This is a genomic window from Streptomyces sp. JLSY215 (assembly GCF_059682825.1).
In genome coordinates this window covers 6,875,562-7,336,934 of record NZ_CM185022.1, presented here as the reverse complement: position 1 = coordinate 7,336,934, position 461,373 = coordinate 6,875,562, and the positions used below count along the sequence as shown (strand labels likewise).

General features: G+C 71.1%; 378 protein-coding genes, 1 tRNA gene and 13 pseudogenes (2 of these 392 running past the window's edge). 168 read left to right on the top strand and 224 right to left on the bottom strand.

What is annotated here, in order from left to right; translation table 11 throughout:
- Window positions 1-996: the 3' portion of an APC family permease gene (locus AC5677_RS32510; RefSeq protein WP_497191450.1), read on the top strand. 591 nt of this gene lie to the left of the window's left edge; the window shows 996 of its 1,587 coding nt (coding positions 592-1,587); its start codon lies off the left edge, out of view; it ends in the stop codon at window positions 994-996.
- 30 nt (window positions 997-1,026) lie between these two features.
- Window positions 1,027-2,589 carry a GMC family oxidoreductase gene (locus tag AC5677_RS32505; RefSeq protein ID WP_497191449.1) on the top strand — a complete coding sequence of 521 codons (1,563 nt, stop codon included), beginning with the start codon at window positions 1,027-1,029 and terminating at the stop codon, window positions 2,587-2,589.
- 65 nt (window positions 2,590-2,654) lie between these two features.
- On the opposite strand, the gene AC5677_RS32500 is transcribed toward AC5677_RS32505, so the two are convergent.
- Together AC5677_RS32500 and AC5677_RS32495 are read right to left on the bottom strand one after the other, a co-directional pair.
- The gene (locus AC5677_RS32500; RefSeq protein WP_497191448.1) at window positions 2,655-3,272 is read right to left on the bottom strand and encodes a hypothetical protein; all 618 of its coding nucleotides are present in this window, start codon (window positions 3,270-3,272) and stop codon (window positions 2,655-2,657) included.
- A gap of 83 nt (window positions 3,273-3,355) precedes the next feature.
- The gene (locus AC5677_RS32495) at window positions 3,356-4,006 is read right to left on the bottom strand and encodes a CatB-related O-acetyltransferase (RefSeq protein WP_497191447.1); all 651 of its coding nucleotides are present in this window, start codon (window positions 4,004-4,006) and stop codon (window positions 3,356-3,358) included.
- Between the two features lie 277 nt (window positions 4,007-4,283).
- On the opposite strand from AC5677_RS32495, the gene AC5677_RS32490 reads away from it, so the two are divergent.
- From AC5677_RS32490 to AC5677_RS32475, 4 genes are read left to right on the top strand one after another with little or no spacing between them, the layout of a single operon-like run.
- Window positions 4,284-5,255 (top strand): alpha/beta hydrolase, encoded by a 972-nt coding sequence (locus tag AC5677_RS32490; RefSeq protein WP_497191446.1) that lies wholly within the window; start codon window positions 4,284-4,286, stop codon window positions 5,253-5,255.
- Window positions 5,248-6,411 carry an acyltransferase family protein gene (locus AC5677_RS32485; protein WP_497191445.1) on the top strand — a complete coding sequence of 388 codons (1,164 nt, stop codon included), beginning with the start codon at window positions 5,248-5,250 and terminating at the stop codon, window positions 6,409-6,411. Before AC5677_RS32490 ends, AC5677_RS32485 begins: the two co-directional genes overlap by 8 nt.
- 10 nt (window positions 6,412-6,421) lie before the next feature.
- Entirely contained in the window at window positions 6,422-7,756 is a 1,335-nt protein-coding gene (locus AC5677_RS32480) for a sensor histidine kinase (protein WP_497191444.1), read from the top strand.
- Window positions 7,753-8,439 (top strand): response regulator, encoded by a 687-nt coding sequence (locus tag AC5677_RS32475; RefSeq protein ID WP_497191443.1) that lies wholly within the window; start codon window positions 7,753-7,755, stop codon window positions 8,437-8,439. The genes AC5677_RS32480 and AC5677_RS32475 overlap by 4 nt, the downstream gene beginning before the upstream one ends.
- Here the strand turns inward: AC5677_RS32475 and AC5677_RS32470 are convergent.
- Window positions 8,403-8,660 carry a hypothetical protein gene (locus tag AC5677_RS32470; protein ID WP_497196838.1) on the bottom strand — a complete coding sequence of 86 codons (258 nt, stop codon included), beginning with the start codon at window positions 8,658-8,660 and terminating at the stop codon, window positions 8,403-8,405. The two genes, AC5677_RS32475 and AC5677_RS32470, sit on opposite strands and share 37 nt — an antisense overlap.
- 447 nt (window positions 8,661-9,107) lie before the next feature.
- On the opposite strand from AC5677_RS32470, the gene AC5677_RS32465 reads away from it, so the two are divergent.
- From AC5677_RS32465 to AC5677_RS32455, 3 genes are all read left to right on the top strand, one after another.
- The gene (locus tag AC5677_RS32465) at window positions 9,108-9,371 is read left to right on the top strand and encodes a hypothetical protein (protein ID WP_497191442.1); all 264 of its coding nucleotides are present in this window, start codon (window positions 9,108-9,110) and stop codon (window positions 9,369-9,371) included.
- A 344-nt stretch (window positions 9,372-9,715) separates the two neighbouring features.
- On the top strand, window positions 9,716-10,132 hold the full coding sequence (locus AC5677_RS32460; protein WP_497196837.1) for a hypothetical protein: 417 nt from the start codon (window positions 9,716-9,718) through the stop codon (window positions 10,130-10,132).
- A 225-nt stretch (window positions 10,133-10,357) separates the two neighbouring features.
- Entirely contained in the window at window positions 10,358-11,146 is a 789-nt protein-coding gene (locus tag AC5677_RS32455; RefSeq protein ID WP_497196836.1) for an SAM-dependent methyltransferase, read from the top strand.
- On the opposite strand, the gene AC5677_RS32450 is transcribed toward AC5677_RS32455, so the two are convergent.
- The gene (locus AC5677_RS32450; protein WP_497191441.1) at window positions 11,143-12,066 is read right to left on the bottom strand and encodes a helix-turn-helix domain-containing protein; all 924 of its coding nucleotides are present in this window, start codon (window positions 12,064-12,066) and stop codon (window positions 11,143-11,145) included. The two genes, AC5677_RS32455 and AC5677_RS32450, sit on opposite strands and share 4 nt — an antisense overlap.
- Window positions 12,067-12,174: 108 nt before the next feature.
- Entirely contained in the window at window positions 12,175-12,411 is a 237-nt protein-coding gene (locus AC5677_RS32445; RefSeq protein WP_497191440.1) for a DUF397 domain-containing protein, read from the bottom strand.
- 351 nt (window positions 12,412-12,762) lie between these two features.
- Here AC5677_RS32445 and AC5677_RS32440 point away from each other — a divergent pair, with 351 nt between their 5' ends.
- A complete protein-coding gene (locus AC5677_RS32440; RefSeq protein ID WP_497191439.1) occupies window positions 12,763-13,227 on the top strand; it encodes a bacteriocin immunity protein in 465 nt (154 codons plus the stop codon).
- Window positions 13,228-13,270: 43 nt separating this feature from the next.
- On the opposite strand, the gene AC5677_RS32435 is transcribed toward AC5677_RS32440, so the two are convergent.
- The gene (locus AC5677_RS32435) at window positions 13,271-13,741 is read right to left on the bottom strand and encodes a winged helix DNA-binding protein (RefSeq protein WP_497191438.1); all 471 of its coding nucleotides are present in this window, start codon (window positions 13,739-13,741) and stop codon (window positions 13,271-13,273) included.
- A gap of 568 nt (window positions 13,742-14,309) precedes the next feature.
- On the opposite strand from AC5677_RS32435, the gene AC5677_RS32430 reads away from it, so the two are divergent.
- Window positions 14,310-15,755 (top strand): glyceraldehyde-3-phosphate dehydrogenase, encoded by a 1,446-nt coding sequence (locus AC5677_RS32430; RefSeq protein WP_497191437.1) that lies wholly within the window; start codon window positions 14,310-14,312, stop codon window positions 15,753-15,755.
- A gap of 174 nt (window positions 15,756-15,929) precedes the next feature.
- On the opposite strand, the gene AC5677_RS32425 is transcribed toward AC5677_RS32430, so the two are convergent.
- The 3 genes from AC5677_RS32425 to AC5677_RS32415 all read right to left on the bottom strand — a co-directional run bounded on the left by AC5677_RS32425 (window position 15,930) and on the right by AC5677_RS32415 (window position 19,696).
- Window positions 15,930-16,880, bottom strand: a complete 951-nt coding sequence (locus AC5677_RS32425) for a serine/threonine-protein kinase (RefSeq protein ID WP_497191436.1) — start codon at window positions 16,878-16,880, stop codon at window positions 15,930-15,932.
- Complete coding sequence (locus AC5677_RS32420) at window positions 16,877-18,811, bottom strand: ABC transporter ATP-binding protein (protein WP_497191435.1); 1,935 nt, start codon at window positions 18,809-18,811, stop codon at window positions 16,877-16,879. The genes AC5677_RS32425 and AC5677_RS32420 overlap by 4 nt, the downstream gene beginning before the upstream one ends.
- A gap of 438 nt (window positions 18,812-19,249) precedes the next feature.
- The gene (locus tag AC5677_RS32415) at window positions 19,250-19,696 is read right to left on the bottom strand and encodes a YybH family protein (RefSeq protein ID WP_497191434.1); all 447 of its coding nucleotides are present in this window, start codon (window positions 19,694-19,696) and stop codon (window positions 19,250-19,252) included.
- A 24-nt stretch (window positions 19,697-19,720) separates the two neighbouring features.
- Between AC5677_RS32415 and AC5677_RS32410 the strand changes: the two genes are divergently transcribed.
- A complete protein-coding gene (locus tag AC5677_RS32410) occupies window positions 19,721-20,119 on the top strand; it encodes a winged helix-turn-helix transcriptional regulator (RefSeq protein WP_497191433.1) in 399 nt (132 codons plus the stop codon).
- A 256-nt stretch (window positions 20,120-20,375) separates the two neighbouring features.
- Window positions 20,376-21,773, top strand: a complete 1,398-nt coding sequence (locus tag AC5677_RS32405; protein WP_497191432.1) for a condensation domain-containing protein — start codon at window positions 20,376-20,378, stop codon at window positions 21,771-21,773.
- A gap of 68 nt (window positions 21,774-21,841) precedes the next feature.
- Here AC5677_RS32405 and AC5677_RS32400 read toward each other — a convergent pair whose 3' ends face one another.
- The 4 genes from AC5677_RS32400 to AC5677_RS32385 all read right to left on the bottom strand — a co-directional run bounded on the left by AC5677_RS32400 (window position 21,842) and on the right by AC5677_RS32385 (window position 25,084).
- Entirely contained in the window at window positions 21,842-22,663 is an 822-nt protein-coding gene (locus tag AC5677_RS32400) for an APH(3'') family aminoglycoside O-phosphotransferase (protein ID WP_497191431.1), read from the bottom strand.
- A gap of 127 nt (window positions 22,664-22,790) precedes the next feature.
- A complete protein-coding gene (locus tag AC5677_RS32395) occupies window positions 22,791-23,561 on the bottom strand; it encodes a GNAT family N-acetyltransferase (protein WP_497191430.1) in 771 nt (256 codons plus the stop codon).
- Between the two features lie 4 nt (window positions 23,562-23,565).
- A complete protein-coding gene (locus tag AC5677_RS32390) occupies window positions 23,566-24,465 on the bottom strand; it encodes an aminoglycoside phosphotransferase family protein (protein WP_497191429.1) in 900 nt (299 codons plus the stop codon).
- 166 nt (window positions 24,466-24,631) lie between these two features.
- The gene (locus AC5677_RS32385) at window positions 24,632-25,084 is read right to left on the bottom strand and encodes a YbhB/YbcL family Raf kinase inhibitor-like protein (RefSeq protein WP_497191428.1); all 453 of its coding nucleotides are present in this window, start codon (window positions 25,082-25,084) and stop codon (window positions 24,632-24,634) included.
- A 122-nt stretch (window positions 25,085-25,206) separates the two neighbouring features.
- Here AC5677_RS32385 and AC5677_RS32380 point away from each other — a divergent pair, with 122 nt between their 5' ends.
- The gene (locus AC5677_RS32380) at window positions 25,207-25,740 is read left to right on the top strand and encodes an NTPase (protein WP_497191427.1); all 534 of its coding nucleotides are present in this window, start codon (window positions 25,207-25,209) and stop codon (window positions 25,738-25,740) included.
- A 100-nt stretch (window positions 25,741-25,840) separates the two neighbouring features.
- Here the strand turns inward: AC5677_RS32380 and AC5677_RS32375 are convergent, their stop codons facing one another.
- The 5 genes from AC5677_RS32375 to AC5677_RS32355 form a co-directional block, all read right to left on the bottom strand.
- A complete protein-coding gene (locus AC5677_RS32375; protein WP_497191426.1) occupies window positions 25,841-27,103 on the bottom strand; it encodes a DUF418 domain-containing protein in 1,263 nt (420 codons plus the stop codon).
- A 137-nt stretch (window positions 27,104-27,240) separates the two neighbouring features.
- Window positions 27,241-27,534, bottom strand: coding sequence for a hypothetical protein (locus AC5677_RS32370; RefSeq protein WP_497191425.1), 294 nt, complete (start codon window positions 27,532-27,534; stop codon window positions 27,241-27,243).
- A 212-nt stretch (window positions 27,535-27,746) separates the two neighbouring features.
- The gene (locus AC5677_RS32365) at window positions 27,747-28,526 is read right to left on the bottom strand and encodes an SDR family NAD(P)-dependent oxidoreductase (RefSeq protein WP_497191424.1); all 780 of its coding nucleotides are present in this window, start codon (window positions 28,524-28,526) and stop codon (window positions 27,747-27,749) included.
- Between the two features lie 79 nt (window positions 28,527-28,605).
- Window positions 28,606-31,611 carry an ATP-binding protein gene (locus AC5677_RS32360; protein ID WP_497191423.1) on the bottom strand — a complete coding sequence of 1,002 codons (3,006 nt, stop codon included), beginning with the start codon at window positions 31,609-31,611 and terminating at the stop codon, window positions 28,606-28,608.
- Window positions 31,612-31,636: 25 nt separating this feature from the next.
- Window positions 31,637-32,407, bottom strand: coding sequence for an SDR family oxidoreductase (locus AC5677_RS32355; protein ID WP_497191422.1), 771 nt, complete (start codon window positions 32,405-32,407; stop codon window positions 31,637-31,639).
- Between the two features lie 222 nt (window positions 32,408-32,629).
- On the opposite strand from AC5677_RS32355, the gene AC5677_RS32350 reads away from it, so the two are divergent.
- Window positions 32,630-33,358, top strand: coding sequence for an SDR family oxidoreductase (locus tag AC5677_RS32350; RefSeq protein ID WP_497191421.1), 729 nt, complete (start codon window positions 32,630-32,632; stop codon window positions 33,356-33,358).
- A gap of 62 nt (window positions 33,359-33,420) precedes the next feature.
- Here the strand turns inward: AC5677_RS32350 and AC5677_RS32345 are convergent, their stop codons facing one another.
- On the bottom strand, window positions 33,421-36,144 hold the full coding sequence (locus tag AC5677_RS32345) for a hypothetical protein (RefSeq protein WP_497191420.1): 2,724 nt from the start codon (window positions 36,142-36,144) through the stop codon (window positions 33,421-33,423).
- Window positions 36,145-36,236: 92 nt separating this feature from the next.
- Between AC5677_RS32345 and AC5677_RS32340 the strand changes: the two genes are divergently transcribed.
- Window positions 36,237-39,824 carry a CHAT domain-containing protein gene (locus AC5677_RS32340; protein ID WP_497191419.1) on the top strand — a complete coding sequence of 1,196 codons (3,588 nt, stop codon included), beginning with the start codon at window positions 36,237-36,239 and terminating at the stop codon, window positions 39,822-39,824.
- Between the two features lies 1 nt (window position 39,825).
- Here the strand turns inward: AC5677_RS32340 and AC5677_RS32335 are convergent, their stop codons facing one another.
- The 5 genes from AC5677_RS32335 to AC5677_RS32315 form a co-directional block, all read right to left on the bottom strand.
- Window positions 39,826-40,749 carry a hypothetical protein gene (locus tag AC5677_RS32335; RefSeq protein ID WP_497191418.1) on the bottom strand — a complete coding sequence of 308 codons (924 nt, stop codon included), beginning with the start codon at window positions 40,747-40,749 and terminating at the stop codon, window positions 39,826-39,828.
- A complete protein-coding gene (locus tag AC5677_RS32330) occupies window positions 40,746-41,147 on the bottom strand; it encodes a hypothetical protein (protein WP_497191417.1) in 402 nt (133 codons plus the stop codon). Before AC5677_RS32330 ends, AC5677_RS32335 begins: the two co-directional genes overlap by 4 nt.
- Window positions 41,148-41,335: 188 nt before the next feature.
- Window positions 41,336-42,739 (bottom strand): SMI1/KNR4 family protein, encoded by a 1,404-nt coding sequence (locus AC5677_RS32325; protein ID WP_497191416.1) that lies wholly within the window; start codon window positions 42,737-42,739, stop codon window positions 41,336-41,338.
- A 136-nt stretch (window positions 42,740-42,875) separates the two neighbouring features.
- Window positions 42,876-43,547: a hypothetical protein gene (locus tag AC5677_RS32320; RefSeq protein ID WP_497191415.1), complete on the bottom strand. Its 672-nt coding sequence runs from the start codon at window positions 43,545-43,547 to the stop codon at window positions 42,876-42,878.
- 75 nt (window positions 43,548-43,622) lie between these two features.
- Window positions 43,623-43,994, bottom strand: a complete 372-nt coding sequence (locus AC5677_RS32315) for a hypothetical protein (protein ID WP_497191414.1) — start codon at window positions 43,992-43,994, stop codon at window positions 43,623-43,625.
- Window positions 43,995-44,297: 303 nt separating this feature from the next.
- On the opposite strand from AC5677_RS32315, the gene AC5677_RS32310 reads away from it, so the two are divergent.
- On the top strand, window positions 44,298-44,933 hold the full coding sequence (locus tag AC5677_RS32310; protein ID WP_497191413.1) for a GNAT family N-acetyltransferase: 636 nt from the start codon (window positions 44,298-44,300) through the stop codon (window positions 44,931-44,933).
- 73 nt (window positions 44,934-45,006) lie between these two features.
- On the opposite strand, the gene AC5677_RS32305 is transcribed toward AC5677_RS32310, so the two are convergent.
- The gene (locus tag AC5677_RS32305; protein WP_497191412.1) at window positions 45,007-45,783 is read right to left on the bottom strand and encodes an ABC transporter permease; all 777 of its coding nucleotides are present in this window, start codon (window positions 45,781-45,783) and stop codon (window positions 45,007-45,009) included.
- Entirely contained in the window at window positions 45,780-46,700 is a 921-nt protein-coding gene (locus AC5677_RS32300) for an ABC transporter ATP-binding protein (protein WP_497191411.1), read from the bottom strand. Before AC5677_RS32300 ends, AC5677_RS32305 begins: the two co-directional genes overlap by 4 nt.
- A 180-nt stretch (window positions 46,701-46,880) precedes the next feature.
- Between AC5677_RS32300 and AC5677_RS32295 the strand changes: the two genes are divergently transcribed.
- Window positions 46,881-48,155, top strand: a complete 1,275-nt coding sequence (locus AC5677_RS32295; RefSeq protein ID WP_497191410.1) for a sensor histidine kinase — start codon at window positions 46,881-46,883, stop codon at window positions 48,153-48,155.
- Entirely contained in the window at window positions 48,152-48,892 is a 741-nt protein-coding gene (locus AC5677_RS32290) for a response regulator (RefSeq protein WP_497191409.1), read from the top strand. Before AC5677_RS32295 ends, AC5677_RS32290 begins: the two co-directional genes overlap by 4 nt.
- 157 nt (window positions 48,893-49,049) lie before the next feature.
- On the opposite strand, the gene AC5677_RS32285 is transcribed toward AC5677_RS32290, so the two are convergent.
- Both AC5677_RS32285 and AC5677_RS32280 read right to left on the bottom strand, forming a co-directional pair.
- Window positions 49,050-50,441 (bottom strand): competence protein CoiA family protein, encoded by a 1,392-nt coding sequence (locus tag AC5677_RS32285; protein ID WP_497191408.1) that lies wholly within the window; start codon window positions 50,439-50,441, stop codon window positions 49,050-49,052.
- Between the two features lie 351 nt (window positions 50,442-50,792).
- Window positions 50,793-51,962, bottom strand: coding sequence for an acyltransferase family protein (locus AC5677_RS32280; protein WP_497191407.1), 1,170 nt, complete (start codon window positions 51,960-51,962; stop codon window positions 50,793-50,795).
- Window positions 51,963-52,628: 666 nt separating this feature from the next.
- On the opposite strand from AC5677_RS32280, the gene AC5677_RS32275 reads away from it, so the two are divergent.
- On the top strand, window positions 52,629-53,771 hold the full coding sequence (locus AC5677_RS32275; protein ID WP_497191406.1) for a DUF4185 domain-containing protein: 1,143 nt from the start codon (window positions 52,629-52,631) through the stop codon (window positions 53,769-53,771).
- Between the two features lie 347 nt (window positions 53,772-54,118).
- Window positions 54,119-54,895 (top strand): hypothetical protein, encoded by a 777-nt coding sequence (locus tag AC5677_RS32270; RefSeq protein ID WP_497191405.1) that lies wholly within the window; start codon window positions 54,119-54,121, stop codon window positions 54,893-54,895.
- A 166-nt stretch (window positions 54,896-55,061) separates the two neighbouring features.
- On the opposite strand, the gene AC5677_RS32265 is transcribed toward AC5677_RS32270, so the two are convergent.
- From AC5677_RS32265 to AC5677_RS32245, 5 genes are read right to left on the bottom strand one after another with little or no spacing between them, the layout of a single operon-like run.
- On the bottom strand, window positions 55,062-56,993 hold the full coding sequence (locus AC5677_RS32265; RefSeq protein ID WP_497191404.1) for an ArnT family glycosyltransferase: 1,932 nt from the start codon (window positions 56,991-56,993) through the stop codon (window positions 55,062-55,064).
- Window positions 56,994-57,028: 35 nt separating this feature from the next.
- Window positions 57,029-58,117 carry an NlpC/P60 family protein gene (locus AC5677_RS32260; protein ID WP_497191403.1) on the bottom strand — a complete coding sequence of 363 codons (1,089 nt, stop codon included), beginning with the start codon at window positions 58,115-58,117 and terminating at the stop codon, window positions 57,029-57,031.
- A gap of 17 nt (window positions 58,118-58,134) precedes the next feature.
- A complete protein-coding gene (locus tag AC5677_RS32255; RefSeq protein ID WP_497191402.1) occupies window positions 58,135-58,617 on the bottom strand; it encodes a poly-gamma-glutamate biosynthesis protein PgsC/CapC in 483 nt (160 codons plus the stop codon).
- Window positions 58,614-59,951: a poly-gamma-glutamate synthase PgsB gene (gene pgsB, locus AC5677_RS32250; RefSeq protein WP_497191401.1), complete on the bottom strand. Its 1,338-nt coding sequence runs from the start codon at window positions 59,949-59,951 to the stop codon at window positions 58,614-58,616. The genes AC5677_RS32255 and pgsB overlap by 4 nt, the downstream gene beginning before the upstream one ends.
- Window position 59,952: 1 nt before the next feature.
- Complete coding sequence (locus AC5677_RS32245; protein WP_497191400.1) at window positions 59,953-62,295, bottom strand: HAMP domain-containing protein; 2,343 nt, start codon at window positions 62,293-62,295, stop codon at window positions 59,953-59,955.
- 421 nt (window positions 62,296-62,716) lie between these two features.
- Between AC5677_RS32245 and AC5677_RS32240 the strand changes: the two genes are divergently transcribed.
- Together AC5677_RS32240 and AC5677_RS32235 are read left to right on the top strand one after the other, a co-directional pair.
- On the top strand, window positions 62,717-63,973 hold the full coding sequence (locus AC5677_RS32240; RefSeq protein WP_497191399.1) for an alpha/beta hydrolase family protein: 1,257 nt from the start codon (window positions 62,717-62,719) through the stop codon (window positions 63,971-63,973).
- Window positions 63,974-64,182: 209 nt separating this feature from the next.
- Window positions 64,183-64,443, top strand: a complete 261-nt coding sequence (locus AC5677_RS32235) for a hypothetical protein (protein WP_497191398.1) — start codon at window positions 64,183-64,185, stop codon at window positions 64,441-64,443.
- A 30-nt stretch (window positions 64,444-64,473) separates the two neighbouring features.
- On the opposite strand, the gene AC5677_RS32230 is transcribed toward AC5677_RS32235, so the two are convergent.
- Window positions 64,474-65,181 carry an NAD(P)-dependent oxidoreductase gene (locus tag AC5677_RS32230; protein ID WP_497191397.1) on the bottom strand — a complete coding sequence of 236 codons (708 nt, stop codon included), beginning with the start codon at window positions 65,179-65,181 and terminating at the stop codon, window positions 64,474-64,476.
- A gap of 123 nt (window positions 65,182-65,304) precedes the next feature.
- On the opposite strand from AC5677_RS32230, the gene AC5677_RS32225 reads away from it, so the two are divergent.
- Both AC5677_RS32225 and AC5677_RS32220 read left to right on the top strand, forming a co-directional pair.
- Complete coding sequence (locus AC5677_RS32225) at window positions 65,305-66,033, top strand: TetR/AcrR family transcriptional regulator (RefSeq protein ID WP_497191396.1); 729 nt, start codon at window positions 65,305-65,307, stop codon at window positions 66,031-66,033.
- A 135-nt stretch (window positions 66,034-66,168) separates the two neighbouring features.
- On the top strand, window positions 66,169-66,594 hold the full coding sequence (locus AC5677_RS32220; RefSeq protein ID WP_497191395.1) for a hypothetical protein: 426 nt from the start codon (window positions 66,169-66,171) through the stop codon (window positions 66,592-66,594).
- A gap of 569 nt (window positions 66,595-67,163) precedes the next feature.
- Here the strand turns inward: AC5677_RS32220 and AC5677_RS32215 are convergent.
- The 5 genes from AC5677_RS32215 to AC5677_RS32195 form a co-directional block, all read right to left on the bottom strand.
- The gene (locus AC5677_RS32215; protein WP_497191394.1) at window positions 67,164-67,793 is read right to left on the bottom strand and encodes an SMI1/KNR4 family protein; all 630 of its coding nucleotides are present in this window, start codon (window positions 67,791-67,793) and stop codon (window positions 67,164-67,166) included.
- Between the two features lie 6 nt (window positions 67,794-67,799).
- Entirely contained in the window at window positions 67,800-68,612 is an 813-nt protein-coding gene (locus AC5677_RS32210) for a hypothetical protein (protein WP_497191393.1), read from the bottom strand.
- A gap of 20 nt (window positions 68,613-68,632) precedes the next feature.
- Window positions 68,633-69,289, bottom strand: coding sequence for a NucA/NucB deoxyribonuclease domain-containing protein (locus tag AC5677_RS32205; RefSeq protein WP_497191392.1), 657 nt, complete (start codon window positions 69,287-69,289; stop codon window positions 68,633-68,635).
- The gene (locus AC5677_RS32200) at window positions 69,286-70,020 is read right to left on the bottom strand and encodes a WXG100-like domain-containing protein (protein WP_497191391.1); all 735 of its coding nucleotides are present in this window, start codon (window positions 70,018-70,020) and stop codon (window positions 69,286-69,288) included. The genes AC5677_RS32205 and AC5677_RS32200 overlap by 4 nt, the downstream gene beginning before the upstream one ends.
- Before the next feature lie 204 nt (window positions 70,021-70,224).
- Window positions 70,225-71,208, bottom strand: a complete 984-nt coding sequence (locus tag AC5677_RS32195; RefSeq protein WP_497191390.1) for an IS481 family transposase — start codon at window positions 71,206-71,208, stop codon at window positions 70,225-70,227.
- 199 nt (window positions 71,209-71,407) lie between these two features.
- On the opposite strand from AC5677_RS32195, the gene AC5677_RS32190 reads away from it, so the two are divergent.
- Window positions 71,408-71,773, top strand: a complete 366-nt coding sequence (locus tag AC5677_RS32190) for a hypothetical protein (RefSeq protein ID WP_497191389.1) — start codon at window positions 71,408-71,410, stop codon at window positions 71,771-71,773.
- Between the two features lie 580 nt (window positions 71,774-72,353).
- Entirely contained in the window at window positions 72,354-72,500 is a 147-nt protein-coding gene (locus AC5677_RS32185) for a hypothetical protein (RefSeq protein WP_497191388.1), read from the top strand.
- A 7-nt stretch (window positions 72,501-72,507) separates the two neighbouring features.
- On the opposite strand, the pseudogene AC5677_RS32180 reads toward AC5677_RS32185, so the two are convergent.
- A pseudogene (locus tag AC5677_RS32180) lies at window positions 72,508-72,927 on the bottom strand (alpha/beta hydrolase fold domain-containing protein); the annotation flags it as partial.
- A gap of 295 nt (window positions 72,928-73,222) precedes the next feature.
- Window positions 73,223-73,732 (bottom strand): hypothetical protein, encoded by a 510-nt coding sequence (locus AC5677_RS32175; RefSeq protein WP_046925110.1) that lies wholly within the window; start codon window positions 73,730-73,732, stop codon window positions 73,223-73,225.
- 354 nt (window positions 73,733-74,086) lie between these two features.
- Between AC5677_RS32175 and AC5677_RS32170 the strand changes: the two genes are divergently transcribed.
- Both AC5677_RS32170 and AC5677_RS32165 read left to right on the top strand, forming a co-directional pair.
- A complete protein-coding gene (locus AC5677_RS32170; RefSeq protein ID WP_497191387.1) occupies window positions 74,087-76,045 on the top strand; it encodes an AfsR/SARP family transcriptional regulator in 1,959 nt (652 codons plus the stop codon).
- Window positions 76,046-76,433: 388 nt separating this feature from the next.
- On the top strand, window positions 76,434-80,255 hold the full coding sequence (locus AC5677_RS32165) for a hypothetical protein (protein WP_497191386.1): 3,822 nt from the start codon (window positions 76,434-76,436) through the stop codon (window positions 80,253-80,255).
- A 494-nt stretch (window positions 80,256-80,749) separates the two neighbouring features.
- Here the strand turns inward: AC5677_RS32165 and AC5677_RS32160 are convergent, their stop codons facing one another.
- Window positions 80,750-82,390 (bottom strand): APC family permease, encoded by a 1,641-nt coding sequence (locus AC5677_RS32160; RefSeq protein WP_497191385.1) that lies wholly within the window; start codon window positions 82,388-82,390, stop codon window positions 80,750-80,752.
- A 310-nt stretch (window positions 82,391-82,700) separates the two neighbouring features.
- On the opposite strand from AC5677_RS32160, the pseudogene AC5677_RS32155 reads away from it, so the two are divergent.
- Together AC5677_RS32155 and AC5677_RS32150 are read left to right on the top strand one after the other, a co-directional pair.
- Window positions 82,701-83,440, top strand: a pseudogene (locus tag AC5677_RS32155) (winged helix-turn-helix domain-containing protein); the annotation flags it as partial.
- A 383-nt stretch (window positions 83,441-83,823) separates the two neighbouring features.
- Window positions 83,824-85,083, top strand: coding sequence for a Rossmann-fold NAD(P)-binding domain-containing protein (locus tag AC5677_RS32150; protein ID WP_497191384.1), 1,260 nt, complete (start codon window positions 83,824-83,826; stop codon window positions 85,081-85,083).
- Window positions 85,084-85,165: 82 nt separating this feature from the next.
- Here AC5677_RS32150 and AC5677_RS32145 read toward each other — a convergent pair whose 3' ends face one another.
- The 7 genes from AC5677_RS32145 to AC5677_RS32115 all read right to left on the bottom strand — a co-directional run bounded on the left by AC5677_RS32145 (window position 85,166) and on the right by AC5677_RS32115 (window position 93,539).
- Window positions 85,166-85,888, bottom strand: a complete 723-nt coding sequence (locus AC5677_RS32145; RefSeq protein WP_497191383.1) for an ABC transporter ATP-binding protein — start codon at window positions 85,886-85,888, stop codon at window positions 85,166-85,168.
- On the bottom strand, window positions 85,867-86,664 hold the full coding sequence (locus AC5677_RS32140) for an ABC transporter ATP-binding protein (RefSeq protein ID WP_497191382.1): 798 nt from the start codon (window positions 86,662-86,664) through the stop codon (window positions 85,867-85,869). The genes AC5677_RS32145 and AC5677_RS32140 overlap by 22 nt, the downstream gene beginning before the upstream one ends.
- Window positions 86,661-88,607, bottom strand: a complete 1,947-nt coding sequence (locus AC5677_RS32135) for an ABC transporter permease subunit (RefSeq protein ID WP_497191381.1) — start codon at window positions 88,605-88,607, stop codon at window positions 86,661-86,663. Before AC5677_RS32135 ends, AC5677_RS32140 begins: the two co-directional genes overlap by 4 nt.
- Window positions 88,607-89,827: an ABC transporter substrate-binding protein gene (locus AC5677_RS32130; protein WP_497191380.1), complete on the bottom strand. Its 1,221-nt coding sequence runs from the start codon at window positions 89,825-89,827 to the stop codon at window positions 88,607-88,609. Before AC5677_RS32130 ends, AC5677_RS32135 begins: the two co-directional genes overlap by 1 nt.
- An 84-nt stretch (window positions 89,828-89,911) precedes the next feature.
- The gene (locus AC5677_RS32125) at window positions 89,912-90,328 is read right to left on the bottom strand and encodes a roadblock/LC7 domain-containing protein (protein ID WP_497191379.1); all 417 of its coding nucleotides are present in this window, start codon (window positions 90,326-90,328) and stop codon (window positions 89,912-89,914) included.
- A complete protein-coding gene (locus AC5677_RS32120; RefSeq protein WP_497191378.1) occupies window positions 90,325-92,961 on the bottom strand; it encodes a sensor histidine kinase in 2,637 nt (878 codons plus the stop codon). The genes AC5677_RS32125 and AC5677_RS32120 overlap by 4 nt, the downstream gene beginning before the upstream one ends.
- 455 nt (window positions 92,962-93,416) lie before the next feature.
- Window positions 93,417-93,539, bottom strand: coding sequence for a hypothetical protein (locus AC5677_RS32115; RefSeq protein ID WP_497191377.1), 123 nt, complete (start codon window positions 93,537-93,539; stop codon window positions 93,417-93,419).
- Between the two features lie 237 nt (window positions 93,540-93,776).
- On the opposite strand from AC5677_RS32115, the gene AC5677_RS32110 reads away from it, so the two are divergent.
- Window positions 93,777-94,448, top strand: a complete 672-nt coding sequence (locus AC5677_RS32110; protein ID WP_497191376.1) for a hypothetical protein — start codon at window positions 93,777-93,779, stop codon at window positions 94,446-94,448.
- A gap of 504 nt (window positions 94,449-94,952) precedes the next feature.
- Here the strand turns inward: AC5677_RS32110 and AC5677_RS32105 are convergent.
- The gene (locus tag AC5677_RS32105; protein ID WP_497191375.1) at window positions 94,953-95,561 is read right to left on the bottom strand and encodes a hypothetical protein; all 609 of its coding nucleotides are present in this window, start codon (window positions 95,559-95,561) and stop codon (window positions 94,953-94,955) included.
- A gap of 710 nt (window positions 95,562-96,271) precedes the next feature.
- On the opposite strand from AC5677_RS32105, the gene AC5677_RS32100 reads away from it, so the two are divergent.
- The 3 genes and pseudogenes from AC5677_RS32100 to AC5677_RS32090 form a co-directional block, all read left to right on the top strand.
- Entirely contained in the window at window positions 96,272-96,604 is a 333-nt protein-coding gene (locus AC5677_RS32100; protein WP_497191374.1) for a transposase family protein, read from the top strand.
- Window positions 96,605-96,606: 2 nt separating this feature from the next.
- Complete coding sequence (locus tag AC5677_RS32095; protein ID WP_497191373.1) at window positions 96,607-96,993, top strand: hypothetical protein; 387 nt, start codon at window positions 96,607-96,609, stop codon at window positions 96,991-96,993.
- 6 nt (window positions 96,994-96,999) lie between these two features.
- Window positions 97,000-97,582: pseudogene (locus tag AC5677_RS32090) on the top strand (tyrosine-type recombinase/integrase); the annotation flags it as partial.
- A gap of 166 nt (window positions 97,583-97,748) precedes the next feature.
- Here AC5677_RS32090 and AC5677_RS32085 read toward each other — a convergent pair.
- Together AC5677_RS32085 and AC5677_RS32080 are read right to left on the bottom strand one after the other, a co-directional pair.
- On the bottom strand, window positions 97,749-98,135 hold the full coding sequence (locus AC5677_RS32085; protein ID WP_497191372.1) for an Imm50 family immunity protein: 387 nt from the start codon (window positions 98,133-98,135) through the stop codon (window positions 97,749-97,751).
- Window positions 98,136-98,140: 5 nt separating this feature from the next.
- Window positions 98,141-98,746 (bottom strand): annotated as a pseudogene (locus tag AC5677_RS32080) (HNH/endonuclease VII fold putative polymorphic toxin); the annotation flags it as partial.
- Between AC5677_RS32080 and AC5677_RS32075 the strand changes: the two are divergent.
- Window positions 98,736-98,969 (top strand): hypothetical protein, encoded by a 234-nt coding sequence (locus tag AC5677_RS32075; protein WP_497196955.1) that lies wholly within the window; start codon window positions 98,736-98,738, stop codon window positions 98,967-98,969. The pseudogene AC5677_RS32080 and the gene AC5677_RS32075 overlap by 11 nt on opposite strands.
- On the opposite strand, the gene AC5677_RS32070 is transcribed toward AC5677_RS32075, so the two are convergent.
- From AC5677_RS32070 to AC5677_RS32060, 3 genes are read right to left on the bottom strand one after another with little or no spacing between them, the layout of a single operon-like run.
- On the bottom strand, window positions 98,940-99,398 hold the full coding sequence (locus AC5677_RS32070; RefSeq protein WP_497191371.1) for a hypothetical protein: 459 nt from the start codon (window positions 99,396-99,398) through the stop codon (window positions 98,940-98,942). The two genes, AC5677_RS32075 and AC5677_RS32070, sit on opposite strands and share 30 nt — an antisense overlap.
- Complete coding sequence (locus AC5677_RS32065; protein WP_497191370.1) at window positions 99,379-100,731, bottom strand: hypothetical protein; 1,353 nt, start codon at window positions 100,729-100,731, stop codon at window positions 99,379-99,381. Before AC5677_RS32065 ends, AC5677_RS32070 begins: the two co-directional genes overlap by 20 nt.
- The gene (locus AC5677_RS32060) at window positions 100,694-101,164 is read right to left on the bottom strand and encodes a WXG100-like domain-containing protein (RefSeq protein WP_497191369.1); all 471 of its coding nucleotides are present in this window, start codon (window positions 101,162-101,164) and stop codon (window positions 100,694-100,696) included. Before AC5677_RS32060 ends, AC5677_RS32065 begins: the two co-directional genes overlap by 38 nt.
- Window positions 101,165-101,703: 539 nt before the next feature.
- Here AC5677_RS32060 and AC5677_RS32055 point away from each other — a divergent pair.
- Genes AC5677_RS32055 through AC5677_RS32045 form a run of 3 tightly spaced genes read left to right on the top strand, consistent with a single transcriptional unit; the run spans window position 101,704 to window position 102,379 of the window.
- Window positions 101,704-101,904 (top strand): hypothetical protein, encoded by a 201-nt coding sequence (locus AC5677_RS32055; RefSeq protein ID WP_497191368.1) that lies wholly within the window; start codon window positions 101,704-101,706, stop codon window positions 101,902-101,904.
- Entirely contained in the window at window positions 101,904-102,128 is a 225-nt protein-coding gene (locus tag AC5677_RS32050) for a helix-turn-helix domain-containing protein (RefSeq protein ID WP_497191367.1), read from the top strand. The genes AC5677_RS32055 and AC5677_RS32050 overlap by 1 nt, the downstream gene beginning before the upstream one ends.
- Complete coding sequence (locus AC5677_RS32045) at window positions 102,128-102,379, top strand: hypothetical protein (protein WP_497191366.1); 252 nt, start codon at window positions 102,128-102,130, stop codon at window positions 102,377-102,379. Before AC5677_RS32050 ends, AC5677_RS32045 begins: the two co-directional genes overlap by 1 nt.
- Before the next feature lie 834 nt (window positions 102,380-103,213).
- Here the strand turns inward: AC5677_RS32045 and AC5677_RS32040 are convergent.
- The 4 genes from AC5677_RS32040 to AC5677_RS32025 all read right to left on the bottom strand — a co-directional run bounded on the left by AC5677_RS32040 (window position 103,214) and on the right by AC5677_RS32025 (window position 115,962).
- Complete coding sequence (locus AC5677_RS32040) at window positions 103,214-103,669, bottom strand: DUF4240 domain-containing protein (protein ID WP_497191365.1); 456 nt, start codon at window positions 103,667-103,669, stop codon at window positions 103,214-103,216.
- Window positions 103,670-103,681: 12 nt separating this feature from the next.
- Entirely contained in the window at window positions 103,682-110,587 is a 6,906-nt protein-coding gene (locus tag AC5677_RS32035) for a polymorphic toxin-type HINT domain-containing protein (RefSeq protein ID WP_497191364.1), read from the bottom strand.
- Between the two features lie 96 nt (window positions 110,588-110,683).
- On the bottom strand, window positions 110,684-114,391 hold the full coding sequence (locus tag AC5677_RS32030; RefSeq protein ID WP_497191363.1) for a LamG-like jellyroll fold domain-containing protein: 3,708 nt from the start codon (window positions 114,389-114,391) through the stop codon (window positions 110,684-110,686).
- A 32-nt stretch (window positions 114,392-114,423) separates the two neighbouring features.
- Complete coding sequence (locus tag AC5677_RS32025) at window positions 114,424-115,962, bottom strand: integrin alpha (RefSeq protein ID WP_497191362.1); 1,539 nt, start codon at window positions 115,960-115,962, stop codon at window positions 114,424-114,426.
- Between the two features lie 417 nt (window positions 115,963-116,379).
- On the opposite strand from AC5677_RS32025, the gene AC5677_RS32020 reads away from it, so the two are divergent.
- On the top strand, window positions 116,380-117,225 hold the full coding sequence (locus tag AC5677_RS32020) for an alpha/beta fold hydrolase (protein WP_497191361.1): 846 nt from the start codon (window positions 116,380-116,382) through the stop codon (window positions 117,223-117,225).
- 25 nt (window positions 117,226-117,250) lie between these two features.
- Window positions 117,251-119,362, top strand: a complete 2,112-nt coding sequence (locus AC5677_RS32015; RefSeq protein ID WP_497191360.1) for a glycosyltransferase family 4 protein — start codon at window positions 117,251-117,253, stop codon at window positions 119,360-119,362.
- A 1,214-nt stretch (window positions 119,363-120,576) separates the two neighbouring features.
- Here the strand turns inward: AC5677_RS32015 and AC5677_RS32010 are convergent.
- Window positions 120,577-120,661, bottom strand: a tRNA-Leu gene (locus AC5677_RS32010).
- Between the two features lie 234 nt (window positions 120,662-120,895).
- Here AC5677_RS32010 and AC5677_RS32005 point away from each other — a divergent pair.
- Window positions 120,896-121,120, top strand: a complete 225-nt coding sequence (locus AC5677_RS32005; protein ID WP_497191359.1) for a hypothetical protein — start codon at window positions 120,896-120,898, stop codon at window positions 121,118-121,120.
- Between the two features lie 41 nt (window positions 121,121-121,161).
- Here the strand turns inward: AC5677_RS32005 and AC5677_RS32000 are convergent, their stop codons facing one another.
- Complete coding sequence (locus tag AC5677_RS32000; RefSeq protein WP_497191358.1) at window positions 121,162-122,733, bottom strand: aldehyde dehydrogenase family protein; 1,572 nt, start codon at window positions 122,731-122,733, stop codon at window positions 121,162-121,164.
- A gap of 564 nt (window positions 122,734-123,297) precedes the next feature.
- Between AC5677_RS32000 and AC5677_RS31995 the strand changes: the two genes are divergently transcribed.
- From AC5677_RS31995 to AC5677_RS31980, 4 genes are all read left to right on the top strand, one after another.
- The gene (locus AC5677_RS31995; RefSeq protein WP_497191357.1) at window positions 123,298-124,980 is read left to right on the top strand and encodes a thiamine pyrophosphate-binding protein; all 1,683 of its coding nucleotides are present in this window, start codon (window positions 123,298-123,300) and stop codon (window positions 124,978-124,980) included.
- 12 nt (window positions 124,981-124,992) lie between these two features.
- Window positions 124,993-126,243, top strand: a complete 1,251-nt coding sequence (gene frc / locus AC5677_RS31990) for a formyl-CoA transferase (protein ID WP_497191356.1) — start codon at window positions 124,993-124,995, stop codon at window positions 126,241-126,243.
- 83 nt (window positions 126,244-126,326) lie between these two features.
- Window positions 126,327-128,468: an acetate--CoA ligase family protein gene (locus AC5677_RS31985; RefSeq protein ID WP_497191355.1), complete on the top strand. Its 2,142-nt coding sequence runs from the start codon at window positions 126,327-126,329 to the stop codon at window positions 128,466-128,468.
- A 98-nt stretch (window positions 128,469-128,566) separates the two neighbouring features.
- Window positions 128,567-130,000 carry an OFA family MFS transporter gene (locus AC5677_RS31980; protein WP_497191354.1) on the top strand — a complete coding sequence of 478 codons (1,434 nt, stop codon included), beginning with the start codon at window positions 128,567-128,569 and terminating at the stop codon, window positions 129,998-130,000.
- 49 nt (window positions 130,001-130,049) lie between these two features.
- Here AC5677_RS31980 and AC5677_RS31975 read toward each other — a convergent pair whose 3' ends face one another.
- On the bottom strand, window positions 130,050-130,418 hold the full coding sequence (locus AC5677_RS31975; protein WP_497191353.1) for a chorismate mutase: 369 nt from the start codon (window positions 130,416-130,418) through the stop codon (window positions 130,050-130,052).
- Between the two features lie 189 nt (window positions 130,419-130,607).
- Window positions 130,608-131,285, bottom strand: a complete 678-nt coding sequence (locus AC5677_RS31970; protein WP_497191352.1) for a GntR family transcriptional regulator — start codon at window positions 131,283-131,285, stop codon at window positions 130,608-130,610.
- A 353-nt stretch (window positions 131,286-131,638) separates the two neighbouring features.
- Here AC5677_RS31970 and fdhD point away from each other — a divergent pair, with 353 nt between their 5' ends.
- Window positions 131,639-132,493, top strand: a complete 855-nt coding sequence (fdhD, locus tag AC5677_RS31965; protein ID WP_497191351.1) for a formate dehydrogenase accessory sulfurtransferase FdhD — start codon at window positions 131,639-131,641, stop codon at window positions 132,491-132,493.
- 42 nt (window positions 132,494-132,535) lie between these two features.
- Here the strand turns inward: fdhD and AC5677_RS31960 are convergent, their stop codons facing one another.
- Entirely contained in the window at window positions 132,536-132,979 is a 444-nt protein-coding gene (locus tag AC5677_RS31960) for a MarR family winged helix-turn-helix transcriptional regulator (protein ID WP_497191350.1), read from the bottom strand.
- Between the two features lie 160 nt (window positions 132,980-133,139).
- On the opposite strand from AC5677_RS31960, the gene AC5677_RS31955 reads away from it, so the two are divergent.
- The 3 genes from AC5677_RS31955 to AC5677_RS31945 all read left to right on the top strand — a co-directional run bounded on the left by AC5677_RS31955 (window position 133,140) and on the right by AC5677_RS31945 (window position 137,081).
- The gene (locus tag AC5677_RS31955; protein ID WP_497191349.1) at window positions 133,140-134,081 is read left to right on the top strand and encodes a quinone oxidoreductase family protein; all 942 of its coding nucleotides are present in this window, start codon (window positions 133,140-133,142) and stop codon (window positions 134,079-134,081) included.
- 328 nt (window positions 134,082-134,409) lie between these two features.
- Complete coding sequence (locus tag AC5677_RS31950; RefSeq protein ID WP_497191348.1) at window positions 134,410-136,383, top strand: exo-alpha-sialidase; 1,974 nt, start codon at window positions 134,410-134,412, stop codon at window positions 136,381-136,383.
- Window positions 136,384-136,451: 68 nt separating this feature from the next.
- Window positions 136,452-137,081, top strand: coding sequence for an SMI1/KNR4 family protein (locus AC5677_RS31945; RefSeq protein ID WP_497191347.1), 630 nt, complete (start codon window positions 136,452-136,454; stop codon window positions 137,079-137,081).
- On the opposite strand, the gene AC5677_RS31940 is transcribed toward AC5677_RS31945, so the two are convergent.
- Window positions 137,078-138,181 carry a bile acid:sodium symporter family protein gene (locus AC5677_RS31940; RefSeq protein ID WP_497191346.1) on the bottom strand — a complete coding sequence of 368 codons (1,104 nt, stop codon included), beginning with the start codon at window positions 138,179-138,181 and terminating at the stop codon, window positions 137,078-137,080. The two genes, AC5677_RS31945 and AC5677_RS31940, sit on opposite strands and share 4 nt — an antisense overlap.
- A 222-nt stretch (window positions 138,182-138,403) precedes the next feature.
- Between AC5677_RS31940 and AC5677_RS31935 the strand changes: the two genes are divergently transcribed.
- From AC5677_RS31935 to AC5677_RS31910, 6 genes are all read left to right on the top strand, one after another.
- On the top strand, window positions 138,404-139,267 hold the full coding sequence (locus AC5677_RS31935; RefSeq protein WP_497191345.1) for a LysR family transcriptional regulator: 864 nt from the start codon (window positions 138,404-138,406) through the stop codon (window positions 139,265-139,267).
- Between the two features lie 234 nt (window positions 139,268-139,501).
- A complete protein-coding gene (locus AC5677_RS31930; RefSeq protein ID WP_497191344.1) occupies window positions 139,502-141,328 on the top strand; it encodes an AMP-dependent synthetase/ligase in 1,827 nt (608 codons plus the stop codon).
- 95 nt (window positions 141,329-141,423) lie between these two features.
- The gene (locus AC5677_RS31925) at window positions 141,424-142,482 is read left to right on the top strand and encodes a hypothetical protein (RefSeq protein ID WP_497191343.1); all 1,059 of its coding nucleotides are present in this window, start codon (window positions 141,424-141,426) and stop codon (window positions 142,480-142,482) included.
- Between the two features lie 92 nt (window positions 142,483-142,574).
- Window positions 142,575-143,408, top strand: coding sequence for an aldo/keto reductase (locus AC5677_RS31920; RefSeq protein ID WP_497191342.1), 834 nt, complete (start codon window positions 142,575-142,577; stop codon window positions 143,406-143,408).
- A 197-nt stretch (window positions 143,409-143,605) separates the two neighbouring features.
- Window positions 143,606-144,397 carry a VOC family protein gene (locus tag AC5677_RS31915; RefSeq protein ID WP_497191341.1) on the top strand — a complete coding sequence of 264 codons (792 nt, stop codon included), beginning with the start codon at window positions 143,606-143,608 and terminating at the stop codon, window positions 144,395-144,397.
- 150 nt (window positions 144,398-144,547) lie between these two features.
- Complete coding sequence (locus AC5677_RS31910) at window positions 144,548-144,772, top strand: hypothetical protein (RefSeq protein ID WP_497191340.1); 225 nt, start codon at window positions 144,548-144,550, stop codon at window positions 144,770-144,772.
- 6 nt (window positions 144,773-144,778) lie between these two features.
- Here AC5677_RS31910 and AC5677_RS31905 read toward each other — a convergent pair whose 3' ends face one another.
- Window positions 144,779-145,390 carry a TetR/AcrR family transcriptional regulator gene (locus AC5677_RS31905; protein ID WP_497191339.1) on the bottom strand — a complete coding sequence of 204 codons (612 nt, stop codon included), beginning with the start codon at window positions 145,388-145,390 and terminating at the stop codon, window positions 144,779-144,781.
- A gap of 236 nt (window positions 145,391-145,626) precedes the next feature.
- Between AC5677_RS31905 and AC5677_RS31900 the strand changes: the two genes are divergently transcribed.
- Entirely contained in the window at window positions 145,627-146,478 is an 852-nt protein-coding gene (locus tag AC5677_RS31900) for a class I SAM-dependent methyltransferase (protein ID WP_497191338.1), read from the top strand.
- Window positions 146,479-146,526: 48 nt separating this feature from the next.
- Here AC5677_RS31900 and AC5677_RS31895 read toward each other — a convergent pair whose 3' ends face one another.
- On the bottom strand, window positions 146,527-147,495 hold the full coding sequence (locus AC5677_RS31895) for a class I SAM-dependent methyltransferase (RefSeq protein WP_497191337.1): 969 nt from the start codon (window positions 147,493-147,495) through the stop codon (window positions 146,527-146,529).
- Window positions 147,496-147,615: 120 nt separating this feature from the next.
- Between AC5677_RS31895 and AC5677_RS31890 the strand changes: the two genes are divergently transcribed.
- From AC5677_RS31890 to AC5677_RS31880, 3 genes are all read left to right on the top strand, one after another.
- Complete coding sequence (locus AC5677_RS31890) at window positions 147,616-148,731, top strand: DUF1266 domain-containing protein (protein ID WP_497196835.1); 1,116 nt, start codon at window positions 147,616-147,618, stop codon at window positions 148,729-148,731.
- Window positions 148,732-148,750: 19 nt separating this feature from the next.
- Window positions 148,751-150,136: a cryptochrome/photolyase family protein gene (locus AC5677_RS31885; protein WP_497191336.1), complete on the top strand. Its 1,386-nt coding sequence runs from the start codon at window positions 148,751-148,753 to the stop codon at window positions 150,134-150,136.
- 184 nt (window positions 150,137-150,320) lie between these two features.
- Complete coding sequence (locus tag AC5677_RS31880) at window positions 150,321-151,244, top strand: YihY/virulence factor BrkB family protein (RefSeq protein ID WP_497191335.1); 924 nt, start codon at window positions 150,321-150,323, stop codon at window positions 151,242-151,244.
- A 14-nt stretch (window positions 151,245-151,258) separates the two neighbouring features.
- On the opposite strand, the gene AC5677_RS31875 is transcribed toward AC5677_RS31880, so the two are convergent.
- Window positions 151,259-151,570, bottom strand: coding sequence for a 4a-hydroxytetrahydrobiopterin dehydratase (locus AC5677_RS31875; RefSeq protein ID WP_497196834.1), 312 nt, complete (start codon window positions 151,568-151,570; stop codon window positions 151,259-151,261).
- A 153-nt stretch (window positions 151,571-151,723) separates the two neighbouring features.
- On the opposite strand from AC5677_RS31875, the gene AC5677_RS31870 reads away from it, so the two are divergent.
- On the top strand, window positions 151,724-152,536 hold the full coding sequence (locus tag AC5677_RS31870) for a helix-turn-helix domain-containing protein (protein WP_497191334.1): 813 nt from the start codon (window positions 151,724-151,726) through the stop codon (window positions 152,534-152,536).
- A 15-nt stretch (window positions 152,537-152,551) separates the two neighbouring features.
- Here the strand turns inward: AC5677_RS31870 and AC5677_RS31865 are convergent, their stop codons facing one another.
- From AC5677_RS31865 to AC5677_RS31810, 12 genes and pseudogenes are all read right to left on the bottom strand, one after another.
- Window positions 152,552-152,989 carry a nuclear transport factor 2 family protein gene (locus AC5677_RS31865; protein WP_497191333.1) on the bottom strand — a complete coding sequence of 146 codons (438 nt, stop codon included), beginning with the start codon at window positions 152,987-152,989 and terminating at the stop codon, window positions 152,552-152,554.
- Between the two features lie 218 nt (window positions 152,990-153,207).
- The gene (locus tag AC5677_RS31860; protein WP_497191332.1) at window positions 153,208-154,398 is read right to left on the bottom strand and encodes a site-specific integrase; all 1,191 of its coding nucleotides are present in this window, start codon (window positions 154,396-154,398) and stop codon (window positions 153,208-153,210) included.
- Between the two features lie 71 nt (window positions 154,399-154,469).
- Window positions 154,470-154,826, bottom strand: a complete 357-nt coding sequence (locus AC5677_RS31855) for a helix-turn-helix domain-containing protein (RefSeq protein WP_497191331.1) — start codon at window positions 154,824-154,826, stop codon at window positions 154,470-154,472.
- Window positions 154,827-154,857: 31 nt separating this feature from the next.
- Window positions 154,858-156,105, bottom strand: coding sequence for a DUF3631 domain-containing protein (locus AC5677_RS31850; protein WP_497191330.1), 1,248 nt, complete (start codon window positions 156,103-156,105; stop codon window positions 154,858-154,860).
- Window positions 156,102-156,464: a hypothetical protein gene (locus AC5677_RS31845; protein ID WP_497191329.1), complete on the bottom strand. Its 363-nt coding sequence runs from the start codon at window positions 156,462-156,464 to the stop codon at window positions 156,102-156,104. Before AC5677_RS31845 ends, AC5677_RS31850 begins: the two co-directional genes overlap by 4 nt.
- Window positions 156,461-156,706 (bottom strand): hypothetical protein, encoded by a 246-nt coding sequence (locus AC5677_RS31840; protein WP_497196954.1) that lies wholly within the window; start codon window positions 156,704-156,706, stop codon window positions 156,461-156,463. Before AC5677_RS31840 ends, AC5677_RS31845 begins: the two co-directional genes overlap by 4 nt.
- Before the next feature lie 45 nt (window positions 156,707-156,751).
- Window positions 156,752-157,254: pseudogene (locus AC5677_RS31835) on the bottom strand (bifunctional DNA primase/polymerase); the annotation flags it as partial.
- Between the two features lie 86 nt (window positions 157,255-157,340).
- Entirely contained in the window at window positions 157,341-158,240 is a 900-nt protein-coding gene (ssb, locus tag AC5677_RS31830) for a single-stranded DNA-binding protein (protein ID WP_497191328.1), read from the bottom strand.
- 25 nt (window positions 158,241-158,265) lie between these two features.
- Window positions 158,266-158,580 (bottom strand): hypothetical protein, encoded by a 315-nt coding sequence (locus AC5677_RS31825; protein ID WP_497191327.1) that lies wholly within the window; start codon window positions 158,578-158,580, stop codon window positions 158,266-158,268.
- A 229-nt stretch (window positions 158,581-158,809) separates the two neighbouring features.
- Window positions 158,810-160,492: a hypothetical protein gene (locus tag AC5677_RS31820; protein ID WP_497191326.1), complete on the bottom strand. Its 1,683-nt coding sequence runs from the start codon at window positions 160,490-160,492 to the stop codon at window positions 158,810-158,812.
- Window positions 160,493-160,561: 69 nt separating this feature from the next.
- Window positions 160,562-161,083 carry a hypothetical protein gene (locus AC5677_RS31815; RefSeq protein ID WP_497191325.1) on the bottom strand — a complete coding sequence of 174 codons (522 nt, stop codon included), beginning with the start codon at window positions 161,081-161,083 and terminating at the stop codon, window positions 160,562-160,564.
- A 223-nt stretch (window positions 161,084-161,306) separates the two neighbouring features.
- Complete coding sequence (locus AC5677_RS31810) at window positions 161,307-163,040, bottom strand: hypothetical protein (protein ID WP_497191324.1); 1,734 nt, start codon at window positions 163,038-163,040, stop codon at window positions 161,307-161,309.
- 596 nt (window positions 163,041-163,636) lie between these two features.
- Between AC5677_RS31810 and AC5677_RS31805 the strand changes: the two genes are divergently transcribed.
- Window positions 163,637-163,921 carry a hypothetical protein gene (locus AC5677_RS31805; RefSeq protein ID WP_497191323.1) on the top strand — a complete coding sequence of 95 codons (285 nt, stop codon included), beginning with the start codon at window positions 163,637-163,639 and terminating at the stop codon, window positions 163,919-163,921.
- A gap of 448 nt (window positions 163,922-164,369) precedes the next feature.
- Here the strand turns inward: AC5677_RS31805 and AC5677_RS31800 are convergent, their stop codons facing one another.
- Together AC5677_RS31800 and AC5677_RS31795 are read right to left on the bottom strand one after the other, a co-directional pair.
- Entirely contained in the window at window positions 164,370-165,875 is a 1,506-nt protein-coding gene (locus AC5677_RS31800; RefSeq protein ID WP_497191322.1) for a DNA sulfur modification protein DndB, read from the bottom strand.
- Entirely contained in the window at window positions 165,872-166,378 is a 507-nt protein-coding gene (locus tag AC5677_RS31795) for a hypothetical protein (protein WP_497191321.1), read from the bottom strand. The genes AC5677_RS31800 and AC5677_RS31795 overlap by 4 nt, the downstream gene beginning before the upstream one ends.
- Before the next feature lie 860 nt (window positions 166,379-167,238).
- Between AC5677_RS31795 and AC5677_RS31790 the strand changes: the two genes are divergently transcribed.
- Entirely contained in the window at window positions 167,239-167,586 is a 348-nt protein-coding gene (locus tag AC5677_RS31790; protein ID WP_497191320.1) for a hypothetical protein, read from the top strand.
- Window positions 167,587-168,179: 593 nt separating this feature from the next.
- On the opposite strand, the gene AC5677_RS31785 is transcribed toward AC5677_RS31790, so the two are convergent.
- The gene (locus tag AC5677_RS31785) at window positions 168,180-168,857 is read right to left on the bottom strand and encodes a GAP family protein (protein ID WP_497191319.1); all 678 of its coding nucleotides are present in this window, start codon (window positions 168,855-168,857) and stop codon (window positions 168,180-168,182) included.
- Between the two features lie 308 nt (window positions 168,858-169,165).
- Here AC5677_RS31785 and AC5677_RS31780 point away from each other — a divergent pair, with 308 nt between their 5' ends.
- Genes AC5677_RS31780 through AC5677_RS31770 form a run of 3 tightly spaced genes read left to right on the top strand, consistent with a single transcriptional unit; the run spans window position 169,166 to window position 172,296 of the window.
- Window positions 169,166-169,702 (top strand): hypothetical protein, encoded by a 537-nt coding sequence (locus AC5677_RS31780; RefSeq protein ID WP_497191318.1) that lies wholly within the window; start codon window positions 169,166-169,168, stop codon window positions 169,700-169,702.
- A 55-nt stretch (window positions 169,703-169,757) separates the two neighbouring features.
- On the top strand, window positions 169,758-171,110 hold the full coding sequence (locus tag AC5677_RS31775) for a Dyp-type peroxidase (protein WP_497191317.1): 1,353 nt from the start codon (window positions 169,758-169,760) through the stop codon (window positions 171,108-171,110).
- 55 nt (window positions 171,111-171,165) lie between these two features.
- The gene (locus AC5677_RS31770) at window positions 171,166-172,296 is read left to right on the top strand and encodes a catalase family protein (RefSeq protein ID WP_497191316.1); all 1,131 of its coding nucleotides are present in this window, start codon (window positions 171,166-171,168) and stop codon (window positions 172,294-172,296) included.
- 81 nt (window positions 172,297-172,377) lie between these two features.
- Here the strand turns inward: AC5677_RS31770 and AC5677_RS31765 are convergent, their stop codons facing one another.
- On the bottom strand, window positions 172,378-172,977 hold the full coding sequence (locus AC5677_RS31765) for a helix-turn-helix domain-containing protein (protein WP_497191315.1): 600 nt from the start codon (window positions 172,975-172,977) through the stop codon (window positions 172,378-172,380).
- Window positions 172,978-173,191: 214 nt separating this feature from the next.
- Between AC5677_RS31765 and AC5677_RS31760 the strand changes: the two genes are divergently transcribed.
- Window positions 173,192-174,259 (top strand): fatty acid desaturase family protein, encoded by a 1,068-nt coding sequence (locus tag AC5677_RS31760; protein ID WP_497191314.1) that lies wholly within the window; start codon window positions 173,192-173,194, stop codon window positions 174,257-174,259.
- Between the two features lie 81 nt (window positions 174,260-174,340).
- Here the strand turns inward: AC5677_RS31760 and AC5677_RS31755 are convergent, their stop codons facing one another.
- The 7 genes from AC5677_RS31755 to AC5677_RS31725 form a co-directional block, all read right to left on the bottom strand.
- Window positions 174,341-175,729, bottom strand: a complete 1,389-nt coding sequence (locus tag AC5677_RS31755; protein WP_497191313.1) for an amino acid permease — start codon at window positions 175,727-175,729, stop codon at window positions 174,341-174,343.
- 448 nt (window positions 175,730-176,177) lie between these two features.
- Window positions 176,178-178,640: a hypothetical protein gene (locus tag AC5677_RS31750; protein WP_497191312.1), complete on the bottom strand. Its 2,463-nt coding sequence runs from the start codon at window positions 178,638-178,640 to the stop codon at window positions 176,178-176,180.
- Between the two features lie 193 nt (window positions 178,641-178,833).
- Window positions 178,834-181,983, bottom strand: a complete 3,150-nt coding sequence (locus AC5677_RS31745; protein WP_497191311.1) for an AfsR/SARP family transcriptional regulator — start codon at window positions 181,981-181,983, stop codon at window positions 178,834-178,836.
- Window positions 181,984-182,142: 159 nt separating this feature from the next.
- A complete protein-coding gene (locus tag AC5677_RS31740) occupies window positions 182,143-183,276 on the bottom strand; it encodes an MBL fold metallo-hydrolase (protein WP_497191310.1) in 1,134 nt (377 codons plus the stop codon).
- Window positions 183,277-183,357: 81 nt separating this feature from the next.
- Complete coding sequence (locus AC5677_RS31735; RefSeq protein WP_497191309.1) at window positions 183,358-184,560, bottom strand: aminotransferase class I/II-fold pyridoxal phosphate-dependent enzyme; 1,203 nt, start codon at window positions 184,558-184,560, stop codon at window positions 183,358-183,360.
- 227 nt (window positions 184,561-184,787) lie between these two features.
- Window positions 184,788-185,852, bottom strand: coding sequence for a type III polyketide synthase (locus AC5677_RS31730; RefSeq protein WP_497191308.1), 1,065 nt, complete (start codon window positions 185,850-185,852; stop codon window positions 184,788-184,790).
- Between the two features lie 274 nt (window positions 185,853-186,126).
- Window positions 186,127-187,332 (bottom strand): cytochrome P450, encoded by a 1,206-nt coding sequence (locus AC5677_RS31725; protein WP_497191307.1) that lies wholly within the window; start codon window positions 187,330-187,332, stop codon window positions 186,127-186,129.
- Window positions 187,333-187,848: 516 nt separating this feature from the next.
- Between AC5677_RS31725 and AC5677_RS31720 the strand changes: the two genes are divergently transcribed.
- From AC5677_RS31720 to AC5677_RS31710, 3 genes are all read left to right on the top strand, one after another.
- Window positions 187,849-189,330 (top strand): bifunctional phosphatase PAP2/diacylglycerol kinase family protein, encoded by a 1,482-nt coding sequence (locus tag AC5677_RS31720; RefSeq protein ID WP_497191306.1) that lies wholly within the window; start codon window positions 187,849-187,851, stop codon window positions 189,328-189,330.
- A gap of 154 nt (window positions 189,331-189,484) precedes the next feature.
- Window positions 189,485-190,300 carry a class I SAM-dependent methyltransferase gene (locus AC5677_RS31715; RefSeq protein ID WP_497191305.1) on the top strand — a complete coding sequence of 272 codons (816 nt, stop codon included), beginning with the start codon at window positions 189,485-189,487 and terminating at the stop codon, window positions 190,298-190,300.
- Window positions 190,301-190,342: 42 nt separating this feature from the next.
- Window positions 190,343-190,708 carry a VOC family protein gene (locus AC5677_RS31710; protein WP_497191304.1) on the top strand — a complete coding sequence of 122 codons (366 nt, stop codon included), beginning with the start codon at window positions 190,343-190,345 and terminating at the stop codon, window positions 190,706-190,708.
- A 156-nt stretch (window positions 190,709-190,864) separates the two neighbouring features.
- Here AC5677_RS31710 and AC5677_RS31705 read toward each other — a convergent pair whose 3' ends face one another.
- Both AC5677_RS31705 and AC5677_RS31700 read right to left on the bottom strand, forming a co-directional pair.
- Window positions 190,865-191,791, bottom strand: a complete 927-nt coding sequence (locus tag AC5677_RS31705) for an NADP-dependent oxidoreductase (protein WP_497191303.1) — start codon at window positions 191,789-191,791, stop codon at window positions 190,865-190,867.
- A 203-nt stretch (window positions 191,792-191,994) separates the two neighbouring features.
- Window positions 191,995-194,046: a DUF5107 domain-containing protein gene (locus AC5677_RS31700; RefSeq protein WP_497191302.1), complete on the bottom strand. Its 2,052-nt coding sequence runs from the start codon at window positions 194,044-194,046 to the stop codon at window positions 191,995-191,997.
- Window positions 194,047-194,361: 315 nt separating this feature from the next.
- Here AC5677_RS31700 and AC5677_RS31695 point away from each other — a divergent pair, with 315 nt between their 5' ends.
- Window positions 194,362-194,700: a DUF6204 family protein gene (locus tag AC5677_RS31695; RefSeq protein ID WP_497191301.1), complete on the top strand. Its 339-nt coding sequence runs from the start codon at window positions 194,362-194,364 to the stop codon at window positions 194,698-194,700.
- Here the strand turns inward: AC5677_RS31695 and AC5677_RS31690 are convergent.
- From AC5677_RS31690 to AC5677_RS31680, 3 genes and pseudogenes are all read right to left on the bottom strand, one after another.
- A pseudogene (locus AC5677_RS31690) lies at window positions 194,681-195,085 on the bottom strand (glyoxalase superfamily protein); the annotation flags it as partial. The gene AC5677_RS31695 and the pseudogene AC5677_RS31690 sit on opposite strands and share 20 nt — an antisense overlap.
- 30 nt (window positions 195,086-195,115) lie before the next feature.
- Window positions 195,116-195,640 (bottom strand): annotated as a pseudogene (locus tag AC5677_RS31685) (GNAT family N-acetyltransferase); the annotation flags it as partial.
- A gap of 75 nt (window positions 195,641-195,715) precedes the next feature.
- Window positions 195,716-197,149 carry a CoA transferase gene (locus AC5677_RS31680; RefSeq protein ID WP_497191300.1) on the bottom strand — a complete coding sequence of 478 codons (1,434 nt, stop codon included), beginning with the start codon at window positions 197,147-197,149 and terminating at the stop codon, window positions 195,716-195,718.
- A 429-nt stretch (window positions 197,150-197,578) separates the two neighbouring features.
- Between AC5677_RS31680 and AC5677_RS31675 the strand changes: the two genes are divergently transcribed.
- Window positions 197,579-197,773 (top strand): ferredoxin, encoded by a 195-nt coding sequence (locus AC5677_RS31675; protein ID WP_497191299.1) that lies wholly within the window; start codon window positions 197,579-197,581, stop codon window positions 197,771-197,773.
- 97 nt (window positions 197,774-197,870) lie between these two features.
- Here the strand turns inward: AC5677_RS31675 and AC5677_RS31670 are convergent, their stop codons facing one another.
- The 8 genes from AC5677_RS31670 to AC5677_RS31635 all read right to left on the bottom strand — a co-directional run bounded on the left by AC5677_RS31670 (window position 197,871) and on the right by AC5677_RS31635 (window position 208,990).
- Window positions 197,871-199,697 (bottom strand): CocE/NonD family hydrolase, encoded by a 1,827-nt coding sequence (locus AC5677_RS31670; protein WP_497191298.1) that lies wholly within the window; start codon window positions 199,695-199,697, stop codon window positions 197,871-197,873.
- A gap of 271 nt (window positions 199,698-199,968) precedes the next feature.
- Complete coding sequence (locus AC5677_RS31665; protein WP_497191297.1) at window positions 199,969-200,901, bottom strand: S66 peptidase family protein; 933 nt, start codon at window positions 200,899-200,901, stop codon at window positions 199,969-199,971.
- A complete protein-coding gene (locus AC5677_RS31660; protein ID WP_497191296.1) occupies window positions 200,898-202,931 on the bottom strand; it encodes a prolyl oligopeptidase family serine peptidase in 2,034 nt (677 codons plus the stop codon). The genes AC5677_RS31665 and AC5677_RS31660 overlap by 4 nt, the downstream gene beginning before the upstream one ends.
- A 74-nt stretch (window positions 202,932-203,005) precedes the next feature.
- Window positions 203,006-204,424: a M20/M25/M40 family metallo-hydrolase gene (locus AC5677_RS31655; RefSeq protein ID WP_497191295.1), complete on the bottom strand. Its 1,419-nt coding sequence runs from the start codon at window positions 204,422-204,424 to the stop codon at window positions 203,006-203,008.
- Entirely contained in the window at window positions 204,417-205,250 is an 834-nt protein-coding gene (locus AC5677_RS31650; protein WP_497191294.1) for a M55 family metallopeptidase, read from the bottom strand. Before AC5677_RS31650 ends, AC5677_RS31655 begins: the two co-directional genes overlap by 8 nt.
- A gap of 141 nt (window positions 205,251-205,391) precedes the next feature.
- A complete protein-coding gene (locus AC5677_RS31645) occupies window positions 205,392-207,716 on the bottom strand; it encodes an ABC transporter permease (protein WP_497191293.1) in 2,325 nt (774 codons plus the stop codon).
- 3 nt (window positions 207,717-207,719) lie between these two features.
- A complete protein-coding gene (locus tag AC5677_RS31640) occupies window positions 207,720-208,487 on the bottom strand; it encodes an ABC transporter ATP-binding protein (protein WP_497191292.1) in 768 nt (255 codons plus the stop codon).
- On the bottom strand, window positions 208,484-208,990 hold the full coding sequence (locus AC5677_RS31635) for a PadR family transcriptional regulator (protein WP_497191291.1): 507 nt from the start codon (window positions 208,988-208,990) through the stop codon (window positions 208,484-208,486). The genes AC5677_RS31640 and AC5677_RS31635 overlap by 4 nt, the downstream gene beginning before the upstream one ends.
- Window positions 208,991-209,260: 270 nt before the next feature.
- On the opposite strand from AC5677_RS31635, the gene AC5677_RS31630 reads away from it, so the two are divergent.
- The 6 genes from AC5677_RS31630 to AC5677_RS31605 all read left to right on the top strand — a co-directional run bounded on the left by AC5677_RS31630 (window position 209,261) and on the right by AC5677_RS31605 (window position 216,897).
- Window positions 209,261-210,532 carry an ABC transporter substrate-binding protein gene (locus AC5677_RS31630; RefSeq protein WP_497191290.1) on the top strand — a complete coding sequence of 424 codons (1,272 nt, stop codon included), beginning with the start codon at window positions 209,261-209,263 and terminating at the stop codon, window positions 210,530-210,532.
- A 228-nt stretch (window positions 210,533-210,760) separates the two neighbouring features.
- Window positions 210,761-212,512 carry a glycoside hydrolase family 13 protein gene (locus AC5677_RS31625; protein WP_497191289.1) on the top strand — a complete coding sequence of 584 codons (1,752 nt, stop codon included), beginning with the start codon at window positions 210,761-210,763 and terminating at the stop codon, window positions 212,510-212,512.
- Window positions 212,513-212,613: 101 nt separating this feature from the next.
- A complete protein-coding gene (locus tag AC5677_RS31620) occupies window positions 212,614-213,960 on the top strand; it encodes an ABC transporter substrate-binding protein (RefSeq protein ID WP_497191288.1) in 1,347 nt (448 codons plus the stop codon).
- An 11-nt stretch (window positions 213,961-213,971) separates the two neighbouring features.
- Window positions 213,972-215,375 carry an ABC transporter permease gene (locus tag AC5677_RS31615; protein WP_497191287.1) on the top strand — a complete coding sequence of 468 codons (1,404 nt, stop codon included), beginning with the start codon at window positions 213,972-213,974 and terminating at the stop codon, window positions 215,373-215,375.
- Window positions 215,372-216,253 carry a carbohydrate ABC transporter permease gene (locus AC5677_RS31610; RefSeq protein ID WP_497191286.1) on the top strand — a complete coding sequence of 294 codons (882 nt, stop codon included), beginning with the start codon at window positions 215,372-215,374 and terminating at the stop codon, window positions 216,251-216,253. The genes AC5677_RS31615 and AC5677_RS31610 overlap by 4 nt, the downstream gene beginning before the upstream one ends.
- Window positions 216,254-216,402: 149 nt before the next feature.
- Window positions 216,403-216,897 (top strand): cupin domain-containing protein, encoded by a 495-nt coding sequence (locus tag AC5677_RS31605; RefSeq protein ID WP_497191285.1) that lies wholly within the window; start codon window positions 216,403-216,405, stop codon window positions 216,895-216,897.
- Window positions 216,898-216,970: 73 nt separating this feature from the next.
- Here the strand turns inward: AC5677_RS31605 and AC5677_RS31600 are convergent, their stop codons facing one another.
- Window positions 216,971-218,299, bottom strand: a complete 1,329-nt coding sequence (locus AC5677_RS31600; RefSeq protein WP_497191284.1) for an aminotransferase-like domain-containing protein — start codon at window positions 218,297-218,299, stop codon at window positions 216,971-216,973.
- 243 nt (window positions 218,300-218,542) lie between these two features.
- Between AC5677_RS31600 and AC5677_RS31595 the strand changes: the two genes are divergently transcribed.
- Both AC5677_RS31595 and AC5677_RS31590 read left to right on the top strand, forming a co-directional pair.
- Window positions 218,543-219,397, top strand: coding sequence for an alpha/beta fold hydrolase (locus AC5677_RS31595; RefSeq protein ID WP_497196833.1), 855 nt, complete (start codon window positions 218,543-218,545; stop codon window positions 219,395-219,397).
- A gap of 802 nt (window positions 219,398-220,199) precedes the next feature.
- The gene (locus AC5677_RS31590) at window positions 220,200-221,570 is read left to right on the top strand and encodes an 8-oxoguanine deaminase (protein ID WP_497191283.1); all 1,371 of its coding nucleotides are present in this window, start codon (window positions 220,200-220,202) and stop codon (window positions 221,568-221,570) included.
- A gap of 213 nt (window positions 221,571-221,783) precedes the next feature.
- On the opposite strand, the pseudogene AC5677_RS31585 reads toward AC5677_RS31590, so the two are convergent.
- Window positions 221,784-221,981: pseudogene (locus tag AC5677_RS31585) on the bottom strand (aldo/keto reductase); the annotation flags it as partial.
- A 401-nt stretch (window positions 221,982-222,382) separates the two neighbouring features.
- Here AC5677_RS31585 and AC5677_RS31580 point away from each other — a divergent pair.
- From AC5677_RS31580 to AC5677_RS31565, 4 genes are all read left to right on the top strand, one after another.
- The gene (locus AC5677_RS31580; protein WP_497191282.1) at window positions 222,383-222,712 is read left to right on the top strand and encodes a hypothetical protein; all 330 of its coding nucleotides are present in this window, start codon (window positions 222,383-222,385) and stop codon (window positions 222,710-222,712) included.
- Window positions 222,713-222,793: 81 nt separating this feature from the next.
- Window positions 222,794-223,132, top strand: a complete 339-nt coding sequence (locus tag AC5677_RS31575; RefSeq protein WP_497191281.1) for a DUF4288 domain-containing protein — start codon at window positions 222,794-222,796, stop codon at window positions 223,130-223,132.
- A 188-nt stretch (window positions 223,133-223,320) separates the two neighbouring features.
- Window positions 223,321-224,124 (top strand): lantibiotic immunity ABC transporter MutE/EpiE family permease subunit, encoded by an 804-nt coding sequence (locus AC5677_RS31570; protein WP_497191280.1) that lies wholly within the window; start codon window positions 223,321-223,323, stop codon window positions 224,122-224,124.
- 2 nt (window positions 224,125-224,126) lie between these two features.
- Complete coding sequence (locus AC5677_RS31565) at window positions 224,127-224,885, top strand: ABC transporter ATP-binding protein (RefSeq protein ID WP_497191279.1); 759 nt, start codon at window positions 224,127-224,129, stop codon at window positions 224,883-224,885.
- 100 nt (window positions 224,886-224,985) lie between these two features.
- Here the strand turns inward: AC5677_RS31565 and AC5677_RS31560 are convergent, their stop codons facing one another.
- The 7 genes from AC5677_RS31560 to AC5677_RS31530 form a co-directional block, all read right to left on the bottom strand.
- A complete protein-coding gene (locus AC5677_RS31560) occupies window positions 224,986-225,894 on the bottom strand; it encodes a helix-turn-helix transcriptional regulator (RefSeq protein WP_497191278.1) in 909 nt (302 codons plus the stop codon).
- 68 nt (window positions 225,895-225,962) lie between these two features.
- The gene (locus AC5677_RS31555; protein ID WP_497191277.1) at window positions 225,963-226,409 is read right to left on the bottom strand and encodes a DUF2511 domain-containing protein; all 447 of its coding nucleotides are present in this window, start codon (window positions 226,407-226,409) and stop codon (window positions 225,963-225,965) included.
- A 42-nt stretch (window positions 226,410-226,451) separates the two neighbouring features.
- Window positions 226,452-227,411: an ABC transporter ATP-binding protein gene (locus AC5677_RS31550; protein ID WP_497191276.1), complete on the bottom strand. Its 960-nt coding sequence runs from the start codon at window positions 227,409-227,411 to the stop codon at window positions 226,452-226,454.
- Window positions 227,408-228,202 (bottom strand): hypothetical protein, encoded by a 795-nt coding sequence (locus tag AC5677_RS31545; RefSeq protein ID WP_497191275.1) that lies wholly within the window; start codon window positions 228,200-228,202, stop codon window positions 227,408-227,410. Before AC5677_RS31545 ends, AC5677_RS31550 begins: the two co-directional genes overlap by 4 nt.
- Entirely contained in the window at window positions 228,202-228,843 is a 642-nt protein-coding gene (locus tag AC5677_RS31540) for a hypothetical protein (protein ID WP_497191274.1), read from the bottom strand. The genes AC5677_RS31545 and AC5677_RS31540 overlap by 1 nt, the downstream gene beginning before the upstream one ends.
- Before the next feature lie 476 nt (window positions 228,844-229,319).
- Complete coding sequence (locus AC5677_RS31535; RefSeq protein WP_497191273.1) at window positions 229,320-230,237, bottom strand: hypothetical protein; 918 nt, start codon at window positions 230,235-230,237, stop codon at window positions 229,320-229,322.
- Complete coding sequence (locus AC5677_RS31530; protein WP_497191272.1) at window positions 230,234-230,791, bottom strand: RNA polymerase sigma factor; 558 nt, start codon at window positions 230,789-230,791, stop codon at window positions 230,234-230,236. Before AC5677_RS31530 ends, AC5677_RS31535 begins: the two co-directional genes overlap by 4 nt.
- A gap of 335 nt (window positions 230,792-231,126) precedes the next feature.
- Here AC5677_RS31530 and AC5677_RS31525 point away from each other — a divergent pair, with 335 nt between their 5' ends.
- From AC5677_RS31525 to AC5677_RS31495, 7 genes and pseudogenes are all read left to right on the top strand, one after another.
- On the top strand, window positions 231,127-231,294 hold the full coding sequence (locus AC5677_RS31525; RefSeq protein WP_497191271.1) for a gallidermin family lantibiotic: 168 nt from the start codon (window positions 231,127-231,129) through the stop codon (window positions 231,292-231,294).
- 158 nt (window positions 231,295-231,452) lie between these two features.
- Window positions 231,453-234,662, top strand: coding sequence for a lantibiotic dehydratase (locus AC5677_RS31520; protein ID WP_497191270.1), 3,210 nt, complete (start codon window positions 231,453-231,455; stop codon window positions 234,660-234,662).
- Window positions 234,659-236,014 (top strand): lanthionine synthetase C family protein, encoded by a 1,356-nt coding sequence (locus AC5677_RS31515; protein ID WP_497191269.1) that lies wholly within the window; start codon window positions 234,659-234,661, stop codon window positions 236,012-236,014. The genes AC5677_RS31520 and AC5677_RS31515 overlap by 4 nt, the downstream gene beginning before the upstream one ends.
- Before the next feature lie 137 nt (window positions 236,015-236,151).
- Window positions 236,152-237,141, top strand: a pseudogene (locus tag AC5677_RS31510) (ABC transporter ATP-binding protein); the annotation flags it as partial.
- Window positions 237,138-237,950 (top strand): ABC transporter permease, encoded by an 813-nt coding sequence (locus AC5677_RS31505; RefSeq protein WP_497191268.1) that lies wholly within the window; start codon window positions 237,138-237,140, stop codon window positions 237,948-237,950. The pseudogene AC5677_RS31510 and the gene AC5677_RS31505, both read left to right, overlap by 4 nt.
- A complete protein-coding gene (locus tag AC5677_RS31500; RefSeq protein WP_497191267.1) occupies window positions 237,947-239,212 on the top strand; it encodes a DUF6895 family protein in 1,266 nt (421 codons plus the stop codon). Before AC5677_RS31505 ends, AC5677_RS31500 begins: the two co-directional genes overlap by 4 nt.
- An 84-nt stretch (window positions 239,213-239,296) precedes the next feature.
- Window positions 239,297-240,163, top strand: coding sequence for a class I SAM-dependent methyltransferase (locus tag AC5677_RS31495; protein ID WP_497191266.1), 867 nt, complete (start codon window positions 239,297-239,299; stop codon window positions 240,161-240,163).
- Here AC5677_RS31495 and AC5677_RS31490 read toward each other — a convergent pair.
- From AC5677_RS31490 to AC5677_RS31480, 3 genes are all read right to left on the bottom strand, one after another.
- Window positions 240,157-240,744: a hypothetical protein gene (locus AC5677_RS31490; protein WP_497191265.1), complete on the bottom strand. Its 588-nt coding sequence runs from the start codon at window positions 240,742-240,744 to the stop codon at window positions 240,157-240,159. The two genes, AC5677_RS31495 and AC5677_RS31490, sit on opposite strands and share 7 nt — an antisense overlap.
- 157 nt (window positions 240,745-240,901) lie before the next feature.
- Window positions 240,902-243,358: an MFS transporter gene (locus AC5677_RS31485; protein WP_497191264.1), complete on the bottom strand. Its 2,457-nt coding sequence runs from the start codon at window positions 243,356-243,358 to the stop codon at window positions 240,902-240,904.
- A 216-nt stretch (window positions 243,359-243,574) separates the two neighbouring features.
- Entirely contained in the window at window positions 243,575-244,018 is a 444-nt protein-coding gene (locus AC5677_RS31480) for an SRPBCC family protein (RefSeq protein WP_497191263.1), read from the bottom strand.
- 157 nt (window positions 244,019-244,175) lie between these two features.
- Between AC5677_RS31480 and AC5677_RS31475 the strand changes: the two genes are divergently transcribed.
- On the top strand, window positions 244,176-245,201 hold the full coding sequence (locus AC5677_RS31475) for an Rv2578c family radical SAM protein (protein WP_497191262.1): 1,026 nt from the start codon (window positions 244,176-244,178) through the stop codon (window positions 245,199-245,201).
- On the opposite strand, the gene AC5677_RS31470 is transcribed toward AC5677_RS31475, so the two are convergent.
- From AC5677_RS31470 to AC5677_RS31460, 3 genes are read right to left on the bottom strand one after another with little or no spacing between them, the layout of a single operon-like run.
- Window positions 245,165-245,551 (bottom strand): MerR family transcriptional regulator, encoded by a 387-nt coding sequence (locus AC5677_RS31470; protein WP_497191261.1) that lies wholly within the window; start codon window positions 245,549-245,551, stop codon window positions 245,165-245,167. The genes AC5677_RS31475 and AC5677_RS31470 overlap by 37 nt on opposite strands.
- A 55-nt stretch (window positions 245,552-245,606) precedes the next feature.
- Window positions 245,607-246,392, bottom strand: a complete 786-nt coding sequence (locus AC5677_RS31465; RefSeq protein WP_497191260.1) for an SDR family NAD(P)-dependent oxidoreductase — start codon at window positions 246,390-246,392, stop codon at window positions 245,607-245,609.
- Window positions 246,393-246,427: 35 nt separating this feature from the next.
- On the bottom strand, window positions 246,428-247,087 hold the full coding sequence (locus AC5677_RS31460) for a HEAT repeat domain-containing protein (protein ID WP_497191259.1): 660 nt from the start codon (window positions 247,085-247,087) through the stop codon (window positions 246,428-246,430).
- Between the two features lie 396 nt (window positions 247,088-247,483).
- Between AC5677_RS31460 and AC5677_RS31455 the strand changes: the two genes are divergently transcribed.
- The 9 genes from AC5677_RS31455 (at window position 247,484) to AC5677_RS31415 (ending at window position 258,502) form a co-directional block, all read left to right on the top strand.
- Entirely contained in the window at window positions 247,484-249,304 is a 1,821-nt protein-coding gene (locus AC5677_RS31455) for a 3-hydroxyacyl-CoA dehydrogenase family protein (protein ID WP_497191258.1), read from the top strand.
- Between the two features lie 142 nt (window positions 249,305-249,446).
- The gene (locus AC5677_RS31450; RefSeq protein WP_497191257.1) at window positions 249,447-250,250 is read left to right on the top strand and encodes a TetR family transcriptional regulator; all 804 of its coding nucleotides are present in this window, start codon (window positions 249,447-249,449) and stop codon (window positions 250,248-250,250) included.
- Between the two features lie 488 nt (window positions 250,251-250,738).
- Entirely contained in the window at window positions 250,739-252,076 is a 1,338-nt protein-coding gene (ccrA, locus tag AC5677_RS31445; RefSeq protein ID WP_497191256.1) for a crotonyl-CoA carboxylase/reductase, read from the top strand.
- Window positions 252,077-252,127: 51 nt separating this feature from the next.
- Window positions 252,128-254,140 carry a protein meaA gene (locus tag AC5677_RS31440; RefSeq protein WP_497191255.1) on the top strand — a complete coding sequence of 671 codons (2,013 nt, stop codon included), beginning with the start codon at window positions 252,128-252,130 and terminating at the stop codon, window positions 254,138-254,140.
- Window positions 254,137-255,099 (top strand): HpcH/HpaI aldolase/citrate lyase family protein, encoded by a 963-nt coding sequence (locus AC5677_RS31435; RefSeq protein ID WP_497191254.1) that lies wholly within the window; start codon window positions 254,137-254,139, stop codon window positions 255,097-255,099. The genes AC5677_RS31440 and AC5677_RS31435 overlap by 4 nt, the downstream gene beginning before the upstream one ends.
- Window positions 255,100-255,104: 5 nt before the next feature.
- Window positions 255,105-255,629 carry a MaoC family dehydratase gene (locus AC5677_RS31430; RefSeq protein ID WP_497191253.1) on the top strand — a complete coding sequence of 175 codons (525 nt, stop codon included), beginning with the start codon at window positions 255,105-255,107 and terminating at the stop codon, window positions 255,627-255,629.
- A 5-nt stretch (window positions 255,630-255,634) separates the two neighbouring features.
- On the top strand, window positions 255,635-256,840 hold the full coding sequence (locus AC5677_RS31425; protein ID WP_497191252.1) for an acyl-CoA dehydrogenase family protein: 1,206 nt from the start codon (window positions 255,635-255,637) through the stop codon (window positions 256,838-256,840).
- A gap of 170 nt (window positions 256,841-257,010) precedes the next feature.
- Entirely contained in the window at window positions 257,011-257,658 is a 648-nt protein-coding gene (locus tag AC5677_RS31420) for a phosphatidylserine decarboxylase (protein ID WP_497191251.1), read from the top strand.
- Window positions 257,645-258,502 carry a CDP-alcohol phosphatidyltransferase family protein gene (locus AC5677_RS31415; RefSeq protein ID WP_497191250.1) on the top strand — a complete coding sequence of 286 codons (858 nt, stop codon included), beginning with the start codon at window positions 257,645-257,647 and terminating at the stop codon, window positions 258,500-258,502. Before AC5677_RS31420 ends, AC5677_RS31415 begins: the two co-directional genes overlap by 14 nt.
- A gap of 80 nt (window positions 258,503-258,582) precedes the next feature.
- Here the strand turns inward: AC5677_RS31415 and AC5677_RS31410 are convergent, their stop codons facing one another.
- Window positions 258,583-259,707, bottom strand: coding sequence for a glycerate kinase (locus AC5677_RS31410; protein WP_497196832.1), 1,125 nt, complete (start codon window positions 259,705-259,707; stop codon window positions 258,583-258,585).
- Between the two features lie 186 nt (window positions 259,708-259,893).
- Between AC5677_RS31410 and AC5677_RS31405 the strand changes: the two genes are divergently transcribed.
- From AC5677_RS31405 to AC5677_RS31390, 4 genes are all read left to right on the top strand, one after another.
- Window positions 259,894-260,400 carry an NUDIX domain-containing protein gene (locus tag AC5677_RS31405; RefSeq protein ID WP_497196831.1) on the top strand — a complete coding sequence of 169 codons (507 nt, stop codon included), beginning with the start codon at window positions 259,894-259,896 and terminating at the stop codon, window positions 260,398-260,400.
- Window positions 260,401-260,446: 46 nt separating this feature from the next.
- Entirely contained in the window at window positions 260,447-261,274 is an 828-nt protein-coding gene (locus tag AC5677_RS31400) for a nucleotidyltransferase domain-containing protein (RefSeq protein ID WP_497191249.1), read from the top strand.
- Window positions 261,275-261,427: 153 nt separating this feature from the next.
- Window positions 261,428-261,865, top strand: a complete 438-nt coding sequence (locus tag AC5677_RS31395) for a hypothetical protein (protein WP_497191248.1) — start codon at window positions 261,428-261,430, stop codon at window positions 261,863-261,865.
- A gap of 103 nt (window positions 261,866-261,968) precedes the next feature.
- Entirely contained in the window at window positions 261,969-262,277 is a 309-nt protein-coding gene (locus AC5677_RS31390; RefSeq protein WP_497191247.1) for a hypothetical protein, read from the top strand.
- Between the two features lie 68 nt (window positions 262,278-262,345).
- On the opposite strand, the gene AC5677_RS31385 is transcribed toward AC5677_RS31390, so the two are convergent.
- The 4 genes from AC5677_RS31385 to AC5677_RS31370 form a co-directional block, all read right to left on the bottom strand.
- Entirely contained in the window at window positions 262,346-262,894 is a 549-nt protein-coding gene (locus tag AC5677_RS31385) for a methylated-DNA--[protein]-cysteine S-methyltransferase (protein ID WP_497191246.1), read from the bottom strand.
- 10 nt (window positions 262,895-262,904) lie between these two features.
- Window positions 262,905-264,380 (bottom strand): AlkA N-terminal domain-containing protein, encoded by a 1,476-nt coding sequence (locus AC5677_RS31380; protein WP_497191245.1) that lies wholly within the window; start codon window positions 264,378-264,380, stop codon window positions 262,905-262,907.
- An 88-nt stretch (window positions 264,381-264,468) separates the two neighbouring features.
- Window positions 264,469-265,428, bottom strand: coding sequence for a prolyl aminopeptidase (gene pip / locus AC5677_RS31375; protein ID WP_497191244.1), 960 nt, complete (start codon window positions 265,426-265,428; stop codon window positions 264,469-264,471).
- 40 nt (window positions 265,429-265,468) lie between these two features.
- Complete coding sequence (locus AC5677_RS31370) at window positions 265,469-266,308, bottom strand: DUF1963 domain-containing protein (RefSeq protein ID WP_497191243.1); 840 nt, start codon at window positions 266,306-266,308, stop codon at window positions 265,469-265,471.
- A 139-nt stretch (window positions 266,309-266,447) separates the two neighbouring features.
- Here AC5677_RS31370 and AC5677_RS31365 point away from each other — a divergent pair, with 139 nt between their 5' ends.
- On the top strand, window positions 266,448-266,936 hold the full coding sequence (locus AC5677_RS31365; RefSeq protein ID WP_497191242.1) for a peptidylprolyl isomerase: 489 nt from the start codon (window positions 266,448-266,450) through the stop codon (window positions 266,934-266,936).
- Between the two features lie 177 nt (window positions 266,937-267,113).
- Here AC5677_RS31365 and AC5677_RS31360 read toward each other — a convergent pair whose 3' ends face one another.
- The 3 genes from AC5677_RS31360 to leuC all read right to left on the bottom strand — a co-directional run bounded on the left by AC5677_RS31360 (window position 267,114) and on the right by leuC (window position 270,460).
- On the bottom strand, window positions 267,114-267,974 hold the full coding sequence (locus tag AC5677_RS31360) for an ArsR/SmtB family transcription factor (RefSeq protein ID WP_497191241.1): 861 nt from the start codon (window positions 267,972-267,974) through the stop codon (window positions 267,114-267,116).
- A gap of 311 nt (window positions 267,975-268,285) precedes the next feature.
- A complete protein-coding gene (gene leuD / locus AC5677_RS31355; protein ID WP_497191240.1) occupies window positions 268,286-268,891 on the bottom strand; it encodes a 3-isopropylmalate dehydratase small subunit in 606 nt (201 codons plus the stop codon).
- A 111-nt stretch (window positions 268,892-269,002) separates the two neighbouring features.
- The gene (leuC, locus tag AC5677_RS31350; RefSeq protein ID WP_497191239.1) at window positions 269,003-270,460 is read right to left on the bottom strand and encodes a 3-isopropylmalate dehydratase large subunit; all 1,458 of its coding nucleotides are present in this window, start codon (window positions 270,458-270,460) and stop codon (window positions 269,003-269,005) included.
- Between the two features lie 309 nt (window positions 270,461-270,769).
- On the opposite strand from leuC, the gene AC5677_RS31345 reads away from it, so the two are divergent.
- Window positions 270,770-271,933, top strand: a complete 1,164-nt coding sequence (locus tag AC5677_RS31345; RefSeq protein WP_497196830.1) for an alpha/beta hydrolase — start codon at window positions 270,770-270,772, stop codon at window positions 271,931-271,933.
- The gene (locus AC5677_RS31340) at window positions 271,920-273,149 is read left to right on the top strand and encodes an acyltransferase family protein (protein WP_497191238.1); all 1,230 of its coding nucleotides are present in this window, start codon (window positions 271,920-271,922) and stop codon (window positions 273,147-273,149) included. Before AC5677_RS31345 ends, AC5677_RS31340 begins: the two co-directional genes overlap by 14 nt.
- A gap of 18 nt (window positions 273,150-273,167) precedes the next feature.
- On the opposite strand, the gene AC5677_RS31335 is transcribed toward AC5677_RS31340, so the two are convergent.
- Entirely contained in the window at window positions 273,168-274,517 is a 1,350-nt protein-coding gene (locus tag AC5677_RS31335) for a class II 3-deoxy-7-phosphoheptulonate synthase (RefSeq protein WP_497191237.1), read from the bottom strand.
- Window positions 274,518-274,714: 197 nt separating this feature from the next.
- Here AC5677_RS31335 and AC5677_RS31330 point away from each other — a divergent pair, with 197 nt between their 5' ends.
- Both AC5677_RS31330 and AC5677_RS31325 read left to right on the top strand, forming a co-directional pair.
- Window positions 274,715-276,262, top strand: coding sequence for an anthranilate synthase component I family protein (locus AC5677_RS31330; protein WP_497191236.1), 1,548 nt, complete (start codon window positions 274,715-274,717; stop codon window positions 276,260-276,262).
- Window positions 276,262-276,912: an anthranilate synthase component II gene (locus AC5677_RS31325; protein WP_497196829.1), complete on the top strand. Its 651-nt coding sequence runs from the start codon at window positions 276,262-276,264 to the stop codon at window positions 276,910-276,912. Before AC5677_RS31330 ends, AC5677_RS31325 begins: the two co-directional genes overlap by 1 nt.
- Window positions 276,913-276,923: 11 nt before the next feature.
- On the opposite strand, the pseudogene pdxR reads toward AC5677_RS31325, so the two are convergent.
- A pseudogene (pdxR, locus tag AC5677_RS31320) lies at window positions 276,924-278,240 on the bottom strand (MocR-like pyridoxine biosynthesis transcription factor PdxR); the annotation flags it as partial.
- A 98-nt stretch (window positions 278,241-278,338) separates the two neighbouring features.
- Here pdxR and trpD point away from each other — a divergent pair.
- Complete coding sequence (gene trpD / locus AC5677_RS31315) at window positions 278,339-279,439, top strand: anthranilate phosphoribosyltransferase (RefSeq protein WP_497191235.1); 1,101 nt, start codon at window positions 278,339-278,341, stop codon at window positions 279,437-279,439.
- Window positions 279,440-279,530: 91 nt separating this feature from the next.
- Here the strand turns inward: trpD and trpC are convergent, their stop codons facing one another.
- The 17 genes from trpC to AC5677_RS31230 form a co-directional block, all read right to left on the bottom strand.
- Window positions 279,531-280,331, bottom strand: a complete 801-nt coding sequence (gene trpC, locus AC5677_RS31310) for an indole-3-glycerol phosphate synthase TrpC (protein ID WP_497191234.1) — start codon at window positions 280,329-280,331, stop codon at window positions 279,531-279,533.
- On the bottom strand, window positions 280,328-282,028 hold the full coding sequence (locus AC5677_RS31305; protein ID WP_497191233.1) for a 2-isopropylmalate synthase: 1,701 nt from the start codon (window positions 282,026-282,028) through the stop codon (window positions 280,328-280,330). Before AC5677_RS31305 ends, trpC begins: the two co-directional genes overlap by 4 nt.
- Before the next feature lie 90 nt (window positions 282,029-282,118).
- Window positions 282,119-282,997 carry a dimethylargininase gene (gene ddaH, locus AC5677_RS31300; protein WP_497191232.1) on the bottom strand — a complete coding sequence of 293 codons (879 nt, stop codon included), beginning with the start codon at window positions 282,995-282,997 and terminating at the stop codon, window positions 282,119-282,121.
- A gap of 85 nt (window positions 282,998-283,082) precedes the next feature.
- Window positions 283,083-283,655: a flavin reductase family protein gene (locus tag AC5677_RS31295; protein WP_497191231.1), complete on the bottom strand. Its 573-nt coding sequence runs from the start codon at window positions 283,653-283,655 to the stop codon at window positions 283,083-283,085.
- Between the two features lie 5 nt (window positions 283,656-283,660).
- The gene (locus AC5677_RS31290; RefSeq protein WP_497191230.1) at window positions 283,661-284,917 is read right to left on the bottom strand and encodes a cation:proton antiporter; all 1,257 of its coding nucleotides are present in this window, start codon (window positions 284,915-284,917) and stop codon (window positions 283,661-283,663) included.
- 52 nt (window positions 284,918-284,969) lie between these two features.
- Window positions 284,970-286,475, bottom strand: a complete 1,506-nt coding sequence (locus AC5677_RS31285; RefSeq protein WP_497196828.1) for a tryptophan halogenase family protein — start codon at window positions 286,473-286,475, stop codon at window positions 284,970-284,972.
- A gap of 195 nt (window positions 286,476-286,670) precedes the next feature.
- On the bottom strand, window positions 286,671-287,192 hold the full coding sequence (locus AC5677_RS31280) for a YbaK/EbsC family protein (RefSeq protein WP_497191229.1): 522 nt from the start codon (window positions 287,190-287,192) through the stop codon (window positions 286,671-286,673).
- Window positions 287,189-288,301 carry a branched-chain amino acid aminotransferase gene (locus tag AC5677_RS31275; RefSeq protein WP_497191228.1) on the bottom strand — a complete coding sequence of 371 codons (1,113 nt, stop codon included), beginning with the start codon at window positions 288,299-288,301 and terminating at the stop codon, window positions 287,189-287,191. Before AC5677_RS31275 ends, AC5677_RS31280 begins: the two co-directional genes overlap by 4 nt.
- Window positions 288,302-288,393: 92 nt before the next feature.
- The gene (locus tag AC5677_RS31270) at window positions 288,394-288,780 is read right to left on the bottom strand and encodes a nuclear transport factor 2 family protein (protein ID WP_497191227.1); all 387 of its coding nucleotides are present in this window, start codon (window positions 288,778-288,780) and stop codon (window positions 288,394-288,396) included.
- Window positions 288,770-289,780 carry a TauD/TfdA family dioxygenase gene (locus tag AC5677_RS31265; RefSeq protein WP_497191226.1) on the bottom strand — a complete coding sequence of 337 codons (1,011 nt, stop codon included), beginning with the start codon at window positions 289,778-289,780 and terminating at the stop codon, window positions 288,770-288,772. Before AC5677_RS31265 ends, AC5677_RS31270 begins: the two co-directional genes overlap by 11 nt.
- Window positions 289,781-289,823: 43 nt before the next feature.
- The gene (locus tag AC5677_RS31260; protein WP_497191225.1) at window positions 289,824-290,033 is read right to left on the bottom strand and encodes an MbtH family protein; all 210 of its coding nucleotides are present in this window, start codon (window positions 290,031-290,033) and stop codon (window positions 289,824-289,826) included.
- 78 nt (window positions 290,034-290,111) lie between these two features.
- Window positions 290,112-298,133, bottom strand: a complete 8,022-nt coding sequence (locus AC5677_RS31255) for an amino acid adenylation domain-containing protein (protein ID WP_497191224.1) — start codon at window positions 298,131-298,133, stop codon at window positions 290,112-290,114.
- A gap of 55 nt (window positions 298,134-298,188) precedes the next feature.
- Window positions 298,189-312,333 (bottom strand): amino acid adenylation domain-containing protein, encoded by a 14,145-nt coding sequence (locus AC5677_RS31250; protein WP_497191223.1) that lies wholly within the window; start codon window positions 312,331-312,333, stop codon window positions 298,189-298,191.
- Window positions 312,334-312,391: 58 nt separating this feature from the next.
- Window positions 312,392-313,717 (bottom strand): serine hydrolase domain-containing protein, encoded by a 1,326-nt coding sequence (locus tag AC5677_RS31245; RefSeq protein ID WP_497191222.1) that lies wholly within the window; start codon window positions 313,715-313,717, stop codon window positions 312,392-312,394.
- Window positions 313,718-313,920: 203 nt separating this feature from the next.
- The gene (locus tag AC5677_RS31240; protein WP_497191221.1) at window positions 313,921-314,334 is read right to left on the bottom strand and encodes a hypothetical protein; all 414 of its coding nucleotides are present in this window, start codon (window positions 314,332-314,334) and stop codon (window positions 313,921-313,923) included.
- 41 nt (window positions 314,335-314,375) lie between these two features.
- A complete protein-coding gene (locus tag AC5677_RS31235; protein ID WP_497196827.1) occupies window positions 314,376-317,117 on the bottom strand; it encodes an FtsX-like permease family protein in 2,742 nt (913 codons plus the stop codon).
- A gap of 5 nt (window positions 317,118-317,122) precedes the next feature.
- Window positions 317,123-317,932 (bottom strand): ABC transporter ATP-binding protein, encoded by an 810-nt coding sequence (locus AC5677_RS31230; RefSeq protein ID WP_497191220.1) that lies wholly within the window; start codon window positions 317,930-317,932, stop codon window positions 317,123-317,125.
- Between the two features lie 282 nt (window positions 317,933-318,214).
- Here AC5677_RS31230 and AC5677_RS31225 point away from each other — a divergent pair, with 282 nt between their 5' ends.
- Window positions 318,215-319,426 carry a sensor histidine kinase gene (locus tag AC5677_RS31225; protein WP_497191219.1) on the top strand — a complete coding sequence of 404 codons (1,212 nt, stop codon included), beginning with the start codon at window positions 318,215-318,217 and terminating at the stop codon, window positions 319,424-319,426.
- Complete coding sequence (locus tag AC5677_RS31220; protein WP_497191218.1) at window positions 319,414-320,085, top strand: response regulator transcription factor; 672 nt, start codon at window positions 319,414-319,416, stop codon at window positions 320,083-320,085. Before AC5677_RS31225 ends, AC5677_RS31220 begins: the two co-directional genes overlap by 13 nt.
- A gap of 209 nt (window positions 320,086-320,294) precedes the next feature.
- Here the strand turns inward: AC5677_RS31220 and AC5677_RS31215 are convergent, their stop codons facing one another.
- Both AC5677_RS31215 and AC5677_RS31210 read right to left on the bottom strand, forming a co-directional pair.
- On the bottom strand, window positions 320,295-320,726 hold the full coding sequence (locus tag AC5677_RS31215) for a DUF8711 family protein (RefSeq protein ID WP_497191217.1): 432 nt from the start codon (window positions 320,724-320,726) through the stop codon (window positions 320,295-320,297).
- Window positions 320,727-320,810: 84 nt separating this feature from the next.
- The gene (locus AC5677_RS31210) at window positions 320,811-321,014 is read right to left on the bottom strand and encodes a hypothetical protein (protein ID WP_403497334.1); all 204 of its coding nucleotides are present in this window, start codon (window positions 321,012-321,014) and stop codon (window positions 320,811-320,813) included.
- A gap of 237 nt (window positions 321,015-321,251) precedes the next feature.
- Here AC5677_RS31210 and AC5677_RS31205 point away from each other — a divergent pair, with 237 nt between their 5' ends.
- Both AC5677_RS31205 and AC5677_RS31200 read left to right on the top strand, forming a co-directional pair.
- Entirely contained in the window at window positions 321,252-322,544 is a 1,293-nt protein-coding gene (locus AC5677_RS31205; RefSeq protein ID WP_497191216.1) for an MFS transporter, read from the top strand.
- A gap of 3 nt (window positions 322,545-322,547) precedes the next feature.
- Window positions 322,548-323,309, top strand: coding sequence for a thioesterase II family protein (locus AC5677_RS31200; RefSeq protein ID WP_497191215.1), 762 nt, complete (start codon window positions 322,548-322,550; stop codon window positions 323,307-323,309).
- 61 nt (window positions 323,310-323,370) lie between these two features.
- Here the strand turns inward: AC5677_RS31200 and AC5677_RS31195 are convergent, their stop codons facing one another.
- On the bottom strand, window positions 323,371-323,931 hold the full coding sequence (locus AC5677_RS31195) for an ATP-binding cassette domain-containing protein (RefSeq protein WP_497191214.1): 561 nt from the start codon (window positions 323,929-323,931) through the stop codon (window positions 323,371-323,373).
- An 868-nt stretch (window positions 323,932-324,799) separates the two neighbouring features.
- On the opposite strand from AC5677_RS31195, the gene AC5677_RS31190 reads away from it, so the two are divergent.
- The gene (locus AC5677_RS31190) at window positions 324,800-325,420 is read left to right on the top strand and encodes an L-threonylcarbamoyladenylate synthase (RefSeq protein WP_497191213.1); all 621 of its coding nucleotides are present in this window, start codon (window positions 324,800-324,802) and stop codon (window positions 325,418-325,420) included.
- 88 nt (window positions 325,421-325,508) lie between these two features.
- Here the strand turns inward: AC5677_RS31190 and AC5677_RS31185 are convergent, their stop codons facing one another.
- The gene (locus tag AC5677_RS31185) at window positions 325,509-325,925 is read right to left on the bottom strand and encodes a DUF5997 family protein (RefSeq protein ID WP_497191212.1); all 417 of its coding nucleotides are present in this window, start codon (window positions 325,923-325,925) and stop codon (window positions 325,509-325,511) included.
- Window positions 325,926-325,983: 58 nt separating this feature from the next.
- On the opposite strand from AC5677_RS31185, the gene AC5677_RS31180 reads away from it, so the two are divergent.
- Complete coding sequence (locus AC5677_RS31180) at window positions 325,984-326,751, top strand: LysR family transcriptional regulator substrate-binding protein (protein WP_497191211.1); 768 nt, start codon at window positions 325,984-325,986, stop codon at window positions 326,749-326,751.
- A 43-nt stretch (window positions 326,752-326,794) separates the two neighbouring features.
- Here AC5677_RS31180 and AC5677_RS31175 read toward each other — a convergent pair whose 3' ends face one another.
- Window positions 326,795-327,769 carry a DMT family transporter gene (locus AC5677_RS31175; protein ID WP_497196826.1) on the bottom strand — a complete coding sequence of 325 codons (975 nt, stop codon included), beginning with the start codon at window positions 327,767-327,769 and terminating at the stop codon, window positions 326,795-326,797.
- A gap of 460 nt (window positions 327,770-328,229) precedes the next feature.
- On the opposite strand from AC5677_RS31175, the gene AC5677_RS31170 reads away from it, so the two are divergent.
- The 3 genes from AC5677_RS31170 (at window position 328,230) to AC5677_RS31160 (ending at window position 331,679) form a co-directional block, all read left to right on the top strand.
- Complete coding sequence (locus AC5677_RS31170) at window positions 328,230-328,823, top strand: S1 RNA-binding domain-containing protein (RefSeq protein ID WP_497191210.1); 594 nt, start codon at window positions 328,230-328,232, stop codon at window positions 328,821-328,823.
- A 309-nt stretch (window positions 328,824-329,132) separates the two neighbouring features.
- Window positions 329,133-330,731 carry an MDR family MFS transporter gene (locus AC5677_RS31165; RefSeq protein WP_497191209.1) on the top strand — a complete coding sequence of 533 codons (1,599 nt, stop codon included), beginning with the start codon at window positions 329,133-329,135 and terminating at the stop codon, window positions 330,729-330,731.
- 99 nt (window positions 330,732-330,830) lie between these two features.
- Entirely contained in the window at window positions 330,831-331,679 is an 849-nt protein-coding gene (locus AC5677_RS31160; RefSeq protein ID WP_497191208.1) for an SDR family oxidoreductase, read from the top strand.
- Between the two features lie 195 nt (window positions 331,680-331,874).
- Here the strand turns inward: AC5677_RS31160 and AC5677_RS31155 are convergent, their stop codons facing one another.
- The 5 genes from AC5677_RS31155 to AC5677_RS31135 form a co-directional block, all read right to left on the bottom strand.
- Window positions 331,875-332,048, bottom strand: coding sequence for a hypothetical protein (locus AC5677_RS31155; protein WP_497191207.1), 174 nt, complete (start codon window positions 332,046-332,048; stop codon window positions 331,875-331,877).
- A gap of 153 nt (window positions 332,049-332,201) precedes the next feature.
- Window positions 332,202-332,720 (bottom strand): O-acetyl-ADP-ribose deacetylase, encoded by a 519-nt coding sequence (locus AC5677_RS31150; protein ID WP_497191206.1) that lies wholly within the window; start codon window positions 332,718-332,720, stop codon window positions 332,202-332,204.
- A 47-nt stretch (window positions 332,721-332,767) separates the two neighbouring features.
- Complete coding sequence (locus AC5677_RS31145) at window positions 332,768-334,189, bottom strand: phytoene desaturase family protein (RefSeq protein ID WP_497191205.1); 1,422 nt, start codon at window positions 334,187-334,189, stop codon at window positions 332,768-332,770.
- Between the two features lie 40 nt (window positions 334,190-334,229).
- On the bottom strand, window positions 334,230-335,135 hold the full coding sequence (locus AC5677_RS31140; RefSeq protein WP_497191204.1) for an inositol monophosphatase family protein: 906 nt from the start codon (window positions 335,133-335,135) through the stop codon (window positions 334,230-334,232).
- Between the two features lie 80 nt (window positions 335,136-335,215).
- Window positions 335,216-337,081: a gamma-glutamyltransferase family protein gene (locus tag AC5677_RS31135; protein WP_497191203.1), complete on the bottom strand. Its 1,866-nt coding sequence runs from the start codon at window positions 337,079-337,081 to the stop codon at window positions 335,216-335,218.
- Window positions 337,082-337,137: 56 nt separating this feature from the next.
- Here AC5677_RS31135 and AC5677_RS31130 point away from each other — a divergent pair, with 56 nt between their 5' ends.
- From AC5677_RS31130 to lplAB, 3 genes are all read left to right on the top strand, one after another.
- A complete protein-coding gene (locus AC5677_RS31130; RefSeq protein WP_497191202.1) occupies window positions 337,138-338,103 on the top strand; it encodes a hypothetical protein in 966 nt (321 codons plus the stop codon).
- Between the two features lie 37 nt (window positions 338,104-338,140).
- Window positions 338,141-338,902: an SIR2 family NAD-dependent protein deacylase gene (locus AC5677_RS31125; RefSeq protein WP_497191201.1), complete on the top strand. Its 762-nt coding sequence runs from the start codon at window positions 338,141-338,143 to the stop codon at window positions 338,900-338,902.
- A 187-nt stretch (window positions 338,903-339,089) separates the two neighbouring features.
- A complete protein-coding gene (lplAB, locus tag AC5677_RS31120) occupies window positions 339,090-340,154 on the top strand; it encodes a lipoate-protein ligase LplAB (protein ID WP_497191200.1) in 1,065 nt (354 codons plus the stop codon).
- A gap of 178 nt (window positions 340,155-340,332) precedes the next feature.
- Here lplAB and AC5677_RS31115 read toward each other — a convergent pair whose 3' ends face one another.
- Both AC5677_RS31115 and AC5677_RS31110 read right to left on the bottom strand, forming a co-directional pair.
- Window positions 340,333-341,334, bottom strand: a complete 1,002-nt coding sequence (locus tag AC5677_RS31115; protein WP_497191199.1) for a TIGR03842 family LLM class F420-dependent oxidoreductase — start codon at window positions 341,332-341,334, stop codon at window positions 340,333-340,335.
- Between the two features lie 96 nt (window positions 341,335-341,430).
- A complete protein-coding gene (locus AC5677_RS31110) occupies window positions 341,431-341,952 on the bottom strand; it encodes a hypothetical protein (protein ID WP_497196953.1) in 522 nt (173 codons plus the stop codon).
- Between the two features lie 337 nt (window positions 341,953-342,289).
- Here AC5677_RS31110 and AC5677_RS31105 point away from each other — a divergent pair, with 337 nt between their 5' ends.
- Window positions 342,290-342,487 carry an ATP-binding cassette domain-containing protein gene (locus AC5677_RS31105; protein ID WP_497191198.1) on the top strand — a complete coding sequence of 66 codons (198 nt, stop codon included), beginning with the start codon at window positions 342,290-342,292 and terminating at the stop codon, window positions 342,485-342,487.
- Window positions 342,488-342,549: 62 nt separating this feature from the next.
- Here the strand turns inward: AC5677_RS31105 and AC5677_RS31100 are convergent, their stop codons facing one another.
- The 3 genes from AC5677_RS31100 to AC5677_RS31090 all read right to left on the bottom strand — a co-directional run bounded on the left by AC5677_RS31100 (window position 342,550) and on the right by AC5677_RS31090 (window position 345,653).
- Window positions 342,550-343,428, bottom strand: a complete 879-nt coding sequence (locus tag AC5677_RS31100) for a COG4705 family protein (protein ID WP_497191197.1) — start codon at window positions 343,426-343,428, stop codon at window positions 342,550-342,552.
- 277 nt (window positions 343,429-343,705) lie between these two features.
- A complete protein-coding gene (locus AC5677_RS31095) occupies window positions 343,706-344,548 on the bottom strand; it encodes a COG4705 family protein (RefSeq protein WP_497191196.1) in 843 nt (280 codons plus the stop codon).
- Window positions 344,549-344,987: 439 nt separating this feature from the next.
- The gene (locus AC5677_RS31090; RefSeq protein WP_497191195.1) at window positions 344,988-345,653 is read right to left on the bottom strand and encodes a TetR/AcrR family transcriptional regulator; all 666 of its coding nucleotides are present in this window, start codon (window positions 345,651-345,653) and stop codon (window positions 344,988-344,990) included.
- A 58-nt stretch (window positions 345,654-345,711) separates the two neighbouring features.
- On the opposite strand from AC5677_RS31090, the pseudogene AC5677_RS31085 reads away from it, so the two are divergent.
- Window positions 345,712-346,095 (top strand): annotated as a pseudogene (locus tag AC5677_RS31085) (MFS transporter); the annotation flags it as partial.
- Between the two features lie 84 nt (window positions 346,096-346,179).
- Complete coding sequence (locus AC5677_RS31080; protein WP_497191194.1) at window positions 346,180-346,575, top strand: cupin; 396 nt, start codon at window positions 346,180-346,182, stop codon at window positions 346,573-346,575.
- A 281-nt stretch (window positions 346,576-346,856) separates the two neighbouring features.
- Here the strand turns inward: AC5677_RS31080 and AC5677_RS31075 are convergent, their stop codons facing one another.
- Together AC5677_RS31075 and AC5677_RS31070 are read right to left on the bottom strand one after the other, a co-directional pair.
- On the bottom strand, window positions 346,857-348,155 hold the full coding sequence (locus AC5677_RS31075; RefSeq protein WP_497191193.1) for a PP2C family protein-serine/threonine phosphatase: 1,299 nt from the start codon (window positions 348,153-348,155) through the stop codon (window positions 346,857-346,859).
- Window positions 348,156-348,621: 466 nt separating this feature from the next.
- Entirely contained in the window at window positions 348,622-349,233 is a 612-nt protein-coding gene (locus AC5677_RS31070; RefSeq protein ID WP_497191192.1) for a hypothetical protein, read from the bottom strand.
- Between the two features lie 220 nt (window positions 349,234-349,453).
- Between AC5677_RS31070 and AC5677_RS31065 the strand changes: the two genes are divergently transcribed.
- Window positions 349,454-349,807 (top strand): VOC family protein, encoded by a 354-nt coding sequence (locus AC5677_RS31065; RefSeq protein ID WP_497191191.1) that lies wholly within the window; start codon window positions 349,454-349,456, stop codon window positions 349,805-349,807.
- 134 nt (window positions 349,808-349,941) lie between these two features.
- Here AC5677_RS31065 and AC5677_RS31060 read toward each other — a convergent pair whose 3' ends face one another.
- The 3 genes from AC5677_RS31060 to hydA all read right to left on the bottom strand — a co-directional run bounded on the left by AC5677_RS31060 (window position 349,942) and on the right by hydA (window position 354,231).
- Window positions 349,942-351,492: an NCS1 family nucleobase:cation symporter-1 gene (locus AC5677_RS31060; RefSeq protein ID WP_497191190.1), complete on the bottom strand. Its 1,551-nt coding sequence runs from the start codon at window positions 351,490-351,492 to the stop codon at window positions 349,942-349,944.
- A gap of 153 nt (window positions 351,493-351,645) precedes the next feature.
- Window positions 351,646-352,665, bottom strand: a complete 1,020-nt coding sequence (locus tag AC5677_RS31055) for a TIGR03842 family LLM class F420-dependent oxidoreductase (RefSeq protein ID WP_497191189.1) — start codon at window positions 352,663-352,665, stop codon at window positions 351,646-351,648.
- A gap of 156 nt (window positions 352,666-352,821) precedes the next feature.
- Window positions 352,822-354,231, bottom strand: a complete 1,410-nt coding sequence (gene hydA / locus AC5677_RS31050; protein ID WP_497196825.1) for a dihydropyrimidinase — start codon at window positions 354,229-354,231, stop codon at window positions 352,822-352,824.
- Window positions 354,232-354,739: 508 nt separating this feature from the next.
- On the opposite strand from hydA, the gene AC5677_RS31045 reads away from it, so the two are divergent.
- Window positions 354,740-355,624, top strand: coding sequence for a substrate-binding domain-containing protein (locus AC5677_RS31045; protein ID WP_497191188.1), 885 nt, complete (start codon window positions 354,740-354,742; stop codon window positions 355,622-355,624).
- Window positions 355,625-355,701: 77 nt separating this feature from the next.
- Here AC5677_RS31045 and AC5677_RS31040 read toward each other — a convergent pair whose 3' ends face one another.
- Window positions 355,702-356,262 carry a TetR/AcrR family transcriptional regulator gene (locus tag AC5677_RS31040; protein WP_497191187.1) on the bottom strand — a complete coding sequence of 187 codons (561 nt, stop codon included), beginning with the start codon at window positions 356,260-356,262 and terminating at the stop codon, window positions 355,702-355,704.
- Between the two features lie 95 nt (window positions 356,263-356,357).
- Between AC5677_RS31040 and AC5677_RS31035 the strand changes: the two genes are divergently transcribed.
- Window positions 356,358-356,960: a DUF2867 domain-containing protein gene (locus AC5677_RS31035; protein ID WP_497191186.1), complete on the top strand. Its 603-nt coding sequence runs from the start codon at window positions 356,358-356,360 to the stop codon at window positions 356,958-356,960.
- Window positions 356,961-357,125: 165 nt separating this feature from the next.
- Here the strand turns inward: AC5677_RS31035 and AC5677_RS31030 are convergent, their stop codons facing one another.
- The 3 genes from AC5677_RS31030 to AC5677_RS31020 form a co-directional block, all read right to left on the bottom strand.
- Window positions 357,126-358,439 (bottom strand): aspartate aminotransferase family protein, encoded by a 1,314-nt coding sequence (locus AC5677_RS31030; RefSeq protein ID WP_497191185.1) that lies wholly within the window; start codon window positions 358,437-358,439, stop codon window positions 357,126-357,128.
- Entirely contained in the window at window positions 358,436-359,278 is an 843-nt protein-coding gene (locus AC5677_RS31025) for a nitrilase-related carbon-nitrogen hydrolase (protein WP_497191184.1), read from the bottom strand. Before AC5677_RS31025 ends, AC5677_RS31030 begins: the two co-directional genes overlap by 4 nt.
- A gap of 188 nt (window positions 359,279-359,466) precedes the next feature.
- Window positions 359,467-360,810, bottom strand: coding sequence for a hypothetical protein (locus tag AC5677_RS31020; RefSeq protein ID WP_497191183.1), 1,344 nt, complete (start codon window positions 360,808-360,810; stop codon window positions 359,467-359,469).
- A gap of 205 nt (window positions 360,811-361,015) precedes the next feature.
- Here AC5677_RS31020 and AC5677_RS31015 point away from each other — a divergent pair, with 205 nt between their 5' ends.
- Both AC5677_RS31015 and AC5677_RS31010 read left to right on the top strand, forming a co-directional pair.
- Window positions 361,016-361,447 carry a MarR family winged helix-turn-helix transcriptional regulator gene (locus tag AC5677_RS31015; RefSeq protein WP_497191182.1) on the top strand — a complete coding sequence of 144 codons (432 nt, stop codon included), beginning with the start codon at window positions 361,016-361,018 and terminating at the stop codon, window positions 361,445-361,447.
- Window positions 361,448-361,839: 392 nt separating this feature from the next.
- A complete protein-coding gene (locus AC5677_RS31010) occupies window positions 361,840-362,394 on the top strand; it encodes an isochorismatase family protein (protein WP_497191181.1) in 555 nt (184 codons plus the stop codon).
- Between the two features lie 72 nt (window positions 362,395-362,466).
- Here the strand turns inward: AC5677_RS31010 and AC5677_RS31005 are convergent, their stop codons facing one another.
- Together AC5677_RS31005 and ggt are read right to left on the bottom strand one after the other, a co-directional pair.
- The gene (locus AC5677_RS31005) at window positions 362,467-363,948 is read right to left on the bottom strand and encodes an amidase (RefSeq protein ID WP_497191180.1); all 1,482 of its coding nucleotides are present in this window, start codon (window positions 363,946-363,948) and stop codon (window positions 362,467-362,469) included.
- 207 nt (window positions 363,949-364,155) lie between these two features.
- Window positions 364,156-365,973 (bottom strand): gamma-glutamyltransferase, encoded by a 1,818-nt coding sequence (gene ggt, locus AC5677_RS31000; protein WP_497191179.1) that lies wholly within the window; start codon window positions 365,971-365,973, stop codon window positions 364,156-364,158.
- 267 nt (window positions 365,974-366,240) lie between these two features.
- Here ggt and AC5677_RS30995 point away from each other — a divergent pair, with 267 nt between their 5' ends.
- Both AC5677_RS30995 and AC5677_RS30990 read left to right on the top strand, forming a co-directional pair.
- Window positions 366,241-366,984, top strand: coding sequence for a hypothetical protein (locus tag AC5677_RS30995; RefSeq protein ID WP_497191178.1), 744 nt, complete (start codon window positions 366,241-366,243; stop codon window positions 366,982-366,984).
- Between the two features lie 44 nt (window positions 366,985-367,028).
- Window positions 367,029-368,129: a calcium:cation antiporter gene (locus AC5677_RS30990; RefSeq protein WP_497191177.1), complete on the top strand. Its 1,101-nt coding sequence runs from the start codon at window positions 367,029-367,031 to the stop codon at window positions 368,127-368,129.
- A 333-nt stretch (window positions 368,130-368,462) separates the two neighbouring features.
- Here the strand turns inward: AC5677_RS30990 and AC5677_RS30985 are convergent, their stop codons facing one another.
- Complete coding sequence (locus AC5677_RS30985; RefSeq protein ID WP_497191176.1) at window positions 368,463-369,200, bottom strand: SDR family NAD(P)-dependent oxidoreductase; 738 nt, start codon at window positions 369,198-369,200, stop codon at window positions 368,463-368,465.
- Window positions 369,201-369,345: 145 nt separating this feature from the next.
- Between AC5677_RS30985 and AC5677_RS30980 the strand changes: the two genes are divergently transcribed.
- Both AC5677_RS30980 and ligD read left to right on the top strand, forming a co-directional pair.
- Window positions 369,346-369,978, top strand: a complete 633-nt coding sequence (locus AC5677_RS30980) for an alpha-ketoglutarate-dependent dioxygenase AlkB (protein WP_497191175.1) — start codon at window positions 369,346-369,348, stop codon at window positions 369,976-369,978.
- Window positions 369,979-370,633: 655 nt separating this feature from the next.
- Window positions 370,634-371,605, top strand: coding sequence for a non-homologous end-joining DNA ligase (gene ligD, locus AC5677_RS30975; protein ID WP_497191174.1), 972 nt, complete (start codon window positions 370,634-370,636; stop codon window positions 371,603-371,605).
- 184 nt (window positions 371,606-371,789) lie between these two features.
- Here ligD and AC5677_RS30970 read toward each other — a convergent pair whose 3' ends face one another.
- The gene (locus AC5677_RS30970; protein WP_497191173.1) at window positions 371,790-372,692 is read right to left on the bottom strand and encodes a hypothetical protein; all 903 of its coding nucleotides are present in this window, start codon (window positions 372,690-372,692) and stop codon (window positions 371,790-371,792) included.
- Between the two features lie 240 nt (window positions 372,693-372,932).
- On the opposite strand from AC5677_RS30970, the gene AC5677_RS30965 reads away from it, so the two are divergent.
- Window positions 372,933-374,018, top strand: a complete 1,086-nt coding sequence (locus AC5677_RS30965) for a glutathione S-transferase family protein (RefSeq protein WP_497191172.1) — start codon at window positions 372,933-372,935, stop codon at window positions 374,016-374,018.
- Between the two features lie 33 nt (window positions 374,019-374,051).
- Here AC5677_RS30965 and AC5677_RS30960 read toward each other — a convergent pair whose 3' ends face one another.
- Window positions 374,052-374,390, bottom strand: a complete 339-nt coding sequence (locus AC5677_RS30960) for a hypothetical protein (protein WP_497191171.1) — start codon at window positions 374,388-374,390, stop codon at window positions 374,052-374,054.
- Window positions 374,391-374,702: 312 nt separating this feature from the next.
- Here AC5677_RS30960 and AC5677_RS30955 point away from each other — a divergent pair, with 312 nt between their 5' ends.
- Window positions 374,703-376,307 (top strand): CocE/NonD family hydrolase, encoded by a 1,605-nt coding sequence (locus tag AC5677_RS30955; RefSeq protein ID WP_497191170.1) that lies wholly within the window; start codon window positions 374,703-374,705, stop codon window positions 376,305-376,307.
- A gap of 63 nt (window positions 376,308-376,370) precedes the next feature.
- On the opposite strand, the gene AC5677_RS30950 is transcribed toward AC5677_RS30955, so the two are convergent.
- The 5 genes from AC5677_RS30950 to AC5677_RS30930 form a co-directional block, all read right to left on the bottom strand.
- A complete protein-coding gene (locus tag AC5677_RS30950) occupies window positions 376,371-377,252 on the bottom strand; it encodes an amino acid ABC transporter permease (protein ID WP_497191169.1) in 882 nt (293 codons plus the stop codon).
- A complete protein-coding gene (locus AC5677_RS30945) occupies window positions 377,249-377,893 on the bottom strand; it encodes an amino acid ABC transporter permease (protein ID WP_497191168.1) in 645 nt (214 codons plus the stop codon). Before AC5677_RS30945 ends, AC5677_RS30950 begins: the two co-directional genes overlap by 4 nt.
- 18 nt (window positions 377,894-377,911) lie before the next feature.
- A complete protein-coding gene (locus AC5677_RS30940; protein ID WP_497191167.1) occupies window positions 377,912-378,841 on the bottom strand; it encodes a glutamate ABC transporter substrate-binding protein in 930 nt (309 codons plus the stop codon).
- 14 nt (window positions 378,842-378,855) lie between these two features.
- Window positions 378,856-379,599, bottom strand: a complete 744-nt coding sequence (locus AC5677_RS30935; RefSeq protein ID WP_497191166.1) for an amino acid ABC transporter ATP-binding protein — start codon at window positions 379,597-379,599, stop codon at window positions 378,856-378,858.
- A gap of 163 nt (window positions 379,600-379,762) precedes the next feature.
- Window positions 379,763-380,203: a DUF6278 family protein gene (locus AC5677_RS30930; protein WP_497191165.1), complete on the bottom strand. Its 441-nt coding sequence runs from the start codon at window positions 380,201-380,203 to the stop codon at window positions 379,763-379,765.
- A 276-nt stretch (window positions 380,204-380,479) separates the two neighbouring features.
- Here AC5677_RS30930 and AC5677_RS30925 point away from each other — a divergent pair, with 276 nt between their 5' ends.
- Window positions 380,480-382,300 carry an SGNH/GDSL hydrolase family protein gene (locus AC5677_RS30925; protein WP_497191164.1) on the top strand — a complete coding sequence of 607 codons (1,821 nt, stop codon included), beginning with the start codon at window positions 380,480-380,482 and terminating at the stop codon, window positions 382,298-382,300.
- A gap of 34 nt (window positions 382,301-382,334) precedes the next feature.
- Here AC5677_RS30925 and AC5677_RS30920 read toward each other — a convergent pair whose 3' ends face one another.
- The 3 genes from AC5677_RS30920 to pcaDC are packed head-to-tail and all read right to left on the bottom strand — an operon-like array spanning window position 382,335 to window position 385,143.
- Window positions 382,335-383,114 carry an exodeoxyribonuclease III gene (locus tag AC5677_RS30920; RefSeq protein WP_497191163.1) on the bottom strand — a complete coding sequence of 260 codons (780 nt, stop codon included), beginning with the start codon at window positions 383,112-383,114 and terminating at the stop codon, window positions 382,335-382,337.
- A 43-nt stretch (window positions 383,115-383,157) separates the two neighbouring features.
- Entirely contained in the window at window positions 383,158-383,799 is a 642-nt protein-coding gene (locus AC5677_RS30915; protein WP_497191162.1) for an MBL fold metallo-hydrolase, read from the bottom strand.
- Between the two features lie 60 nt (window positions 383,800-383,859).
- Window positions 383,860-385,143: a bifunctional 3-oxoadipate enol-lactonase/4-carboxymuconolactone decarboxylase PcaDC gene (pcaDC, locus tag AC5677_RS30910; protein WP_497191161.1), complete on the bottom strand. Its 1,284-nt coding sequence runs from the start codon at window positions 385,141-385,143 to the stop codon at window positions 383,860-383,862.
- A 432-nt stretch (window positions 385,144-385,575) separates the two neighbouring features.
- Between pcaDC and AC5677_RS30905 the strand changes: the two are divergent.
- From AC5677_RS30905 to AC5677_RS30895, 3 genes and pseudogenes are all read left to right on the top strand, one after another.
- Window positions 385,576-386,120, top strand: a pseudogene (locus AC5677_RS30905) (hypothetical protein); the annotation flags it as partial.
- Window positions 386,117-386,462: pseudogene (locus AC5677_RS30900) on the top strand (DNA cytosine methyltransferase); the annotation flags it as partial. The pseudogenes AC5677_RS30905 and AC5677_RS30900, both read left to right, overlap by 4 nt.
- A gap of 208 nt (window positions 386,463-386,670) precedes the next feature.
- Window positions 386,671-387,366 carry a DUF4232 domain-containing protein gene (locus tag AC5677_RS30895; protein WP_497191160.1) on the top strand — a complete coding sequence of 232 codons (696 nt, stop codon included), beginning with the start codon at window positions 386,671-386,673 and terminating at the stop codon, window positions 387,364-387,366.
- 302 nt (window positions 387,367-387,668) lie between these two features.
- Here AC5677_RS30895 and AC5677_RS30890 read toward each other — a convergent pair whose 3' ends face one another.
- Window positions 387,669-388,205 (bottom strand): hypothetical protein, encoded by a 537-nt coding sequence (locus AC5677_RS30890; RefSeq protein WP_497191159.1) that lies wholly within the window; start codon window positions 388,203-388,205, stop codon window positions 387,669-387,671.
- 327 nt (window positions 388,206-388,532) lie between these two features.
- The gene (locus AC5677_RS30885; RefSeq protein WP_497191158.1) at window positions 388,533-389,519 is read right to left on the bottom strand and encodes an SDR family NAD(P)-dependent oxidoreductase; all 987 of its coding nucleotides are present in this window, start codon (window positions 389,517-389,519) and stop codon (window positions 388,533-388,535) included.
- A gap of 132 nt (window positions 389,520-389,651) precedes the next feature.
- On the opposite strand from AC5677_RS30885, the gene AC5677_RS30880 reads away from it, so the two are divergent.
- From AC5677_RS30880 to AC5677_RS30870, 3 genes are all read left to right on the top strand, one after another.
- Window positions 389,652-390,845: a sensor histidine kinase gene (locus AC5677_RS30880; protein WP_497191157.1), complete on the top strand. Its 1,194-nt coding sequence runs from the start codon at window positions 389,652-389,654 to the stop codon at window positions 390,843-390,845.
- Window positions 390,842-391,495: a response regulator transcription factor gene (locus tag AC5677_RS30875; protein ID WP_497191156.1), complete on the top strand. Its 654-nt coding sequence runs from the start codon at window positions 390,842-390,844 to the stop codon at window positions 391,493-391,495. The genes AC5677_RS30880 and AC5677_RS30875 overlap by 4 nt, the downstream gene beginning before the upstream one ends.
- Window positions 391,496-391,730: 235 nt before the next feature.
- On the top strand, window positions 391,731-392,459 hold the full coding sequence (locus tag AC5677_RS30870) for a GGDEF domain-containing protein (protein ID WP_497191155.1): 729 nt from the start codon (window positions 391,731-391,733) through the stop codon (window positions 392,457-392,459).
- A gap of 255 nt (window positions 392,460-392,714) precedes the next feature.
- Here the strand turns inward: AC5677_RS30870 and AC5677_RS30865 are convergent, their stop codons facing one another.
- Window positions 392,715-393,488: an SDR family NAD(P)-dependent oxidoreductase gene (locus AC5677_RS30865; RefSeq protein ID WP_497191154.1), complete on the bottom strand. Its 774-nt coding sequence runs from the start codon at window positions 393,486-393,488 to the stop codon at window positions 392,715-392,717.
- Between the two features lie 470 nt (window positions 393,489-393,958).
- On the opposite strand from AC5677_RS30865, the gene AC5677_RS30860 reads away from it, so the two are divergent.
- The 5 genes from AC5677_RS30860 (at window position 393,959) to AC5677_RS30840 (ending at window position 398,826) form a co-directional block, all read left to right on the top strand.
- Entirely contained in the window at window positions 393,959-394,513 is a 555-nt protein-coding gene (locus tag AC5677_RS30860; RefSeq protein ID WP_497191153.1) for a hypothetical protein, read from the top strand.
- 56 nt (window positions 394,514-394,569) lie between these two features.
- A complete protein-coding gene (gene bufB / locus AC5677_RS30855; RefSeq protein ID WP_497191152.1) occupies window positions 394,570-395,415 on the top strand; it encodes an MNIO family bufferin maturase in 846 nt (281 codons plus the stop codon).
- Entirely contained in the window at window positions 395,408-396,070 is a 663-nt protein-coding gene (locus AC5677_RS30850; RefSeq protein ID WP_497191151.1) for an HvfC/BufC family peptide modification chaperone, read from the top strand. The genes bufB and AC5677_RS30850 overlap by 8 nt, the downstream gene beginning before the upstream one ends.
- Window positions 396,071-396,106: 36 nt before the next feature.
- Entirely contained in the window at window positions 396,107-397,351 is a 1,245-nt protein-coding gene (locus tag AC5677_RS30845; RefSeq protein WP_497191150.1) for a ferritin-like domain-containing protein, read from the top strand.
- 371 nt (window positions 397,352-397,722) lie between these two features.
- A complete protein-coding gene (locus tag AC5677_RS30840) occupies window positions 397,723-398,826 on the top strand; it encodes a PP2C family protein-serine/threonine phosphatase (protein ID WP_497196824.1) in 1,104 nt (367 codons plus the stop codon).
- Between the two features lie 123 nt (window positions 398,827-398,949).
- On the opposite strand, the gene AC5677_RS30835 is transcribed toward AC5677_RS30840, so the two are convergent.
- The 7 genes from AC5677_RS30835 to AC5677_RS30805 form a co-directional block, all read right to left on the bottom strand.
- The gene (locus tag AC5677_RS30835; RefSeq protein WP_497191149.1) at window positions 398,950-399,522 is read right to left on the bottom strand and encodes a hypothetical protein; all 573 of its coding nucleotides are present in this window, start codon (window positions 399,520-399,522) and stop codon (window positions 398,950-398,952) included.
- Window positions 399,519-400,640: an ROK family glucokinase gene (locus AC5677_RS30830; protein ID WP_497191148.1), complete on the bottom strand. Its 1,122-nt coding sequence runs from the start codon at window positions 400,638-400,640 to the stop codon at window positions 399,519-399,521. Before AC5677_RS30830 ends, AC5677_RS30835 begins: the two co-directional genes overlap by 4 nt.
- Window positions 400,641-400,970: 330 nt before the next feature.
- On the bottom strand, window positions 400,971-401,780 hold the full coding sequence (locus AC5677_RS30825; RefSeq protein WP_497191147.1) for an ATP-binding cassette domain-containing protein: 810 nt from the start codon (window positions 401,778-401,780) through the stop codon (window positions 400,971-400,973).
- Window positions 401,777-402,820 (bottom strand): ABC transporter permease, encoded by a 1,044-nt coding sequence (locus tag AC5677_RS30820; protein WP_497191146.1) that lies wholly within the window; start codon window positions 402,818-402,820, stop codon window positions 401,777-401,779. The genes AC5677_RS30825 and AC5677_RS30820 overlap by 4 nt, the downstream gene beginning before the upstream one ends.
- Window positions 402,817-403,830, bottom strand: a complete 1,014-nt coding sequence (locus tag AC5677_RS30815) for a sugar ABC transporter substrate-binding protein (protein WP_497191145.1) — start codon at window positions 403,828-403,830, stop codon at window positions 402,817-402,819. Before AC5677_RS30815 ends, AC5677_RS30820 begins: the two co-directional genes overlap by 4 nt.
- A 152-nt stretch (window positions 403,831-403,982) precedes the next feature.
- On the bottom strand, window positions 403,983-404,987 hold the full coding sequence (locus AC5677_RS30810) for a sugar ABC transporter substrate-binding protein (protein ID WP_497191144.1): 1,005 nt from the start codon (window positions 404,985-404,987) through the stop codon (window positions 403,983-403,985).
- A gap of 142 nt (window positions 404,988-405,129) precedes the next feature.
- A complete protein-coding gene (locus tag AC5677_RS30805; protein WP_497196823.1) occupies window positions 405,130-405,849 on the bottom strand; it encodes a GntR family transcriptional regulator in 720 nt (239 codons plus the stop codon).
- A 279-nt stretch (window positions 405,850-406,128) separates the two neighbouring features.
- Here AC5677_RS30805 and AC5677_RS30800 point away from each other — a divergent pair, with 279 nt between their 5' ends.
- On the top strand, window positions 406,129-406,500 hold the full coding sequence (locus AC5677_RS30800; RefSeq protein WP_497191143.1) for a VOC family protein: 372 nt from the start codon (window positions 406,129-406,131) through the stop codon (window positions 406,498-406,500).
- 37 nt (window positions 406,501-406,537) lie between these two features.
- Here AC5677_RS30800 and AC5677_RS30795 read toward each other — a convergent pair whose 3' ends face one another.
- The 3 genes from AC5677_RS30795 to AC5677_RS30785 all read right to left on the bottom strand — a co-directional run bounded on the left by AC5677_RS30795 (window position 406,538) and on the right by AC5677_RS30785 (window position 408,991).
- The gene (locus AC5677_RS30795; RefSeq protein ID WP_497191142.1) at window positions 406,538-407,383 is read right to left on the bottom strand and encodes a transporter substrate-binding domain-containing protein; all 846 of its coding nucleotides are present in this window, start codon (window positions 407,381-407,383) and stop codon (window positions 406,538-406,540) included.
- A 124-nt stretch (window positions 407,384-407,507) separates the two neighbouring features.
- Window positions 407,508-408,173 carry a bifunctional 4-hydroxy-2-oxoglutarate aldolase/2-dehydro-3-deoxy-phosphogluconate aldolase gene (locus AC5677_RS30790; RefSeq protein ID WP_497191141.1) on the bottom strand — a complete coding sequence of 222 codons (666 nt, stop codon included), beginning with the start codon at window positions 408,171-408,173 and terminating at the stop codon, window positions 407,508-407,510.
- Between the two features lie 368 nt (window positions 408,174-408,541).
- The gene (locus AC5677_RS30785) at window positions 408,542-408,991 is read right to left on the bottom strand and encodes a ribonuclease domain-containing protein (RefSeq protein WP_497191140.1); all 450 of its coding nucleotides are present in this window, start codon (window positions 408,989-408,991) and stop codon (window positions 408,542-408,544) included.
- Between the two features lie 248 nt (window positions 408,992-409,239).
- Between AC5677_RS30785 and AC5677_RS30780 the strand changes: the two genes are divergently transcribed.
- From AC5677_RS30780 to AC5677_RS30770, 3 genes are all read left to right on the top strand, one after another.
- Entirely contained in the window at window positions 409,240-409,923 is a 684-nt protein-coding gene (locus tag AC5677_RS30780; protein WP_497191139.1) for a helix-turn-helix domain-containing protein, read from the top strand.
- A gap of 44 nt (window positions 409,924-409,967) precedes the next feature.
- A complete protein-coding gene (locus AC5677_RS30775; RefSeq protein ID WP_497191138.1) occupies window positions 409,968-410,123 on the top strand; it encodes a DUF6126 family protein in 156 nt (51 codons plus the stop codon).
- A 145-nt stretch (window positions 410,124-410,268) separates the two neighbouring features.
- A complete protein-coding gene (locus tag AC5677_RS30770; protein ID WP_497191137.1) occupies window positions 410,269-412,257 on the top strand; it encodes a glycoside hydrolase family 84 protein in 1,989 nt (662 codons plus the stop codon).
- A 67-nt stretch (window positions 412,258-412,324) separates the two neighbouring features.
- Here the strand turns inward: AC5677_RS30770 and alc are convergent, their stop codons facing one another.
- From alc to AC5677_RS30750, 4 genes are all read right to left on the bottom strand, one after another.
- A complete protein-coding gene (gene alc / locus AC5677_RS30765) occupies window positions 412,325-413,455 on the bottom strand; it encodes an allantoicase (RefSeq protein ID WP_497191136.1) in 1,131 nt (376 codons plus the stop codon).
- Window positions 413,452-414,795, bottom strand: a complete 1,344-nt coding sequence (gene allB / locus AC5677_RS30760) for an allantoinase AllB (RefSeq protein WP_497191135.1) — start codon at window positions 414,793-414,795, stop codon at window positions 413,452-413,454. The genes alc and allB overlap by 4 nt, the downstream gene beginning before the upstream one ends.
- A gap of 157 nt (window positions 414,796-414,952) precedes the next feature.
- On the bottom strand, window positions 414,953-416,512 hold the full coding sequence (locus tag AC5677_RS30755; RefSeq protein WP_497191134.1) for an NCS1 family nucleobase:cation symporter-1: 1,560 nt from the start codon (window positions 416,510-416,512) through the stop codon (window positions 414,953-414,955).
- Between the two features lie 193 nt (window positions 416,513-416,705).
- Window positions 416,706-417,500: an aspartate/glutamate racemase family protein gene (locus AC5677_RS30750; RefSeq protein ID WP_497191133.1), complete on the bottom strand. Its 795-nt coding sequence runs from the start codon at window positions 417,498-417,500 to the stop codon at window positions 416,706-416,708.
- Between the two features lie 279 nt (window positions 417,501-417,779).
- Here AC5677_RS30750 and AC5677_RS30745 point away from each other — a divergent pair, with 279 nt between their 5' ends.
- Complete coding sequence (locus AC5677_RS30745; protein WP_497191132.1) at window positions 417,780-418,583, top strand: IclR family transcriptional regulator; 804 nt, start codon at window positions 417,780-417,782, stop codon at window positions 418,581-418,583.
- A gap of 134 nt (window positions 418,584-418,717) precedes the next feature.
- On the opposite strand, the gene AC5677_RS30740 is transcribed toward AC5677_RS30745, so the two are convergent.
- Both AC5677_RS30740 and AC5677_RS30735 read right to left on the bottom strand, forming a co-directional pair.
- The gene (locus tag AC5677_RS30740) at window positions 418,718-419,008 is read right to left on the bottom strand and encodes a DUF5955 family protein (RefSeq protein ID WP_497196822.1); all 291 of its coding nucleotides are present in this window, start codon (window positions 419,006-419,008) and stop codon (window positions 418,718-418,720) included.
- Between the two features lie 793 nt (window positions 419,009-419,801).
- Entirely contained in the window at window positions 419,802-421,658 is a 1,857-nt protein-coding gene (locus tag AC5677_RS30735) for a serine/threonine protein kinase (protein ID WP_497196821.1), read from the bottom strand.
- Window positions 421,659-421,949: 291 nt separating this feature from the next.
- Here AC5677_RS30735 and AC5677_RS30730 point away from each other — a divergent pair, with 291 nt between their 5' ends.
- The 3 genes from AC5677_RS30730 (at window position 421,950) to aceB (ending at window position 424,907) form a co-directional block, all read left to right on the top strand.
- Complete coding sequence (locus tag AC5677_RS30730) at window positions 421,950-422,174, top strand: hypothetical protein (RefSeq protein ID WP_403497133.1); 225 nt, start codon at window positions 421,950-421,952, stop codon at window positions 422,172-422,174.
- Window positions 422,175-422,395: 221 nt separating this feature from the next.
- A complete protein-coding gene (locus AC5677_RS30725; protein ID WP_497191131.1) occupies window positions 422,396-422,974 on the top strand; it encodes a nucleotidyltransferase family protein in 579 nt (192 codons plus the stop codon).
- A gap of 304 nt (window positions 422,975-423,278) precedes the next feature.
- Window positions 423,279-424,907 (top strand): malate synthase A, encoded by a 1,629-nt coding sequence (gene aceB / locus AC5677_RS30720; protein WP_497191130.1) that lies wholly within the window; start codon window positions 423,279-423,281, stop codon window positions 424,905-424,907.
- An 88-nt stretch (window positions 424,908-424,995) separates the two neighbouring features.
- Here the strand turns inward: aceB and AC5677_RS30715 are convergent, their stop codons facing one another.
- The 3 genes from AC5677_RS30715 to AC5677_RS30705 form a co-directional block, all read right to left on the bottom strand.
- A complete protein-coding gene (locus AC5677_RS30715) occupies window positions 424,996-425,595 on the bottom strand; it encodes a hypothetical protein (RefSeq protein WP_497191129.1) in 600 nt (199 codons plus the stop codon).
- A 99-nt stretch (window positions 425,596-425,694) separates the two neighbouring features.
- Window positions 425,695-427,119 (bottom strand): M20/M25/M40 family metallo-hydrolase, encoded by a 1,425-nt coding sequence (locus AC5677_RS30710; RefSeq protein WP_497191128.1) that lies wholly within the window; start codon window positions 427,117-427,119, stop codon window positions 425,695-425,697.
- A gap of 270 nt (window positions 427,120-427,389) precedes the next feature.
- On the bottom strand, window positions 427,390-427,872 hold the full coding sequence (locus AC5677_RS30705; RefSeq protein ID WP_497191127.1) for a carboxymuconolactone decarboxylase family protein: 483 nt from the start codon (window positions 427,870-427,872) through the stop codon (window positions 427,390-427,392).
- 173 nt (window positions 427,873-428,045) lie between these two features.
- On the opposite strand from AC5677_RS30705, the gene AC5677_RS30700 reads away from it, so the two are divergent.
- The 3 genes from AC5677_RS30700 to AC5677_RS30690 all read left to right on the top strand — a co-directional run bounded on the left by AC5677_RS30700 (window position 428,046) and on the right by AC5677_RS30690 (window position 430,925).
- Window positions 428,046-428,987, top strand: a complete 942-nt coding sequence (locus AC5677_RS30700) for an RNA polymerase sigma-70 factor (RefSeq protein WP_497191126.1) — start codon at window positions 428,046-428,048, stop codon at window positions 428,985-428,987.
- 175 nt (window positions 428,988-429,162) lie between these two features.
- Window positions 429,163-429,753, top strand: a complete 591-nt coding sequence (locus tag AC5677_RS30695) for a TetR/AcrR family transcriptional regulator (protein ID WP_497191125.1) — start codon at window positions 429,163-429,165, stop codon at window positions 429,751-429,753.
- Window positions 429,754-429,989: 236 nt separating this feature from the next.
- Window positions 429,990-430,925 carry a chitosanase gene (locus tag AC5677_RS30690; RefSeq protein WP_497191124.1) on the top strand — a complete coding sequence of 312 codons (936 nt, stop codon included), beginning with the start codon at window positions 429,990-429,992 and terminating at the stop codon, window positions 430,923-430,925.
- A 189-nt stretch (window positions 430,926-431,114) separates the two neighbouring features.
- Here the strand turns inward: AC5677_RS30690 and AC5677_RS30685 are convergent, their stop codons facing one another.
- From AC5677_RS30685 to AC5677_RS30650, 8 genes are all read right to left on the bottom strand, one after another.
- Entirely contained in the window at window positions 431,115-432,617 is a 1,503-nt protein-coding gene (locus AC5677_RS30685; protein ID WP_497191123.1) for a nucleobase:cation symporter-2 family protein, read from the bottom strand.
- A 312-nt stretch (window positions 432,618-432,929) separates the two neighbouring features.
- Window positions 432,930-434,333: an 8-oxoguanine deaminase gene (locus tag AC5677_RS30680; protein ID WP_497191122.1), complete on the bottom strand. Its 1,404-nt coding sequence runs from the start codon at window positions 434,331-434,333 to the stop codon at window positions 432,930-432,932.
- 46 nt (window positions 434,334-434,379) lie between these two features.
- Entirely contained in the window at window positions 434,380-435,783 is a 1,404-nt protein-coding gene (locus AC5677_RS30675) for a nucleobase:cation symporter-2 family protein (RefSeq protein WP_497191121.1), read from the bottom strand.
- Between the two features lie 82 nt (window positions 435,784-435,865).
- The gene (gene pucL / locus AC5677_RS30670) at window positions 435,866-436,789 is read right to left on the bottom strand and encodes a factor-independent urate hydroxylase (protein ID WP_497191120.1); all 924 of its coding nucleotides are present in this window, start codon (window positions 436,787-436,789) and stop codon (window positions 435,866-435,868) included.
- Window positions 436,790-436,796: 7 nt separating this feature from the next.
- The gene (uraH, locus tag AC5677_RS30665) at window positions 436,797-437,222 is read right to left on the bottom strand and encodes a hydroxyisourate hydrolase (RefSeq protein ID WP_497191119.1); all 426 of its coding nucleotides are present in this window, start codon (window positions 437,220-437,222) and stop codon (window positions 436,797-436,799) included.
- Window positions 437,219-437,740: a 2-oxo-4-hydroxy-4-carboxy-5-ureidoimidazoline decarboxylase gene (gene uraD / locus AC5677_RS30660; RefSeq protein ID WP_497191118.1), complete on the bottom strand. Its 522-nt coding sequence runs from the start codon at window positions 437,738-437,740 to the stop codon at window positions 437,219-437,221. Before uraD ends, uraH begins: the two co-directional genes overlap by 4 nt.
- Window positions 437,741-437,910: 170 nt before the next feature.
- Window positions 437,911-438,291: a helix-turn-helix domain-containing protein gene (locus tag AC5677_RS30655; protein ID WP_497191117.1), complete on the bottom strand. Its 381-nt coding sequence runs from the start codon at window positions 438,289-438,291 to the stop codon at window positions 437,911-437,913.
- Complete coding sequence (locus AC5677_RS30650; protein WP_497191116.1) at window positions 438,288-438,557, bottom strand: hypothetical protein; 270 nt, start codon at window positions 438,555-438,557, stop codon at window positions 438,288-438,290. The genes AC5677_RS30655 and AC5677_RS30650 overlap by 4 nt, the downstream gene beginning before the upstream one ends.
- Before the next feature lie 136 nt (window positions 438,558-438,693).
- On the opposite strand from AC5677_RS30650, the gene AC5677_RS30645 reads away from it, so the two are divergent.
- The 4 genes from AC5677_RS30645 (at window position 438,694) to AC5677_RS30630 (ending at window position 443,382) form a co-directional block, all read left to right on the top strand.
- Complete coding sequence (locus AC5677_RS30645) at window positions 438,694-439,533, top strand: TIM barrel protein (protein WP_497191115.1); 840 nt, start codon at window positions 438,694-438,696, stop codon at window positions 439,531-439,533.
- A 52-nt stretch (window positions 439,534-439,585) separates the two neighbouring features.
- Window positions 439,586-440,482 (top strand): 2-hydroxy-3-oxopropionate reductase, encoded by an 897-nt coding sequence (locus AC5677_RS30640; protein WP_497191114.1) that lies wholly within the window; start codon window positions 439,586-439,588, stop codon window positions 440,480-440,482.
- A 227-nt stretch (window positions 440,483-440,709) separates the two neighbouring features.
- Complete coding sequence (locus AC5677_RS30635; protein WP_497191113.1) at window positions 440,710-442,167, top strand: catalase; 1,458 nt, start codon at window positions 440,710-440,712, stop codon at window positions 442,165-442,167.
- 459 nt (window positions 442,168-442,626) lie between these two features.
- Entirely contained in the window at window positions 442,627-443,382 is a 756-nt protein-coding gene (locus tag AC5677_RS30630; protein WP_497191112.1) for a hypothetical protein, read from the top strand.
- A gap of 120 nt (window positions 443,383-443,502) precedes the next feature.
- Here the strand turns inward: AC5677_RS30630 and AC5677_RS30625 are convergent, their stop codons facing one another.
- Window positions 443,503-444,267: a glucose 1-dehydrogenase gene (locus AC5677_RS30625; RefSeq protein ID WP_497191111.1), complete on the bottom strand. Its 765-nt coding sequence runs from the start codon at window positions 444,265-444,267 to the stop codon at window positions 443,503-443,505.
- A gap of 212 nt (window positions 444,268-444,479) precedes the next feature.
- Between AC5677_RS30625 and AC5677_RS30620 the strand changes: the two genes are divergently transcribed.
- Window positions 444,480-444,860, top strand: coding sequence for an MmcQ/YjbR family DNA-binding protein (locus AC5677_RS30620; protein ID WP_497191110.1), 381 nt, complete (start codon window positions 444,480-444,482; stop codon window positions 444,858-444,860).
- 63 nt (window positions 444,861-444,923) lie between these two features.
- Here the strand turns inward: AC5677_RS30620 and AC5677_RS30615 are convergent, their stop codons facing one another.
- Window positions 444,924-445,556: a hypothetical protein gene (locus tag AC5677_RS30615; RefSeq protein WP_497191109.1), complete on the bottom strand. Its 633-nt coding sequence runs from the start codon at window positions 445,554-445,556 to the stop codon at window positions 444,924-444,926.
- 269 nt (window positions 445,557-445,825) lie between these two features.
- Here AC5677_RS30615 and AC5677_RS30610 point away from each other — a divergent pair, with 269 nt between their 5' ends.
- Window positions 445,826-447,469 (top strand): NUDIX hydrolase, encoded by a 1,644-nt coding sequence (locus AC5677_RS30610; protein ID WP_497191108.1) that lies wholly within the window; start codon window positions 445,826-445,828, stop codon window positions 447,467-447,469.
- Here the strand turns inward: AC5677_RS30610 and AC5677_RS30605 are convergent.
- From AC5677_RS30605 to AC5677_RS30585, 5 genes are all read right to left on the bottom strand, one after another.
- Complete coding sequence (locus AC5677_RS30605; RefSeq protein WP_497191107.1) at window positions 447,466-449,118, bottom strand: AMP-binding protein; 1,653 nt, start codon at window positions 449,116-449,118, stop codon at window positions 447,466-447,468. The two genes, AC5677_RS30610 and AC5677_RS30605, sit on opposite strands and share 4 nt — an antisense overlap.
- Window positions 449,119-449,486: 368 nt before the next feature.
- Window positions 449,487-451,028 carry an AMP-binding protein gene (locus AC5677_RS30600; RefSeq protein WP_497191106.1) on the bottom strand — a complete coding sequence of 514 codons (1,542 nt, stop codon included), beginning with the start codon at window positions 451,026-451,028 and terminating at the stop codon, window positions 449,487-449,489.
- A 233-nt stretch (window positions 451,029-451,261) separates the two neighbouring features.
- Window positions 451,262-451,444 carry a 4-oxalocrotonate tautomerase DmpI gene (gene dmpI / locus AC5677_RS30595; RefSeq protein ID WP_497191105.1) on the bottom strand — a complete coding sequence of 61 codons (183 nt, stop codon included), beginning with the start codon at window positions 451,442-451,444 and terminating at the stop codon, window positions 451,262-451,264.
- A 138-nt stretch (window positions 451,445-451,582) separates the two neighbouring features.
- Window positions 451,583-452,530 (bottom strand): LysR family transcriptional regulator, encoded by a 948-nt coding sequence (locus tag AC5677_RS30590; RefSeq protein WP_497191104.1) that lies wholly within the window; start codon window positions 452,528-452,530, stop codon window positions 451,583-451,585.
- A 224-nt stretch (window positions 452,531-452,754) separates the two neighbouring features.
- Window positions 452,755-454,266 carry an amidase gene (locus AC5677_RS30585; protein ID WP_497191103.1) on the bottom strand — a complete coding sequence of 504 codons (1,512 nt, stop codon included), beginning with the start codon at window positions 454,264-454,266 and terminating at the stop codon, window positions 452,755-452,757.
- Between the two features lie 96 nt (window positions 454,267-454,362).
- On the opposite strand from AC5677_RS30585, the gene AC5677_RS30580 reads away from it, so the two are divergent.
- Window positions 454,363-455,013: a TetR/AcrR family transcriptional regulator gene (locus AC5677_RS30580; RefSeq protein WP_497191102.1), complete on the top strand. Its 651-nt coding sequence runs from the start codon at window positions 454,363-454,365 to the stop codon at window positions 455,011-455,013.
- A gap of 177 nt (window positions 455,014-455,190) precedes the next feature.
- Here the strand turns inward: AC5677_RS30580 and AC5677_RS30575 are convergent, their stop codons facing one another.
- Window positions 455,191-456,963 carry an Ig-like domain-containing protein gene (locus AC5677_RS30575; protein WP_497191101.1) on the bottom strand — a complete coding sequence of 591 codons (1,773 nt, stop codon included), beginning with the start codon at window positions 456,961-456,963 and terminating at the stop codon, window positions 455,191-455,193.
- Between the two features lie 206 nt (window positions 456,964-457,169).
- Entirely contained in the window at window positions 457,170-458,249 is a 1,080-nt protein-coding gene (locus tag AC5677_RS30570) for a hypothetical protein (RefSeq protein WP_497191100.1), read from the bottom strand.
- 620 nt (window positions 458,250-458,869) lie between these two features.
- On the opposite strand from AC5677_RS30570, the gene AC5677_RS30565 reads away from it, so the two are divergent.
- The gene (locus AC5677_RS30565) at window positions 458,870-459,334 is read left to right on the top strand and encodes a nuclear transport factor 2 family protein (protein WP_497191099.1); all 465 of its coding nucleotides are present in this window, start codon (window positions 458,870-458,872) and stop codon (window positions 459,332-459,334) included.
- Window positions 459,335-459,434: 100 nt separating this feature from the next.
- Here the strand turns inward: AC5677_RS30565 and AC5677_RS30560 are convergent, their stop codons facing one another.
- Both AC5677_RS30560 and AC5677_RS30555 read right to left on the bottom strand, forming a co-directional pair.
- Window positions 459,435-460,625, bottom strand: a complete 1,191-nt coding sequence (locus tag AC5677_RS30560) for a winged helix DNA-binding domain-containing protein (protein ID WP_497191098.1) — start codon at window positions 460,623-460,625, stop codon at window positions 459,435-459,437.
- 148 nt (window positions 460,626-460,773) lie between these two features.
- Window positions 460,774-461,373, bottom strand: partial view of an XdhC family protein gene (locus AC5677_RS30555; RefSeq protein ID WP_497191097.1) — the final stretch only. Its footprint extends 690 nt past the window's final position; 600 of the gene's 1,290 nt are visible here — the last part of the coding sequence; its start codon lies beyond the right edge, outside the window; the stop codon is at window positions 460,774-460,776.

The window sequence follows — 461,373 nt, the reverse complement described above, 5'->3', positions numbered from 1 at the left end:
GCCGGTGTGGCGATCGAGCTGATCGCCGCCATCGTGCTGATCGTCCTGCTCGCCGCCCATATCACCCGCGGCCCCGGTGATGCGCTGACCGAGACCTTCGGTCTGGGCGCCGGGCAGCAGTGGGGTTACTTCGGCGCGTTCCTGACCGCCGCGCTGGCCTCGGCGTATGTCATGTACGGCTTCGACACGGCCTCGTCGCTCGGCGAGGAGTCCAAGGACCCCGGACGCAATGCGCCCCGCGCGATTCTGCGCGCCCTGGTGGCGTCGTTCCTCATCGGCGGGCTGATCCTGCTCTTCGCGCTGCTGGCCGTGCCCGATCTGCATTCCAAGGAGCTGGCGGTGGACGGGCTGCAGTACGTGGTGCTGTCCACGCTGGGCTCGACCGTCGGGCTGATCGTGCTGTGGTGTGTGGTCATCGCGATCACGGTCTGCGAGCTGGCGGTGCACACCGCCAGCATCCGGCTGGCGTACGCGATGGCCCGGGACAACAACCTGCCGGCCGCCGCGCGGCTCGCCAAGGTCAGTCCGCGCTTCCAGACGCCGGTGCTGCCGGCCGTCATCATCGGCCTGGTGGCGGTCGGCATCCTCCTGATCAACGTCAACCAGCCGCAGATCTTCTCGGTGATCACCAGCATCGCGATCATCATGATCTACCTGGCGTATCTGCTGGTCACCCTGCCGATGCTGATCCAGCGGCTGCGCGGCGGCTGGCAGCCGGCCGAGGGGCGGTTCTCGCTGGGGAAGTTCGGCCTGCCGGTGAACGTCCTCGCCGTGCTGTGGGGCGCCGGTATGTCCCTCAACCTCGCCTGGCCGCGCGCCACGGTCTACAACGCGACCGGCCCGCAGCACTGGTATCTGCGCTGGGGCGCCTTTTTGTTCATCGGCGTCGTCGCGCTCGGCGGCTTCGCCTACTACTGGTTCGTCCAGCGCAAGCGCACCGGTGTCCTGGCCACCCACGCCGCCGAACCGACCGGTCCCGCCGCCCCCAAGCCCTGATCCTTCGATCCCCGATCTGGAGACGCCGTCATGCCCCAAGAGGCCCAGGTGGACGAATTCGACTACGTCGTGGTCGGCGGTGGCACGGCCGGCGCGGTCGTGGCGGCACGGCTCAGCGAGGACCCGGACGTCCGCGTCTGTGTGCTGGAGGCCGGGCCGTCCGACGTCGACGACCCCAACGTCCTCCGGCTCGACCAGTGGATGGCACTGCTCGAATCGGGCTACGACTGGGACTATCCCGTCGAGCCGCAGGAGAACGGCAACAGCTTCATGCGGCACGCCCGCGCCAAGGTGCTGGGCGGCTGCTCGTCCCACAACTCCTGCATCGCCTTCTGGGCGCCGGCCGAGGATCTCGACGCATGGGCCGCGCTGGGCTGCACGGGCTGGAGCGCGGCCGACTGCTTCCCGCTCTACCAGCGCCTGGAGAGCAATGACGCGCCCGGCGATCACCACGGCCGCAACGGCCCCGTGACGCTGCAGACCATCCCGCCCCGCGACCCGTGCGGCGTCGCCCTCCTGGAGGCCTGCGCGGCGGCCGGCCTCCCCACCACCCCGTTCAACACCGGCGAAACCGTCGTCCGCGGCGCGAACTGGTTCCAGATCAACCGCCGCCCCGACGGCACCCGCGCCTCCGCCTCGGTCTCCTACCTCCACCCGGTCATGGGCCGGCGCCGCAACCTCGATGTGCGCACCGGCATCCAGGCCAAGCGCCTCCTCTTCGACCCCGCCCTGCGCTGCACCGGCGTCGACTACCTCTCCCCCGACCTCGTCCATACCCGTACCGTCGCCGCCCGCCGCGAGGTCATCCTGTCCTGCGGCGCCATCGACAGCCCGAAGCTGCTGATGCTCTCGGGCATCGGGCCCGCCGCCCACCTCCGCGCCACCGGGATCGATCCGCTCGTGGACGCGCCCGGTGTCGGCGCCGGACTCCAGGATCATCCGGAGGGCGTGATCATGTGGGAGGCCAAGCAGCCGATGGTCACCACCTCGACCCAGTGGTGGGAAATCGGCATCTTCACCGCCACCGAACCCGGCCTCGACCGCCCCGACCTGATGTTCCACTACGGTTCCGTGCCCTTCGACATGAACACCTACCGCCGCGGCTACCCCACCTCCGAGAACGCCTTCTGCCTCACCCCGAACGTCACCCAGGCCCGCTCCCGCGGCACCGTACGGCTGCGCACCCGCGACTTCCGCGACAAGCCCAAGGTCGACCCGCGCTATTTCACCGATGAACACGACGTACGCGTCATGACCTACGGCCTGCGCCTCGCCCGCGAGATCATCGCCCAGCCCCCCATGGCGGACTGGGCGGGCACCGAACTCGCCCCCGGCGCCGCGGCCCGCTCCGACGCCGACCTCCTCGACTACATCCGCACCACCCACAACACCGTCTACCACCCCGCCTGTACGGTCCAGATGGGCGCCGCCAACGACCCGGCCGCCCCCCTCGACCCGCAGCTGCGCGTCAAGGGCGTCACCGGACTACGGGTGGCCGACGGCTCGGTGATGCCGCTCCTGACGACCGTGAATCCCTGCATCACGACGATGATGATCGGGGAGAAGTGCGCGGACCTGATCCGCGGAGCCTGAACTCGGCGACCGGCACGCCGCATTGCGCCGCCGCGCGGCCCCGCCCGGCGCCGGGCCCGCCGCCGTCAGCCCTTCATCGTCCGCCCCGCGGCGGCGAATATCGCCTCCAGCGCCGCCTCCCAGGCATACGGAAAGCCCTCCACATACATCTCCTGGGAGAGCCCCGGGCCCACCGTCACGCCCGGCAGGGAGACCGGTATCGCGCGCCCGTCCACGGCGATGACATGCGTCACCCAGGAGTCGCCGCTCGCGTCCGCGTCGGCGTTGACGTCATCGGGCCGGATCGGAAGCCCCCGCTCGATGAGTTCGCCCACCAGCAGATCGCGGTTGGACCAGATGGTCCGCCGGGCCGCATCGAACGAGGCGAGCTCCGCGACGAGGTCGGCCCAGGCGTAGGGCACGTCGTTGTGCAGCAGTGCCCACCGTCCTTCCGCGTCCGCCTCCTTCACCAGCGCGAGGGGGACGCCCGGCATGACGAGATCCCCCTCGTACCCCTGCGGACACTCGAAGGGGAACGAGACGCAGCCAGGCCGTTCGCCCCACGCCTCTCCGTCGTCGAGGTAGGCGAAGGGTTCCTCACATCCGCGCTCCGTGAGCTCGGCCAGCAGGGCCGCCACATTCGCCCGCGCGTGCTCCTCGATCGTGACGTCGTCGGCGAGGATGTCCTCGATGCTGTCGGTCATGCCGCCATTCTCGCGCGGCCCACTGACAACGCCCGAAGACCCGGCGGCGTCCCGCGCACCGCGGGCCGCATCCCGTCCCGGCGTCACCCGTGGCGGGCGTCCGGGGCGGCCGCTTCCAGGTCGTCGATGCTGCCCGACATGATCGTCCGTACGTGATCGGTGAGGTGCTCCGCAGGCCAGTCCCACCAGGCCACGGCCAGCAGCCGGGCGATGTCCGCTGCGCTGTACCGGGTGCGGATGAGGCGGGCGGGGTTGCCGCCGACGATCCCGTAGTCCGGTACGTCCGTGGTGACCACGGCGCCGGAGCCGATGATCGCGCCGTGTCCGATCCGTACGCCGGGCATCACCGTCGCCCGGTAGCCGAACCAGACGTCGTTGCCGACGACGGTGTCGCCTCGGTTCGGCAGGCCGGTGAGCAGGTCGACATGCTCGGACCACGAGCCACCCATCGTGGGAAAGGGGAAGGTCGAGGGGCCGTCCATACGGTGGTTGGCGCCGTTCATGAGGAACCGCACTCCCGTGCCCAGCGCGCAGAACTTGCCGATGACCAGCTTCTCCGGCCCGTAGTGGTAGAGCACATTGCGCGTCTCGAACGCGGTCGCATCGTCCGGGTCGTCGTAGTAGGAGTACTCCCCGACCTCGATCAGCGGGGACGTGACCAGCGGCTTGAGCAGCACCACCCGGGGCTGTCCGGGCATCGGATGGAGCACCGTCGGGTCGGTGGGCACAGGCATTTCCGGCGCATCCTCAGAGGTCGGGGGTCGGTCTCCGGTCCATGATCGCGGAACTGCACCCGCCAGGACACCGCTTTTCGCCGGCAGGCCGGAAAGCGACCGCCACCGCGGCCGGTCCGACGGCGGTCCGACGACGCAGCCCTACCCCCTACCCGTAATACCCCAGAGCTACGCGGCAAGTGCACTCTCCGGTGGGACGCCGACCACGCGAGGCGCTCCATACCTTCCGTACCGCACGAACGAAACACACCCGGTACGGACGGAAGGACCCTCCGCCATGGCGCCCCGCCAGCGCAGCAGCCGCCTGCGTCGCACCCTGCTCGCCGCGCTCGTCACCGCTTCGGTGGCGGTGCCGGTATCGGGCGCGGCCCGCCCCGCGGCCGTCCCTGCGCCCGTCCCGGCCGCCCTCGGCCCGCTGCGGTCCGCGAACCCCGCTGCCCTGGAAGCCCGTTACGCCGCCCAGCGCACCGGCATCCGGGCGGCCGAGCGGATGGCCGCCGGCCACGGCGACCGCAGCCGGTCCGCCGCGCTGCGCACCATGGCGGACCCGGCGCGCCACTTCCTCTCCTTCGACGGCCGCGACGGTGGCCGCACCACCGAGGTCTTCGGCGACCTCGCGCACGCCGAGCGGATCGCCGTACTGGTGCCGGGCTCGGACACCAACCTCGACACCTACGAGCGCTTCCGCGCCGGCGCCGTGGCGCTACGGCACGAGATGGGCGACCGGGCCGCCGTCATCGCCTGGCTCGGCTACAAGACACCCAGCACGGTGAGCCCCGAGGCGCTGACACCGGGCCGGGCCGACGACGCCGCCCCGCAACTCCGCACGTTCGCACGCGAGTTGAACACCGCGCTGCCCACCGCCCGGGTCTCCTTCCTCTGCCACTCCTACGGCTCCGTGGTCTGCGGCCGGGCCGCCGAGGGCCTGCGGGCCGCGAACATCGTCCTGTACGGCAGCCCCGGGACCGGCACCGACAACGTAGCGGCGCTGCACACCCGTGCGGCGGTCTGGGCCGGCCGCGGCAGCCACGACTGGATCGCCCACGTCCCGCACATCAGCCTCCCGCTCCCCTTCGCCACCTTGGGGTTCGGCACCGATCCGACGGCGAAGGAGTTCGGCGCCCGCCGCTTCGACGCGGGCGGCGCCGACCACAGCCACTACCTCGCCCCCGGCTCGACCTCCCTCAAGAACATCGCCCGCATCGCCCGCGGAACGGCCACCCCGGTCGCCGGAGGCCGTCATGCGTGAGCTGATCCGGCGCATCGACGCCACGACCCCGCCCGGCCGCGACCGGGCCGTCGATGCCCTGCGCGCCCTCGCCATCCTCGGCGTGGTGCTCGGCCACTGGCTGGTGACCGCCCTGGTCTCGGACAGCGGCACGGTCCACGGCGCGAGCCCCCTCCAGGACATGCCCCAACTCGCCCCGATGTCCTGGGTGTTCCAGACCCTGGCCGTCTTCTTCCTGGTCGGCGGGCAGGTGGCGGCAAAGAGCTACGCGGCCGCCCGCGCCCGCGGTACGGGTTACCGGCACTGGCTCGTCGCCCGGCTGGCCCGCCTGTTCCGGCCGGTGGCCGCCGTACTGGCGCTGTGGACCGTGGCGGCGGTCGTCATGGTCGCCTCCGGCGTGGGCTTCGCGACCCTCCACACCCTCCTCAAACTGGTCCTGTCCCCCCTCTGGTTCCTCCTGGTCTTCGCCGCGCTGACCGCCGCGCCCCCCCTCGCGGTCCGGCTCCATCCCCTGTGGCCGCTCGCCGTCGTCCTGCACATCGACCTCCTGCGCTTCGGCCTCGGCGCCCCCGCCTGGCTCGGCTGGGTCAACCTGGCCGCGGGCTGGCTCGTCCCGTACACCCTGGGCGCCGCCTGGGCACGGGGTGCGCTGCGCAGCCGTACGACCGGCTGGGTACTGCTTCTGGGGGGCGCCGCGACCACCGCGTTCCTGGTCATGTTCGCCGGCTATCCCGCCTCCATGGTCGGCGTGCCCGGTGCTGCCATCTCCAACCTCAACCCGCCCACCCTGGCCGCCGCCACCTTCGGCCTCGCCCAGTGCGGCGCGGCCCTGCTGCTCCTGGGCCCCCTGCGGCGGATCCTGCAACGCCCCGCCGCCTGGGCCGCGGTGGCCCTGATGAACCTGTCCGCGATGACGGTCTTCCTCTGGCACCAGACCGCCATGATGGCCGTGACGGCGCTGGGACTGCTCGCCGCCGACCCACTGCCCGGTCTGCACACCGTCCCCGACCACCCGGCCTGGATACTCGCCCGGCTGGCCTGGTTGCCCGTGTTCGCCGCCGCGCTGCTGATCTGCTGGGCCGCGTTCCACACCTACGAACAGCGACGGCCCAGGAGCACCGGCCGGGTCGTACGCGAAGGGCGTCCCGCGCGTACGGCCGAGGCGCGGCGTGTCTAGGCTGCCGGTCATGAAACGGGGGGACATGGCGAGGCGCTGTGCGCGGGCGCTGCGTGCGGTGCCGGGCAATCTGCGCGAGGACCTGTGGACGACGGCGGCCGGCGATCCCTTGCCGCGTACGGCCCGGCGGCCGCGCTGGCTGGACTGGCGACCGGCGATCGTGGTGCCGCTGGCGATAGCCGCGGTGCTGCTGCTGGCCATCCATGCGAACGAGTACGCCTTCGGCTACGGGATGAGCGTCTCGCTCGGGATGCTGCTCGCCTCGATCAGTTCGGCGGCGCTCGTGGCCGCGATGTTCCGGCCGGTTCTGGCCTGGTGGGCATCGATGGCGGGCACCGTCGTGGTCACGGGATTCGCGGCGGCGCCCGGCGGCGCCCCCACGATCTTCCCCTGGACCGGCACCGATCTCGCCCTGCAGGCCGGGGTGCTGTTCCTGCTGGCGCTGCGGGTGCGTCCCCGCATCGCGGTCGAAGTGCTGGTGATCACCGTACTGACCGACCTGCTGTGCAGCGCGCTCATCTCCGGCGTCCCGCACGACCCGCGCTTCCCCGTCACCGTCCTCGCGCTCTCCGTCCTCGTCGGGACCCTGCTCCGCGGCCGCCGGGTGGCCCGTACGGAGCTGGTCGCACAGGAGGAACTCACCGCCGAGGAACGGGCCCGGCGCGCCCTCCTGGAGGAGCGCAGCCGGATCGCCCGCGAACTGCACGATGTGGTCGCCCACCACATGTCGGTCATCTCCATCCAGGCGCAGGTCGCCCCCCACCTGGCCGAGAACCCCTCCGACGACCTCAAGGAGAATCTCACCGGCATCCGGCAGAACGCCGTCGCCGCGCTCGCCGAACTCCGCCGCGTCCTTGGAGTCCTCCGCTCCGAGGACGCCCTGCCGGAGAGCGCGCGGCACGCCCCGCAACCCACCCTCGACCAGTTGGAAGAACTGGTCGGCAACGTCCGCGCGGCCGGCCTCACGGTGGCCACCGAGACCACCGGAGACCGGCGCCCCCTCGCCCCCGGGATCGAACTGTCCGCCTTCCGCATCGTCCAGGAGGCCCTCAGCAACGCCATCCGCCACGCACCCGGAGCGCGGGTACGGGTGGCCCTGGACCACGGCGCCACCCACCTCACGGTCCGCATCACCAACACCGCCCCGGAACGCCCCGCCCCGCGCTCCCCGGGCATCGGCCACGGCCTGCTCGGCATGCGCGAACGCACCACCATGCTGGGCGGCGAACTGGCCACCGGCCCCACTCCGGAGGGCGGCTACGAGGTCCGGGCCGTACTCCCCACCAAGCCCCCCGCCGCCCCCGCCCCGCTCCCCGCTGCCGATCCGGTTGAGGACACCCGATGACGACCGCCCCGCCCATCCGCGTACTGATCGCCGACGACCAGATGATGGTCCGTCAGGGCTTCACGGTGCTGCTCAACGCCGAACCCGACATCGAGGTCGTCGGCCAGGCCGTGGACGGGCTGGACGCCGTCGCGAAGGTCGCCGAGCTCGCTCCCGACGTCGTCCTGATGGACATCCGCATGCCCGAACTGGGCGGCATCGAAGCCACCCGCCGCATCACCCGGCCCGCCGACTCCGACGCCGCCGTCAGAGTCCTCATCCTGACCACTTTCGACCTCGACGAGTACGTCTACGAGGCACTCCGCGCCGGCGCCTCCGGGTTTCTCCTCAAGGAGGCCTCGGCCGCCGAACTGGCGCATGCGGTAAGGGTGGTGGCGGCCGGCGAGGCCCTCCTCGCCCCGAACATCACCAAGCGCCTCATCACCGAATTCTCCCGGCTGACCGGCGCCACCCGCGCCCCGTTCAAGGACCGTGTCGGCCACCTGACGGAACGCGAGACCGAGGTGCTGTCCCTGATCGCCCAGGGGCTGTCGAACGCAGAGATCGCCGCGTGCCTGGTGGTGGCCGAGCAGACCGTGAAGACCCATGTGAGCCGCATTCTGGTCAAGCTGGGGCTGCGCGACCGTACCCAGGCGGCGGTCTTCGCCTATGAAACGGGGCTGGTGCGGCCGGTGGGGTACTGAGCCGACGTGGGCGGGCGGCTCATTCCTCCTCGTGGTGGAGGGTGCCTCACGCGCGCCTCGTCGGCACGGTCCGCGGCCTTGAACTGCTCGCGACGGGGAAGCCCGCTCCGAAGTAGGCGAAGCCCCGCAGGTCCGGCATCATCGCACCGGCCATGAGCCCCCTCCCGGGGCGGCTCCACGCCGCTCTCGCCGCAGCGCGCGAACTCGTCCCCGCGCACCATCCGGGAGCGCGCGCCCGGAACCGTCGGCTCGTCGACCGGCTCGCGCCGTCCCCGTCCCCGAAGCCCGTCATTTCCCGCAACGGCCGGTGCACTTGCATACGCGCCGGACATCCGCGGCGTAAAACTAGTCCTTTCAGGTGACGGCAGCGGCAGGCGCCCCCCGGACGGGATGCAACGCCACCGCACTTATCTCACTCCAGAATTTTCACCATTGACCGATCCCGATCGGGACACCACAACAACCGCTCATCAATCGCGCCGAAGCGCGCCTCACCACACCGAATACCGGAACAAGATCATTCCGTTTTCATGGCGCTCGTTCCGCTGGCGGGAAGGAGGGGCCCTGGTTACGTTGCGGGTCAGGACAGCAAGAAGGGCTTCGAGTGGTTGGTCGCCTGACTCGAAGCCCTTTACGCGTCCGCCCAACCAACCTTGAAGGAGACCGAGTTGATCGAACGCGCACACCGGAAGCGGACTCGCCAGCTTCCGGAGTTTTCCGACCCTAGCATTCCGCTTTTTGCCCTGGCGCAAACGGCCGTGATGAGCATTTTTGCCATCACCGTGCGCTGGGTTTCCGTACTGCTCACCGCAATTGCGGCCACCCTCGCATGGCGAGGCCTCGAGCTGCCCGCGGAGCTCTTCCTGGCCGTCCCGCCCATGGCATGGCTGGACCGGTCCGGTATCACGTATCTGCGCATCCGGCGCATGTGAGCCGGTGCCGGCGTCGGCGCACCGAGGTGAGCCGACGCCGGCCCCTTCGCGCGGCCACCGGCCTCCCGCTGCCGGGCGCCGCCAAGCCATCGAAGCCATGGGCAGACGTGTAGTCACGTTTCGGCCATCGTGAAAAGAACTGCGGTGGGCGTTACGGACCGCACACAGAGCCCCTTCCCCGCGGGAGCTCCCGGTGCCGCCCGGGAGATACGAGCACCCCATCGCCCGCGCACCAGGGCCCCCACGGCCGGGCCCCACCCCTGGGGCGCCGCCCGTCAGCGACCCGACAGCGGCGAGCCGCCTTGCCGCGAGCCGGACAACGGAGGCCCACCCCCTTGGCCGACATGCCACTCTCCTACACCGCGTTCTGCACCCTCCGACGGGACATTTACATCCGCTACGCCTCGGCCCGGGTGGGATGCCGCGGAGTCGGCCAGGAGCTGGCCCAAGCCGCCCTGAGAGACCTGGCGATGGTGTGGTTGCAGGCTTTGCAGAGCGCTTCGCCGGCCGCCGTCTCCTGGCGGCTGCTCGCCCGCCGGACCGCCGCCGGGGCACGAGGCCGAGGTGACAGCGGGCCGCATCGGATCCTGCCCGGACAGCAGGCGGACGCCGTGGTCCTGCGGTACCGCCTCGGACTGTCGATGAACCAAGCGGCGGACCTCATGGGGATCAGCGACCGGGAAATGACGGGAGTACTGCGCTCGGCAATGCGGCGCATGGCGCATCCGGCAACCTTTCCCCTGTCATATGCGCGAACATAATCAGGAGCAAATGTCAGGAGCAATACCTGCGTCACCGCGTACATCTACGCGTTTCCCTGGCCCAAAGCAGTCGACTCACCTCGCGGCGGATAACTGTGCGTAGCCGAGGGGCTGGCTCACCCAGGGGCATCAGCCCTAGCATGAGCCACTTACTCCACCAGGGAACCTGCGCCCCTCACAGGGAGCTTCGGCGCGGGAATACGACGCGGGGAGCACCACATTTCCATCGATGTCAGCGAACCCAGCGTAGCCAGAATGTGCGATTATCTGCTCGGTGGGACGGATAATTACGCCGCCGACCGGGAGGCGTGCGCTGAACTTCTCCGGATCGCGCCGAGCGCACGGGAACTGGCCCTCATCAACAGGGCGTTCCTCATCCGCGCGGTGCGCTATCTGGCGGCCGAGTGCGGGATCCGGCAATTCATCGACCTCGGCTCGGGCCTGCCCACTCGCCCCAATGTCCACCAGATTGCGCAGGAGGTCGACAAGGCGGCGCGGGTCGTCTACGTCGACAACGACCCCATCGTGCTCGCCCACGGCCGCATGATGCTCGAGGAAAACCTCACCACAACCTCCGTCATAGGGGCGGACCTGCGGGACACCGCCGCCATCTTCGCGAGCGACGAAGTCAACCGGCTCATCCGGCCGGACCAGCCGGTCGCGGCGCTGCTCGTGTCCGTACTGCACTGCATTCCCGATGGCAGTGACCCCTGGCGGCTCATCCGCGACGTGGCGGGCCGCCTGCCGTCCGGCAGCTATCTGGTCATTTCCCAACTCGCCAGCGACGACGTGAAGTTGCGCGATCGCGTCACCGATTTCATGCTCAAGACGACTGGCGGCGCATGGGGCCGGGTCCGTTCCTTCGCCGAGGTGGACCGCTATTTCGACGGACTGGAGCCGGTGCAGGCCGACGGGCCCGGTGAGGTGTCGCAGTGGTACCCGGACACCGATCTGCATCCGCGGCAGGCCACCGAGGAATGGTTCGAATACGGCGGCGTGGCCCGCATTCCCTAGTCCTTGTCGGCAAGCCGGTCGATGTACTCCTCGAGCATGACCAGGGTCTGCTTCTTGCCGACGGCCAGCGTCCACAGGTCATCGAGGGCCGCCCGGTGCGCCTCCATCTCATCGGTGTCGTTGATGTAGGTGCCGCCCTGGTTCGTGGCCTCCACGTACACCATGTTGCCGCCGTGGGCCGGCGGAAGCTTCAGCAGGGTGATGGAGGACGTGGGTGCGGCGGCGTGTTCGGCGGCGGCGAACGGGAGAATGCGGATATTGATGCGTTCCTTGTTCTCCGCAAGGTTGTACAGGTGGCGGAGTTGTCCGCGCATGACGGCCCTGCCGCCTGTCGGCTTGTTCAGGATGCTCTCGTCCAGCAGCGCGAAATAGTGCGGGGCGTCGGTTTGATCGAGCAGATGCTGACGCCGAAGGCGCACCGTCAGCCTTCGGTCGACCCGCCGTTCGCTGTCCCTGATCGCCCGCTCATTGGCCGGCTTCCGGAAGGGCGCCTTCATCACGGCGCGGGCGTAGTCAGCGGTCTGCAGCAACCCCGGGACGAAGAACCCCTGATAGGTGCGGATTTCCTCGGCCGAGGTCTCCATGCTGAACAGACGGTCCAGGCATCCCGGCACCACATCACGGAATCCGGCCCACCACTGCTTGGCCTGGGACTGCCGTACCAGCTCGCACAGGTCCGCCAACTCAGCGGCATCCGTGTTTCCGTAGAACGTGACGAGCCCGACGACAACCTCTTCCTGGAAGGGCGTCTTCGCGCTCTCGTATCGGCTCAGCGTGGAAACGGACCCGATAACGCCGGCAGCCACCACATCCGCCATGATGTATCCGCGGTCTTCCCGCAGCTGCCGCAGGTGGTTGCCCAGCACCATTCCTGCGGCAGCCGGCGGATGGACCGGCCCTTCGCCGCCGTCCGGCACCACGCCAAGGACCGTGTCACTCACTCTTGCTCCTCTTATGCCAGCACTTCACTGCACAGCATCGCAGCAAGAGGAGTCGGGGTGGCCGCTTCCACCCAGGTATGACGAATTTCAGACAGCCATGCTGTCGAACTCGCCCTTCCGCGCACCATCAAGAAAAGCCGCCACCTCCGAACGCGTGAACACCAGCGCCGGACCGTCCGGGAAGCGGGAGTTACGAACGGCCACCTCACCGTCAGCCAATCGTGCAATTTCCACACAGTCGTGGTACGAGTCGCTCGCTTTGGCCTTCACCCAGGTGACGGCCTCGATCGCGCTCGCCGTCACGCCATTTCCGTACTCCGCCATGCCATCCGCCCTTTCGTTCCTGACCAGCGCCAATGGCCTTGGCGTCGGCCGTCCGTACATGGAGCCCCGATGAACCGGCACGCACTTGCACGCATTCGTGAAATTGCACGGGGTCGTGGGGTGTCGACGATCCTAGCCACGTGATCAGGGCTTTACTGTCCCTCGAAGGAGCGTTCTTGCGGCATGAAAATACGAGCCGCGCCATTCGAAAGAATGTTGCCCGAGGTTCGTGGAACGTGCCGCCCAGAATGGCTGGAGTGACTGCGGTAGCGCGGGGTGGCTCACCACCGGCATGCCACCGTCTCCCGCCCCCCGGGGCACCGGCCCTGCCGTCCCCGGACAATACGGAGCATGGACCTGCGCTCCGAGCTGCTTCCGCCGCCTGTGGAACGACGGCTGCTCATCGACCTCTGCGCGGACATCGAGCGGATCTCCGGCCTGATGGATCGCGGCGGCCCGGCGGACGCCGCCGTGGCCACCGCCGTCGCCGCCTTCAACGAGAAGACCGGCCACACGTACGCGGCCCTCGACTTCGCCGAATACGACGGAGCGCGCAGCCTGACGGACCTCGCACGGGAAGCCGCCCGGCCTGCGCATCCGAAGGTGCCCGGCATCACGCGCGACGAACTCATCGAAATCGTCCGCAGAATCCTGGCCGGCGACGCCGAGACCGACTACTACCTGCGGCTGTTCGACGCCAATGTGCCTCATCCGCGGGCCGTCGACCTCCTCTTCCACCCGCCGGCCGGACTCCGGGACGCTTCCGCCGAGACGATCACCGACGCGGCACTGAGCTACCGCGCGATCGCGTGGTGACGCGACGGCCCGCGACGGAGAACGGCGGGCACAGCACGGAGGCCTAGCCCAGGGTGCCGCCGGTGTTCCGGATCATCTGCCGGAGCACCTTCAGGGTGGTCACGTAGTCGGCGTCGTCGATGCCCTGGTGGATGCGGTCGCGGATGGCCGGGGCGTGCCGCTTGAGACCGGCTCGGGCGTCGTCCCCGGACGCGGTGATCCACAGCCGTCCCTCGCCGTCACGGGTGAGCCAGCCGCGCTCCAGCAGGACCTCCGCCTCGGCCGTCAGGTCGTCCTCGGGCCGGAGGTAGGAGCTCATGACGTGTTGGAGTTCCGGGACGGTCATGCCGTGGCCGTCCGGTGAGATGCCGTTCTTCGAGAGGTTGCGCAGCAGCCAGTACTGCGGCTGGGTGAAGCCGAGTTCGGCCTGCTGGGCGCGGGTGAAGGCGACGAGGGCCTCATAGGCCAGCCCGGTCCAGTACGCGGCTGGCTGTGCGGCGAGTTCCGCCTCCGGCGTCTTCTGATGGTTCGTCATGTGTGCTGTCCCCTACGGACGTTATGGGTGATCGCTGGTATAGGCACCGTAAAACGTCAAGTTTGGTTGAGGTCAAGGCGACGGGCTCCAGCAGGGGCGTTGCCCTGCGTGCGCGCCCGGAGACGCGTCAGGGGCGGGGCGAGACGCCCCCGGGCCGGGCGCGCGGCCGGATCACCAATCGGCACCAGGTGTCGCGGCGGCGGCCGGGAATCGGATCTTCGCGCCCAGGGGACCGAGGCGGCGGGTGAGCGGATGAGCGGGCGGGTGGCGTCCGGCCCGGCAGGTGGCTGCGGCGCGGCGCGGTGGGCGAGGTGTCGTGCTTCACGGTCGCCCCCGCCCGCACGGCGACGCGGATCACATTCGGCGGCGGGCGCGACGAGGATCACCCAGGGGGCATTTCACGCCTAATTTCCGCAGAACCGGACACTTTCATCTCACATGGCGGCTCATTCCCCGCCCCGATCCAGTCGTGGGGCAAGATCACGACCCCGCCCGGACGGCACCGCATGAACGATCAAAATGGTGGCGGGTTAGCATATGAGCACCGCCTAGCTCGAAAGATAAGCCTGTGACTGTCAACGACGACTCGTTCACCAATTGGAAGACCCGCGAGGAGATCGCGGAGTCGATGATCCCGATCATCGGGAAGCTGCACCGGGAGCGGGACGTGACGGTCCTGCTTCACAGCCGCTCCTTGGTGAACAAGTCGGTGGTCAGCATCCTCAAGACCCACCGATTCGCCCGGCAGATCGCCGGCGCGGAACTCTCGGTCACCGAGACGCTGCCGTTCCTGCAGGCTCTCACCACGCTCGACCTCGGCCCGTCGCAGATCGACATCGCCCTGCTCGCCGAGTCGTACCGGACCGACGACCGCGGTCTCTCGGTGGAGGAGTTCACCGCCGAGGCCGTCGCCGGTGCCACGGGCGCCAACAAGATCGAGCGCGGCGACGGCCGCGACGTCGTGCTCTACGGCTTCGGCCGCATCGGCCGCCTCGTCGCCCGCCTGCTCATCGAGAAGGCCGGCTCCGGCAACGGCCTGCGCCTGCGCGCCATCGTCGTCCGCGGCGGCGGCGAGGCGGACCTGGTCAAGCGCGCCTCCCTGCTGCGCCGCGACTCCATCCACGGCCAGTTCCAGGGCACGATCACCGTGGACGAGGCGTCGAGCGCGATCATCGCCAACGGCAACACCATCAAGGTGATCTACGCCAACGACCCGTCCGAGGTCGACTACACGGCGTACGGCATCAAGGACGCCATCCTCATCGACAACACGGGCAAGTGGCGTGACCGCGAGGGTCTCGCCAAGCACCTGCGCCCCGGCATCGACAAGGTCGTCCTGACCGCCCCGGGCAAGGGCGACGTCCCGAACATCGTGCACGGCGTCAACCACGACACGATCAAGCCGGACGAGCAGATCCTGTCCTGCGCCTCCTGCACCACCAACGCGATCGTCCCGCCGCTGAAGGCGATGGACGACGAGTACGGCGTGCTGCGCGGCCACGTGGAGACCGTCCACTCGTTCACCAACGACCAGAACCTGCTGGACAACTACCACAAGGCCGACCGCCGCGGCCGCTCCGCGCCGCTGAACATGGTCATCACCGAGACCGGTGCCGCCTCCGCCGTCGCCAAGGCGCTGCCGGACCTCAAGGCGCCGATCACCGGCAGCTCGATCCGCGTGCCCGTCCCGGACGTGTCGATCGCCATCCTCAGCCTGCGCCTGGGCCGCGAGACCACCCGTGAGGAAGTCCTCGACTACCTGCGCGACGTCTCGCTGCACTCGCCGCTCAAGCGCCAGATCGACTTCACCACCGCCCCCGACGCCGTCTCGATGGACTTCGTCGGCTCGCGCCACTCCTCGATCGTCGACGCCGGCGCCACCAAGGTCGACGGCGACAACGCGATCCTCTACCTCTGGTACGACAACGAGTTCGGCTACTCCTGCCAGGTCATCCGCGTCGTCCAGCACGTCTCCGGCGTGGAGTACCCGACCTACCCTGCCCCGGCGGTCTGATCACGGCGATCTGATCTCGGCGGTCCGACCTCGGCGGACGGACCGGTCCAGGCGGACCGGTCCGATCCGGTGTCCCGGCCGGCGGGTGGCAGTGGGGTGGCAATCGATTCCGTACGTACGGTGTCCGGTTGCCCACCCACCGCCACCCGCCGGCCGTCGACGTTCCTGGAGGTTTCAGCGATCGGCCCGACCGGCCTGCGGGAGCAAGTCGTCCAGCAGCACCGTGAGTTGGGCGAGTGAGGGCCGCGCGCCCGGGTCGGGGGCGAGGCAGCTGTCGATCGCCGTGGCGAGGCTGCGCGGAAGGCGCCGGCGGGTCCCGACGGGCGGGGCCGGTTCGTCGAGCCGGGGAAGCGAGGGGTGCGCGGCGTCCGGGGCCGCCGCGTCTTCGCTCTCGTCGTAGGGCGCGTCACAGCCCTCGTCGTAGCTCGTGTCACGGGCGTCCTCGCCGTCGCTCGTGCCACAGGCCTCCGAGCCGTCGCCGAACGGGACCTCCCCGGTGGCGGCCTCGTACAGCGTGATGCCGATGCCCCAGACATCGGCCGCGGGGGTGAGCATCCCGCCGCGGGCCTGCTCGGGAGCCAGGTAGCCGAAGGTGCCCAGGCCCGGCGGGGCGGGGCCCGGTGGGCGGGCGATGCTCAGATCGAGGACCGTTGCGCGTCGGCAGCCGACGACGATGTTGGACGGCTTCAGGTCCAGGTGCAGCAGGTCCTTGCCGTGCAGGTAGTGCATGGCCGAGCACAGGTGCAGGCCGAGGAGGGCGAGGTCGGTGGCGGCCAGCCGGCGCCTCCGGCGGTCGATGAGGTACGACAGGGTCTCGCCCGTGAGCGTCTCCAGTACGACGAACGGCTCCGGAGATTCGCCCGTTGCGTAGCCGCGCACCAGGTGTGGGTGGGTGAACGTCCGGAGCCAGTGGCCCTCTTGCAGCAGCCGCTCGCGCAGCCGCTGGTCGTCCCGTCGGGCCGGGCGCAGCACCTTCACGACGCATCGGCACTCCCGCTCCCGGCTCCAGGCGTCGTACAGATCCAGCCAGCCGGTGCGGCACAGATGCGCGAGGACCGCGTAGCCCGGGGCCACCGTCCTTCCGGCCGCCAGCGGCGGCGCCTCGGGGGCGTGCGGACGGCTCATGGCACGGCCTCGACCGTGGGCGCCTCGCCCGGCTCGTGAAACCGGCAGAGCCGGGCGTACGGGGCGCTGCGGGTGAGCAGCTGGTGGTGTGTGCCGCGGTCGGTGATCCGGCCGTGGTCGAGCAGCACGATCTGGGTGGCGTCGCGGACGGTGAGCAGGTTGTGGGAGATGAGGATCGTCGTGCGTCCCGTCATCAGCAGGCGCAGGGGCTGCAGGATGTGCCGGCCGGATTCCGCGTCGAGGCCGGTGGTCGGTTCGTCGAGGAGGAGTACGGGCGCATCGCGGATCATGGCGCGGGCGATGGCGAGGCGCTGTCGTTGGCCGCCGGAGAGCAGTCGGCCGCGCTGGCCCACCACGGTCCCGTAGCCTTCGGGGAGCCGGCTGATGAAGGCGTGGGCGTCTGCGGCGTGGGCCGCGGCAACGATCTCCTCGTCGCTCGCGCCGGGGCGGCCGTAGGCGATGTTGTCGCGCACCGTGCCGTGGAGGACCAGGGTCTCCTGGAGCAGCATGGCGACGTGGTCCCGCAGCTCGTCCAGGCGCAGATCGCGCAGGTCGATTCCGTCGAGGCGGATGCTTCCGTGGTCCGGATCGTAGAAGCGCAGCAGCAGCTTGGCGGCGGTCGACTTTCCGGCTCCGCTCGGCCCGACCAGTGCCAGCGTCTCGCCGGGTGCCACGGCGAAGGAGACGCCGGAGAGGGCCGGCCGGGTGGTCCCCGGGTAGCGGAAGGAGACGTCCTCGAACTCGATCCCGCCGCGGGGGTGTCCGAGCTTCCGGGGGGCGGTGGCCTGGACGACCTGCGGCCGCTGGTCGAGCAGCTCGATGATCCGCTCCCCGGCGGCGGACGCCGAGTAGAAGGTGTTGCTGAGGCCGGACAGGCCGCGAATCGGGCTGTAGAGGCGGCTCAGCAGGGTGAGGAAGACCATCAGGCCGCCCAGGGTGAGGCGGCCCTGGACCAGTTCCCAGGTGCCCAGGCCCATCACAAGCAGCGCGCCGGCCAGCTCGATGACGTCGACGACCGTGGCATAGGTGGCACCGATGCGGGCGGCGGCCATCGCGGCCCGGAACCTCCCGAGGTTCTCGCGCTCGAACCGGCCGTGCTCCCAGCGCTGCCGGTTGTACGCCTGGACCAGGGCGATGTTGCCCAGGGCCTCTTCGGTGATCGCGCTGATCGAGCCGCTGCGGCGTCGCCGCTCGCGCGATGCGGCCTTCACCCGCCGGGAGAAGCGCCGCGCGGTGCACCAGAACAGGGGGGCGATGACGAGGGCGAGGACCGTCAGGTCCCACCGCAGGAAGAACAGCACGCCGAGGAAGACCGCCAGCCGTATGACGTGGGCGATCGCGTCGACGATCCCGGAGAGCAGGAAGGTCTCGACCGCGTCGACGTCACCGGTCACCCTGGCGAGCACATCGCCGAGCCGCCGCCGTTCGAAGAAGCCGAGTGACAGATCCTCGACGTGGCGGAACAGATCCGACCGCAGGGCCAGCAGGAACCGTTCGCTGACCCAGGTGGAGGTCACCTCGTCGGCGAAGTCGAGAATGCCCGCCAGGAACGTGAACGCGAGGTAGGCGAGCGCGATCGGCAGGAAGAGCTGCAGGTTGCGCGGGACCAGCATGTCGTCGATGACGATCTTGAAGAGCCAGATCTCGGCCGCGTCGACGACGGGTGCCAGCACGACGAAGGCGAGGATCACCACCAGCCAGCGCCGGCCGCCACGCGTGTAGGGCCAGAAGCGCCGGAAGATGTCCCGCAGGGCCACCGGCGGCGCGGCCTCGACGATGCGGTCCGGGCCATCGGGTCCGTCGGCGACGGACAGCAACCGCCGCACCCACTGCGCAAGGCGGCCGGTCGCGGTACGGCTCGTGCCCTCCTTGCCCACGCCGTCGGCCCGGGTGTCGCCGCGGGAGGGGGCGTTCGGCCGCGCGCTGCTCATATCGCCTCACCGACTGATGCGGCCGGGCAGCAGGCCCGGCCGCTGGCGGACACACCGAGTGCGTCCGTAGGCGTCAGTACCTCCCTCCGTGGTGCCTGTGGTGGTCGTGGTCCCTGTCATGGCGCCGACGCCGGTGGCGGTCGTGGCCGTGTCCGCCCGAGTCCCTGCGCCTGTCCGTCGTCATACGGTCGCGGTGACGGCGCAGCGCGGGAGTCAGGCGATCGAAGACTCCCATGGTCTCCCCTTCCTCATGGACCCCTGGAATCCCTCATCAACCACATATACGAAAGGGAATTGAGAAAGGATTGAGCGAAGATTCACGGGCGGACTTCCGCCGCTGGACGACTACGCTGCGTCAGGACGGCGCCTGAGGGACACCGCTGGGGCCTCCGCTCCGGGAGCTTCTCCCGGTTCACGGGCCCCTGCGCCGTCGCCTTGTCACCCGGCCGCCGCCGTCGTCGCCGTCGCCGTCGCCGTGCCGAACGGGTTGTCGATCACGTACCGCCACAGGCCGTCCGGTCCGCGCCGGGCGACGTCCGTGGCGGTGCCCTCCAGGTGGACGTGCTCGCCGTCCGGCCGGTGGCCGTCGATCACCCAGTCGACGATGAGCAGCGCGATGTCATCGGCGAGGTAGGTGTGCCGGGGGCTGACGCTGATGGGCAGCCCCAGGGACTGGAACGCGGAGTTGGCGGCGGCGAGTTCCGGGCCGGCGACGGATGTGCCGGGCCGGGGAACGAACACCGCTCCTTCGTCGTAGACATCGGTGAGCGCCTGGGGGCTGCCGGAGTTGAACGCGGCGGCGAAGACCATGGGGTGCTGCGCGGCATCTGTGGTCAGGGCGACGGAGGGGGCGTGATCGTGGGCGGAATGCATACGGGGATTCATGGCGGCAGCCAAGCCGGTCGCGAGGTGGCTCACCAAACGGAAACCCACGCCGGGGAAGCCGACCTGGTGCCCTCGCCGGCCGGGCGCAGCGACCGGCCGGTGCCGGACTGTCCGGTCGAGATCGCGCTGGCGGCGATCGGGGGCCGCTGGACCACCTTGGTCCTGCGGGAGCTGATGCAGGGGCCGCACTCCTTCGGCACGCTGCGGGAAAGGCTCCCGACGATCAGTCCCAAGGTGCTGGCCGACCGGCTCCATACGCTCCGCGCACGCGGTCTGGTCGACCAGGAGCGGCTGGCCGGTTTCCCCGCCCGCACCCGCTACACCCTCACCCCGGCCGGGTGGGCGCTGCGTCCGCTGCTCATCGAGCTGTACCGCACGGGCGAACGCCTGGCCACACTCTCCTGCGCGGACGAGTCACCGTGACGTAGCGGCCCGGTGCCCGGCCCAGGCGGCGGCCCGGAGCCCGTGCGGCAGCTGCAGAGTTTCTTCGCGGTCATCGGATCGTTGGTCCGGTCGTGTCAGTGAGCAATACCCCAACCCCATAGGCGCGGATCGACGGCGGCCCCGGCGGGGCGATACCCCACGGCACGGTCGGCGGCCGGTACCCCGCCCCATCCTGTCCGCCCGTCCTCTTCCCCACCTGTGTCCGCGGGACATGCGAATGGAGAGCCTTGTGCGAATGACCGACATCCAGCGTTGCGAGATCCGGCCCGGACGCCTCGTGGAGTGGACGCTGCATCGGACGACCGTCGAGGCCGCGATGAGTTCGCCGGACGATTCCCGACCGCCCGCGTACGTACAGGAGTCCCATGTCCGCACGGCGCGATCGGTACGCCAGGACGGCTTGTTCGTACCGACCTGGCTCGGGACGGCGTTCGACATCCCGGGACAGGTCGATCTCGATGCGCTCCAGGACGCGCTGCGGGCCTGGACGCTTCGGCACGAGACGCTGCGCAGCGGTTTCCGCTGGATCGGCGACGACATGCGGCGCTTCACCCTGGACGCCGATGCCGTCGTGCTGCAGCGGGCGGACATCGGGGACTTTCCCGACGCGGCGACGCTGACCCAGTACCTTCAGGACCGCTTCGACGTCGCGGCGGACGCCCTCAGCTGGCCGAACTTCATCTTCACCGCGGTCGTCAGGGACGGCAGCACGAGCGTCTACATGGCGTTCGACCACAGCAACGTCGACTCGTACTCGATCCAGCGCATCCCCGCCGAGGTCCACGAGCTCTACGCGGCCAGCCGCGAGAGCCGCGCCGTGGACAGGACGCCGGTCGCCAGTTACGTCGACTTCTGCGCAACCGAGCGCACGAACGCCGACCAGATCGACGACACGCATGCGATCGTCGCTCGCTGGCGGGAGTTCATCGCCCAATGCGACGGGAAGCTGCCGAACTTCCCCGTCGACCTCGGTCTCGACCCGGGAGGGAAGGTGCCCACCCAGAAGTTCCTGCACGAGATGCTCGTGGACGACGCGGACGCGGCGGCCTTCGAGGCGTACTGCCGCCCGTACGGCGGGAGCCTCGTCGGCGTCCTCGCGGCCATCGGCCTCATCGTCCGCGATATCGGCGGGCAGCAGGTGTACCGCACCGTCGTGCCGTTCCACACCAGGGCGAAGTCCCAGTGGTCGGACTCGGTGGGCTGGTATGTGGGCGGCGCTCCGATCGAGGTTCCGGTGGCGCAGGCACCGGATTTCGACAGCGCACTGGCCATGGTCCGCGCCGCGCTGCGCAAGAACCGGCCCCTTTCCCGGATGCCCATCGCCCGGGTGCTCCGGCTGCTGGGCTCCGACTTCCGGCCCACGTCTCCGGACCTGTACTCGATCGTCTCGTTCGTCGATGCCCGCGGCATCCCGGGGTCGGAGCGGTGGCAGGACCTCAAGGCGTACGGGCTGATCCGGGTCTCGTACGGCGACCAGGTGTGTGCCTGGGTCACCAGGCTCCACGAGGGCCTGCAGTTCGCCAGCCGCTATCCGGACACCGACGTCGCGTACCGGAACATGCGGCGGTGCGTCGAGCGGCTGCGGGAGCTCATTGTGTCGGTGGCGCGGAAAGACGTGGCCTTGCGCGCCTAGGTGGTTTCGTCCGGATCAGGCGTCCAGGTCAGGCGGTCGTCGGCCCGGTTACGTCGTCGACCGACCGGTCAGCCCCAGGTGAGCGGGTCGAGATGGAGGTAGAAGCGCAGGCGGTCGTGGTCCAGGGCGATGCCGTACCTCTCGGCGAACGCCACGTCCGCGGCCCGTGCCTGCTCCTCGTCCCTCCATGTCTCCCGCGCGTTGGCGAAGAGCAGTGCCAAGTCGGCGTAGCGGTCGGCCAGTCCGAGGCGGCCCAGGTCGATGAAGCCCGACACGTCCAGGGTCTGCGGATCGAGGATGATGTTGGGCAGGCACAGATCCCCGTGGCAGACGACCGTGTCGGCGCCCTCCTGATCCCGTCGCCGAGGGATCTGCGGGGTGAGGCGGGTCAGCAGGTCCGTGGGGGGCGTGTGCTGCTGTTCCGCGGGGAGGAACTCCGGGTTCACGGCGCCACGGGCCACGACGTCGTGTGCCAGGGCGACCATCGCGTCCAGGCCCCGGCGGAACGGGCACTCCGACACGGGCACCTCGTGCAGCCGACGGACCGCGTCCGCGATGCGTTCCCAGGAGGCTCGCAGGTCCTCAGCGGGCATCCGGTCGGCGGGTGTGCCGGAGACGGCGCTGGTCACCAGGCAGGCACCCGCGTCACCGGAGTACCAGTCGAGAACCCGGGGCCCGGGTACGCCCCGACCGCTCAGCCATGCGATCCGGTCCCGCTCGGCCGTCAGGTCGGCTGCCGCCGCCGCGGGTACGCACTTGGCGTACCGGGTGGCGCCCGCATTCCGGAAGACGAGGGCTCCCGACTCACCCGCCGTGACGGGCAGCCAGTCGACGCCGCCCATGCCGAGCAGCGTCGGCGATAAGGCCCGAGGTCCGGAGTGATCGCTCATAACGGCAACTCTAGCCAGCCCGGCATTCCCCGCTCGGGCCGCCGGATCCCCCTCCGCCGCGCCCCGGCGCGATCCGAACGCACCGCCCGGGAGCCGGGACAGGCACAGACCGGCTCAACGGGCCTGGTCAACGGGTGTGGTCAACGGGTGTTCGGCTCGGCGGAATCGCGGCACGGCCGTGGCCGAGCCGGACGCTGAGCTGGGCACCCACTTCCCGGAACCCCAGGGCCAGGGCCACCCGCTGTGATGCGCGGGGCCGCGCTCTCCACTGGGGCAGCAACCCGGCGCCGAGGGCATGGGCCACCGCCGCGGACGCCACGACCCGGGCCAGGCGCCGGCCCCGGTGGCGCGGGGCGACCAGCACACTCAGATGGGCCACCGACCGCGGCCAGGACCGGTACTCGGCCGCGGCCACCACCTCCGCGCCCCGGCGCAGACAGAACGCGGGCGAGTCGATCTCCTCCAGGCCGCTCTCGCCGGCGTCCTCCTCCCCGGCCAGGGCCGGCAACGCGGCCACGCCGGCATCACCGACCGGCAGCCGCTCGACCCCGGCACCTTCGTGCGCAGGACGGAAGCCGCCCCGGTCGAGAGAGAAGAGCGACGCCGGCCCGAGGGCACCGAGTACCGGCAGCACCGCACGCAGACGAGCGGGGTCGACGAGGTCCTCCTGGGACATCCTCCGCGCGGCGTCGTCCATCATCCGGGCAGCCCACGCGCTCGGCGCCGTGACGAGGGACGCGTCTCCGATCCGTACGATCCCGGTCCACGACGGCGGAGCCAACCGCGACCCGGCCGCAACCACCACCGTCGTCCCGCCCGAGGGACAGAACTCGACCGGTACGCCCGCCAGCTCCACCCACAACTCCCGGGCGCGTACGAGCAAGAGATCGTCAGCCATGGTGTCACCCCTCCCCCAGCACCGCCCGGATCACATGCCGGGCGTTGTGTGCCATCGCCTGGTTCGTCCTCCGGTAGTACGGCAGCGCGATCAGCGCCTGGGAGAGGGTCCGGCCCCGGCCGCGGTGCCAGGTCGCGTCGTCCACGTCGAGCGCGTCGCGGAAGACCTGCCGTGCGTCGGCCGGCAGCAGATTCCACGCCGGGAACAGGTCGCAGGCCGGATCGCCCACCCCTGTGCACCCGAAGTCGATCACCGAGGTCAGCCTGCCGCCGGCCACCAGCAGATTGCCCGGCATCAGATCGGCGTGCAGCCACACCGGCGGCCCGTCCCAGGCCGGGGCCCGCAGCGCGTCCTCCCATACGGCGGCCGCGGCATCGCAGTCGACGTCCTCCTGCGGGATCCCGCGCAGTTCCTCGATCGCCGCCCGGGTCGATGCGTCGAGCGAGGCGAGTGGCCCGCCGCGGTGCGCCATCGGCGCCCCCGGCAGGGTGATGTTCCGCATCGCCGCCACGAACCCGGCCAGGTCCTCGGCCAGCGGCACGGGCTCGCGCAGCGCCCCCGCCTCGGCGGTCTCCCCCGGCAGCCACCGGTACACCGACCACGGCCAGGGATACCCCTCGGCGGGGCGACCGGCCCCGAGGACCTCGGGGACGGGCGTGGGCAGCCGGGGTGCGAGGCGGGGCAACCACTTCCGCTCCAGCGACACGTCCTCGGCCCCGCCGTTCACCAGCGGCAGGCGGACGACCATGCCGTCGCCCAGCCGGTACATGGCGTTGACCGTGCCGCCCGACGGAAACCGCGCCAGCGGCAGCCCCGCCCACTGCGGGAACTGCCCGGCGATCAGCCGCCGCACGAGGTCTTCGTCGATGGGGTGTTGGCCGGTATGCATCTGCCCTGTGCTCATGGGGTGCCATCCGACCGCCGGACGCGGACGGGCGTCAAACGCATTTCCCGCCGGTATCCGGGCCCGCGGACACGGGTGCCGGTGACCGCGACGGCGGCCGGTGGCCCTCGCACCGCTCGCCGCCGTGCTCGTCACGGCTGCCCGTCGCGGCCGCCGAGTGCCTGCGTCAGCGTCGGTAGGTGCCCACGAGCGTGCCGCTCGCCAACTCCCGCCCGTGCACGGCACGATGCACCGCGTCGACCGTTGGCCTGCCGTGCAGGGCAAGCGGCTCCGGCACGGCCCACAGGCGGAAGAAGTAGCGGTGCGCCCCGTGGCCCGGCGGAGGCATCGGGCCGCCCCAGCCCACCCGGCCGAATCCGTTGGGCCACTCCTGGCCGCCGGGAGGCGGCTCGCCCTCCGCCGCACCGGAACTCCGCGGGTCGATGCCGGTGACCAGCCAGTGCAGGAACGACCCGCCCGGGGCATCGGGGTCCTCGCAGAGCAGCACCAGCTCCGACGTACCGTCCGGCACCGCGGACCAGGTCAGGGGTGGCGAGGCATCGTCACCCTCGCCGCTGTGGCGTCGAGGGATCTCCGCATGGTCGTCGAACGCCGCGCTGCTGAGCTCAATTCCCGTCATGCGCGCGGCCCTACCCGGTACGGACCGGCCGGCACCGGTCCGGGCGGACGGAGCACCCGACCGGCCGAGTACGTCGGCCGGCCCGCCGGGAACCCGTAGGACGGACGGATACGGAGTACACGATGCCGACGAGAATCCTGCTGGAGGGCCGGCCGGGCGTGGGGAAAACCACCGTCGTCCGCCGATTGGCCGCTCTCCTGCGCACCCGTGAAGCCGTCGGCTTCACGACGGAGGAGATCCGGCACGGCGGCACCCGCACCGGTTTCGCGCTGGAGATCCTGGAGGGCGGCCCCCGGGCCGTGCTCGCCCATGTCGACTTCCCGGGGCCGCCACGGGTGGGCCGGTACGGCGTCGACCTGGGCGTCATGGAGCGGCTCGCGCTGCCGCGGCTCAGGTCGGCAGCGGCGGATCCGGTCCCTGGGGAACTCGTGCTGATCGACGAGCTCGGGCGGATGGAGCTGGCGTGCACCGCCTTCCGGGCCACGGTCCGGGACCTGTTCGCGTCCGATGCCGACATCGTCGCGACGGTCCATGCGAAGAGTGACCCCTTCACCGACAGCCTCAAGCGGCGGGCCGACGTCGAACTCGTCCAGGTGACGCGGGAGAACCGGGACGTCCTCCCCCGGGATCTGGCAGGACGGTTGGAGAGCGGGTGAAGGGCCCGTCGGGATCTCCGGCCGCAGGTCCGCGTTGTCTGCCGTCGCCCCGCCCGCCGGGGGCCGGGCCGAGGACCGAGGCAGGCGGGGGCCGCCGACGTCAGCGCCGTAGCAGTCGCTTCTGCACCGACTCCAGCGGCCCGTGCGCGAACCGCCGCAGCCACAGGCTCGCCCCCGTCACCAGCACCAGACAGATCGCCGCCCACAGGCCCATCACCCACCAGGGGCCCAGGTCCGCCCAACGGGACGCCAGGCCGAGGCCGATGCCGTAACAGGCCAGCATGGCGAGGACGTTCTGCAGTACGTAGCAGGACAGGGCCGTACGGCCGACGGAGGTCAGGGCGGAGATCGTGGCGGAGGCCAGTGGACCGGGGCGGCGCAGCCGGTCCATCGCCGTGCCGATGAGGCCGAGGTAGCCGAGCGCCAGGACCGGTGCGGCCCCGTAGCGGTCGAGGAAGAAGAAGGCCGGGCCGCCCAGTACGGCCAGGGCGGTGAGGGGCAGGCCGATTCCCAGTCCCCAGCCGGCCAGCCGGCGTCGTATGCGGCGCCCGGCCGCGTCGTCCTGGAAGGCCCCGGCACGGAAGAGCCGTACGCCGAGCAGGAACAGGAACACCAACAGGCCGAAGGAGAAGACCGGTTCCATGCGCAGTGCCAGGGCGTGCGACAGCCGGAAGGCGATCTGTTCCGGATAACTCCGCTCGGCGTACAGCGCCACGGCATCGGCGTCGGGGCCGCCCTCCGTCCCGCCGCCCGGGGCGAGCAGCATGGCGGCCGTGATCAGCGTCATCGCCGCCAAGTGGAGTCCGCCCATGGCGATCCAGGTGACGCGCTGGGCCCGCGCGGACCGCGTGAGCAGCCAGGCCACCAGCATCGCGACCACCGCGTACCCCATCAGCACGTCCCAGGCGAAGACGAGGACGAAGTGCACGGTGCCCTCGGCGAAGAGGAACAGCGCCCGCCACTTGTACCGGCCCGGCCACGGCTGCCCGCGCCCGGCCGCCGACCGGAACTGGATGGCCAGCCCGACTCCGAAGAGGATCGTCAGCATCGACAGGAACTTGCCGTTCGCGAGGGACCGGAAGACCGTCTCCGCCACCCCGGCCAGGGACGACGAGTCGGCTCCCGACGCCGTTCCGGCGCTTCCGCCGAGGACGCCCCACTCGGCGCCCGGCCCGGCGAAAATCCAGACGTTGCTCATCAACGTCCCCAGAATCGCCACCCCGCGCAGCACGTCCAGCAACGGAAGGCGCGCCCGTGCCGCGCCTTCCGCGTCTCCGACGGCCCCCTCCGCCGCCACGGCTGTCTGTGTCCCCACTGCCTCGGCCACCCCAACTCCCGCCCACGATGTGCGTCTTGACACCATGGTCGAGGCCTGCCGGGCCCGATTCCTCGTCCGCAACGACGAATGCGTACTACATCCTTGGATGCAGTACGCCCCCGACGAAGGGCAGAACGGAGCCCGGCGCCGGGCCTTCGCCTCGGACGCCGGGCCCCTGTCCGCTACTTGCCGCCGCCACCGACGGCGTTGTTGCAGCCCATGCTGGAGCCGATCCCGCTGGACTGCGCGCCCGGGGCGCCCTCGCCGTTGAGCGCATTGCCCAGCAGGCCGTTGAGGACGCCGACCTCGCCGAGGACGTCGACGTTCAGGTCGTGCGAGCGGCACGAGCTGCCGGACTTGACGTTCCACGTCTCGCCGCCGCCCCACCCGCCGTGGGCGTAGGCGGTGCCGGCGTCGAGGAGGGCGACGCTGCCGAGGGCGGCAACCACAACGGCGGCCTTGTGAAGCTTGCGCATTTCTCTCTCCCGAGCTTGGTTGGATGCGATCTGTGAGCGATCAACTCCCTACAGTTTCCAAACGGTAATACGACATATCTCACAAACCGTCAGTGACACGCCGCATCGCCCGACCGTCTCCGCGACGGTCAGGCCGACGGCGCGAGCGTCGGCCGCCGCCCCCGGGCGCCGCTCGTGGCCCCGCCGGACGCGGCATCCCTGTGGGTCTGGGCTCAGTGCACGGAGAGTCCGCCGTCGACGAAGATCGACTGTCCGGTGACATAGCCGGATCCGCGGCCGGCCAGGAAGACCGCCGCCGCGGCGAAGTCCTCGGCCAGGCCGTTGCGCCCGACCATCGTGCGCGCGGCCAGCTCCGCCACCTTCTCCGGGTCGGACGACAGCCGCTCATTCAGCGGGGTCATGACGAAGCCGGGCACCAGGGTGTTGCAGGTGACGCCGTACGGCGACCACGCCTCGGCCTGAGAGCGGGCCAGCGACTCCAGCGCCCCTTTGGAGACCCCGTAGGCGCCGCTCTGGACGAACGCCCGGTGCGCCTGCTGCGAGGTGATGTGGATGATCCGCCCGAAGCCCCGCTCGGCCATGCCCGGCCCGAACCGCCCGCCCAGCAAGTAGGGCGCCTCCAGGTTCACCGCCATCGTGGCGTCCCACACCTCCTCGCCCAGCTCGCCCATCGGCGGCCGCAGGTTGATCCCGGCGCAGTTGACGAGGATGTCGGGCTCACCGAAGACCGCGGCCGCCCGCTCCGCCGCCGCGCGCACCCCGTCGCGGGTGCCCAGGTCGGCGCTCACCCAGGCCGCCCGGCGACCCTCCGCCGTCAGCTCGTCGACCGTGGCGGCCAGTTCCGCCTCCTTGCGCGCCACGATCACCACGCCCGCCCCCGCCCGCGCGAGAGCTCCGGCGATGGCCCGGCCGATGCCGGAGCTGCCGCCGGTCACCACGGCGACCCGGTCGTCCAGCGAGAACAGTTCGGAGAGGTAGCTGTGTGTGCTCATGCCCGCACCCTAGACGGGCCGTCCGCGGCGAGCGGGGGCGGGCGGAACGCAGGGGCGGGGAGCCAACTCGGGAGCACAGTCAGGTGGGTTCGGGTGGGTTCAGGTGGACTCCGGTGATCGGAGGAGGCTGCTGAGCGGGCGCGGTGTCCCGGCCGGCGCCGGACCGGCTCCCGGTGGTACCGCCGCGCGCCGCCTCCGCCACGCTCTCGACGACGTTCTCGGGCAGGCCCAGCCGGCGCAGCACGTCCAGGATGTCGGCCCCCATGACGGCCACCGACCCGGCGGCCTCCCGGTAGCGCGTCCGTGCCGCGGCGTGCGCGCCGCGCGCCTCGGCGATGCGGCCGAGTCCGGCGAGGGTCCGTACCCGGGTGCCGACGCTCTTGACCCAGTGCGGGTCGACGCGTTCCAGAGCCTCCCCGTACAGCCGCTCCGCCTCGGCCAGGTCTCCGTCGAGCAGGGCCATGTCGCCGAGCCCGCGCAGGGCCGCCGCCAGGACGGTGGAGCTGCCGGCGCGGCGGGCGAGACCGGCTGCCCTGTCGTAGTCGGCGCGGGCCGCCGCCGCCTCCTCCTCGCCGATACGGTGATCGCCCCGGTTGACCAGCAGATCGGCGCTGTCCTCCAGGGCGCCGAGCTGTTCGGTGAGGGCGAGCGCCTCGTCGGTCAGCGCGATGGCCCGCGCGCGGTCGCCGTGTCCGCCCGCCAGGCCGGCGAGCGCGTCCAGGGTCAGGGCGGTGCCCCAGCGGTCGCCGAGCGCGCGGAAGCCCTCGACGGCCGTGACGAAGATCCGCTCCGCCCGCGCGGTGTCCCCCTCGCTGAGCGGGCCGAACCCCGACACGTATTGGGCGGCCGCCCGCGCCCATGGCTCGGAGCAGTCGCGCTGGGACGAGACGAGCGCGAAGGCGCTTTGCGGATCGGCCTCGCCCGCGTTGCGCATCATCCACAGGAACAGCCCGACGGGGTAGCGGCCCGGCCGCCCACCCGCCCATGCGGCGGCCAGCAGCTTCTCCGCGGTCGCGCGGTGGCGCTGCCACACCGGCCGGCCGGCGACGCCGGACGCCGCCAGCAGGACGCACGTCACGTACTCCTCGCCGAGTCCGTCCGGCGGTGCGTCGCCGACCGCTTCGAGGAGCGCGGTGGCCTGCGGCGCGACCGAGGCGGACACGCCCCGGACCCACAGGTAGTGCGAGGCGGCGGCGAGCAGCCGCAGACCGGTCTCCACGTCCCGCGCCTGGACCGCCCAGCGCACGGCCGCCAGGAAGTTGCCGTGTTCGGCCGTCAGGACGGGCAGCCACTCCAGCTGCCCGGCGCGCCGCAGATGGGGGTCGGCGGTCCGCGCCTGCTCCAGGAACCTCTGGGCGTGCGCGCGCTGTACGGGGTCCCGTTCGCCGGCCGCGTCGAGCCGTTCGCCGCCGTAGGCGCCGATCGTCTCCAGCATCCGGTAGCGGCCCGCCGCCACCTCCAGGAGCGACTTGTCGACCAGCGACTCCAGCGTCTCGCCGTCGGTGCCGCACACCCGCAGCGCGGACTCGGCACTCGCGCCGCCGGCGAAGACCGTGAACCGCCGCGCGGCCCGCTGCTCGGGCTCGGAGAGCAGGTCCCAGCTCCACGCGACCACCGAGCGCAGCGTCCGGTGCCGTTCGTCGGCCGTGCGGCTGCCGCGGGCCGCGACCCCGAGCCGGTCGTCCAGCCGTCCCGCGAGATCGTCGACGTCGAGCGTCCGGATACGCGCCGCCGCGAGTTCGATGGCCAGCGGCAGGTTGTCGAGGGCGGCGCAGATCCGGCGTACGACCTGGGGGCCGGCGGCGAAACCGCGCCGTGCGGCGCGGGCCCGGTCGGTGAAGAGCCGTTCGGCCGCGGCGGCGTCGAGCGGCTTCACCTGCCAGAGGTTTTCCCCGGTGATACCGAGCGGCTCGCGGCTCGTCGCGAGGAGCCGCAGCCGTGGGCAGACCGCCAGGAGCCGCGCCGCCAGTGCCGCGGCCTCGTCGACGAGGTGCTCGCAGTTGTCCAGGACCAGCAGCAGCCTGCGGTCCGACAGCGCCGCGATCAGGCGATCGACCGGCGACCGGCGGCCGTCCTCCAGGCCGAGCCCGTTCTCGCGCAGGCCGAGCGCGCGCAGCAGCGCCTGCGGCAGTCCGGCGCCGTCGCGCAGCGCAGCCAGTTCCACGAAGCAGACCTCGTCGGCCTCGGTACCCGCGGCAGCCGCGATCTCGACGGACAGCCGGGTCTTGCCGACACCGCCGGGGCCGGTCAGCGTGACCAGCCGGGCCGCCCGCAGCAGACCAGCGACCTCGGCCACCTCGTCGGCGCGGCCGACGAACGCCGTCAGCTGGGCGGGCGGCGCGGCGGGCGCGGGATCGGGATCGGCCCTCAGCAACTCAGCGTGTATCGCGCTGAGTTCGGCGGAGGGATCGGTGCCCAGTTCATCGGCCAGGCGCCGCCTGGTCTCCTCGAACACCACCAGCGCCGCGGCCCGCCCGCCCTCGGCGAACAGCGCCCGCATCAGCAGGCCCGCGAGTCGTTCCCGGAGGGGATGGCGGCCGACCAGCTCGCGCAACTCGGCCACGACGGCGTGGGGTTCGCCCGTCCGGCACTCCGCCTCGATCCGGTCCTCGAGCGCCCCGAGCCGCCGCTCCTCCAGCCGTACGGCGGCGGGTCGGACCGTTTCGCCCTCGGCGAGCCCGGCCAGCGCCGGCCCCCGCCACAGTTCCAGCGCCGCGCGCAGCAGGGTGAGCGCGCGATCCGCGTCACCGTCGTGCAGTGCGGCCCGCCCTTCCTGGGCCAGCCGCTCGAACCGGCAGGCGTCCACGTCGTCCTCCGGAACCACGATCCGGTAGCCCGCCCCGGCCGCTTCGAGCGCGGCCCCCGAGCCGAGGGCCTTGCGCAGCCTGGAGACCTGGGACTGCAGGGCGTGCGCCGACACCGCCCCGTCGGGGTCGACGGCGTCGGCCAGCCGGTCGGCCGACACCACCTCCCCGGGTCGTATCAGCAGCAGGGCCAGCAGCGCGCGGCGGGCCGGGCCGCCCAGCGGCACCTCGGTCCCGTCGTCGCGCCACGCCCGGGTCTCACCGAGGATTCCGAACAGCATGCCGGTGATTATTCACCGGCATTGATCATGCGTGGGCGATCGGGCCGAGATACGTTCCGCCCGAGACGTCGATGGTCTGGCCCGTCACCCACCGGCCCTGGGGTCCCGCCAGGAAACCGACGACATCGGCGACGTCCTCGGGCTCGCCGATCCGCCCGAGCGCGGTGACCGCTTCCAGGGCGGCGACCACCTCGGGGAGGGAGGTGTAGCCGGCGGTCATATCGGTCCGCACCGCGCCGGGGGCGACCGTGTTCACGGTGATGCCGCGGCCGCCGAGCTCATTGGCCAGCGACGGGGTCATCGACTCCAGCGCCGCCTTGCTGATGGTGTAGCCGATCTGGGTGGAGACGGCGAACCGGCTGGCCGTCGAGCCCATGTTGATGATGCGGCCGCCGTCGTTGAGCAGCGGCAGCGCGCGCTGGACCACGAAGAAGGGCGCGCTGACGTTGATGGCGAACAGCCTGTCGAGCTCCTCCGGGGTCACCTGCGCGATCGGATTGCCCGAGATGATGCCCGCGTTGTTGACCAGGATGTCCAGCCCGCGCCCCGCCGCCCCCGCGGCCAGACCCTCGAACAGCCGGTCCACGGCACCCTCCTCGCCGAACCGGGCCCGCACGGCGAACGCCCGGCCGCCCGCCTCCTCGATCCGCGCCACGGTCTCCTTGGCCGCCCCGTCGTTGCCCCCGTAGTGAACGGCAACGAGCGCCCCCTCGGCCGCGAGCCGCAGCGCAACCGCCCGGCCGATGCCCCGCGATCCACCCGTCACCAGCGCCGTCTTACCGTTCAGCGTGCCCATTGCCTGCTCCTCGTTCCGTGGCCGGCCCTCGGCGGATCCGGCGATGGGGCAACAGTGGCGGCGACCGCTCACCGCACGCTCACCGCGCGCTCACCGGCCGACGGGGGCGGAGTGCGGCGGCTTGAGCAACACGCCGGATGCACACCCCTGACCTACCGTCAAACGCCCACATGGGGATCATGTGCCATATTCCCGACGCATTCTCTCGTCGAAAGGCATGTCATGAAGTTCGCAGTCATGGGCGGCACCGGGCTGATCGGTTCGCAGGTCGTCAAGAATCTGAACGCCGCCGGCCACGAGGCGGTACCGCACTCGCCGTCCACCGGGGTCGACGTCCTCAGCGGCCAGGGGCTGGACGAGGCGGTGGCGGGGGCCGATGTCCTCGTCAACCTGACGAACTCCCCGACGTTCGACGAAGCCTCCCTGGCCTTCTTCCAGACCTCGATGGACAACCTTCTGGCCGCGGGCCGGAAGGGCGGTGTCGGGCACTTCGTCATTCTCTCGATCGTCGGCACGGACCAGGTGCCCGAGCTGGACTACTACCGGGCCAAAGCGCTCCAGGAGAACATCCTCACGGCCGGACCGATCCCGTATTCCATCGTCCGCGCGACGCAGTTCATGGAATTCATCGATGCGGTCATGTCCTGGACCACCGAAGGGGACACCGTCCGGCTGCCCGCCACGCCGATCCAGCCGATCGCGGCCAAGGACGTGGCCGACGCGGTGACGGAAGTCGCCGCGGGCGCCCCGCTGAGGGGCATTCGGAACGTCGGCGGCCCCGAGGTCTTCGCCCTGGACGAGCTGGGCCGGATCACCCTGGCCCACAAGTCCGACGGCCGCACGGTGGAAACCGATCCCACCGCCGGCATGTTCGCCGTCGTCAAGGGTGACGTCCTCACCGACAAGAACGCCCACCTCGCCCCCACCCGCTACGCCGACTGGCTTTCCTGAGCCGCGTGCGCCGTGCCCTGGGCGCTGTAGCCCGGCGAACCGGCCGGCTACGGCGCTCCGCGTCACCTCTGCCCGGAACGCCCCTCGGTGGCGGGCGGTGAACGGTCCGCGCCCGTTTCCCGCCGGTACTCCTCCCAGAGCTTCTCGACGAGCTCGCGGTGCTGCTGTATGCGGGGCAGCTCGGCGAAGCGGTGCAGCCGGATCAGGCACTGCTTGAAGAAATCGATGGAGTCCAGGAGATCCGGGATCACCCAGGGCGCGCCCTCGCGCACGCAGGAGCCGGCCAGCGTGACCGACATTTCCGCCGACCGCGCCGCCTCCTCCCAGGCGCCCGTCTCGCTCTGCAGGGTCGCGTGGTTCAGCAGGGCGATGCTCAGGTGGGGGCCGTGGGCCCGGGGGTCCTTCTGGAACAGCTCGTGGAGACCGGCCAGAGCGTGCCGGTACGCGGTGAGCGCGTTTTCGCGGTCTCCGAGGGCACGCAGCCGGTTGCCGAAGTTCAGCTGGGTCTTCGCGAGGCTGCCGCGGTGGATCCCGGGGAAACGGCGGTCCAGCTCCTGGAGCCGGACGAGCGCCTCCTCGGTGACGGCGAACGCCTCGGCGGCACGCCCCAGCCGGCCGAGCGCGTTGCCGTGCGCATCGAGGAGGGCAAGATACCGCCGCAGATGCAGGGCACCGGACCGGGCGACCATCTCCCGCAGCAGGTCGAGGGCCTGGCCGGAGTACTCCACCGACCGCTCCAGCTCCCCGGCCTCGCACAACACCGCGCCCGCCAGGCCCAGCGCGCTCGCGAGAGCGCTGCGCGCTTCCGGACCGCCCGATGCGGCCCGCCTGCGGACGATCTCCAGGGCCTCCAGGGCGGCGTCGCGGGCCGCTGCGCCGTCGTTCGCGTCGTACCGGGCGGTGGCCAGGCGGTGCAGGGCGTCCTCCAGTTGCCCGGACGCCCGCTCCCGCGCCAGCCCGACCGCTTCCTCCGCCACCCGGCCGGCGTCGTCGGCATGTCCGAGCATGCCGAGCGCCTGGGACAGGGCGACGAGTGCATCGACCAGCTCCGCGGCGAAGTGCGGCTGCTGGGCGCGGAGCTCGTCCACCGCGCGCTGGGCGAAATGAGCGGCCTGATGGAACTGCCCGGACTCGAACAGCCGGCGCGAGGCGTGGCGGTAGAGGAGGGACGGACCGGGTGTCACGGTGGAGGGTGTCACCGCGCCCGGTGCCGCCGCGCCCGGTGTCCCCCGACGCGGCGGCGTCCGCAGCAGGCGCTGCAGCACCTTCGCGGCAAGGCCGGTGAGGCTCACGTGGTTCAGCGGCAGCCGCACATACGCCGCGAGGGCGTACTCGGGGCCGACCCGGTCGAAGGCCTCCTCCATCGCGCCCAGCAGCGGACCGGCGACGTCGACACGGGCGGACACCTCGCAGAAGGCGGCCAGGCAGTGCTCCGGGTGGTCGCGCAGCAGGACGGTCAGGGCGGCCTCGGCGGCGCGGGCCGACCGGTCATCGGTGGCGGTGGCGGTGGCAGCTCCGGCGGCATCCGTCAGGCCGGCGAGGCGGCACAGGACGCCCAGCGAGCCGGGCAGGTCGGCGGGGTCGACCGCCAGCACGGCGCGGGCGAATACGTCACCGCCCCGGTCCGGGTCTCCGTACGCCCGGAGGACCTCGCGCAGGGCGTCGTCCGCGAGGGCCCGCGGCGTCAGCGCGGCCACGTACCACGGCTGACCGCCGTCGGGCGGGCGGGTCTCGCGCAATGCCTCGACGGTGCGCGCGGCGTCGTGGCGTCCCGAGCGGAAGTGGGGCAGCACCGAGAGCACGCGGACCGCCGCGGCCCGGTCCCGTGCGGGTGCCAGGGTGAGGAGGGACAGCGTCTGGGAGAGCAGGAGTTCATCGTCGTGGAATCCGAGTCCGGCCCGCCGCACCCGCGCGGCCCAGCGGGCGCGCTCCGCCGCGTGCAGGACCCGGTACGCGCCGGCCGGCCCGTCCCCGCCGCCCTCCGTCGGCTCGTCACCGGTCCCGTCCCCCAGGGCGGCGGCGAGCGCGACGGCGCATACGTCCCCGATCGACGCGCAGCCGGCGTAGGCGGCCGCGCTCGGCGCCGTTGCGCCGGGGACCGCCGCGCGGCCGAGCGCACGGCGGAAGGCCCCGTACGCCGCCTCGGCGAGCCGCGCCGTGAAGGGCTCGTCGCCCATGGCGGGGAGCGGGAAGGCCGCCTCGGAGTCGAGGAGTTCGGCCGCGAGGCCCGCGATGTCCTCGTTGTCCTCGCTGCCCCCGTTGCCCCCGTTGTCCTCGATGTCCTCGCCGGTGCGGAAGGTCGCGGAGACCGGATGTTCCCCGAGGAGCAGGACGCGCAGACGGTTGGTGTCCTCGCGGCTGACGGCCTTCGCCAGGGCGGCCACTTCGGCGGGCCGGGCCGCCGCGTCGTCGACGCCGACGAAGACCCGCTCGCCGCGCCGCAGGGCGGCCGCGACATCGGCCGGGGAATCGTCGGGGGCCAGAGCGCGCGCGTACCAGCCGTCCGCGGTGAGTTCCGCCACCAGCCGCAGCAGGAGCCGTGACGTGCCGCTCCCCGGGCCTCCGGCCAGCCGGGCGAGCGCCGGTTCGGCGGGGCCGGTGGACCGGCACCACTCCCGCAGGGCCCGGAACTCGGGCCGCTCCTGGAAGGGAACGGTCTCTGCGGCGGCGGACAACAGGCGGCTGGGAGAGGGAAGTTGCTCCTCGGGTAAGGCCACGGCCTCCGCATCGGGGCCGACTTCCGTTCCGGCCTCGGGTCCGTACGGCCGGCCCGCAGTTGCGCTCATCGCCTCATCCAACACCACCCTCGCGGCGCCGGGAAGGGGGTCGCGGACGGCACGCGCTGGTGACCGGTCGGGGAGAGTGCGAAGCTGCCGGCATGGTGGAGAGCTCCCCGCTCGACGGGGCCGTGACAGAGCTGTCTTTCCGGCTGTGGGCACTCGTCGGCAGGGGCAATCCGGACCCCTTGCTCGACGATGCCGCGGCGCACCTTGCACGGCAGATCGTCCGGGAGGGGACGGGGCCGGAAGGCCGGGCGGGGAAGGGCCCGGAGGCCGGGGAGGCCGAAGGAGCCGAGCCATCCGAGGAATCCACGGGAGCCGGCGACGAGCGTCTCGTCAACGCGCTCCGCTGCGCCGCGCTCGTCCACTGGTACCGCTACCTGCTCCTGCCCAGGGGCCGGTGCGAGACGGACCTGATCGCCCTGCGGAGCGCTCTCGACGCCCTGGGCGAGGGCCCCGTCGAGATGTTCCCCGGCTCGCTGAGCCTGAGTTCCCTCGCGCGGTCCGGCGAGCCGCCGCGGACGGTGCCGGTCGACGTCGTCGACGCGGCCGTGCGCTGGGCCGATCAGGCGCGCCGGGCCTTCGAGGCGTCCGGTGACCCGAGAGCCCTGGACGAGGCGGAGCGGCACCTCCGCGTTCAGATCGCGGTGCTGTACGGCGACGAGCGGCTCCCCGCCCTGCAGTCCGCCCTGGCGACGCTGACCGTCACCCGCTTCCTCGCGGACCCCGGCAAACTCTCCTACGCCGATGAGGCCGTCGCCCTCCAGCGCAGGGCCGTCGAGCTGCTGGACCCGGGCGACGCCCGGCGCGCCGAAGCGCTGTCCCGGCTGGGCCGCCTGCTGGGGCACCGCTGCCTGGCCACCGGCAGTACGGCGCAGCTGCCGGAGGCCGTCGAGGTGCTGCGCAGGGCCGCCGAGTCCACCGACAAGGAGCTGCCCGAGCACGCCAAGCGCCTGTTCCACCTGGGGCACCTCCTCTTCCGCCAGGCCGAGGCGGCCGATGACGACGCCGCTCTGGAGGAGGCGGTCACGGCGCTTCGCGCTTCCGTGACCGGCCCGGACACCCCCGAACGGGCCGAGATGCTGCTGACCGCCCTGGGCCGCCGCGCCCAGCGCGACCCCGGCACCGCGGACGAAGCCCTGGAGCTGATCGGCCCGCTGCTGCCCGTCGTCCCGGCGGACCACCCCCACGCGGCCGTTCACTGGGCGAACTTCGGCAATCTCCTCCTCGACCGCTTCCGGACCGGCGGTTCCCCGGAGGATCTCCGGCGCGCCGTCGAGAGCCTGCGCGAAGCCGTCGCGCGCGCCACGCCCGACAGCACGGCCGAGTGCCGGACCTCACTGAGCCGGGCGCTCAAGACCCGCTTCGAGCACGGGGGTGGACCGGCCGACCTCGACGAGGCCGTGGTACTCGCCCGGGAGAGCCTGGCAACGCCCGCCCCCGCCACCACTCTTGGCGACCGCGAGGCCAATCTGGCCACCGCGCTGCTGCTCCGGTACGAGCACTCCGGCGCCCTCTCGGACCTGGCCGAGGGCACCGCCCTCCTCGAAGGGCTGGTGGCGCGGACCGCCCCGGACGACCCGCAGCGCCCCTCCAGGGTCAGCAATCTGGCGACGGCGCGCGCCTGGCGGGCCCGCACCGGCGACCGGACGGCCCTGGAGGACACCATCGCGCTGCACCGCGAGGCCCTCGCGGCGGCGACGCCGCACTCGGACGAACACACCGGATTTCTCTCCAACTTGGGGGTGTTCCTGCTGGAGGAGGGCGGCGTCACCCATCTCGACGAGGGCATCCGGGCGCTCGAAGAGGTCGTGGCCCGTACTCCCCCCGGTCATCCGCAGCGCCCGGTCCGGTGGTCCAACTACGCCGGTGCGCTGCACAAACGGGCCGTCCGGCGCGGGGACACGGCCGATCTGAACAACGCCGTCGCGGCCCACCGGGAAGCGTGCGCCGTCGCCCCGGAGGACCTCCCGGACCGGGCGATGCTGCTGACCAACCTGGCCGAATCGCTGCTGGTGCGCCACCGCCGTACGGGCCACGTCCGCGACCGCGAGGAAGCGGCGGAGTTCCTGGCGCAGGCCGCGGAACTCCGTGCCGCCCCGGTCCGCCTCCGGATCGCCGGCGCCCTGGCCCTGGGCCGCCTGGCGGCGGAGGCGGCGGACGGCGCCACGGCGTTGCGGGGGTTCGGCACCGCCGTCCGGCTCCTGCCGGTACTGGCCTGGCGGGGCCTCGAACGCGGGGACCAGGAACAACTCCTCGGCGGCCACCGTTCGGTCCTCTACGACGCGGCCGCCTGGGCCACCGCCGCCGACGACCCCGAGCAGGCCGTCGAGCTGCTCGAACACGGCCGGTACGTGCTGTGGAACCAGGGCCTGGAGACCCGTGCGGACCTCGCCCGGCTCCGCCTCGCCGACCCGGCCCTGCACGAACGTCTCGTCCGCCTCCAGACCGTGCTGACCGCGCACGACGCCACACCGCGGGCCCCCGGCGTGCGGCGCGGCCCGGACGACGAACGGCGGGTCTCCCTGCTCCGCGAGTGGGACACCTTGGCCGAACGGGCCGGGGAGATCGCGGGCCTCACCCGCTTCGCCGCCGCGCCCGCCTTCGACGACCTACGGGCGGCCTGCGGGGCGATACCCGTGGTCCTGGTGAACATCAGCGGCTACCGGTGCGACGCGCTCGTCGTGTCACGGACGGGCGTGCGCACCGTCCCGCTCCCGGACACCAGCGCTGCGGAGGTCGCCGACCGGGCGTATGCGTTCCTCGGGGCGCTGATGCGGCTGGACCAGCGGCCGCCGCTCGGCGAGAAGACCGAACTCCTCGACCTGGTACGGCGCACCCTGGACTGGCTCTGGTCCACCATCACCCGGCCGGTCCTGGACGCCCTGGGATTCACCGGCCCGCCCGCCGCGGGAGAAGCCCCGCCGCGGCTGCGGTGGAGTCCGACGGGCCTGCTGGCGCTGCTCCCGCTGCACGCCGCCGCCGACTACGACGGCACGCCCGGCGCGAGCGTGTTGGACCGCGTCGTCTCCTCGTACACGGGATCGCTGCGGGCGCTGCTCCGGACGGAACACGGCGCGCGGCCGCCGGCCGCTGCCGGCCCGCTGGTCGTGGCGGTGCCGGTGTCGGGGGACCGTGCGCCGCTGACGCATGTGGAGGCGGAACTGCAGGCGATCGTCCGGCACTCCCCCGTCCCGCCCGAGGTCCTGCGCGGCCCCCGGGCGAGCCGTGACAACGTACGCCGCGCGATGAAGCGCCACAGCGTCGTCCACTTCGCCTGTCACGGATGGCAGGACCCCACCGACCCGTCGACCGGCCATGTGTGCCTGTACGACGGGAACGTTCAGGTGTCCGAGATCGCCGACGGGACCTGGGGAAGCGCCGAGCTGGTCGTCGTCTCGGCCTGCCGGACGGGCACGGGCGGGGTCGACCTGCCGGACGAGGCGCTCCATCTGTCCGCCGGTCTCCAACTGGCGGGCTGCCGGCATGTGATCGGAACCCTCTGGTCGGTCCGGGACGACAGTTCGGCCGAGCTCGCCGAGCTGTTCTACGCGGCGCTGGGCGACGGTGAACGCCTGGACCCGGACCGGTCCGCCCTGGCGCTGCACCGCGCGGTGCGGCAGCTGAGGGACCGGGACCCGTACGACCCGACGCGCTGGGCCTTCCACTTCCACACGGGGCCGTGAATCACCCCTCGGGATGGTCGTACTCCCACTGCGGAGGGCTGCCCTGCCGCCAGAAGCGCGACAGCCGGCGGTTCGCCGCCGCCTCGGCGGCGCTGTCGGCCGGCAGCGGGAGATGCAGCGCCCGCAGGAGTGCGAACCGGTGGAGGTCGAAGGCCGTGGCCACCGCCTCTCCGTAGCCGACGGCGGCGTGCACGGCGGCGTGGTAGGCCGTGACCGCCACCGCGAGCGGAATCAGGGCCAGCAGCAGCCAGCCCCCGGACCGGGCGAGCAACCCGGCCATGACGCACGCCAGCACTCCGCCCGTGGCGGCGAGCCGGACGGACAGGTCCAGGGCGTCGCGCCGGTCGTCGACCAGCGCACGCACCCCGTCGCCGAGGACGGGGTAGAGCCGCGGCCAGACGACCGGCGCGTCCAGGCCGTAGGACTGGCCGACCCGGTCCTCCACGGCGGTCAGGACATTGCCCAGCGCCGTGGGCCGTACGAGGTGGTCGGCCTGCGGGTATCTGCGGCGCAGCAGTGCCCCGGCGGCACCGATGCGCTGCGTCGTGGCGTCGTCCAGCGGGCCGTCCGGGATCCCGGCGCGCGCGGCCAGCTTGCTGCGGCGGCGCAGCTGCCACCGCCGCGCGATCCCGGCCCCTGCCCGGCTCGGCCACCCGCCTTCGAGCAGCCTCACCAGGGGCAATTGCAGGGGCTGGAGGACCAGGGAGAGCAGCGTCGACGCCACTGCCAGGAGGACGAGTTCGCCGACGCCGAGGTCCGCGGCGGTCCGCCATGCCCGGTCGAACCGGATCTGCTCCCCCGGTGCACCCGCCCACACCAGGACCAGGACCGTCAGCACCGCCGCGAACGTCGGCAGATACCCGACCACGACGAACCGGCCCGACAGGGAATCGCTCAACGGCCGGGTGACCGCATCGAGCCTCATGCGCCGGGCTCCATGACCCCGTGGCCCGCCTCGCCGCAGACGGGCAGGTCCCGGGCGTCGTGAAACATCCGGACGGTCTCGTGGCCGCACTGCGCACAGCGGTAGCGCAGCAGCTCGTAATGGGTGGACTCGCCCAGCGGGCTGGCCCGTTCGGCCTCGCCCGCACGGTGGGTGGCGCTGCCGCCGAGCCGTTCGAGCGATCCCCGGGTGCACACGCCGATGACATCCTCACCGGATATGAGGGTCACGGCGTCGAGCGTCCGGCCGGCGGCGAAAAGGTGCTGGAGTGCCTCTGCCACGGCGGAGACCGGGGCGCCGTCGTACAGATCCAGCACGCAGCTGCGGTCGGGCCGCCCCGCGGGATCGAGCAACACGCCGTACAGAGATCGCTTGGCCAAGGCCATGCCGGCTCCCTCCCCCGTTGTCCGACAAGCCGATTCGCCGCCCACGATAGAGGAGCGCGGGTGCGCGCCGCCTCGGACTTCTCCCCTAACGGGGGCCGGGCCGACCGGAGTCGGGGCCTGAGCGGGAGGCGCTCCCCGGTGCGGCCCGGTACTTGCTGCGGCCCGGTACTTGCTGCAGCCCGTCAAGACATGGGGCCGAGGTCGCCTTCGAGGACCGTGCGGATGATCCGGGGCCGGTCCCAGAGGGCCAGGAGTTCGTTGGCGAGGGCCACGACGGCGAGGGCGTCCTGGTCGCCCTGCACCTTGATCGCGGCGGCCGACAGGCTGCGCGGGACGGCTCCCGCGTCGAGGAGGACGCGCCATTCCTCCGGGCCGAGTTCCAGGTACTCCAGCGTCGTGAGCTCGGCGATCTCCAGCGGATCGGCGAGCGTGCCAGGGTAGGCGGCGAGGGTCCGCAGGCGGGGCAGGCCGGTGACCGGGGCGAGGCTGAGTGGCTCGGCGTCCCAGACGCCGATGGAGAGGACCTCCAAGCCGGCGTGCGCGGCGGCCTCGATGCTCGGCAGGCTCCGGATGTTGACGTGGGCCACGACCGGCGGCCGGTCCTCGCCCGAGCCCCCGCGTGCCTCGCTGTACCGCTGCGCCACCAGGTCGGTCAGCGAGTCGGCGACCAGTTCGGCGCCGGTGTTCTCCTCATGGCCGATCATGATGATCTGGCCGGTGTGTCCGCGCGGACCGGGTGTCAGATCGACGGCCAGCTGGTCGCCGCCGCCGTTGTCCCCGAAGGCGATCCAGCCGGGAGAGCCGACCAGGCCCTGCACCGCGGCGTCGGGCGGGGTGACGACCGCGTCCATCGCCCCGAACTCCCAGCGGTGGTGACGGGTCGATGCGTCGGCGATGTACAGGTCGTCCAGGGAGAAGAGCTCGCAGCCGACCGCCGTGCAGTGCCGTATCACTGCCTCGTAGTCGTCGTCGAGGTCCTGCCACCGGCCCCGTGTCACCCGGTACAGCGCCTTCAGCTCCTCGGGCAGGGTGACGCCGAGGCGCGCCTCCGCGGCGGCGATCTCCGCCTCCGTCGCGCCGATGGCGTCGGGCAGCCGCTCCTGGAGCGTCCGCTCCAGCACCGCAGGATCCGCCGAAGGGGCCGGTCCCGCCCCGGGCACCGGATCGGGAAGACGGCGCCAGGGCTGGGGAACGGCGCCTTCGACCAGGATGAGCGCCCCCGGATGCGGGGTGCCGATGCCGGACTCCACGGCGGGGCTGGGACCGAGGAGGCGCAGCGCGGCCTTTCCGTCCGGCGATATCTCCGCGGTGAACGCGAGGTCGTCGACACCGGCGTCCGCGAGCGCCCGACGCACCCGGTCCACCGCCTCGGTCTCGTCCCGCATGTCCTCGGCCTGGGCGGCCCGGCCGGGCGCGGGCGGTCGTCGCCGCAGGGGCAGACTCCAGCCCTGTCGGCCGATGCGCCCCGCCGCGCGGAAGGACGGGCCCGTCTGCTCCTTCTCGCCGCTGTCCCGCAGAAGCCGCAGCACGGGCTCCCAGGTCGCGAAGTCGTGCACCGAGGACGAGGGCGAACTCTGATCAACCATGCGCAGACCTTATGCGGGACCACTGACACCGAAGGCCGACGGGCCTCGCGGGCCCGGCCGGCGGCGGTCCGCACCACACGCCGAGGGGCACAGGGCGCACTCCCCGCCCCCCGGCGGCCGTACTGCCGGACACGCCCTAGGCGGGCGGTCCCACGATCGGCATGAGCTCCCCGGGCAGCTCGATCGTGAGGGTGCCGTCTCCGTTGTCGAAGGTGGTCAGCGCGGTCATGGCGCCGTCACACCACCAGTACAGGTAGGGGGATATGGGGCCGTGCTCGGCATCGTTCTCGTACGATTCGAGACCGAAGGATGCCAGGGCCTTGGCGGCCGTGCCCGCGTGGTGGTCCACGATCGGGTGGAACGCGAAGTGGTGCCGGCCGGGGATGGCGAGCAGTACGCCTGCGGGCGGCGGCGGGTGTCCCCACGTGGCCCGCAGGACTTCCTCGAGCACCAGCACCTGGCTCGCCACGTAATGGGAGTCACCGGCCACGAGGTGGATGACCGTGCCGTCCTCGAGCTCGGCCAGGTCGTAGTCGTACGGATCCTCCAGGAGGTTGGCCCGTCCGGCCGCCCGCAGCGCGTCGAGGCCGTACTCCGCCACGTCGCTGTCCCTGAACATGCTGACGGCGTCCCCCAGATCGAGGGAGAGGGCCTCGGCGAGCCCCTCCGCCACGGGCTGCACGTAGTCGTAGGCGTCGAAGATTTCCGGCGGCAGCATGTCATCGGCTATCAACCGGAGATAGACGCGCTCTAACACGTTGTCAGGATTGCGGTCGGGGTGGCTGCCGGTGTTATGGAAGAAGTTCACAGCAGGAGCGTAGGACGCCCCACTGACAATCCTTCTTGACGACGGCTGACGACCGCTGACGACCGCCGATGACGGTTACGGGTAGCCGCAGATCAGCGTGGGCAAGGTCATGACGATCAGCTGGCAGGCCACCAGCGCGCCACGCAGGGGCGGGTGGACGCCCTTCCTCGCGGGCGGCAGCAGTGCGACGATCCCGAGCGCGGCGGACAGCATCAGGAATCGCACGCCCCACGGATCGAAGCCGATCACCCCGTAGTGGCACTCCGCGCCCATACAGCTGTCACGCGCCATCTGCCGCCCTGCCTGGGTGAGCAGGGCCACGAACCAGGCAACGGGAAGCAGACCCAGGCCGATGAGGGCCGTGATCCGGCCGCGGCGGGCGGACTGCACCACGGAGTCCGGGTCCAGGTCGGCGTCGCTCGGCGGCGGAGCGGGGAGAGCGGTCATACCCCCAGCCAACTCCGCGAGGCCGCATACCGCATCAGCGCGTGTACTCACTTTCCCCCGCACGGTACTCAGTCGCCGCGGCTCAGCTCCGGGACGCGGCGCCGGCCGGCCGGGACCACGGCCTCACCGCTCGATCGCGGCCTCCCCCTGGGACACCGGGTCGCACGGAAAAACAGATGCCGCACACGCCACAAGGAGGTAATGTGCGCTAGCGGCAACTGACCATTACTCACTCTCTGGTCGGTACTCGCTGTCTGGTCATTACTCGGCCGCTGATGCGGTCACTGCTTCGGGAGGGGCTCGATGGTTGCGGACTTGGTCAGGACCTGGGTGGCGGGCTGGGCGGTGTCACGACGCACTCCCCCGCCGGTCGAGAAGCCCTGGGGGTTCTACATCGAGGTGGCCGACAACCCCGCCGAGGTGGGGCGCCATGTCCTGCCGGAGGCCGATGAGTCGTTGGTCCGCAGCGCCGCCGCCTCGGTGACGGTGCCGCGGACCTGGATGAAGATGCCTGGAGAGCCGGAGGAGATCGAGCCCTGGTTGTCGCACGGGTGGGTTGCGGCCCGGGAAGAGACCGGGCATCTGATGGCAGTTGACCTGGTGGCCACGGACCCGGTCGTGCCCGAGGGATACACCATGACCGTGGAGACCATCGGTGCCGTCGTCCACGTCCGGGTTCGGGACGCGACGGGCGGGCAGGCGGCCGCGGGGCAGTTGGCGCTTCTGGGGGACGCCGCGGTGGTGGACCGGGTGGTGACCGCGGAGACCCATCGGCGGCGCGGGTTGGGCCGCTTCGTGATGCGTACGCTCGCCGACCGCGCCACGGCCCAGGGGGCGATGCTGGGCGTTCTCGGCGCGACCGATGCCGGCCGGGCGCTGTACGAGACGCTGGGCTGGAAGAAGCACGCAACGCTGGCGGAGTGCATCTACCGGCCTTGACCTCGACGCGGCCGCGGCCCGCAGCCCGCAGCCCGCAGCCCGCAGCCCGCAGCCCGCAGGATCCTCACCCCCCTCAGGCATCACGACGGCGCAGCGTGAAGTGGCCGCCGACGAGGGCGGCGGCCGTCCATGCCACCAGGATCATCAGCGCGCCCCAGGGGCCGTAGTCGTGGCCGAAGCGCGGGTCGTCCTGCGGGCCGCCGATGCGCATGAGCACCAGACCGGCCTGGTCGGGGAGGTACTGCAGGACGCTCTTGAGCGCCGGGACGTTTCCGAGCCCCTGGGATCCCAGCAGGAGCAGCGGAAGAAGGATGCCCAGCGAGATCGCGGAGCTGCGCAGCATGGTGGCCACTCCCATGGAGAACACGCAGATGAGCGTCAAGTAGACGCAGGCGCCGACGATCGCGGTCGGCACTCCGTCCGCGCCGATCGTGGTGCGGTACGGCCCGAGTGCCGTCTGCGCGACGACGAAGGTGACGATCACCGTGCCCACCGAGACGACGAGGGCCACCAGTGCACCCGACAGCACCTTCCCGGCGAAGAACACACCGCGTCGTGGCACCGCCGCCAGTGAGGTCCGGATCGTTCCCGAGGAGTACTCGGAGCCGACCAGCAGCGTCCCGAACACCACGAGGCCGAGCTGTCCGATCGTCACGCTGTACAGCCCGGCGAAGACCGGGTCGAAGTTCACGGCACGGTCGATGTCGGCGCGGAGGCCCCGTGCGACCAGAGTGCCGAGACCGATGCTGAGGACGAAGGTCAGCGCCAGGGTCCAGGCCGTCGACCGCACGGTTCGGATCTTGATCCATTCGGCCGCCAGGACCGCCGGCGAGAAGGCCGTGTTCGTCATCGCCGCCACCCCGCGCTCCGGTAGGCCACGGAATCGGACTCCCCCGTGAGCCGCATGAATGCGTCCTCCAGAGAGGCCGTCTGCCGTGTCACCTCGTACACCGTCACCCCGTGCGCCGCGATCAGCTCGCCGATCCGCTCCACGCCGGCACCGGTGGCCTCCAGGCTGCCGTCGGCGCCGTCGTCGGTCCGGATCCCGGCGTCGGAGAGCACCGCGCGCAGCCGTACGGGCTCGGGAGTACGGACGCGTACGCAGGGCCGGGTGTGGCGGTCGACGAACTCGGTGATGCCGGAGTCCGCGAGCAGCCGTCCGCGGCCGATGACGATGAGGTGGTCCACGGTCAGCGCCGCCTCGCTCATCAGGTGGCTGGAGAACAGGATCGTCCGGCCCTCGGCCGCCAGGTGCTTCATGAGGCGGCGGATCCAGACGATGCCCTCCGGGTCGAGCCCGTTGACCGGCTCGTCGAGCAGCAGCACCGGCGGGTCGCCCAGCAGAGCGGCGGCGATGCCGAGCCGCTGGCTCATGCCGAGGGAGAACGTCCCCGCCCGTTTGTCGGCCGCGCTCCCCAGGCCGGTCAGGTCGATGACCTCGCGGACCCGGCGCTCCGGGATCCGGTTGCTGCGGGCCAGCCAGCGCAGATGGGCACGGGCCGTCCGATTACCGTGCACGGACCTGGCGTCCAGCAAGGCGCCCACGGTGTTCAGCGGTTCGCGCAGCCGCCGGTAGGGCAGTCCGTGGATGCGGACGTCGCCGCTGGTCGGCCGGTCCAGGTCCAGCATCATGCGCAGCGTGGTGGATTTGCCCGCGCCGTTCGGCCCGAGGAAGCCGGTCACCCGGCCCGGGCGCACCTGGAACGACAGCGTGTCGACGGCGGTTTTCCGCCCGTAGCGTTTGGTCAGTTCGCGGACTTCGATCATGCCGGTGACTGTGCCGCGGGACGGGGGCCGGGCACATCGGGCCCGGGTGGGAGCGGACCGGGTCCCCCCGCAGGTGGAGCGGCCCTGCGGATACGGCCCGCGGATCCACCCGGAGGATGAGGCACGGGGACGGCCCGGGGGCGGAGGTGGCGCAGCGCCCGCTGCGGATACGGTCATGCCGTGGACATACGTCGAACGGCCGCCGAGGAGGCCCAACATCCCTTCCTCTCCCGGAGGTTGAGCCGACGCGCGCTGATCGCGCTGGACTGCGCGGCCGTGCTCGCCTATACGGCCGCGCTGCTGCTGACGGGCTCGGCGGGCTCCGCGGGATCCGCGTCGGCGCCACCACCACCGTCCGACGGACCGTCGCCGTGGGAGCAGTGGCAACTGTGGGAGCAGTGGGAACACCTGGCGCTGATGGCCACCGCCACCCTGCCGGTCGCGGTACGACGGATCTGGCCACTGCCGGTGTTCGGCGTCGTGACGGTCGTGACGGCGGTGGCGGTGGCCCGGGACGCGGTGTGGGACCCGTTGCTCCCGGCGGCCTTCGCGCTCTACCCGGTCGCCCTCACCAGCCCGCTGCGGCGCTGGTGGGAGCGGTGGCTGCCCTACCTCACGCTCGCCCTGCTCTGTGTGGCGGGCGCCTTGGGTGCGGTCCGCGCCGAGCAGCCGTACTGGCGGACGGGCGGTCCGGGCCTGCTCCTGCTCGGCTTCGCGGCGCTGCTGGGGGCATGGGAGCTGGGCGGCGCCGTCCGGCAGCGGCGCGCCTACGCGGCCCGGGTGGCCGAGCACCTTGCGCAACGGGCCGTCGCCGAGGAGCGGCTGCGGATCGCGCGCGAGCTGCATGACGTGGTCACCCACGGCATGGGGCTGATCGCGGTCAAGGCGGGCGTCGCCAACCACGTGGTGCGCACCCGCCCCGAGGAGGCGCACGACGCGCTGCGCATCATCGAGAGCACCAGCCGCGACGCGCTCACCGACATGCGGCGGATGCTCGGTGTGCTGCGCTCCGACACGGACGGCGAACGCCTGCCCCCGCCTGCGCGAGGACCCGTTCCGGGCGCCGGCGACCTGGCCGGACTCGCGGAACGGGCAGGAGCCGAGCTGTCGGTGCGGGGCGCGGAAGGACTGCCGGACGGCGTGGGGCTCACCGTCTACCGGATCGTGCAGGAGGCACTCACCAATGTGATCAGACACGCCCCCGTGGGAACCCCTTGCCGTGTCGTGGTCGAGGCGACGCGGCACGAGGTACGCATCGAAGTGACGGACGACGGAAGCCGCTTGACGGGCGTCGGAAATCATCGCGCGGAGCCCGCGCCGCCCGGACCCGGCGGCCACGGCATCATCGGAATGCGGGAACGCGTCGCGATGTACGGCGGGATCTTCGACGCGGGACCGCGCCCGGAGGGCGGTTTCGCCGTGACCGCCACCGTGCCGTACGGGGAGGCCCGGTGAGCGCCGTGGACACGCCGGAACGCCCGACCACCCGTCCCGTCCGCGTCCTGCTCGCCGATGACCAGGTGCTGCTGCGCGGCAGCCTGCGTGTGCTGATGGACGCCGAACCCGGACTGGTGGTCACCGGTGAGGCGGCGACCGGTGCGGAGGCGGTGCGGCTGGCCCGCCAGGACCCGCCGGACGTGGTTCTGATGGACATCCGGATGCCCGGCATGGACGGCATCGAGGCGACCCGGGAGATCTGCAGCTCGCCCGAGACGGCGGAGGTGCGGGTGCTCGTCCTGACCATGTTCGATCTCGACGACTACGTCTACGCGGCGCTGCGGGCCGGCGCCAGCGGCTTCCTCCTCAAGGACACCCCGCCGGGTGAGCTGCTGACCGGCCTCCGCATCGTCGCCGCGGGCCAGGCACTGCTGGCCCCGGCCGTGACCCGGCGCGTGATCGCGGAGTTCGCCCGCCGCCCCGAACCCTCCCGGCCGCTCGCCGGGACGCTGAACGGGGTGACCGAGCGGGAGCGCGAGGTGCTCCTGCTCATCGCCCGAGGGCTCACCAACACCGAGATCGCCGAGCGGCTCCATCTGGGCGTGGCCACCGTGAAGACGCATGTGAGCCACCTGCTCACCAAGCTCGGCGCCCGCGATCGCGCGCAGTTGGTGATCGTCGCCTACGAAACCGGCCTCGTCGAGGCGGCACGGACGGGGCCCCGGGCTGATGCACCGCCATACCGGCGGCGCTGATCCGGCCCGCGCCGCCGCCACGTCGCACCCGCGCGCGATGCGCCCAACTTCCCTCAACCGGGCGGCATGCCGGCTCCACAACGATGAACGGCCGCTCCCGGGAAACCGCATTCCGCGGCAGGCCCGGCGCACCGCCCGACCGCACCCTCCCCGCGCCTCATCGGTGGTTCCCGGACGGCACCCGGCGCCAAGGCCGTCCGTACGGTCCGCCGCACGTCCGGCACACGACCGTGTAGAGCGCGGCGGCCGGGCCCATCTCCTCGGCAGGCTCGGCCGGGTACTCGGACCGCGAGATCTTCGCCACCAACTGCGGCTGGGGGCAGGTGCATTCCTCCCTCTCACGGGGACGGCGGCCCTTGCCCCCGGACCGGTCCGGGGCGGGGGCCGAGGCAGGAGGGTCATCGATGAAGTCCGTGTGCCATCCGTCCATCGGGACTCTTCTGCGGCGCCGGGTGTTGCGCTCGAACCGTTCCTTGCGGGCCTTGGTCGGGAAGAGCAGGAGCAGTCCGGCCAGCAGCCGGAACGCGTCGGAGCCGAGCTGTCCGGGCTCCGGATCCAGGACGGCGGCGGGGACCCATTCATCGGTCCTGATCAGCGGAACGCCGCCCGCCCAGTGCCCTTCGGACGAGCTCCAGCCCGCGGTCACGGGGATGTTGTACGCGCCGCCCGCCAGGAAGGCCACCGCCTGCTGCACATCCGCCCGCTCCATGAGCTCGCCGTGCAGTTCCGCCGCCGCGCGGCGGGGCCGCTGCCGCACCTTCCCTTCGACGATCGTGGCCTGGGCGATGGCCCGCGCGCGGGACTCGGCGTTGCGGGCGCGGCTCTTGGCGAGCTCCTCCTCCCGTTTCTCCCGGTGGGCGGCGCGCCGCTCGTCCTGGAGGCGCTGCCGTTCCTCCGCTTCGACCAGATAGGTGTCCTCGGCGGTGACGTACTGCGGTGCCGTCCACACCTGCGACAGCTGGCGCAGCGGGTACCGGAGCCTCGTACGCGGGGCGTGCGGGACGGCCCGGCGGGTGAAGACCCAGCGCAAGAAGTCGGTGAGCGTCGCCTCCGGCGGCGTCACCCAGCCGCTGCCGGTGAACTTCACCAGGCCCTCGACGACCGTGACGCCTCCGTCGGCATCCGCGGCCAGCCGTATGGAGGGAACCGTGCCGAGCCAGGGCGGACAGGGCCGGTCGCTGAACCAGCATGAGGTGACGCCGTGCTCGCGCATCCGGTCGGTGCGGGCGGTGATGTCCGCTGCCGTGATCGGGGAGAGCTGGGCCTCCAACGCCATCGTCCACCGGCCGCCCGGATCGGTGGCCAGCACGTCGGCCCGCCAGGAACCGTCCGGCGCCCGCACCTCCAGTTCGGCGTGGGCGCCGGCGTCCCGGGCCGCACTGGCGAGCTCCAGCTTGAGAAGGTGGTGGGCCTCGGACTCGCCCTGCCGGGCGATCTCGCAGTCGGGGGCGTGCGGGGCATGGGCGAAGAACCGCAATCCGCTACGAGAGGTCTTCGCGTACATCGGATGCGAGCACTCGGGGCAGGCGAGCGGCGCGGGGGGCTTCACCTTCCACACCGCTTCCCACGACCGCTCGCATCCGAGATCCGTCAGGTGTGAGAAGACGGTCCCCCACGTCGCGTGCACGGCGCGAAACGCCATCGGCCCCCCTCTGCACGACAGTCAGCCCAAGTGTCCCCCCGACCACTGACAGTCCGCCCCGGCCCGAGCCCCGGGCTCTCCTGTGGTCGCTCACGAGGTACTGACGGAACAGCAAGTACCGGACGGGGCGGACCGCAGGATGATGCCCCCGCAGACCGTGCGGTGTGCTCGCCTGCCGTAGTGGGCGCGCCTGCATCCGCCGCATACCGAAGCCGTAGCAGTGGCCCGGCACGGCACCTCGGCGAACGATGCACCTGGTCAGTGGCCGGGCGAGCCTGCGGACACGGCATCGGCCGTGCCCTCCCGCGCCCGCGCCAACGCGGCCGCGTCCTGCTTGAACGCCCAGGTCATTTTCGGCTCCATCACATACCGGAACACCCGCCGCACCGGCCTCGTGCACAGCAGCGTGATCAGCGTGGCAGCCAGCACCGTCACCACGATCTCGCCGACCGGCGTGCGCACCCACGGGATGTCGTCGTACCAGCCGAACCAGCGCGACATCTTGATCACGAAACCGTGCAGCAGATAGCCGTACAGCGTGCCCGCGCCCAGCTTCGTGAACCATGCCTGCCGCCGTGGCACCAAGGCCAGGAAGCACACGGAGAGCACCATCGAGCAGCCGAACAGGGCGAGTTCCATGACCGGAGAGACCCAGGCCGGCACGCCAAGGTTCTGTACGGCGTCGTTGTGCCGGAACCATGCGGCGTTGATGCGCGGCGCGGCCCAGTACGCGAAGACAACGGCGCCCAGCATGACCGGCGCTGCAGCAACGCGGATCGCGCGCCGCCGCAGCAGGTCGAAGTGGGCCGGCGTCAGATGCAGTCCGAGGACGAAGAACGGCAGGAACTGCAGAACGCGCATCATGGCGAAGTCGTTGCCGACCTGGGGTGAGGTCGCCGCGAGCACGGCGATCACCAGGGCCAGCGGGACGGGCCAACGCACCAGCTTCCAGATCGGGGTGCTCAGCCGCCAGACGAAGAGGGCTGCCAGGAACCAATCCAGGTAGTACGGGTTGGTGAGGCTGATCGGCTCGTTCGGGTCGTCCTGCACCCAGCGCTGGAAGCAGGTGTAGAGGACCTCGAACACCAGGTACGGCACGGCGACACTGGTGATGAGCCGCTTGAGCTTGGCCGGGCTGAGGTCGAACCCGCGGGACAGATAGCCGGAGATGAGGATGAACACCGGCATGTGGAAGGTGTAGACGGTCATGTAGAGCGCCATCGCCGCCCGGCCGCCGTGTGTGAGCGGCTCCCAGGTGTGCCCCATGGCGACGAGGACGACCGCCAGGTACTTCGCATTGTCGAAGAACGGATCTCGCCCACCGGATTTGGGCTCGACGCGTGGGGCGGGGGCGCGTGGGACGGGAGCCTGCTGCCCTTCGGGCGCCGGGTCCACATTACGTACGAAGGGTATGGCCGCGCTGAACATTTGAGGCACCCTAAGCCCCGCGGCGGGAATGGGTAAAACCGTCCTGCGAAGTTCTGAGGAAAGCGGTATCGGCCGGGCTGACGCCGGGTATGCGGCTGCGTTCGGGACGGTGCAGGGGGACGGGCGGCGCCGCCGAATCCCGGGCATGACGGTGGCTGCCTGGACCTGTCGCGGCGGGTGGCTCGTTCATCCATGGAAATGGCGTGAAGTGGACCCTTTCCTGGTGCGACTTGGCCCGTGCGGCCAGGGCGGCGCACCATGCACGTTCTTCCGGCGGACTCCGGCATACCCACCAGCGAGGCCGTCGTCATGTCATCGCCATTTCATCGGCCGTGGTTAGCGTCGATGCCGTCCGATGCAGGCAGACCGCGCAGCGTCGGTCGTCTCCCACCGAAGGGCTCACGCACGGTAGATGCAAGGAAGGCGGCACATACGAAGAATCACGTACTTGCTTGCTGCAGGCGCCGCAGTGCCCGCTCCCACGGCGGCGGGCGGAGTGGCTGCGACTGCGACTGCCGCTGCCGCTGCCGCTGCCGCTGCCGCTGCCGAGAACACTTCCGGCGACGACTCGGGACCACCCGCGACCTGTGCCGGTGCCCACCCTGCTGGCACCAAGGGCATCTCCTGGTACAAGCGATCGACTCCGATCTGAAAGGCATTGACGGAATGACGCGTCCATCGGACGAGAAGGATTCGACGACCGGCGGGTACTCCCGCCGTAGGCTCCTCAAGATCGGCGTCGGCCTCGGCGTCGCCGTGGGGGCCGGGGTCGTCGGTTCGGGTACCGAGGTGGCGATGGCCGGCGGGCCGGACGACCCGACCAGCCCGACGCTCGCGACCAAGGTGAAGAACCTGAGCGGCCCGGTCGAGACCGGCCCGTTCGCCTCGCCGTGGACCGACCTCGGCATCCCCGCGCTGTGCCCGAACGGCACCATGCTCTTCGTCGGCGGCGACACCTTCAACGGCGACCACGTACCGCAGCAGGGCGAGCCCGCCGACGACTGGCGCGCCCCGGTCGGCCTGCGCTCCAGCAGCGCGGACCTGAACAACCTGCGCATCGACGGCAGCGTCGGCGGCGACCACGCCAACAGCCTTGTCGACGAGCCGCACAACCCGGTCGGCGACAAGGCCACGACGGCGATCCCGTCCGACGTGTTCGTCGTCGACGGCGTCATGTACATGCATCTCATGCGCGGCGTCATCTACGACACCCACCACACGGACTTCTGGCGCTCCACCGACAACGGTGAGACCTGGGAGTACCTGTGCCAGTGGCCGGGCGACCTGCACGGCGGCCAGTTCCAGCAGAAGACCTACGCGGTGGCCGAGGGCGACTACTGCTACGTCCTGTCCACGGTCTTCAACCGTGACGTGGAATCGGGGATGTTGCTGCACCGGGTACGGAAGGACAGCCTCGGCAACGCGGACGCCTACGAGCCGTGGGGCTACGCCGACGGCGACTGGCGGTGGGGCGCGCCCCCGACGACCGTCTTCGGCACCCGCAAGTGGGGCGAGATCTGCTTCCGCGCCATGGACGGGAAGTACGTCCTCACGTGGCTGAACATGAACGCGCTGTCGATCCGGGCGATGGTCTTCCCCCTCCCGACCTCGGACCTGACAAAGACGCTGGAGCAGACGATGATCCTGCCGGGCATCCCGGGGCAGGAGGTGGCCAACCTCGTGGCCAGCCCGTACGGCGGGTTCGTCATCCCGGGCTCGACGTTCGGCAACTTCCACATCGTCGTCAGCCAGTGGTACGACCCGAAGAACTACCGGATCATGCAGTACAAGATCAACATGCTGTCCTGAGCAGGCACCTCCCAACGGGCGCCGTCCTCGGGCGGCGCCCGGTCCCCTCACCGACCTTGCCCAGGTCAGGGACCGGCTCCGAGGCTCCGAGCACCCGCAGAGCACTGCAACGCCACGGCACAGCGATGCCGACGGAGTTCAGCACCGCAGAGCTGGACGACCTGCCGGCCAGGCTCGACCGGCACACCGCCGAAGGCCGGGATGAATCCGTCACCCTGCCAGTTGCATGATCAACCGCCTCCGGAGAACGTCCGAACGCGACCCCTCGGTACAGAATCGCCGGGGCGAACTCGCCTGTCGTCGGTGGCCTTCGGGCGCGCTGTCGGTCCCCACGGAAAGATGTGTTCATGGCCAAGCTGATAGTCCTGCTCATCGGCATTTCGGTGATCTTCTCGGTGATCGCCTTCAAGGGCGGAAATCCGCCGGTCGGCGTCCTGTTCGCGGTGACCGCGGCCGCCCCGGTCGTTTACCTCGGATACGCCCTGGGGAGCAGGCGCAGGGCCGGCGGGGTCTCCGTCCAGGACCTGCGGCCGGAACAGCGCAGGCGGCGGACGCTGTCCGTCCGGGTGACCGCGGTGGTCATGGTGGCGGCGGTCGGCTACGGCGCCTACTGGGTGATGTTCGAGCCGAAGGCCAGCGACAAGGCGCTGAGCCGCGTCTCCGACTTCGAGTCCGGCTGCGGCGACGGCATGGCCCGCAAGTACTTCCCGCAGGCGGCCGCCCACACGGGCGCGGACCCGCACCCGATTGCGATGTTCACCATCAGCGAGTCCGGCTCCCCCCGCCTGGCCTTCCCGGCCTCCGGCACGGCGGACCACTGGAGCGCAAACCAGCTTGACCCGCGCCGGGTCCAGCTCATCGCCTGCCTGGACTCCCCCGACGAGGGCGAGTTCCTGACCGACTGCAAGTTCACGACGGACACCATCAAGCTGTACCGCGGCGTGTACGACGTCACCGTGTACGAGGCCAGGACAGGCAAGGAGGTCGGCAGCGAGCGGCTGCGTGGCACCGCGAAGCCCGACTGCCCGGGGTTTGTGTACCTCAAGAAGGACACCGACGTGCTCCATACCGAGCCCGAATTCGCCGACTACCAGGCCGTGTTGCGCAAGTACGTCGGCAACTGACCCGGGTGAGGCCGGGGAGCACATGCCGAGGGACCAGCGGGCTTGCCGAAAGCTCTGCGGTCACTGGGCTGATTCCTCGACAGGACACTCGATGGACGGGAAGGGGATGCCTGGAGTGACCGCCGCGCAGCCGTCCTCGGAACCCGTCCCGTTCAGCAGGTCGGTATCACGGGGCGCAGTCGTAGAGGGTGAAGCTTCCGTCCGAGATGCGGCCGTAGGCGCGCGGCGGGAGGCGGGTGCAGTTCCTCTTCACCCAGATCGTTGCCGGTGTGGACGGGCGGCGTGTGGTCAGTAGGGCGTAGCGGAGTTGGTGGGTGGCGACCAGGGTGGTCATCCGCCGGTCGGTCGGATAGGGGGTCAGACCGGTGAATCCGCCCATGACCAGCACCGGTTGGGAGGTGGCGCGCAGCAGCGGCTCGGCGCCGTAGGCGGCTTGGGTGGCGAGTAGGTACTTCTCCCCGGAACGGTGCGCGGTGAGGTAGTTCAGCAGTGCGGTGTCCCGCACGGACGGGGTGTTCAAGGCGCCGGTCCGGATCTTGGTCCGGTGGTGGCGCATGTCGAGGTAGCCGGCTCCGACCGGTCCGGCCAGCGGCGACATCGGTGAGCCGGCGTACCGCGGATCCAAGCAGGCGGTGGCCCAGACAGCCGGGGCGAGCAGTGTGGACGCCAGGCCTGCCGCCAGGGCGCTGTGCACCGCTCGGCGCGTACTGCGTGGCCCGCAGGACCACAGGCCGACGGTTCCGCACAGGCCGAGCATCAGCACCACCGGCAGCAGCCAGGGCGCGAAGCGGCCGTGCGGAGCGTCGATGACCACGGCCCACAGCGCGGACAGTCCGACCGCGGCGGGCAGCGCCGCCCGACGCGGGCCGCCGGCGCGGTATGCGGCCCGGAAGAGGGCCGCTCCGCCACCGGTCAGCGCGGCCAGGGCCGGGGCGAGTACGGCGGTGTAGTAGCCGTGGTTGCCGTTGGAGGCGCTGAAGACCACGACGTGCACCGCCAGCCAGCCGCCCCAGAGCAGGAACCCCGCACGCGGCCCGTCCGTGCGCGGCTGCCCCGAACGCCACAACAGGCCCAGCGTCAGGGCCATTACGGCGAGCGGCAGAAGCCAGGCGATCTGCGGACCGACGATGTGGTTGACCAGCATGGTCCAACCGGTGTTGCCGGAGGTGCGGCTGGCGGCGGTGCCGGCGACGGCGCCCAGTGCGTGGGGGTCATGGCCGAAGCGGCTCAGCCCGTTGTAGCCGAAGACGAGGGTGAAGGGGTTGTTGTTGGTGGTCCCGTCGGCGTAGGGGCGGTTCGCGGCAGGTGTCGCCCACACCAGAAGCAACCAGGAGCAGGAGACGGTGAGTGCGGTGATGCCGGCGACCAGCAGCCGCCACGCCCGGTGCAGCCGGGAGCCCGGAGCGGCAAGTTGGTACACCGCGGCAAAAACGGGAAGGACCAGCCAGGCCTGCACCATCTTGGCCTGGAAGGCGAGCCCCACCCATATTCCGCAGACGAGCAGCGGCAGCAGCCTTCCGGTGCTGACCGCCTTCTGCAGCGAACCCGCCGCGAGAACCAGCAGCAGGACGAGCAGGGTGTCCGGGATGGTGTGCCGGTTCAGCGCGACGGTGATCGGAGTGAGGGTGAGTGCCAGCGCGGCGAGCAGCCCCGCCAGTGCGCCCGCCCAGGCACGGACGATCCGGTGCAGCGCCCAGACGGCCACTACGCCCTCCAGCGCCTGCGGCAGCGCTGCCGCCCAGTCGTACGGCCCGAAGAGCTTCACGGAAAGGGCCTGCGGCCACAGCGCGCCGGGGATCTTGTCCACGGTGATCGAGCCGCTCGGGTCCAGGCCGCCGAAGACGAAGGTGTGCCAGTTCGCCGCCATCGACCGCACGGCCGCGCTGTAGTAGGGGTGCACCCCGGCACGGTCGATTCCCCAGGCGTAGAGCACCGCGGCCATGGCCAGGATCAGCAGAAGAGTCCACAACTCTCCGCCGCCAGGGAGCTGTTGAAGCACGGCGGCCAGCCTGCCTCCCGCGGAGGGGTGGGAGCCTTCGCGGCGACGGTCGGTGGAGTCCCGGGTGACGGGGGCGGTGGCCATGGCGGGGCCTCTCATGGGGCGTCAGGCTGGGGCTGTCAGGGGGCGGGGGGTCACAGACGGCGGGCCATGCGCAACCCCTGGGCGTAGAAGCCGTCGCCGTCGAGCCTCGCGCGGCCGGCGAGATCGCCCATGGTGGGTCCGTTGGCCTTCGAGCGGCTGGAGTAGAAGCGCGGATGGCCGTTGTCGTCCGGCCCCAGGTAGATGCCGCAGTGGTCGATACCGTGCGGTCGGCCGATGTCGATGGCGAAGAAGACCAGGTCCCCGGGTTGCAGCAGGCCGATGTCCGCGGGCCGTCGGCCGGTGTTCGGGATCAGCAGTACGCCGGGGGCCCGGGTGGCGATGGCGTACGCCCGGCGGGGCAGGCCGATCCCCGGGGTGTTGGTGGCGTGCATGGGGTACCCCATGCGGTACCCCCAGACCAGGCGCATGAAGCCCGAGCAGTCCACGTCGCCGTAGCGCGCGTTCTCCGGTTCCTTGCGGGTGCCGTCCGGGAAGGTCCACGAGACGCCGAGGTAGTCGTAGAAGTCCGACTTCTCGTCGCGGTAGTGGAAGGAATCCGGCGACTGGCCGGGAACGCGCGGTCCGAAGTGGGCCTTGCCCGCATAGCGCAGGCCGGCTGCGGTGCGGCGGTCGGGTGCCCCGTCGCCGTACTGGAAGGCCACGCCGAGGACGTCCGGGCTCCGGTCGGCGAGGGCCTTCGGGAACCACTCGCGGAACCACCCCGTGCGCTCGTGGCCCGGCCGCCATCCGTCGGGCAGCAGCCGTACCCAGGCGTTGCCGCGCACCACGGCGCTGGTGGTGCGCGGCTCGCTCCAGGTACGGGTCGGGCCGGTCAGCAGTGCGGTGCGCGCTCCGTCGGTGAAGGTGGCCAGCACGCGGCCGTCCGCGGCGCGGACCACCGTACGGCCGGGCGTGCGGTGGCGCTCGAAGCGGTAGCCGCCGGTCGGCACCCGGAAGTCGTCGTGCGGGCCGCCAGGGTCGCCGTACTGGAAGCGGTGCCGTGCGTAGGCGCTGACCGCCGCGGCGGTGGCGGCCAGACCGGCGACGCCGCTCAGGACCTGACGGCGACTGGGGCCGCGGCGCGGGGTGGGGGCGGTGCCCATGGTGACCTCCTCGACGTACGGATGGGCGGTGGACAAGGACGGGTCCGGCTCGGTCAGGCGGTGGGCAGTGCCCCCAGCAGGAGTCCGGCGACGAGCACCACGTAGGTGCCGAGGGTCACCGCGGTGGTGGAGATCGCGGTGGCCGCCAACGGTTGGCGGACCAGCTGATAGGCGATCAGACCGGGCACGATGAAGCCCAGGGTCTGCGTGGTGTACAGGAGCGGGAACTCGTGCTGGAGCGCGAGCATCACCGTGGCCTGTAGCACCACCGCACACAGCACCACGGCGGCGAACAGCCGCTTCCCGTAAAGGATCACCTGGCGCTGCAGGACCTTGGTCGCGAAGAAGGTGAGCGCCGTGACGCCGATCATCAGTGCCGCCCTGCCCGCATCGGTGACGAGGGTCAGCGCCAGCCAGCCGGGGGTGATCATGCCGCCGGGAGAGAGGTTCGTGGTCAGATAGCACACCAGCGAGAAGACCAGTCCCAGGGCGATCCCCAGCGCGGCTGTCTCCGGAGTGACGGTGACGGGGATCATGGCTGCTTCCTTGTCGGGTCATGCGGGGTGTGGTGGCCCGCGGAGGCGGGAATCGGGGGATGCGGGCCGGGCTCCGGGCCGTTCAGCGGCGCGATCCAGCTGTACGGCTCCGGCTCGGGCGGGTGCGCGACGGCAAGGGGTTCGCCGGTGCCGTCCGCGTCCAGTTCGCCGAGGTGTTCCAGGAACAGTTCGCCCTGGCCGTGGATGTTGCCGATGGCCACCAGCGAGGAGTCCGGGCCCAGTTCGCCGAGGAGGGCATGCGTCAGCTCGGCCGCGTCCCGCCGGTCGCCGCCCAGGTCGACCACGCGCCCGGACGACCAGCCCGGCGGGATGCCGTCGCGGGCGCTCTTGGTGGGGTGTCCGATCAGGAAGACGGTCTGCGGGTTCAGATCGGGGACGATCGCCCCCATCTGCCCGTTGCGTTCCACCCGGTCCGGGCGGCAGTTGATGACCACGTTGAGCGGGCGGCGGATCGCGCCGAGTTCCTCCAGCTGACGGATGTTCATCAGCGTCGACTCGGGATCGTTGGCGGCGAAGACATTGGCGAAGCGCAGCCGTTTGCCGTCCGGTGTGCGATAGCGCTCGACGGAGAGCACGCCGGGATCCGGCGGCGCGTCCCACATACCGCGCAGCGCGGTGTCCCGGTCCACGCCGAGCAGCTCCGCCACCGCCAGCGCGATGGCGACGTTCTCCTTGAAGGTGAACCAGCTGAACCCACGCAGCTCCTCGTCGGTGACCGACTCGGGATCGACGGCGATCAGCCGGCAACTCCGCCTGTCCGCCTCCTCCTTGAGGATGTGCAGCCGCTCCCGCTCGGCGGTGACGCAGACCCCGCCGACCGGCATCGACCGGCAGAGCGAGCGGGCCACATCGTCCAGCGTGGGCCCCATCTCCTCGAGGTGGTCCTCGCGGACGTTGCACAGCACACCGATGGTGGAGCGGATCAGCTTCTCCTGGTTGACCTCCTGGAGTGCGGGCATCACCGCCATGCACTCGATCACCAGCGCATCCGGCCGGTACGCCGCCGCGCGCCGGACGATGCCGATCTGCTCCACGACATTGGCGATGCCGAACTTGCGGTACACCGGCTCCTCGGTGGCGTCCGGGTGGATGAACCGGGCCGCGGTGCCGGTGGTCTTGGCCACCGTGACCAGGTCACCGCCGCGCAGCGCCCCCGCGCACAGCCGGGTGATGGAGCTCTTGCCGCGAATGCCGTTGACCAGCACACGGGTGGGGATCTGCGCCAGCGCCGCGTAGTGTCGCCGCTGCTCCAGGACGCCGGCGACCAACAGTGCCGCGCAACTCAGCAGCAGCACACCATAGAGGAAAAGCACGTCAGTTGATCCTTTGCGATCCCGGGACACTTCCGTATCGGGACGACTGGGGCGGGACGGAGGCCGGTTCGGCTCCACCGCCACGGCCCCGGTCCGCGAGCGCCTGCCGGAGCAGTTCCAGGCTGCGGGTCACCGAGCCGCACTCGTCGTGGTGGACCGGGTACAGCACCGTGCGACGATCGCCGGCGGCCAGCCGCTCCGCGCATCCGGCAAGGGCACGTAGCGGCCTGACCACCACGATGTGCAGCCAGCCCAGGCAGGCGATGCCCGCGGCCAGGGAGAGCAGCCCGGCCAGCATGGTGCGCGACTGGACCTGATAGGCCGTCAGCTTGAGCGCCGCGGCGGGCTCCGCCGAGACCACCCGCCAGCCGAGTCCGGCGGCGGGCCCCGTCCGCGCCAGCGGCGCGGCGGCCGCGACGGACGGGCCGGCACCCGGCGTGGTTTCCGCACGCAGTACGGCCGACACCGGGCTGCCCACACTCCCAGGCGCCGCCTCGGTCCGGGCCACCAGGCGGGTGAAGCCCTGGCTGGGCAGCGGCTCGAAGGCCTGGAAGCCGACGCTTGCCGCGAGCACCCGGCGGTGTTCGTCGGTGAGCCAGAGCCTGCCGAGCCCGGGCCGGGACAGCGGGCTGTTCAGCGCGTTCACATCGATCTCGGCGAAGATCACGGCCGGGGCTGCGTCCTTGGCACCCTTGGCGTCCTTGGCCGACGGGATCTGGGCATAGGCGGCGATCGCGGGGATCCTGCCCTCCGTATTGACCCGGGTGATTCCGCTGCCGGTCGGCGCATGGACGAGCGTGCGCAGCGGCTCCTGTCCCACCCGCGTCAGGATGGCACCGGTGCGGTCCAGTACGTACAGCGAGCGGTACTTGGGATGGCCGGCGAGCGCACGCCGCAACGCGTCCGTCGTCCGCTCCCGCGACTGCCCGGAGGCGGCCGCCGCCACCTCCCGGAGATCGGTGTAGCTCTGCCCCAGGATCTGCCGCACCCGGTCGGCGGCGGCCTCGGTGCGTGACTGCTGGTCGGCGACGACGGCGGCCGGTACGGCCTTGCCGGCCTGCACACGGTGTATCAGGAACAGCATCGGCACCCCCCAGGTGGCGATCAGCAGCACGCAGACGAGAGCCACGGACCGGACACCGGGGCGTCGGCGCACCGGCGGCGCAGGCTCCGGTCCCGTCTCACCCAGCAGTTGGCGACGTATCGACTCCAGTGCCCGGCCGGCCCTGCCCAGCTCGCCGAAGGCGGCAACCGGCACCGGCCGTGCCAGCTCCTGTCGCGCCTCGGGGGTCTCCGATGCGCCCTTGGCCAATCGCGCGGCCGACAGGTGGAGCCGTAGCAGCGGACGCTGCACGGTGCCCCACAACGCCACGGTGACCAGCACGGCAATCATCAGCAGCGCGCCGGCGGCCACGATCGCGAACCGGGTGTAGTCGGGGCCGCCCTTCGTCGGAGGCACGTCCCTGAACGTGAGGATCGTCAGCCCCAGGCCGGAGGCGACATCCTTCCCGTCTGCCGCAGCGACCGCTGCCCAGCCCGCGACCCGGCGCAACCCGCCGTGGCTGTCACCGAGCAGGCTTCCGGCAGCGTCGGTGGTGCGGGGAACGGCGTTCGCCGCGCGCTCCACCGCGGCAAGCACGGCATGGTCGCCGGCACCGGCCGCCCGGACCGGGCCGCCGGCGGTAGCGGTGGCGAGCACTTTTCCGTTCCGGCCGACCAGTTGACCGGTGCGCCCGTCCCCGTACACCTGGGGCGCGACGAGCTTCTCGGAGACGACCAGCAGGAATGTGCGCTCGTCACTTCCCTGTCCCTCGCCCAGGTCCCGCGCCTGGTCGGCATTCTCGTCCGTGTTGTGCCGTGGAGCCGGCATGGCCACCCGGGCGAAGAACAGCAGCCGGGGACCGGCGTTCCCCGAGGTGACCAGCTGGGGCGCGAGGTCTCCGGTCCGCGCCAGGGCGGTCACGTCCACATCGGTCAGCGGCACCGGCTCGCCGTCGGCCGCGAGCCGCTTGCCGGTGTTCGGTGCGAGCAGCACACCGCCCTGCACGGAACGTCCGGCTGAAGTCCGGTCCGGCATAAGGGACTTCATCACCTGTGCCGGAGTGCTGCCGGCGGGGGGCGTGACCGACGCCGCGGAGTGGCGCAGTGCAGTGGCCCTGGCGTTGACGGAGGTGGCGACCGAGAGGGCGGTATCGGCGGCGATCTGGCGTTCCGCGTCGCTCAACGCCTGGGGTACGTCCCGTTCGTGAACGGTGCCGAGACCGAGCGCGGAGAACGCGGCGACCGCCAGCAGCGTGCAGAGCAGTGCGGCGATCGGTGGGCGGACGCCTCCGAGGAGGGGCATGTCGGCGCGGCGTCGGGTGCGGTGTCGACGGGGCGCGCGGGCAACCGGGTGCAGGGCAGGCGTCCTCTCGGCACAAGGGAATCCATGGAGAAACTCGCAGTACGAGCAAGTCCTCTCACGATAAAAACACAAAATCGTTCGCGTCTCGTTCCCGCATACGAGTGCAGGTGCAACCGCTGCGCCCAACCCACGCCGAGGCGCGGCCGCTTGGACTCCTCCCGCCTCAAACGGAGGCAGGACGCGGGGCCGTAGGACGTGGGGCCGAAGCACCGCTCACATCACCGATTGCTCGCGGGCGACAACTGCCCGTACACACAGCGGGCGTTGTGGCGGCCGCGGCGAAATCCGGTCCCGAACACCGCTACGATGTGCCGCTATTCGCCGGTCATATTTGCGATCGCCATCATGGAGAGGGCTGCCCATGAAACACGCACGGAGAAAGCCCCGCAGCCGGTTCCGCGACCGGGTCGCCGGTACCACGGGAGCACTTGCCGTCGTCCTGGGCGCCGGGATCGGGCAGGCCGCCGCCGCCGGGAAGCCCGCTGCGGCGCCCACCGCCAAGGAGGCGCCCCTGGACACGGCGGACGCCCCGGGTGCGCTGACCCTCCCCGCCCCGACCGGGCGCTATCGGGTCGGCACGGTCAACCTCCACCTGCTCGACACGAAGCGCACGGACCCGTGGACGCCGGACCGCCGGCCACGCGAGCTGATGGTCTCGCTCTGGTACCCGGCCACGCACACCGCCGGCCACACCGCCGCGCCTTACTTGGAGCCCGCCGCCGCCGCGCACTTCCTGGCCGTCCGAGGACTGCCGCCGAACGCAGTCACCCTGCCCACCACCGCCGGCCACACCGGCGCCCAGGTGGACCCCAAGGCCGGCAAATTGCCGGTGGTGCTGTACTCGACCGGGCGGGGCTCGGACCGTGCGACGGGCACCGCGCTCGCCCAGGACCTGGCCAGCCGCGGCTATCTGGTCGTCACCCTCGATGACACCCACGATGACAGCGAAGTGCAGTTCCCCGGCGGCCGGCTGGAGGTGGCCACGATGCCGCCGGGCATCCCTGCGTCGCGCGTGATCGCCGCCCGGGCCGCGGACACCCGCTTCGTCATCGACCAGCTGGCCGCCATCGACCGTGGCCACAACCCGGACGTGGACCACGCGCCGCTCCCCCACGGGCTGTCCCACGCGGTCGACATGGACCGCATAGGAATGTTCGGCGCTTCCCTTGGCGGAGCGGTCGTGCCGGAGGCCATGCATGTGGACCACCGGATCCACGCCGGTGCGAACCTGGACGGCCAGTTCTTCGGCCCGGCGAAGACCCGCGATCTCAACCGGCCCTTCCTGCTGTTCAGCTCCCAGAACCACAACCGCAACAGCGACGGGAGCTGGGCCACCTTCTGGAAACACCTGCACGGCGAGCGCTTCGACCTGAAACTGCGCGGCTCCGAGCACCTCTCCTTCATGGACTACGAGGCTCTCTGGCCCCAGATGGCCGGCCCGCTCGGACTGTCCCCCACCCAGCTCGTCCAGATGTTCGGCACGATCACCCCCGACCGCGCCATCGAGATCCAACGCACCTATCTCGCGGCCTTCTTCGACAAGGAACTGCGCCACCAGCACAGCAGCCTGCTCGACGGTCCGTCCCGCCACTACCCGGAGATCGCCTTCGTACGCTGAACCGACCGATCGACCGATCGACCGACTGGCCGACCGGCCGACCGACTGGCCGACCGTACGGGCGCGCCGCGCGATTACCTGCCGAAAACCCCCAGCCGCGGCGGATCTCACTGCCGACCTCATCAACGGACCGTCGTCGGCAGTTGCCGCGTCGAGCTGATATCACGATGTTGCTGCAACACACTCCGTGGGGCACTCACCAACCGCGGATGAAGGCGGAGCTGTCGGCTGTGGCGAAGGCCGCCGCGGGCCGGGCGGCCGAGCTGCTGGACATCGCCGCCGTACCGCCGGAGGTTCCGGCGTCGCCGGCGACGGAGTGGCGGTGGTGGGCCGCCAAGTACCTCCAGGGCACCATCGCCTCCGAGGACGTCATCGGCGAGGACGGCGAACGCGGCCGGGTGCCGACGAACGGCACTGCCCGGACGAAGGCCCCGGGCCCCCGTCCCCTTCCCCGTACCCGTGACGGGTGACGGGCCGGGGCCTCTGGGCAGCGCGACCCGTCAGTATCCGATCGTGAAGCGCCGCTGCACGAACCGCGGCAGCTCGACCTCGTCGACCAGGGCGACCGCCGCGTCCTCCGCCGAGACGCGGCTGCGTCCCTCCGCGTCGCGGACCGCCTGGTCGCCGCCGATGCGGAAGCGGCCGGTGCGCTCGCCGGGGGCGATCTCCTCGGCGGGGCTGAAGTAGGTCCACAGACGGTTCGAGGTGCGCAGGACGTTCAAGCCGTCGCGGGCGCCGCGCGCCGCCGCCGCGTAGGCGCGGGGCAGCCCCAGCTGGTCGAGGGTCTCGTGCATGCGCTCGTCCGAGTCGGCGAGCACCAGTCCGGGCTCGACCTCCAGGCTGCCCGCGCCGCCGACCACGATCAGCCGGGTCCGCGGGTGGCTCTCCAGCGCCTTCAGCAGGGCCCGCACCACGGTGGAGTGGACGGTTGGGTCGGCGATCGAACGCCGGACGGTGTCCTCGAAGTCCTTGGCGGCATTGCCCGGCTGGTAGGCGCTGATGAGCACGTCGAGGCCGGGCAGCACGGCCATGATGCTCGCCGCGTCCAGGACATCGACGCTCGCCCAGGTGATGTTCTTCCGCTTCTCGTCGGCCTGCGGCCGCGACGCGTCACGGCTGAAGGCCCTGACGTGATGCCCCCGGTCGAGGGCCTCGGTAACGACCCGGCTGCCGATGGTTCCCGTGGCTCCGACGACTCCGATGTGCATGGTTCTCCCCTGTTCATGCGGATATGAGGCCGTAACCAGCAAGATCGGTTACGCCGTGCGGTAACTATACGCCGTGAAGTCTCTATACGACCATCAATGATGGTGACGCTGTAGAGTGCCGGGGTGGCAGGTACAGCGAGCAGGACAGGAAACCAAGGGCGACGCGAGCGGCTGCGGGCCGAGACGACGGCCGAAATCAAGGACGTGGCGCTGAAGTTGATGGCCTCGGGTGGGCCCGACGCCATCACCCTGCGGGCCATCGCCCGCGAGATGGGCATGACGGCCAATGCCATCTACGGCTACTTCGCCACCCGCGACGACCTGGTCACCGCGCTCATCAACGACGTGTACACCCAGCTGGCCGACGCCGTGGACACCGCATGGGAGACCACCTCCGCCGAGGGCCCGGCCACCCGCATCCAGCGCTGGGCCGACGCCTTCCGGAGCTGGGCCCTGGCCAACCCCGAGGGCTTCCGCCTCGTCTACGGAGATCCCGTTCCCGGCTACCACACCCCCCACGGAGGCGCCGCCCCCGAGGCTGCCCACCGGGTCTGCGCAGGGCTGACGGCGCTCGCGGCGGCCGCCTGGCCGCACGCCGAACACCTCCATGAGAGCAGCGCGTTCGAGTGGTCCGACTTCGACGCCGGGCTCGTGGACAAGGTCCGCACGGACTTCCCCGACCTGCCGCCCGCCGCCGTCGCGCTCGCCCTCCGCCTCTGGGGGCGCCTGCACGGCCTGGTGTCACTGGAGGTCTACGGCCACCTGCGCACCCAGACGACCAGCCCGGACAAGCTCTTCCGGGAGGAAGTGACCCAGCTCGTACGCTCGTTGGGCATCCCGCCCCGAAGCTGAAGCCTCGGGGCTGCAGCTCGGCGCATGCAAGATTGCGCAGCCGAAGATCACCATGGAGCGGCGGAGCGGTCCGGGTAGCGGCAGCTTCGGCGTGCGCTGCGCTGCGGCCGGGACGGCCTGCCCGCGGGCGCCGGCGTGGCGGCCACGTTCCCCCTCTTCGTGCACTACGGCGCCGAGCTGTGGGTCCCCGAGGCCGGTGGGCGGATCGACCCCAACAGCGAAGCTCACGACTTGACCATGTCCGCCTTCGGCGGGACGAGCACGGGTGAACGCACCACAGAATCGTCGCCGTCACCGAAGGGCTCACGGCCGACGGGATCCCTTACCCGTCCGCGCATGCCCCACGGCGCAACCCTCCCGATGTATCGCCGAAACCGAAGCCCGTCGCGGCACGCCGCGGCCCGGCCGAGCCCACCCGAGCGCCGCGTCCCCTCCCGCGAGCGGATCAACGAGCCGGTCGACGCGGCCGGAGACAGCCTGGATACGCTGCGTAGCGTCGAGGAAGGGCAGCAGAACCGTCTTCACCGGGCGCTCGGGCTCCGTATCACCTACCGGCCATGACCTATCGGCCCGGACAACGCAAAATGCTGGTCGGGATCGCCCCCAACCAGCATTTCGTGGTCAACATTCTGATTCTGTGTCCGATGGGGACTTGGACCGTACGTACACACCAGTGATGCGTGGGGAGCTGCAGCTCCGCTAGGCACCGGACCACGACTTCTCTCACGCAAGGGCCTTGTCGCACGGACCGGGAATCCCCGGCCGGCTCCCGTGCGAGGGGATCTCGCGCTTTGCTGTGGCATTACGAGGCGTGGCGGCGACGGCCACGATCGTCTCGGGGCCTGCAATCGTCGCCTCGCGAGAAGAGGACGGGGCTCGGAGCGAGATCAGGTCCGGGAGCCCCGGCTTGGCACGCTCTGTCAGGCTCCGGTATCACCGCGCTACCGCCCGCCGTGGTGTCGGCGCGGGATTCGGCCACGGTCCGCTTCAAGGCAGAGGACCGCTCGCGCTGAGCGACGACGCCACGTGATCCCCTGCCTGCAGTTCGCATCGAAACCTGCCGGCTTGTCCGGCTACTACACGGTCCGGGGGCCGGGATCGCCGAAACGGCCCGACCGAACCTCCTACGGTCAGCCGGCGGAGATGCGGATTGTCGCGCCATCGGGAAGATCATGGACCTTCTGAGCGATCGGACCGCGGATTCGCATCGCGGTCACCGCGTCGTGGATCGCGAAGTTGTCGAAGTCGTAGCCACCGCCGGCAATGAAGAACTCGTACGGGACAAGCCGCTCTCCAGGGTCGAGGGCGTCGTTCTCTTGCTGAAATGCATGAGCAAAGCTGGCCGCACCATTCACATCGGGGTCATCCAGCAACCATTGCGCCCACTGCTCGAGGCTGGTGCCCAACGAGGTAATGCGTGCCGTCTCCGGATCGAAGGCGACGACCTCCTCACCGCCGACAATGCCGAACTGGGTCCCGAAAATGTCCTGCCCGAAGCAGAAGACATCATCGGCCAGGCCGTCGTAGGTGTCCTTCCACGTGCTCTCTGAATTCCACGTAAGCATGTCGGGCCCCAGACCCTTCTCACCCACTCGGAAGACCTGGACGCCAGCGTTGAAGAGGAAGAAGCCGTTGATTCTGGAGATGACCCCGCCGAGCTCCGCGAGCGGACCGGCTTCCACCCCGAAGTCCAGATCCACTGAGGGTCCCATGGGGCCGCGGGCGCGGCCCAGCAGTTGCTCCAGTGCGCTCTCGGTCATGCCGTATCACTCCGCTTCCGGGCCGATGGGTCGGGTCAGATAGTGCTCCCGCACCCGGTCAGTGGCAACCAGGCGAAGGGTGGGTTGCAGAACGATCTCGTGCGGCAGCGCATCCCATTTCGCGTACGGCCACCAGCGGCCGTGGGCCGTCAGCAGCATCTCCTCACCACGCTCGATCTCACCCTGGTTCGCATACCATCCTGCCATCCATACGCACAGGGGAAACTGCTCAGGGGTCTCGCCGGTCGCCTCGGCCAGGGCATGTGCGCGAGGAAAGTCATTGGCGGCCGCCAATGCCTGCCAGACGACTCGCTTCTCATGGGAGGCCAGATCCCTGTAATCGCGTTCCAACAGGTGCGCACCGATCACGCCGTCCAGGGACTGCGCTGGGCTACCCCAGGGCTTGAGACGCCCCGGCAGCAGCTCCTCCACCGGGCGTCGCTCAAGCTGGTCGCACAGCCACCGGAGACGCTCTCCGAGCACACGGCCGTCGGGAACGTGTGCCGCCGCTGCGGCCATACGAGGAGCTGCCGCGGCGGCGGCATGCACCTCTGCAGCCAGGAAAGCCGAGTCGAACGGCATGTCCTGATTGCACAACTCCTTGCCAGCCGGCGCATCCAGAGAGATCAGGGACTCGGCCAGGTCAGCCGCCTCGGCGAAACGGTCCAAACAGAACATGATCTGAATCGATGCGGCAGCCGCTTCCCAGACGGGTCCTCGCGCTCCTCCCGGACGCTGCGCAATCTCGAGCAGCCGGGGTAGCGCCTCCACGAAGTTCCCCTGCCGAGCCCACGAGATCAATCGCTCAGCGGAATTCACACGATCGCTCCCCTTCTCAACTAGCGTACGGAGATCTTAACTCTGGTCCCGTCGGGTAGGCCGCTGACGGCATGGCGGCCCATCGCGGACCCGGACCCCTGGTTATCCTTGGGAGAGATGTATTTCACACTCGCTCCCGTGCCGCCCTCCGCGTACATCGCCGGCGGATACTCGTCACGGTCTGATCCACTGCGTGTCGGGATCGCTCGTAGGGAGTCCTCGCGATTGTCGTCTGCGCCAGACCTGTCGATCGTCAGGATGTCAGGGTGAGGCGCACTCGGCTGAGATCGGCCCCCGGTCCAGTGGGTGCCGGACTGGGCTTCCTGGATGTGCTGCGCAGACTCCGGGTATTTCTTCGAGTCGAGCACCACCTCGACGTCGTAATCCGACTGAGCCCCCAGGCGTTGATTGATCCGGCTCCTTGAATCGGCCTGATTCATCAAACGCCGCTTCGACCCCTTGCCGGTCAAGCCGTCGTTCTTTGCGACATTGTTGGCGAGCTCGACCAGTTCCCGAGCCATTCGATCATCGGCATCGTTGATGTTCTTGACAACCTTCTGAGCGCCACGACCTGCCTGACGGTACATATCGCTCACGGCTCTGGCGGCATCCTTACTCAATTGCTTGCCGACCCGTTGCGCCGCGTCTTCCAGCGCCTTCGCTATCGGATTACTCAACTGAACGATACCCCCGCGCTGGCAGTTGTGAACTTCTTCGCGTGGCCGACGACTTCATCTGCATGACCCCGGAGTTCAGCCGCACACTTGAGCAATTCCTCAGGATGCACGGAGAAACCCCGACCCGCATTTGCGCCGGCTGCAGCTGATGCCGACTCAACTGCCTTCTCAATGCCCTTGAAGACCAGTCCGCGCAGCGCTCGTTCGACTACTTCCTCGAGGGGAGTGATGGCCTTCTCTACGAGATGGGCGATTATTTCCTGTTCCAGCCGCTCCAGGATCTCATTGACGATCTTCTTGGAGACCTGAATCAGTGCCGCTTCTGCAGCAGCCGCTGCACCGAGAGTCGCCACCGCTGCTGCAGCAGCGGCCGCCAATTGAGCGGCGACCACACCCAGCTCCACCAGAACGGCCGTCTTGGCCGCCACGATCATGTCGGCCGCGACGTCCAAGGCGATCGCCACCACACCACATGCCCCGACCAGCTCGGTCATGTGTGAGGAGGACATCCGATCCCAGGTCTCGACGAGCTTGTCGTACGAGGGAGCCTGGTAAGCCTGGCCCATACGCCGGATCGTCGCGCTAGCTTGATCATGGGCGGAATCGATGTCACTTGCGAAGGCGCGGACATGTCCTGCGTACTCTCTGACGCTGTCCTCGTTGACTGCGGGCCAGTTCAAACCCAACAGGTCCATGACCCAAATCAGTTCGCCGGGCAGCTCGATCGCCATGCCCACCCCCCAGAAGTCACGTGAGACTGAAGCACCTCACCTGCAAACGACCCGGCAAGATTAGTACAAGCTGTCGATGCGTCAGTTGTTGGGGGAGGTGGGGCAGCTGCTAACTGGACACCCGGACTAGATGAAGCAGAGACAGGCCTGGTGGACCACACATCGAGCTCCCCTCCGCCAAGCGGCGAGCTCGCAGGCCAGCCGCTAGATGTATTGACCCGCAGCGTTGTTCACGCGGCTGATGGGTGGTTTCCCGTCCAGTGCGGTGTGGCATCGGTGGTGGTTGTAGGTGTGGAGGAAGTCTGTCAGGGCTTCGGTGCGTTGGGTGTTGCTGGTGTAGGGCTGTAGGTATGCCCATTCGTCGAGCAGGGTGCGGTTGAAGCGTTCGACCTTGCCGTTGGTCTGTGGGCGGTAGGGGCGGATGCGTTTGTGGGCGATGCCCGCGGCGGTGAGGGTGCGGGTGAAGTGCCTGGACTTGTAGCAGGGGCCGTTGTCGGTCAGGACCCGTTCGACGGTGATGTCGTGGGCGGTGAAGAAGGCATGGGCCCGCTGCCAGAAGCCTGCGGCGGTCTCTTTGCGTTCGTCGGTGAGGACTTCGCTGTAGGCCAGGCGGGAGTGGTCGTCGACGGCGGAGTGGATGTAGCTGTAGCCGATCACCGGTTTACAGCTTCTGCGCTGGTCGGTGGTGGCCTGGCGGTTGCGGTCGCCGGTTTCTCTGCCGACCGTGCGCCATCCGCCTCCGTCGGGGATGTTGCCCAGCTTCTTGATGTCGACGTGGACCAGCTCGCCCGGCCGGGCCCGCTCGTAACGCCTTACCGGCCGGCCGGTGGGCCGGTCCAGCCAGGCCAGGCGGTGCAGTCCGTGGCGCGTGAGGATGCGGTGCACGGTGGAAGCCGGCAGGCCCAGGACCGGTCCGATGCGGGCAGGTCCCAGCTTGCGGCTCTGCCGCAGTTCGCAGACGCGGGCTTCGGTCTCGGACCCTGTGCGGTGCGGGGTGGTGCGAGGTCTGCTGGAGCGGTCGTGCAGGCCCGCCTCGCCTTCGGCTCGCCAGCGTCGGACCCACTTGTGCGCGGTGGGCCGGGATACGCCCATTTCAGCCGCCACATGAGCCACAGGGCGGCCGGAGCGGACACGTTCGACCAGCAGCCGCCTGCCGAAGACGGTCAGCCGGGCGTTACGGTGGGACACGAAGACCTCCGTACGGTGTAGTCCTAGACACCTCCACCACACCGGAGGTCTTCGCCATGATCAAGCTCAGCGACCGTTAACAACGCTCGTGATCAATACAGCTGTGCTAAACGGCAACGTTGTCCTCGACAGCGAAATCAGGCCACATAGCGCTCTACTTCCGCGACCTGAACGGATACCCGACCGGATGAGGAGTCAGGTGCTGCAGCCGCCGCAGACCGAGGCCACGGAGCTGAGCTCCCCCCAGTCCCGGGTGGAGCGCGAGCTGGGACTCGAATATCGGATCCGGGAACTGGTAGACGTTCTGGGGGCCTCGTCGCTGATTCAGCAGTGCGGAGCAGAATGCCTCAGCGACATCTTGCCCTCCCTCTTCATCGACGGTTCCAGAGGAACCATCCAGTGCGCCCTCGACGCCTGGCAGGCACGCAGGAACCGGAGGAGTTGCCTGCCCAAGCCAACCTCTGTGGGCGCCAGAAACACGGTTACCCAGGCTTCATGGCGCAGCGTCCGACCGCAACGTCAGCAGGGCCTCGGCCGGCTGATGCAGGCCTGCTCGGTCGTGTGAATCAGTCCGTCCTGGCTCCGCTCGCACTCGTCGGCCATGCCCGACGTGGCAGGCGGTCCGTTTCGGCGAGCAGTTCGAAGTGGGGTTCCTTGCGCCAGCTGTCCTGGTTCCCGATATCTAGGAGTCGACGTCGGGCGCGTCTCACTGCCACATTCAGCAGATCTGGTGTCCCGACTGCCAGGCACGGGCGTGGGCACCGTGGCGCGGATGCGTCCCCCACACCAGGATGACGACGTCCGACTTCTTGCCCTGCATGGTGTGGACGGTTCCGCGTCATTACCCGCAGGGACGTGGTCCTCCAGGCGCATGTCTAGTACGGCCCGTCCGCATCCGAAGACCACGTCGCGGAAGGGACTGATGATGCGCACCCGGCCCAGGCCGACGCCCCACTCCAGATGCAGCAGGGTGAGCATGCGTGTCAGGGCTCTGCCTTCCTCGGGCACCCACTTGCCGACTGCGTCAGACGGTGCCACGTCCCCCCCAGCAGCTCAGCGGGTATACGCAACGCCAACAGCCTTCCCCGTCGGTTCTTACCTGGCATTCCTCGCGCGGTGAGGCTCCTGGGAAGGGCTTCTCCCCAGTGCCGTACACCATCTGGCTCATCGGCGCCGGACTGCTCGGCCCGGCCGTCCACGCCGACGCACTGCGCTCCCTCAAGGCCCCGGGCACTGCCTACGACGCCCACCTCGGCTGGGCCCCCAGCCGGCTGGGCTGGACGACTATGTGAAGACCAGTACCAGCCACCGGGCTGCCGCTTCGCAGTCGTCGGGCCCGGCGGGGAACGGGTGCTCCGGTGCCAGGCGGTAGTCCACGCTCACGACGGCCAGCCGTGCCTGCGCGGCAAGCTGCCACAGCTTCTCGTCCTGCCCGCCCGCAGAACCGAACGCCCAGCCACCTCCGTGCATGTGCAGGTACACGCCGTCGACGTGGTCTGGCACGAACGCCCGGACTCTCACTCCCCCTGCAACGACGTGGTCTTGGCCGTGCGCCAGTCTCACCGGCGGCGTGTGGCCACCGAGGCGGTTGCGCCGCAGGCGCGCCAGCACGGTGGCGTCCGGTGCCTGCTCGCGGGTTGGACGGCTCGCGGCAGTAGCTTCGAATTGCTCGTTGAATGCCAGGGTCTCGGCGAGGCAGTCCTCATCGATGATCGTCATGCCGTCGACGGTCGCAGCTGTCAGCGACAACACCCTGCCACCGTTTCCTGGTGAGCTGCGTCACTCCGCTTTCGCGCTACCCGTCCTCTCCGCTCTCCGTCCCCGCTTGACCGGCGCGTCGCCCCGGTCGACGCTGGCGCCCTGCTGCGACCGAAAACGCATCACAGAAGGTGGCCGTGGTGGGGCGCCCTCCGGGGGGAGTGATCGAGGGCGCCCCGGACCGGGGACGGTCCGCCAGGGGTATCGCGGGGCCGTCCCCGGCCGTCTGTGGCCGGTCAGTGCGGCCGCTGAGGGGTCAGGGGCGGGAGAACTTCACATAGCCGCCGTTGTTCGGGCGGTCGAACCAGCCGCGGAAGGCCCAGTTGATGTATCCGCCGTCGCCGAGGTTCGTGAACTCGCCGTCCTCGAAGACCCAGATCCCGTAGATGACGCCGTCGTAGGTGGCGGAGCCGTAGGCCTTCACACCGTTGAAGTGGTCCTCGTAACCCTGGCTGAGGTTCATGACCATGACGTTGTACTGACCGCCGGCGGCGTAGAACGCGGACTCCTCCAGGTTCTTGACGAAGCCTTCGCGGTTCTGGGCCGTCTTGATCGACGCCTCTATCTTGTTGGCGATGCCGAGCACGTCGACGTTGAAGTTCAGGTTGGCGTTGGCACCGACGTCGACCGGCGAATCGCCCGCCGCCGCCGTGGCGGCTGCGGGAGCGGCCATCGCGGTTGCCGGGAAGGCGGCACCCGCAACGGTGAGCGCGGCACCCAGAGCCACCGCTACCACGCTCTTCCTCAGGACACCCGAAGTGGACATGCTTCTCCTCGATCAGTGGGGGGCTTCGTCCTCTCCGCAGGAACGGAGAGCAGCCCGGAGCTGCGGAAGAGCCGCAGCTCCGGCACGGACACCAGACTCGGCCGTGCCGCTCATGAATGGCTCACATCGCGCTCATGCGGTCCATTGCCGACCGCTGGGCCGCCATTGCCCCCGTCTGCCCCGTTCCCGCTGCGTGCGAACACACAGGACGTGTCCGCATAGCGAAACGACAGCGGGGGCTGTCACCCTCCGGTCTGGATTTATGGTCTTTATTGGGCAAGGGCGTTCACGGCGCGCCCCGTTCGGCGGTACACACGAGAGGGCACGATGGTTCAGTTGCGGCTCCTAGGGCCGGTGGCGATCGAGACTGACCAGGGCCTGCCACTGGCTCTGGGGGTGGGCCGCATACGTACCGTGGCCGCGGTGTTGATCAGCGAGGTCAACCAGGCCGTCCCGGTGAACCGGCTGATCGACCTGGCGTGGGACGGGGATCCGCCGGCCCGGGCGCGGGGCGTGGTCCACAACCATATGCACCGGCTGCGGCAACTGTTGGCGGGCCAAGCCGAACTGGCCACGCGGGGGCAGGGGTACGTACTGCTCGCCGATCCTGGCTCGGTGGACGTGCACCGCTTCCGGAGCCTGGTCGCAGGAGCCCGGGACGCCGAGCCCTGGGCGGCCGTTGTGATGCTGCGTCAGGCCCTGGGGCTGTGGCGGGGCGAGGCGCTTGCGGATGTGCCCGGTGAGCGAGTGCGCCGGACGTTGGGCTTCGGCCTGTCGCAGGGGCGGCTGGCCGCGCTGCAGGAGCTCGGCAGGCGGCTGATGCTGCTCGGCCGATACGGAGACGTGGTCACGGAGTTGACCGGGTGGATCGTGGAGCATCCGCTGCACGAGGAGCTTGCCGCGCTGCTGATGCGGGCCCTGCAGGCGAGCGGTCGGCAGGCCGAGGCCCTTGACCACTACCACCGGGTCCGCCGCCACCTGAAGGACCAGCTGGGCATCGACCCCGGCCCGGCACTCAGCGAGGCCTACCTGGCGGTCCTCGGAGGCAGCCACAGCCCCGCGCCGACCGCCTCCGGCCGCCCGAAGTCCGCGGCGCGGCGGCCGGCACCGGCCGCACCGGCGTATGCGGGACCGCCGGCCCCGCGGCCCCATGGGGAGCCGGCGTCCCCGGGGCCGGGTGCGGGACCGTACGTCGCTCCGTACGACCCCTCCCAGCGGCCGGGTCGCCCGCCCAGGATCGCCCAACTTCCGCCTGTCGTCGGAGATTTCTGCGGCCGCGACCGGGAACTTACGCTGCTGGACCAGCATCTCGAGCGGGTGCCGCAGCCGGCGTGCGTGGTGCTCGCCGGCGCGGGCGGGACCGGCAAGACCACCCTCGCGGTGCAGTGGGCGCACCGCCGCAAGGCAGAGTTCCCCGACGGACAACTCTTCGCGGACCTACGCGGGTTCGAGCGGCCCCCGATGCGGCCCGGCACCGTACTGACGGCGTTTCTGCGGGCCCTGGACGTCCCGGAAGCGGAGATCCCTGAGTCGGTGACGGAGGCGGCGGCGCTCTACCGTTCCCTGCTCGCCGGCCGCCGGCTGCTCGTTCTGCTGGACAACGCCGGCACCCCCGACCAGGTGCGCCCCCTCCTGCCCGTGACGCCGGGCTGTCTGGCGGTGGTGACCAGCCGACGGCGGCTGAGCGGACTGGTGGTGCGGGACGGCGCCGCACTGGTGAGGGTGGGGCCTCTCACGTCGGAGGAAGCTCTGCAGTTGCTGGGCAATGCACTGGGGTGGCAGCGTGTCGAGACGGACTCAGGGGCAGCCCGGGAGCTCGTCGAGCGGTGCGACCGGCTGCCGCTGGCGCTGCGGATCGCCGCGGCCCGGCTGATGGCGCACCCGGAGTGGTCATTGGAGTGCTGGTCGAAGAAGCTGGCCGATGAGCGCCGCCGGCTGCAGGAGCTGTCCGCGCACGACGCCGATTTGGCCATGGAGACCTGCCTCTATCTCAGCTACCGTGCCCTGTCGAGCGGCGCCGCCCGCCTCTTCCGCTTGCTCGGTCTGCACCCCGGCCCGTGTGTTGAGCTCCAGGAAGCCGGCGTGCTGGCCGGCCAGGACACCGAACGCACTCACCGTCACCTTGCCGAGCTGTGCGACGCCCACCTCCTCGAGGAACATGCCCAAGGGCACTATGTGCGGCCGGAGATGGTGCGCATCTACGCCGTACAGCGAGTCGCGGCGGAGGAGCCGCAGCACGCTCGGGACCAGGCGGCACGGCGTCTGATCGCCCACATCGCCCGGCACCGGGAGCACCGGGTGTCTCCCTGCTGACGCCGCAGCGCCTTGCGGTAACCCCCTCGTTCCCGCCCTGGCTGCCGTCGCCCGCTTCGCCCCTGCTGGGGGTGATCCGCCATTCGCCAACCTTGCATGCCGGGTGGCTTGCACTGCACGGTCGGGTCTACCCATCCGGCAGAGCGCATTGTCAGAGCCCGTGGACAGGGTGACGCTCGTTCGAGAAACGTGTGGTGTGTGGCATGAGGGACGGCCGGGGGCTGCTGTGCGCAGGGATGATGTGGCGAGGGTGCGGCATCAGAGCAGTGCGGGGGACGAGCCGTTCGCCGTGTGCACCGATCATGCGGCGTTCGGTCGCGACGAGCATTGGAGCGAGCGCCTGGCCCACGGACAGCGTTCCGGTGGCTTTCGGGTGCTTGGACGCCATGTGGCGCTGCCGATCGCGGAGGACGGCCGGGAGATCGAGGCGCGTATCTCCTTCATCGTTCCGGGACGCCTGTCCCGGTCCATCTACAAGGAACACGGGCTGGATCTCGGCCCACTGATCTGGGTGGATGCACGGGGCGACCGGCTGCGGGAGAGCGAGGTCAGCCCGTTCGCACGGTCGGAGGGGAAGCGGCTGGCCACACTGCTGATCGCGCACACCTGCCCCGCCGCCGAGCGCCTCGGCAAGCCGGAGCTCTTCGTCTTCCCGGAGATCTGGCGAGAGGGTCATGGTCCGAATGTGCCGGGCGAGGTGCTGGGGGCGGAACGGCTCGGGACACCTGCCGACGCCGAGCACGATCGCGGTCCGAGTGAGGACTTCCTCCGCCGGGTGACCGATGGTGCCGCGACGGTGGCGGACATCCGGTCCACGGCCCGGAGTTTGGCCGCATCAAGCCTCTCCGCCCAGGCGTTCTTCCGGTTCCGCGACGCGCTGGTGCGACGCGTCGACGCCGGGCACCTTCCGTACGCAGGAATGATCCCGGGCATGCGCAAGCTCGCCACGGCGGCCGGCCTGGACCCCGGCGAGGAAACCGCTGAACTCCTGTGCCGGACCCTGCCCTTCGCCGTCTATGCACGCTCGTACGGCCCTTACACCCAGGGAGTCCCCGACGGCTTCTGGAAGGACTGCCTCAAGGGCAAGGCCCTGGAATTGCTGGGGCAGCATGCTCCGGCGGTCGCGCAGGTGCTGGCGTCGCGCACGAGGCTGTACGGCGACCGGGACGTGTGGTGGCAGATCCTGGAGCGGACGGGCACACTGACCGCGCTGGCCGGGACCCAGAACCCGATCCTGCCCGTAGGCATGCCCGCCCGCTGGCTCAGCGCATGTCTCCAGCGCTGGTCGGACGCGCTCCCGCCCGGGTTGCCGGAGCTGATCCACCGGATGGCGCCACGGCTCATCGCCGACGCCGTGCCCGTGGAACCCAGCACCAGCAAGGGGAAGTGGTCCGAGGTGTCGTTGGACGCCATCGACCAGCTGCTCTCCCTCGGCATCCCGGTGGCCGACCCGTCCCCTCGGCTCGATGAGCGCTTCTACAACCGAGTGGTCGTCGGTCGGCGGGACCTCGCCGCGTTCTTCGCCGACCCGCGTTTCCAACGGGAATTCCGAGCGTGGCTTGAGGACAGGCTGTCGACCTCGCACGGCCTGATGGATTCCCGGGAGGGGCGGGGCAGCCTGCCCGATGTGCTGGAGCACCCGCGTGGTCTCGCCGTTCTGGCCGAATGGTTCACGGAGCGGGCCGCTGAGGCGGAGCACGGCACCCTGCAACACCTCAGCGGGCTGCTCGGCCGGCTGCGGCCGGTCCGGGCGGCGGCTGCGAAGCCGCTCTGCTCCGGGGCGGCCCGCCGGATCGCCCTCATCGACACCGCGGGGAAGCTGGCTGACGCGCTGCGTGCCCGGATTGCGGCGGGCGGCGCCACGCTGGAGACGGCTGCCGTCACCGCGCTGCTGGACGGCACCGACCGCGGCCACACGGACGCAGACATCCGACGCCGCATCGCCGAAGCACTGCCCGAAATACCCGCTGCCGCCCTGGACGGCGCGGTCCGCGATGTCCTCCTCGCCGCCGGCTGTCGCCTGGCACAGCGGAAGCTGGCCGAGATCGCAGGTGCGGAGCCGTCCCCGCCGGCCGCACCCCGGCCCGTCGTCGTCGGCCCGTTCACGCGCCTCGCCGCCCAGCTGACCGCCCTGCTCGACCGCAAGCCATGGGGTGGAGACTGGGGCCGGCCCACCGCCACGTTGAACGCCTTCCTCCGCGGCCTGCCCCTGCATGTGCGACACCCCCACCGCGTACCAGGGCTGCTGCTCCACGTGGCCGCCCCGGGCGTCGACTCGCGGCGCCACACGATCCTGGCCGACGCGGTGCACGACTACGTGGCCGGCCCCTACACAGACCCAACCGGTCAGTGGCGGATCGGCTACGCAACCCTCCCCCGGGAGACTCCCGACCCGTGGCTGACCGAAGGGTTCGCCGTCCGTACGGACTCCTCCGTCGCCGTCTATCTCGAAACGCCCTATCGGGGAGCCGGCCGACCGGTTCTGGAGTACGCACCGGATGGCCGGTTCCCGGCTGACGGGCCCATGGCCGCGGGAGGTGCCGAACATCGGGAGGAGCAGTTCCCGCCACCGCTGCGGGACCACGCCTGGCTGGAGCGGTTCGTCGCACTGCTCCGCGAGCGCGGCGCCCCGCCGGCCCGTCCCGAACTCGCGGTCACCTTCGCCGAACACACCGGTCTCACCCGCTGCGAGGCGGCCAAGCTGCTGACCGGCCGTCCGGTGACGGATCTGCACTACGGCTCCGAGGGTGTGTGGCCTCCCTACCGGGCGTCGTTCGACGAGGGAGAACTCACCGCCTGGGGCCTGGGCAAGGGCTCCGCCGTCGGCGACGACCTCCTCGCCGGACTCACCGAAGAGCACCGCACCACCCTGTTCGATCGGCTGCTTCCCGACGACCCCGAGCGGCTGTGGACCCATGGTCCCGAGGTGGAGCGAGGCGCGCTCTGGTGGGAAGGAACCTTCGGCCGGCTGCCGCACGTCCCGGAAGACCTTCTGTATCGCGCCGACGAGGAGTTCATCGCCCCCGACACCACGGTCACCCCCGCCCGGCAGGAGCGCCCGGGTGCCACCAAGCATCCGTATCAGCCGCGCGTCGGTCCGGCTGTGCTCGCTCGTACCGTCGCCCGAGGTGCAGACCTCCTCACCGACGACATTTCCGGGCTGTTCGCTGCGCCGGTGCCGACCGCAGCGGCACGGATGGCCGCCTGGCTTGCCTACCGCACGCCCGCCGGACATCCGCTGCGCCCGGCGATCGGGGCTGCCTGTGCCCGGTTGCATGCGGCGGTGTGCGAGGGCGAGGGCCGCAAGGTACCGGTCGAGGTCTTCGCCGTGCCGCGTACGTACAGCCTCGAGCTGATCAACCTCGAGAGTCTGGAAGGCGTGTCCGTCGAACCCGACCCGCTGGGCTATTCCCTCGAGCGGGTCCATGTACGACCGGGAGCGCTGCTTGCCGCGGACGGCGGGTACGACCCGACAAGTCGCGTTCTCGACGGGCTGGACGACTATCTCAATTTGCCTGAGCGGGCCCGGTGGTATCCCGGCCCGGGCGGGCTGCCGGCGGTTGTGGATCTACGGATGCTGCTGGCAGGGGGCTTCGCCGCGCTGGCCGAGCATCTGACCAACGACGCCGACCGCACAGCCGGCTGGGAACAGGACCCGCGCCGTTCCGTTCCCGATCTGGTCGCGGAAGCGGCCAAGGAACTGCAGCTCTCCGAGGACGCCACCGCGCTCTATCTCATGTTGTCGGTGCTGCCGGATCCCACGGACAAGAACGTGCGGGAGTGGACCGGCTGGAAGTCGACCCAGCTGAAGGCGGTGCAGGATGAACTCGCCGGAGCTGCCGGCTTGGTCGTGCGCGGAAAGCGAGCCCGGGCCGGGCGTTCACTGTTCCTTCCGGGCGACTGGGTCGCGTTGAAGAAACCACGGCTCCCGCTGGAGGCGGTGAAGCTGCCGCTGTTGCCTGCCGCCGCCGAAGGACGTTCGGCGGCCCATGCCGTCGTGGTGCCGCACCTGCCCGTCCCGCAGTTGTTCACCCAAGCGTGGCAGCGATTCCGCCCCGGGGCCCACGCGTCGAGTCCGAGCGCGTCGACGCCGAGAGCTGTTTCGGAGTCGCCTTCACTGCACGGCAAACCGGCCGTCGACGCTGTGCATCGTGCGGTGAGAGGCCAGGAGTTGGCGAACGGCACGCTGGTCGGCACTTATCAACGGTGATAACTGTTGCGGGCGTTGGCCGTCGGAGGGGCGCGCGGCCGGCAACCGGACGTCGATTCGTCGCCGTCGTGGGCCCTGCCGGTGGGCGGCGACCATGATCGACTCCGATCGCCTCCCCGGTCGCCTCGGTGCTACTCGCGGCAGCGCCTCAGCGGATGGGAGCCGATGGATCCGGCCGAGCCGTTGCGACGGCGCACCGGCACCATGCGGCGGCTCAACACCCTCCGCGTTCTGCGTAGGGCAAGCGGTGAGCGCGTCACACACGGGGACACGGCGAGTACGTCAAACGGCCGGTCACCTGGTCAGCGGCCGGCCCACACCGGCCGATTCACAGTGGTCAGCTGATGCAGACGTGGGCGCGGGGCGAGTGACCGCGACGAAAGACCTGAAACGCGCCGTGAGTTGGCACCGGAGACAGCCGGAAGGCCGATGAGTTCGACCGGATGACCGGCCGAGCTCATCGGCCTTCCTGGCCGTCAGCGCATAGTGCGGAGTCAGTGACCGCCCTCGTCCACGACCGCGACCTCCTCGATGTTCTGCTCGATCGCCTCGGCAGGGACGGCGGAGGCGCGGGCCCAGTGGTAGATCCCCACGGCGAACACCGTGACGATCGCCATGTCCCACCACAGCGGGATGTGGCTCTGGCCGCCGAAGCCGCCCTGCCAGGAGATGAGGCCCATGCCGATCAGGTACACCGGAAGCCACCGCGCGGCCTTCCAGTCCAGTCGCGGCGCGTTCGGCAGCTGCTTCTTCGTCGCGTACCAGGCGTAACTGCCGAGCAGCACGTAGCCGATGATGATCGCCCAGCCGAGCCGCTGGAGGGTGTCCCAGCCGGCCCAGTAGATGATCAGGCTCGCGACGACGAAGGCCATGGGCGAGATCACATTGCCACCGGGCAGGCGGTACGGGCGCTGGTGATTCGGCAGACGGTCACGGAACACGCCGAACGCCAGCGGCGCACCGGCGTACATCAGGACGCTCGCCGAGGTGATGAAGGAGACCAGCTCCTGCCAGCTGGGGAAGGGCAGGAAGCAGATCACGCCGGTCACGAACGAGATGATCAGGCCGAACCACGGCACACCGCGGCGGTCCGTCTTCTCGAACGCCCTGGGGGCGTAGCCGTTCTTGCTCAGACCGTAGGAGATACGCGAGGTCGACGTGGTGTAGATCAGGCCGGTGCCACCGGGAGAGATGATGGCGTCCGCGTACAGGACCCAGCCCAGCCAGCCCAGACCCACCACGGTGGCCAGACCGGCCCACGGGCCGCTGATGCCGGCGTAGTCCAGCTTGGCCCAGCCGTGCGCGAAGGAGGCCAGCGGCAGAGCGCCGATGTAGACCACCTGGAGAAGGATGTAGATGACCGCGCCGATCGCGACCGACCCGAGCGTGGCGCGCGGCAGGTCGCGCTTGGGGTTGCGGCTCTCTCCCGCGAGCTGGATGGCCTGCTCGAAGCCGAGCAGCGCGAAGATGATGCCGCTGGTGCTGATGGCGCTGAGGACGCCCTTGGCGCCGAACGGCGCGAAGCCGTGGGAGGTGAAGTTGTGCGGGTGGAAGTTGGTCGCCGCGATGATGAAGATCGCCCCGAGGGGTACGGCGATCTTCCACCAGGTGGCGGCGCTGTTGGTGTGGGCCAGCACCTTTACGCCCAGGAAGTTCACCGCGACGAAGATCGCCATCAGGAAGACCGCGACGATGAGGCCGCTCGTCGTGAGGGTCCCGTTCGCATTCAGGAATCCCTGGGCCCACTTCCAGTGACCGGCGTAGCCGATCATGGCCTCGACCTCGATCGGGGCCACCGTCGCCGCCTGGAGCCAGGAGAACCAGCCGAACGACATACCGGCCAGGCCGCCGAAGGCGTAGTGCGGATAGCGCGCCGTACCGCCGGCCACCGGGAAGAGGCCGCCGAGCTCGGCGTGCACCAGCGCCAGGAGGACGATTGCAATCGCGCCGATGATCCAGGAGATCAACGCGGCCGGACCCGCCACCACTACGGCCTTCTGGGCTCCGTACAGCCAACCGGATCCGATGATGGAGCCGACCGAGGCCCACATCAGGCCGATCAGCCCTACGTCCCGACGAAGGGAGCCGGAGCCCGATTTTGGCTTCGGGGGCGTGATCTGATCAACGCTTGCCATAGGAGGCCTTTCAAGACAGAACTGGCCGAAAAGTTGCCTCAGAGTAGGGAGTTTTCGGAATCCTGCAAAGAGTCGTTGGCTGAATAGTTACATTCCGCGGAAAATTCATAGCCACCTCAGAATTTGGCGGGGTGGACATTTGACGGAATGCATGCATGCGCGAGCCGACGGGATTGGATCAGTAGCAGACGGCGACGAGACGACCACCTATGTGGCCCACCGGCGACACGAATTCAATTTGCAAAACCTTTGACTTTGCACGACGGGGAAATTACCTTTCGGTGTTAAGGAATGTCTCACCTGGTGAGTTTTGCCAGCTTCTTGTAGCAGGTCAGGGCTGCGACGCGAGCAAGTCCGGTTAGCAGCAGCTGATTTGATCGAGGCTGGCGCCAGCGACCATGAGGTGGCCCGGCGTTTCCGGGTGACGCGGATGTCGGCGAACCGCCGGCGCCGGGCCCTGGCTGTGGGCGGGAGGGAAGCTCTGGCTTCGAAGGGGCCCGGTGGTGTCCGCTGCTGTCTCGCCCCCGTCCAGTTACGGGAGCTGGAGGACCTGCTGGACGCCGGCCCGGCCGCGCACGGCTGGGGCGAGGACCAGTGCTGGACCCTGGCCCGGATCGCCGAGGTGATCCGCACACGGTTCGGTGTCAGCTACACCCTGGCCCGGGTCGCCCTGCTGGTGCGCCGGATCGGATGGAGCGTGCAGGTGCCCGTCCGCCGGGCCACCGAACGCAACGAGGCGAAGATCGCCCAGTGGAAGGATGAGCAGTGGCCGGCCGAAAAAGGACTGCGGCGGACCTGGGCGCCTGGTTGTGCTTCGAGCGCGAGGCAGGGCCCGCGTGTCCGTGGCCGCGCTCGTCTGCACGAAGCCTGGACGCCGACCCCGGCTGATCTACCGCACCCTGGTCGACCGAGGCCCGCGCACCGAGGCCCGCGCAAGGGCCGCCGGAAAGGGTGACCGACTACGCCCGGCCCCTGGACGCCGCCCACCAGCAGCTCGGCGGCCCGGCCGTACTCGTCGGGGACGGGCCGCGAACGAAGCCCGTGCGCACGACGGGCAGTGGCTTGCTCTCGCCGACCAAGCGAACCGCAAGGCGCAGGGCCACGCCGTCCTGGGCTCCCTCCGGGGCGGCCGGCGCCTGGACGCCAGCCGCCACACGCTGCCGTCGAGGCACCGGGAAACGGGAAATACCCTCCGCAGGACGCGGTTTGGATGGAATGGGATAGCCATGTATGCCCAACGCTCGTGCAGGCAACACACGCTGACTTTCCGTCACTACTCTCCGCATTCCTGGCGGAACCTCACCTCGATCCCTCGCCTTTTCCCTCTCGGCATTGCCTGATCATGATGGGATGGACGGGCACTCCGGGGCGCCCGTGATCAGCCGGGACCGCTGACAGGAAGTGCCGGAGAGGTACCTGAGGGAGAGCACGGGATGTTTGGTGGCAACATCGCGGTCGTCGGTGGGAGCATTGCGGGCTGCGCGACGGCCCTGGCAGCGTTACGGGGCGGCGCCGAGAAGGTCACCATCCTGGAGCGGGCCGCCGACCGGCTCCAGGAACGAGGGGTGGGTGTGAGCCTGCACCGGGACCGTTACGCCGAGTTGGAAGCCGCCGGGTATGTGGACGCCGACATGCCGTGGAGCCCGATGGACCAGCGCATCTGGACGATGCGGGACAGCGAAGCGGAACTCGGCCGGGCTGTCGGAGTACAGGACGCCCCGTTCCGCGCGTACTCCTGGGGTTCGCTGTGGAGTGAGCTGCGCAGCCGAGTGCCCGCCGAGGTCGAGTACCGCTCCGGCGTGGGCATCGCGGCTGTGGAGGAGGACGCCGAGGGCGTGACGCTCGACTTCACCGCCGGCGGGCGGGAACGCTTCGACGTCGTCATCGGCGCCGACGGTTACCGCTCCGTCGTCAGGGACACCATGTTCCCCGGCCTCCGGCCCACGTACGCGGGATACCTCGGCTGGCGCGGCGCCTCGCAGGGTGCGCCCGAGTGCGGCTCCTCGGACCTCGCCTGGACGGATCTGCGTACGGTGGTCTTCCCCGGCGGTCACTGCGTGATCTACCGAATACCGGACGGCGTGGGCGGCATGCGGGTCAACTGGGTGCTTTACACCACTCCGCCCGAGCACCTGGCGCTCCCACTGAATCTGCAGACCCCCACCTCGCTGCCGCCGGGGAAGCTCAGCACCGAACTCGACGCGTTCGCACGGGATTTGGTGCGCAAGCACTTCCCGCCCTACTGGGCCGAGTGCGTGCTGCGCACCCCGCGCGAGGAGTCCTTCATCCAGCCCATCTACGACCTCGAGGTGCCGCACTACGCCCGCGGCCGACTCGCCCTCGCTGGGGACGCCGCCACCGTCGCCCGGCCGCACACCGGCGGCGGGGCGGTCAAGGCACTGCAGGACGCCCTGATCCTGGAGGAGGCCTGGCGGGCACACGACGACTGGGCGGCGGCCGCCGCGGCGTACGACGCCGGCCGGACAGCGCCTGGCGCCTCGTTGGTCGACCTGGGGCGCAGGTTCGGACAGGCCCAGGTCGTCGGCACTCCGGACTGGGAGACCATGCGCACCTCGGACTTCGAGGCCTGGTGGAAGGGGCAGATCGGCGGCCCGGAGCGCAGCAGCGGCTTCGGCGGCCACGCACTCCAGAAGGACGGCCCTGAGAAGGACAGCCTGAAGAAGGTCAGTTGACCGTGCGCCGCGGCTGAGCGTATGTGAGGACGAGGGCGCGCCACCAGGTGCCGGGCTTGACGCAGCCGGTGGCGCGGCCCGGTCACTCCGTGGGCGCCAGGGCGAGAGTCCGGTGGAGGGCGGCCGGATCGGCGCGGACCTCGTCGCCGTCGAACCGCGCAGCGACCGCACCCGAGGTGAGGACCGTGACCGTGTCCGCGCAGGCGCGGGCGAGTGCCGCGCTCGGCGACATGAGCAGTGAGGCGACTCCCTCGTCGGCGAGCGCACGGATCAACTCCTGGATCTGCTCGACGATCACCGGTGCGAGGCCCTCCGTCGGCTCGTCGAGCAGCAGGACGCGCGGGCTGCCGAGCAGCGCCCTGGCCAGGGCCAGCATCTGCTGCTCGCCGCCGGAGAGTTGCGAGCCCCGGTTGGTCCGGCGCTCGGCGAGGCGGGGCAGCAGACCGAGGACCTGCTCCGGCGTCCAGGCAGCGCCCTGGCGCCCTGCCTTCGCCCGCGGCCGGTGGGCAAGGCGCAGGTGCTCGGCGACGGTCAGCCCGGCGAAGACCCGGCGGCCCTGCGGGACCAACCCGACGCCTGCCCGGGCCACTTGGTGCGCCCGCCGGCCCGTCAGGTCGACGGCGTCCAGGTGGACGGTCCCCGAGGTGGGGCGCAGCAGCCCTGCGACGGTGTGGACGAGCGTGCTCTTGCCCGCACCGTTGTGCCCGACGACGGCGTGCACGGTCCCGGGCGGCACCTCGAGGTCGACGCCGTGCAGCACGGTGCCGCCGTGGTAACCCGCGGTCAGCCCGCTGATGTGGAGCATGGGCCGCTCCCCTTTCCCAGGTGGTCCACTCCCCGTCCCGGGTGGTCGGTTCCCGTTCCCAGGTAGGCCTCGCGCACGTCCGGGTGGTTGAGGGCCACGTCGGTGGGGGCCGTGAGCAGGGCCTTGCCGTCCTTGAGCACGGTGACGGTGTCGGCCAGGTGCGTGACGACCCCGGTGTGGTGTTCGACGAGGAGCATGGCGACATCCCCGGAGAGCTGCCCGAGTACGTCGAGCAGCCGCCCGATGTCACGGTCGGTGAGTCCGGCGGTCGGCTCGTCGAGGAGCAGCAGGCGCGGGCGGCAGACCAGGGCCGCCGCGAGATCGAGCAGTCTGCGCCGGCCGTGCGGCAGCTCGGAGGCCAGGCGGTGCGCCATGCCGCCCAGACCCACGGCCGCGAGTTGCTCGCGCGCGGCCGGGACACGCTCGCGCCGGGGGTGGTGGCTCCAGGCGGCCAGGACGATGTTGTCGAGCACCGTCAACTCTCCGATGACGACCGGCTGTTGGAAACTGCGCGCGATTCCGTACCGCGCCCGGCGCGCAGGCGCGGTACGGGTGAGGTCGCGCCCGCCGAGCACGATCGTGCCGCGGTCGGGTCGTTCCGTGCCCGCGATCAGGTGGAGCAGGGTGGTCTTGCCCGCGCCGTTGGGTCCGATGACGGCGTGCCGGGCCCTGGCGGGCAGCCGCAGGCCGACACCGTCCAGTGCCGTCACGCTGCCGTACCGCCGGGTCAGCCCGTCCAGGACGAGAACCGGGGGCAAGGGGTCGCGGTCGGTCATGAGACGGTGTCCCTGGACGGGGCCGGGGGCGGGACGGTCCGAGCAGTCACACCCGGCATCCGGATGCCGGCAAGGCCGCGCGGCAGCACGTAGACGGACAGGACGAAGAGCACGCCGAGGAACAGCGGACCGTGCCCGGGCCAGGCGCCGGCCAGCCAGTCGCGAGTGCCGACGATCAGCGCGACGCCGAGCAGGGTGCCCGCGACGGAGGTGGTGCCGCCGATCACGGCGGCGAGCATCGCCAGGGCGGCGATCTCGAAGCCGACGTCCGCGGGCGACACGTACTGCTGCGCGACCACGAGCAAGGAACCGCCGATGCCCGCGAGGGCGCCGCCGCCGACGTAGGCGAGCAGCAGATAGCGGGAGACCGGGTGGCCGCTCGCGCGCATCCGCGCCTCGGCGCTGCGGGCGCCGGTGAGCAACTGCCCCGCCCGGCCTCGGAGTACGAGCACAGTGGTGACGAGGACGGCGGCGGCTGCGGTGAGCACGTAGTGGTACGTGCCGACTTCGTCGCTCAGGGCGTCGGCACCCCACAGCGGACGGGTCGCGGGGAAGCCGAAGAAGCCGTCGGTGCCGCCGGTGACGGACGTCATCTGAGCGACGGCGGTGCGCGTCAGCTCGCCGATCGCGAGGGTGATCATCAGGACGGTGACGCCCCTGGCCCGGATCACCGCGGGTCCCGTGATCAGCGCGAACAGGGCCGCGGCGGCGCCGGCCAGGGCGTGTTGTACCGGGCCCACGGTCGCCAAGCCCTCGTCGGCAGCGATCGCGGTGACGTACGCGCCGACTGCGAAGGGCGCCGTCTGGCCGAGCACCGGAAGGCCCGCGTAGCCCGTCAGGACGGTGGAGCTGACGGCGACCAGGCCGAGGGCGAGGGCGTAGCCGGCCAACGAGAGGGTGTAGGCGTCCACTATCCAGGGCGCGGCCGCGAGCAGGGCGAGCAGCAGCGCCAGGGGCGTGAGCCGACGCACGGGTGTGGGCGTGCGGTCCAGGATCCGTGACGGGACGGCCGCGGACCGCGCCTTGGTCGCCGCTGAGAGTGTCCGGCGTACGGGCGTCTGCTCGGGGTGCGGCGGCTCCGGTGCCGCGGCCGCGCGCTGCGGACGCAGGATCAGTGCGCCCGCCATCGCGGCCATGAGGAGGTAGGGCGCCAGGTCGGGGGCGAGCGAGACGCCCAGTGTCTGCACCTCGCCGACCGCGATCGCCGCGAGAAAAGTGCCCCACAGTGAGCGAAGGCCGCCGAGGACGACGACCACCAGAGAGAGCATCAGCACGTTCTCCGCGGTACTGGGGCCCGGGCCGATGATCGGCGCCCCGAGCACGCCGGCCGCACCGGCAAGGGCGCCGGCCGCCATGAGCACACCGGTGTGCACGAGGCGGGGGCTGATGCCGGTCGCCGCGAGCATCTGTGGGTCATCGGCGGCGGCGCGCACCGCCGCGCCCGCGCGGGTGCGGGTGAGCACCCAGGTGCCGAAGGCGGCGAGCAGCACGGCCATCACGATGAACACCAGGCGGTACGCCGGGTACCTGTGTCCGAGCAGGGACACCGAGCGGTCGAGGGCCCCTGGGACCCGTACCGGCAGTTCGTCGGAGCCGAATACCTCGGTGAGCAGGCTGCCGCCGATCAGGGCGAGCCCGAAGGTCAGCAGCGCCTGGGCGAGATGGCCGCGCCGGGCGAGGGGTTCGGCGGCGACGGCGAGGAGCGCCCCCGCTCCGCCCGCCGCCGCCGTTCCCGCGAGCAGGCCGAGCAGCAGCCCGCCCCAGGTGCCGTCGCTCAGTTCTGCGCCCGTGGCGGCGCCGATCGCGTACAGCGTGCCGTGCGCGAGGTTCAGCACACCCGCGGTGCCGAACGCCAGGCTCAGTCCGGCGGACACCACGAACAGCAGCAGACCGTAGGCGACGCCGTCGACCGCGGGGACCAACTGAGTGTCGAGGACCTCCATCAGCTGCCGAGCGTCGCCAGGTCCTGGACGACGACGTTCGCCAACTGTCCGCCGTCGCGCTTCACTTGGCGCAGGTACCACTTCTGCACGGGCGAGTGGGTGGTCTTGCTGAACTCCCAGGAGCCGCGCGGGCTGTCGATCCGCCCGAGATCGCCGATGGCCTCGTTGATGCTCTCGGACGTGATCTCCTTGCCGTCCTTGGCAAGGTCCGCGACGGCCTTGTCGAGCACCGCGGCGGCGTCGTACGCGGACATCGCGTAGGTGGTGGGCGGCAGGTCGTGCTTGGCGGTCCAGTCGGCGGCGAACGAGCGGTTGGCCTCGTTGTCGAGGTCGGCCGCGTAGTTGAGCACGGAGTAGATGTCCTTGGCCGCCGCGCCCTGGGCGGGCAGGGTGCCGCCCTCGGTGAGGAAGCCGGGCGAGTACAGCGGGAGGTCGGCCACGTCGGACTGCTTGTACTGCTTCACGAAGTCGATCGCGGCCTTGCCTGCGTAGAAGCAGTAGACCGCCTTGGCGTCGGTCTTGGCGATGTCGTTGAAGTACGGGGTGAAGTTGGTGGTCTTGGGGAACGGCGTCCACTTGGTCTTGCCGTCCGGGTTGGCGAGCTTGCCGTCAGCCTTGGCGAAGGCCTCGGTGAAGCCGCGCATTTCGTCGTAACCGCCCTGGTAGTCGGGGCCTATCGCGTAGACGGGGCCGTCCACCTCGTCCTTGATGTGCTGGGCGATGGCCTCGCCCGGCTCCTCGGAGAGGAAGCTCGTGGTCCAGATCCACTTCACGTCGGTCTTGGTGGGACGGCCGCCGGTGGCGAGCAGGGGCACCTTGTTCTTGGTGACAAGGGGCTGGACGGCGGCGAAGGAGCCACCGCCGGCGACGCCGGCTATCACGTCGACCTTGTCCTTCGTGATGAGCTTGGTGGCGGCGGGCACCGCGGTCGGCGCCCCGTCGCCCTCGTCGGCCTGAGTCAGTTCCACCTTGCGCCCGCCGAGCTTGTTGCCGTGCGTGTCCAGGTAGAGCTGGAAGCCGTCGCGCATGTCCTTGCCGATCGCCTCGTACGTGCCCGACAACGGCACCAGCACGCCGACCTTGAGGGTCTCGTCGTCACCGCCGGAGGCCGCGCTGCCGCTGCAGCCCGCGACCGTGGTCATCGCGAGGGCCAGCAGTGCGGCACCGCCCGCGCGCTTTCTGGGCCGTCCGGAGCGACGGGCTGTGGGGACGTTGTTCATGACCGGGACTCCAAGGGGTGGTACGAGCGGTATGGAGGGCGTCGTGGACAGGGTCGTGGACGGGCGGGCTCGGCTTTCGGCGGATCAGTGGGCGTGCTCCGGACTGCCTGCGCCGCGGATCTGCGGGGACAGGGCGTCACCGACCTGGTCGATCAACTCCGCCATGAAATAGCTGACTTCGCCGATGTCGGCCTCGCGGGTGGTGACGACGACGAGGGAGGCGCCGCTCGAGACCGCCATCGCGAAGAGGTAGCCGCCGTCCATCGCGATGAGGCTGTGCTCCACCGGGTCGGTCCGCAGCAACTGCGCCGCGCCGGACATCAGGTTGACCAGTCCCGCGGAGATGGCGGCGAGACGGTCGGCGTCGTCCTGGTCGAGGCCTGTGAACGCCAGGGCGAGTCCGTCGACGGAGACCGCGAGAGCGTGCGTGACTTCGGGGACTCTGCGGGCGAAGTCGGTGAGCAGCCAGTCAAGGGAACCGGCTGGTTCGGGTTGGGTCATCGCGTGCTCCCTTGTGTGTTGTCGTCGGGCGAGCCGGTGGTTTGCGTGCCTGTGGTCTGCGTGCCGGTGGTACCGCCGGCGTCGGTTTCGCGGGCGGGGGAACTGCGCCGTGTGCTGCGGCTGATGCCTTGGGCGTAGGCCGAGAAGACGTCGGAGACCTGACGGGAGTCCCGGCGGCGCGGCACCTTGCGGGCACGTGTCGCCGCGTCGTGCTCTCCCGCTGCCGGGCGCACGGGTGTGGGCGGCGTCGGACCGCCGGGTGCGGCCCGCTTGCGGATCGGCAGACCGGAGGCGCTCACGCCGGCGATCCTGCTCTCCACGGGGACGGCACTGCCCGGTGCACGCCCGGTCGTATGGACACCGGGTCGAGACGGCGCCGTTGCGCCCTGTTCCGCGGGCTCCGCGCGATCCGCAGGTTCCGAGTGCTCCGAGTGCTCCGCAGGGCGGGGGCGGAGGGCCGTGGTCAGGTGTCCACCGCTGCCCTGCGGCCGCACCGGGATCGCGGGCCGCGGCCTTCCGGCGGGTTCCGGGGCACCGCTCTCCTCGTCGTGCGAGCGGGCAGTCTCGGATTCCTGGCCCGCTTCGCCCTCGTTCGGCCCGGTGTGGTTCTCCTTCGGCCCGGTGTGGTCCCGCGCGACTGCCGGGCCCACGGCGCCGTGCGGCGGCGGCACGGGCGCCAGGGGCTCCGTGTCGGGTTCGGTGAGCAGTTCCTTCGGGAGCGCCACCTCGACGATGGTTCCGGGCCCGGAGGACTCGCGCAGTTCGACCACGATGCCGTGCCGGGCCGCGAGACGTCCCACGACCTGCAGGCCCATGGTGTGTACGGCGCCGATGTCGGCCTGCGGGGAGGCGAGCTCGCCGTTGAGTGCCGTACGGCGCGCGTCCGGCATGCCGATGCCCTCGTCGACTATCTGGAGCACGGCCCGGTCGCGCAGGCTCCAGGCGGCCACGCCGACTTGGGTGTCGGGCGGCGAGAACCGTGCGGCGTTGTCGAGGAGTTCGGCGAGCATATGCGCGATGTCGTCGACGACACGTGCGGCAATGGTGATCGACGGATCGACGTGACCGAGGCTCACCCTGCCGTAATGCTCGATCTGCTGGGCCGCAGCGTAGATCACGGAGGTGCAGGGCGCATCGGCGGTGCGGACTCTGCCGCCCCCGACACCGCCGAGCACGAGAAGGTTGTTGGCGTTGTGCTCCATACGGATGGCCAGGTGGTCGAGCGCGAACAGGGTCTCCATCCGCTTGGGGTCCAACTCGTCGCGCTGCACCGTGTTCAGCTGCGCGGTCAGAGCCGAGTTGAGGCGTGCGCCGCGGCGGGCCACGGTCACCAGGGTCTCCGCGAACCGGTCGCGGGACCGGGCTTGCTCGCCCGCGAGCCGGACTGCCGCGTAGTGCACGGAGTTGAACGCCTGTCCCACCTCGCCCATCTCATCGTCGGCGAGGTTCACCAAGGGTGTGCCCGCACGCCGGGCGATCTCATCGGGCATCGCCCGGCCCGCGGAGCCGAGCTGGGCGAGCTTGCGCACCTCCTCGGGCAGGCGCTTGTGCGCCACTTCGTGCGCGGCGTCACGCAGGTCCCGAAGCCTGCGGATCAGGTCGCGGCCGAGTCGTACGGCGATGAGCAGGACGGCCACCAGCATAAGGACGGCCAAGGCCAGTTCGGACACCGCCCACCAGATGAGGCGGGTGCGCTCCTCGGTGACGGTGTCGAGCAGGTCGGCATCCGCCCGAAGCACCACCGACTGCAACAGCTCCTGCCGGTCGGCCATGGCGTCGGTCCAGGCAGTGCGGCTGATGGCCAGCCGCTCCCCCGCGGCGCTGCGAGCCGCTTCGGCGGCGAGTTTCTCGGCCGCCGTCGCTCTCGGCCCGGACAGCGTGCGTTCCATCCAGGTACGCCACTGTCCGGGCCCGACTGCGGTGACGGTCTCGTATGCATCCGTGTAACCAAGCCGGGTCGCCTCGAACGTCTGGAGCGAGGCGGGCGTGAAACCGCCGTCGGAGAGGGCCCGTACGACGGCAACCTCCTGCTGGGCGGCGTGCTCGGCCGCCTCCGACAGCGCGGCGGCGGCTCGGATATGGTCGGCCACCTCCGCGTTCACCCCGTCGGCCTGCGCGATGCTGTCGCGGAAGGAAACGAGGTCGGCGATGGCGATGCGGTAACCGAACGCCACGGAGGACAAGGAGCCGGCACCGGAGCGCACCTGAGCGCGCAGGGACGCGATCCTGTCCAGAGACTTGTCGATCCTTTGCAGCGTCGCGTTCGTGGCGGACGGCATGGAAGAGAGCCCCGCGCGCTTCTCCCGGTAGCGCGCGACGCTCTCGTCGGTGGCCCGGGCGAGCCTCCCGAACCGCTCTCCGGACCTCTGCGCAGAGGTGAGCTGCACCGAACCTTCCGCGCGTTCGCGCTGTAATCGGTACGTCAGATCACTGGCCGCTTGCGCTACTTCGATCGCCGCCTCGAGTCGGACGGCCTGGACGGCCTGTCCGGTCGACGGCGCCAGGGCCCGTCCGGCGAAGGCGACAGCTACGGCGAGCGGCACCGCCACCAGCAGGATCAGGCGATGCGAGATCCTGGCGGTGCGCGCGCCTCCGCCGAGCCCCTTCCTTGCTCGGAGCAGGGGTAATGACATCAAAGCGACACCTGAACTGCAGTTGGAAGTCCTAAGGGTGCGGCAGCGCAGAGAGCCAACACTCCTCTTTTGTAGGTGAGTTGGCCGTATCCCCCGTGCAGCGCGTGTCGATGGTAGGTCGCCCACGAGAGGGGAGGACCGCCCCCTGCGAGAAAAGGCCTGATCAACGGCATGATCTGCGTCACATTGCGACCGTAATTGATCAATACTTTCCTGGACAATGATCACTAAACGCCTCCGCGCGGGGCCCTCGTTTCGAGCACGCGGGGTACGGAGCGGCCACCCGCAGGACGACGATCCTGGTCATCCCAGGAAACTCAACCGCAGCTGCCGCTCGGCGTTGCAGTCTGACCTTGGCTTCGCCAGGTTGCCATCGCCGTAAATGAAGTCGCATGAACACAGACTTGGGCGCCTCGCGACCTGCTCCTCGGTCGCAGCGGAGGTACGGCCCAAAGTCATCCGGCGGCGAGCCGGGCGGCGAGCGCTTCCAGGACGCCAATCGCGGTGCGCAGACGCGCCTCGACGCTCCCTGCGGAGTCACTCGGCGTCCGGCCTGCTGCGATGAGCGCGTTCGTCACGGTCTCCGCCGCGTCGCAACGGGCATCGCTCGGCAGGCCCGAACGCGCCACGTGGCGCAGGAGCCGCGAGCCCCGACCAGTGGATCTGATCCGCCGGCCCGGTGCACGAGCCACTGATCAGTATGGGAACCTTCACCTGGGCCCAGGCGAAGTCGCACACACGCCGCTCCGCCGCCGGTGAGCGCAGCCCGCGCACCACCAACCGCTGCTACCCGCTGCGGCATCTGCCGCCGCAAGGTGCAGGGCAACTACAACAACAGGCATCCCCACTACCGCTGCCGCTACCGCTACCGCTACCGCTACCCGGCCGGATACACCAAGAGCGAAGCACCAGACCATCCCCTGACCGTCTACATGCGCCAGGACGCGATCCTGCCCGCCCTCGACGCCTGGATCGCCCGGGTCTTTGCCCCCGGACATCTCGGCCGAACTCTCCGGGCTATGTGCGACAGCCAGGAGCGGCATTCACTTCAGGCGCCCGTCCTGGAAGCCGCACGGCGAACCATCGCCGAATCGAACCAGCGCATCACCCGGTACCGAGCCGCCCTCGACGCGGGAGCCGACCCCGCCCTCGTCGCCGGATGGATCACCGAAGCCCAGACCGAGCAGACAGCCGCACGGCAACAGCTCTGCGCAGCGGCCGGCGCACAACGCGAAATCCTCACCGAGGACCAGATCCATCACATGATCAGAACTCTCGGCGAAATGTCCGACCGAATCCAGGCAGCGCCCCCGGAGCTGAAAGCGCCCCTCTACGCCGACTTCGGCCTCGAGCTGGAGTATCACGCAAAGCAGCGGATCGCGACCGTAAAGTCACGACCCGCCGACATATGCGTAACTGCGTGTCCGAGGGGGGACTTGGACCATGCGCGCATGCCGGTGATACGCGGGGAGCTGCGGCTGTCGTAGCCGCAGGACCTGCGGTCCGGCCCAGGCAGCCCCCAACAACGACGCGGCTTCCGGACGCGATTGAGCATTACCTGCTCGTGTCGGCCGGGAAGGCGCAGACCATGTGTCGCGCACAACGCGCGGAAAGCAGTCCTCGGTCGAACGGATACCGACCCAGTCTTCGGCCCGGCCGGACATCGCGGGCAGCGCGACACACGTTGGAAGAGGCTGGGGTCGGGACGGTCCCCAAGTCCCAGCAGGCCAAGTACCCGTCCGGGAGCCAGCGCATCGATCATCTGCCGAGTTGCGCTCCGGACGAAGCACGGGAGCGACTGCCCTGCGGTGACGGGGGCAAAGGTCCGCGCGTCTGCGACAGGGCTGCCGCCCAGTTTGTCCTCGGTCGAGAATCCCGTCAGCCCAGCCCCCACCGCTGGGTGCTCGCCCGTCGCAGCCTGAGCCGACCCGGGGAGGCAGCGCATGCGTTCTCGGCGTTCTCTCAGGCCGAGAACGAGAGGTAACGCCGCCTCAGATGGTCGGGGTGTCGTCAACAACCGGCTTGTGAATCTCAACGACCGGCTTCCACCCCGCGGAGAACTCGATGAAGTCCGCACGGGTGGGGTAGGTGTCGACCGCGCGACGGTCACGCTTGGGGCTGTCGCTCCCCTTGCGCCCCCGGGGAATCTGCTCCTCGAAGATGTCGACCTTCACGTCGGGAACCTCCTTGAGGCCCTGGCGCCAGATCTGCACGACGTCGGCGCCGAAGGCCTGCCGGGCCGCAGCGTAAAGGGCCGTGAGGGACCCCTTGTCCCCACCAGGGACGAAAAGTGCCAGGTTCAGCACGACACCGGCGGACTGGAGGACCTCGATGGTCACCGAGCCGTCCTCGTCGGCCAAGTAGATTCCGGCTTCATTCTCGTCGTCGGGAAGGCAGGAGACCTCTTCCTGGAATACGGTTCTCGCCGTGATCGAGCCGCCCTCGAAATCCTCACCGGACTTGGTCAGAAAAGCAGGGACATAGCAGTCGGGAAGCTTGAGTTCTGCCGTGTCGGCGGAAATGAAGAGCCTGTCTTTCACGCCGAGCTTCGTCACCTCTTCCAGCGAGAGGCGGCGAGCGGCGATCTTCTCCGTGTTCACGATTTCCCTTTCAGGTTGCATTGTCCCTCCGAACGAGGACGCTACCACGAAACCCTGAGGTCAACTGCCCAGTAATCTCTGGGTAGATGGCCTCCGATGACCTGCACGGGAGGATACCGAAGCGAGTGCCACTCGGCCGGGAACACGCATCCGCCAGGTAGTGTCCCTCGTCATGCCGTTGAAGATCAACTGGCGGTTGCATTCCGGCGCGTTGGGTAGCGCGGAGGAACTAAAAGAGAGTTTACGGCAGGTATCACCCATACCGCCTTCGGGGACGTGGCGGCTCGGTATGGCGATCCATTCGTCGTGCATCTCGAAGGGCGCAGCGGAAACCAACCGGATGGTCCGGCAACGCAACAACGAAGACTCCCACTGGCAACATCTGGAGGAAGCGCGAACCGGAAGTCGCGCACTACCGCGCCGTCTTCGGTCAGGACTTCGGCGTAGTCGGCTGACGCCCGGTTGCTGACGTCTCGTCACGTTGAGCGGGATTCGGTACACAGCAGGCACGGACGTCCGCGATCATGGAGTTCTCTACGCTCTGCGAGCTTAAACTGCCCATGCCTGCCGACGCATCATCTCTGGTCTCCCCTGCCTTTGAACAGCTCAGACCGCATCCGGAAGTGTCCAGGAGCGATCTTCCGACTCCGCTGGAACGCCTCACGCAGGTCCCGGACCCGCGGGATCCGCGGGGAGTACGGCACCCTCTCGTGACGCTCCTGGCACTGACGGCCTGCGCGGCCCTCGCCGGAGCGCGATCCCTGCTCGCGGTGAGTGAATGGGTGGCCGACGCACCGCCGGCCCTGCTCGAACGGCTCGGCACGGCCGTCGACCCGCTGGTCCCGAAACGGTCCTGGCCCGCAGAATCCACGATCCGGCAACTGCTCGCCAGGACCGACGCGGATGCCCTGGACCGGGCGGTCGGAGCCTGGCTCGCGGACCGGCAGACCAGGGGACATCAAGTCCCTTCCCTGGACGCAGATCCCACTGCAGGACAGGACCCCGTGCGACCGGTCACGGCCGCCAGGAGATTCGCCGACTGAAGGTGTGCACGGTCAACAACCTGCTCTTCCCCGGCACCCGCCAGGCTGTCCAGATCGTCCGCCGCCGCATCCACCGCAAGACCGGGAAGATCAGCCTCAAGACTGTCTACGCGGTCACCAGCCTCACCGCCGAGCAGGCCGGCCCGGCTCAGCTCGCCCGACTGATCCGAGGGCACTGGACCGTCGAAGCCCTGCACCACGTCAGACACATCACCTGCGCCGAGGACGCCTCCCAGCTGCGGACCGGAAACACCCCCAGATCGATGGCCACCTGCAGAAACCTCACGATCGGAGCTGTCCGCCTGACCGGCGCCGGCAACATCGCCTCCGGCCTCCGACGGGCAGCCCGAGACCAAACCCGGCCCCTTGCCCTTCTCGGCCTCACGTGATCAAAACGGACGACAGCAAACTACGCCGAAGCCCTGCCCCAGGGCCTGGACACCGAACGGAAACAGTGCTGCGCCATCGGCGAATGCTGCCGGAAGCGGCTGTCGCCCCTGACCACGACCTACGTGCACTCGGTGCTCAAGTCCGCCCTCGAACACGCCGTCCGCGAAGACGAGCTGCCGCGCAACGTCGCCCGGCACGTCAAGACCACTACGCACCGGCCGAGGCGCTTCCGGCCCCTCACAACGACAGAGGCCCGCCAGTTCCTCGACACGGCCCACGCCGACCGGACGGCCTATCGACCCGGCCAACCACACCCGCCGCTTCCGCAGCTTCCTCGACCGGGCCGGGCTCCGCCGCATTCGCTTCCACGACCTCCGCCACTCGACCGCCACCCTGCTCCTGGAACAGGGCGTCGCCCTCGTCGTGATCAAGGAGTTGTTGGTTCATGCCCACATCGGCGTCACCGCCGGCGTCTACGCCCACGTCCGACTCCGCCTCCAACGCCAGGCCATCAACACCCTCGGCAACGCATTCAGCCCCACAGGCAACGGCCCCGACGCCCCACCCGCCACAGCCGTCGTCCGCTGACGTTGCCGTCAAACGCCACGAGGCCCCCTCCGCAACTGAAATGCGGAGGGGGCTTCAGGCCCCAGAGCTCATTCCCTTTCGGAGGGCAGCCTTCGCGTAAGACCAGTGGTCGATGGGTACGGATCGACGCCCCTCGTCATCTCCCTCGCATCACACAGGAGGGTCTTCAGACATTGACGTAGGCGGAAATATTCCCGATGAGTGCAGCCTCAGCACGTACGCGCAAGTTGAGGTCCTCGGACACGGCCTCTAGAGCCACTTCCTCCTCTCGACTCAAGTCGATATTAACGACCGGAGTCGTAGTGAAGCCGTTCAGGCTGACAGATTGAACACCTGTGAGCAGCAGTTCAACCTGAACCGTGTCAAAACCCTGATACACCCATTTGCGTGGTGGATGCTCCGGGTATTCGGGGAGGTCGAATCGCAGTTTCAGTGTTGGACCTTCGCGATTCAAACTGATCTCGTGCAAATGGACCGATTCTAGGCGAGGAAGTCTATTTTCATAGATCCTCTGAATTCCGGTTGGATTTTGCAGGATCGACGTCCAGGACATAATCCTCACCACTCGTAATGCTGTGCAGTTCCGGGGACTTTTCCGGTCCGGGTGTTCTCGATTGGCCTCACGTTGATGTGGCGACCCTGGTCTCCTACGCCTCCTTCGCCGTAGTAGTGACCGTATGAGTGGTCTTGGATTACCACTCGGCTCCCGTCCCCTCTTGTGTAGTGGTACTCGCGCGTCATTACGGGTCGCCCATTGCCATCCATTACCTGGCGACCTGTGCGGTCTGTCATAGGCACCATCCGCAGCTCATCCGGTTGCTGGGAAAGCGGGATTCCAAGATGACTCTTGGCTTTGCGAAATGACTCCCTCCGGCTAGTGGAAGTCTCGTGTGTCTGGTCATCCTCGCATTTCGGAGCGAGGCCGAGGGGGTCGATCCAGATGTGGGGGTTATGGACGTAGGTGGCGGGGTTCGGAGCTGGAGCGAGTCCCAACGGGTCGGAGCTTGCGTATCGGGCGGTTTCAGGGTCGTAGTAGCGATGAAAGTTGTAGTGGAGAGTGGTCTCCGGGTCGAAGTATTGGCCGGGGAAGCGGAGTGGGGTGTACGCGGTGCTGCTGGCGGCCCACGTTGTCGTGCCCCAGAGAGTCGTGCGGGTGCGCCAAGCGCGGCTGCTCGACCAGGCACTCGGCGAGTTCACCAGGGCCGGTTCGGTCCACTGGCAGGCCCGGGTATGGGAATTCCTCGGGCAGGCTGCCGAGGAAGATGGAAACGCGCTGCGGGCCAGGGACTGCTACGAGCGGTCCCTGGCCCTGTACGCGCCCGTCAGCGAGAGCGACGCCCGCCGCCTGCGCACACGATTACCCGCTGCGGGCACCGAATCCAGTTGACGAGGTCGTGAATCGATACGTCCTTCCGACGCACACGAACACCGCGGACGCCAGCCAGTCCAGTGGCAGCAACGCCGCCACCCAGGCGTGGAGCAGCGCGGCGAGCAGCGCCTGGTCCCCTCCGCCGGGCACCCAGTCACAGCTAATCGTCGTCATGACGTGGACCCCGGTGCGCATGACGGCAACGCACCGCGAGCCGCCGGTGCGGAAGAGCACGAACAGACAGCCCGGATAGCGGCCCAGCAGCCGCTTCGCCTGCCGAAGGCCGCCGGCGCCATACAGCACGTCGGCACACTGCCGCGTCGTCTCGTCGGCACAGATGTCGAGATCGACACCGAAGTAGTCGTCGTTCGGGACGATCACGGTGGCGCGGTTGCCCACGATCAACACACCGGTTGCCGGGCAGTGCTCAGTTGACGTCGCGCGCATGCTCGCACCCCCCACAGCCCTTGCCGTGTCGCCCGTTGCCCCTCCGGCGCAGTGGGTGCCCACCGCGCGCTCCGACGAGGGGTTCTGGCGGCGGCAACACATCCGTCGCCGGGCTGTACGCGGGGTGGCCAATGCCGAGGAGCCGGTAGATGAGCCGTCGCATGTTCCGGTTGAAACGGCCCGGTTGCGAAGAAATGCGTTTGGCGATGCGTGCATAGTCCTGCGCGGGATATTCGGCAGCGGCGTAGGCGAGTTGCTCCGTGAGGGGATGCGCCGGTGACAGTGCGGGGGCTGCCAGCGCCAGCGCGGCCCCGGGGGAATTCGGGTTGACGTCGCGCTCGGGGAACCTGGCGAGCAGGATCGCCGCCTTGGTCATCGTGGCGTAGAGCGTGACCGACCCGTGGTCGCCGATCACCCAGTCCGCGGCGATCAGCGGCGAACGCCAGTCCACCTCCTGGGGAAGCACCGTGATGCCGAAGCGCCGGCAGGTCGCGAGCCATGCCTCCACCTGCCAGCTGCCGTGCCCCGCCCAGACGTTCGGGTGCACCAGGATCGCCGTTCGGAAGACCAGCCGCGGGAGCTCGGCCACCAGCCGGGGAAGCAGCGCATCGAGCCGGTTGAACGAAGAACCCGGACCCCAGGTCGAGGTGACGAGCACCAGCTTCTCACCGGCCCGGAGCCCCAGGGCGTTCCGGTATCGCTCCCGAAGTGACAGGCTCGCCGCGATCCGGTCGTAGCACGCGTCGCCCACCACCTCCGCGATCGGCAGGGCTTCAGGACACGAACGCTCCAGTTGCGCCAGCTCGTCACGGTGCGCCAGCCCGAGTGCCTTGGGCACGACCTTGCCGTCCCACATCAGATACTTGCGCCCCAGGCCACCTACGCTCCGCGGAGTTCCCGGCGGGTCGTCCGCCGTGCGGGACAGCTTCCCGTGTCCAGCGCCGTGCGGGAGGCGGATCAGCGGCGCGCGCACTTGTTCGGTCCCCTGGGAGCCGGCTGCCAGAGCGAGGTCGAATTCGGTGCGTACGGCGTGCTCCCAAGGCAGCACGGTGGCCCCCAGGGACCTCAGCAGCCGATCCGCTCCGCTGTTGAACGCATGCGGGGCGAGGGTGAACGCCACCTGGACCCGCAGATCAGATTCCAGCAGCGGCAGCAGATCGCACAACCGCTTCCCGTATACCTCGGTGTGAACGATGAACAGGATCTTCTTGCACCCGGGCAGCGTCAGCCACTGGCCGGGGTCCCTCCGTACGGCCCCCGTGGGCCCGATGACGTTAGACATGTTCCCCCAGTCGTCACGTTCGGGTCGGTCTGCCAGGGATATGCCCGCCACGCGGGACGGAAGGCTTGCCGAGGGCTGGACGAATCCTTGCAGTGCAGGTCGGACCCCATGCCGAAGTGGGTAGCAGCTCGCACGCCGTGGCCGCGCCGCACGGCAGCGCGCCGATCTTGGCGCCCTCAATGAGGACCGCGACACCGTCCATCGCGGTGCCTGCCATACGGACACAATCAGCAAGATCCTTCAGATGCTTGCCGTTGATCTTGCCCCAGTGGGCGTTCAGCGCCTCCACGGCCAGTGAGCCACCCGCCGAACTCACCAGATCCCCAATGACCGTGTGCGCCTCGCTCGCACCCTCGTCCATGTCGTTGGCGAACTCCCGCATGGCATTCGCCATCTCGCAGTAGTCGCCCTCATCCACATTCGGCCACGAGACGCCAATCAGGTCCAGCAGCTCATCCGCCCACCCAGGCAGCACAACACCCATGCGAAACACACCACCGTAAAACACAGATGATCAGATACTTACAGCTGGCCTTTGCTCCTCAAGTTCGCTCTGAGACGCATGGGTGCCGCACCCAGCCAGGCCGCCGCGTCTCTGCCAGCGCCACGCGGATGGTGGCTTGCTGGTGGCACCAATGTCCGGTTGGGGCGTAGGCCGGGTGCCTTCCGGTTCCTGCGGGCGGCACGCCGGCGGGTTAGGGGCCGGTGATGGTGACAGGACCGTTCCCGGCGTCGGGCCCTCGTGGCGCGGCACCAAGGTGGGGTCGGCGATCGCGGAAACAGGGCGCGGATGATGGGGTGTGTGCGGGGGGACTTGGACCATACGCACATGCCGGTGATGCGCGGAGAGTTGCAACTGCCGTAGTCGCTGGTTCCTGCCCTGACCAGGAAACTTGCGCAAGGTCTCGTCGAGTCGAGCCGCTGTGACGTGCAGAGTGAGCGCGCGCATCTTGATTCCGTTCTTTCCCCACCCACGGGGCTCAGACCTGGGAGTTCGTCCCTCTCGGCTCAGAGCGTTCGCGAGTGGGACTGACCTGCTGCGGAGCTTCCCAGCGGGGATCGTTCCACGCCGGCCTGCCCGAGCGCGACCCGGAAACCACCCTTGTCATCGGCCACTGGGCCTACCTCGGCACCGGTTACAGTCCCGGCGGCGCACTCCTCGCCGCCGCCGTCTGGCACCACAGAGAACTCGTACGACAGTTCGTCACGGAAGGGGGCTGCTGATGACCGTGCATGCACCCGCCGCGCCCCACCAGGGGCCGAGCACACCGGAGGAACTGCTGGCAGTTGACCAGGTCATGGCCCGCCTCCAGCTCGGCCGTTCCGCCGCCTACGACCTGCTCCGCAACCGCCAGCTCGCATCGATCACCCTCGGCCGGGCCCGCCGCATCCCCGCCCACGCGCTCGCCGACTTCATCCGCACCCGCCTCGACCAGGAAGCCACGTAATGACCACGCCCCGCGACAACACCCACACCCGCTACACCACCTGCGTCCACCGCTATCTCATCCCTGGCCTCGGCAAGTCCGACTTCGCCTTCAGCGCGACGCCATCGACCTGCTCGGCCACTCGCTCGACCGCCCCTGACAGCAAGACGGCAGCGGACACCACTATGTCCGCCGCCGTTGCCGTCAGCTACTGCTGTCAACCCGACCAGCAGCCCCGTCAGACGATGCTCGACGCGATCGAGATTCGTTAACGGGAATCAGGGCTCGGCCAAGGATCGAGTCCCGGATCGGAGTGCAGGCAGACCAGGGGGCGATTCGCACAGACTGCCAACTCCAGGGAGCCTTCAAAGGTAGAACCGATCTCCCAAATCCAGCCCATACCCGCAGCAACCACCCTCCCCCAGCCTCGACGAATACGCTTGAATAACTGAGCCATTCACCGATTGGGAAATAGTCCCTACCGAGAACACTCCCTACCTCTTCCGCTAGATCACGCTGCCCTGACCCAGCGGCGAAAGGATCGAAATTGTAAGGCTCGTCATTACTGAAGTTCGGGCCGACGCGATTGACCGGCTCGATCGAGAGCCCTCCCACCGCAGCGAGGATCTGCCCTTCGTCTCCCCAGTCCACCTGGGCCTGCGCTCCAGGAACAACCTCGAACCTGCGGTGAAGGTCAGCCAGCTCGCCCGGGCTGATGCCCAGTTCCTCCGCGATCCGTGGCCGGGCCTCCTGCATGTAGAGCTTGACCCGCTGGTAGGTGCTGGTGAAGCCGTACTCGGCCACCAGCCTCTCGTGAACCACGGCACCTTTGATCAGAGTCTCGGACCGCAGCATCGCGTCGATCAGGGGCGCGACCTCATCCACCATCCGCCGACGGCCATGTCCCGGCGCAGCCCGACGAGGCGGGACAACCGGGCCTCAGAGGACAAGTACGTGCGGACGGTGCGGCGGTTGAGCCCGGCCTCCCTCGCGATCCCCGACAGGCTCATGACGTTGCCGTTGCCGTCACAAGACCCTAAAGGCCCGCCGGAACCATTCCGGCGGACCTTCAGTACGTCCTCAGGTAACCCGAATCCTGACAGAGATCAGGCAGTCCATCCTTGAATGTTCGACCCCGATTCGATCGAGAAATAGTTCTCGACGTTCATCTTGGATGCGGTTTTCCTTTCGTATTGCTCCGACGCGAGGTAGAGCAGCGCCTCAGCCTCCTGAGCAAACGGCGCAACGAAGCGATCGAAACCGACACCAGAACTCAGGACATCGCCGTACGCCTTTTCGCCCGCCAAGATGCACGCGCATCGCGCATAGAGGAAGTGGTCGCTTGTCTGCGGGAGCTTCAAACCATTGGCAAGCGCTACTGGCACCTCCGCCAGATCCCTCCTGTCGATCTGATAGAGAGACTCCCGGAGTCGCTCAACAAATCGATTCAAGGCACCGGGCTTCATCACACTGAGCTGCCCAGAGATCCGCTCCAGGGCGGAGTCGATCTCGCTCTCATCCTGCACGGAGCTTGATCCGATGACCTTCCAGAAATCAGTCACTTCGAGCCGTCCCTACCAGAGTCCGAGTTGTTCGAATTTTTCGGAATCTTGCCTTTGCTTCAGGATTCTCTTGCCCGGCGACGCAATGTCATTCGACAAATCGACTCCCTGACCGCGCAGTTCTTCCATCCGAAGATGTTCGGCAACGAACAGGTCATCATTCGTTCCGCAAACATGCGCGCAGGTCGCGTCTTCACGACTCTTCAGGCGCCCGCTGTCGATGTGATCCTGCAGGCGGTTGTTGAAGTTCTTCGTCTTACCGACATACGTCTTTCCAGGGTTCAGCTGATCCTCGAACTCATAGATCCCTTGATTCTTGTTGCAGTTATGCACAAGAACCGGCGTGGCCCCCGCCAGCACATAGTACGTGTGCAGATCAGCAACAGTCAGGTTCCGGACCACCGCCTGCTGCGTCCAGCGCTTGACCGAGATGATCTGGACGTGCGTGCCGGCGCTGGTACGCAGCCACTGGCCGGGGTGGAGGTTTGTGGCGTCGACCCAGGCGTGGAGTTTTGGTGACCAGAAGGGGTGGCCGTCCGTCGCGGTGACCGACGCCGTTTTGTCGCCGTGCTTGCCGTCGGTGTCGACGGTGAGCTTGACGAGGTGTTTGGCCCCCTTGCCCTTGATCTCGGCCGTGACCGTTTCGGTCTCGGTCTTGCGCGTGTCGGGGTCCGTGGCGACGACCTTGTCGCCGGTCTTGACGTCCTTGATGTCCTTTCTGGAGCCGTCGGCCATCAAGACCTTGGTTTTCGGTGTGAAGCTGTTGGCGGCACAGGCTTTGTCGGCGGCTTCAGCGGATTTTTCCGCCGCCGCCTCCAGCTTGTCGGCCCGCTTGCTGGTCTGCAGCCACGAGGTGAAGCCGTTCTTGATCTTTTTCAGCAGGCCCCAGACCCGTTTGCCCAGAGCAATGGCCTTGGCCCACTTCCAGGGCAGCGCGTACTTCGTCGCGAACTTGCCGACCAGGCCGCCGACGAAGCTCGTGGCGATGTTGAGGGCCGTCGAGCCGCAGGCGCCGAGGCTTCCGGTGGTGAAGCAGTCCAGGGCGTCCGTGATGCCGAGTTCGTCCGCGGCGAGCTTGGCGAGTTCCTTCGCCGCCCCGATCGCACGGCGTTTGGCCGCGTTGGCCTTGCCGCGTTCCCGTTCCGCGCGGCGCTGCGACGCTGCGGCAGTGGACTGCTCCGGGGTGTATTTCTTGCCCCCGTAATACATGGACTGGACCGCGAACGCGAGCCCGAGGCCGACGACCGGCATGAGGCCGACCAGGAACAGGTCGATCGAGAACTTCCCGCTCGGATCGCTGAAGGACACCGGGCTGTTGCCGGCGTAGGCGTAGCCGTTGATCTGCTGGGGGTCGGTGAAGTCGATGACCGGGTCCGCCGAGACGAAGCGGCCGTTCTCCGGCTCGTATTCGCGGGCGCCGACATGGGTGAGGCCCGTGGACTTGTCGACCGGCTTGCCGAGGAAGCCCTTGTCGTCGACCCATGGCTTGGGCTCGTCACCGCGCTCCGCGCCGAAGGGATCCATCCGGCGGCGGGTCGTCTCGCCCGTCGCGGCGTTGACGGAGATCTCGGCGGTGCCGTGGTGGTCGGCCGAGAGGAACTCGACGCCGTTCTTCGTGCGCAGCGCGACTGTCTTGTCGCCGAAGAGGTAGTACCGAGCGCCGGTGACCGCCTTGCCGGCGTCGGCTCGCAGCTCCATGCCGGGCAGATAGAAGGTGGTTGCGTCCGGCTCCTTGCGAAGGACCCGTTCACCGCTTGCGTCGTATCCGAAGGTGGATTCCTTTGTTCCCTCGGTGGACTTGGTCAGGTTTCCTTCGGCGTTCCAGTCCAGGTTCTGGGTGTCGCCGTTGAGGATGCGCTTGTCGGTGTTGCCGGCGGCGTCGTAGGTGAAGGTGTCCTGGGAGTGGACCGCCGGATCGGAACCACTGGCCGCGACGTCCTGGACGACCTTGGTGAGCTGGTGCGGGCCGCCGTCGCCGGCCTCGCCCGGGGTGCCGTCCTGGTCCTGGTCGCCGTAGGAGTATGTCCGGGTGGTGTCGCCCGCGCCGCCGACGCCGTGGATCACCTGCTTCTTGCGGTTGCCCGCCGCGTCGTAGGCGAACTCGTGCCAGTACGGGGCCGGGCCGCCGATGGTGCTCGGCGACGGCGCGTTCGCGCACGCCGCGTTCCCCTTGCCCGAACCGACCGCACCGTCGGACGCGTTCGTCGTGGACCACGCGTTCGTCAGCCGTCGCTGCCAGTCGTAGGTGAAGCACTGGACGTCGGCCTGGCCCCCGGTCGGGGCGTCCGCGATGGCCGTGACGTTACCCGAGCTGTCGTAGGCGTAGCGGGCGTCGTGGGTGACGGCCGAGGCGCCCTCCCGGTCGACGCGCGAGCGGGTGAGCAGGTCGGTGCCGCGCTCGTACTCGTAGGTCAACCAGGTCTTCTTGTCGGCCGCACCGCCCGTGGTCAGTTCCAGCTGCTGGAGCTGGCTGATCGGCGAGTAGCGGGCCGCGTTGACGTAGGTGCTGCCGAGCGAGGTGTTCAGCTGGGTCGTTCGCTGGAGCTCGTCGTAGCCGTAGGAGATCGTTTCGGCCGGCAGTCCGCCCGCGGCCGGCATGCCGATCGACTGCACCGTGCCGTCGCGGTTGTACTGCGTCGTGTACTCGTACGTTCCGTTGAGTTCCGGCGCGGCCGTGCCCGCGAGGGTGTAGCGGGTCTTGGTCGGCTGGTACATCTCGTCCAGCTCGGCGACGATCGTGCTGGACTGCACGGCGCCTGCGGCGTAGCGGTAGGTGCCGTACAGCTCTCCCTTGGCGAGCTTGTCGTACGTGGTGACCGTGAGCTTGGTGCCGGTGTCCGGCTCACCTTCCCAGGTGGACAGGGTGCGGCCGACGGCGTCGTACTTCGTCGAGACCTTCTTGCCGCGCGCGTCCGTGGTGGAGGTCAGCCGGTCCAGGTCGTCGTAGGTGTATGTCGTCTTGCCGGTGTCCGGGTCGTTGGCCTCCTTCTTCCGGCCGAGTTGGTCGTAGGTGTAGGACCAGGTGTTGTCCGCCTGGTCCTTGACCGACTTCAGCCGGCCGGCCGGGTCGTAGGTGTACTGAATGGCTTCGTAGTCGGCCGATGTGCCGCCGGGCAGCGGCTTGTCGCCTTTGTAGCGGCGGATGTCTGTGGTGCGACCCCGTGCGTCGGTGATGGTGGTCGTCGGGGCCTGGCCCGCCGGCGGGTCGACGTGCACCCGGTCGCCGCCGTACGTGTACGTGGTGCGCGACTTCTCCTCGCCCGCCACGCGGAAGATGTCGGCGGTCTTACGGCCCGCTCCGTCGTACTCGGTGAGGTTCTGGGCGTCGACGTCACCGTTGACGGCGTTGAACAGCTGATCGCTGGGCGCGCCGCTGGTGTAGTAGTCGGTGTAGCTCCTGGCGATGCTGCCGGTGCCGTTGTAGAAGGTGTCGGCGACCATGCGGCCGCCGCCCGGGCCCTGCGTCTGTTCCTGGCGCGGTCTCAGGAAGCCGTCGTACAGCGCGTACTCGATGCCGTAGCCGCCGTTGTTCTGGACCTTCTCCGTCTTCACGGCCACCGGGGCGGTCTTGCGGACCAGGTAGCTGTACTTGATCGATGGGGTGAACGACGTCTTCGGGCGGTCGGGCATCCACACCGAGGTGAGGCGGCCGAGCGCGTCGTACCCGAGGTCGGTGCGCTTGCCGTTCATATCGATCTGCGCGGACGGCACACCCCAGGCCGGGTTGTACTCGGTGGTGGTGACCCAGCCCAGTGCGTTGGTCTCGGACTTCTTTGTCGTCAGGCCGTCGGTCTCGGTGTAGGCGGTGCTGGTGACGTTGCCGGCTGCGTCGGTGACCTTGGTGAAGCGGCCGTAGGCGTCGAAGTCCGTCGGCAGGCTCTCGGTGACGGTCCGGTACGTGGCTGTGGTGCCGTCGTGGGAGGCCAGCTTCTGGACCTTGGTGGTGTCGCCCTTGGTCGGCGCCTCGCCCAGGCCCTTGCCGTCGTAGAAGGTGCGGTCGTCGGAGATGACCTGGGTCTTGCGGTCGACGGGGTCGCCGCAGGAGGCGGCGACCTTCTCCACCCGGGATACCACTTCGAGCATGTGCTGCGCCGTGTTGTCGGCGTAGCTGGTGCGGGTGCACTGGTTGTCGGCGACGTCGTCGGGCGAGCCGTAGTCGTCGACCTCGGTCACCCGGCCGTTGTCCGGGTCGTAGCGTGTGGTGCTTTTGAGCGTCTGCCAGCCGCCGCCGGCCAGGGCGGTGTAGGTGGTGGTGGTATCGGGGCGGACGTACCACGCCTTGGTGGTGCCCCAGGTCTTGGTCCGGGTTGCCGTCGTGCGTGTCCACGGGGTGTTGATGCTCTTGGTGACCACCTTGTCGGCGGTGTAGCCGCCGTTGTACGTGGTGGTATCCAGTTCGAAGCCGGACAGCTCGTCGGAGTCGATGTGCGCGACTCCCTCGGAGTCGGTGACGGTGCCGCCCATACCGCGCAGGAAGACGTGTTCGCTACGAGTGTTGGAGGCGTTGGTCGTGCCGTCGGAGTTGGTGACCCGGACCTTCTCGTAGCCGCGCCAGTCACTGCGTGTGCGGTACTTGTCGTCCGTGATGCCGTCGGCCTTCGGGGTCTTCCAGCCCGCGCCGCCGAGGTAGTCGTACGTGTTGACCATGTCCGGTGCGCCGCCGGTGAGGTCGGTTTGGACGACGCGGTCGACGACGTATTTGTGGAACCAGTCGGTGATCGGCTCGGTGGCGCCCGGCGGGTTCCATTTGACCGGGTAGCAGCGTTTGGTGGAGGAGTCGGCGGACGGGAGGCTGTCCGCCGAGCAGTCGGCCGGGGCGTAGACGATGTCCAGCTGGCCGCCGGTGTCGTTGTCGACGGCGGAGAGCCGGAAGCGGTTCATCGCCTGGATGTTGTCGCCGGCCTTGTCGATGCGGTTGGGCAGCTGCTGGCCGAGGAGTTCGACGGATGGCATCGAGGCCGCGGAGGAGCCGACGTGCCCGGTGTGGTCGATGTTGTTCAGCCACAGCGACTTGGAACCGTCGCCGTTGTCGGTGTAGAGGTGGGTGAACTTCCAGGAATCGACATCGCTGTAGCCGGTGCCGGAGCGGATCTGCGTGGTGACCTTGCTCAGCTTCTTGCGGGTCCAGAACGTCGGGGAGTTCTGCCCCTCACACTTGGTGTCGGCCTTGCAGTTGCGGTCCCACGGCACGTCCGGCCAGCGTGTGGCGGTGGCGTCAGTGAGGTCGCCGGGCTCGCAGTCGGCGGCCGCCCCGATGCAGCGTTCGTCGGTGGTGAAGACGACGCGGCCGGCGGCCGGGTCGGTGTAGACCTTGCCGTCGCGCTGGCCGTAGTCGATGCGCTGGAGGTAGCCGCCGCGGGTGTACGCCTTGCCGTTCTCAGTGGTCTTCAGGCCCTGGGTGTAGTAGTTGGTCTCCCGGCCGTAGAAGAACGACATCACGTTGCCGTGGGTGTCCTTGACGTGGTCGAGGTTCCAGCGCCAGGCCTGGTTGCAGTGGGCGTCTGCGAAGGTCGCCTTGTAGCAGGGTTCGCCTTCGTCGTCGCCGTAGACGGGGACCGTCCAGGTGGAGTCGGTTTCCTCCTTGCCCGCGGACCAGCCGGGCAGGCGGTCGAGGCCGAAGGAGTACTCGGTCCCGTCGGTGGTGGTGATCCGCCAGTGCTCTCCGTTGTCGTCCTCGTTGGCACCTCCCGTGAGGTGCTCGACCTTGGAGTTGTCATCGGACTCGACCCGCCATTCGCCGGTCTTGTCGTCCTTGATCAGCTGGCCCGAGGGGCCGCCGGCGATCTGGATCGTGGCGTTGTCGTACGCCCAGCACTGGTCACCGTTGGTGTCGGCGTGACCGTCGTCGGCGCAGCTCTTGTAGCGGCGCTCGATGAAGCCGGGCTCATAGCCGAAGCCCTGGCCGATCCAGGAGCCCTGGTTGTTGGTGGCTGCGGTCTCGCCGTCGACGGACTGGGAGTTGTAGCCGAAGGAGACGGAGGGGGCGAGGCCGCCGGGGACCGGCGGGGTGCGCAGCGGGTAGCTCCAGTTGAAGGCACCGGAGGAGTTGGAGACGCTCCACTCGGCGGAGGGGGAGAGCGGAGTCGCCCCGTACGAACCCTGGTCGGAGCCCGATCCCGCGGTGGCCGCGAGCAGCGTGGTGGTTCCGGCGGCCGCCGCCTTCAGCTGGGTGCGGGGCCCCTGGGGCGCGGACGGCACGGGCACGTCCGCGGCCAGGGTGCGCGCGGCCGCGTTGTTGCTGCTCGGCAGCGCGCGCGGAGTGCGGCATGCCGCTTTTTTCGGCGTGGTGAGCAGGCACTCCGGGTACTGCACGAAGCGGAGCCGGGAGCCGTAGTTGCCTCCGTAGGCGTTGGCGAAGCCGGAGTAGTCCAGCTGCAGCCGGGCCGAGCCGCGCTGCGTGTCGTGGTCCGTACGGGCCACTTTGAGGAGCACACCGTCGATGCCCGCGGCCGTGGCCTTTTTACGGCTGACGACCTCGAGTTTGACGGAGTCGGGGGCGGGCTTGGCCTTGGTGGTAGGGGTTGACTTGATGGCCTTGCCGGCCTTGTCGACCTTGCCTGCGTTGGCGGTCTTCTTGGGCGGGCCGACCCGGAGGGGCAGCCCCGTGGCCTTGGCGGGCGTGGTGCCGATGTGGATCTCGTCGGTGCCGGGCCTCGGCCATGTGACCTTGGGTGGGAGTTTGACCTGGGCCTTTTCGGCCGGGTTGGCCTGGTGCGGTTTGGACTTGGCGTTCTTGCCGCGTACCGGGTCTCCGGTGTCCTGCAGTCTGGGCCGGCTGAGGCCGTCCGCTTCGGCCGTCGGCGCGTACTGCGGCAGCAGACTGATTGTCAGCGCGACGCCGACCGCAATGGCGGAGCAGCGTTGAGTGGAGCGGCGCCGGAACGGTCTTCGGCCCTTCCACCAAAATGGCATGGACATGACTCTCCGTTGTTATGGATGGAGCGCGGAGCAAGGCGTGGGGGGAGAGAAAGGCGGGGGTGGGCGGCCAGTGGCGCCCACCCCCGCGCAGGACGACTAGGCTTCGCTCAGGCTCGAACCGGAGGCGAGTCCGGCCACCGTCGCGACGGTGCTCGCGTCGAGAGCACCCTGGTAGGCACGTACTTCGTCCAGCGCACCGGAGAAATACTCACCGCCGGTGGTGCCGGTGACGTTCCGTCCGGCCTGCACGCCCGCCTTGGAGAAGTCCCAGGTATTGCGCCAGGCCGTCTGCGCCCCGGCCAGCTGGCCGTTGACGTAGAGCCGGGCCTCGCCGAACAGCGCGTCGTAGACCAGGGCGAGGTGATCACCGTCGCCGTCGACGCTTGGCAACGCAGCCGTGTCGACCGCCGTGGTGGCGACCGCACCGGCGGCGTCCTTCTCGGTCACCGCAAGCTGCCAGCGGTTCGCGGCCTTCGAGTAACGGACCACGACGGCGGTGGCATTCGCACCTGGCAACGAGAGCACGGTCTGGTCACGTGTCGCGGTGGGCGAGGACAGCCGGGCCCGTGCGGTCAGGGTGAAGCTGCCCTCGGCGGGGAACAGTCCGCTGCCGCGCGACGCGTAGTCCGTGGTGCCGTTCAGCGCCAGGTGGCCGTCGCCCCATAGCGGCTCCGCGACCGGCGGGCACTCCGGCTCGGCAGCCGGGTCGCAGGAGTCGTCCGGCTGGTAGATGGAGCTGCTGCCGGACAGGGTGAGCCCCGTGCCGCCGGAGATCTCCGGGGAGCTGCCGGCGGCTGCGTCGTCCAGCGGCCAGTAGGCGAGCTGGTGCGGCGGAATGCCACCGACGAAGCGGCCTTCGGCTTCCGTGATGACCCGGTCGTAGACCTCGACGTCCGCGATGTTGCCCTTGAAGTGGTAGCGGTAGTCGTCGAGGGAGAGCGCGCGGCCGATCTGGAGGCCGCCTCGGGCGTTCCAGCTCGTCCGGCGCGGCTGGATGTCGTCCTTGATCAGGTAGCCGTTGACGTACATCCTCAGCTCGCCCCGCTCGGCGTCATAGACGCCGATCAGATGCGTGGGCACGTTCTTCTGTGCCTTGACGCCCAGCACCTTCCATGAGCCCAGGGATTCGATCTCGCTGACGGGCGCGCGGAACGACCACATCTTCGACTCGCCGTCGTAGCCGAGGGTGAAGCCGGACTCGGCGACGCCGTCCTGGCTGACCACGGCCATCGAGTGGTCCGGCAGCTCCGGCAGCGTCACCCAGGCCGAGACCGAGAAGGTCTTGCCGGTGTCGACGGCGGGCTGACCGGCGTCGAGGTACGCGTTCTCGGTGCCGTCCAGCGCGACGGACTTCTCATTGGGCCGTCCCGGGACGGGCTCTCCGAACTTCACGCCGGATCCGGCCTTGGCCGCCGGCGTGCCCGGCGACCCGGCGGCCTCGGTGGAGTCGGCCGTGTCACCCAGCGACCAGGCGGCCTTGGGCGCGCGTCCGTCGTTCACCAGGAAGGTGTGTGCCACGGCGGTTTCCTGGGTGTGGCCCGCGCCGTCGACGGCTTTGGCCTCCAGGTTGAACGGTCCCTCGCGGTCCGGCATGAAGCGGATCGTCGCTGCCGCGCCCGAGGAAGGGGCGTCGACGGTGCTCCAGCCCGGTTGTCCGGTGAAGCGGTACTTGTACTTGGTCACATCGGTCGAAGGAGAGTCCATGGTGAAGCTGCCGTAGTCGCCGATGCCGTCGTGCCAGACGTCGTCGTCCGGGTAGGCGGTCGAGGTGACCACGGGCGGCTTGGGCCGGGTGGCGTCGTAGATGAACTCGCAGCGGGTGGCGGCATCACCGGCGCTGCTCCACGGACCGGACGAGGCATCGTCCAGGCCCTGCACTTCCCAGCCGATGACCGCATTCTCCGGAATGGTGAACGCGGCCACGCCGTCGCCGGGAATGTCGCTGCCCACCTTGTACGAGAAGCTCGCGTATCCGACATCGGGGTTGTTCTTGACGCTGTGGGTCTGCTTCGCCTCGGTGACCGGGGAGTACGTCTTGGTGACCCCGCCGGAGGTCCAGTAGATCTTGAATTTGGCGCGCAGCTTCTCCGTGTTGCCGCCGACGTCGTTGTGATCCGGGTCCCGGATGACGGCCTTCAGCGTCGGGACCTCGTCCGCGTAGTGCTCGTCCGCCGCGCCGTATTCGCATGTGCCGCCGTGATTCATCGACAGCTCGGACATCTTCGGCTGGTACGGCGGGCGGTTGTACTTCACTTCGAGGTGCGCGTTGCCGCAGAAGCGCTTCCAGTACGCGTAGTCGTCCTCGGAGCCCGCCTTGAGCCGGAACGTGGTGGTGTCCCAACCGCTGTCCGCGGCCTTCTGCACCGTGCTCTTGACGTTGAACCGCACGTTCTGGTTCGTCGAAGTGCAGGCACCGGCGGGGTTCGTCGGCGACTGCGAGGCGATGGTCTGCTTGAGCGACGGCTGGTTGCTCCAGTTGGTGGCGGAGCTGATCGCACTGCCACCGGTGCTGTTGACCCGGCCCAGCTCGACCGACTTCCCCGTGGAGTCGTAGGTGTGCACCATCGTGACGGCGAACTCGGCCTCGAGGATGTTCTTGCCCTCGTAGCCGGCGGTCGGAATGGCGAAGAACTGCCGCTTCCGGTCGTCAGGGCTCGCGCAGCGGTACGACACGTCCGCCGGGCAGCGGCCCACACCCTCGTGGTCGGAGAACTTCCAGAACTCCGCGGAGGGGTAGAAGGAGGAGACCATGGTCCAGCCGGAGCGGGTGGATGTCTTGGTCACCGGGTCGATGTAGACCGGGTAGACCGTGTCATCGCCCTTGAGCAGTTCGGTGTCCGGGGTCAGCACCATGGCCTCGGACTGCATCGTCAGACCGACGTCGGCGACCTTCGCACCGTCCTGCGGACCGGCCTCGGGCTCGCCACTCTGGTCCGGCGCGTCGGATGCGGGCAGCCCGGTGGTGCGCACGGCCGTCTTCGGCACCGTGGACGACGTTTGCTTTGCCGCGTTCTTGGGCGTCGCGGGCGAGGGCGACGGAGCGGGTGCCTCGTGCCCTGAGTCCCACATCATCGGGCGCGGCGCCTCGAACACCTCACCGCCCGAGCCCTCGTCCTGGGCGACCAGACCGCCGTTCTCCTGCGTCTTGAGTTCCACGCCGTGTGTCTCGACGGGGAGTTCGATGGTTGCCAGCTCCGGGTTGGCCGCGCCCTTGGCCGACTTCACGACGAGCAGATGGGAGAAGCCTTCCGCAGACGCGCGCACCACGAGGTCCACGTCCGGCAGGACATTCGCGTACGTGGCGGTGCTGCCGTCGACCGTTGGCGCGGGCAGCTTCGTCGGCCACGACAAGGACATCGTCCTGCCCGACCGTTCGATGGTGGCGAAGGGCCCCCTTCCTCCGCCCGAGAACGCCATGGCGGCGGTCGCGGCCTTGGGCGCGTAGCGGCCGTCCGGCTCCTTGACCAGCGTGGGGTCGAGGTCGACCCATGTGCCGTCCTTGCGGGTACGAAGGGGCTGGACGTACTCCTTGCTGGTGAAGGTGCCGTCCGGGTTGGCGAACGTCTCGGAGCGCTCGTCGCGGAGGGACAGCACCTCCACGCGGTCACCGGACTTGGCGGCCGCGAGTTGGGCGGCCCACTCGCCGACGGCTGTTTTGCCTGTGCTGGCGTCGGCCGCGGCCGCCTCAGGAGCGATGTCCGGCGCGCCGGCCGGAAGCCCCGTGACTCCGGCGGCCAGCACGGCCATCAGCACGCCGGTCACGGCTGCGGCCCGGCGTCTTCTTCGCCGCCCTCTGCTCCTCATTCCCCCACCTTCGAAATGCGCATCGGTCCTGGTCACCGGATCACCGCGCCGAATGACCGGCCGGCGTCCGGGATGCCGTCGGCGCCTGGCTTCAGCGTCTTCACCGCTCCCGTGCCACCGCCGACGACCGTCCACGGCACCACGTACACGGCGCCCTTCGACTCACCGGCGGCTTTGCCGTACGGAACGCCGACGTACAGGTCGGTGGCGGAGGTCGCCAGGCCCATCCCTGCGAAGTCGCGCTGCCCGGGGGTTCCGGGGAGGATGCCGCCTCCGCGCGCGAGGATCTTGTCGCCGGTTCCGGCGTCGCCGAGTGCCGGGAGCACCTGCACCGATCCGGCGTCGGACGCGCCGGTGACGTCGTGGCCCGGGACGGCGACTGCGAGCTTCATGGTCGCGGCGGTGCCGACGGCCCCGGGGCTGGTGTTCGCGAGCGCGACGCGCTGACCGAGGAAGTCCCCGGCCGCCGGATCGCCCTCGACCTCCGCCGTGCCCCGGTCCGCCGCGTTGACCTCCTTGTACGTGCCCGAGGAGGGGATGTGCACCACCTGGACGAGACCCGCGTCGGCAGCCGTGCCGACGTCCTCGTTGGGAATGCCGATCGCCAGCAGTGCGTCGGTTTCCGATGCGGCGCCCGACGGCCGATAAGGAGCCAGGGAGATTGAGGTGCCGAATCCGTCACCGGTCTCGGCCGAGCCGCTGATGCCCGGCTGCTCCTGGTCGAGGCCGGCGAGCGCGGTGGGCACGCCGTTGGCCAGCGTGTGGTTGAAGACGGCCACTCCGCCGGCGAACCTCTTGTCGCCGATCGACTCACCCGGGGCGGCAACGGCCAGATACCGTGAGGTCGCCGCGAGCGCGTATCCGAACCGGTCGTGCGCCTCGACGTCACCGGGGACAGCGGGATCATCCTCGGTGACGGTGGTCTTCGTGGCGCCCTGCGCGTAGTGGATGACGCCGGCATCGGCGACGTCGCCGACGTTCTCGCCGGGCGCTCCGACGGCCAAATAGGGTTGGCCGGAAGGCGTCTTGCCAGCAGCCAGCGCGAAGCCGAACCAGTCGTTCGCCTCGGTAGCCGTGCTCGGGTCGTAGCCCTGCTGGGCGTAGTCGTCGATGGACGATCCGGCGCCGATTCCGCTCACCGAGCCATGGATGACGTAGATCGCCCCCGCGTCGATGAGGTCGCTCCCGCTGACGGGCACGTCCTCGTACGGCGCCCCCACGACCAGATCGGTGCAGCCGTCGGCATCGGCGTCGTAGGTGGCCATGGCGAGCCCGAAGTGATCACCTGCCTCCGGTGTGGCGTTCATACCCGTCGTGGCCTGCGAGATTTCGCTGACGCCCTTGCCCCCGCCGAGCACCACGCGGACCAGTCCGGCCCGCTCGGCGCCGTTGACGGTGGCGAGCGGGTCGGCGATCGCCGTGTCCCGGATGCCATCTCCGTTGAAGTCTGAGTCCGTCCCCGCCGTACAGCCGACGGCCGTTGCAACCTGCGTTCCGTACGGCGAAGCGACTGCGGACAGTGTTGCCGCAGTCAAAAGCACCAGTCCGGTTAAGCCTGTGCGAATGCGCACTCCCCACCCCCATATGCCGCTTTCATCCCGACGGGGCGATTAAACGGCGATTAAAGAGCTGCTAAACAGCGGCTAAGTAAGGGGGAAGGGTGAGCTCCGTGTCAACCCCCCTTTACCCAAAGGGGGGTTGACACGACGCGATAGCACAGCAAGAGCGTCAATTCATGATCACAGGCATAAATGCAGACACATCGCCAAAGTCAACCTACAGACGTTGACAGTCTGTTGAAGAACATGGCTATAGTGCGTTCCCTCGAACCTGCAGGCGTTCGAGATCCCCCCACTTGCACCCCTTCATGCCGCCCGAACCAGGGCTGCGCGGTGCATCAACACAGGCCTGTCAACAGGGGAAGGCAGACACTGGTGGGGCGGGCTCTCACGTTTTTCGCATTATGCGCTGCGCTGGTCGCGACGCTGTTGACCGTCGATACACCCATCAGCGAGGCAGCGGCTGGGCGCAGCGAGGGCACCTACTCCTACGGATCGCACACCCGGCAGAAGCTCGACGCCTACTGGGAAGCGGCGTCAGCGCCCCGGCCCGGAATCGTCGCCCTGCACGGGGGCTACTGGTACGAGGACTCCGGCTGGGCCACCTGGTCGCGGAGCACCGCCGCCAAGGGCTATGCCGTCTTCTCCGTCGACTACCGGCTCAACTTCGACGCCCCATGGCCGGCCCAGCGGAACGACGCGCTCGCCGCGCTCGGCTGGATCAAGGCCAACGCGGCGAAGTTCAACCTGGACCCGAAGCGCATCGTGCTGCTCGGCTCCTCGGCAGGCGGACAGATTGCCACGTCGGTGGCCACTTACGGATCGGGCGGCAGCCGCATAAAAGGCGTCGTCGGCCTCTCCCCCGTCGCCTCCCCCTACCGCGCCTGGAGCGACGGCAACACCAGCACCGATCCGAAACAGCGCAAGGTCCGCGACAACGCCGCCGTCCTCGCCCGCTGTTACCCCGACTCCGGTGACACCGGCTCCACGATGCACCCCAGTTGCTGGGACACCTGGAAAGACATGGTCGCCAAGAACCGCGCCTCCGGCGCCAACGACGCCCCCATGTACCTCATCCACTCCCAGGACGACTTCATTCCGGTCGCGCACTCCACCGACCTGGAAAAGGCCGAGGAAGTCGACCACGACATGCCCGCCGGCGGCATCACCGTCGAGACCGTCCCCGGCGCCGCACACGGCGGCGCCCTGCTCGACACCCCAGGGACGAACGAAAAGGTCCTGGCCTGGATCGCGTCCCGCGCCGGCACCTCCTGAGCACGATCCACGGAGCACCCACACCATGAAGATCGCCTTATTACTGCACAACGCCTACGGCATCGGCGGCACGATCCGCTCCACCATGAACCTGGCGAGCGCGCTGGTCGCCCGGCACGACGTCGAGATCGTCTCGGTGTTCCGTACCGAAGACCGGCCAAAGCTCACGGTCAGCGGCAAGGTGCGGATCACCCCGTTGATCGACAAACGCGACGTCGCGACAACATACGACGGCGAACATGAGCTGATGAGCCTGCCCTCCCTGGTCTTTCCGCCCACCGAGGTACTCGCCGACAGCTACACCCGGCTCGCGGACGAACGGGTGAAGGACTTCCTGCGGAACACGGACGCCGATGTCGTGATCGCGACGCGTCCGGGCCTCGTGCTCTACCTGGCCGAGTTCGGCAAGCAGCGCTACCTGCGCATAGGGCAGGAGCACCTGACATACGACGCACACGACGCCGAACTGCGCGCGACGCAGAATGCGGCGATCGCCGAGCTGGACGCCTTCGTCGCGGTCTCCGAGGCGGACGCCGCCATCCACCGCGAGCGGCTGCCCGGCATCTCGACACGGCTGACCGGCATACCCAACGCCGTACCCGCGCCGAAGACCGAGCCTTCCGACGGCACCGCCAAACTCGTCGTCGCCGCGGGCCGCCTGGTCGAGGTCAAGCGCTACGACCTGCTGATCCAGGCCTTCGCCAAAGTCGCGGCCGAACGGCAGGACTGGCAGCTGCGGCTGTACGGCCGCGGACCCGAGCGCGCGAGCCTGCGTGCGCTCATCGACGAACTGGAACTGAACGACCACGTCTTCCTGATGGGCGCCCACTCTCCTCTGGAGACCGAGTGGGCCAAGGGATCGATCGCGGCCGTCTCCTCCGACCAGGAGTCGTTCGGCATGACGATCGTCGAAGCCATGCACGCAGGCCTCGCTGTCGTCGCCACCGACTGCCCCCACGGCCCTGGCGAGATCATCTCCCACGGAACCGACGGCCTGCTCGTCCCCGTCGGCGATCCGGACCCCCTCGCCGACGCACTGCTCCAGCTGATCAACGATGACGAGCAGCGCCGCGCCATGGCGGCCCTCGCCCGCGAATCCGCCCGCCGCTACCAGCCCCAGCACGTCGCCGCCCAGTATGAGCAGCTGATCAGCGAGTTGCTGGTCGCCCGCAGGACGCCCCTGACCGCGTTCCGGGCCCGACTGCGCCGGGCAGCCGGAACCGCCCTGGGACCGCTGCGCCCCCGCCGCTCCCCGCCGAAGCCCCAACCCACCTCCGCTCACGAGCCGACGACGCCCACCGCCCTCAAAGCACTACGCGCCAAAGCCGGTTGCACCGTCAATACCGACGGCGACATCGTCATACGTGTGCACAGAGCCGGCCTCACCGGCGCCGACCTGTCCCTGGTCCTCAAGCAACGCGGCAGCGACGCCGAGCCGATACGACTGCCGCTGCCCTCACTCGACGGCACCACCGGTCGCCTCCGGACGACGATCCGACGGGCCGAGCACCGTCTGTCCGAGGGCCGCTGGGATCTGTACGTGGAGCGCGCCGACGACGGAAAGCGCCGCAGAATGACCGCCGGCCTCGTCGAACAGCGAGGTCTCCTCACCCTGCCCCGCCCCGGCTGCGGACCGGTCACCTCCTGGATCCCGTACACGACACAGGACGGCTATCTGGCCATCCGGACATGGCGGCGACCCACCCACGCCGAGGTCGAGACGGTGCGCGCCGCACCGGAGGCCATCACCGTCCACGCCACCCTCCTCGGCGACGACTTCGGCGACGCACCGCCGATTGTCGACGCCGTCTCACGCAATGACCCTCGGCACACCATGGAGATCGTGGCGGAACGTCAGGGAGAGCACGGCGTGATATTCACGCTCCCCCACACCTGCGTCATCGGGGCCCGCGCCAGCGACCACGATGTATGGGACCTCCGACTGCGCCACCGCACCGACGTCGAACCCGCATCGATCGGCCGCATCCTCGGCGACCTCGTCGAGCGAAGGGCAACCGACGTCTACCCCGCACAGCAACTCACCTGCCCGGGGCGCGCCCCGGCCAAGATCCGCCCCTTCTTCACCGTCACCAACGACTTGGCCGTCAGCGTGAAAGACGTCGCGAAGGACACATGATCGGCCGGCTGCGCCCGCGCCGGGCACTTGTCTCGCTCGCTGCCCAGTGCGTCAAAGGAGCCAGGTGCGCCGCATGCTGCGCAGGTAGGCGTTGCGTCGGCGGGCGATCAGCGCGCGAGGTCGGCGGTCGGCCCGAGCACGTGGTTCCACGCAGATACCCAGGGCCGCGTCCTTCCCGTACGGATGCCGGCGGCGATGCGGCATACGGACAAGAAGCCGACGCCGAAGCCGATCACGTCCGGCTTGTGGACATGCGGCTGCCACAGAACGTACGGGCCGACCGCTCGGGTCGGTTCCGGGCCGGGGAGAGGCCGGGAGACCGGCCGGCCGGTGCACCCGCGTGCCGGCCCGGGATCGGCCCATTGGGCGTTGCGCCCAGGATGATTTCTGAACACTGCGGCAGCGCACCACCGGGCTGAGGCGTGCGCTCCCCCAGGCTTTCGGGGGTCCGGGCCCGACCTTCTTTGCCACACAACCTGCTTCGGGCTTCGCGACAGGACTGGAGCTCCCTATCGGGACACTGAGCCGTTTCATCCCGGTTTCCACCTGGGGCACCACCACACCGGAGGCCTTCACCATGATCAAAACCCGGGCCTGTCAACAGCGCTCGTGACCAACGCACCTAGATCTCCCATGCGGCGGTCTGCACCGTGCCGCCCATGTCGCCGTGCCGCATCGTGGCTTGGAACTCACGGCTTCCAGAAGGGTGGACAGGCACGGTGACTTCAGCGGCAGTTACAGGGCAGCGGCGTTCAGAGGTCACTGTCGCGGTGCCAGAGGAACCGCCCGAGCTGACGCCCGCAGCCACAAGAGCACTCTTGGAGTTCCTGCTCGATGCCCACAATCAGCTCCAAACACAGCAACCCACCACTGCTCGCCCTGCAGACGCCTCCGCGACGGAAGCCGTGTACCACACCGACTACGCCCGATAGTGACGGTAGATCTCGCCCCGCGTCCCGTGAGGCACCGATATGAACCCCCACATCGCGCGCCGACAACAGTGCAGGTCAAAACCCTGGCATCGCAGTGAGGCGCGCCCCCAACGCACACGATCTCCACATGAGCCCGACGCGAACCCCCACGGCCCCACTTGGAAGAAAGTCCAGGTCAGCGCACTGTCCTGCCAAGAGTTCACAGACCCACACTTCGACCACCCGATCGAATTCTTATGCAAAATGCCTGGTCAGCATGCTGACCAGGCATTTTGGGGTGAGTGTCCGAGGGGGGACTTGAACCCCCACGCCCGATAAAGGGCACTAGCACCTCAAGCTAGCGCGTCTGCCATTCCGCCACCCGGACTAGGTGTGATCTTCGCGGGGTGTTCCCCGCGGCGACATGGACAACAATACCAAGGTTTCGGAGTGCCTTTCACCTGCGTATCCGTGCGAGACATAACCGCACCTTATGGGTATTGAGGGACAACTCTCTCGGTTCTGGAGGGTGCGTAGGCCGCGGGTGCGGTCGTCGTTGCGGGAGCATCTGCGGGACGCGTTCCGGTTCGCGCCGACGGCGGGGCGGGGGTGTGGTTGCGCCGTGGGTGGGGCGCCGGCGGCCGATGCGGGGATTGTGGCGGCGCTGCCGGAGGCGCAGGCGTATGACGAGGTCAGGGCGCTGGCCGCGATCGCCGAGGATGGCCGGGGGCGGCGGGAGCCGATGGTGCGGCACCGTACGCTCCCGCTCCGGGCGGTGGAGCGTACGGTGCCGGCGGTGGCCGAGCGGCGGTTCGCTTCCTGCCCCGGCCGTCAGGGAATGGGGTGAGCGGGTCAGGGGCAGCGGCGGGGCGGGGCGGCCAGGGCTTGCTACGGCATCAGGTGGTAGTCGGGGAAGTTGCCGGGCAGGCGCTCGGAGGCGGGGCCCTCGGTCACCGCTCGTACGAGGAGTTCGCCGCCCACGAAGGCGCCGCTCCAGGAGTTGCCGAAGCCGCCGAAGAGTTCCTCGCGGTCGCCGCGGGAGCGGGGTTTGCCGTGGCCGACCTTGAAGGCGCGGATCTGGGGGGCCAGGCGCGCGTAGGTGGCGGGGTCGTCGGTGGAGAGGGTGGCGACCAGGGCGCCGTTGCTGGCGTTCATGGCGGCGAGGAGTTCGGCTTCGGTGTCGACGAGGACGATGGTGTCGACGGGCCCGAAGGGTTCGGCGTGGTGGAGGGGGGAGGACGGCGGCGGGGACAGCAGGGTGGTGGGCGGCAGATAGGCGGAGGTGTCCTGGGAGGGGAGGAACCACCCCGTTGCCAGGTCGCCGCGGTGGAGCGGGATCGCGCCGCGGGAAATGGCCTCCGTCGTCAGGTCGGCGAGTTCCTTGGCCTTGGCGGCGTTGATGAGGGGGCCGAAGTCGAGGGTGGGGAGGGGGTCGTCGGGGGCGGCGACGGCCAGGGGGTGGCCGAAGCGGACGCTGCGTACGGCCGGGAGGTAGGCGGCGAGGAAGTCGGCGAACGCCTCGCGCTGGACGACGAAGCGCGGGTAGGCGGTGCACCGCTGTTTGGCGTAGTCGAAGGTCTTGTGGAGCAGCGGGGTGAGGGCGTCCCAGTCGGTGTGGTTCCAGATGGCCCAGGTGTTGAGGCCTTCTTGTTCGAGGATATGGCGTTTGCCGAGGTCGGCGACGGCGGTGGCGACCCGGGCACCGGTGTCGCGGCCGCCGACGAAGGAGACACAGCCGATCTCCGGTGAGCCGACGAGGGCCGGGGACAGTTCCCCGCCGCTGCCGCTGACGAGGGTGGCCGGGACGCCCTCGCGCGCGGCGAGGGCGCAGGCGAGGGTGAGGCAGGCCAGGCCGCCGTCGGTCGGGGTCTTGGCGATCACGGCGTTGCCGGCCAGGGCCTGGACGAGCATCGCGTGGATCAGGACCGACATCGGATAGTTCCAGCTGGCGATGTTGCTGACCGGGCCGGGCAGGGGCGAGCGGCCGGCGAGCATGCGGTCGATCTCCGCGAGGTACCAGCGGACGCCGTCGATGGCACGGTCGACGTCGGCCTGGGCGAGCTTCCAGGGCTTGCCGATCTCCCAGACGAGGAGGAGGGCGAGCAGCTCACGGTGTTCGGTGAGGGCGTCGAGGGTGGCGGAGATCCGCGCCTTGCGTTCGGGGAGCGGCACGTCGCGCCAGGCACGGTGCTGGTCGAGGGAGGCGCGTACGGCATGGCGCGCGGCGGCCGCGTCGAGGCGGGGCGGGCCGGCGATGGGGGTGCCGTCCACGGGGCTGCCGGCGGGCAGTGGGGCGCCGTCCGGGTGCCATGCGGCGGCCCAGAGGTTGAGGACACGGTCGTCGCGGAACGCCTCGGGGGCGGCGGCGAGGCTGCGCTGCCAGGCGTCCTGCCAGGACGTACCGGGTTTGAGGGTGAGGGTGGGGGTGGGTGTGGCGTGGGATTCGGGGGTGGGTGCCATCGGTGTCTCCGCTCTCGGTGCACGGCCGGAGGGGCAGGGTGGTGGCGCTCGCGCGGCTCCCGGGGGGAACCGCGTTACTGGACGGTAGTGGCGCGGGCGGTGCGGTGGGACGGTCCGGCGTCAGGTATGGCGAGTGTCACTCGGAGCGGGCGGCGGGACCACCGGGAGTGAGCCGCCAATGCCCGAGGACACGGTCACACGGTCGTGGATGCGGTGGCTCGGCGGATCGGTGGCTCGGTGGCTCGGTGGATGCGGCGGTCCGGCGGTCCGGCGGTCCGGCGGCCGGGAACAACGCGCCGCGTTCCCCGGCGAGTTCCCTTGCTCGGCGTCACGGAGAGGCCCACGCCCGCTCCTCTGCGCGAGGGCCGTGCGCCCTCTGGACATCGACGTCCCGATGAGGGATAACAGTTTCATACAGTATTCGTCGACTGTGGACTGTATACAGTCCACCGTTCGCCGGTCACTCGCACTCATGCCCGTCGATCTACCGGGGTCCGGTCCGTCCGCGCGTACGTGCCTGCGTGCGCGCCCCTCCCGAACCCCCACGAAGGGAAGCGATGCCCCATGCCCGACGACGCCCAAGACCTCATCTCCGGTGGGCACTTGGTCGCCAAGGCGCTCAAGGCGGAGGGGGTCGACGTCATCTACACCCTCTGCGGCGGCCACATCATCGACATCTACGACGGCTGCGTCGACGAGGGCATCGACGTGGTGGACGTACGCCATGAACAGGTCGCCGCGCACGCCGCCGACGGCTATGCCCGGATCACCGGCAGGCCGGGCTGTGCGGTGGTCACCGCGGGGCCCGGGACCACGGACGCGGTCACCGGCGTCGCCAACGCCCTCCGTGCCGAGTCCCCGATGCTGCTGATCGGGGGGCAGGGCGCGCGCAGCCAGCACAAGATGGGGTCGCTGCAGGACCTCCCGCACGTCGACATGATGACGCCGATCACCAAGTTCGCCGCCACCGTGCCGGACACCGCGCGGGCCGCCGACATGGTCTCCATGGCGTTCCGCGAGTGCTACCACGGCGCGCCGGGCCCCTCGTTCCTGGAGATCCCCCGGGATGTGCTGGACGCGCGGGTGCCGCGGGAGCAGGCCCGGGTGCCGCGGGCCGGGCACTACCGCGCCTCGACCCGGTCGGCCGGCGACCCCGACGACGTGCAGAGGCTCGCCGATCTCCTCGTACGGGCCGAGAAACCGGCGATTCTGCTGGGCAGTCAGGTGTGGACGACCCGGGCCGCGGGCGCGGCGACCGAACTCGTACGGTCCCTCGACGTCCCCGCGTACATGAACGGCGCGGGCCGTGGCACGCTGCCGCCCGGCGATCCGCACCACTTCCAGCTGTCCCGCCGCCACGCCTTCACGCACGCCGACCTGATCGTGATCGTCGGCACCCCCTTCGACTTCCGGATGGGCTACGGCAGGCGCCTCTCCCCCGCCGCGACCGTCGTGCAGATCGACCTGGACTACCGGACGGTGGGCAGGAACCGGGACGTCGACCTCGGGATCGTCGGCGATGCGGGGCTGGTGCTGGCGTCCGTGACCGAGGCCGCGTCCGGGCAGCTCAACGGCGGCGGCGCCCGGCGCAAGGAGTGGCTGGAGGAGCTGCGGGCCGTGGAGCGGACCGCCCTGGAGAAGCGGCTGCCGCAGCTGCGCTCGGACGCCGACCCGATCCACCCGTACCGCCTGGTCGGCGAGATCAACGACTTCCTGACCGAGGACTCGGTCTTCATCGGGGACGGCGGGGACATCGTCACCTTCTCCGGCCAGGTCGTGCAGCCCAGGTCACCGGGCCACTGGATGGACCCGGGGCCGCTGGGGACGCTGGGGGTGGGGATTCCCTTCGTGATGGCCGCCAAGCAGGCCCGGCCGGAGAAGGAGGTCGTGGCGCTCTTCGGCGACGGGGCGTTCTCGCTGACCGGGTGGGACTTCGAGACGCTGGTCCGCTTCGGCCTCCCCTTCGTCGGGATCGTCGGCAACAACTCCTCGATGAATCAGATCCGTTACGGCCAGAAGGCCAAGTACGGCGAGGGGCGGGAGCGGGTCGGCAACACCCTCGGGGATGTGCCGTACGACCAGTTCGCGCGGATGCTCGGCGGGTACGGCGAGGAGGTCCGCGACCCCGCGGGGATCCGGCCGGCCCTGGAGCGCGCCCGCGCGTCCGGCAAGCCGTCGTTGATCAACGTCTGGGTGGACCCGGACGCCTACGCCCCCGGAACGATGAACCAGACCATGTACAAGTGAGGTGACCTGGCCGTGGAGAACGCACCCAGCGCCGCGGGAAAAGCACTCAGCGGTGTCCGTGTCCTCGACATGACCCACGTACAGTCCGGTCCGTCCGCCACCCAGCTGCTCGCCTGGCTCGGCGCGGACGTCATCAAGCTGGAGGCGACCACCGGTGACATCACGCGCAGGCAGCTGCGCGACATCCCGGACGTCGACTCCCTCTACTTCACGATGCTCAACTGCAACAAGCGCAGCATCACCCTCAACACCAAGACCGACCGCGGCAAGGAGCTGCTGACCGAGCTGATCCGGCGCAGCGACGTCCTGGTGGAGAACTTCGGGCCCGGCGCGGTGGACCGGATGGGCTTCACCTGGGACCGCATCCAGGAGATCAACCCACGGATCGTCTACGCCTCGATCAAGGGCTTCGGCGACGGCCCGTACACCGATTTCAAGGCGTACGAGGTGGTGGCGCAGGCGATGGGCGGGGCGATGGCGACGACCGGCTTCGAGGACGGGCCGCCGCTGGCGACCGGGGCGCAGATCGGCGATTCGGGGACCGGTGTGCACTGCGTCGCCGGGATTCTGGCCGCCCTCTTCCAGCGCGAGCGCACCGGCCGCGGGCAGCGGGTCAAGGTGGCGATGCAGCATGCGGTGCTGAACCTGTGCCGGGTCAAGCTGCGCGACCAACAGCGCCTGAAGCACGGCCCGTTGGCGGAGTATCCGAACGAGAGCTTCGGCGACGAGGTGCCGCGCAGCGGTAATGCGAGCGGTGGCGGGCAGCCGGGGTGGGCGGTGCGGTGTGCGCCCGGCGGCCCCAACGACTACGTCTATGTCATCGTGCAACCGGCCGGCTGGCGGCCGCTGACCGAGCTGATCGGACGGCCGGAGCTGGCCGAGGACCCGGACTGGGCGACGCCCGGGGCCCGGCTGCCCAAGCTCGCGAAGATGTTCCAGCTGATCGAGGAGTGGAGCCGGGCGCTGCCCAAGTGGGAGGTGCTGGAGCGGCTGAATGCCCACAACATCCCCTGCGGGCCGATCCTTTCGACGAAGGAGATCGTCGAGGACGCCTCGCTGGCCGCCAACGAGATGGTCGTGACGGTCGAGCATCCCGAGCGCGGGCCCTTCACCACCGTCGGATCGCCGCTGAAGCTGTCCGACTCCCCCGTCGAGGTCGATCGTTCGCCGCTGCTGGGCGAGCACAACGAAGAGGTGTACGTGGGCGAGCTGGGGCTGGACGACGAGGAACTGCGGCTGCTCAAGGCGAACGGAGTCGTCTGATGGGGAACGGGGCGGGGAACGGGACGGGGAAGGGAACGGGGACGGGGACGGGGGATTCGTTGGCGGGTCCGCTGGGTCGTCCGGTGCGCAACGGCCGGGGGCCGAGGGAGGCCGTACGGGCCGTGCTGGCGGCCGCGCGGGCCGAGGGGCGGACGGCGCTGACCGCACCCGAGGGCAAGCTGATCGCGGATGCGTACGGCATTCCCACCCCGGCCGAGGGCCTTGCGGAGTGCGCCGATGACGCGGTGGCGCTCGCCGACCGGATCGGGTTCCCGGTCGCGCTGAAGATCGTCTCGCCGGACATCCTGCACAAGACGGAGGCGGGCGGCGTACGGGTCGGGCTGGGTTCGGCGGCCGAGGTGCGGGGTGCGTTCACGGCGATCGTGCGGAACGCGAAGGCGTATGACCCGAAGGCGCGGATCGCCGGTGTCCAGGTGCAGCAGATGGTGCCCGACGGGCAGGAGGTGATCGTCGGGGCGGTCACCGATCCGACCTTCGGGAAGATCGTGGCGTTCGGGCTCGGCGGGGTGCTGGTCGAGGTCCTCAAGGACGTCACCTTCCGCCTCGCGCCGGCCTCGGTGCACGACGCGGCGTCGATGCTGGACGGCATCAGGGCGGCGGAGATACTCCGCGGGGCGCGGGGCGCACCGCCCGTGGACCGTGCCGCGCTCGCCGACCTCATCGTCCGCACCTCCCAACTCGCCGCGGATTTCCCGGAGATCGCCGAGGTGGACCTCAATCCGGTGTTCGCGTCGGCGGCGGGGGTGCGGGCCGCGGATGTCCGCATCCTGCTGTGCGAGGGGGTGGTGGCCGAGCGCCGCAGGCATTCCCGGGACGAGATCCTCGCCGCGATGCGCCGGCTGATGCGGCCGCGGTCGGTGGCGGTCATCGGCGCCTCCGGCGAGCCGGGGAAGATCGGGAATGCGGTGATGCGCAATCTCCTCGACGGCGGCTTTCCCGGGGAGATCCATCCCGTGCATCCCAGGGCCGACGACATTCTCGGCCGCAAGGCGTACAGGTCGGTGAGGGATGTGCCGGGCGAGGTGGATGTGGCGGTGTTCGCCATCCCCGCGCCCCTCGTCCCCGCGGCGCTGGAGGAGGCCGGCCGCAAGGGCGTGCCGAACGCCGTCCTGATCCCGTCCGGCTTCGCCGAGACCGGTGAACACGCCCTGCAGGAGCGGATCGTGGCCATCGGCGAGGAGTACGGGGTGCGGCTGCTGGGGCCGAACATCTACGGCTACTACTCGCCCTGGCAGGACCTGTGTGCCACGTTCTGCACGCCGTACGACGTCAAGGGCGGGGTGGCGCTGACCTCGCAGTCCGGCGGCATCGGGATGGCGATCCTCGGCTTCGCCCGGACCACCCGGACCGGGGTCTCGGCGATCGTCGGGCTCGGCAACAAGTCGGACGTCGACGAGGACGATCTGCTCACCTACTTCGGCGAGGATCCGCACACCCGCTGCATCGCCATGCATCTGGAGGACCTCAAGGACGGGCGGGCGTTCGTCGAGGCCGCGCGGGAGACCGTACGCACGAAGCCGGTCGTGGTGCTGAAGGCGGGCCGCACCGGTGCCGGGGCGAGGGCCGCGGGCTCCCACACCGGGGCGCTGGCCGGTGATGACGCGGTCTACGACGACATCCTGCGGCAGGCCGGGGTCATCCGGGCGCCGGGCCTGAACGACATGCTGGAATACGCGCGGGCGCTGCCCGTCCTGCCCACCCCCCGGGGCGACAACATCGTCGTCATCACCGGCGCCGGCGGCTCCGGGGTCCTGCTCTCGGACGCCGTCGTCGACAACGGCCTGGAGCTGATGGAGATTCCAAAGGACCTGGATGCCGCGTTCCGCCGCTTCATCCCGCCGTTCGGCGCGGCCGGCAACCCGGTGGACATCACCGGCGGCGAGCCGCCGTCCACGTACGAGGCCACCATTCGGCTGGGCATGGCGGACCCGCGGATCCATGCGCTGGTGCTGGGCTACTGGCACACCCTCGTCACCCCGCCGATGGTCTTCGCGAAGCTGACGGCGCGGGTCGTCGAGGAGTTCCGGGCGCGCGGGATCGAGAAGCCCGTGGTGGCGTCGCTCGCCGGGGACACCGAGGTCGAGGAGGCCGCCGCGTACCTCTTCGAACGGGGCGTCGTGGCCTACCCCTACACCACCGAGAAACCGGTGGCGGCGCTCGGTGCGAAATACCGCTGGGCGCGGGCTGCCGGGTTGCTGAGCTGACCCCGCCCGCTCTCCGGGAGCAACGGGGAAAGCGGACAGGGGCGCGCCGAGCGGGTTCTTTCGATTCCTGGGGCCGAGCGGAATTCCAAGGGGATGAGATGAGCGGAGAGAAGGAACGGCATGCGCGGGTGGTCGCCTTCCGGGAAGTCACGGACGCCAAAGGCCGTGTCTACCGGATCGGCGAGACGGACCGGGATCTGCTCGGCCATTCCCGCAAGCTGATGGTGTATCTGCCGTGGATCGCGATGATGGCCATCAGCGTTTCGGAGTACGCATACGGCTCGGCCGAGGACACCCTCTCGACGGCCCACGGCTGGACGCAGAGCAACACCTTCTGGATTCTGAGCGTCTGGGTGTTCTTCCAGGCCGGCATCGCCTTCCCGGCGGGCTGGCTGCGCGAGCGGGGAATTCTGACCGCCCGCAAGGCCATGTTCCTGGGTTCGGCGCTCTGCCTCGTCGGCTTTGCCGCCCTCGCCCACCTGGACGATGTCTTCCTGGCCCTCTGCGGATTCGGCGTGGTCGGCGGCCTGGGCTCCGGCCTCGTCTACGCCACCTGCATCAATATGGTCGGCAAATGGTTCCCCGAACGGCGCGGGGCGAAGACGGGTTTTGTGAACGGCGGTTTCGCCTATGGCGCGCTGCCCTTCATCTTCGTCTTCAACTACGCCTTCGACACCGCCGATTTCGCCGAGGTGCTGGACCTCATAGGCGTCTATGTCCTGCTCGTGGTGGGCGGCTGTGCCTGGTTCTTCAAGGATCCGCCGAAGAACTGGTGGCCCGTCGGCATCGATCCGTCCCCGGGCGCCCGGCAGGGTTCGGGCCGGGGAGGCCCGGCTCGCCGCTCCGGCACCGGGAAGAGCGCCGCGAGCCTGGCCAAGAACCCGCCCGCGGTACGGCAGTTCACGCCCAAGGAAGCCATCCGGACCGGCATGCTCCCGCTGATGTGGGTCACCGTCGTCATGACCGCCGGTGTCTCCATCTTCGGGATTTCCTTCCAGGTGGACTTCGCCAAGGAAATCGGGTTCGGACCGCTGGTCGCCGCCTCGTCGATGGGCGTGATGTCCGTCGTCAACGGCGTCGGGCGGGCGGTGGTCGGCTGGCTGTCCGATCTGTGGGGCCGCAAGCTGACCCTGGTGTTCGTCATCGTCGTACTGGGGCTGGCGCAATTCGGCGTGATCTGGGCGGGCGACATCCACAGCGAGTGGCTGTTCCTGTTCTTCGCCTTCCTCTCGGGATTCGGCGGCGGCGCCTTCTACCCGATGTTCGCGGCCCTGACCCCGGACTACTTCGGCGAGAACTACAACGCCACCAATTACGGGCTGGTCTACAGCGGAAAGCTGGTCAGCGGCCTCTTCGGCGGCGGGCTGGGATCGATGGTGGTCGACGCCTGGGGATACGACGGCGCCTACGCGCTCGCCGGCGGCGTTTCGATGGTGGCGGCCGCACTCGCCCTTTTGCTGCACCAGCCGGGGCGCACCAGGGCGCGCGATGTGACACCCAATCCCCGGCCGATCAGCCGGGAAATGATCTGAGGCGGCGCGGGACACGCTCCCGCGCCGGCGAGGCGGCCGTCCGCCCGGCTCAGCCTGCGGACGGCCCGCCCTGGAGGCCCAGCGTTCCGTCGGCGATCGCCCGGTGATGCCGGACGACCTCGTCGATGATGAAGTTCAGGAACTTCTCCGCGAACGCCGGATCCAGCCGGGCGTCCTCGGCCAGCCTGCGCAGCCGCTCGATCTGGGCGGCCTCCCGGGCCGGGTCGGCGGGCGGCAGGCTGTGCCGCGCCTTGAGCTCGCCGACCTGCTGGGTGCACTTGAAGCGCTCGGCGAGCAGATGCACCAGTGCGGCATCGAGGTTGTCGATGCTGCTCCGCAGATAGCTCAGCCGCTCGCGGGCCGCCTGGTCGGCGACCGCGGCCGCCTCGCCCGCGGAAGGTGCTGTCCCCTCGCTCATATGCGTCTCGCCATTCGTGGTCGGTGCCGTGGTCGTGAAGGTGTTCCGTTGCCGGTCGCGCCTCGTGCGTGGTGCCGCATCGTGCGTGATCGGATGCACATTACCCGGAGGGGGGCGGGGTGGCGGGGCCGGTCTCGCGGATCGGAACGAGGGTGCGCGCCGCCACCGGTCCGCCGGTGCCGGGGCGCCTCAGGACCGTTCGCGCTCGTGGTAGCTGCGGCGGGTGTGCTCGGTGTGCGCGCGCATCACCTCGGTGGCGCGCGCCTCGTCCCGGTCGGCGATCGCCGCGATCAGCGCGCGGTGCTCGGTCCACGACTGCTTGCCGCGCTGCCGGGCCACCGGCGTGTAGTACCAGCGCACCCGCCGCCCGACCTGCGCGGCCAGCTCCGCCAGCACCGCATTGCCGGCCAGCTCCATCACCTTCGCGTGGAAGGCGGCGTTGGTGGCCACCGCGCCGTCCACATCGTCGTCCAGTACGGCGCGCTCACCCCGGGCACACAGCTCCTCCAGCTCCGCGATGCCGGCCGAACCGGCGTTGGCCGCCGCGAGCCGGGCCGCCTCCGCCTCCAGCAGCGTACGGACCGTCAGCAGCTGGTCCGCCTCCTCCTCGGTCGGCTCGTGGACGAAGGCCCCCTGAGCGGGGCGCAGGTCCACCCATCCGTCGGTGTTGAGCCGCTGCAGCGCCTCGCGGACCGGCTGCCGGGAGACGCCGAGGAGGCCGGCGAGTTCGCTCTCGACCAGATGCTGGCCGGGGCGCAGCGCACGGGTGGTGATCAGCTCCAGCAGCGCTTCATAAACGCGCTCGCGCAGCGGGCCGGGTCGTTCGAGCTTCGGCACGACTCCCTGCGGTAGCCCTGTGGACAGCATCGAGGTCCCCCTCTGTGGACGCGTACGGAAGGCACGGAAGGCGATGAGCGGAATGCGATGTTTACGTGATGTCGACTTGACGGTCGCGCGGGTGGCGATTGGTTATCGTCTACAGTCTACCGAGGGTGCGCCGTACCACACGGGGTGACCTGGTGACGTACCTCACGGACGCGGTCGCCTGGACCCCCAACTACCGGGGAAATGCCGCCTGTTGAGCCGGGCCGGCCGCGGCGTGGAGCGCGCCGGGCGACAGCCCCGGCGGCCGCTGCATCAAGATGCATCAAGGGCCGCCACGGCCACCGGCACACAGCACCGGGACTGACCGCCACCGGCGAGGACGGGACTGATCGGACATGGGACGAGTCACGGAACGACGCAAGGTGATCCGTATCCGCGACGGTGCCGTGAGCACCCGCCCGGACACCCTCGTCGCCGAGGAGCCGATGGAGATACGGCTCAACGGCAAGCCGCTGGCGATCACCATGCGCACGCCCGGTGACGACTTCGCCCTCGCCGCCGGCTTCCTCGTCAGCGAGGGCGTACTGGCCCGCGCCGACGAACTGGCGAACATCGTGTACTGCGCGGGGGCGACCGGCGAGGGAGGCGGCAACACCTACAACGTCGTCGACGTCCGGCTCGCGGACGGGGTGCCGGTCCCGGACATCACCCTGGAGCGCAACGTCTACACGACGTCCTCCTGCGGGCTGTGCGGCAAGGCCAGCCTGGACGCGGTCCGCACCCAGGCACACTGGCCGCTGGACGGCTCCGACGCCGACCTGCGCATCGAACCGGCGACGCTCGCCGCCCTCCCCGACCGGCTGCGGGCCGCCCAGCGGGTGTTCGAGCGGACCGGGGGCCTGCATGCCGCCGCGCTGTTCACGACGAGCGGGGAACTGCTCGACATACGGGAGGACGTGGGCCGGCACAACGCCGTCGACAAGATCGTCGGCCGCGCGCTCCAGCAGGGGCGGTTGCCGCTGTCGTCCTGCGTCCTGATGGTCTCCGGGCGGGCGTCCTTCGAGCTGGTGCAGAAGGCCGTCATGGCGGGCATCCCGGTGCTGGCGGCGGTCTCCGCGCCGTCGTCGCTCGCCGTCGACCTGGCCGCCGAGACGGGGCTGACCCTCGTCGGATTCCTGCGCGGCAGCTCGATGAACGTGTACGCGGGCGAGCAGCGCCTCGCCCTGGGGGCGACGGTCGCCGCGGACTGAGGTCCTGCGCCCGCGGACCGGCCCGCCGGGGGCAGCCCTTCGCTACTCCGGCAGCGCGATCCTGGTCAGCAGGGCGACCAGCTGCTCGCGCTCGGCCGGGGTCAGGGCCGCGGTCAGCTCGTCGTTGGCCTCGTCGCCGAGCTTCTGCGTACGGCGCAGCCGGCGCTCACCGTCGGCCGAGATCTCGATGGCGTTCTTGCGCCGGTCCTTGGGGTCGGGCGTGCGGGTGACCAGGCCCTCCTTCTGGAGGTCGTTGACGATCGCGACCATGTCCTTGGGGTCGATGCCGAGCGTCCGGCCGAGTTCGGCCTGCGAGACGGGTCCGAGATCGGCGACGGCGGACAGCACGGCGTGATGCATCATCCGCATGCCTTCGGCGGCGAGGGCATCGGCGACCAGGCGGTGGCCGCGGGCGGCGGCGCGGCCCAGCAGCCAGCTGGGGAGCGCGCGGATGCGGGAGGGGGCGTAAGGAGGGCGTTCGGCCATGGCGCCACCGTATCGGGAAATCCATGGGGTCCACCAATGAAAGTCACCCGGAAACCATTGGCTCCCCCAACGTTTCATGGTTACTGTTGGGGCACCCAATGAATCCGGGCGGCGTGCGGGGATCCGTGCGCCGTTCGACACCCCCTGGAGGTGGCGGCCCGTGCGCCGAGTCCGATTCCATACCTACGGCGGCCCCGAGGTCCTGCGCGTCGAGGAGGCCGAGCCCCCGGTGCCCGGCCCCGGCGAGCTGCTGGTGCGTACCGAGGCGATCGGCGTCACGCTGCCGGGTGTGCGCCGGGTGCGCGGGGACGGCAAGGGCGGCGGCGATCCGCTGCCCGGCATGCCCGGCGGCGAGATCGCCGGGGAGATCGTCGCGCTCGGCCCGGACGTCACCGGCTTCGCGGTGGGCGACCGCGTCACCTCGCTGACCTTCAAGGGCTCCTACGCCGAACTCACCCTCGCCCCCGCCGCCCTGGCGAGCCGGATCCCCGAGGGGGCGAGCGCCGTGCAGGCGGTCGCGCTGGTGCGCGGCGGGCAGGTCGCGCTGGCGGCGCTGAGCACCGCCGCGCCGGCCGGCACCGAGTCCGTACTGATCACTGGGGCGGCCAGCGCCACCGGGCATCTCGCCGTCCAACTGGCCAAGCTCCAGGGGGTGCCGCGGGTGGTGGCCGCCGTCAGCTCCGCGGACAAGGCGGAGTTCCTGTACGGGCTCGGGGCCGACGAGGTCGTGACGTACGACCAGGAGTCCTGGGGCGAGCCGGCCGACATCGTGCTGGACGGCGTGGGCGGCGAGCTGCTGCCGCGGGCGCTGGCCGCGGTCGCCGAGGGCGGCCGACTGATCTTCTTCAACTCCGGTGGCGGCACGGTCCCGGCGTATGAGCTGCTGGCAGGCTCGAAGACCGTCACCGGGCTGACGATGCGGCGCTTTTCCACCATCCACCGGGAGCGGTACGAGCGGCACCACGAGCAGCTGTGGGACCTGGCACGGACGGGGCGGCTGCGGGCCGCCGTGCACGCCGAACTGCCGCTGGCCGACGCCGCGAAGGCACACGGGATCATCGAGGCGCGGGCCAATCTCGGCAAGGTGGTGCTGCGGCCGTGAGGGGCGGCGGACAGAGGCAGGACGGGCGCGGCGGGGATCTCGGGCAGGCCCTAGCCTTGAGGCAGCGCGGGTGAACAGGCGGCGCATCCGGCACCCGCGGCGCAGCGGGCACGCACGGCGCAGCGGTCACGCACGGCGCAGCGGACACCCGCGGCCCGCACGGCGCACCTCCTGCGGGCCGGGCGAGTGATTTCCGGGCCCCGCACGGAGAACCGACGCAGGCTCCTTGTCGCGGCCCGCACACGGCAGTAGCTTCCGTCGCGGATGCACATAGGACGTGGGATGTCCTGATGACCCGACGCCGAACCCCGAAAGGGCAGGCCGGACCATGACGTCAGTTCTCCGCGCACACCCCAGCCCCTGCAGCAGACCTCGGCGGCGCCGCGCCGCGACCGTTCTCGCCGCGGTGACCGCCGCAGTCCTCGCCCTCCTACCGGCCTCCCCCGCGGGGGCCGCACCCGTCCCGGCCGCACCGGACGCCACGGCCCCGGCCCCCGCGGGCGGCTTCGAGCAGCAGGTCCTCTTCAAGGCCACCCAGGAACAGGGCTATTCCTGCTTCCGCATACCGGCCATCGTCAAGTCCCAGCGCGGCACCCTCCTCGCCTTCGCCGAGGGCCGGGCGCACGACTGCGGCGACGCGGGCGACATCGACCTGGTCGTCCGGCGCTCCACCGACGGCGGCCGCACCTGGGGACCGCTCCAGGTCATCAACCACGGCGACGGCGACACCCACGGCAATCCGGCCCCCATCGTGGACCGCCGCACCGGCCGCATCATCATCGCCGAGACGTACAACAAGGGCCGCACCGACGGTCTGAGCTGCGATGTCCCCTGCGACCGCACCCCGCACCTCCAGTACAGCGACGACGACGGAGAGACCTGGTCCGCACCCCGGGACCTGACTCCCACCATCCGCCCGCCCCAGTGGAACTCCTGGTACGCCACCGGGCCCGTGCACGGCATCCAGCTCACCCGGGGCCGGCACGCGGGCCGTCTGGTCTTCGGCATCAACGCCGAGAGCTACGCCCAGGGCCGGGTCACCGAGAACCACGCGGCGCTGGTGCACAGCGACGACGGCGGCCGCACCTGGAAGGTCGGCGCGCTGGACACCTGGCCGATCGCCGGGAACGGCACCTTCCGTCAGAAGCCCTCCGAGATGACGCTCCTGGAACGCTCCGACGGCTCGATCTACGTCAACGGCCGCGAACAGGACGGTACGGACCTGGGCCACCGCACGGCCGCCGTCAGCCGCGACGGCGGCGACTCCTTCGCCGCGCCGTTCCGCGCGATCCCCGATCTGTACGCCCCGATGGTGCAGGCCTCGGCGCTGCGGCTGCCCCGGTCGCACGACGCCGGTCCCGGGCGCACCCGTACCCTCTTCGCCGCGCCGGCCGACCCCGACCGGCGCCGGACCATGACCATCCGCTCCTCCTGGGACGAAGGCCGCACCTGGGAGGGCGTCGACCGGGGCGCCCGGGTCACCACCGACTGGTCGGGCTACTCCGACATGGTCGCCCTCTCCCCCGACGTCACCGGCCTGCTCTACGAGGGCGGCAAGGCGGACGCCCGCGACGAGATCCGCTTCGTCCGCTTCACCGAGGACTGGCTCGGCCCGCGCCGCGCCCCCGATCCCACCACCCGTGACGACGCCCCCGGCGCCCGCCCGGCGCTCGTCCTGGGCGGCGCCCAAAGCACCGACGGCGTGTTCGGCGGCGCGCTGGCCTTCGACGGCAAGGACGACGCCGTACGCCTCCCCTTCCGCACCTCGCTCCCGCTCGGCACCGACGACTTCACCTGCAGCCTCTTCTTCCGCTACGACGCCACCACCGGCGAACAGCCGATGCTCTGGATGGGCGGCGTCGGCAGCAGATCGCCCCAGGTCGCGGTGAGCGCCGACCCCGCGAACCACCGGATCACCGCACACATCACCGCCGTCGACGGCGCCCGGCCCACGGTCACCGCGCAGGTCGCGACCACGGACGCGTACAACGACGGCCGCTGGCACCATCTCGCGCTGCGCCGCACCGGCGGCCGACTGCTGCTCACCGTGGACCTCACCCGGACCACCAGCGTCCCGGACGTCCCGGGCTCGGTCAGCCGTGGCTCGGTCTTCGGCGTGCACCTCGGCCAAAAGCTGGACAGCCGCGCGCAGTTCACCGGCGCGCTGGACGAGGTACGCGTCTACCGGCGGGCACTGACCGACGTCGAACTGTCGGGCGTACGCACCTCCGACGCGTACGCCGCGGGACCGCTGGTGTTCCGGCTGGCGCTCGACCGCGTGCACGGCGGCGGGCGCAACTGAGCCGGGGCCGGGGCCGGGCTCGTCGCCGGTTCGGGGCCGTTGTCAGTGGGCGGTGGTACCACTGAGCCATGGCACCGACACAGCCCGATGAGCCCGGTCAGCCCCTGCGACCTCATCGGTCCGTACGGGCCCAACAGCCCGTACGGACCGAACCCACCGGCATCGACTCCCTCGAAGCGCTGCGGGCCGCCCTCGCACCCGGCGGGGGTTCGCCCCCGCTGGGCCGGGCGGCCGTGCGCGCCTTCGAGGCCGAGCACCGCATCACCCTCCCCGAGCCGTACCGCACCGTCGTCGCGGAGATCGCCGACGGGTGCCCGGACGGCCCGCCGGACTACGGTCTGGTCCCTGTGGCGGCCCTCCCCGAGGACTGGTCGGGCGAGCCGTCCGACCGCGCCCTCGACGCTCCGTTCCCGCTGACGGAGGCCTGGATGTGGGAGGACGACCCACGGCCCGCCGCGGAGATCGATCCGCTGGTGACGGCGGTCTTCGACCACGGTTCGGTGGTGCTCGGGACGGACGGCTGCGGCATGTACTGGCATCTGATCGTCAGCGGCGCACAGCGCGGCCATGTCTGGCTCATATGCGGGGAGGGCGCGATCCCCTTCGGAGCGCCGTTCGGCCACACCACCGGGGAGCCGGGCTTCGCAGGCTGGGTACGGCACTGGGCGGCGGGCAAGCCCTGGTACGACGCGGCTTAGCGCGGCGATCCACTCACGACTGCGCCGGTCTGCCCGTCGTGGGCCTCCCCGGTGCGCGAAGCGGCCCCGGACGGCGCCGTCTCCGCGGTGTCGGCGTCCGTATCCGTATCCGTATCCGCAAACGCATCCGGCCGCGCCGCGAACCGCTTCGCCAGCACCGCGCACACCATCAGCTGCATCTGGTGGAACACCATCAGCGGCAGCACCGCCAGTCCGGCCTGCGCGCCGAAGAGCACGCTGGCCATTGGCAGACCGGCCGCGAGGCTCTTCTTCGATCCGGCGAAGGTGATCGCGATCCGGTCCCGGCGGTCGAAGCCGAGCTTCCGGGAGCCGTGCCAGGTGCCGGTCAGCATCAGTGCCAGCAGTGCGGCCTCCACGCCCAGCAGGCACAACAGGCGCAGCGGCGAGACCTGGTGCCAGATGCCCTGGACCATGCCGGCGCTGAAGGCGGTGTAGACGACGAGCAGTATCGAGCCGCGGTCCACATAGCCGAGGACCTTCTTGTGGCGGGTGAGGAAACCGCCGACCCAGCGGCGCAGCAACTGCCCGGCGAGGAAGGGAAGCAGCAACTGGCAGACGATGGAGAGCAGCGAGTCGGCCGAGAAGCCGCCGCCGTCGCCCGGCAGCACGAGGCCGGCCAGCAGCGGGGTGAGGACGATGCCGATGATGCTGGAGAACGATCCCGCGCAGATCGCCGCCGCCACATTGCCGCGTGCGATGGAGGTGAAGGCGATGGAGGACTGGATCGTGGACGGCACCAGGCACAGGAACAGCAGCCCGGTGTACAGGGTCGGCGGCAGGACGGCGGGGACCAGCGCGCGGGCGGCCAGGCCGAGCAGCGGGAAGACCGCGAAGGTACAGGCCAGGACGGTGAGGTGGAGCCGCCAGTGGCGCAGCCCCGCCATCGCCTCACCGGTGGAGAGCCGGGCGCCGTAGAGGAAGAAGAGCAGGGCGATGGCTCCGGTGGAGGCCCCGTCCGTGACGGTGGCGGCCGTTCCGCTCGCGGGCAGCAGCGCCGCCAGGCCGACGGTCCCCACCAGGGCCAGGATGTATCCGTCCACGGGCAGCCAGGAGGGCAGGGCGACAAAGGGGCGGCGCATGGTCTCTCTTCGGGTGGTTCGGCGGTGCGGGGGCGGCATGGGCGGGGGCGGCGTGGGCGGCGGCAAGGACGGTGCCCTGGCCAGCGTGCCGGGCAGAGCGGCGATCGGGAACCCCTCTTACCGTGGTGACTGTCATCACGAGATGCAATCACGAGGCGCAATCACGATCGGGGGCCCGACCGCGGAACCCGATCACGATCCCGGAGCCGCACGATGAAGGCCATGTTCGAACCCGCGCAGCTGCGCACCTTTCTCACCGTGGCGCAGACGCTGAGCTTCACCCAGGCCGCGCACCGCCTCGGGCTGCGGCAGTCGACGGTGAGCCAGCACGTACGGAAGCTGGAGGATGCCGCCGGACGGCGGCTGTTCGTCCGGGACACCCACGCCGTGGAGCTGACCGAGGACGGCGAGGCGATGCTCGGGTTCGCGCGCACGATCCTGGAGGCCAATGAGCGGGCCGCGAGCTTCTTCGCGGGGACGCGGCTGCGCGGCCGGCTGCGGTTCGGCGCCTCGGAGGATTTCGTGCTGACCAGGATGCCGGAGGTGCTGGAGGGTTTCCGGCGGGAGCATCCCGAGGTCGATCTGGAGCTGACGGTCGAGCTGTCGGAGACGCTGCACGAGCGGCTGGCGGCCGGGCGGCTCGATCTCGTACTGGCCAAGCGGGGCCCGGAGGAGTCGCGCGGGCGGCTGATGTGGCGGGACCGGCTGGTGTGGGTGGGCACGGAGCGGCTGCGGCTGGACCCGCAGCGGCCGGTGCCGCTGGTCGTCTACCCGCCGCCCGCGGTGACCCGCGCCCGCGCGCTGGAGGCGCTGGAGCGCCAGGGCCGCGAGTGGCGGATCGCCTGTACCAGCGGAAGCCTGAACGGTCTTATCGCCGCAACTCGGGCCGGACTGGGCGTTATGGCGCACACCATGGGCATGATCCCGCCAGGCCTGGTGCGGATTCCGTCGCGCGCGGGGCTGCCGGAGCTGGGCGGGGTGGACTTCGTCCTGCTCCACGGGCCGCGCTCACGTGCGGCGCAGGGCCCGGCCGAGGCATTGGCCGACGCGATCCTGGCGGGCGGGGACCGGCTGCACATGCCATAGGCACACGGGCCGCGGGCGCCTCATGCAGAGATTTCGTGCAGAAAAGGTCCCGGCGTGGTGATAGTCCGGAGACGAATCGGCTGGGCCATGTCCGCGCTTACCCGAAGTAACCCGAATTCTGACCTTGGCCATTTCCCGTGCACGCTCGTTCGCGCCGTGGTACCGCCCTGCCGGACGCCGTCGCCTTGGGGTACGGTCTCGGCCCTGTGAGGAGCACCACGAAGGGCTGGGTCATTGCGCGAGTTCACCGTCCCCCCTTTGGCAACCGCACCGCGGGTCGGCGGGCTTGCGGATTCCGTCTACGAGAATGCCGACAGTGACCCCGGACGCGTCGCGCTGACGCGCAAGGACGACGAGGGGAACTGGCAGGACGTCTCCTCGGCGCAGTTCCGGGACGAGGTCATCGCGCTCGCCAAGGGTCTGCTGGCGCAGGGCGTCCGGTTCGGCGACCGGGTCGGCATCATGTCGCGTACGCGCTACGAGTGGACCCTGTTCGACTTCGCGCTGTGGTCCGTCGGCGCCCAGTCCGTACCGCTGTATCCGACGTCGTCGGCCGAGCAGGTCTTCTGGATGCTGCACGACGCCGACGTCACGGCCTGCCTGGTCGAGCACGAGGACCATGCGATGACCATCGGTTCGGTCATCGACCGGCTGCCGCAGCTGCGCCGGCTGTGGCAGCTGGATGCGGACCCGGTGGCGGAGCTGACCGCGGCCGGTGCGCACATCGAGGACGATGTCGTGCACCGCCACCGGATGGCTGTCACCCCCGACGCCACCGCGACGATCATCTACACCTCGGGCACCACGGGCCGCCCCAAGGGCTGCGTGATCACGCACGCCAACTTCATGGCCGAGTCCGACAACATCGTGCTGCGCTATGAGCGGGTCTTCAAATCCAAGGCGGGCGAAGAGGCGGCCACGCTGCTCTTCCTCCCCCTCGCCCATGTCTTCGGGCGCATGGTGCAGGTCGCGGCCGTCCGCGGCCGGGTCAAACTGGCGCACCAGCCCGAGCTCGCGGCCCGTGCGCTCCTGCCCGACCTGCAGAGCTTCCGGCCCACCTTCATCCTCGCGGTGCCCTACATCTTCGAGAAGGTCTTCGCCGCGGCCCGGCGCAAGGCCGAGGCGGACGGCAAGGTCGGCCCGTTCGACAAGGCCGTCGAGATCGCGATCCGCTACGCCGAGGCGCAGGAGAACAAGGCGTTCGGCACCGGCTCCGGGCCCAGCGCCGCGCTGCGGATGCAGCACCAGATCTTCGACAAGCTGGTCTACAGCAAGGTCCGGGACGCCATGGGCGGCCGGGTGCGGCACGCGATGTCGGGCGGCTCGGCGATGGAGCGCCGGCTCGGGCTGTTCTTCGCCGGCGCGGGAGTGATCATCTACGAGGGCTACGGCCTGACGGAGAGCACCGCGGCCGCCACCGCGAACCCGCCCGAGCGGACCCGCTTCGGCACCGTCGGCGTGCCCGTCCCCGGTACGACCGTGCATCTCGCGGAGGACAACGAGATCTGGCTCTACGGCGGCCAGATCTTCCACGGTTACCACAACGATCCCAAGGCGACCGATGCGGTGCTGCACGACGGCTGGTTCGCCACCGGCGACCTGGGCGCCGTGGACGAGGACGGCTATCTGACGATCACCGGCCGCAAGAAGGAAATCCTGGTCACCTCCGGCGGCAAGACGGTCTCGCCGGTACCGCTGGAGGAGCGGGTGCGGGCGCATCCGCTGGTCGCCCAGTGCATCGTGGTCGGCAACGACCGGCCGTTCATCGCCGCCCTGGTGACGCTGGACCCGGAGGCGGTCGCGCACTGGCTGACCATGCGCGGCAAGCCGGAGATGCCGCCGGGTGACCTGGTGCGCGACCCGGATCTGGAGACCGAGATCCGGCGTGCGGTGGTCGCCGCGAACACGCTGGTCTCGCAGGCCGAGTCGATCCGTACGTTCCGGATACTGGCCAACCAGTTCAGCGAGGAGCACGGGCTGCTGACGCCGTCCCTGAAGCTGAAGCGCAAGGCGATCGAGACGGCGTACTCGGCCGAGGTGGACGCGCTCTACCGGGCGTGACGGCCCCTGCACGGTGACCGGCCTCCGCCACCCGGCGGAGGCCGACCGTCCCCAGGTCTGACGTCCGCCGCGGCGCGGATCGGCAGACTCCGGGCATGACCACCCGCCGCCTCACCCTGCTCGGCCGGACCGCGGCCGCCGCCTGCGTCCCGTACCTCACCCTGAAGCTGCTGTGGGTGCTGGGTTTCGACCTCGGCGTCGTCGACACCGGGCGCATCGACCGCACCTCCTGGCTCGCGGCCAATGCCTTCACCTTCCTCCTGGACGCCGTCGCCGCCCTGGTGGCCTACACCCTCACCCGCCCGAAGGGGCTCCGCGCCCCGGCATGGCTGCTGGCCTTCCCGCTGTGGATGGCGTCCGGCCTGCTCATCCCGCTCATGGTGGGCATCCCCGGCAGCCTCCTGGCCGCTCCCTTCGTCGACGGCACGCACCCGATGGCCCGCGGCGACTTCCTCCAGCCATGGGTCTTCGGCGTCGTCTACGGCGGCTTCATCATCGAGGGCGTCGCGCTCTTCGGGGCGTTCGCCGTCTACGCGCACCGCCGGTGGGGCGACCTGCTGTGCCGCCCGCTGCGCGACCTTCCGGATACCGGTACCCGCGCCGTGCAGCGGATTCTGGCGCTGCCGGCCGCCGTACTGACCGCCGTCCTGGGCGTCGTCCAACTGCTGTGGGGCACCGGTTCCACCCTGGGCGTCACCGCGGCCGAGGCGGGCGCCCGTACGGCCGTCACCTACACCTCCGACTGCGTACAGGGCCTGCTCTCGCTGGCCGGCGCGCTCGGGGTGCTGTTGCTGCTCTTTCCCCGTCTGCTGCCCCGCCGGTCACCGCTCGCCGGGCTGCGGGTACGGGTGCCGCTGACGCTGGCATGGGTCGGCAGCGCGGCGGTCTTCGGCTGCGGCGGCTGTCTGTGGGTGACGCGGACGCTGGCCGGTGACCTCACCACGGGCGTGTCCCCCGCGCCGGGCGGCCTGCCGGGGCTCGTCGGCGCCGCGGAGCTGTTCACCGGGCTGGTGCTGCTCTGCGTGGGCGCCCTCACCCTGGCCGAGCTGACGTCCAAGATCCCGGACGGCCCCGGACGCCCCGGCTCGTCCGTCCGGCCGGCCGGCAGTCTTCCCGTCGCGTCTCCGCCGGCGGGAATGCCCGGCGGGGGATGATCGTTGAACGCGAGAGCGCATTCCCACCGAAACACGTACATGCGCACACACGCGTCATCACGCAGTCGACCGATGTAAGGATCGAATCCCCCGTGAGCAAGGTTCCGTCCATCACGCTCAACAACGGCATCGCGATGCCCCAGCTCGGTTACGGCGTCTGGCAGATCCCGGACGACGAGGCGGCCACCGCCGTCGGCCAGGCCCTGGAAGCGGGCTACCGCAGCATCGACACCGCCGCGATCTACGGCAACGAAGAAGGCACGGGCAAGGCCCTCGCCACCTCCGGCATCCCCCGCGACGAGCTCTTCGTCACGACGAAGCTGTGGAACACCGACCAGGGTTACGACGCCGCCCTGCGCGCCTTCGACGCCTCCCTGGCCAAGCTGGGCCTGGAGTACCTGGATCTGTATCTGATCCACTGGCCGCTGCCCGCCAAGGACACGGCCATCGAGACCTACAAGGCCCTCGAGAAGATCTACGCGGACGGCCGCGCCAAGGCCATCGGCGTCTCCAACTTCCTGCCCGCCCACCTGGAGCGGCTGCTGGGCGAGACCTCCATCGTCCCGGCCGTCAACCAGATCGAGCTGCACCCGCAGTTCCAGCAGGCCGAGTCGCGCGCCTTCCACGCCCGGCACCACATCGCGACCGAGGCCTGGTCGCCGCTGGGCCAGGGCCGCGGACTCCTCCAGGACCCGACGGTCACCGCTCTCGCCGAGAAGCACGGCAGGACCCCCGCCCAGGTGGTGCTGCGCTGGCACCTCCAGCTCGGCACGATCGTGATCCCCAAGTCCGCGACCCCGTCCCGGATCCGGGAGAACATCGACGTCTTCGGCTTCGCGCTGGACGACGCCGATCTGCGCGACCTCGCCGGTCTCGACTCGGGCAACCGCCTCGGCCCGGACCCGGCCACGTTCGACATGGCCTGACGGTCGCCGTCCAGGTGTCGTCCGCGGCGGTGCCGCCCGGCCGCTCCGGGCGGCACCGCCGCGCACCGGCCGGGCGGGGGGGGTGGCGGACCGGCCGCCGAGTGGCGGGCCGGGCGGGCGGCGGGAAGTGTGGGGAGAACGGGTCGCCCCTGCGCCCATCGGCAGGGGCGCGTACCACGCCCGCCGAGGAGGCAACGATGCCCGACGTCACCGCTCCCTACACACCGGGGACGCCCTGCTGGGGCGATCTCGCGGCCCCCGACCAGCAAGCCGCCATTGATTTCTACTCGGGCCTGTTCGGCTGGGCCGGGGAGATCGGGCCATCGGAGACCGGCGGCTACGCCGTGTGCCGGCTCAAGGACAAGCCGGTGGCCGGCATCATGGCCGCGATCGCGATGGGCGGCCAGCCCGCACCCCCGACGGTGTGGACCACCTACCTCACCACCGACGACGCCGACGCCACCCAGCGTGCGGTCGAGTCGGCGGGCGGCACGGTACTGATGCCCACCATGGACGTGATGACCCTCGGCCGGATGTTCATCGCCGCCGACCCCACCGGAGCCGTGTTCGGCGTCTGGCAGCCGGTCGACTTCCCCGGCGCTGGCATCGTCAACGAGCAGGGTGCCGTGATCTGGAACGAACTCAACACCACCGACCGGGCGGCCGCGGCCGCCTTCTACGAGGCGATCCTGGGTATCCGGACCGAACCCATGGAAGGCGCCGAGGGCTACTTCGCGCTCAGCGTGAACGGCCGTGCGGTGGGCGGCATGCAGCCGATGCCCGAGGGCGTCCCAGAGGGCACCCCCTCCCACTGGCTGACGTACTTCGCGGTGGCGGACACCGACGCGACGGTCGCCGCACTGCAGGCGGCCGGCGGGTCGACGCTCAAGCCGCCGTTCGACATGATCGCCGGGCGAATGGCCGTCGTACAGGACCCGCAGGGCGCACCCTTCGCCGTGATCAACCCGAAGCCGATGAACGGGAGTTGAGCGCATCCGCGGACCGGTGTCCCCTCCGCGCTTCCCCCAACACCGCGGAGGACGCGGAGGGTTGACCCGCTCCAGCCCGATCGGATCAGGTCTCCGCGGCCGACGGCGCGTAGCATCCGGGGAGCGGAGCCGACGGGACGGGGAGCACGGATGGCGATGTCGAGACGGGCCGGGTACTGGGCAGTTGGGGCATGGGCGGCCTTGGTGATCGTCGGAGGCGGCGCCACCCTGATGCTCCAGGAACCGGACACTGCGTCCGGTCGGCCGCAGCCGGCCCCCGGCGGCCGCCCCACCGCGACATGGACCGGGTGCCCCTCCTCCGTACCCCACCACGACCACGCCATCGTTGCCTGCGCCGTCAAGGTGGACGACTGACGGCCGTCACGCCGGGCCGACGGCCCTACCGTCGCCATTGCCGATCAACATGGCGACCAGCCGCTCCGCCTGCGCGCGCGGGTCGGGTGCGCCGGACCAGCTGGTCATCAGCAGATGGTGCACGGTGCCGACGAGCGCGAGCGCGAGCGTGCCGGTGTCGGTGCCGGGCGCCAGGCGCCCGAGCCGCTGTTCGGCCCGCAGATAGGCATCGATCGCCCCCTCGACGGCCGCGAAGCCCGGCGCCCCGGTCTCCAGCGCCTGGCGTACGCGCAGGAAGGCGGCGGGGCGGGTGAGGGCGAGGCTCGCGACCGTGGGGCCCACCGAGTCCAGCAGGACGCACGCGACGCCGACGAGGTTCTCGGCGAGGGTGCCCCGGCCCGCCCGCGCGGGCAGTTCCCCGGCCGTCCGCGCGGTGCGGGCGAACCGGTCCAGGCAGAGCTCGGCGATGAACTCGTCCAGCCCGGCGAAGTGAACGTTCAGCAGCCCCTTGGCGCAGCCCGCCTCACCGGTGATCGCCCGCCCGGTCAGGCCGCCCGGCCCCTCCCGCGCCAGCACTCGCTCGGCGGCGGCGAACAGCCGCTCGCGGACATCGGGGATCGCCACTCCACGCGGTGACATGGGACCGGTGACCTCTTCCTTCGTAGTTCTTCGTAGTTCTTCGTTCTTCGTAGTTCTTCGTTCTTCGTAGTTCCTCGCGGTGCCTCGTAGTTTCCCGTACGGGCTCCTGGCCTCATCCCACCACGTCCGAACGGCGGTGCGGCGAGCGGGGGTTGCTGGTTTGGGCGCGCGCCCATACTGTTTGGGCACTTGCCCATACCAGGCGCGGACAGCGTTCCCACCGGAGGTCGCCCGACATGCAGCGCAGCACCAACACCGAGCAGGAGAAGGCATGGAACGGTTACGAGGGCGCCCACTGGGCCCGCCATCAGGACCGGTGGGACGCGGTGAACGCGGGCTTCAACGACGCCCTGTTCGCCGCGGCCGCGATCGGGACGCCGGACCACGTCCTCGATGTGGGCTGCGGCGCCGGATCCACCACCCGGCTGGCCGCGCGCCGGGCGGCCGGCGGGCGGGCCGTCGGTCTCGATCTGTCCGGCCCGATGCTGGAGCGCGCCCGCGCGTCCACGGCCGCGGAGCGGCTCGCCAATGTGGCCTTCGAGCAGGGCGATGCGCAGACCCACGACCTCCCCGCGAGCGCCTTCGACGTCGTGATCAGCCGCTTCGGGGTGATGTTCTTCGCCGACCCCGTCGCCGCCTTCGCCAACATCCGCCGCGCCCTTCGCCCCGGTGGCCGGATGGTGTTCCTCTGCGGCGCGGGGCCCGAGGGCAACGAATGGCTGGCGGCCGTGGCGGGGCTGCGCGAGTACCTGCCCCTCGGTGATTTCGGCGTCCCGGGCAGCGCCGGGATGTTCTCCCTCGCCGACCCGCGGCGCATCCATGACGTGCTGTCCACCGCCGGATTCACGGACGTCACCACGACCCATGCGACGGGCTACGGCACCTGGGGCCGCGACGCCGACGACGCGGCCGCGCTGCTGCTGGGGTCCGGCCCCGGACGCCATCTGACCGGCCAGGTCGCCCCGGAGGTGCAGGACCGCGCCCGCGCCGCCCTCACCGACGCCCTGCGCCGGCACGAGGACGCCGACGGGGGCGGGGTGCGGCTGCGGGGTACGGGCTGGCTGGTCACCGCGGGCCGCGCGGCCTGACGGCCCTATCGCGGTGTGCCGTCCACAAAGCGACCACGGCGCGAACCGTCAACGGCCCCTGCCCCGGCCCAGCACGCCGCGGGGTGCCGCGTGGGCCGTGTGCACCGTCTGGGCCGCGAGCAGGAAGGCGTCCGGGCGGCGGGCCAGGCCGGCCGCGTCGTGCGGGTCGCAGAGCCGGGCGAGGGTGGTCACATCGTCCGCGGCCAGCTGGTCGCCGTAGGCCTCCATGCCGCGACGGAGCTTGGCGAGGACGTACTCGCGTGCGGCGCCGGACAGCGGGGCGGGCAGGTCCAGGAGGAAGCTGCGGGTGACGGGGGTGCGCAGGCCGGCGTCGGCGAGGAAGGCGGGCCAGTCCTCGAGGGCCTGCTCGGCGCCCGGCAGCGCCGCCCGCATCTGCGTGAACCACTCCTCGCCGACCGCGTCGAGGCGCGACTGCAGCCCCGGGCGGCCGATGCCGATGTCGCGCGGCAGGAAGCGCTGGGTCAGGCCGCCCTCGGCGATGGCGAGCAGACCACCGGGCCGCAGATGCCCGGCGAGGGCGGCCACCGCGCCCCGCTGGTCGCCGATGTGGTGCAGCGCATTGCTGGACCAGATGAGATCGGCCCCGCCGAGCGCGTCCAGCCCGTCGGAGATCTCGGCGACATGCGTGCGGATGCGGTCGCCCAGGCCGAGGCGGTCGGCGCGGGCGCGGGCCCGTTCCAGGAGGGCCACGGTCGGGTCCACCGCCACCACCTCCGCGGCGGGGAAGGCACGGGCCAGGACGCAGCTGGCGACGCCCGGCCCGCTGCCGACGTCGAGCACCCGGCGCACCGCGTCGGGGCCGCCCCCACCGGCGGCCGAGAACAGCTCGCGCAGCCACCCCGCCGCCTCCTCGTAGACCGGCGTGTGCACCTCGGCGCCGCTCTCCAGGTACGGGCCGAGCACCGCCCAGTCCATCTCGGTGCCGTGACCGTGTGCATGCCGGTGCCCGTGTCCGGAGTGGGTCCGGCCGGGTTCCGGGTGATCGTGAGGGGTCATGCGGTCGAGCCTCCGATACTGATCGTTCCCAGGGCAACCTTCGTTGCCGGTTCGGCAACCCCGGCTCCCGCCGGGCCACCGGCCCACCGTAGGGTCGAGGACGTGGTGACTGCGGGATGGATGCCGCCGACCGACACGGAGCGGCGACTGTGCGAAGCGACGGCACGCGGCGACTGGAACGGACAACTCGCGGCGCTCGCCGGCGAGGATCTGTACCTGGCGGCGCCGCAGCCGGGGCAGGACCCGCTGCCGGTGTACGACGATCCCGTGGCGGGCGGTAAGTGCATTCCCGTCCTGACGCGCGGCATGCTGCCGCCCTGGCAGCCGCAGCAGTTCTTCGACCGGGTCTCGCTCGAAGAACTGGCGCAGGACTGGCCGAACGACAAATGGCGGCTGGCCGTCAACCCCGGGACCCCCTCCGCCGTCCTTCTGGCCGCGACCCCCGCCCACCGTGCCGCCTGGATGCAGATGCGCGCGCACTTCGGCGTGCGGCCCGGCGGGCTGCTCGCCACCCACTACGGCGGCCCCCTGCACGGCCCGCTCGCCCAGGGCCTGGCCTGCGGCGCCCCTCTCGCCGTGCACCACAGCGTCCCGTGGAACGAGCTCGGCACCCTCTTCCTCGACCACACCGTGGACGCCGGGACCTTGCGCGAGCAGTGGTCGGTGACCGACCCGGCGAGCTGGCAGCAGCGCCTCGACCAGCTGCTCGGCGGGCAGTTCGTCCCCGCGGAGACGGAGGCGGCGCTGCGCGCACGGTCCGCCGACGGCGCGGAGCACCCGGAGGGTGGGGAAGACGGGCAGGACACGGAGGACGCGGAGGACGCGAAGGACGCGGTCGGCTCCGAGGGGACGCCGACGGCCGACGGTCCTCCCGGACTCCCCGCACTCGTCACCCGCTACGAGGAACGCTTCCGTGCCGACGGGCTGCTGGCGCCCGAGGGCCGGGTGGTCTCCGTCCTCGCCCTGGACCAGGTCCACGCGGTGAACCTCGTCCGCCGGGGCCTGAGCGCGCGGCTGTGCACGCCGCAGCAGGCCGAGCAGGCCGTGCTCCGGGCCGGCGCGCGGGCCAGGGAGGTGTACGGCTCGTGGGAGGAGTTCGCCGCGGGTTACGCGCTGGGCCGCATGCTGGCGTACGACAACGGCTGGTTCGGGCCGGAGTACGCCCAGACCCTGCATCTCCATCGCGTCCTCACCCAGGATCCGGGGTCGCCGTGGCGGAGCCTGCCCTTCGTGTGACGCCGTGTAGAGCTGGGACATGAATGTAGCGATCTGTCTGTTCACCTCTGATCTGCGGCTGCACGACCAGCCGGTGCTGTCCGCTGCGCTGCGCGCCGCGCCGCAGGTGATTCCGCTGTTCGTCGTGGACTCCGGCATCGCGGACGCCGGGTTCCCGGCCGCCAACCGGGCGGCCTTCCTCGCCGACTCCCTGGCCGATCTCGACGCGGGGCTCCGGGAGCGCGGCGGCCGTCTGGTCATCCGTACGGGTGATGTGGTCCGGGAAACCTGCCGGGTGGCCGCGGAGGCCGGGGCCGGGACGGTCCATGTCGCCGCCGGGGTCAGCGGGTATGCGCTGCGCCGGGAGCGCCGCCTGGACGCGGCGCTGGCGGCGGACCGGCGGGCGCTGGTGGTGCACGACGCGGTGGTCACGGCGTTGCCGCCGGGTGTGGTGACGCCCAGCGGATCCGGGACCGGAAAGGACCACTTCACGGTCTTCACGCCGTACTTCCGGCGGTGGCAGGCGGAGGGAGCGCGGGCGGTGCGGGCGGCGCCGCGCGCCGTACCGGTGCCGGAGGGGGTGCGTTCGCAGAAGGTGCCGTCGGCGCGGCTGCTGTGCCCCGGCGGGCGGCCGTCGCCGGACCTGCCGAAGGGCGGCGAACGCGCCGGCCGGCGCCGCCTTTCGGCCTGGCAGCGGTCGGGCCTGGCCGACTACGCGGAACGCCAGGACGACATGCCCGGCGATGCCACCTCGCGCCTCTCCCCGTATCTGCACTTCGGCTGCCTCTCGCCGGTGGAAGTGGCGGCCAGGGCGGCGCGCCGCACGGACCCCGGCGCCCAGGCGTTCGTGCGGCAGCTGGCCTGGCGGGACTTCCACCACCAGGTCCTCGCCGCCCGCCCCGACGCGGCCACCGCCAACTACCGCGACCGGGGCGACCACTGGCGGTACGACGAGGCGGAGGTGACGGCGTGGAAGGAGGGCCGCACCGGATATCCGGTGGTCGATGCGGCGATGCGGCAGCTGCTGCACGAGGGCTGGATGCACAACCGCGCCCGGATGCTGGTGGCGAGCTTTCTGACCAAGACGCTGTACATGGACTGGCGGATCGGCGCCCGCCACTTCCTCGACCTGCTGGTGGACGGCGATCTGGCCAACAACCAGCTCAACTGGCAGTGGATGGCGGGCACCGGTACGGACTCCCGGTACAACCGGGTGCTGAACCCCATGATCCAGGCCCGGCGGTTCGATCCGCAGGGCGACTACGTACGGCGCTGGGTCCCGGAGCTGGCCGGCCTCGCGGGCCCGGCGGTGCACCGGCCGTGGCGGCTGTCCGGGCCCGAGCGGGCGGCGTACGACTATCCGGATCCGGTCGTCGACTGGGAGGCGGGCATGGCACGGTTCCGGCGGGCACGGGGGCTCGCATAGCGGCATCGGCATCATGCGGGGAAGACATGGCAGGGGACGGCGCCGCGGAGTCGGGAGATGATGCGGGCCAGGCATCCGGCCACGACCGGCCGGAGCGAGGGAACCGACGGAGAGGACGGATACGACATGTGCGGGAGCGCTGTGCGCCGCGCGCGGACACGGATCGCGACAACGGGAGGCCGCCGTGTGCGCTGAGGCCGCGCCGCCCGTCACCTCCCCGCCGCCCGCCGACGCACCGGCCCGCACGGCGCTGCCGACCTGGGCCCAGTGCCGGACCGCGCTGCGCCGCACCCCGGTCGCCGTCTGGCACGACGACGTCACGGACTGGGCGGCCAGCCTGACGTACTACTCGGTGCTGGCGCTGCTCCCGTCGATCATCGTCACCGTGTCGCTGATCGGTCTCGCCGACCCGGCGGCCACCGTGCAGCTCATCAACCAGATCAGCGATATCGCCCCGGCCGGCTCCGGTACGGCGGTGCGCCATGCACTGATCGTCATGGCCCATCAGCGCACCGCCGCCTGGGTCGTGGTGGGCGGCGCGCTGGTCAGCGCGCTGTGGTCCTCGTGCAGCTATCTCGCGGTGTTCCGCCGGGCGCTGCACGCCATGCACCGGACGAAGGACGACCGGCCGCCGTGGCGCAAGGCACCGCGCATCCTGGCGACCGCGCTGCTGCTCATGGCGTTGCTGATCAGCAGTGCGGTGGCGCTGCTGGTGAGCGGCCCGATCGCGCGCGCCCTCGGCCGGACGCTCGGGCTGGGCGAGGCGGGCGAGGCCACCTGGAACCTGCTGAAGTGGCCCCTGCTGTTGCTGCTGGCCGCCGTGCTGGCGATGGTGCTGTTCCGCTCCGGTCCCCCGACGTCACGCGGTGTGCGGCGGGCGGCCCCCGGCGGGATAGTGGCGGTCATGCTGTGGCTGGTGTCCTCGGCGGGCTTCTCGGCCTATGTGTCGTACGTCGGGACGTTCAACCGGCTCTACGGCTCGCTCGCGGGCCCGCTGGTGTTCCTGATCTGGTTGTGGTTCTCGCATCTGTCGCTGCTGTCCGGCGCCCAGTTCAATGTGGAGCTGGTCCGCGCGGGCCGCTATGTGAAGGTGCCCAAGCACACCTGATCGCGGCGTGGGGCTCAGCGGGCGCCGTGGGCGGCGGCGATCGCCTCGATGCGCCGTGCGAGACCGAAGTCGAGGCGGGTGATCCGGCCGCCGATGCTGTGGGTGTTCACCGCGACGGTCAGCCGGTTGTAGCCGAGCTTCAGATCGGCGTGGTGGCCCAGCTCCTCCTGGATCTGGGCGATATGGATGACCATCACGGCGGCCGGCAGATGGCCGTCGAAGGCGTAGCGGCGGTGCAGCAGCTCCCCCTCGACGGACCAGCCGGGCAGCTCCGCGAGGCGGTCCTCGATCTCCTGCTCGCCGAGCGGTTCCACCTGGGCACTCATCTCGCTCACCTCTTCACCGTGGGTACTGCCGCGTCTCCACCGGGCAGTTCCAGCGTGGCACGGTGGTGGCCCGACGCGACTCATACCGACGGGTAGCACCTGATGTCGGGTCCTCGCCGGGCCGGCCGGCGCGGGTCGGCTACCGTCCCTCCCATGACGACTGCCGCGATACTCCCTCCGAAGACCACGGGGGTGGGGACGCTCCTGCGCGAATGGCGCGACCGCCGCAAGATAAGCCAGCTGGACCTCGCCCTGCGCGCCGACTCCTCCGCCCGGCACATCAGCTTCATCGAGACCGGCCGCTCCCGCCCCAGCCAGGAGATGGTGCTGCGGCTCGCCGACCACCTCGACGTCCCCGTACGGGAGCGCAACGCCCTGCTGATCGCGGCGGGTTACGCGCCGACCTTCCCGGAGACCCCGTTGGACGATCCCTCGATGGCGGCCCTGCGCACGGGCATGGAACGGCTGCTGACCGGCTACGAGCCGTTCCCCGCGCTGGTGGTGGACGGGATGTACAACGTCCAGGCCGCGAACCGGGGAATCACCATGCTGCTGGCGGGCATTGACGAATCCCTGCTGCGGCAGCCGCTCAACGCCATGCGGATCACGCTGCATCCGGGTGGCCTGGCGCCCCGCATCCGCAACTTCCTGGAGTGGCGGGGGCATCTCTTCGCCCAGATGGAACGGCAGTTGGCGCTGATGCGGTCCGCGCCGCTGCGGGCGCTCTACGACGAGGTACGGGAATATCCGCTGCCCGCCGGCGGACGGGAGGTGGCGTCCTTCGGTGAACATCCGCCGTTCGCGCTGCCCATGATGATCGAGCACGAGGGCAGTGTGCTGTCCTTCATCTCCACCATCGCCACCTTCAACACCCCGATGGATGTGACCGTCTCCGAGCTGGCGGTGGAGACATTCCTCCCCGCCGACCCGGAGACGCTCGCCCTGCTGCGCGCATCGGCTCCCTGACGGGACGCCTTCGCGTCATGCCGCCGAGGACGGCACCCGGTCCAGAAACCCGCACACCGACCGGATGCGGCCGTCCTCGGCCAGCCGCACCACGTCGAACCCGGCGACCGGCGCCGCCCCGTCCGCCGCGGCGACCAGTTCCCATCCGAACCGCGCCAGGTCGTGGTGCCCGTCCACGGCGCCCAGCGGCTGGAAGGAGAACCCGGGGAACTGCGCCTGGGCACCGGCGATCAGGGCCGCGAGCCCGTCATGGCCGGCGACGTCGGCCAGCGGGTCGGTGTAGGTCGCGTCGTCCGTGAACGCGGCGGCGACCGCCTTCTCGATGGCCGCTTCGCCGGTGGCGTTCCAGGCGGCGAGGTACCGGGCGACGGCGGCCGCGTAACGGTCGTTCGCCTCCTGGCCGGGCTGGTCCTGCTGGTTCTGCTGGTCCTGCTGCTGAAGCTGAGTGGTCATGTCGCCACGCTCCTCGGTGAGGTTCCGTCGTTGTCGGATACCGGTTCACCGGCCGGAGTGCGCCGGCCCGTGAACCGATGCCCTCACTCTGTCGAACGGCGGAGCGGGGGTCGATTACGTGCCAGGTAATGGAGCAATGGGCTTTCATCGCAGGTCACACGGTCGGTGCTCAACACATCCCCTCTGGCGGGAGCCAAAGCGGGAGCCACTCTGGCGAGTTACCTGTCCGTCGACGGCCCACAGCCCCCGTCATGGTCTGCCTTAAAGATGGCATCCATCGCTTCCGCCCCCTCCGCAATGACCGGGCGGATCTGCTTGCGATAGACCTGCTCGGTGGTGGCTGTGCCGCTGTGCCCGACCAGCCGGGCGATGACCTCGATCGGCACCCCGACGGCCGACAGGAGCGAAACGAAGCTGGTTCGAAGCTCGCGAGTCGTCCAATCCTGAGGGTTGTTGAACCCCGCCTCCTTCAGCAGAGACCTCAGGTTCTTTCGAACGTTCGTCGAGCTTCTCTGCTCTCCTGCGGGACCAGGGAACACCAGACCATCCCCGGTCCACTCGACGCCAGATTCTCGGAATTCATCGCGTTGGCGCTTTCGGTAGGCCCGCATTACGGTCGTAGCCTGCTGAGGCATGGTGAGCGAGCGTCGACTCAACCTTGTTTTCGTTTCCCCCTCTCGGCGCACAGATCGCCATACGTCAACGTGGGGCCGCTCATCTTCATCGACATCCATATGAATGTCAGCCCAAGTGAGCACCCTCTCTTCTTCTGTCCGAACCCCGACGAGCAAGGCCAAGACCACGTAGGCATGAATCCAACTCCCTTGCCTGGCCGAAAGCACCGCCTGCGCCTGCTCTAGGTTGAGAGACTTACTCGGCCGACCAACCTGCCCGTCAGGAAGGTCTACGAACTCAGCGACATTCAGAGCAACTCTCCTATTCCGTTGCGCATGAGAAATCGAGCGAAACAGAATCCATCGAATTCGCTTGAGGGTTTCACGCGAGAGGCTCTCTGCCTTGCCATCCAGCCACTCGTCTACGTCGTCTGCCTGCAGCTCGCGAAGCTTCGCCTTGCCCAGCGCGGGGATCACATGATTCTTCGCCAGGCTCTTGTAGGCCTTGATGCTAGATTCCTCCCTCCCCTTCATCCCCCGGGAAAGCCAATCATTCACAGCCTGCTCTACGGTATACGTGGGCGACGACTTCACCCCTTCTTCAAGCTCTTTCCTGAGCTCCCTGAGCTTTCGGCGGACCTCAGTCTTAGTCTTCCCTGACACCTTCGGCCGATTCCTCCTGCCGGCGGGTGTATAGCCGAGAGAAATCGCCCCGATGTAGCGATTCTTGGACTTATCCCAGTAGATGGAATCCTCACCGTTTCCCGCCCGGCTGCGCTTCTCTTCTTCGTTCATGTAGCTGTCTCCTTCAGACGCGAAACGAGGCCATGCCCGGGATGGGCATGGCCTCGTTTGGGATCGTGCTGTCAGTCGGAAGCTTCGGATTCGCGCATCAGCAGCGCGACGTAGTCGTCTATGTACTGGAGCGGAACGAGTCGGCGCCGGCCGATGCGGACGGTGCGGAGTCGACCAAGCCTGATCTCCTCGAATGCCGTTGAGCGTCCAACCCCGCACAGCTCTGCCGCGACCTCGATGCTGTAGAGGCGCGGCTGTGCGCCATGGACCGTCAAGGTGGCGGCCATGAGCTCCTCCTTGGTGAGAGCCTCGGGGGCTGCACCCCCTTCTCTGGGATCCGCAACATCCGCCACGCCGCAACATTGCAGGTCAGCGGCTTGCTTTTGTGGCGGATAGCGGTTGTGTTGCGGATAGGTGCCGCCGCGCATCGCCGCAGCGGCACCTGTTGAGTGCGGTCGGTCAGCCGACGCTGCGAAGTTGGGACGTGTCGGATTCCACGAACATGTGGCGGCTCCCAGAAGGGCCTTCCGCCACAGATTCACCCCCGCTGACCTGCGGTGTTGCGGACGTTGCGGATGTTGCGGACTTCTCAAGGGGAGGGGGGCAGTAGCGGGTCCAGGCGTCGATCAGGTCTTCCGCGTAGTAGCCCTTCGGAGTGCCGCTGCCGACCCGGACGCCGCGGGGCCGGATCGGGGTGTTGTCGGGCCGGACGTACTGGCCCAGGAGCCTGGACAGGCCGCGCGCGGTGAGCGGCTTGCTGTTCTGGCCGTCGTCGCTGAGGTCCGCCCACGGGGCGTCATCGAGTCCGAGGAGGACTTCGAGGATGGCGGCGGTTGGCATGCGGTCGGCGCCGCAGAACACCTTGTCGCGAAGGTCGGTCAGCAGGCGGACTCCGAGGGATGCTTCGTCACCTTCCTGCGCGGCCTTGATGAGGGCGATGCAGGCGGCGCGGGCGCGCTCGGGCCAGTGGCCACCCGCCGCGTCGGCGACGGCGAGGAGCGGCTCCCACACGTCGGCGGGCCGGTCGGTGACGCCCTCGGGCATCTCCGGCCACGCCTCTGCAATCTGGTCATGGATGGTGGCGGTCCACTCTGCGAGCTGGTCGCGCAGGGCGTGGCCCTGCTTCTCGTGGACGCGCCGCCGGTACGGTTCGGCCTTCTCGTTGGGGGCCTTCTTGCGCATGCGGATGATGATCGAGCGGGTCAGGATCGTGTCGGGCAGTGAGCCGAGCCCGGCCATGGCGACCGCGCAGAACGAGGAGAACCATTCCGCGTTCTGGCTGGACCCGTCGCCGACGCAGCGCAGGGACTTGGCGCCGCGCCGGTAACCGGAGTTGAGGAAGCCACGGACTTCCTCGTTGCCGCCGGCCTTCGGGCCGAAGACGGTGTCGATCTCGTCGAAGAGGAGGGTCGGCGTGCCTGCGTCGGCCTCCACGAGCCGAAACAGGGCGTTGGCGGAGGCATTGACGGTGGTCGCGGCGCGCGGGGTGAGCGTTTCCACGATCTCCAGAGCGCGGGACTTGCCGGACCCGGGTTCCGGGGAGAGGAAGGCGAGGCGGGCGGTGCCGTCGAGCGCGTCGATGAGGTGGGCGTGGGCGTCCCACAGGGCGACAGCGACGTAGGCGGCTTCCGTGGGGAAGACGTTGAAGCGGCGGTGGAAGGCTTCGACTTCGTCCAGGAGAGCGGCGCCGTCGATCGTCTCGGTCATGCGGCTTTCCTTGTCTCGTCGGCGCCGGGGTGGCGCCAGGGGCAGGTGATGCGGTGGGCGTGGTGGTCCTCGATCAGGGCGAGGACCCTGCTGTGTCCGACAGCGCTGCGGTCGCGTCCGCACAGGCACTTCGAGGTGGCGGTGGGGATGGCTCTGCGGCCGGGCGCGGTGATGTGCAGCCAGGCGATCGGGTGGCGACCGTCGCCGGTCGGGTGTGGGTCAGAGCGAAGAGAGGACGCCCTTCGGGCGGCGACTTTCGGCGCGCCACTGCCGACTGTGGCCGGGGTCGCCTCGGCGGAGCCGGGGCGGTCGGTGGCGGGGAGGCTCTTAATGGGGGCAGGGCCAGCGGGGGTGGTCATGCTGCCCGAGCCTCCTCGACCTCGTCCCGGGCGAGGTCGCCGCTGGCCACGAACCGCCCCAGTGCTCGGGCGGCCCGAGTCAGCGCCCAGTTCCGCAAACCCTCCGCCGCGCCTTCGACGGCAACGGTCTCGTTGCGGAGTGCGGCCGTGGCGAACGCGGAAGCATCCCGGGCCACCGGCACCGCGACCGGCGCCGGTCGGCTGGGCGGGGCGAGCAACACATGCAGCCAGTCGGGCAGCACGGCCAGGGGGGTGGTGGGGTTGAGAGGGGTGTAGGGGCGTCCGCCGACGGTGGTACCAGGGGCGACGACGTAGCCGCCCCACGCCCGGGTATCGATGGCCGGGCCCAGCTCCTGCTGGCTGTTGCGCAGTCGGGCTCCGACGGGGCCTGGAAGTACAGGTGCTTGCCTCCGCTGCCGGTCCGCACCGTGAAGGTGTCCGGGAGCAGCTGGCCGGTGCGCTCGCGGAGCGCCTGGAAGGTCGCCGCGCCGTCAGGCGCGTCCTTCTTGTGTGTCTTCGCGACGTCCAGGTCGATGACGACCAGGCCGGAGGGGCCGGTCGCGATGCCGATGCCGTACTCCCCCTCGCCCCAGCAGCGGTGGATGAGGGCCAGGTCGGTGGTCGCGCGCTGTTCGGGGGTGAGGTGGCCCTCCTGGCAGCGGCCGGTGCCAGGGCACCGGTCTTCCCGGTGGCCGGCGGGGCGCTTGTCGTCGAGTCGGAGGGGGAAGATGCGCCAGCCGCGTCCGGCCGCATCGAGTGCGGCTCGCAGGATGAGGGCAAATTGGGTCATGCTGAGAGCTCCAGTTCTCTCGTGAGGGCTGGTAGCCGGGGCGACCGCGTGACTTTGGCGAGACGCAGCGGTCGCCCCGGGCTTGATCAGAACGGCGTGGCCTCCCCACCGCCGGTGCCGGGACCGGGGTCGGCGTTCCAGACATCACCGCCGTTGGCTGGCTTGCCTCCGCTGTTGCGCGGGCCAGACTTGGTGACGGAGGCGGTGGCGAACGTCAGGCTCGGGCCGATGTCGTCGACTTCCATCAGGAGCATCGAGCGGTTCTCGCCCTGGTCGGTCTGCCAGTCGAGCTGCCGCAGGCGACCGGAGACGATCACGCGCATTCCCTTGGTCAGGGACTCCGTGACGTGCTCGGCCAGGTGCCGCCCGGCCGAGCAGCGCATGAACATGCTGGTGCCGTCGCGGTACTGGCCGGACTCCCGGTCGTAGGAGCGCGGTGTGGAGGCGACGGTGAATTTCGCCATCGCCGCCCCGGACGCGGTGAACTTCAGCTCCGGGTCCGAGGTGAGGTTGCCGGTGATCGTGATCGGGGTTTCTCCCATGGCCATGGGGTGTCTCCTTCTTGATTCAGCGGTTGTGGTGGTAAGTGGCGAGCTTGGCGTCGAAGCCGTCGTCGTCCCCGGTGTCGCGGTAGCGGCCGTACGGTCCGCCCTGGGGCCGGGGATCTTGGCGACGACCGTGCGGGCTTCGGCGACCATCTCTTCGGGGGTGGGCAGCACGCCGCAGAAGAGGTCGACGACCCAGTCCAGGCCGTTGTGCGGGACGGAGTCGGCGTCGCCCCAGCCGACCATCCAGCCCCTGTCTTCCCTCCACAGGAGGTTGACCTCGGTGTCGTCGCCGTAGGCGGGGGCGGTGATCTGGCGGGCGAATTCGATGTAGGCGTCGCGGGGGTCGTTTTCGTCGGCGTTCCAGTCGGCGACGGTCAGGCCGGCCGCGTCGAGCGCATCGGTGATGGCCTCGATGTACGGGCCGTGCGAGACGTACACGGGTTCTCCTCGGTGGTGTGGGTGGTCAGGACTGGAGGGCGGTTGTCATGGCCCACAGGGCGGTAAGTGCGGTGAGGGTGAGCCAGGCCAAGGCGTCGGCCCACAGGCGCCGTCCCATGCCATTTGGGTCGGGTATGTAGGCGTAGGCGTCGGCGAGGCGGGCCTGTAGCGCGGCGATGAGGCCGAGGTCGGCGTACCAGCGGCCCCGGCGGTCGACCTCGCCGTGGATTTCGTCGTCGGGGTAGTGGCCGCCGTGGAGGGCTGCGCGGTGGCCGGTGCTCTCTGCCTTCAGCTCGGCGCGGGTCCGGCAGACGGGGCACCGGTAGAGGTATCTGCGCATGGTCACGTCCTTGGTGGGAGCAGAGCTCAGGCCCTCCCTGGCGGTGCCGGGGAGGGCCTGATCGGGGCATGAACGGGGGGTTCGGCAGGTTGATTGGATTGATTGGTTTTCGCAGGTCACCATCGGTTTGGTGATTGGTCGGCCATCAGCTCCTGATTGGTGTTGATGGCCGATCGCCGGCCGATCAGAAGCTGATGGCCAGCCGATCGGGAGCCGATACCCGAAGGGATCAGGCGGAGGCCTCGATGGCGTCCTGGAGGGCGGTCAGGCGGTAGCCGCGGGGCTGGCCGTCGAGTTCCTTGAGCCGCTCGGAGGGGAGGTCCACTCCGGCGTCGCGCAGGGCGCGTCTGAGGGCCTTGCCGAGTTCGCGGAGGCGGCTGAGGTCGTCGCGGTCGTCCCACGCGCCCCACTGGGCCGGGTCGGCGGCCTTCAGGTGGGTGTGGATCTGGTCCATGGTCAGGAAGTCCGGGTCTTCTTCCTTGGTGAAGGCGTCCCGCAGGCGCTGCAGGATCTGAGGAATGTCCCGCTCGGTCGTTCCCGTGCTGGTGGCAGCGCAGAGCTTTTGCAGGGCGCGCCATTGGTTGAGGAGTCCGGCGTCGGTGAGGGTGTGGGTGAGGTCGACGAGTCCTGCGGTGCGTCGTTCGGCGGCGACGCGGGCGGCGTGGCCGGGGGTGATTTCGCGGATCTGGTAGCGCATGGACTTGTTGGGCATGCCTGGCAGTCCGTGGGCGTAGATCTGTCCTGCGTCGTTGGGCTGGGTGTGGGTGGCGGCTTGGAGGAGGTCGGCGCGGTAGCCCTCGGCGACGGCGCCGGCGCCGAGCAGCTCGGTGATGTCCACGCGTCGGCAGGCGCCGAGGAGTTTGGCGGACAGCTTGGGGCCGATAGCTTCGCCGAGGTAGTCGTTGGTGCCGTACTGGGAACCGGCGTAGACCCAGATGGCTTCCTTGCGGCCCAGAAGCAGCAGGCGGACCAGGAGCTTTTTCGCCTTCTCCGACAGCTGCGGCCACTCGTCCACGAACGTGCAGACTGCGGGGTGTTCGCGGGAGACGCGCCACTTGTTGCCCCAGCCGTAGCGGGCGCGCTGACGGGCGCGAGCCGAGCACCAGGCCAGCAGAAACTCCAGGACGGCGCAGATCACGTCGTCATCCATGCAGGCGCTCAAGGTGAGGGCCTGGTCCAGGTCGCCGATACCAGTGCCGGCCGGGTCGAGGTTGAGGGTGGCGGCGTCGTAGCAGGCCGTCGTCACCTCGCCCATGGCGAGCATCACGCCGGATTTGCCGCCGCCAGAGTCAGCCACCATCACCAGCATCAGCCCGGCCAGGGTGAAGGTAAGCGGTGTCGCGTCCATCGCGACGCCGTACTCGGCCAGGTCGGTGATCGACATCGACAGCGGAGCCCGGTAGGGGGCGGGGCCGACCAGTTCGGGGGTGAAGGGGTCGGTGAGGATCATCCGGACGGTGCAGGTGTCGCCGCTCTCGGGATCGGTCTCCACCAGCAGCCCGTCGCGGCGGAGCTTGAGCAGCGTGATCAGCCGCCGGTAGGTACCGGTCTCGGCGAGCTCTTCCGGGCTACCGGACGCGAAGACCACGCGGGCCGTCCAGCCCCACGGCTCACACACCACACCGGTGATCTCCTCGATGTCGCAGCCCTGCGCCACCAGCGCGCGCCGCAGTGCCTCCTTTGCGTCCTCCCGGCTGGTGACGTCGCGGATCGGGAACGGCTTGACCTCCTCCTGGAGGGCTTCGCTGTCCGTGTCGACGACTGGTGTGTTGGGCTTCTCCAGCTCTCGGGGGCCGACCAAGTCGGCGGGCAGCGCGCGCTGTATGAGGGCGAGGGGGTGGCGACCGAGCCACCAGGCGGCCCCGGACAGCACGGGGAGGGCCACCAGGCCCGCGGTCGGTGCGGCGAGCACGATGGCGAGGGCTGCGGAGCCTGTCGGGAGCAGTACGCCGGCGAACCTGCCCAGGGCCCGTACGGTGCGCTAGCGGCGGATCTGCCCGCGAGTGGGCTGGACGGCGGCGATGTCAAAGGGGATGTGTGCCAGGGCGGCGCCGGCGGTGCGCCGGAGCTTCAATTCGGTGCCGAGGTCCTTCAAACGGCGCCCCTCTTCGACGGTGAGGCCGAAGTCGATGGCGTCGCGGGTCAGCTTCTGGGCCTTCTTGCCCAGGCGGTTGATGTCGGCGGTGACGTCCTGGCGCTGGTCGAGGTAGGTGTCCAGGTGGCGTTTGACCATGCGGCGCCGGATCTCCTCGTCGGACATGTAGGCGAGGGTCGTCCAGTGGGCGGTGGCCGCCCAGGCATGGCGCATCCCCGGAAGGGTTCGTCCGGCGATGGCGCGCAGGGCGGCGGCCGCGTACCGGGCGGCGCGTGTGGCTGAGGGACCGCGGCTGGTGGGCTTGTCTTCGTGACTGTGCTGGGGGCCGGGGTCTTCGTCGTCGAGGATCTCGGCCCATACGTATTCGCCTTCGTAGGGGGCGACTTCGGTGGTGCGGTGGGTGCTCATGGCTCCTCCGTCGGCGGTCCGGGCTGGGGCGGCCCGCCACACCCCGGCTGCAGGGGGGGTCATTCGTCCAGTTGGGCGCTCCACCTGGACGCCATGAACCACGCCCGCTCCACATGCGTGTGGGTCGACGGCGGACGGGATGGGAGTTGGGGAGAGTGGTGGGCTGAGGAGATAATCCCTCCCCAAGCACTGGCAGTGAATTAGCTGGCCATCCTCGCGACAATTAAATGCGCCCCTGCCGCTGTTTCCTCTTACCCTTGATCGCGTAAGATGCTCGCGCATACTCCTGCCATTTCTGCAGGTCCGGCATCTCCAACTCCTGACCAAGCAGCTTCGACTTCAATTCCGGCAGAGTCATGATCGACACATCCGGCGCGTCTCGCTGAATAGTCACCTCATCCTCTTCGGTGAGCAAAAATGGCGTCGCGATGCAGAGCACTCCGCTCATTCCAGCGAAAGATTCGACGTCAAATCCATTATCTGCACCGTGAGCACGCAGCATGCATAGATCTCCCTGGAGTTTCAGGCTAGCTTTCACCACGTCTTTACTTTTATTTCGACGCGCCGCAAACTCTCCCATATCCAAGGAGGTGCCCATTTGCCAACTTTTACAACTTACGATTAGCAGTTGATCCGATCGACTTCCCACGGCGTCTACGTCCGTGAAAACCTTCCCGTGAGCCTTGAGCTTTTTAGATATCAATCCACGAGCGCCGCCAGTCGGACGCCATGGCGTTTCATCTATAGCCCCTTGCACCCACTCCTCCCAATGCTTGCCGCGATATCCGCTAATGGATCCGCCACCTGCCGTCACATGCGCGATAAGCGCCTCAATTCGCAGAGTAACCGAAATTAGATCAATGCAGAAGAAATCCTTTCCCGCTCGTATCGCGGGCCCCCAGTAGCGGTCAGTGCGCCCGAGTTCCAGGCGCGTCAAAAAATCAAGCGCACCCTTCACAGTGATAGGAGTAATCGAACTTGGGAAGATCGAACCACCCCATTCGTTTGCCTCCTGGCAGACTCGCGCCAAGTAGCTTTCCAGTATCGAACTCGAGTGCATAGTGAGCCCGCCCTCGTGCAGGACTCGCCAAAGTTTTGCCTCCACACCGAGGTCAATCCAAGCGACCCTCAGTAATGAACACAGTAGGCGGAGCCCATGGACTGCTTCGCTCCGAACATCCTCCCAAGGGATATCTGATAGCGACTCGTTAATGTAGATAAGATTGAGAACGAACGGGACGCATTCGTCAGCCGGATGCTCTTTCAGAGAATCCGGCGTCATAGACAGTTCCGGCATAAAGAGAGAAACGAGCGCTCGGGACCAATCGTCGCGATTGGGCTCGAACCTCTTTAGGTAGACTCCACCCAAACGTGCAGCCCCCAACTTGACGTCATTGAGGCGCAATTGGTCCTCGTACCTTTCAAATACGGCTCTCAACCTTTCAGACATTTCGAGCCGGAAGACATTATCACTGTCCGGCATCAAGGTGGCTCCAGCGTTCACGCACCACAAAGCGAGGACGATCTCCTCAACCCTAATGCAAGTAACTGCCAACCGCAGACTGCGAGCCATTTGCGAATCACCGAATGCAGGGGTCACGGGAAGCCGGGCGTCCGATTTTTGACTCAAAGAGCTTACCCGTTCCGTGTATCCACGGTTGCGTCCGTAGTTCCTACTTGCGCAATCGAATACTGCAGGCGACAGTTGCCTCAAGTAGAAAATCCACCAATGACTGGGGTAGCTCTGTGCTTGCCTGTGAGCTTCCGTCTCAAGAGTTTCGAGTTGCCGCTTCAGATAAGCTGCCGCATCAACGCCACTGATCTCGCTTGGCAATTCCTCAAGGAAGCCATTAACATTCCTGCAATGCCTACGCGCCGTATCAATCCACATTTGGCGAGACGCAACACGCGTTAGCAGAGTCCGATTGCTCGCGTAATCCGCATATTCGCTACTCATGTGTGCATGTTAGCGACCAACCAGTTTCCCGGTCTACCAAATAGCACTTTTGGGCTGCCCGACAAGATCACGCAGTGACAGGGACTACTCGGCGCAGAGCGTTCGGCGCGGCGAAACCGACTGGATCTTCACTCGCGTTCAGGAACGACGCTTCGATGCCTCATGCGGACTGGGCAACCTCACTCACCATGTTCCGCGTGTGAGCCGAAGGCGCATAGTCGTACAGCACCGAAGTACCGCAACCACAGCAACCGGCCCCGCCCTGGAGTACCCGGAGGGAACCGGAAGTCGACTGGTCTGACCGCTGCTGACCGATCCGCATTGAGCTACGGGTCAGAAGGCATAGCCTGTTGAGCGGTGACGTCGTCCGCGCGGCAAAGGGCGCGGCCCGGAGTGCGACAAGGGCCAGCTGCTTCACCACCACAAGGCCGTGCCACACTCGTGCCAGAACGGCCGGGGACTCACGGGGACTCGGCGGCAACAACGGTGTAGACTCAGGGCCTTACTCCAAGCCACGTCTTCGCTGCTCACGTTGCCAACCGCCCAACCTCGCTCCTAAAGCAGTGGTGCACAATGGCTGGTGAGACCATCTGGGAGTGACAGACGCCCAACTGCCCCCGCAGTGGACTCTTCAGCGGATCCGTGACGTGTCCGGGGATCAAGAGGCTGTCGCCCTGGACACCGATCGGGCGGTGAACTGGGTGGCTGGCCCTGGAGCCCACGAGATCCTGCGCCCAGAGATCGTTCTCGGGTTCCACGGCCTGTGCCTCGTGAAGCCCGTCCATAACGACGACTGGTACATGGGCAGTCTGTACGACGACGGCAGCATCGATTGTTGGGAAGCCTATGGCGACCTGTACGAAGCGCTACGTGGTCTCTAGGAGCTCTGCGCCACTACCTCGGAAGCTAGGCACACTGAGTGTCTAACTGCGTGACAACCGCAACGCACAACCGCGAACAACCGTGGACGTCAGCGGACCATCAGCCCAGGTGACAGAGGCAGGAGCCCAGGGACAGCGAACGTCCCAAGTTGCTTCGGGACAAAGAGGTCACCAGGTCAAAATGGTGTTGTCATCACGCGGGGATGCTGACGCCTGATAGCAGATGGGCCCTCAGTTGCGAAAGGTCTGCAACTGAGGGCCCATCTGTGAGTTAGTCGCCCTCTCCGCCAAGTCGCGGTGGTTCTCCGTGCCCCAGGGGCGTGAGGCTGTTCCTGGCGGGTTCCACCAGTTGATCCAAGGCGGGATCCGCAGCGCCGGCCCTCAGGTACAGCAAGGCTGTGAGCTAAGGACCGACGGCCACCAAATCAGCGCGACCGGAGTGTGGGATCTAGTTGATGGGCTCGGCTTCGCTGCTAGTGAGCTCGGTCCAGGTGTCGGAAAGGATCTTGTTCTCGACCTGGCCGATGTGCGCCGGCGTGTTCGAGGCTGCCGCTGCGACGACGGTCTCCCCAGTGCTCTTCAGCTTCACCGTCTTCTTGGTGCCGTTTTTCTCCTGCAGGCAGCCTGTGATCCGAATCCAGTGGCGGCGGTCACGCCGCCAGTCGATGGCAGCCAGACGCTGCTTGAACTCGTCAAAGGACACCGTCGGAGCAGGCACCGACTGTTCCGCAATGATTTCGGTGAACCTCTTCACCAACTGCTCAGTCGTGTCGTCTCCGGTTGCAGTCTCCTTCTGCATCGCGTCCATGATCGGCCCCAGTTTGTCACGCCGCACTTGGTTGTAGGCCAACGCGAGGGCCTTGAGGGCGAATGCCCATCCATGGACGTACAGTCGTCGGTAGGTGTCGGCCTGCTTGGTGTCGCTCCAGGCGACGCCGAATTGACCTTCCAACGTTTGCAGGAACTCGCGGCAGTACGGCAATACCGCCTCGATATGGTGGTGCTTGATGTGCTCGCGCTTGCGGTTGCCGTGAGAGATCACATTGAGCAGTATCTGCTCGAGCGTCGATGCGTCGACGATGTTCTGCACCGCAGTGAGCGTGGCTCCCGTACTACGGCCATCTGCGACGCGATCCTCGAAGATAGTGCCCTTGACTGCCTGGTTGCGCAGCTTGGCCAGGGCGGACGAGGTGTCGAAGGTCGCCACCAAATTGGTGTTCTTCTTCGTGCCGCGTCCATTGCGATCTGCGAAACTCTGGGCCGCCGCGTCGACGTCAACCTTCAGTTCGACCTCAAGCGTCACGAAGAAGGTGTCAAGTGCACCGCTCTGAAGTGCGAGACGATTCTGCGCTGCTTCGAACAGGGCTGCGGTCTGGGTCTGCCCGTCAGCCTGCATGATGGGCCGCTTGGGCAGGTAGATCTCGCCGTAGATGGCTGCCGGGTTCGCTTCATCGAACGCGACAAAAATGGGCTGAGGGTCTTCCTCGAACTCCTCAACTGACTGCCAACCGGTGACGGTAGGCAGGTATGCAACCCGCTCACCGCGGACGGCCTCCAAGATGTACCGACTGAAGTCACCACGGTTGCTGGCCTTCGCGCCCTTGAAATCGCTCTGCGTCTTGAGGTGGGCGGCCTTCATCCCGTTGGCCTCATAGTCGACAGCGCGTGGCGGATCGGAAGGGTTGTACTTCACGAGGTCCGTAAATTGCTGCAGGCTGGGATGGACTGTGACGCAGATGCGGTATCCCTCCACCGCACCTTTCAGGCACAGCGTGCCGCGGATAGCGTGCCGCTTCTCCCTCTCGTGCTGGAAGCGGTAGCGATGCTGCTCGAAGTTCTCTCGCGCCTCCGCGTCAGAGCTGACACGAAGGATGCGCAGACCTCCGTACGTCGCGTCCTCGGGGATGTCCTCGGTGTTGATCAGCTTCTGCTGACTGATGAACGGCGTACTCATGACGTCTCCTGCTGGTAGGGCTCGGCGCCAGTCGAGGCAAACAGCCCCGACTGGCCCGGAATCACGGGAAGCGATGCGGGTTCTGCAGAGGCCGGGATGCCACCTGCGTGGGCAAGGACGGGCGACAGAGTGACTAGCTCGATCGAAAGGTTCATCCGCTCAACGGTGTACGCGAGTTCAGGTTGAAAATCGAACGCTGCGATGACGCCACGGATCAAACAGTCGTTGCCGGAGGCTTCTTCAGCACGGCGCGCCATGGCCACGTAGACCAGGATCTGCCCAAGTGCCTCGTAACTCGCACTGATCTTGAACTCCCACAGGCGAGTGACGTCGCTCCGATCGATCGTGCGCATGTCCGCACGCACGGCCGTGCCCTCGTAACTGTTCTCACGGGCGATAAGCAACTCACCCGGACGGTGTTGGGCGAGTTCCGAAGCGTAGTAGTCCCGAACTCTGCACTCGCGCTCGTGAAGCGCTAAACGATCTCGCGTCATCGCGTCCAACTCTCATGTCTGCCAACTCACACCTCGGAGAGGCTATGTGATACCTCGTAAACTCGCAAGTGCATCTCGGAGATGTGTGCATGGGCTGCCGAGACGACCGCGTGCACGCACGCCAGACTCATCAGAGCGTGGAAGGCGTTGGTACCAATCGCGCCTGAGGAGATGCGACAACCTCACGCCGGTGGGGGCCGGAGTCGTGTTGGCTCCGGGGGCGCTTCGCCCGACTGTCGTCGGCTGAAGTTCAAACGGGGCATGCCGAGTTCAGTCGAGCGGACCCAGGAGCTCCCAGAGCAGGCTTATCTGCACGCTGAGTTGACCGACTCTTCGGTAACTGGATGGCGTCTCGTTAGCGTTGAGGAGCCACACCACGGCATGCCACGGTGCGGCCTCTCCTGTCCTCTGATGCACAAGCAGCAGGGATGAGCGAGCGTCGCCGTCATCTCAACCTGCGGGGGTGCCCCGGCACCTGCGCGTAACGATCGAGAGGTACCTCAACTTGTCCGTGTCTCTGTCGGCCTCGCCCGCCTTCCGCGCGTCCTGGCCGCTGTCGTCGGCGTCGCAGGCCGGAACTACTGGTTCCTGCTGTGCCCTCGTGACGGGTGGTACGTCGCACGGCCTGACCTGACTGTCAGCGTCAGGCCGTGGACTACCTGTGGACAGGGTGATCTCAATAGGCGCCCTCAGGTCTTCTGAACTGCGTCTTTTCGTGAGTCAGAAGCCCCCTCCGGAGCCATGTGCGATCCAAGCCGCTCCGCTAGGTCGGTCTGTTCGGCATACTCAGGCGCCTGGACCGCGAGTGCAGGGGGTGGGCGATGTACGGCCGGAGCAATGAGACATGGGATCAATTGGCCAGTGCTGGCTTGAAGTTCCTCACTGAGCGGGCACAGCTCCGCAAGGTCACGACCTACACGGAGATGAATTCTGTGCTGGCCCGGCGGACCGGACTTCCTGGCTTCGACTTCGAGCAGGCGGACGAGCGGGCAGCGATGGGCCACCTACTCGGACTGATAGTGGAGCGGAACTACCCAGAGAGCAGACTCATGATCTCCGCCCTGGTCCACTACCTCGGCGCAAACGACGCTGGGCTTGGATTCTACACACTCGCGCAGCAGCTCGGCCTGCTTCCAAAGGGCTCCTCCGCAACGGCGAAGCTCGAGTTCTGGATTGGGCAGGTCAACTCACTCCACGAGCTCCATGCCCCGTCGTAGCCGCCTGGATGAAGCCGTCTCTCATGGCCCTTGAGTGCCGGAACGAGGCGGTCAAGGAGGAGCTGGAGCCGCCGCAGGCGGGACCCTGATGTGCCGGCAGCATCCCGTCCCCCTGACATCCACAGGTGACATCAGCAGCCGTGGACGGCGGCGGTCGGCGGCGGCTTGGCGTGGCATGGTCAGCTGACGGGTTCCAGGCGTGAGAGGGATGCCGACCGAACTCCTAACTCGGTTCGCGCTTCGGCAAGGTTACGGCCCACCGGGGCACCGCCGGCGGCCCATGTGCCTTCTGAGGACCGCCGGCGGTGCCCCACACAAGACCAGGTAGCGCAGATCGCGAACAGGCCCATGGGGGCTTCCCTACGGCTGCCTGGGAGCCACGGAGAAGTGGTCGGGAGCCAAGGGGGAGCCACCGGAGGCACATCCTGGCGGACTGACGTGGACGGTCATGGACTGCTGACAGAGCAACCCCAGCCGCCGATGCCCGATTCCACCCCGCCTGCCTGTGCCCCCGCTTAGCCCTTCCTTACGTGCCAGGTAATGACCTGCACAGCAGCCACGGTTCGCACCACACGGCGACGCGAGCAGGCCCGTCAGGAGATGAGGGCGGCGATGCCGTCTCCGAGCAGTTTCAGCCCGAGGACGAAGAACAGGACCGCCATCACGGCGACGTTGTGCTGGGCTGCCCAGTCTTTCCAGTTGCCGAGCCTGGTCCTGGCTCGCTCTCCCCCGAGCAGGAAAACTCCCAGTGGGGCCAGCAGGCCGAGGGTGGCGACCAGGACGAAGACCGCCAGAGAGGCGATCTGCTGCCCTGCCGGCAGGCCGGCCGAGCCGATCGTGGCGCCCGCGGCGATGGTCAGCGGGGCGTTCTTGGCGTTGAGCGCGGCCAGGGCCACTCCGAGGGCGAAGACCTTGACCGGCGTGAGGCGGTCGATCGCGCTCATCCACTTCGGCAGCCGGGCCTGCGAGGGATCCTTGGGGCGGCGGTGCCATTGCCGGGCGCCGAAGAGGACGAGGAACAGGCCCAGGGCGAGCTTGAGGGCGCCCACCCAGGTGGCCGGGTGGTTGTGGGTGGAGGCACCTGCGGGGGAAGCGATCGCCAGCATCACCGCGCCCAGTGCCGAGAGTCCCAGGATCCAGCCGACGGTGAAGAGGACTCCGTTGAGACGTCCACGAGGCGTGGCGAGGATGAGGATGACGGCGATGATCGGCAGCGGGCTGACCGCGACGGCGGCCGCGAAGCCCAGTACGTCACCGAGAACTGCGCCCATGATTGCCTCCGTATGGGGTCCATCTTCCTGCGCCCGGCCGGATCTGTCCTCGGGAGCTTCTCGGGGCGGGGGGGATCATGCTGGACGCCCGCGGTGCCGGAGTCGCCCGGGGCTCCGCCTCGGGTGAGCACAATGCCCAGGGCGCCCGGGATGCGGGGCAGTACGTCCGCCGTGAGGATTGATGTGTGGGGGCGATGGCGTCCCATGTTCGGGCACTTGGCGACCCTCGCGTCGATCTGTGGCAGGAGGACCTCGCGATGGCTGCGACAGGTGCAACCCAGCCGGCTCACCCTGAGCACCCGGGCAGGATGGATGGGGTCAGTAACGAGTTCACCGTTTTCACCAAGATCAAGCCGGGCGAGGCCGATGCGTTGCGTGAGGATCTCACCTGGCTCAGCGACGCGTCGAATGACGAGAATGTCCATGCGGCGCTGCGCCAGATCGGCACGCTGCATGACGCACGGCACGTCATTTTCGACAACGACACCAGGTTCATGTTCGCCAGCGTCTTCGACGGCTCCTGGGACACCTACATCGACGACTTCGCCAAGACGGTAGTCGGGGCCCGCTTCGACAAGGTCTTCTCACACAGCGAGGGGTTCCCCGGCATCAAAGATCCAGGGGTCAAGGACTGGTTCCTCGCCCACCAGGAGCCCGCGGGGGTCTTCGTCAGCGCCTACCCCGACCTGACCGTTCAGCAGATCTACAAGGACCACCGCGTGGACGACGCCTTCCAGGAGGTGCTGGACACCGCCGAATTCCGGGCGATGCTGGACAACCCGGCCAACGCGGACCTGGTGGCCACGTCCTCCTTCCAGAAGCTGATGGAGGAGGCCTCGGCCTAGCACCCGGACACACCCGGCTGTCCGGGCAGAGACCGATGTGGAGGCACAAGCGATCATGAACACGGCGGACAGCGGCAGTGCGGCCGGGGTGAGCGTCGAGATCGACGACGTCCAGAGCGGGGCCCTGCGTCCGAGGCCCGTGCCGTACGAGGGAAAGTTCGTCTTCCTGCGCGTCGATGACCGCCACGCCGGGCGCGCCCTGCTGCGGCGGCTGCTCCCGGTGACCTCGGGTGGTCTGCCGAGTGCGGAACGGAGTCAGGATGCCTGGGTCGCTGTGGCGTTCACCTTTCAGGGGCTGACGGCCCTGGGGGTGCCCCAGGAGTCGCTGGACAGCTTTCCGCGCGCGTTTCGGGAGGGCATGGCCGCTCGGGCGGAGCTGATCGGCGACGTGGGTGAGAGTGCACCGGCCCACTGGGAGGCACCGTTCGGAACCGGCGATGTCCACATCGCCTTGAGCGCCCTCTCCTCCGACACGGGAGAGCTGGACAAGGAGCTGGAGCGGGCCCGTGCCGCCTACGAGGACACGCCCGGTGTCCAGGTGATCTGGCAGCAGGACGTCCACCAGCTCCCGACCGGGCGCACCACCTTCGGCTTCCGCGACGGCATCAGCCATCCGAACATCGAGGGCGTCGGGCTGCCCGGATCCAACCCGCAGGAAGCCCCCATCAAGGCCGGTGAGTTCCTCCTCGGCTACCCCGACGAAACCGGCAATCTGCCGCCCATGCCCAGCCCCGATGTGCTGGGGCGGAACGGGACGTACGTGGCCGTTCGCAAGATCCACACCAATGTGGCGGCCTGGCGCCGGTACCTGCGCGCGAACAGCTCCGGCGCCGAGGAGGAGGCACTCCTGGCGGCGAAGATGGTCGGGCGCTGGCCGAGCGGCGCACCGCTGACGCTGACACCGGAGCACGACGACCCGGAGCTGGCGGCCGATCCGCACCGCGTCAACAACTTCCTGTACCGGGAGAACGACGACCGGGGGTACCGGTGCCCCGCCGGTGCGCACATCCGCCGTACCAACCCCCGCGATGCCACCATCATCGGCGACGCGCGGATGCACCGCCTCATCCGCCGCGGCACCACCTACGGCCCCCCGCTGCCCGAGGGCGTGCTGGAGGACGACGGCGCCGAGCGGGGCCTGGTCGGAGCGTTCATCGGGGCCCATCTGGAGCGGCAGTTCGAGTTCATCAAGGCCGAGTGGGTCAACGACGGCAACTTCATCGGCTACCCCGGCGAGAAGGACCCGGTGGCCGGGCATCACGGCGGAACCGGCAGCGTCACCATCCCGGAGAAGCCGGTCCGGCGTCGCCTGCGGAACCTGCCCAGCTTCGTGATCACCCGCGGCGGCGAGTACTGCTTCCTGCCGGGTCTGCGTGCCCTGCGCTGGCTCGCCGAACTGGAGGACTGACCGCGATTCCCGCCCCTTGAGGTCCCCTCACGCTCTCCGAGGAGAGGTCGAAGTCATGGCAGCACAGTTCGTCCGCTACACGCCTGACGTCGAAGACGACGACCCGGACTTCGACCGCAACGTGCAGACGGTGATCGAAAAGACCGAGAGCTACATCGCCGAGTCGGTCACGGCCGGCGGCACCGGACGGGCCCTGCGCGACGCCCACGCCAAGGGCTACGGCCTGGTCCGGGGGGAGGTGGAGATCCTGGACGGGCTGCCCCCTGAGTACGCCCAAGGCATCTACGCGACTCCGGGAACCCACGATGCGCTCATCCGCTTCTCCAACGGCTCCCCGCACGCCGGAGCCGACGCACGACTGGGCGCCGCCACCGGACTGGCGCTGAAGATGTTCGACATCCCCGGCCCGACCCTGCTGGACGACGAACCGGACACGGGCACATTCGACTACGCCAACATCAACGGACCGGTCTTCTTCTGCAACACGGTCGAGCACTACCTGTTCATCCAGGAACTGTTCCTGGACGCGCCGGCCTACTTCTCCAAGGGCCGACCCGGCGCGCATCGCTTCTTCACCGAATTCGTGACCGGAAAGGGAACGCTGGAGCAGGGCAACTGGGCGTGGGACGAGTTCCTGGCCTTCCTGCGGCTGTCGAAGATCCCTCCGGCGAACCTGCTGCTGTCGAGCTACTGGACGATGGGCGCGGTCCGGCACGGGGACTACATCGCCAAGGTGCGCATCACCCCCGACCCGTCCTCCGCCGCCGCGGTGGTCCGGCGCACCCTCGACCCGGCCTCTGCGGCAGAGGTCTTCCGACCGGCCCTGCAGGCCGAGTTGCAGGAGCGGCCCTACGCCTTCGACATCCAGGTCCAGCTCTGCACCGACCTGGAGCGCATGCCGGTGCAGGACACCACCGTGGAGTGGCCCGAGCAGCTCTCGCCGTCCGTCACCGTGGCCAGGCTGCGGCTGCCGCGGCAGGACATCTCCGAGCCGGAGAACCTGGAGAAGATGGACGCACTGTCCTTCACGCCCTGGCGGGTCACCGCCGAGCACGCACCCCTGGGCAACATCATGCGGGCCCGCAAGGAGGTCTACCGGCGGTCCTCCATCGAGCGCCACAGGCTCAACCAGCAGCCGCGCACGGAGCCGCGCAGCGCCGACGACGTACTCGGCCCGGCCTCATGAGGCCGACCGATGCAACGGCAGGCGCCCACCCCGATCGCCGTCCTCTCCGTGCATGGAGCGTGCGGTGCGGGCGCCGCCGGGTCAGGCGCCGGGCTCGTTCCGGCGGCGGGGTTTGGCGCGTACGTGCATGCGCTCGCCCTGGCTGCCGAAGAGGCTGAGGACCTCGACGGGGCCGTCGCCGGTGGTGCCGAACCAGTGCGGCAGGCGGGTGTCGAACTCGGCGGCCTCGCCCGGCTCCAGGACCAGGTCGTGGTCGGCCAGGATCAGGCGCAGCCGTCCGGAGAGGACATAGAGCCATTCGTAGCCCTCGTGGGTACAGGGATCCGGTGTGCTGCGAGTGGCCGGGAGCACCATTTTGAAGGTCTGCAGCGGGCCGGGCTGCCGGGTCAGCGGCAGCACGGTGGTGCCGTTCCTGCGCTGGGGCGTGAGGCGGACGCGGGGATCGCCGACCTCGGGGGCGCCGACCAGCTCGTCCAGGGGGACCTGGTGGGCCTGGGCAATGGGGAGCAGGAGTTCCAGGCTGGGGCGGCGTTGGCCGGTTTCCAGACGGGACAGGGTGCTCTTGGAGATGCCGGTGGCCTCGGAGAGCGCCGCCAGCGTCACGGAGCGCTGGGTGCGCAGGCGCTTGAGGCGGGGGCCGACTTCGGTCAGGGCACGGGTGATGGCGGGTGAGTGCTCCACCCGTCCATTGCATCGCGCGCTTCCCGGAAGTGGCAACACCTTTTGCCAGCGGGGGGGGGAGGGAGAGACGGGGGCCCCGGAGAGCCCTGAGGGAGCCCCCGCACCCGGGGGCTCCCCCCGGGTAGGCCCCCCGGAAGGACCCCGGTAAACCCCCCACCCGTCCGGGGGGCGGACCGGCTGTTGGTGTCCCTCCCGCATCAGAAGACTCGGCCGTATGACGACGAGTCCCCCGTCCCCCGTCCCCACCGCCGCCCCGCCCGTCGCTGCGGCCACGGCCCTCGGCAGCGACTTCGCCCGGCTGTCCCGCCGCATCGCGGAGGCCGGGCTGTTCGCCCGCCGGCCCGGCTACTACGCGGTCCGGCTCACGCTCGTGACCGCGGCGTTCTTCGGGTCCTGGACGGCGTTCCTGGTCCTCGGCGACAGCTGGTGGCAGCTGGCCGTCGCCGCCGTGCTGGCCTTCGTCTTCGGGCAGATCGCGCTCGTGACGCATGACGTGGCGCATCGGCAGGTGTTCCGGAAACGGCGCCCGAGCGAGATCGGCGGCCTGGTGTTCGGCAACCTCGGCGTCGGGATGTCGTACGGCTGGTGGATGAACAAACACACCCGCCACCACGCCAACCCCAATCATGAAGAGCTGGACCCGGACGTCTCGCCCGACATCCTGGTGTGGTCCCAGGACCAGGCGCGGGCCGCCACGGGACTGCCCCGCTTCATGGGCCGCCACCAGGCGTGGCTGTTCTTCCCGCTGCTCACCCTGGAGGGGTTCAACCTCCATGTGTCGAGCGTTCGGGCGCTCCGGTCGCCCGCGATCAAGCGCCGGGGCACGGAGGCCGGGCTGCTGACGGCGCACCTGGCGCTGTACCTCGGGGCGCTCTTCCTGGTCCTGTCCCCCGGTAAGGCGCTGGCGTTTCTCTTCCTCCATCAGGCGCTGTTCGGCGTCTATTTGGGCTGCACCTTCGCGCCCAACCACAAGGGCATGCCGACGCTGACGGGCGATGACCGGCCGGACTTCCTCCGTCGTCAGGTGCTCACCTCGCGCAATGTCCGCGGCGGCCGGTTCACCGATGTCCTGCTGGGCGGCCTCAACTACCAGATCGAGCACCACCTCTTCCCGCATCTGCCGACCCCGCATCTGCGCCGCGCCCAGGCGATCGTGCGCGGGTACTGCGCCGAGATCGGCGTCCCGTATCACGAGACGGGGCTCCTCGCCTCGTACGGGGAGGCGCTGCGTCATCTGCACCGGGTCGGCGAGCCGCTGCGGGCGGCGCGGTCGCGGCCGTAGCGGGCCGCCCGCCCCGCCCACGGGATCAAGAACGGGGCGGGACGGGGAAGGGACGCGGACGGGGGCGGGCGCGGGGACCGGCTACTGCGCGTCGGCCGCTGCGGCCACCGGGGCGTCGGCCGCCCCGTCCGACGCCGCCTCGTCCGACGCCACCTCGTCCGACGCCACCTCGCCACCGCGCTCGCGCCCGGCCCGGCGCGCCGCCATGACCGCGTACACCAGGATCCCCGTGAAGAGGAACAGCACGCCCTGGTAGATCGCTGCATACCCGGCCCCGGCCACCAGCCAGAACGTGAACCCGAACGCCACCAGCGCGAGGGTCAGATCGCGGGCGAAGCGGGCCGGGCGGACCTTGTCGCGGCGGCCGGTCAGCAGGAAGTAGATCTGGGCCCCGGCCGCGAGGAGGTAGGGGACGGTTGCCGAGAAGGTGGTGATCAGGACCAGGATCTCGAAGACGCCGCCGGCGCCGGTCAGGTAGTTGATCACGGTCAGCGCGCTGGCCAGCAGCGCGGCGGCGAGTACGCCGAAGGTCGGGACGCCGCGCCGCTTGGTCAGGAAGGGCGCGGGGAAGAGGCCGTCCTTGGCGGCGGCGTACGGGGACTGGGCGCTCATCAGGGTCCAGCCGTTGAGGGCGCCGAGGATGGAGATCACGGCCGCGGCGGCGATGACCGTACCGCCCCAGTGGCCGCCGAACATCGCGTTCACCGCGTCGGAGAACGGCGCCGTGGAGTGCACCAGCTTGCTGTGCGCGACGGTGCCGAAGACGGCGAGGGTGCCCAGGAGGTAGACGACGGCGGCGCCGAGGGTGCCCAGGACGGTGGCCCGGCCGACGTTGCGCTCCGGGTTGCGGACCTCGCCCGCGCTCATCGCGGCGGACTCCACGCCCACATAGCTGTAGAGGAGGATCGCGGCCGCCGAGGACAGTCCGCCGACCGCGCTGCCGCCGCCCTCGTGGAACGCGCCGAGGTTGCCGGGGTCGAAGAAGAACAGCCCGGCAACGGCGATGAAGAGGAGCGGGAGGAACTTGAGGACGGTGGAGATCAGCTGGACGGCGCCCACGTAGCGGGTACCGGCGAAGTTGGCGAGGGCCGGGAGCCAGAGCGCGCCGAGCGCGACGGCGAGGTCGGTGCCGGCGGACGCATGGCCGGGGAAGAGGACGTGGACATAGCCGACGGCGGCCACGGCGAGGGCCGCGTTGCTGACCCAGGTCATGGTCCAGTACGACCAGGCGGACAGAAATCCGGCGAAGTCGCCGAACGCCTCGCGCGCGTAGACGTACGGTCCTCCGGTGTCCGGGTGACGCTGGGCCAGCCTGCCGAAGACCAGGGCGAGGGCGACGGCCCCGACGGTCAGGACGGCGAAGGCGAGCAGGCTGACGGTGCCGAACGGGGCGACCGAGGCCGGCAGCAGAAAGATGCCCCCGCCGATGATGTTGCCCATCACCAGGGCGGTGGCCGTGAGCAAGCTCATCCGGAACGGCTGCTTGGCTTGATGTTGCAGGTCAGAGCCGGTCTCGGGGTGCTGAGTGGCAGGGCTGCGGTGCATGGATTGTGCGTCTCTCGTCTTGCCAGGTGCCCGAGGTCGCCGGGCAGCACACATGGTCACCGGCTGGAGTGGCGCCCTTCAAATCGCCGGAAATGCTCGGGTCGCAACCACCTCGGAGCGAAGGATCTCCGGTCCGACGGGCGAACGGGCAGATGAACGGCGGCGCGTCCCCCGGAGCCACCCGCCCGCCCGGTTCGAGTGGCCGGATGGTCCAACGGGTCGACGCGTCAACAGGTCGGCGGCTCGGCGGCTCGGCGGCTTCGGACGCTACTACCGGGCTTCGTCGGTGCGCGGTCCCGGACGCCCGGCGCCGAACGGGCCCGGCCCGGGAGAGCGCCGCAAGTACCGCGCCGGGCCGTGATGTGCCCGGCTCTCAGACGGGAAGCCGCGTCATCGCCGCCGCCGTCGCGACGAGTTCGGTGAGTGTCCCGGCGAACGTCGGCAGCAGCTGGAGGCAGACGGACCAGGCCTCGACGTCCGTGCCCAGATGCTCCCGGGTCAGGGCGGCGGCCCGGTCCCGCATCGCCCGTGCCGGCGCGGCGTCGGTCGCCTCGTCGGCGTACCGCCGCAGGCAGTCGTACGCCACGCGAGCGGGCGCGGCGTGCGTGATGAGGTCGTCGAGGGTCAGCCGCCCGCTGCGGAGCGCGTCGACCGGCCAGTCCGTCCCCGGCCCGATGGCCGCCAGGGCTCCCAGCAGCAGTTCGCGGGGGCACTCCGGGCGGTCCGTCAGGTTGATCAGCAACAGGGCGTCGAGGCCCTTGGCCCGGTGGGCCGCAACGAGCGCGGACCAGGGCACCTGGTAGCCCTCGGCGACGAGCTGACGCAACCGCGTACCAGGATCGACGGTCGCGGTGAGGAAGTCCGCGAGCCCGGCCGGGGACTGCTCCTCGGCGAGCCTGGCGCGCAGCCGCTGCAGGCCGTCCGGGGCGTCGAGGGCCCGCTCGGTCCACCGCGTCAGCCGGGCCGGGAGGCGGTCCATGGCCAGGATCTCCCGTACGGCATCCGGGCCGCCGCGCTCCCATACCGCGGTCAGCAGCCGGGTCCGGGCGGCCGGGACGTGGAGCCGCAGCCGGCCGAGGACGAGGCGGGCCACCCCGAGGTCGCCGGAGCCCAGGCCGGCGATGAACCAGTCGCGGTGGTCGTTGACGGTGACGGACTCCAGCACCGCGAGCAGCTCCGCGGGGACCGGGCGGCTGCCGCCGCTCCGCAGCCGCCCGGCGAGCAGCCGCTCCCGTTCGCGCCGGTCGGGGTGGGCGTGGTGGAACAGCTGGGCGTCCACCAGCGGTTCGTCGAGATCCAGGAGGTATTCCTTCTGCGCGTCCGAGAGGTGGTACGAGGCGGCCATCGCGATCTGGGCCGGGAGGCCATGGGCGGCCACCACCGCGTCGCGGACCGCCGGGGACGGCTCGCCGTATACCAGGAGATGCTGCACGGCCCGCACGTCGAGATGCGGGACGACGGCCTTCTGGACCGCTTCCGGGACGCAGCGGAACATGGCGAGGAACGCCGCCCGGGAATTCTCCGGCCGGTCGGCCGGGATTTTCGCGCCCTGCGGCCACGGCCAGCTCGTGGAGCGCTTCTTGCGGGAGGCCGGTGCGGTGACGTCCGCGATCAGCTCGGCGACGCTGCCGTGGGCGCGCCCCATCCGGGCGTAGCACGTCAGCCAGTTGACGGGATCCGTGCCGAGGCGGTCGAGCAGGCGGCCGACGGCCCGGCGGGTCGGTCCGTGGTCGTACGGCAGCGATTCGAGCACCTCCGCCGCAGGACACACTTCGGCCAGCACCCGGTCCACGGAGTACCGGCCCTGGACGATGCCGCGCTCGAGGACATGCGGGAGATATATCTCGCCCGTCTGTGCCTCGGGCCCCGCGATCGCCTCGAAGGGCGGATCGTCGTCCGCCTCGGCCGCAACGGGGTGGTTGCGCAGGCTCCCGCTCACCAGGTCGGCGGGGCAGCCCTCCCACCGCGCGAGCCCGTGCAGCGCGAAGCCGGACCGGAAGTGGTTCCCCTGGCCGAGGGGGAGGCGCTCGTGCTCACGGCGGATCAGCTCCCAGTCGAGGCCCTCGGGCTTCGCCACGGGGACATCACGGACGTCACCGTAACGGAGCGCCAGCAGCGCGCGGAGGTGCTCAGGATCCTCCCACTCCCCGGCGGGCCGGTGCTCCCTCAGGAACGCGTACGGATCGGGGGCATCGAGGGCCTGCCGCAGGAGCCCCGGCAGCCAGGGATGCCCGGGATCCAGATCCGGCGCGTCCTCGAGCAGACGGAGGAACAGCGTGAACGGTTCGGTGCTGCCCCAGAGCTCCAGGAGGCCGAGGCAGGCGTCCACCACGACCGGCGGGGGCAGGTAGGCGGCGGACACTGCGAGGGTGCCCGCGGTCACCCCGGGGAATCCGCTGGTCAGGACGGTGACGAGCAGCGGGCCCTCGGGCACCTCGTAAAGGAGCGGGAACAGGCCGTCGTCGTCGTACCAGCGCGGATCCGCGAGGTCGGCGGCGCGCAGAAGAGTCGGCAGGAGGCCGGGTATCTCCTCCCTCGCCTGCTCCAGATGCCCCTGGTCGTTGCGGAATCGCGCCTGCCACAGCGCCGGTCCGACGTCCGGATCGCCGAGCTCCGCCGCTCCCAGGAGCCATTCCTCGGGGTCGATGCCCAGCGCCGCCCGCATCTGCACCGCGTCCGCGCCCAGCAGCTCCGACACCATCTCCTCCGGGAGTCCGAACCGGTCGGCGAGGACGTCCAGCAGCTGTGGCCGCAGCCGCTCGGCGAGCGCGTCGGCGAGGGCCGGGTCGGCGAGACTCAGCGCGAGGTGGAGGGCGGAGCGGGAGCTGTCGGTCACGGGGCGGGTCCTTCGCGGAACGGTTGCCGGACGGTGGCGCTTACGTGTCGTGTGACGTCGTGTGGTGTGGCGTCGTGCGGTGGCGTGTCGTGCGGTGTCGTCATGTGCTCAAGCGATCGTGACATGGACCACTGACAACGCCCCGGCGGCGGTAAGTGGTCGCGCGCTCCTGCCTGTTGGCCGGTTTCCCCGTTCAGGACGCGAGCGTGACCTCGACCAGCCGGGACCAGCTGGTCCGCGTCCCCTCCCGTGCCGCCTCGTCGAACTTCGCGTCACCGAGGCGGCGCCGCGCGGCCCGCTCGATCCGGGCCGCGTCCGGGTGGGAGCGGTCGGGCAGACCGCGCACATGGGCGCTCGCCGCGAGCAGCCGCGCGGCCTGCTCGTACTCGTCGCGGCGCAGCGCCAGATCCGCCACCCCGACGAGCACCAGCGCGATCACCGGCGCATGTCCCGCCTCGGACGCCGCCTCGCAGGCCGCCACCCGGGACGCACGGGCCTCACCGAGGTCGTCGGCGAGGTAGCCGAGCAGGTCGTGGGTCACCGCGCGGATGGTCGCCCGCCGCGCTTCGTCGCCCAGCATGGCCGTCGCGGCGCCGAGTTGTCTGCGCGCCTCCTCGGTGTCGCCGCTCCACCGGGCGAGTTCCGCCTTCGAGAAGGCCAGCATGGCCAGCGCACCCGGCCAGGCGACCCGCTCCGCGTACCGCTGCGCCTCGGCGATCGCGGCCGCGCCGGCGTCCTTGTCGCCCAGCAGCCAGTACAGCTGCGCCTGCCGCGACCGCATCCGGATGACGTCCTCGGTGGCGCCGACCTCGGTGACGACCGCGACCGCCTGCTCGAAGTGCTCGCACGCGGCGGCGAACTCGCCCCGCATGGCGATCCGGTCCGCCAGCTCGGTCAGGGCGAACGAGATCCCGAACCGCTCGCCGAGCGCCCGGAACTCGGCGAGCGCCCTCTCCAGATGCGCGTCCGCTTCCCGCCCGCCGTGGCCGAGCACGATCCGCATCTTGCCCAGGTGCAGCCGGGCCAGCGCGCGCACCCAGGGGTCCTCGTCGTCCAGCAGCGGTTCGAACGCCGAGAGGATCGCGTCGGGCGCCTGGAGCATGCGCTCCATGGGGGCGACCAACCCCATCAGCGGGTGGCGGCGACGGCTGGACCGGCTGCGTTCGCTGAACCGGTGCGCCTTGTGGATCCACTCCGCGGCCAGCTGTTCGTCGCCCGGCCCGGAGCTGACGAACAGCACGACCAGCGCGTACACCGTGGCCCGGACCTCGTCGGTCACCTCGCCGGGGGTCTCGGTGGCCGCGGTGATCAGCTCCATGCCTTCGGCCTTGTGGCCGCTGAGCCACCAGTACCAGCCGGCGCCCGCCGCGAGCCGCATCGCCGACTGCGCCTCGCCCGCCGCGAGCGCGCCGCGCATCGCCGCACCGATGTTGTCGTGCTCGGCATCGAGCAGGGCCAGCCAGTCCAGCTGTGCGGCGCGGCGCAGATGGGGTTCCGCGGCCTCGGTGAATTCGGTGAAGTAGGCGAGATGCGCATGGCGGGCCGGGTCCGCTTCCCCCGCCTCCGCCAGCCGGTGCCCCGCGTACTCCTTGATCGTGCCGATCATGCGGTAGCGCGGTGCGCCGCCGCCCTCGGCGAGCAGCAGCGATTTCTCGGTCAGCGCGGTGAGCAGTTCGAGTACCTGCTCCGGCTCGACGGTGTCGCCTGCGTAGCCCGCGCAGACCCGTTCGGCCGCTTCCAGGCTCGCCCCGCCGGTGAACACCGAGAGCCTGCGCAGGACCGTCCGTTCGGCGTCGGTGAGCAGTTCCCAGCTCCAGTCGACCACCGCGCGCAGCGTCTTGTGCCGTGGCAACGCGGTGCGGCTGCCGCTGGTCAGCAGGCGGAACCGGTCGTCGAGGCGGTGGGCGAGCTGATCGACGGACATGGTGCGCAACCGGGCCGCGGCCAGTTCGATCGCCAGCGGCATCCCGTCCAGCGCCCGGCAGACGCGCACCATCGTCGCCAGCGTGCGGGCGTCGGCCGCGAGGTCCCGGCGCACCGCCCCGGCCCGGTCCCGCAACAGCTGGACGGCGGGGGACGAGGCGATCTCGTCCGGGCCCGCGTCCCCCTCCGGCACGGCCAGCGGTTCGACCAGCCACAGCGCCTCGCCGGTGATGCCGAGCGGTTCCCTGCTCGTCGCCAGGATCCGCAGCCCGCGGCACTCCCCGAGCACCCGGTGGGCGAACACCGCCGCGGACTCGACCACATGCTCGCAGTTGTCCAGGATCAGCAGCGCCTCCCGCTCGCGGATCGCGGCGATGAGCCGGTCCGTCAGCTCCGCGCTCGGGGCCCCGCCGAGCAGGGCGTCCCGCAGGCCCAGCGCGGCGAGCGCCGACTGCGCCACGTCGCCGTCCGCGCCGATGGCGGCGAGCTCCACCAGTGCGGCCCCGTCCGGCAGATCGCCGAGGAGCGTGCGGGCGGTCTCGGTGGCCAGCCTGGTCTTGCCCGCGCCGCCCGGTCCGATCACGGTGGTGAGCCGGTGTTCGGCGATGAGTGCGCGGACCGCGGCGACATCGGCGCCCCGGCCGACGAAGGTGGTCAGCTCGGCGCGCAGATTGGTCCGGCGGCTCTCCTCCCCCTGCCGCAGGCCCTGTCCCAGCTCGCCCCGCAGCAGCGCGACGTGCACCGCGGACAGCTCCGGCGAGGGGTCGACGCCCAGCGCGTCGGCCAGGGCCGCCCGCGCGCGCTCGTACACCTGCAGTGCCTCGCCGTCGCGGCCGGCCGCGACGAGGGCGCGCATCAGCGCGGCGACGAGGCGTTCCCGGACCGGGTGCGCGGCCACCAGGTCGGTCAGCTCGGGGACCACCTCCGCGCCGCGTCCGAGCGTGACGTCCGCGTCGGCCCGTTCCTCCGTGGCGGTCAGGCGCAGCCCTTCGAGCCGGCCGGCCGCCGCGTCGCATGCGGCGCTGTCCCGCAGACCGACGTCCTGCATGGCCGCCCCGCGCCACAACTCCAGGGCCTCGCGCAGCAGCCGCGCCCGCCCGGAGACGTCCTCGGTACGGGACCGGCCCGCGCGGACGAGGCGTTCGAACCGCACGGCGTCGACGGCGTCGGGCCGTACCGTCAGCCGGTAGCCGTCCGGCTGCCCCTCGACCGCCCCGTCCGGCAGTGCCTTCCGCAGCCGGGAGACCAGGCGCTGCAGGGCGTTCGTCGCCTCGGCGGGCGGCTCTTCCCCCCAGATCCAGTCGATGAGCGACGCCTTCGGGACCACCTGACCCGGCTTGAGCGCGAGGGCGATCAGCAGTCCCCGCAACCGCGCGCCCGGCACGTCGGCCGAGCCGCCGTCGTCGGTGCGTACCTCCAATGGACCAAGTATCCCGATCTGCACCTGGTGATTCTGCCATGGGGCGTTCGGCAGGCGGCTTCGGCTCAACGAGGCCTGGACGGCGGGCAGATGAGTGCCGAAAGCGAATCCGGCGGCTCCGGTTCCGCGCCCTGTGCGCGGTGGCGGGCCGGCGGGGCGTCAGGCCTCGGCGAGCACCCGCGAGGCGCCGACCGGCAGATCCCACAGGTCCTCGCGGGGACGGCCGGTGGCGGCCCAGGCGGCGCGCACCCGGTGCAGCGGTTCCATCGGCCGTTCGGCGGAGAGCAGGAAGGTGGACCAGTGCATCGGCACCAGCGCCCGCGCGCCCAGGTCCTGGCAGGCCCGTACGGCCTCTTCCGGGTCGGTGTGCACGGGGCGCAGCATCCAGCGCGGATCGTAGGCGCCGATGGGGAGCATCGCCAGGTCGATACCGGGGTAGCGGTGGCCGATCTCCTCGAACCAGTGGCCGTAACCGGTGTCCCCCGCGAAGTGCAGCCGGCGCCCGTCGGGCGCGGTGAGCATCCAGCCGCCCCAGAGGGTGCGGCAGGTGTCGGTCAGGGTGCGCTTGCTCCAGTGGTGGGCGGGGACGAAGTCGAAGCGTACGGGGCCGTCGGGGGCGGGCAGTTCAACGGCCTCCCACCAGTCGAGGTCGGTGACGTGGGTGAAGCCGCGGCGGCGGGCCCAGGGCGCCAGCCCGGCGGGGAGCAGCAGCGGGGTGTGGCGGGGCAGCCGCTTGAGGGTCGGGGCGTCCAGGTGGTCGTAGTGGTTGTGGCTGATGACGACCGCGTCGATGGCCGGCAGGTCCTCCCAGCGGACGCCTACGGGGGTGACCCGGGCGGGGGTGCCGAGGATCTTGCGGGACCAGACCGGGTCGGTCAGTACGGTCAGTCCGCCGATCCGGATCACCCAGCTGGCATGCCCGGCCCAGGTGAGGGCGACGGTCGTGGGTCCGGCGGCGGGCATCGGGCCGGGCTCGAAGGGGAGTTCCTGGATCTCCCGCAGCGATTCGGGTACCGGGCGCAGTTTGCCCTCCCGGGCGATCCGGGCCAGCGCGCGGACGCCGGGCAGCGGCGCGGTGAGCCGGTGGGTGAAATCCCTGGGCCAGGTCCGGGGCTCCCCCAGGGGGCGCGGCGCGACGAGCGGAGGCGGGAGGTCGGGAGTGGCGTGTGAGAGACCGGGGGCGGCGTGGGGGGTGACGGGCGGGGCGGCTTCAGAGGTGACCGGCGGGGCGGCTGAGGTGGGCGCGGTGGCGGCGCGGGCTTCGGCGACCGAGCGCTCGGTCTGTTCGGTCATCGAGGGGCTCCATTCAAGGGACGCATCGGGGACGCGTGGGGCGCATCGGGGGCGGCATCGGGGCGACCGGGCAGCGGCGGATCAGCCGTCCGCCGGGTCCGTGAGCGCGGCCAGCGCCCGCGACAGGGCGGTCAACGAATCGGCGACGGCGGGAAGTTCGAGGGGGTCGGGCGCCTCCAGGGCGCGCCCGCGCAGCTCCCGGCCGGCGCCCAGCAGCGCCTCGGAGCCCAGCCGTACCCGCAACGCCCCCGGATCGTCCCCGAAGCGGTCCCCGCCTCGGGCCGACCAGGGCGCCAACTCCCGCTCCAGCGCGTGGGGTTCCACGATTCCATGGGTCGTCAGGGCGCGGCGCAGCGGTTCGAGGTCGGCGTACACATGGCTGCCGGAGTGCGGCGGGCGGCAGACCGCGCCGACCGCGGTGAGGGTGCGGTGGAGGGCCGCGGTCAGCGTGGCGTGCAGCCGGGCGGCGGCGGCGGTTCTGCTGCGTACGGGGTCCGGTTCGCCGAGGGCGTGGGTGAGGGCGCAGGCGAGGGGGCCGGGGAGCGGTGCGCGCAGCGCGGCCAGGGTTTCCCGGGCCGCGGCACGGAGGGCGGCGCCCCGTTCCGTGTCCGGGAAGCGGGCGAGCGCCGCGGGCCAGGAGGCGGGGGCGAGAGTGGCGCGCAGATCGGTGAGCACCACGACCTCGTCGGGCAGTATCTCGGCGGGGCTGAGCACCACGGTGTCATGGGGATCGTGCAGCAGATCGCGGTACGACTCGTCGCTGACGATCCACAGCCCCTCCCCCGCCGCCGCCTCGCACACCTCGTGCAGCTGCTCGGGCGCCGGGCAGGTGCCCGTCGGGTCATCGGCGACGGACAGGACGAGGACGCGCGGCTGCTCGCCGTGCATCCGGGCCCGGCGGACGGTCTCCAGCAGCGCGAACGGGTCGGGCATACCGCCGGATTCGGCCGGGACGGGCGCGAAGTGCACCGGACGGCCGAGCAGCCGGGCGGGCGGTGCGTACCACTCGGCGCAGGGCCGCGGCAGCACCACGGCGCCGTCGGCCGCGGCGTACAGCGCCAGGAGCAGGAGGGGTGCGCCGGGGGCGGCGAGCGTATGACCGGGGTCGGTGTCCAGGCCGCGGCGTGCCCAGTAGCCGCAGGCGGCGGCGCGCAGCGCCGGGGAGCCGCCGGGGGGTTCCGGTTCGCTGCGGCCGGCGGCGGCGGAGAGGTGCGCGGCGAGGTCCGGGAGCACCGGAAGGCCCACCGGCGGGTCCGGCGCCGGATCCGGGGCGGTCCGCTGCATCCGTACCTCCACCCTCCGCGACGGCAGGCGATCATGGGACCGTCACATGATTGACGGCTCCGACCACCTTGGCAGATGGGGCGGGTGGCGACCGGGGCGACACGTCAGCGGTGGGACGGAGGGGGCGCGCGGCGGGGCGGGGCGGGGCCGGATGGGCCAGCGGGTCACCCCTTCGTACGAGCGGGTGCGCGGCCGGCCCGTGCGGGGCCGGCCGCACTCGGGTGCGCTCAGCCCGTCCCCGCGGGGCTGGATGTCCATGTCCCCAGGGCCATCTCGGCGGTGATGCCGGGCCCGAATCCCGCCAGCAGCCCCCGCTGGCCGTCGAGCGCCGAATGTTCGTCAAACATCCGGCCCAGGGCGTCGAGCACCACGGCGCTGGCGATGTTGCCGTATTCGGTGAGTGTCGCGCGGCTGAAGCGGAATGCCTCGGGTGGCACGTCGAGGAAGCGGCACAGGTCGTCCAGGATGCGCGGGCCGCCGGCGTGGACGATGTAGAAGTCCAGGTCGCCCGCGTTCCAGTGCTGCTGCTCGGCGACGGCGCGCAGGGCCGGGGCGAGCGGCTCCATGGTCCCGGGTACGCGTCTGTCCAGCTGGAAGTGGAATCCGGTGGACCGCACCGCGTAGGAGATCCAGTCCTCGGTGTGCGGGATGAGGTACGAGCCGTTGCGTTCCAGGTGGACGCCGGTGCCGCCGTTGCCCCGGACCACGGCGGCCGCGACCGCGTCGCCGAACAGGCCGTTGGACAGCAGCGACCCGACTTCCAGGTCCGTGGGCTGGTAGCACAGCGAGCAGAACTCGCAGGCGACGAGCAGCACATTGGCGTCGGGGTACGCCCGGCAGAAGTCGTGCGCGCGGTTGATGGCGGCGCCGCCCGCCGCACAGCCGAGCTGGGCTATCGGGATCTGCCGTGTCTCCGACCGGAAGCCCATTTCGTTGATGAGCCACGCGGTGAGCGCCGGCATCATGAAGCCGGTGCAGGACACGTAGATGATCAGGTCGATCTGCTTCGGTTCCAGCTCGGCCTGGTCGAGCGCCTTGCGCACCACGGAGGGGACCCGGGCCTTGGACTCCTCCTCGTAGATGGCGCTGCGGGCGTCGAGCCCCGGGTGCTCCAGCACCTTGTCGATCGGCAGGATCAGATGGCGTCTGACCACGCCCGTATGCTCGATGAGCCGGAGCACCTTCTTGAGCTGCAGATGGTCGTAGTGCAGCTGGCGCGCGAGTTCGAGGGTGTCGTCCCTGGTGATGATGTATTCAGGGACTGCGATTGCCGGTTTGCACAGAACCGCCATGGAATGGACTCCTAGCAGACTGTGGTCCGCTCGGTACGATCCCTGGCTCTGCCTTACGGGGTGTGGTGGGCCGGCGGTAGCCGCCGCGGCAATGCATGCGCTCGATTGGGTGCAACAGAACCACTGACGGTTCCGGCGGCCCGGGTCGATGCCCCGGGGAGGGACGCGAGCGGGCCAGCCGTCGAAGAATGAACTCTCCCTGTGAGGGTGGGTCATCTGTCCCAGCAACGGTACGGCAGTCGGGTGACGTTCGCATGCCGCTGCGGTGCGGATGTCACCAGATGACCGGAAGTGCCAGCGGATAGCGCCAGATAGAGGTCTCGTTCCAGCGGATCTCCTCGGCCGGCTTCGCCAGTTTCAGCTCGGGGAAGCGCTTCAGGAGGGTACCGAGGGCCACTTCGAGCTCGATGACGGCGAGCGGGGCACCCAGGCAGTGGTGCCCGCCCCAGCCGAAGGTCATGTGGGGCGGCTTCTCGCGGTCCAGATCGAGCTCGTCGGGCCGGTCGAACTTCCGGCCGTCCCGATTGGCCGTCAGATAGGAGACATGCACGATGTCCCCTTCCCGGATCTTCACACCGCTCAGCTCCACGTCCTCCAGGGCGACGCGGGGAATACCGACGCCCTTGCGGAACGGGATGAACCGCAGCATCTCCTCCATCACCTGCGGGAGCCTCCCGGGGTCGGCGCGCAGCATGGCGAGCGCATCGGGCCGGGTGAGCAGGAGGTAGGAGAGGTTGCCGATCTGGTACGTGGTGGTGTCCTGGCCGGTGATGAGCAGGACCATGGCCATGACGGTCAGCTCCTGCTCGTCGAGGATCTCGTCCCCGTCGCGCGCCGTGGCCAGGGCGCTGATCAGGTCGTCCGCCGGGTGCGCGCGCCGCTGCGCGGTCAGCTCCGCGAAGTAGGCGCGCATCTCGGCCTTGGCCCGGATGGCGTCGTCCTTGTTGTCCAGGCTGGTGTTCATCATGGTGCGGGCGTACGCGCGCAGCGGTGCGCGGTCGGACTCGGGGATGTCGAGGACCTCGCAGATGGTGGTCAGCGGCAGCGGGGACGCCAGGTTCTCCATCAGGTCGCCGGGCGCGCCCTGCTCGCTCATCCGGTCCAGCAGTTCGTCCACGATCCGCTGGGTACCGGCCCGCATCCGCTCCACCTGACGCGGCGCGAACGCCTTCGAGACCAGGCTCCGCAGGCGGCTGCTGTCGGGCGGGTCCATGACGTTGATCGCCTCGGCCTGGACGATCGGCTCCGGCGTCATCCGGGGGAAGTCCCGGCCGACGACGGCGTGGCGGCTGAAGCGCCGGTCGGTGGTCACGGTGCGCACGTCCTCGTACCGGGTGACGAGCCATGCTTCGCCTTCCCCGTACGGCAGACGGATGCGGGCGACCGGTTCCTCGTCCAGCAGGCGCTTGAGCGTGGGGTCGAACTCAAGGCCTTCGGCGTAGTCGAAGGGGCAGTTCCAGACGTTCGGGCCGGATTCCATACGAACTCCCTGAGTAAGAGGGGACGAGCGGATGCGCCGCCTGCGACGGCGGGCCGGGGCATGCCGGTTCGGCAGCGCCGGGCGGAGCGAAGGACGCGCATCGCCGGGTGCCCGCACAGGGGTGCGCGGGCATCCGGCGCAGGTACATGGCGCTGACACGCGACGCATGCACACGGCGCATATGCGACGCATATACGGTGTATATGCATGGATGCGGATATTCGCCATTGGGCAGTAAAAGCCCCTTTCCTTCGCTCGCAAGCATGGTAGCCACGGAGGTGTGGAGCGGCCCGGCGTCCGGTCCGGGCGCGGGCGGCGGGTGCGGTGGGTAGGGCTGCCCCGCCCTTCCGCGGCGGCTCACGGCGAGGAGCGGGCGGGGCGGACGGCGCATTACGCCATTCGGGTGGCCCCGCCCCGCCGACGGCCGGTATCCCCCACGCGCCCCGGGCGGCTCCGCCCGCCCCCGTTCGGCAGCGCCCGGGTCTGCCGCGGCCCCGCCGGGGTACAAGGTGCCGCATGCGCAAAATACTGACCCAACTCGACCGGCTGGCCTTCGTCCGGATCGCCGCGCGCGAATGGCCGGGGGCCCAGCGCGTGCTGCCGCGGCTGTCCCGCAGTGCCAATCACGGGCTGCTGTGGTGCGGGCTCGCCGCGGGCGGCGCCGCCCTGGGCGGCAGACCCGGACGGCGGGCCGCGCTGCGCGGTATGGCCTCGCTGGCGGTGGCCTCCGCGACGGTGAACACGCTCGGCAAACGGTCCGTGCGGCGCGCGCGGCCGCTGCTGGACGCGGTTCCGGTGATCCGGCAGCTGCACCGCCAGCCCGTCACCTCCTCCTTCCCGTCCGGGCACGCGGCCTCGGCGGTGGCCTTCGCCACCGGGGTGGCGTTCGAGAACAAGTGGTGGGGGCTGGCGCTGGCGCCGATCGCCGCGTCGGTGGCCTTCTCCCGCATCTATACCGGGGTGCACTATCCGGGCGATGTGCTGGCCGGGGCGGCGCTGGGCGCCGGTGCCGCCTTCGCCGTCCGCGGCTTCGCGCCGACCCGCGCCCAGCTGGCGCCGCCCGCCCGGCCCCGCGCCTCCGCACCCGCGCTGCCCGGCGGGCGGGGCCTGGTGGTGGTCGCGAACCAGGGCTCGGGGCAGCGCGCCGGGCCGCGCCCGGACCGCGCCCAGGAGGTGCAGGGGGTGCTGCCGCACGCCGAGGTCATGGAGTACCGCGGGCCGCAGGCTCAGCCGCTGGCGGACCTTCTGGAGGAGGCCGCTGAGCGCGCCCGGCAGCAGGGCGGGGCGCTGGGGGTGATCGGCGGCGACGGCACCGTCAACGCGGCGGCGACGGTCGCCCTGCGGCACGGTCTGCCGCTGGCGGTACTGCCGGGCGGCACCCACAACCACTTCGCGTACGACCTGGGGATCGAGACCTACGCGGAGGCGGCGCGCGCCCTGGAGAGCGGCGAAGCGGTCGCGGTGGATCTCGCGCACTTCCGGAGCGGGCCGCACAAGGAGGGCCGCTACTTCCTCAACACCTTCTCCATCGGCGTGTATCCGGAGCTGGTGCGGATCCGCGAGCGGTGGGCGAGCCGGATCGGGGCCTGGCCCGCCGGGGTGCTCGCGGCCTGGGAAGTGCTGCGCACCGCCGAGCCGTTGACCATCGAGGTCAACGGCAGGCGGCGCTCGGTGTGGCTGCTGTTCGTCGGCAACTGCCAGTACCGGGGCCTGGGGCTGGCTCCGGTGCGGCGGCACGATCTGGCGGACGGGGTGCTCGATGTCCGGGTGGTGCACGGCGGCCGGCTGGCCCGCACCCGGCTGCTCGTCGCGGCGTTGACGGGCACGCCGCGCAGCTCGCCGGTCCTCGGCGAGGCCCGGATGCGCCGGCTGCGGCTGAGCGGCCTCCCGGACGGGACGGCGCTCGCCTTCGACGGCGAAGTCAGCGCGTCGAAGGGCGAGTTGACGCTGGAGAAGCAGAACGAGGCCTTGCCGGTCTATCGCCTGCTGCCCGAATAGGACGCTCACATCATAAGACGGCACTCTCAAGATACGAGATTCGCGCGTACGGTGTGACCAGTGCGCGGGCGGGCGTGCACGGCACACCACTGCACGCCCACCGCGCGGTCACCACCCATGACCCGTACGCCCCGGTCACGCGAAGGAGCCGACCATGCCGCAGGAGTCCGCCGTCTACACGCACGGCCACCACGAGTCCGTACTGCGCTCCCACACCTGGCGCACCGCCGCCAACTCGGCCGGATATCTGCTGGATTCGCTGCGGCCGCACATGAAGATCCTGGACATCGGCTGCGGCCCCGGCACCATCACCGCCGATCTGGCCGCGCTGGTCCCGGACGGGCAGGTCACCGGCCTGGAGCACGCACCGGCGGTACTGGACCAGGCGCGCGCCACCGCCGCCGGGCGCGGGGTCACCAACGTCCGGTTCGCGGTCGGTGACGTCCACGCCCTGGACTACCCGGACGACACCTTCTGCGTGGTCCACGCCCATCAGGTGCTGCAGCACGTGGGCGATCCCGTGCAGGCGCTGCGCGAGATGCGCCGGGTCACCAAGCCCGGCGGGATCGTCGCCGTCCGCGATTCGGACTACTCGGCCATGACCTGGTACCCGGAGGTCGCGGGGATGACGGACTGGCAGCGGCTGTATCTGCGGGTGGCCCGCGCCAACGGCGGCGAGCCGGACGCCGGACGCCAGCTGCACGCCTGGGCACGCCAGGCCGGTTTCGACCGGTCCGCCGTCACCGCCACCGCGAGCACCTGGTGCTACGCCACCCCCGAGGAGCGGTCCTGGTGGAGCGAACTGTGGGCGGACCGTACGGTCGCCTCCGGCTACGCCCGGATCGCGGTGGACGGCGGGCACGCCACGGCCGAGGAGCTGGCGGCCATCGCCCGGTCCTGGCGGGAGTGGGGCGCGCAGGAGGACGGCTGGTTCGCCGTCCTGCACGGCGAGATCCTGTGCCGGGTGTGACCATGATGCGTGCCACCGGGGTGCCCAACTAGGCTGCCCCGTATGGACATTCTGGGGACCTCACTGCGGGTATGTGTCGGCGATCTCGATGCGGCGGTCGCCGTCTATGAACGGCTCACCGGCGCCGAGGCCCTACGCTTCCAGCGCGGCGGCGTGGCGGTCGCGGCCGTCGGGTGCTTCTTCCTGATGAGCGGCCCCGAGGCGGAGTTGTCGGTGCTGCGGAAGATCACCGCGACCATCGCCGTGAAGGACGTGGACGAGGCGCTCGCCGACCTCAAGGCGGTCGGCGCGGACATCATCGCGGGGCCACTGTCGACCCCGATCGGCCGCAACCTCGTGGCCCGCCATCCGGACGGGTCGGTCTTCGAATACGTCGACCGGAAACAGGACGCCGGACCGGGCGCCTGACCGCGCACGGCGGAAGGGCCGCCGGGCGGCGCGCACCACAACAGGCATGACCCGCCTCCCGTCAGGGCGCGCCGGTGAAGAGGGTCCGCCGACGACGAGGTCCGGGGAGCCGGAGGAAGGCCGCCCCGGGCCGCGTCGCAGGCTGCTGAGCCGGCGTCAGGAAGAGACCTCCAGCACGATCTTGCCGCGGGACCGCCCCGACATGCTGCGCTTGAACGCCTCGGCCGCCTCGGCCAGCGGAAACGTCGCGTCGACCCGCACCACGAGCTTCCCGGCCTCCGCCAGATCGCCGAGCGCCGTCAGATCGGCGGTGTCCGGGCGCACCCACACCAAGTGGCCGCCCTTCGCCTGAACCTCGCCGTCGGCGATGGACACCAGCCGGCTGCGGTCCTTGAGCAGCCGCTGCGACACATCCAGAACGCCGTCGCCGACGAAGTCCAGGGCCACATCCACCCCCTCGGGCGCCAGCGCCCGCACCCGGTCCTCCAGCCCGTCACCGTACGTCACCGGCTCGGCGCCCAGGGACCGCAGGAAGTCGTGGTTGCGCTCGCTGGCCGTACCGATGACACGGGCGCCCTCGGCCACCGCGATCTGTACGGCCAAGGAGCCGACGCCGCCCGCCGCGGCATGCACCAGGACCGTCTCGCCCCGCTGGGTGCCGACCCGCCGGAGCGACTGATAGGCCGTCAGCCCGGCGAGCGGGAGGCCCGCGGCCTGCTGCCAGCTGAGCGAGGCGGGCTTGCGCGCCAGGGTCCGGACCGGGGCGGCGACCAGCTCGGCGTACGTGCCGTGCTGCACCACGTCCTTGCGGACATAGCCGATGACCTCGTCGCCGACCTCGTACTCGGTGGCATCGGCGCCGACCGCCTCGACCACGCCCGACACATCCCACCCCGGGATCAGCGGGTAGTAGGCGTACATGATCGAATCGAGATAGCCCTCGACGATCTTCCAGTCGACGGGATTGACGCCGGCCGCCCTGACCCGGATCAGGACCGAGTCGGGGCCGACCTTCGGATCCGGCTGGTCGGTGTATTCGAGGACCGAGGGGCCGCCGTAGCTGTTCACGCTGATTGCCTTCATGATCCGTCACAACCCGTGATGAGCGGGGATCATTCCGCGGTCGCGGGAACTTTCCCCCAATGGCGTACGCGGGTGCGCCGGGGGCGCGGTGCGGGCGTGGCCCGCCCGTCGCCTCCGGTCCGCGGCACCCCCGGCCTGCCCGTCACACCGCTCCGTCACACCGCTCGCCCGTCACACCGCTCGCCCGTCACACCTACCGCCCGTCACACCGGCCGCATCCGGAACTCGTACCGCTGCGGCAGCGGGTGTTCGGCGCGCGCCCTGGCCCGGACCTCGTCCGTGACCGGGCCGGAACCCGCGACCAGGCGTTCGGCGATGGCGTACCAGGTGTCGCTGAGGGTCTCGTCGCCCTCCCGCAGATCGGCGATCTCGAAGCCTGCGTCGAAGACCGCACGGGCGGCGGCCGGTTCGCCCTCGGCGAGCAGGACCTGAGCGGTCAGCAGCCGGAACCGGCCGGCGGCCAGGTCCTCCTGGCGCAGATGCGCCATCAGATCGCAGGCCTCGTCGGCGCGCCCGACGGCGAGCAGTGCCGGGACCGCCTCCCGGGCGAGCGCGGGCAGCACCGACCGCCAGATGCGCGCGGACGCGTCCTCGGACGCCAGCGTCTCGGCGAACCGGGCCGCGCAGCCGAACGCCTCCGCATACCGTTCGGCGGCGCGCTCCGCATCGCCCGCCTCGGCCTCGGCGACGGCCAGGCAGTACAGCGGCAGGGCGTCCAGCGACAGCCGGCCACCGCCGGCCGCCAGCGCCCGCTCCCAGCTGCGTACGGCCTGGGCGCGGTCGCCGGCGTGCCACTGGGCGAGGCCGAGGTGGTAGTCGGTGGCCGGGCCCGGCCGCGCCGACTCCAGCAGATCGCGCCAGGCCGGGGCGACCAGCGCCGGACCCGGGAGCGGGCCGACGGGCGGCAGATCGCCGGTCCGCAGCAGCATCAGCCAGGGCCGCTGCGCCGCACCGAGGGTCCCCTCGTCGAACGGCGTTCCGGGCAGGTCGAGGCCCGCGCGGGCCACTTCGAGCGCACCCCACCCGGAGCCCGTGGCCAGCGAACCCTTGGGCTCCTGGTCCGCGTACGGCCGCCAGGCGGCGTACGCGGCATCCACCTCCGCCCGCGGCAGCGCCGCCTCCAGCCGGTCGGCGACCTCGCCGCGGGCCGCCGCCCAGTCGCTCCCGTGCACGGTCGCCGCGTCGGCGGCCAGCGGCCCGTACGCCTCCAGCCAGGCGAACTCGCCGCCGGCTTCCAGCGGGACGTGCTCCAGCTGCGTCCGGGCCAGACCGGCCTGGATCTCGGCGTAGCCGCCGGTGCCCGGCTCGGTGAGCCACTCCTGCCAGCGCCGCCCGGCCCGCCCCGCGCCCCACAGGAAGAGCTTGCGGCCGCGCAGCGTGTCGGTGGAGGTCTGCACCAGGCCCCGGCCCGCGCCGTCCACGGAGGCGACCCAGCGGCGTTCGCCGTCGGGGATCTCGTAGAAGTGGTCGGCGGGGAACTCGCTGTCCAGCGGGTAGGTCCGGTCGGCGCCGTCGGAGGCGGGGACCGGGACGCGCCGCAGGGTCCGTTCGTAGCCGAAGGACCAGGCCTCGTCGGCGGGGGCCAGCACCCGGGTGCGCGCGTCCTCCGGGACGGCGGTGTTGGACCACCAGTAGACCGGCGCGGTGTGGTGGTGCGGATTGCGGATCCGTACGCCCGCGTAGAGGAAGTCGGAGCCCTCCGGCAGCCAGAGATCCACCTGGAAGGGCAGATCGCGCAGCCGCTCCCACTCCCACAGGCGCAGCATCTCGCCGCCGTCCGGCGCCGGGACACGAGCGGCGTGCAGCGGGGCGCAGGAGAGCGTGGTGTGGCCCGTCGCGCCGATGTTCCACTCGATGCCGCCCGAGAACCAGGCGCCGTTGAGGGCGAAGTTGGCGGGCTGCAACACGGGGTTGCGGTAGAGGAGTTCGCGGTCGGTCGGCTTGTGGTACAGGGAGTGGACCCGGCCGCCGAGGCCGGGCAGGACGGTGGCGCGCAGCCGGTCGTTCTCCAGGACCAGCGCGTCGAGGTCGGTGGCGCGGCGGTCGCGGCCGTAGCCGTCGCGCAGCCTGGTGGGCAGGATCGAACGCAGCGGCTCGTAGCCGATCTGACGCGCCATCGCGGCGGGCAGGCCGGCGTCCCCGGGGATCTCGATGCGGTGCGGATCGCGGCCGGGGCGCAGGGCCGGGAGCGGGTTGTCCGGGCCGATGGGGGCGGCGGGAAGGGTCAGGGTGGTGCGTCGCACACTCGTGGCCACGGCTGCCTCGCAGGGTTGGACCGGCCACCTCGGCTCCGGCGGCCTCCTGTTGACCATGGAACCCTGTCAGCGCCCTTCTGAACAGGGCTTCTTGCGGCGGTCGGGGTCAGGGTTGCGCAAAGACGCCCCCGAGGAAAGCGGCGGGGGGCGCCTCGGGGCCGGGGCCGCGGGACGGGGGGCTCACACCGGTGCACGGGTGCACGGCCGCAGATGCACGGGTGCACGGGAAAAATGGCAGGCTCCGGAAGTGCCGCCGAAATACCCTGACGCTTCGGCCCCCTCAGGCATGGCAGAGCGGAACGGAAGACGGCACCCATGGCGACGACCCAGCACACCTATCGAGTGATCGTGCGCGGCAAGTGGGACGGCCTGACGGCCGAGTCCCGGGCGAAGCTGCTCGCCGAGGTGGACGACCACGGGCTGTCGCAGCTGCGGTTCACGCCCGAGGGCTCGCTGGCGTACGACACCGCGCTGCACTCCTTCAGCTACCGCTACGTCATCGTCTCCGACGCGGCGGACGGCGAGGAGATGGCGGCGGCGCTCGCCGAGGACAGGGCGGAGACCGCGCTCAGGGAAGCGGGACTCGGCTGTCGGGAGCTGCGCTCCACGGCCACCGACATGGACACGATGAAGATCAACCGCAAGGGCCGGTAGGGCTCTTGGCCTCGGGGCTCCCCGCCGCGCGACCCTCGGGGCGCGGCGGTTCGGTGAAGCGCAGGCGGTTGCCGAAGGGGTCCGTCAGGTTGAGGGAGGTACCGATCTCGTCGTCCTCCAGGCCGGGGCGCAGATACGGGTAGTCCTTGGCCGCCAGTTCGGCGTGCAGCTCCCGCACCCCCGTCAGTTCCGTGTAGATCGTGGAGCCGGGGGTCGCATCGCCGTGGTGTTCCGACAGGTGCAGGACCAGGGCGCCGCGGGAGACCTGCGTGTACAGCGGCATACCGGGCTCGAAGCGGTGCTCCCAGTCGACGGTGCAGCCGAGGTAGTCGACGTAGAACTCGTGGGCCTTGGCGATGTCGAAGATCCGGAAGACGGGCACGGTGCGGCCGAAGACCGGTCCCTGGGCCTCGCCGCTGGTGAGCGCCCAGCGTTCGTGGTCGCGCCAGGCGTCGTCGATGAAGAGGAAGTCCGGGGAGTAGCCCTCCCGCCGGAATCCGGCGCGTTGGACCAGTGCGAGGGAAGCGGTGTTGGCGGGCTGGATGTTGACCTCCAGCCGGTGCAGGCCCAGTTCCTCGAAGGCGTGGTGCACGACGAGCCGCAGGCCCTCGGTCATCAGTCCGCGGCCGGCGGCGTGCGCGAAGGCGCCGTAGCCGATGGCGCCGCAGCGGAAGGCGCCGTGCACGATGTTGTTGATCGTCGTGAAGCCCGCGATCCGGCCGCTGTCGTGCTCGCAGATCAGGAAGCCGGCGCGCTGCGGCTCCTGCAGTTTTTGCAGATAGCTCTCGTAGTCGGCGTCGGTGCCCGGCGGGAAGAGCCAGGGGCGGTGCAGCTCGGTGCTCTCCCGGGCGAGCGCCGTGAACTCGTCCCGGTCGGCGGCGGTGAAGGGGCGGATGCCGACCCGGGGGCCGCGGGCGAGGTACTGATCGCTGAAGGTCATCGGGAGATCGTACGGAGGGACCGCGGTACGGGCCGCCCAGGGGTGGTCCGGCGCGGCGCCGCTGCCGCCGCCCGCTCACCGCCACCTGGGCGGATCCGCCGCGCAGCGCCCCGGCGGCGTCGCCCACGTGTCCGGCCCGCCGTCGAACGAGACCGGCGGCAGGGCGTAACGCAGCCGTCCCACCGGGCTGTCGGTGGACCGGAGGTACCGCTCGGCGTCGTAGCCCGGCGCATCCGCCGCCCGGCCGTCGCCCCGCAGTCCGTGCACCAGCCACCGCGCGGTACGGGCGAGCGCCAGCGTCGCCACGCCCGAACCGCCCACCCGTGCCCGCTCGGTGAGCCCCCGCAGCACCGCCGCCGCCAGCAGATACCCCGTCCCGTGGTCCAGCGCCTGCGCGGGCAGCGCGCCGGGGGTGCCGCCGCTCTCCGCCGGGTCCTCGGACGCGGGGCCGGCGTCCGTCTCGATCGCGGCGATCCCGGTGGCCACCTGGACCAGGCTGTCGAAACCCCGCCTCTCGCCCCAAGGCCCGTCGTCGCCCCAGGCGGAGACGCGGGCGACGACCAGCCCCGGGCGGCGTGCGACCAGGGCCTCGGGGGCGAGGCCGAAGCGGTCCAGGGCGCCCGGACGGTAGCCGGTCACCACGACGTCCGCGGCGGTCAGCAGCGACTCGAAGGCCGCGCGGCCGGAACGGGATGCCAGGTCGAGGGCGGTGGAGCGCTTGCCGAAACCGGTGTCGCTGTGGGCGTCCTGACTCTCCGGCAGCTGGGGAGCGTCGATGCGCAGGACATCCGCGCCGAGCAGCGCGAGCGTACGGGTGGCGACCGGCCCGGCGAGCACCCGCGTCAGGTCCAGCACCCGCAGCCCGGCGGCGGGCAGCACGGGTCCGCCCTGCTCCTGCGGGCTTGCGGGAAGGCGGGGCGGGGTGCCGTCGTCGAGGGTGTCCAGGGTGAGCAGGGGGTGCGCGGCCACCGCGGCGCCCTGTGGGTGGGCGGCCCACTGCTCGGGGGTGCGGGCGGCGACCGCCAGCCCGCCCGCCGCGTAGACCGCCTCCTCCACCTCCTCGGCGCGGCGCCCGGCGAGTGCGGCCCGGACCTCCGCCGGGCCTGCGGTCTCCGGCAGGCGCAGCGCACGCAGCAACCGGGCGCGGTGGTGCGGGTAGTTGGCGTGGGTGCGCACCCAGCCGTCGGCGGTGCGCCAGAAGCGGGAGAGCGGGGCGAACGCCGAGGGCGCCCGGCCGTCGATCCGCAGATGGCGTTCGCTGAGGAAGGCGGTGGCCACCGCGCCGTCGTCGACCCGTACGGCGGGTACCGGGCCGCCGGTGCGCTCGGCCGTCAGCTCCGCCGCCGCGAGTGCGCAGACCGCGACCGTGGTGCGGGCCAGTGCCATGACCGGCAGCCGGGCCGGCAGCGGACCGGGCGGCCCGCCGTACGTGATGCGCTCCGTGCAGGCCGGGTCGCCGCCGAGCACCGCCCAGGCCAGATCCGTATCGGTGTGCCATCGCTGCGCCATACCGGCAGTGTGGCACCGAGTGCCACCAATGCACCACCAGAGGCCGCCGCTACGCCTGTGCCCTGGCCCGCTCCCGCTCCCCCGCGCTCGGCGCCGCCAGGGCCAGCCGGCGACTGGGCGGATGCCGCGCTGGCCGCCATGGGCGAGGGCGGGCTCGCGGCGGTGGCCGTCGAGCCGCTGGCGACCCGGCTCGGTAACCGGCCACGCCGAGGCGCGGGCGCCGCTCACCGCCCCTCGGCTCTCGTCCGACCGGCGGAACCCGGACTTCCCCGTTCCGTCCGCGCGCCCGGAGGGGCCCCGGATCCGCGACTCGCCGCACCCGCCACCGGCATTCCGTTCATGCCGGGTGGCACCCTGCAAGGCAGGATCGAGCTGCCGGCGACCTGGTGGACGGCGCCGGTGGCAGTGGACAAGTGAAAGGGGTCCGAGATGCGGATCGTCATCGACCAGGAAGTGTGTATCGGCTCCGGGCAGTGCGCCCTGACCGCGCCGGAGATCTTCACCCAGGACGACGACGGCTTCAGCCAGGTGCTGCCCGGCCGCGAGGACGGCGCGGGCGACCCGCTCCTGCACGAGGCCGTCCGCGCCTGCCCGGTGCAGGCCATCAAACTGACGGACGCCTGAGCGCGCCCGCCCCGGCATTCGTCCCTGCCGCCCCCGCTCCCGGCCGTCCCTGCCGTCCCGATGAAGTCCGCCCCATCCGCCGCCGCACCGCCCGGCGCTACCTCAACGTCCCCTGGGTGACGGGAAGTTCGAGCACACCGGTGTCCTCGGGCGCGCTGGTGACCGTCACGGGCTTCACTCCGCGATTGCCCGCATAGGCGGTGTCGCTCGCGGCGATCACGAAGCGCAGACGGTGCCCCGGCTCGTAACGGTGCACGATGCCCGGGAGTTCCACGGTGAACTTCCGGGTCACATCCGGCACCCGGGCCGGGGCCACCAACCGGTGCACCAGCGTCTTCGTTCCGTCCGGCGCGACATCGTAGAGCTTCGCGAAGAGCACCAGCTTGTCGGCCGCGTCGCCGGAGTTCTGCACCCGCTCGGTCCTGGGCGAGACGACGTTCAGCGTCACCCTGGGCGCGCCCACCACATCCACCGGCCGGCCCGCCACCGGGGCGGACGTCCAGTCCAGATAGGTGCCCTTGATGTCGTACGGGGCGGGGTCCGGCAGACCGAGCATCCCGGCCAGCGAGCTCTCCGAATGGCTGGTGGGCACCAGCAGATTGCGGTACTCCCGGCTGCCGCGCGCCACCTTCTTGCGGTTGTCGACGAGCTTGCCGTCCCCGGAGAGATACAGCTTCTGACCGTCGCCCCCGGGGACGGTGCGCGAGGTGGCGTACGTGGGCCCCTCGGTCACCCAGTCCCGGTAGTACGCGAAGGCGGGGCCGGTGTCGGTGCCCTTCCGGTGCTGGAGATAGCGGTCGAACCAGGCGAGGATCCGCTTACCGACATAGCTGGTCTCCAAGTTGCCCTTTCCCAGGTCGAGTTCGCCCTTCGCGGGGTCCTTCATCCCGCCGCTGTGCCCCCAGGACTGCCAGATCATCTTGGCAGGCGTGCCCTGGGCGGTGAGAGTGCGGTAGGTGGCGGTGGCCTCGTTGAGGTTGAAGAGGGTGTCGGCCTGGCCCTGCACCAGCAGCGTGGGCGCCTTGACCGACTTCAGATACGAGACGGGGGAGACGCTGCGGGCGTACGCCAGCATGGTGGCCGTCTTCTCCGTCGGGTACCTGCGGGAATCCAGCAGCCGCTTGGTCTCACAGGCCGGCGCGACGAAGTGCAGACAGCCCGCGCCGCCCCACCGCGACGGGTCCAGGCCCGGGTTGAGCAGCCCCTGCGCCTCGCCGATCAGGAAGAACCCGTTCGTCCACTGATGCTTGTACGCACCGGGCACGGGTCCGCTGACGCCCTGCGTACGCCCCGTGTTGTTGGGGTCGAGGGAGTACGAGAGGTCGTTCCAGGTGATCAGCGGGACCAGGGCGTCGACGCGGTGGTCGACCGAGGCGGTGGCCATCTGGATCGCCCCGCCGTACGAGCCCCCGATCATGCCGACCCGCGGATCGCCCTTGCCGTCCTTGGTGACGTAGTCGACCCGGGTGCCGTCGTCGGAGGTGCGCGACCCCGCCAGGAAGTCGATGAGTTCGCTCGCGGCCCGGCCGTCGGCCTTGGGGTCGTCGAGGGAGATCGGGCAGCCGGTCCTGCCGAAGCCTAGGCCGGAGTAGGCCAGGGCGACATAGCCGCGCGCGGCAAAGGCCTTGGCGGTGGCGTCGGTCGAGCCGTCCGCCTTGCTGCCGCCGAAGCCGTTGGTGGTCAGTACGGCGGGCGCCGGGTGCGCGGCGTCGACGCCGGCCGGGCGGTAGAGGTCCGCGTCCAGCGTGCAGTTGCGGTCGCCGGCGCGGACGGTCACCTTGAGCGCGGTCACGGTGTACGGGTCGGCCGCGGTCGCGCTCGCGGGGGCGGCCAGGACGAGGGGCGCGGCGAGGGCGGTGCCGGCCAGCAGGGCAAGAGAAGTGCGGAGTACGGGGCGGGACACGGCTCGGGACACGCTGGGCACGAATGACCTCCACAAGGACAGCCGTACCAACCAGTCGGTAACGGCGCCTCATGTTGTGACACGAGTAACCGAGGTGTCAACGCTCCTGACAGGAGTTACTGGCAGGAAGTCAGTTCCCTTTGCTGCGGCGTCAGTTAGTGGCAGTTTCACGGTCGGTTCGCTGCCTTTTTCCTGCCCTTTCGCTGCCGCTCGCTGCCCCTCGCAGCCCTCCCCCCCCCGCGTCGGTTCACCGCGGTCCGACGCGGGGGGCGGAGCGATCCGGCGCGGGAGTTCAGCTGAGGGCGGGTGTCTCGAACGTCAGCGTGCCGGTCGTCGCATCCAGCTCCGCCGGTACGCCCAGGGGCAGCGTCAGCGCCGAGTCGCCGTGCCCGAAACCGAACTCCTCGGCCACCGGCACCCCCAGCCCGCCCAGCCGGTCCACCAGCACCTCTCGCACCCGCTCGTAAGGCCCGCAGCGCGCCCAGGAGCCGAGGACGACCCCGGCGACATCGTCCAGCCAGCCGGCGCGCAGCAGCTGGGTCAGCGCCCGGTCGATGCGGTACGGCGGCTCCCCCACATCCTCCAGCAGCAGGAGTCCGCCCGCCGCACCCGACCTGGCGTGCGCGGTGCCCAGCTCGGTGGCGAGCATCGTCAGGCAGCCGCCCAGGGTGACCCCGCGGGCCCGTCCCGGCACCAGCGGCCGGGCGGATGCCGAGGCCACCGTGCGGACCGTCTCCGGAGCGAAGAGCGTGCGCCGCAGCCCCTCCCGCGTGGCGTCGTCCTTGAGGAACACCTCGCCCGCGACCGCCGGGCCGTGCACCGTCGCCACCCCCGCGCGCACCGCGAACGCCTCGTGCAGCACCGTCACATCGCTGAAGCCGATCAGCGGTTTGGGGGCGGCGGCCCGGATGGCGGCCCAGTCCAGCAGGTCGACCATCCGCTGCGCGCCATAGCCGCCGCGCGCCGCGAACACCGCCTTGACGGACGGATCGCACCACGCCTCCTGGAGGTCGCGGGCGCGGTCCGCGTCGGCGGCAGCGAGATAGCCCAGGGCGCCATGGGCGTCCCGGGCGTGGGGTGCGGCGACCGGGTCGAGGTCCCAGCCGCGCAGCACATCCAGCCCGCAGTCCAGCCGCTCGGGCAAGAGCGGGCCGCTGGGCGCCACCACCGCCACCCGGTCGCCGGGCCGCAGGCGTGGCGGCCGAATCGCCCTCGTCACCGTCATGTGCGCAGCTCCAGTGCCGGGATGTCGTCGCGGGTGAAGCCGAAGGTCTGGGCGTAGAGGGAGAGTTCGGCTTCCACGGCGCGGACGATGGTCTCCGCGCGGCGGAAGCCGTGGCCCTCACCGGCGAAGGCGAGATAGGCGTGCGGTATGCCGCGCCCGGCGACCTCGGTGAGGAAGCGGTCGCACTGCACCGGCGGGCAGATCACATCGTCCAGCCCCTGGAGCAGCAGGAACGGCGCGGCGATCCGGTCCGCGCGATGCAGCGGCGAGCGCTCGCGGTAGCGGTCGGGGACCTCGGCGAACGGGCCGACCAGCGACTCCAGATACTGCGATTCAAAGTCATGGGTCTCGCCGGTCGCCCAGCCGGCCAGGTCCAGGATCGGGTAGCTGATCGCGCCGCAGGCGTAGACGTCGGTGGCCGAGAGCGAGGCGGCGGTGGTCCAGCCGCCGGCGCTGCCGCCGCGGATCGCCAGCCGGGCGCGGTCGGCGGTGCCTTCGTCCGCCAGCGCACGGGCGACGGCGGCGCAGTCCTCGACGTCCACCACGCCCCACTGGCCGCGCAGCCGCTCGCGGTACTCCCTGCCGTAGCCGGTCGAACCGCCGTAGTTGACCACGGCGACGCCGATGCCCCGGGAGGTGAAATACGCCAGCTCCAGGTCGAGGACGAGCGGGGAATGGCCGGTGGGGCCGCCGTGCGCCCACATCACGTAGGGCGGCAGCTCGCCCTCGGGGGCGGTGTGTCCGGGGTTGTGCGGTGGATAGATGTGCGCATGGACGTCCCGGCCGTCGGGGCCGGTGAAGGTACGGATCTGTGGCGTCGGGTAGTAGGCCGGGTCCACCACATCGGTGTGGCCGGCGGCGATCACCCGGGCGCGGCCGGTGCAGGCGTCCAGTTCGACGATCTCGTACGAGCCGTGCGGGCCGGCGGCGACGCCGATGATGCGGCTGCCGTGGACGGCGAGGGTCGGGGCCCATTCCGTCCAGGGGCCCGCCGCGTCGACCAGCTCACCGGAGACCGGGTCGAGGATGCCCAGGGTGGTCGTGCCGCGGCCGTGGATGGCGGCGAGGGTGCCGTTCTCCAGGGGCAGGAACCAGCGTTGTCCGACGTTCCACAGCGCACCGCCGAACTCCTCCTGGCGGGACGGGCACAGGCCCCGTCGGGCGGCCTCCCCCGGCTCCGCCCGGCCGCCGTCGGGGTCGATGCGCTGCAGCTCCCACCAGCCGCTGAGGTCGGAGACGAGGAGCAGCGTGCCGTCGGCGGCCCATTCGATCTGCGCGACCGATTCCCCGGTCGCCCCGCCGCCCGGCGCGCCGGGCCCGGGGTCACCGGCCACCGGCCGGACCTCGTCGAACTCCGCCTTGGCCGTGATCCGGGCCAGCATCACCTGCGTGCCGTCCCAGGGCATGCGGGGATGGTCCCAGGCGATCCAGGCCACCCGCTGTCCGTCCGGCGAGATCCGCGGGCCGGTCACGAAACAATGCCGGTCGTCGGTCAACTCCCTTACCGAAGCGCGGTGTTGGGCAGCGGATCCGTCCAGCGGCACGGCGGCGATCACCCTGCGCACATCCGTGGGACGGTCGCCGGTGAACTCCTCCAGCACGCACCACACCTCGCCGAGCTCCGGGCGCAGCACGGGGTCGACCCAGCGCAGGCCGTCGCCGACCTCGGACAGCGGGGTGAGCGGGCGCGGGGCGGCGTCGCCCTCCGGCTCGTAGGCGTACAGCCGCTGGTCGGCGAAGTTGCTGAAGACCACGAGGGGTCCGTGCTCGGTGACCGAACCGGCCCAGGGCTGGCCGCCGTACTCCAGCACCCGGCTGCGGACGTTCCAGGGCTCGGGCAGTACCGACTCCACCGCGCCGTCGGGGCGCCTGCGGACCAGCGCCCGGCGCCCGCCCTCGGCGGGCCGCGGCTCCGTCCACCAGACCTCGTCGCCGACCGTGCCGACGAAGGCCGGACGGCCGTCATGGGCGGCAACCGTCCGGGCGTCGATGGGGGACGGCCAGGCGCCGTAGGGAGCCGTGGTCACCATGCTGATGTTCCTCCTCTGCCGGACACCGCTCTGGTGCCCGCCCTCTTCCTGCCCCGCCGCCGCCCTGCTTGCGCCTAGGCCTGTCTCAGGAAGTCGTCGAGTACGCGGACCCCGAAGTGCAACGCCTCGACCGGCACCCGCTCGTCGACGCCGTGGAACAGCGCCTGATAGTCGAAGCCCTCCGGCAGCTTGAGCGGCGAGAAGCCGTAGCCGGTGATGCCCAGCCGGGAGAACTGCTTGGCGTCCGTGCCGCCGGACATGCAGTACGGGACGACATGGCCCTGCGGGTCGAACCGCTCGACCGAGGCCCGCATCGCGGCGTAGGTCGGGGAGTCCAGCGGGGCTTCGAGAGCGACCTGGCCATGGTGGTAGTCCCAGGTCACGTCGGGTCCGGTGAGGGCGTCCATGGTGGTACGGAACTCCGCCTCGCCACCGGGGACGACCCGGCCGTCCACATAGGCGACGGCGCTGCCCGGGATCACATTGACCTTGTACCCGGCGTCCAGCATCGTCGGGTTGGCGCTGTTGCGGACCGTCGGCTCGACCAGCTTGGCGCACGGTCCGAGCTTGCTCAGCAGGGCGTCGACGTCGATGTCGGGCGACAGGGCATCGACGTCGATGTCGTGCAGCGCGGCAAGCTCGCGGAGCGCGGCCCGTACGGTCGGGGTGAGCCGGACCGGCCAGCTGTGCTCGCCGATGCGGGCCACGGCGGCGGCCAGCCGGCTGACGGCATTGGCGTGATTGACCTTGGATCCGTGACCCGCCTGGCCATGGGCGGTCAGCTTCAGCCAGGCCGTGCCGCGCTCCCCCGCCGCGATCGGATACAGCCGCATGCCGCCGCCGGCGTGGAAGGTGAACGCCCCGGATTCGCTGATGCCTTCGGTGCAGCCCGCGAAGAGGTCGGCGTGGTGGTCGGCGAGGAATCCCGAGCCGTCGTGGGCGCTGGCCTCCTCGTCGGCGGTGAAGGCCAGCACGATGTCGCGCCGCGGCCGGACCCCCGTGCGCGCCCACTGCCGGGCGACCGCCAGCACCATCGCGTCCATGTTCTTCATGTCGACGGCGCCCCGGCCCCAGACCACACCGTCGATGATCTCGCCGGAGAACGGATGCACGCTCCAGTCGGCGGGCTCGGCGGGCACCACGTCCAGATGGCCGTGCACCAGCAGGGCATCGGCCGACGGGTCCGCGCCGGCGATCCGGGCGACGACGTTCGTACGGCCCTTGGTCCGTTCGAGCAGCGCCGGTTCGAGTCCGGCCTCGGCGAGCCGTTCGGCGACGTACTCGGCGGCCGGGCGCTCCTGGCACGCGCCGTCACCGGCGTTGCTCGTATCGATGCGGATCAGCTCGGAGGTGAAGCGGACCACTTCGTCCAGGGCCTGCTCATCCACGCGGTCGAGGGGATCGACGGCCTTGGCCGGTCCGACGACTCTTGCCGGGCCGACGGTTTTGGTGGGGCCGACGGATCTGGTGCGGTCCCCCTGCTGCTCAGCCATATTGTTCCTCCACGGCGGACGAGACGACGGTGGTGACCGCCTTGAAGCACCGGATGGCTTCGTACATGTTCTCACTGGTATACGTCACGCGGCGCTCTCCGCTGCGCTCCACGCCGGGCACGCACGTCGCCGCGCCCACCAGATGCTCGGCGTCGAATTCCATCTCGAAGCGGTACGGACCGCGCCGCACGGGATCGTGGCGCACCGCCAGCGCCGCCCCCGACGACGCCGCGGCCCGGATGTCGGCCGCCGTACGGGCCGGGGGCCGGCACACCGCGGCATACCGCGACACATAGTCCTTGACGGCCACCCCGGGCGCGTCCGGGGCGTAGCCCTTCGCGTCCTGGCAGGTCCGGTCGTCGCCGGTGACCAGCACCACCGGCACGCCGTATTCGGCCACCACAAGGGAGTTGAGATATCCCTCGCTCGCCCGGGTGCCGTCGACCCAGACGCCGGTGAGCGTATTCGCCAGGTACGTGTGCGCGAGGACGCCTTCCGTGCCCGCGCCGGTGTGATAGCCGACGAAGGCGATTCCGTCGACGTCACCGTGCTGGACGCCCTCGACCATGCTGAGCGATTTGTGCCGGCCCGTCAGCATCTGCGCCCGCTCGTCGAGCTGCTCCAGCAGAAGATTGCGCATCGTCCAGTGCGCTTCGTTGACGAGCACCTCATCGGCCCCGCCATCGAAGAATCCGGCGATCGCCGCATTCACATCGGAGGTGAACATATGCCTACAGCGCTCCCACTGCGGCGTACCCGGCAGCACATCGGCGGGCCAGGTCACGCCCGTTGCGCCTTCCATGTCCGCGCTGATCAGGATCTTCATGCCTCGTCACGTTACGCGGCCCCGAACAACCGGACCAGGCCTGTGGATAACTCCGGAGGTCCAGACCAGTGCAGATCTACCCGGGTGGGTCAGCGGGCGGGGGCGGTGGCGGCGGGAAGCGCCGGACCCGAGGGACGGGCCCTACACCACCGCACTGGCCGAATCCGCCAGCCGGCGACGCGCCACCCGCACCGCCGGCAGCAACGAGACCGCCCCCGCGACCAGCACCGCGACCGCGTCGACCAGCGCCAGGGTGCGCACCGCCGGGCGCTGGGCGATGCCCGTTCCCCAGCCGCTGGTGTGGCCCTGGAGGTCGATGAGCCATTCGGCGGCGAACACGCCGAGTACGGTGCCGAGCAGCACGGCGGCCAGGGCCACGAAGACGGTCGCGGCGACGATCACGGCGGCGATCTGGCGCGGGGTCAGGCCGACGGCCCGCAGGGCGAGGAGGTCGCGGCCGCGGTCGCGCACTCCGGCGGCGACCGTGGTCGACAGCTCGGCCAGGCCGATCAGCACGAGGACCGCGATCAGGCCGATGATGACGGCGCGCACCGCGGAGAGCTGGTCGGCGGGGTTGGGGATGGCGCGGACTTCCAGGCGGCCGGCGGACGCATCGGTCAGGGCGTCGCGGACCGCGGCCGGGTCGGTGCCGTGGCGGAGGACCAGGTTGTAGAAGTCGGGGTGCAGCGCCGTGGCGCCGTCGCGGAGGGTGTCCAGGCCGGTGGAGATGACCCGGCCGCCGTCGGCCGGTTCGATGCCGCGGCCGACGATGTGCAGGACGTGCGGCTGTCCGGCGACGGTCATCCGGACCCAGTCGCCGACCTGGGCGTCGAGGAGGTCGAGCAGGCCCTGCCCGGCGATCGCCTCGTCGGGGCCGTCGGCGGTGCGGCCCTCCACGACGGTGAACGGGTAGGGGTGCGCCTGGGTTCCGAGGCCGCGCAGGGTGATGGTGCCGGTCTGTCCCGGTACCAGGGCCTGGACCTCGACACCCGGGTAGGCGGTCACCCGGGGTTGCGCGGCCAGCAGCCGGTGCAGGTCCCGCTCGCCGAGGGTGTCGGAGCGTGCCGTGAGGGCGGCGGGCAGGCCGACCCGCTCGGGGTGGGCGGTGAAGCGGTTCATGGTGGCCCAGGCGCCGAGGGCGATGGTGATCAGGAGCAGCGGAACGGCCAGCCGGGCCACGGCCGAGGTGGCGCGCAGCGGGCGGTGGAAGGCGCCGCGCCAGCCGAGTACGACGGCCGGCGGGACACCGAGGCCGAGCGCGCGCCGGGTCGAGCCCGGCACCCGGCGGCCGGAGGGTACGGCGGCGCGGGCGACGGGCACCGGCGGGACCCGTCCGGCCCGCCACGCGGCCAGCCAGGTCGCCGAGCCGATGAGGACCACCACACCGGCGGGGACGGCAAGCGGCAGCCAGGCGTTTCCGGGGAGGTCCTGCCACAGGGCCAGCGCCTCACCGATCCGGCCGGGGGCGAGGGGGCCGAGCGTCCGGGTGAGCAGCGCGCCGAGCGCGCCGCCGACCAGCGCGAAGCCCAGGTGCAGGGCGAGGAACATCCGGACCACCTGGCTGGGGGTGAAGCCGATGGCCTTGAGGACGGAGATGTCCCTGAGGTGCCCGTGGACGCGGGTGCTGATCGCGCCGCCGACCGCCAGGGCAGCGGCGCACAGCGCGCCCAGCCCGAACAGGGCGAGCAGCCGGCCCAGGAGCTGGTTGTCCCCCGCGGCCGCGGCCTTGGCCTGCCGCCAGGTGGAGACGTCGGTGATCTGGTCGGCGCCGAGCCGGGTGACCGCCCGTTGGACGACGTAGTCGGTGTCGTCCGGGTCGGTGAGGCGCAGGCCGACGGTCCGGCCGCGCTGGTCGGGGCCGGCGTCCGAGGCGGCGAGCGTGCCGGGGAGCACCCAGGCGACGCCCGGTGTCTCGCCCGCGCGGAAACCGGCCTCGGCGGTGTCCGCGACGCCCACCACCCGCAGGGGCGCGGGGAAGCCGCTCAGCGCGAGGGAGTCGCCCGGCTTGGCCCACATCGCGCGGGCCACCGAGCTGTCCAGGACGATGCCGCGGTCCGCGCCCGCGCGGGTGCCCGTATCGGCGGCCGGGTCGAGCCAGCGGCCCGCGGCGATCTGCGGGACGGCGGTGGTGGGCAGCGCCGGTGCGCCGCGCAGTTCGAGCGTCGCTTTGGAGCCGCCGAGCTGGAGGGCGGCGGTGGTGCGGACCGTACGGAAGGGGCCGGAGGCGGCGCGTACCTCGTCCAGGCGGGCGAGCGAGGCGGCGGGCGCGCCGGCCTGGGTGTGGATCCATACGTGGGCGCCGCGGGACTGCGCGAAGACCCGCTGCCAGGGGTCGGTGGCGTACGCGAAAAGGGCGCTCGCCAGCAGCAGCGAGACGGTGATCCCGGCCGTTGCCAGCACGATGAGCACCGCCGCCGCGCGGTGCGATCTGAGGTGGGCGTGGGTCCAGCGGGCCGCCGCTCGCACGCGTCAGCCCTTCAGCCTGAGGACGTCGGTCACATCGGCCCCGGGGCGGCCGCCGCCCAGGTGCGCATCGTCGGCCACCTGGCCGTCGAAGAAGCTGATCACCCGGTCCGCGGCGCTCGCCATCCGGGCGTCATGGGTGACCAGGAGGATGGTCTGGCCTCTCCGGTGGAAGCGGGTCAGCAGCCGCAGCACCTCTCTGGTGCCCTTGCTGTCCAGGCTGCCCGCGGGTTCGTCGGCGAGCAGCAGGCTGGGTGCGTTGACCAGGGCGCGGGCCAGCGCGACGCGCTGCTGTTCGCCGCCGGACAGCTCGCCGGGCGTGCAGTTGTCCTTGCCCGTCAGGCCCAGCTCCTCGAGCAGTTCGACGCGGTCGGCGCGGGCCTTCTTCGGGGAGCGGCCGGCCAGCAGTGCGGGGAGTTCGACGTTGTCGGCGACGGTGAGGTTGGAGACGAGGTTGAAGAACTGGAAGACGATGCCGATGTGGTTGCGGCGCAGCACCGCCCAGCGTGCCTCGCTGAGGGAGTCGACCCGGCGGCCGTCGAGCCAGAGGGCGCCGCTGTCGGGCCGGTCGAGGCCGCCGAGGAGGTGGAGGAGGGTGGATTTGCCGGCTCCGGAGGGGCCGGTGACGGCGACGAATTCGCCGCGTTCGACGGACAGGTCGACGCCCCGCACGGCATGGACCGGCGCGGCGCCCTCCGGCCGGTGGGTCTTGACCAGGCCGGCCGCCCGCAGTATCGGGCCGGATATCGCACCGGACGGCTCGTCCCGCCTCATTCCCACTCCTCCTGGCAGCGCTCCAGCCAGTCGAGATCCGCCTGCAGATGCAGCATCGCGCCCTCGATCAGCAGCTGCGCGACCTGGTTGTCGCGGTCCTCGGCAGCGGCGAGTTTCGACAGGTCGCGCATGGTGTTGAGATAGTGTCGGCGCTGCTTGTTGATCAGGGCGATCTGGTCGGCGGCGCCGGTGTACGGGGCCAGGGCGAGCTTCATGAAGAACTCGTCCCGCACCCGTGGTTCGGCGGTGGATTCCTCGAACCACGCGTCCACCGCCTCGCGTCCCGCCGCGGTGATCCGGTAGATGCGCTTGTTCGGGCGATCCGACTGCTCGACGTCCTCGCCCTCGATCAGGCCCGCTTTCTCGAGCCTGCCCAGGGTGACGTAGATCTGGCCGACGTTCGGCTGAGGGTATGCCGCGCCCAGGAGGTTCTCAAGGGCCTGCTTGAGTTCATAGCCGTGTGCGGGTCCGCCGACCAGCAGCGCCAGGAGTGGCAGCCGCAACGCCTTCCCTCTCCCTCTCCGCCCGTGGTTGCCGGTCCGTACCTGCCGGCCGGCTGAACTCGTCCGGCCGGGGGCCGGTTCGCCGTCGTATATTCCTGCAGAGCCGTCCGTTCCCGCAGCTCTTCCTGCGTTCCCACGGCTTTTGCCGCGGGTTCTCGAGCCCGTCCGGTGGATGAGGCCCAGGCCCTAGTATCCCTGCATGGCTAACAGGTATACAGGGGGCCTGCCGTCGGGCCGATGACCCGTCGGTGTCGGTACGAGGAGGAGCCCATGCGGTGGAAGCGTGCCGCGGGCCGGGCTCTGCTCGTGTGCTCGCTGCTGTTCGCGGGGATGACGGGTGCGCAGGCCGGCGAGCCGCACGGCGGCGCGGACGGGCGCGGCCCGCTCACGCTGGTGACCGGCGGCGACCTCACCGGCTATCTGCGCGGGGTCCTCGACGGCTGGAACGACCGGCACCCCCGGGAGCGGGTGACCCTGGTCGAGCTGCCGGACGCCGCCGACGAGGTACGGGCGCAGATGGTCAGCGAGCTGCGCTCCGGCAGCGACCGCTTCGACGTGCTGAACATCGATGTGGCATGGACGTCGGAGTTCGCGGCCGCGGGCTGGATCACGCCGGTGGACGGACGACGGTTCCCGCTGCGCCATTTCCTGCCGCCCGTGGTGGACACCGCCACCTTCGGCGGGCGGCTGTACGCCGTCCCCTATGTGACGAATGCCGGGCTGCTCTACTACCGCAAGGACGTGCTCGACCGGGAAGGCGCCCGGCCGCCGCGCACCTGGGCGGAGCTGAAGCGGCTGGCGAAGACGGTCGCGCCCAAGTACGGACTGGACGGCTACGCGGGGCAGTTCCTGCCGTACGAGGGGCTGACCGCCAATGTCACCGAGGCGGTGCAGTCGGCGGGCGGCACCGTACTGGCGGGCGAGGGCGCGCGGGTCACGGTGGACTCCGCGGCGGCGCGCCGGGGGCTGTCCTTCCTCCTTGACGGGGTGCGCGAGGGGTGGATCCCGCGGCGGGCGCTGGCGTTCAAGGAGGAGGAGTCCCGGCAGGCCTTCCAGGACGGCAAGCTGCTGTTCCTGCGGAACTGGCCGTATGCGTACGCGCTGGCCCATCCGGGGGCGTCGAAGGTGGCGGGCAAGGTCGGCACGGTGCCGCTGCCGGGCCCCGACGGTCCGGGCTCCAGCGTGCTCGGCGGTTCCAACCTGGCGGTCAGCAGCCACTCGCGGCACCAGAAGTCGGCCGCCGATCTGATCTCCTATCTGACGTCCGAGCCGGTGCAGCGCCGGGTGCTCACCGAGGGGGCGCTGCCGCCGGTGTGGGCCGATCTGTACGGCGAGCCGGAGCTGGTGCGCCGTTTCCCGTATCTGCCGACGCTGAAGCGGAGCGTGCTGGCGGCCCGGCCGCGCCTCAAGAGCCCCCGGTACGACCAGGTGAGCCTGGCGGTGCAGGCCGTGATGCATGACGCGCTCGTGCACGGGCGGAGCGCCGATGCGACGGTGGCGCGGCTGAGCCGGGAGCTCGGGGCCATCGTCGGTCGCGGTTGATCCATCGGTCGCAGTTGATCAACTTCTAGCTTCTAGTTACACGTTAAGTAGGCCGCGAGAGGCCACCCCTTTCTCATACCTCGACAAACTCGGGCATCTCTCTGTCATTTTCGGCCGCTTCATTGACACTCAAATGACACAGCTACTTAACATGCATGCATACCAACCAACTGACCGGCGAACTGCAGGCCGCTTCGGCATGCTCAGGTAAGAACGGGATCACGGCAGATGCTCACAGCCTCGGCAGGGAACGGCCCCTCGGTCGGACTCGCAACCTCCCCCGCTCCGGCACCGGCCACCGCAACGGACACCACACCGGGCACGGCACCCGACACGGCACAGCGCTGGTGGCGCGATGCGGTCATCTACCAGGTGTATGTGCGCAGCTTCCGCGACACCACCGGCGACGGCGTCGGTGATCTGGCGGGCGTACGGGCCGGGCTGCCGTACCTCAAGAAGCTCGGCGTGGACGGCCTGTGGCTCAGCCCGTTCTTCCCCTCGCCGCAGCACGACCACGGCTACGACGTCGCCGACTACCGCGAGGTGGACCCCGCCTACGGCGATCTCGCCGAATTCGACCTCCTGGTGGACGACGCCCACCGGCTGGGCCTCAAGGTGCTCCTCGACATCGTGCCCAACCACTGCTCCAGCGAGCATCCGTGGTTCCGCGCCGCCCTGGAGGACCGGCCCGGTGGCCCGTCCCGCTCGCTCTTCCACTTCGCGGACGGGCGCGGGCCCGACGGCGAACTGCCGCCCAACAACTGGCGGGCGATGTTCGGCGGACCCGCCTGGTCCCAGGTCACGGAGCCGGGTGGCAGGCCGGGTCAGTGGTACCTCCACATGTTCACCCCCGAGCAGCCCGATCTGAACTGGCGCAACCCCGAGGTGAGCGCGGACTTCGAGAAGGTGCTGCGCTTCTGGCTGGACCGCGGCGTCGACGGATTCCGTATCGACGTGGCCGCGGGCCTGTTCAAGCACCCCGAACTCCCCGACTCCCCCGACCCGTCGGCCGACGAGCGGACCCGCGACTCGGTCAACCCGCTGGCCTGGAACCAGCCCGAGGTCCACGACGTGTGGCGCAGCTGGCGCGCGCTGTGCGAGGAGTACACGGCCCGGGACGGCCACGACCGGCTGCTGGTCGGCGAGGTCTCGGTACGGACGCCGAGCGAACAGGCCGCCTACGTCCGGCCCGACGAACTGCACCAGGCGTTCTTCTTCCATCTGCTGACCGCGCCCTGGGACGTCGAGGTCTTCCGCAAGGTCATCTCCGAGGCGCTGACCGATATCGCGAGCACCGGCTCCACCGTCACCTGGGTGCTCAACAACCACGACCAGGTCAGGACCGTCACCCGGTACGCGACCGGGCCCGGCGGCGAGGCGAGCGGCGTGGGTGCGGCACGGGCCCGCGCGGCCGCGCTGCTGATGCTGGCGCTGCCCGGGGCCGCGTATGTCTACCAGGGCGAGGAGTTGGGCCTGCCCGAGGTCGACGATCTGCCGGACGAGGTCCTCACCGACCCGATCTTCCACCGTACGGGCAGCCGTCAGCACGTCCGGGACGGGTGCCGGGTGCCGCTCCCGTGGTCGGGCGGTGCCGCACCGTTCGGCTTCAGCACGACGGCGGACGGCACGCGCACCGACGGCGCCGGCACCTGGCTGCCGCAGCCCGAGTGGTTCGCCGACCACACCGCCGACCGGGCGGTGGCCGACACCGGGTCCTTCTGGCACCTGTACCGCGAGGGGCTGCACCTGCGCCGTACGCTCCCCCAGCTCGGCGAGGGCACGCTGCGGTGGCTGGAGACGCCGCCTCAGGTACTGGCCTTCGTCCGCGGGGACGGCCTGGTGTGCGCGGTCAACTTCGGCACCCGGCCGGTACCCGCCCCCGTACCCGGTACCCCGCTCCTGGCCAGCGGCGACTGCCCGGCGGGAACGCTCCCCGGCGCCACCGCGGCCTGGTGGATGCACACCCCCGACCCCAGCTAGTTCCGCCGGCGCCGGTTCCGCCGGCGCCGCCGGATCCGCCCCCTCCGACCGCCCAGCGAGCACCGACCGCTCCGACCGCTCCGACCGATGGGAAGCCCACCATGAGACACACCCCCGCGCGTCCACTGCGCATCGCCCGCACCGCCATATCCGGCGCCGCCGTACTCGGCCTGGCGCTCACCGCGACCGCCTGCGGCGGCAACGTCTCCCCCGGGGGCGGGAAGCAGGAACTCAGCGGCCAGTCGCTGACCGTGGCCGGTGTCTGGACCGGCGTGGAGCAGAAGAACTTCAAGCGGGTGCTGGACGCGTTCTCCGAGAAGACCGGCGCCAAGGTCACGTTCGCCTCCACCGGCGACAATGTCTCGACCGTCGTCGGCAGCCAGATCGAGGGCGGCAACGCCCCCGACGTGGTGATGGTCCCCCAGGTCGGCGTGCTCCAGCAGTTCGCCAAGAAGGGCTGGCTGGCGCCCCTCTCCAAGGAGGTCGACGCCCAGGCCGAGAAGAACTACGCGCAGGTGTGGCAGGACTACGGCACGGTCGACAAGACCTACTACGGCCTGTACTTCAAGGCCTCCCACAAGTCGACGGTCTGGTACAGCCCGGACGCGTTCGCACAGGCCGGGGTCAAGCCCGCCGCGACGTACCAGGACCTGCTGAAGTCCGGCCGTACGCTCTCCGATTCGGGCGTGCCGGCCTTCGCCGTCGCGGGCGAGGCGGGCTGGCCGCTCACCGACTGGTTCGAGAACATCTACCTCTCGCAGGCCGGTGCCGAGAAGTACGACAAGCTCGCCGCCCACAAGATCCCCTGGACCGACCCCAGCGTGGTCAAGGCGCTGACCACCCTCGGCAAGCTCTTCGGCGACAAGAACCTGGTGGCCGGGGGCGGTTCGGGCGCGCTGCGGACCGACTTCCCCGAGTCGGTCCAGCAGGTCTTCGGTCCGCAGCCGCAGGCGGCCATGGTCTACGAGGGCGACTTCGTCGGCGCGCTGGTGAAGGACGAGCTCAAGAAGGAGGTGGGCAAGGACGCCAAGTTCTTCCCGTTCCCCTCCGTCGACGGCGGCAAGGCCCCGGTGGTCAGCGGTGGTGACGCCGCCGTGGTGCTGAAGGCCGGGAAGAACAAGAAGGCCGCGATGGAGCTGGTGAAGTTCCTGGCGACCCCGGAGGCGGCGGGCATCTGGGCCAAGGCCGGCGGCTACATCTCCCCCAACAAGAACGTCCCGGCCGGCGACTACCACGACCAAGTCACCCGGCAGGCGGCCCAGTCGCTGACGGCCGCGGGCAACTCCGTGCGGTTCGACATGTCCGACCAGGCCCCCGCGGCCTTCGGCGGCACGCAAGGCGCGGGCGAATGGAAGCTGCTCCAGGACTTCCTGCGCGACCCCTCGGACCCCAAGGCCACGGCCGGCCGGCTCGAGGCCGCCGCGGCCAAGGCGTACCAGCACAGCTAAGGGGCCCGGTCATGCCAGTCACCACTTCCGAGGTGCCGCCCGCCAAGACGGGCGGCACCCGGCCCGGCCCGCCGGACATCCGGTCCGGCCGGGCCGGCGCCCCCGGGCGGCGCGCCGTCCGACGCCGCCGGCGGATCGCGGCCGTCTTCCTGCTGCCCGCACTGTTGCTGCTGGGCGCGCTGGTCGCGTACCCCATCGTGTTCTCCGTCGTCCGCAGCCTGTACGACGCCTCGGGCACCACCTTCGTCGGTGCCGACAACTACACCGAGATGTTCCAGGACCCGGCCACCCTCCGCGCCATCCGGAACAGCGCCATCTGGGTCGTCTTCGCCCCCGCGCTGCTGACCGGACTCGGTCTGGTCCTGGCCGTACTGACGGAGAAGATCCGCTGGAAGACGGCGTTCAAGCTGCTGATGTTCATGCCGATGGCGATCTCCTTCCTCGCCGCCGGCATCATCTTCCGGCTCGCCTACGAGCAGGACCCCCAGCGCGGCGTCCTCAACGCCGTCACCGTCGGCATCCACGACAGCTTCCAGGGGGACGCCGCCTCCTTCCCCACCGCCAAGACCCGCATCGGCGACAAGCTGCTGGTGAAGGGGGACGACGGCGCGTACACCACGGCCCGCCGTACGGGGCCGGGGAACACCGTCAACCTCGGACTGGTGGGCGTGGCGCCCAAGGACATGCCCAAGGAGGCCGCACCCGCCGCGAAGGCGGGCCGCGCGCCGGCCGCCGACGGCGAACTGCGCGGTGTGGTCTTCCTCGACTTCACGCCCGGTGGCGGCGGCAGGCCCGGCATCGTGGACGGCACCGAACGCGGGCTGCCCCGGCTCGCCGTCGAGGCCGTCGATCCGCACGGCAAGGTGGTGGCCCACGGCACGACCGGTGCGGACGGCGCGTACCGGCTGACCGGCCTGAAGTCCGGCTCGTACGCCGTCCGGCTCCCCGCCCAGGACTTCGCCCCGCCCTACGAGGGCGTGTCCTGGCTCGGCCCGGCGCTGATCACGCCCGCCATCATCGGCGCGTACATGTGGATCTGGACCGGCTTCTCCCTCGTCCTGATCGGCGCGGGCCTCTCCGCGATGCCGCGGGACGTCCTGGAGGCCGCACGGATGGACGGTGCGAACGAGTGGCAGGTGTTCCGCAGGATCACCGTGCCGCTGCTCGCGCCCGCCCTGGGTGTGGTGTTCGTGACCATGGTGATCAATGTGATGAAGGTCTTCGACCTCGTCTACATCATCGCCCCCGGCCCCGTACAGCAGGACGCCAATGTGCTGGCCCTGCAGATGTGGCTGGTCTCCTTCGGCGGCGGCAACAACCAGGGTCTGGGCAGCGCCCTCGGTGTGCTGCTGTTGCTTCTGGTGGTCCCGGCCATGGCCCTCAACATCCGACGTTTCCGCAGGAGCCAGTCATGACCACCGTCCAGCAAGCCACCGCCCCGCGCGGGCGCAAGACGGTACGGCCGGCGAAGCGGCTGAGCAGCAGTCTGATCCAGGCCGTGCTGATCGTCATCGGACTGGTCTGGCTCACCCCGGCCGCCGGGCTGTTCCTGTCCTCCCTGCGGACGGAGGAGGCCAATGCGAGCGGCGGCTGGTGGCAGGCGTTCACCACCCCGGGCCAGCTGTCGTTCGACAACTACTCGGCGCTGCTGAAGGACTCGGGCATCGTCCAGGCCTTCTGGAACACCGTCCTGATCTCCGTGCCCACCACCCTCGCCGTCGTGGTGATCGCCGCGCTTGCCGGATACGCCTTCGCCTGGCTGGACTTCCCCGGCCGGGACTGGATCTTCCTGCTGGTCGTCGCGATGCTGGTGGTGCCGGTACAGATCGGGCTGCTGCCGGTGGCCAAGATGTTCGGCGCGCTCGGACTGTTCGGCTCCATCCCCGGCGTGGTCCTCTTCCACACCGCGTACGGCCTGCCCTTCGCCATCTTCCTGCTCCGCAATTTCTTCGCGGAGATTCCCAAGGAGATGCTGGAGGCGGCCCGGATGGACGGTGGCGGGGAGTGGCGGATCTTCTCCCAGCTCGTCCTGCCGCTGGGCCGGCCCGCCATCGCCAGCCTGGCCATCTTCCAGTTCCTGTGGGTGTGGAACGACATGCTCGTCGCCCTGCTCTTCGCCGACAACGACTCGCAGCCGCTGACCGTGGCCCTGCAGTCGCAGATGCGGCAGTTCGGCAGCAACATCGGGGTGCTGGCGCCGGGCGCCTTCCTCTCGCTGATCGTGCCGCTGATCGTGTTCTTCGCGTTCCAACGGCAGTTCGTGCAGGGGATCATGGCCGGTTCGGTGAAGTAGCCGACGGCACCCGGCCGGTCGGCATTGCCGTCAGGTGATCGGGGGAGGATTCGGGCCACGGTACGGAGCGGCGTCCAGGTGAAGGGCGCACCCGCTCCGTACCGTGGCCTCCTTGATCGACCCGACCGCCCCCGAAGACCAGGATTCCCATGACGTCGCACGACGCCTTCCACCCCGACCTCCCGGACGACGGCGCCGGCTCCACGCCGCTGCGCGCCCGGCTGCACCACATCCGCGCCGATGCCCTCGACGGCGACACTGCCCAGTCCGGGGGCATGCGGCGCTTCGCCGCGATCAGCGGGCGGACGGCCGGCTCGGAGCGCATCTGGATGGGGCAGACCCATGTCGCCCCGGGGACCGCCTCCGCCGACCACCACCACGGCGCCTCCGAAACCGCGATCCATGTCCTCAAGGGCCACCCGGAGTTCGTCTTCCTCGACGACTCCGGCGGCACCCCCGAGGAGGTCCGGCTCCGTACCGCTCCCGGCGACTACGTGTTCGTCCCGCCGTACGTCCCCCACCGCGAGGAGAACCCGAGCCCCGACGAGGAGGCCGTGGTGGTGATCGCCCGCAGCACTCAGGAAGCCATCGTGGTCAACCTGCCCGGACTGTACGTCCTCGGCGACCGGCCGGAGGCCGACTGACCCCGCCGGACGGCCGTCCGCGGCGGCGCCGATGGCCGACGCTGCATCTTCTACGGCCGGTCCGGCGCCGCGCCTACTCCGCCCCCACGTCCTCCGGTGCGCCATGGGCCAGTCCGGCCAGTACGCCGAGGGCATCGGCCAGCGCGTCGAGGGGCGGCGAAGCCAGGGCCAGGCGTACGGCGTTGGGGGCATGCCCCGGACCGACGGCGAACGCTCCCGAGGGCGTGACGGCAATGCCGTGGCGAGCCGCCGCGGCGACGAAGGTGTCGGCCCGCCAGGGGTCCGGCAGCTGCCACCACAGGTGGTAGGCGTGCGGATCGGCCCGGACGGTGTGCGGGGCGAGGCGTTCGGCGGCGAGCCGCTGACGGTTGGCGGCGTCGCGGCGCTTGTCCTCCTCGATGGCGGCGGCGGTCCCGTCGGCCATCCAGCGCGTCGCCGCGTCGAGCGCGAAGCGGGTGGCCGCCCAGGCCCCCGAGCGCAGCGCCGCGGCGAAGTCCTGCGTACGGCCTTCGGGCGGCATGACGAAACCCAAGGTCAGCCCGGGGGCCAGGCGTTTGGACAGGCTGTCGACGAGAACGGTGCGTTCGGGGGCGAGGGCGGCGAGGGGGCACAGGTCCCTGCGGAGGAAGCCGTAGATGGCGTCCTCGATCGCGAAGAGGCCGTGCCGGCGCAGGGTTTCGGCGAGCTGCTCGCGGCGGGCGCCCGGCATGGTGATGCCCAGTGGGTTGTGCAGGGCGGGCTGGAGGTAGACGGCGCGCAGCGGCGGGGCGGCGTCGATCGCCTCGGGGAGGAGGCCGTCTTCGTCCATCGCCAACGGTACGAGGGTGACGCCGAGGCGGGCGGCGATGCCCTTCACCACGGGGTAGGTCAGCGGCTCGACGCCGAGGCGTTCACCGGCCGGGACGAGGGCGGCGATGGCCGCGGCGATGGCCTGCCTGCCGCTGCCCGCGAAGAGCAGCCGCCCGGGGTCCGGGGCCCAGTCGCCGCGGGCGAGGTGGGCGGCGGCGGCCTCGCGGGCGGGCGCGGTGCCCGCCACGCCGACCGGCCGCAGGGCGTCCCCCAACACATCGGCGCGCAGCAGGTGTTGGAGGCTCGCGGCGAGTCGGGCCGGCTGGTCGGGCAGCACCGGGAAGTTCAGTTCCAGATCGATCCGCGCCCCGCCCGGCTCGGCCAGCGCGGGCTCGGCCGCCGGTGCGGAGGTCCGTACGAACGTCCCCCGCCCGACCTCACCCACCGTCAGGCCGCGCCGGGTCAGCTCCCGGTAAACGCGTGCCGCGGTCGAACTCGCGATGCCCCGCTGGCGGGCGTACCGGCGCAGCGGCGGCAGCCGGTCCCCCGGGCGGAGCCGCCCCGCTGCGATCTCGGCCGCCAGCTCATCGGCGATCACGCGATAGTCGTCCACCAGCGGTCCCCCACATCCCCGCGGCACGCACTCGGCACACTCCGTGCACTCGGCACCCGCCGCACAGTCCACACACTCCGCACATTCGACATTGCACCGAGTGCATTATTTATATTGCACCGAGAGATTGCCGTCTATAGCATCGAGGCGTCAAGTCGAGGAAAGCCGACGGACGTTGAAGGACGTGGGCGGACGGTGCCGAATTTCGACCCACACCGACGACCGTTGGCGAAAGCAGCCGAAATGGCGGGGGCAGACACCATGACCACCACTGGCGGATACGAAGACGCGGGCGACGGCGAGCCGCTCGTCCTTATCCATGGGCATCCCTTCGATCGCTCGATGTGGCGCCCGCAGATCGAGCATTTCCGGCGGGCCGGCCGGCGGGTGATCGCCCCGGATCTGCGCGGTTACGGCGAGGGCCCGGCCGTGACCACCCCGGCACCGGAAGGCACCGCACGGGGAAAAACCACACTGGAAACCTTCGCGCAGGACATCGCCGCTCTCCTCGACGATCTCGAGGTCGACCGTTTCGTCCTCGGCGGCCTGTCCATGGGCGGGCAGATCGCGATGGAATTCCACCGGCAATTCCCGGACCGGATCCGCGGAATGCTGCTCGCCGACACCTTCGCGGCCGCGGATTCGGACGAGGGCCGAGCCGTCCGCCGCGACACGGCCGATCGCCTGCTGCGCGACGGCATGGCCGGCTACGCCCGGGAGGTGCTGCCCAAGATGATCTCGCCGCGCACCATCGAGACGCAGCCGGCCGTTGCCCGGCACGTCCTGGACATGATGCAGGGCACCTCTCCGGAGGGCGCGGCCGCGGCGCTGCGCGGCCGCGCCGAGCGGCGTGACTACACGGACCTGCTGCCCCGCATCACGGTGCCCACCCTGGTCGTCGTGGGCGAGGAGGACGAGTTCACGCCCGTCAGCGATGCCGAGCTCATAGCCGACCGGGTGCCCGACGCCACGCTCGCGGTCATCCCGCAGACGGCCCATATGCCGAATCTGGAACGTCCCGACGTGTTCAACGCGGCGCTGCAGAAATTCCTCGAGGACCTGCCGGCCGCGCGCATTCCGCAATCGCTGGGTCGATAGCCGCGGCGGGCCGCTCGCCTCCGATGAGCCGCCCATACGCGCCACCAGGCGTCAATGCGCGTCATGAATTCCGCGATAGTGCCCAGCGCCGTCTCGCGCACCTTCCGGTCACTCCAGTGCACGAAGCGGTCCGGGGCCAGCCGGTCCGGGTCCACCAGGGGGCGCCCCGTCTCCAGGAGGAGGTGGGCCAGGAGGCGGCCGACGCCCCCGGCGTGGGCGAGCCAGCCGGCCGCCGCGAGCCAGAGGCCGGGGGCGCCGGGGGCGGGGCCGACGAGGGGGAGTTCGTCGGGGGTGAGGGCGAAGACGCCGTTGAGCCGGCGGCCCTGCGGGGCCTGCCGGAAGACGGGGACGAGGGCGCAGGCCTCGGCGATCGCGCCGCCGAAGTCGCTGTCGAGGAAGGGGCGTTCGGCTCCTTCGAGCCCGGGCCTGCCATACGACGCCCCCCGGTACCGATCCTGGTACCGATCGCTCCGGTGACCGTTGATCATCCTGGTCAGCCGCCACGACCGGCCGGCGTCCTCGGCATACGGCGGCGCAGCTCCACGAGGGGCCGAGGGGTCAACGGGTCGAGCGGTACGAGCGGGCACGACGAGACGGAATCACGGGGCGGAATCACGGGGTGAATAACGGCGGTCCCCAGCGGGCAGACCACCAACGACCAGGGGAACAACGCCCGTCCGCCCGCGTGAGCGGGTGGTGACGATCCGGGGTCGGCTCGGCGCACGACACCGGTACAGGGCAACTGCGCACACGGTGCAGTCCTTGTGCCACTGCCGGCACACCGATCACGGGAGAACCACGCATGCGCAAGCCCAGCCATGACTACGACCTGCTCGTCAAGGATTCCCAACTGCTCGTCGTCGACGACGCCACCGAGATCGCCGGCGGCTGGATCGCCCTCCGCGACGGCCGCGTCGCCGCGGTCGGCGGGCCCGGCACCGAGCCGGAGAGCGCGGCTCGTACGATCTCCGCCCACGGCCGACTGGTCACCCCCGGCCTGATCAACACCCATCACCACATCTACCAGAACCTCACCCGTTCCTTCGCCCCCGCGGTCAACGGCACTCTCTTCGACTGGCTCACCACGCTCTACCCCCTGTGGTCCGCCCTCGACGCGGAAGCCGTCCACCTCTCCACCTACGTCGGCATCGCCGAACTGCTGATGGGCGGCTGTACGACCTCGATGGACCACCTCTATGTCCATCCCCGGCCGCGCCTGGTCGACGCCGAGATCCGTACCGCCCAGGAGATCGGCTTCCGCTTCCACGCCACCCGCGGCTCGATGACCCGCTCCGTCGAGGACGGCGGGCTGCCGCCGCGCTCCGTCACGCAGACCGAGGACGAGGTACTCGCCGACAGTGAAAGGGTCGTGACCACCTACCACGACCCCTCACCCGGCGCCCTGATCCGCGTCGCACTGGCGCCCTGCTCGCCGTTCTCGGTGACCAAGGAGCTGATGGTGCAGACCGCGGAGCTGGCCGAGCGCCTCGACGTACGGCTGCACACCCACCTCGCCGAGGACCGCGACGAGGACGCCTTCTGCCGGAAGACGTACGGCTGCCGGCCCGTCGAGTACTTCGATTCCGTCGGCTGGATGACGGACCGGACGTGGGTGGCGCACTGCATCTACCCGGACGACGCGGAGCGCGCCCGGCTCGCCGCGGCCGGGGTCGGCGTGGCGCACTGCCCCAGCTCCAACATGCTGATCGGCGGCGGCACCGCCGCCATCCGCGAGATGCGCGAGCTCGGCATGCCGGTGGGGATCGGCTGCGACGGGTCCGCCTCGACCGACCATGCCTCGCTGTGGATGGAGACCCGCGGCGCCCTGCTGCTCGCCCGGTACCGCGGCGGCCCCGGGGCGATGGCCGCCCGCGACGCCCTCGACATGGCCACCCGGGGCTCCGCCCGCTGCCTGGGCCGCGACGACGAACTCGGCCATCTGCGGCCCGGCGCCTGCGGCGACCTGGTCGTGTGGAACACCCATGAGGTGGCGCTCGCGGGCTCCTTCACCGACCCGGTCGAGGCCTGGCTGCGCTGCGGGCCGTCCCGCGCCTGGACCACGGTGGTCGGCGGACGCGTGCTGGTGGACGGGGGCGAGCCCCAACTCCCGGCTTTGGAAGAGAAGTTGAGGGACCATGCGCGGGTGGCCCGGCGTATGCAGCGGCTGACCTGACGGGCCGGCCGGCGGGCCGGTGCCTGCGCCGCGCTCATCGTCATGGGCGCGGCGCGAGCCGTCCGCCACGTGCGCGCGCTCCGATCGACGCGGGCGCCCCGGCAGCGCACGGTCCGGCTCACCACGTCGAGCCGTGCCAGGACATCGGCGTCGAGCCGTACCTCCACGCAGGCGAGATTGTCGGCGAGCTGGGCCGGGCCTCCTTCGTGGCGCCGACGCGAGGGTCGTCTCCGATCGGTCGCCGGTGTAGATGTTGGCGGTGTCGATGAAGTTTCCGCCGGCGTCCGTGTACGCGTCGAGGATGCGGGCGCCGGTGTCCAAGGCGGTGTCCCGGTCCACCGCCCCTCCCCAGCCGAAGGTCATGGCCCCCAGGCTCAACTCGCTCACTCGCAGACCGATCCTGCCGAACAGTGTGTAGCGCTCCGATCTCCCCTTCGTGCCTGTCGGAACGTGTCTGTCAGGTCGTGCCCGGGACCGCCCGACGGGTGCCGCCGCGACCCACAGGGCAGCTCCGCTGTGGCATGTGTCGTGGCAGTTCGTGTGGCAGCTGGTGTGGCAGTTCGATAGGGCGATTCGTGCTGCCGGTTCGTGTGCGGACGCTAGGTGGCAGACGCTAGATGCTGGACGGCGCTCCAAGGCAAGAACTCCCTGACATGACGGCGTAGCTGACACCTGTCTGCCAATGTCGCTGCCATCGCGTCTACCTGGCCGCATGAGGTGCAAGGTTCATTGCCAGCACCGGGCCGACGGGTCTCCCCCGTGACTCGTCCGGTCCGGTGCACCGGCCTCAACCACGCCATGGGAGGAAGACCATGAAGACGCTGCGCCGTGCGTTCCTCGCCGGAGTCCTGACCCTCGCCCTGGGCGGCCTGCTGGCCCCCGCCGCCTCCGCCGCGGCGCCGACCGCTGCCGCCCCCCTGACCACGACGGTGTCGGCCGCGCTGAGCTGCCGCGCCGCCGACAACCACGACGAGATCGCCGCGAAGTTCATCTCGCGCTGCAAGAAGGGATCCATCCGCCGGGAATTCCCCACGGACAGGCTCTCCCGTTCGCTCGGCGAGATCTACGCGGGCAAGCTGAGGGGGGACCAGGACGACGTCAAGGCATGGAAGCTGCTGAACGACCGCCGCTTCGACAAGTGAGAAAACAGCGGGTCGCGGGCATCGTGGACAACGGCACGCCGCGCACGCGTCGGCCGACACCAACCGACCAAGGAGTCCGCCATGACCGGCATGACCATTCCCCATGTGGCGATTGTGCTGATGGAGGCACGCTCCGAGGCGGCGGACCGGCCACCGCTCTTCCAGGAGAACTTCCTGCTGGTGCACGCGCCGGACGAGAAGGCCGCGCGGGAGCGGGTCGAACAATGGGCCCAGGTGGCCGGGACGAGCTACCGCAACGACCAGGGCGAGACCGTCACCTGGCGGCTGCGGGCGATCGTCGACGTCAAGGAGGCCGAGGACACCGACCTGACCCGGGACGCCGATCTCTACACCCGGCACTTCCGGGACTATGCGTCCTACGAGAGGTTCGAGCCGCTGCTCTCCGGTGAGGAGATCTGAGCCCGGCCCACGCCCTATCCGTTTTCACCCAAGTGGCCCGCCCCGCCTTGCCGGGGCGGGCCACATCCCGTACCGGGGCCCAGGCATCCGGACGCGCGTCTGCGAGATCGCCGGCACATCGCGGTGAACCGAGTCGCCGGCTGCCGCTACGTACAGGGCGTAACCGGATGCCATCTGCGGGAGAACGCATGACACACGACACCCTCGCCCCGCCCCTTGCGGGCAAGCGCGACAATCCCTCGCTGGCCACGGTGCTGGGCACCGAGCTCGCCAGGAACCGCCGGGGTTTTGTGCCCTGGTACCACCTCCTCGCGCCGGTGATCATCACCGTCCCGCTGTTCCTGGGGGCGCTCGGCTCCTCCGAGGCCAAGGCGGGCCAGACGTTCGAGGTGTTCCGCAATGTGACGCTGGAGTTCTGGGGCGTGCTGGTGCCGATGACGGCGGGCCTGGCCGCCGCGCTGTCGGTCCGCGCCGACCAGGACGCCTGGCGGCTGCTGCTGTCGTACGGCGTGCCGCGCGGCCGCTATTTCGTCGGGAAGGTGGCCGCGCTGGGCGTGCTGGGCTTCGTCTCGTCCACGGTGCTGCTGGTGATGCTGTCGCTCGGTGCGGTGCTCAGCGGCAAATTCCCCGACGCCATGGGCACGGTCGCCGCCGCGGTCTATCTGCCGTGGCTGGTGGGACTGTCCATGACCGCGCTGGCCGTGCTGGTCGCGGTGATGTGGGGCATGGGCCCCAGTATCGGAGTGGGCGTGACGGGGCTGCTCTCCGGAGCGCTGATCTCCGACAAGGTCTTCTGGTACGCGGTGCCGTTCGCCTGGCCGATGCGGGTGGTGCTGCCGCTGGCGGGGATCGGGCCCAACGGCGTACCGCTGCCGAAGGACAGTCCGGTCACGGACCCCTCGGCCATCCCTCTGGCCGTAGGCCTCGCCGCCGCATTGACGGCGGTCCTGCTGATCGTCGGCAGCCTGCACATGAGCCGTAAGGAGATCTGACCATGACCGCGATGACCCCGGGATACTCCGAAATGCCGACCGGCCGGATGCCGGCGGCCCTCAAGATCCGGCAGCTGCACAAGCATTACGGCGCGCACCGCGCCCTGGACGGGGTGGATCTGACGGTCCAGGTAGGGGAGGTCTATGGCCTGCTCGGGCCGAACGGCGCCGGCAAGACGACCCTGATGAAGGCGCTGCTGGGACTGCAGCGGCCGACCTCGGGAAGCATCGAGATCTTCGACCGGCCGGTGGGACGCCAGTCGCTGGCGGATGTCGGCGCGCTGATCGAAGTTCCGGGCCTGTGGCCGACATTGACGGGCGATGAGACGCTGCGGGTACACGCCAAGCTCCGTGGGGTGCCGCAGGAGTGGATCGAACCGGCGCTGCAGCTGGTCAAGATGACCGATGCGCGGAGCCGGAAGGTCGGGGCGTACTCCCTGGGGATGCGCTGGCGGCTGGGGATCGCCGTGGCGCTGCTGGCCAAACCGCGGCTGATCGTGCTGGACGAGCCCACCAACGGTCTGGATCCGGTGGGTATCCGCGAGATGCGCGGGATCATCCGCCGCTTGGCCGGGGAAGGGGTGGCCGTACTGATCGCCAGTCATCAGCTGGCGGAGGTGGCCCAGGTCTGCGACCGGGTGCAGGTGCTCGTGGCCGGGCGTACCCGCTTCGAGGGGCCGCTCTCGGGGCTGGCCCTCGACGGAGATGTGGAGGCCGGCTTCTTCCGGCTGCTGGAGACCGCGGATGCGGGAATCCGCTGATGCCGGAGCCCTCGGCGGGGACCGTCAACGGCCCCGGTGGCACACGCCACCGGGGCCGCCCGGACGCCGCCGCCCTCCCGCAGCACCGTCGAACGGCGCTTCAGCTGGCACGGGCGGGCACCGGATGCACCAGGCCCCACCCGGCGGCCAGCGAGAGCAGCTCGGACCGGCCGCCGACGCCGAGGTCGTCATAGAGACGGCGGATGCGGCGGTACATGGACCGCTCGGAACAGTAATGGCGCCGTGCGATTTCCGACACGGTCGCCGAGGTGCAGAGCGAATGCAGGAGTTCGCGGTCGCAGTCCGGCACCGCGGATCCCGGTACGAGCGGTGCCGGTGGGTCGGGCGGCGGCTGGGGTGCCCGGCGCCGTTCCGGGACGGAAGCCGCATCGGGGATGGCGCCCCGAGCCGGCTCGCGGGGTGGGTCGAGCGCCGACCGGGGCCTGATCACCGCCCCGGCCGAGGCGGGGTCCGGAAGCCCTAAGGCGTGCGCCTCCCGGCGCGGCGCGAGCGGGGGTTCCCAGCCGGGGTGGCCACTGTCCTCCGCACAACGATGGCCGCCATGGTCGCCGGGCACGGAACGGAGCCAGGCGGCGGAGCCGTCGACGGAGCTTGCCACGCGGTGCGCCCGGCACTGCGCGTACAGCATGTCCATCTGGCGTTCCCCGGGGATGGCGAGGTTGAGCACAAAGTTCGCCCCGGAGCGGATGGCGTAGTACGTCTGATGGCCCGAGACATCGTTGGTGACGGCGACGAGCAGCGCGAGGGGATGCCGGACCCGTACGACGCGCAGCCCCTCGGCCTGGAATTCGCTGGTGACGGGCATCAGGAGCGGCAGATCGAGGGCGGTGCCGGGGGCGGTCAGATCCGCGTCCTCGACGAAATCGACGCGGTCCAGGCCGGGGCGGAGACCGCTGAGCGGGGAGTGTGGCGACTCGAATTGGGCTCGGAGGCCGGACTGGGCCAGGAGATGCAGCCCGGTGGCGGACGAGGCGTGCTGATGCTGCATGGTGGTGCCCCCCGTTTGGTGCGTTCGTGCGGTGTTCCTTTGGTGGTGCGCGGGCCGGCCGGCTCGGGTCAGTGAGCGACGCGGCAGAGCTTGAGGGTCTTGCTGAGCAGGGAGCCGAGGCTCACCTTGTCGCCGTTGTCACCGGAGGCGCGCAGCGGGTCGATGTCACGGTATCCGGCATTACGGGCACGGTCGTTGAGAGCGTAGGTGGTGCCGTCGGGGGCGGTGAAGACCGCCTGATTGTCTTTACGGCATTCGGCAGTTCCGTGGTTGACCTTGAGCGGCCAGGTGTAGCCGAGGTTCTTATCGCTCATCTTCTGCCTGGCGGCGGTCGGGCTGGGCAGCGGTACGGGGTCCGTGGTGTGCGGTGCGCTGCGGCCGCCGCCCCCGCAGGCCGTAAGGCCCAGGAGAGCCAGTCCGGCCAGGGCGGATACGACGACGGATCGGGTCTGCCGGGCGGGTCGGCCCGGCCGGACGGGACGGGTCTGCCGGGCGGGACGGGTGTCTGCGCTCATGTGATGGCCACCTCACTGTCGGAACTGCGGGAACTGCGGGAATTACTGGGGACCGCTGGAATTACCGGCGCCGCCGGAAGCACCGGAACGCTCTGGCTCGCTGTCGGAATGTGAAGAATTGGAGAGTTCTGGTGTGCGCGGCTTTCCCTCGGCGCACAGGAGCGCGGCGTAGCCGTCCTCGAGCGACGGCTCGACCGGGCGCGCCCCCTCGGGCGGATGGGTGGTGACGATGCGGTACTCGGGCCCCTCGGCGGTGGTCACCGCGCTCACCACCTCCGCGCCAGGCGGCGGTCCGGCCGCCTTGAGGGCGTAGGTGCATCCCGCGGCCTGGCTGACCAGCGCGGCGGTGGTGTCATGGAAGACCAGCCGGCCGGCGGTGAGGACCGCCACCTCGGGGCAGGTCTGGGCGACGTCGTCGAGGATGTGCGTGGACAGCAGGACGGTACGGCCACCGCCGAGACCGGCCAGCAGGGCGCGGAAGCGCATCCGTTCGTGGGGGTCGAGTCCGGTGGTCGGCTCGTCGACGATCAGTACGGAAGGGTCGCCCATCAGTGCCTGGGCGATGCCGACCCGGCGCTTCATCCCGCCGGAGAAGCCGGCCAGCCGCTCGTCGGCGCGGTCCTCCAGGCCGACCTCGGCAATCTTGGCTTCGACCTGGGCGCGGCGGGTGCGCTTGTCGCGGATGCCCTTGAGGACGCCGATGTAGTCGAGGAACTCGCGGGTCGTCAGGTCGGGGTAGAGGGAGAGCTCCTGCGGGAGGTAGCCGAGGGTGCGTTTGACGGCGGTGAGGCCATGGCTGGTGGACAGGTCGTGGCCCGCCACGGTCACCCGCCCGGAGGTGGGCCGCAGTACGCCGGTGAGGATGCGCAGCAGCGTGGTCTTGCCCGCGCCGTTGGCGCCCAACAGTCCTACGGTGCCACGGTCGATGTGCAGATCGACGGCGTCCAGCGCGCGGCGGCCGCCGGGGTGGACCTTCGTCAGTCGCTCAGTGGTGATGTTCATGATGCTCCGTGTCGGCGTAGTCGGGCGACGAGATGGCCGAGGGCGTAGCAGGCCACGGCCATGGCCAGGACGAGGACGAGGTTCAGCAGCGCGGTGGCGTCGGTGACTTCGGGGCGCAGCGGACCGGAGCCCTGCCGGTTGGCCCAGACCTCAGGGGCGTGCGCCCAGGCGGCCAGCGGATAGCCGCCGAGCGGGGAGAGAACCGTGCCGGTGGCGGTGGGCAGCGGGGAGAACCTCGGCGGGAAGTGCAGGGCCCACAGCCACACGACGACCGTGACGGCGCGCGCGGCGGCGACCGGCATCAGCACGCCGAGCAGCCCGGCGAGCGCGGTCACGAGGAGCGCGGCGGGCAGTACGGCCACCACCAGGGCGACGACCGTCGAGGCCAACGGGGCGGCGGAGCCGGCGGTCACCGAGATCACCGCTCCGTAGAGGAGGAAGAGGACGACGACCGGCGCCAGCGCGGTCAGCAGCGGCCCGATCAGGGTCCCGGTCGTGCGTGCCAGCAGTCCGGCGGGGGTGGCGGTCAGCAGCTCGGGCATACCGCGCGCCTCGAGGGAGCGGCGCAGCCGGTCGGTGAGCGCGAGGCCCACGCCCAGGGTGCACAGGGTGTTGACCAGCACCGCGGCCGCGCCGCATCTGGCCGCCGGGTCGCTGTGTTCGGTGACGACGGGTGAGGTGGCGGCGAGGAGCAGGCTCAGCAGCGCCAGCGGGAGGACGGCGGCCCAGACGGCCTTGCGGCGGGCGGCCATCAGCGCTTCGTAGCGCAGGGTCACGAGCAGGGCGGTCATCAGGCCTCCCCGGGGCCGAGGCCGGGCCCGGAGGCGCGGCCGAGCCGGGCTCCCTGGTGTCCGCCGGGCCGGAGGGCGCGCAGCGCCAGCAAGGTCAGCCAGCCGCCGGCCAGCAGCGCGGGCACCGCCTGCGCCGCGCCCTCCGGCACCACCCGGTCGATCAGCAGGAGTTTGGCCAGGACCACGGCGACGACCAGCCCGGTGGCGGGCGCGGCCGAGCCGGACCGTACGGTCGCCCAGACCGCGCAGCCGCCGAGCAGGACGGTCAGCCCGGCCAGCTCGACGAGGGTGACGGCGAGGTCGAGGTGATAGCCGGTGGCCGTCAGCGCCCCGGTCATGACGAGGCTCGCCGCGGCCGTGACGGCGGCGGGCCAGGTCAGACGGCGGGCGACGGTGCGGGAGTAGGCGGTGGGCAGCGACAGATGGAGCTCGGTCATCGGCTCCCGGGCGACCACGGCCGCGCAGGCCAGGGCCGCGGCGGTGGGTGGTGCGCAGGTCACCAGCGCGCGGCCGAGCAGCATGCCCTCGCCGGTGCGCGCGGCCATCGCCCCGTATGCCAGGAGGGCCGCCAGCAGCGGCAGGGCATAGGCCTGCCGTCCGCAGCGGCGGACCTCGTGGGGCCACCAAGTCGCAGCAGTCATTGCGCCATTCCTCCCATGTGATCCCGCGGAAAGCAGGCGGTACGGACAGTACGTAGCGTCCCGGCTCTCTGCGGTTCACACGTGCCCGGGGCGGCGGTTCGCGTGCGTTCGGAGCGACGGTGGCAGGGGTGGGGTGGCGGTATGCGGTAGCAGGGATGGCGGCTCACGTACGTCCGGGGTGGCGGTGCGGCTGGGTCCGCGGTTCACGTACGTCCGGGCGGCTGTACGCCTGCCTCCGCGATTCACGTACGCCCGGGCGGCTGTACGCCAACGTCGGCGGTCCACGTACAGCCCGGAGCCGCGGCACGCCTGCGCACCGAGCGATGGCCTGCCTGCGCCCGCATTCGGCCGCTTTGCGCCCCCCACCCCACCCACACACCCTCCCCCGCCCCCACCCTGCCCTCCCCCCGAAGGGGGGAGGGCAGGGTGACGGGGGGGGGTGGGGGCGGGGGCGAGCGAGCAGCGCGCGGGCGCGGCTAGTCCGAGGGCTCCGGCCCCCCGGCCGCCCGCATCGCCGTGGCGGCCCAAGCCAGGAGTGCGAGGGCCAGGAGCAGCGTCCAGGGGGTGGTCGACAGCAGGTTGCCCGTCAGGTTCTGGAGCGGTGTGGTGAACATGCCCTGGGGGCCGCTGAGCAGGCCGAGGAGCCAGAGTGTGCCGCCGGCGGCCGCGCCCACGGCGGGGGCGAACCGTACGGACAGGGCCAGTGCCAGGGACGCGGCCAGCAACGATTCCCCGAGCCAGCTCGCGACCACCGTCCGCCAGGCGGGGCCGTCCAGCAGCGCCGAACACGCCAGGGCCAGCGCCACATCGACGCAGAGCACCACCACCAGCCGGGCCAGGAACACGGCCGCGGGCGGCACCGGCAGGGTGAACAGCAGCTCGCGCCGGGGATCCCGGCGGGGCGAGGCCACCAGGAGTGCGCCGAACAGCATCAGCAGGACCACGACGCCGCCGAACACCCGCAGGGCGAGACGTTCCTGGGTGAGGGTCGAGGCCACCAGTGCGGCGCCGACGATGCCGAGGGCGCTCAGCGGCGCCCAGATACGTGGCAGCAGCGCGGCCTGCCGCAGCGCGAGCAGTCCGGCCAGCCGCCAGGGCTGGGCAAGGCCGAGGGGCGCGAAGCGGCGGGGCCGCGCCGCCGGCACGGTTTCCGTGGCGGGCTCCGCCTGATGCCGGCCGGCGTCGGCCAGCGCGGGCCCCATGAGTGCGTCGAACGACGGGACCGCAACGGTGTGTTCCACCGCATCCGCCCGCGCCGCCTCACCGATGTCCTGCCACACTGCCATCCGCGTACGGCAGTCGAGGCAGTCGTCGAGATGTTGCTGGTGCTGCGCGGGGACCGCGCCGGGCCGGGAGAGACGCGCCAGGGCGTCGTCCGCGAGGTGAGGTGTCATCGTCGTCCCGTTCCTTCCAGCCGCGTGGCGGCGAGCATCTTGCCCAGTCGCCGTCGCGCATGGGACATCCGGCTCTTGACAGTGCCCACCGGGATGGCGAGCACGGTGGCCACTTCCGGGTAGGCCAGGTCCTCGACCAGCACCAGCGCGAGGACTTCGCGCAGATGTTCAGGAAGCGCCCGCACGGCTGTCAACAGCGCCGTGCGGTCGGCATCCTGCACAATCTGGTCCTCGACGCTCGGCGCGGGGTCCGGCACCTCGTGAGCCTCGGCGAGATCGGTCAGCTGCGGCCGCGATTTCCGGAGCTGGTTGTGGGCCTGCCGTCGTGCCACACCCAGCAGCCAGCCCCGTACCGAGGACTCACCACGGAAACCACCCGCCGAGCGCCACACGGCCAGCCAGGACTCCTGAAGGAGCTCTTCCGCGACCCCCTGATCCGAGGTGAGTCTGCGGATGAGGCGGAGCATGGTGGCCGCGTGCCTGTCGTAAAGGGACCGCAGGGCGGCCTGATCGCCGCGGGCGACCGCGGTCAGCAGAACTTCGTCCGAACACACACCGTGTACGTATCCAAGAATCCGGGATCGGTTCACGGATTCACCGGATTGATCTGATGTCCGAAGCGGGGCTCGGGCATACGGCCGGGATCCCGCACGGCGACGGGTCCCACCCCTCCGGCGGCCGGGCCGGATGCGACTGCCGTCCCGGATCCTCCTGCCTGGCCGACCGGATCTTCCCGCGACTGCCGCGCTCCCGCCCACTGCCGCGCAACTGCCAAGACTGCCAAGACCGCTCAGAACGGTTGAAGAGCCTCGAATGACCGTGGTTGCGTGAAGCCCGGATCGCGATCCATGCACATCCACCCGTCCATGTGATTTCAACGGAGGACACCATGGGAATCAACGGACCCGCCCAGACGCAGGACGACGGCCTGTTCGACCTCGACCTGGAGATCGGCGTGGAGAAGTCCATCGCCGGCCCGGCCGTCACGAGCATCTCTTACTGCACCCCCGGGTGCACCAGCGACGGCGGCGGCTCCGGCTGCAGCCACTGCTGCTGACATCACCGGCCGGTGGGACCGGGCGGGCGCTCGCCCGGCCCCACCGGCCGTTCCCGCCGCCTCAGACGCCTCCTACGAAGAGCTGCGCGGGGCAAGCGCCGCAGCAAAGGGCGGGGCGGCGAGAGTAAGGGGGAGCCGTGGGAGAAGCAGGGGGAGCCATGGGGGAAACACAGACATCGCACGCGCCGTTCGCCGCTCGGAAACTCTTCCTGCTGCGTGCGCCGTTGGCGCCGGACGCACCGGGCCTCCCCCTCCCCGATACGGGCGGCCCCCAGGACGTCGACGCCTGCGTCGCGCTCCTCTCCTCGGTCGACGACGACCCCGCGCTGAGCGAGGCGCTCGACCTCGCCTCCCCCAGTCTCAGCGCCCTGGTCCGCCGGGTCAGCGAGCGCGGCGGCGCCGGCATCAAGGCCGGTCAGCTGCGCCGGGCCGCCCTCGCCGCGCTCCGTTACGACATCCGGATGCGGACCCGGCCCACGCCGTTCGGCCTGTTCGCGGGGGTGGCGACGGGCGTCTTCGACGCCACGGCCAAGGTGGCGCGGGGCCACGCGCACCGCACCCGTACCCATGCCGATATGCAGTGGCTGACCAGGATCGGCCACCGCCTCGAGCGCGATCCGGCCGTGCTCGGCACGCTCACCGTCCAGGCCCACCAGGTTTTGGTGACCGCCGGGGACCGGCTGGTGCTCGTCTCGCCCTCCACCCAGGGCGTCGCCCCCTCCGAGAGCGGCGAGGGGCGGTCCTCGGTGTCCGTACGCAGGACGCCGGTTGTGGCGTGGGCGGTGGCCGAGGCGGCCGGACCGCTGCCGTACGAGGAGCTGGTCCGCCGGACCGCCGCGGCCTTCCCCACGGCTCCGGTGGGCCGGATCCGGGCCCTGCTGGCGGAGCTGGTGCGCCAGGAGATTCTGATCACCGGCCTGCGCCCGCCGCTGGACGGCGGCGACCCGCTGCGGCACCTCCTCGGGCTGCTCTCCCGGGTCACCGGGCCCGGCGCGGAGACCCGCCGGATCCACGCCGGGCTGCTGGCCTTCGACCGCGAGCGGCGGGCCTACGACGCGCGGCCCGTCGGCGACGGCCAGGCGTCGCTGCGCCGCCTCCTGGCGACCGCCCGGTCCGTCGAGCCGGACGACACTCCCCTGCACATCGACACCCGCCTGGATGCCGAGCTGCATCTGCCGTACGCGGTACGCGAGGCGATCGAGGCGGCCGCCGGCGTGATGTGGCGGCTCTCCCGTCCCAAGCTCGGACTGTTCGCGCTGCGGGACTACCACCGCCGTTTCCTCGATGCCTATGGGGCCGACCGCCTGGTCCCGGTCCTTCAACTCCTCGACGAATCAACGGGTTTGGGCGCTCCGGCGGGTTACGGCTGGCCCAACGGCGAGGCCGCTCCGGCGCCGCCCGACGATCCGCGTACCGCCCGCCGCGACCGCGCGATGGCCCGGCTGGTGGCCGCCGCTCAGCGTTCTGGGCGGCGCGAGGTGGTCCTCCAGGACGCCGACCTGCCCGAGCTGTGCCATGACATCGCCGACCCCGCGGACCTGCCCGGCTGCTGTGAGGTGACGGTGCAGGTCGTCGCCCCCTCGACGGACGCGCTGTCCAACGGGGACTTCCGGGTCTTCCTCTCGCCGTCGCCCGGCTCGCACCGGGCGGGGGCCACCTTCGCCCGGTTCGCCGATCAATGCCCCGGCTGGCGGGAGGCGTTCGCCGCGCTGCACCGCGACAATCCGGTGCACATCGAGGGCGCCGTCCCGGTCGATCTCGCGTTCCGGCCCCGTTCCGGACGGGCCGCCAACCTCGCCCACACCACGCCCGCGACCGGCCGCCGGATCGCCGTCGGCGTGCCCGACGCGGCCGGCGTCGAGGAGCTGCGGCTGTCCGACATCGGCATCGGCGCCACCCTGGAGCGCCTGACGGCCGTCCATCTCCCCACCGGCCGTGAGCTCGCCCCCGTCCTCGGCAACATGGTCAGCGCCCCCGCCCAGGCCCCCAACGCCATCCGCCTGTTGTGGGAGATCGGACTGGAGGGCCAGCGGCTGTGGGAGCCGTGGAACTGGGGGCCGCTCGCGGATGCGCCGTTCGTTCCGCGGGTGCGCCATGGCCGGTTCGTGCTGGCCCCCGCCATCTGGCGGCCGGACGAGATCCGTACGGCCGCCGAGCGGCTCCGTGGGGCGGGCGGTGCGCGCGAGGCCGACTGGGCGCGGGCGGTCGGGGACTGGCGGGCCGCCTGGGACGTACCGCGCCGGGTCCTCGCCGTCACCGCCGACCAGCGTCTGCTGCTCGACCTGGAGAACGTCTGGCATCGCGAGCTGCTTCTCGACCAGGTGCTGCGCCATCCCGATCTGATCGCCCAGGAGGTGCCGGGCGAGCAGGAGGGCCGGTTGGGGGGCCCGCTCGCCGGGCATGTCTCGGAGCTGGTCGTGCCGCTGGTCCGCCGGGAAACGGGCCTCCCGCGCCGCCGCCCGTACGCCGGCCACCTCCAGCCGGAGCGCACGGTTCACGGCCTCGGCGGCAATTGGCTCTACCTCAAACTGCACGGCGCCGCCCGCGCCCAGGACGCCCTCCTGCGTGACCGCCTTCCCGAACTCCTGGTGCAGGCAGCTGAGTTGGGCTGCGACGACTGGTTCTTCCTCCGCTACACGGACGACGCCGGACATCATCTGCGGCTGCGGCTGCACGGCCCGGACCCGCGCGCGCTGTGGGGTGCGGTGGCCCCCGAGACCGGCGCGCTGCTGACGAGCTGGCAGCGCGCGGGACTGCTGCGCGGCCACAGCCTCGCGCAGTACGACCCGGAGACCGAGCGCTACGGCGGCCCGGCCGCGCAGCGCCTGGCCGAGCGGGCCTTCCGGTACGACAGCGAGGCCGCCCTCGCCCTGCTGCGGCTGGCCAAGGACCCCGGCAACGATCACAGCGTCGACGATCTGGCCGTCATCTCCTGCGCCGCCCTGGCGCACGCCTTCGGGCCGCCCGCGCCCGGCCCTGCCCCGTCCACCGGCGACTACGGGCGCGACGGCGCCGCGGCCTGGCTGTCGATGACCGGCTCGCGCCGCGATCTGCCCGCCGAGTTCCGCACCAAGGCCGCCCGGTGGCGCCGCCTCGTCGACCCGTACGGCGGCTGGCCCGCCCTCGCCGGGGATCCCGCGGGCGCCCGCGTCCTGGAGGCGCTGCGCCCTCGCGACGAGGCAGTCCACCGGCTCGCCGCCCGGGTGAGGGAGTCGGGCGACACCCCCGAGGGACGGGTCGTCGGCAGCCTGCTGCACATGGTCTGCAACCGCTTGTTCGGCGGGTCCAGCGCCCGTGAAATGACCGTGCTGGGCATCGCCCGCGGCGCCGTACAGGACCACCTCAACCGCCGGAGGCACCAGCCGTGACCACAGCAGCCACGCTTATGGAGGGCGCCGTCGCCCTGGTCGCCGAGCGGCTCGCCGACCCCGGGCACATCGCCGCCGTGGCCTCCCGCGACGACAACCGCGATCCCGTCTACGACGCGGTGATGTGGGGCCCGCTCACTCTCGCCAACGGGCTCCCCGGCACGGCCCTCCTCTACGGCGAGCTGGCCCGTACCGACGGCACCTGGCGGCCGGTCGCGCACCGTCATCTGGCGGCCGCCGGGCGGGCCATGGCATCGGCGCCGAGCCGTGGGCTGTTCTCGGGTCCGGCCGCGCTGCTGGCGGCCGCACAGACCTGCGCCGGACGCGAGGGGCACTACGCCTCGCTGCGGCGTGATCTGGCCACCTGGGTCGCCGAGGACCAGACGGAACGGCTGCGGGCCGTCCGCGGTCGCGCCCAGGAGGGCGGTGCCGGTGTCGACTGGGCCGCGTACGACCTGATCAACGGGCTGTCCGGGACGGCCCGCCTGCTGCTGGACTCGGCGGCCGACCCGGCGGAGCGCGGCCCCGCGGTGGAGTCGGCCCTCACCGCATCGCTCCAGCACCTCGTCGCGCTCAGCGCGCCGATCCGGGTCGACGGCCACGACGTCCCCGGTTGGTGGGTGCCCCCCGAGCTCCAGATCAGCGACCGCGACCGCGCGGACTATCCGCGCGGCGACTTCAACCTCGGGATGGCCCACGGGATCGGCGGCCCGCTGGCGGTGCTGTGTTCGGCGTACGAGGCGGGCCGCGAGGTGCCCGGGATGCGCGCGGCCATCGAGCGCATCGCCGAGTGGCTGCTGGGCTGGACGCTGCGGGACGAGGCGGGCGCCTACTGGCCCGCCCGCGTGAGCTGGGACGACGAGCGGGCGGCGCGGCGCCCGGATGCGCTGTTCACCCGCACCGCCTGGTGCTACGGGACGCCCGGTGTGGCCGCCGCCCTCCATCGCGCGGGCACGGCGCTGGGCCGGCCGCGCTGGCGCGAGGCCGCCGTCGAGGCGCTGCGGGCCGCGCTCCGCCGGGACGAGTCGCGGTGGGCGATCGAGGGGCCCACGGTCTGCCACGGATACGCGGGGCTGCTGCGCGTCCTGGCGCGGGTGGCGGCGGCTTCCGGTGACGACGTGCTCCGTGCCGGGTGCGAGCGGCTGCGCGGCAAGGTGCTGGGGTGCGCCGAGGAGGAGGCGCCCTTTGCCTTCCGTCACCTCATGCGTTTCCCGGCCGCCGCCCGCTCGCCCGTTACGCACCGGGCGGTGAATGTCGCGGGGATGCTGGAGGGCGCCGCGGGCGTCGCCCTGGCGCTGCTGCCCGTCGACGGCGCACCGCTGCCCTGGGACCGCTGTCTGGGGCTGGCATGACCGCTCACCACGCAGAGGCGAACGGCCCGGACGACGCGCTCCAGGAGAGGAATGTCCCGATGCCTTCGACGCCCCCCGCCTTCGAGGTGGCCGGTCTCGTGGTGCGCTACGGCAAGCTGACCGCCGTCCAGGACGTGTCGCTCGCCTCGGCGCCGGGCCGTATCACCGCGCTCCTCGGCCCCAACGGCGCGGGGAAGTCCAGCCTGCTCAGGGTGCTGTCGACCGCGGCGCGGCCGGACGGTGGCAGCGTACGGATCTTCGGGCACGACATCAGCGAGGCGCCGATGGCCGCCCGGCGGCGCCTGGGGCTGGTCTTCCAGGAGCGGACGCTCGACAAGGAGCTGTCCGTCGAGCGGAATCTGTGGTTCCACGCCCGGCTGTTCGGCATGAAACGCGCGGATGCCAGGGCCCGTATCGGCCTGATGCTGGATCTGTTCGGCCTCGCCGACCGTCGCCGGGACCCGGTCGAGGAGCTCTCCGGGGGGCTGTCCCGGCGGGTGGAGATCGCCCGCGCCCTCCTTCACCGCCCGGGGCTGATCATTCTGGACGAGCCGACCAACGGCCTGGACCCGACCGCGCGCAGCGCCGTTTGGGACGATCTGCTGCGGCTGCGGGCCGAGTTGGGCGTCACGGTGCTCTACTCGACGCACTACATGGACGAGGCGGAGTACGCCGACGACATCGTCATCCTGCAGAAGGGGCGCGTGGTCCGGCGGGGCAGCGCCGACCGGCTCAAGAGCGGCCTGGACTCGTCGCGGATCATGGTGTCCTGCGCGGACAATGACGCCGCCGCGCGCCAGTTGCGCGCCGCGGGCTTCGATCCGCTGCTGGGTGCCGAGGGCGTCTGCGTGCACTGCGCCGCCCCGGAGACCCGGATCGCGGAGGTGGTGCGGGCCCTGGATGTGCCGGGACTGACCGTGTCCGTACGCCATCCGTCCATGAACGACGTGTACTTGGCTGCCGCCAACGGGAGGGACGGGCCGCGCGGGAGCGCCGGGCCGCAGGGGGACGACGGGCCGCGCGGGACCGACGTGCCCACCGGGACCGACGGGCCGCGCGGGAACGAGGCGCCACAGGGGCCGCTCGGCCAACGACAGCCGGTGCCGCAGAGCGTGAGGACGCCATGACCACAGCGACCGCCCCCGTACCCACCGCCGCTCCCGCCCCGGCAGCCGCCGAAGGGCGGCTGTCCGTCGCCCTGCGCGCCATCGCCGTGATCGCCCACCGCGACCTGCTCCGCCAGGTCAAACGGCCCGGCGTGCTCTTGAGCCAGGCGGTGCAGATCGCCTTCTTCGTCCTCGTCTACGCCGTCGGCTTCGACGGCATGATCCCTTCCGTGGGGTCCGTGCCCTTCAGCGCCTATGTCTTCCCCGGCATCATCGCCATCCAGGTGGTCTCCATCGGCGTCGCCTCCGGCCAGACGTACGCCTGGGACCGGGAATACGGTGTGCTGCGCGAGCTCCTCGTCGCCCCGGTGCCACGGATCTGTCTGCCACTGGGGAAGGTCGCGGCGGGCGCCGGGATGGTGAGCGTGCAGAGCGTCGTCATGCTGGCGTTCTCGCCGCTGATGGGGGTGGATCTGACGGCGGGCCGGTTCGCGGCCGCCGCGGGCTGCTACGCGCTGGCGGCCACGGTCTTCAGCGTCATCGGCCTGTGCCTGGCCACGGTCATCACACGGGTCCAGACGCTCCAGGCGACCGTCCAGCTCGTCATGTTCCCGATGCTGTTCCTGTCCGGCTCGGTCTTCAGCGCTCGGGACGCGCCGGGCTGGCTGGCGCTGATCATGCACCTCAACCCCATGACCTATGCCGTCGATCTGGCGCGGGGGACCCTTCTGGGCGGCGGCGGGCTGCTGGTGTGGTGGGCGGATCTGGCCGCGCTGGGCGGGGTGCTGGCGGTCGCGCTGGTGCTGCTGCGGCTGCGGAGCGGACGGTGAGCGCCGCGGAGGGCCCGGAGCCGTGCTGGGCCCCGCTGCCCGCACATGCGCGGGCCGCCGGGCCGCCGCTGGACGAGGAGGAGGCGGCGGCCGGCGTACTTGCCGGGGCGCTGGCCTGGCTCGACGCCCACCTCGAATGGTTCGCCCCGCCGCGCTGGGAGCGCTTCCTGCCGCGCCGCCCCTTCCGCCCCGGTCCGCTGCTCGAACTCCTCGGTCTGGTAAGGCTGTTGGACCGCTCGGGCCGTCTCCCCAAGGACGCCCCGCTGCCCTCCCGGGCCCTCGATCTCGCCGAACGGGCCGTGGCCGAACCGGACTTCGGCCGCGGCCTGTGCCGCGCCGACGCGCTCTTCCCGTACCACCTCAACCTCATCGCCCTGCTGGAGCTCCTCGGTCGCCCGCAGCCCGCGCTACGGGCACGGTGCGAGGCCCTGCTGGCGGCGGGCGCCGGCGCCCACGCGCAGCCGTACAAGCCGGTGCTCGGCCGGATCGAGCTGCGCTATTTCCTGGACCGCGGCGGCTTCCCGGCCCCCGCCCCGCTGCCCGAGATCGGCACGCTCCTCCGCGAGAGCCTGCCCGCCCTGCGCCCCGATGTCCTGCATCTCACCGAGAGTGAGACCTACGCCCTGACCCATGCGCTTTTCTACGTCACGGACTTCGGCGGCCGTGATCTTGTCGGCGGCCCCGAGGAGGCGGCCCGGCTGCGCGAGACCGTACGGGTCCTGCTGGCCGCCCATCTCGCCCGCGGGAGCCTTGACCTGGTCGCCGAACTCCTGCTCTGCGCTGGGGCGTTGGGGGCCTCCTCGGCCCCTCTGGTGCGCGACGGCTGGAGGGCCCTGGCCCGCGCCCGGCGGCCCGACGGCGCGGTGCCCAGCCCCGTACACCGGCCCGAAGTCCTGGCCGGGCTCACCGGGGAGAAGGCCGCAGCCTATCTCTTCGGCAGCTGCTATCACACGACGCTGGCGGCGGCGCTGGCCGCGGCGGTACGGATCGAGCGGGGCGGCGGCAGCGGTGTGGGCCGCGGTCCGCAACTCCCCTGCGCGGCGCCCGAGGAGATCCTGCGCTGGGCCCGGGAGGCGGCCCGGGTCCCGCCCGCGTCGCGGGAGGCCTGGGCGGCCCACCTCGCCCCGCTGCTGGTGCTCTGCGTCCAGGCGCGCGACCTGTCCGTCCTGAGGGAGGTGCTGCGGGCCGCCGATGCCCTCGGGCAGGGGTGCGCCCCGGTGGTCCGCTCGGCAGCCGCGTATATGTCCGCGCAGACGGGCTGACCGCCGGTACGACTTTGCAGCCCCTCGGGTGACCGACACTCCGATCGCCCTCCTGCGGGACCGGTCTCCCGATATCAACGCCACATGATCGAGGATGTGCGCCATCAGGTGACGTCGGGCCGTATCGCGGCAGACCTCCGGGGAATTCCCGAAACGGCCCTGTGGACCGTCTATCACCGGGCCGCCGAGGCCGCCCGGACGGACACCGTGCTGCCGGACCCGCGCGCGGTACGGCTGGTCGCCGAGGTGGAGTACCCGTTCCAGGAGCGGCTGGGCGCCGCCCGGCCGTGGGTGGCGCAGGCCATTGCGCTGCGTGCGCTGGCCTTCGACGGTGCGGTGCGCGCGTTTCTGGCCCGCCATCCGGAGGGCACCGTGATCGCGCTCGGGGAGGGCCTGGAGACGCAGTTCTGGCGGGTGGACAACGGCCGGGTGCAGTGGGTCACCGTGGACCTGAGCGATCCGCTGGAGTTGCGCCGGCGCCTGTTGCCGCCCGGCGCCCGTCAGCGGCTCGTCGCCTGCGACGCCCGCGAACGCCGCTGGATGGCCGGTATCGATCCCTCGCGCGGGGTGCTGGTGACGGCCCAGGGCCTGCTGATGTATCTGCAGCCCGCGCAGGCGCAGGGGCTGATCGGTGCCTGCGCGGCGGCCTTTCCCGGCGGCTCGATGGTGTTCGACACCGTGTCACGGCGGTTCAGTGCCCGCTCCCGCGACGGTGTGCGGGGTCCGGGCGGTCATCGTCTGCCGCCGATGCCCTGGGGCATGAACGCCGCCGAGCGGAAGGCGTTGCGCACCGCCCATCCGTCCGTCACCGAGGTGGCCGACGTCCCGCTGCCCGCCGGCCGCGGTCTCCTGGGGTTTCTTGCGCCGCGGGCCGCGGCGGTGCCGTTGCTGCGCGGGGACCGGCCGCTGATCACGCTGCTGCGGTTCGGTGCGGGCGGCGCCGGCTACTGAAGTGCGGGCCGGGCAGGCCCCGCCGGGTCCTCCGTCAGGAACTCCGCCACGAGGTCTGCCGGGTTGGCGGCCCGGGTCAGGGCGAACATCTCGTCGGGGTTGAACATGTCGTAGAGGACGACCGGCAGCGGTCTGCCCAGCGTGCTGACGAGGTGGCCGTCGGAGTGGAGCTGCCGCGCCAGGTCGACACAGAGTGCGTGGAACTGTGCGTCCAGGCGTTCGTCGCGCTCGTCCTGTTCGTGTTCGGGGAGCCCGTCCTCGTACCAGAGGCCTTCCGCCTGGGCCTGGATGCGGTGCAATTCGGCGCCGGCCGGGTCGTGTTCGGGGTGGTGTCCGACGATGCGGATGCCCTCCAGGCCCGACGGGGGGAAATAGGCGTAGTTCCAGCGGACCTCCCATTCTTTCGGCGGGTGTGGCTCCGCGAGCTGCCGGGCCACTTCGCGTTCGGTGTTGTAGCCGATCGCCAGGTACGGGAGGCGGGGGTCCTGGTCGACGCTGTCGATCCGGAAGGTGACGGCGTAGATGTCGGGCGTCAGCTCTTCGGGGAATTCCGCCAGGGCGCGCGCCGTCGCCTGCCTCATGTGCTGCCGGAACGTCCTCAAGAGGTCTCCTCGGTGGCGTGCGGATCACGGCGACGACTGGATCGTAGACCCGTGGGGTGCGTCCCTTCGCGGGGCGGGGCAGGAGGTGCCGCCGCCCCGCGGGGTCCGGGGCCGGGCGAGGCCGTGCGCGGTGGGCTCAGTCCTCGTGGCCCAGTTGGAGGTCGCGTTCGGTGCGGCCGCCGCCCGCCACCTGGAGGACGGTGGCCACCGGCGGGTATCCGGCGGCGATGACGGTGTACTCGCCGGCCGAGAGGTCCACGAAGCGGAACAGGCCGTCGGGTCCGGTGGTCGCGGTGTCGACGACATTGCCGCCCGCGTCGAGCAGGGTCACCCGCGCGTCCTCCACGGGGCGGCCGCCGCCCGCCCGTACGGTCCCGCGCAGCACCGCGCCGCCCGCGAGTTCGATGTCCTGGCGGGTCTCGCGGGAGGCGTGGACGGTGACGGGCAGCGCGGCGGGCCGGAACGCCGGGGCGCTGGAGGCGAGGGTGTATTCGCCGGCCACCAGCTCTCCGATGACATAGCCGCCTTCGCGCCCGCTGCGGGTGGTGGCGACGACCTCGCCGCGTACGTCGGTGAGGGTGACCATGGCGTCGCGTACGGGGGTGCCGTCGCCGGTGGTCACGGTGCCCGCGAGGCGTCCCGCGCCGCCGAGCACCACGTCCAGATCGACGGGGCGCTCGCCGACCGTGACGGTGACGGCCTGCGGCTGGTGGCCGCCCGCGGCCGCGATCAGCACGTACGAGCCGGCGCCGGGGGTGCTCAGGGCGTACCGTCCGTCCTCGCCGGTGGCGCCGCGTCCGATCTGCCGTCCGGCGACGTCGATGAGGGTGAGCGCGGCGCGGGGCACGACGGAGCCGTCGTGGTGCCGGACCGCGCCGCAGACGGGCACGCCGGCCGAGGTCGCGGCGTAACCGGCCGTGGGTGCATGGCCGTTGACGGCGGTGCGCGCCCGGGGCACGCCGGCCGCGGGGTCCTCGGTGTCGCCGTAGGGCGGGTGCGAGGTCTGGGGGGCCTGCGATGCAGGAGAGGCGTAGGACACCAGTGGTTTCTCTTTCAGGAAGAGGGCGAGCAGGAAACCCACGACGAGCACCGGCGCGAGGTAGAGGAAGATCCCCGGCATGGCGTTCGCGTACGCGGCGAGGTAGCTGTCCCGCAGCCCGGTGGGCAGGGCTCGTACCAGTTGCGGGGTGAGCGAGTCCGGGTCGGGCAGGCGCGCCGACCCGGGCAGTTCATGGGCGAGTTGACCGGCGAGGCGGTGGGCGAAGAGGGCGCCGAAGAGGGCCGCGCCGATGCTGCCGCCGATCTGGCGGAAGTAGGCGGTGATGCCGGTCGCGGTGCCGGGACCGGTGCGGCGTACGGAGCTGTGTACGGCGAGCACCAGCACCGGCATGACGAAGCCGAGGCCGAGGCCGAGGATGCCCGTCCAGAGGCTGTAGACGCCGCGCGGGGTGTCCGGCTCGATGTGGGACAGCAGCCACATGCCCTCGGCGGCCACCGCGCAGCCGAGGATCGGGAAGATCTTGTAGCGGCCGGTGCGGCTGATGAGCCGGCCGGTGGCGAGGGAGGCGAGGACGATGCCGCCCATCAGGGGCATCATCAGCAGGCCGGATGCGGTGGCGGTGGCGCCGTCGACCATCTGGAGGAAGGTCGGCAGATGGCTTGCGGCGCCGAAGAGCGCGATGCCGACGGCGGTCCCGACGAGGTTGGTGAGGGTGAAGACGGAGTCGCGGAAGAGCCGGAGCGGCATCAGCGGTTCGGCGGCGAAGCGCTCGACGGCGAGGAACAGCAGGGCGGCGCCGAGCGCTCCGGCGCCGAGCCCGAGGACGACCCGCGAGTTCCAGGCGTACTCGGTGCCGCCCCAACCGGCGAGGAGGACAAGGCAGGTGGAGAACGCGGCGAGCAGCAGCGCGCCCGCGATGTCCAGCTTGGGGCGGACCGGGGGCCTGGGGAGTCTGAGGAAGCAGGCGATGAGGAGGAACGCCAGCGCGCCGAAGGGCACGTTGAGGTAGAAGCACCAGCGCCAGGAGGCGTGATCGGTGAGGAGGCCGCCGATGAGCGGTCCGGCCGCGGCGGCGAGTCCGAAGGCCGCGCCGATCAGGCCCAGGCAGCGGCCGCGGGCCCGGGGCGGTACGACCTCGGCGAGGATCGTCTGGACGCCGATCAGGAGCCCGCCGCCGCCGATGCCCTGGACGGCGCGGAAGGCGATCAGTTCGTCCATGGAGTGCGACCAGCCGGACAGTGCCGAGCCGGCGACGAAGACCAGGATCGCGAAGAGGAAGACCGGTTTGCGGCCGAAGAGGTCGCCGAGCTTGCCGTGGAGCGGCAGGCCGATGGCGGAGGCGAGCAGGTAGGCGGTGACCGCCCAGGACATCCTGGGCATGCCGTGCAGCTCACCGACGATCTTGGGGAGCGCGGTGGCGGCGACGGTCTGGTCGAGGGCCGCGAGCACCGGCGTCAGCGTCAGGGCGGCGAAGACCGTCCGTCTGCGCCGGGAGCCGAGGGTCAGCCTCGCACCGCCGCCCGGGTCGACGATGACGGGCACCACGGTCCGCTTGGCCCGCTTGCCCCTCTTTGCCAGGGTGGTCCCGCCCACGTACTGCCTCCCTCGTCACACCTGCACCACCGCCCCTTTTTCGCATCGGGCGACAAGGGCGAACAAGTACGACGAAAGGGGGCATGCGGGGCGGGAAGGGGCGTCAAGTGCCTTACCCGGGGCGCCTATTGGGCTCCCATCAGGGGTTTCCGCACGACGACGATCCGGACGGCCGGACACCGCGGCGCAACGGAAACCACCCGAACCGGTGACCGGCTACTTCTCCATCTCCTTGGCGAGGTTGGCGAGGATCGCGTCGTAGATCCGGCCGAGCCCCTTGGGGGCGAAGGTCCGCTCGAAGAAACCACCGATACCGCCGGCGCCCTGCCAGTTGGTGGTGACCACGACGTTCGCGCGGTTCTCGCCCGCCGGGGTGACGACCCAGGTGGTCACCATGGAGGAGTTGCGGTCCTTCTCCACGAGCTGACCGTCGGTCGGCTCATCGACCTCCAGCAGGCAGTCGCGTACGCGCTTGCTGGTGGCCTGGAGCTTCCAGTGGACGAGGGTGCCCTTGCCGTCGCCGCCCTCACGGACCTCGTACTCGCTGAAGTGCTCGGGCAGCAGCTTCTGGCGCGTGCCGCTGTAGTCGGCGAGCGCGTCGAACACGTCCTCCGGGTCCGCCGCGATCTCGCGCTGCGTGATGGCCTCGACCTGACCCATGTGTGTCTTCCTCCAGTAGTCGGCTGCCGGTCCTGCGATGCGCCGCCAAGCCAACCACCACTGGGCGGCGCGCCCAAAATCCGGGGTGACGACCGACAAGGGAACAGGTGTTCTATTATCTGGAACGGGGACTCGACAGGACCCTGAAGGAGGCCCGATGCGCTGGGACAATCTGGGCGAAAGCCCTGCCGCGCTGTTCGGCACGGACGTCGTCAGCCGGACGATCGACACCCCCGAATTCCGTGGCATCACCTTCCACGAAGTGCGCGCCCGCTCGATCGTGAACCGCGTCCCGGGCGCCTCCCGGATGCCGTTCGAATGGACCGTGAACCCGTACCGGGGATGCAGTCACGCCTGCGTCTACTGCTTCGCCCGCAAGACCCACAGCTATCTGGACCTCGATACGGGGCTCGGCTTCGACTCGCAGATCGTGGTGAAGGTCAATGCCCCCGACCTGCTGCGCCGGGAGCTGACCGCCCGGCGCTGGCGCGGCGAGCACATAGCCATGGGGACGAACGTCGACTGCTATCAGCGGGCGGAGGGCCGGTACGCCCTCATGCCCGGCATCATCGCGGCGCTGCGCGACCACGCCAACCCGTTCTCCATCCTCACCAAGGGCACGCTGATCCTGCGCGACCTGGAGCTGCTGCGGCAGGCCGCCGACGTCACCGACATCGGCATCTCCGTCTCCGTCGGCTTCCTCGACCACGCGTTGTGGCGCACGGTCGAGCCCGGAACGCCGGCCCCCGAGCGCCGGCTGGACGTGGTGCGGACGCTCACCGCGCACGGCATCCCCTGCGGCGTCCTGATGGCGCCGGTGATCCCGTTCCTCGGCGACGCGCCCGACCAGCTGCGGGCGACGGTCCGGGCGATCGCCGAGGCCGGCGCCGGTTCGGTCACCCCGCTCGTCCTGCATCTGCGGCCCGGCGCCCGCGAATGGTTCATGGCGTGGCTGGGCCACCACCACCCGCATCTGGTGCGGCGCTACGAGCGGATGTACGCCGGCGGCTCGTACGCCCCCACCTGGTACCAGCGCCGGATCACCCGCCAGGTCCACGAACTCGCCGGGGAGTACGGCATCGGCCCCTACCGCGCCGGCGAGCACCGCAATGTCACGCCGTCCGCCGCCCCGGCGACGCCGGGCGGTCAGCCGTCCGAGCCCACGCAGTTGACGCTGCTGTGAGCCTCCGGCACGTCCGCCAGGGCGCGCGCCAGGCGGTCGCGGGCCGCCACCTGGGCGGCGATCCGCTCGTCGATGACGGCGAGCCGCTCGCGGGCGATCCGCAGGCCCTCGGGTGAGGGCGGCGCGGTGGTCATATCGCCGTCGAGGCACTGCGCGAAGCACCGTACGTCGGCGAGTGTGAGGCCGGCGTGGAGGAGGTGGCGGATGTTGCGGACGCGTACGGCCGTGCCCGCGTCGTAGTCGCGATAGCCGTTCGCCGTCCGCTCCGAGCCGATCAACCCCTCGCTTTCGTAGTTGCGCAGCGCCCGCGGCGACGCCCCCGTCAGCCGTGCCAGCTCCCCGATCCGCACCGGACCACCTCCGGGGACGTTTCTAGCAGGCCGGCGGCCGGCGGCCCGGCCCCGGTCAGCCGACCACCGCTCCCCCGTCCACCGGCAGCACCACTCCCGTCACGAACGAGGCGGCGGGAGCGGCCAGCTGCGTGATCGCCCAGGCCACCTCTTCGGGCCGCCCGACCCGCCCCATCGGGGTGTGGTCGATCTGCCACCGGCGGACGGCCTGCCGCTGCTCCGGGGACCAGCCCTGGTGCAGCGCGATCGGCGTCTCGACGGCGCCGGGTGCGACGGCGGCGACCCGTACGCCGCGGGGCGCGAGCTCCACCGCCCAGCTGCGGGTGAGGAGTTCGAGGGCCGTCTTGGTCGCGGCATAGACGGCGTTGCCCGGCCAGCCGCGCTGGCCGACCGAGGTGCTGAGGTTGACGATCACCCCGCCGGTCCGTTCGAGGTGCGGTACCGCGGCCTGGGTCAGCAGCACCGGCGCAACGAGGTTGGTGGCCAGCAGCGGCGTCATCAGCTCCTTGGTGTACCCGCCGAGCGCTCCGTTGCCGACCGTCGCGGCGTTGTTGACCAGCACATCCAGCCGCCCGTACGTCTCGGCCGCGTACCGCACGATGTCCTCGGGCGACCCGTCCTCGGTGATATCGGCGGCATACGGCACGATCGCGCCGCCCTCGGGGCACTCCCGTGCGGTCTCTTCCAGTGGTGCGCTGCGCCGTCCGACGGCCACCACCCGCGCCCCCTCGGCCGCGAAGGCATGGGCGGTGGCGCGGCCGATGCCCGTGCCGGCCCCGGTGACGATCACGACCCGGGCGGCGGGCGAGGGGGACGCGTGGTGCTGCTGTGTGTCTTCCATGCCGGGAGTCTCGAACCCTGCCCCCGGCGTCAAGGTCAAGTCCCGGCCTTGCGGCCGTCGCGCTCGGCGCCGTCCGGCCCGTCCTCCGCCGTGTCGTCGTGCACCCCCAGCCGCGCCAGTGATGCCGCCGCGGCCGCCGCCAGGCGGGGATGCGGGAGGGCGGCGGTGAGCGTGGGGACCGCGCGGCGGTCGCCCAGGGCGCCGAGGCCCTCGACACAGGCGAGGGCCACCCGCCAGTACGGGTTGTTGGGGGTGAGCAGGCGGTCCAGGGTGGAGATCAGGGCCGGTACGGACTGCGGGGCGCGGAGTTCGGCGAGGAGCCGGACGGGGTGCAGGGCGTAGGCGGTGCGCAGCGGGTTGGTGGCGAGGGCCGCGGCGGCGCGGGCGGTGCGGGGGTCGCCGAGGCGGCCCAGGGCGTGCGCGGCCGTGGCGCAGCGGACGGGTTCGCGGTAGTTCAGCAGCAGCACCAGCGTCTCGAAGGCGCGTTTGTCGCCGGCGCAGCCGAGGACGAAGGCCGCGATCTCCCGGGCCCACAGGGGGCGCTCCACGGCGACCAGCATCCGGGCCAGTTCCTCGCGTCCGGCCGTGGTGTTCTTCCGGGCAAGTCCGAGCAGCCGCTCGTAGGCGACCAGATCCTGTGGGGAGCGGAGCTCGGCCCGCACCCGGTCCGTCAACTCGTGGAATTCGTCTTCCATTTGACGCTTCCCTCCCGCCGGGCCTCCCCGGTTCCGCGGACGTGGCCTGCGCCACAGCCTAATGACCCGCACTACCCCTGGCGCTCCGGTTACCCACCGGTTAACCTGCTGGAACGAGCAGCACCCCTGCTCGGGCGGCCGGTGACGCAGCCGCCAGCAAGTGAAGTCGGTTCGGCACCGCACCTGCACGACAGCTTCAGGTAGCACATGGCACGGCCCCGGGACAGGGCTTGCCACGGCTCCCTCTCCGCCGGCGCTCCTGTGGCGCTGCGGCTTCCGCGGCCCACCCGCCGTTTCCCTTGAGCCGCTGCGCGCTGCACACGGTCGCGTCCGTGCGGCACTCCTCAGTCGTCACTTCTCCCCTGCCCTCAGGGGAACACCCTCTGGAGTCTCGCGATGGGCCCTTCGTCCACCCCTGATCTCTCAACCGACGTTTCCCCTCTGTCCCTTTCGACCGTGGCCGTGGTCGGGCTCGGCACCATGGGCACCGGCATCGCCGAGGTGCTGACCCGGGCCGGCCGCGAGGTCATCGGCATCGACACCGACGAGGCCGCGGCCCGGCACGCCGTCGCCGCCCTCGAGGCCGCCACCGCACGCGCCGTGCAGCGCGAGCGGATCACCGAGCGGGAGCGGCAGGACATCCTGGCCCGGTTCCGCACCTTCTCCGATCTGCAGGCCGCTGCGGACGCCGATCTCGTCATCGAGGTCGTGCCCGAGGACTACGAGCTCAAGCGGCAGGTCGTCACGGCCCTGGACGGCATCGTCCGCCCGGACGCCATCCTGGCCACCGGCACCAACGCGCTGTCGGTGACCCGGCTGGCCGCCGATTCGCAGCGCCCGGAGCGGGTGCTCGGTCTGCACTTCTTCAACCCCGCGCCGGCCATGAAGCTGGTCGAGGTGGTCTCCTCGGTGCTCACCGCGCCGACCGCGGTCGCCGCCGTCACGCAGCTCGCCCGCGAGCTGGGCAAGGACCCCATCGCGGTGGGCGACCGCCCCGGCTTCGTCGCCGACGGCCTGCTCTTCGGCTACCTCAACCAGGCCGCCGCGATGTACGAGTCCAAGTACGCCACCCGGGAGGACATCGACGCGGCGATGCGGCTGGGCTGCGGGCTGCCGATGGGTCCGCTCGCGCTCCTGGACCTGATCGGTGTGGACACCGCCCGCACGGTCCTGGAGGCGATGTACGCCGAGTCGCGCGACCGGCTGCACGCTCCCGCGCCGATCCTGGGGCAGCTGGCCGAGGCCGGGCTGACCGGCCGCAAGGCGGGCCGCGGCTTCTACACGTACGAGGCACCCGACAGCGCCACGGTCGTCCCGGACGCGGAGACGCCCGCGGCCGCCGGTGACCAGGCGGCGGGCCGCACCGTCCGTTCCGTCGGCGTCGCCGGGTCCGGGACGATGGCCAGCGGGATCGCCGAGGTCTTCGCCAAGGCCGGCTTCGAGGTCGTGCTGGCGGCCCGCAGCCTGGAGAAGGCGGAGGCGGCGAAGGCCCGGATCGCCAAGTCGCTGGGCCGCTCGGTGGACAAGGGCCGGCTCAGCGCCGAGGCGCGGGATGCCGCCCTCGCGGCGGTCACCCCGGCCGGCTCCCTCGACGCCTTCGCGGACGTGGACCTGGCGGTCGAGGCGGTGGCCGAGGACCTGGAGATCAAGCAGCAGCTCTTCGCCACGCTGGACAAGGTGTGCAAGCCGGGCGCCGTGCTGGCCACGACGACCTCGTCGCTTCCGGTGGTGGCCTGCGCACGCGCCACCTCCCGTCCGCAGGACGTCATCGGCATGCACTTCTTCAACCCGGCCCCCGCGATGAAGCTGGTCGAGATCGTCCGTACGGTCCTGACGGCCGACGAGGTGCACGCCACCGTCCGCGCGGTCTGCGCCAAGGTCCGCAAGCACCCGGTCGACTGCGGTGACCGGGCCGGCTTCATCGTCAATGCGCTGCTCTTCCCGTACCTGAACAACGCGATCAAGATGGTCCAGGAGCACTACGCCTCCCTGGACGACATCGACGCCGCCATGAAGCTGGGCGGCGGTTACCCGATGGGCCCGTTCGAGCTCCTCGATGTCGTCGGCCTGGACGTCTCCCTGGCCATCGAGAAGGTGCTGCACGCCGAGTTCCGCGACCCCGGGCTCGCTCCGGCGCCGCTGCTGGAGCATCTCGTCGCGGCGGGCTGCCTCGGCCGCAAGACCGGCCGCGGCTTCCGTGAGTACGCCAAGCGCTGACGGGCGGGGGCGCCCCCGGCCGCGCGCCGGGGGCACGTGGGGCGGACTGCTGGACCCTTGGGCCGGCGGTCCGTCCCAGGTCACGGGGGCGCGGCCGGTACCTGATGCCGCAGGCCGAGTAGATATGCAGTACCGTCCCCACATGTCCCAGCCCGCTCGTACGCCGACTTCCGACGCAACAGACACCAGCACTCCCGGCGCTCGCCGCGCGGCCGCTCAACGGCTCAAAATGCGCCGCGAACTGTCGGCGGCGGCCATGGAACTGTTCGCGACCAAGGGCTACGAGGCGACCACGGTCGACGAGATCGCGGCCGCCGCGGGGGTCGCCCGCCGTACGTTCTTCCGCCACTTCCGCTCCAAGGAAGAGGCGATCTTCCCCGACCACGACGACACCCTCGTGCGCGCCGAGGCCGTCCTTGATGCCGCCCCGCCGCACGAGAACCCCCTCGACACGGTCTGCCGCGGCATCAAGGAGGTCATGCGGATGTACGCGGCCGCCCCGGCCGTCTCCGTCGCCCGCTACCGCCTCACCCGCGAGGTCCCCACGCTGCGCGAGGCCGAGATCGCCTCGGTCGCCCGCTACGAACGCCTCTTCACCCGCTATCTCCTCGGCCACTTCGACGAGGGCGCCCACCGCGAGGGCGATGACGACCCGCTGCTCGCCGAGGTCGCCGCCTCGGCCGTGGTCACCGCGCACAACCACGTCCTGCGGCGCTGGCTGCGCGCGGGCGCCGAGGGCGACGTCGAGACCCAGCTGGACCATGCCTTCGAGATCGTGCGGGAGACGTTCGGCACGGGCATCGGCGCGGGGCGCACGGCCACCGGGGAGGGGGCCCCGCCGGCGAAGGTGTCGCGGGAGGGCGAGGTCCTGGTTGCGGTGGCCCGCACGGATGCGCCGCTGGACGAGGTCATGCGGACCATCGAGCGGGCGCTGAAGAAGCGCTGAGGACGTTGTCGCTTGCCGCCGCCCGGATCCGGGCGGCGGCTTCTTCTTGCCCGGAAACCTCCGGGCAGTGCCCAAGTCGCGTTTTCTGCACAGCAGTTGAGCCGCCGGGTGATCCCGTGCACCGCTTCGTCCGGCGCGTCCCCCGCGGGCCGCGGGCGCGCCGGCCCTTTGAACGATCATCGCTCATCTCGCTCATTTGAACCCCGGGGCACTCAACCGAGAAATTCATGGCACTCAGTGTCTTGTCAGATGGCACGCGGTGTCATACGTTGAAGGTGTCCGGTCGACCGGCGCACACGACACCCCGTGCACCGGCTGTCCCAGCAACCCTTCGCGGCTGCCCGCCCGGACGCCTGCGTCACAGGCATCAACACCGCGCCCACCGGCGCATTCGCCACACCGGCCGAACCGACGGCACCACCCCCGCACCACCCCCCCGACGTTCCCTCAAGCCGTTCCCCTGACGCGTGCTTCGCCGGAGGCAACCCGTGAACGAAATCCTGGACGCGATCCTCGCGCCCGACACCACCCGCGACGACTTCGCCGCGCTGACCATCCCTGAGTCCTACCGCGCGGTGACCGTGCACAAGGACGAGACGGAGATGTTCGCCGGCCTGTCCACCAAGGAGAAGGACCCGCGCAAGTCGCTGCACCTCGACGAGGTGCCGGTGCCCGAGCTGGGGCCCGGTGAGGCCCTGGTGGCCGTGATGGCCTCCTCCGTGAACTACAACAGCGTCTGGACCTCGATCTTCGAGCCGCTGTCGACGTTCGGGTTCCTGGAGCGCTACGGCAAGCTCTCCCCGCTCACCAAGCGGCACGACCTGCCGTACCACGTCATCGGTTCCGACCTGGCCGGCGTGGTCCTGCGCACCGGTCCGGGCGTCAACTCCTGGCACCCCGGCGACGAGGTCGTCGCGCACTGTCTGTCCGTCGAGCTGGAGTCCTCCGACGGCCACAACGACACCATGCTCGACCCCGAGCAGCGGATCTGGGGCTTCGAGACCAACTTCGGCGGTCTCGCCGAGATCGCCCTGGTCAAGTCCAACCAGCTGATGCCCAAGCCCAACCACCTGAGCTGGGAGGAGGCGGCGGCGCCCGGTCTGGTCAACTCGACCGCGTACCGCCAGCTGGTCTCCCGCAACGGCGCCGGCATGAAGCAGGGCGACAACGTCCTGATCTGGGGCGCCAGCGGCGGCCTCGGCTCGTACGCCACCCAGTTCGCGCTGGCCGGCGGCGCCAACCCGATCTGCGTGGTCTCCAGCGACCAGAAGGCGGAGATCTGCCGGAAGATGGGCGCCGAGGCGATCATCGACCGCAACGCCGAGGGCTACAAGTTCTGGAAGGACGAGCGCACCCAGGACCCGAAGGAGTGGAAGCGCTTCGGCAAGCGCATCCGCGAGTTCACCGGCGGTGAGGACATCGACATCGTCTTCGAGCACCCCGGCCGCGAGACCTTCGGCGCCAGTGTCTACGTCACCCGCAAGGGCGGCACCATCACCACCTGCGCCTCCACCTCGGGCTACATGCACGAGTACGACAACCGCTACCTGTGGATGTCCCTGAAGCGCATCATCGGCTCGCACTTCGCGAACTACCGCGAGGCGTGGGAGGCCAACCGCCTGATCGCCAAGGGCAAGATCCACCCGACGCTGTCGAAGACGTACACGCTCGAGGAGACCGGGCAGGCGGCGTACGACGTGCACCGCAACCTGCACCAGGGCAAGGTCGGCGTGCTGGCGCTGGCGCCCGAGGAGGGCATGGGCGTGCGCGACGAGGAGATGCGCGCCAAGCACCTCGACGCCATCAACCGCTTCCGCAACGTCTGACGCGCGCGCGTCACCTCGCCAGCGTCTGAACGACGAAGATACGGGTCACATATGACTGAGCGTCAGAAGGATCGTCCGTGGCTGATGCGGACCTACGCCGGGCACTCCACCGCCGAGGCGTCCAATGAGCTGTACCGGCGCAACCTCGCCAAGGGCCAGACCGGCCTGTCGGTCGCGTTCGACCTCCCGACGCAGACCGGATACGACCCCGACCACATCCTCGCCCGCGGCGAGGTCGGCCGGGTCGGGGTCCCGGTCTCCCATCTCGGCGACATGCGGCGGCTGTTCCAGGACATACCCCTGGAACAGATGAACACCTCGATGACCATCAACGCCACCGCCATGTGGCTGCTGGCCCTCTACCAGGTGGTCGCCGAGGAACAGGGCGCCGACATCACCAAGCTGTCGGGGACGACGCAGAACGACATCGTCAAGGAGTACCTGTCGCGGGGAACGCATGTCTTCCCGCCGGGGCCGAGCCTCCGCCTGACCACCGACATGATCGCGTACACGGTCAACAACATCCCGAAGTGGAACCCGATCAACATCTGCAGCTACCACCTGCAGGAGGCGGGCGCCACACCGGTCCAGGAGATCTCGTACGCGATGTCCACCGCGATCGCCGTGCTGGACGCGGTCTTCGCGTCGGGGCAGGTCCCGGAGGACCGCAAGGGCGATGTGGTCGCCCGGATCTCGTTCTTCGTGAACGCCGGGGTCCGATTCGTCGAGGAGATGTGCAAGATGCGCGCCTTCGGCCGCATCTGGGACAAGGTGACCCGCGAGCGCTACGGCATCGAGAACGCCAAGCAGCGCCGGTTCCGCTACGGCGTCCAGGTCAACTCCCTGGGCCTGACCGAGGCGCAGCCGGAGAACAACGTCCAGCGGATCGTGCTCGAGATGCTCGCGGTCACCCTGTCGAAGGACGCGCGCGCCCGCGCCGTCCAGCTCCCCGCCTGGAACGAGGCGCTGGGGCTGCCCCGGCCCTGGGACCAGCAGTGGTCGCTGCGCATCCAGCAGGTGCTGGCGCACGAGAGCGATCTGCTGGAGCACGAGGACATCTTCGCCGGATCGCATGTCATCGAGGCCAAGGTGGACGCCCTCGTCGACGAGTGCCTGGCCGAGATCGACCGGATCCAGGAGATGGGCGGCGCGATGGCCGCCGTCGAGTCCGGCTATCTCAAATCGCAGCTGGTCTCCTCGCACGCCGAGCGCCGGGCCCGGATCGAGGCCGGCCAGGAGAAGATCGTCGGCGTCAACTGCTACGAGGGCACCGAGCCGAATCCGCTCACCGCGGATCTGGACACCGCCATCATGACCGTCGATCCGGCCAACGAGGCGCGGGTCGTCCAGGCCCTGCACGACTGGCGGGACAACCGCGACGAGGGGCGCGCCCAGGAGGCGCTGTCGGCGCTGAAGAAGACCGCGGCGGGCGAGGGCAACCTCTTCTCGGCGACCCTGGAGTGCGCTCGGGCCGGGGTGACGACCGGCGAGTGGTCCTGGGCGCTGCGGGATGTCTTCGGCGAGTTCCGGGCGCCCACCGGCGTCTCCGGCGCGCCGCTCGCCGTCACGGCCGAGGCGGGCACCCCGCTCGCGCTGGTCCGCGAGAAGGTCGCGAAGACGGCGGCCGACCTCGGCACCGGCAAGCTGCGCCTGCTGGTCGGCAAGCCCGGCCTGGACGGGCACAGCAACGGCGCCGAGCAGATCGCGGTACGGGCCCGGGACGCCGGCTTCGAGGTGGTCTACCAGGGCATCCGGCTGACGCCGGAGCAGATCGTCTCGGCGGCCGTCGCCGAGGACGTGCACTGCGTGGGGCTGTCGATCCTCTCCGGTTCGCATGCCGAGCTGGTGCCGGACGTACTGGCCCGGCTGCGCCGTACCGGCGTGGACGACGTTCCCGTCATCGTCGGCGGCATCATCCCGTCCGCCGACGCCACCGCGCTCCGGGAAGCCGGGGTGGCGGCGGTCTTCACACCCAAGGACTTCGGTATCACGGAAATCATCGGCCGCATCGTCGACGAGATCCGGAAAGCGAACCAGCTCGACCCTCTGGAGGTCCCCGCATGACCCAGGTGAACCGTCTGCGGCCCCGCCGCTCGTGCCTGGCGGTCCCCGGATCCAACCCCCGCTTCCTGGAGAAGGCTCAGGGGCTACCGGCCGACCAGGTCTTCCTCGACCTGGAGGACGCCTGCGCGCCGCTCGCCAAGGAGGGCGCCCGGCACACCATCGTCGATGCGCTGAACAACGGCGACTGGACCGGCAAGACGCGGGTCGTGCGGGTCAACGACTGGACGACGCACTGGACCTACCGGGATGTCATCACGGTCGTCGAGGGTGCGGGCCCCAACCTCGACTGCATCATGCTGCCGAAGGTGCAGGACGCCCAGCAGATCGTGGCGCTGGACCTGCTGCTGACCCAGATCGAGAAGACGATGGGTTTCGAGGTCGGCAAGATCGGCATCGAGGCGCAGATCGAGAACGCCAAGGGCCTGGTGAACGTCGATGACATCGCCGGTGCCTCGCCGCGCCTGGAGACCATCATCTTCGGCCCGGCCGACTTCATGGCGTCCATCAACATGAAGTCCCTGGTGGTCGGCGAGCAGCCGCCGGGCTACCCGGCGGACGCGTACCACTACATCCTCATGCGGATCCTGATGGCGGCCCGTACGCACGACCTCCAGGCCATCGACGGTCCCTACCTCCAGATCAAGAACGTCGACGGCTACCGCGAGGTCGCCGGGCGCGCCGCGGCCCTCGGCTTCGACGGCAAGTGGGTGCTGCACCCCGGTCAGGTCGACGCCGCCAACGAGGTGTTCTCGCCCTCGCAGGAGGATTACGACCACGCCGAGCTGATCCTGGACGCCTACGAGTGGTGCACCTCGGAGGCGGGCGGCAAGAAGGGGTCGGCGATGCTCGGCGACGAGATGATCGATGAGGCGAGCCGGAAGATGGCGCTGGTGATCGCCGGCAAGGGCCGGGCCGCCGGCATGACCCGTACCTCGAAGTTCGAAGCTCCGGAGGCGTAAGCGCGATGCAGTTCGGCCGTACCTATGAAGAGTTCACCGTCGGCGATGTGTACAAGCACTGGCCGGGGAAAACCGTCACGGAATACGACGACCACCTCTTCTGTCTGCTCACGATGAATCATCACCCGCTGCACATGGACAGCAACTACGCGGAGCAGACCACCGACTTCGGAAAGAATGTCGTCGTCGGTAACTACATCTACTCACTGCTGCTGGGCATGTCGGTGCCGGATGTCTCCGGAAAGGCGATCGCCAATCTGGAGATCGAGTCACTGAAGCATGTGGCGCCGACCTTCCACGGCGACACGATCTACGGCGAGACGACGGTGCTCGACAAGACGCCGTCGAAGTCCAAGTCGGACCGCGGGATCGTGTATGTCGAGACCAAGGGCTACAAGCAGGACGGCACGCTGGTCTGCGTCTTCCGGCGCAAGGTGATGGTCCCCACCGAGACGTACATCAAGGAGCGCGGCGGCGAACAGCCCGGCCGCCCGGAGCTCAAGGCCCCGCCGGCCAAGAAGGAGAAGTGAGCGTCATGAGCCGTCTTGCGCAGACCGAGGGTCTGACCGACATTCAGCGGGAGATTCTCGCCACCGTCCGCGACTTCGTGGACAAGGAGATCCTGCCGGTCGCCACCGAGCTGGAACACCGCGACGAGTACCCGGCGGCGATCGTCGAGGGACTGAAGGAACTGGGCGTCTTCGGGCTGATGATTCCCGAGGAGTACGGCGGTCTGGGTGAGTCCCTTCTCACATATGCGCTCACCGTCGAGGAAATCGCCCGCGGCTGGATGAGCGTTTCGGGCATCATCAACACCCACTTCATCGTGGCGTACATGCTGAAGCAGCACGGCACGCAGGAACAGAAGGACTATTTCCTGCCGAAGATGGCGGCCGGTGAAATCCGCGGCGCCTTCTCGATGTCGGAGCCGGCGCTGGGCTCGGATGTGTCGGCCATCTCCTCCAAGGGCGTGCGGGACGGCGACGATTACGTCCTCAACGGCCAGAAGATGTGGCTCACCAACGGCGGCTCCTCCACGCTCGTGGCGGTGCTGTGCCGTACGGACGAGGGCCACCCGGAGGGCACCGCGCCGCACAAGTCGATGACGACCTTCCTGGTGGAGAAGGAGGCGGGCTTCGGCGAGGTCCGTCCCGGCCTCACCATTCCGGGCAAGATCGACAAGATGGGCTACAAGGGCGTCGACACCACCGAGCTGATCATGGACGGCCTGCGCATTCCGGCCGATCGGGTGCTCGGCGGGGAAACCGGACGTGGCTTCTATCACATGATGGACGGCGTCGAGGTCGGCCGGGTCAATGTCGCCGCGCGTGGCTGCGGTGTCGCACAGCGCGCCTTCGAGCTGGGCGTTTCGTACGCCCAGCAGCGCCAGACCTTCGGCAAGCCGATCGCCCAGCATCAGGCCATCCAGTTCAAACTGGCGGAAATGGCCACAAAGGTCGAAGCGGCGCATGCAATGATGGTTAACGCCGCTCGCAAAAAGGACTCCGGCCAGCGAAACGACCTCGAAGCGGGCATGGCGAAGTACCTGGCCTCCGAGTACTGCAAGGAGGTGGTCGAAGACGCTTTCCGTATCCATGGCGGATACGGCTTCTCCAAGGAGTACGAGATCGAGCGTCTCTACCGCGAGGCCCCGATGCTCCTGATCGGTGAAGGTACCGCCGAGATCCAGAAAATGATCATTGGTCGACGGCTACTGGAGGAGTACCGAATCCAGGGGTGAACGTCCCGTTTGGGGCGTTTTCGTCTAGACGAAGATCACACCCCGTCATCGTTCTTCGGCCACGGATTGGCGCTGGCTCTTGGCCAGTTGCCACCCGTACCCGATAGCATCCCCGGAAAGCCGCCGTCCCCCGTATCCCTACGCGGCATCCTCCGCTACGAAGGTCATCCATGCCCCACAGCCAATCCTCTGCACCTCGCGGTCGCGTCCGCCTCGCGCGCGGAGCGTCGCCGTGGCTCCTCCCGACCGTGGCAACGGCAGCGGTCAGCCTGGCCCGCTCCCGTCGCTCGGGACGCTGGGCCGCCGTCGCCGTGCCCACCACCGCTCTCGCGGCGGGCATGCTGTGGTTCTTCCGCGACCCCGAGCGCGAGATCGCTCAGGGCCGCGTCATCTCTCCGGCCGACGGCGTGGTGCAGAGCATCATGCCGTGGAAGGACGGGCGCACCCGCGTCGCGATCTTCATGAGCCCGCTGAATGTCCATGTCAACCGTGCGCCCCTGGCCGGCACGGTGACGTCCGTGGAGCACATCCCCGGCGGATTCGTCCCGGCGTTCAACAAGGAGAGCGAAAACAACGAGCGGGTCGTCTGGCACTTCGACACCGAGCTCGGCGACATCGAGATGGTGCAGATCGCCGGCGCGGTGGCCCGCCGCATCGTCCCCTACGTGCCCCAGGGCACGAAGGTCGAGCAGGGCGAGCGCATCGGACTGATCCGGTTCGGCTCGCGCGTCGACGTCTACCTCCCGGAGGGCGTCGAGCCGGCCGTCGAGGTCGGCCAGGCCACGACCGCGGGGGTGACTCGCCTTGACCGTGATTGATCCTGAAACACAGGCAGGCTGGGCGCCCGAGACCGAGGAGGACGGGGACGACATGCCGCTGTCCACGCGGCTGTCGATAGCGGACACCCTCACTCTCGGCAACGCCATCTGCGGCTTCATGGCCGTGTACTTCACCACCACCGGCGTCCTCATCCCGCATCTGACCGGGACCGAGGACGGCGGGATGGCGCGGCACAGCGCCGCGGTGGCCGTGATCCTGATGCTGATGGCGTCGGTCTTCGACCTCTTCGACGGTCTGGTCGCGCGCAAGCTGCGGGCCTCGGCGATGGGGGCCGAGCTCGACAACCTCTCCGACCTGATCAGCTTCGGGCTGGCGCCCGCGTACTTCGTGGTGACCTGGGGCATGGTCGCGGTGCCCGCCTCGGGCGCCAACCAGCGGGTGTCGGTGGTGGCGGCGGTGGTGGTGCTGCTGGCGGTGGTGCTGCGGCTGGCGCGGTTCTCCTGCGTCACGCTGCGCGACGGCATCTTCCAGGGCATGCCGAGCCCCTTCGGCGCCCTGACCGTCGTCGCCATCGTGCTGCTGGAGCTGCCGTTCCTGCCGACGCTGCTGGCGATCATCGGGGTGGCCTGGCTGATGGTGAGCCGGGTCGAGTACCCCAAGCCGCGGGGCCGGCTCGCGGTGGCGATGCTCAGCTGGATCGTCCTCAGCATGGGCATGCTGGCGGCCTGGGCGCTGGACGCCCCCGGCGGCCAGCTGCTGCTGTGGACCGGCTGCTCCCTCCAGGTGGTCCTGGGCGCGATGATCCCGCTGTTCGCGACGGCCCGGAGGGTGAACACCTTCCGCGACAATCGCCGCGAGTCGCGGGCCGCACAGCTTCCCTAGCGGGGACGGATACGAGAAGGCCGAGAGCCCCGGGCGATGATCGCCCGGGGCTCTCGGCCTTTGTCGCGTCCGTCCGCGGCTCAGACCAGGAAGTCGCGGGCCAGGCTCTCCGCCGCCCGCTCCAGCAGCGGACCGGCCTCGGCCATGGAACGGGCCGGGTCGGGCTCCAGATCCGTCAGGGCGTAGGCGCGGCTGATACCGGCCGCGCCGAGGGCCTCCTGGGACAGCTGGAGCCGCCCGCAGACCGCGGCGACCTCGATGCCCGCCGCACGGGCCGCGGCGGCGACACCGGCCGGCGCCTTGCCGTGCAGCGTCTGCTCGTCCAGCGAGCCCTCGCCGGTGATCACGAACGTGGCCTTCGCCAGCGCCGGCGCGAAGCCGAGCACATCGAGCATCACGTCGATACCGGGCCGGAAGGCCGCGTCCAGGCCGACCAGCGCGCCGTAGCCGATACCGCCCGCCGCGCCCGCACCGGGCGCCAGGGCGTGCTCGGCGGCCTTCGGGCCGACGGCGGCCTCCAGCACCTCGGCGTAGTGCGCCAGGGCCGCGTCCAGCGTGGCCACGTCCGCCTCACTGGCGCCCTTCTGCGGGCCGTAGACCGCGGGGGCGCCCTTGGGGCCCGTGAGCGGGTTGTCGACGTCGCTGGCGAGCACGATGTCCGTTGCGGCCAGCCGGGGGTCGAGGCCCGACAGATCGGCCGTGGCGAGCTCCGCCAGCGGGCCGCCGCCGGGGGCGACCGGCTTGCCCTGTGCGTCCAGGAACCGCGCCCCGAGCGCCGCGAGCATGCCCGCGCCGCCGTCGGTCGTCGCGCTGCCGCCGACCCCGAAGACGATCGAGGTCGCGCCCGCGTCGAGGGCCGCCAGCAGCAGCTCCCCGGTGCCGTACGTGGTGGCCGTCAAGGGTGCGAAAACACCCTGCGGAAGATGCTGCAGGCCGGAGGCCTCCGCCATCTCCACCACGGCCGTACCGTCCTCGCGCAGCGCGAAGGTGGCCGTCACCGGCTCGCCGGTGGGGCCCATGACCCGCGCCTCATGGCGGGCGAAACCGGCCGCGAGCGCTGCCGCAACCGTGCCGTCGCCGCCGTCCGCGACCGGGATGGCCGCCACGTCCAGGTCGGGGACCACGCGCCGCAGACCGGCCGTGACGTGCTCGGCGACCTCTACGGCCGTGAGCGAACCCTTGAACTTGTCCGCGGCGATCAGCACCTGTCCGGTGTGTGTCCTTGCTGCGTCCGCCACCGTGTTTCCCCTTGCTTTCGAACTGGCAGTCGCGCCGCTGTGACCTTATCCGGCGAGGGGGCCCCGCGAACAGGGCATCTCGCTCCGTAGGACCCGGCCCGCATCCTTCGCCGCGGCGCCGCCGCCATCCTCTAGGCTCGCGCCGTGACGACCATGGATTACGCCACCTACATCGCCGGTCTGCCCCGCATCCTCTCGGGGGCGGGCACCCTCCTCCGTGACGTCGAGGGCCGCATCCTCCTGGTGGAGCCCAATTACCGCGACACCTGGAACCTGCCCGGCGGAACCATCGAATCGGACAGCGGCGAGTCGCCCCGCCAGGCCGCCCGCCGCGAGACCGCCGAGGAGATCGGCCTGGATGTCGAGGTGGGCGCGCTGCTCGCCGTCGACTGGGCGCGCGGGGAGGGGCGGCCGCCGCTGGTGTCGTACCTCTTCGACGGCGGGGTGCTGGACGAGGCGCAGATCGCCGCCATCCGGCTCCAGGAGGACGAGCTGCTGTCGTGGCGGCTGGTGCACTGGGGCGAGGCCGAGAAGCTGCTGAACGACGAGATGCGGCTGCGGGTCCGCGCCGCGCTGGACGTGCTGGCCGACGGGCGCGGGCCGGCGGAGCTGGAGGACGGGCTGCCGCCCAAGGGGGCCGCGCGGCACGGTGCCGTGTGAAAAACCCCGTGGTGCGGGGAGGACGTCCGGTCCTAGGGTGACCGCCATGGACGATCTTCAGCGGATGGCGGACATCGCCGCAAGGACCTTACGGGTACCGGGAGTTGTGGGCGTGATGCTCGGCGGGAGCCGGGCCCGGGGGACGCATCGGGCGGACTCCGACTGGGATCTTGGCGTCTACTACCGCGGAGAGCCCGATCTGGCGGCGCTGGAATCGCTGGCCGCCGCGGTGACCGGCGGCCCCGTCGAGGTGTACGGGCCGGGCGCCTGGGGCGCCTGGGTGAACGGCGGGGCCTGGCTCGTCCTGCCCGACGGCAGCCATGTGGACTGGATCCTGCGGGACGTGGACCGCGTGCGGCGGGTGTGGCAGGACTGCCGCGCCGGCCGCTTCGAGACCGGGATGCAGGCCGGTCATCCGCTGGGCTTCTGGTCCCCGGGGTATCCGGGCGAGGTGGCGCTGGGGCAGGTGCTCGCCGACACCGACGGCGAGCTGGCGCGGCTCAAGGAGGAGACCCGGCACTATCCCGAGGCCCTGCGCACGTCACTGACCGACGGCGCACTGTGGGACGCGGGGTTCTCGGCGGCGATGGCGGCCAAGTCGTGCGGGGCCGGAGACGCGCTGCATGTGTCCCTGTGCCTGTCCCGGGCCGTCGGCGACCTCGTCCAGGCGCTGCACGCACAGCACGGCGTCTGGTGCCTCAACGAAAAGGGCGCCCTCGCGGCGGCCGCCGCCCTTCCCGGCACACCGCCCGGCTTCGCCGCCCGGGCCACCGCCCTGCTCGGCCAACTCGGCACTACGGCCGAGGAGTTGCGGCGGTCGTTGGCGGAGGCGGAACGACTGGTGGAGGACGTGCGGGCGGCCGTCGCCGCCTGAGGCGGAGCCGTCGCCCGCGGGCAACCGAGCGACGGTGGGACATATGCGCGAACACATGCCCGGATCAGGGGGAAATATCGCCTCTTTTGGCCTCTCTGGGGCATCCGGCGCGTTTCCTGGGGAATCCCTCGCGGAGAGCGTGGGGAGAAGCGCATGCGCGACACCGTCGGCCGTGGCCGCTCCGCGGATGCGGGCGGCGTGCGCGGTCTGCTGCTCGTCGCACTGCTGGCGCTGGTGCAGGCCGCGCTCGTCATCGGCGCCTGCCATCTGCCGTCCTCCCAGGCGAACCACTGTCTTGCCCACGCCCCTGCCGCCGCCACGGCGAGCATGTCGGTGGCGCACTGCGTCGGCGACGCGCCCGAGCTGACGTCGGCCGGCGGCAGAAAGCACCATCCGGGCAGCGGCGGCCGACGCGGGAGCGAGGCGTCGGCCTGCCCACTGCGCCATCAGATCCCCACGGGGACCTGCGGCAAGGCCATCGGGGGCACGCCCCTGGGCACCGTTGCCGCGGCCTCGGGGGGCGCCTCTCCCGGAGCCGTGCACGCCGCCGTCGGCGCACCTCCCGAGCGGACGGTCGTCCTGCGCTGCTGATCCGGACCGGCCGATGGGTCCGCCCACGTTCTTCCGCCCTCGGGTGAGGGGCGGCCTCGGCCTGCCGTCATCAGCTCCCACCTTCTCAGCGCAGGAGATCGGCATGCCCCTCGACGTCTTCGCCGCTCTCGGCGCGCTCGTACGCGCCGAAGCCGCACGCAACGGAAAGAACCCCACCGGAAAGAACCGCACCGGAAAGGCCTTCGCAGAAGGGACCCGTACCGGAAAACCCGCCATCCCCAGGCCAGGCGGCAGCCCCGCGCCGGAACACACCGGCGTTCAAGGGCCGGGCGGCCCGGAGGAGGCGCCGGACGATGCGGCCCCTGAGGGGAGCCCCTCCCCCGCGCCGCCCGTCGCCCGCAGGAGCCTGCTGTCCCGGGTGTGGCGGAAGCTGACCGCGGTCTTCCGTTAGCCGGTCGGTGCCGCAGCCCCGCACCCGCGCGGCTGCGGCACCTGCCACGTGCCGGCGCGGGCACCGCGTCAGCCGCATTCCTCCACCGGGAACAGCGCGCTCTCCGTCCGCTCGAAATCCAGCAGCCGGCGCTTGCGGTCCAGGCCGCCGCCGTAGCCGGTGAGGCTGCCGTTGGCGCCCACGACGCGATGGCACGGCACGATGATGCCCACCGGATTCCGGCCGTTGGCGAGGCCGACCGCGCGGGCCGCGCTCGGGGCACCGAGCTGTTCGGCGAGCCGTCCGTAGCTGACCGTCTCGCCGTACGGGATGGTGCACAGCGCGGCCCAGACCCGCCGCTGGAAGGGCGTGCCGCGCAGTGCGAGCGGCAGGTCGAAGGTGGTCAACTCGCCGCGGAAGTAGGCCTGGAGCTGGGCGATGGTCTCGGCGAACGGTGGGTCGTCCGGGTCCGCGGGGGCGCCGAAGGTCTCCTGGGGCGGGCGGTGGCGCTGGTCGGTCATATAGAGGCCGGTGAGGGCGTCGCCGAGGGCGACGAGGGTGAGCGGGCCCACCGGGGTGCCGGCCAGAACGGTGTGGGTGAGCGGGGCGGCCTGCCGGCCGGATGCGTGAACGGTCATGGCGGTGGGCTCAGTTCGTGGGGAGGCGGTTGATGGGGTGGTCGTCGGTCGCCCAGAGGTACTGGACGGCGTAGGCGCGCCAGGGGCGCCAGACGGACGAGTGGCGGATGAGGGCCGCCGGGGTGGCGGGCAGCCCGAGGCCGGCGGCGGCCCGGCGCAGTCCGAGATCGGTCGGTGTGAAGGCATCGGGGTCGCCGAGCGCGCGCATGGCGACGACCTCGACGGTCCAGGGACCGATGCCGGGCAGCGCCGCGAGCCGGGCGCGGGCCGCCTCCCGGTCGCTGCCGACGCCGAGCTGCAGCGCGCCGGAGGCGAGGGCGTCGATGAGGCCGGTGAGGGTGGCCCGGCGGGTACGCGGCATCGCCAGGGACGCGGGGTCGAGTGCGGCGAGCGCGGAGGTGGACGGGAAGAGGTGGGTGAGGCCGCCGCCGGGGTCGTCGATCTTCTCGCCGTGCGCGACGACCAGCCGCCCGGCGTGCGTACGGGCCGCGGCGGTGGAGACCTGCTGGCCTAGTACGGCGCGGACCGCGAACTCCTCGGCGTCGACGGTGCGCGGCACCCGGCGGCCGGGCGCCTTGTCGACCAGCTCGGCCAGCAGCGGGTCCGCGCGGAGCAGCCCGTCGACGGCCTCCGGGTCCGCGTCGAGGTCCAGCATCCGCCGGCAGCGGGCGATGGCACCCGCGAGATCGCGCAGGTCCGTGAGGGCGAGGCGGCAGTCGATGTGCTCGGGGCGGGGTGACAGGGCGACGATGCCGTGGCCGTAGGGGAGGCTGAGGGTGCGGCGGTAGGCGCCGTCGCGCCATTCCTCGACGCCGGGGACGGCGGTGGCCGCGAGGTGCCCGAAGAGGTTGTCCGGGTTCAGCGGCCGGCGGAACGGCAGCCGCAGCGAGAGGGTGCCGGGCACCGCCGCGGCGTCGCCGCCTGGCCGGGCGCGCTCGCGCAGTGCGGTCGGGGAGAGCGCGAAGACCTCGCGTACCGTCTCGTTGAAGGTACGGATGCTGGCGAACCCGGCGGCGAAGGCGACATCGGCCATCGGCACCGCGGTGGTCTCCACCAGCAGCCGGGCGGTCTGGGCGCGCTGCGCGCGGGCCAGGGCGAGCGGTCCCGCGCCGAGCTCGGCCAGCAGCTGGCGTTCGATCTGGCGGGTGCTGTAGCCGAGGCGGGCGGCGAGTCCGGGGACGCCCTCGCGGTCGACGACGCCGTCGGCGATCAGCCGCATCGCCCGCGCGACCAGGTCGGCCCGCTCGTCCCATTGCGGCGACCCCGGGCTGGCGTCCGGGCGGCACCGCTTGCAGGCCCGGAACCCGGATTGCTGGGCGGCCGCCGCGCTCGGGTAGAAGCGCATGTTCTCGGGCTTGGGCGGCACGACGGGGCAGCTGGGCCGGCAGTAGATTCCGGTCGTCAGGACGGCGGTGTAGAACCATCCGTCGAAGCGGGCGTCCTTGGACTGCACGGCGCGCAGACAGCGCTCGGTGTCGGTGTGCATGCCTTCAAGGATTGCTCAGCCGGTGGGGCCTGGCTGGCGAGAATCCGACATCAGCGTCGGGCTACCAGGGCCGGTACGAACGACTGTTTCAGGCACCGGCGAACCGGTCGAGCGCCCCCGTCACCTCCGCGGCCATCGTCGCGCTGCCCTTGTGCCCCGCGTCGTCGATCATGATCAGCCGGGCATCGGGCCAGGCGCGCGCCAGCTGCCAGGCGGTGTCCGGCGGGCTGCCGAGGTCGTGACGGCCGTGGAGGAGCACCCCGGGGATACCCTTCAGCCGCCCGGCGTCCCGGAGGAGCGCGCCCTCCTCGAGCCAGGCCCCGTGCGAGAAGTAGTGCGAGCAGATCCGGACCAGGGCCAGCCGGGCGGCGGACGGCCGGTCGCCATAGGGGCGGGCCGCGCCGTTCGGCTCCAGCGAGAGCACCGCGTCCTCCCAGGCGCACCAGTCGGCGGTGGCCTGCTCCCGTACGGCCGGGTCGGGGTCGGCCGCCCTGCGCGCATACGCCGCCACGATGTCCCCGTCCCGGCCCGCTTCGGGCGCCCCGGCGGCGAAGCGCTCCCATTCCTCGGGGAAGAAGCGCCCGACGCCGCGGTAGAGCCAGTCGGTCTCCGAGCGGCAGGTGGTGGTGACGCCGGGGATGACGATCTCCGAGACCCGCTCCGGGTGGCGTTCCGCGTACGCCAGGATCAGCGTCGAGCCCCATGACCCGCCGAACAGCAGCCAGCGTTCGATGCCCAGGTGCGCGCGCAACTGCTCCATGTCCGCCAGCAGATGACCCGTCGTGTTGTGCCGCATATCGGTGGCGGGATCGCTCGCGTGGGGGGTGCTGCGGCCGCAGCCCCGCTGGTCGAAGAGCACGATCCGGTAGCGGTCGGGGTCGAAGTACTGCCGTGCCCGGGGCCGGCACCCCGAGCCCGGTCCGCCGTGGACGACGAGCGCGGGTTTGCCGTGCGGATTGCCGCAGGCCTCCCAGTGGACGAGGTTGCCGTCGCCGACGTCGAGCATGCCCGTCTCGTACGGTGCGATCGGCGGGTAGTGGTCAGGCATGGCCGGGCCTCCGGGCGGTCGGGGGTCGAGGGGTTGGTGGTCACCAGATGTCCGGGGTCGGGACCGCTCGGCTGAAGTCGCCGGCGCGCAGCGCCTCGGTGGGGATCGACCAGTGCATCCAGCCGCCGTCGCCGCCGATGCGCCATTCGTCCTGTCCGGACAGCTGGAGCAGGTGGTGGTAGAGGTTCGGGTCCTCGCCGGACGGCAGGGACGGCGAGCTTCCCGTCGGGAATTCCGGTCGGCCGAAGGCGATGTCCGAGGCGTCGAGCGCGCCCGGCCGTTGCGGCCACTCGGTGAGGAGATCCTCGACGTACATGCCGGGCATGGCTCTGGCGAGGTCGTCGGCCTCGGGTCCCAGGTCGAGGGTGTCCCAGGCCGGGTCCCAGGGGTCGGGGAAGGCGAACCCGGGTGACGCGGCCCACGCGACCGGTGCGAAGACGGTCGACCGGGCGGGCGGGGGCGTCTCGACGGCCTGCCCGGAACGGGCCGCGATCACCTTCCCCACCTGCGGGTCGTCGCTGCCGAACGCGAGCAACAGCTTGCCCGCGGCGGGGTCGCTCTGCTCGGTGTCGCTGTCCAGGTAGAAGAAGTTGAGCAGGCCCGTCCCGGCCGGGAGGAGGTCACCGAGCCAGGGGGCCAGGGCGTCGGTGTCGAGGACGGCGAGGAGACTCAGCGGAAAGCCCTTGCAGAGCGGCCAGGGCGTGCCCGGTTCGAGCATCGCGGGGCCGCCGAACCGGCTGTGACCGGCGGCCTCGCCCGGCCCGGCCTTCGTGAGCGCGAAGCCGGGCCGGACGAGGTCGACGCAGCGGGCGGCGAGCTCCGCGCCGAGGCGTTCGACGCAATAACCACGCAGGGCGGTGAGTGTGGTCTCCGGGTCCATGCGGGCATTCAAACACCCGCCTCTGACAGGCGGGAGCGGTTCGGCACCAGGGGCCGGATCGTCGTGCGCGGAGGGCCGTGGGGGCAAATGGCGGCAGCCCGTTTTCTCGCATGGGGGGCCGGGATGTGAGGATGCCGTCATGAGCAACGTGTTTTTCGACATCACCATCAACGACCAGCCCGCCGGGCGCATCGTCTTCAAGCTGTACGACGACGTCGTACCCGAGACCGCCCGCAACTTCCGGGAGCTCGCCACGGGCCAGCACGGCTTCGGCTACGAGGGCTCCGGCTTCCACCGGGTCATCCCCGAGTTCATGCTCCAGGGCGGCGACTTCACCCGGGGTGACGGCACCGGCGGCAAGAGCATCTACGGCGAGAAGTTCGCCGACGAGAACTTCAAGCTGAAGCACACCAAGCCGGGCCTGCTCTCCATGGCCAACGCCGGGAAGAACACCAACGGCTCGCAGTTCTTCATCACCACGATCGTCACGAGCTGGCTGGACGGCAAGCACGTCGTCTTCGGCGAGGTCGTCGAGGGCATGGACGTCGTGAAGACGATCGAGGCGCAGGGCTCGCAGAGCGGCAAGACCAAGTCGACGATCAAGATCGCGAAGTCGGGCACCGTCTAAAAACCGGGCACCCGTCCAACGGCCGGTAGCCGGACGGCACCCCGCGCCAGATCCTCCGCCATCGCCTCGGCCCGGCGGAGGATCTGCGCCGTTCGGGGTGCCTGTCCGCTCCCCCGCCCGGCGGGTGGGGCCGCGCCGGCTCGCACGGGCCCCGGGAAGCGGAAGGCGCCAGGCCGGTCAGGCCAGCTCGCCGTGGAGGAGGGCGCCGCCGAGGGGCGTCAGGGTGTGCTGGACCTTGTTGAAGGTACGCACGGTGGTGATCAGGCCCGCCGCGCGCAGCACCGAGGTGTGCTGGCTGGCGGCGGCGGAGGAGATGCCGACGCGTTCGCCGACCTCGGTGGTCGTACGGCTTCGGGTCAGGCTTTCCAGTACGGCCGCCCGGGTGCGGCCCACCAGGGCGTGCAGGGCGTGGTCGGCGCCCTCTTTGGGATCCCAGAGGGATTCCGCCCAGTCGGCGTTCACGGGGGTCGGGTAGATCAGGGTCGCCGGGCGGCCGTCGCCGCCCTCGTCCAAGAGCACCGGCGGGCGGCCCGCGAGGAAGAGGGACGGGACCAGGATCAGTCCGCAGGCCTCCAGCTTCACGTCGTCGCCGGTGCCCGGGATTTCCAGCACCGGCGGGGTCCAGCCGATGGCCGGGTGGAGGGTGGCGAGCAGTTTGCCCACGCCGTCGCTGAGCATGATCTGGCCGCGTGCGGTGCGGTCGGCGTTCAGCGCCTTGGCGATGGCGGTCCAGTAGGGGGCCACCGCGATGGCGTGGAATTCCTCGAGGTCGCGGACGACCTGCGGCCGGTTGGCCCGGACGGCCCGGTCGGCGCCGCCCGGTGTGCCGTTGCCGTCGCGCCGCAGTATCTGGCTCATATCCGGTAACGGCCGCACGATCTGCGCGAGTTTCACCAGCGCGCGGATATTCCCCGAACCGCCTATCTGTTTGCGCCACGGTTTGAAAACCGGTCCGCCGCCGCCCACGCTCAGCATTTCCAGCGCGAAGAGGGCCTCGCGTAACTGGCTGACCTCGGGCGAAACTCTGGTTCTTGACAAGCTTTCTGACGTAAAGTATATGCGACGCATACTCCCCCGCAGGATCCGTGCGCATCGTCAAACCGGTCTCGTTTTCACCGGCGACTAGCCGCCCCACCGCCCAACTCGCAAGTCCATTCGACGCTATCACGAGTCCTTGGTTGGCATTCGTAAACGCTTGGAATTGCCGTGATGGCCGGTAGTGGTCCTTGACCGGGCCCTGGCAGTCCGTAGCGGTACCCATGGTGCGTCGGGGACGAAAGTTCCGACAGGGGGGCGCGCACGCCTATGAAGGTTCAGCTGACTGAACCTTGACGGACCGTCGGGCCCCGTCAGCTGCCCGGGCGCAGCGTGGGCAGCCAGTCGGGGCGGCCCGCCTCATACTCCGCGATCAGCGAGTCGCGCTGCAATGTGGCCGAAATAGCATCATGCCCCTGGAGGAGAAGCTGCCGGGCGCGCTCGTTCACTGTGAAGTCCCAGCCACTCTCCGCCATCAGCAGCCGGCAATTCACAAGGTCGACGGTGAGCTCCAGGCCCGGGTCCCGCTCCACCGCATTCATGATGAGTTCCACCACCGCAGGCGGCTGGTCGACCGGCAGCAATCCGTTGTTCATCGCATTGCGCTGGAAAATGTCACCGAATCCGGTGGCGATGACGACGGTGAATCCGCCGTCCTTCAGCGCCCATACGGCATGTTCCCGGGAGCTGCCGATACCGAAGTTACGGCCCGCCACGAGTATCCCGGCGCCGTGGTGCACCGGACGGTCCAGAACAAAGTCCGGCTCCTGGCGCCAGCGCGCGAACAAAGCGTCCGCGTAGCCGGTTTTCGTCACTCGCTTGCAGAATTCCGCCGGGACGATCTGATCGGTGTCGATGTTGTCCCGGCGCAGTGCCACCGCGCGCCCGGTATAGGCGTCAAAGGGCTTGAGGTTGGTCATCTGGGGGTTCCGTTCCTTCGATGGGCCGGGGACGCGTCCTGGGGTCTGTCCGGTGGGTCAGGGTCGGAAAAGGCCGCCGCGGACCCGGCCATGACCCACCGGACAGACCCCCTACCGGAGCAGGTCCGACGGGGCGGCGAGGCGGCCGGCCACGGCGGTCGCGGCGGCCACGGACGGCGAGACGAGATGGGTGCGGGCCTGCGCGCCCTGGCGGCCCTCGTAGTTGCGGTTCGAGGTCGAGGCGCAGCGTTCGGCGCCGCGCAGCCGGTCGGCGTTCATGCCCAGGCACATCGAGCAGCCGGGCAGCCGCCATTCGCCGCCCGCGGCGGTGATCACGTCGTGCAGGCCCTCGTCCTCGGCCTGGGTGCGTACCTGTGCGGATCCCGGGACGACGATCAGCCGGGTGCCGTCGGCGACCGTGCGGCCCCGCAGCACGCCGGCGGCGGCCCGCAGGTCCTCGATCCGGCCGTTGGTGCAGGAGCCGAGGAAGACCACGTCGATGGACAGATCGCGCAGGGCCGTGCCCGGGGTCAGGTCCATGTAGTCCAGGGCGCGGCGGGCCGCCTGGCGCGCCTGGGCGTCGGCCAGTTCGTCGGGGTCCGGCACCACGCCGCCGACGGGGGCGACCTGGCTGGGGTTGGTGCCCCAGGTGACGAGCGGGGTGAGGTCCGATACGTCCAGGGTCACCGTGCGGTCGAAGACGGCGCCCGGGTCGGTGTGCAGGGTGCGCCAGTGGGCCAGGGCGGCGTCCCACTGCGCGCCCTGGGGGGCGTAGGGGCGGCCGGCCAGGTAGGCGAAGGTGGTGTCGTCGGGGGCGATCAGACCCGCGCGGGCGCCGGCCTCGATGGTCATGTTGCACAGCGTCATCCGGGCCTCCATCGAGAGCCCGCGGACGATCTCGCCCCGGTACTCGATCATGTGGCCGCGGCCGCCGTTCGTACCGATCTCGGCGATCAGCGCCAGGATGAGGTCCTTGGCGCCCACCTCGGGCGGCAGGGTGCCGGTGAACTCCACCGCCATGGTCCGGGGCCGGTCGATCGCCAGGCACTGGGTGGCCAGCACATGTTCGACGTCGCTGGTGCCGATGCCGAAGGCGAGGGCGCCCAGCGCGCCGTGGGTGGAGGTGTGGCTGTCGCCGCAGACCACCGTCATCCCCGGCTGGACCAGCCCCAGTTGGGGGCCGACGACATGGACGATGCCCTGGCGGCGGTGGCCCATCCGGTAGAGCTCGACGCCGTGTGCGGCGCAGTTGGCGCGCAGGGTGTCGAGCTGGGTGCGGCTGACCGGGTCGTGGATCTCGCTGGTGTCGGTGGGGACGTTGTGGTCCTCCAGCGCGAGCGTCAGCTCGGGGCGGCGTACGCGCCGTCCGGCGAGCCGCAGGCCGTCGAAGGCCTGCGGGGAGGTGGCCTCGTGGGTGAGGTGCAGATCGACGTAGAGCAGGTCCGGCTCGTGCGGTGCCCGGTGAACGACTCGGCTTTCCCACAGCTTTTCGGCGACCGTTCTCGGCTCGGCGGCCGTGCCCGGCGCGGTGGTCCTCGTCGGGTCGGCGGTCGTTCTCGGGATGCTCATCGGATTCCCTCGGCCCCAGTTCCTTCGGATGGTGGGCTTCGTCGGACGGCGGTTCCGGCCGGCTGCCGGGGCGGTCGGCCGACGAATTCCCCGAAGGGTTTCATCGGGCATCGGCACCGGCCAGGGCATTAAGCCGAGGCCGAATGTTCCAGGTAGCCGTACCCCGTGCGGCGGCAGGCCCCAGGGCGCGAAGTACAGCCAGCCCTACCGCGGTTGGCCTGCTGCCGTCACTGTTTTCCGGCCTTTTCCCCAGCAGCATGAAAAGTGGCCGGGCCGTGGGCGTCCGGACGGAGAAGGGACGTGACCGAAATGCTGCGCAAGAGGCGGCTGGCCCAGGCGATCGGGCTGGTCCTCATCTCCGTTCTCGGGACCGGCGGCTGGGGCGTGGAGAGCGTCCAGCGGGCCGTCACCACCCCGCCGCCGGGCGCCGCGTCCTGGCGCGCGGACCACTCCCTGGGCCGGTCGCTGCCCGATCCGGCGACCGCCTCCCCCGCCGCCGTCGCCCGTTTCTTCGCGTCCTTGACCGACGCTCAGCAGCGGGAGTTGGTACGGCGGCATCCGCTCACCGTCGGAAATCTGGACGGCGCTCCCGTTCCGCTGCGCTACCGGGCCAATTTCCTTGCCATAAAGGCGGAGAAGGCGGCGCTGGAACGGTCGGGTCCGACCGCACCGCAGGAGGGGAAAAGCGCGGCCCGGTACGCCGAATTGCTCCGGCCCGGCCGGCAGATTCTCGCCTTTGATCCGCGCGGGCGCGGCCAAATCGCGGAGGTGTACGGGAATCTGGAGACGGCGCGGCGTACGGCGGTCGTGGTGCCCGGTTCCGATATCGACCTCGGGTCGTTCGACCGCGCCCAGGACCCCTATGGCACACCGTCGCGCATGGCGCGGGCGCTGCACGCCAAGATGACCGAAAACGCCCCCGCCACGCCGACCGCGGTGATCGCCTGGGCCGGCTATACGACGCCGGTCGGCCTGGGCCCGGACGCCGTCACCGGCCGCCTGGCCGAGGCCGGGGCGCCCCGGCTGAACCGGCTCCTGGCCGGCCTCCAGGCCACCGGCTCCCCCGCGCCCACCGTGCTGTGCCACAGCTACGGCTCGGTCGTGTGCGGCGTGGCCGCGCCGGACATGGCCCACGGTGCCGCCTCCGACCTGGTCTTCCTCGGCAGCCCCGGGACGCGCGCCGACTCCGCGGCCGCACTGGGCACCACCGCCCGGGTATGGGCCGCCCGGGACGCCACCGACTGGATCGGCAACGTGCCGCATCTGCGGCTGCTGGGCCTGGGCCACGGCACGGACCCCACCGATCCCGCGTACGGAGCGCGCCGCGTCTCCGCCGACCGGGCCGAGGGACACACCGGCTATTTCGTCCCCGGCACCGATTCGCTCGACAACTTCGCCGACATCGTCCTCGGCGCCTACTCCGCCGTCCGCTGCGCCGCCGATGACCAGGAGTGCCGTCATGACCTCGGCTGATCTGCTCGCCCCCGTACGCCGGATGATCGGGACGACCGACGCGCGTACGCCCGCCGACCGCGACCGTGCCATCGACGGTCTGCGCGCCCTCGCGCTGCTGTCCGTGCCGACCGGCCACTGGCTGCTCGGCGGCTTCACCCGCGATGCGGAGGGCGCGCTGCACAACGCCAGTCCGCTCACCGCACTGTCCTTCCTGGCGCCGCTGAGCTGGGTGCTGCAGATGCTCGGCATCTTCTTCCTGGTCGGCGGTTATGCGTCGGTGCTGTCGTACCGGCGCGCCACCGGCCGGGGCGAGTCACCGGCCCGGTGGCTGCGCGGGCGGCTCGCCCGCCTGGGGCGTCCGGTGCTCGGGGTGACGGCCGTCTGGGCCGCCCTGCTGCCCCTTCTGTTCGCGGCGGGCGTTCCGGCGGCCACCTTGCGGACCGGGGCGACGCTGGTCATCCAGCCGCTGTGGTTCGTCGGCGTCTATGCGGGTGTCACGGCGCTGACCCCGTACTGCGTGCGGGCCGCGCGGCGGCTGGGTGCGGCTTCCGCGGCGCCGCTCCTGGGCTGCGTGGCCGTGGTGGACTTTCTGCGCTACGGACCGTACGCCGATGCCATGCCGTCCTGGCTGAGCCTGCTCAACCTCCTCCCCGGCTGGCTGTTCGCCTACCAACTCGGCGTCGCCTGGGGCGAGAAGAGGCTCGGCCGGCGCGCGGCGTGGGTGCTGCTGCTCGGCGGCGCCGCGCTGTTCGCGCTGCTGCTGCTCGCGTTCCACTACCCCGCCAGCATGGTCGGCGTCCCCGGCCAGGACCGCACCAACTCCCATCCGCCGTCGCTGCTCGTCCTGGCGCTGGCCGCCGCGCAGTCCGGCGCCGCCCTCCTCCTCCGGGACCGCCTCGCGAAGCTGCTGCGCCGCCCCGCCCTCTGGGCGCCCGTCGTCCTGGTCAACCTCTCGGCGATGACGATCTTCTGCTGGCACCAGACGGCGATGCTCGCCGCCGCCGTGCCGAGCTCCTTCTTCGGCACGGTGCCGGGCCTGACGACCGTCCCCGACAGCCTTCCCTGGATCGCGGCCCGGCTGGCGTGGCTGCCGCTGTTCGCGGTGGCGCTGATCCTCATCGGGCGGTCCGCCCGCCGGTTCGAGGCTCCCTGGACGGGGGTGACCCGGGTTCGCCGGGCCGTTGCCGCGCTGCTCGCCGCCGGGTTCGCGGTCTACACGGTCGCGGGGTGGTGAACGGGCGCGGGCGGTGGTTCAGGTGCGGAGCATCTGGGCCACCAGAAAGGCCAGTTCGAGGGACTGGTTGTGGTTCAGCCGCGGGTCGCAGGCCGTTTCGTAGCGGCGGTGGAGGTCGGCGACCTGGACCTCCTCGCCGCCGCCGATGCACTCCGTGACGTCGTCGCCGGTGAGTTCGACGTGGATGCCGCCCGCGTGGGTGCCGAGGTCGCGGTGGACCGCGAAGAAGCCCTCGACCTCGCCGAGGATGTCCTCGAAGCGGCGGGTCTTGTGGCCGCTGGGGGCCTCGAAGGTGTTGCCGTGCATGGGGTCGCAGACCCAGGCGACGGGGGCGGCCTGCGCGGTGACCTTCGCCACGAGGGTGGGGAGCCGGTCGCGGACCGCGTCGGCGCCCATCCGGACGACGAAGGTCAGCCGGCCCGGTTCGGCGGTCGGGTTGAGCTTCTCGGTGTAGGCCAGTGCCTGGTCGGCGGTGGCGTCGGGGCCGAGTTTCACGGCGATGGGATTACGGATGCGGGAGAAGTACTCGACATGGGCGCCGTCCAGGTCGCGGGTGCGTTCGCCGATCCACAGGAGGTGGCCGCTGCCCGCGTACCGGAGTCCGGTACGGGAGTCGGTGCGGGTGAGCGCGGCCTCGTAGTCGAGGAGGAGGCCCTCGTGGCCGGCGAAGAACTCGACCGCGCGCAGCTCCTGGGGGTCGACTCCGCATGCCGCCATGAAGCGCAGGGAGCGGTCGATCTCGGCGGCCAGCTCCTCGTAGCGGCGGCCGGCGGGTGAGTGGGAGACGAAGCCGCGGTTCCAGGCGTGGGCCTGGTGGAGGTCGGCGTAGCCGCCGGTGGCGAAGGCCCGGACGAGGTTGAGGGTCGCGGCCGAGGCCTCGTACATCCGGCGCAGCCGCCGGGGGTCGGGGCGGCGGTCGGCGGGCGTGAAGGCCAGGCCGTTGACGGCGTCGCCGCGGTAGACGGGGAGGGTGACGCCGCCCTGGGTCTCGGTCGGCCGGGAGCGGGGTTTGGCGTACTGGCCCGCGATCCGGCCGACCTTGACGACGGGGACGGCGGCGCCGTGGGTCAGCACCACGGCCATCTGGAGGAGGGTGCGCAACTTGCCGTTGATGGCGTCGGCGGTCACCCCGGCGAAGGTCTCGGCGCAGTCTCCGCCCTGGAGCAGGAACGCCTCGCCGCGGGCGACCGCGGCCATCCGCTCCCGCAGCCGGTCGCACTCCTCCGCGAAGACGAGCGCGGGGGCGTGCGCGAGCCCGTCGGTGACCTCGCGCAGCAGTTCCGGATCGGGCCACTGCGGCTGCTGGGCGGCCGGGAGGCCGCGCCAGGCGTCGGGGGTGGAGGGCGTGGGGGTGTGCTGGGTCGTCATTGCGGGCCTTTGCTGTGGGTGAGTGCCGGCTTCGGGTGAATGCCGGGGAACCTGCGGTGAATTCGCTGGGTGGGCGGCCCTGCCATAAGGATTCCAGCGCGTCCGGGGGAATACGGTCAAGCGTCCTGTGAGTGGACTGCTCGGGCTGCGCGCAATTGGTCTGGTCGCGGTCACCGGCCCGATGTTTCTCTTGCCGAATGGGATACACAGAGAATGCCGATGGCGTGCAGATCGGCGTACACATGACGGAAAGGGAGCTGGCGCCGCACGATCCGCTGCGGCTCTATGCCGCCCTGGAACGGGAATTGGGGCGGCACGAGCCGTTTCTCTTCGAGAGCCTGGCCGGGCCGGAGCAGGGCGGCCGCTGGGCGGTGGTCGGCCACGGACGGCTGGCCGAGGTGCGGGTGTTCGCCGGACGGGTGGAGATCGAGGGCGCGGCCGCGCTGAGCGAGGCGCTGGCCGCGGCGGCCGGGGCGGCCGGGATGGAGCCGGGGCCGTCGGGGCGGTCGTCCGGCCGGGCACGGTCGTCCGAGTGGGCGTTCCAACGGTCCGAGCAGGTCTGGGAGTTGCTGCGGCGCGCCCAGGGGATGTTCGCCGTGACGGGCGACGGTCCGGCCGGCGGTGCCGGTTACGCGTTCGGGTTCCTGGCCTGTCTGGGGTACGAAGCCGCCTGGCACATGGACGAGTTGCCCGCGCGGGACGGCGAGCGCGACGGCCCCGACATGACGTTCACGCTCTATCGGGACACCGTCCGCTACGACCGGGAGGCGGGCCGGGCGCGGCTGCTGACCGCCCGCTCGGAGGCGTTCCCGGCGCCGTATCCGTACCCGGCGGAGCCCGATGTCGCGGCGTTCGCGGCCGAGGCGGCCGGCGGGGATCTCGCGGCCTGTCCTCCGGCGCCGGCGCCGCGTGCGGTACGCGACAGCGTCGCGCGGGAGACCTTCCTGGGGTGGGCGCGGCGGTGTCTGGAGCACATCGGGGTCGGGGACATCTACCAGATCCAGATCGGGCACCGGGTGGACGTCGAGACCGGGCTGACACCCGTCGAGGTCTACCGGCGGCTGCGGCACCGCAATCCCTCGCCGTACATGTATCTGGCGCCGCGGGCCGGGGACACCCTCATCGGTGCCAGCCCGGAGCTGTTCTTCCGTACCGAGGACGGCACCCTCGCGATGCGGCCGATCGCGGGGACGACGCGGCTGACGGCGTCGGAGGAGGAGAACCAGCTGCGCGTGAAGGAGATGCTGGCCAGCACGAAGGAGCAGGCCGAGCATGTGATGCTGGTCGATCTGTGCCGCAACGACATCGGGCGGGTGTGCCGGCCGGGTTCGCTGGCGGCGGACGATCTGATGACCGTCGAGGCGTACTCCCATGTCTTCCACATGGTCTCGACGGTGACCGGGCGGCTGGAGCCGGGCGCCGATGTCTGGCGTTCGCTGTGCGCGACGTTCCCGGCGGGGACGATGACCGGCGCGCCGAAGCTGCGCGCGATGGAGATCATCGACGGGCTGGAGCGGGAGCGGCGCGGGATGTATGCGGGCGCGGTCGGGCTGATCGACGTCCGGGGCTGGAGCGAGCTGGCGCTGTGCATCCGGACGGTGGTGCGCGACGGCCGTACCGGGACGTACTCCACGCAGAGTTCGGCGGGCATCGTGGCGGAGTCGACGCCCGAGGCGGAGTGGAACGAGACCCTGGCGAAGATGGGCGCCGCCTATTGGGCGCTGACCGGTGAGGAGCTGGCGTGATGCGGGTGTTGCTGGTGGATGCCTATGACAGTTTTGTGCACATCATCGATCAGTATCTGCGGACGCTGGGCGCCGACACCGAGGTGGTGCGGTCGCATACCCGCAGTCCGGAGGAGCTGGCGGCCACCCGGCCGGATGCGGTGGTGCTGGGGCCCGGTCCGGGGCATCCGGCCGTGTCCGGGCATGTGGAGCTGGTGCGGCGGTTCGCGGGAGCGGTGCCGGTGCTGGGCGTGTGCCTGGGGCATCAGGCGATCGCGCTCGCCTTCGGCGGGCGGGTGGCGGTGGCCGGTCATCTGCTGCACGGGCGGACCAGCTCCGTACGGCACGACGGGGCGGGGGTGTTCACGGGGCTCGGGTCCAGCACGGTCGCCACCCGCTACCACTCGCTGATCGTCTCCCGGCCGCTGCCGGCGGACCTGGTGGAGACGGCGACGTCCGAGGACGACGGCTATGTGATGGGGCTGCGCCACCGTGAACTGGCGGTGGAGGGGGTGCAGTTTCATCCGGAGAGCATCATGACGGAGGGCGGGTTGGCGCTGTTCGAGAACTTCCTCGCCGGCGCGGGGCCCGCGCCCTCGCCCCGCTCCGCATACGCCGCGCCGAGCGCCTCCACCGCCTCCGCGATCCCCGTACGGGGCACCGCGGCATAGCCCAGCACCAGTGCGGGTGCGGCCAGTTCGGGGCGGCGGTGGTAGCGGCGGCCCCCGCGGACCAGTACGGAGCAGCGCAGCGCCCGTTCGACCAGGGCGGCCTCGTCGGTGCCGGGCGGCAGGCTCAGATACGCGTGCAGACCGGCCGCCGCGCCGGCGATCCGCGCGCCCGGCAGATGGCGGCGGACGGACTGGGTCAGGGCCTCGCGGCGGACTCGGTAGCGGGCGCGCCGGCGGCGCAGATGGCGGTCGAAATGGCCCGAGCGCAGGAACTCGGCGAAGGCGAGCTGGGTGACGATGTCCGAGCCCAGGTCGCGGTGGGAACGCATCCGCTCCAGAGGGGCCAGCAGCCGGGCGGGCACCGCCAGCCAGCCGAAGCGCAGTCCGGGGGCGAGGGATTTGCTGGCGGTGCCGCCGTACACCACGCGTTCGGGGGCCAGCCGCTGGAGCGCGGGCGGGCGGGCGCCGCGCTCCAGCCACAGGTCGCCGTCGTAGTCGTCCTCGATCACCCAGGCGTCGGTGTCGCGCGCCCAGCGGACGAGGGCTTCCCTGCGCTGTGCGGTGAGGGTGGCGCCGGTGGGGAACTGGTGGGCGGGGGTGACCAGGACGGCTCGCGCCCCGGTGCGGGCGAGCGCGTCGACGTCGATGCCCTCGGCGTCCACCGGGACCGGCACCGGCCGCTGCCCCACCTCCTGGAGGAACTGCCGCTGCCGGTGGTGGCAGGGGTCCTCCATGGCGATGCGGTCGATGCCGTGGGCGGACAGTACGGAGCACAGCAGGCCGAGCGCCTGGGCGAAGCCGGACATCACCATGATCTGGCCGGGGGTGGTGAGCACGCCGCGCGCCCGGCCGAGGTACTGGGCCAGCTCCTCGCGCAGCGCCGCCGCGCCGGACAGCGGCGGATAGTCCAGGTCGTGCGGGCCGGCGGCGGACAGGGCGCGCTGGTAGGAGGCGAGCCATTCGCGGTGCGGGAAGCCGGTCAGCCCGGCGGTGCCGCCGCGCAGGTCCCAGCGGGCCGGCGGGACCAGGCCGTCGTCGAGCAGCGTGGGCAGGCCCGGCGGCGCGGGCGGCGCGGCCATGTGGGGGGCGACGCGGGTGCCCGAGCCCCGTACGGCCTCGAGGTAGCCCTCGGCGATCAGCCGGCCGTACGCCTCGACCACCACGCTGCGCGAGACGCCCAGATCCTCGGCGAGCTGCCGGCTGGAGGGCAGCCGGGTGCCCGGGTGCAGCGCGCCGGCCGATATTTCGTTCCGCAGGGTGGACTCGATCTGCGCGGTGAGCGGTAATGCGGAGTTTCGGGACACGTCGACAAGGGCGTGCCAGGCCATTTCTTCTCCCCGGAAGTGGACCGGAATTGCCGCGCTGAATTGGTCTGTTCGGTGGTTTGCGGCGAACCACAGAATTGCCGTGAGGGAAGGGGATTGCCGTGACCGATACGGATACGGAAACTGCTGCGGATACGGATACCGCTGCGGACAGGGAAAAGTCCTGGCCCGAGTTGCTGACGGCGTTGCTGGCCGGTGAGGATCTCGCCGCCGAGGACACCGCGCGGGCGATGGACCGGGTGATGCGGGGCCTGACAACCCCCGCTCAGCTGGCGGGACTTGTGGTGGCGCTGCGGGCCAAGGGCGAGACCGTCGACGAGGTCGAGGGGTTCGTCCGGGCCATGTACGCGCACGCCGTGCCGCTCCGGGTCCCCGGGCCGACGCTGGACATCGTCGGTACCGGCGGCGACCGCTCGAACAGCGTCAACATCTCCACGATGTCGGCGATCGTCGCGGCGGGCGCCGGGGCGCGGGTGGTCAAGCACGGCAACCGCTCCGCGTCCTCGGCCTGCGGGTCGGCGGATGTGCTGGAGCGGCTCGGGGTGGCGCTGGAGCTGCCGGCGGCGGAGGTCGCCGGGCTGGTCGCGGAGGTCGGCATCACCTTCTGCTTTGCGCCGCTCTTCCACCCGTCCGTGCGGCATGCCGTCACCGCGCGGCGCGAGCTGGGCATACCCACGGTCTTCAACGCGCTGGGCCCGCTGACCAATCCGGCGCGCCCCACGGCGCAGGCGGTCGGCGTCGCGGACGCCCGGCTGGCGCCGCTGCTGGCCGGTGTGCTGGCCCGGCGCGGCGCCGATGCGCTGGTCTTCCGTGGCGATGACGGGCTCGATGAGCTGACGGTCACCACGACCTCCACGGTCTGGTCGGTGCGGGACGGGGCGGTGCGCAGGGAGGTGTTCGATCCCCGGGAGATCGGCGTGCGGTACGCCCCGCTGGAGGCGTTGCGCGGCGGGGATGCCGCGCACAACGCGGGGGTGGCGCGGGACCTCCTGGCGGGCGCGCGGGGGCCGGTGCGCGATGCCGTGCTGCTGTCCACCGCCGCGGGGCTGGCGGCGCTCGACCCGACGGACGAGCCGATCGCCGTACGCCTCGCGGCCGGGATGGAGCGGGGTGCGCGGGCGATCGACTCGGGGGCGGCGGCGGAGGTGCTGGAGCGGTGGGTGACGGTGTCCGGCAAGCTGGCGGGCGGCGGCGGGCGGTAGGCCGCGGCCGGGTCCGCCGGGTCCGGCCGGTCCGCGGCGTCCGCCCGGTCCCGGCCGGACGCCGCCCGCCGCGCCGCCGTCAGCGCCGCCGTCAGCGGCGCCCCGCGGCGCGCAGCGCGGCCAGCGTCCGGTCGGGTCCTTCGGCCCCGGTGACCAGGGCCTCCCCCACCAGGACGGCATCCGCGCCGTGGGCCGCCACCGCGGCCACGTCCGCCGGCCCGCGGATCCCCGATTCGGCGATCCGCAGCACGTCGGCGGGGATCCGCGGGGCGAGCCGCCCGAAGGCGGACCGGTCGACCTCCAGGGTCTTCAGGTTCCGGGCGTTGATCCCGATGACCCGCGCCCCGGCGGCCAGCGCCCGGTCGGCCTCCGCCTCGTCGTGCACCTCCACCAGAACGGTCAGCCCCAGCTCCCCGGCCGTCTCCATCAGCGCCACCAGGTCGCCCTGCGCCAGTGCGGCCACGATCAGCAGCACCAGATCGGCGCCGTGTGCCCGCGCCTCCCACAGCTGGTAGGGCGTGACGATGAAGTCCTTGCGCAGCACGGGAATGCCGACCCTGGCACGTACCGCGTCGAGGTCGGCGAGGGTGCCCTGGAAGCGGCGCCGCTCGGTGAGCACGCTGACGGCCGCGGCGCCCGCGCTCTCGTAGGCCTCCGCGAGCGCCGCCGGATCGGCGATCGGCGCCAGCGGCCCCTTGGCGGGACTGGCCCGCTTGACCTCGGCGATGACCTGGACGCCGGAGGGGCGGCGCAGCGCGGCGACGGCGTCGAGGGCCGGCGGCATGCGGGCGATGCGCTCCCTCAACTCTGCCTGGCTCACCGCGTGTTGGCGTACGGCGAGATCCTCCCGTGTGCCGGCCACGAGTTCTTCGAGCACGGTCGGCGTCGTCACGGCGCCACCGGGGTGCGTGCCAGGGCGGCGCGCCGGACCGCGGAGCGCACCGCGCGGCGTACCGCCTCACCCTCCTGGGCGTGCCGGCCGACGGCCCACAAGGAGCGCTCGTCCACCACGACTTCGAGGTAGGCGACGGCGCCGTTGAGGCGGCCGGTGACCCGGTCGACCTGTGCGTGCCGGACCTGGCCGGTGACGCCCAGCTCGCCGAGGAGCCGCTGCGCGGGGGCGAGCCACTTCTCGGTGGCCGTGCCGCCGGACGGTTCCCCCAGCGCGGGCACCAGCGGGTTGCGGGGGTCGTCCGCGGTCCGCGGCAGGGCGTAGGTCTCCTCGAAGGTCAGCCACACCTGCGGCGCGGAAGCCTCGCCTCCGGTGCGTTCGCACTGCTTCTGCATCACCGCGGCGAAGTCGATCTGGAGCCGCCGGGGCAGTTCGAGGCCGTAGGCGCTGCGCAGCAGATGGGCGATGCCGCCCTTGCCGGACTGGGTGTTGATCCGGATCAGCGCCTGGTAGTCGCGCCCGATGTCCCGCGGGTCGATGGGGAGGTACGGCACGTCCCAGACGCCCTGGTCGCCGGCCTGCTGCCGGGCCACCAGGCCCTTGCCGATCGCGTCCTGGTGGGTGCCGGCGAACGAGGTGTAGACGAAGTCGCCCGCCCAGGGGTGCCGGGCCGGCACCGGCATCTGGTTGCAGTCCTCGACGATGCGCCGGATGCGGTCGATGCCGCCGAGGTCCAGCATCGGGTCGATGCCCTGTGAGAAGAGGTTCATGGCGAGGGTGATCAGGCAGACGTTGCCGGTGCGTTCGCCGTTGCCGAAGAGGGTGCCCTCGACCCGTTGCGCGCCGGCCAGCACGGCCATCTCGGCGGCCGCGACGCCGCTGCCGCGGTCGTTGTGCGGGTGCACGGACAGGAGGGTGCGGTCGCGGTGGGCGAGGTGCCGGCTGACGTACTCGATCCGGTCGGCGAATTCCTGGGGCGGGAAGATCTCGACGGTGGCGGGGAGGTTGATGCGCAGGGTGTGGTCGGCGCGCGGTGCCCAGAAGTCGAGTACGGCGTTGCAGATCTCCAGCGCGTAGTCGGGCTCGGTCTGGGTGTAGGACTCGGGGGCGTACTGGAGGTAGAGCTCGGTGTCGGGGAGGGAGTCCTGGAGGCGGAGCGCCTGGCGGGCGCCGTCGAGGGCGAGGGCGAGGGTCGCCTGCCGGTCGGCGCGCAGCACCAGCCTGCGCTGCACCTCCGACGTCGGGTTGAAGACCTGGAGGCAGGCGCGCCGGGCGCCGCGCAGCACGTGGACGGTCCGCTCGATGAAGTCCTGGCGGATGGGGGACATCACCTGGATGACGACGTCCTCGGGGATGGCGTCGTCCTCGATGAGATGGCGTACGAAATCGTGGTCGTCCCTGGAGGCCGTCGGGTAGCCGACCTCGATCTCCTTGAAGCCCATGGCCACCAGAAGGTCGAACATCCGGCGTTTGCGTTCGACGTTCATCGGCTCGATCAGCGCCTGGTTGCCGTCGCGCAGATCGACGCTGCACCACAGGGGTGCCCGCTGGGCCACGCGGTCCGGCCAGGTCCGGTCGGGAAGCCCGAGGGGACGGTACGCCCGGTACTTGCCGGTCGGCATGCGGCTGGGCCGCTGGACGCCGAAGTCCGGCAGGATCTGGGGTGATTGCGGTCTGTGCACGGTGCTGTCCTCCATCAGGGGCCTCCCGTAGGACAGTGCGGAATGGGGAAGCGCCGCGCCGCAGAGCGGTTGCCGCGCGGCGCTTCCGCCTCGGGTGGTGAGCCGTCAGGCTCTTCGGTGCGGGTGTGAGCGGGCTTCTCCGCGGGCCTCTCCGCTCGTTTCTCCGCGGAGTTCGAGGGTGCAGCACTTGACGCTGCCGCCCCCCTTGAGCAGTTCGGACAGGTCGATGCCGAGGGGTTCGAAGCCGCGCCCGCGGAGCTGCGCGGCGAGCCCGGTGGCCGCTTCGGGCAGCACCACATGGCGGCCGTCGCTGACCGCGTTGAGGCCGAATACGGCGGCGTCCGCGGGGTCGGCGAGCACCGCGTCCGGGAACAGCCGCCGGAGTACGGCCAGGCTGCCGGGCGAGAACGCCTGCGGGTTGTACATGACCTCGTCGTGGTCGAGGACGGCCAGCGCGGTGTCGAGGTGGTAGTAGCGGGGGTCGGTCAGCTCCAGGCCGATCACCGGGCGGCCGAAGAACTCCTGGGCCTCGGCGTGCCCTTCGGGGGCGCTGCGGAAGCCGCGGCCGGCCAGCACCCAGCTGCCGGTGACCAGGAAGTCGCCCTCGCCCTCGTTGATGTGCTCGGGGTCGTGGCGGGCGGTGTACCCGGCGGCGCGGAACCAGTCCAGGTAGGCGGGGCCCTCGGCGGTGCGCTCGGCGTTGCGGAAGCGGGCGCCGAGGACCTTGCCGTCGACGACGGTGGCCCCGTTGGCCGCGTAGACCATGTCAGGCAGGCCGGGGAGGGGGTCTATCAGGTCCACCCGGTGGCCGAGCTCGGCGTAGAGGGCGCGCAGCCGCTCCCACTGGGCGACGGCCAGTTCGGTGTCGACGGGCTTGGCGGGGTCCATCCAGGGGTTGATGGAGTAGCTGACCTCGAAGTGGGTGGGGCGGCACATCAGGTAGTGCCGGGGGCGGGCGGTCCGGGTGCGGGCGAGCTCGCTCATGTCGCTCCAGTTCAGGTGGGGGAAGCGCGGGGCGTGGAGGGGTGGGGGAAGCGGGGGGGGTGCGGACGGACCCTAGGGGCGGGTCTCAGCCCGGCGGTGGCCAGGAGCGGTAGGCCCGCAGGCCGTACAGCAAAGGCTCGGTGTCGGCGAGTTCGCGGATGCCGTAGACCTGGCCGAAGACCATGCGCTGGGCGCCGACCCGTACGGTCTGGGTGATCTCGCAGTCGGCCACCGCCCGCGCCGCCTCGGTCAGGTGGGGGCCGCCGCGGCCGGCGGGCGCGTCCCAGACGGTGACGGCGAAGCGGTCCGGGTCGCCGGAGGCGAACAGTTCGGCGGTCTCCTGCCCCTTGGCGTGCAGCAGATTGACCGCGAACCGGCCGCTGTACATGGCGGCCGCCAGGGTGGGGCTGCCGATCCGCATGCCGACGAGCAGGGTCGGCGGTTCCACCGTGACGCTGCACAGCGCCGAGCAGGTCATGCCCCAGGGACGGTGGTCCCGGTCCACGGCGGTGATGACCGCCACGCCGCTGGGGAATCCGGTCATCAGCGAACGGAAGCGCGCCGGGGTGCTCGGGTCGGCGGCTCGGGAGTCGGTGTCGGTGGCCGGGGTGTCCGTGGCCGGCGCGCTCTCTTCGGTGGATGGCGTGACGAGTTCCAAGGGGCTCACCGCTCGGCTGGTTGGAGGGTTGGCTCCGCGGCCACGGGGGTGGTGCGGCCGCGGCGGTCGGCGGCCCACAGGAGCGGGCCGCTGAGTGCGGTGGTGATCAGCGCCATGATGACCAGCGCCAGGTAGAGGCCGGGGGTGAGGATGCCCGCGCTGTAGCCGGTCTGGAGGACGACGATCTCGGTCAGGCCGCGGGTGTTCATCAACGCGGCCAGGCGCATGCCCTCCAGGTGCGTCTGGGCGCCCGCCCGCGCCCCCAGGTAGCTGCCGATCAGCTTCGAGGCGATCGCCAGTGCGGTGCCCAGCGCCACCGCCGGCCAGGAGAAGAGCGCGTCCGGGCCGACCGCGAGCGAGGTCCCGGTGATGGTGAAGAGGACCGGCAGGGCCAGGCGGCCGGTCCGGCCGAGGGTGCCGGCGGCCCGGGAGAACGCCCCCCGCTCGCCGTCCGCGGGCAGCGCCAGGCCCACCAGCACCGCGCCGAAGACATCGGTCAGGCCGAGGCTTCCGGTGGCGGTGGAGGCCGCGAAGGCGGCCACGGCGACCAGGACCAGCACCACCGTGGGGTGGGCGTCGGCCGCCTTCCGTACGGGGGCGGTGGCGGCCAGCCGGCGCAGCAGATACCCGCCGATCGCGCCGCCCGCGAGGACCGCGGCGGCCCGGCCGATGCCGCCCTGGCCGGTGGCCAGGGCCACGGCGAGCGCCAGCAGTACCCAGGTCACCGCGTCGATGGTGATCGCGCTGGCCATGGCCAGCCGGCCGGTGCCGGTGTGCTCGATCCGCCGGTCCTTGAGGATGCCGGCCAGCACGGGGACGGCGGTGACGGCCAGCGATACGGCCAGCATCAGCACCAGCGCCGGGGTTTCGGCGCCGCCCCGCAGCCGGGGACCGCCGAAGTCGAGGACCCATACGGCCAGCAGTCCCCCGGCCGCCATGGGCAGCAACGCGGACCCGACCGTCAGCCAGGCCACCGCCCGCCCGCTGATCCGGACGGCGCCGCCACGGATTTCCTGCGCGGCGCCCACCAGGAACAGCGCCAGGCCGATATGGCCCAACTCCTTGAGCGCGTCCTTGCCCTGGGCCTGCGGGCCGCCCCAGCCGGTCACCGTGACCAGCAGCACGCCCAGCAGCAGACAGACCGTGATCTCGCCGACCACCTCCGGCTGGCCCAGGCGACGGGCCGTCCAGCGGCCCAGCAGCGCGGTGGGGACGATCGCCGCGAGGACCAGCGCAGGCTGGACTACGGTCAGTGCGTCCACGGTCTCTCCCTTTCCTCGTCAGTGGTGCCGCCCGGTCGGCCGGGCCGGCGGGTCAGTGCATCTGGGCGAGGTACTCGTACTGGCTGGGCAGCCGCTTGGCGATGTCCCGGGCCTGGTCCTTGAGCCGCTGGATCTCCTGTGCGGCACGCGAGTCGTCCATGTGCGCCAGCACGGGCGCGGGCTTGAGGTCGATTCCGCCGAGGCCGAGCAGCATCGCGTGGTACGAGTACGGCTCGAAGCCGTGGTAGTGCGGGAAAATCGTCTCCTCGGTGGGCAGCTTGGACTGCCACGCCTCCATACGGGCGGCCAGTCCGTCGGGAATCTCCCGGGTCTTCGCGTCCCGCCAATAGGCGTTGTCGTTGCGCGCCGCGCCGCGGTAGTGCAGCACCAGGAATTCCCTCACGCCGTCCATGGCATTGGCCACGGTGCGGTTGTAGGAGGTGCGCAGCTGCGGGTCCCAGTCGGCGTTCGGGAAATGCTTGACGAGTTCCTCGATGCCCTGCTGGATGAAGAAGATGCCGGTCGATTCCAGCGGCTCGACGAATCCGCTGGCGAGGCCGATGGCCACACAGTTGTTGACCCAGGAGTTACGGCTGCGCCCGACCCGCATACGGATGTGATTGGCCTCCACGTCCGCCGCCTGGGGGCCGACGAATTCGCGCAGGGTGCGCTCGGCCTCTTCCGGCGTGGTGTAGTCGCTGGCGTAGACGTAACCGGTGCCGATGCGCTCGAACAGCGGAATCGTCCAGATCCAGCCGGCTTCCTGCGCGGTGGCGGTGGTGCAGGGGCGCAGCCGCGTCCGCTCCGCGTCGTGCGGCACGCGCAGCGCCACCGCGCTGTCGTTGGGCAGGCTGTTCTGGTACGAGAGGAACGGCTCGCCCAGCGTCTTGTTGAGCAGCAGGCCGGCGAAGCCGGTGCAGTCGATGAACAGGTCGCCGGCGAGCTCGCCGTGCTCCCGCGTCCGGAGGTGGCTGATCCAGCCGCGCTCGTCGCGGACGACCTCCACCACGTCGTCCTCGATGTGCCGGGCGCCGCGGGTGGTGGCGTACTCGGTGAGGAAGTCGGCGAGCAGCGAGGCGTCGAACTGGTAGGCGTAGGGGAACTGGGTGGCCTGCTCGGCGAGCGTGGTGCGCTCGAGGTCCATGGAGCCGCCGCGCTCGATGAAGTCCTGCTCGAAGAGGGTGCCGTCCAGGTACCGCGGCGAGCGGAGGTTGTCGCAGATCTCGGACATCATGAAGACGTCCTGGTCGAAGCGGTCGCTGGGCTTCTTGTTCAGCCACCACTCGGTGAGCGGGAAGCCGTCGACGACGCGGAGCCGCTCGAAGGGGTGGTAGAAGTAGTGGCCCTTTGCGCGCCAGTTCTCGAAGCGGATACCCAGCTTGTAGGTGGCATTGCACTTCGGCATCCACTCGTTCTCCGGGAGACCGAGGTAGTCGAAGAAATGGCGCACGGTGGAGAAGGTGGCCTCGCCGACGCCGATGGTTTTGATCCGCTTGGACTCGACGACGGTGACGTTGATGCTCTCACCGAGTGCGGCCCGCAGATAGGCGGCCGTCATCCAGCCCGAGGTGCCGCCGCCGACAATTACTACGCTGGAAAGCACAATTCCTCCGGGAAAGGTGGTGTGTGGGAATGCTGCTGGGCGGGAAATAATGGTGAGCTGGCGCACAGCATCCAGCAGGGTGCAGGGGCGGAACAGGCTCTTAAGCGCTGTTGAAAAGACGCACTTCAAAGGGCCGTTCGCGGGGCGCCGTCACTCGGCAATGGGGACGATCTTGGGGTTGGCCAGCGCGCGGTAGTCCTCGGTGGCCAGCGCCACCGAAAGGTCCAGGCGGGCCGCGTTGAAATACAGCACGGGTTCCTCCAGCAGCGCCGGGTCGGCGAGGAGGGAGAGCTCGTCGTGGAACGCGAACGGGATGATGCTGCCGCTGACGCAGCCGGACAGCCGCTCGGCCAGCTCACGGCGGGCCAGCCGGGCCCGCCGGCCGCCGAATTCGCCGGCCACCCGGGGCAGGGCCACCCGCCGGTCGCCGGGGATCACCGCGAGCACCTGGCGGTCGACGGCGTCGGTGCCCTCCACGGTGACGATCATGCATTTCGCCGCCGCGGAGAGCGGGTGGCCGCGCAGCTCGCTGGCCCGTGCGGTGTGCCCTTCGGGCGGATGGGAGAGCAGCTCGTAGCGGGCTCCGCTCTCCTTGAGCATCGTCAACAGGCGGTCGGATGCGGGGTGTTGGGGGTCTTCCGCGTGCGCGTCGGGTGCCGTCGCCGCGTTCATGTGCCGGCCGGCTGCGGCGCCGGTTCGACGGGCCGCATCCAGGAGTAGCGGTCGGGCAGTTCACCGCGCTGGATGCCGAACAGGGCGTCGGAGAGCCGGGCGGTGACCTCGCCGGTGGTGCCGTCGCCGATCGTCCAGGAGCCGTCGGCGGTGCCGACCTCGCCCACGGGGGTGATCCGGGCGGCGGTGCCGCAGGCGAACACCTCGGTCAGCTCGCCGGACGCGCAGCCGCTGCGCCAGTCCTCCAGGCTCACCGGTTGTTCGGCCGCGGGCACGCCGAGGGCCGGGGCCAGCCGCAGCAGCGCGTCCCTGGTGACGCCGGCCAGCAGGCTGCCCGACAGCGGCGGGGTGACCAGGCGGGCGTCGCGCCCGGAGCCGTACACGAAGAACAGGTTCATCCCGCCCAGCTCCTCCACCCAGCGGCGCTCCACCGGGTCGAGCCAGACGACCTGGTCGTATCCCTCCTCCTGGGCCGCCGCCTGGGGCAGCAGGCTCCCGGCGTAGTTGCCCGCGCACTTGGCGGCGCCGGTGCCGCCGGCCGCGGCGCGGGAGTAGGTGTCGGTGACCTGGACCCGTACCGGGCGCTGACCGGGGCCGAAGTAGCCCTCGGTGACGAAGGCCATCAGCAGGAAGTGGTAGGCGCGGGCCGGGCGCAGCGCGAGGGTGACTTCGCTGGCGAAGAGGACGGGCCGCAGATACAGGCTCATCTGGGGGTCGTCGGGGATCCAGTGCTGGTCCTGGGCGACCAGGGCGTCCACCGCGTCGAGGAACAGCTCCTCGGGCAGCTCGGGCATCATCAGCCGGCGGGCCGAGGACTGCAGCCGGCGGGCGTGCACCTCGGGCCGGAAGACGCCGACCCGGCCGTTGGCCGAGCGGAAGGCCTTGAGCCCCTCGAACACGACCTGCCCGTAGTGCAGGCCGACCGTGGCGGGGTCCAGCAGCAGCGGCCCGTAGGGCTGCAGCTCCGCGTCGTGCCAGCCCTGTTCCTCGCTCCACCGGATGGAGACCAGGTGTTCGGTGAAGGCGGAGCCGAATGCGGTCGAGGCGGTACGTTCCGCGCGCTCCGACGGGGTGAGCGGGCGGGCGACGGGTTTGGACACGATAGGCACTCCGGCCTCCTGTGGCGGGTCGCACGGATCGGGCGGGTCGGGCGGTACGGGGGGTGGCGCGGGTCGGGGCACGTCCACGGCGCGACGGGCGGCTAGACGAGCGGGGCGAAGAAGTAGGTGTCCCGGCGGCGGAAGCGCTGGTCGGCGTCGTCGTGGACGAAGAAGTCGGCGAATTCCAGGGAGACTTCGCTGCCGTCCTTCAGAACACCCTCGAAGACGCCGGTGACCGCGCTGCGCTCGCCCTGGACGACGACGGAGGTGACGGTGTGCCGGCCGCTCTCGATGACCCGCTCGCCCGTGTAGAAGGCCCACAGGCCCTGGTGGCCGCGCATCGGCGGATAGCCGGGGCGCCGGTATACGGCGTCCTCGGTGAACAGCGCGATCAGGCCGGGCACATCGGTGGCGTCCACCAGCCGGTAGTAGTCGTGCACCTTGGCCAGCTTGGTCTCGCGGGCCGGGTCCGGGCGGTCAGCGCTCATCGTCGCCACCTCCGGCGCCCGCCATGGCGACGAGGGTCTGCCGCTCGCCGGTGTAGGGCCGACGACCGTGCGAGACCAGCAGGTTGTTGACGATCAGCAGATCGCCGCGCACCCACGGGAAGGCGTAGCTGCACTCCTCGAACGCGTCCCGGACGGTGGCCATCTCCTCGTCGGTGATGGGCGTGCCGTCGCCGTAGTAGGCGGCGCGGGGCATGTCCTCCGCGTCGAACATCTCGGCCAGCGCCTCGCGGGTGGCCGGCGGCAGGTTGGAGGTGTGGAAGAGATGCGACTGGTTGAACCAGGACTCCCGCCCGCTGACCGGGTCGGTGATCAGGGCGGGCCTGCGGTGCCGGGTCCGCAGGCCGTCCTCGGTCCAGGTGAACTCGATGCCGTGCTGCTTGCAGTAGCGCTCGACGTCCGCCCGGTCCTCGGTCTGGTACGACTCCTGCCAGGTCAGGCCCATGCCCTCGCGGTAGGCGCGGGTGTAGAGGACGCCCTTGTCACGGAAGCGGGCCACCAGGTCGGCGGGCAGCCGGTCCAGCAGCGCGCGGGTGTCCGCGAGCGGGGTCTCGCCGCCGGTCTCGGCGGCGATGACGGAGGCGAAGAACAGCCAGCGCGGGTAACTGTGCGAGTAGGCGCTCTCGTTGTGCTGGACGATGGTCTGGTTCGCCGGGTACTCGGTGGAGGTGTAGACGTTGCCGTCGACCTGGCTGCGGGGCGTGGACCGCTCGGTGTAGCTCAGCAGTTCGCCGCCGATACGGGCCGCGACGTCGTTGAGCAGCGCGGCGTTGTCGACCACACCGCGTACCAGCACGGCGCCATGGGTGCCGAGGGCCTCCATCAGGTGCTCGCGCTGCTCGGTGGCCCAGCGGGCGATGCCGGGGAGGTCCGGGTCGTCGCCGTCGGCCTCGTAGACGACGACGTGGGTGTGGGCGGTGCCCTCGAGCCGGCCGCGCCGGCCGCCGAGCGTGGCCAGCCGCCCGGGGAGTTCCTCAACCATGCTGATGCCTCTCCTGCGTTGTCGTTCCGTGCCCGGGTGCCGGTCAGGCGCCCATGGCCTCGATCAGGGACTTGGGGCGCATATCGGTCCAGTTGGTGTTGACGAAGTCCAGGCACTCCTGGCGCAGCTGCGGCCCGAAGGCGACCTCCCAGCCCTGGGGGACGTCGGCGAAGCTGGGCCAGACGGAGTGCTGGCCCTCTTTGTTGACGAGCACGAGGTAGAAGGCTTCGTCGTTCTCGAAGGGGTTGGACATGAGGAATGGTCCTTTCGCTGGGTGTGTAGCAGCGGAATGCTGTGCGGCGGAATGCGGCGGGGCGGAATGCGGTGCGGGTCAGCCGAGGAGCGTGCGCAGTTCGCGCAGGAAGCGCTCGGCGAGATCGGCGATGGTCTTTTCTCTGTGCACTTCGGTGGAATAGCGGAGGGTGAGCCGGAATTGCTGTCCGCTGACCGCTCCCGCGATATCGAGCAGATGGGGCCGTTCGCTCCGTGCGCTCTGCTGCTCGACGGCCGGCAATACGGACCGGAAGGGCCCCGATTCCCGGCCGCCGCCGGGCGTCTCGTCGAAGCGGCCGAGGTAGTTGAAGATCACCTGCGGGGTGGCCGCCGCGGTCAGCGAGGGTGCGCCGGCGAGGTGTCGCAGTGCGCCGTATCCCAGGCCACGCCCGGGAATGTCCCGCAGTTGCCGCCCCATCGCCTTGGCCCTGGCCCGCGGGTCGTCGCTCGTGGGCCGGGCCAGATGGACCGGGTAGAGGGTGGTGAACCAGCCGACGGTGCGGGAGAGATCGATGTCGTCGAATATCTCGTCGCGGCCATGGCCTTCGATATCGACCGTAATGCCGTCGCCGCCGGTCCATTCGGAAAGCGTCGCGCCGAGCGCGGCCAGCAGCAGCGCTTCCGTGCGGACCCGATAGGCGCCCGGTGCGGTGCGCAGCAGCGCCTCGGTTTCCCTTTCGGTCAGTTCGACCGTGTATTCCGCCTCGGACGATACCGTACTGGCGCCCTGCGCATCCACCGGAAGGGTGGCCGAATTCTTTTCCACCACCCCTTCCCAATAACGGAGTTCGGCGTTCAGGGCGCCGCCGGCGGCGTGGTCGCTCAGCCGTGCCGCCCACCCGGTGAAGGACGTCGGGACGGGCGCCACCCGCACCGGCTCCCCCGCTCGGGCCTGACCGTAGGCGGCCTCGATGTCCGCGAGCAGGATGCGCAGCGAGACCGCATCGGTGACCAGGTGGTGGGCGACCAGGAGGAGGCGGGAGGGGTGAGCGGTGCCGCCGTCGAAGAGCACCGCTCTCGCCACCGGCCCGCGGGCCAGGTCCAGCGAGGACTGGGCGGCCGCCACCACACGGTCGACGGTCCGCGCCAGCTCCTCTTCCGGGACACCGGAGAGGTCCTCGCGGTCGACGGGTACGGGGACGACGCCGGGCGCGGGCCGCTGTACGCGCGCCCCCTCCTGCGGGAACCGCATCCGCAGCGCCTCGTGCCGCGCCGTCACCGCCTCCACGGCCCGGGTCAGCGCCGCCGGGTCGGTGTCCGGGGCGAGCTCCAGCAGGACGGACATGTTGTAGTGCTGCGGCGCGGTGCGGTAGGCGTCGAAGAACCAGTGCTGTACGGGGGTGAGGGGCACCGGCCCGGCGCTCGTACCGGCCTCCGCGCCCGCGTCCGCGTCCGTGCCCGTGCCGGTCCGAGTTGCCGTGCCCGCCGGCTTGCTCACGGACTGCCCGGCCGCGGCGCCCGCCCCGCTCCCCCCGTCCGCCTGCCCGGCCGCGTCGATCAGCTCCGCCAGCGCCCGCACCGTTCCGCTGCGGAAGACCTCCTTCGAGCTGAGCGGCAGTCCGGCGCGGCGGCTCCGGGCGACCAGCTGGATGCTGAGGATGGAGTCGCCGCCCAGGTCGAAGAAGCCCTCGTCCAGGCCGACGCGCTCCAGGCCGAGCAGCTCGGCGAAGATCCCGGCGAGCAGTCGCTGGGTGTCGGTCTCCGGCAGATCGGCGGGGGCCGGTGCCGCGGTGGCCGTCTCCGGTGCGGGGAGCGCCTTGCGGTCCACCTTTCCGTTGATGGTCAGCGGCAGTTCGGGCAGCACGACCAGGGCCGCCGGGACCATGTATTCGGGCAGGCTGCGGGCCGCGAACTCCTTGAGCGCCGTCGCGTCCGGCGCGGGGCCTTCGGGGCGCGGGGCCACATAGCCGACCAGGCGGAGGCCGCCGGGGCCCGCGGCGGCGACGACACAGACCTGGCCCACGCCGGGGGCCGCCGCCAGGGCCGCCTCCACCTCGCCCAGTTCGATCCGGTGCGCCCGGATCTTGACCTGGTCGTCGGTGCGGCCCTGGTACTCCAGGCCGCCGTCGGCGGTCCGGCGCACCAGGTCCCCGGTGCGGTACATCCGCTCGCCGGGCGCGCCGAACGGGTCGGCCACGAAGCGCTCGGCGGTCAGTTCCGGGCGGCCCAGATAGCCGCGGGCGAGCTGGGCGCCGGCCACGTACAGCTCGCCTGGGACCCCGACCGGAACCGGGCGGAGCAGGGCGTCGAGGACATGGGCGCGCATGTTCCACGAGGGGCCGCCGATGGGCACCGCGCCGGCCGCGTCGGGGTCCTGCGGCGTCAGGCTGTGGACGACGCAGCCCACCGTCGCCTCGGTCGGGCCGTATTCGTTGACGACGGTCGCGCCCGGATGGGCGGCGCGCCAGGCGGTCAGGGACTCCCCCAGCAGCTGTTCGCCGCCGACGACGAGATCGCCCTCGGCGAGCACCTCCGCGGGCAGCGACTCCAGCAGCCCCACATGGCTGGGGGTGGCCTTGAGGAACGTCGGCACCGGCCGGCCGGCCTCGCTCCACAGCCGCGGGTCGAGGTCCTCCAGGTCGCTGACGTAGACCGTGCCGCCGGCGATGAGCGGGGCGAAGAGGGTGGTGACGGTGAGGTCGAAGGAGACGGAGGAGTGCAGTACCGCGCCGCCGCGGATGCCGGGGTAGGAACCCTCGCACCAGCGCAGGTAGTTGGCGAGCCCGGTGTGCGGGACGACCACGCCCTTGGGGCGGCCGGTGGAGCCGGAGGTGTAGATGACGTACGCGGCGTGGCCGGGGCGCAGCGGCGCGCGCCGGTCGGCGTCGGTGAGGACGCCGCCGGGCTGCGCTGCCAGTGCCGTACGGGTGGCGGGGGCGTCCAGGACCAGGTGGTGGGTGCCCTCGTCGAGCCGTACGAGGAGGCCGGCCGCGCGCTGGGTGATGACGCAGGCCGGGCGGGCGTCGGCGAGCAGTGCGGCGATGCGTTCGGCCGGATAGCCGGGGTCGACGGGCAGATAGGCGGCGCCGGCCTTGAGGACCGCGTACAGCGCGACCAGGAGGCCGGCCGAGCGCGGCATGGAGACGGCGACGACGTCCTCGGGGCCGATGCCGAGGCCGATCAGGTGACGGGCCAGGCGGTTGGCGCGCTCGTCCAGTTCGGCATAGGTGAGGGCGGCGCCGTCGGAGACGACGGCGGGGGCGTCGGGGGTACGGGCCGCCTGGGCCTCGAAGAGGTCCATGGCGGTGGCGTCGGACAGCGGGTGGCGGGCGCCGTCGCGGTCCGCGGCGGCGCGGCTGCGCTCCGGCGCGGTGAGCATGGGCAGCGTCGCCATGGGCCGTTCGGTGGCCTCGGGCGCGGTCAGCTCCTCGGCGAGGGTGGCCAGATGGCCCGTCAGGCGGGCGATGGTGGCCTCGTCGAAGAGTTCGGTGCTGTATTCGACGGAGCCGCGCAGCGCGCCGTCCTCCTCCCAGTAGTTCAGGGTGAGGTCGAAGAGCGAGAAGTCGCGGGCGAGCGGCTGCTCGGAGAGCCGCAGGCCGTGCAGCCGCATCGGCTCCGCGGGGGTGTTCTGGAAGGCGATCAGCGCCTGGACGAGCGGCGGGCGGCTCAGATCGCGCTCGGCGACCACGGCGTCGACCACCCGCTCGAAGGGCACCTCGCCGTGCGCGAACGCCGCCAGCACGCTCTCCCGCACGGAGTCCAGGAACTCCCCGAAGGGCAGGTGTTCGTCGACGTCCTCGCGCAGCACCAGGGTGTTGACGAAGAAGCCGACCAGGTCCTCGACCTCGCCCCGGTCGCGGCCCGAGCTGAGGGTGCCCAGGGCGATGTCGCGCTGCCCGGACCAGCGGGCCAGCACCAGCTGGCTGAGCGCGGTGACGGCCATGAAGAGCGAGGCGTCGTGGTCCTGGGCGAGACGGGCGAGGCGGGACGTCGCGGCGGGCGACAGGCCGAAGGTGTGCAGGGCACCGGCGTAGCCGCGGACCGGCGGTCGGGGCCGGTCGGTGGGCAGTTCCAGCGGCGCGACGTCGGTCAGCTCGCGCTTCCAGAAGTCGAGCTGGCGCTCCAGTTCGGCCCCGGCGAGGTGGTCGCGCTGCCATACGGCGTAGTCCGCGTACTGCACGGACAGCGGGGCCAGGCCGCTGTGCGCCAGCACCTCCGCGGCGTCCCGCGAGCCGCATTCGAGCGCCGCGTCGTAGAGCGCGCCCAGCTCGCGGGCGACCACGCCCATCGACCAGCCGTCGGTGACGATGTGGTGCATGGTGACGGCGAGGGCGTGCTCGTCCGCGCCGTCGCGTACCAGCAGCGCGCGCAGCAGCGGGCCGCGGCGCAGATCGAACGGGACGGCGATCTCGGCGCGCAGGGTGTCCTGGAGCTCCGCCTCGCGGGCGGCCGGGCCGGTGGCGGTCAGTTCGGCGAGCGGGACGGGGACGTCGTAGGGCTCGCCGATGCGCTGTACGGCCGCGCCGTCCTCGGTGTCGAACGTCGTCCGGAGCACCTCGTGGCGGCGGACGAGCGCGGAGAGGGCGGCGGACAGGGCGCCGGTGTCCAGCGGGCCGCTGAGCCGCAGCACCCCGCCCGCGTTGTAGGCGGCGTTGCCCGGCTCGAACTCGTCCAGGAACCACATCCGGGCCTGGGCGAAGGACAGCGGCAGCGGGCGGTCGCGGTCCGCCGGGGCGATCCGGGCGGTGTGGGCGGCGGCCCGGCCCGCGGCGACCTGTTCGGCGAAGCCCGCGATGGTGGGGCGGTCGAAGAGGGCGCGGGCGGACAGTTCGATCCCGAAGGTCTTACGGACCCGGGAGATCACCTGGATGCTGAGGATGGAATTGCCGCCCAGCTCGAAGAAGTTGTCCGTCACGCCGACGCCGTCCAGCTTCAGCACCTGCATCCAGATGCCGGCCAGCGTCTCCTCCAGGGCGGTGCGGGGCGCGACGCGGGCGGCGGCGGAGGCGAAGAGGGCGGGGTCGGGGGCGGGCAGGGCCTTGCGGTCGACCTTGCGGCTGCTGGTCATCGGCAGCGCGTCGAGGGCGACGACGACGGTGGGCACCATGTAGTCGGGCAGGGTGCGGGAGAGCAGCTCGCGCAGCTGCGCGGTGTCCGGGGCCTCGGCGCCGGGCCGCGGGACGACATAGCCGACGAGCTGCTTGCCGCCGGCCCGGCCCTCGCGGGCCACCACCACGGACTGCGCCACGTCCGGGTGCGCGGCCAGCGCCGACTCGATCTCGCCCAGCTCGATGCGGAAGCCGCGCACCTTGACCTGGTCGTCGGCGCGGCCGAGGTATTCGATGACGCCGTCGGCGGTCCAGCGCACCAGGTCGCCGGTGCGGTACATCCGGGTACCGGGCTCGCCGTAGGGGTCGGCGATGAACCGCTCGGCGGTCAGGGCCGCGCGGCCCAGGTATCCGCGGGCCAGCTGGGGCCCGGAGAGGTGGAGTTCGCCGGCGACGCCGACCGGGACGGGGCGCAGTTGCCGGTCCAGGACGCGGATGCCGGTGTTGTGCACGGGGCGGCCCACGACGGGCCGGGGGCTGTCGGCGAGCTTGCACCACAGGGTGTCGACGGTGGCCTCGGTCGGCCCGTAGAAGTTGTAGCCGGTGGTGGTGCCGGTGCCCGCGGTGGCCGCGGCGTCCGCTGTGGCCGCCGCGCCCTCGGCGGACCGCAGCTGCTGCCACAGCGTGTCGCCCACCGCCTCGCCGCCGAGCATCAGCACGGCCGGCCGGTGATCGTCGCCGGTCAGCAGCCCGGCCGCGAGGACCTGTTCGGCGAAGGTCGGGGTGAGGTCGAGCAGATCGATGCGCTCCTTGCGGACGTATCCGACGATCGCCTCGGGGTCGCGCCGGACCTCGTCGTCGAGGACGTGCAGCTGATGGCCCGCGACCATCCACAGCAGGCCCTCCCACGAGGTGTCGAAGGAGAACACGGCGGTCAGCGCGGCCTTGAAGAGCCGCCCTCCGGCGGCCTCGGACGCCGGGCGGATGAACTCCGCCTCGTGGTTGCGGTAGAGGTTGAGCAGCCCGGCGTGGTCGGTGAGGACGCCCTTGGGGCGGCCGGTGGAGCCGGAGGTGTAGATGAGGTGCGCGGGGTGGGCCGGGCGCAGCGGTGCGCGGCGGTCGGCGTCGGTGGGCGCGGTCGCGGGGCAGCCGGCCAGCAGCTCGCGGGCCGCCGCACCGGTCAGGTCCAGGGCGGGCAGGGCCGGGGGCACGCCGAGGCGGGACGCGGTGTCCGCGCCGCTGACCAGCACCAGCGCCGGGGCGGCGTCGGCCAGCATGAACGCGACGCGGTCGCGCGGCAGATCGGGGTCGACGGGCACATAGGCCCCGCCCGCCTTGAGGACCGCCAGGATGCCGATGACCATGTCCTCGGTGCGGGGCAGCGCCAGCGCCACGAGGTCCTCGGGGCCGACCGACCGGGAGATGAGGTGGTGCGCCAGCCGGTTGGCGCGCTCCTCCAGCTCCCGGAAGGTCAGCGAGACGGCGTGGCAGACCAGGGCGGTCTCGTCGGGCGTACGGGCGGCCTGCGCCTCGTACACCGCGGGGAGGGTGGTGTCGGGCAGCGGATGCCGGGCGCCGCTCCAGCCCGTGAGCAGCAGGTGCTCCTCGTCGGCGGTGAGCATCGCGATACGGGCCATGGGGCGGCCGGGGTCGGCGGTCAGCCGGTCGGCGAGGATCTGAAGGTGCCCGCAGATCCGCTCCACCGTGCTCGCGTCGAAGAGATCGGGGTTGTACTGCACGGCGCCGAGGAGGCCGCCGTCGCGCTCCCAGAAGTCGAAGTCGATGTCGAAGAGGGACTGTTCGCGGGCGAAGACGTAGTCCTCCAGGGTCAGCCCGCTCAGCCGCAGCGGCTCGGAGGGCGTGTTCTGGAGCGAGACCATGGCCTGGACGAGCGGCGGGCGGCTCAGGTCCCGGTCGGTGACGACCGCGTCCACCACCCGTTCGAACGGCACCTCGGCGTGCGCGAACGCCTCCAGCACGGTCTCCCGTACGGAGTCCAGGAAGTCGGCGAACGGCTTGCTCTCATCGACCTCTTCGCGCAGCACCAGCGTGTTGACGAAGAAGCCGACCAGCCCCTCCACCTCGCCCCGGTCGCGGCCGGAGACGGAGGTGCCCACGGCGATGTCGCTCTGCCCCGAGTACCGGGAGAGCACCAGCTGGCTGAGGGCGGTGACGGCCATGAAGAGGGTCGCGCCGCGGTCCCTGGCCGCCTTGGTGAGCCGTTCGGTGGTCTCCGGGGAGAGGGAGAAGAGGTGCTGGGCGCCGGCGGAGGTGCGAACGGCCGGGCGCGGCCGGTCGGTGGGCAGCTCCAGCGGGGTGACGGCGTCCAGCTTGCCGGTCCAGTAGGCCAGCTGGCGGTCGAGCTCCTCGCCGGAGAGCCGCTCGCGCTGCCAGACGGCGAAGTCGGCGTACTGGACGGTCTGCGGGGGCAGTCCCGCGCGGTCGAGCAGCGCCTGCGCATCGCGCGGTGCGGCGCCGGGCCGCAGCGCCGCGTCGTAGAGGGCGCTCAGCTCCCGCCCGATGATCCCCATCGACCAGCCGTCGGTGACGATGTGATGGATCGTCAGGGCAAGGATGTGCTCGCGCTCGTCCAGCTTCAGCAGCAGGGCGCGCAGCAGCGGCCCGGTGCGCAGATCGAAGGGGCGCGCCACCTCCGCCCGCAGCAGGCTCCGGACGATCGCGTCCCGGTCCTCGCGTGGCGCCCGGGGCACCTGCGCGACCGGCACCGGCACGCGGAACGGCTCGCCGACGATCTGCACGCCCTGCCCGTCCACCGCGTCGAACGTCGTCCGCAGCGACTCATGGCGCGCCACCAGCGCCGACAGGGCCAGCGCCAGGGCCGGGACGTTCAGCTCACCGGTCAGCCGCAGCGAGGTGCAGGAGTTGTACTCCGCGCTGCCCGGCTCGAACTCGTCGAGGAACCAGAGCCGTTGCTGGGCGAAGGACAGCGGGAGCTCCCGGTCCCGGCCCACCGGGGCGATCCGGTCCGGCCGTCCGTCCCCGGCGTCGCCGGCCAGGCGGGAGCGCATCCGGTCCCGGAGGTGCTCCGGCAGGGACTGGATCCAGCTCTCGCGTGATGCCGCGGCGTCCATGAGCGTCTCCTTCAGGGGTGGTTCACGGTGGGTGGTGTCGGGGGTGGCGGGGCGGCTACTGCTGTTCCAGTTCCGAGAGCAGTCGCTCCTCGACCGCCGCCGCCAGGTCGGCCACCGTCGGGTTGTCGAAGAGGGCACGGGCCGGCAGATCGATCACGAAGACGTCGCGGATGCGGGAGATGACCTGAATGCTGAGGATGGAGTCGCCGCCGAGGTCGAAGAAGTTGTCCTCGACGCTCACCCGGTCCTGGCCCAGCACATCGCCCCAGATGCCGGCGAGGATCTCCTCGGCCGGGTTGCGGGGCGCGACATGCTGCGCCCGGTCCCCCGCCGCCTCCTCGGGCGAGGGCAGCGCCCGCCGGTCGACCTTGCCGTTCGGGGTGAGCGGGAAGGCGTCCAGGACGATCACCGCCGCCGGGACCATATGGGCGGGCAGCGAGCGGGCCATGAACTCCTTCAGCTCGTCGGGGCCGGGGCCCTCGCCCGGTACCGGCACGGCGTAGGCCACCAGGCGTTTGCTGCCCGGGATGTCCTCGCGGGCCAGCACCAGGGCCTGGGCGACGCCCGGGTGGGCGGCGGCCGCGGCCTCGATCTCGCCCAGCTCGATCCGCAGACCGCGGATCTTGACCTGGAAGTCCGTGCGGGAGACGAAGTCGAGGTTGCCGTCGGGCAGCCAGCGCACCAGGTCCCCGGAGCGGTACATCCGCGCCCCCGGCTCGCCGAAGGGGTCGGCGACGAACCGCTCGGCGGTGATCCCCGGCCGGTTCACATAGCCGCGGCCCATACCGTCCCCGGTCAGATACAGCTCGCCCGGCACGCCCGGCGCCACCGGCCGCAGCGCGGGGTCCAGGACGTAGACGCGGGTGCCGGCGATCGGGGTGCCGATGGGCAGCGGGCCGGGGGCCTGGGCCGCCGCGTGGCCTTCACCATCACCATCACCGTCTCCGTCACCGTCGCCGTCTCCGTTGACGACGTACAGCGAGGTGAACACGGTGCCTTCGGTCGGCCCGTAGCCGTTGATCATGCGCACGCCCGGCAGCTGTGCGACGGCCTTGGTGGCATGCGCCGGGGAGAGCGTGTCGCCGCCGGACATGATCAGCCGCAGCCCGGAGAAGACCCGGACGTCGCTGTCCACCATCTCGTGGAAGAGCCCCGCGGTGATCCAGATGGCACTCACCCGGCGCGAGCGCAGGAACTCCCCGGTCTCGGCCGCCGACATCACCCGGCTCGGGCTGACGGCCAGCGCCGCGCCGTTGAGCCAGGCGCTCCAGATCTCCAGCGTCCCGGCGTCGAACGACACCGTCGCCAGCTGGCCCACCACATCGCGCTCGCTCATCGCCAGCTTCGGGTCGCGGGCCACCCGCAGCACCCCTCGGTGCGGCAGGACCGCGCCCTTGGGGCGGCCGGTGGAGCCGGAGGTGTAGATGACATGGGCGAGGTTGTCGGGGTGCAGCGGCACCTCGGGGGCCACGTCCGGGTAGCCGTCGGTCGAGGTCTCGTCCAGCAGGAGTCGGCGGGCGTCGCCGGGCGGCAGCGCCCCCGCCGACCCGGTGTCCGTGACGACCAGCTCCGCACCGGAGTCGCTGACCATGAACGCCAGCCGGTCGGCCGGGTACTCCGGGTCGAGCGGTACGTACGCCCCGCCGGCCTTGAGCACCGCCAGCAGCGTCACGAACAGCTCGGCGTGCCGTCCCAGGCACACCCCGACGCGGGTGTCGGGGCCCACCCCGAGCGCGATCAGCCGGTGGGCGAGCCGGTTGGCGCGGGCGTCCACCTCGGCGTAGCTCAGTTCCTGCCCGTCGACGATCAGCGCGGTGTTGCCCGGGGCGCGGGCCGCCTGTCGCGCGAACACCTCGGTGAGGGTGGTGCCTTCGTCGCCGGGTGCGCCGCGGCCCCACTCCTCCAGGATGCGGTGCCGCCGCTCGGCATCGACCAGGTCGAGCGTGCCCAGCTTGCGGTCGGTGTCCTGGAGACCGGCCACCGTCCGTGCGTACAGGGTGAGGTCGTCGCGGAGCGCCTCGACGGTGCCCGGATCGAAGACCTCCGGGTCGTAGAGGAGCGTGAGGGTGAGCGAGTCGCCCGTGTACGCGGCCAGGTTGAGGGGGTAGTTGGTGGCCTCGACGGCGCTGATCTCGCCGACCTTGAGCCCGTGCTCGGCGGCCGCGTCGGTGTCCACCGGGTAGTTGGCGAAGACGACGAGGCTGTCGAACAGTGGCTGGTCGGCGGGGAGGTGGCCGAGCGCCTGGATCCGGGTCAGCGGGAGGTGGTCGTAGCGGCGGGCCTCGACCTGTTCGGCCTGGAGGCGCTGCAGCCACTCCACCACCCCCAGCTCCGGTTCCAGCCGGGTGCGGACGGGGAGCGAGTTGATGAAGAGCCCCACCATGTCGTCCGCGCCCGTGAGCTCGGTCGGCCGGCCCGAGGTCGTCGCCCCGAACACCACGTCCTGCTGTCCGCTGCGGCCGGCCAGCATGAGCGCCCACAGGCCCTGGACCACGGCGTTGACGGTCAGCCGGTGGCGGCGCGCGAAGGCGTACAGCTGGTCGGTGAGCTCCGGCGTCAGCTCCACCCCGACCCGCGCGGAGGAGCGGGACTGTCCGGAACGGACCGCCGGCCGGTCGTACGGCAGCGCCACCGGGCTGTCGAACCCGGCCAGCACCCCGCGCCAGAACTCCTCCGCCTCCGGTATGTCCCGCCCCCGCATCCAGCGGGCCTGGTCGGCCAGCCGTCGCCCGCCGGCGATGGCGGGCAGCGGCCTGCGGTCCCGGCGCGCGGTGTAGTCGTCGAAGACGAGGGACAGGACGCGGGCCAGGCTCCAGCCGTCGAGCAGGACGTGGTGGAAGGTGAACAGGACGCGGATGCGGTCGTCGGTGAGGCGGGCGAGGGCCAGCCGGGCCAGCGGCACCTGCCGCAGGTCCAGTCCCCGCGTACGGTCGGCGGCGACCCACTCCTCCCAACGGGCCGACCGGTCCTCCTCGGTGACGCCGCGCCAGTCGACGATCTCGACCGGCAGCGTCGCCTCCCGGTGCACCACCTGCACCGGCTCCGCGACGCCCTCCCAGGCCACTCCGATCCGCAGCGCCTGGACCTCGTCGACCACGTGCTGCCAGGAGTCGGCGAATTCGGCCGGGTCGGTGACGCCGTCGACCACGAACATCAGCTGCTCGAAGTAGGCGGCCGTCCGCGTCTGTGCCGATTCCATCAGCGCGTGGAAGAGCATGCCGGACTGCATCGGCATCAGCGGCAGCACGTCCTCGACGCCGCGGCCGTCGCCCACCACCCGGTCCACACCGGTCTGGTCGAGCCCGGACAGCGGGAAGTCGGAGGGGGTGCAGCCGCCCGCGTCCGGCTCCTCGCAGTGCGCGAGGAACTCCTCCAGGGCGGTCAGGAAGCCGGACGCCAGCCGGTCCACCGTTTCCTCGGCGAAGACGCCGTCGGCCCAGCCCCACTCCATCACCAGCCGGCCGTCGGCCACCCGGCCCACCACGTCCAGCGCATACGCCCGCCCGTCCAGCGGACTGGTGTCGCCGTCCTGGACGAACCCGGTCTCGCGGAAGAGCGCGCCCTCGGCGTCGGCCGCCGAGCCTGCGGTGGCGGCATTGGCGGCGGTGTCGAACTGGCCGAGGTAGTTGAAGCTGACCTGCGGGGAGCGGTCCGGGAGCGCGCCGGCGAGATGCCGCAGGGCGCCGTGGCCCAGGCCCCGGTTCGGCACGGAACGCAGGTTCTCCTTCACCGACTTGACCAGAACGTCCCAGCCCGCGGCCGCGTCCCCCGGCAGCTCCACCGGGAAGACGGTGGTGAACCAGCCCACCGTCCGCGACAGATCCACCCCCTCGAAGATCTCCTCCCGGCCGTGCCCCTCGACATCCACCAGCACCCGCTGCTGACCGGTCCACTCCCCCAGCACCCGGCCCAGCACCGCCAGCAGTACTTCATTCATCCGCGTCCGGTACGTCGCCGGCACCCGCTGAAGCAGCTTGCGCGTCGCCTCCGCCGACAGCTCGGTGGACCGGATCCGCAGTTCGCCCGGTGTCACCTCCTGGACCGGCAGCGCGGTCGGGATGTCCTCCCCCACCGCCGACCAGTAGGCCAGCTCCTCGTCGAAGCCACCGTCGGCCGCGTGCTCCCGCAGCCGCGACGCCCATTCCACGAACGGCGTCGTCTTCGGGCCGAGGTCCACCGCCGCACCCGACGACAGCTGCCCGTACGCCACCGCCAGATCCTCCAGCATCACCCGCCAGGACACCGCGTCCACCACCAAGTGGTGTGCTACGACGACCAGTTGGCTGCCGTCCTCGGCGCCGAGCGCGAAGGACAGGGCGCGCAGCAGCGGGCCTTCGGTGAGGTTCAGGCCGCTCTGGGCCTCGGCGACCAGCCGGTCCCGCTCGGCCCGGCGGGCATCGGCGGGGAGGCCGGTGAGGTCGGTGTGGTGGACGGGTACGGGGGCGTCGGCGGCGTCGGCCACGGACTGGGTCCAGGCGCCGTCCGCGCCGCGTACGAAGCGCAGCCGGAGGGCGTCGTGGTGGGCCACCACGGCGGCCACCGCGGCCGCCAGGGTGTCGGTGTCCACACCGTCGTTCAGGGTGGCCGCCATCGACATGTCGAAGTGGTGCGGCGCCGCGGGATGGGCGGCGAAGAACCACTCCTGGATGGGCGTCGGTCCCACCGGGCCGTCGACGCGGCGCCGCTCCGGCGCGGGCCCGGACGCATCTGCCCGGCCCGCGTGCTCGGCCAGCGCCCGTACCGTCTGCCGGTCGAAGACGTCCTTCGGCGCGATCGACAGGCCCGCGGCCCGCGCCCGGGAGACGACCTGGATGCTGAGGATGGAGTCGCCGCCCAGGTCGAAGAAGTTGTCCTCGACGCCGACCGCCTCCAGGCCCAGCACCTCCGCCCAGATGACGGCGAGGATCTCCTCCACCGGGGTGCGCGGCGCCAGCCGCGCAAAGTCCCCGGTCACCGCCTCGGGGGCGGGCAGCGCCCGGCGGTCCACCTTGCCGTTCGGGGTGAGCGGCAGCGCGTCCAGCGTGACGAACACCGACGGCACCATGTACTCCGGCAGCCCCTCGGCGAGGAACTCGCGCAGCGCCGCCGCGTCCGGCGCCCGGTCACCGTCCTCCGCCGCGGGCGACACATAGCCGACCAGCCGGGCGCCGGGCCCGTCCGTACGGAAGAGCACCGCCACCTGGCCGACGGCCGGGTGCTCCGCGAGCGCGGTCTCCACCTCGCCCAGCTCCACGCGGTGGCCGCGCACCTTGACCTGGGCGTCCGTCCGGCCCACGAAGCACAGCTGGCCGTCGTCGCCCCAGCGCACCGCGTCCCCGGACCGGTACATCCGCGCCCCCGGCGCGCCGTACGGGTCGGCGACGAACCGTTCGGCGGTGATCCCCGGCCGGTTCACATAGCCCAGGGTGACGCCCTCGCCGCCGATGTAGAGCTCACCGGCGACGCCCGGCGCGACCGGCCGCAGCCAGGCGTCGAGGACATAGGTGCGGACATCGGCGTACGGGCGGCCGATGGGCGGGGCGCCCGCGTCGGCGGCGGACAGCGGGTCGCTGAACGTGGTGGCGATGGTGGCCTCGGTCGGGCCGTACCCGTTGATCATCCGCCGGCCGTCCGCCCACCGTGCGACGAGGTCGGCGCTGACCGCCTCCGCGCCGACCAACAGCGTGTGCAGATCGGGGAGTTCGGTGCGGGGCAGGGTGGCGAGCATCGCGGGCAGGATCAGCGCATGGCTGACCCGGTGGCGGCGCAGCAGATCCACCAGCTGCTCGGCGGAGAGGGTCTCCGGCGGCGACAGGACGAGGGTGCCGCCCACGCCGAGCGCCATCAGCACCTCGATCAGCGAGGCGTCGAAGCTGGGGGACGCCCCTTGCAGCACCCGGCAGCCCTCGGCCGCCGCCAGCCTCTCCACGACGGCGGTGAGCAGGGCGGCGAAGCCGGTGCCCGGGACCTCGACGCCCTTGGGGACACCGGTCGATCCCGAGGTGTAGATGACATACGCCGGCGCATGCGGATCGACAGGGACGTCCGGGAGCGCGGCCGGCAGGTCCGCGAGCTCGGCGCCGAGGGTGTCCACCTCCACCACGGGTACGGCACCCAGGACGTCCGGTCCGGGCAGTGCGGCGCCGAGGCGCTTCTCGGTGAGCAGCAGCGTGGCGCCCGAGTCGGTCACCATGTGGGCGATCCGCTCGGCCGGATACTTCGGGTCGACGGGTACGTAGACGGCGCCCGCGTGGAAGACCGCCTGCATGGCGACCAGCCAGTCGATGCCGCGCTCCAGGGCGACCGCGATGCGGTCGCCGGGGCGCACGCCCCGGGCGAGCAGGAAATGCGCCAACTGACCTGCTCTGCCGTGCAGTTCGGCATAGGTCAGCGTGGTCTCGCCGGAGATGACGGCCGGGAGGCCGGGGGTGCGGGCCAGCTGCGCCCGGAAGATCTCGCCGAGCGGACGTGGTGCCAGCCCTCGCTCGTCGCGGCCCCACTCGTCGAGGATCCGCCGTCGCGCCGCGGCGTCGACGAGGTCGAGGCCGCCGAGTCTGCGGCCGGTGGCGGTGGCCACGGTCCGGGCGTGCCGGGCGAGTTCGTCGCACAGTCCCCGCACCGTCGGCCGGTCGAAGACCTCCGGGTCGTAGGCGAGGATGAACTCCAGCCGCTTGCCGCCGTAGGCGAGCAGGTTGAGGGGGTAGTTGGTGGCCTCGACGGCGCTGATCTCGCCGACCTTCAGCCCGTGCTCGGCGGCCGCGTCGGTGTCCACCGGGTAGTTCTCGAAGACGACCAGGCTGTCGAACAGCGGCTGGTCGGCCGGGAGTTCCGACAGGGCCTGGACGCGGGTGAGCGGGAGGTGGTCGTAGCGGCGGGCCTCGACCTGTTCGGCCTGGAGGCGCTGCAGCCACTCCACCACGCCCAGCTCCGGTTCCAGCCGGGTGCGGACGGGGAGCGAGTTGATGAACAGGCCGACCATTTCGTCGGCGCCGGGCAGGTCGGTGGGCCGGCCCGAGGTCGTCGCCCCGAACACCACGTCGTGCTGTCCGCTGCGCCCCGCGAGCAGCAGCGCCCACAGGCCCTGGACCACGGCGTTGACGGTCAGCCGGTGGCGGCGCGCGAAAGCGTACAGCTGGTCGGTGAGCTCCGGCGTCAGCTCCACCCCGACCCGGGCCGAGGAGCGGGACTGTCCGGAACGGACCGCCGGACGGTCGTACGGCAGCGCCACCGGGCTGTCGAACCCGGCCAGCACCCCGCGCCAGAACTCCTCGGCGGCGGGCAGATCGCGGCCGGTCAGCCACCGCACATGGTCGGCGAGCCGGCGCCCGCCGGAGACCGCGCCGGGCGCCGCGCCCGCATACCCGTCGAAGACCGCCGACAGCACGCGGGCCAGGCTCCAGCCGTCCAGCAGCATGTGGTGGAAGGTGAACAGGACGCGGATACGGTCGTCGGCGAGACGGGCCAGGGCCAGCCGGGCCAGCGGCACCTGCCGCAGGTCCAGCCCCCGCGTACGGTCCGCGGCGACCCACTCCTCCCAACGGGCCGACTGCTCCTCTTCCGTACGGACGCGCCAGTCGAGGATCTCGACCGGCAGCGTCACCTCCCGGTGCACCACCTGCACCGGCTCCGCGACGCCCTCCCAGACGACGCCGACCCGCAGCGCCTGCACCTCGTCGACCACCCGCTGCCAGGCCGCGCCGAAGGCGGTGGCATCCGTGACGCCGTCGACCACGAACATCAGCTGTTCGAAGTAGGCGGCGGTCCGGGCCTGGTCCGGGTCCATCAGGGCGTGGAAGAGCATGCCGGACTGCATCGGCAGCAGCGGCAGCACGTCCTCGACGCCCCGGCCGTCGCCCACCACCCGGTCCACACCGGCCTGGTCGAGCCCGGACAGCGGGAAGTCCGACGGTGTGCAGCCACCGGTCCCCGGCTCCTCGCAGTGCGCGACGAACTCCTCCAGCGCGGCGATGAACCGGGACGCCAGCCGGTCCACCGTCTCCGGCGCGAAGACGCCGTCGGCCCAGCTCCACTCCGTCACCAGCCGGCCGTCGGCCACCCGGCCCACCACGTCCAGCGCATAGGACGGCCCGTCCAGCGGGCTGTGCTCGCCCCGGGGGGTGGGCAGCAGGGAGCGGTAGAGGCCGCCGTCGCCGGTCATGCCGTCGAACTGGCCGAGGTAGTTGAAGCTGATCCCCGGCCGGACCGTACGGCCGAGATCCCCCGCCGCGGAGTCGGGGTCGCCCAGATACCGCAGGGCGCCGTGGCCCAGGCCCCGGTTCGGCACGGAACGCAGGTTCTCCTTCACCGACTTGACCAGAACGTCCCAGCCCGCGGCCGCGTCCCCCGGCAACTCCACCGGGAAAACGGTGGTGAACCAGCCCACCGTCCGCGACAGATCCACCCCCTCGAAAATCTCCTCCCGGCCGTGCCCCTCGACATCCACCAGCACCCGCTGCTGACCGGTCCACTCCCCCAGCACCCGGCCCAGCACCGCCAGCAGCACCTCGTTCACCCGCGTCCGGTACGTCGCCGGCACCCGCTGAAGGAGCTTGCGCGTGGTCTCGGCCGACAGCTCGGCGGCGGCGGTACGCGGCTCGCCCGGCGTCACGTCATGGACCGGCAGCGCGGTCGGGACGCCCTCGCCCACCCCCGACCAGTACGCCAGCTCCTCGTCGAAGCCGCCCTCCTCGACATGCGACCGCAGCCGGGAGGCCCACTCCTGGAACGACGTGGTCTTGGGGCCGAGGTCCACCGCCGCACCCGACGACAGCTGCCCGTACGCCACCGCCAGATCCTCCAGCAGCACCCGCCACGACACCCCGTCCATCACCAGGTGGTGGGCGACCATCACCAACTGCGCGTCTCCCGCGGGGAGTTCGAAGAGGGCGAAGCGGATCAGCGGGCCTGCGGAGAGGTCGAAGCCGGTCTGGAGGGCGTCGATGGCCTCCGCCATGGCCTTCTCGCGGGACTCGGCCGCAAGGGCGGAGAGATCGTGCCGGTCGAGGGTGGCCGTCTTGTCCTCGGCGAGGTTGCGCTGCCGCCAGCCCGCACCGGTGCGCTCGTAGCGCAGCCGCAGCGCGTCGTGGTGCGCGACCACCGCGGCCACCGCGCCCGCCAGGGCCTCGGGATCGGTGCCGGGCGTCAGGTCGAGGTGGAGCGCCTGGTTGAAGTGGTGCGGTGCCTTGCGGTGGGTGCGGAAGAACCAGCGCTGGATGGGGGTCAGTACCACGGGGCCCTCCACGGGGGGCTCGTCGAGACCGTCGGTGTCGTCGGCCGCGCTCTGCAGCCCGGCGGCGAGTTCCGCGACGGTCTGCCGTACGAAGATGTCCTGCGAGGCGAGCACCAGACCGGCCCGGCGGGCGCGGGAGATGACCTGGATGCTGAGGATGGAGTCGCCGCCGAGGTCGAAGAAGTTGTCCTCGACGCCGACCGCCTCCAGGCCCAGCACCTCCGCCCAGATGGCGGCGAGGGTCTCCTCCACCGGGGTGCGCGGGGCGAGCCGCGCGGAGCCCTCGCCCGCGGCCTCGGGGGCGGGCAGCGCCCGGCGGTCCACCTTGCCGTTCGGGGTGAGCGGCAGCGCGTCCAGGACCGCATAGCGGGACGGGACCATGTGGTCGGGCAGGGTGGCGGACAGATGGGCGCGCAGCCCGGCGGCCTCCAGGGTGGCGCCGGGCCGCGGTACGGCGTACCCGGCCAGCTGCTTGGCGCCGTTGCGGCCCGCGGTGGCCACGACGACGGCGCGCGCCACGTCCGGGTGGGCGGCGAGCGCCGCCTCGATCTCGCCCGGTTCGATGCGGAAGCCGCGCACCTTGACCTGGTCGTCGCCGCGGCCGAGGAACTCCAGCATCCCGGCGGCGGTCCAGCGCACCAGGTCCCCGGTGCGGTACATCCGCGTGCCGGATGCGCCGAAGGGGTCGGCGACGAACCGTTCCGCGCTCGGGCCGGGCCGCCCCGCGTACCCCTGGGCCAGGCCCTCGCCGGCGATGTACAGCTCGCCGACGATGCCCTGGCCGACCGGGCGCAGCCGGTCGTCGAGGACATACAGCCGGGTGTCCGCGATCGGCCGGCCGAGGGGCACGGTGTCGTGGGCGAGGTGTTCGGGCAGCAGGCGTCCGGCGGCGGCGAAGGTGGTGGTCTCGGTGGGGCCGTAGCCGTTGATGAGGGCGATACCGGGCAGCCGCTCCAGTACGGCCTTGCAGTGCCGGGCGGAGAGGGCGTCGCCGCCGGCCAGCAGATGCCGCAGTCCGGCCAGCACCTCGATGTCCGCGTCGACGACCTCGTGGAACAGCCCGGCGGTCAGCCACAGCGTGGTCACCCCGTGCGAGGACAGGAACGCGCCCAGCTCGGGGGCGGCGAGCACGCCGGGCGGGGCGATGGCCAGGGTGGCGCCGTTGAGCAGCGCGCCCCAGATCTCGAAGGTGGCGGCGTCGAAGGACACCGAGGCCAGCTGGGCGACGACATCGCCCTCGGTGAGGGTGATGTAGGGCGTGTGGCGCACCACGCGGTCGATGGCCCGGTGGGGGGTGAGGGTGCCCTTGGGGGTGCCGGTGGAGCCGGAGGTGTAGATGACGTAGGCGCCGCTGTCGGGGGTGATGCGGGCGGCGAGGGGCCGCTCCGGCTCGGCGTCGATGGCCGCGCGGTCGTCGTCGACGAGGACCTGGTCCAGGCCGCTCGCGTCCCGGTGCGCCCGGTCGGTGACCAGCAGCGTCACCTCCGAGTCCGCGGCCATGAACTGCCGCCGCGCGGCCGGGTACTTCGGGTCCAGCGGCACATACGCCGCGCCGGCCTTGAGGATGCCGAGCAGGGCGCCGATCAGCTCGGGGCCGCGCTCCAGGCAGACGGCCACGCGGTCGCCGGGGCGTACGCCGCGGGTGGCGAGGTACCGGGCCAACTGATCGCTGCGGGCGTCGAGTTCGGCATAGGTCAGCCGGGTGTCGCCGTGCAGCAGGGCGACGGCGTCGGGGGTGCGGGCGGCCTGGTCGGCGAAGAGCGCGGGGAGGGTGGCGGGGGCGATACCGCGCTCGGTGTCGTTCCACTCCTCCAGGACGCGCCGGGTCTCGGCCGCGCCGAGCATCCGGGCGTCCGCCATGGGACGGTCGGGGGCCTCGGCCAGCTCGCCGAGGAGGGTGCGCAGATGGCGGGCGAACCGTTCGACGGTGGCGGCGTCGAAGAGGTCGGTGCTGTATTCGACGGAGCCCCGCAGGGAGCCGTCGGGACGCTGCCAGAACTCCATGGTGAGGTCGAAGAGCGCCGCCTCGCGGGGCAGTTCGTGTTCGGCGGCGTCGATGCCGGGCAGTTCCGGGAGCCCCACGGGCGCGTTCTGCAGGACGAGGACTGCCTGGATGAGCGGCGGACGGCTGGGGTCGCGCTCGGGGAGTACGGCGTCCACGACGCGGTCGAAGGGCACGGCGGCGTGTTCGAGCGCCGCCCGCACGGTCTCGCGGGTGCGCGCGATGAACCGCTGGAACGTCAGCGATTCGTCGACGTCGGCGCGGAGCACCAGGGTGTTGACGAAGAAGCCGACGAGGTCGGCGAGTTCGGCGCGGTCGCGGCCGGTGTCGACGGTGCCCAGCGCGATGTCCCGCTGTCCGGACCAGCGGGCGAGCAGCAGCTGGGTGGCCGCGGCGAGCGGGGCGAAGAGGGTGCAGCCCTGTGCGTGGCCGAGGGCGGTCAGCGCCTGGACGGTGTCGGCGGGGAGGTCGAAGAGGTGGCGCTCCCCGGCGGAGGTGCGGACCGCCGGGCGGGGCCGGTCGGTGGGCAGCTCCAGGGGCGCCACGTCCGCCAGTGTCCGCTGCCAGTAGGCGAGCTGGCCGTCCAGGTCCGGCGCCTGGAGGCGGTCGTTGTGCCAGGCGGCGAAGTCGGCGTACTGGACCGGCAGCGGCGGCAGGCCGGCCCGGTCGAGGAGGCGCTCGGGGCCGGCGTCGGGGGCGTCCAGCGCGGTGGCGTACAGCGTGCCCAGTTCGCGGGCCATGACGTCCATCGACCAGGCGTCGGCGGCGATGTGGTGCGCGGTGAGCAGCAGCAGATGTTCGGTGGGGGCGGTGCGCAGCAGCAGGGCGCGCAGGACGGGGCCGGTGCGCAGGTCGAAGGGGGCCGAGACCTCGGTGCGCAGCGCCCGGTCCAGGCGGCGGTCGCGGTCGGCGGCGGGTCCGTCGGTCAGGTCGGTGACGGGCAGCGGGACCTCGGTGGGCTCCCCGATGATCTGGAGGACCCGGCCGTCCGCCTCGGTGAAGGTGGTGCGCAGCGGCTCGTGCCGGGCGACCAGTGCGGTGAGCGCGGCGGCGAGCGCGGGGCGGGCGAGTTCGCCGGTGAGCCGCAGGCCGGTGGCGCAGTTGTAGGCGGCGCCGCCGGGCTCGTAGGTGTCCAGGAACCACAGCCGCCGCTGGGCGGAGGAGGCCGCCAGCGCGGCGTGCCGGTTCACGGGCGCGAGCGCGGGGGCGGCTTCCGCATGCCCGGAGGCGGTGAGGTGGGCGGCGAATCCGGCGATGGTGGGGTGGTCGAACAGCGCGGTGGTGGCGGGCGTCAGCCCGAGCCGGCGGTTCACCTGGAAGGCCATCCGCAGTACGGAGATGGAGTCGCCGCCGGCCAGGAAGAAGTCGTCCTCGATGCCGATGTCGTCGACGCCCAGCACCTCGGCCCAGATCTCCGCGAGCGCGGTTTCCAGGTCGGTGCGCGGTGCGGCGTACGCGGGCCGCTCGCCGGGGGCGGGGGCGGGCAGCGCCGTGCGGTCCACCTTGCCGTTGGGGGTGAGCGGCAGCCGGTCCATGGCGACGAAGGCGGCGGGGACCATATGGGCGGGCAGCCGCCCGGAGAGGTGGGCGCGCAGGTCGGCGGCGGTGGGGGCAGCGTCCGGGCTCAGCGGCACGTAGTGCGCGAGCAGTTGCGGGGTGCCGGTCGTGGTGGTGAGGGTGACGACGGACTGCAGGACCTGCCCGTGCTCGGTGAGCGCGGTCTCGATCTCGCCGAGCTCCACCCGCAGACCGCGGATCTTCACCTGGTGGTCGGCCCGGCCGAGGAACTCGTAGTTCTCGTCGGGCAGCCGCCGTACCAGGTCGCCGGTGCGGTACATCCGGGATCCGGCGGGGCCGTGGGGGTCGGCGACGAAGCGCTCGGCGGTGAGTGCGGCGCGGCCTTCGTAGCCGCGGGCCAGACCGTCCCCGGAGATGCACAGTTCGCCGACGCCGCCTTCGGGTACCGGCCGCAGCCGTTCGTCCAGGGCGGCCACCCGTACTCCGTCGACGGCCCGGCCGATGCCCGGCGGTCCGGTCAGATCGGTGGGCAGGGGGCCGTGCAGGGTGGCGGTGACGGTGGCCTCGGTCGGCCCGTAGGCGTTGAACATCCGCCGGCCGCGGGCCCAGCGGGCGACCAGCTCGGGCGGGCACGGCTCGCCGCCGGTGGCCAGGCCCCGCAGCTGCGGCAGCTCGACCGGGGGGACGGTCGCCAGTACCGACGGCGGGATCATGGCGTGGGTGACGGCCGCACCGGCCAGCAGATCGGCCAGCGCCTCGCCGACGGCCTGCGCGGGTCCGGCCGGCAGCACCAGCGTCGCGCCCGCGTACCACGTCTGCACCATGTCGGCGATGGACACATCGAAGTTGGGCGAGGCGAACTGGAGCACCCGGCTGTCCTCGTCGATGTCCAGGGCCGCGGCGTGCGCGGCGCCCAGCACCTCGATGCCCCGGTGGGTGACGGCCACGCCCTTGGGGGTGCCGGTGGAGCCGGAGGTGAACAGGACATAGGCGGTGTGGTCGAGGAGCAGGCCGGGGGCGGGCGGGGTGTCCGGAGTGCTCTCCTGGTGCGGGGCGTCGAGGAGCAGGGTGCCGGGCGCGTTGTGCGGGCGGGAGTCGATGTCCGCGGTGCTGATCACCAGGGCGATGCCGGCGTCGTCGACCATGAACGCCAGCCGCTCGGAGGGGTAGTTGGGGTCCAGCGGCACATAGGCGCCGCCGGCCTTGAGGACGGCCAGCAGGGCGATGATCAGGTCGGGGCCGCGCCGGACGCAGACGCCCACCCGGGTCTCGGGCCGGACGCCCCGTGCGACGAGGCGGTGTGCGAGCTGGTTGGCGCGCCGGTCCACCTCTCCGTAGCCGAGCCGGACGGGCCCGCATTCGACGGCCGGGTGGGCGGGCCGGCGGGCGGCCTGGGCCTCGAAGAGTCCGTGCAGGGTCGTGGAGCCCGCCGCGGGGCGGCCGTGGGTGAGGGAGCGGTTGTCAGAGTTCATGCCGAGACCCCATAGAGCGCCGTTGGAGTGGGTGAGGAGTGCTGACCGCCGTCGGGGGTCAGTGCGACCGTGCGCGGCGGGACTCTCCCGCTTCCCGCAGGAGGGTGCGTCCGCTGTACTGGAGGGCGTGGACGGCGTCGGAGCGCGCGTCGGTGACGAAGCGCCCGAGGAAGCCGCCCGCCCCCCGCGAGGAGAACGTCCGGTGAGCCAGTGGCTGCGCCAACTCCCTTGCGCCGCCGGGGAGTTCGAGTACGAGGTGCGGGCCGTCGATGCCGACCGTCACCGCCAGGTCGCCGTTGCGGTAGGTGCCCGTACAGTCCGCGAAGGCCGCCGCGGCGATGGGGGGCGGGGGCGTGGGGCGGTGGACGCCGACGGCGATGTCCGCGTCCCGCAGTGCGTCGACCACGGCCTCCCACAGGGCCTGCCCGGTCGGGGAGTTGGTGGTCAGCGCGACGACGGTGCCACGCCCGGGGTGGATGCGCAGATGGCAGGTGGCGCCGTCCAGCGTGCCGTCGTGGCCGAGCCAGCGGTTGCCGGCGGGCCCGAACCGGCCCAGTCCCGGTCCCCAGCCGTCCGCCAGCCCGAAGGGGTCGGCGCCGGCGGTGGGCCGGGCCATCTCCCGCAGGGCGTCCGGGTCGGCGAGGCGGGCCAGGTCCGGGTCACCGGGCTCGTCCAGATGCAGCCGGCCCAGCCGTACCAGGTCGGCGGCGCTGCCCGCGAGACCGCCCGCGGGCAGCGAGCCGGGGTCGGTGGGCAGCACCGTGATGGCCGTGCCCAGCGGGTGCAGCAGGAAGTCCCGTACCGCCTCGGACCAGGTCAGTCCGGTGACGGACTCCACGACGCGGCCCGCGATGCCGTAGCCGACGTTGGAGTAGGAGAAGGAGCCGGGTGCGGGCCAGGCGCCGACCGGCAGCGCCAGGAAGCCGGCGAGCCAGCGGCGCAGCGAGGGGGCGCGCTCGTCGTCGTGATCGGACGGGAGTCCGGCGGTGTGGCTGAGGAGATGGCGGAGGGTGGCGGCGAGGGCCGGGTGGCCGCCGTCCGCGCGCGCACCGGCCCCGGCTCCGGCCTCGACCTCGGTCTCGGCCTCGGGGAGCAGTTCGCGTACCGGGCGGTCGAGGTCCAGGTCCCCGTCACCGGCCAGTTGCAGAACGGCGGTGGCGGTGAACGCCTTGGTCGCCGACCCGTACGGGAACGCCGACCCGAGATGTACCGGACGCCCGTCCTCCTCGGTGCCGAACTCCCAGGTGGTCAGGGTGCCTTGGTGATGGAGGGCCAGCTGCCCGCCGACGACGTCGCAGTCACGGGCGAGGCGGTCCAGGTCGAGGCCGACGGGGGCGCCGCCACCGGCGCCGCAATCCGCTGGATCCGCATAGTCCCCGTGCACCGCGTCGACCTTCCTCTCCCTTGACCGCGATCCGGCCGCGGGATGCGGCCGGCGCGGCGGCCGGCCCCATCACCCGCCTGTGGCCGGCCGCTCGAGAGAAAGTCTTCAGCAGGGCGAATGGTTCGAACAGGGCTTTAAGTGCAGTGGTAAAGATGCAGCTCAGAGGGGTGAAAAAGGGGTTCGGGCGGGGCCGGTGGGCGGGGTCAGCGCTCGCGGGCGGGCAGGACCGCGACGGCGATCAGCAGGACCAGGACGCCCCCGAAGGCGTTGCGCAGGCCGGGCTCGATCGCGGTCCATTCGAAGGCGATCGGCGCGATGTCGCGTATCTGCTGGACCAGCCACAGCACACAGGTCGCCAGGCCCACCAGCGCGGCCAGCGCCATCACCACCTTGGAGCGGGCCGCCAGCGCGATCAGCGCCAGCAGCCCGGCCGCCGCCAGCGGCAGCAGCATCGACGTGGTGATCGCCACGCCGCCGTCGCCGGTCAGCCCCGTGAACAGGTCCGCCACGGGCACGGACCGGGGATCGCGCCCCTGGTACCAGGGCTGGAAGGCGCTCAGGACCAGCGCCGCCGCCCCGATGAGCGTCAGCAGGACCGCCACCGTCAGTCGGGCCATGGGGTGTGTCTCCTCGTCTCTCGTGTGCGGCGGCCGCGCGCTCAGCCGCGGCCCAGGCCGGCCGGATGCCGCGTGCGCAGCGCCGACCGGGCGGGCAGCAGGTATCCGGCCGCGGCCGTCACCACCACCGTCAGGACGATCAATCCTGCCTGGGCGGGCGGGATATAGGGCAACGAACCGGTCAATGAGAAACTGAACGCCGCCAGCGGTATCGCCGCGGCCAGCCCGCCGACCACCACACCGACCACGACGACGATGGCCGCCTCGATGCGCAGCATCCGCCGCAGCTGTCGGCGGCTCGCGCCGACCAGGCGCAGCAGGACCAGTTCGTTGCGGCGGCCCACCATGATCAGGGTCAGCGTGCTGAGCACGGCGATGGCCGTGAAGCCGCCGATCACGCTCACCGCGACCACGGTGATCACCTGGCCGATGCCCCGGTCCTCGGCCTGCAGATGCTCGGCCTTGGGCCGGTCCACCACCTCGGTGTCCAGGGCGGCGGCCGCCAGCGGACCGGCCAGCGCCCGGCGTACGGCGGCGGGGTCGGCGCCCGGCTTCAGGCTCAGCAGGATGCGGGAGTTGAGCGGGGCGGCCAGGTGCGGGGCCAGTTCCTGGGAGGCGAGGAGGAAGTCGCCGAGCGCCAGGGAGTTGTCGTAGATCGCGGCCACCTTCAGCGGCACCGCGGCGCCGTCGCCGTAGCGGAGGGTGACCTTCGAGCCGATGTCCAGGTCCAGCGAGCGGGCCCGGCTCTGCCCGACGGCGACCGTGCCCTTGCCCAGGTTCTTCAGGGTGCCGGCGGTGACGGAGGGGTCGAGGGTGGCGGGCAGCGCCGCGGGGGTGACGCCCATGACCGGCAGCCGGTCCAGCTTCGGTTCGCCGGTCTCGCGGCGGGCCAGGACGACGGTGCTGTGCAGGACGCCGGTGGCCGCGGCCACGCCGTCCACCTTCGCGACGCGGCGCACCGCCTCCTCCGGGATGCCGGGCCCCTTCGTGGTGACGCCGAGCCGTGCGCGCAGGGACCGGTCCGCCTGGGTGCCGCCCTGCTGGTCGAGGGTCGCGCCGGCCGAGAGCTGTACGCCGATGAAGGCCACCACCAGCACGATGGGGGTGATCGCGGCGCCCAGGCGGCGGGACTGGGAACGGGCGGCGGCGGCCGCGAGATGGCCGCCGGGCCCGCCCAGCCGCCGCGCGGGCACGGCCAGCAGCCGCATCGCGCCGCGGGCGATCCAGGGGCCCAGCAGCGCACAGGCGATGACCAGCGCCAGCGCCGCCGTACTGGCGGCCGCCGCGGCCAGCTCCCCGTACTGCAGCGCCGCCGTACCGGCCGAGCTCATGCCGAGGAAGAGCACCACCAGTCCGGTGATGGTGCGGCCGCGGCCCGGCTGCGCCGGTTCGCGCTGCGCCTCGCCCATCGCCTGCGCCGGGCGGACCTTGGCGATCCGGCCGCAGGCGAGCGCGGCGGACATCCGGGCCACCAGCAGGGTCAGCCCGGCGGTGAGCACCGGAACCGCGAACATCCAGACCGGGGTGGGCAGTTCGAGCCCCATCGGCACCGCCCGCCGCTCCTGGAGCAGCGAGATCAGCCGCAGGAACACCGGCACCGCACCGATCGCACCGAGCAGCGCGGCGGTCACCGCCACCACATTGATCTCGCGGCCCACGGTGACCCGCAGCTGCCGGGGCGTGGCGCCGACCGCGCGCAGCAGCGCCATTTCGCGGGAGCGCTGGTGGACGGCCTGGGCGACGGTGCTGGAGACCACCAGCACGGCGATCATGATGACGGTGGCGCAGACCGTCGCGAGCAGCATCAGCAGGCCCATCCGGCTGGGCGCCGACTCCAGGAACTCCGGCTCGCCCCGGCCGCTGCCGGTCAGTACCCGCAGCGCCCCGGAGTCCTCCTTGTAGCGGCTGCCGGCCGAGGCGTCCCGGGCGGGGTGCCCGCCGTCGAGCGCCTGGCGCAGCCGGGGGTAGAGCTGGTGGACGCTCACTCCGGGGTCGGCGAGGACGCCGATGGCGTCGGTGGTGCCCGGGTGGCCGGCCAGCCGGTGGGCGGCTTCGTCGCCGAAGAAGACGGCGCCCTGGTGGGCGAGTCCGGTGGCGTCGCCCTGAGCCTTGGGTGCGGCGATGCCCGCGACCTCGTACGAGACGGGGGCGCCCAGCGTCTGGAGCGTGATCCGGCCGCCGGCGCGGACCCCGGCACGGGCGGCCAGGTCGCCGTCCAGGACGACCTGTCGGGAGCCTTGGGGGGCGTGTCCGGAGCGGAGCGTGAAGGGGGCGAGCGCGGCGGCGGACCAGGGGTGCCCGAAGACGGGGGCGTTCCCGGAGTCGCTGCTCGGGCCGGGCACGGCCGCGCCGTTGTGCCCGGCGACGGCGACGGGGATGACATCGTCCCCGACGGCCGCCTTGACCCCCGGGACCGCCGCGAGCCGCGCCAGCACCGTGCGCGGCACCCGTACCCGTTCGGTGAGCGACTGGCGTTCCGTCATGGGCGGGTCGCCCCAGGGCTTGGCGGTGTAGCGGGTGGTCTGGTCGCCGGCCACCACCGCGGTGGTGGCGGCGTAGCGCTCCACCCGGGCGTGGCCGATGAACGCCGACAGGGTGGCCAGCGCGAAGCTGCCCAGCAGCAACGAGGTCAGGACCAGGGCGGCGAACACCGCGGCCCAGGCCTTGCGGTGCCGGCGCAGCGAACGGGTGGCGAGGAAACGGGCCGTGCGCAGGGTGCGGGCCGGGGAGTCGGGGCGCACGGCTTTGGCGGTGCCGGGGCGGGATCCGGTGGCGAGGGACATGGCGTTCACCGCTCCCCGAGTCCGGCCAGCGTCCGCGCCACCGCGTCCGGCTCGGGGCGCTCCATCCGGCTGACGATCCGTCCGGCCTCGATGAACAGCGCCTCGTCCGTCCAGGACGCGGCCACCGGGTCGTGGGTGACCATCACCACGGTGTGCCCCTCGCGGTCCACCGCATCGCGCAGCAGCGTCAGTACATCGCGGGCGGTGACCGGGTCGAGGGCGCCGGTCGGCTCGTCCGCGAAGATCACGGCGGGGTCGGTGACCAGCGCGCGGGCGATCGCCACCCGCTGCTGCTGGCCGCCGGAGAGCGTCAGCGGCGAGTCGTCGGCCCGGTCGGCCAGCCCCACCGCGGCCAGGACGGCCAGCGCCCGCTCCCGTACGGCCGGGTCCTCGGGCCGGTCGCCGCCGAGCAGCATCGGCAGCGCGGTGTTCTCCGCAACGGTCAGCGACGGCACCAGATTCAGCGCCTGGAAGACGAAGCCGACCCGGTCCCGGCGCAGCCGCGTCAGGCCCGCCTCGCTGAGCCTCGACAGATCGGTCTCGCCGATCCGTACCGTGCCCGAGGTGGGCCGGTCGAGCCCGGCGGCGCACTGCAGAAACGTGGTCTTGCCGGAGCCGGAGCGGCCCATGACCGCCAGGAACCGGCCGCGCCGCAGGGTGAGGCTGACGTCGTCCAGCGCATGGACCGTGCGGCCGCCGCGGCGGTAGCTGCGGGTGACCGAGTCCAGGGTCAGCGCGGCCGCCGGGCCGGGGGGCGCGGCCGGGTGTCCGCCGGCCGCCGTCGTGGCACGTTTCGCCGTGCGAAGCCTGACCATGTGTGCCCTCCGGGCCTTGTCCGACCGGGCAGCCCGGTCTCGTCCGATCTCGTCCGTGCCATCCGGCCACTGCCGTTCACGGTGGCTTTCCGCCTGCTCTGAACGGTATGGATCACGGCCCGCGGACACGATGGAGCGCACACCCGTCCCGGGGTTCAGCCTGCTCCACCATCGCCTGGGGTGACCGGCCCACCGCGGGTTCGCCCCCGTGCGAATACCGTGATCCGTATCCTCACTTTGCGCCGGGACCGGCTGTGCGTCCCGCCCCCGAGGGAGCCCACGATGGACGACTTCACCACCCAATTACGCAACTCCTGGCACGCCGGCTACTACCTCTACTTCGGTATTCCGATGGCCTGGCTGTGCTTTCTGACCGCTTTCCTGGTGCCGATCGGCCTGCTGTTCACGCTGTTCCTGATCGGCGCGCCGGCGATGCCGGAGATCGTCCGGCTGCTGCGCAGACTGGCCGGATATGAGCGGGTGCGCGCCGGAAGCTGGCTGGGCACCCCGGTCCCCGAGGAGTACCTCCCGCTCGACGGCGCCACCGTCGACCGGCTGCGTCTGGCACTGACCGACCCCGGCACCTGGCGCGACGCCCTGTGGCTGCCGATGGCCACCTTGACCCACATCGTCTTCAGCGTGCTGACCTTGCCGTTGTGGCTGACGGGGCTGCTGGTCGACGGCCTGGGGATGGGCGTGGGCGGCGTGCTCGCCCGGCGCCGCGAGGCCGCGTACGGCGTGCCCGCGGCCCCGCGCCGGTCGCTGTTGCTGCGCCACATCGTGACGCTGGCCGACACCCAGGCCCGGTGGACCGCGGCGCTGCTGCGTCCCTCGGCCTCTGCGCGGCTGGCCGACCGGGTCGCCGAGCTGTCGGAGAGCCGGGCCGGTGCGGTGGAGGCGCACAGCGCCGAACTGCGCCGTATCGAACGGGATCTGCACGACGGCGTACAGGCGCAGCTGGTCGCGCTGTCGGTCCGGATCGGTCTGGCCAAGCAACAGGTACGCAGCGATCCGGACGCCACGCTCGCCCGTCTCGACGAGGCCCAGGCGGGCGTCGAGGGCGCCCTGGCCGATCTGCGGCACGTGGTGCGCACGGTCCATCCGCCGGTCCTGACCGACCGGGGGCTGGCCGGTGCGGTGCGCGCCCTGGCGGCCTCGTCCGATATCCCGGTGGAAATGAGCCTGAATTCGGTGGAGAACGGCCGCCGGCTGCCCGCATCGGTCGAGGCCGCGGCGTATTTCGTGGTGGCCGAGGGGCTGACCAATATCCGTAAACACTCGCGGGCCACCCAGGCGTCGGTACGATTCACCCGGGGCAACGGACTGTTGAAGGTGACCGTGACCGATGACGGTCGCGGCGGCGCCGATGAATACGGCGGCAGCGGCCTGGTCGGCATCCGCCGGCGGGTCGCCGCACTCGATGGCACGACCAGCCTCACCAGCCCCAAGGGCGGGCCGACCAAGCTGAAAGTGGAGCTGCCGTGCGGATCGTGATCGCGGAGGACAATGCGCTGCTACGAGAAGGCATGGTCCTGCTGCTGACCAGCAACGGCCATGAGGTGGTGGCCACCTGCGCGGCCGGCCCCGAGGTGATGCCGGCGCTGCGCGAACACCGCCCCGACGCCGCGGTCCTGGACGTACGGCTGCCGCCGAGCTTCCGCGACGAGGGCCTGCGCGCCGCCGTGCAGGCCCGGCAGGAGCTGCCCGACCTGCCGATCCTGGTGCTGTCCCAGTACGTCGAACAGGCCTATGCCGCCGAGCTGCTGGCGCAGGGCGCCCGCGGGATCGGCTATCTCCTCAAGGACCGGGTCGGCCGCGTCGAGCAGTTCCTGGAGGCGCTGGAGCGCATCACCAGCGGCGGCACCGCGCTCGACCCCGAGGTCGTCACCGAGATCGTCAGCCAGAAGGCCGCCGCCCGGCCACTGCAGGGCCTGACCCCGCGCGAGCACGAGGTGCTGGAAATGATGGCGCAGGGCCTGGCCAATGCCGCCATCGCGGAGAAACTCGTCATCACCGAACGCGCGGTGAGCAAGCACATCCGCGGCGTCTTCGACAAGCTCGGGCTGCCTCCGGAGGGCGGCAGTGTGCACCGCCGGGTGCTGGCCGTACTGGCGTATCTGGGCAACGCCGCACCGGAAAGCCCGGCGATCTGAGAAAGGGCCCGCGGGGCGCGCGACGGAAGAGGCACGGAAAAAACCCGGGTGTCCGGAGACGGGGGGCTCCGAACACCCGGGGGCGGGAATTCCCGCGCGGCCCCAACGGGGGATGGCTGACCACGCGGGAAGCCCGGTTCGTGGGGCGACTTCCTACCGGCCTACAGGTCTGGGGGCCTCCAGGTCCGGAGACCTAGAGGTCCAGAGGCCTAGAGGTAGTCGCCGACGGAGGTGCAGGTGCTGCGCAGCTGCTTCAGCCGCTTGTTCTGGTCCGCCACATAGTCGGCGACGGAACTGGGCGTGCGCTCCTTCGGCGTCGACCGGCGCAGCTCCTTCGCGGTGTCCTGCGCGGCCTTGCGGATCTTCTCGTCGTCCGTCTTCTTCGCCAGCGCATCCAGCTTGTCGGCGCGTTCCTCGGCGTCCTTCTGCGCGGCCGCCGCGTCCTTGGGGTTGGGGTCGAACAGCGCCACATCCAGGATCTTCAGACAGATGTCCCCCCGGTCGAGGGCCTTTTGCGGGGAATTCTCGCAGCCGGCCATGCCGAATGCCGCCGGGACCACGATGAGGGCCGCGACCGCGGTCCTGGCAGCGGTCTTCCACTTTCCGCGCAGGGGGCCGTTGCGGGCCATGGACGCATTCATGCTGCTGTTCTCCTCGGAAGGTCTGTCCGGAAGTCTGTGGGTCGGCCCGGTGCGATGCCGCGGTGCGGCCTCGGTGCGAGCGGCTCAGTCATCGGCGCTGCCGGCCCGTTGCCAGCGCAGCACTCCCCAGAGCAGTGCGATGGCATCGAGGGTGAAGCCCGCGATCATCACGGCGGTGTGCGTACCGCCGGTGACCGCGTGGGAAATCACCGACGTCAGCATGGCGCCCGCGAAGAAGACGAACAGCGGGGGAACGATCCAGCCGCTCTTGCGGTTCGTACGTGCCATGAGAGGTCTCCAGTCGTACCGTCGTCTCGCACGGCCCGGGGCCGCGCTGTCTGCCATCCATGGTGTCCGAGCGGCCGGTGCAGGTCAGTACACCGCACCCCCGAACCGGGGTGGAGCCTGCACCACCATCACGGGTTCAGCGAGCCGGGCGCGCCCCTGATCACCCTCCCCACCAGGGCAGTTGCGCTCAGCCTTAAACACCTGCCGCGGCCGGAAGGCCGATGGCAGCATGCGCCCATGACCGTCCCGCTGCGCCGCAACACCCACTACCACCTGCTGTGGGGCAGTCAGGCGCTCTCCGAACTCGGCGCGCAGATATCGGTGTTCGCGCTGCCGCTGCTGATCCTGATGCTCACCGACTCGGCCGTCAATGCGGGCGCGGCCGGCGCCGTCAGTGCCCTGACCCGGCTGGTGGTCCTCATTCCGGCCGGTGCGCTGATCGACCGCTGGCACCGCAAGCGCGTCATGCTGCTGTGCGAGCTGGCCCGGGTCCCGATGATGGCCGGGCTGGCGCTGGCGCTGCTCGGCGACGGGGTGTCCTTCGCGTACATCGTGGCCGTCGCGGTGGTCGACGGTGCGGCCGCCGCGATGTTCGCCCCCGCCGAGGAGGCCGCCCTCCCCCAGGTCGTCACCAGGGACCAGCTGCCGACGGCCGTCTCGGTCAGTGCGGCCCGCAGCTATATCGCCACCCTGGCGGGCCCCGGCATCGGCGGCTTCCTCTTCAGCGCCCACAAGGCCCTGCCGTTCCTGGTCAACGCGGCCACCTACGCGGGTTCGTTCGTGATGCTGCTCTTCCTGCGGCTCAAGGGACCGGCCGCGGCGGACGCCGACGGCGGTGGTGGCGGCCGGAGTTCCCTGGGCAGCGAGATCCGCGAGGGCATCGGCTGGATCTGGCACCGTCCCGTCATCCGGGCGAGCATGCTCGTCGCGGTCGGTGTGAGCGTCTGTTTCAACGCGCTCTACCTCATCGTTCTCACGGTCGCCGAGCGCGCGGACATCGGTGCCGCCGAGATCGGCGCCATCGGCGTGCTGGTCGGCGCCGGCGGTCTGGCCGGCGCCCTGCTGGCGCCCCGTATGCACCGGCTCCTCACGCCCCGCGCCGCGATCATCCTGCTGGGCTGGCTGGGCGCCGCCCTCACGCCGCTCCTCCTGGTGCGGACCAATGGCTATCTCTTCGGCGCCGTACTGGCCGCCGTCGCCTTCCTGGCGCCCACCGTGCAGACGGCCGTGGTGACGTACCAGATGGCCCGGACGCCCGACCGGCTGCGCGGCCGGGTCAGCGCGGCGCTGGGGCTGGCCGGCGGCGCCGCGGGTGCCGCGGGGCCGCTGCTCGGCGGGCTTCTGGTGGATGGCGGCGGCCGGACGACGGCCGTCCTGGTCTGCAGCGGCGTTCTGCTGCTGGCCGCGCTGGCCGCGGGCCTGAGCCCCGCGCTGCGCGCGTTCACCTCCGTCAGCGGCGAACCTGCGGCAACGGAGGACGCACTGCACCCCGTACCCGCCTCGGAAACCGAGGAACTCTCGGAAAGGTGACCCATGCCCGTCAACCCACGCTCCGCCTCGCCCCGCTGGGCGGTCGCCCGCCCGGCGCGGCCCGCGGCCGCCGTCCGGCTGTTCTGCTTCCCCTACGCCGGCGGCGGCTCCAGCCTCTTCACCTCATGGAGCCGCTTTCTCCCGGAGACCGTCGAGGTCTGCCCCGTCCTGCTGCCGGGCCGCGAGGAACGCTTCGGCGAGGCGCCCCGGACCCGCGTCGAGGACCTCGTACCGGAACTCGCGGAAAACCTGGCGGGCTGGTTCGACAAGCCCTTTGCCTTCTTCGGCCACAGCATGGGCGGCGAAATCGCCTTCTCCCTCGCCCGGCATCTGTGCCAGGGCGGCCCCGCCCGCCCGGTGCATGTGTTCGTCTCCGGCTGCGTCCCGCACCCGAGCCCGGTGCTGCGGCACACACTGCCCGACGATGAACTGCTGGCGGAGATACGGAAGATGAACGGCGCCCCGCCGGAGTTCCTGGAGAACCCCGAGCTGATCGAGCTGCTGCTGCCGATGCTGCGCGCCGACTTCGCGCTCGCGGAGAACTGCGTACCGGCCCCGGACGCCGTGATCCCCGTGGACGTGACCGCGTTCGCCGGATCCGCCGACCCGGAGGCCACCCACCGGCAGGTCCAGGACTGGGCCGAGCACGTCGGCGGCCGCTTCACCTCCCACGAGCTGACCGGCGACCACTTCTTCCTGCGGGAGGCCGCCCCGCTGCTGGAGATCGTCGGCCGGACGCTCGGCCAACACGTCAGCGGCCGGTAGCCCGGCGACCGACAGCTGAGCGGCCGGCAGCCCGGCGGCCGACCGCTCGGCGACGAACCGCTCAGCGAGCGGCGTCGAACCCGGCGGCCCGCTCCAGGCACTCCCTGATCGTCTGCGGGCCGGCGTCGGCCACCATGTCGACCACGGCCCCGTCGTTCAGGAACACGACGGCATCGGCCCGCGCCGCCGCGGCCGGTGCCGTCGTCGCCATGACCACCGCAACCCCCCGGTCCTCCACCGCGCGCCGCAGCGCCGCGCCGCACTCCTCCGACGCCTCGTCGGCGAGCAGCAGCTCGGGACGCCGGGCGAGCGCGGCCTCCAGCGACGAGGCGCCCTCCGGCTCGGTCGGCCAGGGCACCATGACGCCGCCCTGGGCCCCGGCACGGCGGCTCAGGGACCCGGACGACGGCTGGATCTCCCCGGAAAGACACTTCAGCAGAGTCGTCTTTCCCGACTTCTCCTTGCCCATTACCGCTAGGAACACGCCGGCTCTTACCGCGAGGTTCACACCGCGCAGCGCATACACCGCGTTCGGGGTCGCGTCATAGATTTTCGTTACGTTATCGAGCGTGACGACCTCGGGCGCGCGGTCGATAAATTCGCTCGACTTCACGTGACTCATCGATGCCTTCTCCTATACCGCGGCGAAATCATCCGCCGCCGCGCCCTGCCTGACGTGTCAGATACGCCCAACATACCTATTCCGAGCAACACCGAACAGGGGGTTCACAAGTGGGTCACTGGTACAGGTAGCTCACCCAAGGCCGTAGTGCGAGCACCCTCTCCCGCCCGGCGCGTCGCGACTCACCAGCGCGAAAACCACCGGACCTGGCACCGTATCAAACCTGCGGCACGGCCTCGTCCCCACCGCTGTTACTTCCGTTTACCCAGCACACGGGCCTCTTGTCTCGGCTGCACCCGTTGCCCGGGACTGTCTGTTTAACGGCACATCACCCCCTTACGGATTCCGCATCCCGGCACCCCGGGAGAACTCCGTGAGGTCGCATGATGCAATTTCGGCCGCACCTTGGCGAGAACAGTGCCGGAATATGCGGGCGGCAGCCGTACACCACTTCACAGATCCCTCACATTTCGCCGTATGCGCCGCTCGCTATCCCGCCGGTAACGGCTCGCCTTTCGGCTCGTGCATCAGCCGTTTTTCGGCGCATCCGCCGGGCGGCAGGCCCCCCTATATCACTTCACCCGTGATATTCGGCCGCGATTCAACACGCCACGCCGAGAGCGCCCACATTGCGAGACACGGCGCGCATTTCGGCCTCCCAGGCCGGATCCGATCGCGCCCGCGGAACCGCGCCGAAACGACGTTCCGACCTCGCCGCACACCCCCCGGGATCCGGACTCCGGAACGGCGGCGATTCCCCCGGCCTACGCAGGCCGACGGACGCGCGCTCCTGCGCACTCGCCGGCGGGACCGGCGCCGCCGCCGCGCCCGCCCGAGAGCGGAGGTTGCGACGGCCTAGACTCGGCGGATGGCGAAGTATTTCGACGTGCACCCAGAAAATCCTCAGCCGCGCACCATCAGCAATGTGGCGGACAGCATCCGCTCCGGCGCGCTCGTCGCGTACCCGACGGACTCCTGTTTCGCGCTGGGATGCCAGCTGGGCAGCCGCGACGGCATCGACCGGATCCGGTCGATCCGCAATCTCGACGACCGTCACCACTTCACGCTGGTCTGCCAGAACTTCGCGCAGCTAGGTCAGTTCGTGCACATCGACAATGACGTGTTCCGCGCGATCAAGGCGGCGACGCCCGGCAGTTACACCTTCATCCTCCCCGCGACGAAGGAGGTGCCGCGCCAGCTGCTGCACCCGAAGAAGAAGACGGTCGGGGTCCGGATCCCGGACCATGTCGTCGCCCAGGCCCTGCTCGCCGAGCTCGGTGAACCGCTGCTCTCCAGCACCCTGCTGCTGCCCGACGACGACGAGCCGATGACTCAGGGCTGGGAGATCAAGGACCGGCTCGACCATGTGGTGGACGCCGTGATCGACTCGGGCGACTGCGGCACCGAGCCCACCACGGTCATCGACTTCTCCGGCGGCGAACTCGAGATCGTACGCCGAGGGGGAGGCGACACCGCGCGGTTCGAGTAGCCGCGCCGGCGGCACCGCCGGGTACCCGGCCGGGAGCGGCCGCCCGGGTACGCCGCGGCCACTCCGCCCAAGGGCTGCGCGGCCTTCGTCAGCGCTCCTTGCCGCGCCCTTCCGCGTCCTTCGCCTGGTTCTTCTCCTTGTGCATCTCCTTGATCCGCACCGCTTCCTTCCGGACCTCGGCCTGGGTGGCGCGTTCCTTCTGCAGCCACTCGGGGAGGTCGTTCTTCAGCGCGTCGATCTGCTCGGTGGTGAGGGGCTCGGTGATACCGCCCCGCGCGAGACCCGAGATGGAGATGCCCAGCTTCGCCGCGACCACCGGGCGGGGGTGCGGGCCGTTGCGCCGCAGTTCCACGAGCCACTCGGGCGGATTGGCCTGCAGCGCGTTCAGCTCGCTGCGCGAGATGACACCCTCCTGGAACTCGGCGGGGGTGGCCTCGAGGTACACACCCAGCTTCTTCGCCGCGGTTGCGGGCTTCATCGTCTGGGTGGTCTGGTGCGACGTCATGCTGTCAAGAGTAGCGAGCGTGTGCGATGCCTCCGAACACGACCGGTAACCTGGCGGAGTGACAGGCTCCGACGCACCTCCTTCGTTCCGGCTCGCGTACGTCCCCGGCGTGATTCCGGCCAAATGGGTGCGTATCTGGAACGAGCGGCTGCCCGATATCCCGCTGACCCTCGTCGCCGTGACCGCCACCGAGGCCTCCGACGTCCTGCGGGACGGCGGCGCCGACGCGGGCTTCGTGCGCCTGCCGGTCGATCGGACGTACTTCAGCGCGATCCCCCTCTACACCGAGACGACCGTGGTCGTGGTCCCGAAGGACCACCTCGTGGCGGCGGTCGACGAGGTGTCCGCCGAGGATCTGGCCGACGAGATCGTGCTGCATCCCCTCGATGACACCCTCGACTGGGAGCCCCGGCCGGGACGGCCCGCGTACGAGCGCCCCGCCACGACCGCGGACGCCATCGAGCTGGTCGCGGCGGGAGTGGGGGTCCTCGTCGTCCCCCAGTCGCTCGCCCGCCTGCACCACCGCAAGGACCTCACCTACCGGCCGGTCACGGACGCCCCTCAGTCGAGCGTCGCGCTGTCGTGGCCGGAGGACGCCACCACCGACATGGTGGAGGACTTCATCGGGATCGTCCGGGGACGGACGGTCAACAGCACCCGGGGCCGCGCCGCCGCCCCGGCACAGCCGAAGCGCGCCGAGGCGGGTGCCGCGCCGCGCAAGCCCGCGGCCCGCAAATCCACCGGCAAGTCGACGGGCAAGAACCCACGGGGCAGTTCCGGCGGCCCGAAGGGCGGCAAGCGCGGCAAACCGCGCCGCCGGTCGTAGCCCGCACGCTCCGGCAGGCCGGCCGGGGACGTGACGATGGCCGTCATGAGTGGCTCTCCTCAGGAATGGCGGCCGCATTTTCGGAATCGTGCGCGAACGCGGCGTCCGCATCGTAGGGAAAGAGAAACACCCCGGCGAGAATGAGTGCCCCGCCGATCACCTTGGGCAGGGAGAGTTCCTCCCCGAGCCACAGCACGGCGACCACGACGCCGAAAAGCGGGATCAGGTTGAGGGCCATACCGGCCACGCCGACGGCCACCCGCGACAGCGCGTAGTTGTAGGCGAGATAGCCCAGCGCGAAGCCGACCAGTCCGATCGCCACGGCGGCCGCGATATGCGGCAGTTGCGCGGCGCCCGGAATCGGCTCGGCGCCCGTGCCCCACACGACGGCCATAACGGGAAGCGTGCAGAGAAACCCGCAGCCGAATTGGTAGGCGGTGAGTTCCAGGGCCGAGGCGTCCGCGGCGAGCCGGCTGACGACAATCACCGATGCCGACGCGCCGAGGGCCCCCAGCAGAACCAGGGCATCGCCGATACCGCCGCCGACGGTGATACGCGCACCGGTCAGCATCGCGGCGCCGACGGTGGCGACGAGCACCCCCGCCACACTGCGCCGGCTGACCGCCTCCTTGACGAAGAGGACGCCCATGACCAGCACCATCGCGGATTGCAGCCCGTCCAGGAGCGCAGCATCGGCCGCGCCGGTGTACTGGAGCCCCAGGTCGAGCGCGCCGTAGGCCACCACCGGCTCCAGCACACCGAGACAGAGAAAGTGGCGCAGCGGCACGGTCCTGCGGGGACGTACGCGCAGCATGGCGATCCACAGCGCGGCCGCCGCGGCACCGACCTCGAGGAAAAGGGTGGTGAATGCGCCGATCCCCGCAACGGCGTATTTCGCGACGGCGGTGGCCACGCCCCAGCTTCCGGCCGCGGCTATCAAGGCCCCGTAAGGCCGCAGGCGAGGCAATGCAACTCCAGAAGTGTTCTTGCAGAGAGTGCGGAGAGGTCCGTTCGCCATTGCTTCCGGGTGGGGAATCGGGACGGGAACGGTCGTGCACGTTGCGGCCGGTGAAATGACCTTGGAGGTCAAGTCGCTTGTATGTCAAGGGGGTTGGGGGGCCTCTCAAGAGGGTTGGGTGGCCCCTTACGGCAATGGCGGACAGCGCCACACCGGCGGGCCACGGATATCGCAGGGGCCGCTTCCCCAAGGGGTGAGCGGCCCTGGGCCCATTCCCCACCTTTCCCGAAAGCGCCGGCCTTCGAATTCGGTCGGGAGAGGCCGGACAGTAATGGCCGGACATCAATGGGCGGACGTCAACGGCCGGACGTCAATGGCCGGACATCGATCCGGCCCCCTGCGGACATTGGGCGCGTCCCGCACCGTCGCCGGCCGTCGGCCGTCGGTCGTCGGTCGTCGGCCGTCGGCCGTCGGCAACCATGGAGACCGCACCGAAACCGGCCGAAGAGGGAGAGCCCGCATGCCGATAGCAGCCGACGAGAACCCGGAACTCTGGGCGTTCCTCGGATCACTCCACCGCGGAGAGATCCTCTCCGGCACGATCGCGGCCATCGAACCGTTCGGCGTGTTCGTGGCGCTGGACGACGGCCCCGCCCACCCGGTCTTCCCCGGCGTCGGGTTCATCACCATCCCCGAACTGGCGTGGCGCAGCATCAAGGCGGCTTCGGACGTCGTGCGGGTCGGCCAGCGTGTCTCCGGTGAGTTCCTCCAGTTCGACACGTGGAACGGGGAGGCCAGGATGTCCCTGCGCGCGATGCGGCCGGACCCCTTCCAGGCGTTCGCCGACGGGATGGCCGTGGGCCGGACGCTGCTGGGGCAGGTCACCAAGCTGGTCCCGTTCGGTGCGTTCGTCCGGGTCGCCGAGGGGATCGAGGGCCTGGTTCCCCTGCCCGAGCTCGACCGGTCGCCCGTGGCGGCTCCGGGCGAGGCCGTCCAGGTCGGCGACGAGGTCTCCGTCGTCGTCACCGAGATCGACCGGGAGCGGCGCAGGCTGGCCCTCTCCCGACGACGGGCCTTCCCGGCCTCCGGTGAGTCGCCGCATCCGGGCATCTGACGCACGGGCGTCGACTCGAACACGGTTGCGTGTTTCGCGAAGCCTCCACTACCGTGCCCGGCAGCTGTAATCGACACAGAGGGAGCGGCGAGAAGCCAAGCGACTTGCGAAGGACCGCGATCGACACGTCCGTTGAGGACCGATCGACGGTTGAGAGGGCCGAGGAAGGCCGGAGTCGGACACAGGATCCGACCACCCCATCTCCGCTGCTTGAAGCGAGCAGCGTTCTTCACCGAGTTCGTTTTGCGTACTCCCACTCCGGGCGATGCTCCGCACCGCGGCGTCGCTCCTCGATTACGAGGTTTCCCTATGCGTTCCCGCTCCTCCGAGCCTGCCGTCGACGCCTCCGCGGCCCCGGCCGCGTCGGCCAGGACCCACGCGGTCGTCCTCACCTTGATGGCGGCGGTCTTCCTTTCCCTGCTGGACTCCCAGGTCGTCGCGACCGCGCTGCCCCGTGTGGTCAGCGATCTGGGGGGACTCGACCAGTTCGCCTGGGTCACCACCGGCTATCTCATCGGCGGCAGCGCCGCCGTCCCCGTGTACGGCAAGCTCGGCGACCTCTTCGGACGCAAGCGCGTCTTCCTGGCCTCCCTCATCGTCTTTCTGGTCGGATCCGCGCTCTGCGGCCTCGCGCAGACGATGGGTCAGCTCATCGCCTGCCGTGTCGTCCAGGGCATCGGCAGCGGCGGCCTGTTCATCTCCGTGCTCGCCGTCATCGGCGAGATGTTCTCCCCGCGCGAAGGCGCCCGCTACTACGGCTGGTTCTCCCTCACCTTCGGCGCCGCCTCCCTCGCCGGGCCCACTCTCGGCGGCGTCCTCACCGAACTCGCCGACTGGCGCTGGGTGTTCTTCCTCAACCTGCCCGTCGGAGCGGTCGTCGTGCTGGTCGTCTCCTCGATGCTGGAGCTGCCCGTGCGCCGCCGGAAGGCCCGCCTCGACCACGTCGGAGTGCTCCTCCTCGTCGTCGCGATCGTCGGCCTCAACCTGCTCACCGGCTGGGCCGGCACCACGTACGACTGGAGCTCCCCGGTCATCGTCGGCCTCGCCGCCGGGTCCGTCGTCGCCGTGGTGCTCTTCGTCCTGTCCCAGCGCCGCGCCGTCGACCCGGTGATCCCGCTCCGGCTGTTCGCCGACCGGACCTTCACCCTCGTCGTGGTCCTCGGCTTCCTCTCGGGATTCATCGGCCTCGGCATCGTCAACTACCTGGTGCTGTGGCTGCAGACCGTCCTCACCCTCGACGTCCAGGAATCCGGGTTCGCCCTCACGGCGATGATGCTGGCCGTCGTACTGACCTCGTACATCAGCACCAAGGTCATCGGTCGCACCGGTTCCTACCGTTGGTTCCCCGCGCTCAGCATGGTCGTCTTCGCGGTCGCCGCCGCGCTGTTCTCCACCGCCGGGCCCTCGACCGGTCCTCTGCTCGCCGTCGTCTACCTGCTGCTGTTCGGTATCGCCGGCGGCCTCAACTCACAGGCCCTCGGCCTCGCCGCCCGCAACACCGCGAGCATGCAGGACATCGGTGCCGTCCAGGGCACCACGACTCTCCTGCGCCAGCTCGGCACCTCGCTCGGAGTCTCCTTCTTCGCCGCCGTCCTCACAGGTCGGCTCGGCAGCGGGCTGCACGACCGTCTCGGCCGGTCCGGTGTCCGCATCGACGAGGACGGCTCCCTCTCCCCCGAGGTCATCGGCAAGCTGTCCGCCTCCCTCAGGCTCGAACTCGCCGGTGTCTACGCGGACTCACTCCGTTTCCTCTTCTACGCGGTCATCCCCCTCGCCCTCATCGGGTTGGTGGCCTCGCTCTTCCTCAAGGACATCAAGCTCGCCGACGGGCACCCGGCGGCCGGGCGGGACACGTCCTCCGCCGACGAGCGCGCCGACTCCGGCTCGGCCGCTCGCGGCACTTCCTGACGCACCACTCGGCGGGTGCTCCCTGCGCGGCGCCCGCCATGCAGCACGTCCCCCGGCAGCACATCCCTCACCAGCACATTCCTCAAAGGAGAACCACGCATGATTCTGGTTACTGGCGCCACCGGCAATGTCGGCAGCGAACTCGTCGCCCGGCTCGCCGCCGAAGGCGTGCCGGTGCGGGCCATGACCCGTTCGCCGGAGAAGGCGGACCTCCCGGCCGGTGTCGAGGTCGTCGCCGGCGACTTCGACAAGCCGGACACCCTGCCCGCCGCCCTCACCGGCGTCGAGCGCGTCTTCGTCGTCCCGCCGGGCTACGGCCCCGAGGGCCCCGTCCAGGAGACCGCCCTGGTCGCCGCCGCCCGCGAGGCCGGTGTCAGGCACCTGGTCAAGCTCTCCACCAGCGGTGTCGGTTTCGGCGCCACCGATCCGCTCACCTCGGGCCACCGCGCCGGCGAGCGGGTCATCGCAGAATCCGGCCTGGAGTGGACCGTTCTGCGTCCCGGCACCTTCATGGTCTACCTCTACGGCTACGCCGGCACCATCGGCACCGAGCGGACCATGTACGTCACCGAGGGCGACCCGGTCTCCGCCATGATCCACCCGCGCGATATCGCGTCCGTCGCCGCCCACGTCCTGACCACCTCCGGCCACGAAGGCCATGCCTACACCCTGACCGGGGGCGAGGCCCTCAGCCCGCAGCGGCAGGGCGCGATCATCGGCGAGGCCCTCGGCCAGGAGGTCAGGGTCGTCGAACGCACCGCCGCCGAGACCCGGGCGGAGTTCGACCGCCTCGGCTGGGGCGGCCCGCGCCTGGAGGCCCTGCTCGAACTCAAGCGGCAGTCCGCCGCCTGGGACCGGCAGATCTCCGACGCCGTCGAGAAGATCACCGGCGCGGCACCGCTCACCCTGCGCACCTGGGTCGACGAGAACATCCACATCTTCGGCTGAGCCGACATCTGTACGGCACGGGCCGGAGCGGGACGGCCGGCGCTTTCAGCTGCCGGTGGCTCAGGAGCGCACGTACACAGCGGACTCGGTGGCTCCCCGGAACGCACAGACCGCACAGACCCCTCTCCGGTGGCACCGTGCCGTGCCGGTTGCCACCGCTACGCACTCCACTCGGCTGCGGCCGACCAGCGAAGATCAGTTGTGGCCGAACTTCCGCAGCTGCTTATGGGCGACGTGCTTGGAGATCGGTTGCTCCGTCTCGTGCGCGGCAGCCGACGCCTTCGCCTGCCCCTTCGTCTCCGCGGTGGCGCTGCGTTCATGCCCGCCGGTGCGGGCGCCGCGGTTCTGCCGGGTCTGTTTCTTGCCCACGATCGTGCCTCCTGTGGCGGATCTCGGACTATGGGCCCTACCAGACTTGCATGCGCGCACGAAGAGTGCATTTCGGGTGGAGAGCGGAGGGGAGCAGCGGGAAGCACGCCACGTTCGAGGGGCCGTGGCACACCCGAGAAGCCCGTGCCGCCGTCAGCGCACCTGCGCGGCGAAGGCCGCGAACGCCTGCTCGCCGAAGAGGACGAAGCGCACCTCTTCCACCGCCGTCTGGGTCTCCCGCACCGTCTCCACCGCGATGCGCGCGGCGTCGTCCATCGGCCATCCGTAGGCGCCGGTGGAGATGGCCGGGAACGCGACGGTCCGCGCGCCCAGCTCGTCGGCGACCCGGAGGGACTCCCGGTAGCAGGAGGCGAGAAGCGAGGCGTCACCGCCGGACGCCTGATACACCGGGCCGACGGTGTGGATGACCCAGCGGGCGGGCAGCCGGCCCGCGGTGGTGGCGACCGCCGCGCCGGTGGGCAGGCCGCGGCCGTAGCGGGAGGCGCGCAGGTCACGGCATTCGGCGAGGATCTCCGGGCCGCCGCGGCGATGGATCGCGCCGTCCACGCCGCCGCCTCCCAGAAGGGAGGAGTTGGCGGCGTTGACGACGGCGTCCACCGGCTGTTCGGTGATGTCGCCCTGGATGAGGGTGAGGGAGGTGGCAGCGCTCATGAGGCCCGAGCGTAAGCAGGGGCGTGCCGGGCGGCGAGCCTATTTGCTCAGCGGCGGTTCGCGCGCAGCCGGCGCCAGACCGTCTTGGCGGCGTAGTGGCCGGACATGCCGTGGACGCCGGGGCCGGGCGGGGTGGACTGGGAGCAGAGGAAGACGGCGGGGTGCGCCGTTTCGTACGGGACCCGGGCGAGCTTGGGGCGGATGAGCAGGCGCAGCCCGGCCGCGGAGCCGCTGGCGGTGTCGCCGCCGACGTAGTTGGCGTTGCGGGCGGCGATCTCGGGCGGTCCGGCGACCGCGCGCGCCAGGACGAGGTCGCGGAAGCCGGGCGCGAAGCGCTCGATCTGCCGCTCGACGACGTCGGTGGCGTCGCCCTCCCAGCCGTTGGGGACATGGCCGTACGCCCAGAAGGTGTGCTTGCCCGCGGGGGCACGGCTGTCATCGATCAGGCTGGGCTGGGCGGTGATCAGGAAGGGGACGGAGGGGTCCTGGCCGGTCACGGCGGCGTCCAGCGCGGCGCCGATCTCGCCGCTGGTGGGGCCGATGTGGACGGTGCCGGCCCGGCGGGCCTGCTCGGCGGTCCAGGGCACCGGCTCCGCCATCGCGTAATCGATCTTGAAGACGCTGGGACCGTACTTCACGTCGCGGTAGGCGTTGCCCAGGCCCGCGATCCGGGCGAGCGCGGTCGGTGAGGTGTCGAAGATGTACGCGCGGGCCGGCGGCAGATCATCCAGCCGCTTGACCTCGAAGTCGGTGTGCACCGCGCCGCCGTGGGCGCGGAGCAGCCCGGCGAGGGCGTCGGAGATGGCCTGGGAGCCGCCGCGCGGCACCGGCCAGCCGCCCGCGTGCGCGGCGAGCGCGAACATCAGCGCCAGGCCGCTGGTACCGAAGGAGCCGAGCGGCGCGATGGAGTGCGCCGCGAGTCCGGCCATCAGGGCGCGGGCCTTCTCGTCCTGGAAGCGGCGGTTGAGCAGGCTGACCGGCTGCATCGCCACCAGGCCGAACCGCGCGTAGGTCACCGGGTCCTTGGGCAGGCCCAGCCACTGGGTGCGCAGGAAGTCGTGGGCCAGGCTGTCCCACTTGCCGACGAACGGCGCGACCAGCCTGCGGTAGGTGCCGGCATCGCGCGGGCCGAAGGACATCGCGGTCTGGCCGACGGAGTGGGCCAGCACGGCGGCCGTGCCGTCCGGGAAGGGATGCGCCATCGGGAGATCCGGGTGCAGCCATTCCAGCCCGTACCGCTCCAGGGGCATGGCGCCGAAGGCGGGCGAGCCCATGCCGAGGGGGTGCACCGCCGAGCACGGGTCGTGGCGGAAGCCCGGGAGGGTCAGCTCCTCCGTGCGGGCTCCGCCGCCGATGGTGTCGCGGGCCTCGAAGACCTCGACGGACATTCCTCGGCGGGCCAGTTCGACCGCCGCCGTCAGGCCGTTGGGCCCCGCCCCGACCACGACGGCATCGAGCATCCTCGGCACCTGCGCCACTCCCCTCAAGTCCGACCCTCGTCGGTGAGGATCAGTTGGCGGCTGCCAGCAGTCCGAGGATACGCCGGGCCGTTTCGGCGTCCCGTGCCGCGGTGAACGGCAGCGCATTGCCGCCCGCTATGCGGAACGGCTGCCCGGCGACCGTACCGCTGGCGCCGCCCGCTTCGTGGACCAGCAGCAGCCCGGCGGCGTGGTCCCAGGCGTTTTCCCAGCTGAAGGCCGTGGCGTCGAGGTCGCCGCGGGCTATCTGCAGATACTCCAGGCCCGCCGAGCCGCACGGCCGCGGCGCGATACCGCCGGTGTCCAGGGCGGCGAGCACCCGCTTCTGGTCGTCGTCGGTGAAGTCGAAGTGGGAGGTGGCGACGTCGAGGACGGCGCCCGGGTCCGGGGAGCCGGACCGCAGCGGGACGCCGTTCAGCTCGGCGCCGGCGCCGCGGCGGGCGATGGCCATCAGGCCGAGCGCGGGGGCGTACGTCCAGGAGGCGAGCACCTCGCCGTGGTGGGCGAGCGCGACGAGCGTGCAGAAACCGGGGTCGCCGTGGACGAACTGGCGGGTGCCGTCGACCGGGTCGACTATCCAGACGGGGGCGTCGCCGCGCAGCGCGTCCAGGACGGCGGGGTCGGCGTGCACCGCCTCCTCGCCGACCACCCGGGAGCCGGGCAGCAGGGCCGTGAGCGCGGCGGTGAGGTGTTCCTCGGCGCGCCGGTCGGCGACCGTGACGAGGTCGTGCGGGCCGTTCTTCTCGACGATGTCCTCGGCGGCGAGCTGCCGGAAGCGCGGCATGATCTCGTCGGCCGCGGCCTGGCGGACGGCGGCCTCGACGGCGGCCAGGTCCAGGGCGGCGAGGCCGGGGGCGAAGTCCGTGGCCGGGAGGGCCGCGGCAGCGGTGATGTTCGTGGTATCTCCCGAATCATGGGTACGAAGTGCTTCGATCATGCGTCCATGGAAACACGCGGCACTGACACAGCGACCGGATCCCAGGTGAACTCCGGGTGCCGCACAGACCACGGGAGGGTTCAGCGCCCCACCGCGTACCCCTGCATCCCCCGCGGATTCGCCGCCGACGCCAGCACCCCGGTCTCCGGATCCCGCGCCACCGCACACAGCCGCCCCTCCTCCCAGGCGCCGCACACCGTGACCAGATGGCCGCGCCGCCGCAGGTCCTCGATCACCGCCGTACCGGTCCTGGACTCCACCGTCACGCTCCCCGGCCGCATCCCCCGGGGGAAGAAGGACCCCGGGAAGGAGTCGTTGTGCCAGTTCGGGGCGTCGATGGCGCCTTGCAGGTCGAGGCCGCCGCGGACCGCCGGGCGCAGCGCCACGGCGAGGAAGAAGTGCAGCTGCCACTGGTCCTGCTGATCGCCGCCGGGCGTGCCGAAGGCCATCACCGGGACGCCGTCGCGCAGCGCGAGGGAGGGGCTGAGGGTGGTCCGGGGGCGGCGCCCGGGGGTGAGGGTGTTGGGCAGGCCCTCCTCCAGCCAGGCCATCTGCAGCCGGGTGCCGAGCGGGAAGCCGAGGGCCGGGATGACGGGGTTGGACTGCAGCCAGCCGCCGGAGGGCGTGGCCGAGACCAGGTTGCCCCAGCGGTCGACGACGTCGATATGGCAGGTGTCGCCCCTGGTGGCGCCGTTCCGGCCGGTCTCGGGCGCGCCGGGGGCCGCGGTGTCCGGCGCCGCACCGCGCCCGACCGTCGGCTCACCCGCCCCGCCCCCGGAGATGCCCAGGGCGAAGGAGCCCGCGTCCCCGGAGGCGACCGCCGTGGCGTGTTTGCTCAGCCGCGGGGTACGGCCGTCCGGGCTGCCGGGCCGCAGCTCGTACGAGGCGTGCTCGCCGATCAGCATCCGGCGGTCGGCGTTGTAGTCCGCGCCGAGGAGCGTGGCGAGCGGCACCTCCGCGGCGCCCCCGTCCCCGGCGTCGCCGTACCAGGCCTCGCGGTCGGCCATCGCCAGCTTGCCGCCCTCGATGAGCCGGTGGACGTATTCCGCGCTGCCGTACGCGGGCAACTCGTCGGGCAGCAGGGCGAGTTGCTGGAGGAACGCCGGGCCCTGCGACCAGCCGCCCGCCTTGGCGACCGTCCAGCCCTGCCAGTCGTAGGTGACCGGGTCCTCGTACGTGGCGCGGAAGGCGGCCAGGTCGTCGCCGGTGAGCGTGCCCCGGTGACGCTCGCCGGAGGTGTCCATGGCCGGGCGGCTCGCGGAGGCGGCGAGCGCCTCCCCGATGAAGCCCTCGCGCCACACCCTGCGGGCGGCGTCGATCCTCGCCTCGCGACCGGTCGCGGCGGCCTCCGCCTCCGCGATCAGACGCCGCCAGGTGGCCGCCAGCGGGCGGTTCCTGAGGAGCCCGCCCGGGGCGACGGACCTGCCGCCGGGCAGATAGATCTCGGCGGAGGTGGTCCACTCCGTCTCGAAGAGCTCGCGGACCGTCTCCACCGTCTCGCCGATCCGCTCGACGGCCGGATGGCCGTGCTCGGCGTACCCGATGGCGTAGCGCAGCACCTCGGCGAGGGACTTGGTGCCGTGGTCGCGCAGCAGCAGCATCCAGGCGTCGAAGGCGCCCGGTACGGCGGCGGCGAGCGGCCCGGTGCCGGGCACCAGGTCGAGGCTGAGCGCGGTGTAGTGCGCCACGCTCGCGCCGCCCGGCGCCGGGCCCTGCCCGCACAGCACCCGCACCGGGCCGCCGGCCGGGGCCAGGAGGATCGGCACCTCGCCCGCCGGGCCGTTCAGATGCGGCTCGACGACATGGAGCACGAAGCCGGCCGCGACGGCCGCGTCGAAGGCGTTGCCGCCGTCCTCCAGGACGGCCATCGCGGACTGCGACGCCAGCCAGTGCGTGGTGGCGGCCATGCCGAAGGTGCCTTGGAGGGTGGGGCGGGTGGTGAACACGGGGCTCCTTGTCCGTTGCACGGGAGGGACGGTCACCGGGTACGTACCCTTTCTGCATGTCCATGCAGCGCGCCAATCTCCCCCGCTCGGTCTCCGGCGTCCCCTGGGACGGGCTGTCGCTGACCGTCGACGGACCGGTGCGCCCGCCGCTGCGCGTCGAAGTCGCCGACGGGCGGCGGCTGGTGCTGCGGCAGGGCGACCGGGTCGCGCTGCTGGCGCGGCAGCGGATCACCCACCGCGGAGTGCACTACGTCCGCACCGGGCATTACGCGTCCCCGCTGCCCCCGCTGCGCGCCGGCCTGGCCCGCGCGTACCGGGAGGGGTGCCCGGACGACGACGGCTGGCTCGCCCGCTGGGCCCAGCGCTTCGCGAACGAGCTGCGAGAGACCCCCAACGGACCGTTGCACGAGGGTGACTGGCGGCTGACGCCCGGCATGCCCCGACAGTGGGACTCGGCCGCGAACTGGGCGCGACTGCCCGTCCACGACCCTGCCGTCGGCCACATCACCTGGTTCGGTTACGGCGATCCCGAGGAGGACCGGCGCGATCTCCTGCCGCTGCGCCCGCTGTCCGCGCCGGACGCGCCGCGGGTGAAGGCGTACCGCCGTCAGTACCGCGAGGGCGTACTGCCGCCCGTCCTGGTGTGGTGGATCGGCGGTCTCGACGCGTTGGTGCTGGTGGACGGGCACGACCGGGTCGCGGCGGCGCTGGCCGAGGGCGGCCGGCCCGCCGTCCTCCGTCTGGCCCGCGAGGCATCGGAGCGCTGGGTCAGATGGGCCGGCAAGCCCCCCATCGACGCCTACGAGAAGCATCTCGCGCCCCTGGAGCGGGCCTGCGCCGAGGGGGATGCGCTCGCCCAGGTCCTCGCCGGTGCCGCGAGCCGCCAACTGGGAGAACAGCTCCACGACCTCGAGGTGTCCCCGGACCTCACCCGCTCCTGGCCCCTGCCCGGCGGAGCCGAGGCCTGGGACGCGCTCGCCGCCGAGCACGCCCCCGGCTGGCACCCCGACACCGAAAACTGACAGGACGGCGCGTGCCGCGTCTGCGTACGCTCGGCCCATGACCAGCTCCGCTCACGACCCGGCCGCCGACGCGCCGGCCCGCCGCCCCCTCGTCGCGATCCTGAGCGGCGCCGGGATCTCCACCGACTCCGGGATCCCCGACTACCGCGGCCCGAACGGGCTGTGGCGGCGCGACCCGGAGGCCGAGAAGCTGGTCACCTATGACTCGTACATGGCCGATCCGGAGATCCGGCGGCGGTCGTGGCGGATGCGGCTGGAGAGCCCGGCGTTCCGGGCCCGGCCGAATGCCGCGCACGAGGCGGTGGCGCGGCTGGACCGCTCCGGGATGCCCGTGCGGGTGATCACCCAGAACGTCGACGGGCTGCACCAGCTCGCCGGAATGCCCGCGCGCAAGGTCCTGGAGCTGCACGGCACGGCGCGCGCCGTCACCTGCACCCGCTGCCATGCCCGGTCGTCCATGGAGGAGGCGCTGGAGCGGGTGACGGCGGGCGATCCGGACCCCGCGTGCCTGGTGTGCGGCGGCATCCTGAAATCGGCGACGGTGATGTTCGGGGAGCGGCTGGATCCGGAGGTGCTCGGTACGGCGCTGGGCGTGGCCAAGGCCGCCGAGATCTTCCTCGCCGTGGGCACCACGCTCCAGGTGCAGCCCGCCGCCTCGCTCGCCGGGGTCGCCGCCGACCACGGTGCCCGCCTGATCATCGTCAACGCCGAGCCGACGCCGTACGACGACATCGCCGACGAGGTGATCCGCGAGCCGATCGGCAGCGCGCTGCCCCGGCTGCTGGCGGACCTGGGCTGACGGCGCCCCCTCCCCTCGGGCCGACGCCACCTCCAACCCGCCCTGAAGGAAGACCAGTTGGACCGGAGAAGGGGCAGGCGCTCCGGCCCGGCCCGCTCCACCGGGAATCGCCGGCGTCCGCTTACCGTTGGACAGATGTGGGACGTCCTCTCGGTCGGGCGCGCCCGATAGGCACGGAGGGCGCCTCATGCACGGCGAGTACAAGGTCCCCGGCGGCAAGCTGGTGGTGGTCGACTTCGCCGTGGAGAAGGGACTCCTGCGGGACGTCCGGGTCTCCGGGGACTTCTTCCTGGAGCCCGACGAAGCCCTCACGCTGATCGACGCGGCCCTGGAGGGCGCCCCCGCCGATACGGACACCGCCGGGCTGACGCGCCGGATCGACGCCGCGCTGCCCGGGTCGGCCGTCCTGTTCGGTCTCAGCACGGAGAGCGTGGCCGTCGCGGTGCGCCGCGCGCTGGCGCGGGCCACCGACTGGCGCGACTACGACTGGCAGCTCATTCACGCGGCGCCCCAGTCCCCCGCCCTCCACATGGCGCTGGACGAGGTCATCACCGCGCAGGTGGCGGCCGGACAACGCCCCCCGACCCTCCGCGTCTGGGAATGGGACTCCCCGGCCGTCATCATCGGCAGCTTCCAGTCCCTGCGCAACGAAGTCGACCTCGACGGGGCCGCCCGCCACGGCATCACGGTGGTCCGCCGGATCTCCGGTGGCGGCGCGATGTTCGTGGAACCCCCGAGCACCATCACCTACTCCCTCGCCGTCCCCGAGTCCCTCGTCTCCGGCCTGTCCTTCGCCGACAGCTACGCCTACCTCGACGACTGGGTCCTCTCCGCGCTCGGCGACATGGGCATCAAGGCGTGGTACCAGCCGCTCAACGACATCGCCACGGAATACGGCAAGGTCGCGGGCGCCGCGCAGAAGCGGATGGTGGCACCGGACGGCGGGCCCGGTGCGGTCCTGCACCACGTCACCATGTCGTACGACATCGACGCCGACAAGATGCTCGATGTCCTGCGCATCGGCAAGGAGAAGCTCTCCGACAAGGGCACCAGGAGCGCCAAGAAGCGGGTCGACCCGCTGCGGCGCCAGACGGGCCTGCCGCGCGCCACGGTCATCGACCGGATGATCGCCTCGTTCCGCAGCCGCTACGGACTCGTCCAAGGGGGCGTCACGGACGAGGAGATGGCCCGCGCCCGGGACCTCGTACGGACCAAGTACGCGACCGACGAGTGGACCGCGCGCATTCCCTGACCGCGGAGGCGCGGTGCACGCCGCCCTGGCGGCAACGGGCGTCGGCCTGTTCTCCTTCGCCTGATCGTGAACCCGGCAGCTGGTCGCCCTGCTGCCGGACGGCCCTGGGAACGGGCCGCCGCACGCCTCACCGGCCTGAGCGAGGGTCCCGGCGGCGCCGGAGGGGCTCACCCTCCGGTCAGGCATTCACCACGGGAATGACGTCGGTCGCATACGCGTCGATCACCGCCTGCCGCGCATCGTGCATCGCGTACAGCGCGAACTGATCGACGCCCAACTCCCTCAGTCTGCACAGCTTTTCGACATGCGCGGAGGCCGGGCCGAGCAGGCAGAAGCGGTCGACGACGGCGTCCGGCACGAAGGCGGTGTCGGGGTTGTCGGCGCGGCCGTGGTGGGAGTAGTCGTAGCCTTCGCGGGCCTTGATGTAGTCGGTGAGCTCGTCGGGGACCAGACCGGAGTGTTCGCCGTAGCGGGCGACGAGGTCGGCGACGTGGTTGCCGACCATGCCGCCGAACCAGCGGCACTGTTCGCGGGCGTGGCCGAGGTCGTCGCCCACGTACGCGGGCGCGGCGACGCAGATGGTGACGTCGGACGGGTCGCGTCCGGCGGCCACCGCGGCATCGCGTACGGCCTTGATCATCCACTCGGTGAGGAAGGGGTCGGCGAGCTGGAGGATGAAGCCGTCCGCCAACCGCCCGGCCATTTCCAGGGCCTTGGGGCCGTAGGCGGCCATCCACACCGGCAGCTTGCCGTTCCTGATCCAGGGGATCTGCAGGCGGTGGCCCCCCACCTCCGCCTCCCGTCCCTCGGCCAGATCCCGGATGACGCCGATGGCCTCGCCCAGCCGGGCCAGGGTGTTCGGTGGCCAGCCGGCCACCCGCATCGCGGAGTCGCCGCGGCCGATGCCGCAGACGGTGCGGTTGCCGTACATCTCGTTGAGGGTGGCGAAGGTGGAGGCGGTGACCTCAAGGGTGCGGGTGTAGGGGTTGGTGACCATCGGGCCGACGATCAGGCGGTCGGTGTGCTCCAGGATGCGGCTGTAGATGACGAACGGTTCCTGCCACAGGACGGCCGAGTCGAAGGTCCAGCCGTAGCGGAAGCCACTGCGCTCGGCGCGGCGCATCAGGGACACGACGGCGGATGCGGGCGGGTCGGCCTGCAGGACGAGTCCGAAGTCCACGGCGGCGCTCCTTGGATGAGGTAACTGGCAGGTGCCACGCGGGAGGCACTGACCGTGGCCCGCGTGCCGGTGAATTCCCGCTGCTCGATGACGAGTTCACCGCGGGAGAAGACCGTCTCGACGCGTCCGGTGAGCCGATTGCCCTCGTACGCCGAGTGGTCGACGTTCATGTGGTGCGGGGCGGCGGAGACGGTCTGCTCGGGCGCGCCGGACACCCGCGCCACGGGGGTCGGTCCGGCCCGCGGCCGGCGCCTGCTCGACGAGGACATCGACGGCGATGCCGTTCTCGGCGTGCATCATGATCAACCCGCCGTTGCCCGCGGCCCGTTGCATCGCCCGGAGGATCTGGAGGCGCCGCTCCTTCTTCTCGGCCGCCTCCTCTCCTTCCGCGATGGCCGCCTGGATGTCCACCTCGGTTGCGGCGTCATCACGTGCATCCGTCGCCACCACCGCTGCGAATGCGACGAGTTTCTTCCTGCGCATACGACGACTCTCTTCGATCCGGGCGTCCAAGTCGGCGATGCGCCCACGGTATGCCTCCGTCCTGTTCGGGACGTCATCCAGCCATTCTTCGGCGAGCCGTTTGAGCTTTTCTGCCGGCCGCGCGGCGAGCGGCATCTCGGCAGCTGCGGAACGTGCTCGGCCCCGCCGCAGCCATCTGCTGTGCCCGTCCGCCTCACCGTTCAAGACACGGCGTCAACCGCGCGACAACCCCGCGACAACCCCGCGCAGAGCGGGCCCCGACCGGGCGGCGCCTGACGTCGGAGAAGAGGCGCACGCCGTGGCGGCGGGCCTCCGCCGCCGCCCTCGCTGCGGGAGGTGTCCACCATGCGTCGTCCGTTCGCCGCCGCCGCAACCGGCCTCGTGCTGGTCACCGGAGCCCTGTGCGGAGCGGCGGCCTGCTCGCCCACAGCAGCCGCATCGCCGCACCGCCCCGTCACGGGGGCGGCGCCGTATGTACCGGTTCTTCCGAGCCGGCGAGGAGGAAACGTTCGCGTGGCAAGGCGTCGGACCGGAGGTCGGGCGCGGCGAAACGGTCGCGGTGACCGGGCCGTCCGGATCGGGGCAGACCACCCTGCTGAACTGCCTGGCGGTGCTCGACGAGCCGGACGGCGGAACGGTGCGGGTGGCCGGCCAACGGCTCCCCGGATGACCCGGCCGGCCCGACTTCCCCGGGCGGGAGGGCCGCGGCGGTCGCGCCCCTCCCGGTCGTGCTCAGGAAACGCCGGTGAGGGTCTTGTCCTGGGGAGCGGCGGTCTTGCGCTCCTGAACGTGGGCGTACCCCATGAGGCAGAGCAGAACGGCGAGCAGCACCGCCGACGAGCCCGCCGTGCCGAGGTCGAGGCCGCCCTTGGCGAGCGGCTTGGTGAGGAAGTCACCGGCGGTCGCCCCAAGGGGCCGGGTGAGCACGAAGGCGATCCAGAACAGCACGACGTTCGGCACGGCCGGCACCCGCATCAAGGCGACGAGCACGGCGAGCACGCCTGTGACGAGCAGGGCGCCGCCCGCGTAACCGAGCCCGGAGCTGTCGGAGAGGAAGTCACCCATCGAGGTTCCGAGCGTGTTCGACACAAGGATCGCCGCCCAGAAGAGCGCCTCCGCGCGGAAGGAGACGATGTCGCGGATGGCGAACGTCAGCCCGGTGGACTTCCAGATGACGAAGATGGCGATCAGCAGCGAGATCAGGATGGCGGCCCCGGTGGGGTATCCGAGCCCCAGGCCCTGCGGTCCCCAGCCGAGCGACTTCGCACCGTCGGTGAGGAACTTGGCGCTGGCGTCCCGGTTCATGAAGTCGGACATCGTGGTGCCCGCCATGCTCGTGGACAGGATGACCGTCCAGTAGAAGAACGGGTTGTAGCGCCGGGACCGGAGCTGCACGACCAGCGTGACCACGAAGATCAAAAACAGCGCGATGGTCGTCAGGAAGTAGCCGAGCTTGAGGGTCTGGGCGAAGAGGTCACCGGCCGTTTCGCCGAGCGTCGTCGCTGCGGTCTTCATGACCCAGAAGGCCAGCGTGACCTCCGGGAGCTTCCGCATCACGTACCTGTCGGTGCCGGCGACGTCCGTATCGGTCAGGACTTCGGGCTCAGGCAATGTCGATCCCTTCTTGGGGCGCCTCCGCATCGCCTCACGTCGTGCCGCGGGCCTCGCGAAGTGCGCACAGTGGTGGCGCAATCAGCGGGTACGAGGCACACCGCTCGCAGCGATGACGACGTACGCCGCCCGACCCTCCCAGCCGCAACCTGAACGCATCCTGAACGCCACCGACCGCCCCCGCGGAGCACGCGGGGCACCCGCGGAGCGGCCCCGGAACGGGTGAAGCCGGCCCCCGGAACCCGGGGACCGGCCGCCGTCCAGGGCGAACCCGCGGTCAGCTCGCCTGCGGGGTGAGCCGCTCCGGTTCCGAGACGTCCCGCTTGGTGACCGTCAAGAACACCACCAGGCCGAGGATGACGGTCAGGAACAGCACACTGGTGATCACCGTGCCCAGGCCGAGCCCGCCGTCGGCGGTCGGCTGGGAAAGGTAGTCGCCGATCGACGCGCCCAGCGGCCGGGTCAGGATGTAGGCGATCCAGAAGCTCCACACCGCGTCCAGACCGAGGGCGAAGTGCGCCACCGCGACCGCGGCGATCGCCAGGGCGAACAGGCCGGCGGAGAGCCAGTACCCGAGGTCCATGCGCTCGGCGACCAGGTCACCGGCGGCGGTTCCCAGGGCGAAGGTGAAGAGCACGGCGAGCCAGTAGAAGGACTCGCGGCGGCTGGTGTCGACGTGGTGGATGGACAGGGTCCGCTCGCTGCGGTACCAGGCCACGAACACCACGACGAGGGCCACCGCGAAGGCCACGGTGCTGGTCTCCAGCGGTACGCCCAGGTTGTCGGTGAGGTTGTCGCTGATCAGCGTGCCGACGACGCTGATCAGCGCCACGGCGAGCCAGTAGACACCGGGCCGGTAGGCGCGGGTGCGGAACTGCGCCACCAGGACCGCGACAAGCAGCACGCTCATCAGCAGCGACACGCCCGTCAGGCCCAGGCCGAGCTTCTCGTTCAGCAGGTCTGCCGCGGTCTCGCCGACCGTGGTGCACAGGATTTTGATGACCCAGAAGTACGCCGTGACTTCGGGAACCTTGTTCCAGCGGACGCGCTGGCGGGCATGGGCGGGAGCGGTGTCGGACGCCTCGTGCGTCTCCGTGACCCCAGGGATATCAGCTGTCATGGTGCCCGACCGTGTCATCCGCAACCTGAACGCATCCTGAGCGCCTCCTCCCCCACCACCCCCCGTCCTGCCGGACCACGGCGTCGATGCGCAGTGCCACCACGGCGTACCCGGCGGCCGCCACCGGTGGCCTGAGATGTCGTCGCGGTCGACGCCGGCCCGCAGCAGGGCGTCGATCCGATGGTCGGGGTTCTGGTCAGCGGTCGAGACGCGCGTAGCCGATGAGCATGTGTCGGAATCGATCGGCCGGGCCGTTCACCGACGTTGTTCTCCGAGTTTCCCGACGCGAGTCGTTGACAGTGCCTGCCCACCTGCGGGTTCGTGATCACGGGTGCGCGTGTCGGCAGACGGTCGTTCGCCGGCACTCGAGGACGCGTGAGATCCCGTGGGGAGCATCCGGTCAACGGCCAGGCGCACCTCATCGGCGACGGAGGACCGTCTAGCGGACGGCGAGCAGGCCCTCCACCAGGGCTCGGAGCCCGTCCAGGTAGGTGTCCTCGCCGGTCAGCGGGGCCCAGCGGTCCGCGACCTGCGCCAACCGGGGTAGCTCACCCGGGTCGAGATCGCCGAAGACCTGCTCCCGGTAGGTCGCTCGGTCGTCGTCCGCGCGCCGGGCCGCTGCCGCCCGGACCACGATCTCTCCGGCGGTGTAGTACCAGATCGCACGATAACCGTGCACGGCCCGCTCGGGGGACAGTCCGCATGCGACCAGGCCGTCGACGATCTGCTCGACAAACCACAGCGCGGACGCGGACATCAGGTCATCGGCCGTCAGCACCTCCACGATCCAGGGACAGGCGGCGAGCGCCTCGTGGATCGCGGCGGCGGCAACGACGATCCGCTCGCGAGGGTGGTCGGGCAGTTCGGGTCGGCGCAGCGCCCGCGCGGCGTAGTCGTCCAGCAGCAGGACGAGAAGTTCTTCCTTGTTGCGGACGTGGTGGTACAGCGCCATCGGCGTACTGCCGATCTCCGCGGCCAGCCGCCGCATGGTCAGCCGGTCCACGCCTTCCTCGGTCACGATCCGGCGGGCCGTCCCGATGACCTCCTCGCGGGAGATACGGGGAGGTCGCCCGGGGGCTTTGCGCGGTGCGGACGGTTGCGGCATGCCCATCATCATCCCCCAGGTGTCGACAGCGACGATCCCCTGAGGCTACTTTCCTTACATGTACAAAAACTCACGGGGGCGACCCCGACTGGTGCTGGCGGCGGCGGCCGTCGCCCAGTTCGTCTTCGCCCTGGACATGTCGGTGGTCAACATCGCATTGCCCGCGATCCGCACCGCGTTGGGATTCGCGCCGCTCGACCTCTCGTGGATCGTGCACGTCTACGCGCTCACCTTCGGCGGACTCCTGTTACTGGGGGGCCGCGCTTGTGATCTGTACGGTCACCGTCGGCTGTTCGTGGTGGGCCTGGCCGTCTTCGGGCTGTGCTCGCTGGCGGGCGGGCTGGCCCAGGCGCCCTGGCAACTGATCGCCGCCCGTGCCGGCCAGGGGCTGGGTGCTGCCGCGGCCGCCCCAGCCGCGCTGGGGATGCTCACCACCGCCTATCGGCGTACTGCCCCGACGCCCGGCCGCCATACCTGACCCGCAACCCGCCTCCCCCGCAAACAACCAACTGGAAGGAACCCCATCATGACGACGACCCCCATCGACCTGTTCGCCTCCGCACTGCAGTTCCGCCCCGACGGCGATGTCCGACCGGCCGAACGGCGGATGACGAGCGGCGACTCCGGCGCCTGGCAGATCGCGACGTTCCACGTGGAGACCGACGCCGACGTCCACGCCGACCACTGGGAGATGCACCCGGAGGCCGAAGAGGCGGTGTGCTGCCTGACCGGCGGCGTCCGCCTCTACTTCCGCCCCACCACGCCCGGCGGCGCCGAGGACATGGTGCAGTTGCAGGCAGGCACCGCCGTGATCGTCCCCCGCGGCCGCTGGCACCGCCTGGAGCTGAACACCCCCAGCGACCTGATGTCGATCACCCTTCGCCACGGCACCCGCCTCGAAAAGCGCACCGACACTCACTGACCGCAAGGTGGCCCGCCAGATTCGCCGCCGGGCCACCACAAGCCTCGCCGGGGCACCAGGCGAAGAGCGTCCAGCGTGACCCGATGAGGTCCAGGGTGGAAGTCCCGTCGCCGGTGAAGCGGTGCGGGAAGCGGTGGCCGGTTCGCGCCGGCGAAGCATCGGCCGCGGCGCGACGCTCTGATGCGTAGCTGTCCAGCAGCGACGGTGTGCACCAGTACCGACGGGAAGCGGCCCGGGGTGCTGCCCCTGTTGCGAACACGAAGGCGGGCTCGGGGCAGCCTTCAGGATGGTCCGGTCTGTTTGTCGTCGGTCCTGCGGCCGGTGTAGGGGGCATGGGAGACGGGCCAGTCCAGGCACAGAACGGTGGCGTCGTCGCGTGGGTCGTGGTTCGAGAGTTCCAGGACTGTTTCGGTGAAGAGGCGTACGGCGTCGCGGGGGTGCCAGGTGCTGGTCTGCCGGATCAGGTCGCGCAGGCCGGCTTCGGTCCCTCGGGGCTCCAGCATGCCGTCGGTGAGCAGGATCAACCGGTCGCCCTGGCGCAGGTCGAGGCTCTGGAGGCGGTAGCCCGGGTTCGGTGTGACGCCGAAGGGCAGGTCGACCAGGGGAGTGATCTCCTCGACCCGCCCGTCGCGCAGGCGCAGCGGCCAGACGTGGCCGGCGTTGACGAAGGTGGCCTGGCCGGTGTCGAGACCGACGCGCAGCAGTTGACCGGTGGCCATGACCTGGCCACCGTGCCGGATGACGGCCTGGCGCACCTGCTCCGACTGCTCGGCGAACGCCCGATGCGCTTGGTCTGCGTAGTCCGCGACGGCCTGGTGGGCATCCTGGGCCTGGTCGAGGAGGCTACCGCCGGCCCGGCGTGCGTTGCGCAGGGCTCCGACGACCATGGTCGCCAGCAGTGCCGCCTGTACGTCGTGCCCCATGGCGTCGGTGAGGGACAGGTACATGGCCTGACGGTCCAGCACGTAGTCGAACGTGTCCCCGCCGATGTCGGCAGCCGGCTCCATCGCTCCGGCGACGATGAACCGGCCGGTGTCGCAGGTGAAGGAGTCGGGGAGCAGACGGTGCTGGATCTCGGCGGCCAGCGACAGACGTGTGGTGCGCCGACCCCATTCGTACAGATCGGTGAAGCGTCGATTGACGATCACCACGTAGGCGAGCGCATGGGCGGCATCGTCGATGAGTTGCATCGTCCGGCGGTCGGGGCGGGCGGGCACGGTCAGCTCCAGCAGACCGATCGCATCCCCGCGGTCGGACACCGGCACGATGACCTGGACCAGGCCCGGTCCGCCCGCTCCCGACCGCTCGCCGCTCGCCACGTGCGCTTGCTGGGAGCGGACCACTCCCTCGTAGACCGAGCCGCGCAACTGGATCCGCTGCGGCTGCTTCGGCCCGCCCTCCGCAGCGGCCCCGGTCAGCCGTACGACGGCCTTGCCGCCGAGGTCCGTGATCAGAAAGGACACCTCGGTCGCGGCAAGCCTTCTCGCCAGCAGCTGGGCCAGCACGGAGACGGCCGTCTCGGGGGGTGCCGACTCCACTGATCTCAACAACTCGCCCAACCAAGCCCGCTCATCTGCCACGCGGCGCACCTCCTCGGCGATCTCAACCGACCAGTCGGCAGGTCCCCGGCCAGGACCGCTCGGGGCGACGCATCCATCGCCGTTCGGCGATATTTGCCCCTTTGTGCGAAGAATATCTTCTTCGTGGTGGTAATGGTCGCAGCGTGGCGGCTCCGAGTCGGCCAGGACCGGACGGATCGGCTGGAGTGTGGCGGGCGTGGATGCCGCAGTGTGCTGTGGGCCCGGCAGCGGCCGGCACGGCTGCCACGCCGCCTGCGGTTGCCACGCCGTTTGCGGTTGGCCCGCCGACCCCTGCGCTCAGGAATGCCACGGACTGCGGCGGGTGCGCGCCGAGCCCCGGATATGCGCACTCATTGCGCATCCTCCACCGACAGTGCGCATCGACTCACGGCTCCTGGCCGTCATCGTCTGCACCTGTACTGGCGTGACAGGCTGGATCAGCCGTGTGCCGTCAGGAACCAGCCTGTTACAGGTCGGTCCAGCCGTGCTCCAAAGAGTCATGGTTGTCTATCGAGACGGGCACCTCGGGCGCGGAAAACTCGGCAGGCACATCGAGGAAGAGTTCGTCGTCCCGAGGCTGGGCCAACGGAGCCGACAGAGGCGGCATGAGGGCGGCAATGGCGCCCCAGTCGATGGTGAAGTTCTCATGCGCCTGGCGCTTGCCGTACAAGTTCGGTCCGGCACTGTGCAGTTCCCGAAGCTCGGCAAGCGTGCGGATGACTCCGTCAGTACAGCGGGTACGGATGAGCGGGTTGAGGTCGAGGCCGTGTGTGAGTACCCCACGCTGAGCCACCCAGAGACACACCTGCTCACCCATACCAGTAGTTAGGTGCATGCCGCCGTACTGGGCCTCCAGCGCGGCGCGGATCTCGACCGGGTCAGCGGACAAGTAGCCCATGTCGTAGGAGTTCGGTGTCTCCTCGTAAGCGAACTCGAGCAGATAGTAGCTACGCGCCTGAGGATCAAGCTCCTCCCCCCAGGCTTCCGCAGGGCCATCGGAGCCCAGTAACTGACCGGGTGCAGGCACGGCGAGGTCATCCGCCCTGTCCGGGCTCACTTCATTGCGCGGAGCGGTCAACGCTGGTCTCCTGTCCACCGGTGTTCAGGAACGCGCGCATCCTAGACGTCCTCAACTCAACATGTTTCGAAGACGTCTTCAGCGGATCGGTGTGCATCACGGACCAGGCGACGGTACTTGTCGTGGCCGTAGCCGCGGTCGCCCAGCACCACGTCCGGGCGGCGCAACAGCGGCCTGTGGGACAACAGGAACTACCTTCGCAGACACGTACGAAAATGTGATGATGTCGACCATGGCTATCGATTCAGTGGTCGTGCGACAGCGTGTCGAGGATCTGGATGCGGCTGTGCCGTTCTACGAGAAGTTGACGGGAAGCGCCGCATCGCGGTTCGCCTTCGCCGGGGTCACGCTGGCAAGCGTCGGTCCCTTCCTCCTGTTCGCCGGACCTGACGAGGCGGTGCAGCGGGTGGCGGGTGTGGCGGCGACTCTCGCTGTCGCCGATCTGGACGCTGCGGTGGCGGAGGCGGAGGCAGGGGGAGCCGAGATCGTGATGCCCATTCAGCCCACTCCGAATGGCCACCGCGCAGTGCTGCGGCACCCGCACGGCGGGGTCTACGAGTACGTAGGCCCCTGACCTTGTTCATCAGCTGAGCTTGTCGTTTTGCAGGCGAAAGGTGTGTGGTTCACCCCGCCGCTGGGGAGTTTCGCGGCCGTCAACCGGATCACGATGCCCTCGGTGATCGGCAGTGCCCCTCGAATCAGCCACTGTCACGTGCCGGCGGAGGCCCTCTGCCGCTCTCCTGCCATCAGACCCACATAGACGACGAGCGACGCCGCGAGTCCGACGGCCCAGCCGTAGTCCGCGAGCGGCTTGAGGAAGGGGATCAGTCCGTCGATCGGGAACGGCCCGGCCTTGTCCCCCTTCGCGTCGAGCGTCGAGTAGGACCCGCCGACGGCCAGCAGGCCTCCGACCGCGAACGCGACGACGGCCCGCCAGTTCCAGCCACCGCCGTACCAGTACCGTCCACCCGCCACGTACAGGTCGGCGAGGTGCAGCACGGTCCGCCGGATGATCCAGTAGTCGGCGATCAGGATGCCGGCCACCGTGCCGAGCAGCCCGCCGACGACGCCGAGCCACGTGAAGATGTACAGCTCGGGCGTGGATGTCAGCTTCCACGGCATGACCAGCACGCCGACGACACCCGTGATGATCGCGCCCGTACGGAAGTTGATGACCTTCGGCGCGAGATTCGCGAGGTCGTAGGCAGGGGAGACGACATTGGCCGCGATGTTCACGGAGATCGTCGCCACGAAGACGGTGACGAGCGCGAAGAGCAGTCCGAAGACGTTGTCCGTCTTGGCGGCCAGCGCGACCGGGTCCCAGATCGCGGCTCCGTACACCTTCTCCGAACCGGCCGTCACCAGGACCGACATGAGGGCGAAGGCGGTCATGGTGGTCGGCAGGCCGAGGGTCTGGCCCCAGATCTGGGCCCGTTGGCCCTTCCCGAAGCGCGTGAAGTCAGGAATGTTCAACGACAAGGTCGACCAGAAGCCGATCATGCCCATGAGCCCCGGGAAGAACACCTTCCAGAAGTCCGCACCCCAGCCGACCATCGACGGCTCGTGCAGCAACGGACCGAAGCCACCCGCCTTGTTCGCGATCCAGATCAGCAGCACGACGGCGCCGACGAGCACGAACGGCGCCGCCCAGTTCTCGAAGCGGCGCAGGGTGTCCATCCCCCGGTAGATGATGGCCAGTTCGAGCGCCCAGAAGAGGACGAAGCACAGCCAGAGCGTCCACGGGTAGCCGCCGATCTTCCCCGTGTCGGCCCATCCCCCGAAGATCTTCCCCAGCAGTACGACGATGCCCTGGCCGCCGATCCACGTCTGGATGCCGAACCAACAGCAGGCCACCGCGGCCCGCACCATGGCGGGCAGGTTCGCGCCACGGATGCCGAACGAAGCGCGGGCCAGGACCGGGAAGGGTATGCCGTACTTCGGTCCGGCATGGCCCGTGAGCAGCATCGGCAGCAGCACGATCACATTGGCGAGGGCGATCGTGAGGACCGCCTGCTTCCAGTCCATGCCGAGCGCGACCAGCCCGGAGGCCAGGGTCCAGGACGGGATGCAGTGGGCCATGCCGATCCACAGGGCCACGAAGTTGTAGGTGGTCCAGCGGCGTTCGGCGAGCGGGACGGGACGCAGGTCCTCATTGGCGTAGCGGCTGCCGGCCGGGGACGCGTCAGCGGTCAGCTCGATGCCGACGCCTTCGGCCGGCGGTATCGGAGACGAAGAGGGGGAGGGGTTGGCGTTGGTCATGGGCAGTCCGTTCGATGAGGGGCCGATGAGGGCCGATGAGGAGGCCCTACGGGGGACGCGGGAACGTGGCCATGCGGGTGCCGTGAACTGCCTTGCGGGGTGGAGCGGATGAAGCGGATGAAGAGGGTGCCGAGGGGTTCGGTAACTCGCCGGTCATGAGGTCAGTGCGGGGATGACGTTCCGGCCGTACTCGTCGATGGCCTTCTCCTTCGCGTCGTGCATCGCGTACACCGCGAACTGGTCGACACCCAACGCCTTCAGCGCGCGCAGCCTTTCGACATGCGCCGACGCCGGGCCGATCAGACAGAATCGGTCCACGATCTCGTCCGGCACGAACTCCGTGTCCGGATTGCCGGACCGGCCGTGGTGCGCGTAGTCGTACCCCGAACGCGCCTTGATGTAGTCCGTCAGCTGCTGCGGCACCATGCCGGAGTCGGAGCCGTACTTCCCCACCAGGTCGGCCACGTGGTTGCCGACCATCCCGCCGAACCAGCGGCACTGCTCGCGCGCGTGGGCGAGGGCCTTTGGGGAGTCGTCCTCCGTGACGTACGCGGGCGCGGCGACGCAGATCTTGACGTCGTCCACCGAGCGCCCGGCGGCCACCGCCGCATCCCGTACCGCCTTCACCATCCACTCCGTCAGGAACGGGTCCGCGAGCTGGAGGATGAAGCCGTCGGCCTCCTCGCCGGCCATCTTCAGCGCCTTGGGGCCGTACGCCGCCATCCATACCGGGACCTCGGCGCCCTCCCGTACCCACGGGAACTTGACCACCGTGCCGCCGAGATCCGCCTCGTCGCCGCGACCGAGCGCCCGGATCACCTTGATCGCCCCGCTGATCCGCGCGAGCGTGTTCGGCTTGCGCCCGGCGACCCGCATCGCCGAGTCGCCGCGGCCGATGCCGCAGACGGTCCGGTTGCCGTACATGTCGTTCAGCGTGGCGAAGGTGGAGGCCGTGACCTCCCAGGTCCGGGTGCCCGGGTTGGTGACTATCGGGCCGACGATCAGGCGGTCCGTCTCCGCGAGGATGCGGCTGTAGATGACGAATGGCTCCTGCCACAGCACGCACGAGTCGAACGTCCACCCGTGCGTGAACCCGGCATCCTCCGCACGCTTCATCAGCTCCACGACCTCGGAGGCGGGCGGGTCGGTCTGCAGGACGAGTCCGAAGTCCATGGGAAGCCCCTTACTGATCAAGTACGAATCGGCGAGCCGCAGCCGCAGCCGCAGCGGGCCCGCTGAACGATCTACGTCTGCTGAATTCCCTGCCTGGGCCGGGGCTGCGGACGGTCGGTCACCACGACGTCCGTAGCGCTCGACCTCCAGGTCCGGTTAGTGCAGGTACTGGCAGGTGCCGCGCGGGATGTACGCGCCGTGCCCGGCACTGCCCGTGAACTCCCGGTCGGTGATGACGAATTCGCCCCGCGACAGGACCGTCTCCACCCGTCCCGTCACGCGCTTGCCCTCATACGCCGAGTAGTCGACGTTCATGTGGTGGGTGGCCGCCGAAATGGTCTGCTCGGCGTGCGGGTCGTAGATCACGATGTCGGCGTCGGCGCCCGGCGCGATGGTGCCCTTCTTCGGGTACAGGCCGAACATCCGGGCCGGCGTGGCGCAGGCGATCTCGATCCAGCGGCGGCGCGAGATATGTCCGTCGACGACGGCCTGGTGGAGCAGGTCCATGCGGTTCTCGACGCCGGGCAGCCCGTTCGGGATCTTGGAGAAGTCGCCGCGGCCGAGCTCCTTCTGCCCCGAGAAGCAGAACGGACAGTGGTCCGTCGACACCACCTGGAGGTCGTTCGTGCGCAGTCCGCGCCAGAGGGCCGCCTGGTGCTCCTTCGGGCGAAGGGGCGTACTGCAGACGTACTTTGCGCCCTCGAAGTCGGGCTCGGCGAGGTTGTCCGTCGACAGGAACAGGTACTGCGGGCACGTCTCGCCGAAGACCGGCAGACCCTCGTGGCGGGCGCGCGCCAGCTCGGCGAGGGCTTCCTGTGCCGACACGTGGACGACGTACAGCGGCGCCCCGGCGACCTGGGCCAGCTTGATCGCGCGATGCGTCGCCTCCGCCTCCAGGAGCGCCTTCCTGACCTCGCCGTGATACCGCGGGTCGGTCTCGCCCCGCTCCAGTGCCTGCTGCACCAGCACATCGATCGCGATGCCGTTCTCGGCGTGCATCATGATCAGGCCGCCGTTCTCGCCGGCCCGCTGCATGGCGCGCAGGATCTGCCCGTCGTCGGAGTAGAACACCCCCGGATACGCCATGAACAGTTTGAACGAGCTCACGCCTTCGCTGACAAGGCCGTCCATTTCCTTGAGCGTTGACTCGTTCACGTCGGACACAATCATGTGGAACGCGTAGTCGATGGCGCACTGGGCGTCGGACTTGGCGTACCAGGCGTCCAGGCCCTGACGCAGTGACTGGCCGCGGGTCTGGACGGCGAAGTCGACGATGGTGGTGGTGCCGCCCCAGGCCGCGGCGCGAGTGCCGGTCTCGAAGGTGTCCGAGGCGAAGGTGCCGCCGAACGGCAACTCCATATGCGTGTGCGCGTCGACGCCGCCCGGGATGACGTATTTGCCGGTGGCGTCGATGGTGCGGTCCGCGGACCGGCTCCAGCTCTCGGCGTGCGGACTGCCGTGCGCGGCCAGGGCGGCGATCCGGCCTTCCTCCACCAGGACATCGGTGTGCATCTCGTCGGCGGCGGTGATGACAAGTCCGCCCCGGATGACCGTACGGCTCACAATCCCTGCTCCTTCCACACCAGCAACCTCGGCGGCACCGGAAGGCGGAGCGCGACGTGCGTCGACTCCTCGGCATACCTGCTCCGCTGACGCCATGCCACAACCGGTCTACACCCGTAGATACCGGTCGAGAAGGAGACCGTAGAAGCATGTCACCCACGGTGGCAATACCGTGACCGTTCATCGGCGGGGACGTTCGTGTTGCGTCGACGATCAGCTGGACGGTTGAACGCGGGGCGCGATCGGAGCCCGCCCCACCGCTTGTGGGAGAGCGGTCCCGGAGGGGTGCGGAGGCGCCGCGGCGGGCAGAACGAGGACGCCGGAACGGCCGTGCGGGAGCGGCCGGGGGCAGGGGCAGGCCGGGGAGGCGAACGGGCCGGAACGGGCACGGGCAAGGAAGCCGGACAGACAGGACGCCGGACGCAGGGCGCGGACGACACCAGCCACCAGACACCGCAGACCGCACACCGCACCGGACGCCGGACATCGGACGTCAGAAAGGCGGCACGTCATGGAGCAGAGCACACCGTGGGAGTTCTCCGACGACCGCGGGCGCCTGGCGGTGGCCGGGGACCGGCCATCGCGGATCGTCTCCTACATACAGGCGGGGGCCACGCTGTGGGACCACGGCATCCGCCCCGCGGGGCTCTTCGGGTCGCAGCACGACGGCTCCGCCCCCGACGCGGCCAAGGCCGGTGAGCTGCCGCTGACGGAGATCCGGTATCTCGGTTCGGGCCGCGCGCTGCACCCGGACGCCGTGCTGGAGGCCGAGCCGGACCTCGTCGTGGCCGTCACCTATGACGGCGAACAGGTCTACGGGCTCGAGCCGAAGACCGCACTGGAGCTGGAGGCTCATGTGCCGGTGGTGGCCATCGCGGTGGGTCCGGGGCGGGGGCTCGCCGAGGTGCGGGAGCGCTTCGCGGCGCTCGCCGGATCGCTGGGGAAGGGGGAACCGCTGGGTACGGCACGGGAGTTGGACGCGGCGGAGGATGTACTGCGGCAGGCGGCCGGCGGGCCGGTGCGACCCCGGGTGCTCGCGCTGTCGGCCGGCGACCGCGAGCGGGTCCATCTGGCCCGGCCCGGCGCCTGGCCGGATCTGCGGGCGCTGGCCGAGCACGGCGTCGAGCTGCTGGAGCCGGCCGCCGGATCCGGCGCGAACTGGTCCACGGTCGGCTGGGCCGAGGCCGCCGGGATGCGCCCGGACATCGTACTGTCGGACGAACGGGTCAACGCCGCCCGGCCCTCCCAGCTGCGCGCCGATGCACACTGGCGTGCCCTGGAAGCCGGTGCGCGGCTGCTGCCGTGGAACCCGGAGGCCCCGTGCAGCCGCCGCGCGCACACCCGCTTCTTCACCCTGGTGGCCGACACCGTGCGGGAGGTGGCGGCGGGCGGCTAGGGAGTGCCCTGGCTGGCGACGGGTGCGGGGCGAGGGGACCTGGCCTCGGTCCTGCAGAACTGCCGATGCGGGGGCGGCTACTCCAGCAGCCGTTGACTGATCAGCTCCATCACTTCCGCGCGGCTGCGCTTGCCGTTGTCGGCCGCATTGAAGTGGTTGCCGATGCGCACCGAGACGGCGAGCAGGCAGCGGACCTCGACCTCGTCCTCGTCGGGACAGAAGGAGGAGAACAGGGAACGCAGGTAGTCCATACGGCGGTTGTCGACGCGGCGCAGACGCTCGGCGACGGCCGCGTCCCGGCGGGCCCAGTCGCGGATCGCCATATCGGCGGTGATGCCCCGCACCGGCCCGTCGGTGGCGGCGGCGACGAGGGCGAACAGCCGCTCCAGCCTGGCCCGGGCATCTCCCCCACCGCTCTCCACCTGCTCGATCACGCCCTCGGCGACCTCGTACTCCCAGGTGTCGAGCATTTCGGCGAGCAGTGCGCCCCGATTGCGGAAGTACCCGTAGAAGCCACCCTTGCTGACGCCGAGCGCCTGCGCCAGCACCTCGATCCGGACGGCTTCGGGGCCGCCTGCGACCAGTGCCCGAAGGCCTTCCTCGATCCACTTGCCGCGTGGCGTGCGGGTTGTACCCATGGTGTGTGGCTCCTCACGTCCCCACCGAGTATACGGCTCCGTATAGATGGGTCTACGCTTGATCTATACGCCACCGTATAGATAGGGGCCTGCTCATGCGCCTTCCCCGAACCGCCCACACCGACCGACCCTGGCGGATCCACGAGATCGCCGACGACTTCACGGTCGAGGACGTGTGGGCGCTGCCCACCCCCGGCGGACCCGCCGACCTTGTGTGGCTGGTGCGCCAGTTCGCCGAAGGAATCAGCGGCGGGGTGACCGGAGACGGCATCGCCTCCCGCGCACTCTTCGCCATCCGTTGGAAGCTCGGAGCGCTGCTCGGCTGGGACAAGTCCGATACCGGCATCGGCACCCGGCTGCCGGCCCTGCGCGACCGGTTGCCGGCGGACCTTCGCGAGGGTCCCCGAGGTCCCGACCTCGGATCGTCCCCGTTCAGCTCCCTCTATCAGAGGGACGACGAGTGGGCCGCCGAGATGGGCAACAAGACCGTGCACGCGGTGATGCACATCGGCTGGGTCCCGGACGGGGCCGGCGGCCACCGCGGCCAGATGGCCGTCCTGGTGAAGCCGAACGGATTCTTCGGCACCCTCTACATGGCCGTCATCAAACCCTTCCGGTACACCGGGGTGTACCCGGCGCTGATCCGCTCCATCGGCCGCCAATGGCAGGCGAACGCCGCCGCACGGAGCGCGCGCTGACCGGGTCCCGGAACCCGGCGGCCGGGCCGCCGCATGTCTCAACAGCGCGGTGGCCGGGCGGAGATACCCGGTCGCCGAGCTGACGTCCGCACCGGGCCGGCCGCACCGCACACCAACGGCGGGCGGGGCAATGACCGTTGCCCCGCCCGCCGTTGGTGTGCGCGGCTACGCCCCCAGCAGTCTGCCCTGCGCCGTCCGCAGCGCCTCCGCGAGGAGTTCCGCCCCCTCCTCCGCCTCGGCGACGGTCAGCGTCATCGGGGGTGCGATACGCAGCGAGGCGCCGCCCTGACCGCCCTTGCCGATCAGGAGGCCCCGCTCCCGGGCGGCCTCCACCACCAGCGACGCGGCCTGCGGCGAGTGCTCGTCGGTACCGGGGCGCACCAGCTCGACGCCGATCATCAGGCCGCGGCCGCGCACCTCCCGTACGACATCGAGCCCGGCCGAGACCGCCCGCAGCCGCTCGATGAGCAGGCCGCCGACGCGCCGGGCGTTGCCCTGGAGGTCGTGTTCGAGGAGGTAGGTGAGGTTGGCGAGGCCGGCGGCCATGGTGACGGGGCTTCCGCCGAAGGTGGAGATGGAGTTCGCGGCAAGGGAGTTCATCACCTCGGCACGGGCGACGACACCGCCGATGGACATGCCGTTGCCGATGCCCTTGGCGAAGGTGATCATGTCCGGCGGGCCGTTCTCCGCGTGCGCCTGCCAGCCCCAGAAGTGGTCTCCGGTCCGGCCCCAGCCGGTCTGCACCTCGTCGCTGATCCACAGGATGCCGTGCCGCGCGAGCACCTCGCGGAACGCCGCGTACAGGCCGTCCGGAGGCGAGGTGAAGCCGCCGACGCCCTGCACCGGTTCGGCGATCAGCGCGGCGACGCCGCCCGCGGTCTGCTGGAGCATGTCCTCCAGGTCGGCGACGCAGGCGCGGAGGTACGCGGCGTCGCCGAGCTCCGCGTACGGGCCGCGGCTGCGCACGCCGCCGTGTACGTACAGCGTCTGGAGCGGCGAGAGGCTGGTCGGCGACCAGCTCTGGTTGCCGGTGATCCCGACGGTGGAGAAGGACCGGCCGTGGTAGCTGTTGCGCATCGCCAGGATCTGGTTGGAGCGGCGGTACGTCGTGGCCAGCAGCAGGGCCGCGTCATTGGCCTCCGTGCCGGAGGCGGTGAAGAAGACCCGGGGGTCGGGGATGCCGGAGAGCGCGGCGATCCGCTCGGCCAGCTCGACCATGGGGCGGGAGAGGTAGAGCGTCGAGGTGTGGAGGATGCGGCCGGCCTGCTCGCCGATGGCCTTGGTCACCTCGGGCAGCGCATGCGCCGTCATGGTCGTGAGGATGCCGCCGAAGAAGTCGAGGTAGCGGTTGCCCTCGGCGTCCCAGACGTAGCGGCCCTCGCCGTGCGTGATTTCGAGCGGCCGTTCGTAGTAGAGGCTCAGCCAGGACGGCAGGACGGCCTGGTGGCGGGCGTACAGCTCCGCGGGGTCGTGGGTCACGGCTGCACCAGTCCTTCGTAGGCGTCGGGGCGGCGATCGCGGTAGAACGCCCACTGCTGCCGGACCTCGTCGATCAGTCCGAAGTCGAGGTCGCGGATGAGGAGTTCTTCCTTGGAGTCGCTGGCGACCTCGCCGACGAACTGACCGCGCGGGTCGACGAAGTAGCTGGTGCCGTAGAAGTCGTTGTCGCCGTACTCCTCCACGCCGACCCGGTTGATCGCGGCGATGAAGTACTCGTTGGCGACGGCGGCCGCGGGCTGCTCCAGCTGCCAGAGGTAGGCGGACAGTCCGCGGGAGGTGGCGGAGGGGTTGTAGACCAGCTGGGCGCCGTTGAGCCCCAACTGCCGCCAGCCTTCGGGGAAGTGGCGGTCGTAGCAGATGTAGACGCCGACCTTTCCGACGGCCGTGTCGAAGACCGGCCAGCCCGCGTTCCCCGGCTTGAAGTAGTACTTCTCCCAGAAGCCCTTGACCTGGGGGATGTGGTGCTTGCGGTAGCTGCCCAGGACCGTGCCGTCGGCGTCGATGACGGCCGCGGTGTTGTAGTAGAAGCCGGGCTGCTCGATCTCGAAGACCGGCACGACGATGACCATGCCGGTCTCGCGCGCGAGCGCCTGCATACGGCGTACGGTCGGGCCGTCCGGCACCGGCTCGGCCCAGCGGTAGTGCTCCGGCTCCTGGACCTGGCAGAAGTACGGGGCGTTGAAGACCTCTTGGAAGCCGATGATCTTGGCGCCCTGCGCGGCCGCCGCTCTGGCGTGTTCCTCGTGCTTTGCGATCATCGATTCGGTGTCGCCGGTCCAGTTCGCCTGGACCAGTGCGGCACGCACAACATCGGCCATGAGCTGCTCCTTTGTCGATGCGTCAGCCTGCAGCCCACGCGGGATCGCCGGCGGGATCTACGCGTGTGGAGGCGACCGTAAGCCTCGTCACGCACCGTGGCAAGACCATCTCTCAGCGCGGCGCGCCCCTGTGGGGGATCAGGGGCGAGCGGGGCTCAGGGGTTCACCGGCCGGCGGCGCGCAGGGGTTCACCGGCCGGCGGCGCGCAGGGCATGGGCGATGTCGCTGTGCCGATGCGGTGAGACGTTCCCGGCCGCCTCCAGCAGCAGCGGCCCGAGCGCGCCCGGCGCCGCGGCGGCCGCCGCGGCCGCTTCCTGTGGCGTACGGGTCCGTACGAGCGCGGCCAGCAGCTCCCGCGCCTGCCCGGCCCGGTCCCGTTCGAGCAGCGCCAGCGCGGTCCCCGCCACTTCCTCGACGGGGCGGGCCACGGCCTGCCGCAGCAGGCGGCCGCCGTCCGCGCCGCGCCCGGCGGAAGCCAGCGCGTCGGCGGCGGCGGCGAGTCCGGCGGGCGGCAGGCAGGCCGCTTCCCACAGCAGGGTGGGGACGTCGGAGGCGAGGCCGGCGCGTTCCAACTCCTCTATGAGGAGGGGAAGTTCCGGTGCGGGGCGGTGTGCGGCGGCGCAGAGTTCGGCGAGGGCGAGGCCGCCGTCGGCGGTGGCGCGGAGGCGGGCCAGGCGGGAGACGGCGGTCGCAACGGCGTGGCGGGCCTCGGCGGTGGCCGGGGGTGTCGCGGGCCGGGCGCGACCGTCTCCCGTCCGGCCGTCGTCGCCTCTCGACTCGCGACCCTGGGCTCCGGCGAATCGGGCGCCGCGCGGGGCGGCTTCCGGGGCAGCGGGGCCCGGGTACTCCGCCACTTCCCGTTCCACCGCCACCTCCGCCCCCATCACTGCCTCTACCTCTTCCCCTGCCCCTGCCTCCGCGACCGTCTCCTCCTCCGGCAGCTCCAGCCCCGCGAAGCGGGCGCCGCGCGGGCGCGCGGGACGCTTGGCCTTGCCCCTGGCGCGCCGCCTGACCTCGGCCTCCCCCAGCGCCTCCAGCCGGGCCCGTAGCTCGCCGACCCGGGCACCGGCGCGCGCATGGTCGTTCCGCGCCCAGGCCAGCTCCTCGGCCGACCGCTCCGCCTCCCCGGGGCCCGCCACCTGTACGGCTGCCTGGACGGCCGTCTCCAGTTCGCGGACGCGCAGCGCCGCGTGCCGCTCCTCGCGCTCCATCGCCGCCAGCCGCTCCCGCAGTGCGGGGCGGCCGCCCGGCCGGGCGTCATAACCGGCCACCGCCTGCGCATGGAGCCGTCGGGCCCGCGCACCGGCGGTGCTCACCGCATGATCGCCCGGCAGCTCCGCAAGGTCGTACAGCAGCGACTCCACCACGTCCCACGGCGGCACGTCCCGCCCCTCCAGACAGGCCCGCAGGCCGTCGGGGTCGCGCCGGACGAAGACGCCGTACCACCCGGCGGACGGATCGAGCCGCCGCGCGAGAGCGGCCAGAAAATGCGCGAACTCCCCAACTGCTTCATGGAGTTGAGTTCCCGACATGGACCGAGCAGCCCCCCTTCGACCGGACTTCTCCCCCTCGGCGGCATGGCACACCACCGATGTTTCGACGGTGGCGACGGCGCGCTACGCGGGGGTTACGGACCGCGCACACGACCACGCGCACAGCCGCGCTCACGTCCGCCCGGTCCGGGAAACAAGACAGGTAAACTTGCAAGTCTTCCTGTTGAGTCATTACGCTCACCCCATGCCGAACAAGGACCAGGAACGTCTCGCAACGGATCTGGGCGCGGCGGTGGGCATGCTGATGCGACGCCTGCGCGCGGCGTCGCCGCAGGGTGAGCTGAGCCCCACCCAGCGCGCGGTCATCGCCCGGATCGACGCCGACGGGCCGGCCACCATCGCGGCGCTGGCCCGCGCCGAGCTGGTCCGCCCTCAGTCCATGCGGATGACCGTGGGCGCGCTGGAGGACATGGGCGTCTTCGCCCGCAGCCCCCATCCGACCGACGGGCGGCAGGTCGTCTTCTCCCTCACCGAGGAGGGGCGCCGACTGCTCAAGGTCGCACGGCAGGCCAAGCAGAACTGGCTCGCCGTAGCCATCGCGGAGCGGCTGAGCCCGCAGGAACAACGCACCCTCGAAGCGGCGACCGGGCTGATGCGGCGACTGACGCAGGATTGATCCCTCCCCTCGTGAACGAGGGGGATTCCTGGCTCACGTCGCCTGCGGCCCGGCGGGCCGACAGGTCTTACACGATCAGCACCAGCCGGGTTGAGGACCGGCCCGGACCAGCATCACGCGGGCGGAGTTCGGCCACCCCTGCCCGCTCCCCGGGAGCTTCGATTCCTCCCCCGCAAGCGGGACGTACCCCCACCCCCCCGGCTGAAGCCGGGGGTATCCACGAAGGAGAAGCCTGATGAGCGCGCCGAGCCGTTCCCTCGAACCCGCCGGTCTCGCCGTGCGCCCGAAGCCCCCGACCGGACGGCCGAGGCCGCCGGTCTCCGGCCCTTCGGCGCGCACCCGATGACGCCGCTGCCACCGCCTGCCCGACCAACCGCCAAGGAGTTCACCTCATGCCCGCCACCGTCCTCGACCCCACCACCGCCCTGGTCCTGATCGACCTGCAGAAGGGGATCGCCGGCCTGCCCGGCACCCCCACCCCCTCCGCCGATGTCATCGAACGCGGCGCCCGCCTGGCCGCCGCGTTCCGCGCGCGCGATCTGCCCGTCGTCCTGGTGAACGTCACCGGCGGCGCCCCGGGCCGTACGGAGAGCGCCGCGCGCGGCGCCACCCCGCCCGCCGACTGGGCCGAGCTGGTCCCCGAACTCGACCGGCAGCCCACCGACATCACGGTCACCAAGCAGCAGTGGGGTGCCTTCCACGGCACGAACCTGGACCTCGAACTCCGCCGCCGCGGCGTCACCCAGATCGTGCTCGCCGGCATCGCCACCAGCATCGGCGTCGAATCCACCGCCCGCGCCGCGCACGAACACGGCTACCACGTCACCATCGCCATCGACGCGGTCACCGACCTGGACGAGGCGGCGCACCGCAACAGCCTGGAGAAGATCTTCCCGCGCCTGGGCGAGACCGACACGACGGAGGCCCTCATCAAGCTGCTGGGCTGAGCGGCCGTCAGGTCGTCGCGGGTGTCCGGCCGGGAATCCGGCGGGGCACCCGCGATCCGGCGTGCGCGCCCGTCAGGTCAGGCCGGCCGGGCGCCGCTCCTGCCACCGCAGGTCGTCCTGCAGCTGGGCCGCCAGGGAGATCAGCCGGGGCTCGCCATGGGCGGGCCCGAGAAGCTGGGCGCCCAGGGGCAGGCCGTCGACGCTGAAGCCGGCCGGGACGCTGACGCCGGGCCAGCCGAGGACGTTCCAGGGCCAGGCGTAGGGGCAGGCGGCGATCATGGCCTGATCGGTGCGCCAGCCGTTCAGTTTGGCGAGGGTGCCGATGCGGGGCGGCGGGGTGGCGGTGGTGGGGGTCAGAAGGATGTCGTAGGGGCCGAAGAGGGCGCCGATGCGGCGTTGTTGGCGTTCCTCGACGGCGCGGGCGCGGCGCAGGACGGGGCCGCCGAGGATGCGTCCCATCCGGACGGATCCGCGGGTGCGGGGGTCGAGGAGGGTGCGGTCGGGGACGCGGGCGGCCCACTCGCCGACGCCGGCGGTGGCGCGGGGGACGAAGGAGAGACCGACCAGGCCGTAGTCGGGTTCGGCCTCCTCGACGAAGTGGCCGAGCCGGGCGAGGGTGCGGGCCAGTTCGGTGACGGCGGCGCGGACTTCGGGGTGCAGGGGTTTGCGGGTGAAGGTGATGGCCGGTTTCCAGGAGAGGGCGATGCGCAGGCGTCCGGGGTCGCGGCCGGCGGCGTCGGTGGCCGCGATGGTGGGGGGACGGTGCAGATCGCCCTCGTGGTTGCCGCTGGCGACGTCCAGCAGGAGCGCCGCGTCCTCGACGGTGCGGGCCAGCGGGCCGATGCCGGTGATGCCCTGGAAGGACTCGGCGTCCGGCCAGGTGGAGATGCGGCCGCGTTGTGGCTTGATGCCGACGAGGTGGGACCAGGCGGCGGGGATCCGGACCGAGCCGGCGCCATCGGTGCCGAGTGCGGCGGGGACCAGGCCCCCGGCGACCGCGGCGGCCGAGCCTCCGGAGGAGCCGCCGGGGGTGTGGTCGAGGTTCCAGGGGTTGCGGGTGTCGCCGAAGGCCGGGCCCTCGGTGAACGGCCACTGGCCCAGTTCGCAGGCGTTGGTCTTGCCGACGATGATCGCGCCGGCCGCGCGCAGCCGCCGTACGACCTCGGCGTCGTGTTCCTTGGGCGGGAAGGTGCCGGCGCAGCCGAACGCCGTCGGCTCGCCCGCCACATCGGTGTCGTCCTTGACGGCGACGGGCACGCCGAGGAGCGGCAGCCGTTCGCCGGCGGCCAGTCTCCGGTCGGCCTCCGCGGCCTCGGCCATGGCCGCCTCGGCCCGTACCCGCCGGAAGGCGTTGACGGTGCTCTGGGTGGCTTCGATGCGCTCCAGGGAGCGCCGCACCAGCGCGGTGGAGGTCGCCCGCCCCTCGGCCAGTGCCCGTGCCTGATCGGCGAGGCCTTCCGGTCCCCCGGCCGTCGTACGGATCCGGCCCGCCGGGCCGGATCCGCTTCCCGTTCCGGTGCCGGTGCCGGTGCCACGGGTCTCGTCAACGCTCACGGTGCGTGCCCTCCCTGGGACCGTTCTTGCGAACGGACCGCTACTGCCAGTGAACGGTTCTTGCCGGTGAGTGGTTCCTGCCGGTGAACGGTCCAACGAACGGTCCCAGGAGGCTAATCGTCACCGCTGTGGCCAGCAATGACGCCACACGTAGGCCACATGGACGTCACACGGACGGCACAGCGGCCGCCGGTCCGGGACCGGGGGTCAGGGCCGGACCACCAGCGCGGAGCCGCCGCCGCGCCGTACCTTTTCGGCCGCCGCCAGCCAGCGCCCGTCCGGCAGCCGCTGGACGCCGGTCGCCGCGCCGATCTCCGGGTTCTGTTTGAAGGTGTGGCCGATCGCCTCGAGTTGGCCGCGGAGCGGGCTGTTCCACAGGGCGGGTTCGAGTTCGGTGGCCGCCGCGTTGCGCTGGCTGGCGCGGGGCGCGGCGATGGCGTCGACCAGGGGCATACCGCGGTCGAGGAAGTTGGTGAGGGTCTGCAGGACGGTGGTGATGATGGTGGCGCCGCCGGGTGAGCCGAGGGCGACGACCGGCTTGCCGTGGCGCAGGACGATGGTGGGCGAGATGGACGAGCGCGGGCGCTTGCCGGGCCCCGGGAGGTTCGGGTCGTGGACCGCCGGGTTGGCGGGCGCGAAGGAGAAGTCCGTCAGTTCGTTGTTGAGCAGGAAGCCGCGGCCCGGTACGACGATGCCGCTGCCGCCGGTCTGCTCGATGGTGAGGGTGTAGGCGACGACATTGCCCCACTTGTCGGCGACGGTGAGGTGGGTGGTGTTCTCGCCCTCGTACGTCGTCGGGGCGGCCGCCCCCGTGGTGCCGCAGGGCTCGGGGTGGCGGGGGTCGCCGGGCGCGAGCGGGCTGGTCAGGACCTTGTCGTCGTGGATCAGGCAGGCGCGGGAGTCGGCGAAGCGCTGCGAGGTCAGGCCGCGGGTCGGTACGTCCTCGTAGGCCGGGTCGCCGACCCAGCGGCCGCGGTCGGCGAAGGCGATCCGGCCGGCCTCGATGTAGCGGTGCAGATACTGCTTCTCGGTCAGGCGGGAGACGTCGCTCTTCTCAAGGATGTTGAGCGCTTCGGCGACGGTGGTGCCGCCGGAGGAGGAGGGGCCGATGCCGTAGACGTCGAGGCCGCGGTAGGTGGTGTGGGTGGGCGCCTGGCCGAGGGCCCGGTAGGAGCGCAGGTCGGCCGCGGTCAGGTCGCCGGGGCGTACCTTGCGTTCGGCGCCGGAGCGGACCGGTGGGGTGCGGACGGTGCGTACCACGTCCCGGCCCAGGTCGCCGTCGTAGAGCGCGCCGACGCCCTTGGCCGCCAGCTCGCCGTACGTGCGGGCCAGATCGGGGTTCTTGAAGGTCGAGCCGACCACCGGCAGTTTGCCGCCGGGGAGGAAGAGGTCGGCGGTGGCGGGGAAGTCGCGGAAGCGGGCCTCGTTGCCGGCGGTCTGCTGACGGAAGGTCTCATCGACCGTGAAGCCGTCGGCGGCCAGCCGCCGGGCGGGGCGCAGGACCTGACCGAGCGACCGGCTGCCCCACCGGCGCAGGGCCGTGTCCCAGGTGGCGGGCGTCCCCGGGGTGCCGACGCTCAGGCCGCTGGTGACGGCGTCCTCGAACGGAAGGGGTTTGCCGTTCTCCAGGAAGAGGTTCTTGTCGGCGGAGCGGGGGGCGGTCTCCCGGCCGTCGAGGGTGCGTATGGTCCGCGTCCGGGCGTTGTAGTAGACGAAGTAGCCGCCGCCACCGACGCCCGCGGAGTACGGCTCGGTGACGCCGAGGGCGGCGGCGGTGGCGACCGCGGCGTCCACGGCGTTGCCGCCCTTTTCCAGTACGGCGATTCCGGCGGCGGAGGCGTCCGCGTCGACGCTGGCGACCGCCCCGCCGTGGCCGACGGCGACCGGGGTCTTGGCGGGGGTGGCGTTCTCCTGGGGCGCGGGGCCGCGCGGTGGTGCGGACTGGGCGGCGACCGGGACCGTCAGCAGGGAGCCGGCCAGCGCGGCGGCCGCTCCCAGGACGGTGAGACGTCGGACTTGGGTCATACCGGGTGTCCTCCAAGTGCGTACGCGGTGAGGAGCGGCGGGGACCGGAGCCTACTCGCGGACCGGCGACGGGGGTACCGCGCCCGCACACGGGGGTCCCCGGCGCTGGAATGCCCCCTGGTCATGGGCCCCGTGCACGGGCAGATCCGGGAGCATGGCGGCGAAGCCGGGAGCCCGATGACGGCGGGCGGCATAACGGGGCAAGCCGCCCCAGGCACCCGCCCCACCCTCGAACACACACCCGGCCAGCCGCTACGCTCCCCCGCCATGGATGACACCCTGCTGCTCTTGACCGTGGCGGTCGCGGCCCTCGTTGTGGGCCTGGCTGCCGGCTGGGCCGTGCAATCGGCGGCGGCCCGCCGGAAGCTGACCCGCGAACAAGACTTCTTCGGGCTGCCGGCCGGGTCGGAGTGTGTGCTGGTCACGCATCGGGACAGCGCCTCGGCGCACTGGAGCATCCCGCGGCACGACGCGCTGGCGCTGCTCGGGCTGGCCGCGGTGGTCGAGAACTGCGGGGCGCACCCGGAGGTCGCCCCGCACGACACCGGACTGCAGGGCTTCGGGGCGCGCACCGAGTTCTGCGTCGGCGACCCGACCGCACACCGCCGGCTGGCGGCCCATATGGCCAACCTTCTGCCGGGTGTCGCGGTGCACCCGGGCGACGAGTCCGGCGCCGGCCGCGGCACCTTCACCATCGGCGGCACGGCGTACCGGATGGAGCCGGGCGCGGTCGAGTACGTCCTGCTGGCCCGTCTGACGGCCGGTGAGGGCGACCGGCCGGTGTTCCTGGCGGCCGGTCAGCGCCCGGTCACCCATCGGGCCGCGGTGCGTCATCTCGTCCGCAACCGGGGCAAGCTGGCCCGTAAGCACGGCGCCAACGGCCAGTTCGCGCTGCTGCTGAAGGTGGTGAACTCGCAGTCGTACGGGCCCGATGTCGTCGAACTGGTCGCGGATGTCACCAAGGCCGCGACCTCGCCCGCCGAGGTGAAGGGGCACCGGGCGACGGCCTGACGCTCGGCGGGCGGCGACCCGGGGGATCTGCGAAGCTCGGACGCATGATCGCCCGTCTGCGCACCGCCGTCCCGCACTGGACGGGTGTGCTGCCGACCCTGGCGGTGGTGCTGCTGGCCCTGGTCTGGGGGCGGTCGCTGCCGGCCGTCCTGGTCGGGCTGGTCTCGTTGTTCCTGGCCGCCTCGGTGCTGGCCGCGGTGCATCACGCCGAGGTGATCGCGCACCGGGTGGGCGAGCCGTTCGGGTCGCTCGTCCTGGCGGTCGCGGTCACGATCATCGAGGTGGCGCTGATCGTCACCTTGATGGTGGACGGCGGCGACAAGAGCGCCGCGCTCGCCCGGGACACCGTCTTCGCGGCGGTGATGATCACCTGCAACGGCATCGTCGGCCTGTGCCTGCTGGTGGGCGCCCTCAGACGCAGGGTGGCCGTCTTCAACGCCGAGGGCACCGGCGCGGCACTGGCGACCATCGCCACGCTGGCCGGTCTGAGCCTGGTCCTGCCGACGTTCACCACCACCACGCCGGGGCCACGGTTCTCCACCCCGCAGCTGATCTTCGCCGCGCTCGCCGCGCTGGTGCTCTACGGCCTCTTCGTCGCCACGCAGACGGTCCGGCACCGGGACTACTTCCTGCCGGTGACCGAGGCGGGCGATGTGATCGAGACGAAGAAACACGCCGCTCCGCCGCCCCGGAGAGTGGCGCTGGCGAGCCTGGGGCTGCTGGCGCTGGCCCTGATCGCGGTGGTCGGGCTGGCCAAGACCGTCTCCCCGGCGATCGAGTCCGGCGTGGCCGAGGCCGGCCTGCCGTCGTCCGTCGTCGGCGTGGTGATCGCCCTGCTGGTGCTGCTGCCGGAAACCATCGCGGCGGTACGGGCCGCCTACCGGGACCGCGTGCAGACCAGCCTCAATCTTGGCCTCGGCTCCGCGATGGCCAGCATCGGCCTCACCATTCCCGCGGTCGCCGTCGCCTCGGTCTGGCTGTCGGGCCCGCTCTACCTGGGCCTCGGCGCGACCCATATGGTGCTGCTCGCCCTCACTGTGATGGTGGGCACGCTGACGGTGCTCCCCGGCCGCGCCACTCCGTTGCAGGGCGGCGTCCATCTCACCCTGCTGGCCGCGTACCTCGTGCTGGCGGTCAGCCCCTGACGCCCCGGGCCGCGGCTCGGCCGGACGGGTGCGGATCCGGCGCCGCGCGCCCGGGGTGACGACCGTCACCCGGGGCCGCGGAACTAGAACGCCGGTCAATGGTTTATCGTTCAATCGCGAGGCGCACGGAAATCACTTTCCGGACTCCGCCTCCCCCAGACCGCCCCCGCCGGAATCCCCCGTTCGGCTGGGGGCCGCCCCGGCCGGAATCCCCCGTTCGGCCGGGGCCCTCCTTTTTTCCGCGCCGCCCGCGCACGGGCGCACCGGGCCGAGGTGCCTCAGGGCGGCCGGACGGGTTTGTCCGCGGGGCGGCCCGTCAGCGGGACGGGCCCGTCAGCGGAGGTGGGACGCCCCGTTGACGTCCAGCACCGCGCCGGAGGACCAGACCGCGCCGGGCGAGGCGAGGTAGTGCACGGCCGAGGCGATTTCCTGCGGCGTGGCGACCCGGCCGAACGGGCTCTGCGCCCTGACCTCGTCGGTGAGCCGGTCCGCGACCCGCTCGGTACCGACGAAACCGGGCGCGACGGACGCGACGGCGATCCCGTACGGCGCCAGATGCACCGCCAGCGACTGGCCCATGGCATGCAGCGCCGCCTTCGACGCCCCGTACGCCGGATGATCCGGCTCGCCCCGGAACGCGCCCCGCGACCCGATGTGGACGATCCGCCCCGCCACCTTCCGCTCGATCATGTTCCGCGCCGCGCAGTGGCTCATATACGCCGCCCCGAGGAGATTCACGTCCGTGATCTGCCGCCAGGCGGCCGCCCACTCCTCGAACGGCGTACGGTCCAGCGGGTGCGGCGTATTCGACGCGGCATTGTTGACCAGTACGTCGATCCCGCCGAGCGCGTCCACCGCCGCCTCGGCGATCTCCGCCGCGCCCTCCGGCGTCCGCACGTCCCCCTGCACCAGGACGTGCCCGCTCCCCGCCAGCCCCGCGAAGGCCTCCTCGGCCGCCTCCCGGCGCGACGAGTAGTGCAGCGCCACCCGGTCCCCGTCCGCGGCGAACCGCTCCGCGACCGCCCGGCCGATCCCCCGCGAGGCCCCCGTCACCAATACCGCCCGGCTCATCCGCGCTCCTCACCCAAATCTCGACAGCCAGCGCAATGATCGTAAGCGTGGGGTCCCGGCACCAACGGCGGTGGGGGCACGGGCAGATGGATCAGCAGAGGAAGGCAGACAGAGGCAGATGGAGGCAGATGGATACGGTGCGCGGATGTCTGCGGAATCGGAATTCGGGCAACTCTCCTTCTCCGGTGGGCCGGACGGGCCGGCCCTCGTCCCCGGCCTGCGTCATGTCGCCGACTGGCTCGCCCCGGCTGCCTGCGCCGCGGTGCTGGCCCGGATCGACGCCGGTACCTGGTCGACGGAGCTGAAGCGGCGGGTGCAGCACTACGGGCAGCGCTACGACTACGGCCGGCGCAGCGTGGCGGCGGACCCGCGCGCCGCGGCCGCGCCGCCGATTCCCGGGTGGCTGCGGGACATCGCCGCGCGGCTCGCGGACGAGGAGGTGATGGACCGCCAGGCGGATCAGGTCATCGTCAACGAGTACCTGCCGGGGCAGGGCATCAGCGCACATGTGGACTGCGTACCGTGCTTCGGGCCGGTCGTGGCGGCGGTGTCGCTGGGATCCGCCTGCGTCATGGACTTCAGCGATCCCGGTACGGGCACCAAGGTGGGGGTACCGCTCGCGCCGGGCAGTCTGTGTGTGATGACGGGGCCCGCCCGGCTCACCTGGCGGCATGCCATCGCGGCACGCAAGAGCGACCCGGGGCCGGCGGGCGGCCGGGTGCCGCGGGGGCGGCGGGTGTCGGTGACGTTCCGTACGCTGATCACGCCCGGCCCGTAGCCGCCTGCCCCCGCGCCGTCACCGGCGTGCGGGTCCGCCGCCGGTCACCACGGCGGGGTGCTGAACCCGGTGAGAGCGAGCCACAGCGCATTGAAGGCCACGCCCGGACGATCGTTGAAGTCGTCGCCGAGCGGCAGCCGCTCCAGCAGGTCGAGCACGGCGGAGAAGTGCCCGCACTCGGCCGCGCGCGCCGTCAGCTGCTCGATGGGCCCCTGCCGTCGGGAGTGCGGGGTGCGCCGTATCTCGGCGTAACCCTCGCTCAGCTCCTCGATGTCCCGGTCGGTCGGCGTCAGGGGACGGACCGGCGGGGTACCGGCCTCGGCGGCCCGGTGGGCCTGCGCGACCAGCTCGTCGTCGACGGCCCAGTCGTGCTCTCCCCATCCCTTCAGCAGGTCGGGCCGGCCCGACCTCGGCCAGCGCGGTCAGCGCCTCGTGGGGCACCTCCCAGCCGGGCAGCCGCCCGTCTCCCCTCCTCGACGTGCCGCGCCGCCGGAACCGGCCTTGAATGGGAGCGTCCAATGCGCTCTGTCATGCCGCCCCTCCCCTTGGGGGGCGGCATGGAGCGACTTCTCCAGGCGGGTGGCACCGGCCGGACCCCTGCGGCCTCCCGGCGTCCCGCCTGGCCCCCCGTCCGGTATCGCCCGATCATCGAACTATGGCCCCGACCGATGAGCGAGGCTTTCCGCCGTATCCCGAGATCCGGCCGATGCTGGCCACCGTCGGCCCGCTGCCCGCCGCCTACGAGGAGGCGATGTGGGCGTTCGAGGCCAAATGGGACGGGGCGCGCTGCATCGTCAGCACCCCGGGTGACGGTACGGTCCGGCTGACCACGCGGGCGGGCAACGACGCGACGGGCACCTATCCGGAGCTGGCGCCGCTGGGCGAGCAGCTGCGCGGCCGGCCCACGGTGCTCGACGGCGAGGTCGTGGTGCTGGATGCGCGGGGCCGGCCCGATTTCGGGCTGCTGCAGCGCCGGATGGGCGTGGTCAATCCGCGCCGCACGGCCCGGCTGGCCATGGAGTACCCCGTCCACCTCGTCCTCTTCGACGTCATGTATCTGGGGCAGCCGCTGCTGGGCGCGCCGTATTACGAGCGGCGCGGCATCCTGTCCCAGCTGCGTCTGCGGGGCCCGAACTGGTCGGTGCCCGCGTATGCGGAGGGCCGGGGGCAGGAGGCGTGGGAGGCATCGCTGCGGGGCGGCATCGAGGGCGTGGTGGCGAAGAGGCTGACCTCGCTGTATACCCCCGGCGTACGGTCACCCGAGTGGCGCAAGACCAAGCATCTGGTGACGCTCGACGTGATCATCGGCGGCTGGACGGAAGGGCACGGCGGGCTCACCGGGCTCCCCGGCGCCGTCCTGGCGGGCGTGGCGGAGGCAAGCGGGCTGCGGTACGTGGGCTCCGTGGGCTCGGGCCTGTCCGACCGGGAGCGGCGGGACCTCGCGCAGTATCTGGGAGTGATCCCGCTCGGCCACTCCCCCTTCACCAACCCGGTGGACGTCACGGGTGCCCACTGGGCCGAACCCCGGCTCATCGCCGAGATCACCTTCACCGGCTGGACCTCGGCGGGACGGCTACGGCACCCGATCTGGCACCGGCTGCGGCCGGATCTGACGCGCCTGGGCTGACGGCGCGTCACGGCGCCGCCGGAGTGGACCGCCGCGAGGCAGGGACGGCTGCCCCTCGGCCACTCCCCTTCACCGGGATTCCCTCGTCCTTCGCCGGTATTTCGCCGGCCGCTCACGGGCCGCGGAAGACGGCCTCTCGCGGGCCGCGGAATCCGGCCTCACCTGGACTACGGAAAGCGGCCTCTCATGGGCCGCAGAATTTCGCGACGGCGATCGATCCGCCGTCGTTCTCGTCGTCCGTGCCCACGATCCCTTCGTGCGATCCCGGGAGACAGGCGAGCGCCTCGACCTTGTGCCCGGAGAATGCGGCGGTCCGGTGCGGCTTGTCGGACACGGACAGACGGGCGTCGCCGTCATCGCCGACGGAAAGGTGTCCGGCGTCGTAGAGCGCGGAGTCGTACGGCCCGTCGTCGCCCGGGTCCGAGGCGGACGACACCGTCAGATCGCCGGCGGCCGATACCTTCACGTCCGAGATGTGCCGGACGTGCTCGTCCGGATACGGCGCGCGGAAATGCGCGGAATCGTGCGGGCCAAAGGCGTTGGTGGCCGGATCCCAGGTGGCGGCGGTCAGTTTCGCGGGCCGGTCGTCCTGTCCGCGGTCCGCCCAGACGGCGACGATTCCCCTCTTTGTGGCGGTCAGCGCGAATCCCTCGTAATTGCCGTCCGAGGAAATTCCGGGCAGCTGGAATGTGCCGACGACGCGCGCGGTCCCCTTTTCCGTATGAATGCGGTACGCCGTACCCCTGCTGGCGAGGGCCACATACTCGTGGTCGCGGCCGGGGACGGCGTCGATCGCCTCCAGGTCGACGGGCAGTTCCCCGCTCCACTCCAGCGGCTGCACGCGCGGCGCGGAGTCGGGGGTGTAGCGCACTGCAACCAGACGGTTCTCTCCGGGGTTCTTATTGTCACGGACGGCGAGAGTGTCCACCGCGTCGCCGTCCCGACCGTCGACCACCATTCCACTGATTCCGGAGGTGATGCCGTCCCCCACCCGCTGCCAGTCGGCCGCCGGTGCGGCGTGAGCGGTGACCGGGGGCACGACGAACGCGGCGCCGGCTATGGCGACGCCGAATAGTTTCTTGATCATCGGCCGATTCTAGGTGCGGACTTCCGGTTACCGGCGAGTGGTCGTTATTCCCTTCGTAAAACTTGGCATGACCGAAGACATCCGAATATCACTCACCATCAAATTCGCGTCCTGTTAACGCTATTCCCGGACATGTCTCTTGTGCGGGTCTGCGTCATGGTCCGGAGGTCGGGGAAGGTTCGCACCGCACACACAGCACGCGCCAAGAACACACGGAGACCACATGGAGAGGACCCGCTGATGGCCCGCCCCCTCAACAGCGACAGCGACAACGACGGCAACAAGGCAGGCCCGGACAGCCCGGACAGCCCGGACAGCCCGGAAGGCAACGCCGAATACGGCAGCAAGCCGTTCAAGCGCTCAAGGAGCCACTTCGCGGACCGCATCACCGCGGACGGCCGGGACGGCTGGCCCGTGGCGCCCGGCCACTACCGCCTCGTCGCCAGCCGCGCCTGCCCCTGGGCGAGCCGGGCACTGATCTCGCGACGGCTGCTCGGCCTGGAGGACGCCCTGTCGCTCGCCGTCCCCGACCCCCTCCAGGACGACCGCAGCTGGCGCTTCACGCTCGATCCCGACGGCCGCGACCCGGTACTGGGCATCCGCTACCTCAGCGAGGCCTACGACGCCCGCGAGAAGGACTACCCCGGCGGGGTCAGCGTCCCCGCCGTCGTCGACATCCCCAGCGGGCAGCTCGTCACCAACGACTACCAGCAGATCACCCTGGACCTGGCCACGGAGTGGACGGCGCTGCACCGGCCCGGCGCGCCCGACCTCTATCCGGAGCCGTTGCGCGCGGAGATCGACGAGGTGATGGGGGACGTCTACCGCGACGTCAACAACGGTGTGTACCGGGCCGGTTTCGCCACCGGTCAGCGCGAGTACGACGCGGCGAGCCGCGATGTCTTCCGGCGCCTGGAACTGCTGTCCGAGCGGCTGGCCGACCGCCGCTATCTGGTGGGTGACACCATCACGGAGGCCGATATCCGCCTCTTCACCACCCTGGTCCGCTTCGACGCCGTCTATCACGGCCACTTCAAGTGCAACCGCTTCAAGCTCACTGAGGACCCGGTGCTGTGGTCGTACGCCAAGGACCTCTACCAAACACCCGGCTTCGGCGACACCGTGGACTTCCACCACATCAAGCAGCACTACTACCGGGTGCACACGGGCATCAACCCGACCGCGATCGTCCCGCTCGGCCCGGATCTGAGCGGCTGGCTGACCCCGCACCACCGCGAGGAGCTGGGCGGACGGCCCTTCGGGGACGGCACGCCACCGGGCCCGGTACCGGCGGGCGAGGAGGCGCCACCGACGGGCCGCCCCTGAAACCGTTGTTGCCACCGGAGCCCGCCCCCGGCGTCACCCCTCGGGGGAACCTCCGCGGCGCTGCTGTTCGGCCTGCTCTTCGAGCCAGCGGCCGTGCGCCTCCCAGGCGGCCTGCTTGCTCATCCCCAGCGCCGCGCCGATCGCCGACCAGGAGGCCCCGGCGGCCCGAGCGGACCGCACCGAGAGCTGCCGCCCGTACGCCGCCTTGCGCGCGATCACCTCGCCGAGTGCCAGCATCTCCAACACCTCGTCCCTGGAGAGCGGCTGGACATCCCCATCCGGCGCCAGGGAGTCACGCAGCCGGAGCGCGTCATAGCGAGCGGTGGCGGAGAGCAGGGTGAAATGCCCCTCGAGATTTTCGGGCGTCAGCATGCCTCCACTCTTTCGTCAGGACTCCTTGACGTCAAATAGCCATGACGGCGCGACGGCGGCGGTCGCCCCGAAGGCGATGACCGAGGCGATGCGCATCGAGGCCTCCCGAAGGGGCGACGGACGCGGCCGTCACAACTCCACCCGCTTTCCCTGACGTTACCCACCCGTAACCTACCGACGGGTTACCACGGGTAAGCAAGGCGCCTTACCCTCCAGTCAAATCGAGCCCCGCACGCCCCACCTGTCTCCGGGCGGCCAGCACGTCCGCGGACAGCGTGCGCGTGGCTCGCATCGAGATCTGGAGCAGAGAAGATGACGCCCTCCCGCACGACCTCCCGTACGGCCCCGCGCACCGCGATCGTCACCGTCTCCGCGGCGGTGCTCGCCACCACGGTCCTGACCGTGGCACCGGCCACCGCCCAGGCCGCGACGGCGGAAGCGGCACCGGCGTCCGGCGTGCCCTCGGTGAAGTTCGTCGACATCAAGGGCGACGGCGGCATCACCCTCAAGGCGAACGTCTTCACCCCGGCCGGGGCGGACGGGAGCCGGCGCTACCCCGTCATCGTGCTGCCGACCAGCTGGGCGATGCCGCAGATCGAATACATGGCGCAGGCCAAGAAGCTGGCCGATGCGGGCTACGTGGTCGTCGGCTACAACTCGCGCGGCTTCTGGCAGTCGGGCGGCGAGATCGAGACGGCCGGTCCGCAGGACGTCGCCGATGCCTCGAAGGTCATCGACTGGGCGCTGGCCCACACGCCCGCCGATCCGCACAAGGTCGGCATGGGCGGGGTCTCGTACGGGGCCGGGATCAGCCTGCTGGCAGCCGCATTCGACAAGCGGATCAAGGCGGTTGCGGCGCTCAGCGGCTGGGGCGATCTGATCGGCTCCATCTACAGCGGCCGCACCCAGCACCTCCAGGCGGCGGCGATGCTCGGCGGCGCGGGCGCGCTGACGGGGCGCCCCAGCGCCGAACTGCAGGGCGTCCTCAAGGACTTCCTCACCTCCAACCTCGCCAAGGAAAAGGACATGATCGCGTGGGGGAAGAAGCGCTCCCCCGCCACCTATCTCGACAAGATCAACGCCAATGGCGCGGCCATCATGCTCGGCAACGCATGGGGCGATTCGCTCTTCCCGCCCAACCAGTACGCCGACTTCTACGAGAAGCTGAAGGGGCCGAAGCGGCTGGAGTTCCGGCCCGGCGACCATGCCACGGCCGAGGCGACCGGGCTGTTCGGGCTGCCCAACGACACCTGGACGAACACCAAGCGGTGGTTCGACCACTACCTCAAGGGCGCGGACAACGGCATCAACCGCGAGTCGCCGGTCCTGCTCAAGTCCCGTTCCACCGGGGCGTACGAGGGCTACAAGAGCTGGAAGGACGTCCCGTCCGCGCACCGGAAGATCGCGCTGGACGGCAGCCAGAAGATCAACACCAACTGGGACTCCGGCGCCGACGGCGGGCTGATCTTCCTCTCCAGCATGCTGGACCAGTTCTTCCGGCTGCCGCCGATGGCCTCGGTGCCGCTGCTGCCGCGCTCGCTGGCGGCCGTATGGCAGTCCGAGCGCTACGAGAGCGGGCAGCGCGTACGCGGGACGACCCGTCTGCACACCACCCTGACCAGCACCGCCGAGAGCGGCACCGCCATCGCCTACCTCTACGACGTGGGCCCGCTGGGCCTCGGCAAGCTCGTCACGCACGCGCCGTTCACCTTCCACGGCAAGACTCCGGGCAAGCCCTTCGGCGTGGACCTCGACCTCTTCGCCACCGCATACGACGTGCCGGCCGGGCACCGCCTCGCGGTGGTCGTGGACACCGTCGACCCGCTGTACATCGAGCACAATCCGCGCGGCGCCAAGCTGACGTTCTCCTCGCCCGAGGCGGATCCGTCGTATGTGTCGGTTCCGGTGCGCGACTGAGGCACCGTAAGGACGGTGGCCGGGGCGCGGCAGGCGCCCCGGCCCCGCGGGCGGGTCCCGGACTCACTCCTGCGGCGGCCGGTGCGTCCCCGGCAGCAACGTCCCCGGCTCGGGCGCGGCCACCTCGGCCGCCTCCACCTTGGGGTTGCGGCGCTGGCGCCTGGAGACCCAGTGGGCGAGCCAGGAGAGCAGCATGCACATGCCGATGTAGATCGGCGAGATGATCATGACGACGGGGATGAAGGGCAGGTCGTAGTCGAGGTTGGAGGCGATGAGCTTGCCGGCGTGCAGAAACTCCTCGTAGGTGATGAGGTAGCCGAGCGAGGTGTCCTTCAGGGCGACGACCAGCTGGCTGATGATCGCCGGGAGCATCGCGCGGACCGCCTGCGGTACCAGCACATGGGTCATGACCTGGGTCTTGCGCATGCCGAGCGCATAGGCGGCCTCCCGCTGGCCGCGGTCGACGGAGTGCACGCCGGTACGGAAGACCTCGGCGAGGACCGAACCGTTGTAGAGGGTCAGTCCCGCGACGAGCGCGGGCAGCGGGTCCGCCTTCAGCGCCACATAGATGAAGAAGATCATCACCAGGACGGGCATCGCGCGGAAGAACTCGACCAGCACCGTGCTCACCCAGCGGACGACCCGGTGCTCGGAGAGCCGGCCGGTCGCCAGCACCGCGCCGAGCGCCAGGGAGAGCACCGCCGCGATACCGAAGGCCCGCAGGGTGTTGCCGAGGCCGGTGAGCAGCAGCTCCTGAATTCCCTTGTAGGTGAAGGGCGTCCACTTGGCCGCCGTGAACTGGCCGGTGGCGAAGAGCAGATAGATGATCCAGGCGAGCAGGCCGAGGATCGCCACCGTCGAGGCGAGGCCGTAGAGGCGGTGGCGCTGCCGGGTCCTGGGGCCCGGGATGTCGTAGAGGGCGGTGGTCGTCATCGGGGTGGTCATCGGGCGACTCCGAAGCGCTTCTCCAGCAGGTTGAAGACCGCGCTGATGGTCAGGGTCACGATCAGATAGCCGACGGCGATCCAGACGAACGTCCAGATGATGTTGTAGCCCATCTCGCTGAGCGGTTTGTAGACGCCGAGGAGCTCGACGACGCTGAACGCACCGGCGATCGCGGAGTTCTTGGCGAGCGCGATGAGGGTGGAGCCGATGGGCGAGATGACCGAGCGGAAGGCCTGCGGAAGGACGATGTCGCCGAGGGTCTGCGGGAAGGTCATGCCCAGGCTGCGGGCCGCCTCGCCCTGGCCCGTCGGCACGGTGTTGATGCCGGAGCGCACCGCCTCGCAGATGAAGGCGGAGGTGTAGCAGCCGAGCGCCAGGACGGCGAACAGTTTGAAGGGCAGGACCAGCCCGAAGCGCGGCAGGCCCAGGACGACGGCGAAGAAGAGCAGCGTCAGCGGAGTGTTGCGCAGCACCGTCACCCAGGCCGTGCCGAACGCCCGCAGCGAGCCCACCGGCGCGACGCGGAAGGCCGCCATGAGGAAGCCGAGGACGAGGGCGAGCAGCGAGGCGTAGACGGTGAGTTCGACGGTGCCCAGCAGGCCGTCCCCATAGAGGGAGAGGTTGTCGAGGAGAACGTTCACGGATCAGGTCCCAGTGTCCTAGCTCGCCGGATAGCGGTCGATCGGGGGCGGCTTCGGTGCGGGCACGCCCGACAGGCCGAGCGTCGCGTCGTACGCCTTCTTCCAGGTGCCGTTCGCCTCGGCGGCGGCGAGCACATCGTCGATGGCGTACCGCAGCGCGTTGTCGCCCCGCGGGACGCCGATCCCGTACGGCTCGTGGGAGAACGGCCGGCCGACCACCTTCAGTTCGTCGGACGCCTTGGCCGCGTAGCCCAGCAGGATCGCGTCATCCGTGGTGACCGCGTCGACCTGATAGGTCAGCAGATTGTCCACACACACCGAGTAGGTGTCGTACGTGACCAGATCGGCCTGGGGATAGTCGGCCTGGATGCGCTGCGCGGGCGTCGAGCCGGCCGCGGAGCAGACGCGTTTGCCGGCCAGGTCCCGCGGCCCGTGGATGTCGTTCTCGTCGGTGCGGACCAGCAGCGACTGGCCGGCCATGTAGTACGGCCCGGCGAAGCCCACCAGCTTCTTGCGCTTGTCGTTGATGGTGTAGGTGCCGACGTAGTAGTCGATCTGGCCGTTCTGCAGGGCCGTCTCGCGGTTGGCCGAGGCGATCGTCCGGAACTGGAGGGTGCGGGGCGGAAAGCCGAGGCCCGCGGACACCATCCTGGCGATCTCGACGTCGAAGCCGCTGTAGAGCCCGGAGGCCGGGTCCTTCTCGCCGAGGTACGGCTGGTCCTCCTTGACGCCGACGGTCAGGTGCCCGCGGCGCTTGGCCCGTAGCCAGGTCGGCGAGGCGGGCAGGGTGAAGTTCTTGGCGACGGGGTACGCGGGCAGTTCGCTGCTCTTGGGGCCCTTGACCGGTGGGCTGCCCTCGCGGCCACAGCCGGCGGCGGCCAGGGCGAGCGCGGTGAACAGGAGGGCCACCAGGGCGCGGCGCAGGTGCGGGAGGGGAAAGGTCGGCATCGCGGCACCCCCGTTCAGTGCTTGAGGATCTTGGAGAGGAAATCCTTCGCGCGTTCGCTCCGCGGTGCGGTGAAGAATTCCTCGGGGGTGCGGTCCTCGACGATGCGGCCGTCGGCCATGAAGACGACGCGGTTGGCGGCGGACCGTGCGAAGCCCATCTCGTGCGTGACCACGACCATCGTCATGCCCTCCCGGGCGAGCTGCCGCATCACCTCCAGCACCTCGTTGATCATCTCCGGGTCGAGGGCCGAGGTCGGCTCGTCGAAGAGCAGCGCCTTGGGCTCCATGGCGAGGGCGCGGGCGATGGCGACGCGCTGCTGCTGTCCGCCGGAGAGCTGGGCCGGGTACTTGTCGGCCTGGGAGGCGAGGCCCACCCGGTCGAGGAGTTCGCGGGCCCGCTGCGCCGCCTCTTCCCGCTTCTTCTTCCGTACCTTGACCGGCGCCAGCATGATGTTGGCCAGGACGGTCTTGTGGGCGAAGAGGTTGAAGGACTGGAAGACCATGCCGACTTCGGCACGCAACTGTGCCAGCGCCCGGCCCTCTTCCGGCAGCGGTCTGCCGTCCAGCTTGATGCTGCCGGACTCGATGGCCTCCAGGCGGTTGATGGCGCGGCACAGGGTGGACTTCCCGCCCCCGGAGGGCCCGATGACCACGACCACCTCCCCGCGGCCGACGGTGAGGTCGATGTCCCGGAGGACGTGCAGTTTTCCGTAGTGCTTGTTGACCCCGCGCATTTCAATCAGCGCATCACCGGCCATATGCAGACCTGCCCACTCTCATCCGTACAGCGGAGAGCCCGCAAACTATCGGGACAAAAGGGGTGTATCCGCGCTGACACGCACGTGGGCAGGGAGATGGGCGGCTAAACCACGGTGACGGCGGAGCCCGGTGTGACGGCCGCTTTCGCCTGGCACCGGGCGGTCAGCTCTCCGCCGCCTCCGCGTACACCTGGGACAGCTCGGGCGCGCCGACATCCGCCCATTCATGCCCCGCCTCCACCACATCGATCTCCCGGCCCGAGGCCAGCCTGACCACCGGCTGCCCGTCCGGCCAGACGTGCCATACGGCGTCCCGCACCGTGCGGACCAGGACCGTGCCCAGATAGAGGCCCGCGTCATTCCCGAGCCAGGACACCACGTCCGGGTCGTCCCGCCAGACCGGCTGCAGCTGATCGAGCGCCTCCAACGACGCTACGGAGTCGTCCAGTTCGACCCCCTCGGCGGCCGCCTGCGCCCGCAGCAGCTCGCATTCGGACAGCAGCTCGATGACGCTTTCGGGGTCGGCGCTCACCGACTCCGCCAGCGGCACCGACCGGACGGGGTGCGAGCGCTTGCGCCACTTGTCCAGGAAAGACATGTTCATGGTGTGAGGGTCCCACCCGCACCAGGGCCCCGGCCACAGGCGCGCGGCGCAACGGATCACGGTTCGTCACCTTGACGCCCCCCGCCGGCCTTCCTACCTTCATGACGCTCGGATCGGATCGGCCGGGTCCGCCGGAGCCTGCCGCCCTTCGCGGGAACGGCCGGATCGCAGCTCAGCACCTGCCCATTGACCTCGGCCGATGCCATCGGACGCCGTCCGGTGCCGCCCCGAGGTCGCCGCACGTCGCCCGGAGTCCCCACCAGAGGGAAGGCACTCATGCGCGCACGACGACGGGGCACCGCCCTGGCACTCCTGCTCACCGCGACCGCACTGCCCGCCGTGACCGCCACCGCGGCACCGGCCCGCGCCGCACAACAGCCCGACCGCCCCGCGCCGTTGGCGAGGCTCTTCGACAACAAGGCCATCAGCGACGACGCCGCACCGGGCGCCGCCGACTTCGACGGGGCGGGCCGTTCGCTCTCCGCACAGGACCTGACGGCGGCCGGCTGGCGGCCCGGCAGCACCCTCACCCTCGACGGGGCCCGGCTCGGCTGGCCCCGTACGGCGGCCGGCTCGCCCGACAACGTAGTGGCGGACGGGCAGGCGGTGGCGCTGCACGGGCGGGGCGACGCACTCACGTTCCTCGCCGCCGGGACGGGGGCCGAGGGCGTACCGGCCACCGGCACCGGAACCGTGCACTACCGCGACGGCTCCCGGTCCGCCTATGAACTCACCGCACCCGACTGGCGTTCGGGACCGCTGAGTACCAAAGCGGTGGGGCTGCCCCACATCAACAGTGCGGACGGACCCGGCGAGCGGGCCGTGGCGCGGCTGTACGCGGTGACCGTACCCCTGCGGGCCGGGCGCGAGGTGGCGTCGGTGGTACTGCCCCGGGACCCCGGCCCGGCGGCCGATCTCCATGTCTTCGCGATGGCGGCGCACTCCAACTCTCCTACCAGGACGGGCAGTTGGTCGGCGAGTACGGCCGGATACCGGGCAGTCGGCCCCTGGACGGACCGCACGCTGCGGCTGGTCGTGCACGCCGGGGCGGGCGGGCCGCGGGCGCGGATACGGCTGGCGAACACCTTCGCGGCGGCGCCGGTGGACATAGGGGCGGCGAGCGTGGCGGTGCAGGGCGCGGGCGCGGCGGCGCGGTCCGCGCCCGTGCCGCTGACCTTCGGCCGCGGCCACATCGGCACCCGCATACCGGCGGGCGCCGAGGCCGTCAGCGACCCGGTCGGCTTCCGGGTCCCGGACGACACCAACCTGCTGGTCAGCATCCACCTCCCGGGGACGGTCACGGCGGCGCCGGTCCACCAGGAGGCCACCCAGGTCTCCTATCTGAGCGCTGCGGGCAGCGGCGACCGCACGGGGGACGCGGGCGGCGCGGCCTTTCCGGAGACCATGACCATCTGGCCGTTCCTGACCGGCGTCGATGTGGACGGCGGCCCCGGCTCGGTCGTGGCGCTGGGCGACTCCATCACCGACGGTGTGAAGTCGACCGGCGGCGCCAACCGGCGCTGGCCCGATGTCCTCGCCCGCCGCTTCCGGTCCCAGACCGCCGTCCCCCGCTACGGCGTCCTCAACCACGGCATCTCCGCGAACCGCATCGTCACCGACCGCTACCAGGGCGACGGGGTCAGCACCGACACCGGCGGGGTGAGCGCGCAGCACCGGCTGGAGCGGGATGTCCTGGCGCAGCCCGGCGCCCGTACGGTCGTCGTCTTCGAGGGCATCAACGACGTGCGCTGGGGCACCCCGGCGGACGAGGTGATCGCCGGCCTGCGGTCCCTCGCACGCCGCGCGCACGCGCGCGGTCTACGGGTCGCCGCGGCCACCATCGCCCCCTGCGAGGGCTACAAGGACTGCACGGCGGCCGTCGAGGACCGCCGCCAGGCCGTCAACGCCTTCCTCCGCGCCCATGACGGCACCTTCGACGCGACCGTGGACTTCGACGCCGTGGTCCGCGATCCCCGGCGCCCCCAGCGGATGCTGCCCGCCTACGACAGCGGCGACCATCTCCATCCCGGCGACGCGGGGCTGAAGGCGCTCGGCGATGCCGTCGACCTGCGGGCGCTGGTGCCGGACCGGGGCTGACCGGGCGCCGGCCGGCGCATCATCGGGGGACCGCTCACACCTCGAGGTCCACGACCACCGGCGCATGGTCCGAGGCGCCCTTGCCCTTGCGCTCTTCCCGGTCGACATAGGCGTCCGAGACGGCCTTGGCGAACGGCTCGTTGCCGTAGACCAGGTCGATGCGCATGCCCTTGTTCTTGGGGAAGCCGAGGGCGCGGTAGTCCCAGTACGTAAACGGGTGGTCGTACTTCAGGGGGCGCGGGACGACGTCCGTGAGGCCCGCGTCGCGCAGGGCCGCGAGGGCGGCGCGCTCGGCGGGGGTGACATGAGTGGCACCCTCGAAGACGGAGATGTCCCAGACGTCGTCATCGGTCGGGGCGACGTTGTAGTCGCCGAGGACCGCGAACGGGCGGGAGCCCGCCGCGTCCTCGGCGACCGCGGCCTTCAGGGCCTCGAACCACTGAAGCTTGTAGGCGTAGTGCGCATGGTCGACCTCGCGGCCGTTGGGGACGTACACCGACCAGACGCGGGCCGGGCCGCAGGTCGCCGAGACGGCGCGGGGCTCCTGCACACCGTCGTAGTCCGGGCCGCCGGGCAGGCCCTCGACGACGTCCTCCAGGCCCACCTTGGACAGCAGCGCCACGCCGTTCCACCGGCCGTCGGCGTTGACCGCCGCTTCGTAGCCGAGCTGGCGCAGCTCCTCGTAGGGGAACTGCTCGGCGGAGCACTTGGTCTCCTGGATGCACAGCACGTCCGTGCCGGTGCTCTCCAGCCAGGCCAGCAGCCTCGGGAGGCGGGCGGTGATCGAGTTGACGTTCCAGGTCGCGATGCGCATGTACGTAAACCTACAGCGGGGGTGTGACAGGCGGGTGAGGCCGTCAGCCGAGGGTGGTGCTGGTGCCGGGGGCCAGGCGCCCGTGGTCGGCGCCGCCGAGCTTGTCGATCATGGAGTCGTAGACCGGCCGGGCGTGGTCCTGGAGCAGGCTGTCGTGGATGTCGATGGCCCGGCGCGGCGCGACCGCACGCACATAGTCGATGACCTCGGCGACCTTGTTCCAGGGGGCGTGCACCGGTAGCAGGAGGGTCTCGACGCTACGGCCCTCGGGGACGGTGAGCGCATCGCCGGGGTGGAAGACCGCACCGCCGTCGATCAGATAGCCGACGTTGGTGATGCGGGGGATGTCGGGGTGGATGACGGCGTGCAGCTGACCGTGCACCTCGACGTCGAACCCGGCGGCGGTGAAGGTGTCGCCCTCGCCCACGGTGTGCACCCGCCCGGGGAAGGCGGCCGAGAGCTGGTCGGCGACGCTCGCCAGGGTCCAGATCTCGGCGCCCGGGTTCGCCTCCATGCCCGCGCGCAGCCGCTCCTCGTTGAAGTGGTCCATGTGTTCATGGGTCACCAGGATCGCGTCCGCGCCGACGGCCGCGTCCTGCTCGCTGAAGACTCCGGGATCGATGACGAGCGTCCGCCCGTCCTTCTCGAGCCGGACGCAGGCGTGGGTCTTCTTCGTGAGTTCCATGGGGCCATCTTGCCGCGCATGAGGGCCGCCCACCCCCGGAAGCGGCGGACGCGCCCGCGGTCAGCTCTCCGGCGTCGTCTCGTCCTTTATCACCCGCTGGGCCACCGCGAACGCGGAGTTCGCCGCCGGGACGCCGCAGTAGATCGCGGTGTGCATCAGGACCTCCTTGATCTCGGCGGGGGTGAGACCGTTGCGGAGGGCGGCGCGGGTGTGCAGCGCCAGTTCGTCGAGGTGACCGCGGGCCACCAGGGCGGTGAGGGTGATGATGCTGCGGGTGCGGCGGTCGAGACCGGGACGGGTCCAGGTCTCGCCCCAGGCATAGCGGGTGATGAAGTCCTGGAAGTCGCCGGTGAAGTCGTCGGCGGCGGCCTCGGCGCGGTCGACATGGGCGTCGCCCAGGACCTCGCGGCGGACCTTGATCCCCGCCTCGTACGTGCCGCCGCGGACCGGCTCCTGCTTGGTGAGGCCGGACTCTATGGCGGCGGGCGGCGCCGACGGGGGCGGCGGGGGCGCGATCTGCGCCTTGGGGGCGGCCGCGCCGAGGGCGGGCTGGCCGGCCGGGCCCGGGTTGTCGTGCCAGTTGGTGGTGAAGTGCCGGATGAGGAGTTCGGTGACGGCCGAGGGCTGCTCGACGGGCGCGAGATGGGAGGTTCCGGGCACCAGCGCGAGGCTGGCGTCGGGTATGCCGGCGACCAGGGTGCGGGCGTCGGTGGTCGGGGTGACCTGGTCCTCGGAGCCGACGACGACGAGGGTGGGCACGCCGACGCGGCCGAGGGAGGACCGTACGTCGTAGGAGGCGAGCGCCTCACAGGCGGCGATGTAGCAGCCGGGGTCGGTGGTCCGCACCATCTGGACGGCCCATTCGACGATGGCGGGCTGCGCGCCCGCGAAACCGGCGGTGAACCAGTGCTCGGGAGCGGTGCGGGCGATCGGGTCGAGTCCGTTCGTACGGATCACCACGCCGCGCTGGCGCCAGGCGTCCGCGGTGCCGTAGCGCGGGGAGGAGGACACCAGGGCGAGGGAGGTGACCCGGTGCGGGCGGGTGAGGGCCAGCTGGAGGCCGACGGCACCGCCGATGTTGCAGCCCGCATAGCCGAACCGCTCGACGCCCAGGAGGTCGAGGGTGGCGACCAGACGGTCGGCCACTTCGGCGATGGAGGACGCGGCGTGGGCGGGCGAGCCGCCGTGACCGGGCAGATCGAAACGGATGACGCGCCAGTGGCGGGTCAGCTCGGGGATCTGCCGGTCCCACATGTGCCATGTGGTACCGAGCGAAGCACCCAGTACAAGTACGGGGGCGTCGTCGGGACCGTCGATCCGGTGCTGCAGGGTCTTCTCACTCACCCGACCACGCTATCGAACTTCGTGACGCGGTCCTGACACCCGGGTAAGGAGGAGCCACCGGAGCATGTCCGTCAACCACGGCCGAAGCGGGGTACACGCAGGTCAGAGCCTCACCGTGGAGACGACGAGGACGACCCTGTGGCCCAGATCCTCGTAGCTCACCACGATCCGCCGGTGCGGACGCGGTGCCCCTTGCTCGTGATCAGCAGCAGGGCCTCTTCGGGCCCATCCAAGCGTCGTTGCAGAGTTTGCACCGGTATCTCACCCGCGCCCTTCATGCCCTTAGATCTCACCACCGCGCCCTGGCAGGCGGGCACGTCCTCGACCGCGCCGTCCGCGCCGTGGACGGTCCATTTCAGATCAATCCCGATTCCGCGCCCTTTCTCTAGGTGCGGGAGTCTGGGTGCGGGAGTTCATTCCAGCGCTCTCCTCACCGGCGAATACAAGGTAAAGCCGATAAAGAAGAAGGTCCGCGAGGTGCTCGGATACCCCTATCCATCGCGCGTCCCCAAGGGGGTGTTCGTCGAGCAGTGGTTGGGAATCTCCACCGGTGAGTTCCACCCGACCAAGGACGCCGACGTGAAGTACATGCACCATCGGCATCCTCTTCTGGACCTGGGGTGGAGCAGGTCCGACTGCCTTCGTTACCTGACCTCGCTGGGGCCGGCCGAAACACCGAAATCGAGCTGCCTGGGATGCCCATTCCATGGAAATGCGCAGTGGAGGCACATCAGGGACACATCCCCGTCCGATCGGGAGGACGTCGTCGAATTCGACGCGGCCATCCGGCAGGGAAATGCCCGCGCCAACGCATCCGGTAACCGGCTGCTCGGCGAGGCGTTCCTGCACCGCTCCCGCGTCCCGCTGACCAGGCGCCCATCGACCACGTCACCGCAGCCCAACGGGCAGCCCTGCGCAGGGCGTCCCGCGGGGAGACGGACGCGCGGACGCAGGACGACCTCGGGCCGGCCACGTGATCCTCGACGCCTTCGCGGGGCCGGGCGGCTGGAGCAGGGCACTGGGCGTCCTCGGGGCGCGCGACGTCGGCCTGGAATGGGACGAGCGGGCTTGCAAAACTCGCACTCCGGCTGGGCAGTTGACGATCCGGACCGACGTGGCGATGTATCCGGCGGGACCCTTCATCGGCCGGACGCGACACCCGCGAGCGCCTCCTCGCCACCTGCAGGGACGAGCGCTCCCCGCTCACGGCGGAGCCGATGCGCTACCTCCACGCCCTGAACGCTGTCGGAGAGCCGGAGTGGGTCGCCATGGAGGAAGTGCCGGACGTCCTGCCGCTGTGGAAGCAGTACGCGGCCGTCCCGCCCTGCGCGGCTGGCCGCGTTGCGGGCGCCAGATCCACGGTGAGGAACTCCAGGCCGCCCACGGCTCGGCCTCACCCGTTCGCGCGCGGTGTGTTTGCGGAACGTGAGTGAGGCGTTTCCGGAACGTCAGCGGCCCCGGGAAAAGTGGTGTCCACACCGCGGGAACGGCCAAGAAAACTCCCGCACGAAACAGGGGGAACCCATCATGCGCACTTCCCGGATTCGTACCGCCACCCTCGCCGCCGTCACCGCCGCGCTGGCGCTGGGCCTGACCGCCTGCGGCGGCGCCGACAGCGGCTCGAAGACGGCGGGCGGCGACAACGCCGCCGGTACCGCGCAGAGCCGGTCCGCATCCAACGGGGACGGCAAGGGCGGCGCGCAGCAGGCCAACAGCGGCGGTGCCACCAAGGAGGGCGCACGCTCGACGACCGCCTCGGGCGGGACGGGCGAGGCCGCGGGCAAGGGCACAACGGCCGGCGCCCAGCAGTGCCGCGGCGACGAGATGCTGCTCACCGCGGTGCACCGCTTCGCCGGGCAGCAGGGCGACCACCTGCTGGTCACCGCGTCGAACAAGGGCACCAAGCCGTGCTGGGTCACCTCGTACCCGACCGTGAAGCTCGGCGATGTCGACAGCGCCGCACTGCCGCACTCGAAGAAGGACAACCCGGGCGGCGACCAGCGCATCACGCTCCAGCCCGGCGGCACGGCATACAGCGCGGTGAACCTCTTCGACTACGGCTCGAAGAACCACACGGCGCAGTCGTTCGCCCTCGCGCTGCGCGGCGCGGACGGTCACGACGGCCCGTCCTACTCCGTCGCCATCAAGGGCGAGAAGCCGCAGTTCAGCTGGAACGAGGCCGACGTGCTGAACTGGAGCACCAAGAAGCCGTACAACTTCTGACGGCCCGTCTGCCAGTGACGCCGCAGTGCGGGCCGCGCCGCACCGCGCGTCCCGCACTCCGCCAACACGGCGTCGGTGCGCTGGAAAAGGAGGCGCCCGGCCCCGAACTCGCGGGGCCGGGCGCCTCCTTCGCCTGGGACACCGGCGGCCCGACCGGGGCGCCACCGTCGGCTACGACGGCCGCCACATGATCACCGTGCACCAGGGCGGCCCGCAGAAGCTATGGGACGAGATCTCGGCCGCCTATGCACGTACTCGCTCTGCCGCCGGGACGGAGTGACCGTCACGCGTCGCCGGCACCCTCACTCCCTGACGCCCTGCTCGGCAGCGGAAGCCGCCCCCGCGACCGTCCAGGTTGCCGTCCCCCACAGGCTGAGCGCAGAGATGAGGCCCACCACGAGGCGAACGGTCTCGTCCGGCCCGTTCGTGAACCACACGGCCAGGCCCGATGCTCCGGCCGCCGTCAGCAGAGCCGCCGGCACCCGCAGCCGGGGCTGCTCGAACACCGCCGCGAGCGGGAGGAAGTGGAGCCCCACGACAATCGCGACCAGCGGGGGAACGAGCACGGGCAGTGCGGCGCGGGCGCACACCACGGCGATGGCGACGATCAGCAGCCACTGGAGACCGTTGATCTGATTGAACCGCCGACGTCGGTCGGCGGGGAATGGTCCGCCTGCCGACGCGGGGAGAAAACGGCGCGCGGCGAGCATCAGCCCCAACGCGACAACGCAGCCGACCACGACCTCGACCAGCCGCGCCAAGCCGCCGAATGCACTCGTGGCCAGCAGCCACCAGCCGAGCCCGAACAACGCGAGGAACCCCACCCCTGACTTGAACATGACCGACACCTTAGGCGGAAGCGCGGCCCGCCGACCGAAGGATTCTGAACCGAGTTGGCGCGCGCCTCGCCAACCGGCGACCTCATCTCCCGGCAATACCCGAACTCAGCCGACGCTGCGGTCGGACCGCAACAGGGCGAACGTCGGCTGACGCGGCACCAGCGGACGGTGACGAGCCGGATGCCGCAGACGTGGAGGAGTTCTGCGAGCGGGCCCGCGTCCTGTTCCACCGGCCTTGCGGCGAGCACAGGAAGTCCGAGCGGTTCCCTGCCTGGATGAGCTGGTCCTGGTGCGTCGGCGAATCGCCGCAACGTCAAGGGCCCCCTCTCAGGTACCGCTCGGCTGGATCATTTTCCGGCCCGCGGTGCTTCCGCCGTCCACGGTGACCGACGCACCCGTCATATACGGGAAGTCGTCGGACGCGAGCCCGAGCACCGCGCGCGCGATCTCCTCGGCGTCGGCCATCCGTTCGAGACCGTCGACGTTGAGCGGCCCCCACGCCTGCTTGTACTTGGCCCAATCCGCGTCCGGAATTCCCGGCGGGCGGACGAAGGGGGTGTCGGTGGTGCCGGGCAGCAGGGCATTGAGCCTGATTCCCTTGGGTCCGTACGCGAGCGCCGCGGACTTCACTATGCCCTGCACCGCCCGCTTGCTTGCGGTGTACGCGGCGCCGTTCGGCCGCGCCTGTTCGGCCGCTGACGACGAGGTGCAGATGATGACGCCGCGCTGCGCCTTGAGCATGTGCGGAATCTCGTACTTGATCGCGAGGAACACCCCCCGGGCGTTGGTGGCCTGGACGTCATCCCACTCCTCGACGCTCATCTCATGGGGTAGTTTGCCGCTGCCGATGCCGGCGTTGTTGAAGGCCACGTCGATGCCGCCGTAACGGCTCGCGACCCGGTCCACGAAGCTGCGCACCTGGGCGTTTTCGCGTACGTCAGCCTGGATGTACGTGGCTTCGCCGCCCGCGTCCCGAATCTCCCGTTCCACCTGGCGCCCCAACTCGGCCCGCCTGCCACAGAATCCGACATGGGCACCCTCCCCGGCGAACGCCTTCGCCGCTGCCCTGCCGATACCCGATGTGGCACCCGTGATGAGCACCGACTTTCCCTGGAAGCGGCCGGCCTTTGTGGCGGACCTGGACCGGGCGCCGACCGCATGGGCGCTGGCGCCGAAAGCCGCGCTCGCCAGGCCCAGGGCGGCAGCACCACCGAGGAGGGAACGCCGCCCCGTAGCCCCGGATTTCGCGTTCGCGTCGGTACTCGTGTCCGTGTCCGTGTCGGTGTCCGTGTCCGTGTTCGCATGCGTATCCATGGCGATCACGCTCGCAGCCCGTCCCGGGCGCACGGCTCCGTCCTCGGGCCGGACATCGCGGCCGGTAGGAGGAGTTGCCCTCCTCCCATGGCAGGACCCCAGGCGCACGGGCGTCCGCCTATCGTGGGCCGCGTGAACCGACCTTGGATCGAGCTTGCGTTCGACAGGGGATCCGCCGTCATACGGGTCCTGGCGCTCGCCGGCGTCCTGATCGGAGACTTCCTGCTGCTGCAGCGGCCGTCCGGGGCAGGAGACTGGGGCCTTGCCGCAGCCGGGCTCGTGCTGTGCCTGGCCGCGGGCAAGTGGGCGTTCGGCGCGCTCCTGGCGCAGTCGGCCCTGCTCGTTGCCGCACACGCGCTGGGCGCGAGCACCGTTTCCTCGTTGAAGGTGCTGGCCGCCGTGACGCTCTTCGAGCTGGCGGTTCGGCAGTCCGGGCGCCGCCTGGCCGCCGGGACGACGGCACTGGCGCTTGCCGTCGCCGTGAACCGCCTCGAGGACCTGCCGGGCGCGCTCCTCCCGGTGCTCTACAAGATGGGCATCGTCGCAGGCCTGCCGCTGCTCCTGGGTGCGTATGTACGCGTGACGCGCGACGCCGCGGTGCACGCCCGTCAGTACGCGCAACAGCAGGAACTCCGCGCCGAACAACAGCTGCTGGCCGCCCGCGCGGCGGAGCGCACCACCATCGCGCGCGAGTTGCACGACCTCGTGGCCCACCACGTCTCCTCCATGGTGCTGCGCGTTGGTGTCGCCCGGCATGTCACCGCCGCCACCAGCACCACCGACCCGCGGATCACCGACGTCCTCGACGACCTGCACTCCAGTGCCGGCGCGGCGCTGACCGATCTGCGGCGCCTGGTGGCTGTACTGCGCGCCCCGGACCGGACCGGTCCCGACACCGGCTCCCTGGTCACGCCCGGGGCACTGCCGGCGGCACTGGAGTCGGTGGTGGAACACAGCCGCCAGACCGGCCTGGCCGTCACCGCCTCCGTGGATCCCGGTGTCGCGCGGCTCGACGCGGTACGTGGCCTCGCGGTCCTCCGCCTGGTCCAGGAGGGCCTGGCCAACGCGGCCAAGCACGGCGGGCCCGGCGCACACGCCGAGCTGGCCGTGCGGGTGGCCGATGGCGCCATCCACGTGACGATCCACGATGACGGGGCCGGACGGGCCCGGCCACCGGCCCCTGGCCCTTCCGGCCACGGCTTGATCGGCATGCGCGAACGCGTGGACCTGCTCGGCGGCCGGCTGGATGCGGGTCCCGCAGCTCAGGGCTGGCGGCTCACGGCCGAACTGCCCGCCTTCATACCCGACATGGAGCCCCAGCTGTGATCCGCATCCTCGTCGTCGACGACCAGCAGCTCGTCCGCATGGGACTGCGCATGCTCTTCGAGCAGGCGCAGGACATCGAGATCCGGGGCGAGGCGGACAACGGCGCGGAGGCGGTACGACTGGCTGAACGCCTCGCTCCCGACGTCGTCCTCATGGATCTGAGAATGCCCGGCATGGACGGCATCACGGCCACCCGCCGCATCCTGGCCGCGCGCCCCGCCACCCGGGTCGTCGCCCTCACCACGTTCGACGACGACGACCATCTGTTTCCGGCGCTCGCGGCCGGAGCCTGCGGTTTTCTCGTCAAGGACACCCCACCGACCGAACTCCTGGCGGCCGTACGCCGGGCCGCCAACGGAGAGGCCCCCTTCAGCCGGGACATCCTCGACCGCCTCGTCGCCCAGGCTCTTCACACCCGTTCCTCCTCCGACACCCCTACGGACATGCCGGTGCCGGCCATCACCCCGCGCGAGCGGGAGGTACTCGGACTGCTCGGCGTGGGTCTGTCCAACAAGGAGATCGCCGACCGGCTGCATCTCGGGGTCACCACGGTGAAGACGCACGTGGCGAGCCTGATGGCGAAGACGGGCCGGGACAACCGCATCCGTCTCGCCGTTCTCGCTGTCCTCACCGGCATCACTCCGGACTGACCCCCGCCCTGCTCCGGGAGAGCAGCCGCGCCGTGACGGGCGCAGCACTGACCACCGAGCCCCGTGATCACGGCAGCGGCTGCGAGTTCACGCTCTGCGCCTTTGCCCGCTCCTGACTGCCGGGGGGGGCGACCGCAGACACCGAAATGCCCGAGGCAGACGCACACGGCCTGGAAACCGACGCCTGCCTCGGGCCACCCACCCCCGTACGAGACGAGAGGGAGCCACCACCAGCATGGCCTCCAACGCGCACGTACATGCCCTTGCGGCGAACCGCGCTCTGCTCATCACCAGCGTCGCCGTCCCCCTGATGGGCTGGACCCTCCACGCCGTCAGCCTCCACCGGCGCCTCGCCGCCGAACGCCGCGACCCGCTCACCGGAGCCCACCGCCGCGCCGCCTTCGAACGCCACGCCCGGCGGATGCTGGCCCGCCACCACACGGGCGCCCTGGTCTGCCTGGTCGACCTCGACCACTTCAAACGGCTCAACGACACCCACGGCCACGCCGCAGGCGACAAGGTCCTCGCAGTCACCGCGGACCGCCTCGCCCACTGGGCCGGCCCGCACGGAATCGTCGGACGGCTCGGCGGAGACGAGTTCGCCGTCGCGACGCGGGTGGACTCCCGCACCGCGCACGACGCGTTGGCGCAGCGCCTCCGGCTGCTGATGGGCGCGCTGCACGAACCGGTGCCCACCGAGGCCGGGCCGCTCCCCGTTGCCGCCTCGGTCGGCGCCGCCGCCTCCGGCCACCTCGGCACCCGGGCCCTGTCCGCCCTGCTGCGCGGCGCCGACGTCTCGATGTACCGGGCCAAGCACTCCGGCCGGTACGGCTGGGCGGAGAGCGCGGACCTGGAGCTGCCCACCGTCAACGGCCGCCGCGAGGGCCGCCGGGGCGCCGCACCGCAGGAGCGCGCGCGGCGAAACCGAGGAGGGCGGCACCCGGCAAGGCTTCGCTCGCGCTGAGCCCCTGTTCTGCCGCCTTCGCTTGGCAGCGACTGGGGCCGCGCCGTCGGCGTGGCGTGGCCGAGAGGTAGGCGCGGGCGCCGCCGAAGCCGCCGGTGTGCTCGTCGACGTCGAACAATACGGCGAGGCCGCCGTGCAGGGCGTGGTTGCACAGCGGTCGCCTCGCCACGACTGGCGGTGGTCGGGGGCGGGCCCGGGACCCGGGCCCGCCCCTTCACCTGTTGCCTGCGGTATCCGATCCAGCGGCTGCGGTGATCAGTTGGATGTCAGCCCGCCGTCCACGGCGAGGGCCGATCCGGTGGAGAACGAGGCGCGGTCGCTGCACAGCCACAGGGCCGCCTGAGCGATCTCGACCGGTTCGGCCATGCGCTTCTGCATCTGGCGGGCGACGAAGGCGGTCTCCAACTCCGGTCGATTCTCCACCACTTGGTTGATCATGTCGGTGCGGGTGGTGCCGACGACGAGCGTGTTGATGCGGATGTTGTGCGCGGCGTACTCGGCCGCAGCGGCCCTGGTCATGCCGAGCACCGCATGCTTCGCGGCGACGTAGGGCACGGGGGCTCCGGTGGCCACCATGGCGGCGGTGCTGGAGGTGTTGACAATCGCCCCCTTCCCGGCGTCGAGCATCACCGGGATCTGGGAGCGCAGACAGTTCCAGGTGCCGCGTACGTTGACGTCGATCATGCGGTCGAAGAGGGCCTGGTCGAGCTCATGGAGAGGCGACAGGTCCTCGCCGACGAATCCCGCGTTGTTGAAGGCCGCGTCGAGGGCGCCGAAGTGTTCGAGCGTCGCGTCCACGGCACGCTGTACGTCCTCGGCGACCGCGACGTCGCCCGCGCTGACCGCCGCCCGGCCGTTCGCATCGTTGATCTCCTGAGCGAGGCGCCTCAGCGCGTCCTCGCGGCGGGCCATCAGCAGGACCGCCGCTCCTTCGGCGGCGAACAGGCGAGCGGCCGCTGCACCGATCCCGCTCGAGGCGCCCGTAATCATGACGGCCTTACCGGCCAGCATTCCATTGGTATCGGTCATGCTACGAGTAAACTCCCTCAGCCTGTTGTTCAGCCTCCGGCTGCCCTGGCTCGTCGATACCCGAGCAGTCTCATGGAAGTGCGATCGCGGGCGATCGCGCGCGGCAAACGACGCCTCACCATGGAGGCGTTCCGGGTTGTCCCTCATGGTGATCATCAGGCGCGGAGCGCGACCAGGCCCCGCGCCGGGCTCGACCGCGGGTCGTAGCTACGTCAGGTGTGCGGTGTCGCGGTAGGCCGCCACGTGCGGTGTCACGGTAGGCCGCCACATCGCTGGACCACGAGGAGAAGTCGCGCACCCCGGTCCCGCCAGCGGCCCCTTCCCTCCAACACGACCCGATACCCGAAATGCACCTTTTCACCCCTACAGCCGGTTTGGCCTTATCTGCTCGCTGGAAGGCAACCCCGGGTACCCAGATCCGGCGGCTCCCGCACGGCGGCCGGGGACCGAGGAAAGAAAGGAGAGCGGACATGGGCGCATCGCAGCCCAACGGCCACAAGCGCTTGAGCGCCAAGGAGGTCTCGCTGCTCATGGAGGGCGGGGAGATCGGCGCCGACAAGCGGGCGGGGGCCCGGGAGGCAACCCCGTACTTCATCGAGCCGGAGAAGCTCCAGAAGGAGATCGAGCTCCATGTGTGCATGGGGCTGAACTCCTGCAAGGGACACGGCGTGGACGGCACCGGCGAGATGGCCGGCATGGGGCAGTGCGCGACCGTCTTCCACGTCTGTCACGGTGACAACGAGTGCCGCGGGCAAGGCGGTTGCGGATACAGCGGCAGCGACGCGGAGCAGGCCAAACCCGGCAATCAGGAGTGCCGTTGGAACGGCAGCTGTGCCAGCCCCATCAATGAGGGGAGGGTGCATGCCGCCGGGCCCTATCGCGGCACGAGCGTCTGGAAGCGGGCTCGCAAGATCTTCGAGGAACGGATGTACGCGGCCGGCAGACCCTTCGGCCCCTCCCCCGGCGAAGGTTTCCCCGACAACATGGTGCCGCGGTACGAAGAGAAGCGGAAGATTCCCACGTGACCGTGCGCGATGCCCCGGCGGGCGAGCCCGCGCCACCGCGCCCCACCGTGTATCCCTTGCCGGAAAGCGACTTGGGGTTCGGCCTCGGGCTGCGCACCCCGCACCTGCGGTACGTGCTGAGGCACTGGCCGCAGGTGGACTGGTTCGAGATCATCTCCGAGAACTTCATGGACTCGGGCGGATATCCGCGCCACGCGCTCGACCGGATCGCCGAGCGCTATCCGGTGGTCATGCACGGCGTCTCGCTGTCGATCGGCAGCACCGACCCGCTCGACCGCGACTATCTCGACCGGCTGCGCCGTCTGGCCACCGCGACCGGGGCGCGCTGGGTCTCCGACCACATCTGCTGGACGGGGGTGGCCGGGCTCAACACCCACGATCTGCTGCCCGTCCCGTTCACCGAGGAGTCCCTGGCCCACATGGTCCGCCGGGTGCGGGCCGTGCAGGATTTCCTGGAACGTCCGCTCGTTCTGGAGAACCCCAGCAGTTATGCGGAGTTCACCGGATCGGTGATGAGCGAGTGGGAGTTCGTCTCCCGACTGGCCTCCGAGTCAGGCTGCGGGCTGCTGCTGGACGTCAACAACGTCTATGTCTCCTCCGTCAACCACGGCTTCGACCCCGAGGTGTACGTACGGGCGCTGCCGCACGATCGCGTGGTGCAGATCCACCTCGCCGGCCACACCCACCTCGGCACCCATATCGTCGACACCCACGACCGGCCCGTGGCCGACCCGGTGTGGCGGCTGTACCGGCTGGCGACCTCCCTGACGGGGCCGGTCGCCACCCTGCTCGAATGGGACGACCACATCCCGGCCTTCCCCGAACTGCTCGACGAGCTGGCCAAGGCGCGCCGGTACACCGGCGCCGTGCGCGACGAGAGGGCGCGTGTGCTCTGTGGCTAGTGCGCCCGTCACCCTGGCCGACACCCAGCGCTGGTTCCAGCGCGCCGTCCTCGACCCCGGCGAGCCACCGGACTCCGTCGACGAAGTCCTCACCCCCTCCGGGGAGTTGAGCGCACGGCAGCGGCTCGACGTCTACCGGCGCGGCTACCGCCTGCGCCTGCTGGAGACGATGCGCGGGCTGCACCCCGCCCTGCGTACCCTGCTGGGCCCCGACCTCTTCGACGACTTCGCGCTCGACTACCTCGACGCCTGCCCACCCCGCTCGTACACCCTCTTCCAGCTGGACGCCCGGTTCACCGATCACCTCGCCACCATCCGGCCGGACCGTGGTCTGCCGGGCGGCCGGCGCGAGGGCTGGGTGGACGTGATCGTCGACCTCGCGCGCTATGAGCGGGCCTTCGCCGAGGTCTACGACGACCCCGGCCCGGCGACCGCCCCGTTCCTGCGGGTGCTGCGGGTCTGCGCGCCCGTGCACACCTACCACGCGACGGTCCGGCGCGACCTGCCCGCCGAACCGCCCACCCCCGGCCCCGAGCCCGTGCACCTGGCCCTCTCCCGGCGCGACTACGCGGTCGTCACGCACGAACTGGAGCCGGACGCCTACCGGTTGCTGTCGTCGCGGCTCGCCGAGGGCCGCCCGCCCGCCCGTTCATGACTCCCGTCGAACCCCGTGACTGAAGGAGCCTCCACGATGGCCACCGAAACCCCCACCAAGGAACTGGTGCCACCGGTCATGTCCCTGGCGCCGGTGAACCCCCTTGAAGACCTCAAGGATCTCGACCAACTCCAGAACCACCTGATCCAGGCCGCCTACCTGGAGATGTCGACGGTCCCGATGTATCTGTACGCGATGTTCTCGATCGAGACGCGCGGCTACTCCCAGTGGGACCCGGGGATGGGCGCCTTCCGGCTGATCCGCAGCATCGTGGTCGAGGAGATGCTGCATCTGTCCCTGGTCCGGAACCTCCTGGTCGCCATCGGCGGCCGGAAAAGGATCAAGTTCTACGACAAGGACTTCATGCCGAGGTACCCGTCACTCATGCTGCATCGATGGCCCGAGCTGATGTTGCATCTCGGGCCCTGCACCTCGCAGTTGGTCAAGGACGTCTTCATGGAGTTCGAACTCCCGAAGCAGGATCTGACCACCCTCGAAGCGGTCCCCGAAGGCTGGTACCGGACCATCGGCGAGTTCTACGAGGGTGTGGGCAAGCGTCTCGCCGCCCTCGACAAGAGCACCGGGGGCACCATCTGGAAGCTCAACGAAGCGAAGTACCAATACGTGGACGCGTACTGGAACAAGGACGGCGGTGGCGGGCCGGTCCTCGTGCACGACCTCAAGAGCGCGCAGGACGCCATGAAAATCATCGTGGAGCAGGGGGAGGGAATCGACCCCAAGAACCCCTCCGTGCCGATCAACCCGCTCAAACCGACTCCCGGTCTTGACGAGTTGCCGCACTACACGAAGTTCAAGCGGATCGCCGACGGGGTCGAACCGCTGGGGTTCGTGTACAACCTGCCCACCGACCCGAAAACCGAGTACTACGACAAGAAGACGGAGCCCGAGGCCCATAGCCTCAACGACTTGTTCAACGCGGCGTACTGCTACACGATGCACATGCTCGACGTCATCTACGACACGTCGTGGGCGGACATGGAGGCGAACAAGCAGAACCAGCGCTACCACCTGGAGCGCACGTTCATCTCGCTCATGCAGGGCGTGCTGGTGACCGTGGCCGAGACCATGGTCGCCAGCCCGCTCAACATCACCACCACGATTCAGCAGAACGCGGCGCCGACGTTCGAGTTCTACCAGTTGCCCGCGACGGGCAAGAAGGCGCACCTCATCAAGCTGTGCGAGCAGGCCATGCACTACTTCCCGCAGCTCGGCGGTGACAACAGCGCGCTGTGGCTGCTCAACAAGATGCCGGACATCTGATCCCTGGCATGCGCCGGTGGGTCCGCTCCGGTCCGGGGCGGACCCACCGGCATTGTCGGCTCCCCGCGCGGCCGGGTGTAGCCGCCTGATGCCCGACACCTTCTACCGGGACTGCGGCTACGGATACGTATCCGAAGGGCACCACGGCGTCACCACGGCGTCACCACGACGCCATGGACCTCGCGGGCACCTGCCTCCCCGCAGATCAGGCAGCACGCGAGCCCTCGATCAGGGCCGGAAGGCCGCTCCGAGCAGGCACATCCCCCGCCACGAGGGATCCGCCCGGCTCGACGGCCCCTTGCCCGACTCGTCAGCCGCCTGAGGGGCGGTGCACTGTGGAAGACGTGGGCCTCCGGCAACGCATTGCGGGTCTGCGGGAGCCATGGCGTCCGAGTCATGCGCTGCTGGCGATTCCTGTTGTCCTCATCGTGGTGATCACGATCGTGGACCTCTTGGTGCCGGCTGACGTCCACCTGGGCCCGCTGTTGGTCATCGCGCCCGCGATCACCGCCTCGTTCGCCGGCCCCCTGCTGACCGGAGTGATCGGGGTCCTGGCCGTGGCGGCCCAGGCATACATCGGCCTGCACTTCGGCGTGCTGTCCTCCCGCAACGTGATGGTGCAGATCGCCGCCCTCGCCGCACTCTCGGCCTTGATCGTCTTCTTCTGCGTGCTGCGCGAGCGGCACAGACGGGTGCTGGCCCAGGTGCGGACGGTGGCCGAAGCCGCGCAGCACGTCCTGCTGTGGCCCCTCCCGGACCGGATCGGCCCGCTGCGGATAGCCTCTTTGTACCTGGCTGCCGAGGACGAGGCCCAGATCGGCGGAGATCTGTACGCGGCCGCCCGCATCGACGGCGGAACCCGCGTGATGATCGGGGACGTAAGGGGCAAGGGGCTGGCCGCCATCGGAGAGGCGGCCCTCCTGCTCGGCGCCTTCCGCGAGGCCGCCCACCAGCACACCACCCTGCCCGCACTGGCCGCCGCCCTGGAACAGAGCGTCTCCCGCTACCAGGCCGACTTCGAGCCGAAGGACGAGGCCGGAGAACGCTTCGTCACCACCCTGCTGCTGGAGATCCCCGACGAGGGCAGCACCACCCGCATGACCAGCTGCGGGCACCCCCCACCCCTGCTGCTCAGCCCAGGCCACGCCTTCACCAGCCCGAGCCTGCACCCCGCGCCCCCGCTGGGGGTCAGCAGCACGAAAGCAGCGGACTACACCGTCGACGTGTTCTCCTTCGAGGCCGGCGACACCCTCCTCCTCTACACCGACGGCGCCATCGAAGCCCGCGACCGAGGCGGAAACTTCTACCCGCTCGCGGAACGAGCCGCCCAGTGGACCGAGAACTCTCCGGAAACGCTCCTGCACCACATCCGGCGCGACCTCCGCGCCCACGCCGGAGGACGTCTCAGCGACGACGCCGCTCTCATCGCGATCCACCACCCAGGACGCCACCACGGAAAGGATCACGCACCCTGACGGCTTCCACGGCGCCGCCGCCGGCACCCTCACCTGTGCTTCAGGGGCTTCTCACTCACCCGACCCTGCTGCGGAACTCCGTGACGCGGTCCTGGCACCCTGGTCAGGAGAATTCGGATGACGTCAGAATTTGATGGTCGAGACCGTGTAGACGACGGGATGACCGGGTTCGTCGTAGCTGACCATGATCCGCTGGGTGGGCTGCGGCGCCTTCTTGGGGTTGACGGTGCCGGCCCACGGCCAGTCGACGCTGAAGTCCCAGCCGACCTTCGCCGCCTGGCCGCGCGGAATGGTGTGGGCGCCCTTCTTCAGTTCGGCGACGCTGGTGCCCACGGCCTTGAGGTAGTGGTCCAGGCCCCAGTCGTTGGTGCGGAACTGCACGAAGAGGGAGCTGGTCTTCCAGGAGTTGGTCTCGTAGTAGTAGACCGGGGTGGAGCCGACGGGCACCGGGACGTCGTAGGTCCGCTGCTGGACCTTGGAGGGGAAGGCGTTGGTCAGGCCGGTGGCCGCGGCCTCCGCGTCCTTGCTCACGCCGCTGTCACGGCTCTGCTCGGCGGAGATGACGATGTAGCCGGCCGGGATCGCGATCAGCAGGAAGATGATCAGCCCCATCAGGACGGGGCGGCGGCGCTTGCCGCTGGGCGGCGGGGTGGCGTGGATGTCGTCGTTCATGGGATTCAGCTCGGTGTCGGTCATCGGCGGCCGGACCGTTCATAGCGCTCGTAGCGCTCGACCCGGCGGCGGTTGGCACGGCGGAAGCGGCGGGCGACGAGGCGGGCGAGGTCGGCGGCGCCGACCATCCCGGCGTCGGGGCCCAGCTGGGCCTTGGCGATGGTGGCTTCGGGGCGGTAGCCGCGGCCCGTGAGGGTGCGCCGGAAGGCGTCCCGGGCCGGGCCGATCAGCAGGTCGTCGGCGGCGCTGACGCCTCCGCCGATGACGAAACAGGACGGGTCGAGGGCGGCGGCGAGGTTGGCGATGCCGACGCCGAGCCACTGGCCGATGTCCTGGAGGAGCTCGACGCACATGGCGTCGCCCTCGCGGGCGAGCTCGGTGATGAGGGGGCCGGTGATGTCGCCGACGCGCCCGCCGACCCGCTCGATGATGTTGTACGCGACCGGGGAGTCGGCGGCGGCCAGCTCGCGCGCCTCGCGGACCAGGGCGTTGCCGGAGCTGTACTGCTCCCAGCAGCCGCGGTTGCCGCACGGGCAGCGGTGACCGCCGGGCACGACCTGCATATGGCCGAATTCACCGGCCACGCCGTACTTGCCGCGCTTGACCGCGCCGTCCTCCAGGATCGCCCCGCCGATGCCCGTCCCGAGCGTGATCATGACGAGGTGGTCCTCGCCGCGTCCGGCGCCGAAGCGCCACTCCGCCCAGGCGGCGGTGTTGGCGTCGTTGTCGACCATGACGGGGACCGCGAGGCGGCCGGCGAGGCGGTCGCGCAGCGGTTCGTTGCGCCAGTTCAGATGGGGGGCGAAGAGGACCCTGCTGCGGTCCGCGTCGACCCAGCCGGCCGCGCCGATGCCCACCGCGTGCACGTCATGCCGGTCGGAGAGGTCCAGGACGAGCTCGGTGATGGTGTCCTCGACAACCTTGGGGCTCTTGGACTTGTCCGGCGTCTCGGTGCGGATCTTCTCCAGGATCGTGCCGTCGGCGTCGACGACGCCCGCCATGACCTTGGTGCCGCCGATGTCGATGCCGACGGTGGGCACCCGGGGCGCGGTCAGATGCGAGCGGCGCTCGCGGGTGCCGACCGTGCGCAGGACGGTGGCCCTGGCCGATCCTCGGTGCGCCCGGTCCCGGTACATGCTCATCGGCCCGCCCCTCTTCCGTGACGTTCTGCGTGACGGATGCCATGACGGGCGCCCTGACTCCCCCACTGCCTCGACGGCGTGGGTGGGGGTGCCCCCAGCGGTAGCTGGGGGACTACCCCCATGCGGCGGCTGCGTGCTCGCAAGAGTCGTCTCGTCCCTGCGGGTCTCGGGAGGCCGGGGCCTCGGCGTGCGTCGTGGGTGCGGTGTCTGTCACGTGCGTGGTGCGTATGGTCCGGTGCGATTGTGCATCACCCGCGGCGTCCGGCGCACCGCGACGTGGAGCGATGCGCCCCGCGCGGCCCGGGGACCGGCGCGGGGCGCGCGGAAGGATCACTCCGGCCGGTGACCTCCGGGGAACTCCGGGGTCGCCGTGCGGGCGAGCTCATGGCTGAGCTGTTCCAGCTCGCTGCCGCCCGCCATCTGCCGGGTCAGCTCCTCCAGGGCGATCTCCGATTTGGCGTGGCTGCCGGCCATCGTGCCGCGCTTGAGGAGCACGAAACGGTCGCCGACCAGATAGGCGTGATGCGGGTTATGGGTGATCAACACCACGCCGAGCCCGGCGTCCCGCGCGGCCGCGACGTACTTCAGGACGACGCCGGACTGTTTGACGCCGAGCGCCGCCGTGGGCTCGTCCAGGACCAGGACCTTGGCGCCGAAGTAGACGGCGCGGGCGATGGCCACACACTGCCGCTCGCCGCCGGAGAGAGTGCCGATGGGCTGGTCGACATCGCGCAGGTCGATGCCCATCCGCAGCAGCTCGCTGCGGGTGGTCTCGCGCATGGTGGCGACATCGAGCCGCTTGAAGGGGCCCACCCCACGGGTCGGCTCGGAGCCGAGGAAGAAGTTTCGCCACACGGGCATGAGCGGGACGACCGCCAGGTCCTGGTAGACGGTGGCGATACCGCGGTCCAGGGCCTCGCGCGGGGAGGCGAGTTTCGTCTCCTCGCCCTCGATGGTGAAGGTGCCGGCGTCGTGCTGGTGCAGCCCCGCGATGATCTTGATGAGGGTGGACTTGCCGGCGCCGTTGTCGCCGAGCACACAGGAGATCTCGCCCGCGTGCACCTCCAGGGACACGCCCTCCAGCGCCTTGATGTTGCCGTAGAACTTGCTGACCTTGTCGAGCTCGACGAGCGCCGTCATGACTTGTCCTCCGCCCGCTTGCGGACCCATGCGTTCAGGAGTGTGGCGAGCAGCAGCATCGCGCCGAGGAAGAACTTGTACCAGTCCGGGTTCCACTGCGCGTAGACGATGCCCTTGCTCGTCATGCCGAAGATGAAGGCGCCGACCGCGGCCCCGATCGCCGAGCCGAAGCCGCCGGTCATCAGACAGCCGCCGACCGCCGCGGCGATGATGTAGAGGAATTCGTTGCCGACGCCGTCGCCGGACTGGATCGCGTCGTACGAGAACAGCAGATGCTGGCCGGAGACCCAGGCGGCGAAGGCGACGCCCATGTACAGGCCGATCTTGGTCTTGGTGACCGGCACACCGACCGCCCGGGCGGCATCGGCGTTGCCGCCCACCGCGAAGATCCAGTTGCCGACCTTGGTGCGCAGCAGGATCCAGGTGGCGACGGCGACCAGCACGATCCACCACAGGATGGTGATCTGGATGTCCACGCTGCCGATCGTCAGGTGGGACGCGAAGAGCGCCTGCGCCGACTCGAAGCCCTCCATGTCGGCGATGGACTTCGTGGAGACGGTGCCGCTGATCAGCTTGGTGAAGCCGAGATTGAGGCCCGTCAGCATGAAGAACGTGCCGAGCGTGATGATGAAGCTGGGGAGTTTCGTCCGGGTCAGCAGTATCCCGTTGAAGACGCCGATGGCCAGCGTGACCAGCAAGGACACCCCGACGCCGACCCAGGTGTTGGCCGTCATCTGGTAGCTGAACATCGACGAGATCAGGGCCGAGCTGACGACCATGACGCCGGCCGACAGATCGAATTCGCCGCCGATCATCAGCAGCGCCACCGGTACGGCCATGATGCCGATCGTCGATGAGGCGTAGAGCACGGTGGAGAGGCTGGAGGCCCGCAGGAACGGTTCGGCGGTGACGGCGAAGAAGAGGAAGACGGCGATGGCGCCGACGACCGAGCCGAGCTCGGGGCGTCCCATCAGGCGGCGCGCCAGGGAGCGGTGCAGCAGCCGTTCGTCCCGTATCGATGCCTTGACGGTGGTGGTCATCGGGTCCCCCGCTGGGTCAATTCCTGCAGTGCGGCGGCGTCCTTCTTGGTGATCACCTGGGGTCCGGTGAGCACCGGCCGGCCGCCGCCGAGGACGTCGGAGTTGTACTTGTACAGCCACAGCAGATCGACCGCCTCGTAGCCCTGGAGGTAGGGCTGCTGGTCGACGGCGAAGCCGAGCGAACCGTCCTTGAGGCCGCCGGCGACCTGGGCGTTGAGGTCGAAGGTGTCGATCTCGGCCTTGCTGCCGGCCTGCTCCCTGGCCTTGACGGCCGTGGCGGCGAAGGGCGCGCCGAGCGTGACGACCGCGTCGATGCCGGGGTCCGCCTGGAGCTTGGACTCGATGGACGACTGCACATCCGGCATGTTCGTCCCCTCGACGTAGAGCTTTTGCAGATCGCCCTTGAAGGTCTTCTTCGCGCCGTCGCAGCGCTGCTCGTGCCCGACGTTGCCCTGCTCGTGGAGCACGCACAGGGCCTTCTTCCGGCCGCGCTTGTTCAGCTCCTCGCCGACGGCCTCACCGGCCACCGTCTCGTCCTGCCCGATGTGGGTGAGCGCACCGAACGCCTTGGACTCCGCGGCCCCGGAATTCACCGTGATCACCGGAATACCGGCCTTCTCGGCCTTGGCGACGACGTCCTTCATCGCGTTGGGCTTGGCGAGCGAGACGATCAGCCCGTCGACCTTCTGGTCGATGTAGGACTGCACCAGCTGGCTCTGCCGCTGGGCCTCCTCGTCGTGCCCGTAGAGGAACTTGATGTTGTCCTTGTCGGCGGCCTGCTGGGCGCCCTTCTGCACGATGTCCCAGAAGGTGTCGCCGTCTCCCGAGTGGGTGACCATCGCGAAGGTCCACCTGGGGGTGTTCACGGCCGCCTTGCCGCCGGCGGCCTGCGCGGCGCGCGCGTCCTCGGCCCGCTTGCCTCCGGTACTGCTGCATCCCGCCAGGGAGGCGCAGAGCAGCGCCGCCAGCGCCGCGCCCGCGATGCGTCCCCTTCTTCGAACCCTTGCCACGAGGACTTGCCCTTCCCGCCGATCTCGCTGTGCCGTCCGTATTGCTGGTATTGGCCCAACCGGCCAAGTATCCGTTACCGGTGTTCTGTACCGGTTCGTGGGGTCGGATGCGGGGCCGGGACGCCCCCTGGGTGCCCGCTTTCCGTACGGCTTCACCGGGTGCCCCTTCCCGTGTATTCCTCCAGCTTCGGTACGTCCTTGCCGGTGACCAGCTCCGGGCCGGTGAGCACCGGTTTGCCGCCGCCCAGGACGTTGGCGTTGGTCTTGTGCAGGGCGAGCAGGTCCACCGCCTCGTACCCCTGGAGGTAGGGCTGCTGGTCGACGGCGAAGACGACGTCCTTGGCCTTGAGGAGCTTGACCACCGCGACGTTCAGGTCGAAGGTCGCGATGTCCGCCCGGCTGCCGGCCTCCTCCTTGGCCTTGACGGAGATCGCCGCCATCGGCGCGCCGAGCGTGACGATCGCGTCGAGGGACTTGTCGGACTGGAGCTTGGCCTCGATGGAGGACTGCGAGGCCGGCGCGTTGGTGCCGTCGACGTTGAGGTTCTCGACCGTCCCGTCGAAGCCCTTGCGGACGCCCGCGCAGCGGTCCTCCAGCGAGACGTTGCCCTGTTCGTGGATGACGCACAGGACCTTCTTCTTCCCCCGCCTGGCCAGCTCCGCACCGACCGCCCGGCCGGCCACCGACTCGTCCTGGCCGATGTGCGTCAGCGCCCCGTACGCCTTCGAGTACTGGCCGCCGGAGTTGATGGTGATGACCGGGATGCCGTGGGTGACGGCCTTGCGGACGACCGCCTTGAGGGCCTCCGGCTTGGCGAGGGTGACGATCAGCCCGTCGACCTTCTGGTCGATGTAGGACTGCACCAGCTCGGCCTGTTTGGCGCCCTCTTTGTCGTTGGCGTAGAGGAACTTCACCCGGTCGTTGGCGGCGGCCCGTTCCGCGCCGTTCTGGACGATGTCCCAGAAGGTGTCGCCCTCGCCGGAGTGACTGACCATCCCGATGGTCATCCGGGGGGTACGGGGATCCTCTCCGGCATCCTTGCCGCCGGAGGCGCTGCACCCGGCGACCAGCGCGAGGGCCGCCGCCAGGGCGGCGGCACTGCGGACGGTGACGGGTCTGGCCGTAGGCACTTTTCGCGCGCTTCGCACGCCGCTCATCGTGGAACCGCCTTTGCTCCAGGCCGCCGTAATGCGGCTGCAGGAGTTCTAACGGCGCGCGCGGAGCCACGTCAATACTTTGTCCGAACATTCTGATGACCGGGCTATCCCGGCAGGACGCGGCCGACTGCGGCCGGGGGCCTCAGGGACGGACCAGCAGCTGGAATTCGAAGGCGTACCGGGACGCGCGGTAGACGTGCGAGCCGAACTCGACCGCGCGGCCGGTGTCGTCGAAGGTGGTGCGCTGCATCGTCAGCAGGGGGGCACCCTCGGGCTCGTCCAGCCGCTCACCCTCCGCGGCCGTCGCGGCGCGCGCGCCGACGGCCTGGCGGGCGCTGTGCAGCGTGATCCCGGCGCCCCGCATCAGGCGGTACAGACCGGTCGCCTCCAGCTCGGCCGTCTCCAGCCTCAGCAGCCCGGCGGGCAGGTGGTTGCGCAGATGCGCGACGGGCTCGCCGTGGGTGAGCCGCAGCCGCTCGACGAGCGCGACCTCCGCACCCTCGGCGATCCCCAGGGCCGCGGCCACCTCGGCATCGGCCTCGGTGGTGGTGTTGAGCAGCACCCGGGTGGCGGGCTTCTGCCCGGCCGCCTCCAGGTCGTCGTAGAGGCTGCTCAGCTCCAGCGGGCGCTTGACCTGGCTGTGCACGACCTGGGTGCCGATGCCGCGGCGGCGCACCAGCAGGCCCTTGTCCACCAGCGACTGGATCGCCTGGCGCACCGTCGGCCGGGACAGCCCCAGCCGCCCGGCCAGCTCGATCTCGTTGCCGAGCAGGCTGCCGGGCGCCAGCTTGCCGTTCTCGATCGCGGCCTCCAGCTGCTGGGAGAGCTGGAAATACAGCGGGACCGGGCTGCTCCGGTCCACGCTGAACTGGACAGGGTTCTCGGCGCCCGCGGCGTCTGTATCGCGTTTCCCCACGATCGCGAGCGTATCCGTCCGCGCAGATGACGGGAAGTCCGGAGGTCACATTGTCCGGACAAGGCCGGTACGGCCCGGCTCACCGGCCGCGGGCCGCCTGCGCACCGCGCGGGCCCGGCGGCTTCCGTGGCCCCTTCTCAGCCGGTTCCGCCCCCTCCGACGCCCCGCCGGGGCATCATCGAAGCCCTGGCCCAGGCCCCGTCGCCCCATCACGAGGAGCAGCCCGTGTCCGTCCGCCGCGTCGTCCCCGACATCCGGTCCGATGCCCTGGAGGAGAGCCGCGCCTTCTACGGGCTGCTGGGCTTCGAGCAGGTCATGGACCACGGGTGGGTGATCACCCTCGCCTCCCCCGCCAACCCCGGCGCCCAGCTCACCTTCCTGACCGAGGACCGGACCGCGCCGGTCACCCCCGATCTGAGCATCGAGGTGGACGACGTCGACGCGGTGTACGAGGCGGTGCGGGCGGGCGGTGCGGAGATCGTCCGGCCGCTGCGGGACGAGGAGTGGGGCGTCCGGCGGTTCTTCGTCAGGGATCCGAACGGCCAGGTGGTGAACGTCCTCGGGCATACGGCCCCCCGGGACGGCGGCGCCGGCTGACCGCCCGGCGCCCGCCCCGCACGTCCCCGCCCCGCCGCTATTTCATCCACGCGTCCTCGTACTGCCGGTACGTGCCGTCATGCGTGGCGAGGTGCACCCACTGGTCCACGTAGCGCTTGAACTGCTCGTCGCCGCGCGGCAGTGCATAGGCCTTCTCGGAGAAGGTGAAGGGCTTGTCGGGGTGGACCGCGCACAGTTCGGGGTGGATCTTGGCCTGATAGCGGGTCTCGCTGGCGTCCGTCATCATCACGTCCGCGCGGCCGGCGATGATCTCGTCGAAGATCGTGGTGTTGTCCGGGTGGACCGTGAGGGTGGCCCGCTTGATGTGCGCGCGGGCGAACTGCTCGTTCGTGCCGCCGGGGTTGACGACGACCTTCGTCCCGGGGCGGTCGATCTGGTCCAGCGTCTGGTACTTGTCCTGGTCGGCGCAGCGCACGATGGGCGTTTTGCCGTCCGTGCGGGTGGGCTCGCTGAAGTACGCGGCGCGGGCGCGCGGGAGCGTGATGGAGACGCCGCCCATGCCGATGTCGCAGCGTCCGGCCGTGAGGTCGTCGATGAGCTCGGCCCAGGTCGTGGCGATGTAACGCGGCTTGGCGTCCAGGCTCTTGGCGAGGTCCTGGGCCATCTGGATGTCGACGCCGGTGTAGGCGCCGGTCTTGGCGTCGCGGTGGCTGAAGGGGCGGTAGTCGCCGGTGGTGCAGACGCGCAGCACCCCGCGCCGCGGGACGGCGTCCAGGAGCGTGGCCGCCGGGCGCCGGCTGCCCTGGGCGGCGGACGTGGGGGCGGATCCCGGTGTGGGCGCGGGGGTGTTGGCGGGTGACGGAGCCGCGGCGGTGAGGGTGAGCAGACAGGCGAGGGCGGACAGCGTGGCGGCGCGCTTCATGGTGACTCCTGCGGCATGGGCATGATCACGTGAGGAAGCATCAGAGTGGCAGAGGCCGCGGCCCAGGTGAACCCCATGACCGGTCGGTGGGACCGCCTCGGACCGCGGCGGGGCCGCTGGGGGCTCAGTCGTCGAACGGCTCCACCGGGCCGGGCGGCAGACCGCCGGAGGCGGCGTCGGCGAGGCGGCTGAGGAGGTCGGCGGCGCGCTTGGCGACGGTGTCGCGGTCGCCCTCGGAGAGGGCGGAACCCATGCCGACGGCGACCGCGCCCGCGGCGATCCAGTCCGGGGCGTTCTCGGCCGTCACCCCGCCGGTCGGCAGCAGCGGCGCCTGCGGCAGCGCGGCGCGGACGTCCCGTATCCAGGAGGGGTGGTGCGCGGAGGCGGGGAACAGTTTGAGGGCGTCCGCGCCCAGTTCGAGCGCGCGGACCATCTCGGTCGGCGTCGACACGCCGGGGAAGACCGGGACGCCGTAGCGATGAGCCGTGCGGATGACCTCGGGGTCCAGGCTCGGCGAGACCAGGAAGCGGGCGCCGGCGTCCACGGCCATCCGGGCCGACGTCGCGTCAAGAACCGTGCCCGCGCCGATGACCGCGTCCTCGCCCAGCTCGCGGGTGAGGGTGGTGACCGCCTCCAGCGCGAACGGCGTGGTCAGGGATATCTCCAGGCTGGTGATGCCGGCCGAGAGCAGGGTGTCGGCGGTGGCGCTCGCCTCGTCATAGGTCGTGCAGCGGACGATGGCGAAAACCCGCTGAGCCAGGGCGGCCCGGGTGATCTCCCAGCGATACACGGCAGTTCGCCGTCCTTCCTTGTCTTCAACGCTCCATGGCGCCGCCCGCCGTGACCACGGCGAAGACGCCACTTCCCGGGGCGCGCCGCGGCAACTGACCGCTACATGGCCTCTTTGCCGTCGATGCCCGCCCGCTCCTCGTTTCTGCCGAAACGCTACCGGCAACCACTGACAATCCTCCCTCGGGGGTATGCCTCCGCGCCCCTCTTCCGCCAACAATGGGCGGATCCGACAGCCCGGGGTCCGACACAGCACGGCGGCGGCCGGGGTGCTGGTGCACCCCGGCCGCCGCGGCTCTCGTCTGAAGCTGAAGCGTTCCGGTCCGCCGCCGAGGCGGTTCCGGTCCGTCGTCGTTCGCGTCCGCCGTGTCAGCAGCTGCGGTCGACGAGGTCGAACGACTTGTAGTGGTCGGCGGTGTAGTAGTCCTCGTCCTTCTTCTCACCGGCCACGATGCGCCGTGCACCGCGGTCGGGAGAGCCGGGAGTGATGACGGTGTACTCGTGGTAGTAGCCCGTGCTCTGGGCCGGGAGGATGCCCTCGCGGTTGTCGAAGACGGTGCCGTCCTTCGGGTACGGGAAGGGTCCGCCCTTCTCGATCAGGCCCAGGGTGTCATGGGCCTGGGAGGGCAGCTTGGAGTAGCAGATGTCGCCGACCGCGTTCACCTGCACGGTCTTCGCGTGCGCCGTCGCGGCGTACGCGGTGACCTGCTGGGGGGCGGCGACGGCGGGCGTGGCGGCAACCGCGGTGCCGCCGAGGAGCAGGGCCGATGCGAGGGCGCCGGCGGCGCCGATCCGGGTAATCCGTGGGGGGATTCTCATACCGTCCAGCATGACGCGCGTAGACATGCTCCTGTCAATCCCAACGTTCTTAAGTTTCCCAGGAGTTCACAGGATCCCCACCTTGGCCGTCCCCTCGTTCCGGGCGGGTTACGGCTCGCCCAGGGCGGACGCCGGGCCGGTTCGGGGCGGGCTCCGGCGAGGGTTTTCGCCGTGGTGCCGGGCGGCGGTCGTTTTGCCTCTCAGGCAAAAGCTTTGCCTGAGAGGCGAAGCGCCGTTATACCGGGGATATGACGGACACGCACAACGACCCGCCTGCGGAACGGCGGACGGCTCCGGACCCCGCCGGGCTCCCCGACGGGCCCCCGGCCGCCACGGCCCCGCCCGAGGAGCTGCACACGGTCGCGCCCCGGCTGCGGGACCTGCGACGCCGCAGCGGGCTGACCCTGGAGACCGCGGCGCGGCGGGTCGGCCTGTCGCCCGCGCATCTGTCCCGGCTGGAGACCGGCCGGCGCCAGCCCTCGCTGCCGATGCTGCTCGCCCTGGCCCGTACGTACGGAACCACGGTATCCGACCTGCTCGGGGAGACCGCACCCGAGCGGGACCCCATCCTGCGGGCCGACCGCACCGAGCCGTCCGAGGCCGGCGGCTGGACGTACTGGACCGTGGGCGGCGCCGGGCGGGCGATGCAGGCGCTGCGGGTGCATGTGCCGCAGCGGGCGCAGGGCGAGCTGGTGCGGGTGCATCCGGGCGAGGAGTGGCTGTACGTCCTCAAGGGGCAGCTGCGGCTCACGCTCGGCGAGGGCGTCCATGTGCTGGATCCGGGGGACGCCGCGCACTTCGACTCGCTGACGCCGCACCGCATCGCGGCGGCCTCGCGGGGCGGCACGGACCTGCTGTTCGTCCACACGCTGCTGCAGAGCGGAGCAGCGGAACTGTGCCTGGGGGACGAGCCCCCGCGCCGTGGCCTGTGACACCCCGACACCCCCACCGAACCCCCAGGGAAGGAACCCGCGCCGTGCCCGGAGATACCCCCGAGGACAGCACCGCCCGGAAGTACGTCGAGACCAAGCCGCCCCGCGGCGTCTATGTCCGCGTCTTCATCTACGTCGTCGCCACGCATGTGCTGCTGGCGTTCATGAGCCTGCTGGTGTACGCCGCCAAGACCCGCTGAGCCGGACACGCCCGTATCGGCGAAGCTCCCCCACAAGGTCCATCCATACGGCGGGAAAGTCCATTGCCCGCGCCCCTCACCGGGTACAGCCTGCATGCGCACGCCGCTCCGCGCGCCCGCCCGCCGCACCGAGGAGGACCGAAGGATGGCCCGTACGCGCACCGCTGTACTCACCGCGTTCGCCCTGGCCCTCGCCACCGTTCCCCTGACGGGCATGACCGGGCCGCCGGGCACGGCCGCGGACGCCGGCCGCGCCCCGGCCGGCCCCGCGGCGCGCGCCGCCGTCTCCCCCACCCCGCAGTCGGTCCACGCCCGGCGGGACCGGATCGCCGTCACCCGGTCCGTGACCGTCGTCGCGGGCCCCGGGGCCGACGCCGCCGCGCTGGCCCTCGTGGAGAAGTCCCTCAGGGCCGCCGGCGCCGACCGGGTCGTAGCCGCCCGGCGGGCCCCGGCCGGCCGGCAGCTGACCGTCTACGTGGACGGGACGGGCGCGGCGCGGACACTGCGGGACCTGGGCGCACGGGGCGCCGACGGGCTCCCCGCGGAGGGGTACGTCCTGGCCCTCGGCGACGGCCGGATCGCGCTGTCCGGCAAGGACGCCACCGGGACGTACTACGCCGCGCAGTCGCTCGCCCAGCTGCTGCCGCACCGCTCCCGGCCCGGCGCCCGCATCCAGGGCACCGTCGTACGGGACTGGCCGGCCACCCCGCTGCGCGGCGTCATCGAGGGCTTCTACGGCACCCCCTGGTCGCATGCCGCCCGCCTCGACCAGCTCGACTTCTCCGCCGCGCACAAGATGAACCTCTACGTCTACTCGCCGAAGGACGACGCCTATCTGCGCGAGAAGTGGCGCGATCCCTACCCTTCCGACCGGCTGGCACCACTCAAGGAGCTGGTGGACCGGGCGCGGCAGCGGCATGTGGAGTTCACCTACGCGCTCTCGCCCGGTCTGTCCGTCTGCTACAGCTCGGACGCCGATCTCAAGGCGCTGACCGGCAAGTTCCAGACGCTGTGGGACATCGGCGTACGGACCTTTGCGGTGCCGCTGGACGACATCAGCTACACGAAATGGAACTGCGCGGCGGACAAGGAGAAGTTCGGCACGGGCGGCGGAGCGGCCGGTGCGGCGCAGGCGTATCTGCTCAACCGCGTCAACCGGGACTTCATCGCGGGGCATCCGGGCGCCCGGCCGCTGCAGATGGTGCCGACCGAGTACGCCGACGTGAAGCCGTCGCCGTACAAGACGGCGCTCGCCACGCAGCTGGACAAGAACGTGCTGGTGGAGTGGACGGGAGTGGGCGTGATCGCGCCGACGATGACCGTCGCGCAGGCCCGGCAGGCCCGGGAGGTCTTCGGGCATCCGATCCTGACCTGGGACAACTATCCCGTCAATGACTATGTGACCAGCCGGCTGCTGCTCGGGCCGTTCAACGGCCGGGAACGCGGCCTGCCGGCGCAGCTGGCCGGGATCACGGCCAACCCGATGATCCAGCCGTCCGCGTCCAAGATCGCGCTGCACACGGTGGCCGATTACGCGTGGAACGACACGGCCTACGACCCGCGTGCCTCCTGGGGCGCGGCGATCGAGGAGCTCGCCGGTGGCGATGCCCGTACGGCACGGGCCCTGCGCGCCTTCGCCGACACCGGCTACGCCTCGTCCCTGAACCCCCAGCAGGCGCCCGAACTGGCCGCCGCCATCGAGAAGTTCGGCAAGGACGGGGACGCGCGGCGGCTGGACGCGGCGCTGCGTACCGTCCAGGAGGCACCCGCGGTGCTGCGCGACCGGCTCGCCGACCGGGGCTTCATCGAGGACAGCGGGCCGTGGCTGGATGCGACCCGGGCGTGGGGCGTCGCGGCCCGGACGGCGCTCCGGCTGATCGAGGCGGTCAGGGCGGGCGACGATGCGGCGGCGGCGCGGCTGCGGCAGCGGATCCCCGGGTTGGTGAAGACGGCCAGGTCGTTCGTCTATGTCGACATGAAGGGGAAGCGGATCCCGGTGGTGGTCGGCGACGGTGTGCTGGACGCCTTCGTCGAGGGCGCGGTCGCCGGGTCCGACCGGGCGACGGCCGCCGGGGACCCGGCCGCGGAGGAAGAGGCCGCGCCGCGGGCGACGGCGGTCGGGCCATCGAGGTGAACGGGGTGCTTCCGCGCTGAACGGAGGCGGGCCGGGGCCTGTTCGGCCCCGGCCCGTCGGTCGGGCTCTAGCCGCCCAGCTCCTTGTGGCGGTCGGCCAGCCGGCGCGCGCCTTCCTCGGTGAGCGAGCCGTGCAGCCGCAGCCGGGCGATGCCGCCGTCCGGGAAGATGTCGATCCGGACATGGGTGGCCGCCGGGGCGTCGTGCAGCAGGAAGCGGTGGACGGTGTCCGGCTGCAGCCGGGTGCGTGGCAGCAGTTCGGTCCAGCCGCCGTCCTCGCCGTCCCGTCCGAACAGGGCGGCCCAGCCGGCCGAGTTGCCCTTGAGGTAGCCGGTGTCGATCTCGACGGCGCGGATGACGGACTGCTCGGTGAGGCGGTAGCGCACCCAGTCGTTGCCGCTGCCGCGGCGGCGCCGGGTCTCCCAGCCGTCGTCCATCTTGCGGGAGCGGCCCGGCTGGATGGTGTTGGTGGGCGAGGAGTAGAAGCGGTCGGAGGCGTCCTCGACCTGGCCACCGTTCTCCAGCGCGGCGAGGTCGAAAGTGCCCAGCGCGGCGAGCCAGTTGGGGGCCGGGACGACCTCGCCGTGGACGCGGAGGCGGGCGACGCCGCCGTCGGGGTGCTGGTTGAGCCGCAGGTGGGTGAAGCGCCGTTCGGTGTCGATGGCGAAGCCGTTGGCGGCGTGTCCGCCGATGGCGGTGCGCGGCACCAGCGTCGTCCACACGACGCCGTCGGAGAGCAGCGACTCGGGCGACGGGGAGCCCACGACGCAGGCGCCCTCGACGCTGACGGACTGCGGGTAGTTGCCGCGGAAGTGGGCGGTGTCGACGACGATGCCGCGGATCACTCCGGGCGCGCCGAGGCGGATCAGCGCCCAGTCGTGGTCCTCGTCCGTCGGGAAGGGGTGATCGCCGTCGGTGCCGCGGCGGCGCCGGGTCTCCCAGCCGTCCATGATCTTGCCCTTGTGGCCGAAGGCCTCGGGGTCGAAGTGGGCGGCCTCGGGCTTGAGGAGGTTCTCGCGCTCGGCGAAGAACTCGTCATTGGCGGCGATCACACCCGCGCCGAGCCGCCGGTCGGCGAGGTCGGGCAGGTGGGTGAAGGGGAAGCCGCCGGGGCCCGGGGTGCGGTAGTCGGCGTACGGGTCGCCGCCGCCGTAGGGGCTGGCGTCGCCGGTGTAGCGGGGTAGCTCGGCGGTCGTCATACGCGGTCCGCCCTTTCGAGAAGCTCGCCGGTGGGCTCGGCGAGGGTGGCGCCGTCGTTGATCTGCCGGCCGCGCAGCCAGGTGGACCGTACGACGCCGTACAGCGTCTTCCCGGCGTACGCGGTGATCTTGTTGCGGTGCTGGAGCGCGTGCGGGTCGACGGTGAAGGTCTCGTCCGGTGCGAGGACCGCGAAGTCGGCGTCCCGGCCGGGCTCGATGGCGCCCTTCTGGTCCAGGCCGACCAGCGCCGCGGGGGCGGTGGCCATCCAGCGCACGACGTCGTCCAGGGTGTGGCCGCGCTCGCGGGCCGCCGTCCAGATGGCGGGCAGGCCCAGCTGGAGGGAGGAGATTCCGCCCCAGGCCGCGCCGAAGTCGGCGGTCTTGAGGTCGGCGGTGGAGGGCGAGTGGTCGGAGACGATGCAGTCGATGGTGCCGTCGGCCAGGCCCTGCCAGAGCGCGTCCTGGTTGGACGCCTCGCGGATCGGCGGGCAGCACTTGAACTCCGTTGCCCCGTCCGGGATTTCCTCAGCCGTCAGGGTCAGGAAGTGCGGGCAGGACTCCACGGTGATCTTGACGCCCTCGCCCTTGGCGGCGGCGATCAGCGGCAGCGCGTCGCTGGAGGACAGGTGCAGGACGTGCACCCGGGCGTCCAGGAGCTTGGCCAGCGCGATCAGCCCGGCGATGGCGTCGTCCTCGGAGACCCGGGGGCGGGAGGCGAGGAAGTCCACGTACTTGGGGCCGTGCGCCTCGGGGGCCGCGTCCAGGTGGCCCGGGTCCTCGGCGTGCACGATCAGCAGCCCGTCGAAGCCGGCGATCTCCCCGAGGGCGGCGGCCAGCTGCTCCTGGTCGAGCTGGGGGAACTCGTCCACGCCGGAGGGCGACAGGAAGCACTTGAAGCCGAAGACCCCGGCGTCGTGCAGCGGGCGCAGATCCTTGACGTTGCCGGGGATGGCGCCGCCCCAGAAGCCGACGTCGATATGCGCCTTGCTGCGGGCGACCTCGCGCTTGGTGTCGAGGTTGGCGGCCGTGGTGGTGGGCGGCAGGCTGTTGAGCGGCATGTCCACGAGGGTGGTGATACCGCCGGCCGCGGCCGCGCGGGTGGCCGTCCAGAAGCCCTCCCACTCGGTGCGACCGGGGTCGTTGACGTGTACGTGGGTGTCGACGAGGCCGGGCAGCAGGACGTCGTCACCGAAGTCCTCGACCCGCGCCCCGGCCGGGGCCTCGGCGTCGTGCGGCAGCACCGCCGCGATCTTCCCGTCCCTGACGGTGACGGACGCGGCGCGCGTCCCCTCCGGGGTGACGACGCGCGTGGAGCGCAGCACCAGCTCTATTTCGGACACCCAGTCCCCTCCTCGTTTCGTCTCTTCATCGTTGCGTGACGGCGCTCGGTATGCACGGCCACCAGGCCGGATCCGCCTGGAGCTGGGCATTCACCCCGCGCCGACATACGGAATTCAACAGTCTGTTGAATGAGTCTTCACGCCGGATCCCGGCCCGTCAAGACCCCTTCACCGGCACCGGCTCGACAACCACCGCCACCGCCTCGGCAGCGATGGCCTCCGCCGCCTCACCACCCCTGACCTGCGACGGGATGATCTCGTCCGGGATCGGCCCGGCGTCCGTCGCGATCCGCCCGCGGCGCGAGACCGCGGCGTAGAGGGCACCGGAGATCCCCATCCCGAAGATCCAGGAGAACGGTGCCACCGCCTCGAAGGCCGGTATCAGGGCGAGCGAGGCGGAGACCGCAGCGGCCGGCAGGAAGGCGAGCACGGCCTTCGGGTTGTAGCCGCGGCGATAGAAATACGCCCCTTCCGCATCGGCCGAGAACAGCGCATCGACATCGATCCGTCCGCGCCGGATCAGGTAGTAGTCGACGAGCAGGATGGCCACCAGCGGCCCGAGGAACGCGCCCAGCGCCCCCAGGAAGTACTGGATCACCAGCGCCGAGGAGTAGAGCTTCCAGGGCATGACGACGACCGCCAGCACGGCCGTGATCATGCCGCCGCGCTTGAAGTTCAGATGCTTCGGCGCGAGGTTGGCGAAGTCATAGGCGGGCGAGACGAAGTTGGCGACGACGTTGATGCCGATGGTGGCGACGATGAAGGCCAGCGCGCCGATGACCGTCACCACCGGGTTGTCGATCTTCTGGATGACCTTCACCGGGTCGTAGATCGCCTCGCCGAAGACGGAGATGGTGCCCGCGGTGACCAGGACGGCGACCACGGCGAAGGCCGTGAAGTTCACCGGCAGCCCGATCAGATTGCCGCGCCGGTACGAGCCGTGATCGGGCGTGAACCGCGCGAAATCGGCGTAATTGAGGACCAGCGTCAGGAACGTGGCCACCGTCAGACTGACCGCGATCAGGCTCTGCTCGACCTGCGAGGAAGCGCTGAGGCCGGTGAGGCTGCGGGTCAGCGAGATGTCACCGTGGGCCTCGACGACCAGATAGACCGCGAGCGCCAGGACCACGAGCCAGACCACCGGGCCGGTCGCGAAGTCCTGGACCTTGCGGATGAACTCCATGCCACGGGTCAGCAGGACCGCCTGCAGACCCCACATCACCATGAAGGCGACCCAGCCCAGGGTGGACAGACCCAGTACCGAGTTGTGGTTGTACACGGCCAGTCCGGGCGCGATCTGCAAGGTCAGCAGGACCACCGCGGTCGAGGCGAGCCAGGTCTGGATGCCGTACCAGGCGACCGCCATGACCGCGCGCAGCAGTGCCGGGATATTGGCGCCGTAGACGCCCCAGCTGGCGCGCGCGAGCACCGGATAGGGAACGCCGGTCCGATGGCCCGCATGTCCCATCCGGTTCATCAGCCAGTAGACGATCGTGATGCCGGCGAGCAGGGACAGGAACACCTCCCAGGCCGGCAGCCCGAGCACGAACAGGCTGGCGGCGAAGGCGTAGTTGCTGATCGCGTGGGTGTCGGACATCCACAGCGCGAAGATGCTGTACGTGCCCCATTTGCGCTCGGGGGCGGGCGCGAGGTCCTCGTTGAAGAGGCGGGGGTCGGGTGGCGCGGGGAGCTGCTTGTTCTGCGGGGACGTCGGCATGTGTCCTCCTGGGCAGGTGGAGTGGAGCTCGGGGACCGGTTGTCGGGTGCCGGATCCGTCGGATACAGCGGATCCATCGATGCGGCGGATCTGTCGGATACAGCGGATACAGCGGATACAGCAGCGGTGTCGTCATCGGCCGCGGTCGACCGAGTACGGCACCGGATTACAGCGATCGATCAGATGTCAGACATCAGATGCCTGACGTCTGTGCGGAAAATTCGGCATCGGCCAGGGAGGGCCGAACGTGCCCCTGAGGCAGCCGCAGATGTGCGCTGAGCGGCCAGGAGCCGATGGCCTTCGGACGGGGCGGCGCGAAGCTGCGTCCCGCACTGGTGGACAGCCCGAGACCGACGACCGCTTCCGCGAACTTCACCGCGGCCGCGACCCCGTCCACCACCGGCACCCCCAGCGCCGCCGCAACCCTCTCCTGGAGTCCGGCCATCCCGCCGCACCCCAGGCAGATCACCTCGGCCCCGGCCCGCACGACCTCACGGGCGGTCTCGATGATGACCTCGACGGTGCGCTCCTGGTCCTCCTCCAGCTCCAGAACGCCGAGGCCCGTGCCGCGGACGGCGGCGCAGCGCTGCAGCAGCCCGGCGGTCAGCAGCCGGTCCTGGATCTGCGGTACGGAGCGGTCGAGCGTCGTGACGATCCCGTAGGCGTGGCCGAGCATCATGGCCATCTTGGCGGCGCTTTCGGTGATGTCCAGTACGGGGACGTCCAGCAGCTCCTGGGCGCCCTCCCGGCCGGGTTCACCGAAACCCGCCATCACCAGGGCGTCGAAGGGCTCATCAAAGGTGGCGAGCCGGTCCAGAACGGCCGCGGCGCTGAGATAGCCCTCGAAGTGGCCCTCGATCGACTCGGGACCCCACAGGGGTTCGGCGGCGATGATCTGCGTCCCCGGGGCGGCAACGGCGGTGGCCGTGGCGCGGATCGCGGCGGTCATGGAAGCCGTGGTGTTCGGGTTCATGACGAGAATGCGCATGACACTCCAGCAATTTGGAGGATTCCACAGAATGGACAGTAGGTTTCGCGCAGCAGAACGTAGCTATGGCCACTGGCACCGTCAAGAGATGGCGACTACGCGCAGGCGCCTTCTCACGCCTTGGGACGATCCACCCCCTGACCGGCGGGAACGAGTGTGCGAGAGACCGTGTGTTAACGGAAGGGGACCGGTAGGCTGCTCCGGTCGGGCCCGGCGCCCGAAAGCCTCCGGGCACGAACCTGCCGAGACCGATCTGACCCGCCCCGAAAGGAACGCGACGTGCCGCCGTCCAGCGCCAGCACCTCCGCCGCCGAAGCCAAGCCCACAGGCGCCAGCGGCGGCGTCCAGTCCCTCGAGCGCGCCTTCGACCTGCTCGAGCGGATGGCCGACGCCGGTGGCGAGGTCGGCCTCAGCGAACTCTCCGGCAGCAGCGGACTTCCGCTCCCCACCATCCACCGCCTGATGCGCACGCTGGTGGCCTGCGGCTACGTCCGCCAGCAGCCCAACCGCCGGTATGCGCTCGGCCCCCGCCTGATCCGGCTGGGCGAGAGCGCGTCGCGACTGCTGGGCACCTGGGCCCGGCCGTATCTGGCCCGCCTGGTGGAGGAGACCGGCGAGACCGCCAATATGGCGCTGCTCGACGGCGACGAGATCGTGTACGTCGCACAGGTCCCCTCCCGGCACGCGGTACGCATGTTCACCGAGGTCGGCCGCCGCGTCCTGCCGCACTCCACCGGGGTCGGCAAGGCACTGCTGGCCAACCACCCGCCGGAGGAGGTCCGCGCGCTGCTCGGCCGTACGGGCATGCCCGCCGCGACCGAGAAGACGATCACCGACCCGGACAGCTTCCTCGACGCGCTCGCCGATGTCCGGCGGCTCGGCTATGCGGTGGACGACAACGAGCAGGAGATCGGTGTCCGCTGCTTCGCGGTGCCGGTGCCCAACTCCCCCACGTCGGCGGCGATCTCCATCTCGGGCCCGACGGGACGGGTGACGGAGGCGTCGACGGAGAAGATCGTGCCGGTGCTTCAGGAGATCGCCGCGCAGCTTTCGGTGGCGCTGGCGAATCAGGCGCCGGCGTAGCTGACGCATCGGCCGCCTGCCCAGGGACATGGTCGTAGGGCGTAGGACGTAGGGGTCAGCGGAGTGAGGCCCGGGCCGGGGCGCGTTCGCTCCGGCCCGCGCCGGGCCGGGCTTCCGTGCACCGGTTCACCGGCTCAGCGGCCGCGGGGCAGCTCACCGAAGCTGTCGATTCCCTCGCGCACCTCGGTCAGCGCGGGCGACAGCGCGCTGACCGAGCCGACCGCCCCCGCGATCAGCAGTAACGAACGGCGCAGCCGGGGCACTTCGGGTATGCCATGGCTCACCATCGCATCCAGCGCCGCCAGCTCCTCATCGGCGGCCGCGCGGTCGGGTAACTCCCCCGGAAGTACGGCCAGTTGACGCCGCAGCCGGGCCACCGCGCCGCGCAGCGCCTGGACCCGTACGTCGTCCGCTCCCCCGGTCATCTGCCCGGCCACTCGCCCGCGCCTCTGCCCCTGCATCTCCACCTGTACCTGTACCTGCATCTGGGCCTGTTCCACAACGACGGCGGCCTCCATGGTCGTTGAGCGTTTCACAATGCGGGACAGTTAACGCCACTCTCCGGTGAGCGCGCCATACGGAGAGCGAAAAATTCCGATCACCGGGAGGAACGGCGGGGGCGGTGCGGGTGAGCGGTCGGGGCACCCCTGGGTTTTTTCCCCGCCGCCCACGCACCTGTTGTTTTTTCCCCGCCGCCCACCCCCCTTCGGGGGGTGGGCGGGTCTGGAGGCGCGGTTTCGGCGCGCGCGAGGGTCCGAGGGCGCGAGGGCGCAGGTGCCGCGGATGCGTGGGGACGCGATGCGCGAAAGCCCGGGTGCGGCGAGTACGCGAAGCCGCGGGTGCGCGGTGTGCAAAGGCCCGGGAACGCGGTACGCCAAGGCTCGGGTGCGGCGGGTACGCGAAGGCCCATCTGCGCGAGCAAGCGGGCGAGACCACAGGGCGCTCGGCCGCCGCATCGCACCAGGGCGGCAGACCACGGAACGGGGCCGCCAAGGCACTCCGCGGCCGCGAGACGAGCCGCATGGGCGCGAAGGGCCCGCGGCAGCTGCGGTCCCCGCCGTGCCGCTCAGAGCCGCCTCAGGGCCTGCCCGGAGCCGCCTCCCCTGAGCGCCTCCTTTGAGCCCCTCAGGACCGCCTCGGGACCGCCGCCGAGAGCCCGCCGACCTGTCGCCGAACGGGCTCGCGCGCCGCTGTGCCCCGCCGCTACCGCCCCACTCCCTACTGGTTCGGGTCGGGCTCCGTCGCGTTGCGCCACACCCGTACGTCAAGGGAGATGAACCGGCTCGGGGACGACTCGGGTGCGGAGCGCTTGTACGTGATCAGCGCGATCGTGCCGTAGTTGGTGGTCAGGCACATCTGCGCGCCCTTGGTGAGCTGCTTGGTGTTGATGCTCGTGGTGAACCGGGTTTCGTTCCGGCAGGTGTCGAGCGTGCCCTGCTCGCCGGAGTCGAGCAGCACCAGCTTGCCCTGCTCGGTGCTGACCGTGTCGTCCGAGAAGGAGTTGTCGTTGTAGAGGAAATCGACGTCCGAGGTGTCCGAGCTCTTCGGCTTCAGCGGGTCGTCGGCCATGGACAGGTGGTAGTCGTCAGGCAGGTCGACGCCCTTGGTGTCGACCGGCTCCGGGTTCTTCACCGGCGTGTTGGAGCCGTTGCCGCCGCCCTGGGCACCGGGGCTCGCCGTCGGGCCGCCGGTGGCGCCACCGGACGCGTCACCGTTCTGCGCCTTCGTCTTGCCGTGCTTGCCGCCCTTGTCGTCGGCCTGGTTCTTCGCCTTCTGGCCGTCGTCCTTCATGACGTAGTAGACGGCGGTGCCGCCCGCTCCGGCGAACGCCAGCATGCAGACCAGCGCCAGAGCCGTGACCAGCCCCTTGCGCTTCTTCTTCGGAGGCTGCGGGGCCGGCACGGTGGCGGTCGGGCCGGTGACGGCCGGGCCGCTCGACACCTGGGTCAGCGGCGCGGTGGCATTGGCCGTCGGCGCATACGCCGCCGGGCCGAAACCGGGGGGCGGGGTCTGCGGGTGGTTCGGTGCGGCCGGCACCGGCTGGGTGGGCGGGTGCGCCGGCGCCTGCGGGGTGGCCGGTTGCGTGGTCGGTGCCTCCACCGGGGGCGGCGGTGCCTGGGCGGGCGCGGGGGCCGCCGTACGCGTGGTGATCTCGGCGGCGACGGCGGTGGGCAGCCAGTCCTCCGGGCGGCGCAGCTGCGTCTGGTCGGAGGCCGCGCCGCACAGCGCGATCACCTCGGCGACGGACGGACGCTCCGCGGCGTCCTTGGCGAGGCAGCGGGTGACCAACTCGCGGAGCTCGTCGGGGAGTCCGGTCAGATCCGGCTCCTCGTGGACGATGCGGTAGAGCACGCCGTGGGAGGTGCCCTCGCCGAACGCCGGGGTGCCGATGGCCGCGTACGCCGCCACCTGGCCGAGCGCGAAGACGTCGGTGGCGGGGGTGACGGTGCTGCCGGCGGCCTGTTCGGGCGCCATGAAGGTGGGGGTGCCGACCGTGACGCCGCTGCTGGTGAGGGAGGTGGCGTCGGCGGCGCGGGCGATACCGAAGTCGATGACGCGCGGGCCGTCGGCGGCGAGCAGGACGTTGGACGGCTTCAGGTCCCGGTGGACGATGCCCGCGCCATGGATGACCTGGAGCGCCTCGGCTATCCCGGCGACCAGCAACAGCACCGTGGAGACGGGCAGTTTGCCGTGCTCGGCGACGGCCGCGGTGAGCGAGGGGCCGGGTACGTACGCGGTCGCGAGCCAGGGGCTGGAGCCCTCGGAGTCGCTGTCGATGACCGGGGCGGTGAACAGCCCCTGGACGCGCTGCGCGGACTGCACCTCCTGCTTGAAGCGGCGGCGGAATTCGGCGTCCTCGCTGAACTCGGGCCGGATCACCTTGATGGCGACCGGGCGGCCACCAGGCGTGTACGAGAGATAGACCTTGCCCATGCCACCGGCACCGAGCCGCGCCGTGAGGCGGTAGCCCGCGATCGCCCGAGGGTCGTCACCTTCCAGCGGCTGGAAGATTCCGGACGAGCCCACACTGTTCACCACTAGGTCCCCCGACTCAGAAAACTGGGCCCGCCGCATCGGCACGGCAGCCACGAAGTCCGCAACGGGGCAGAACTTTATCCGGCCAACCGCCGTGCCGTGACATCCGTCCCGACTCGGTGGGCGCTATATCCGAAGCGCCGGATTCATGGCCGAATTTCGCCCCACCGGCCCGGCAATTCCCAGTCGCACCCTGATCATGCATCAGATGTTCTTTCGTCACGTCACCCGTTGGCATGAGCGTAGGGGATCCGATGCGTACGGCGCGGCCTGATGGAGCACTCTCACGTTCAGGGAAATTTCCGGCATATCACTGGATCGGAGACTGTCTTGGAGCCCAACACCGGCCCCGAATCCGGCCCGAACCCGCACCCCGTCAGCGTCGTACAGCTGATCTGCCGGGCATACGGCCTCACCGACGCGTCCGAGATCACCGTCGAGCACATACACCGCTACGTCACCGAGCACCGCCTCGCGGACAACCGGACGCACCAACTCCGGGACCGGCTACGGCCGAGGATCCCACGCCAGCGGGCGTCCGGCGACGCGGCGTGAGACGGTGCGCCGCGCAGCGGAGAGCAGACCGAGGCTCACCACAGGGCGCGCAACAGGGCCCACCTCAGGGCCCGTAACGAGGTGTTGCACACCATGGCGCACCACCGTGAGCCGCCATGAGGTAAGCACTCCCCATGGCATCAACCTCATCAAGCCCATCAACCTCGGGAGCGCCGGCGGCATCCCGGCCGCCGCGGCCGTCGCAGACGACACCGGCACGGGTGGCCGGCCTGCTGCTCGCCGCGGGCGGCGGGCGACGACTCGGCGGCCGCCCGAAGGCGCTGCTCGGCCACCGGGGGCGGCCCCTGGTCGAGCACGCCGCGCGGGTACTGCGGGACGGCGGCTGCGACCCGGTACACATCGTGCTGGGCGCGGCCGCCGACACCGTACGGGAACAAGCCGACCTCGCCGCTTACGGCACGTCGGAGAATCCCCACTGGGCCCAGGGAATGGGCTCTTCGCTGCGCGTCGGACTCGCGGCGCTGGCCGGCTCCGGGGCGGACGCGGTCGTGGTGTCCCTGGTGGACCAGCCGGGTATCGGCGCAGCGGCCGTGGCGCGGGTGGTGGCGGCCTACGAGGGCCGGGCGTCACTGGCATCCGCGGCGTACGGAGGCCGGCGCGGCCATCCGGTCCTGTTCGGCGCCGACCGCTGGGCGGACATCGCGGCGGGCGCGGAGGGCGACCAGGGGGCGCGCGACTACCTACGGCAACACGCCGATGTGATCAAGCTCATCGAATGCGCGGATGTGGCCGAGCCGTACGACATCGACACCCCCGAGGATCTGCGGCAGCTGGAGTGACCGATCAGGGGTGCGACCTGGGGCGCGACCGGAAGCACGGCCCGCGACGCCGGGGAGCGCGCGGGGACTGTGGAGAGTGACACCGATGGCACCGAGAGCCATTTGATCTCCACTTCTGTCGACTCAGAGAATCTCGACATCAACAAACCATTGAAGTTCCGCGATAAGGAAACTACTCTCCACTGGTCAGAAGCGCCCTGAATCCAGACGGCGCCCGCGACCGTATCTCGGAGCCTGCGGCACCCCGTGCCGTATCGGCGCCCCGGCGGCCGCCAGGCACCGCCGCTGAATGGAGTGACAGCTCATGTCCGCACCAGCGCCGTCCCCGCTGGCCATCGTCGAAGTCGGCCCCGAACACACCCCTGCACGGCAGGACGAGGTCCTCACCGACGCCGCACTCGCCTTCGTCGCCGAGCTTCACCGGCGATTCACCCCGCGTCGCGATGAACTCCTCGCCCGGCGTGCCGAGCGCCGGGCCGAGATCGCCCGCACCAGCACCCTGGACTTCCTCCCCGAGACCGCCCACATCCGGGCGGACGACAGCTGGAAGGTGGCCGAGGCGCCCGCCGCGCTCAACGACCGCCGGGTGGAGATCACCGGTCCCACGGACCGGAAGATGACCATCAATGCGCTCAACTCCGGTGCCAGGGTCTGGCTCGCCGACTTCGAAGACGCCTCCGCTCCCACCTGGGAGAACGTCATCGGTGGCCAGCTCAACCTGACCGACGCCTACGAGCGCCGGATCGACTTCACGGACCCGAAGTCCGGCAAGTCCTACGCCCTCAAGCCCGCCGAGGAGCTCGCGACCGTCGTGATGCGCCCGCGCGGCTGGCACCTGGAGGAGCGCCACCTGCGCTTCGAGGGCACGCCCGTCCCCGGTGCCCTGGTGGACTTCGGCCTGTACTTCTTCCACAACGCCCAGCGCCTCCTGGACCTGGGCAAGGGCCCGTACTTCTACCTCCCGAAGACCGAGTCGCACCTCGAGGCCCGCCTCTGGAACGACATCTTCGTCTTCGCCCAGGACTACGTCGGTATCCCCCAGGGCACCATCCGCGCCACCGTCCTCATCGAGACGATCACGGCCGCGTACGAGATGGAAGAGATCCTCTACGAGCTGCGCGACCACGCCTCGGGCCTGAACGCCGGCCGCTGGGACTACCTCTTCTCCATCGTCAAGAACTTCCGTGACGGCGGCGCCAAGTTCGTCCTGCCCGACCGCAACGCGGTCACCATGACGGCCCCGTTCATGCGCGCCTACACGGAACTCCTCGTCCGCACCTGCCACAAGCGCGGTGCGCACGCCATCGGGGGCATGGCGGCCTTCATCCCCAACCGCCGTGACCCCGAGGCCAACGAGAAGGCCCTGGCCAAGGTCAAGAACGACAAGGACCGCGAGGCCGGCGACGGCTTCGACGGTTCCTGGGTCGCCCACCCCGACCTGGTCACGGTGGCCCGCGCCTCCTTCGACGCGGTCCTCGGCGAGAAGCCCAACCAGAAGGAACGCCTGCGCGAGGACGTCTCGGTTGCGGCCGCCGACCTCATCGCCATCGACTCCCTCGACGCCAAGCCCACCTACCAGGGCCTGATCGACGCCGTCCAGGTCGGCACCCGCTACATCGAGGCCTGGCTGCGCGGCCTCGGCGCGGTCGCCATCTTCGGCCTCATGGAGGACGCAGCCACCGCCGAGATCTCGCGCTCGCAGATCTGGCAGTGGGTCGACGCCGGCGTCGTCTTCGAGAACGGCGAGACGGCCACGGCCGACCTGGTCCGCACGGTCGCCACGGAGCAGCTGGCCGCCATCCGCGCCGAGATCGGCGAGGAGGCCTTCACCTCCGGCAAGTGGCAGCAGGCCCACGACCTGCTCCTCCAGGTCTCCCTGGACGCCGACTTCGCCGACTTCCTCACCCTCCCGGCGTACGAACTGCTGGGCTGACCCCGGTCCGAAGGGCCCGTATGCGCCGCCGCACCGCGGCGCATACGGGCCCTTCGGCATGCCCGGCGCGGCCGCCACGGGGGCGTTGTCAGTGGTGGGTCGTACGGTGTGTGCATGAGAAATCACGAGGCGTTGCGCAGGCATCAACTGCTCGTCCGGGCGGCCGGATTGGGGCCGGGTCCACGTTCCAGGCCGCAGGCAGACCGGTGCCGCAGAAGACGCAGAAGAAGTCGTTCTCGCGCACGATGTTGTGCTCCTGGCAGTGCGGGCAGCGCCGGAAGACCACGGGGTGCGTGAAGCCGTCGGGGTGCGCGAGGCCGGCGCGGTCCAGGGCCTCGGCGACGGCGGACCATGAGCAGAGGTCCGGGCAGTAGCCGGTCGACTGGTTGGTGACGTCGCCGACCGTCCAGCGGCCCGCCGTGCGTGCGAAGCCCATCTCGCCCGCGCTCAGGACACGTTCACCGCCGGCGCAGGCCACGTGTTCGCTGCGCCGCGACGCCAGTCGCAGGAAGCCGCCCAGGTCGATGACGAAGGTGAAGGGCTCGGCCGGTTCCGCCGCCGTACGGGAGGAGATCCAGCGGTCGAGGTCGGCCGCCGAGCGGATCGGCCGGCCTCCGTCGCCGGGCCGTACCGCGGCCATCAGCTCCGGGGGGCCGACGTACCGGTAGCTCCGTCCGTATGTGCTCACGCGGTCAACCTAGTGGGCGCGGATGGCCATCGCGCCCAGCGCGAGAGGAGGGGGTCCAAGGCGGGACGACGGAGACCGGGGCGAGGACCGGCAGGGCGGTCAGCCGGGGGCTCCGGCGCGGTAGGTCGCCGCGTACTCGGCCAGGAAGGCGGTCTCGGCGAGAAGGGCGCCGCGGAGTTCGGAGAGGAGGACCCGTTCGTTGGGGCCGTGCAGATTGCAGGGGCCGTCCTCGGCGCCGAAGAGCAGGATCTCGGCGTTCGGCACGGCCCTGGCCAGGCCGTTGACCGCGGGGACGGAGCCGCCGGCGGCGGCGTGGACGGGGTCGCCGCCCCAGGCGCGGCGCAGTGCGGTGGCGGCCGCGCGGTAGGCGGGGCCGTCGGTGGCGGCCTCGTAGCCGGGGCCGGTTCCGCCGGGGGTGACGGTCAGGGAGACGCCGAAGGGACGCAGCCGTTCCAGGTGGCGCACGAGGGCGGCGAGGGCCTCCTCGGGGTCCTGGTGGGGGTGGACGCGGAGGTTGAGTTTGGCGCGGGCGTAGGGGACGACGGCGGAGGCGGCGCGTTCGACGGGCGGCGCGTCCAGGCCGATGACGGTGATGGCAGGGCCGCTCCAGAGGCGTTCGCCGAGGTCGCCGGAGCCGAGGAGCGGCGTTCCGCGGGTGACGCGGGCCAGTTCGCGGAATTCGTCGTCGGTGAGGGCCGTGCCCTGCCACGGTGTGCGGTGCAGACCTTCGACGGCGACATCGCCGTGCACATCGTGCAGGGTGGCGAGGGCCTTGAAGAGGGTGAGCAGGGCGTCCGGGGCGGCGCCGCCGTAGTGGCCGCTGTGCACGGCGGCGTCGAGGGTGCGTACCTCCACCAGGAGTTCGGCGGAGCCGCGCAGGGCGGTGGTGAGGGTGGGTGTGCCGGGGCGGATGTTGCCGGTGTCGGCGATGATCATCGCGTCGCAGGCGAAGAGGTCGGGGTCGGTGGGCGGGTAGTCGCCGAAGGCGCTGCCGTACTCCTCCTGACCCTCGAAGACGATCTTGATGCCGACCGGGGGCCGCCCGCCGTACGCCCGGAGCGCGCCGATATGGACCATCACATTGGCCTTGTCGTCGGCGATGCCGCGGGCGCGGATGCCGCCCTCGATGTCGGTGGGCTGGAAGGGCGGGGTGTCCCACGACCGTTCGTCGCCGGGCGGCTGGACGTCATAGTGCGCGTAGAGCAGGACGGTGGGGCCGTCCGGGGTGGGCGGCGGGATGGTGGCGGTGATGACGGGGGCGGTGCCGGGCAGGTTGAGTTCGCCGATGTCGGTGACGCCGGCGTCCCTGAGCAGGGCGACGATCAGGTCGCGCGCCTCGAGGACCGGTTCGGGCGAGAAACCGGGGAAGGCGATGGAGGGGATGGCCGCCAGTCGCTTGAGGTCGGTGCAGACGCCGTCCATCAGGGCGTCGACGATGGACTCCAGGCCGGGGGCCACCGCGCCCGACCGGGCGCGCCGGCGGAGCCAGGCGTGCCTGTGCGGATCGTCGGCTCCGTGGTTCACCGCGGAACTCCTCTCCCTGGCGCCGTCACGGCGGCCGTCGACGCCCCTTGACGCACCGCCAGAATCAGTGCATCTGTGCGTCTGTGCATCCGCGTCTCGATGCATCTGCGCCTCGATGCATCCGTGCGGCAGTGAATCAGTGCAACAGGAGATCGGGCATATCAGAGATATCTGCAGCTAGGGGGCGTGTCGGGTGGGCGGGTCGGCCCGGACGTGCGCGGGCCCGGCCCGGGTCGATCACCCCTGGGCCGGGCCGGATGCGCCTGCGGGTCAGTTGAACGCGGCGAAGGCGCCGGGCTCGTAGGAACCTCCCTGCTGGTGCACGATCACGGCGAGCCGGTTGGCCGCGTTGATCAGAGCGACCAACGAGACCAGCGCGGCGATCTGGTCGTCGTCGTAGTGCTTGCGCACCCGGTCCCAGGTCTCGTCGGACACACCCTGGTGGGCGTCGGCGAGCCGGGTGCCCTCTTCGGCGAGTGCCAGCGCGGCCTGCTCGGCCTCGGTGAACACCGTGGACTCGCGCCAGGCGGCGACCAGGTTGATCCGGACCGCGGTCTCCCCGGCGGCCGCCATGTCCTTGGTGTGGAAGTCGATGCACCAGCCGCAGCCGTTGATCTGGCTGGCGCGCAGCGACACCAGCTCCTGGGTGGACTTCGGCAGCGGCGACTCCTGGATCACCTGGCCGGCATTGAAGAACCGCTTGGCGAACTTCATCGCGAGCGCGTTGTCGAACATGTTGAATCGGGCTTCCATGGCTTCGTCCTCACTCGTGGTCGTGCACTGGACGAACACGAGATGCCTCCGGACCGGCCCTTGTGACGGCGCGTCCGTGTGAGGTACGCCACCGCCCCGGGGTGTCACAGAGCCGCGGGGACCGGCGTCTTGTGCGCGTGGCACGGTCGAAAGCGAACAGGCAGGAGCAGCCGGTGAACAGCGGACACAGCGAGCGCACACAGGACGCGGCGGGACGGCCCGCCGACGGCGGACGCACGGACCCCGCCACCGAGGCGTTCGTCGCCCATCGCAATCTGCTGTTCACCGTCGCCTACGAGATGCTCGGCTCGGCCGCCGACGCGGAGGACGTCCTGCAGGAGACCTGGTTGCGGTGGGCGGGTGTCGATCTCGACGTGGTGCGGGACCAGCGTGCGTACCTGGTCCGGATCACCACCCGTCAGGCGCTGAGCCGGCTGCGTACGCTCGGCCGCCGCAAGGAGTCCTATGTCGGCTCCTGGCTGCCCGAGCCGTTGCTGACCGCCCCGGACGTGGCGGATGACGTCGAGCTGGCCGACAGCGTCTCGATGGCGATGCTGCTGGTGCTGGAGACGCTCGCGCCGACCGAGCGGGCGGTGTTCGTACTGCGCGAGGTGTTCGACTTTGGATACGAAGAGATCGCCGAGGCCGTCGACAAGAGCCCGGCCGCGGTCCGCCAGATCGCGCACCGGGCGCGGGCGCACGTCGCGGCGCGCCGGCCGCGCGGGACCGTTTCCCCGGCCGAGACCCGGGACGCGCTCGATGCGTTCCAACGGGCGATCGAAACGGGCGATGTACAGAGCCTGCTCGACATCCTCGCGCCGGAAGTCGTCCTGATGGGTGACGGTGGCGGGATCAAGCAGGCCGTCCTGCGGCCCATCGTGGGGTCCGACAAGGTGGCCCGCCTGCTGGCCGCCGGGCTGGGCAAGGTCGCCGCCAGGGCGTCGCTGCGGCCGGCCGAGGTCAATGGCTATCCGGCGCTGATTCTCCGGCTCGACGGCGAGATCGACACCGTCGTGGCGATGCGCCTCGACGACGGCCTCATCACCGGGCTCTACGCCGTGCGCAACCCCGAGAAGCTGTCACATATGCAGCAGGAGACGGCCCTGCGCCGCTGAGCCCGAGGCCCCCGGGACGCGCACCACGGACATCCCCGCCGGCGCACGACGATGATCGTGCGCCGGCGGGGATTGTGCATGCGGCGAAGGGTGCGCACCCTGGGAGCCGCACGCCCGCACGGTACTGTGTGCGTAGTGGTTGAGCACTATGAACGTAGTAAAAGGAGCGGTTGACGTGGCACGACGGCGGGACCAGGTGCTGGATGCGGCGATCGAGGTGCTGGGGGCCGAGGGACTGCGGCGGCTGACCTATCAGGCCGTCGACACCACCGCGGGCGTCCCCACCGGCACCACGTCCAACTACTTCCGCAACCGCACGGCCCTGATCGACGGCATCGTCGACCACCTCCAGGCCCTGGAACGGCGCGAATGGGAATCCTTCGCGGCCGGCACCGACCCGGCCGACACCGGCGAGCTGGCCGAGGCGATGGCCGCCTTCGCCCGCCACGCCACCGGGCCGGCGCGGGCCCGTACGGCCGCCCGCTTCGCCCTCTTCCTGGAGTCCACCGCCCGGCCCGAACTCCGCGCCCCGCTCACCCGGGGCCGGCGGACGGTCCTCGCCTGGGGCGCGGAGCAGGTACGCCGCTTCGGCTCCGACGTCCCGGAACGGCACGGCCGGATCCTGCTCGACCATCTCGACGGCGTCATCCTGCATCAACTCGCCTTCCCCGACGAGGACTTCGACCCGACACCGGAGATCCGGGAGCTGTTGGGCGGGCTGCTGGGCCGAGAGCGCCGCGGCGCCGAGGCCCGTGCGGTGAAGTGACGCGCCACCCCGCACACCTGGCGCCCGGACGGCGGCCGCTGTCGGCCGATACGGCGCAATGCCTCCGCCCAACCGCTCGCCCACCCCTGCCCGTTGGCCCTGCGCGACGGGTTCACGCCGTGGGGCAAGTCTGGTAGGAAAGCTTCCTAACGATTGGGGACCCCTCATGGGCTGCCCCCACGGGCCCACGCCCCAAGGGCCCACCCCCCACGGCCCACTCCGGACTGGAGGACTCCATGCGCACCGGATCGATAGGCAGCCGGCCGACAGAAGAGCCGTCGGCAGACGGCCGGTCAACCGACCGCCGGACAGCGGGCAGGGGCCTGCCCAAGACCGCCGCCCGGGTCGCCCTCGGCCTCGCCCTGCTCGCCGTACCGGCCACCGCCATCGCCACCACGGCGGCCCCGGACGGGCGCCACGCCCCGGCCGCGGCCCGTCACGCGTCTCCCGCCGCGCGGGCCGCGACCGGCCTCGACGACCCCGCGAAGAAGGAGATCGCCATGCAGCTGGTCTCCAGCGCGGAGAACTCCTCGCTGGACTGGAAGGCCCAGTACAAGTACATCGAGGACATCGGCGACGGGCGCGGCTACACCGGCGGCATCATCGGCTTCTGCTCCGGCACGCACGACATGCTCGAACTCGTCGAGCTCTACACGAAGCGCAAGCCGGACAACGTCCTGGCCAAGTACCTGCCCGCGCTGCGCGAGGTGGACGGCAGCGACTCGCACGAGGGACTGGACCCCACCTACACCAAGGACTGGAAGAAAGCCGCCCAGGATCCCGAGTTCCAGAAGGCGCAGAACGATGAGCGCGACCGGGTCTACTTCAACCCCGCGGTCAAGCAGGGCAAGGCCGACGGCATCGGTGTGCTGGGCCAGTTCGCGTACTACGACGCGATCGTGATGCACGGCGACGGCGACGACAGCACCAGTTTCTCCAGCATCCGCAAGCGCGCGCTGGCCAAGGCGAAGCCGCCGGCCCAGGGCGGCGACGAGAAGACCTACCTGAACGCCTTCCTCGACGCGCGGGTCTGGGCGATGAAACAGGAGGAGGCGCACAGCGACACCAGCCGGGTGGACACCGAGCAGCGGGTGTTCCTCAAGAAGGGGAATCTCGATCTGCACACGCCCCTGGACTGGAAGGTGTACGGGGACAGCTTCCACATCGACTGATCCGGATCGTATGGTCCGGATCGGGTGGTCCGGCAGCGGTCGGCCGGGCGTCGCGGACCCCGACAGACCCCTGCAGACATCGACCGACCCCGACAGACATCGACGGCCCGTACGGGAACGGCAGGTGCCGCTCCCCTACGGGCCGTCGCCGGCGTCAGGGGTGTGCTGGGGTAATCGGCCGTCCACGGGTCAGTGCGCGGGGGCCGACGCCGGATTGCCCGAGTCCGCGGCCCGGCGGTCGGGCTGCTGCGGGATGCGCGCCTCGCCGGAGGTGCCGCTGTCGGCCTCCGGAGCCGCGGCCTCCATGGCCGTGACCTCCAGGGCATCCGTGGCATCCCCCTCCCCCGCCGTGTCCGCGCCCTTGCCGAAGTGGTTGAAGGCGAGGTTGAGGACGATGGCGACGAGGCACCCGGTGCTGATGCCGGAGTCCAGCACGACCAGCAGGTCCTTGGGGAAGTTGTGGTAGAACTCCGGCGCCGCGATCGGGATCAGGCCGATGCCGACGGAAGCGGCCACGATCAGGGAGTTCTCGCCCTTCTCCATCGCGGCGGAGGCCAGCGTCTGGATGCCGCTGGCAGCCACCGAGCCGAAGAGCACGATGCCGGCGCCGCCCAGGACGGGCAGCGGGACCAGTGAGATCACCGAGGCGGCCACCGGGGACAGGCCCAGCACGATCAGGATCAGACCGCTGGTGGCCACCACGAACCGGCTGCGCACCTTGGTCATCGCGACGAGGCCGATGTTCTGGGCGAAGGCGCTGTTGGCGAAGCCGTTGAAGAGCGGGCTGATGGCCGTCCCCAGGGTGTCGGCGCGCAGGCCGCCCTCGATGGTGCGCTCGTCCGCCGGGCGGCCGACGATCTTGCCGAGGGCGAGCATGTCGGCCGTCGACTCGGTCATGCACACCAGCATCACGATGCACATGGAGATGATCGCGGCGATCTCGAACTGCGGTGCCCCGAAGTGGAAGGGCGTCGGGAAGCCGATGATGTCCGCCTTGGTGATGGCGGCGAAGTCGGTGATGCCGACGGGTATCGCGATCAGGGTGCCGGCGACCAGGCCGAGCAGGATCGAGATCTGCTGGAGGAAGCCGCGCAGCACCTTGCGCAGCACCAGCACGATCAGGAACGTCAGCGCCGCCATCCCGATGTTCGTCAGGGAACCGTAGTCGGGCGCTTTGGAGTTACCCCCCTGGGACCAGTTGAAGGCCACCGGGAGCAGCGAGACACCGATCAGGGTGATGACGGTGCCGGTGACGACCGGGGGGAAGAAGCGTACGAGCTTGGAGAAGTAGGGGGCGACGAAGAAGCCGAGGACACCGGCGACGATGACCGCGCCGAAGATGATCGGCAGCGCGTTCTCGGGGCTCTGGGCCTTGCCGATGGCGACCATCGGCGTGACACCCGCGAAGGAGACGCCGTTGACGAAGGGGAGCTTGGCACCGACCTTCCAGAACCCGAGGGTCTGGAGGAGCGTGGCGATGCCGGCGGTGAAGAGGCTGGCGCCCATCAGGAAGGCGGTCTCGGTGGGGCTCAGCCCGCAGGCCGGTCCCACGATCATCGGTGGGGCCACCACGCCCGCATACATCGCGGCCACATGCTGCAGGCCGCTGGTGAACATCTTGAAGGGCGGGAGGGTCTGATCAACCGGATGCTTCCGGTCCTCCTCCGACTTCTGCCCGGAAATTGCGGCCACTGCGGGCCTCCTGTCGATTTCTGCGTCGCCGGGGCCGGCTACGCGAGGCTGTCACGGAGGTCTTGCCATGTGGTGCGGTGGTGCGAGAAGTCGCGCTGGTGAGCGTGGTGTGTAACGGGTGCGCTTGTGGCGCCGGGACGGATGGGCGACGGTCGACCGACCGGGGGGTACCCGGCCCCGGGGGTACGACGATGCTCCCTGGTGGAGATCCCGTACCCCCGGGGTCCGGCGCTTGTGGATCCCGCTCGGATCCACAAGCTCAGCCGGGAGCCGTCCCTCCCGGCCGAGTCTTGTGCGGTGCTCCCGAGGGGATCAGCCCTCGGCGGCGATACGGGCCAGACGCTGGGCCTCGGCGCGGGCGGTGCGCGCGATGGCGTCCTCGTCGACGTTGGTGAGGTGGTTGTCCTCGACGACCGGCTTGCCGTTGACCAGCGACAGCGTGACCGGGGCGGCCGCGCCGAAGACCAGGGCGGTGACCGGGTCGGCGATCGAGGAGTGGCCGAGGCCGTCGAGCTTCCACAGGACCAGGTCGGCGAGCTTGCCGGCCTCCAGGGAGCCGATCTCGCTCGTCCGGCCGAGAACCTGGGCGCCGCCGAAGGTGCCGAGCCGCAGCGCCTTGCGGGCGTTGAGGGCGGCCTCCCGGTGGGCGCCGAGGCGGTTGATCAGCAGCGCGTTGCGCAGCTCGGTGTGGAGCTCGCCGGACTCGTTGGAGGCGGTGCCGTCCACGCCGAGGCCGACGGGGACGCCGGCCGCGAGCATGTCGGGGACGCGGGCGATACCGGCGGCGAGGCGGGCGTTGGAGGAGGGGCAGTGCGCCACGCCGGTCTTCGTACGGGCGAAGGCGGCGATGTCGGAGTCGTTCATGTGGACGCAGTGCGCCATCCACACATCGTCACCGAGCCAGCCGGTCGACTCGAAGTAGTCGGTCGGGCCCATGCCGAACAGCTCGTGGCAGAACTTCTCCTCCTCCACGGTCTCCGAACCGTGGGTGTGCATCCGGACGCCCTTGCGGCGGGCGAGCTTGGCGCCCTCCCGCAGGAGCTCGGTGGAGATGGAGAACGGCGAACAGGGCGCGGCGGCGATGTGGACCATCGAGCCGAAGGAGGCGTCGTGGTACTTGTCGATGGCCTCCTCGGTGCCCAGCAGGGCGCCCTCGGTGGTCTCGACGGCGAAGTCCGGGGGCAGGCCGCCGTCCTTCTCGCTGCGGTCCATGGAGCCGCGGGCCAGCGTGATCCGGGCGCCGATCTCGGCGGCGGCCGCCAGCTCGGCGCCGACGAGGTCGCCGGAGCCCTGGGGGAAGACGTAGTGGTGGTCGGAGGCGGTGGTGACGCCGCCCTTGACCATCATGCCGAGCGAGCCCTGGGTGGCGGCCGCGAGCATCGGGGCGTCGATGCGGGCCCAGGTCGGGTAGAGCGCGACCAGCCAGTTGAACAGGTTGTGGTCGGTGGCCAGGCCCCGGGTGATCCACTGGTAGAAGTGGTGATGGGTGTTGATCAGGCCCGGGGTGACCAGGTGTCCCGTGCCGTCGACCCGGCGGACGACGTTCTCCAGTCCCTCGGGAGCCTTGCCCGCGCCCAGCGACTCGATGATGTTGTCCGCGACGACCACGTAGCCGGTGGCGTACTCGGTGTCGTTGGCGTCGACGGTCGCGATGGCGCAGTTCTCGATGACGATGCGCTGCTTCACCGCGCTGTCAGGGGATGCCGATGCAGCCATGGTGCTTCCTTCTTTCGAATACTGGCGATTTGGGCACGGCATGGCCCTACGGGATTTGAGTGCCGGAGCCGGGCGAGGCGGCTGACAGTACCGCTGCCCGTGGCGTGCTCCGGGTGCCGAGATGGTGGAAGAACAGGTTGAGCGTGACCGCGACCAGCGCTCCGGCGCTGATTCCGGAACCGAGCACGGTCTGTGCCCAGGCGGGGAAGTCCGCGTAGAAGGTCGGCGCGGCGAGCGGGATGATGCCTGCGCCGAGCGACACCGCCACCAGGATGATGTTGGAGCTGTCGTCGAGTCCGGCCTCGGAGAGCGTACGGATACCGCTGACCGCGATCGAGCCGAACAGGACGATACCCGCACCGCCGAGCACCGGCATCGGCACCAGGGAGACCACGGCGCCCAGGACGGGGAAGGCGCCGAGGACCAGGAGCACGGCGCCGGCGAGGGCGACGACGTACCGGCTGCGGACCCGGGTCAGTGACACCACACCGACATTCTGCGCGAACGCGCTGGTCGGGAAGCCGCCGAAGACCGGGCCGAGCAGAGTGGCGATGCCGTCGGTGCGCAGTCCCCGGGTGATGGTGGCGCCGGTGGTCCTGCGGTCGCAGATCTCGCCGAGGGCCAGCATGCCGGCGGACGACTCCGTCATCAGCACCAGCATCACGATGCACAGGGAGAGGATCGCGGCGGGCTGGAATTCGGGGGCACCGAAGGCGAACGGGGTGGGCAGTGCGGCGATCGGCGCCGAGCGCAGCCCGTCGAAGCTCGCCATCCCGAACGGGATCGCGGCGAGGGTGCCGACGACCAGGCCGATCAGCAGCGCGATCTGCTTGATGAAGCCCTGTGTGAAGCGCTGGATGAGCAGGATCACCACGAGGGTGAAGCCGGCCAGCGCAAGGTTCTTCATATCGCCGAAGTCGGCGGCCTGCTTGTCACCGCCCTGCGCCCAGCCGACCGGTACGGGCATCAGCGTGACCCCGATGAGGGTGATCACGACGCCGGTGACCAGCGGCGGGAAGAAGCGGAGCAGTTTCCCGAAGAACGGGCCGACCGCGAGGCAGAAGACCCCGGCGACCATCACCGCCCCGTAGATCGCGGGGAGTTGGTGGCCCTTGGAGGTGGTCTCGGCGATGGCGAGCATCGGGGTGATGCCGGCGGAGCTGGCCGCGTTGACGAAGGGCAGGCGGTTGCCGGCGAACTTACGGATGCCGAGCGTCTGGAGCAGGGTGGCGAGTCCGGCGATGAGGAGGCTCGCGGCGATCAGCCGGGTGCGGCCGGCGGTGTCCAGGCCGACGGCCTGACCGATGATCAGTGGAGGGGTGACGACGCCGGCGTACATGGCAGCGATGTGCTGGAGGGCGGCAGGGACGAGCCGCTTGGCCGCCGGCTTCTCGTCCACCGGGTGAACCGGTGGGACGGGGTGGTGCTCAACTTGCTCTTGCTGTGCCATGGGTCGTTCCCCTCGGAGTTCGCGCCCCCTCCCCGCTGCGGGGAGGGGAGGGGACGCGAGGCACGGCGTTGCGTCGAGGCCGTTAGAGGTTCGTCAGATCCATCGGGATCCGGGCTTCGACACCGTCGCGCAGAACAGTGGCTTCGATCAGGCCGTACGGGCGGTCCGCCGCGTAGTAGACCTCGTTGTCGTTCTTCAGCCCGAACGGCTCCAGATCCACGAGGAAGTGGTGCTTGTTCGGCAGCGAGAAGCGGATCTCGTCGACCTCGGAACGGTTGTTGATGATGCGCGAACCCATTTGGTACAGGGTCTGCTGGAGGGAGAGGCTGTAGGTCTCCGCGAAGGCCTGCAGCATGTGCTTCTTGACCTGCTCGTACGAACGCTCCCAGTTGGGCATCCGCTGCTCGTCGTCGGTCCAGTTGAACCGCCAGCGGCTGGATACCTGCGTGGCCAGGATGCGGTCGTACGCCTCCTTGAGGGTCGTGTACTTGTCCTTGATGTAGCCCCAGAACTCCGAGTTGGTGGAGTTCATGACGACCAGGTCCTTCAGGCCGGAGATGACCTGCCACTGCTCACCGTCGTAGACGATCTCGCTCAGCCGGGTCTCCTGGCCCTTGCGGACGAAGGAGTGCTTGACGTCGTCCGAGCCGATGAACTTGGAGTTGGCGTCGGAGGTGGCGATCCGCTCCCAGGAGTACTCCTCGATGCGGATGCGGGCCTTCTTGATCGGCTCCTGGCTGTTGACGAAGTGCCGGGCCAGGTGGATGCCGAACTGCTCGGCCGACTCGATGCCGTACTCCTTGGCGAAGGCGTACACGGTGTTCTTCGTCGTGTCCGTCGGCAGGCAGTTGGCGTTGGAGCCGGAGAGGTGGACCTCTTCCAGGTCGCCGGAGAGCGCGACCGAGACGTTCAGGTCCTTGATGTGGTGCGTGTCGCCGTCGCGGGTGATCTTGACGACGCGGTTTTCCGCTTTGCCATACTGGTTCTGGCCGAGAATCGTGGGCATGTCGGTGCTAGCTCCCTCGGTATACGGAGTAGCCGAACGGGTTGAGCAGCAGCGGTACGTGATAGTGCTCGCCCGGCTTGACGGCAAAGGTGATTGCCACCTCCGGGAAGAAGGCTCCGCTGTCCCTTACGCGGGGGGCGTCCTGCTGTTCCTCGGCTTGCTGGATTGCCTTGTGGTCGGTGCAGTGCTTGTTTGACACGAAGTAGTCCTCGACCGCGAAGTCGAGGCGTACGTGCGTGGTGCCTTCCGGCAGCGCCGGCAGGTCCTTGCAGCGCCCGTCGGCGTCGGTCTTGCCGGCGCCGTGGGCAGTCCAGGCGCCCTCGCTTCCGGAGCGCACCGAGAGCGTGAGGGCGACACCCTCCGCGGGGCGGCCCACGCTGGTGTCCAGGATGTGCGTGGACACCGACGTCGGTGCAGCCGTCTCGCTGCTCATGCTGCGTCTCCTTCTGCAATTTCGGTCAGGCGGGTCAGGCGGATCCGGTTGATCTTGCCGAGCTCGACACGAACGATCTCTCGTTCCTGTTCCGGCGTGTTGTCGATCCGGTTACGGACCGCATCGCGCATCTGCTCCCCGGTACGGCCGGAGGCGCAGATCAGGAAGACATGCCCGAACTTCTCCTGGTAGGCCAGGTTCAGTTCGAGCATCTCCGCCTTGAGCTCGTCGGAGGCGCCGGCCATGCCGCTCTGCTCGCGGTTCGAGGTCGGGTCGCCCGGCTTGGGCCGGCCGATGGGCGGGTGCCCGGCCATCGCCTCGGCCAGATCGTCCGCGGTCAGCTCGGCCATGGCGGCGTCGCTGGCGGCGAACAGGGCGTCGGTGGTGGCGTAAGGGCGCTGGGCGAGAATCTTGCTTCCCCATGCCCGGCTCGCGCACACCTCGTGCAGCTCGGCCGTGGCCGTACTGTCGTCGGCGGCGTTGAACCGGGAAAGACCTGGGGTCGAACTCGAAGACACGGGAAGCCTCCGTGGCCTGGTGCTGGACAGCTCTGCTTGGCTGGAAACAGCTAAGACCCCCGGCAACATCACGTCAACACTTTGTTGAAAACTCGGCAACACAAAAACCGCCGACCGGTGATTCCGGACGGCGGCTTGGGTTGAGGACGGGCGGTTGCGACCGGATCGCCTCAGTCGGCGCCCTTCGCGGTGTTCTCCCGGTTCAGATAGTTGTACACCGTGAAGCGGCTGACGCCGAGCGCGCCCGCGACCGTCTCCACGCCGTGGCGCACGGAGAAGGCGCCGCGGGACTCCAATATGCGGACGACCGACTGCTTGGTCTTGCGGTCCAGGTCCGCCAGCGGCATGCCGTGGCGGCGCTGGAGCTCGGCGAGGATGTGGTCGAGCGAGTCCGACAGATGCGGAAGCCGTACGGCCACCCGGTCCTGACCCTCCCAGGCCAGGACGACATCGTCGCCCTGGGCCAGGTCGGGCGCGACCATCTGTCCGCCCATCGCATCCACCAGCGGCTTGACCGCCTGGACGAACGGGTGGTCGGCGGGTTCGGTCACCTGACATCCCCCTTGTCCGGCTCGGCGTCGGCGATCACATTGACCTGCAGCGAGACCCGGGTGGCGCCCGCCCCCAGGGATTCCCGCAGCAGGGCATTGACCGCGCCCAGTACCCGGTCGGCGTCGCCCTCGGCCGTATTGCCGAACGGGCCGACGTCCACGGCGTCCAGCTCGGCGCCGGTGACGATCTCCCGCGCCACCACCGCATGGGCCGGCGCCTCGTCCAGGTCGAACGGCTCCGTCGTGAACTCAACTCTCAATCGCACGCCGCTCAACCTACGCGCGCATCGCCCCCGCCACCAGAAATTGCCCAGGACCCCTCTTGACAGCGTCCAAGCCTGGCAGGCAGTGTTCCGTTACGCAGAAATTAAGTTCCACAATTCGGAAGGGGCGCCGGCCTTCATGGGTTTCACGGACACGCGCTTCAACGTCAATCTGTCGATTCTTTTCACCGAGCTTCCGTTGCTGGAGCGGCCGGCGGCCGCGCGGGCGGCGGGTTTCACGGCGGTGGAGCTGTGGTGGCCGTGGGTGGATGCCCCGGTCCCCGAGCAGGCGGAGCTGGACGCGCTGCGCGACGCCCTGAACGATGCGGGCACCCGGCTGGTGGGGCTGAACTTCTACGCCGGGCAGCTGCCGGGCCCCGACCGCGGTGCGCTGTCGGTCCCGGGTGAGGAATCCGAGAGGTTCCGGGCGAACGTGCCGGTGGCGGTCGAGTTCGCCAAGTCGCTGGGCTGCACCACCTTCAACGCCCTCTACGGCAACCGCGTCGAGGGCGTCGAGGCGGCCGAGCAGGACGCGCTCGCGCTGGAGAACCTGGCCTTCGCCGCCCGCGCGGTCGCCGAGATCGACGGCACGCTGATCATCGAGGCGCTCAACGCCCCCGAGTCACCCAAGTGCCCGATCGTCTCCGCGCCCAAGGCCATCGAGATCGTGGACGCGGTGAACGCGGCGACCGGCCTGGACAACGCACGGTTCCTGATGGACCTGTACCACCTGTCCATGAACGGCGAGGACCTCGATGAGGTCATCGACCGCTACACCGCCAAGACCGCCCATGTGCAGATCGCCGACAACCCCGGCCGCGGCGCCCCCGGCACCGGCTCCCTCGACTTCACCGCCCTGCTCGCGCGGCTGAAGAAGAACGGCTACGACGGCTGGATCGGCCTGGAGTACAAGCCGGGCGACGCCCCCAGCGCCTCCTCCTTCGCGTGGCTGCCCGCCCCGCTGCGGCCCGCCCCGTAACCCGGCCCGGCACCCGCCCCGAATTCTTTTGAGTGTGAAAGAGGCTATTTCGATGAGCAACCTCCCCAAGATCGCGTGGATCGGCCTGGGCATCATGGGCTCCCCCATGGCCGAGAACCTGATCAAGGCCGGCTACGCCGTGTCCGGCTTCACCCTCGAGGCCGACAAGCTCGAGCGCCTGGCCAAGGCCGGCGGCACCGCGGCCGGCTCGATCGCCGAGGCCGTCAAGGACGCCGACGTCATCATCACCATGGTCCCCGCCTCCCCGCAGGTCGAGGCCATCGCCTACGGCCCCGACGGCATCCTGGACAACGCCCGCTCGGGCGCCCTGCTGATCGACATGTCCTCGATCACCCCCCAGACCTCCATCGACCTGGCCAAGGCCGCCGGCGACAAGGGCATCCGTGTCCTGGACGCCCCCGTCTCCGGCGGCGAGGCCGGCGCCATCGAGGCCGTCCTGTCGATCATGGTCGGCGGCGACCAGGCCGACTTCGACGCCGCCCGCCCGATCCTCGAGGCCCTCGGCAAGACCATCGTGCTCTGCGGCCCGCACGGCTCCGGCCAGACCGTCAAGGCCGCCAACCAGCTCATCGTCGCCGTCAACATCCAGGCCTGCGCCGAAGCCGTCGTCTTCCTGGAGAAGTCCGGCGTCGACCTCGCCGCCGCCCTCGACGTCCTGAACGGCGGCCTGGCCGGCTCCACCGTCCTCGCCCGCAAGAAGGACAACTTCAAGAACCGCGACTTCAAGCCCGGCTTCCGCATCGACCTCCACCACAAGGACATGGGCATCGTCACCGACGCCGCCCGCACCGTCGGCGCCGCCCTGCCCGTCGGCGCCGTCGTCGCCAACCTCGTCGCCTCCCTCCGCGCCCAGGGCGACGGCTCCCTCGACCACTCCGCCCTCCTGCGCGGCGTCGAGCGCCTCTCCGGCCACACCATCGAAGGCTGATGCCCTTCAGGGCCCGCATTTCCCAGGCATTTCCCGGGTCCTGAACCCCTAGATTTCCGGGCGGCGGCCGCGCTGACACCTGTCCTGTCGCGCCCAGGCGCGGCCGTCGCCCGGAACACCAGCCCACACCCAGGTTTTATTTCAACAAACTGTTGACGTTTGGTCGGAGCAGTTCTTACGCTCCGACATGCGGAAGCCAATTCCGCGCTCTCGTACGGAAGGTCACCATGTCGAAGCCCACGCTGACGACCGAGTCCGGCGCCCCGGTCGCCGACAACCAGAACTCCGCCACCGCCGGCGTCGGCGGCCCGATCATCCTCCAGGACCAGCACCTGCTGGAGAAGCTCGCGCGGTTCAACCGCGAGCGCATCCCGGAGCGCGTCGTGCACGCCCGCGGCTCGGGCGCCTACGGCTACTTCGAGGTGACCGACGACGTCACTGGCTTCACCCGCGCCGACTTCCTGAACACCGTCGGCAAGCGCACCGAGACGTTCATCCGCTTCTCGACCGTCGCCGACAACCTCGGTGGCCCGGACGCCGCCCGCGACCCCCGCGGCTTCGCCCTGAAGTTCTACACCGAAGAGGGCAACTACGACCTCGTCGGCAACAACACCCCGGTGTTCTTCATCAAGGACCCGATCAAGTTCCCCGACTTCATCCACTCCCAGAAGCGCGACCCCTTCACGGGCAAGCAGGAGGCGGACAACGTCTGGGACTTCTGGGCGCACGCCCCCGAGGCCACCCACCAGATCACCTGGCTGATGGGCGACCGCGGCATCCCGGCCTCGTACCGTCACATGAACGGCTACGGCTCGCACACCTACCAGTGGACGAACGCCAAGGGCGAGGCCTTCTTCGTCAAGTACCACTTCAAGACGAACCAGGGCATCCGCTCCCTGAGCAGCGAGCAGGGCGCCGAGCTGGCGGGCAAGGACCCCAACAGCCACCAGACGGACCTGCTGCAGTCCATCGAGCGGGGCGTGTACCCGTCCTGGACGCTGTACGTGCAGATCATGCCCGCGGCCGAGGCGGCGAACTACCGCTTCAACCCCTTCGACCTCACCAAGGTGTGGCCGCACGCCGACTACCCGCTGCAGCGGGTCGGCCGCCTGGTCCTGGACCGCAACCCGGACAACGTCTTCGCCGAGGTCGAGCAGTCGGCCTTCTCGCCGAACAACTTCGTGCCCGGCATCGGCCCGTCCCCGGACAAGATGCTCCAGGGCCGGCTGTTCGCCTACGCCGACGCGCACCGCTACCGCCTGGGCGTCAACCACACCCAGCTGCCGGTGAACGCCCCCAAGGCGACCCAGGCCAACAACTACGGCCGGGACGGCCTCATGGCGACCAACGGCCAGGGCCGTAACGCCAAGAACTACGAGCCGAACTCCTACAGCGGCCCGGTGCAGACGAACGAGGCGCTCTCCGCCCCGCTCGCCATCTCCGGCTACACCGGCACCCACGAGGCCCCGGCGCACACCAAGGACGACGACTTCTTCCAGGCCGGTGAGCTCTACCGCCTGATGTCCGAGGACGAGAAGAAGCGCCTGGTGGACAACATCGCCGGCGGTCTCTCCCAGGTCAGCCGCGACGATGTGATCGAGAAGAACCTCGCCCACTTCCACGCCGCCGACCAGGACTACGGCAAGCGCGTCGAGGCCAAGGTCCGCGAGCTGCGCGAGGACTGACGGGAGGTCAGCCTCCTTGCGCATCCGTACCGGTCGGCCCGTTGAGGGGTGGTCGACCGGTACGGAGAGGTAGCGCGGTGCTCCGCGGCACCCGGGGAGTTACCAGTGCGGTGGCCGCGCTCGCCCGATAGGGAAGGGCGAGCCACTCCCCGCCGCGGAGCCCGCCTCCTGCCTCCGTCCCACGGCCTCCGTCCCGTGGGACCACGACTCCGTCCGGTGGTGCGATGTCCTGTCGCGCCCAAATCTCGTATCACCGGACGGGAACCACCCACGAAGGGCCCGGAATCCGTACGGTCACGGATTCCGGGCCCTCCGTGCGTTCCGCCGCTCCCGCCAGAGGTCCGCCCGGCCTGCGGATCTCCTCTTGTTTCGGCCCCCTGCGCACCGTTTTGGAGGAGCATGGACGACAGCGGCAGCACCGTCCGTCTGCCGCCCACCCGCAAGTTGCCAGGAGCCCATATGGCCGACAGCGTGCCGGTGCGGTGCCCTACGTGCCGCCGCGAGAACGCCTTCACCCCGCCCACCTTCCCGTGCGCCTGCGGCGCGCCGCTGACCATGCCCGTCCTGCGCGGCGGGGTACCGGTCGAGATACTCCACCGCACCTGGCAGGCCTCCTGGGTACAGGTCCGGTGCGAGGTCTGCGGGCGGCAGGACGAGTGGCCGGCGCCGGAATCGGGCTGTGCCTGCGGCACGGTCGTCCGCGTCCCGGTGGTCCCGGCGCCCGCTCCGCCACCGCCCCTCATCCCGGAGCCCGGCGCCTTCGGCCCGCCCGGTGCGCCCGCCCTCCGGCCGCCTGCCGCGCCGGCTCCCCGGCCGGCCGTGCTGCGGCCCGCGTTCCGCCCCGTCACCATCCGTACCGCCCGGGACTGCGTCACCGCCGCCGCGCAGTATCTGAAATGGCTGGGTTTCACGGACGTCGGCCGTACCCAGGAGCGCAGCGCAGCCGGTGTCGACCTGCGGGGCACCGGAGTGGTGGCCCAGGTCGACCCGACGACCCGGTCCACCACGCTCCGCGAGGTCGAATGCGTCTGGCTCAACGGCCTCAACGACTCGGCCGTCGCCGTCTTCTTCTCCCTGGCCGGCTACGCCCGCGACGCCCGCGCCCGCGCCGACGAGCTCCATCTGCCGCTGTTCGTGATGGACCTCACCGGCACGCCGCAGCCGGTCAACGACCCGGCGGACGAGCTGATCAAGTACGGCGCCACGGGACGCTGACCCCGGCCCCGGCGGTCGCCGTCAGCAGTCGCGGGGCGTCCGCCGGCGGCTGCCCGGGCCGCGCGGGGACGAGGTCGCGGCGGTCGCCGCGGGCGAGGCGCACGGGCCGGCGCCCGCGGGTCAGGTCGTCGGGGTGACCGCCGGCGCACGGCCCGCCGTCGAGCCGCCGTCGACGGCGATCTCGGCTCCGGTCAGATAGGCCGAGGCATCGGAGGCGAGGAAGGCGACCAGGCCGGCGACGTCCTGGGGCAGGCCGATGCGGCGGAGGGCGACGCCGGGGTGGTTGCCGGGGCCGGCGGGCGGGGCGAAGCTCTCGACCATGGGGGTGTCGATGATGCCCGGGTGGACGGAGTTGACGCGGATGCCGTGCTCGCCGAGTTCCAGCGCGGCGACCTTGGTGAGGCCGCGCAGACCCCATTTGGAGGCGCCGTAGCCGCCGGTGCGGGCGACGCCGGTGAGGCCGGCGGTGGAGGAGATATTGACGATGGAGCCGCCGCCCGCGCGGATCATGGGCTCCCGTACCGCCCGGATACCGAGGAACGGCCCGACGAGATTGATGCGCAGCGTCGACTCGAAGGCCTCCGGGGACTCGTCGCACAGGGGCATCGAGCGGAAGACCCCGGCGTTGTTGACGAGGATGTCGAGGCCGCCGAAGGCCTCCAGCGCGAGGTCGACGGCGGCGGTCCAGCGGGACTCGTCGGTGACGTCGAGCGGGATGTAGCGCGCGGCGTCGCCGATCTCGGCGGCGACCTTCTCGCCGAGGTCGTCGCGTACGTCGCCGAGCACCACGCGCGCGCCGAGCCGGGCGAACAGCCGGGCGGCCTCGGCGCCCTGGCCGCGCGCGGCTCCGGTGATGACGGCGGTCTTGCCTTCGAGTGTGAGCACGGGCCCTCCCACGACTGCCGACTGCTGCCGGGCGCTTTTGTCCCGCAATTTGACGGGTGGTCAGGTGGGCGGGTCAAGAGGGCACGAGCGAACGCGCCCGCGGGAGACGATCGGGAGGCGGGCGCAGGACGACCGGGACGCGAGCGGGCGGCGGGCGGCGGCCCGGAAGCGATCGCGAGACGCTCGGGAGGCGATCGGGGGACAATGCGGAGATGATCGACGCACACGCGCTCCGGGCCGCCTGCCTGGGCTTTCCCGGTGCGACCGAGGAATTCCCGTTCCCCCGGCACCCGGACGTCTCGACCTTCAAGGTCGGCGGCAAGATCTTCGCGCTGACGACGCTGACGGCCATCCCGCTGACCGTGAGCCTCAAATGCGATCCGGAGCTGGCCGAGCGGCTGCGCGCCGCGCACCAGGAGGTGGTGCCCGGCTATCACCTCAACAAGCGGCACTGGAACACCGTTTCGCTGGTCGGGGACCTCACCGACCGGCTGGTCCTCGACATGATCGAGGACTCCTACGACCTGATCGTGGCTTCCCTGCCCCGGGCGCAGCGCCTGCTGCTGGACTGGCCGGGGGAAGGTCAGCAGTGACCGGCCGGTCCCGGCGTGCCGGGCGGGGTGCGGTGCCCGGCCCGGCACACCGAGGGCCGGTGCCTACAGCACGCCGCCCCGTGCGGTGGCGGGGGCGACGGTGTTGAGCGCACCGTCCACGCTGCCGTTCCCGGCGTACTCGGCGGTGTAGCCGCCCAGCACCGCCTCGGCGACGGACAGCGACCGAGTCGCGTCACAGGAGGCCCGGCCGGCGGTGTCGGTCCTGGCCACGCACAGGACCTTGCCCGCGCCGTCCTTGAACGTGATGGTCGCGTTCCAGATGGCGTCCTGGGGGCCGTTGTCGCGGTCCCGGACCAGGGTGGCGTTCAGATGACCGAGCTTGGCCTCCGCCGGCGACTGCCGGATCAGCTCGGCGCGCCCCGCGGTCAGCTTGGTGCCCATCTCGGGGACCGTACGCGCCGGGCCGCACAGACCGCGCGTCCAGTCGAAGTACGCGCCGGGTGCGCAGGTCACGCGCTCCTGCTGGGCCGCTGCGCCGCCGGTGGACGGGTTGCAGCGGTAGTAGGCGGCGGCGCTGTCGGCGTCGATCGCCAGCAGGTCACCGGGCTTGCCACCGTGCTGGTGGCCGGTCGCGCTCTGGCAACCCGCGGTGAACACCTCGGTGTTGTAGCCGCCGTGCTGGTCGGGCCCGACGGCGGAGGCGGGGGCGGCGAAGGCCCCCAGAGAAGCAACCACGGCAGCTGCTGCGGTCGCCCAACGAGCAATACGCGTCATGGAGTTCCGTTTCTTCGGGTGGTTCGACGGTGGTTGACGAGTGGATTGATGGGGGGTTGGGGGTGGTTGTGAGTGGTTGAGATGATGGGCGGTAATTGGCGCGAAGAGGCCTTGCCCTTGGCCTGAATCCTGTCATGATCGCGCCGACCGCACCCTACGGGGACCCACCCTCGCCAGTGATCTTGTGCGAACGAAACAAGCCAGGTAGGCGCCGCTATTAGGGTGGCGGCATGCGAACACTCCGCCAGGCCGCACGCGTTGCCGTGCTCGATCCCGATGGCGCGATCTTTCTCTTCCGGTACGACAACGAAGAGGTCGGCGTCCACTGGGCCATGCCCGGCGGAGGACTGGACCCCGGCGAGAGCCCGCGCGAGGGCGCACTGCGCGAACTCCGCGAGGAGACCGGCTGGACCGACCTGGAGCCGGGCCCGCTGCTGTGCACCTGGGAACACGACTTCACCCGCCCCCAGGCGGCCGGCACCGGCGTGCCCGTACGGCAGCACGAGCACCTCTACCTCGCGCACGGGCCGCGCCGGGAGGTGGCCGACGGCGTGGCGGCCGCGCACGCCGACGACAAGATCCTGCAGGGCCGCTGGTGGACCCCGGCCGAACTGGCCGACTCCCCCGACCCGCTCTGGCCGCCCCAGCTCCCCGCCCTGCTGGCGGCGGTGCGCGACACCCCGCCCGGCTCCGACCCGGCCCCGGTCCACCTGGGGTACGTACCGAACGAGGCGCCACCGCACCCCGAGGTGCTCTGGTCGCACGGCGCCACCCTCGCCGCCTGGGCCGCCGAACGCCCGCTGCCCGTGCACACCTACCGGGTGGACGACACGGGGCTGCACTCCGAGGACATCGGCAACGGCTGGTGGTCGCTGACCTGGGTCGAGGGCGGACGGGCGGTGCTCCACGGACTCGACCTCGACTACAGCGACACCGTCGCGCAGGCTCCACCCGTCGATCTGCTGGCCGGCGGCCCGTCCTGGCTGCCCTGGGAGCGGCTGACCGCGCTGACCGACCGCGGCGAGGGCATCGGCTTCCTCTACTGGTGGGCGGACGGCGCGTGGGGCCGTGCCCCGTACCCGTACGCGGTGCGGGAGGACGGCGTGCGCGCCATGGTCCCCGACGGCGACGACGAGGTGCGGGCCGTCCTCACTGCGCTGGCGGAGGACGGTACCGATGCGGCGGAGGTGCGGCGCATGGGGACGCCCGAGGCACGGGCGGCCGCCGTGCGCGGTCTCGCCCGCCCGCACCTGCCGGCCGGCCACGGGGAGCCGGCGGACCGGCGGGTGCCGTGCGAACTTCCGGAACAGTACGCGGGGGTGATCGCGGTCGCGATGCGCGCGGCCGGCGAACTGCCCCGCGCGACGCCCGCCGCGGGCGCCGCCCTGGAGCGTCTGACGTCCTGGCTGCGCGCCCACCACCCACAAGGCGACGACGGGCGCCGCCTGCTCACCGCGGCGTTCGCCGACGGCACGGACCCCGGCAACCTGTACCGCCGCGACGGCTTCCACGACGAGCGGGGCAAGCGGCTCGCCGACGAACTGTGCGACCTGCTCGATGACCTGCGGGGGACGGACGCGGCGGGCGACGCCGAGGCCGGGCGCTGGATGTACCTGCGGGTGCAGATCCCGGCGGACGCCGGGGCCGGCGCCGATACGGTCACCGTCGACCGCGCCCATGACCACCTGCCGGCCTGGTGGGGCGCCCGCTACGGCACGGCCGTGGCCCGGCCGGACACCCTGGCACGCGAGATGGCATCCCGCGCACCCCGCTGGCGCCCGGCCTGGGCCCGGCTCCTGGACGAGGACATCCCCCGCCGGGGCGCACCAGCGGCGCTCTGCCGCCCGCCCATGACCTCTCGGACCGGCCCCTAGCGCACCGCCCCCAGCGCCTTCGCCAGCCGCTCCCGCAGCTCGACCTTGCGGACCTTCCCGCTCACCGTCATCGGGAACTCCTCGACGATCTCGAGGTAGCGCGGAACCTTGTAGTGCGCGAGCCGGGAGCGGCAGTAGTGCGCCAACTCCTCGTGGGTGAGCGGCACTTCGGGGTCGCGGAGGATGACGCAGGCGGCGATCTCCTCGCCGTACTTCTCGTCCGGGACGCCGACGACCTGGACGTCCGCGATCTTGGGATGGGAGTGGAGGAACTCCTCGATCTCCCGGGGATAGACGTTCTCACCACCCCGGATGATCATGTCCTTGATCCGGCCGACGATCCGTACGTACCCGTCCTCGTTCATCACCGCGAGGTCGCCGGTGTGCATCCAGCGCGCGGCGTCGATGACCTCGGCGGTGCGCTCGGGCTCCTCCCAGTAGCCGAGCATCACGCTGTAGCCGCGGGTGCACAGTTCGCCCGGGGTGCCGCGCGGGACGGTCACGCCGGTCGCCGGGTCGGTCACCTTGACCTCGATGTGCGGCAGTACCCGGCCCACCGTCGCGGTGCGGTGTGCGAGGTCGTCGTCGCGGCGGGTCTGGGTGGAGACCGGCGAGGTCTCGGTCATGCCGTAACAGATGGACACCTCGGCCATGTGCATCTCGGCCACGACGCGTTTCATGACCTCTTCCGGGCACGGGGAGCCCGCCATGATCCCGGTGCGGAGCGAGGAGAGGTCGTACGAGGCGAAGTCGGGGTGGTTGAGTTCGGCGATGAACATGGTGGGGACGCCGTAGAGGGAGGTGCAGCGCTCGTCCTGGACGGCCCGGAGCGTGGCGGCGGCGTCGAAGGCGGGGGCCGGGATGACGATGCAGGCGCCGTGCGAGGTGGCGCCCAGGTTGCCCATCACCATGCCGAAGCAGTGGTAGAAGGGCACCGGCAGACAGATCCGGTCGTGCTCGGTGTAGCCGACCGTTTCGCCCACCCAGTAGCCGTTGTTGAGGATGTTGTGGTGGGAGAGGGTGGCGCCCTTGGGGAAGCCGGTGGTGCCGGAGGTGTACTGGATGTTGACCGGGTCGTCGGCGGTCAGGCCCCGTTCGCAGTCGGCCAGGCGGGCGGCCGGGATGGCGGCGCCGGCGGCCAGCAGGCCGCCCCAGGACGCCGGGTCGCCGATGTGGACGACCTCGCGCAGCGCCGGGCAGTCGCCCCGTACCTGCTCGGTCATCCGGCGGTAGTCGCTGCTCTTGTGGCGGATCGCGGAGATCAGCACCGCGATACCCGCCTGCCGCAGCACATACGCCAGTTCGTGGACGCGATAGGCCGGGTTGACGTTGACGAGAATCGCGCCGATCTTCGCGGTGGCGTACTGGACGAGCACCCATTCCGCGCAGTTGGGCGACCAGATGCCGACCCGGTCGCCCTTGCCGACGCCCTTGGCCAGCAGTCCGAGGGCCACCTCGTCGACCGCGCGGCCCAGTTCGGCGTACGTCCAGCGACGGCCGCTCGCCGCCTCGACCAGCGCCTCACGGTCACCGAAGCGGGCGATGGTACGGGCGAGATCGGCGCCGATGGTACGGCCGAGCAGGGGCCGTTCCGCGACCCCGCTCGCATACGCCAACTCGGCCGGATCCGTCTGCTGCTGACTGCTCATCGGTGGTTCTCCTCGCGGTACTCGGCGTCGCCGTCGCCCTGCGCGGTGCGCTCTTCGGCGCGAAACGGCGAGATCGGTCTGGTGGTGGGAGGCCTGGAGGAATCGCCGGTCGGCGGGACGGATCCTGGCCCAGCGGCAGCCGGCGGTCAACCCGCCCCCGCACCCCGCGCACCCGACCCGCACCTGACCTGCACCCTGGCCGGAATCCGCTCCCTGCCCCACGGCATGTTCGACCCGGCACGCGGCCACGCCGAGCACGGCACGGCCGCGTGTGCCGGCCTCCAGGAGAGGGAGTTCTGTTGTGGTTGCGCGCGGGCCCACGCGCCTCGCGCGGCGTGGGTCCGTCACGGGGTGTGCGGGGCCGGCGGTCAGTTGACGTCGCGGTCGAGGCCGGACCAGTACGGCTGGCGGAGCTTGAACTTCTGGATCTTGCCGGTGGCCGTGCGGGGGATGGCGTCGCGGAACTCCACGGAGGTGGGTGCCTTGTATCCGGCCATGCGCGCCTTGCAGTGGGCGATGATGTCGGCCTCCTGTGCCGTCGCCCCCTCGGCGAGGACCACCAGGGCCTTGATCGTCTCGCCCCACTTCTCGTGCGGCACACCGATGACGGCGACCTCGGCGACCGCCGGGTGGCTGAAGATCGTGTCCTCCACCTCGATCGACGAGACGTTCTCGCCGCCGGTGATGATCACGTCCTTCTTGCGGTCGGAGATCGTGAGGTGGCCGTCGGCCTCGTCGAGGGTGCCGCCGTCGCCGGTGTGGAACCAGCCGTCCTCCAGCGCCGCCGAGGTCTCCTCCGGCTTGTCCCAGTAGCCCTCGAGCACCGTGTTGGAGCGGGCCAGGACCTCGCCCGACCCGGACACCTTCAGCGTGACGCCGAGCGCGGGCAGTCCCGCGCGGGACAGCTTCCGCGCCCGCTCCTCGGCCGGCAGCGCCGCGTCCTCGGGCCGGATCCGGTTGAAGGTGAGCAGCGGCGAGGTCTCGGTCAGACCGTAGATCTGGGTGAACTCCCAGCCCAGTTCCTCGCCCATGCGCTGGATGGTCCTGCTCGGCGGCGGGGCGCCCGCGCAGACGACCCGTACCCGATCGCGGCCCGGGATCTCGCCCTGCCATGTCGCCGCCGCGTCCAGCACGGCGTTCCAGACCGCGGGCGCACCGCACATGAGCGTGACGCCGTGCTCCTCGACCCGGCGCAGGATCTCCGCGCCGTCGACCTTGCGCAGCGCCACCTGTTTGACGCCGAGCCCGGCCATCACATACGGCATGCCCCAGCCGTTGCAGTGGAACATCGGCAGCGTGTGCATGTAGACATCGCGCTCCCACACCCTGGTGTGCAGGCCGAAGGTCATGCCGTTGACCCAGATGTTGCGGTGGGTCAGCTGTACGCCCTTGGGCCGGGCGGTGGTGCCCGAGGTGTAGTTGATCGTCGCGGTGGCGTCCTCGTCCGGGTTCGACCAGGGCCGCGGATCGACGCCGAAGCGCATCAGCCCGGTCTCGGTCTGCTCGCCGAGAACGAACCGGTGGCGTGCCGTGACACCGGCCAGGGCGTCGTCCAGCTCCGGGTCGACGAGCAGGACCGAGGCCCCGCTCTGCTGCACCACGTAGGCCACCTCTTCGGGCTTGAGGCGGAAATTGACCGGCACGCAGATCCGGCCGCTCATCGGCACCGCGAACAGCAGCTCCAGCATCCGCGCGGAGTTGTGGGCGACCACCGCCACCCGCTCGCCCTCGCCCACCCCGAGCGCATCGAACCCCGCCTGCCAGGCCCGCACCCGTTCGGCGAACCGCCCGTACGTCGACTCGGGCACCGGCGGGCCGGGCTGCTGCGGCTCGTCGATCACCCCGGGACTGGCGCGGAAGCCCAGCTCGGCCCGGTCGAGGAAGTCCGCAATCGTCATCGGTGTCCGCATCGTTCTCTCTCCTGTATCCGGCACGCATACGTCTGAGACGGGATCCTGGCGGCTGCCGTCGCCGGCACCGGACGCGACGGCTTCCGGGACGGCAACGGCAGAGCGTGATCTTGACGCCTGCAGACATCATCGGCGTGCCCGATGCGGGTGGTCCAGTCATCGGGGCCGCGGAGTCGTCCCGTGCGGACTACCTGGTGAGGCGGGGCGGAGGTGCCGCCCCGCCCCGGCCCCGGCTACTTGTCGGCGGTCAGCCTGCCCGCCGCGCCCCAGCTGTCGGCCGGGACCTCCTGGATCCACACCTGCACGCTCTCGGCGGGAATCCGGTACGTGTCCACGAACGCGTCGGTGATCTGCTTGACCAGCTCCCGCTTGAGCTCGACGCTGCGCGGACCCTGCTGGACGGTGACGATCGGCATGGCTGAACTCCCTTGTCAGTGGCGGCCGTTCCGCTGCTGTCGGCTCCGGTTGTCCGGGGCTCCGGACGGCTCACCGGCGTGGGATCAGTCCATCGCGTACGGGAGGCGCGACCAAGAAGCGGATCGCGCAGGCAGCGATCACCGATCGAGATCGGGGGGCGCCGCGCAGGCCCGCAGCAGGAGTTCCACCCCCGCGGGCGGGGCGGTCCGCTGGACGGCGAGGGAGGTGGTCAGCTCCATCCCCGGGTTGCGGAACGGGAGATAGGCCACCTTCGGGGTGCTCAGGCGCTGGGCGTGGGCGGCGTAGACGACGGTCCACAGGGCGTCGGCCGGGCCGCAGGCGCCGATCGCGGCCAGGGTGTTGTCGAGGCTGCCGGGCCGGGGGCCGGGGACCGGGGTGAAGCCGGCCTGGTGGCAGGCCGTGACGACAAGGTCGACCAGGGGGCGGTTCATGCGGCGTTCGGTCAGGATCAGCGGCACCTCCGCGAGGTCGGCGAGGGCGATGGTGCCGGGCGAGGCGGCGAGCGAGTGGCGGGCGGGGACGGCGGCCACCAAGGGGTCCTGCCACAGCGGGACGAAGCTCAGGGCCTCCCGGGCCTCCCCCCGGGCTTCATGGGCCGGGGAGCGGCCCCCGTCGTCCACCCCGCCGCGTACGAACGCCGCGTCCAGTTCACCGGCCGCGACCCGCTCCAGGCGTTCCCGGGCCGGGACGGCGACCAGTTCCACGCCGATGTCCGGGGCGAGTTGGGCCAGCGCGTCCAGCACCCGGTCCAGGTGGGCGCCCAGGCCCGTACCGGTGCCCACCCGCAGGGTGCCCGCGCGGGCGGCGGCCAGGTCGGCGACGACCGCGCGGGCCCGTTCCTCGGCGGCGAGCAGCGCCCGCGCCTCGGGCAGAAACCGCTCGCCGATCGGCGTCAGCCGCACCTGGCGCGCCGACCGGTCGAAGAGGTCGGCGTTCAACTCCCTTTCCAGGCGCCGGATCTGCTGACTCACCGCCGACTGCACGATGTGCAGCCGGTCCGCCGCGCGCCCGAAGTGCAGCTCCTGCGCGACCATGACGAAGTACCGCACCTGCCGGAGTTCCACGCCTCCCCCGTCCCGGTCGATCGCCGGCCGACGCCGCCGATCCCCCGCCGATCCCCTGTCGATTCCCCTGAGTATTCCGCTCCCGCGGCGCTCGCCGCCCGGACCGCACCCGCCCGAACAACGCACCGCTGAGGAATCATCCCCGGCGCACGACGGTCACCCGCTCCCGGGGTCGCGTCCAGGGTGGTGCGGCCGGGGGCTCCCGTGGGGAGGACCGGCCGCCGTCACCTCTCGCCGCCGCCGGCCCGGTGCGTGCGCGGGGCGATCGGGGCGAGTACGCCCAGGCGCTCCTCGATCCGCTGCGCCGCGTCCAGACACAGGTCCTCGCGGTACATCCCGGCCACGACCTGCACGCCCTGCGGCAGCCCGGCCGCGAGTCCGGTGGGCACGACCACGGCCGGCACCCCCACATAGGTCGTCGCGGTCAGCAGCCGCATCGGCGTCATCATCGCGTCGCGTTCCTCCGCGGTCCGCGGTATCAGCACCTCCGGTACCGGTTGCGTGGACACCGGCCCGAGCAGCAGCGGACAGCGCTCGAAGAAGCGGGCCCATGCGCGCTGGACGCCCAGGCGTACGCCGGGCTGGCGGACGTACTCCTCCAGGCCGATGGCCGGGTGGCGCTGGGTGTCCAGCTCGATGTGGCGGGCGCTGTCGTCGGTGAGCAGCCTCCTGAGCACGGGCCAGACCAGGGAGAACTCGGTGCGCAGCAGCGCGCCGTAGCCGTCGAGGGCGTCCTGCAGCCGCGGCACCGCCACCTCCTCGACCGGGTGCCCGGCGTCCTCCAGGGCGGACGCCGCCGCCTCGATCGCCGCGCGCACGTCCGGGTGGACGTCGCCCCGGCCGCCGGGGTCGGTCACCACACCGACCCGCACCGGCGCGTCCGGCCGCGGCCCGCGGAGCGGCGCCGGGACCGCCCGCGGGTCCTGCGGATCCGGCCCCGCGAGCACCTCGTATGCCGCCCGCAGGTCCGCCACCGACCGGGCCAGCGGGCCGTCCACGGGGAACAGCTGGTGGCCCAGGACCGGTTCCTGATCGGTCATCCGGTGGTCGGCCGGGAACCGCCCGTAGCTCGGCTTGAGCCCCGCGACGCCGTTGAACGTCGCCGGATTGCGGATCGACCCGCCGGAGTCGTTGCCCAGTCCCAGTGGCGCCATACCGGTCGCCACCGCGACCGCGTCGCCGCCGCTGGTGCCACCGGGGGTGCGCCGCGGATCCCATGGGTTGACGGTGTCCCCGAACAGCTGGCTGACGGTGTGCACTCCGGCGAGCGCCAGATCGGGCATGTTGGTGCGGCCGATCGGGATCGCCCCGGCCGCGCGCAGCCGCCGCACCGGGGGCGCGTCCGCCTGCGCGATCCAGTCGCGGAAGTGCGGTACGCCGTGCGTGGTCGCCGATCCGGCGACGTGGATGTTCTCCTTCACGGTGAACGGCACCCCGGCCAGCGGGCCCAGCGGCTCGCCGGCGGCCCGGCGCCGGTCGGTCTCCCGCGCGGCCTGCCGAGCGCCGTCCGCCAGCAGTCGGGTCACCGCATTCACCTGCGGGTTCACCGCGGCGATCCGCTCCAGGTGTGCCTCCACGGACTCCGCCGCGGACACCTCCCCGGAAGCCACCAGCTCGGCGAGCCGCGACGCCTCCAGCGCCCACAGTTCGTTCGGCCCGTTCGGTTCATTCGGTCCGTTCGGTCCGTTCGGTTCGTTCGGTTCGTTCGGTGTGCCCATGTCCTTCGGTGCGTTCATTTCCCTCGGGGCTCCCTTCGCTCTCCCAGCAAGATACACACCTGTATCTGAATACAGGTGTGAATATTCCGGCCGGGTGCGCCGTAGGATGCCGCCGTGACACCCGAACGCAAGCGCCTGACCCGCGAAGAGAGCCGGCAGCAGACCCGCGGCCGCCTGCTGGCCGCCGCCGCCGAGCTGTTCACCGAACGCGGCGTCAACGGCACCTCCGTCGAGCAGATCGCCGAGCGTGCCGGCTACAGCCGCGGCGCCTTCTACGGAAACTTCGACGACAAGAACGCCCTCGTCGCCGAGCTGCTCCAGCACCGCACCCGCCGCGAACTGGAGGAAGTCCGCGGCCTCACCCAGGACGCCGCCTCCTTCGACGACGCCCTCGGCAAGCTCCGGTCCTGGAACCACGACCGCGCCCGGCACCTGCCCGAATGGCTTGCCCTGCGGATGGAACTCGTCCTGTACGCGCTGCGGAACGAGGAGCTGCGCCCGCTGCTCGCCGCACGCGAACGCCTCGCCCGCGACGCCCACGCCGCCGGTCTGGAGCAGGCGTTCGCCGCCCGCGGCGTCGGAGCGCCCGGGGACCCCGCGTTCCTCGCCCTGATCGTCCACGCCCTGGAGGACGGTCTGCTCATCCAGCGCCTGCTGACCCCCGAGGGCATCCCGGACGATGTCGTCGTGGACGCCTTCGATCTGCTGCTGCGCTCATGGACCGCGCTCGCACAGCAGGAGAGCGGGGGTCGCGGTCCGGGGTGAGGGCCACCGCCCCTCGCCGCCGCCCGTCATTCCCGTAACACGCCACCGAGGGCCCGCACTTGGTCGTGTGGGCCCTCGGTGTGCACGGTTTGCTCGTGGTGCGGTGCCTGCGTTCAGCGGCCGGGCCGCACGGTCGTCCCGGCCGCCGCGTGGCGGGTCAGCGGCATCGGCGGCGCTTCATCGGCACTGTCCGGACCGCGGCCCGTCCACGGTGTTGCCCGTCTGGTGCAACGTCGGTTCATTGCCGTCGCAGCGCAGCGGGCCGGTGACGTGGTTGGCCTCGAATCCGGGTACGGCGTCCTCGGGGAACAGGCCGCTGCCGCTGTTGTCGCTGATCCTGACCGGTCCCGTGATCGTGTTGGCCGCGGCCTCGACGCCGCCGGTGTTGGCGTTCAGGGTCAGCGCGCCCTTGATCGTGTTGCCCTTGCAGGCCGTCGTGCCGTCGTGAGCGGAACCGATGAGCACCTGTCCGCTGCTTCCGTTGACGGTGACCGGCGCGGCGAGTGCCGAGTGGCAGACGGTGACGGCGAGGGCGCCGTCGGCGGAGACCGGACCGGTGATCTCGGCATCGGTTATCGCAAGGGCGCCACCGGGTCGCACCCTGACCGGCCCCTCCTGCTTGCCGCCGGATGCGATGCAGAGCGACTCGTCGGCGCCCACCGTCAGGGCGCCGTCGCCCGCCGTCGTCAGGCACGGCCGGCTGAAGCCGACGGTGACGTCGGTGGGCCCGTCGGTGGCGCTCGGCGTGAACGCCGGGTTTCCGTCGTAGCGGGCGGTGATCTCATGGGCGCCGGGCTGGAGTGCGCCGGTGGTGAACCGGGCCTGCCCCTCGTGCAGTGGCACGGTCGCCAGCGGCGTCCGCCCGTCCGAGAACGTCACCGTGCCGTCCGGGGTGCCCGCGGCCGGGTTCGCCGGGTCGACGGTGGCGGTGAAGGTGACGGGGTGACCGAACAGCGGGGTGGACGTGTCCGGGGTGAGCGAGAGCGACGTGCCGTAGCGGAACGAGACGACCGCCTTGCCGTTGCCGTGGCGGACGCCCGTGCGGAGGGAGGCATCGGTCGTCGTCGCGGCCGCGAATCCGCTTCCCCCGCCGCCGCCCGCGCCGTAGAGATTGCCGGGATTCCCGCCGCCGGAGCCGCCCGCGCCGCCGAAGTAGCCGCCACCGCCGCCTCCGCCGCCGTTGCCCCCGCGGCCGCCGTTGCCCCCGGGGCCGCCGCTGCCCGGGTTGGGCAGGCCGGTGTTGGGGTCGATGTCGCCGCCGGGCGTTCCGGGGCCGCCGAGGGCGGAGTTGGGGCTGCCGGCTCCGGACGCGGCCTGGGTTCCCCCGCCGCCGGCGACACCGGACCCCTCGGGGCCGCCGCCCTGGCCGCCGTCCTCGCCGGTGAGGCCGCCGCCGTCGCCGCCGTGCAGCAGGGGCCCGCCGTTGCCCGCCCCTCCCCCGCCGCCCGCCACCAGCACGCGATCCGACGGGCCGAAGTCGCCGATCCGCACATCGGTGCCGCCGCCTCCGGAGCCACCCCCGCCGTGCGCACCGCCGCCGCCGGCGCCGTGGCCGGTGCCGCCGGGCCGGGCGTACTCGCCGTGCCGGGACGTGCCGGGGATACCGGCGGCCCCCACGGTGATCTGAAGTTGCTGCCCCGCGCTGACGGCCAGCGTCGCGCGGGTCTCGCCGCCGAGCCCGCCGGGCGCCCCCTCGTTCGCGGGGTTGGGCGCGACGTACCCGGCCGCGCTGCCGCCCTCGGCCCCGAACAGGTCGACGCGCACCGCGGTCACCCCGTCCGGGACGGTGAAGGTGTCCGTGCCGACCGCGGTGTAGGTACAGGCGGGTGCCGATGGGGTGAAGACACCGCCGGTGCCGCAGTGCGCGGACGCGGCCGCGTCCGCGGGTTCAGCGGTCGCGAGGAAGGGGACCAGGACGGCGGCCAGGAGGCAGGTTGCGCCGACCCACATCCTCTTGGGTCCGGGGACGCTCGAACGGGGTCCGGAGGTGCTGGAACGAGGCTTCGCGCGACGGTTCATGGGACGGTTCACAGGACGGTTCATGGGAAGGGGCACTGCCTCTCCGGGCCCGCTGTGGGACCGAGGTGGGACGGGGTGATCCGCGGGCGGGCGGCGCTCGGCGCCGGGCCCGCCCGCGGAGGGGTGCTGACGCTGTCTCAGGCTCCGTCGTCGGCGCACAGCGCCCAGACGTCGGTGGAGGTGGCCGGTGAGCTGACGCCCCCGGTGTGGGTGGAGGCCGTCCAGTACGCCGGAGTGGCGGTCCCGTCACCGAGCGGATTGCCGCCGGAGTCGCTGGGGAAGCTGCCGTTGAGGTGGTCGCCGACCGAACCCGGACCCGTGAAGTCGGTGGTCGTCACGCTGCCGCCGCTGATGGCGGCGCCACCGCTGACCAGTTTCCCGTCCCCGGCACCGCAGCCGACCGTCGCGGTCTGCCCCGCGGTTGCCGCGGTCGGGCCGCTCACCTCGCTGTGGCGGACCGTCACCGTGGTGCCGCTGACGTCGATGCCGTTTCCGCTGCAGATCGCGTACGCATAGGTGGTGTTGCCGCTGTTGCCTCCGCCGCCGTTCCATCCGACGGCCGCCCAGGAGTCGGGGTCGGTCTCTCCGTCGGCCGCGGCCTTTTGACCGAAGTCGTGCGCGGCGTTGTTGAACGTGGGGAAGCCGGCGATCGGCTTGAGGCTGCCGGCGCTGGCCGGGGTGGTGCGGGCGCCGCCACCGAGCAGGCGCGTATTGGCCGGGCAGGTCGCCACCACCAGGCCCACCGTGCCGCTCGTGGCGGGTCCGGCGATCTTGTTCATGACCACCTGGGTGTGGTTGATCGGGCTGCTGGTGAAACACACCGCGTAGGGCGTGGTGGAGAAGTCGCTGTTCACCGCGCCGCCGCTGCCGCCGATGCCGAGCCAGTGGGTGACATCGGTGCCGACGACGCCGGTGGAGCCGGTGTACTCGGTGCTGCCGTCGGGACTGGGCACGGTGCCGTTCACGTGGTTGCCGTTCGACGACATACCGGTGCCGATGGCCTGGTTGATCCCGCCGCCGGAGATCAGGCCGCTGGCGCAGTCCGCATGGGTCGAGATCTCGGAGAAGGTGGCCGCGGGGCCGAGGGTGGCCCCAGGGGTCTTCACGGTCACGCTCACGGTGTTGGCGTAGGCGATTCCTGGTGCCGCCACGGTCAGTAGGGCGCCTATGACCAGCGCCTTTCCGGTGGCGAGACCCCGCAGAGTCCTCAATTTCATCGCATTCTCCCTCTCTGGCATCAACGCGGTGGACGTGCTCCCTGGCATCAACGCGGTGGACGTGGCACGGCAGCGCTGTGCGGAAGCGGCATCGGGCAGGAGAAGTGGTCAGGGCCTCGGCATGTACGGCCCGGCCCCGGGATCGTTGTCCGTGGATCGGAGCGACCGTCACGCCTGCCGCGCGGGCTCCGCGCCGGGTACCGGGGTCGCCGGTGCCGTCGGGGACGCGGCTGCTTCGGCACCACCGGGCCGGCTACTGCCCTGCGGAGGGATGCCGTCTGTCGTCATGGGGGCGAAATGGCGGACGGCTGTGCCGCCGCCGAACAGCGTGGAACCAGGACGGCGATCAGCTGTATCGCTTCCCTGGCGGTCGCGCATGCGGACTATAACAGCCCCTCAGGCCCACATCTACAGGCCAATCTTCCGGGTTTACCCAGCATTTGTGATAGCGGTCCATAGCGGCGGTACGGAGTGCGCCGACCGCACGGCCCCCGAGCGGCGGAAACCTTGCGGTGCCGGCGGTTACCTGGGAAGTAATCGCCGGGGACGGCCGGCGCCGGAAAGGATGACGTCCTGTCCGCATCGGTGCGATGCGGGTTCCGGACCGAAAGGGATCAGCCATGTCCACAGCCACGCCCACGGCCACCCGCACGGCGGTGGAGGAACTGCTGCGCCGGATCGGCGAGGGCGACCCCGAGCGGATCGCCGAGCTGTATGCGGAGCGGGGCGACTGGAAGCTGGACTGGCCGGAGGCCGAGCACGGCCGTGCGGCCACCCCGTGGATCCGCCACCGGCACACCCGCGCCGACGCCGCCGCGCACTATCGCGAGCTGGCCGAGCACCATGTGCCGGAGCGCGCGGCCACCGAGATCGAGCGGATCCTCGTCGACGGCAACGATGCGGTCGTGCTCGGCGAGATCCGGCAGACCGCCCGATCCACGGGACGCGCCTACCGCGCGCGGTTCGCGCTGCACCTCACGATCGAGGACGGCCTGGTCACCAGGCACCACGTCTACGAGGACAGCCTCGCGGTCAGCCAGGCCTTCGAGGCGGGGCCGGGGGAGGACCGCCGGAGCCGGGGATGAGAGCGCCGGTCCCGGTCGCAGCCCTTCATGATCGGCCAGGACCGGCACGACCGGCACGACCGCCGGCAGCGGCGGGAGTTGAGCTTCGGCTACGGCACGTTCACGGACGCCCGGCGACCTGGCCGTGGACCTGGCCGTAGCGGATGTCGTGGGTGGCCTCCGGCGCCGTCATGCGCAGCACTCCGCCCGCCTCCTCCTCGACCGCGGCGCGCTCGGCAGGGGATAGAGGGGCGAACGGTTCGATCGTCAACTGGAGGGAACCGGCGCCCGGTTGGAGGCTCCACAGGCCGCGGACGGTGCCGTCGAGGAGGAGCACGCGGTAGGCGGTGCTGCCTTCCCAGGTGCGTCCCTGGTGTTCGGGGGCGATGATCCGGGTGCGGTCGGCGTGCGAGAGCGCGATGTTGTCGAACTCGGGGAGGAAGCGGACGGGCGCCTCGGTGTCGGGGACGGGGCGGGGCGCGTCGGGCAGGTCGAAGAGTTCGGTGCCCCCGTCGTCGCGGAAGGTGCGCAGGCGGGGGCGCAGTGGATCGACGACCTCACGGAGGCGGGTCAGACCGCACCAGGTCTGCATGTCCTTCACGGAGGCCGGGCCGAAGGCCGCCAGGTAGCGGAGGAGGACGGCGGGGAGGGCCTCTTGCGGGTCGGGGTCCGGGTCCGGGTCCGGGTTCGCGGGTTCCTCGGCAGCCGGTTCCTCCGCGGCGGGCCCGCCCCCCAGCCAGGCCTCCAGCGTGGTGTGCGCGGCCTGTCCGCTGCGGCCCCACAGGGCGCGCGGGGTGACCTGGACCAGCGGCAGCAGCTGACGGGCCGCCATCGACAGCGGCCTGCGCTCGTGTTCCGGCCACTCCCGCTGGAGCCGCTCCCCCAGCTCCTTGGACGTCAGCGGCCGCTCCTCGACGAGCGCACGGGCCACCTCGGCGAGCCGGTCCAGATCGACGCCGGCCAGCGCTTTTCCGAAGCTGCCGCGCAGGACGCGGTCGTGCACGGAGCGGGTGAGCGGCCGGAGCAGCCGGGCATCGCGGGCGCTGAGCAGGTGGATGGTGGAGCGCATCGCGGAGATCCGTACGACCCTGCGGGTCTCGAGGAGACCGGACAACTCCTGCGGCCGGAAGCCGGCGAGGCGGGCGGCGAGCGCGTAGTAGGGCGGGCGCGGCGACTGGGCCTGCAGGCCGACCAGCCGCTCCACGGCCTCCAGGGCGGTCAACTCGGCGCGTTCGAGGAGGAGTTGACGCGCCAGGGTGGCGCGGCCGAGGGCGCGGGCGGTGAGGAGCGGGGCGGCGGTGCGCGGGGTCATGAGGGCGAGCGTAGGGGCCATCGCGGTCAGCTGCTGTCCTCGATGGCCCCTTTGCTGTCCTCGATGGCTCCTTGCGGCCGCGGCGTCCCGGAGCCGCCGCACGGGGCCGGCGGTGTCAGGGCCGCCGGTCCCGTGAGTTCTGCGGCCCTCAGGCCACCGACCCGATCCGTCCCACCGGCCGGGCCGTGTCGTGGTGGATGGGCGTATGGGCGCCGGTCAGCGGGGTGCCGGTGCCGCCGCGGCGGTTGGCGACGATTTCGGCGGCGATGGAGAGGGCGGTCTCCTCGGGGGTGCGGGCGCCGAGGTCGAGGCCGATGGGCGAGCGCAGCCGGTTGAGTTCGAGTTCGGTGACGCCGACGTCGCGCAGCCGCTGGAGGCGGTCGAGGTGGGTGCGGCGCGAGCCCATGGCGCCGACGTAGGCGACCGGGAGCGTGAGCGCCCGCTCCAGCAGCGGGATGTCGAACTTGGCGTCGTGGGTCAGCACGCACAGGACCGTGCGGCCGTCCAGCTCCTGGGAGTCGAGGTAGCGGTGCGGCCAGTCGACGACGATCTCGTCGGCGTCGGGGAAGCGGGTCCTGGTGGCGAAGACGGGGCGGGCGTCGCAGACGGTGACGTGGTAGTTGAGGAATTTGCCGACCCGGACGAGCGCGGAGGCGAAGTCGATGGCGCCGAAGACGATCATGCGGGGGGCGGGGACGGACGATTCGACGAGCAGGACGACCGGCTGACCGCACTGCGAACCGCTCCG

Excerpts from the sequence above, each read along its gene's own strand:
- AC5677_RS31270 (WP_497191227.1), bottom strand. The coding sequence starts at position 288,780 with ATGAGCGCTGACCGCCCGGACCCGGCCCGCGAGACCAAGCTGGCCAAG.
- AC5677_RS31540 (WP_497191274.1), bottom strand. The coding sequence starts at position 228,843 with ATGACTGCTGCGACTTGGTGGCCCCACGAGGTCCGCCGCTGCGGACGG.
- AC5677_RS31610 (WP_497191286.1), top strand. The coding sequence starts at position 215,372 with ATGACCACCGTCCAGCAAGCCACCGCCCCGCGCGGGCGCAAGACGGTA.
- AC5677_RS31395 (WP_497191248.1), top strand. The coding sequence starts at position 261,428 with ATGCGCGACACCGTCGGCCGTGGCCGCTCCGCGGATGCGGGCGGCGTG.
- AC5677_RS31890 (WP_497196835.1), top strand. The coding sequence starts at position 147,616 with ATGCCGCCGACCGACACGGAGCGGCGACTGTGCGAAGCGACGGCACGC.
- AC5677_RS30920 (WP_497191163.1), bottom strand. The coding sequence starts at position 383,114 with ATGCGCATCGCGACCTGGAACGTCAACTCGATCACCGCCCGCCTCCCG.
- AC5677_RS31940 (WP_497191346.1), bottom strand. The coding sequence starts at position 138,181 with ATGCGCCGCCCCTTTGTCGCCCTGCCCTCCTGGCTGCCCGTGGACGGA.
- AC5677_RS31240 (WP_497191221.1), bottom strand. The coding sequence starts at position 314,334 with ATGGCCCGACTGACGGTGGCGGTCCTGCTGACGCTCATCGGGGCGGCG.
- AC5677_RS31775 (WP_497191317.1), top strand. The coding sequence starts at position 169,758 with ATGAACACGGCGGACAGCGGCAGTGCGGCCGGGGTGAGCGTCGAGATC.
- AC5677_RS30575 (WP_497191101.1), bottom strand. The coding sequence starts at position 456,963 with ATGTGGGTCGGCGCAACCTGCCTCCTGGCCGCCGTCCTGGTCCCCTTC.
- AC5677_RS31340 (WP_497191238.1), top strand. The coding sequence starts at position 271,920 with ATGACCTCGGCTGATCTGCTCGCCCCCGTACGCCGGATGATCGGGACG.
- AC5677_RS31435 (WP_497191254.1), top strand. The coding sequence starts at position 254,137 with ATGACCCAGGTGAACCGTCTGCGGCCCCGCCGCTCGTGCCTGGCGGTC.
- AC5677_RS32200 (WP_497191391.1), bottom strand. The coding sequence starts at position 70,020 with ATGGCGATCGAGCTGCCCGGCGAACTGATTTGGGTCATGGACCTGTTG.
- AC5677_RS30895 (WP_497191160.1), top strand. The coding sequence starts at position 386,671 with ATGCGCACTTCCCGGATTCGTACCGCCACCCTCGCCGCCGTCACCGCC.
- AC5677_RS32490 (WP_497191446.1), top strand. The coding sequence starts at position 4,284 with ATGGCGCCCCGCCAGCGCAGCAGCCGCCTGCGTCGCACCCTGCTCGCC.
- AC5677_RS31425 (WP_497191252.1), top strand. The coding sequence starts at position 255,635 with ATGAGCCGTCTTGCGCAGACCGAGGGTCTGACCGACATTCAGCGGGAG.
- AC5677_RS30785 (WP_497191140.1), bottom strand. The coding sequence starts at position 408,991 with ATGAGAATCCCCCCACGGATTACCCGGATCGGCGCCGCCGGCGCCCTC.
- AC5677_RS30585 (WP_497191103.1), bottom strand. The coding sequence starts at position 454,266 with ATGAACGCACCGAAGGACATGGGCACACCGAACGAACCGAACGAACCG.
- AC5677_RS31195 (WP_497191214.1), bottom strand. The coding sequence starts at position 323,931 with ATGAGTCACGTGAAGTCGAGCGAATTTATCGACCGCGCGCCCGAGGTC.
- AC5677_RS30680 (WP_497191122.1), bottom strand. The coding sequence starts at position 434,333 with ATGGCTGCATCGGCATCCCCTGACAGCGCGGTGAAGCAGCGCATCGTC.
- AC5677_RS31370 (WP_497191243.1), bottom strand. The coding sequence starts at position 266,308 with ATGGACCCGGAGACCACACTCACCGCCCTGCGTGGTTATTGCGTCGAA.
- AC5677_RS32130 (WP_497191380.1), bottom strand. The coding sequence starts at position 89,827 with ATGAACAACGTCCCCACAGCCCGTCGCTCCGGACGGCCCAGAAAGCGC.
- AC5677_RS31705 (WP_497191303.1), bottom strand. The coding sequence starts at position 191,791 with ATGAAGGCAATCAGCGTGAACAGCTACGGCGGCCCCTCGGTCCTCGAA.
- AC5677_RS31565 (WP_497191279.1), top strand. The coding sequence starts at position 224,127 with ATGACCGCGATGACCCCGGGATACTCCGAAATGCCGACCGGCCGGATG.
- AC5677_RS32470 (WP_497196838.1), bottom strand. The coding sequence starts at position 8,660 with ATGGTGCGCGGGGACGAGTTCGCGCGCTGCGGCGAGAGCGGCGTGGAG.
- AC5677_RS30610 (WP_497191108.1), top strand. The coding sequence starts at position 445,826 with ATGCGAACACTCCGCCAGGCCGCACGCGTTGCCGTGCTCGATCCCGAT.
- AC5677_RS30565 (WP_497191099.1), top strand. The coding sequence starts at position 458,870 with ATGTCCACAGCCACGCCCACGGCCACCCGCACGGCGGTGGAGGAACTG.
- AC5677_RS31590 (WP_497191283.1), top strand. The coding sequence starts at position 220,200 with ATGCGCAAGCCCAGCCATGACTACGACCTGCTCGTCAAGGATTCCCAA.
- AC5677_RS31210 (WP_403497334.1), bottom strand. The coding sequence starts at position 321,014 with ATGGCACGTACGAACCGCAAGAGCGGCTGGATCGTTCCCCCGCTGTTC.
- AC5677_RS30960 (WP_497191171.1), bottom strand. The coding sequence starts at position 374,390 with ATGCTGACGCCCGAAAATCTCGAGGGGCATTTCACCCTGCTCTCCGCC.
- AC5677_RS31735 (WP_497191309.1), bottom strand. The coding sequence starts at position 184,560 with ATGCAGCGGACCGCCCCGGATCCGGCGCCGGACCCGCCGGTGGGCCTT.
- AC5677_RS30600 (WP_497191106.1), bottom strand. The coding sequence starts at position 451,028 with ATGCGGACACCGATGACGATTGCGGACTTCCTCGACCGGGCCGAGCTG.
- AC5677_RS30560 (WP_497191098.1), bottom strand. The coding sequence starts at position 460,625 with ATGACCCCGCGCACCGCCGCCCCGCTCCTCACCGCCCGCGCCCTCGGC.
- AC5677_RS30770 (WP_497191137.1), top strand. The coding sequence starts at position 410,269 with ATGGCCCGTACGCGCACCGCTGTACTCACCGCGTTCGCCCTGGCCCTC.
- ligD (WP_497191174.1), top strand. The coding sequence starts at position 370,634 with ATGGCCCCGACCGATGAGCGAGGCTTTCCGCCGTATCCCGAGATCCGG.
- AC5677_RS31440 (WP_497191255.1), top strand. The coding sequence starts at position 252,128 with ATGACTGAGCGTCAGAAGGATCGTCCGTGGCTGATGCGGACCTACGCC.
- AC5677_RS31800 (WP_497191322.1), bottom strand. The coding sequence starts at position 165,875 with ATGAGTACGCCGTTCATCAGTCAGCAGAAGCTGATCAACACCGAGGAC.
- AC5677_RS30630 (WP_497191112.1), top strand. The coding sequence starts at position 442,627 with ATGGCCGACAGCGTGCCGGTGCGGTGCCCTACGTGCCGCCGCGAGAAC.
- AC5677_RS31865 (WP_497191333.1), bottom strand. The coding sequence starts at position 152,989 with ATGACCACTCAGCTTCAGCAGCAGGACCAGCAGAACCAGCAGGACCAG.
- AC5677_RS30935 (WP_497191166.1), bottom strand. The coding sequence starts at position 379,599 with ATGGCCGGTGATGCGCTGATTGAAATGCGCGGGGTCAACAAGCACTAC.
- AC5677_RS32340 (WP_497191419.1), top strand. The coding sequence starts at position 36,237 with ATGGTGGAGAGCTCCCCGCTCGACGGGGCCGTGACAGAGCTGTCTTTC.
- AC5677_RS30915 (WP_497191162.1), bottom strand. The coding sequence starts at position 383,799 with ATGGAACTCACGAAGAAGACCCACGCCTGCGTCCGGCTCGAGAAGGAC.
- AC5677_RS32315 (WP_497191414.1), bottom strand. The coding sequence starts at position 43,994 with ATGACCGCTCTCCCCGCTCCGCCGCCGAGCGACGCCGACCTGGACCCG.
- AC5677_RS31995 (WP_497191357.1), top strand. The coding sequence starts at position 123,298 with ATGCCCGACGACGCCCAAGACCTCATCTCCGGTGGGCACTTGGTCGCC.
- AC5677_RS31520 (WP_497191270.1), top strand. The coding sequence starts at position 231,453 with ATGGGGGAAACACAGACATCGCACGCGCCGTTCGCCGCTCGGAAACTC.
- AC5677_RS31580 (WP_497191282.1), top strand. The coding sequence starts at position 222,383 with ATGAAGACGCTGCGCCGTGCGTTCCTCGCCGGAGTCCTGACCCTCGCC.
- AC5677_RS32505 (WP_497191449.1), top strand. The coding sequence starts at position 1,027 with ATGCCCCAAGAGGCCCAGGTGGACGAATTCGACTACGTCGTGGTCGGC.
- AC5677_RS31465 (WP_497191260.1), bottom strand. The coding sequence starts at position 246,392 with ATGGAAGACACACAGCAGCACCACGCGTCCCCCTCGCCCGCCGCCCGG.
- AC5677_RS31550 (WP_497191276.1), bottom strand. The coding sequence starts at position 227,411 with ATGAACATCACCACTGAGCGACTGACGAAGGTCCACCCCGGCGGCCGC.
- AC5677_RS31935 (WP_497191345.1), top strand. The coding sequence starts at position 138,404 with ATGTTCGAACCCGCGCAGCTGCGCACCTTTCTCACCGTGGCGCAGACG.
- AC5677_RS31915 (WP_497191341.1), top strand. The coding sequence starts at position 143,606 with ATGCCCGACGTCACCGCTCCCTACACACCGGGGACGCCCTGCTGGGGC.
- AC5677_RS30890 (WP_497191159.1), bottom strand. The coding sequence starts at position 388,205 with ATGTTCAAGTCAGGGGTGGGGTTCCTCGCGTTGTTCGGGCTCGGCTGG.
- AC5677_RS31170 (WP_497191210.1), top strand. The coding sequence starts at position 328,230 with ATGCCGATAGCAGCCGACGAGAACCCGGAACTCTGGGCGTTCCTCGGA.
- AC5677_RS31495 (WP_497191266.1), top strand. The coding sequence starts at position 239,297 with ATGATCGAGGATGTGCGCCATCAGGTGACGTCGGGCCGTATCGCGGCA.
- AC5677_RS31625 (WP_497191289.1), top strand. The coding sequence starts at position 210,761 with ATGCTCACAGCCTCGGCAGGGAACGGCCCCTCGGTCGGACTCGCAACC.
- AC5677_RS31630 (WP_497191290.1), top strand. The coding sequence starts at position 209,261 with ATGCGGTGGAAGCGTGCCGCGGGCCGGGCTCTGCTCGTGTGCTCGCTG.
- AC5677_RS31710 (WP_497191304.1), top strand. The coding sequence starts at position 190,343 with ATGGACATTCTGGGGACCTCACTGCGGGTATGTGTCGGCGATCTCGAT.
- AC5677_RS30990 (WP_497191177.1), top strand. The coding sequence starts at position 367,029 with ATGATCGCCCGTCTGCGCACCGCCGTCCCGCACTGGACGGGTGTGCTG.
- AC5677_RS32420 (WP_497191435.1), bottom strand. The coding sequence starts at position 18,811 with ATGAGCAGCGCGCGGCCGAACGCCCCCTCCCGCGGCGACACCCGGGCC.
- AC5677_RS31365 (WP_497191242.1), top strand. The coding sequence starts at position 266,448 with ATGAGCAACGTGTTTTTCGACATCACCATCAACGACCAGCCCGCCGGG.
- AC5677_RS32325 (WP_497191416.1), bottom strand. The coding sequence starts at position 42,739 with ATGGTTGATCAGAGTTCGCCCTCGTCCTCGGTGCACGACTTCGCGACC.
- AC5677_RS31845 (WP_497191329.1), bottom strand. The coding sequence starts at position 156,464 with ATGACCACCCCCGCTGGCCCTGCCCCCATTAAGAGCCTCCCCGCCACC.
- AC5677_RS31525 (WP_497191271.1), top strand. The coding sequence starts at position 231,127 with ATGGGAATCAACGGACCCGCCCAGACGCAGGACGACGGCCTGTTCGAC.
- AC5677_RS31150 (WP_497191206.1), bottom strand. The coding sequence starts at position 332,720 with ATGAGCGCTGCCACCTCCCTCACCCTCATCCAGGGCGACATCACCGAA.
- AC5677_RS31380 (WP_497191245.1), bottom strand. The coding sequence starts at position 264,380 with ATGCACACCGACACCGAGCGCTGTCTGCGCGCCGTGCAGTCCAAGGAC.
- AC5677_RS32310 (WP_497191413.1), top strand. The coding sequence starts at position 44,298 with ATGGTTGCGGACTTGGTCAGGACCTGGGTGGCGGGCTGGGCGGTGTCA.
- AC5677_RS31420 (WP_497191251.1), top strand. The coding sequence starts at position 257,011 with ATGCCCCACAGCCAATCCTCTGCACCTCGCGGTCGCGTCCGCCTCGCG.
- ggt (WP_497191179.1), bottom strand. The coding sequence starts at position 365,973 with ATGACCCAAGTCCGACGTCTCACCGTCCTGGGAGCGGCCGCCGCGCTG.
- AC5677_RS32370 (WP_497191425.1), bottom strand. The coding sequence starts at position 27,534 with ATGCGCAAGCTTCACAAGGCCGCCGTTGTGGTTGCCGCCCTCGGCAGC.
- AC5677_RS31595 (WP_497196833.1), top strand. The coding sequence starts at position 218,543 with ATGGCGGGGGCAGACACCATGACCACCACTGGCGGATACGAAGACGCG.
- AC5677_RS30820 (WP_497191146.1), bottom strand. The coding sequence starts at position 402,820 with ATGACCACCACCGTCAAGGCATCGATACGGGACGAACGGCTGCTGCAC.
- AC5677_RS31035 (WP_497191186.1), top strand. The coding sequence starts at position 356,358 with ATGCGCCTTCCCCGAACCGCCCACACCGACCGACCCTGGCGGATCCAC.
- AC5677_RS31345 (WP_497196830.1), top strand. The coding sequence starts at position 270,770 with ATGCTGCGCAAGAGGCGGCTGGCCCAGGCGATCGGGCTGGTCCTCATC.
- AC5677_RS31660 (WP_497191296.1), bottom strand. The coding sequence starts at position 202,931 with ATGGTGACCACGGCTCCCTACGGCGCCTGGCCGTCCCCCATCGACGCC.
- dmpI (WP_497191105.1), bottom strand. The coding sequence starts at position 451,444 with ATGCCGATCGTCACCGTCCAGCAGGGTCCGCGCAGCGTCGAGCTCAAG.
- AC5677_RS31175 (WP_497196826.1), bottom strand. The coding sequence starts at position 327,769 with ATGGCGAACGGACCTCTCCGCACTCTCTGCAAGAACACTTCTGGAGTT.
- AC5677_RS32060 (WP_497191369.1), bottom strand. The coding sequence starts at position 101,164 with ATGGGTGTTGTGCTGCCTGGGTGGGCGGATGAGCTGCTGGACCTGATT.
- AC5677_RS32265 (WP_497191404.1), bottom strand. The coding sequence starts at position 56,993 with ATGAGAGGCCCCGCCATGGCCACCGCCCCCGTCACCCGGGACTCCACC.
- AC5677_RS31650 (WP_497191294.1), bottom strand. The coding sequence starts at position 205,250 with ATGAAGATCCTGATCAGCGCGGACATGGAAGGCGCAACGGGCGTGACC.
- AC5677_RS31740 (WP_497191310.1), bottom strand. The coding sequence starts at position 183,276 with ATGACCGAACAGACCGAGCGCTCGGTCGCCGAAGCCCGCGCCGCCACC.
- AC5677_RS32280 (WP_497191407.1), bottom strand. The coding sequence starts at position 51,962 with ATGTTCAGCGCGGCCATACCCTTCGTACGTAATGTGGACCCGGCGCCC.
- AC5677_RS30795 (WP_497191142.1), bottom strand. The coding sequence starts at position 407,383 with ATGAAGCGCGCCGCCACGCTGTCCGCCCTCGCCTGTCTGCTCACCCTC.
- AC5677_RS30830 (WP_497191148.1), bottom strand. The coding sequence starts at position 400,640 with ATGAGCATGTACCGGGACCGGGCGCACCGAGGATCGGCCAGGGCCACC.
- AC5677_RS32145 (WP_497191383.1), bottom strand. The coding sequence starts at position 85,888 with ATGCTCCACATCAGCGGGCTGACCGCGGGTTACCACGGCGGCACCGTG.
- AC5677_RS31640 (WP_497191292.1), bottom strand. The coding sequence starts at position 208,487 with ATGAGGCGGGACGAGCCGTCCGGTGCGATATCCGGCCCGATACTGCGG.
- AC5677_RS31280 (WP_497191229.1), bottom strand. The coding sequence starts at position 287,192 with ATGAACGCGGCGACGGCACCCGACGCGCACGCGGAAGACCCCCAACAC.
- AC5677_RS32160 (WP_497191385.1), bottom strand. The coding sequence starts at position 82,390 with ATGGCAAGCGTTGATCAGATCACGCCCCCGAAGCCAAAATCGGGCTCC.
- AC5677_RS31715 (WP_497191305.1), top strand. The coding sequence starts at position 189,485 with ATGCCGCAGGAGTCCGCCGTCTACACGCACGGCCACCACGAGTCCGTA.
- AC5677_RS30865 (WP_497191154.1), bottom strand. The coding sequence starts at position 393,488 with ATGACCGATACCAATGGAATGCTGGCCGGTAAGGCCGTCATGATTACG.
- AC5677_RS31755 (WP_497191313.1), bottom strand. The coding sequence starts at position 175,729 with ATGAGCTTGCTCACGGCCACCGCCCTGGTGATGGGCAACATCATCGGC.
- AC5677_RS30955 (WP_497191170.1), top strand. The coding sequence starts at position 374,703 with ATGACGCCCTCCCGCACGACCTCCCGTACGGCCCCGCGCACCGCGATC.
- AC5677_RS32345 (WP_497191420.1), bottom strand. The coding sequence starts at position 36,144 with ATGAGCGCAACTGCGGGCCGGCCGTACGGACCCGAGGCCGGAACGGAA.
- AC5677_RS31770 (WP_497191316.1), top strand. The coding sequence starts at position 171,166 with ATGGCAGCACAGTTCGTCCGCTACACGCCTGACGTCGAAGACGACGAC.
- ddaH (WP_497191232.1), bottom strand. The coding sequence starts at position 282,997 with ATGAGCGAGCTCGCCCGCACCCGGACCGCCCGCCCCCGGCACTACCTG.
- AC5677_RS31230 (WP_497191220.1), bottom strand. The coding sequence starts at position 317,932 with ATGGTCAGGCTTCGCACGGCGAAACGTGCCACGACGGCGGCCGGCGGA.
- AC5677_RS31675 (WP_497191299.1), top strand. The coding sequence starts at position 197,579 with ATGCGGATCGTCATCGACCAGGAAGTGTGTATCGGCTCCGGGCAGTGC.
- AC5677_RS31475 (WP_497191262.1), top strand. The coding sequence starts at position 244,176 with ATGCGCTGGGACAATCTGGGCGAAAGCCCTGCCGCGCTGTTCGGCACG.
- AC5677_RS31860 (WP_497191332.1), bottom strand. The coding sequence starts at position 154,398 with ATGAACGAAGAAGAGAAGCGCAGCCGGGCGGGAAACGGTGAGGATTCC.
- AC5677_RS32300 (WP_497191411.1), bottom strand. The coding sequence starts at position 46,700 with ATGATCGAAGTCCGCGAACTGACCAAACGCTACGGGCGGAAAACCGCC.
- leuD (WP_497191240.1), bottom strand. The coding sequence starts at position 268,891 with ATGACCAACCTCAAGCCCTTTGACGCCTATACCGGGCGCGCGGTGGCA.
- AC5677_RS30750 (WP_497191133.1), bottom strand. The coding sequence starts at position 417,500 with ATGCGCATTCTCGTCATGAACCCGAACACCACGGCTTCCATGACCGCC.
- pucL (WP_497191120.1), bottom strand. The coding sequence starts at position 436,789 with ATGCCCACGATTCTCGGCCAGAACCAGTATGGCAAAGCGGAAAACCGC.
- AC5677_RS31960 (WP_497191350.1), bottom strand. The coding sequence starts at position 132,979 with ATGGCCGAACGCCCTCCTTACGCCCCCTCCCGCATCCGCGCGCTCCCC.
- AC5677_RS30950 (WP_497191169.1), bottom strand. The coding sequence starts at position 377,252 with ATGACCACCCCGATGACGACCACCGCCCTCTACGACATCCCGGGCCCC.
- AC5677_RS31165 (WP_497191209.1), top strand. The coding sequence starts at position 329,133 with ATGCGTTCCCGCTCCTCCGAGCCTGCCGTCGACGCCTCCGCGGCCCCG.
- AC5677_RS30985 (WP_497191176.1), bottom strand. The coding sequence starts at position 369,200 with ATGAGCCGGGCGGTATTGGTGACGGGGGCCTCGCGGGGGATCGGCCGG.
- AC5677_RS32475 (WP_497191443.1), top strand. The coding sequence starts at position 7,753 with ATGACGACCGCCCCGCCCATCCGCGTACTGATCGCCGACGACCAGATG.
- AC5677_RS31215 (WP_497191217.1), bottom strand. The coding sequence starts at position 320,726 with ATGAATGCGTCCATGGCCCGCAACGGCCCCCTGCGCGGAAAGTGGAAG.
- AC5677_RS31450 (WP_497191257.1), top strand. The coding sequence starts at position 249,447 with ATGTCCCAGCCCGCTCGTACGCCGACTTCCGACGCAACAGACACCAGC.
- AC5677_RS30870 (WP_497191155.1), top strand. The coding sequence starts at position 391,731 with ATGGCCTCCAACGCGCACGTACATGCCCTTGCGGCGAACCGCGCTCTG.
- AC5677_RS30705 (WP_497191127.1), bottom strand. The coding sequence starts at position 427,872 with ATGGAAGCCCGATTCAACATGTTCGACAACGCGCTCGCGATGAAGTTC.
- AC5677_RS30825 (WP_497191147.1), bottom strand. The coding sequence starts at position 401,780 with ATGACGGCGCTCGTCGAGCTCGACAAGGTCAGCAAGTTCTACGGCAAC.
- AC5677_RS31010 (WP_497191181.1), top strand. The coding sequence starts at position 361,840 with ATGCCCGCCACCGTCCTCGACCCCACCACCGCCCTGGTCCTGATCGAC.
- AC5677_RS31400 (WP_497191249.1), top strand. The coding sequence starts at position 260,447 with ATGGACGATCTTCAGCGGATGGCGGACATCGCCGCAAGGACCTTACGG.
- pip (WP_497191244.1), bottom strand. The coding sequence starts at position 265,428 with ATGCCTGACCACTACCCGCCGATCGCACCGTACGAGACGGGCATGCTC.
- AC5677_RS31225 (WP_497191219.1), top strand. The coding sequence starts at position 318,215 with ATGGACGACTTCACCACCCAATTACGCAACTCCTGGCACGCCGGCTAC.
- AC5677_RS31555 (WP_497191277.1), bottom strand. The coding sequence starts at position 226,409 with ATGAGCGCAGACACCCGTCCCGCCCGGCAGACCCGTCCCGTCCGGCCG.
- AC5677_RS31455 (WP_497191258.1), top strand. The coding sequence starts at position 247,484 with ATGGGCCCTTCGTCCACCCCTGATCTCTCAACCGACGTTTCCCCTCTG.
- AC5677_RS31330 (WP_497191236.1), top strand. The coding sequence starts at position 274,715 with ATGGGATACACAGAGAATGCCGATGGCGTGCAGATCGGCGTACACATG.
- AC5677_RS31780 (WP_497191318.1), top strand. The coding sequence starts at position 169,166 with ATGGATGGGGTCAGTAACGAGTTCACCGTTTTCACCAAGATCAAGCCG.
- AC5677_RS31655 (WP_497191295.1), bottom strand. The coding sequence starts at position 204,424 with ATGGCTGAGCAGCAGGGGGACCGCACCAGATCCGTCGGCCCCACCAAA.
- AC5677_RS31910 (WP_497191340.1), top strand. The coding sequence starts at position 144,548 with ATGGCGATGTCGAGACGGGCCGGGTACTGGGCAGTTGGGGCATGGGCG.
- AC5677_RS32435 (WP_497191438.1), bottom strand. The coding sequence starts at position 13,741 with ATGACGAACCATCAGAAGACGCCGGAGGCGGAACTCGCCGCACAGCCA.
- AC5677_RS31605 (WP_497191285.1), top strand. The coding sequence starts at position 216,403 with ATGACGTCGCACGACGCCTTCCACCCCGACCTCCCGGACGACGGCGCC.
- AC5677_RS31720 (WP_497191306.1), top strand. The coding sequence starts at position 187,849 with ATGCGCAAAATACTGACCCAACTCGACCGGCTGGCCTTCGTCCGGATC.
- AC5677_RS30605 (WP_497191107.1), bottom strand. The coding sequence starts at position 449,118 with ATGAGCAGTCAGCAGCAGACGGATCCGGCCGAGTTGGCGTATGCGAGC.
- AC5677_RS31460 (WP_497191259.1), bottom strand. The coding sequence starts at position 247,087 with ATGGAAGACGAATTCCACGAGTTGACGGACCGGGTGCGGGCCGAGCTC.
- AC5677_RS31140 (WP_497191204.1), bottom strand. The coding sequence starts at position 335,135 with ATGATCGAAGCACTTCGTACCCATGATTCGGGAGATACCACGAACATC.
- AC5677_RS31570 (WP_497191280.1), top strand. The coding sequence starts at position 223,321 with ATGACACACGACACCCTCGCCCCGCCCCTTGCGGGCAAGCGCGACAAT.
- AC5677_RS31090 (WP_497191195.1), bottom strand. The coding sequence starts at position 345,653 with ATGCCGCAACCGTCCGCACCGCGCAAAGCCCCCGGGCGACCTCCCCGT.
- AC5677_RS32355 (WP_497191422.1), bottom strand. The coding sequence starts at position 32,407 with ATGGGCACGCTGAACGGTAAGACGGCGCTGGTGACGGGTGGATCGCGG.
- AC5677_RS30860 (WP_497191153.1), top strand. The coding sequence starts at position 393,959 with ATGGGCGCATCGCAGCCCAACGGCCACAAGCGCTTGAGCGCCAAGGAG.
- AC5677_RS32390 (WP_497191429.1), bottom strand. The coding sequence starts at position 24,465 with ATGAGCACAGGGCAGATGCATACCGGCCAACACCCCATCGACGAAGAC.
- AC5677_RS31620 (WP_497191288.1), top strand. The coding sequence starts at position 212,614 with ATGAGACACACCCCCGCGCGTCCACTGCGCATCGCCCGCACCGCCATA.
- AC5677_RS32395 (WP_497191430.1), bottom strand. The coding sequence starts at position 23,561 with ATGGCTGACGATCTCTTGCTCGTACGCGCCCGGGAGTTGTGGGTGGAG.
- AC5677_RS30970 (WP_497191173.1), bottom strand. The coding sequence starts at position 372,692 with ATGATCAAGAAACTATTCGGCGTCGCCATAGCCGGCGCCGCGTTCGTC.
- AC5677_RS32495 (WP_497191447.1), bottom strand. The coding sequence starts at position 4,006 with ATGCCTGTGCCCACCGACCCGACGGTGCTCCATCCGATGCCCGGACAG.
- AC5677_RS30570 (WP_497191100.1), bottom strand. The coding sequence starts at position 458,249 with ATGAAATTGAGGACTCTGCGGGGTCTCGCCACCGGAAAGGCGCTGGTC.
- AC5677_RS31190 (WP_497191213.1), top strand. The coding sequence starts at position 324,800 with ATGGCGAAGTATTTCGACGTGCACCCAGAAAATCCTCAGCCGCGCACC.
- AC5677_RS30780 (WP_497191139.1), top strand. The coding sequence starts at position 409,240 with ATGACGGACACGCACAACGACCCGCCTGCGGAACGGCGGACGGCTCCG.
- AC5677_RS31265 (WP_497191226.1), bottom strand. The coding sequence starts at position 289,780 with ATGGTTGAGGAACTCCCCGGGCGGCTGGCCACGCTCGGCGGCCGGCGC.
- AC5677_RS31725 (WP_497191307.1), bottom strand. The coding sequence starts at position 187,332 with ATGGAATCCGGCCCGAACGTCTGGAACTGCCCCTTCGACTACGCCGAA.
- AC5677_RS30930 (WP_497191165.1), bottom strand. The coding sequence starts at position 380,203 with ATGAACATGTCTTTCCTGGACAAGTGGCGCAAGCGCTCGCACCCCGTC.
- AC5677_RS30965 (WP_497191172.1), top strand. The coding sequence starts at position 372,933 with ATGGCCCGCCCCCTCAACAGCGACAGCGACAACGACGGCAACAAGGCA.
- AC5677_RS32500 (WP_497191448.1), bottom strand. The coding sequence starts at position 3,272 with ATGACCGACAGCATCGAGGACATCCTCGCCGACGACGTCACGATCGAG.
- AC5677_RS31505 (WP_497191268.1), top strand. The coding sequence starts at position 237,138 with ATGACCACAGCGACCGCCCCCGTACCCACCGCCGCTCCCGCCCCGGCA.
- AC5677_RS31095 (WP_497191196.1), bottom strand. The coding sequence starts at position 344,548 with ATGACAGCTGATATCCCTGGGGTCACGGAGACGCACGAGGCGTCCGAC.
- AC5677_RS31040 (WP_497191187.1), bottom strand. The coding sequence starts at position 356,262 with ATGGGTACAACCCGCACGCCACGCGGCAAGTGGATCGAGGAAGGCCTT.
- AC5677_RS31695 (WP_497191301.1), top strand. The coding sequence starts at position 194,362 with ATGGCGACGACCCAGCACACCTATCGAGTGATCGTGCGCGGCAAGTGG.
- AC5677_RS32255 (WP_497191402.1), bottom strand. The coding sequence starts at position 58,617 with ATGATCCCCGTCACCGTCACTCCGGAGACAGCCGCGCTGGGGATCGCC.
- AC5677_RS31020 (WP_497191183.1), bottom strand. The coding sequence starts at position 360,810 with ATGTCGGGAACTCAACTCCATGAAGCAGTTGGGGAGTTCGCGCATTTT.
- AC5677_RS32085 (WP_497191372.1), bottom strand. The coding sequence starts at position 98,135 with ATGTCCTGGACGTCGATCCTGCAAAATCCAACCGGAATTCAGAGGATC.
- AC5677_RS32305 (WP_497191412.1), bottom strand. The coding sequence starts at position 45,783 with ATGACGAACACGGCCTTCTCGCCGGCGGTCCTGGCGGCCGAATGGATC.
- AC5677_RS31430 (WP_497191253.1), top strand. The coding sequence starts at position 255,105 with ATGCAGTTCGGCCGTACCTATGAAGAGTTCACCGTCGGCGATGTGTAC.
- AC5677_RS30885 (WP_497191158.1), bottom strand. The coding sequence starts at position 389,519 with ATGGATACGCATGCGAACACGGACACGGACACCGACACGGACACGGAC.
- AC5677_RS32485 (WP_497191445.1), top strand. The coding sequence starts at position 5,248 with ATGCGTGAGCTGATCCGGCGCATCGACGCCACGACCCCGCCCGGCCGC.
- AC5677_RS31110 (WP_497196953.1), bottom strand. The coding sequence starts at position 341,952 with ATGCCGCTCGCCGCGCGGCCGGCAGAAAAGCTCAAACGGCTCGCCGAA.
- AC5677_RS32460 (WP_497196837.1), top strand. The coding sequence starts at position 9,716 with ATGCCACTCTCCTACACCGCGTTCTGCACCCTCCGACGGGACATTTAC.
- AC5677_RS32215 (WP_497191394.1), bottom strand. The coding sequence starts at position 67,793 with ATGACCGAGAGCGCACTGGAGCAACTGCTGGGCCGCGCCCGCGGCCCC.
- AC5677_RS32415 (WP_497191434.1), bottom strand. The coding sequence starts at position 19,696 with ATGAATCCCCGTATGCATTCCGCCCACGATCACGCCCCCTCCGTCGCC.
- AC5677_RS30835 (WP_497191149.1), bottom strand. The coding sequence starts at position 399,522 with ATGACCGACACCGAGCTGAATCCCATGAACGACGACATCCACGCCACC.
- AC5677_RS31975 (WP_497191353.1), bottom strand. The coding sequence starts at position 130,418 with ATGAGCGAGGGGACAGCACCTTCCGCGGGCGAGGCGGCCGCGGTCGCC.
- AC5677_RS32360 (WP_497191423.1), bottom strand. The coding sequence starts at position 31,611 with ATGCTGTTCGGAATCCTCGGTGAGACCCGGGCGTGGCGCGACGACGGG.
- AC5677_RS31815 (WP_497191325.1), bottom strand. The coding sequence starts at position 161,083 with ATGAGCACCCACCGCACCACCGAAGTCGCCCCCTACGAAGGCGAATAC.
- AC5677_RS31855 (WP_497191331.1), bottom strand. The coding sequence starts at position 154,826 with ATGCGCGGCGGCACCTATCCGCAACACAACCGCTATCCGCCACAAAAG.
- AC5677_RS31255 (WP_497191224.1), bottom strand. The coding sequence starts at position 298,133 with ATGGACGCCGCGGCATCACGCGAGAGCTGGATCCAGTCCCTGCCGGAG.
- AC5677_RS30925 (WP_497191164.1), top strand. The coding sequence starts at position 380,480 with ATGCGCGCACGACGACGGGGCACCGCCCTGGCACTCCTGCTCACCGCG.
- AC5677_RS32050 (WP_497191367.1), top strand. The coding sequence starts at position 101,904 with ATGACCGTGCATGCACCCGCCGCGCCCCACCAGGGGCCGAGCACACCG.
- AC5677_RS31895 (WP_497191337.1), bottom strand. The coding sequence starts at position 147,495 with ATGACCCCTCACGATCACCCGGAACCCGGCCGGACCCACTCCGGACAC.
- AC5677_RS31285 (WP_497196828.1), bottom strand. The coding sequence starts at position 286,475 with ATGACGGCCGCCTATCTGCGGGCCGCACTCGGTGAGAGCATCAACGTC.
- AC5677_RS32270 (WP_497191405.1), top strand. The coding sequence starts at position 54,119 with ATGGCCAAGCTGATAGTCCTGCTCATCGGCATTTCGGTGATCTTCTCG.
- AC5677_RS32405 (WP_497191432.1), top strand. The coding sequence starts at position 20,376 with ATGACCGACATCCAGCGTTGCGAGATCCGGCCCGGACGCCTCGTGGAG.
- lplAB (WP_497191200.1), top strand. The coding sequence starts at position 339,090 with ATGCACGGCGAGTACAAGGTCCCCGGCGGCAAGCTGGTGGTGGTCGAC.
- AC5677_RS30620 (WP_497191110.1), top strand. The coding sequence starts at position 444,480 with ATGATCGACGCACACGCGCTCCGGGCCGCCTGCCTGGGCTTTCCCGGT.
- AC5677_RS31535 (WP_497191273.1), bottom strand. The coding sequence starts at position 230,237 with ATGACACCTCACCTCGCGGACGACGCCCTGGCGCGTCTCTCCCGGCCC.
- AC5677_RS31060 (WP_497191190.1), bottom strand. The coding sequence starts at position 351,492 with ATGACCAACGCCAACCCCTCCCCCTCTTCGTCTCCGATACCGCCGGCC.
- AC5677_RS30810 (WP_497191144.1), bottom strand. The coding sequence starts at position 404,987 with ATGAGCGGCGTGCGAAGCGCGCGAAAAGTGCCTACGGCCAGACCCGTC.
- AC5677_RS32375 (WP_497191426.1), bottom strand. The coding sequence starts at position 27,103 with ATGGTGTCAAGACGCACATCGTGGGCGGGAGTTGGGGTGGCCGAGGCA.
- leuC (WP_497191239.1), bottom strand. The coding sequence starts at position 270,460 with ATGAGCATCCCGAGAACGACCGCCGACCCGACGAGGACCACCGCGCCG.
- AC5677_RS31900 (WP_497191338.1), top strand. The coding sequence starts at position 145,627 with ATGCAGCGCAGCACCAACACCGAGCAGGAGAAGGCATGGAACGGTTAC.
- AC5677_RS31105 (WP_497191198.1), top strand. The coding sequence starts at position 342,290 with ATGTACCGGTTCTTCCGAGCCGGCGAGGAGGAAACGTTCGCGTGGCAA.
- AC5677_RS31945 (WP_497191347.1), top strand. The coding sequence starts at position 136,452 with ATGGCACCGACACAGCCCGATGAGCCCGGTCAGCCCCTGCGACCTCAT.
- AC5677_RS31025 (WP_497191184.1), bottom strand. The coding sequence starts at position 359,278 with ATGGCCGATGTTGTGCGTGCCGCACTGGTCCAGGCGAACTGGACCGGC.
- AC5677_RS31385 (WP_497191246.1), bottom strand. The coding sequence starts at position 262,894 with ATGACCGTTCACGCATCCGGCCGGCAGGCCGCCCCGCTCACCCACACC.
- AC5677_RS30980 (WP_497191175.1), top strand. The coding sequence starts at position 369,346 with ATGTCTGCGGAATCGGAATTCGGGCAACTCTCCTTCTCCGGTGGGCCG.
- fdhD (WP_497191351.1), top strand. The coding sequence starts at position 131,639 with ATGGGACGAGTCACGGAACGACGCAAGGTGATCCGTATCCGCGACGGT.
- AC5677_RS31950 (WP_497191348.1), top strand. The coding sequence starts at position 134,410 with ATGACGTCAGTTCTCCGCGCACACCCCAGCCCCTGCAGCAGACCTCGG.
- AC5677_RS31970 (WP_497191352.1), bottom strand. The coding sequence starts at position 131,285 with ATGCTGTCCACAGGGCTACCGCAGGGAGTCGTGCCGAAGCTCGAACGA.
- AC5677_RS31905 (WP_497191339.1), bottom strand. The coding sequence starts at position 145,390 with ATGTCACCGCGTGGAGTGGCGATCCCCGATGTCCGCGAGCGGCTGTTC.
- AC5677_RS32400 (WP_497191431.1), bottom strand. The coding sequence starts at position 22,663 with ATGAGCGATCACTCCGGACCTCGGGCCTTATCGCCGACGCTGCTCGGC.
- AC5677_RS31125 (WP_497191201.1), top strand. The coding sequence starts at position 338,141 with ATGACCAGCTCCGCTCACGACCCGGCCGCCGACGCGCCGGCCCGCCGC.
- AC5677_RS31680 (WP_497191300.1), bottom strand. The coding sequence starts at position 197,149 with ATGGCGCAGCGATGGCACACCGATACGGATCTGGCCTGGGCGGTGCTC.
- uraH (WP_497191119.1), bottom strand. The coding sequence starts at position 437,222 with ATGAGCAGCGAGACGGCTGCACCGACGTCGGTGTCCACGCACATCCTG.
- aceB (WP_497191130.1), top strand. The coding sequence starts at position 423,279 with ATGTCCGCACCAGCGCCGTCCCCGCTGGCCATCGTCGAAGTCGGCCCC.
- AC5677_RS31490 (WP_497191265.1), bottom strand. The coding sequence starts at position 240,744 with ATGAGGCAGGCGACGGCGCGCGCCCTGGCGGAATTCCCCGAAGAGCTG.
- AC5677_RS30740 (WP_497196822.1), bottom strand. The coding sequence starts at position 419,008 with ATGACCGGGGGAGCGGACGACGTACGGGTCCAGGCGCTGCGCGGCGCG.
- AC5677_RS31885 (WP_497191336.1), top strand. The coding sequence starts at position 148,751 with ATGAATGTAGCGATCTGTCTGTTCACCTCTGATCTGCGGCTGCACGAC.
- AC5677_RS32150 (WP_497191384.1), top strand. The coding sequence starts at position 83,824 with ATGTTTGGTGGCAACATCGCGGTCGTCGGTGGGAGCATTGCGGGCTGC.
- AC5677_RS32350 (WP_497191421.1), top strand. The coding sequence starts at position 32,630 with ATGAAGTTCGCAGTCATGGGCGGCACCGGGCTGATCGGTTCGCAGGTC.
- AC5677_RS31575 (WP_497191281.1), top strand. The coding sequence starts at position 222,794 with ATGACCGGCATGACCATTCCCCATGTGGCGATTGTGCTGATGGAGGCA.
- AC5677_RS31825 (WP_497191327.1), bottom strand. The coding sequence starts at position 158,580 with ATGCGCAGATACCTCTACCGGTGCCCCGTCTGCCGGACCCGCGCCGAG.
- AC5677_RS30735 (WP_497196821.1), bottom strand. The coding sequence starts at position 421,658 with ATGCGGCGGGCCCAGTTTTCTGAGTCGGGGGACCTAGTGGTGAACAGT.
- AC5677_RS32135 (WP_497191381.1), bottom strand. The coding sequence starts at position 88,607 with ATGGAGGTCCTCGACACTCAGTTGGTCCCCGCGGTCGACGGCGTCGCC.
- AC5677_RS31250 (WP_497191223.1), bottom strand. The coding sequence starts at position 312,333 with ATGAACTCTGACAACCGCTCCCTCACCCACGGCCGCCCCGCGGCGGGC.
- AC5677_RS31080 (WP_497191194.1), top strand. The coding sequence starts at position 346,180 with ATGACGACGACCCCCATCGACCTGTTCGCCTCCGCACTGCAGTTCCGC.
- AC5677_RS32125 (WP_497191379.1), bottom strand. The coding sequence starts at position 90,328 with ATGACCCAACCCGAACCAGCCGGTTCCCTTGACTGGCTGCTCACCGAC.
- AC5677_RS31760 (WP_497191314.1), top strand. The coding sequence starts at position 173,192 with ATGACGACGAGTCCCCCGTCCCCCGTCCCCACCGCCGCCCCGCCCGTC.
- AC5677_RS30640 (WP_497191114.1), top strand. The coding sequence starts at position 439,586 with ATGAGCAACCTCCCCAAGATCGCGTGGATCGGCCTGGGCATCATGGGC.
- AC5677_RS30635 (WP_497191113.1), top strand. The coding sequence starts at position 440,710 with ATGTCGAAGCCCACGCTGACGACCGAGTCCGGCGCCCCGGTCGCCGAC.
- AC5677_RS32235 (WP_497191398.1), top strand. The coding sequence starts at position 64,183 with ATGAAGGCGGAGCTGTCGGCTGTGGCGAAGGCCGCCGCGGGCCGGGCG.
- alc (WP_497191136.1), bottom strand. The coding sequence starts at position 413,455 with ATGACGACCGCCGAGCTACCCCGCTACACCGGCGACGCCAGCCCCTAC.
- AC5677_RS31850 (WP_497191330.1), bottom strand. The coding sequence starts at position 156,105 with ATGACCGAGACGATCGACGGCGCCGCTCTCCTGGACGAAGTCGAAGCC.
- AC5677_RS31730 (WP_497191308.1), bottom strand. The coding sequence starts at position 185,852 with ATGGCGGTTCTGTGCAAACCGGCAATCGCAGTCCCTGAATACATCATC.
- AC5677_RS32275 (WP_497191406.1), top strand. The coding sequence starts at position 52,629 with ATGACGCGTCCATCGGACGAGAAGGATTCGACGACCGGCGGGTACTCC.
- AC5677_RS32245 (WP_497191400.1), bottom strand. The coding sequence starts at position 62,295 with ATGCCCCTCCTCGGAGGCGTCCGCCCACCGATCGCCGCACTGCTCTGC.
- AC5677_RS30675 (WP_497191121.1), bottom strand. The coding sequence starts at position 435,783 with ATGGCACAGCAAGAGCAAGTTGAGCACCACCCCGTCCCACCGGTTCAC.
- AC5677_RS31305 (WP_497191233.1), bottom strand. The coding sequence starts at position 282,028 with ATGGAGGACAGCACCGTGCACAGACCGCAATCACCCCAGATCCTGCCG.
- AC5677_RS32175 (WP_046925110.1), bottom strand. The coding sequence starts at position 73,732 with ATGTCCACTTCGGGTGTCCTGAGGAAGAGCGTGGTAGCGGTGGCTCTG.
- AC5677_RS31015 (WP_497191182.1), top strand. The coding sequence starts at position 361,016 with ATGCCGAACAAGGACCAGGAACGTCTCGCAACGGATCTGGGCGCGGCG.
- AC5677_RS31405 (WP_497196831.1), top strand. The coding sequence starts at position 259,894 with ATGGATTACGCCACCTACATCGCCGGTCTGCCCCGCATCCTCTCGGGG.
- AC5677_RS32015 (WP_497191360.1), top strand. The coding sequence starts at position 117,251 with ATGAAGATCGCCTTATTACTGCACAACGCCTACGGCATCGGCGGCACG.
- AC5677_RS32385 (WP_497191428.1), bottom strand. The coding sequence starts at position 25,084 with ATGACGGGAATTGAGCTCAGCAGCGCGGCGTTCGACGACCATGCGGAG.
- AC5677_RS32035 (WP_497191364.1), bottom strand. The coding sequence starts at position 110,587 with ATGTCCATGCCATTTTGGTGGAAGGGCCGAAGACCGTTCCGGCGCCGC.
- AC5677_RS31870 (WP_497191334.1), top strand. The coding sequence starts at position 151,724 with ATGACGACTGCCGCGATACTCCCTCCGAAGACCACGGGGGTGGGGACG.
- AC5677_RS32045 (WP_497191366.1), top strand. The coding sequence starts at position 102,128 with ATGACCACGCCCCGCGACAACACCCACACCCGCTACACCACCTGCGTC.
- AC5677_RS31185 (WP_497191212.1), bottom strand. The coding sequence starts at position 325,925 with ATGACGTCGCACCAGACCACCCAGACGATGAAGCCCGCAACCGCGGCG.
- AC5677_RS32030 (WP_497191363.1), bottom strand. The coding sequence starts at position 114,391 with ATGAGGAGCAGAGGGCGGCGAAGAAGACGCCGGGCCGCAGCCGTGACC.
- AC5677_RS32365 (WP_497191424.1), bottom strand. The coding sequence starts at position 28,526 with ATGAGCACACACAGCTACCTCTCCGAACTGTTCTCGCTGGACGACCGG.
- AC5677_RS32140 (WP_497191382.1), bottom strand. The coding sequence starts at position 86,664 with ATGACCGACCGCGACCCCTTGCCCCCGGTTCTCGTCCTGGACGGGCTG.
- AC5677_RS31980 (WP_497191354.1), top strand. The coding sequence starts at position 128,567 with ATGAGCGGAGAGAAGGAACGGCATGCGCGGGTGGTCGCCTTCCGGGAA.
- AC5677_RS31200 (WP_497191215.1), top strand. The coding sequence starts at position 322,548 with ATGCCCGTCAACCCACGCTCCGCCTCGCCCCGCTGGGCGGTCGCCCGC.
- AC5677_RS32480 (WP_497191444.1), top strand. The coding sequence starts at position 6,422 with ATGAAACGGGGGGACATGGCGAGGCGCTGTGCGCGGGCGCTGCGTGCG.
- AC5677_RS32440 (WP_497191439.1), top strand. The coding sequence starts at position 12,763 with ATGGACCTGCGCTCCGAGCTGCTTCCGCCGCCTGTGGAACGACGGCTG.
- AC5677_RS31045 (WP_497191188.1), top strand. The coding sequence starts at position 354,740 with ATGGAGCAGAGCACACCGTGGGAGTTCTCCGACGACCGCGGGCGCCTG.
- AC5677_RS31560 (WP_497191278.1), bottom strand. The coding sequence starts at position 225,894 with ATGCAGCATCAGCACGCCTCGTCCGCCACCGGGCTGCATCTCCTGGCC.
- AC5677_RS31875 (WP_497196834.1), bottom strand. The coding sequence starts at position 151,570 with ATGAGTGCCCAGGTGGAACCGCTCGGCGAGCAGGAGATCGAGGACCGC.
- AC5677_RS32000 (WP_497191358.1), bottom strand. The coding sequence starts at position 122,733 with ATGGCACCCACCCCCGAATCCCACGCCACACCCACCCCCACCCTCACC.
- AC5677_RS32335 (WP_497191418.1), bottom strand. The coding sequence starts at position 40,749 with ATGAGGCTCGATGCGGTCACCCGGCCGTTGAGCGATTCCCTGTCGGGC.
- AC5677_RS32120 (WP_497191378.1), bottom strand. The coding sequence starts at position 92,961 with ATGTCATTACCCCTGCTCCGAGCAAGGAAGGGGCTCGGCGGAGGCGCG.
- AC5677_RS31235 (WP_497196827.1), bottom strand. The coding sequence starts at position 317,117 with ATGTCCCTCGCCACCGGATCCCGCCCCGGCACCGCCAAAGCCGTGCGC.
- AC5677_RS31480 (WP_497191263.1), bottom strand. The coding sequence starts at position 244,018 with ATGGGTCAGGTCGAGGCCATCACGCAGCGCGAGATCGCGGCGGACCCG.
- AC5677_RS32070 (WP_497191371.1), bottom strand. The coding sequence starts at position 99,398 with ATGCGCGCGACGTCAACTGAGCACTGCCCGGCAACCGGTGTGTTGATC.
- AC5677_RS31055 (WP_497191189.1), bottom strand. The coding sequence starts at position 352,665 with ATGGACTTCGGACTCGTCCTGCAGACCGACCCGCCCGCCTCCGAGGTC.
- AC5677_RS31665 (WP_497191297.1), bottom strand. The coding sequence starts at position 200,901 with ATGACGGTGACGAGGGCGATTCGGCCGCCACGCCTGCGGCCCGGCGAC.
- AC5677_RS32425 (WP_497191436.1), bottom strand. The coding sequence starts at position 16,880 with ATGAGCCGTCCGCACGCCCCCGAGGCGCCGCCGCTGGCGGCCGGAAGG.
- AC5677_RS31205 (WP_497191216.1), top strand. The coding sequence starts at position 321,252 with ATGACCGTCCCGCTGCGCCGCAACACCCACTACCACCTGCTGTGGGGC.
- AC5677_RS32445 (WP_497191440.1), bottom strand. The coding sequence starts at position 12,411 with ATGGCGGAGTACGGAAATGGCGTGACGGCGAGCGCGATCGAGGCCGTC.
- AC5677_RS31925 (WP_497191343.1), top strand. The coding sequence starts at position 141,424 with ATGACCACCCGCCGCCTCACCCTGCTCGGCCGGACCGCGGCCGCCGCC.
- AC5677_RS30995 (WP_497191178.1), top strand. The coding sequence starts at position 366,241 with ATGGATGACACCCTGCTGCTCTTGACCGTGGCGGTCGCGGCCCTCGTT.
- AC5677_RS31325 (WP_497196829.1), top strand. The coding sequence starts at position 276,262 with ATGCGGGTGTTGCTGGTGGATGCCTATGACAGTTTTGTGCACATCATC.
- AC5677_RS31160 (WP_497191208.1), top strand. The coding sequence starts at position 330,831 with ATGATTCTGGTTACTGGCGCCACCGGCAATGTCGGCAGCGAACTCGTC.
- AC5677_RS30645 (WP_497191115.1), top strand. The coding sequence starts at position 438,694 with ATGGGTTTCACGGACACGCGCTTCAACGTCAATCTGTCGATTCTTTTC.
- AC5677_RS30845 (WP_497191150.1), top strand. The coding sequence starts at position 396,107 with ATGGCCACCGAAACCCCCACCAAGGAACTGGTGCCACCGGTCATGTCC.
- AC5677_RS31065 (WP_497191191.1), top strand. The coding sequence starts at position 349,454 with ATGATGTCGACCATGGCTATCGATTCAGTGGTCGTGCGACAGCGTGTC.
- AC5677_RS31545 (WP_497191275.1), bottom strand. The coding sequence starts at position 228,202 with ATGACCGCCCTGCTCGTGACCCTGCGCTACGAAGCGCTGATGGCCGCC.
- AC5677_RS30755 (WP_497191134.1), bottom strand. The coding sequence starts at position 416,512 with ATGCCGACGTCCCCGCAGAACAAGCAGCTCCCCGCGCCACCCGACCCC.
- AC5677_RS31260 (WP_497191225.1), bottom strand. The coding sequence starts at position 290,033 with ATGTCCAACCCCTTCGAGAACGACGAAGCCTTCTACCTCGTGCTCGTC.
- AC5677_RS31615 (WP_497191287.1), top strand. The coding sequence starts at position 213,972 with ATGCCAGTCACCACTTCCGAGGTGCCGCCCGCCAAGACGGGCGGCACC.
- AC5677_RS31130 (WP_497191202.1), top strand. The coding sequence starts at position 337,138 with ATGTCCATGCAGCGCGCCAATCTCCCCCGCTCGGTCTCCGGCGTCCCC.
- AC5677_RS32230 (WP_497191397.1), bottom strand. The coding sequence starts at position 65,181 with ATGCACATCGGAGTCGTCGGAGCCACGGGAACCATCGGCAGCCGGGTC.
- AC5677_RS31785 (WP_497191319.1), bottom strand. The coding sequence starts at position 168,857 with ATGGGCGCAGTTCTCGGTGACGTACTGGGCTTCGCGGCCGCCGTCGCG.
- AC5677_RS31335 (WP_497191237.1), bottom strand. The coding sequence starts at position 274,517 with ATGACGACCCAGCACACCCCCACGCCCTCCACCCCCGACGCCTGGCGC.
- AC5677_RS31810 (WP_497191324.1), bottom strand. The coding sequence starts at position 163,040 with ATGAGTAGCGAATATGCGGATTACGCGAGCAATCGGACTCTGCTAACG.
- AC5677_RS32380 (WP_497191427.1), top strand. The coding sequence starts at position 25,207 with ATGCCGACGAGAATCCTGCTGGAGGGCCGGCCGGGCGTGGGGAAAACC.
- AC5677_RS30940 (WP_497191167.1), bottom strand. The coding sequence starts at position 378,841 with ATGCCGACCTTTCCCCTCCCGCACCTGCGCCGCGCCCTGGTGGCCCTC.
- AC5677_RS30690 (WP_497191124.1), top strand. The coding sequence starts at position 429,990 with ATGCGCACCGGATCGATAGGCAGCCGGCCGACAGAAGAGCCGTCGGCA.
- AC5677_RS31390 (WP_497191247.1), top strand. The coding sequence starts at position 261,969 with ATGCCCCTCGACGTCTTCGCCGCTCTCGGCGCGCTCGTACGCGCCGAA.
- AC5677_RS32240 (WP_497191399.1), top strand. The coding sequence starts at position 62,717 with ATGAAACACGCACGGAGAAAGCCCCGCAGCCGGTTCCGCGACCGGGTC.